General features: G+C 52.5%; 422 protein-coding genes, 4 tRNA genes, 3 rRNA genes, 1 other RNA gene and 1 pseudogene (2 of these 431 running past the window's edge). 240 read left to right on the top strand and 191 right to left on the bottom strand.

Going from position 1 to position 461373, the window contains the following annotated elements:
* The 14 genes from nifD to OU421_RS05385 form a co-directional block, all read left to right on the top strand.
* Positions 1–212 carry the end of a nitrogenase molybdenum-iron protein alpha chain gene (gene nifD / locus OU421_RS05320; RefSeq protein ID WP_268187571.1) on the top strand. It extends 1405 nt beyond the left edge of the window, so the window shows 212 of its 1617 coding nt (coding positions 1406–1617); its start codon lies beyond the left edge, outside the window; it ends in the stop codon at positions 210–212.
* Between the two features lie 2 nt (positions 213–214).
* The gene (locus tag OU421_RS05325) at positions 215–1585 is read left to right on the top strand and encodes a nitrogenase component 1 (RefSeq protein WP_268187572.1); all 1371 of its coding nucleotides are present in this window, start codon (positions 215–217) and stop codon (positions 1583–1585) included.
* 24 nt (positions 1586–1609) lie between these two features.
* The gene (gene nifE, locus OU421_RS05330; protein WP_268187573.1) at positions 1610–2998 is read left to right on the top strand and encodes a nitrogenase iron-molybdenum cofactor biosynthesis protein NifE; all 1389 of its coding nucleotides are present in this window, start codon (positions 1610–1612) and stop codon (positions 2996–2998) included.
* Positions 2995–4416 (top strand): nitrogenase component 1, encoded by a 1422-nt coding sequence (locus OU421_RS05335; RefSeq protein WP_268187574.1) that lies wholly within the window; start codon positions 2995–2997, stop codon positions 4414–4416. Before nifE ends, OU421_RS05335 begins: the two co-directional genes overlap by 4 nt.
* Positions 4417–4448: 32 nt before the next feature.
* Entirely contained in the window at positions 4449–4757 is a 309-nt protein-coding gene (locus tag OU421_RS05340) for a 2Fe-2S ferredoxin (RefSeq protein WP_268187575.1), read from the top strand.
* Between the two features lie 28 nt (positions 4758–4785).
* Positions 4786–5412: a Fe-only nitrogenase accessory AnfO family protein gene (locus OU421_RS05345; RefSeq protein ID WP_268187870.1), complete on the top strand. Its 627-nt coding sequence runs from the start codon at positions 4786–4788 to the stop codon at positions 5410–5412.
* Positions 5413–5527: 115 nt separating this feature from the next.
* Entirely contained in the window at positions 5528–6358 is an 831-nt protein-coding gene (gene modA, locus OU421_RS05350; protein ID WP_268187576.1) for a molybdate ABC transporter substrate-binding protein, read from the top strand.
* Positions 6339–7160, top strand: coding sequence for an ABC transporter permease (locus tag OU421_RS05355; protein ID WP_268187577.1), 822 nt, complete (start codon positions 6339–6341; stop codon positions 7158–7160). The genes modA and OU421_RS05355 overlap by 20 nt, the downstream gene beginning before the upstream one ends.
* A complete protein-coding gene (locus OU421_RS05360) occupies positions 7153–7896 on the top strand; it encodes an ABC transporter ATP-binding protein (RefSeq protein WP_268187578.1) in 744 nt (247 codons plus the stop codon). The genes OU421_RS05355 and OU421_RS05360 overlap by 8 nt, the downstream gene beginning before the upstream one ends.
* A 145-nt stretch (positions 7897–8041) precedes the next feature.
* Complete coding sequence (locus OU421_RS05365) at positions 8042–8245, top strand: amino acid permease C-terminal domain-containing protein (protein WP_268187579.1); 204 nt, start codon at positions 8042–8044, stop codon at positions 8243–8245.
* Between the two features lie 466 nt (positions 8246–8711).
* Positions 8712–9827, top strand: a complete 1116-nt coding sequence (locus OU421_RS05370; RefSeq protein WP_407659791.1) for a PAS domain-containing protein — start codon at positions 8712–8714, stop codon at positions 9825–9827.
* 637 nt (positions 9828–10464) lie between these two features.
* Positions 10465–10854, top strand: a complete 390-nt coding sequence (locus tag OU421_RS05375) for a cupin domain-containing protein (protein ID WP_268187581.1) — start codon at positions 10465–10467, stop codon at positions 10852–10854.
* 1163 nt (positions 10855–12017) lie between these two features.
* Positions 12018–13040 carry an XRE family transcriptional regulator gene (locus tag OU421_RS05380; protein ID WP_268187582.1) on the top strand — a complete coding sequence of 341 codons (1023 nt, stop codon included), beginning with the start codon at positions 12018–12020 and terminating at the stop codon, positions 13038–13040.
* A gap of 9 nt (positions 13041–13049) precedes the next feature.
* Positions 13050–13565, top strand: a complete 516-nt coding sequence (locus OU421_RS05385) for a PIN domain-containing protein (RefSeq protein ID WP_268187583.1) — start codon at positions 13050–13052, stop codon at positions 13563–13565.
* A 41-nt stretch (positions 13566–13606) separates the two neighbouring features.
* Here the strand turns inward: OU421_RS05385 and OU421_RS05390 are convergent, their stop codons facing one another.
* On the bottom strand, positions 13607–13921 hold the full coding sequence (locus tag OU421_RS05390; protein WP_268187584.1) for an EVE domain-containing protein: 315 nt from the start codon (positions 13919–13921) through the stop codon (positions 13607–13609).
* Positions 13922–13927: 6 nt separating this feature from the next.
* Positions 13928–14065 (bottom strand): EVE domain-containing protein, encoded by a 138-nt coding sequence (locus OU421_RS05395; RefSeq protein ID WP_268187585.1) that lies wholly within the window; start codon positions 14063–14065, stop codon positions 13928–13930.
* A 312-nt stretch (positions 14066–14377) separates the two neighbouring features.
* On the opposite strand from OU421_RS05395, the gene OU421_RS05400 reads away from it, so the two are divergent.
* The 6 genes from OU421_RS05400 to OU421_RS05425 all read left to right on the top strand — a co-directional run bounded on the left by OU421_RS05400 (position 14378) and on the right by OU421_RS05425 (position 23711).
* Positions 14378–16819, top strand: a complete 2442-nt coding sequence (locus tag OU421_RS05400) for an N-6 DNA methylase (RefSeq protein WP_268187586.1) — start codon at positions 14378–14380, stop codon at positions 16817–16819.
* A complete protein-coding gene (locus tag OU421_RS05405; RefSeq protein WP_268187587.1) occupies positions 16813–18039 on the top strand; it encodes a restriction endonuclease subunit S in 1227 nt (408 codons plus the stop codon). The genes OU421_RS05400 and OU421_RS05405 overlap by 7 nt, the downstream gene beginning before the upstream one ends.
* Positions 18036–21131 carry a type I restriction endonuclease subunit R gene (locus tag OU421_RS05410; protein WP_268187588.1) on the top strand — a complete coding sequence of 1032 codons (3096 nt, stop codon included), beginning with the start codon at positions 18036–18038 and terminating at the stop codon, positions 21129–21131. The genes OU421_RS05405 and OU421_RS05410 overlap by 4 nt, the downstream gene beginning before the upstream one ends.
* Positions 21132–21848, top strand: a complete 717-nt coding sequence (locus OU421_RS05415) for a M48 family metallopeptidase (protein WP_268187589.1) — start codon at positions 21132–21134, stop codon at positions 21846–21848.
* Between the two features lie 270 nt (positions 21849–22118).
* The gene (locus OU421_RS05420; RefSeq protein WP_268187590.1) at positions 22119–22304 is read left to right on the top strand and encodes a hypothetical protein; all 186 of its coding nucleotides are present in this window, start codon (positions 22119–22121) and stop codon (positions 22302–22304) included.
* A 213-nt stretch (positions 22305–22517) separates the two neighbouring features.
* Complete coding sequence (locus tag OU421_RS05425) at positions 22518–23711, top strand: aldo/keto reductase (RefSeq protein WP_268187591.1); 1194 nt, start codon at positions 22518–22520, stop codon at positions 23709–23711.
* 41 nt (positions 23712–23752) lie between these two features.
* Here the strand turns inward: OU421_RS05425 and OU421_RS05430 are convergent, their stop codons facing one another.
* The gene (locus OU421_RS05430) at positions 23753–24160 is read right to left on the bottom strand and encodes a carboxymuconolactone decarboxylase family protein (RefSeq protein ID WP_268187592.1); all 408 of its coding nucleotides are present in this window, start codon (positions 24158–24160) and stop codon (positions 23753–23755) included.
* Between the two features lie 147 nt (positions 24161–24307).
* Between OU421_RS05430 and OU421_RS05435 the strand changes: the two genes are divergently transcribed.
* From OU421_RS05435 to OU421_RS05470, 8 genes are all read left to right on the top strand, one after another.
* Complete coding sequence (locus OU421_RS05435; protein ID WP_268187593.1) at positions 24308–24835, top strand: MarR family winged helix-turn-helix transcriptional regulator; 528 nt, start codon at positions 24308–24310, stop codon at positions 24833–24835.
* Between the two features lie 154 nt (positions 24836–24989).
* A complete protein-coding gene (locus OU421_RS05440; protein WP_268187594.1) occupies positions 24990–25487 on the top strand; it encodes a GNAT family N-acetyltransferase in 498 nt (165 codons plus the stop codon).
* A gap of 107 nt (positions 25488–25594) precedes the next feature.
* Positions 25595–26749 carry a magnesium/cobalt transporter CorA gene (corA, locus tag OU421_RS05445; RefSeq protein WP_268187595.1) on the top strand — a complete coding sequence of 385 codons (1155 nt, stop codon included), beginning with the start codon at positions 25595–25597 and terminating at the stop codon, positions 26747–26749.
* Between the two features lie 191 nt (positions 26750–26940).
* The gene (locus OU421_RS05450) at positions 26941–27507 is read left to right on the top strand and encodes a flavin reductase family protein (RefSeq protein ID WP_268187596.1); all 567 of its coding nucleotides are present in this window, start codon (positions 26941–26943) and stop codon (positions 27505–27507) included.
* Between the two features lie 354 nt (positions 27508–27861).
* On the top strand, positions 27862–28092 hold the full coding sequence (locus OU421_RS05455; protein ID WP_268187597.1) for a hypothetical protein: 231 nt from the start codon (positions 27862–27864) through the stop codon (positions 28090–28092).
* Positions 28089–30257, top strand: a complete 2169-nt coding sequence (locus OU421_RS05460) for an adenosylcobalamin-dependent ribonucleoside-diphosphate reductase (RefSeq protein WP_268187598.1) — start codon at positions 28089–28091, stop codon at positions 30255–30257. Before OU421_RS05455 ends, OU421_RS05460 begins: the two co-directional genes overlap by 4 nt.
* A gap of 222 nt (positions 30258–30479) precedes the next feature.
* Complete coding sequence (locus OU421_RS05465; RefSeq protein WP_268187599.1) at positions 30480–31094, top strand: CheR family methyltransferase; 615 nt, start codon at positions 30480–30482, stop codon at positions 31092–31094.
* Entirely contained in the window at positions 31094–31699 is a 606-nt protein-coding gene (locus OU421_RS05470; RefSeq protein WP_268187600.1) for an MBL fold metallo-hydrolase, read from the top strand. The genes OU421_RS05465 and OU421_RS05470 overlap by 1 nt, the downstream gene beginning before the upstream one ends.
* Positions 31700–32332: 633 nt before the next feature.
* On the opposite strand, the gene OU421_RS05475 is transcribed toward OU421_RS05470, so the two are convergent.
* The 4 genes from OU421_RS05475 to OU421_RS05490 all read right to left on the bottom strand — a co-directional run bounded on the left by OU421_RS05475 (position 32333) and on the right by OU421_RS05490 (position 39754).
* Positions 32333–32803, bottom strand: coding sequence for a chemotaxis protein CheW (locus tag OU421_RS05475; protein ID WP_268187601.1), 471 nt, complete (start codon positions 32801–32803; stop codon positions 32333–32335).
* A gap of 18 nt (positions 32804–32821) precedes the next feature.
* Positions 32822–36517 (bottom strand): methyl-accepting chemotaxis protein, encoded by a 3696-nt coding sequence (locus OU421_RS05480; protein WP_268187602.1) that lies wholly within the window; start codon positions 36515–36517, stop codon positions 32822–32824.
* Positions 36518–36572: 55 nt separating this feature from the next.
* Positions 36573–37430: a ParA family protein gene (locus tag OU421_RS05485; protein ID WP_326493533.1), complete on the bottom strand. Its 858-nt coding sequence runs from the start codon at positions 37428–37430 to the stop codon at positions 36573–36575.
* 1919 nt (positions 37431–39349) lie between these two features.
* Complete coding sequence (locus OU421_RS05490) at positions 39350–39754, bottom strand: pyridoxamine 5'-phosphate oxidase family protein (protein WP_268187603.1); 405 nt, start codon at positions 39752–39754, stop codon at positions 39350–39352.
* A gap of 155 nt (positions 39755–39909) precedes the next feature.
* Here OU421_RS05490 and OU421_RS05495 point away from each other — a divergent pair, with 155 nt between their 5' ends.
* Positions 39910–40452, top strand: coding sequence for a flavodoxin family protein (locus OU421_RS05495; RefSeq protein ID WP_268187604.1), 543 nt, complete (start codon positions 39910–39912; stop codon positions 40450–40452).
* Positions 40453–40455: 3 nt separating this feature from the next.
* Positions 40456–42174 carry an adenosylcobalamin-dependent ribonucleoside-diphosphate reductase gene (locus OU421_RS05500; RefSeq protein WP_268187605.1) on the top strand — a complete coding sequence of 573 codons (1719 nt, stop codon included), beginning with the start codon at positions 40456–40458 and terminating at the stop codon, positions 42172–42174.
* A 17-nt stretch (positions 42175–42191) separates the two neighbouring features.
* Here the strand turns inward: OU421_RS05500 and OU421_RS05505 are convergent, their stop codons facing one another.
* The 3 genes from OU421_RS05505 to OU421_RS05515 form a co-directional block, all read right to left on the bottom strand.
* Entirely contained in the window at positions 42192–42542 is a 351-nt protein-coding gene (locus OU421_RS05505; protein WP_268187606.1) for a hypothetical protein, read from the bottom strand.
* A 68-nt stretch (positions 42543–42610) separates the two neighbouring features.
* Positions 42611–43510, bottom strand: a complete 900-nt coding sequence (locus OU421_RS05510) for a UbiA family prenyltransferase (protein ID WP_268187607.1) — start codon at positions 43508–43510, stop codon at positions 42611–42613.
* A gap of 81 nt (positions 43511–43591) precedes the next feature.
* The gene (locus tag OU421_RS05515) at positions 43592–43996 is read right to left on the bottom strand and encodes a pyridoxamine 5'-phosphate oxidase family protein (RefSeq protein WP_268187608.1); all 405 of its coding nucleotides are present in this window, start codon (positions 43994–43996) and stop codon (positions 43592–43594) included.
* A gap of 120 nt (positions 43997–44116) precedes the next feature.
* On the opposite strand from OU421_RS05515, the gene OU421_RS05520 reads away from it, so the two are divergent.
* A complete protein-coding gene (locus tag OU421_RS05520) occupies positions 44117–44857 on the top strand; it encodes a winged helix-turn-helix domain-containing protein (RefSeq protein ID WP_268187609.1) in 741 nt (246 codons plus the stop codon).
* 21 nt (positions 44858–44878) lie between these two features.
* On the opposite strand, the gene OU421_RS05525 is transcribed toward OU421_RS05520, so the two are convergent.
* The 8 genes from OU421_RS05525 to OU421_RS05560 all read right to left on the bottom strand — a co-directional run bounded on the left by OU421_RS05525 (position 44879) and on the right by OU421_RS05560 (position 49436).
* Positions 44879–45814: a radical SAM protein gene (locus OU421_RS05525; protein ID WP_268187610.1), complete on the bottom strand. Its 936-nt coding sequence runs from the start codon at positions 45812–45814 to the stop codon at positions 44879–44881.
* A gap of 130 nt (positions 45815–45944) precedes the next feature.
* On the bottom strand, positions 45945–46394 hold the full coding sequence (locus OU421_RS05530; RefSeq protein WP_268187611.1) for a metal-dependent transcriptional regulator: 450 nt from the start codon (positions 46392–46394) through the stop codon (positions 45945–45947).
* A gap of 74 nt (positions 46395–46468) precedes the next feature.
* Entirely contained in the window at positions 46469–46960 is a 492-nt protein-coding gene (locus OU421_RS05535; protein WP_268187612.1) for a hypothetical protein, read from the bottom strand.
* 1 nt (position 46961) lies between these two features.
* A complete protein-coding gene (locus OU421_RS05540; protein ID WP_268187613.1) occupies positions 46962–48230 on the bottom strand; it encodes a nucleoside recognition domain-containing protein in 1269 nt (422 codons plus the stop codon).
* Positions 48181–48798, bottom strand: coding sequence for a FeoB small GTPase domain-containing protein (locus tag OU421_RS05545; protein WP_268187614.1), 618 nt, complete (start codon positions 48796–48798; stop codon positions 48181–48183). The genes OU421_RS05540 and OU421_RS05545 overlap by 50 nt, the downstream gene beginning before the upstream one ends.
* The gene (locus OU421_RS05550; RefSeq protein WP_268187615.1) at positions 48795–49025 is read right to left on the bottom strand and encodes a FeoA family protein; all 231 of its coding nucleotides are present in this window, start codon (positions 49023–49025) and stop codon (positions 48795–48797) included. Before OU421_RS05550 ends, OU421_RS05545 begins: the two co-directional genes overlap by 4 nt.
* Positions 49025–49246: a FeoA family protein gene (locus OU421_RS05555; RefSeq protein WP_268187616.1), complete on the bottom strand. Its 222-nt coding sequence runs from the start codon at positions 49244–49246 to the stop codon at positions 49025–49027. The genes OU421_RS05550 and OU421_RS05555 overlap by 1 nt, the downstream gene beginning before the upstream one ends.
* Complete coding sequence (locus tag OU421_RS05560) at positions 49233–49436, bottom strand: hypothetical protein (protein WP_268187617.1); 204 nt, start codon at positions 49434–49436, stop codon at positions 49233–49235. The genes OU421_RS05555 and OU421_RS05560 overlap by 14 nt, the downstream gene beginning before the upstream one ends.
* Between OU421_RS05560 and OU421_RS05565 the strand changes: the two genes are divergently transcribed.
* From OU421_RS05565 to OU421_RS05580, 4 genes are all read left to right on the top strand, one after another.
* Positions 49437–50114 (top strand): phosphoribosyltransferase, encoded by a 678-nt coding sequence (locus OU421_RS05565; protein ID WP_268187618.1) that lies wholly within the window; start codon positions 49437–49439, stop codon positions 50112–50114. It begins immediately after the preceding gene.
* A gap of 99 nt (positions 50115–50213) precedes the next feature.
* Positions 50214–50657: a tRNA (N6-threonylcarbamoyladenosine(37)-N6)-methyltransferase TrmO gene (gene tsaA / locus OU421_RS05570; RefSeq protein ID WP_326493526.1), complete on the top strand. Its 444-nt coding sequence runs from the start codon at positions 50214–50216 to the stop codon at positions 50655–50657.
* Positions 50658–50728: 71 nt separating this feature from the next.
* Positions 50729–51679: a nucleoside recognition domain-containing protein gene (locus tag OU421_RS05575; protein ID WP_268187619.1), complete on the top strand. Its 951-nt coding sequence runs from the start codon at positions 50729–50731 to the stop codon at positions 51677–51679.
* A gap of 125 nt (positions 51680–51804) precedes the next feature.
* The gene (locus OU421_RS05580; protein ID WP_268187620.1) at positions 51805–52053 is read left to right on the top strand and encodes a ChaB family protein; all 249 of its coding nucleotides are present in this window, start codon (positions 51805–51807) and stop codon (positions 52051–52053) included.
* A gap of 217 nt (positions 52054–52270) precedes the next feature.
* Here OU421_RS05580 and OU421_RS05585 read toward each other — a convergent pair whose 3' ends face one another.
* On the bottom strand, positions 52271–52675 hold the full coding sequence (locus OU421_RS05585; protein ID WP_268187621.1) for a carboxymuconolactone decarboxylase family protein: 405 nt from the start codon (positions 52673–52675) through the stop codon (positions 52271–52273).
* A 184-nt stretch (positions 52676–52859) separates the two neighbouring features.
* On the opposite strand from OU421_RS05585, the gene OU421_RS05590 reads away from it, so the two are divergent.
* Entirely contained in the window at positions 52860–53189 is a 330-nt protein-coding gene (locus OU421_RS05590) for a DMT family transporter (protein ID WP_268187622.1), read from the top strand.
* Between the two features lie 57 nt (positions 53190–53246).
* On the opposite strand, the gene OU421_RS05595 is transcribed toward OU421_RS05590, so the two are convergent.
* The 9 genes from OU421_RS05595 to OU421_RS05635 form a co-directional block, all read right to left on the bottom strand.
* A complete protein-coding gene (locus OU421_RS05595) occupies positions 53247–53393 on the bottom strand; it encodes a hypothetical protein (protein ID WP_268187623.1) in 147 nt (48 codons plus the stop codon).
* A 3-nt stretch (positions 53394–53396) separates the two neighbouring features.
* Positions 53397–53591, bottom strand: coding sequence for a hypothetical protein (locus OU421_RS05600; protein WP_268187624.1), 195 nt, complete (start codon positions 53589–53591; stop codon positions 53397–53399).
* 132 nt (positions 53592–53723) lie between these two features.
* Complete coding sequence (locus OU421_RS05605; protein WP_268187625.1) at positions 53724–54059, bottom strand: cupin domain-containing protein; 336 nt, start codon at positions 54057–54059, stop codon at positions 53724–53726.
* A gap of 132 nt (positions 54060–54191) precedes the next feature.
* Positions 54192–54896, bottom strand: a complete 705-nt coding sequence (locus OU421_RS05610) for a metal-dependent hydrolase (protein ID WP_268187626.1) — start codon at positions 54894–54896, stop codon at positions 54192–54194.
* 210 nt (positions 54897–55106) lie between these two features.
* Positions 55107–55445, bottom strand: a complete 339-nt coding sequence (locus OU421_RS05615) for a cupin domain-containing protein (RefSeq protein ID WP_268187627.1) — start codon at positions 55443–55445, stop codon at positions 55107–55109.
* Positions 55446–55549: 104 nt separating this feature from the next.
* Complete coding sequence (locus OU421_RS05620; protein WP_268187628.1) at positions 55550–56455, bottom strand: flavodoxin family protein; 906 nt, start codon at positions 56453–56455, stop codon at positions 55550–55552.
* 83 nt (positions 56456–56538) lie between these two features.
* Positions 56539–58767 (bottom strand): MASE3 domain-containing protein, encoded by a 2229-nt coding sequence (locus OU421_RS05625; RefSeq protein WP_268187629.1) that lies wholly within the window; start codon positions 58765–58767, stop codon positions 56539–56541.
* Positions 58768–59208: 441 nt separating this feature from the next.
* Positions 59209–60009, bottom strand: a complete 801-nt coding sequence (locus OU421_RS05630) for a class I SAM-dependent methyltransferase (protein WP_268187630.1) — start codon at positions 60007–60009, stop codon at positions 59209–59211.
* A 76-nt stretch (positions 60010–60085) separates the two neighbouring features.
* Entirely contained in the window at positions 60086–60634 is a 549-nt protein-coding gene (locus tag OU421_RS05635) for an HDIG domain-containing metalloprotein (RefSeq protein ID WP_268187631.1), read from the bottom strand.
* Between the two features lie 188 nt (positions 60635–60822).
* Here OU421_RS05635 and argF point away from each other — a divergent pair, with 188 nt between their 5' ends.
* The 8 genes from argF (at position 60823) to OU421_RS05675 (ending at position 69986) form a co-directional block, all read left to right on the top strand.
* Complete coding sequence (gene argF, locus OU421_RS05640) at positions 60823–61899, top strand: ornithine carbamoyltransferase (protein WP_268187632.1); 1077 nt, start codon at positions 60823–60825, stop codon at positions 61897–61899.
* Positions 61896–62879, top strand: a complete 984-nt coding sequence (gene arcC, locus OU421_RS05645; protein WP_268187633.1) for a carbamate kinase — start codon at positions 61896–61898, stop codon at positions 62877–62879. The genes argF and arcC overlap by 4 nt, the downstream gene beginning before the upstream one ends.
* The gene (locus OU421_RS05650) at positions 62872–64146 is read left to right on the top strand and encodes an arginine deiminase (RefSeq protein ID WP_268187634.1); all 1275 of its coding nucleotides are present in this window, start codon (positions 62872–62874) and stop codon (positions 64144–64146) included. The genes arcC and OU421_RS05650 overlap by 8 nt, the downstream gene beginning before the upstream one ends.
* Positions 64147–64267: 121 nt before the next feature.
* A complete protein-coding gene (locus tag OU421_RS05655) occupies positions 64268–65833 on the top strand; it encodes an aldehyde dehydrogenase family protein (protein ID WP_268187635.1) in 1566 nt (521 codons plus the stop codon).
* A gap of 8 nt (positions 65834–65841) precedes the next feature.
* Positions 65842–66660, top strand: coding sequence for a proline dehydrogenase family protein (locus tag OU421_RS05660; protein ID WP_268187636.1), 819 nt, complete (start codon positions 65842–65844; stop codon positions 66658–66660).
* A 166-nt stretch (positions 66661–66826) separates the two neighbouring features.
* Positions 66827–68086 carry an aldo/keto reductase gene (locus tag OU421_RS05665; RefSeq protein ID WP_268187637.1) on the top strand — a complete coding sequence of 420 codons (1260 nt, stop codon included), beginning with the start codon at positions 66827–66829 and terminating at the stop codon, positions 68084–68086.
* Positions 68086–68691, top strand: coding sequence for a hypothetical protein (locus OU421_RS05670; RefSeq protein ID WP_268187638.1), 606 nt, complete (start codon positions 68086–68088; stop codon positions 68689–68691). The genes OU421_RS05665 and OU421_RS05670 overlap by 1 nt, the downstream gene beginning before the upstream one ends.
* A gap of 224 nt (positions 68692–68915) precedes the next feature.
* Positions 68916–69986: an AI-2E family transporter gene (locus tag OU421_RS05675; RefSeq protein WP_268187639.1), complete on the top strand. Its 1071-nt coding sequence runs from the start codon at positions 68916–68918 to the stop codon at positions 69984–69986.
* A gap of 24 nt (positions 69987–70010) precedes the next feature.
* Here the strand turns inward: OU421_RS05675 and OU421_RS05680 are convergent, their stop codons facing one another.
* Complete coding sequence (locus OU421_RS05680) at positions 70011–71471, bottom strand: sensor histidine kinase (protein ID WP_268187640.1); 1461 nt, start codon at positions 71469–71471, stop codon at positions 70011–70013.
* A 193-nt stretch (positions 71472–71664) separates the two neighbouring features.
* Between OU421_RS05680 and OU421_RS05685 the strand changes: the two genes are divergently transcribed.
* The 3 genes from OU421_RS05685 to OU421_RS05695 all read left to right on the top strand — a co-directional run bounded on the left by OU421_RS05685 (position 71665) and on the right by OU421_RS05695 (position 75747).
* Entirely contained in the window at positions 71665–73575 is a 1911-nt protein-coding gene (locus OU421_RS05685) for an Nramp family divalent metal transporter (protein WP_268187641.1), read from the top strand.
* Positions 73572–74735, top strand: a complete 1164-nt coding sequence (locus OU421_RS05690; RefSeq protein ID WP_268187642.1) for an ABC transporter substrate-binding protein — start codon at positions 73572–73574, stop codon at positions 74733–74735. The genes OU421_RS05685 and OU421_RS05690 overlap by 4 nt, the downstream gene beginning before the upstream one ends.
* A 391-nt stretch (positions 74736–75126) precedes the next feature.
* Complete coding sequence (locus OU421_RS05695) at positions 75127–75747, top strand: flavin reductase family protein (protein WP_268187643.1); 621 nt, start codon at positions 75127–75129, stop codon at positions 75745–75747.
* Positions 75748–76653: 906 nt separating this feature from the next.
* Here the strand turns inward: OU421_RS05695 and OU421_RS05700 are convergent.
* Positions 76654–76833 carry a hypothetical protein gene (locus OU421_RS05700; RefSeq protein WP_268187644.1) on the bottom strand — a complete coding sequence of 60 codons (180 nt, stop codon included), beginning with the start codon at positions 76831–76833 and terminating at the stop codon, positions 76654–76656.
* 177 nt (positions 76834–77010) lie between these two features.
* Between OU421_RS05700 and OU421_RS05705 the strand changes: the two genes are divergently transcribed.
* On the top strand, positions 77011–77220 hold the full coding sequence (locus tag OU421_RS05705; protein WP_268187645.1) for a hypothetical protein: 210 nt from the start codon (positions 77011–77013) through the stop codon (positions 77218–77220).
* A 120-nt stretch (positions 77221–77340) separates the two neighbouring features.
* Here OU421_RS05705 and OU421_RS05710 read toward each other — a convergent pair whose 3' ends face one another.
* Positions 77341–77775 (bottom strand): thioredoxin family protein, encoded by a 435-nt coding sequence (locus OU421_RS05710; RefSeq protein WP_268187646.1) that lies wholly within the window; start codon positions 77773–77775, stop codon positions 77341–77343.
* A gap of 140 nt (positions 77776–77915) precedes the next feature.
* Here OU421_RS05710 and OU421_RS05715 point away from each other — a divergent pair.
* A tRNA-Met gene (locus OU421_RS05715) sits at positions 77916–77990 on the top strand.
* Between the two features lie 220 nt (positions 77991–78210).
* Here the strand turns inward: OU421_RS05715 and purF are convergent.
* From purF to OU421_RS05730, 3 genes are read right to left on the bottom strand one after another with little or no spacing between them, the layout of a single operon-like run.
* Positions 78211–79635 (bottom strand): amidophosphoribosyltransferase, encoded by a 1425-nt coding sequence (purF, locus tag OU421_RS05720; protein ID WP_268187647.1) that lies wholly within the window; start codon positions 79633–79635, stop codon positions 78211–78213.
* A gap of 32 nt (positions 79636–79667) precedes the next feature.
* Positions 79668–79832, bottom strand: a complete 165-nt coding sequence (locus tag OU421_RS05725) for a 50S ribosomal protein L37e (RefSeq protein WP_268187648.1) — start codon at positions 79830–79832, stop codon at positions 79668–79670.
* Between the two features lie 26 nt (positions 79833–79858).
* Entirely contained in the window at positions 79859–80086 is a 228-nt protein-coding gene (locus OU421_RS05730; RefSeq protein ID WP_165077105.1) for an LSM domain-containing protein, read from the bottom strand.
* A 128-nt stretch (positions 80087–80214) separates the two neighbouring features.
* Between OU421_RS05730 and OU421_RS05735 the strand changes: the two genes are divergently transcribed.
* Genes OU421_RS05735 through OU421_RS05745 form a run of 3 tightly spaced genes read left to right on the top strand, consistent with a single transcriptional unit; the run spans position 80215 to position 81680 of the window.
* Positions 80215–80712, top strand: a complete 498-nt coding sequence (locus OU421_RS05735) for an RNA-binding protein (RefSeq protein ID WP_268187649.1) — start codon at positions 80215–80217, stop codon at positions 80710–80712.
* A gap of 54 nt (positions 80713–80766) precedes the next feature.
* Positions 80767–81147 (top strand): cell division protein SepF, encoded by a 381-nt coding sequence (locus OU421_RS05740; protein WP_268187650.1) that lies wholly within the window; start codon positions 80767–80769, stop codon positions 81145–81147.
* 2 nt (positions 81148–81149) lie between these two features.
* Complete coding sequence (locus OU421_RS05745) at positions 81150–81680, top strand: ZPR1 zinc finger domain-containing protein (RefSeq protein ID WP_268187651.1); 531 nt, start codon at positions 81150–81152, stop codon at positions 81678–81680.
* 1087 nt (positions 81681–82767) lie between these two features.
* Here OU421_RS05745 and purM read toward each other — a convergent pair.
* Together purM and OU421_RS05755 are read right to left on the bottom strand one after the other, a co-directional pair.
* Complete coding sequence (gene purM / locus OU421_RS05750; protein ID WP_268187652.1) at positions 82768–83778, bottom strand: phosphoribosylformylglycinamidine cyclo-ligase; 1011 nt, start codon at positions 83776–83778, stop codon at positions 82768–82770.
* Positions 83779–83780: 2 nt separating this feature from the next.
* Positions 83781–85163, bottom strand: a complete 1383-nt coding sequence (locus OU421_RS05755; protein WP_268187873.1) for an aspartate kinase — start codon at positions 85161–85163, stop codon at positions 83781–83783.
* Positions 85164–85234: 71 nt separating this feature from the next.
* On the opposite strand from OU421_RS05755, the gene tfrA reads away from it, so the two are divergent.
* On the top strand, positions 85235–86866 hold the full coding sequence (gene tfrA, locus OU421_RS05760; RefSeq protein ID WP_268187653.1) for a fumarate reductase (CoM/CoB) subunit TfrA: 1632 nt from the start codon (positions 85235–85237) through the stop codon (positions 86864–86866).
* Positions 86863–88383, top strand: coding sequence for a fumarate reductase (CoM/CoB) subunit TfrB (gene tfrB, locus OU421_RS05765; protein ID WP_268187654.1), 1521 nt, complete (start codon positions 86863–86865; stop codon positions 88381–88383). The genes tfrA and tfrB overlap by 4 nt, the downstream gene beginning before the upstream one ends.
* A 55-nt stretch (positions 88384–88438) precedes the next feature.
* Here the strand turns inward: tfrB and OU421_RS05770 are convergent, their stop codons facing one another.
* From OU421_RS05770 to OU421_RS05780, 3 genes are all read right to left on the bottom strand, one after another.
* Entirely contained in the window at positions 88439–89059 is a 621-nt protein-coding gene (locus OU421_RS05770) for a HEAT repeat domain-containing protein (protein WP_268187655.1), read from the bottom strand.
* Positions 89060–89152: 93 nt separating this feature from the next.
* A complete protein-coding gene (locus OU421_RS05775) occupies positions 89153–90313 on the bottom strand; it encodes an FAD-dependent oxidoreductase (RefSeq protein WP_268187656.1) in 1161 nt (386 codons plus the stop codon).
* Positions 90314–90369: 56 nt separating this feature from the next.
* Entirely contained in the window at positions 90370–90870 is a 501-nt protein-coding gene (locus OU421_RS05780; RefSeq protein ID WP_268187657.1) for a rubrerythrin family protein, read from the bottom strand.
* Between the two features lie 160 nt (positions 90871–91030).
* Here OU421_RS05780 and radC point away from each other — a divergent pair, with 160 nt between their 5' ends.
* Positions 91031–91696: a RadC family protein gene (radC, locus tag OU421_RS05785; protein ID WP_268187658.1), complete on the top strand. Its 666-nt coding sequence runs from the start codon at positions 91031–91033 to the stop codon at positions 91694–91696.
* Positions 91697–91751: 55 nt separating this feature from the next.
* On the opposite strand, the gene OU421_RS05790 is transcribed toward radC, so the two are convergent.
* A complete protein-coding gene (locus OU421_RS05790) occupies positions 91752–92357 on the bottom strand; it encodes a flavodoxin family protein (protein ID WP_268187659.1) in 606 nt (201 codons plus the stop codon).
* Positions 92358–92488: 131 nt separating this feature from the next.
* Here OU421_RS05790 and OU421_RS05795 point away from each other — a divergent pair, with 131 nt between their 5' ends.
* The 5 genes from OU421_RS05795 to OU421_RS05815 all read left to right on the top strand — a co-directional run bounded on the left by OU421_RS05795 (position 92489) and on the right by OU421_RS05815 (position 95078).
* Entirely contained in the window at positions 92489–92707 is a 219-nt protein-coding gene (locus OU421_RS05795) for a zinc ribbon-containing protein (protein ID WP_268187660.1), read from the top strand.
* A 52-nt stretch (positions 92708–92759) separates the two neighbouring features.
* On the top strand, positions 92760–92885 hold the full coding sequence (locus OU421_RS05800; protein ID WP_268187661.1) for a desulfoferrodoxin FeS4 iron-binding domain-containing protein: 126 nt from the start codon (positions 92760–92762) through the stop codon (positions 92883–92885).
* 5 nt (positions 92886–92890) lie between these two features.
* Positions 92891–93235, top strand: a complete 345-nt coding sequence (locus tag OU421_RS05805) for a carboxymuconolactone decarboxylase family protein (protein ID WP_268187662.1) — start codon at positions 92891–92893, stop codon at positions 93233–93235.
* Between the two features lie 204 nt (positions 93236–93439).
* A complete protein-coding gene (locus OU421_RS05810) occupies positions 93440–94108 on the top strand; it encodes a peroxiredoxin (protein WP_407659792.1) in 669 nt (222 codons plus the stop codon).
* 154 nt (positions 94109–94262) lie between these two features.
* Complete coding sequence (locus OU421_RS05815) at positions 94263–95078, top strand: DUF1670 domain-containing protein (protein ID WP_268187663.1); 816 nt, start codon at positions 94263–94265, stop codon at positions 95076–95078.
* A gap of 219 nt (positions 95079–95297) precedes the next feature.
* Here OU421_RS05815 and OU421_RS05820 read toward each other — a convergent pair whose 3' ends face one another.
* Positions 95298–95576, bottom strand: coding sequence for a hypothetical protein (locus OU421_RS05820; RefSeq protein ID WP_268187664.1), 279 nt, complete (start codon positions 95574–95576; stop codon positions 95298–95300).
* 306 nt (positions 95577–95882) lie between these two features.
* On the opposite strand from OU421_RS05820, the gene OU421_RS05825 reads away from it, so the two are divergent.
* The 3 genes from OU421_RS05825 to OU421_RS05835 all read left to right on the top strand — a co-directional run bounded on the left by OU421_RS05825 (position 95883) and on the right by OU421_RS05835 (position 97839).
* Entirely contained in the window at positions 95883–96140 is a 258-nt protein-coding gene (locus tag OU421_RS05825; RefSeq protein ID WP_268187665.1) for a MarR family winged helix-turn-helix transcriptional regulator, read from the top strand.
* 401 nt (positions 96141–96541) lie between these two features.
* Positions 96542–97180, top strand: a complete 639-nt coding sequence (locus tag OU421_RS05830) for a flavodoxin family protein (RefSeq protein ID WP_268187666.1) — start codon at positions 96542–96544, stop codon at positions 97178–97180.
* Positions 97177–97839, top strand: a complete 663-nt coding sequence (locus OU421_RS05835; protein WP_268187667.1) for a flavodoxin family protein — start codon at positions 97177–97179, stop codon at positions 97837–97839. The genes OU421_RS05830 and OU421_RS05835 overlap by 4 nt, the downstream gene beginning before the upstream one ends.
* Positions 97840–98251: 412 nt before the next feature.
* On the opposite strand, the gene OU421_RS05840 is transcribed toward OU421_RS05835, so the two are convergent.
* On the bottom strand, positions 98252–99511 hold the full coding sequence (locus OU421_RS05840) for a metallophosphoesterase (RefSeq protein WP_268187668.1): 1260 nt from the start codon (positions 99509–99511) through the stop codon (positions 98252–98254).
* Between the two features lie 479 nt (positions 99512–99990).
* Between OU421_RS05840 and OU421_RS05845 the strand changes: the two genes are divergently transcribed.
* Complete coding sequence (locus OU421_RS05845; protein ID WP_268187669.1) at positions 99991–103176, top strand: Ig-like domain-containing protein; 3186 nt, start codon at positions 99991–99993, stop codon at positions 103174–103176.
* A gap of 441 nt (positions 103177–103617) precedes the next feature.
* Positions 103618–106821, top strand: a complete 3204-nt coding sequence (locus OU421_RS05850) for an Ig-like domain-containing protein (RefSeq protein ID WP_268187670.1) — start codon at positions 103618–103620, stop codon at positions 106819–106821.
* Here the strand turns inward: OU421_RS05850 and OU421_RS05855 are convergent.
* Positions 106803–107102, bottom strand: a complete 300-nt coding sequence (locus tag OU421_RS05855; RefSeq protein WP_268187671.1) for a hypothetical protein — start codon at positions 107100–107102, stop codon at positions 106803–106805. The genes OU421_RS05850 and OU421_RS05855 overlap by 19 nt on opposite strands.
* Here OU421_RS05855 and OU421_RS13065 point away from each other — a divergent pair.
* Positions 107029–107217 carry a hypothetical protein gene (locus tag OU421_RS13065; RefSeq protein ID WP_407659797.1) on the top strand — a complete coding sequence of 63 codons (189 nt, stop codon included), beginning with the start codon at positions 107029–107031 and terminating at the stop codon, positions 107215–107217. The genes OU421_RS05855 and OU421_RS13065 overlap by 74 nt on opposite strands.
* A 283-nt stretch (positions 107218–107500) precedes the next feature.
* Positions 107501–108913, top strand: coding sequence for an MFS transporter (locus tag OU421_RS05865; RefSeq protein ID WP_268187673.1), 1413 nt, complete (start codon positions 107501–107503; stop codon positions 108911–108913).
* Positions 108914–109120: 207 nt separating this feature from the next.
* On the opposite strand, the gene OU421_RS05870 is transcribed toward OU421_RS05865, so the two are convergent.
* On the bottom strand, positions 109121–111379 hold the full coding sequence (locus OU421_RS05870) for an efflux RND transporter permease subunit (RefSeq protein WP_268187674.1): 2259 nt from the start codon (positions 111377–111379) through the stop codon (positions 109121–109123).
* A 515-nt stretch (positions 111380–111894) separates the two neighbouring features.
* Here OU421_RS05870 and OU421_RS05875 point away from each other — a divergent pair.
* The 3 genes from OU421_RS05875 to OU421_RS05885 all read left to right on the top strand — a co-directional run bounded on the left by OU421_RS05875 (position 111895) and on the right by OU421_RS05885 (position 118908).
* A complete protein-coding gene (locus OU421_RS05875) occupies positions 111895–114003 on the top strand; it encodes a sensor histidine kinase (protein WP_268187676.1) in 2109 nt (702 codons plus the stop codon).
* 337 nt (positions 114004–114340) lie between these two features.
* On the top strand, positions 114341–115606 hold the full coding sequence (locus OU421_RS05880) for an exonuclease SbcCD subunit D C-terminal domain-containing protein (protein ID WP_268187677.1): 1266 nt from the start codon (positions 114341–114343) through the stop codon (positions 115604–115606).
* Entirely contained in the window at positions 115603–118908 is a 3306-nt protein-coding gene (locus tag OU421_RS05885; protein ID WP_268187678.1) for an AAA family ATPase, read from the top strand. Before OU421_RS05880 ends, OU421_RS05885 begins: the two co-directional genes overlap by 4 nt.
* 165 nt (positions 118909–119073) lie before the next feature.
* On the opposite strand, the gene pepD is transcribed toward OU421_RS05885, so the two are convergent.
* Positions 119074–120561 (bottom strand): beta-Ala-His dipeptidase, encoded by a 1488-nt coding sequence (gene pepD, locus OU421_RS05890; RefSeq protein ID WP_268187679.1) that lies wholly within the window; start codon positions 120559–120561, stop codon positions 119074–119076.
* Positions 120562–120720: 159 nt separating this feature from the next.
* Here pepD and OU421_RS05895 point away from each other — a divergent pair, with 159 nt between their 5' ends.
* Positions 120721–121212, top strand: coding sequence for a MarR family winged helix-turn-helix transcriptional regulator (locus OU421_RS05895; protein WP_268187680.1), 492 nt, complete (start codon positions 120721–120723; stop codon positions 121210–121212).
* A gap of 4 nt (positions 121213–121216) precedes the next feature.
* Positions 121217–122632, top strand: a complete 1416-nt coding sequence (locus tag OU421_RS05900) for an MATE family efflux transporter (RefSeq protein WP_268187681.1) — start codon at positions 121217–121219, stop codon at positions 122630–122632.
* A 192-nt stretch (positions 122633–122824) separates the two neighbouring features.
* Here the strand turns inward: OU421_RS05900 and OU421_RS05905 are convergent, their stop codons facing one another.
* The gene (locus OU421_RS05905) at positions 122825–123955 is read right to left on the bottom strand and encodes an aminotransferase class I/II-fold pyridoxal phosphate-dependent enzyme (protein WP_268187682.1); all 1131 of its coding nucleotides are present in this window, start codon (positions 123953–123955) and stop codon (positions 122825–122827) included.
* Between the two features lie 300 nt (positions 123956–124255).
* On the opposite strand from OU421_RS05905, the gene OU421_RS05910 reads away from it, so the two are divergent.
* Both OU421_RS05910 and OU421_RS05915 read left to right on the top strand, forming a co-directional pair.
* Positions 124256–124384: a symporter small accessory protein gene (locus OU421_RS05910; RefSeq protein ID WP_268187683.1), complete on the top strand. Its 129-nt coding sequence runs from the start codon at positions 124256–124258 to the stop codon at positions 124382–124384.
* Positions 124374–125945, top strand: a complete 1572-nt coding sequence (locus OU421_RS05915; RefSeq protein WP_268187684.1) for a sodium:solute symporter family protein — start codon at positions 124374–124376, stop codon at positions 125943–125945. The genes OU421_RS05910 and OU421_RS05915 overlap by 11 nt, the downstream gene beginning before the upstream one ends.
* A gap of 210 nt (positions 125946–126155) precedes the next feature.
* Here OU421_RS05915 and OU421_RS05920 read toward each other — a convergent pair whose 3' ends face one another.
* The 3 genes from OU421_RS05920 to OU421_RS05930 all read right to left on the bottom strand — a co-directional run bounded on the left by OU421_RS05920 (position 126156) and on the right by OU421_RS05930 (position 129029).
* Positions 126156–126731 carry a flavodoxin family protein gene (locus OU421_RS05920; RefSeq protein WP_268187686.1) on the bottom strand — a complete coding sequence of 192 codons (576 nt, stop codon included), beginning with the start codon at positions 126729–126731 and terminating at the stop codon, positions 126156–126158.
* A 78-nt stretch (positions 126732–126809) separates the two neighbouring features.
* On the bottom strand, positions 126810–128228 hold the full coding sequence (locus OU421_RS05925; RefSeq protein WP_268187687.1) for a PAS domain-containing protein: 1419 nt from the start codon (positions 128226–128228) through the stop codon (positions 126810–126812).
* A gap of 141 nt (positions 128229–128369) precedes the next feature.
* Positions 128370–129029 (bottom strand): zinc metalloprotease, encoded by a 660-nt coding sequence (locus OU421_RS05930; protein WP_268187688.1) that lies wholly within the window; start codon positions 129027–129029, stop codon positions 128370–128372.
* A gap of 107 nt (positions 129030–129136) precedes the next feature.
* On the opposite strand from OU421_RS05930, the gene OU421_RS05935 reads away from it, so the two are divergent.
* Positions 129137–129421, top strand: coding sequence for a chorismate mutase (locus OU421_RS05935; RefSeq protein WP_268187689.1), 285 nt, complete (start codon positions 129137–129139; stop codon positions 129419–129421).
* Positions 129422–129442: 21 nt separating this feature from the next.
* Here the strand turns inward: OU421_RS05935 and OU421_RS05940 are convergent, their stop codons facing one another.
* The 7 genes from OU421_RS05940 to OU421_RS05970 form a co-directional block, all read right to left on the bottom strand.
* Positions 129443–131989 carry a PAS domain S-box protein gene (locus OU421_RS05940; RefSeq protein ID WP_268187690.1) on the bottom strand — a complete coding sequence of 849 codons (2547 nt, stop codon included), beginning with the start codon at positions 131987–131989 and terminating at the stop codon, positions 129443–129445.
* A 60-nt stretch (positions 131990–132049) separates the two neighbouring features.
* On the bottom strand, positions 132050–132922 hold the full coding sequence (argB, locus tag OU421_RS05945; RefSeq protein WP_268187691.1) for an acetylglutamate kinase: 873 nt from the start codon (positions 132920–132922) through the stop codon (positions 132050–132052).
* Positions 132919–134091, bottom strand: a complete 1173-nt coding sequence (gene argJ, locus OU421_RS05950) for a bifunctional glutamate N-acetyltransferase/amino-acid acetyltransferase ArgJ (RefSeq protein ID WP_268187692.1) — start codon at positions 134089–134091, stop codon at positions 132919–132921. Before argJ ends, argB begins: the two co-directional genes overlap by 4 nt.
* On the bottom strand, positions 134091–134576 hold the full coding sequence (locus OU421_RS05955; protein ID WP_268187693.1) for a CBS domain-containing protein: 486 nt from the start codon (positions 134574–134576) through the stop codon (positions 134091–134093). Before OU421_RS05955 ends, argJ begins: the two co-directional genes overlap by 1 nt.
* Positions 134577–134599: 23 nt before the next feature.
* Entirely contained in the window at positions 134600–135592 is a 993-nt protein-coding gene (argC, locus tag OU421_RS05960) for an N-acetyl-gamma-glutamyl-phosphate reductase (RefSeq protein ID WP_268187694.1), read from the bottom strand.
* 26 nt (positions 135593–135618) lie between these two features.
* A complete protein-coding gene (locus OU421_RS05965; protein ID WP_268187695.1) occupies positions 135619–136521 on the bottom strand; it encodes an ADP-ribosylglycohydrolase family protein in 903 nt (300 codons plus the stop codon).
* Between the two features lie 72 nt (positions 136522–136593).
* On the bottom strand, positions 136594–138027 hold the full coding sequence (locus OU421_RS05970; RefSeq protein WP_268187696.1) for an aldehyde dehydrogenase family protein: 1434 nt from the start codon (positions 138025–138027) through the stop codon (positions 136594–136596).
* 258 nt (positions 138028–138285) lie between these two features.
* Between OU421_RS05970 and OU421_RS05975 the strand changes: the two genes are divergently transcribed.
* On the top strand, positions 138286–138774 hold the full coding sequence (locus OU421_RS05975) for a helix-turn-helix domain-containing protein (RefSeq protein WP_268187698.1): 489 nt from the start codon (positions 138286–138288) through the stop codon (positions 138772–138774).
* Positions 138775–138906: 132 nt separating this feature from the next.
* Here OU421_RS05975 and OU421_RS05980 read toward each other — a convergent pair whose 3' ends face one another.
* The 8 genes from OU421_RS05980 to OU421_RS06015 all read right to left on the bottom strand — a co-directional run bounded on the left by OU421_RS05980 (position 138907) and on the right by OU421_RS06015 (position 150476).
* Positions 138907–140016, bottom strand: a complete 1110-nt coding sequence (locus tag OU421_RS05980; protein WP_268187699.1) for a WD40 repeat domain-containing protein — start codon at positions 140014–140016, stop codon at positions 138907–138909.
* On the bottom strand, positions 140013–141992 hold the full coding sequence (locus OU421_RS05985; protein WP_268187701.1) for a helical backbone metal receptor: 1980 nt from the start codon (positions 141990–141992) through the stop codon (positions 140013–140015). The genes OU421_RS05980 and OU421_RS05985 overlap by 4 nt, the downstream gene beginning before the upstream one ends.
* Before the next feature lie 24 nt (positions 141993–142016).
* Entirely contained in the window at positions 142017–143639 is a 1623-nt protein-coding gene (locus OU421_RS05990) for a DUF4430 domain-containing protein (protein ID WP_268187702.1), read from the bottom strand.
* The gene (locus OU421_RS05995; RefSeq protein ID WP_268187703.1) at positions 143624–145510 is read right to left on the bottom strand and encodes an outer membrane protein assembly factor BamB family protein; all 1887 of its coding nucleotides are present in this window, start codon (positions 145508–145510) and stop codon (positions 143624–143626) included. The genes OU421_RS05990 and OU421_RS05995 overlap by 16 nt, the downstream gene beginning before the upstream one ends.
* 139 nt (positions 145511–145649) lie before the next feature.
* Positions 145650–146891, bottom strand: coding sequence for an ABC transporter ATP-binding protein (locus OU421_RS06000; RefSeq protein WP_268187704.1), 1242 nt, complete (start codon positions 146889–146891; stop codon positions 145650–145652).
* On the bottom strand, positions 146888–147913 hold the full coding sequence (locus OU421_RS06005; RefSeq protein WP_268187706.1) for a FecCD family ABC transporter permease: 1026 nt from the start codon (positions 147911–147913) through the stop codon (positions 146888–146890). The genes OU421_RS06000 and OU421_RS06005 overlap by 4 nt, the downstream gene beginning before the upstream one ends.
* Before the next feature lie 46 nt (positions 147914–147959).
* A complete protein-coding gene (gene comD / locus OU421_RS06010; RefSeq protein WP_268187707.1) occupies positions 147960–149114 on the bottom strand; it encodes a sulfopyruvate decarboxylase subunit alpha in 1155 nt (384 codons plus the stop codon).
* A 129-nt stretch (positions 149115–149243) separates the two neighbouring features.
* Positions 149244–150476 (bottom strand): methanogenesis marker 16 metalloprotein, encoded by a 1233-nt coding sequence (locus tag OU421_RS06015; RefSeq protein ID WP_268187708.1) that lies wholly within the window; start codon positions 150474–150476, stop codon positions 149244–149246.
* A 293-nt stretch (positions 150477–150769) separates the two neighbouring features.
* Between OU421_RS06015 and OU421_RS06020 the strand changes: the two genes are divergently transcribed.
* Positions 150770–151243, top strand: coding sequence for a universal stress protein (locus OU421_RS06020; RefSeq protein ID WP_268187709.1), 474 nt, complete (start codon positions 150770–150772; stop codon positions 151241–151243).
* 324 nt (positions 151244–151567) lie between these two features.
* Positions 151568–153643: a sodium-translocating pyrophosphatase gene (locus OU421_RS06025; protein WP_268187710.1), complete on the top strand. Its 2076-nt coding sequence runs from the start codon at positions 151568–151570 to the stop codon at positions 153641–153643.
* Between the two features lie 1050 nt (positions 153644–154693).
* On the opposite strand, the gene OU421_RS06030 is transcribed toward OU421_RS06025, so the two are convergent.
* The 3 genes and pseudogenes from OU421_RS06030 to OU421_RS06040 form a co-directional block, all read right to left on the bottom strand.
* The gene (locus OU421_RS06030; protein ID WP_268187711.1) at positions 154694–155395 is read right to left on the bottom strand and encodes a metal-dependent hydrolase; all 702 of its coding nucleotides are present in this window, start codon (positions 155393–155395) and stop codon (positions 154694–154696) included.
* 263 nt (positions 155396–155658) lie between these two features.
* Positions 155659–156147, bottom strand: a complete 489-nt coding sequence (locus OU421_RS06035; RefSeq protein ID WP_268187712.1) for a MogA/MoaB family molybdenum cofactor biosynthesis protein — start codon at positions 156145–156147, stop codon at positions 155659–155661.
* A gap of 360 nt (positions 156148–156507) precedes the next feature.
* Positions 156508–157359: pseudogene (locus OU421_RS06040) on the bottom strand (IS5 family transposase).
* Between the two features lie 432 nt (positions 157360–157791).
* Here OU421_RS06040 and OU421_RS06045 point away from each other — a divergent pair.
* The 10 genes from OU421_RS06045 to pdxT all read left to right on the top strand — a co-directional run bounded on the left by OU421_RS06045 (position 157792) and on the right by pdxT (position 167008).
* On the top strand, positions 157792–158043 hold the full coding sequence (locus tag OU421_RS06045) for a hypothetical protein (RefSeq protein WP_268187714.1): 252 nt from the start codon (positions 157792–157794) through the stop codon (positions 158041–158043).
* A gap of 1313 nt (positions 158044–159356) precedes the next feature.
* Positions 159357–160703, top strand: a complete 1347-nt coding sequence (locus OU421_RS06050; RefSeq protein ID WP_268187715.1) for an ORC1-type DNA replication protein — start codon at positions 159357–159359, stop codon at positions 160701–160703.
* 8 nt (positions 160704–160711) lie between these two features.
* Complete coding sequence (locus OU421_RS06055; RefSeq protein ID WP_268187716.1) at positions 160712–161203, top strand: Lrp/AsnC family transcriptional regulator; 492 nt, start codon at positions 160712–160714, stop codon at positions 161201–161203.
* 9 nt (positions 161204–161212) lie between these two features.
* Complete coding sequence (locus OU421_RS06060) at positions 161213–162370, top strand: aminotransferase class I/II-fold pyridoxal phosphate-dependent enzyme (RefSeq protein ID WP_268187717.1); 1158 nt, start codon at positions 161213–161215, stop codon at positions 162368–162370.
* A 396-nt stretch (positions 162371–162766) separates the two neighbouring features.
* Complete coding sequence (locus OU421_RS06065; RefSeq protein ID WP_268187718.1) at positions 162767–163768, top strand: adenylosuccinate synthetase; 1002 nt, start codon at positions 162767–162769, stop codon at positions 163766–163768.
* 6 nt (positions 163769–163774) lie between these two features.
* Positions 163775–163978: a Trm112 family protein gene (locus tag OU421_RS06070; protein ID WP_268187719.1), complete on the top strand. Its 204-nt coding sequence runs from the start codon at positions 163775–163777 to the stop codon at positions 163976–163978.
* A gap of 26 nt (positions 163979–164004) precedes the next feature.
* Positions 164005–164547 (top strand): DUF7524 family protein, encoded by a 543-nt coding sequence (locus OU421_RS06075; RefSeq protein ID WP_268187720.1) that lies wholly within the window; start codon positions 164005–164007, stop codon positions 164545–164547.
* The gene (gene cbiB, locus OU421_RS06080; protein ID WP_268187721.1) at positions 164529–165452 is read left to right on the top strand and encodes an adenosylcobinamide-phosphate synthase CbiB; all 924 of its coding nucleotides are present in this window, start codon (positions 164529–164531) and stop codon (positions 165450–165452) included. Before OU421_RS06075 ends, cbiB begins: the two co-directional genes overlap by 19 nt.
* Before the next feature lie 76 nt (positions 165453–165528).
* Positions 165529–166425, top strand: a complete 897-nt coding sequence (gene pdxS / locus OU421_RS06085) for a pyridoxal 5'-phosphate synthase lyase subunit PdxS (protein WP_268187722.1) — start codon at positions 165529–165531, stop codon at positions 166423–166425.
* Positions 166415–167008: a pyridoxal 5'-phosphate synthase glutaminase subunit PdxT gene (gene pdxT, locus OU421_RS06090; RefSeq protein WP_268187724.1), complete on the top strand. Its 594-nt coding sequence runs from the start codon at positions 166415–166417 to the stop codon at positions 167006–167008. Before pdxS ends, pdxT begins: the two co-directional genes overlap by 11 nt.
* A 68-nt stretch (positions 167009–167076) precedes the next feature.
* Here pdxT and OU421_RS06095 read toward each other — a convergent pair whose 3' ends face one another.
* Entirely contained in the window at positions 167077–169215 is a 2139-nt protein-coding gene (locus OU421_RS06095) for a sensor histidine kinase (protein ID WP_268187725.1), read from the bottom strand.
* Positions 169216–169409: 194 nt separating this feature from the next.
* On the opposite strand from OU421_RS06095, the gene OU421_RS06100 reads away from it, so the two are divergent.
* Both OU421_RS06100 and OU421_RS06105 read left to right on the top strand, forming a co-directional pair.
* Positions 169410–170639: a sensor histidine kinase gene (locus tag OU421_RS06100; RefSeq protein ID WP_268187726.1), complete on the top strand. Its 1230-nt coding sequence runs from the start codon at positions 169410–169412 to the stop codon at positions 170637–170639.
* Position 170640: 1 nt separating this feature from the next.
* Entirely contained in the window at positions 170641–171024 is a 384-nt protein-coding gene (locus OU421_RS06105) for a response regulator (protein WP_268187727.1), read from the top strand.
* A 322-nt stretch (positions 171025–171346) separates the two neighbouring features.
* On the opposite strand, the gene OU421_RS06110 is transcribed toward OU421_RS06105, so the two are convergent.
* Positions 171347–172432: a DMT family transporter gene (locus tag OU421_RS06110; protein WP_268187728.1), complete on the bottom strand. Its 1086-nt coding sequence runs from the start codon at positions 172430–172432 to the stop codon at positions 171347–171349.
* A gap of 246 nt (positions 172433–172678) precedes the next feature.
* Between OU421_RS06110 and OU421_RS06115 the strand changes: the two genes are divergently transcribed.
* The gene (locus OU421_RS06115; protein WP_268187729.1) at positions 172679–175345 is read left to right on the top strand and encodes a hybrid sensor histidine kinase/response regulator; all 2667 of its coding nucleotides are present in this window, start codon (positions 172679–172681) and stop codon (positions 175343–175345) included.
* A gap of 179 nt (positions 175346–175524) precedes the next feature.
* Here the strand turns inward: OU421_RS06115 and OU421_RS06120 are convergent, their stop codons facing one another.
* The 4 genes from OU421_RS06120 to OU421_RS06135 form a co-directional block, all read right to left on the bottom strand.
* Positions 175525–176166, bottom strand: coding sequence for a histidine kinase dimerization/phosphoacceptor domain -containing protein (locus OU421_RS06120; RefSeq protein ID WP_268187730.1), 642 nt, complete (start codon positions 176164–176166; stop codon positions 175525–175527).
* A gap of 44 nt (positions 176167–176210) precedes the next feature.
* Positions 176211–178139: a sensor histidine kinase gene (locus OU421_RS06125; RefSeq protein WP_268187731.1), complete on the bottom strand. Its 1929-nt coding sequence runs from the start codon at positions 178137–178139 to the stop codon at positions 176211–176213.
* Positions 178140–178263: 124 nt separating this feature from the next.
* Complete coding sequence (locus OU421_RS06130) at positions 178264–178941, bottom strand: HisA/HisF-related TIM barrel protein (RefSeq protein ID WP_268187733.1); 678 nt, start codon at positions 178939–178941, stop codon at positions 178264–178266.
* Positions 178942–179000: 59 nt separating this feature from the next.
* Complete coding sequence (locus OU421_RS06135) at positions 179001–180497, bottom strand: sodium-dependent transporter (protein ID WP_268187734.1); 1497 nt, start codon at positions 180495–180497, stop codon at positions 179001–179003.
* 377 nt (positions 180498–180874) lie between these two features.
* Here OU421_RS06135 and OU421_RS06140 point away from each other — a divergent pair, with 377 nt between their 5' ends.
* Entirely contained in the window at positions 180875–183013 is a 2139-nt protein-coding gene (locus OU421_RS06140) for a PAS domain-containing protein (protein WP_268187736.1), read from the top strand.
* Between the two features lie 118 nt (positions 183014–183131).
* Here the strand turns inward: OU421_RS06140 and OU421_RS06145 are convergent, their stop codons facing one another.
* The gene (locus OU421_RS06145; RefSeq protein WP_268187737.1) at positions 183132–183602 is read right to left on the bottom strand and encodes a hypothetical protein; all 471 of its coding nucleotides are present in this window, start codon (positions 183600–183602) and stop codon (positions 183132–183134) included.
* An 84-nt stretch (positions 183603–183686) separates the two neighbouring features.
* Here OU421_RS06145 and OU421_RS06150 point away from each other — a divergent pair, with 84 nt between their 5' ends.
* A complete protein-coding gene (locus tag OU421_RS06150) occupies positions 183687–184166 on the top strand; it encodes a peptidylprolyl isomerase (protein ID WP_268187738.1) in 480 nt (159 codons plus the stop codon).
* 11 nt (positions 184167–184177) lie between these two features.
* On the opposite strand, the gene OU421_RS06155 is transcribed toward OU421_RS06150, so the two are convergent.
* From OU421_RS06155 to cbiM, 6 genes are all read right to left on the bottom strand, one after another.
* Complete coding sequence (locus tag OU421_RS06155; protein ID WP_268187740.1) at positions 184178–184741, bottom strand: hypothetical protein; 564 nt, start codon at positions 184739–184741, stop codon at positions 184178–184180.
* Positions 184738–185541, bottom strand: a complete 804-nt coding sequence (locus OU421_RS06160; protein WP_268187741.1) for a hypothetical protein — start codon at positions 185539–185541, stop codon at positions 184738–184740. Before OU421_RS06160 ends, OU421_RS06155 begins: the two co-directional genes overlap by 4 nt.
* Positions 185542–185611: 70 nt before the next feature.
* Positions 185612–186430 carry a cobalt ECF transporter T component CbiQ gene (gene cbiQ, locus OU421_RS06165; RefSeq protein WP_268187742.1) on the bottom strand — a complete coding sequence of 273 codons (819 nt, stop codon included), beginning with the start codon at positions 186428–186430 and terminating at the stop codon, positions 185612–185614.
* Positions 186427–187260, bottom strand: a complete 834-nt coding sequence (locus OU421_RS06170; RefSeq protein WP_268187743.1) for an ATP-binding cassette domain-containing protein — start codon at positions 187258–187260, stop codon at positions 186427–186429. Before OU421_RS06170 ends, cbiQ begins: the two co-directional genes overlap by 4 nt.
* A gap of 187 nt (positions 187261–187447) precedes the next feature.
* A complete protein-coding gene (locus OU421_RS06175) occupies positions 187448–187789 on the bottom strand; it encodes a PDGLE domain-containing protein (RefSeq protein WP_268187744.1) in 342 nt (113 codons plus the stop codon).
* Positions 187786–188430, bottom strand: coding sequence for a cobalt transporter CbiM (gene cbiM / locus OU421_RS06180; RefSeq protein ID WP_268187745.1), 645 nt, complete (start codon positions 188428–188430; stop codon positions 187786–187788). Before cbiM ends, OU421_RS06175 begins: the two co-directional genes overlap by 4 nt.
* A 162-nt stretch (positions 188431–188592) precedes the next feature.
* Here cbiM and OU421_RS06185 point away from each other — a divergent pair, with 162 nt between their 5' ends.
* Positions 188593–189039 (top strand): ribonuclease III domain-containing protein, encoded by a 447-nt coding sequence (locus tag OU421_RS06185; RefSeq protein WP_268187746.1) that lies wholly within the window; start codon positions 188593–188595, stop codon positions 189037–189039.
* Between the two features lie 35 nt (positions 189040–189074).
* Here OU421_RS06185 and OU421_RS06190 read toward each other — a convergent pair whose 3' ends face one another.
* On the bottom strand, positions 189075–190415 hold the full coding sequence (locus OU421_RS06190) for a PEGA domain-containing protein (protein WP_268187747.1): 1341 nt from the start codon (positions 190413–190415) through the stop codon (positions 189075–189077).
* Between the two features lie 170 nt (positions 190416–190585).
* Here OU421_RS06190 and OU421_RS06195 point away from each other — a divergent pair, with 170 nt between their 5' ends.
* Entirely contained in the window at positions 190586–192235 is a 1650-nt protein-coding gene (locus OU421_RS06195; RefSeq protein ID WP_268187748.1) for a YIP1 family protein, read from the top strand.
* A complete protein-coding gene (locus OU421_RS06200) occupies positions 192235–194103 on the top strand; it encodes a PKD domain-containing protein (RefSeq protein WP_268187749.1) in 1869 nt (622 codons plus the stop codon). The genes OU421_RS06195 and OU421_RS06200 overlap by 1 nt, the downstream gene beginning before the upstream one ends.
* Before the next feature lie 202 nt (positions 194104–194305).
* On the opposite strand, the gene gpmA is transcribed toward OU421_RS06200, so the two are convergent.
* The 5 genes from gpmA to OU421_RS06225 all read right to left on the bottom strand — a co-directional run bounded on the left by gpmA (position 194306) and on the right by OU421_RS06225 (position 198430).
* Positions 194306–195055: a 2,3-diphosphoglycerate-dependent phosphoglycerate mutase gene (gene gpmA, locus OU421_RS06205; RefSeq protein ID WP_268187750.1), complete on the bottom strand. Its 750-nt coding sequence runs from the start codon at positions 195053–195055 to the stop codon at positions 194306–194308.
* 115 nt (positions 195056–195170) lie between these two features.
* Entirely contained in the window at positions 195171–196088 is a 918-nt protein-coding gene (locus OU421_RS06210) for an AEC family transporter (RefSeq protein ID WP_268187751.1), read from the bottom strand.
* A 72-nt stretch (positions 196089–196160) separates the two neighbouring features.
* Positions 196161–197057 carry a hypothetical protein gene (locus OU421_RS06215; RefSeq protein WP_268187752.1) on the bottom strand — a complete coding sequence of 299 codons (897 nt, stop codon included), beginning with the start codon at positions 197055–197057 and terminating at the stop codon, positions 196161–196163.
* Positions 197058–197769: 712 nt separating this feature from the next.
* Positions 197770–198057, bottom strand: a complete 288-nt coding sequence (locus tag OU421_RS06220) for a hypothetical protein (RefSeq protein ID WP_268187753.1) — start codon at positions 198055–198057, stop codon at positions 197770–197772.
* A gap of 196 nt (positions 198058–198253) precedes the next feature.
* On the bottom strand, positions 198254–198430 hold the full coding sequence (locus OU421_RS06225; RefSeq protein WP_268187754.1) for a hypothetical protein: 177 nt from the start codon (positions 198428–198430) through the stop codon (positions 198254–198256).
* A gap of 104 nt (positions 198431–198534) precedes the next feature.
* On the opposite strand from OU421_RS06225, the gene OU421_RS06230 reads away from it, so the two are divergent.
* The gene (locus OU421_RS06230; RefSeq protein ID WP_268187755.1) at positions 198535–198783 is read left to right on the top strand and encodes a hypothetical protein; all 249 of its coding nucleotides are present in this window, start codon (positions 198535–198537) and stop codon (positions 198781–198783) included.
* Positions 198784–198810: 27 nt separating this feature from the next.
* Here the strand turns inward: OU421_RS06230 and OU421_RS06235 are convergent, their stop codons facing one another.
* The 5 genes from OU421_RS06235 to OU421_RS06255 all read right to left on the bottom strand — a co-directional run bounded on the left by OU421_RS06235 (position 198811) and on the right by OU421_RS06255 (position 204157).
* On the bottom strand, positions 198811–199215 hold the full coding sequence (locus OU421_RS06235) for a hypothetical protein (RefSeq protein ID WP_268187756.1): 405 nt from the start codon (positions 199213–199215) through the stop codon (positions 198811–198813).
* 126 nt (positions 199216–199341) lie between these two features.
* On the bottom strand, positions 199342–200289 hold the full coding sequence (locus OU421_RS06240; protein ID WP_268187757.1) for a hypothetical protein: 948 nt from the start codon (positions 200287–200289) through the stop codon (positions 199342–199344).
* Between the two features lie 323 nt (positions 200290–200612).
* A complete protein-coding gene (gene cgi121, locus OU421_RS06245; protein ID WP_268187758.1) occupies positions 200613–201164 on the bottom strand; it encodes a KEOPS complex subunit Cgi121 in 552 nt (183 codons plus the stop codon).
* Entirely contained in the window at positions 201157–203430 is a 2274-nt protein-coding gene (locus OU421_RS06250; RefSeq protein WP_268187759.1) for an ATP-dependent DNA helicase, read from the bottom strand. Before OU421_RS06250 ends, cgi121 begins: the two co-directional genes overlap by 8 nt.
* A 184-nt stretch (positions 203431–203614) precedes the next feature.
* Complete coding sequence (locus tag OU421_RS06255; RefSeq protein ID WP_268187761.1) at positions 203615–204157, bottom strand: KH domain-containing protein; 543 nt, start codon at positions 204155–204157, stop codon at positions 203615–203617.
* Between the two features lie 260 nt (positions 204158–204417).
* On the opposite strand from OU421_RS06255, the gene OU421_RS06260 reads away from it, so the two are divergent.
* The 4 genes from OU421_RS06260 to OU421_RS06275 all read left to right on the top strand — a co-directional run bounded on the left by OU421_RS06260 (position 204418) and on the right by OU421_RS06275 (position 208534).
* Positions 204418–205638, top strand: coding sequence for a quaternary amine ABC transporter ATP-binding protein (locus OU421_RS06260; RefSeq protein WP_268187762.1), 1221 nt, complete (start codon positions 204418–204420; stop codon positions 205636–205638).
* Positions 205638–206480 (top strand): ABC transporter permease, encoded by an 843-nt coding sequence (locus OU421_RS06265; RefSeq protein ID WP_268187763.1) that lies wholly within the window; start codon positions 205638–205640, stop codon positions 206478–206480. The genes OU421_RS06260 and OU421_RS06265 overlap by 1 nt, the downstream gene beginning before the upstream one ends.
* Positions 206481–206606: 126 nt before the next feature.
* A complete protein-coding gene (locus tag OU421_RS06270; RefSeq protein ID WP_268187764.1) occupies positions 206607–207458 on the top strand; it encodes a glycine betaine ABC transporter substrate-binding protein in 852 nt (283 codons plus the stop codon).
* Positions 207459–207622: 164 nt separating this feature from the next.
* Complete coding sequence (locus OU421_RS06275; RefSeq protein ID WP_268187765.1) at positions 207623–208534, top strand: glycine betaine ABC transporter substrate-binding protein; 912 nt, start codon at positions 207623–207625, stop codon at positions 208532–208534.
* Between the two features lie 177 nt (positions 208535–208711).
* Here OU421_RS06275 and OU421_RS06280 read toward each other — a convergent pair whose 3' ends face one another.
* From OU421_RS06280 to OU421_RS06290, 3 genes are read right to left on the bottom strand one after another with little or no spacing between them, the layout of a single operon-like run.
* On the bottom strand, positions 208712–210148 hold the full coding sequence (locus OU421_RS06280) for an NEW3 domain-containing protein (RefSeq protein ID WP_268187767.1): 1437 nt from the start codon (positions 210146–210148) through the stop codon (positions 208712–208714).
* A 9-nt stretch (positions 210149–210157) separates the two neighbouring features.
* Positions 210158–211240 (bottom strand): ABC transporter permease, encoded by a 1083-nt coding sequence (locus OU421_RS06285; RefSeq protein ID WP_268187769.1) that lies wholly within the window; start codon positions 211238–211240, stop codon positions 210158–210160.
* A complete protein-coding gene (locus OU421_RS06290; RefSeq protein WP_268187770.1) occupies positions 211237–212163 on the bottom strand; it encodes an ABC transporter ATP-binding protein in 927 nt (308 codons plus the stop codon). The genes OU421_RS06285 and OU421_RS06290 overlap by 4 nt, the downstream gene beginning before the upstream one ends.
* A 347-nt stretch (positions 212164–212510) precedes the next feature.
* Between OU421_RS06290 and OU421_RS06295 the strand changes: the two genes are divergently transcribed.
* Positions 212511–213398, top strand: coding sequence for a hypothetical protein (locus OU421_RS06295; RefSeq protein ID WP_268187772.1), 888 nt, complete (start codon positions 212511–212513; stop codon positions 213396–213398).
* Between the two features lie 13 nt (positions 213399–213411).
* Positions 213412–214134: a winged helix-turn-helix transcriptional regulator gene (locus OU421_RS06300; protein ID WP_268187773.1), complete on the top strand. Its 723-nt coding sequence runs from the start codon at positions 213412–213414 to the stop codon at positions 214132–214134.
* An 89-nt stretch (positions 214135–214223) separates the two neighbouring features.
* Here the strand turns inward: OU421_RS06300 and OU421_RS06305 are convergent, their stop codons facing one another.
* The gene (locus tag OU421_RS06305) at positions 214224–215006 is read right to left on the bottom strand and encodes a serine protein kinase RIO (RefSeq protein ID WP_268187774.1); all 783 of its coding nucleotides are present in this window, start codon (positions 215004–215006) and stop codon (positions 214224–214226) included.
* Positions 215007–215056: 50 nt separating this feature from the next.
* A complete protein-coding gene (locus OU421_RS06310; protein WP_268187775.1) occupies positions 215057–216004 on the bottom strand; it encodes a tyrosine--tRNA ligase in 948 nt (315 codons plus the stop codon).
* 133 nt (positions 216005–216137) lie between these two features.
* Between OU421_RS06310 and OU421_RS06315 the strand changes: the two genes are divergently transcribed.
* From OU421_RS06315 to OU421_RS06345, 7 genes are all read left to right on the top strand, one after another.
* A complete protein-coding gene (locus tag OU421_RS06315; protein ID WP_268187776.1) occupies positions 216138–217397 on the top strand; it encodes a hypothetical protein in 1260 nt (419 codons plus the stop codon).
* Between the two features lie 376 nt (positions 217398–217773).
* Positions 217774–218568 carry a hypothetical protein gene (locus OU421_RS06320; RefSeq protein WP_268187777.1) on the top strand — a complete coding sequence of 265 codons (795 nt, stop codon included), beginning with the start codon at positions 217774–217776 and terminating at the stop codon, positions 218566–218568.
* Between the two features lie 2 nt (positions 218569–218570).
* Complete coding sequence (locus OU421_RS06325; RefSeq protein ID WP_268187778.1) at positions 218571–221825, top strand: tubulin-like doman-containing protein; 3255 nt, start codon at positions 218571–218573, stop codon at positions 221823–221825.
* A complete protein-coding gene (locus tag OU421_RS06330; RefSeq protein ID WP_268187779.1) occupies positions 221822–223387 on the top strand; it encodes a hypothetical protein in 1566 nt (521 codons plus the stop codon). The genes OU421_RS06325 and OU421_RS06330 overlap by 4 nt, the downstream gene beginning before the upstream one ends.
* A gap of 21 nt (positions 223388–223408) precedes the next feature.
* Entirely contained in the window at positions 223409–224818 is a 1410-nt protein-coding gene (locus OU421_RS06335; RefSeq protein WP_268187781.1) for a hypothetical protein, read from the top strand.
* Positions 224819–224864: 46 nt separating this feature from the next.
* A complete protein-coding gene (locus OU421_RS06340) occupies positions 224865–226508 on the top strand; it encodes a PEGA domain-containing protein (RefSeq protein ID WP_268187782.1) in 1644 nt (547 codons plus the stop codon).
* On the top strand, positions 226474–226623 hold the full coding sequence (locus tag OU421_RS06345; protein WP_268187783.1) for a hypothetical protein: 150 nt from the start codon (positions 226474–226476) through the stop codon (positions 226621–226623). Before OU421_RS06340 ends, OU421_RS06345 begins: the two co-directional genes overlap by 35 nt.
* Positions 226624–226638: 15 nt before the next feature.
* Here OU421_RS06345 and OU421_RS06350 read toward each other — a convergent pair whose 3' ends face one another.
* Entirely contained in the window at positions 226639–227661 is a 1023-nt protein-coding gene (locus OU421_RS06350) for a type II glyceraldehyde-3-phosphate dehydrogenase (RefSeq protein ID WP_268187784.1), read from the bottom strand.
* 448 nt (positions 227662–228109) lie between these two features.
* On the opposite strand from OU421_RS06350, the gene OU421_RS06355 reads away from it, so the two are divergent.
* A complete protein-coding gene (locus tag OU421_RS06355) occupies positions 228110–228622 on the top strand; it encodes a hypothetical protein (RefSeq protein ID WP_268187785.1) in 513 nt (170 codons plus the stop codon).
* An 8-nt stretch (positions 228623–228630) separates the two neighbouring features.
* On the opposite strand, the gene OU421_RS06360 is transcribed toward OU421_RS06355, so the two are convergent.
* Together OU421_RS06360 and OU421_RS06365 are read right to left on the bottom strand one after the other, a co-directional pair.
* Positions 228631–228810: a hypothetical protein gene (locus OU421_RS06360; protein WP_268187786.1), complete on the bottom strand. Its 180-nt coding sequence runs from the start codon at positions 228808–228810 to the stop codon at positions 228631–228633.
* A complete protein-coding gene (locus OU421_RS06365) occupies positions 228770–229099 on the bottom strand; it encodes a hypothetical protein (protein WP_268187787.1) in 330 nt (109 codons plus the stop codon). The genes OU421_RS06360 and OU421_RS06365 overlap by 41 nt, the downstream gene beginning before the upstream one ends.
* 121 nt (positions 229100–229220) lie before the next feature.
* Here OU421_RS06365 and OU421_RS06370 point away from each other — a divergent pair, with 121 nt between their 5' ends.
* The 7 genes from OU421_RS06370 to OU421_RS06400 all read left to right on the top strand — a co-directional run bounded on the left by OU421_RS06370 (position 229221) and on the right by OU421_RS06400 (position 238743).
* Positions 229221–229850 carry a PH domain-containing protein gene (locus OU421_RS06370; RefSeq protein ID WP_268187788.1) on the top strand — a complete coding sequence of 210 codons (630 nt, stop codon included), beginning with the start codon at positions 229221–229223 and terminating at the stop codon, positions 229848–229850.
* Positions 229851–230033: 183 nt separating this feature from the next.
* A complete protein-coding gene (locus OU421_RS06375; protein WP_268187789.1) occupies positions 230034–231176 on the top strand; it encodes a hypothetical protein in 1143 nt (380 codons plus the stop codon).
* 297 nt (positions 231177–231473) lie between these two features.
* A complete protein-coding gene (locus OU421_RS06380) occupies positions 231474–234110 on the top strand; it encodes a methyl-accepting chemotaxis protein (protein WP_268187790.1) in 2637 nt (878 codons plus the stop codon).
* Between the two features lie 13 nt (positions 234111–234123).
* The gene (locus tag OU421_RS06385; protein ID WP_268187791.1) at positions 234124–234585 is read left to right on the top strand and encodes a chemotaxis protein CheW; all 462 of its coding nucleotides are present in this window, start codon (positions 234124–234126) and stop codon (positions 234583–234585) included.
* A 266-nt stretch (positions 234586–234851) separates the two neighbouring features.
* Complete coding sequence (gene msrA / locus OU421_RS06390; protein ID WP_268187792.1) at positions 234852–235361, top strand: peptide-methionine (S)-S-oxide reductase MsrA; 510 nt, start codon at positions 234852–234854, stop codon at positions 235359–235361.
* 230 nt (positions 235362–235591) lie between these two features.
* Complete coding sequence (locus OU421_RS06395) at positions 235592–236674, top strand: histidine kinase dimerization/phosphoacceptor domain -containing protein (protein ID WP_268187793.1); 1083 nt, start codon at positions 235592–235594, stop codon at positions 236672–236674.
* Between the two features lie 134 nt (positions 236675–236808).
* Positions 236809–238743, top strand: coding sequence for an Nramp family divalent metal transporter (locus OU421_RS06400; RefSeq protein WP_268187794.1), 1935 nt, complete (start codon positions 236809–236811; stop codon positions 238741–238743).
* 185 nt (positions 238744–238928) lie between these two features.
* Here the strand turns inward: OU421_RS06400 and OU421_RS06405 are convergent, their stop codons facing one another.
* The gene (locus tag OU421_RS06405) at positions 238929–239540 is read right to left on the bottom strand and encodes a class I SAM-dependent methyltransferase (RefSeq protein ID WP_268187795.1); all 612 of its coding nucleotides are present in this window, start codon (positions 239538–239540) and stop codon (positions 238929–238931) included.
* A gap of 515 nt (positions 239541–240055) precedes the next feature.
* On the opposite strand from OU421_RS06405, the gene OU421_RS06410 reads away from it, so the two are divergent.
* Entirely contained in the window at positions 240056–240310 is a 255-nt protein-coding gene (locus OU421_RS06410) for a 2TM domain-containing protein (RefSeq protein ID WP_268187796.1), read from the top strand.
* Here OU421_RS06410 and OU421_RS06415 read toward each other — a convergent pair.
* On the bottom strand, positions 240301–240792 hold the full coding sequence (locus OU421_RS06415; RefSeq protein WP_268187797.1) for a DUF367 family protein: 492 nt from the start codon (positions 240790–240792) through the stop codon (positions 240301–240303). The genes OU421_RS06410 and OU421_RS06415 overlap by 10 nt on opposite strands.
* Before the next feature lie 36 nt (positions 240793–240828).
* Here OU421_RS06415 and OU421_RS06420 point away from each other — a divergent pair, with 36 nt between their 5' ends.
* The 5 genes from OU421_RS06420 to cls all read left to right on the top strand — a co-directional run bounded on the left by OU421_RS06420 (position 240829) and on the right by cls (position 247623).
* Positions 240829–241692, top strand: a complete 864-nt coding sequence (locus tag OU421_RS06420) for a nucleoside 2-deoxyribosyltransferase (protein WP_268187798.1) — start codon at positions 240829–240831, stop codon at positions 241690–241692.
* An 84-nt stretch (positions 241693–241776) separates the two neighbouring features.
* Positions 241777–243153 (top strand): response regulator, encoded by a 1377-nt coding sequence (locus OU421_RS06425; RefSeq protein ID WP_268187799.1) that lies wholly within the window; start codon positions 241777–241779, stop codon positions 243151–243153.
* Between the two features lie 189 nt (positions 243154–243342).
* Positions 243343–243684 (top strand): hypothetical protein, encoded by a 342-nt coding sequence (locus OU421_RS06430; RefSeq protein WP_268187800.1) that lies wholly within the window; start codon positions 243343–243345, stop codon positions 243682–243684.
* A gap of 643 nt (positions 243685–244327) precedes the next feature.
* Positions 244328–246028, top strand: coding sequence for a PAS domain S-box protein (locus OU421_RS06435; RefSeq protein ID WP_268187801.1), 1701 nt, complete (start codon positions 244328–244330; stop codon positions 246026–246028).
* Positions 246029–246159: 131 nt separating this feature from the next.
* The gene (cls, locus tag OU421_RS06440; protein ID WP_268187802.1) at positions 246160–247623 is read left to right on the top strand and encodes a cardiolipin synthase; all 1464 of its coding nucleotides are present in this window, start codon (positions 246160–246162) and stop codon (positions 247621–247623) included.
* Between the two features lie 55 nt (positions 247624–247678).
* Here the strand turns inward: cls and OU421_RS06445 are convergent, their stop codons facing one another.
* The gene (locus tag OU421_RS06445; RefSeq protein ID WP_268187804.1) at positions 247679–248479 is read right to left on the bottom strand and encodes a PHP-associated domain-containing protein; all 801 of its coding nucleotides are present in this window, start codon (positions 248477–248479) and stop codon (positions 247679–247681) included.
* On the opposite strand from OU421_RS06445, the gene OU421_RS06450 reads away from it, so the two are divergent.
* From OU421_RS06450 to OU421_RS06480, 7 genes are all read left to right on the top strand, one after another.
* Positions 248468–248773 (top strand): hypothetical protein, encoded by a 306-nt coding sequence (locus OU421_RS06450; protein ID WP_268187806.1) that lies wholly within the window; start codon positions 248468–248470, stop codon positions 248771–248773. The two genes, OU421_RS06445 and OU421_RS06450, sit on opposite strands and share 12 nt — an antisense overlap.
* A gap of 17 nt (positions 248774–248790) precedes the next feature.
* Positions 248791–253521, top strand: a complete 4731-nt coding sequence (locus OU421_RS06455; RefSeq protein WP_268187807.1) for a hypothetical protein — start codon at positions 248791–248793, stop codon at positions 253519–253521.
* 89 nt (positions 253522–253610) lie between these two features.
* The gene (locus OU421_RS06460) at positions 253611–254975 is read left to right on the top strand and encodes a TrpB-like pyridoxal phosphate-dependent enzyme (protein WP_268187808.1); all 1365 of its coding nucleotides are present in this window, start codon (positions 253611–253613) and stop codon (positions 254973–254975) included.
* Positions 254972–256069: an ATP-NAD kinase family protein gene (locus OU421_RS06465; protein WP_268187809.1), complete on the top strand. Its 1098-nt coding sequence runs from the start codon at positions 254972–254974 to the stop codon at positions 256067–256069. Before OU421_RS06460 ends, OU421_RS06465 begins: the two co-directional genes overlap by 4 nt.
* Positions 256070–256180: 111 nt before the next feature.
* A complete protein-coding gene (locus OU421_RS06470) occupies positions 256181–256732 on the top strand; it encodes a hypothetical protein (protein WP_268187810.1) in 552 nt (183 codons plus the stop codon).
* Positions 256729–257388, top strand: coding sequence for a hypothetical protein (locus OU421_RS06475; RefSeq protein WP_268187811.1), 660 nt, complete (start codon positions 256729–256731; stop codon positions 257386–257388). Before OU421_RS06470 ends, OU421_RS06475 begins: the two co-directional genes overlap by 4 nt.
* A gap of 282 nt (positions 257389–257670) precedes the next feature.
* The gene (locus tag OU421_RS06480) at positions 257671–259041 is read left to right on the top strand and encodes a PAS domain-containing sensor histidine kinase (RefSeq protein WP_268187813.1); all 1371 of its coding nucleotides are present in this window, start codon (positions 257671–257673) and stop codon (positions 259039–259041) included.
* Positions 259042–259059: 18 nt separating this feature from the next.
* Here OU421_RS06480 and OU421_RS06485 read toward each other — a convergent pair whose 3' ends face one another.
* Positions 259060–260472: a DNA-directed DNA polymerase II small subunit gene (locus tag OU421_RS06485; RefSeq protein WP_268187814.1), complete on the bottom strand. Its 1413-nt coding sequence runs from the start codon at positions 260470–260472 to the stop codon at positions 259060–259062.
* Positions 260473–260567: 95 nt separating this feature from the next.
* Between OU421_RS06485 and OU421_RS06490 the strand changes: the two genes are divergently transcribed.
* The 4 genes from OU421_RS06490 to nifU all read left to right on the top strand — a co-directional run bounded on the left by OU421_RS06490 (position 260568) and on the right by nifU (position 264232).
* Entirely contained in the window at positions 260568–261320 is a 753-nt protein-coding gene (locus tag OU421_RS06490) for a S24/S26 family peptidase (RefSeq protein ID WP_268187815.1), read from the top strand.
* An 88-nt stretch (positions 261321–261408) separates the two neighbouring features.
* Positions 261409–262488 carry a 5-amino-6-(D-ribitylamino)uracil--L-tyrosine 4-hydroxyphenyl transferase CofH gene (cofH, locus tag OU421_RS06495; RefSeq protein WP_268187816.1) on the top strand — a complete coding sequence of 360 codons (1080 nt, stop codon included), beginning with the start codon at positions 261409–261411 and terminating at the stop codon, positions 262486–262488.
* Between the two features lie 106 nt (positions 262489–262594).
* Positions 262595–263791: a cysteine desulfurase NifS gene (gene nifS, locus OU421_RS06500; RefSeq protein WP_326493527.1), complete on the top strand. Its 1197-nt coding sequence runs from the start codon at positions 262595–262597 to the stop codon at positions 263789–263791.
* A gap of 24 nt (positions 263792–263815) precedes the next feature.
* Positions 263816–264232, top strand: a complete 417-nt coding sequence (nifU, locus tag OU421_RS06505; protein WP_268187817.1) for a Fe-S cluster assembly scaffold protein NifU — start codon at positions 263816–263818, stop codon at positions 264230–264232.
* Between the two features lie 217 nt (positions 264233–264449).
* On the opposite strand, the gene OU421_RS06510 is transcribed toward nifU, so the two are convergent.
* From OU421_RS06510 to OU421_RS06520, 3 genes are read right to left on the bottom strand one after another with little or no spacing between them, the layout of a single operon-like run.
* Positions 264450–265400: an acyltransferase gene (locus OU421_RS06510; RefSeq protein ID WP_268187818.1), complete on the bottom strand. Its 951-nt coding sequence runs from the start codon at positions 265398–265400 to the stop codon at positions 264450–264452.
* Positions 265360–265626: a hypothetical protein gene (locus OU421_RS06515; protein WP_268187819.1), complete on the bottom strand. Its 267-nt coding sequence runs from the start codon at positions 265624–265626 to the stop codon at positions 265360–265362. The genes OU421_RS06510 and OU421_RS06515 overlap by 41 nt, the downstream gene beginning before the upstream one ends.
* Before the next feature lie 58 nt (positions 265627–265684).
* Positions 265685–266299 (bottom strand): hypothetical protein, encoded by a 615-nt coding sequence (locus tag OU421_RS06520; RefSeq protein WP_268187821.1) that lies wholly within the window; start codon positions 266297–266299, stop codon positions 265685–265687.
* Between the two features lie 156 nt (positions 266300–266455).
* Here OU421_RS06520 and thiM point away from each other — a divergent pair, with 156 nt between their 5' ends.
* The 4 genes from thiM to OU421_RS06540 all read left to right on the top strand — a co-directional run bounded on the left by thiM (position 266456) and on the right by OU421_RS06540 (position 269709).
* A complete protein-coding gene (thiM, locus tag OU421_RS06525; protein WP_268187822.1) occupies positions 266456–267265 on the top strand; it encodes a hydroxyethylthiazole kinase in 810 nt (269 codons plus the stop codon).
* A gap of 37 nt (positions 267266–267302) precedes the next feature.
* Entirely contained in the window at positions 267303–268001 is a 699-nt protein-coding gene (gene thiE, locus OU421_RS06530; protein WP_268187823.1) for a thiamine phosphate synthase, read from the top strand.
* Between the two features lie 259 nt (positions 268002–268260).
* Positions 268261–268494 (top strand): hypothetical protein, encoded by a 234-nt coding sequence (locus tag OU421_RS06535; protein WP_268187824.1) that lies wholly within the window; start codon positions 268261–268263, stop codon positions 268492–268494.
* Positions 268495–268731: 237 nt separating this feature from the next.
* The gene (locus OU421_RS06540) at positions 268732–269709 is read left to right on the top strand and encodes a DUF1848 domain-containing protein (protein ID WP_268187825.1); all 978 of its coding nucleotides are present in this window, start codon (positions 268732–268734) and stop codon (positions 269707–269709) included.
* A 72-nt stretch (positions 269710–269781) separates the two neighbouring features.
* Here OU421_RS06540 and OU421_RS06545 read toward each other — a convergent pair whose 3' ends face one another.
* The 3 genes from OU421_RS06545 to OU421_RS06555 all read right to left on the bottom strand — a co-directional run bounded on the left by OU421_RS06545 (position 269782) and on the right by OU421_RS06555 (position 270935).
* Positions 269782–270069, bottom strand: a complete 288-nt coding sequence (locus OU421_RS06545) for a hypothetical protein (RefSeq protein ID WP_268187826.1) — start codon at positions 270067–270069, stop codon at positions 269782–269784.
* Between the two features lie 141 nt (positions 270070–270210).
* The gene (locus OU421_RS06550) at positions 270211–270546 is read right to left on the bottom strand and encodes a hypothetical protein (RefSeq protein WP_268187827.1); all 336 of its coding nucleotides are present in this window, start codon (positions 270544–270546) and stop codon (positions 270211–270213) included.
* A 20-nt stretch (positions 270547–270566) separates the two neighbouring features.
* Positions 270567–270935, bottom strand: a complete 369-nt coding sequence (locus OU421_RS06555; protein ID WP_268187828.1) for a PDDEXK family nuclease — start codon at positions 270933–270935, stop codon at positions 270567–270569.
* 1206 nt (positions 270936–272141) lie between these two features.
* On the opposite strand from OU421_RS06555, the gene OU421_RS06560 reads away from it, so the two are divergent.
* The 6 genes from OU421_RS06560 to OU421_RS06585 all read left to right on the top strand — a co-directional run bounded on the left by OU421_RS06560 (position 272142) and on the right by OU421_RS06585 (position 281125).
* Positions 272142–273609, top strand: a 16S ribosomal RNA gene (locus OU421_RS06560).
* 59 nt (positions 273610–273668) lie between these two features.
* A tRNA-Ala gene (locus OU421_RS06565) sits at positions 273669–273741 on the top strand.
* A gap of 174 nt (positions 273742–273915) precedes the next feature.
* A 23S ribosomal RNA gene (locus tag OU421_RS06570) occupies positions 273916–276842 on the top strand.
* 64 nt (positions 276843–276906) lie between these two features.
* Positions 276907–277028, top strand: a 5S ribosomal RNA gene (gene rrf / locus OU421_RS06575).
* The 16S, 23S and 5S rRNA genes sit together here with 1 tRNA gene alongside, the layout of an rRNA operon.
* Before the next feature lie 510 nt (positions 277029–277538).
* Entirely contained in the window at positions 277539–278771 is a 1233-nt protein-coding gene (gene csx2 / locus OU421_RS06580) for a TIGR02221 family CRISPR-associated protein (RefSeq protein ID WP_268187829.1), read from the top strand.
* 722 nt (positions 278772–279493) lie between these two features.
* A complete protein-coding gene (locus tag OU421_RS06585; RefSeq protein WP_268187830.1) occupies positions 279494–281125 on the top strand; it encodes a PocR ligand-binding domain-containing protein in 1632 nt (543 codons plus the stop codon).
* A gap of 135 nt (positions 281126–281260) precedes the next feature.
* On the opposite strand, the gene OU421_RS06590 is transcribed toward OU421_RS06585, so the two are convergent.
* The 12 genes from OU421_RS06590 to OU421_RS06645 form a co-directional block, all read right to left on the bottom strand.
* On the bottom strand, positions 281261–281566 hold the full coding sequence (locus OU421_RS06590) for a YunC family protein (RefSeq protein ID WP_268187831.1): 306 nt from the start codon (positions 281564–281566) through the stop codon (positions 281261–281263).
* Positions 281567–281759: 193 nt separating this feature from the next.
* Entirely contained in the window at positions 281760–283850 is a 2091-nt protein-coding gene (recQ, locus tag OU421_RS06595; RefSeq protein ID WP_268187832.1) for a DNA helicase RecQ, read from the bottom strand.
* A 145-nt stretch (positions 283851–283995) separates the two neighbouring features.
* A complete protein-coding gene (locus tag OU421_RS06600) occupies positions 283996–284376 on the bottom strand; it encodes a NifB/NifX family molybdenum-iron cluster-binding protein (protein WP_268187833.1) in 381 nt (126 codons plus the stop codon).
* A 68-nt stretch (positions 284377–284444) separates the two neighbouring features.
* Positions 284445–285098 (bottom strand): HXXEE domain-containing protein, encoded by a 654-nt coding sequence (locus OU421_RS06605; RefSeq protein WP_268187834.1) that lies wholly within the window; start codon positions 285096–285098, stop codon positions 284445–284447.
* Between the two features lie 63 nt (positions 285099–285161).
* On the bottom strand, positions 285162–285554 hold the full coding sequence (locus OU421_RS06610) for a thioredoxin family protein (protein WP_268187835.1): 393 nt from the start codon (positions 285552–285554) through the stop codon (positions 285162–285164).
* A gap of 73 nt (positions 285555–285627) precedes the next feature.
* Entirely contained in the window at positions 285628–286425 is a 798-nt protein-coding gene (locus tag OU421_RS06615; RefSeq protein WP_268187836.1) for an EFR1 family ferrodoxin, read from the bottom strand.
* 89 nt (positions 286426–286514) lie between these two features.
* Entirely contained in the window at positions 286515–287240 is a 726-nt protein-coding gene (locus OU421_RS06620) for a PP2C family protein-serine/threonine phosphatase (protein WP_268187837.1), read from the bottom strand.
* 621 nt (positions 287241–287861) lie between these two features.
* Entirely contained in the window at positions 287862–291254 is a 3393-nt protein-coding gene (locus tag OU421_RS06625; protein WP_268187838.1) for a UvrD-helicase domain-containing protein, read from the bottom strand.
* The gene (locus OU421_RS06630) at positions 291255–294347 is read right to left on the bottom strand and encodes a PD-(D/E)XK nuclease family protein (RefSeq protein ID WP_268185286.1); all 3093 of its coding nucleotides are present in this window, start codon (positions 294345–294347) and stop codon (positions 291255–291257) included.
* A gap of 107 nt (positions 294348–294454) precedes the next feature.
* A complete protein-coding gene (locus OU421_RS06635) occupies positions 294455–295000 on the bottom strand; it encodes a flavodoxin family protein (protein WP_268185287.1) in 546 nt (181 codons plus the stop codon).
* A 42-nt stretch (positions 295001–295042) separates the two neighbouring features.
* Complete coding sequence (locus OU421_RS06640) at positions 295043–295498, bottom strand: GIY-YIG nuclease family protein (protein ID WP_268185288.1); 456 nt, start codon at positions 295496–295498, stop codon at positions 295043–295045.
* A 43-nt stretch (positions 295499–295541) separates the two neighbouring features.
* Positions 295542–296144, bottom strand: coding sequence for an MBL fold metallo-hydrolase (locus tag OU421_RS06645; RefSeq protein WP_268185289.1), 603 nt, complete (start codon positions 296142–296144; stop codon positions 295542–295544).
* A 26-nt stretch (positions 296145–296170) separates the two neighbouring features.
* Between OU421_RS06645 and thiC the strand changes: the two genes are divergently transcribed.
* From thiC to OU421_RS06675, 6 genes are all read left to right on the top strand, one after another.
* Complete coding sequence (thiC, locus tag OU421_RS06650; RefSeq protein WP_407659707.1) at positions 296171–297463, top strand: phosphomethylpyrimidine synthase ThiC; 1293 nt, start codon at positions 296171–296173, stop codon at positions 297461–297463.
* A gap of 228 nt (positions 297464–297691) precedes the next feature.
* Positions 297692–299119, top strand: coding sequence for a glutamate synthase-related protein (locus tag OU421_RS06655; protein ID WP_268185291.1), 1428 nt, complete (start codon positions 297692–297694; stop codon positions 299117–299119).
* A 114-nt stretch (positions 299120–299233) separates the two neighbouring features.
* Positions 299234–301054, top strand: a complete 1821-nt coding sequence (locus OU421_RS06660; protein WP_268185292.1) for a CBS domain-containing protein — start codon at positions 299234–299236, stop codon at positions 301052–301054.
* Positions 301055–301101: 47 nt separating this feature from the next.
* Positions 301102–301554: a TM2 domain-containing protein gene (locus OU421_RS06665; protein WP_268185293.1), complete on the top strand. Its 453-nt coding sequence runs from the start codon at positions 301102–301104 to the stop codon at positions 301552–301554.
* 298 nt (positions 301555–301852) lie between these two features.
* Positions 301853–302698, top strand: coding sequence for an MBL fold metallo-hydrolase (locus tag OU421_RS06670; protein ID WP_268185294.1), 846 nt, complete (start codon positions 301853–301855; stop codon positions 302696–302698).
* 215 nt (positions 302699–302913) lie between these two features.
* Positions 302914–303096, top strand: coding sequence for a hypothetical protein (locus OU421_RS06675; RefSeq protein WP_268185295.1), 183 nt, complete (start codon positions 302914–302916; stop codon positions 303094–303096).
* A gap of 258 nt (positions 303097–303354) precedes the next feature.
* Here the strand turns inward: OU421_RS06675 and OU421_RS06680 are convergent, their stop codons facing one another.
* The 3 genes from OU421_RS06680 to OU421_RS06690 form a co-directional block, all read right to left on the bottom strand.
* Positions 303355–303732, bottom strand: coding sequence for a response regulator (locus tag OU421_RS06680; protein WP_268185296.1), 378 nt, complete (start codon positions 303730–303732; stop codon positions 303355–303357).
* Between the two features lie 30 nt (positions 303733–303762).
* Positions 303763–305928 carry a histidine kinase dimerization/phosphoacceptor domain -containing protein gene (locus OU421_RS06685; protein WP_268185297.1) on the bottom strand — a complete coding sequence of 722 codons (2166 nt, stop codon included), beginning with the start codon at positions 305926–305928 and terminating at the stop codon, positions 303763–303765.
* Positions 305929–306016: 88 nt separating this feature from the next.
* Positions 306017–306403, bottom strand: a complete 387-nt coding sequence (locus OU421_RS06690; protein ID WP_268185298.1) for a 5-(carboxyamino)imidazole ribonucleotide mutase — start codon at positions 306401–306403, stop codon at positions 306017–306019.
* 313 nt (positions 306404–306716) lie between these two features.
* Between OU421_RS06690 and OU421_RS06695 the strand changes: the two genes are divergently transcribed.
* From OU421_RS06695 to OU421_RS06755, 13 genes are all read left to right on the top strand, one after another.
* Positions 306717–307844, top strand: a complete 1128-nt coding sequence (locus OU421_RS06695) for a pyridoxal-phosphate-dependent aminotransferase family protein (protein WP_268185299.1) — start codon at positions 306717–306719, stop codon at positions 307842–307844.
* Complete coding sequence (ribC, locus tag OU421_RS06700; RefSeq protein ID WP_268185300.1) at positions 307841–308302, top strand: riboflavin synthase; 462 nt, start codon at positions 307841–307843, stop codon at positions 308300–308302. The genes OU421_RS06695 and ribC overlap by 4 nt, the downstream gene beginning before the upstream one ends.
* A 211-nt stretch (positions 308303–308513) precedes the next feature.
* Positions 308514–308921: a 6,7-dimethyl-8-ribityllumazine synthase gene (ribH, locus tag OU421_RS06705; protein ID WP_268185301.1), complete on the top strand. Its 408-nt coding sequence runs from the start codon at positions 308514–308516 to the stop codon at positions 308919–308921.
* Positions 308918–310057, top strand: a complete 1140-nt coding sequence (locus tag OU421_RS06710; RefSeq protein WP_268185302.1) for a pyridoxal phosphate-dependent aminotransferase — start codon at positions 308918–308920, stop codon at positions 310055–310057. Before ribH ends, OU421_RS06710 begins: the two co-directional genes overlap by 4 nt.
* 18 nt (positions 310058–310075) lie before the next feature.
* Positions 310076–310501 carry an arsenate-mycothiol transferase ArsC gene (locus OU421_RS06715; protein ID WP_268185303.1) on the top strand — a complete coding sequence of 142 codons (426 nt, stop codon included), beginning with the start codon at positions 310076–310078 and terminating at the stop codon, positions 310499–310501.
* Positions 310502–310596: 95 nt separating this feature from the next.
* A complete protein-coding gene (locus tag OU421_RS06720; RefSeq protein WP_268185304.1) occupies positions 310597–311514 on the top strand; it encodes a cation diffusion facilitator family transporter in 918 nt (305 codons plus the stop codon).
* Between the two features lie 14 nt (positions 311515–311528).
* A complete protein-coding gene (locus OU421_RS06725; RefSeq protein ID WP_268185305.1) occupies positions 311529–312281 on the top strand; it encodes an arsenate reductase/protein-tyrosine-phosphatase family protein in 753 nt (250 codons plus the stop codon).
* Between the two features lie 202 nt (positions 312282–312483).
* A complete protein-coding gene (locus OU421_RS06730; RefSeq protein ID WP_268185306.1) occupies positions 312484–313047 on the top strand; it encodes a hypothetical protein in 564 nt (187 codons plus the stop codon).
* A gap of 23 nt (positions 313048–313070) precedes the next feature.
* A complete protein-coding gene (locus OU421_RS06735; RefSeq protein ID WP_268187877.1) occupies positions 313071–313274 on the top strand; it encodes a helix-turn-helix transcriptional regulator in 204 nt (67 codons plus the stop codon).
* Between the two features lie 304 nt (positions 313275–313578).
* A complete protein-coding gene (locus OU421_RS06740; protein ID WP_268185307.1) occupies positions 313579–314217 on the top strand; it encodes a YIP1 family protein in 639 nt (212 codons plus the stop codon).
* Between the two features lie 5 nt (positions 314218–314222).
* Positions 314223–315383: a COG1361 S-layer family protein gene (locus OU421_RS06745; protein ID WP_268185308.1), complete on the top strand. Its 1161-nt coding sequence runs from the start codon at positions 314223–314225 to the stop codon at positions 315381–315383.
* Positions 315368–316093, top strand: coding sequence for an ABC transporter ATP-binding protein (locus tag OU421_RS06750; protein ID WP_268185309.1), 726 nt, complete (start codon positions 315368–315370; stop codon positions 316091–316093). The genes OU421_RS06745 and OU421_RS06750 overlap by 16 nt, the downstream gene beginning before the upstream one ends.
* Positions 316090–317244 (top strand): ABC transporter permease, encoded by a 1155-nt coding sequence (locus OU421_RS06755; RefSeq protein WP_268185310.1) that lies wholly within the window; start codon positions 316090–316092, stop codon positions 317242–317244. The genes OU421_RS06750 and OU421_RS06755 overlap by 4 nt, the downstream gene beginning before the upstream one ends.
* A gap of 15 nt (positions 317245–317259) precedes the next feature.
* Here the strand turns inward: OU421_RS06755 and OU421_RS06760 are convergent, their stop codons facing one another.
* The 7 genes from OU421_RS06760 to OU421_RS06790 all read right to left on the bottom strand — a co-directional run bounded on the left by OU421_RS06760 (position 317260) and on the right by OU421_RS06790 (position 322576).
* On the bottom strand, positions 317260–317529 hold the full coding sequence (locus OU421_RS06760) for a hypothetical protein (RefSeq protein WP_268185311.1): 270 nt from the start codon (positions 317527–317529) through the stop codon (positions 317260–317262).
* Positions 317526–318188, bottom strand: coding sequence for a DUF2953 domain-containing protein (locus tag OU421_RS06765; protein ID WP_268185312.1), 663 nt, complete (start codon positions 318186–318188; stop codon positions 317526–317528). The genes OU421_RS06760 and OU421_RS06765 overlap by 4 nt, the downstream gene beginning before the upstream one ends.
* Before the next feature lie 26 nt (positions 318189–318214).
* Positions 318215–318670 carry a GerW family sporulation protein gene (locus OU421_RS06770; protein ID WP_268185313.1) on the bottom strand — a complete coding sequence of 152 codons (456 nt, stop codon included), beginning with the start codon at positions 318668–318670 and terminating at the stop codon, positions 318215–318217.
* Positions 318671–318938: 268 nt separating this feature from the next.
* Entirely contained in the window at positions 318939–319541 is a 603-nt protein-coding gene (locus OU421_RS06775; protein WP_268185314.1) for a DUF2115 domain-containing protein, read from the bottom strand.
* Entirely contained in the window at positions 319541–321073 is a 1533-nt protein-coding gene (locus OU421_RS06780) for an MBL fold metallo-hydrolase (RefSeq protein WP_268185315.1), read from the bottom strand. Before OU421_RS06780 ends, OU421_RS06775 begins: the two co-directional genes overlap by 1 nt.
* Before the next feature lie 43 nt (positions 321074–321116).
* Positions 321117–321848, bottom strand: coding sequence for a class I SAM-dependent methyltransferase (locus OU421_RS06785; protein WP_268185316.1), 732 nt, complete (start codon positions 321846–321848; stop codon positions 321117–321119).
* Between the two features lie 77 nt (positions 321849–321925).
* Positions 321926–322576, bottom strand: a complete 651-nt coding sequence (locus OU421_RS06790; protein WP_268185317.1) for a hypothetical protein — start codon at positions 322574–322576, stop codon at positions 321926–321928.
* A 211-nt stretch (positions 322577–322787) separates the two neighbouring features.
* On the opposite strand from OU421_RS06790, the gene OU421_RS06795 reads away from it, so the two are divergent.
* Both OU421_RS06795 and OU421_RS06800 read left to right on the top strand, forming a co-directional pair.
* A complete protein-coding gene (locus OU421_RS06795) occupies positions 322788–324308 on the top strand; it encodes an SLC13 family permease (RefSeq protein ID WP_268185318.1) in 1521 nt (506 codons plus the stop codon).
* Between the two features lie 103 nt (positions 324309–324411).
* Positions 324412–324663: a hypothetical protein gene (locus tag OU421_RS06800; protein WP_268185319.1), complete on the top strand. Its 252-nt coding sequence runs from the start codon at positions 324412–324414 to the stop codon at positions 324661–324663.
* An 11-nt stretch (positions 324664–324674) separates the two neighbouring features.
* Here OU421_RS06800 and OU421_RS06805 read toward each other — a convergent pair whose 3' ends face one another.
* Entirely contained in the window at positions 324675–325043 is a 369-nt protein-coding gene (locus tag OU421_RS06805; RefSeq protein ID WP_268185320.1) for a hypothetical protein, read from the bottom strand.
* Positions 325044–325262: 219 nt separating this feature from the next.
* On the opposite strand from OU421_RS06805, the gene OU421_RS06810 reads away from it, so the two are divergent.
* Genes OU421_RS06810 through wtpA (OU421_RS06825) form a run of 4 tightly spaced genes read left to right on the top strand, consistent with a single transcriptional unit; the run spans position 325263 to position 330759 of the window.
* Positions 325263–328241: a PEGA domain-containing protein gene (locus tag OU421_RS06810; RefSeq protein WP_268185321.1), complete on the top strand. Its 2979-nt coding sequence runs from the start codon at positions 325263–325265 to the stop codon at positions 328239–328241.
* 34 nt (positions 328242–328275) lie between these two features.
* Positions 328276–329154 (top strand): argininosuccinate synthase, encoded by an 879-nt coding sequence (locus OU421_RS06815; protein WP_268185322.1) that lies wholly within the window; start codon positions 328276–328278, stop codon positions 329152–329154.
* On the top strand, positions 329154–329732 hold the full coding sequence (locus tag OU421_RS06820; protein ID WP_268185323.1) for a molybdopterin-dependent oxidoreductase: 579 nt from the start codon (positions 329154–329156) through the stop codon (positions 329730–329732). The genes OU421_RS06815 and OU421_RS06820 overlap by 1 nt, the downstream gene beginning before the upstream one ends.
* A gap of 43 nt (positions 329733–329775) precedes the next feature.
* Positions 329776–330759: a tungstate ABC transporter substrate-binding protein WtpA gene (gene wtpA / locus OU421_RS06825; protein WP_268185324.1), complete on the top strand. Its 984-nt coding sequence runs from the start codon at positions 329776–329778 to the stop codon at positions 330757–330759.
* 288 nt (positions 330760–331047) lie between these two features.
* On the opposite strand, the gene OU421_RS06830 is transcribed toward wtpA (OU421_RS06825), so the two are convergent.
* Positions 331048–331674, bottom strand: coding sequence for a hypothetical protein (locus OU421_RS06830; RefSeq protein WP_268185325.1), 627 nt, complete (start codon positions 331672–331674; stop codon positions 331048–331050).
* A 37-nt stretch (positions 331675–331711) separates the two neighbouring features.
* Positions 331712–333403 carry a phospholipase D-like domain-containing protein gene (locus OU421_RS06835; protein ID WP_268185326.1) on the bottom strand — a complete coding sequence of 564 codons (1692 nt, stop codon included), beginning with the start codon at positions 333401–333403 and terminating at the stop codon, positions 331712–331714.
* Between the two features lie 115 nt (positions 333404–333518).
* Between OU421_RS06835 and OU421_RS06840 the strand changes: the two genes are divergently transcribed.
* From OU421_RS06840 to OU421_RS06855, 4 genes are all read left to right on the top strand, one after another.
* Positions 333519–334142: an amino acid kinase family protein gene (locus OU421_RS06840; RefSeq protein WP_268185327.1), complete on the top strand. Its 624-nt coding sequence runs from the start codon at positions 333519–333521 to the stop codon at positions 334140–334142.
* A gap of 30 nt (positions 334143–334172) precedes the next feature.
* Positions 334173–334334 (top strand): zinc finger domain-containing protein, encoded by a 162-nt coding sequence (locus OU421_RS06845; RefSeq protein WP_268185328.1) that lies wholly within the window; start codon positions 334173–334175, stop codon positions 334332–334334.
* Between the two features lie 3 nt (positions 334335–334337).
* A complete protein-coding gene (locus tag OU421_RS06850) occupies positions 334338–334595 on the top strand; it encodes an elongation factor 1-beta (RefSeq protein WP_268185329.1) in 258 nt (85 codons plus the stop codon).
* A 223-nt stretch (positions 334596–334818) separates the two neighbouring features.
* Positions 334819–335802 carry a DUF7544 domain-containing protein gene (locus OU421_RS06855; RefSeq protein ID WP_268185330.1) on the top strand — a complete coding sequence of 328 codons (984 nt, stop codon included), beginning with the start codon at positions 334819–334821 and terminating at the stop codon, positions 335800–335802.
* Between the two features lie 420 nt (positions 335803–336222).
* Here the strand turns inward: OU421_RS06855 and OU421_RS06860 are convergent, their stop codons facing one another.
* The 3 genes from OU421_RS06860 to OU421_RS06870 all read right to left on the bottom strand — a co-directional run bounded on the left by OU421_RS06860 (position 336223) and on the right by OU421_RS06870 (position 339068).
* Positions 336223–337425 (bottom strand): hypothetical protein, encoded by a 1203-nt coding sequence (locus OU421_RS06860; protein ID WP_268185331.1) that lies wholly within the window; start codon positions 337423–337425, stop codon positions 336223–336225.
* Positions 337426–337557: 132 nt separating this feature from the next.
* Positions 337558–338190, bottom strand: a complete 633-nt coding sequence (locus tag OU421_RS06865; protein ID WP_268185332.1) for a VOC family protein — start codon at positions 338188–338190, stop codon at positions 337558–337560.
* Positions 338191–338510: 320 nt separating this feature from the next.
* A complete protein-coding gene (locus tag OU421_RS06870) occupies positions 338511–339068 on the bottom strand; it encodes a TATA-box-binding protein (RefSeq protein WP_268185333.1) in 558 nt (185 codons plus the stop codon).
* A 386-nt stretch (positions 339069–339454) separates the two neighbouring features.
* Between OU421_RS06870 and OU421_RS06875 the strand changes: the two genes are divergently transcribed.
* Positions 339455–339856, top strand: coding sequence for a hypothetical protein (locus OU421_RS06875; RefSeq protein ID WP_268185334.1), 402 nt, complete (start codon positions 339455–339457; stop codon positions 339854–339856).
* Between the two features lie 131 nt (positions 339857–339987).
* On the opposite strand, the gene comE is transcribed toward OU421_RS06875, so the two are convergent.
* From comE to OU421_RS06915, 8 genes are all read right to left on the bottom strand, one after another.
* The gene (comE, locus tag OU421_RS06880; RefSeq protein ID WP_268185335.1) at positions 339988–341109 is read right to left on the bottom strand and encodes a sulfopyruvate decarboxylase subunit beta; all 1122 of its coding nucleotides are present in this window, start codon (positions 341107–341109) and stop codon (positions 339988–339990) included.
* The gene (locus OU421_RS06885; protein ID WP_268185336.1) at positions 341102–342376 is read right to left on the bottom strand and encodes a cysteate synthase; all 1275 of its coding nucleotides are present in this window, start codon (positions 342374–342376) and stop codon (positions 341102–341104) included. The genes comE and OU421_RS06885 overlap by 8 nt, the downstream gene beginning before the upstream one ends.
* A 127-nt stretch (positions 342377–342503) precedes the next feature.
* Positions 342504–343121, bottom strand: a complete 618-nt coding sequence (locus OU421_RS06890; protein ID WP_268185337.1) for a (Fe-S)-binding protein — start codon at positions 343119–343121, stop codon at positions 342504–342506.
* 3 nt (positions 343122–343124) lie between these two features.
* On the bottom strand, positions 343125–343832 hold the full coding sequence (locus OU421_RS06895; RefSeq protein ID WP_268185338.1) for a GTP-binding protein: 708 nt from the start codon (positions 343830–343832) through the stop codon (positions 343125–343127).
* Positions 343829–344608 (bottom strand): ATP-binding cassette domain-containing protein, encoded by a 780-nt coding sequence (locus tag OU421_RS06900; RefSeq protein WP_268185339.1) that lies wholly within the window; start codon positions 344606–344608, stop codon positions 343829–343831. Before OU421_RS06900 ends, OU421_RS06895 begins: the two co-directional genes overlap by 4 nt.
* Positions 344609–344929: 321 nt before the next feature.
* A complete protein-coding gene (locus tag OU421_RS06905; protein WP_268185340.1) occupies positions 344930–345883 on the bottom strand; it encodes a malate dehydrogenase in 954 nt (317 codons plus the stop codon).
* A gap of 12 nt (positions 345884–345895) precedes the next feature.
* Positions 345896–346211, bottom strand: an RNA gene (gene ffs, locus OU421_RS06910) — signal recognition particle sRNA.
* 12 nt (positions 346212–346223) lie between these two features.
* Positions 346224–347258 carry a hypothetical protein gene (locus OU421_RS06915; protein WP_268185341.1) on the bottom strand — a complete coding sequence of 345 codons (1035 nt, stop codon included), beginning with the start codon at positions 347256–347258 and terminating at the stop codon, positions 346224–346226.
* Positions 347259–347362: 104 nt separating this feature from the next.
* On the opposite strand from OU421_RS06915, the gene OU421_RS06920 reads away from it, so the two are divergent.
* The 3 genes from OU421_RS06920 to OU421_RS13070 all read left to right on the top strand — a co-directional run bounded on the left by OU421_RS06920 (position 347363) and on the right by OU421_RS13070 (position 350223).
* Positions 347363–348292, top strand: coding sequence for a metallophosphoesterase (locus tag OU421_RS06920; protein WP_268185342.1), 930 nt, complete (start codon positions 347363–347365; stop codon positions 348290–348292).
* Between the two features lie 729 nt (positions 348293–349021).
* Positions 349022–349231 (top strand): hypothetical protein, encoded by a 210-nt coding sequence (locus tag OU421_RS06925; RefSeq protein WP_268185343.1) that lies wholly within the window; start codon positions 349022–349024, stop codon positions 349229–349231.
* A 683-nt stretch (positions 349232–349914) separates the two neighbouring features.
* Positions 349915–350223, top strand: coding sequence for a GNAT family N-acetyltransferase (locus OU421_RS13070; RefSeq protein ID WP_407659798.1), 309 nt, complete (start codon positions 349915–349917; stop codon positions 350221–350223).
* A 47-nt stretch (positions 350224–350270) separates the two neighbouring features.
* Here OU421_RS13070 and OU421_RS06930 read toward each other — a convergent pair whose 3' ends face one another.
* Positions 350271–351188 (bottom strand): MBL fold metallo-hydrolase, encoded by a 918-nt coding sequence (locus tag OU421_RS06930; RefSeq protein WP_268185344.1) that lies wholly within the window; start codon positions 351186–351188, stop codon positions 350271–350273.
* Between the two features lie 100 nt (positions 351189–351288).
* Here OU421_RS06930 and OU421_RS06935 point away from each other — a divergent pair, with 100 nt between their 5' ends.
* Positions 351289–352095: a methyltransferase domain-containing protein gene (locus OU421_RS06935; protein WP_268185345.1), complete on the top strand. Its 807-nt coding sequence runs from the start codon at positions 351289–351291 to the stop codon at positions 352093–352095.
* An 82-nt stretch (positions 352096–352177) separates the two neighbouring features.
* On the opposite strand, the gene OU421_RS06940 is transcribed toward OU421_RS06935, so the two are convergent.
* A complete protein-coding gene (locus OU421_RS06940) occupies positions 352178–352783 on the bottom strand; it encodes a YIP1 family protein (RefSeq protein WP_268185346.1) in 606 nt (201 codons plus the stop codon).
* A gap of 335 nt (positions 352784–353118) precedes the next feature.
* Complete coding sequence (locus OU421_RS06945) at positions 353119–353694, bottom strand: YIP1 family protein (protein ID WP_268185347.1); 576 nt, start codon at positions 353692–353694, stop codon at positions 353119–353121.
* Positions 353695–354001: 307 nt separating this feature from the next.
* On the opposite strand from OU421_RS06945, the gene recQ (OU421_RS06950) reads away from it, so the two are divergent.
* Positions 354002–355837 (top strand): DNA helicase RecQ, encoded by a 1836-nt coding sequence (gene recQ / locus OU421_RS06950; RefSeq protein ID WP_268185348.1) that lies wholly within the window; start codon positions 354002–354004, stop codon positions 355835–355837.
* An 81-nt stretch (positions 355838–355918) separates the two neighbouring features.
* Here the strand turns inward: recQ (OU421_RS06950) and OU421_RS06955 are convergent, their stop codons facing one another.
* The gene (locus OU421_RS06955; protein WP_268185349.1) at positions 355919–356488 is read right to left on the bottom strand and encodes a YIP1 family protein; all 570 of its coding nucleotides are present in this window, start codon (positions 356486–356488) and stop codon (positions 355919–355921) included.
* Positions 356489–356609: 121 nt separating this feature from the next.
* On the opposite strand from OU421_RS06955, the gene OU421_RS06960 reads away from it, so the two are divergent.
* Complete coding sequence (locus tag OU421_RS06960) at positions 356610–357251, top strand: NAD(P)H-dependent oxidoreductase (protein WP_268185350.1); 642 nt, start codon at positions 356610–356612, stop codon at positions 357249–357251.
* 104 nt (positions 357252–357355) lie between these two features.
* Here OU421_RS06960 and OU421_RS06965 read toward each other — a convergent pair whose 3' ends face one another.
* Both OU421_RS06965 and OU421_RS06970 read right to left on the bottom strand, forming a co-directional pair.
* The gene (locus OU421_RS06965) at positions 357356–358927 is read right to left on the bottom strand and encodes an MFS transporter (protein ID WP_268185351.1); all 1572 of its coding nucleotides are present in this window, start codon (positions 358925–358927) and stop codon (positions 357356–357358) included.
* Between the two features lie 170 nt (positions 358928–359097).
* Entirely contained in the window at positions 359098–359688 is a 591-nt protein-coding gene (locus OU421_RS06970; protein WP_268185352.1) for a GNAT family N-acetyltransferase, read from the bottom strand.
* A gap of 418 nt (positions 359689–360106) precedes the next feature.
* On the opposite strand from OU421_RS06970, the gene OU421_RS06975 reads away from it, so the two are divergent.
* On the top strand, positions 360107–360778 hold the full coding sequence (locus OU421_RS06975) for a hypothetical protein (protein ID WP_268185353.1): 672 nt from the start codon (positions 360107–360109) through the stop codon (positions 360776–360778).
* 12 nt (positions 360779–360790) lie between these two features.
* On the opposite strand, the gene OU421_RS06980 is transcribed toward OU421_RS06975, so the two are convergent.
* Positions 360791–361705 carry a bile acid:sodium symporter family protein gene (locus OU421_RS06980; RefSeq protein ID WP_268185354.1) on the bottom strand — a complete coding sequence of 305 codons (915 nt, stop codon included), beginning with the start codon at positions 361703–361705 and terminating at the stop codon, positions 360791–360793.
* A gap of 146 nt (positions 361706–361851) precedes the next feature.
* Between OU421_RS06980 and OU421_RS06985 the strand changes: the two genes are divergently transcribed.
* The gene (locus tag OU421_RS06985; protein ID WP_268185355.1) at positions 361852–362499 is read left to right on the top strand and encodes a hypothetical protein; all 648 of its coding nucleotides are present in this window, start codon (positions 361852–361854) and stop codon (positions 362497–362499) included.
* A gap of 227 nt (positions 362500–362726) precedes the next feature.
* Here the strand turns inward: OU421_RS06985 and OU421_RS06990 are convergent.
* A tRNA-Ile gene (locus OU421_RS06990) sits at positions 362727–362798 on the bottom strand.
* Positions 362799–362997: 199 nt separating this feature from the next.
* Positions 362998–364014: a phosphate uptake regulator PhoU gene (locus tag OU421_RS06995; protein ID WP_268185356.1), complete on the bottom strand. Its 1017-nt coding sequence runs from the start codon at positions 364012–364014 to the stop codon at positions 362998–363000.
* Between the two features lie 161 nt (positions 364015–364175).
* On the opposite strand from OU421_RS06995, the gene OU421_RS07000 reads away from it, so the two are divergent.
* The 6 genes from OU421_RS07000 to OU421_RS07025 all read left to right on the top strand — a co-directional run bounded on the left by OU421_RS07000 (position 364176) and on the right by OU421_RS07025 (position 372552).
* Positions 364176–365027 carry a phosphate ABC transporter substrate-binding protein gene (locus OU421_RS07000; protein ID WP_268185357.1) on the top strand — a complete coding sequence of 284 codons (852 nt, stop codon included), beginning with the start codon at positions 364176–364178 and terminating at the stop codon, positions 365025–365027.
* A gap of 39 nt (positions 365028–365066) precedes the next feature.
* Positions 365067–367025: a phosphate ABC transporter permease PstA gene (gene pstA, locus OU421_RS07005; RefSeq protein ID WP_268185358.1), complete on the top strand. Its 1959-nt coding sequence runs from the start codon at positions 365067–365069 to the stop codon at positions 367023–367025.
* Between the two features lie 2 nt (positions 367026–367027).
* Positions 367028–367789: a phosphate ABC transporter ATP-binding protein PstB gene (gene pstB / locus OU421_RS07010; RefSeq protein WP_268185359.1), complete on the top strand. Its 762-nt coding sequence runs from the start codon at positions 367028–367030 to the stop codon at positions 367787–367789.
* A gap of 1 nt (position 367790) precedes the next feature.
* A complete protein-coding gene (gene phoU, locus OU421_RS07015; RefSeq protein ID WP_268185360.1) occupies positions 367791–368444 on the top strand; it encodes a phosphate signaling complex protein PhoU in 654 nt (217 codons plus the stop codon).
* A 351-nt stretch (positions 368445–368795) separates the two neighbouring features.
* Positions 368796–371687: a PAS domain-containing sensor histidine kinase gene (locus tag OU421_RS07020; RefSeq protein ID WP_268185361.1), complete on the top strand. Its 2892-nt coding sequence runs from the start codon at positions 368796–368798 to the stop codon at positions 371685–371687.
* A gap of 124 nt (positions 371688–371811) precedes the next feature.
* A complete protein-coding gene (locus tag OU421_RS07025) occupies positions 371812–372552 on the top strand; it encodes a hypothetical protein (RefSeq protein WP_268185362.1) in 741 nt (246 codons plus the stop codon).
* Between the two features lie 10 nt (positions 372553–372562).
* On the opposite strand, the gene OU421_RS07030 is transcribed toward OU421_RS07025, so the two are convergent.
* The gene (locus OU421_RS07030; protein ID WP_268185363.1) at positions 372563–374683 is read right to left on the bottom strand and encodes a CHASE4 domain-containing protein; all 2121 of its coding nucleotides are present in this window, start codon (positions 374681–374683) and stop codon (positions 372563–372565) included.
* A gap of 467 nt (positions 374684–375150) precedes the next feature.
* Between OU421_RS07030 and OU421_RS07035 the strand changes: the two genes are divergently transcribed.
* Together OU421_RS07035 and OU421_RS07040 are read left to right on the top strand one after the other, a co-directional pair.
* Entirely contained in the window at positions 375151–380337 is a 5187-nt protein-coding gene (locus OU421_RS07035; RefSeq protein WP_268185364.1) for a PAS domain S-box protein, read from the top strand.
* A gap of 60 nt (positions 380338–380397) precedes the next feature.
* Complete coding sequence (locus OU421_RS07040) at positions 380398–380802, top strand: pyridoxamine 5'-phosphate oxidase family protein (protein ID WP_268185365.1); 405 nt, start codon at positions 380398–380400, stop codon at positions 380800–380802.
* Positions 380803–380967: 165 nt separating this feature from the next.
* Here the strand turns inward: OU421_RS07040 and OU421_RS07045 are convergent, their stop codons facing one another.
* Positions 380968–381273 carry a hypothetical protein gene (locus tag OU421_RS07045; protein ID WP_268185366.1) on the bottom strand — a complete coding sequence of 102 codons (306 nt, stop codon included), beginning with the start codon at positions 381271–381273 and terminating at the stop codon, positions 380968–380970.
* Positions 381274–381344: 71 nt separating this feature from the next.
* Here OU421_RS07045 and OU421_RS07050 point away from each other — a divergent pair, with 71 nt between their 5' ends.
* Positions 381345–381947: a TetR/AcrR family transcriptional regulator gene (locus OU421_RS07050; RefSeq protein ID WP_268185367.1), complete on the top strand. Its 603-nt coding sequence runs from the start codon at positions 381345–381347 to the stop codon at positions 381945–381947.
* Positions 381948–382663: 716 nt separating this feature from the next.
* Here the strand turns inward: OU421_RS07050 and larE are convergent.
* On the bottom strand, positions 382664–383458 hold the full coding sequence (gene larE / locus OU421_RS07055) for an ATP-dependent sacrificial sulfur transferase LarE (RefSeq protein WP_268185368.1): 795 nt from the start codon (positions 383456–383458) through the stop codon (positions 382664–382666).
* A 291-nt stretch (positions 383459–383749) separates the two neighbouring features.
* On the opposite strand from larE, the gene wtpA (OU421_RS07060) reads away from it, so the two are divergent.
* Genes wtpA (OU421_RS07060) through OU421_RS07070 form a run of 3 tightly spaced genes read left to right on the top strand, consistent with a single transcriptional unit; the run spans position 383750 to position 386756 of the window.
* A complete protein-coding gene (wtpA, locus tag OU421_RS07060; protein WP_268185369.1) occupies positions 383750–384829 on the top strand; it encodes a tungstate ABC transporter substrate-binding protein WtpA in 1080 nt (359 codons plus the stop codon).
* Positions 384830–384868: 39 nt separating this feature from the next.
* Positions 384869–385681 carry an ABC transporter permease gene (locus OU421_RS07065; protein ID WP_268185370.1) on the top strand — a complete coding sequence of 271 codons (813 nt, stop codon included), beginning with the start codon at positions 384869–384871 and terminating at the stop codon, positions 385679–385681.
* A complete protein-coding gene (locus tag OU421_RS07070; protein ID WP_268185371.1) occupies positions 385668–386756 on the top strand; it encodes an ABC transporter ATP-binding protein in 1089 nt (362 codons plus the stop codon). Before OU421_RS07065 ends, OU421_RS07070 begins: the two co-directional genes overlap by 14 nt.
* Before the next feature lie 203 nt (positions 386757–386959).
* On the opposite strand, the gene OU421_RS07075 is transcribed toward OU421_RS07070, so the two are convergent.
* The 4 genes from OU421_RS07075 to OU421_RS07090 are packed head-to-tail and all read right to left on the bottom strand — an operon-like array spanning position 386960 to position 388985.
* Positions 386960–387379: a putative zinc-binding protein gene (locus tag OU421_RS07075; protein WP_268185372.1), complete on the bottom strand. Its 420-nt coding sequence runs from the start codon at positions 387377–387379 to the stop codon at positions 386960–386962.
* An 8-nt stretch (positions 387380–387387) separates the two neighbouring features.
* The gene (locus OU421_RS07080; RefSeq protein WP_268187878.1) at positions 387388–387621 is read right to left on the bottom strand and encodes a thioredoxin family protein; all 234 of its coding nucleotides are present in this window, start codon (positions 387619–387621) and stop codon (positions 387388–387390) included.
* Positions 387622–387630: 9 nt separating this feature from the next.
* On the bottom strand, positions 387631–387891 hold the full coding sequence (locus tag OU421_RS07085; RefSeq protein WP_268185373.1) for a hypothetical protein: 261 nt from the start codon (positions 387889–387891) through the stop codon (positions 387631–387633).
* A gap of 23 nt (positions 387892–387914) precedes the next feature.
* Positions 387915–388985 carry a permease gene (locus OU421_RS07090; protein ID WP_268185374.1) on the bottom strand — a complete coding sequence of 357 codons (1071 nt, stop codon included), beginning with the start codon at positions 388983–388985 and terminating at the stop codon, positions 387915–387917.
* Between the two features lie 158 nt (positions 388986–389143).
* Here OU421_RS07090 and OU421_RS07095 point away from each other — a divergent pair, with 158 nt between their 5' ends.
* Together OU421_RS07095 and OU421_RS07100 are read left to right on the top strand one after the other, a co-directional pair.
* Positions 389144–389536: an ArsR/SmtB family transcription factor gene (locus OU421_RS07095; RefSeq protein WP_268185375.1), complete on the top strand. Its 393-nt coding sequence runs from the start codon at positions 389144–389146 to the stop codon at positions 389534–389536.
* Entirely contained in the window at positions 389529–389897 is a 369-nt protein-coding gene (locus OU421_RS07100) for a putative zinc-binding protein (protein WP_268185376.1), read from the top strand. The genes OU421_RS07095 and OU421_RS07100 overlap by 8 nt, the downstream gene beginning before the upstream one ends.
* Before the next feature lie 188 nt (positions 389898–390085).
* Here the strand turns inward: OU421_RS07100 and OU421_RS07105 are convergent, their stop codons facing one another.
* The 3 genes from OU421_RS07105 to OU421_RS07115 all read right to left on the bottom strand — a co-directional run bounded on the left by OU421_RS07105 (position 390086) and on the right by OU421_RS07115 (position 392229).
* Positions 390086–390724, bottom strand: coding sequence for a trimeric intracellular cation channel family protein (locus OU421_RS07105; protein WP_268185377.1), 639 nt, complete (start codon positions 390722–390724; stop codon positions 390086–390088).
* Positions 390725–390851: 127 nt separating this feature from the next.
* A complete protein-coding gene (locus tag OU421_RS07110; protein WP_268185378.1) occupies positions 390852–391727 on the bottom strand; it encodes a CPBP family intramembrane glutamic endopeptidase in 876 nt (291 codons plus the stop codon).
* A complete protein-coding gene (locus OU421_RS07115) occupies positions 391720–392229 on the bottom strand; it encodes a hypothetical protein (RefSeq protein WP_268185379.1) in 510 nt (169 codons plus the stop codon). Before OU421_RS07115 ends, OU421_RS07110 begins: the two co-directional genes overlap by 8 nt.
* 415 nt (positions 392230–392644) lie before the next feature.
* Here OU421_RS07115 and OU421_RS07120 point away from each other — a divergent pair, with 415 nt between their 5' ends.
* The 5 genes from OU421_RS07120 to OU421_RS07140 all read left to right on the top strand — a co-directional run bounded on the left by OU421_RS07120 (position 392645) and on the right by OU421_RS07140 (position 396705).
* Positions 392645–393388, top strand: coding sequence for an SIMPL domain-containing protein (locus tag OU421_RS07120; protein ID WP_268185380.1), 744 nt, complete (start codon positions 392645–392647; stop codon positions 393386–393388).
* Between the two features lie 205 nt (positions 393389–393593).
* On the top strand, positions 393594–394397 hold the full coding sequence (locus OU421_RS07125) for a hypothetical protein (RefSeq protein WP_268185381.1): 804 nt from the start codon (positions 393594–393596) through the stop codon (positions 394395–394397).
* A 180-nt stretch (positions 394398–394577) separates the two neighbouring features.
* Entirely contained in the window at positions 394578–395558 is a 981-nt protein-coding gene (locus OU421_RS07130) for a hypothetical protein (RefSeq protein ID WP_268185382.1), read from the top strand.
* Between the two features lie 38 nt (positions 395559–395596).
* Entirely contained in the window at positions 395597–396454 is an 858-nt protein-coding gene (locus tag OU421_RS07135; RefSeq protein ID WP_268185383.1) for a class I SAM-dependent methyltransferase, read from the top strand.
* A 53-nt stretch (positions 396455–396507) separates the two neighbouring features.
* Positions 396508–396705 (top strand): hypothetical protein, encoded by a 198-nt coding sequence (locus tag OU421_RS07140; protein ID WP_268185384.1) that lies wholly within the window; start codon positions 396508–396510, stop codon positions 396703–396705.
* Positions 396706–396794: 89 nt separating this feature from the next.
* Here the strand turns inward: OU421_RS07140 and OU421_RS07145 are convergent, their stop codons facing one another.
* Positions 396795–398147 (bottom strand): TolB-like translocation protein, encoded by a 1353-nt coding sequence (locus tag OU421_RS07145; RefSeq protein ID WP_268185385.1) that lies wholly within the window; start codon positions 398145–398147, stop codon positions 396795–396797.
* On the bottom strand, positions 398144–400150 hold the full coding sequence (locus tag OU421_RS07150; RefSeq protein WP_268185386.1) for a hypothetical protein: 2007 nt from the start codon (positions 400148–400150) through the stop codon (positions 398144–398146). Before OU421_RS07150 ends, OU421_RS07145 begins: the two co-directional genes overlap by 4 nt.
* Positions 400151–400437: 287 nt before the next feature.
* Here OU421_RS07150 and OU421_RS07155 point away from each other — a divergent pair, with 287 nt between their 5' ends.
* The 6 genes from OU421_RS07155 (at position 400438) to OU421_RS07180 (ending at position 404300) form a co-directional block, all read left to right on the top strand.
* The gene (locus OU421_RS07155; protein WP_268185387.1) at positions 400438–401133 is read left to right on the top strand and encodes a winged helix-turn-helix transcriptional regulator; all 696 of its coding nucleotides are present in this window, start codon (positions 400438–400440) and stop codon (positions 401131–401133) included.
* A gap of 181 nt (positions 401134–401314) precedes the next feature.
* Positions 401315–401761, top strand: a complete 447-nt coding sequence (locus tag OU421_RS07160; protein WP_268185388.1) for a hypothetical protein — start codon at positions 401315–401317, stop codon at positions 401759–401761.
* A gap of 2 nt (positions 401762–401763) precedes the next feature.
* A complete protein-coding gene (locus OU421_RS07165) occupies positions 401764–402363 on the top strand; it encodes a DUF1673 family protein (RefSeq protein WP_268185389.1) in 600 nt (199 codons plus the stop codon).
* A 28-nt stretch (positions 402364–402391) separates the two neighbouring features.
* A complete protein-coding gene (locus tag OU421_RS07170) occupies positions 402392–402865 on the top strand; it encodes a hypothetical protein (protein ID WP_268185390.1) in 474 nt (157 codons plus the stop codon).
* Positions 402862–403599, top strand: coding sequence for a hypothetical protein (locus OU421_RS07175; RefSeq protein WP_268185391.1), 738 nt, complete (start codon positions 402862–402864; stop codon positions 403597–403599). Before OU421_RS07170 ends, OU421_RS07175 begins: the two co-directional genes overlap by 4 nt.
* A gap of 104 nt (positions 403600–403703) precedes the next feature.
* Complete coding sequence (locus tag OU421_RS07180; RefSeq protein WP_268185392.1) at positions 403704–404300, top strand: DUF1673 family protein; 597 nt, start codon at positions 403704–403706, stop codon at positions 404298–404300.
* 45 nt (positions 404301–404345) lie between these two features.
* On the opposite strand, the gene OU421_RS07185 is transcribed toward OU421_RS07180, so the two are convergent.
* The 5 genes from OU421_RS07185 to OU421_RS07205 form a co-directional block, all read right to left on the bottom strand.
* Positions 404346–404726 (bottom strand): tetratricopeptide repeat protein, encoded by a 381-nt coding sequence (locus OU421_RS07185; RefSeq protein WP_268185393.1) that lies wholly within the window; start codon positions 404724–404726, stop codon positions 404346–404348.
* A 343-nt stretch (positions 404727–405069) separates the two neighbouring features.
* Positions 405070–405738 carry a hypothetical protein gene (locus tag OU421_RS07190; RefSeq protein WP_268185394.1) on the bottom strand — a complete coding sequence of 223 codons (669 nt, stop codon included), beginning with the start codon at positions 405736–405738 and terminating at the stop codon, positions 405070–405072.
* A gap of 543 nt (positions 405739–406281) precedes the next feature.
* Positions 406282–406743, bottom strand: a complete 462-nt coding sequence (locus OU421_RS07195) for a hypothetical protein (RefSeq protein ID WP_268185395.1) — start codon at positions 406741–406743, stop codon at positions 406282–406284.
* A 479-nt stretch (positions 406744–407222) separates the two neighbouring features.
* Entirely contained in the window at positions 407223–408269 is a 1047-nt protein-coding gene (locus OU421_RS07200; protein ID WP_268185396.1) for a hypothetical protein, read from the bottom strand.
* Between the two features lie 303 nt (positions 408270–408572).
* Positions 408573–408869, bottom strand: a complete 297-nt coding sequence (locus OU421_RS07205) for a transcriptional regulator FilR1 domain-containing protein (RefSeq protein WP_268185397.1) — start codon at positions 408867–408869, stop codon at positions 408573–408575.
* Here OU421_RS07205 and OU421_RS07210 point away from each other — a divergent pair.
* On the top strand, positions 408868–409026 hold the full coding sequence (locus OU421_RS07210) for a hypothetical protein (RefSeq protein ID WP_268185398.1): 159 nt from the start codon (positions 408868–408870) through the stop codon (positions 409024–409026). The genes OU421_RS07205 and OU421_RS07210 overlap by 2 nt on opposite strands.
* 675 nt (positions 409027–409701) lie before the next feature.
* Here the strand turns inward: OU421_RS07210 and OU421_RS07215 are convergent.
* On the bottom strand, positions 409702–409899 hold the full coding sequence (locus OU421_RS07215) for a hypothetical protein (protein ID WP_268185399.1): 198 nt from the start codon (positions 409897–409899) through the stop codon (positions 409702–409704).
* 450 nt (positions 409900–410349) lie between these two features.
* Between OU421_RS07215 and OU421_RS07220 the strand changes: the two genes are divergently transcribed.
* The 3 genes from OU421_RS07220 to OU421_RS07230 all read left to right on the top strand — a co-directional run bounded on the left by OU421_RS07220 (position 410350) and on the right by OU421_RS07230 (position 413507).
* A complete protein-coding gene (locus OU421_RS07220) occupies positions 410350–411123 on the top strand; it encodes an FHA domain-containing protein (RefSeq protein WP_268185400.1) in 774 nt (257 codons plus the stop codon).
* A gap of 6 nt (positions 411124–411129) precedes the next feature.
* Positions 411130–412527, top strand: a complete 1398-nt coding sequence (locus tag OU421_RS07225) for a serine/threonine-protein kinase (protein WP_268185401.1) — start codon at positions 411130–411132, stop codon at positions 412525–412527.
* Between the two features lie 113 nt (positions 412528–412640).
* Complete coding sequence (locus tag OU421_RS07230) at positions 412641–413507, top strand: hypothetical protein (protein WP_268185402.1); 867 nt, start codon at positions 412641–412643, stop codon at positions 413505–413507.
* Between the two features lie 327 nt (positions 413508–413834).
* On the opposite strand, the gene OU421_RS07235 is transcribed toward OU421_RS07230, so the two are convergent.
* Positions 413835–414716, bottom strand: a complete 882-nt coding sequence (locus OU421_RS07235; RefSeq protein WP_268185403.1) for an Mrp/NBP35 family ATP-binding protein — start codon at positions 414714–414716, stop codon at positions 413835–413837.
* Between the two features lie 173 nt (positions 414717–414889).
* Complete coding sequence (locus OU421_RS07240) at positions 414890–415948, bottom strand: apurinic/apyrimidinic endonuclease family protein (RefSeq protein WP_268185404.1); 1059 nt, start codon at positions 415946–415948, stop codon at positions 414890–414892.
* Between the two features lie 324 nt (positions 415949–416272).
* On the opposite strand from OU421_RS07240, the gene OU421_RS07245 reads away from it, so the two are divergent.
* Positions 416273–416500 carry a dodecin family protein gene (locus OU421_RS07245; protein ID WP_268185405.1) on the top strand — a complete coding sequence of 76 codons (228 nt, stop codon included), beginning with the start codon at positions 416273–416275 and terminating at the stop codon, positions 416498–416500.
* Between the two features lie 140 nt (positions 416501–416640).
* Here the strand turns inward: OU421_RS07245 and OU421_RS07250 are convergent, their stop codons facing one another.
* The 4 genes from OU421_RS07250 to OU421_RS07265 form a co-directional block, all read right to left on the bottom strand.
* Positions 416641–417327: a hypothetical protein gene (locus tag OU421_RS07250; protein ID WP_268185406.1), complete on the bottom strand. Its 687-nt coding sequence runs from the start codon at positions 417325–417327 to the stop codon at positions 416641–416643.
* A gap of 327 nt (positions 417328–417654) precedes the next feature.
* Positions 417655–417727 (bottom strand) — tRNA-Asn (locus OU421_RS07255).
* Between the two features lie 47 nt (positions 417728–417774).
* Positions 417775–418074, bottom strand: coding sequence for a hypothetical protein (locus tag OU421_RS07260; RefSeq protein ID WP_268185407.1), 300 nt, complete (start codon positions 418072–418074; stop codon positions 417775–417777).
* Entirely contained in the window at positions 418067–418366 is a 300-nt protein-coding gene (locus OU421_RS07265) for a hypothetical protein (protein WP_268185408.1), read from the bottom strand. Before OU421_RS07265 ends, OU421_RS07260 begins: the two co-directional genes overlap by 8 nt.
* Before the next feature lie 60 nt (positions 418367–418426).
* On the opposite strand from OU421_RS07265, the gene OU421_RS07270 reads away from it, so the two are divergent.
* The 5 genes from OU421_RS07270 to OU421_RS07290 all read left to right on the top strand — a co-directional run bounded on the left by OU421_RS07270 (position 418427) and on the right by OU421_RS07290 (position 422864).
* Positions 418427–419557, top strand: a complete 1131-nt coding sequence (locus tag OU421_RS07270) for a M24 family metallopeptidase (protein WP_268185409.1) — start codon at positions 418427–418429, stop codon at positions 419555–419557.
* Positions 419554–420429, top strand: a complete 876-nt coding sequence (map, locus tag OU421_RS07275; protein WP_268185410.1) for a type II methionyl aminopeptidase — start codon at positions 419554–419556, stop codon at positions 420427–420429. The genes OU421_RS07270 and map overlap by 4 nt, the downstream gene beginning before the upstream one ends.
* Before the next feature lie 42 nt (positions 420430–420471).
* A complete protein-coding gene (locus OU421_RS07280) occupies positions 420472–421749 on the top strand; it encodes an ATP-binding protein (protein WP_268185411.1) in 1278 nt (425 codons plus the stop codon).
* A gap of 18 nt (positions 421750–421767) precedes the next feature.
* On the top strand, positions 421768–422493 hold the full coding sequence (locus OU421_RS07285; RefSeq protein WP_326493487.1) for an MBL fold metallo-hydrolase: 726 nt from the start codon (positions 421768–421770) through the stop codon (positions 422491–422493).
* A gap of 101 nt (positions 422494–422594) precedes the next feature.
* Positions 422595–422864 carry a DNA-directed RNA polymerase subunit L gene (locus tag OU421_RS07290; protein ID WP_268185412.1) on the top strand — a complete coding sequence of 90 codons (270 nt, stop codon included), beginning with the start codon at positions 422595–422597 and terminating at the stop codon, positions 422862–422864.
* Positions 422865–423002: 138 nt separating this feature from the next.
* Here OU421_RS07290 and OU421_RS07295 read toward each other — a convergent pair whose 3' ends face one another.
* The gene (locus OU421_RS07295; protein WP_268185413.1) at positions 423003–423614 is read right to left on the bottom strand and encodes a translation initiation factor IF-2 subunit beta; all 612 of its coding nucleotides are present in this window, start codon (positions 423612–423614) and stop codon (positions 423003–423005) included.
* Positions 423615–423791: 177 nt separating this feature from the next.
* On the opposite strand from OU421_RS07295, the gene purL reads away from it, so the two are divergent.
* The gene (gene purL / locus OU421_RS07300; RefSeq protein ID WP_268185414.1) at positions 423792–425861 is read left to right on the top strand and encodes a phosphoribosylformylglycinamidine synthase subunit PurL; all 2070 of its coding nucleotides are present in this window, start codon (positions 423792–423794) and stop codon (positions 425859–425861) included.
* 55 nt (positions 425862–425916) lie between these two features.
* On the top strand, positions 425917–427224 hold the full coding sequence (locus OU421_RS07305; RefSeq protein ID WP_268185415.1) for a response regulator: 1308 nt from the start codon (positions 425917–425919) through the stop codon (positions 427222–427224).
* A gap of 127 nt (positions 427225–427351) precedes the next feature.
* On the opposite strand, the gene ilvC is transcribed toward OU421_RS07305, so the two are convergent.
* Positions 427352–428350: a ketol-acid reductoisomerase gene (gene ilvC / locus OU421_RS07310; RefSeq protein ID WP_326493488.1), complete on the bottom strand. Its 999-nt coding sequence runs from the start codon at positions 428348–428350 to the stop codon at positions 427352–427354.
* 127 nt (positions 428351–428477) lie between these two features.
* On the opposite strand from ilvC, the gene mptA reads away from it, so the two are divergent.
* The 5 genes from mptA (at position 428478) to frhB (ending at position 433437) form a co-directional block, all read left to right on the top strand.
* Positions 428478–429419, top strand: coding sequence for a GTP cyclohydrolase MptA (gene mptA, locus OU421_RS07315; protein WP_268185416.1), 942 nt, complete (start codon positions 428478–428480; stop codon positions 429417–429419).
* A gap of 263 nt (positions 429420–429682) precedes the next feature.
* Positions 429683–431053 carry a coenzyme F420 hydrogenase subunit alpha gene (gene frhA, locus OU421_RS07320; RefSeq protein WP_268185417.1) on the top strand — a complete coding sequence of 457 codons (1371 nt, stop codon included), beginning with the start codon at positions 429683–429685 and terminating at the stop codon, positions 431051–431053.
* 9 nt (positions 431054–431062) lie between these two features.
* Complete coding sequence (locus tag OU421_RS07325) at positions 431063–431626, top strand: hydrogenase maturation protease (protein WP_268185418.1); 564 nt, start codon at positions 431063–431065, stop codon at positions 431624–431626.
* Complete coding sequence (gene frhG / locus OU421_RS07330) at positions 431568–432572, top strand: coenzyme F420 hydrogenase subunit gamma (protein WP_326493489.1); 1005 nt, start codon at positions 431568–431570, stop codon at positions 432570–432572. The genes OU421_RS07325 and frhG overlap by 59 nt, the downstream gene beginning before the upstream one ends.
* Position 432573: 1 nt before the next feature.
* The gene (gene frhB, locus OU421_RS07335) at positions 432574–433437 is read left to right on the top strand and encodes a coenzyme F420 hydrogenase subunit beta (RefSeq protein ID WP_268185419.1); all 864 of its coding nucleotides are present in this window, start codon (positions 432574–432576) and stop codon (positions 433435–433437) included.
* Positions 433438–433610: 173 nt separating this feature from the next.
* Here frhB and OU421_RS07340 read toward each other — a convergent pair whose 3' ends face one another.
* Positions 433611–434030, bottom strand: a complete 420-nt coding sequence (locus OU421_RS07340; RefSeq protein WP_268185420.1) for a hypothetical protein — start codon at positions 434028–434030, stop codon at positions 433611–433613.
* 254 nt (positions 434031–434284) lie between these two features.
* Here OU421_RS07340 and OU421_RS07345 point away from each other — a divergent pair, with 254 nt between their 5' ends.
* On the top strand, positions 434285–435304 hold the full coding sequence (locus tag OU421_RS07345) for a zinc ribbon domain-containing protein (RefSeq protein ID WP_268185421.1): 1020 nt from the start codon (positions 434285–434287) through the stop codon (positions 435302–435304).
* 19 nt (positions 435305–435323) lie between these two features.
* Here the strand turns inward: OU421_RS07345 and OU421_RS07350 are convergent, their stop codons facing one another.
* Entirely contained in the window at positions 435324–435806 is a 483-nt protein-coding gene (locus tag OU421_RS07350; RefSeq protein WP_268185422.1) for a DUF2124 family protein, read from the bottom strand.
* 108 nt (positions 435807–435914) lie between these two features.
* Here OU421_RS07350 and OU421_RS07355 point away from each other — a divergent pair, with 108 nt between their 5' ends.
* Positions 435915–436529: an archaellin/type IV pilin N-terminal domain-containing protein gene (locus OU421_RS07355; RefSeq protein ID WP_268185423.1), complete on the top strand. Its 615-nt coding sequence runs from the start codon at positions 435915–435917 to the stop codon at positions 436527–436529.
* Positions 436530–436563: 34 nt separating this feature from the next.
* On the opposite strand, the gene OU421_RS07360 is transcribed toward OU421_RS07355, so the two are convergent.
* Entirely contained in the window at positions 436564–436761 is a 198-nt protein-coding gene (locus OU421_RS07360; RefSeq protein ID WP_268185424.1) for a hypothetical protein, read from the bottom strand.
* A gap of 390 nt (positions 436762–437151) precedes the next feature.
* Between OU421_RS07360 and OU421_RS07365 the strand changes: the two genes are divergently transcribed.
* Together OU421_RS07365 and OU421_RS07370 are read left to right on the top strand one after the other, a co-directional pair.
* Positions 437152–438186, top strand: a complete 1035-nt coding sequence (locus OU421_RS07365; protein ID WP_268185425.1) for an AI-2E family transporter — start codon at positions 437152–437154, stop codon at positions 438184–438186.
* A 48-nt stretch (positions 438187–438234) separates the two neighbouring features.
* Positions 438235–438483: a hypothetical protein gene (locus tag OU421_RS07370; protein WP_268185426.1), complete on the top strand. Its 249-nt coding sequence runs from the start codon at positions 438235–438237 to the stop codon at positions 438481–438483.
* Positions 438484–438799: 316 nt separating this feature from the next.
* On the opposite strand, the gene OU421_RS07375 is transcribed toward OU421_RS07370, so the two are convergent.
* The 6 genes from OU421_RS07375 to OU421_RS07400 form a co-directional block, all read right to left on the bottom strand.
* Positions 438800–439192, bottom strand: a complete 393-nt coding sequence (locus tag OU421_RS07375) for a molybdenum cofactor biosynthesis protein MoaE (RefSeq protein WP_268185427.1) — start codon at positions 439190–439192, stop codon at positions 438800–438802.
* Between the two features lie 5 nt (positions 439193–439197).
* On the bottom strand, positions 439198–439473 hold the full coding sequence (locus OU421_RS07380) for a MoaD/ThiS family protein (protein WP_268185428.1): 276 nt from the start codon (positions 439471–439473) through the stop codon (positions 439198–439200).
* 115 nt (positions 439474–439588) lie between these two features.
* Complete coding sequence (locus tag OU421_RS07385; protein ID WP_268185429.1) at positions 439589–439936, bottom strand: hypothetical protein; 348 nt, start codon at positions 439934–439936, stop codon at positions 439589–439591.
* Between the two features lie 21 nt (positions 439937–439957).
* Positions 439958–440494, bottom strand: coding sequence for a GNAT family N-acetyltransferase (locus tag OU421_RS07390; protein WP_268185430.1), 537 nt, complete (start codon positions 440492–440494; stop codon positions 439958–439960).
* Between the two features lie 157 nt (positions 440495–440651).
* The gene (locus tag OU421_RS07395; protein ID WP_268185431.1) at positions 440652–441209 is read right to left on the bottom strand and encodes an HdeD family acid-resistance protein; all 558 of its coding nucleotides are present in this window, start codon (positions 441207–441209) and stop codon (positions 440652–440654) included.
* A gap of 79 nt (positions 441210–441288) precedes the next feature.
* On the bottom strand, positions 441289–444681 hold the full coding sequence (locus tag OU421_RS07400) for a DUF3344 domain-containing protein (protein WP_268185432.1): 3393 nt from the start codon (positions 444679–444681) through the stop codon (positions 441289–441291).
* A gap of 517 nt (positions 444682–445198) precedes the next feature.
* Between OU421_RS07400 and OU421_RS07405 the strand changes: the two genes are divergently transcribed.
* The 11 genes from OU421_RS07405 (at position 445199) to OU421_RS07455 (ending at position 456326) form a co-directional block, all read left to right on the top strand.
* The gene (locus OU421_RS07405; RefSeq protein ID WP_268185433.1) at positions 445199–445765 is read left to right on the top strand and encodes a hypothetical protein; all 567 of its coding nucleotides are present in this window, start codon (positions 445199–445201) and stop codon (positions 445763–445765) included.
* A complete protein-coding gene (locus tag OU421_RS07410; RefSeq protein ID WP_268185434.1) occupies positions 445762–447027 on the top strand; it encodes an ABC transporter substrate-binding protein in 1266 nt (421 codons plus the stop codon). Before OU421_RS07405 ends, OU421_RS07410 begins: the two co-directional genes overlap by 4 nt.
* Before the next feature lie 14 nt (positions 447028–447041).
* On the top strand, positions 447042–448136 hold the full coding sequence (locus OU421_RS07415) for a FecCD family ABC transporter permease (protein WP_268185435.1): 1095 nt from the start codon (positions 447042–447044) through the stop codon (positions 448134–448136).
* The gene (locus tag OU421_RS07420) at positions 448130–448918 is read left to right on the top strand and encodes an ABC transporter ATP-binding protein (protein WP_268185436.1); all 789 of its coding nucleotides are present in this window, start codon (positions 448130–448132) and stop codon (positions 448916–448918) included. Before OU421_RS07415 ends, OU421_RS07420 begins: the two co-directional genes overlap by 7 nt.
* A 404-nt stretch (positions 448919–449322) precedes the next feature.
* The gene (locus OU421_RS07425; RefSeq protein ID WP_268185437.1) at positions 449323–450426 is read left to right on the top strand and encodes a PGF-pre-PGF domain-containing protein; all 1104 of its coding nucleotides are present in this window, start codon (positions 449323–449325) and stop codon (positions 450424–450426) included.
* 2 nt (positions 450427–450428) lie between these two features.
* Positions 450429–452153, top strand: coding sequence for an ABC transporter substrate-binding protein (locus OU421_RS07430; RefSeq protein WP_268185438.1), 1725 nt, complete (start codon positions 450429–450431; stop codon positions 452151–452153).
* Positions 452137–452952: a class I SAM-dependent methyltransferase gene (locus OU421_RS07435; protein ID WP_268185439.1), complete on the top strand. Its 816-nt coding sequence runs from the start codon at positions 452137–452139 to the stop codon at positions 452950–452952. Before OU421_RS07430 ends, OU421_RS07435 begins: the two co-directional genes overlap by 17 nt.
* 5 nt (positions 452953–452957) lie before the next feature.
* Positions 452958–453908, top strand: a complete 951-nt coding sequence (locus OU421_RS07440) for an ABC transporter permease (RefSeq protein WP_268185440.1) — start codon at positions 452958–452960, stop codon at positions 453906–453908.
* The gene (locus OU421_RS07445; RefSeq protein ID WP_268185441.1) at positions 453905–454708 is read left to right on the top strand and encodes an ABC transporter permease; all 804 of its coding nucleotides are present in this window, start codon (positions 453905–453907) and stop codon (positions 454706–454708) included. Before OU421_RS07440 ends, OU421_RS07445 begins: the two co-directional genes overlap by 4 nt.
* The gene (locus OU421_RS07450) at positions 454705–455643 is read left to right on the top strand and encodes an ABC transporter ATP-binding protein (protein WP_268185442.1); all 939 of its coding nucleotides are present in this window, start codon (positions 454705–454707) and stop codon (positions 455641–455643) included. The genes OU421_RS07445 and OU421_RS07450 overlap by 4 nt, the downstream gene beginning before the upstream one ends.
* On the top strand, positions 455634–456326 hold the full coding sequence (locus OU421_RS07455) for an ABC transporter ATP-binding protein (RefSeq protein ID WP_268185443.1): 693 nt from the start codon (positions 455634–455636) through the stop codon (positions 456324–456326). The genes OU421_RS07450 and OU421_RS07455 overlap by 10 nt, the downstream gene beginning before the upstream one ends.
* Positions 456327–456392: 66 nt before the next feature.
* On the opposite strand, the gene OU421_RS07460 is transcribed toward OU421_RS07455, so the two are convergent.
* Entirely contained in the window at positions 456393–460526 is a 4134-nt protein-coding gene (locus OU421_RS07460; RefSeq protein ID WP_268185444.1) for a DUF3344 domain-containing protein, read from the bottom strand.
* Positions 460527–460617: 91 nt separating this feature from the next.
* Positions 460618–461373, bottom strand: partial view of an ABC transporter permease gene (locus OU421_RS07465; protein WP_268185445.1) — the 3' portion only. The gene runs 462 nt beyond the window's last position; the window shows 756 of its 1218 coding nt (coding positions 463–1218); its start codon lies off the right edge, out of view; its stop codon occupies positions 460618–460620.

Below are 461373 nucleotides of genomic sequence, written 5' to 3' on the forward strand. Positions count from 1 at the left end.
ACCTGATATTCTCAGGAATTCGGGACAAGTACATCTCACACAAGATGGGCGTCCCCTCAAAGCAGCTGCACTCATACGACTACAGCGGCCCATATGCAGGATTCAGGGGTTCAATCATCTTTGCAAAGGATGTGGCGAACGCACTCTCCACCCCTGCATGGCAGATGATCACCCCACCATGGGATAAGACAGAAACCGAAGGAGGCGACTGAAAATGCTGGACTGCACACCAAAAGGCCCTGTCGATACACACAAGACAGGCACCATCAACCCGATCAAGACATGCCAGCCCCTGGGAGCGATGTATGCTGCCCTCGGCATTCACGGATGTCTGCCGCACAGTCACGGATCTCAGGGATGCTGCGCATATCACCGGATGGCGTTGACCCGCCACTTCCGTGACCCGGCAATGGCATCCTCAAGCTCCTTTACGGAAGGAGCGTCCGTATTCGGCGGTGCGGGCAACCTCAAGACATCCATTAAAAATGTCTTTGCAATCTACAACCCGGACATCATTGCCGTGCATACCACCTGCCTCAGCGAGACAATCGGAGACGACCTGCCGACGATCATCAAGCAGTCGGAGATCCCCGAGGGGAAGTATGTCATTCACGCCAACACCCCAAGTTACCACGGATCGCACATCACCGGGTTTTCGAATATGTGCAAGGGAATCGTATCCTACCTGGCAGAATCCGACGGGAACCCCAAAAAAGAACAGCTCAACATATTCCCCGGGTTCGTCAACCCGGGCGACATGAGAGAGGTACAGCGGATTGTAACCGAGATGGGAATTCCCTCAATCATGTATCCGGACACAACAGACGTGATGGACTCACCACTGCTCAAGACGTACGAGATGTACCCCAGTGGCGGCGCGAAGATTGAGGATATCAGAGATTCGGGCAACTCGAAGCTGACGCTTGCGCTTGGAGCATGGTCATCGGCAGAAGCTGCAGCAATCCTCCAGGATAAGTGCGGCGTGCCCGGTGTACCTCTCAAACTCCCGATAGGTGTCAAGGCGACCGATGCCCTGATTATGGCAGTGAAGGACGGATTCGGTGTAGATGTCCCGGCATCTCTCGAGATTGAGAGAGGACAGGTCATCGACACCATGATTGACACCCACTTCCACTACCAGGGAAAGACCGTGGCAGTATTCGGGGATCCGGATCTTGTGATTGCACTGACCGAGTTCCTCATCACCCTGGGAATGATCCCGAAATACGTGATCACCGGAACAAATGGGAAAAATTTCGAGAAGATCATCAACGAGATGCTTGAAGAAGCAGGCATCGAAGGATCAAAAGTCAAAGCGGAAGGAGATCTCTTCGACCTCCATGAATGGATCAAAGAAGAGTCTGTCGACCTGCTGATGGGCAACTCACACGGCAAGTACATTGCACGGGCTGAAGACATCCCGCTCGTCCGGGTTGGATTCCCAATCTCGGACAGGGCGGTTCATCCCCTCATGCCTGTCACCGGATACCGGGGATGCCTGCGCCTGATTGAGATGATCAGCAATACCCTGCTTGACCGCCGTGACCGCGACGCCGCTGACGAGGACTACGAACTCGTACTGTAACGGAACAGAAACGGAGGAGAAACAATGGAAAACACATGTTCACAGACCCCGGAACAAGATGCCCTTATCACAGAGCGACAGCATTCAATCGTCACCACCGGCAACACCAAAACCAGTATCAACTGCACGGACGACAGCCTCGCAGGTTCCGTTAGCCAGCGGGCATGTGTTTTCTGCGGAGCACGAGTGGTCTTAAATCCGGTCACCGATGCCGTTCACCTGGTGCACGGGCCGATTGGATGCGCCGCGTATACCTATGATATACGCGGCAGCCTTTCGAGTGGTTCGGAGATGTACCGGAGAAGCTTCTCCACTGATATGAAGGAAAAAGACGTCATCTTCGGCGGAGAGAAGAAACTCGCTGCATGTCTTGCGGAGCTGGCTGAAAAGCACCATCCGCCAGCGATATTCGTCTACTCCACCTGTGTCTCGGGAATGATCGGAGACGACATCGTCGCCGTCTGCAAAGAGGCTTCCCTCACATACGACATCGATGTCATCCCGGTCGAGTCCAGCGGATTTATCTCCGGCAACAAGATCGTGGGATACCGGGCCGCAGGAGAGGCACTCCTGCGCCTCATCACCCCAAAAGAAGGAGAGGTCATCGAAAAGACCCGGAAGCTCAACTTCCTCGGCGAGTACAATCTCGGCGGAGAGAAGTGGGTCGTCGAACGCTACCTGCGTGAGATAGGAATCGAAATCAATGTCGCCTTTACCGGAGACTCGACCGTTAAAGCCCTGAAAAAGGCTCCCGGTTCCTGTCTTAATATTGTCCAGTGCACCGGTTCGATGCACTGGGTGGCAAACCAGATGTACGAAGCGTTCGGGATCCCCTACCTCGATGTCAACTTCTTTGGTGCGGAAAACACCGCAGAGAGCCTGCGAAAGATTGCAGCGTTCTATGACGACCCTGAGATCTCCGCCAGAACCGAAGCTCTCATCGAACGGGAGATGCAGGCGGTCAAAGACGTGAACGAGAAATACAGAAAGAGTCTGGAAGGCAAGCGTGCCGCGATATATGTCGGAGGCGCCTTCAAGGCATTTGCGATTATCCGCCAGTTAACGGAACTGGGCATGGAAATCGTCCTGACCGGCACCCAGACGGGCAAGAAGACCGAGTATGAACGGATGGGCAGTCTGCTCAATGAGGGAACAGTTATCATCGACGATGCAAACCCCGCTGAGATCGAGAAGTTCCTCATCGAAAAGAAAGTCGATGTCATGGCCGGAGGGGTGAAAGAACGATTTCTGGCATACAAGCTGGGAGTCGGGTTCATCGACCACAACCATGACCGAAAAGACGGCCTGATAGGCTTTGAAGGAGCCATTAGGTTCACAAAGGAAGTGTATGCGACTACATGCTCGCCGGTATGGAAGTACGTGAGACATGAATACGGAGAGACAGACCAATGACAGAGTCCAGCCGGAACACCTGCCCGGACACGGTGAAGCTGGTCAATGAGAACCAGTGCCACATGTGTATGCCCCTGGGTGGCGTTATCGCATTCAAGGGCGTTGAAGACACCATGGTGCTCGTGCACGGCTCACAGGGATGCAGCACCTATATGCGTCTCACGAATGTCGAGCACTACCACGAGCCGGTGGATGTTGCCTCCTCATCCCTCAATGAGAAGCAGACCATATACGGCGGAGAAAAGAATCTCAAGAAAGCTCTGGACAATGTGATCCGGGTGTACGAACCGAAGGTGATCGGCGTGCTTACGACCTGCCTCACGGAGACGATGGGAGAGGACCTGAACCGTATCATCGCCTCCTGGCGGACGGAGACCGGGAATGACCACACGGACATCATCCCTGTTTCAACACCGAGCTACGACAAGAGCCATACGGAAGGGTTCTGGACCACCACCCGTGAGATTATCGCATATTATGCGAAGAGTGGCGTTTTGCCCCACGCACGGGTCAATGTGATCATCCCGCACATCAGCACTGCGGACATCCGGGCGATTCAGCAGATGCTGGAGCTGTGGGGTGTTGCATACACCATGCTCCCGGACTACTCCATGACGCTGGACCGTCCCTTTGCAGGAAAATACCTGAAGATCCCGGAAGGGGGCACCTCACCCACAGAGATCGCAGAGATGGGCGGGGCACCCCTGACCATTCAGTTTGGCTGCACGTGTGATGAGAGCATCTCCCCCGGAGCGTATCTCAGGGATACCTTCGGCGTGCCCCTTGTCAACCTCCCTCTGCCCGTGGGTATTGAGAATACCGACCGCTTCATGCAGGCACTCGAAGAGCACACGGGAAGACCGGTGCCCGACCGCCTCCGGTATGAACGCGGATGGCTCATCGACGCGATGGCCGATTCGCACAAGTACAATGCGTCGGCACGGCCGGTCATCTACGGGGAGCCTGAACTGGTGTATGCCTATACCTGTGCATGCATGGAGAACGGTGCGGTGCCGTCGGTGATTGCAACCGGAACTCCCCATTCCCACATCGGACCGATGCTCAAAGAGAGGCTAACGGACGCCATTGAGATGCCGGTCATCCTTGAGGGAGCCGACTTCTCCATGATCGAGAAAGCGGCACTGGATACCGGTTCGACCATCGCCATCGGGCATTCCGGCGGACGCCAGCTGGCCGAGAAGCATGGCATCCCCATCGTGCGGGCAGGTTTCCCTATTCATGACCGTGTCGGCGGGCAGAGAATTCTGTCGGTGGGATATGCAGGATCGCTTGCGTTCCTTGACCGGTTCACGAACACGATACTCGAGAAGAAGTACGCATCCTACCGGACGCTCAGAAGAGAGGAACTGCTCTCAAAGATTGCAGCTGTTCCCTGTGAAGGATACATCACAGACTGATAAACCAAAACCAGAACAGGAGAGAGAAAACCATGCAGAAACCAAAATACCACATCCTTGTATGTACCAGCTCACGGCCGACCGGCCAGCAGCAGGGCTTTTGCCACGCGAATGCCGGTGTGGAGATACTGATGAGACTGGCAGAAGAAATTGACGACCGCGAACTTGGCGGCGAGGTGTTTATCAACAACACGGGCTGCTTCGGGATCTGTGATAAAGGGCCCATCGTGGTGGTATACCCCGATAATGTCTGGTACGGGTCTGTCACGCCGGATGACGTGGACGAGATTCTGGACGAGCATATCGAGGGCGGAAATGTTGTCGAACGTCTGCTGATCTGAATGATACCGGAGATATAAGGTGGATTATATGGCGGCAGAGATTGCAGCAATCGTTGATGCAAACGGAAGGACAGGCCTCCTGAACGAGCCCGGACAGATTGTCGTCTACCGACGAACTGAGGCGGGCTGGGATACCGTAAGAGAGATGCCGGTCTCCCTTGACCAGTGCAGAAACCTGCCGGAGATGCGCCGGAAAATGACTGATATTGTGCAGTTTCTTGGTGAATGCAGGATATTTATGGCCGGGTCAGCAAGCGGAGCCCTCTACTTCGAACTCGAGAAAGCCGGATGCAACATCTGGGAGATTTCCGGAAACCCCGTTGATTTTCTGGACAGTGTGCTGGAAGAAGAGGAGAAGGAGCAACGTTCGCCGGCAGAGGCCGGTATAGCCGCCATCCCCTCTCCCGAGGAGATACATCCCGGAGAATTCTTCATCTCGATAAAGGATGTGCAGGGGAAGATGCCCGGTGTCACCAGCAAACAGATTCTCGCACGGTTCATCACTGAAGGTAATTTCCGTCTTCTGGAAATTCTCTGTGATCATGTGCCGCCATGGATTGAGATGGAGGCAAAACGCCATGGATACGGCCTGCAATCGGAGAAGAACCGACCAAACGAGATTGTGGTCAGACTGACGGGAGCAGTGGCAGGATAAGAGGCCTGCAATCCGGCAGAAGAAGGTCCGGTGGATAGACCGGACACCAGCCCCGCTTCCAGGTATGAGAACCGATGTACCGCATTGTCGAAATTACTGAAATTATGGTGTTATTATGAAAACAGGAAAAACCGCTCTGGTGCTGCTTGCATGCCTGATGATGGGGGCAGTCCTCCTCGTCGCAGGCTGTACCACGACATCAGACGTCACTCCGTCAGCGAATGCAGAGAAGAGCATCACGGTCTTTACGGCAGGTTCCCTGAAGGGCGCCTTCACTGAAATGGCCGCTGCGTATGAAGATGAACATCCGGGCACAACGGTCGTCCTCAATATCGACGGCACCCAGGCCCTGCGGACCCAGGTGGAGCAGGGAGCAAGGGGAGACGTCTTTGCGTCAGCGAATACGAAACACATGGACGCCCTGATGGCAGGGGGGTTCATGGAGAATGACACAGTCAGCGGTTTTTTAGAGAACCGTGTTACGATTGCCCTTCCAGTGTCAAACCCGGGAGATATTCACGGACTCGCAGACCTGTCCACTCCTGGAGAGAAGGTGCTCATTGGAACACCTGAGGTCCCCGTCGGTGGCTACGCCCGGCAGGTACTGGAGAAGATGGCCGCAGACCCTGAGTATGGAGAAAATTATACGGAAGCGGTGATGGCAAACATCATCTCTGAAGAAACGAACGTCAACAACATCATCGCAAAACTCCTCATCGGTGAGGCGGACGCCGGGTTCACCTACACCTCAGATGTCGTCACCCCGGCATATGCTGACCAGCTGACCACCATTCCCATACCGGATGAGTACAATGTCGTCGCCCATTACCCCATCGGGGTCCTCAAAGAGTCCACAGACCCGGAGACAGCAGAAGACTTCATCGCCTTCGTCCGCTCCGGACCGGGCGGGGAGATCCTCAGGACGTATGGATTTGAACCGCTCTGAAGCACTGAAGAGAGGTGAAAAGGCCGCTCTGGCCCTCGGCATCTCCCTTCTTTTTGGGGGGTTCCTTCTTTTTATCACGGTCCCGGTCATTTCGCTCTTCCTGCGGATATCGCCTGAGACCTTCCTCGCATCGCTCTCAACCCCGGTTGTGACCGACGCCCTGATCCTGAGTCTTACGACGGCCGTGGCATGCGTTTTGATTGTCGTACTCTGCGGGACGCCAATCTCCTACATCAATGCGAGATTCGCCTACCGGGGGAAGGATATCATCGATACGCTCATTGACATCCCCGTCATTCTGCCGCCTGCAGTCGCCGGTCTTGCCCTGTTAATGGCATTCGGGCGCTATGGCATTGTCGGGAAATACCTGAGCCTCTTCGGAATAGAGATTGCCTATACAACGCTCGCCGTGGTGCTCGCCCAGGTCTTCGTTTCCTCGCCCTTCTATATCCGGCAGGCACGGGCGAGTTTCGAGGCGGTTGACACGAATCTCGAGGACGCCGCACGAACGCTCGGTGCGTCACCTGTCCGGACATTTGCCCGGATAACGATGCCCCTTGCCGCCGGTGGCCTGATCTCCGGTGCAGTGATGACCTTTGCACGTGCACTGGGAGAGTTCGGTGCGACGATAATGTTTGCCGGAAACATCCAGGGGCGGACCCAGACGATGCCTCTTGCGATTTATACGACGATGCAGGGAGATCTCGATGCATCCCTCGCCCTTGCGGTGATCCTCGTAATCATCTCGTTCGGGGTGATCACCGGGGTGCGCTATACTCTCAGGAGGGGAGACAGTGCTTAATCTGACGGTAACAAAACAACTCAGGGACTATGTGCTTGATGTCCGTGTCGCAGTGAACCACGGGGAGACCCTGGTCGTCATCGGTGAGAACGGCGCCGGGAAATCGACGATTCTCAATCTGGTAGCAGGACTGCTCCATCCTGACACAGGGACAATCACCCTTGCAGGCAGGAGCCTGTTTGATGGAAATACGCAGGTCATTCTTCCCCCCGAGGAGCGGAAGGTGGGTTATGTGCTCCAGAACTACGCCCTCTTTCCGCATATGAGCGTAGCAGACAACGTCGCCTTCGGCCTCCTTTCGCGGGGGGTTTTGAAGCAGGAGGCACAGGAACGGAGCCTCGGGATGCTTGAACGAATGGGCATTGCCGCCTTTGCAGACGTCCGGCCGAACGCCCTCTCCGGCGGGCAGCGGCAGCGCGTGGCCCTCGCACGGGCACTCGTTACAGATCCCGACATCCTGCTCCTTGACGAGCCCCTCGCAGCCCTTGATGTCAGAACAAAGACGGCGATGCGGCGCGAGCTTAGGGCCTGCATCAAAGAGGCAGGGATTCCGGCGGTCATCGTCACCCATGCGCTCAAGGATGCCCTCGAACTCGGAGACCGGATTGCGGTGATCGAGGAGGGGAGAATTGTCGCCGACGGCACGCCTGATGAGATTCTTGCGGGCGGAAACGGATTTGTCTCGCATTTCTTCTGCGGGTGTGTGCACAGCAGAAAGGGTGAGACAGACGGATGAGAAAGGACGTGCGCATATGCCGGGTGACCCGGCCATAAGCCTTCCACACTATTTTACCTGTTCCACCACTCTTTTTTACTTCTTCATCATCTGAAGCGATTGCGGCCATTTTGCCAGTTAGAGCAGACACTGAAGAGAGTAAATCATGGTGAGGTATTCGGGAGAAGGAGGTTGCCCCGAGGACCCGAAGCGCCGAAAGCTATACATCCTCTGCATCATCTCCTGCGCCGCCCTAATCGCAGTCCTGCCGTTCGTTACCCATATGCGATTTGTCATCTGGCTGGTGCTCGGGATTATCATGTACGTAGCATACGGACGATCCCACAGCATCCTTCAGAGAATGACGTAAGTGGTTTCGGGAGGAGGGAGACGGATACTGTTACGTATCCTGTCGCACTCCACCCAAACGAGCGGACTGATGCCGGGAAATATTGGTAAAACAACAATTATGCAGAGATTGAGTGGCATTTTGCATATATCACACGAATGTGCTTGCGAGAGAAAAACACCGTTCATTCAAAACAAAGAGTATATAATCAGACTTTCCATACTACACCTTAGCGATGGAAGAATATCAGGAAAAACTCATTGCTGTCCGGGAGTTCCTTCGGGAAAAAAGCCCCCAACAGATGTCTATTTCTGCCATTTCCAGAAGTATGGGAATGAACAGGGGTACGGTATCCAAATACCTTGAGATTCTCAGGATTAACGGCCAGGTCACAATGGTGTATTATGGCAAATCAAAATTATATACAGTCTCCGATAGAATCCCGGCAGTATCACTCTTTGATTACACAACGGATATCATCATCATAATGGATGCAAATGCACGGATAATGACAGCGAATAAGAGTTTTTTTTCCAAATACAATAGACTAAATGAGAGAACACTCGTTGGATCCAACATTTTTCATTTAGGAATACCAATTTTTTCAGAGTCCTCAGTTCATAAAAATATCAACAGAATGATCAGAGGAGATAAATTTCTGCATGAAATGCAGTACATCGATGAGAGAAACAACCAGATATATTCAATAAAATTCATCCCGACCGTTTCCCTTGACGGAAACAAAAATTGCATGATCGCTCTGAGAGATATTACCGATCAGATACATACTGAAGAGGCTCTTTCCATCAGTGATGAAAAATTACGGACAATTTTTAAGAAAGTACCGAGCGGGATATTGTTTTTCAATGAATCGGGGAATATCATCAATGCGAACAGCGCATCCCTCAGGATGCTCGGGGTGGACAATTATCAGGATCTGATGAAGACAAATCTGTTTGATCTCTTCTGCCGGAAAGAAAAGATAATAAATGCTCTTTTTGACGGAGATATTGGCAAAATTGAATTTATTTGTGATTTTGAGCGTTTAAAGCGAGAACAGATAATGCCAACGTCAAGGTCGGGAATTGCATATTTTGAAGCGTCTTTCACCCATATCTCGAGTGAAACCGGATTTCGGGAGTATGCCACAATAATTATGGATGTTACGGCAGAAAGAATGGCAAAAAAAGAACTCAAATTTAATGAATCAAGATACCATTCATTCTTTAATTATACCTGTACAGGTGTTCTGATCTACCAGCCCGTAGACGGCGGAAACGATTTCATGATTAAAGATGTCAATCAGGCCCTTGAAATTATTTTACAGGTGAAAAAAGAGGAGATAATCGGAAAAAAACTCTTTGTTGCATTCCCCGACCTTCCAATCAGCAGCGTGCGTCTGGCGTTGAATCGGGTCAACAGCACAGAGATTCCCGAAGTTGTTCCGCCTCTCCAGTATATTAAGAATGAAACATCCCCGTGGCTCACTCATTTTATCTTTAAGCTGCCTACCGGGGAGATCGCCTCGTTTATGATGGATATCGCCAAGGATCTGAGGGAGGAAGTGACATATCGAAAAACCCTGTGTACTGAAAACGACTAGTCAGGTCCATCAGAGAAAGTGTGTTCTCCGGTGACATTAGATATCCGTCGAATAAAACCAGATTGCATTCAACCAATAGGTTCAAACACGGTTATATCGGCTTCTGATACAAATGCCAGGTATATTGCATATCATAAATCCCGACAGCTCTGGTAGCCATTATAAAAGGGAAAAATTCAGACAAGATATTTGCATAATATCAGAATAAATCTCGTAATTAAGTCGGGAATACCAGCTTTGCGAGAAATTATACTATTTATAGATGCGCATTTTATGCTATTGACCAGCAATAAAAGTGATAATTATATCTGAAAAAGTAAAGTTTTAATTGTGTAGGATGGAGTCCTGCATAAAAATGGCAGACGGCTTACTGCGTGCATGGACGGGGTTATCTGAAGTTCACTCCTGAAAGTTTGAGGATTCATAAGTGAACAACAGTCCTCACCCTATCCAAATAGAATAGGTTACCTGCAGTATTTAAATTTTGGCTCAGGTTCATGTACCGGTTATTCCTCTCTGTCAAAGAGACGATAATCATGGAAACAAAAGTAGGCTATTTCGCATCTTTGGAGCAGTATACTCCCTATAAAATAATAGGGAAATCTCTTTTATCTCCTATCATATGGAGGAGGACAGAATGAAAGAAACCGGAATTATCGACCTGTACAATAAAGCAAAAATCATCTACCCGGATAAGGAGGTTGATGCAGAGGAAAACTCATGGTACATACATCCAGCCTTTAAGGGAGTATCCCTGAAAGACCTTGTCATGGGGACGGATACGGAAGGTCTGTTCAGCTGTCATATCGTGAGGATTGAAAAGGGGTGTGAAGTGGGCAATCATTCTCATAACGTTCAATGGGAGTTTAATGAGGCAATTGGCGGAAGCGGAATATTTGTTCTCGGAGATAAAGAGATCATGTTTAACTCCGGGTTTTCCTTTGTTACCCCGCCGGGGGTGAAGCACACCGTCATTGCCGAAGATGATGACCTCTACCTGTTAGCGAAGTTTGTCCCTGCACTATAATGAACATCATTGAAGGGATTTAACAGGACATACACAACGTACACACAACGTACCGAAAAACCGTCGGGCAGCGAAATAGAGAGAATCCGGATGTCAACCGTTATTGAGGAGTGGTATGATGTATAACCTCGTAATGGACAGATCTGAATTCACTCGCATTGCATCACTGTCAAAAACGGTCATTACCTTAATCAAAATTTAAACGATTCATCTGACGATGGAATGATACTATGTGAATTCTCTCTGCAGGACACTCCCGGATAGGGGAACTTGTTCTGACGAACCCCGGAGTTCTTTGACCCGAAAAGGAGCATTTGGGTCATAATTGTGTCATTCAGCATACATAATACCTAAACGGCATCGCCTGCATCTGTTGTCTTTCGGAGGAGCGGACATTCCGGCTAAGATTCTGGCGTAGCCTGACACGCTCTTCCCCTGGCTCGCGGTATTCTGCCGAAAGGGAGCGGATTCCGTCCGCAAGTGTGGTGCAGATCCGAAGAGGCGGGCATGGCGTGATGTATCAGTATTCTGAAGAATTATTGAGTGTTATTGGGATGTTTCTAGGGTTAGATGAGGGGTAGGGGCATTTGGCCCATCCGTTCTTTGGTTTCCCTGACCGCTCTCTTTGAACCATTTTATTGGGTAATTCGGGGATAAATCGAGCTTATTTCGTGCTCAGATAAATCCCCGGAAAAATACGGCGTTTATACTGATTAATCACTGAAATTACGGCATATTGTGGATTAATAAGGGGTTGTCATTGCCCGGTATTTTTCACAGGATGTATAAGGCTATCACAATTGCGAATGGTCCCCTCCGGGCGTCTGTGTGGATGTTTTTTTGGGGCAAAAAAGCAGCATGATTTGTTATTTGGCAAACATATGCCCTCATATTCCTGAAAATAGCTCAAAATTCTGAGATTCATAATCAGCATCATTTCCATTCTGGGATATATTTTTCATAATTTGAAATGATGAATAGAATTATTGACATGAGGGAGGTAGCGCTCTCTACAAGAGAGGGGGCACAGGTTGGCATACAGTGCCAAAATGCTAATATAGTGTAAACGTCACAATACTGTTTGGTTTACAATTCCAATAAAATATAATATTTTGTAAACCGCGTGCGACAAACCCCTTGAGAGGAGGAAGATGTGAGAGAGAATGAGCATAGCCGAACGAATAAAATCAGCCCGGATAAGCGCTGGCCTGAGCCAACAAAAACTGGGTGAGGCAATTGGTGTATCGAAGATGGCAATCTCAAAGTACGAACAGGGAAAAACCATTCCGAATTCCGGAATGCTGCTCCGTATTGCAGAGGCGCTGGATGTCAGAGTAGACTATTTCTTCCGCACACCCGCTGTCACACTATCAGAACCACAGTATCGCTGCCACAAAAAACTTTTGAAAAAGGATGAAAACGCCATCCATGGGAAAATATTGGACTGGCTGGAGCGATATCTTGAAATTGAGATGATCACGGATGTTCAGACCACCTTAGATCTTCCAAAAGAAGAGATCTGCCATGCAGTAACTATGGAAGATGTGGAGAAGGTGGCCCAAATGCTCCGGGACGAATGGGCATTGGGACTTGACCCGATTGAAAATGTGATGGATGTTCTAGAACAGCACGGCATCAAGGTTGGTATTGTTGATGCGCCCGATACCTTTGATGCACTCACATTCACCTATGATGGCAAAATTCCGGTGATTGCTGTGAACAAGAACACCACCGGGGACCGCCAGCGCTTCAATCTGGCGCATGAACTTGGTCATCTGATTTTGCAGGTCAGTGGAGACCTCGATGAAGAAAAAGCAGCAAACCGCTTTGCAGGGGCATTTCTTGTCCCGAGAGAGATGGGAATAAATGAGTTGGGTGAGCATCGGAACCGCCTCTTCCTCCGGGAACTGTATGTCCTCAAGCACAAGTACGGGCTGAGCATGAAGGCCTGGATACACCGGGCTCATGATCTGGGAATCATCTCAAAAAATCAGGAAACGGGACTATATATTGAGCTGAATACGTACACCAAGAACAAACAGGAACCCGGAAAGCAAATTCGACCACAGTTGCCGACCCATATGCATCAGCTCATCTTCCGGGCATTAGGCGACAAAAAGATTACCCAGTCACGGGCCCGTGAACTCTTTGGCGGGCCGATTCCGGTTGTGGGTGTGGAGGAGTAAGGAGGACATATGGGAGGACTCATTCCGGAATGCATCATTGATGCCAATGTCATTTTTGACGCAGTAGAAGGTAACATCCTCCCGGAGATCTTTCAACTGGGTTACCACATAATCACGACCGATTTTGTTGTAATGCTTGATATTAAGTCCATCCAGCATTCTGAATTAATTGCTCTTGGTCTAATCGTGCAGGATATGCCGGGAGAATTAGTAGAAGAGATACTGAAATTACGGGAAAAACATATCGAGCTCTCCATTCCCGACTTATCGGTATTCGTTATGGCAAGACATAACGACGCAATTATGCTGTCCGGAGACGGAGAATTGCGAAGAGTTGCAAAGAAGGCAGGGGTCGCATTTCATGGAACATTATGGCTCATTGATGAAATGGTCGAAAAAGAAATCCTCCAACCAGAACGTGCTGCTGAGGCGCTTCAGGCGATGTGTGATAATGATCGGTGGCTGCCTGTAGAAGAATGCAGGCGGCGGATTCGGATGTGGGGTATTGAGAATACCAAAAAATAAGGGTTGTTCTCTACCCGGATTGCATACAGAAGAAACCTTGCTTACCCTCTTGGTGTCTCTGCCGCCTTCATGATCAGTTCATAATCCTCTTCAGGAATGGTCCGCATCGCCTGCCCCCTGATGTGACCAGACCACTGCTTCTTGTTGGTGATGAACGAGAGATCCGGGAGAAGGGGTTTGAAATTTACGGGTTCATCGAATATTTTGATTGGCTTAAGCCTGATTCGAAGCGGAAATACTTCATAGCCAAGTTTTGGTTGAGCAGTAAATATCTTCGTTTCATCTTCAAAGACATCTGAGACTATCTCAAAGCAACCGGTGATCGCCGGTGGGAGGGTGATTTCTTTGTCGATCACCTCTTGTCAAACATAGATCAGCAGGGTATCACCAATTTTTGCCTTTCCGATCTGATTGACGACGCGTTTGGGTACTCCCCAGATATTGTGTCGGATTACCACATCGGAATTATCCCGGTTAGATATTGCAAGCAGACGAGTCATTCAATTAGCTCTGTTTTTAACAAAAGATAAATTGATCCTGCCTAATCCCCCAGCACTTGATCAACATTAATCGGCGAATTCTTTTACTGTCCCTTTAAATGTAATCATTACAGGGGGAACACAACGACAGGTTCCAAAACACCTATGTAATACGCTCATATTATGAGAAAATTCATGGATTATACTCATAACGGAGATATTTTCACAGGATCGATTCCCCTGAAGCAGAACGTGTTGTCCGAAAGTACTGTGCCTGAAACTCTCAATATTCAGATCTGCCCAGTCTCATAATCAGAAACAGGAAAGGAAGAAATGGCTCTCAAGAAATCCGAACTATATAGCTCAATCTGGAAAAGCTGCGATGAATTGCGTGGCGGCATGGATGCGTCCCAATACAAAGACTACGTGCTTGTCCTGCTCTTTGTAAAATATGTATCCGATAAATACGCGGGTCAGCCGGACGCCCTGATTGATATCCCTCAGGGTGGAAGTTTCGACGATATGGTGGCCCTGAAAGGGAGTGATGATATCGGAGATCAGGTCAACAAAATAATCGGCCGCCTTGCTGAGGCAAACAACCTCAAAGGTGTCATTGATCTGGCAGACTTCAACGACACTGACAAGCTGGGGAGCGGCAAGGAGATGGTTGACCGGCTGAGCAACCTGATTGCCACATTCCAGAATCCGGACCTCGACTTCAGCCGCAATCGTGCCGAGGGCGATGATCTTCTCGGAGATGCCTATGAATACCTGATGCGTCATTTTGCAACGGAATCGGGGAAGAGCAAGGGACAGTTCTATACTCCGGCAGAAGTCTCACGCGTGATTGCAAAGGTTGTCGGTGTGAACCGGGCCATCCGTCAGGACCAGACGATATATGATCCCACCTGTGGTTCTGGCTCTCTGCTGCTCAAGGCGGCGGACGAAGCACCCCAGGGCATAACGATCTACGGTCAGGAGAAGGATAATGCAACAGCCGGTCTTGCCCGGATGAATATGTACCTGCATGACCGGCCCGGTGCTGTGATCTGGAAGGACAACACACTCTCCAAACCCCATTTCAAAAACACTGAAGGTAGTCTGAAAACCTTTGACTTTGTCGTGGCAAATCCGCCGTTTTCAGATAAGGCATGGAGCAATGGCCTGAATACATCAGAAGACCTTTTTAAACGCTTTGAGGATGGCGTTCCGCCAGCAAAGAACGGAGATTATGCATACCTGCTGCACATTCTCAGGTCCATGAAGAGCACCGGAAAGGGTGCCATCATTCTCCCCCACGGCGTGTTGTTCCGGGGAAATGCAGAAGGGGATATCCGCCGGAACCTTGTACGAAAGGGAGTCATCAAGGGCATCATCGGCCTTCCTGCAAACCTCTTTTACGGCACCGGCATCCCGGCGTGCATCATTGTTATGGATAAGGAGAATGCCATCGGGAGAAAGGGCATTTTCATGATCGATGCCAGTAAGGGCTTCATGAAGGACGGAAACAAGAACCGCCTCCGCCATCAGGATATCAGAAAGATCGTGGACATCTTTAACAGTCAGACAGAATGTGAACGCTATTCACGGATGGTCCCCCTGACTGAGATTGAGGCAAACGACTACAACCTGAATATCCCCCGGTACATCGACAGCACCGAACCCGAGGATCTGCAGGACATCGAAGCACACCTCAAGGGCGGAATCCCCAACCGCGACATCGAAGGGCTGGCCGCATACTGGGAGTTATGCCCGTCCCTGAAGGACGAGCTCTTTTGTGCCGCTGACCGGCCGGGCTACAGCCTGCTGAAGGTCGATGCCAACGAGATAAAAAGGACCATCTACACACATCCGGAATTTACAACCTATACAAAGAGTCTCCGTACGCTCTTTGACCACTGGCTGGAGAACAACCACGGGACACTCAAGGGCATAGAGAATGGGGCCAACCCAAAGGAACTGATCCAGAATCTTTCCGAGGACCTGCTCACGGTCTTTTCCGAGGTCCCGCTCATCGATACATACGATATCTACCAGTATCTGATGACCTACTGGGCTGACACCATGCAGGACGATGTGTACCTAATCACATCCGACGGCTGGACTGAGGCAAACGCCGTCCGGAAGATCGTCGAAACAAAGGGCCAGAAGAGCAAGGAAGAGGCAGACATCACCATTGGCAAACAGAAGTTCAAGACCGATCTGATTCCCCCGTCACTCGTCATCGCACGCTACTTCAGGGACGAGAAGGTTGCGGTGGATGAACTGCAGGCTGATCTGGAAGCCGCCTCACAGGCAATGGAGGAGATGCAGGAGGAACACGGCGGAGAGGACGGACTGCTCTCGGAGGTCACGAATGACAAGGGGAAAATCACCAAAGGGGATCTCAAAGCCCGGATTAAGAAAATTAAGAACGATCCGGACGAAGAAGAGGAGAGAGCAGTGCTTGAGGCATACCTGAGTCTTATGGAACAGGAATCCAATGCCAAAAAGGCGGTCAAGGCGGCAGAGGAGACACTGGACAGGAACGTGCTGGCCAAATATCCCGACCTTTCTGAAGAGGAAATAAAGACGCTTGTTGTGGACGACAAATGGGCCGCGACCCTCTGCTCCGACATCAAGACCGAGCTGGACCGTGTCTCCCAGAAACTCACCAGACGCATCAAAGAGCTTGCTGACCGGTATGCCACCCCCCTGCCGGAGATCACCGACGAGGTGGAAGCACTCAGCGCAAAGGTGGATGAACACCTGAAGAGGATGGGATTTGTGTGGTAAATACCCATTTAGTCCCAGATAAATGGAATGTTTCCCGGATCATTGACATCGTCGAGAATATTATTGACTATCGAGGTCGAACCCCACTCAAGCTTGGTATGGAATGGGGAAAAGGAGATATTCCCGCATTATCGGCAAGAAATGTAAAAATGGGACGAATTGATTTTGAGGAAGAAACATACTATGGATCTGAAGATTTGTATAACCGTTGGATGTCCAATAACTGTACAAAAAAAGATGATATTGTAATAACAACTGAAGCTCCCCTTGGAAATGTTGCTCTGATACCTGATGATTCAAAGTACATCCTAAGCCAAAGGACAATTTTACTTCAAATAAACCCTACAATAGTATTTAATCGATTTTTGTATCATTATTTTGTTTCAAAACAATTCCAAAATATATTGGCCAAACACTCTACTGGATCTACAGCTAAAGGGATTCAGAGGAAAAAATTTGAGACACTTGAAATTATTTACCCCCCTCTCCCAGAACAAACCGCCATTGCCGCCGCCCTCTCTGATGCAGACACACTCATTACCTCCCTGGACCGGCTCATAACCAAGAAGCGGAATATCAAGCAGGCCACCATGCAGAAACTTCTGACTGGAAAGAAGCGACTGCCAGGAATTAGTAGTGAGTGGGAAATTCAGGAATTAAGAACCATTGTAAAGGAATTTATTGTACCAATGCGTGATAAGCCGAAGGTTTTCAGAGGGGATATACCATGGTGCAGGATTGAAGATTTTAATGGGAAGTATTTAGACGGATCAAAATCAGGGCAGCATGTAGATAAGGAAATAATTAATGGAATGAATTTAAAGATCCATCCATTTGGTACGTTATTAGTCTCTTGTAGTGCAGATTTAGGACGTTGCGCAATAATTAGAAAACCATTGGTCACAAACCAGACATTCATCGGATTGGTTGTAGATGAATCAAAATTATTGAATGAATTTTTGTACTACTATATGACTTTCAATGCTGATGAATTAAACAATATTTCATCTGGAACCACAATTTCATATCTCTCTAGAGAATTATTTGAATCATTTAAGGTTTACATTCCAATCAACAAAGAAGAACAAACCGCCATCGCAACCGTCCTCTCCGACATGGACACTGAAATCGCCGAACTGGAGGAGAAACGAGATAAAGCACGGATGATAAAGGAAGGGATGATGCAGGAACTCCTGACGGGAAGGATACGGCTGGTATGAGCAGGGTTGGGGAGATCGAACGCAGAACCCAGGAACGGGTGATCAGGCTCTTTCGCGATACGCTCGGCTATGACTATCTGGGAGACTGGTCGGACAGAGTTGATGAGGACGGGAAAGGCAACGCCAATATCGAAGAAGCATACCTCCGCCCCTTTTTGAAGGAGAAAAAACAATACGACGAGACCCTGATCACCAAGGCCATCTTTGAGCTGAAGAGGGTGGCAGGCGATCAGAACCGCACCCTCTATGACATCAACAAGGATGTCTATAGTCTGCTCCGCTACGGGGTGAAGGTCAAGCCTGAGGCAGGCAAAAATATGCAGACTGTCTGGCTCATCGACTGGATGCACCCGGAGAACAACCACTTCGCAGTCGCAGAAGAGGTCACCGTAGTGGGCGAACACACCAAACGGCCCGACATTGTGCTCTATATAAATGGCATTGCACTGGGAGTCATCGAACTCAAGCGTTCCACCGTCTCCGTGGGCGAGGGTATTCGTCAGAACCTCGACAACCAGAAAAGCATCTTCATCCGTCCATTCTTCTCTACCATACAGCTTGTCATGGCAGGCAACGACACACAGGGACTCCGCTATGCCACGACAGAAACCCCGGAAAAATACTACCTCACCTGGAAGGAGAAGAGCGATACCGAAAACCTGCTCGACCGTCACCTGATGCAGGTCTGTGAGAAAACCCGGTTCCTGGAGATCGTCCACAATTTCATCGTCTTTGATGCAGGCACCAAGAAGATCTGCCGTCCCAACCAGTACTTCGGTGTGAAAGCCGCACAGCCGTTTATCAAACGACGGGAGGGAGGCATCATCTGGCACACGCAGGGCAGTGGTAAGAGCCTCACCATGGTCTGGCTTGCCAAATGGATACGTGAGAACGTCATGGATTCACGGGTTCTCATCATCACCGACCGCACTGAGCTCGATGAACAGATTGAGAAGGTCTTCATGGGTGTTGATGAAGAAATATACCGGACCAAAAGTGGCGCTGACCTCATTGCAAAACTCAACGACACCAAACCATGGCTCATCTGCTCGCTGATTCATAAATTCGGGAAAAAGGGAAAGGGTGGCGATGAGGCAGATGTGGACGGATTTGTCGAGGAAATCCACAAAGCTCTCCCGAGTAATTTCAGGGCAAAAGGGGACATCTTCGTCTTCGTAGACGAATGTCATCGCACCCAGTCCGGCAAACTCCACGATGCCATGAATGAGATCCTGCCACATGCTCTCTTGGTCGGTTTCACCGGCACCCCCCTTCTCAAGAAAGACAAAAAAACCAGCATGGAGATCTTCGGCCGCAATATTCACACCTACAAATATGATGAGGCAGTAGCAGACGGTGTGGTGCTCGATCTCCGCTATGAGGCCCGTGACATCGACCAGACCATCCGGTCACAGGACAAGATCGACCAATGGTTTGACGCAAAGACCAGTGGTCTCAACGACATCGCCAAAGCCCAGCTCAAGAAACGATGGGGAACGATGCAGAAAGTCCTCTCCAGCAAATCGCGGCTGGATATGATCGTAAGTGACATCCTCTTCGACATGGAAACACGCGACAGGTTACAGAGCGGGCGGGGGAATGCTCTGCTTGTCACCAGCAGAATCCATGAAGCCTGCATCTGTTACGAGCTCTTTGAAAAGACTCCTCTGGCAGGCAAATGTGCCATCGTCACCTCCTACCAGCCCTCAACAACAGACATCAAAGGCGAGGAGAGCGGCGAAGGAGATACCGATCGGCTCCGGGATTATAAAATATACCAGAAAATGCTCGCTGATTACTTCCATATCCCCCCGGAAGAGGGGGTTACCAAGGCAGAAGAGTTTGAAAAGGCTGTCAAAAAGAAATTTATCGAAGAACCCGGCCAGATGAAGCTGCTTATCGTGGTAGACAAACTCCTGACCGGCTTTGATGCTCCCCCCGCCACATATCTCTATATTGATAAGCAGATGCAGGATCATGGTCTTTTTCAGGCAATCTGCCGGGTCAACCGACTCGATGGTGAGGATAAGGAGTATGGATACATCATCGATTACATGGACCTGTTCAAAAGCCTGGAGAAGTCGGTCCATGATTATACCTCAGAAGCCTTCGACGGATATGACAGGGAAGATGTTGACGGGCTGTTGACCGATCGCCTGACCAAAGGACGCGAACACCTCGAGGAAGTCCGCGAAGCCATCAAAGCACTCTGTGAACCGGTCAGGCCACCCTATGACTCACTGGCATATCAGCACTACTTCTGCGCTGAGGATACAACCGATAAAGAAGCCCTGAAGGACAACGAGCCAAAGCGACTCACCCTCTACAAGACCACTGCGAAACTACTTCGTGCCTATGCAAACCTCGCAAACGAAATGGAGGAAGCAGGCTACACAGCAGAAGAGACCAGACAAATACGAAGCGAAGTTGAGCACTATGAAAAGGTGCGAAACGAAGTGAAACTCGCCAGTGGTGACTATATCGACCTCAAGATGTATGAACCGGCCATGCGTCACCTGATTGACACGTACATTCGTGCCGAGGAGAGCGAGAAGATTTCCGCATTTGATGACATGTCTTTGGTTGAGCTCATCGTCGAACGAGGCACTGATGCAGTGGACCAGTTGCCAGAGAGTATCCGGAGAAATCACGAAGCAGTGGCTGAAACCATTGATAACAACGTCCGTAAACTGATCATTGACAAATCCCCAATCAACCCGAAATATTATGAGAAAATGTCAGAACTGCTGGATGCACTGATCATTGAACGCAGAGCAGATGCACAGGGTTACAAAAAATACCTGGAAAGAATTGTTGATCTGACGAGGCAGATCAACGATCCTTCCAGAGCAACACAATATCCGGAAACCGTCGATACCCCGGCAAAACGTGCCCTGTATGACAATCTTGATCAAAATGAAATGCTGGTAAAAGAATTGGACTTGGCTGTTCGTTCCAATAAGCAGGACGATTGGCAGCAAAATCTCATCAAAACCAGAATGATCCGTTTGGCCATCAAAGGCGTGGTCGGGGATGATGAGAAAACAGACACAATTCTGGAACTCGTCAAAAACCAACAGGAGTATACCTAGATGCACCAGATCTCCATTGGTGAGTTGACAGTTGATGTTGTTCGCAAGGATATCAAAAATCTACATCTGGCCGTCTATCCACCAGAAGGCAGGGTGCGGGTAGCAGCTCCCCTGCGGATTGATGACGAAGCGGTGCGGCTGGCTGTGATCTCGAAACTGCCTTGGATTAAACGTCAACAAAAGAAATTCCAGACACAAGAACGTCAGACTGCAAGAGAATATGTCTACCACGAGAGCCACTATTACTTCGGTCAGCGATATCTGTTGAATATCATCGAACAAAAGGGTCCTTCCCATGTCGAGGTTCACAACAAAACCAGCATTAACCTCTATATTCCGATAGGAAGCAACAAATCAAGACGTGAACAGGTTCTTCAGGAATGGTACCGCAGGGAACTGAAGGCTCAGATCCCGCCACTGATCAAAAAGTGGGAGGAGATAATCGGTGTTACGGTGGACAACTGGGGAGTAAAAAAGATGAAAACCAAATGGGGAAGCTGCAATGTCGAAGCACGCCGTATCTGGCTGAATCTGGAACTCGCCAAGAAATCCATCGAATGCCTTGAATACATAATCGTTCATGAGATGGTGCATCTGTTGGAGAGAAAACACAATGACCATTTCAGGGAACTGATGGATCAGTTCATGCCACAATGGCGGTTATACCGTGATGAACTGAATCATGCACCATTAGGTCATGAGAATTGGAGTTATTGAATATCTCTATCATTCCTTTTTAAAAAGCAGGGAACTAATTGGTATTCTTCTCATTTTCAGCTTTTCAGAACGGACAGGCAGCAGCATAAGACCAAACCCTCTGAACAGGTCGATAAAACAGCTATTGATCACATATTATTGCTAAAAATGCTAGTAATGCCAGAAGATCAATAAACGAACTGTCTCCATTACCGACCGTTTAAAAATTAGACTTCAATTAACACTATTGGAAAAATATTCATACACATCAAACATAATCTCTCTAGGGTTGTGGCAGATACGCTGCTGTTAATTATTGGTGTACTTATCTGGATATGGGAGAACTTCAATTTAGGAGATTTTTTCATGACATTTAAAGAAATAATAATCGGATTATTAGCAATGTTTGGTTGGGCGGGTCATGTGGAGGGCTGGATGCCCTCCCCTCCAATACCATTAGGATCACCAATTAATTGACATTAGTGTGAAGTCACATAGACCCTAAAATGGGGTTCAATTCCCCACCTCCACAACTCCAGTTTTCCTCGAAACCGATATCAACACATTCAGATGAAAAAACATCAGAAAATCCCGATTTTCAACAGATATTTCATACCCACACCCCCCCAACACAAAAACCCATAAGTACCCCCAAAACCATCAATCCCCCATACCAAGAGGGGATAAACAATGCTCTACCGCACCATACCAAAAACCGGAGATAAACTCTCAATACTCGGCTACGGCTGCATGCGCCTTCCAGAGGTCGATGGCAAAATAGATGAGGAGCGGGCCACCCGCCAACTCCGGTATGCAATCGACCACGGGATGAATTATGTCGACACGGCCTGGAGTTATCACATGGGAGAGAGCGAGCCCTTTGTCGGGCGTGCACTTGGTGACGGCTACCGGGAGAAGGTCCGCCTTGCAACAAAACTGCCGTCATGGCTGGTGAGGACGCGGGGGGACATGGACCGGTTCCTTGACGCCCAGCTCACGAATCTGCAGACCGACCATATCGACTACTACCTCATCCATGTGTTAAACACCACCGAACGACTCGCCCAGCTCGAGGCGTGCGGCCTCCGGGCGTTTCTTGACGAGGCAAAGAAAGCGGGGAAGATCGTGAACGCCGGCTTCTCCTTCCACGGGCCGGCAGATGACTTCGCCCCGATTGTGGACGCATACCCGTGGGAGTTCTGCCAGATCCAGTACAATATCCTCGATGAAGAGAATCAGGCAGGGACAAAAGGGCTGGAATACGCCGCCGGGAAGGGCCTTGGCGTCATCATCATGGAACCCCTGCGGGGCGGGAACCTCACGGACCCGGTGCCGCCCGAAGTCGGGGACATCTGGGACCGTGCACCCGTCGAACGAACCCCCGCCGAGTGGGGACTGCGCTGGGTGTGGAATCACCCGGAGGTAACGGTCGTCCTCTCCGGCATGAACCGGGAGGAGGACATCGAAGAGAACATCCGGACAGCAGGCGAAGCATACCCCGGCTCCCTTTCGGAAACAGAACTCTCTCTCATCGCGAAGGCCACCGACACCTACCGTGAGTTGATGAAGGTCGGCTGCACCGGCTGTCAGTACTGCATGCCCTGCCCGGCAGGAGTAGACATCCCGCTCTGCTTTGAGCTCTACAACAACAAGTATATGTTCAAAAACCCGGATGCGGAGATGTTCTATGTCGTCCGGCTCTCCGGTGTGCTGACAAGCGGCCCGGAGCAGTATGCCTCGCAGTGTGTGCAGTGCATGGAATGCCTCGATAAATGCCCACAGCACCTTGATATCCCGGCCTTGCTGGAAACGATCGTAGAAGAGATGGAAGGGGAAGGATTTGACGAGAAAAAACAGATGGCACGGGAGATGTTTGCGGAGTAATCACCCTAAATCAGTTTCAGAGAGATTTTCCCCGACACCCGTCACATCTTCTCTTCCACATCCCTCAACACCCGCAGGGATTTGGTCATCACCGATGTCTTCCCTATAAGAGAGGCGATAAGAAGGGCGTCCAGCACCTGATCTCGGGAGACACCCTCCTCGAGTGCCACCCGGATATGCATCTTCAGGCAGGCATCCGCACCCAGGGCAGCGGCAGCGGCAATCGTTGCAATCTCGGCCGTTTTCACGTCCATGCTCTTCGGGCGTGCGGTATAAAAGTCGCCAAGGGTGCTCAACACAAACGATTCGGGCCGTTCGTTCAGGTAGGAAAAGATGAACGGCACCTTCCCCAGCATTTTTTCTGCCTCTGCAGTGATCTCATCTGATATTGCATCAGTATGGTCCAGAAATTCGCGAACGATACGTTCCGTCTCAGGGTTTGTTGCCATAATCTTCTCTTTGGCTGTGGCGGGGAAAAGCTTTTGACACGCAACCCATGATTCATCCCATTGGCCCTGAACACGAATCCGTTGCATCCCCACTGCCGAAAGACAGGCACAACCTTCAGATACCCGCCCCCACATATAAACGTATACATGCTAAACAATCCCTCTCAGACAGAGAACAGCATCACCGTCTCCGATCTGACAGACGCCTTCATCCGGGTGCTTAACAAGGCGGTGGCAGTCGAGAAGGAGCCGGTTGACATCGGGCACGGCGTGCTCATCTATACCTCAGAAGTTCACCTGATAGAATTCATCGCCCGATACCCGGAGGAGAGCATCTCAGCACTCGCCACCCGTATCGGGGTAACAAAAGGGGCCGTATCACAGACAGCTACAAAACTTGAGAAGAAAGGTTATATCAAAAAATACAGCAGATATGGCGATAAAAAGACGATTCTGCTCTGCCTCACAGAACGGGGAGAGGAGGCTCTCGCGTGGCACCGGCGCTACCACGAACAGATGGATCATATCCTCGCATCCCATCTCACCGCCCTCACCGGGACAGACCGTGAGCACCTCCTTACACTCCTCTCCGGGCTCGAGGAGATGTTTGACGCCTGCCCAAAGGTACGGGAGAAGATGTCCTGTGTCCCGCAGAATAACCCTGCCGACCCGTAGCCATCGACATCCGGCACCACCGGACCATCAGCCGTTTTCCTCCTTTTCGTGGACATCACGGATAAAATAGTATAGTACCTATTTCAAAATAGTATAGCAACTAAACAGTATTTAGATCGGCCATATTCACACCACCGACCGGAGAGGAAGACTCATGACAGAATATACCCTGGACGCGATACGCCCGAAAGACCGTACCGCCATCATCGACATCTTCAACCACTACATAGAGCATAGTTTCGCGGCATACCCGGCAGAACCGGTGCCCTATGGAATGTTTGACCACCTCTGCTCCCTTGCCGATGGTTATCCCTCCTGCGTGGTCCGGGACGCCGCCGGCACTGCAGTTGGATTCGGGATGCTGCATTCCCATAATCCGATGCCCGCCTTTGCCCGCACCGCTGAGGTGACATACTTTATCCGAACGGATATGACCGGTCAGGGGCTGGGGAGCCGTATCCTGAACCACCTTGAAACAGGCGCACAGGAACGGGGCATAGCCTGCATTCTCGCGTCGATCTCCTCCAAAAACTCCGGCAGCATCCGGTTCCATGCCGCACACGGCTTCACGGAATGCGGCAGGTTCAGAAATATCGGCGAGAAGAACGGGATCATCTTTGACACCGTCTGGATGGAAAAAGAGATCGGATAGACAGGCAGAATGAGTGATCTGTTATCCTGATCCTGTGCATGACGGACAACCCCTTTCTACCAGTCAATTTTAGAAATATATTTCCCCTGTCAGAATGATGCTGACACATGGAACCGGGCAAAAAAATTGCAGTATCACAGGCATCAAAGTCAGGGCTCCCCCCCGGGACCCTGATCCATGTGGGTGAGCGGGATCCTGCACCAACCCACGTCCGGTATTTTGTCTATAACCAGAGTTTTGCGGAAGAAATCAGCCCGGATTCACCAGACACCATATCCCGTGATCCGGATACCTGTACCTGGATAAAGGTATCCGGCCTCTCCAATCTTGAAGAGATCAAACGGATCGGAGAGCTCCTTTCCCTTCATCCCCTGACGCTTGAAGATATACTCAATACCAGCCAACGCCCAAAATACGAAGATTTTGACAATTACCTCTATCTGGTCCTGAAAATCATCCGCATAGATAATAAAGGGAACGCAGACACCAGAGACCCATCTCCTGAGTTTAAAAAAGATATTTCCGGCACCATACCGGATACAACGGCACAATCTGAAGAAAACAATTCCATCGCATCCTCTCAGTTAAGCATAATCCTCACCGATCGGGTCGTCTGTTCATTTGAAGAAACCGACAGTGATATTTTTGACGCCATTATCAGGAGACTTTCAGACAAAAAAAGCCGGATTCGGAGATACGGCCCGGATTATCTGATGTATGCCCTCACCGACTTTGTTGTTGACAACTACTTTTCGGTCTTTGAACGAATCGGGGAGGATATCGAGAACCTTGAAGAGCGGATCATTGACGGGGATAACAGGGATGTAATGGAAGATATCTACTCCCTCAAACGAAATCTCCTTAATATCAGAAAACAGGTATGGCCGGTTCGGGAGACAATCTCAGGACTTATCAGGAATAAATCGAATTTCATATCCGAACAAACAGGGGTATTCCTCAACGATGTTTCGGATCATCTCTATCAGCTCAACGATATTCTTGAGTCATACCGGGAGATGTCAACCGGAATCTATGAGATTTACCTCTCAACCCTGAGCACCCGGATGAATGAGGTGATGAAGGTATTAACCATCATTGCAACCATCTTCATCCCATTGACGTTCATTGCAGGCATCTACGGGATGAACTTCGCATCCATGCCGGAACTCCAGTGGGAATATGGTTATCCGGCTGCCATCCTGGCAATGGTTGTTACTGCCGCTATCATGGTGGTATACTTCAGAAGAAAGCAGTGGATCTGACAATAGTCAGGATACATCCTTTTTCCGACCAGATTCACCCCCACAATTTAGACATCATCATTCGATTTCATAAGGTGGCCAACTCAGGAAATCATTTTTACTCTACCGGCGGTCGCAAAGGTGCAGGAGCTCTCATCAAAACGCTCGTACTTCGCACCAACATTCATTATCGATCCGGTGGAGTAAGGCGTATGAAGAAGATCCGAATCGGAACAAATGTCTTCCTCCCCATGCCCGTGGTCCTCGTAGGGACAGAGATCGCAGGAAGGCCGAATTTCCTCACGGTCGGCTGGGTTTCACGGGTGAATACAGACCCTCCGATGATTGCCATCGGAATCAACCGGGCCAACGCTACGCCGGACGGTATCCAGGAGAACAAGACCTTCAGTGTCAACCTTCCCACGGCCGAAATGGTAACGGAAACCGACTACTGCGGCCTTGTATCCGGTAGGGACACTGACAAATCAGGCATATTCGACCTCTTCCGGGGCGTTCTCACCGGGGCGCCAATGATCCAGAACTGCCCGCTGACCATGGAATGCCGACTCACCGAGACCATTGAATTACCCACAAATCTGCTTTTTATCGGAGAAATCGTAGCGGGGTATGTAAATACAGGAATGGAAAGCGGGGGAAAACCGGACATGAAAGCAATAAATCCTCTCCTTCTTACGATGCCCGACAACAGTTACTGGACCCTGGGAGAGTATGCAGGGAAGGCGTGGGCGGAAGGAAAACGCCTCAAAAACAAGAACTGAAAAATCCTGTTTTGTATTCATCCCCCCTATACTCACCCTCTCAATCAGGTTTCACCCGGCGCGGTATACCTGACTCCGGAATCCAGATGGCATTCGCTATCCAAAACGTCCACCATGTACGAACAATCATTTCGACCCAAAATCCCAATATGCGACCGGAATCATCACCCAAAATAGCAGGTCACCATCCAGCCACTTTCGCACCACCCGGCATCCACTCATTAGGTGATACCCCTTCTCTTATCACACAGCCCAACAAACAGAATGAGACAATCCTCCCCGGCGCCATTACCACAAGAGCCTGAAGAAAATCAGATTACTGACCCCGATGGCCCACACCCTCCCGGAATCGGTATGCGGCCCTCCGTGATGGCATGCCAGCAGGGGGGAGCCCGGCAAAGAAAACCGACCAGAAAACGACCCCTCCCGTTCGATAACATCATCGACCGGATAAAGAGGAGGCCGCAGGAGAATATGGCCATCAATGGATGCACCACCGGTCGCCATGGATACCGGTATGACCCGCTATCAGGCAAACATCCATTGGATATTCTCTGCACCCTGAACGAAAGATCAGACCCATGACAGATTCAATCACTAACAGTATCCTGAGTGCCCGCTATCTTCGCAGCGGCGAAACAACATTCGAAGATGTGTGCAGGCGTGTCGCTCGTGCCCTCGGGAAGGATGAGAGCGAAACCGCCGCATACTTCGAGGAGATGCGCTCACTCCGGTTCCTTCCAAACTCACCCACCCTGATGAACGCGGGCACCGACATCAATCAACTCTCCGCCTGCTTCACCCTGCTGGTGGGGGACTCCCTCCCTGAGATCTTTGACGCCCTCAAGTGGGGCGCCCTGATCCACAAAAGCGGCGGCGGAACCGGCTATAACTTCTCAAATATCCGCCCGAAGGACGCACCGGTTCTCTCCACAGAGGGGGTCGCCTCCGGCCCGGTTTCCTTCATGAACATCTTCAATGAAGCAACCGAGGTTATCAAACAGGGCGGCAGGCGCCGGGGAGCAAACATGGGGATACTCAATGTATGGCACCCGGATATTTTGGAATTTATCCGGTCGAAGACCGAGGAGGGGAGGGTCAAAAACTTCAACATCTCAGTCATGATGAATGATGCATTCATGGAAGCCGTCGACGCAGGCGAAATGGAGAAGGTCTGGATGACCCACCCGTATTCCGGAGAGGAGGTCCGTGTCGGTGATATCTGGAACACAGTGATTGACGGAATCTGGAAGAATGGAGAGCCAGGAGTGCTCTTCTATGACGAGATCAACCGGTACAACCCCACCCCACATCTCGGGGACATCGATACCACCAATCCGTGTGGGGAACAACCGCTTCTCCACTTCGAGAGCTGTGTTCTTGGATCAATTAATCTCTCGAAATTTGTTGAGAACGGAAAACTCAATGAAGAACGGCTGCGTGCGACCGCACGGATCGGCACACGATTCCTTGACGCGGTGATCGACAAGAACTCCTTCCCCATTCCTCAGATCAAAGAGGCCACGGAAAAGACCCGGAAGACAGGCCTTGGCCTCATGGGTGTCCACGACGCACTGCTCCTCCTGGGGATACCCTATGACACAGAGGAAGGGCGGGCATTCTGTGAACATGTGATGGAACTGGTCACTACAACAGCAGTAGACGAGTCACACCGCCTCGCAGAGGAACGCGGCGTCTTCCCCGCATGGGAGGGGAGTACCTGGGGTGACCGGACGATGCGCAACGCCGCTCTCACCACCATTGCGCCGACAGGCACCATCTCCCTCATGGCAAACTGCTCCAGTGGTATCGAACCGGTCTTCTCCTTTGCCTACACCCGGAATAATACCGTGGATAAGTCGTTTGAGATCCTGCACCCGATATTTGCCGCTGAACTGAGAAGGGTTATTGCCACACCCGGTAAATCCACGGCCGAATGTGATCGCCAGGTCCGTGAAGTGATCGACCATGTCCATAAAACCGGGACCGTGCAGGACATCGAATGGCTTCCGGCATCGTTCCGTCAGGTCTTCCGGACTGCAATGGACATCGGGTGGAAGGACCACATCCTGATGCAGGCAGTATTCCAGAAGCATGTCCATGCCTCAATCTCAAAGACAATTAATATGCCTGAAGAGGCGACCAGAGACGACATGGCACAGGCCGTCATGATGGCATGGAAGAACGGCATCAAGGGAATGACCATCTACCGCACAGGGAGCAGAAGCGAAGTTGTTCTGTCCCTCAGTGAGAAGGAACCGGCAGAACCCCAAATACAGGAGCGGTGCCGCCCGAAGGAACTCATAGGCAAGACCTACCTCTGCCAGTCCGGGTGCTGCCGCCTCTATGTGACCGTCAACCTTTTTGAGGGGACGCCTTGGGAAGTATTCATCCGGACCGTGGGGAGCGGCGGGTGCGAAGCAAACTCCAATGCTCTCGGCCGGGCGATATCAACAGGGCTGCAGAGCGGCGTTCCCTATACAAAATATGTCAAACAGTTCCGGAAGGTGAACTGTCTCTCTGCGGTGAAAAAGGCAGAGTCTGAAGGATACTCCTGTGCTGACGTCGTCGGCAGATGCATCGACCTTGCGGCCCACATGGAGACTATTACCACTCTCGATGACTGGGCCATCACTGATGTCTCCGGGGAGGGAAAGAACCGTTGTCCCGAATGCGACGCCGAACTGGACTTCGGGGAAGGCTGCAACCAGGGGATCTGCAAGAACTGCGGATGGAGCGGATGCTCATAACTTTCTCTGCATCGTTTCGCATCGACAGTGCCCCGTTCAGGGCATACTGATCGGCATAAACCATCATGTAATTTTCAGACAGAACAGCATCCTCCCTGAGCCGAAGAACAGAACTGTGGAAGGTGCGTATAATCCCCATACATAACCTTAATTGCGAATAGGAAGACTACTTTAGAATAATTCCTTTCCGCTGACATTAACCGGGTTATTACGTGATTTACGATGGCATTTACATTCTTTTTCAGGGATTTACAGACGCTGCAAACGATTATTGATTATATGCTCCCTTCATTCCGGTCGCGGCGATTCATTAACATCTGGAGTGCCGGGTGCGCAATGGGCCAGGAACCATATACCATCGCCCTCCTGCTCAGGGAGAATATGGGCCAGATGATCTTCAGGAACGTCAAAATATATGCAAGCGATATCGATACTTACGAAACCTTTGGAAAAATAATCACAGAAGGTAGTTATCCGGAGAACGAACTCCAGAGAATGCCCAGAGATATCTTCGCGAAACACTTCTTTCCAGACGAAAATAAACCCGGGAATTATCAGGTTTCAGATGAGATAAAAAAACGTCTCGTGTTCCAGAAACATAATCTCCTCAGCTTCGAGCCATTCAGAAACAACTTTTCATTAATAGTCTGCAAAAACGTGCTTCTCCATTTTACTGAAGAGGACAGGAGCAGGGTAATCAGGATGTTTCATGGTTCACTCGAGGAGGGCGGCTTCTTTTTAACAGAGCATACACAGAAAATGCCAGAAGACGTCGAACATCTCTTTGAACAGATTGTTCCCAATGCACATGTATACAGAAAAATTTCTGTCAAATAATGAAGATCTCAAACCTGACCGAAGGCATCACCACCTATACATCGAATGTGTATCTGGTTACCGGCGTGTGGAACGCATTAAAGGATAAAAATACGCTGATCGATGTCGGAAGAGCCCCCTCAATAGTGGACCGTATCAATCATGCATCAACCGGACTGGGCAAGCACAAGGTGGATCAGGTTATCCTCACCCACAGTCACTATGATCACACATCCCTTCTTCCACGCATCCGGGAGGTATATAAACCGGAAGTCTACGCCTTTTCGAAATATCTCAAAGATGTCGACACCGTGGTCAGGGACGGTGATCTGCTGAGGATCGGTGACGAAACAGCTGAAATAATCCATACACCTGGCCACAGTTCGGATTCAATATGCATTTATTGCAGAGAAAGCCATGCACTCTTTTCCGGAGACACGCCGTTGATTATCAGATCTGATGACGGCACCTATGACGAACAATTTGTCCTGGCACTTGAAAGGATCTGCAGAAAGGATATTTCCGCCATTTATCCAGGCCACGGTGATCCTCTGCGCCACAACTGCCAGGAAATCCTGCAAAAATCGCTTGATAATGTTCATTCGGCCATACAGAGACATCATTGATCCGGGAGTGGTGCAGACCACTTTCTTCCGACCAACAGGCCAGATCAAAACAAAGGGAAACAGAGACAGCATATTGTGATGCTGAGGTATGGTTCAATCTCATGCTTCAATTTCCCCTGGAAAAAATACGCTTCATTACCATCACCGGAATTTCAGGTGCTTTCGCAGAATATATTTCAGATCTTCCTGAACTGAGAATTTCCCGGTTTGTGTCTGTTGAATAAATTCTGACATACTGAACCTTTCTCTGCCGAAAGAGAAAAAATACCATAAGTGCAGGTTTGCATGGTTCATCTCCTGCTGGGTAATCCCGTACTCAGATTCGGGGCCCATCAGTTACAATATACTAAATCCGGGAAGATCTCATGCAAATGGTAATCAAAACCATCCAGAACACGATAAAATACGTAACATCTATAGCAATCGAATTCGGGAGCTATTTTCAACTCATTCCCGGTCTCCAGAAAAGAGAGTTATTATAAAATAATTCATTCAATTCCGTTGCATGCACACAGCGCATCCGGGAAAGGATACGCCCCCGAATGATATTCTCTCCCCTAATTGGAGCATTGGATTAAGATTACATCTCCAATGCTCCGGATGGGGCACTGAAAATCTCCCAATTATGAAAGACTATCTCTGATGGTTATATATGAGGTCCCCAAGGACTTTCTCCATATCGAGCCAGATCACCAACCCTTCTTTCTTAGTTTCACCCTTATTTACCTTAATGATCCCCTTGATAAATCCATTTGAATCATATGATAAATTCTCCTCCATCTGCTCGATATCATCTTCGGAAACTACATTGACGGAATGCACTTCATCGACAATGATCCCAACACCCGACCCTTCGTTCTCAGGAGGGATAAGGACAATGATTTTCTGGTCCTCAATAGCTTTCCCACTATTAAGTGAAAGGAGCCCATCGATCCTGATTATATTGGTAATCTCACCCCGGAGATTGATGATTCCTGCTATATACGGTGGTGCGCCGGGGACAGGGGTGATTGGAATCATCTCAACAATCTCCCTTGCAAGATGAATATCAAAGGCATAATTTTCACCCCCGATTTCAAATACCACCACATCAATTGTTGCCATCTTCTCCTCACTCCGGGTTTATACCTCAAATTTATCCATGGTCTGTTTCAGTCCCCCAGCCATGTTCTTCACTTCATAGATGGAGCTGCCAATCTCTTCGGTTGAGGCACTCGCCTCTTCAGCGAGTGAGGCAAGTTCTTCTACCTGTCTCTGATTCTCACGGGTCAGCCGGTTGCTCTCCTCCATCGCCTCAACGATGCGGTTTGCCATGTTCGCCTGTTCTTCAATCGCCTTGGCAATCTCATCGATGTTAATCCTCACATCACGAGACCCCTGCACAATCTCGTTGAGAGCTTCAATTGTCGCGTTTACGCTCGCAACACCGGAGCCTATCTCATTGTGTGCCGAACCGATCGCCTCGGCCGTCTTTGCACTGATTGCCTGGACACCTGCGATGACCTGATCGATCCGGCCGGTTGCCTGCTTGGCCTCCTCTGCCAGGTTGCGAACTTCCCCTGCTACCACCGCAAAGCCACGACCGTGTTCACCTGCCCTAGCCGCCTCAATCGCCGCGTTGAGGGCAAGCAGGTTGATCTGGTTTGCGATGTCATTGACCTGTTTGACGACGTTATCGATCTCCTGCATCCGGCTGTTAAGATTCTGGATCTCGTCCACACTCTGCTTGGCGATTGTTTCGACGATATTCATCTTGCTGTTCGCCACGGCACCGAGCTCCTGGGCCTTCTCACCAATCTCGGCCGTCTGAACCGCATGCTCGTGCACCTCCTGCGAGGTGCTGGCAATCTCCTCATTACTTGCAGAGAGATCTGCAACCTGTCGGTCTACTGCTTCGATCTGCGTGATAAGCGAGTTGCTCAGATCCGCACAGAACTGACTTGTTACCGCAACCTGCTCGGCTGCCTTTGCGATCTCGTCTGCCCCACGAGTTGTCTCATCGGCGGTGACATCCAGCTGGACAATCGCGGCATTCATTTCGCGGAACGGCTCGTTGATGATGTCAAGCGTCTGGTTGAGACCACCCACAATCTTTGCATAGTCACCGGAATGCTGTGAGATATCGGCACGTGTAGTGAGTTTGCCTGCCGCAGCAGCGTCAGCCAGCATATTTGTGTCCTTAACCAGCAGGTTAACTGCATCAATACACCCATTGAGGTTGTTCTTGATCTCGTTGAAGTCACCTGCATAATCATCCATTATCTTGGCAGGGATGTTTCCTTTCGAGATACGGTCCACATATTCCGCCGTCACATTCAGCGGCCCAACCACCGCATCCAGACAGTTGTTGATGCCCCGGATTACCTCACCATATGCACCCGCGTGACGGGTCGCATCAGCACGCACATCGAGCTGCCCTTTTACGCCGGCTTCTGCGAGCATCTCTGCATCGTTCACCACCGCCTCAAGCTTTTCCATCATGTCAACAAATGATGGGATCATTTTGTCGTTTTCAGAACGCCGACCCACAGCCTTGTAGGCACTAAGATCACCCAGGTCACCTGCAGCAACATTCTGCACCGTATTCTGGATGTGAAGCAGCCGGTCTATAACTTCATTGAGGGAGGAGGCGACATCGGCATAGAGACCGACATAATTTCCTTCAACCTTCGCTGTGTAGTCATTTGCAGCAACTTTCTGCAGCACCAAGTCGGCTTCAACAAGTCCGCCAAGACCATCGATACACAGGTTCAGATTATTCTTGATCTCGTTGAAGTCACCGGCATACACATCCGTGATCTTTTCAGGAATATCTCCCTTGCCGATACGGTCCACATATTCGGCGGCCACGTTCAGCGGCCCAACCACTGCATCCAGACAATTGTTGATGCCCCGGATTACCTCACCATATGCTCCCGCGTGGTGGGTCGCATCAGCACGCACATCGAGCTGCCCTTTTACGCCGGCTTCTGCGAGCATCTCTGCATCGTTTACCACCGCCTCAAGGTTTTCCATCATGTCAACAAATGATGGGATCATTTTGTCGTTTTCAGAACGCCGACCCACAGCCTTGTAGGCACTAAGATCACCCAGGTCACCTGCAGCAACATTCTGCACCGTATTCTGGATGTGAAGCAGCCGGTCTATAACTTCATTGAGGGAGGAGGCGACATCGGCATAGAGACCAACATAATTTCCTTCAACCTTCGCTGTGTAGTCATTTGCAGCAACTTTCTGCAGCACCAAGTCGGCTTCAACAAGTCCGCCAAGACCATCGATACACAGGTTCAGATTATTCTTGATCTCGTTGAAGTCACCGGCATACACATCCGTGATCTTTTCAGGAATATCTCCCTTGCCGATACGGTCCACATATTCCGCCGTCACATTCAGCGGCCCAACCACCGCATCCAGACAGTTGTTGATGCCCCGGATTACCTCACCATATGCACCCGCGTGACGGGTCGCATCAGCACGCACATCGAGCTGCCCTTTTACGCCGGCTTCTGCGAGCATCTCTGCATCGTTCACCACCGCCTCAAGCTTTTCCATCATGTCAACAAATGATGGGATCATTTTGTCGTTTTCAGAACGCCGACCCACAGCCTTGTAGGCACTAAGATCACCCAGGTCACCTGCAGCAACATTCTGTACCGTATTCTGGATGTGAAGCAGCCGGTCTATAACTTCATTGAGGGAGGAGGCGACATCGGCATAGAGACCGACATAATTTCCTTCAACCTTCGCTGTGTAGTCATTTGCAGCAACTTTCTGCAGCACCAAGTCGGCTTCAACAAGTCCGCCAAGACCATCGATACACAGGTTCAGATTATTCTTGATCTCGTTGAAGTCACCGGCATACACATCTGTGATCTTTTCAGGAATCTCTCCCTTGCCAATACGGTCTACATATTCGGCGGCCACGTTCAGCGGGCCAACCACCGCATCAAGTGTGTCGTTGACACCTTCCACGATCTGACGGAAGTCACCCTGGTGCTTTGATGCGTCGACACGTGTATCAAGTTTCCCCTCAACACCGGCCACTGCAAGCGTACCCATATCTTTGACCACAGCACCAACGGCATCCCTCACCTCATCAATACTGCCATTGATCTGAGTGAATTTGTCACGTATCGCAGTAGTGTAATCATTGCCCACATCAACTACCGAGTTAAATTTCAGATCGCCGCGTGCGAACATTTCAAGGTTAACTTTCAGTCGCTCAACCTCATTATTGAGATAATTCTGTACCGAGAGGTCCTTCGTGCGGTCCTGATATATGTAATAATTGACGAGGATGTCCCCATTATCATCAAGAACAGGTACCTGAGAGAGGGTGACATACGTTTTCTCGCCATTAGGCCACTTCAGCTCCATCTCGCTTACCGCATGCCGTTTTGTTTCAAAGGAGGCGTACATATCATCGCCACCCGTGACCATGATGTCAAACTCGTAGAGCTTCTTGCGCATCAGCTCTTCATACCTTCCCCGCCAGACGCGCTCATACTCCCTGTTGATGTCAATACAGGATTTATTGGGACCAAGCACAGCAATAGCCAGAGGGTTTTCCCGGATGAACAATTCTGCCTTATTCTGGAGAAGGTCGACCTCCGCCATTATGTCCATTGCTATATTGAGTGTTTCACCAAGTGATTTCAGTGAACCGTCAACGATATCAAGATTTATCCTCGCTGAGGTATCTCCCTTGATGGCGGATTTAAGAGTTTCCGCCCAATCATCCAGAATTCTATCCCCTACATTTTTTCCATCATTCGATGGATACGCCTCAAATAATGCTTTTCTCCCAATTGTTTCCATATATACGCCTCATTAAATTATTATATGAATTTTGATGGTTTATCAGGCAATTCCACTATGAATTAATCATTTCCGCGATTTCACGATAGACACGGGCAGCCTCGCATTGAGGTGCAAACTGCGCCAGAGGAAGGCCATTCACTTGTGCAATCTGGACGTTTGTATCAAACGGAACCGTGTATACCGTATCAAACGATTTTTTCACATCATTCTTAAATGCAGACAATCGTTTTGGTTCTACTTCTCTACCAGCCAGGTCAGCTTTTCCAAAAAAGAGCTGCTTTAACCTTGCTATAAATCCTTCATCTGAAAGAGAGATGACAGGGGCACTGTCCCACCGAGTAAGAACAGCCACATCAGCGACCACTTTTTCGCCAAGATATGCCTCAACATCACCCATGATAGCCGAGAGCGCCTCAGCCCCTTTCAGGGCAAAAATACCACTGTCAAATGTAACAAAAACCCGATCTGCAGCAACAAGCCCGTTGAGGACGAACTGCCCCATACTCGGGGGAGTATCAATGAGAATGTAATCATACTCACTATGAATCTTTGATATCGCATCTTCCAGGATCATGGCGCGGTCGGTGATGCCATAGAGGTACGGCTCTGCACCAACAAGATCAAGCGATGAAGGCGCCAGAAAAATGCCGGATTTTGTATTTGTGATTATATCCGTCAGGCCAACAGGAGCATAGTCTCCTGCATAGGACATGAACACATCATACATACTCAGGCGAACAGAACACGGGTCAATGCCAAGGCCCGATGTTGCATTTGCCTGTGGATCACAGTCGATAACAAGCACACGCTTCCCACTTTCATGCAAAAATCCAGCTATATTTAAACATGATGTGGTTTTTCCAGTACCACCCTTATGATGGGCAAACGTTACAATCAAAATTATTTGCACCCCAGTATAATCATCAAGTTTATCAATTAGATCTAGGAAATATAGTATATAAAAAGATCCCTGAACAATTATTTTGATTTTAAAACAAGTTAATATAATTAACCGTATTAATTGCATAAATGCATTAAATCCGTGAATTTGGTTATTATTATTTCTCACCACATGCCTACCAAACAAATAATGATTAATGTTTTGGAACCATATTTCCATACATACATTATTTATATATTTTGAATTAAAATATGAGACATGCCAAGTACAATCACAGATATTAAAATTCAAAATACATAATAAAAATATATTCATGCACAATAATGCCAGTATTTTGAGACAATTCGGATGCGAATTCATGCAAAAATATTTAATGCTATACAATAGCGCATACTACAACAAATACATTCTAGAATATAAATATCATCCATTTTCCACAAAACAGATATAATATAGTTCATCAGGTAGCAGAAACATTCATCTAAAAATTGAGAATATTTCCTCGCCATAAAGAGCAGATTCAAGAAAACAAGATAAAAAAATTATCATATAACATTCAGATTTAAAAAATAAGTAATTTGATGGAATGAATTACAATAAAATGCTACAAATAACGCAAAATGAGAACAAATGACGTCCATATATGCACCTTCAGGCACCAAAACCCAGCCCAAATGGCAATTATTCGGCCGTGTAGAAATACTCTAAGAAAATAGCAACCGAAAGAACGATAATACGGGAACCCCAATTTCATTTGACCACAAATTAACAAGGGATTTCTCAAAGCAATGTCTGAGAACAGGTTCATCAATCTTGTGAAAACCCTCTCATCGTCATCAAAAATTCTCATTTTCCTCTCCATTCGTCCAAATTTATGAAGAGTAATTATACCAGGCATCAGCTTATGACCATGAAAATTTTTAGGAAGAAATAGCAATGAATTATCGTGATTTTACTGATCGATACAGATATAAACCCCAATAAGGAATGTCCTTGAATTGAAAAGCATCCCGCATTTTACTACTCTTCAAAAATTTATAACGCGCATACCCTCCCTATCTCTTAAAATCATTCTGAAATGTGCGATTTGACTATTGCATGAAAACGGAGGGAAGATCAAAATTAAATTGATTTATCCAACGGGGTTTACCAGCTCCTATGCAATCCACCACTATTCGAAAATGAACAATAAGACTCGAAGAAGTTTCATCAAGGCTTCAATTGCTGCGGATTCAGATAAAATGATATCATGGGTTAGTAGTTTTCAAAGCTGCCGGTGCGTGACTCTCAGCATGCAAAATCTCTGATTAATCAGGCCCAGAGGATAACCTCATCAGAGTGCTTTACGATGGACAAAGGGTATGATTCTGAAGAGATACACAGATTCATTAGGGAGATTATTGGAACTGAATCAGCAATTCCGATTCGTGAATAGAATGGAAATGTTCACTCTGGAAAATATCGGATGGAGATGTTTGAGAATTATGATCAGGAAAACTATAGTCAGAGGAACATGGTTGAAACGGTATTTTCGATTCTAAAGAGGAAGATATTGAAATACCGTTCGAACGGGAAAATATTACAACCAGATTAAAGAAATCAAGATTAGAATGAAACCCCACCATATGACTCATAAAATGGGGAGTAAGGGCTTTAAAGAGCCAATCATTCCACATCTCAGAACGCCACATTTTACATTTATATTCCCACCAGCCCGATTCAGTCGGTCCATCAACAGATAGCATGCAGGGTAGACCCGCATTTCTGAACACGGCAGGTGGATTCTTGTTTCCATCCATACCTTACCCACGAAAAAAAGCGTCGTACCTGCGAGGCAGAAATACCAGAGCCTGCAACACATGATATCATCAGATCATCTCCGCATGAAACCGTAGATGCACGATCACATGAAGCACAGAAAAGAAGAATTAGATCAGTTTTTCCCCGGCGCCCGGGCCCGGGGCGCACTGGAAGACTTCCCGGATCTTTACGATTAAAAGTCCCTTTGCCGGTGCCTTCGCCATCTTTGCACGGACGGTCTGCTGCATCTTCTCAAAATCCGCACCAAATGTCTTCAGTTTGACGTCACCTTTTATCTGGAAACATCCTTTCGTCTCCGGGCCCCAGATATAGATAGAAACTTTCGGGTTTTCACTGATATTCGCGAGGGTCTTTTTCATAAAGTTGTCTGCGATCCATATTGTCTCGTCATCAACGAGCTCCACAAATCCAATGGGTACAACGTTCGGCCAGCCATCCTTTGCGGCAGTAGCAACCGGGAATGCCTTCATCGTCGCGAAGGCCTTTTTCATTTCTTCTGTAAGTGCTGCCATAGCTTTTCACCACTCCCCCCTCATACGTACATACATATAAACGAAATGGTCATCCTGAGTCCCCGGTTCTCTGCGACTGCAACATGGTTCGGAGGAAAGCCCCCCGGCAATTCATTATATACCCCGGCGTGCTGATGAAGGGGTGAGGAACACCCATGACACCGGATACCGATACGGCACCCGCCGAAACACCACCGGCGGTCGCCATCATCTACCACTCCGAAACCGGCCATACACGGGCCATTGCCCGGAATGCCGCAGAAAAGACCGGAGCAACCCTGATAGAGGTACGGCCGGAGCGACATTACTGCAGAATGGGAAAATATCTCCGGGGAGGCATCAGGGCCGTAACCGGCCGGAAGGATGCTATCTATCCTGCCGAGATCAACATATCCCCCTTTGACATCATCATCATAGGCACCCCGGTCTGGTCACAACATCCGACACCCGTTATAACCGGGGCGGTTGCAGCATTGCGGGGGGTAAAGGAGGGTACCCGTGCAATTGTCTTCACCACCTGTATGGCCCATGCCGGGAGAGCCACCGCTCCGCTCAAAGAAGCACTACGGCAGGTGGGCATCCCGGTACAGCAGTCGTACACATTCCCCAACCGATACCCGGCAGGCGCGTGTGGCACAGTTCTTGCAAAGGGAGTGGAAACCCTGCGTACGGCAAAAACAGGAGAGAAACCTAACTGAAACATGACCGGAAGCCTCACCACACACATCCTTGCAGCACGCTATCTTCGTGACGATGAGAACTCCTTTACGGACGTCTGTAGAAGGGTCGCAGACGCCATCGGAGAGACACAGCGTGAAAAAGAGACATTTTTTTCGGAGATGCACAGCCTCCGTTTTCTTCCGAACTCTCCCACCCTGATGAACGCGGGAACGGAGAACGGGCAGCTTGCCGCCTGTTTCACGCTTCCTATCGGCGACTCTCTCCCAACAATATTTGATGCCCTCAAATGGGGAGCACTTATCCACCAGAGCGGGGGGGGCACCGGATATAACTTCTCAAAAATTCGCCCGAAGGCGTCCCCTGTCCGCGAGTTAGACGGCATGGCATCAGGGCCGGTCTCGTTCATGCAGATCTTTAACCAGGCGACCGAGATCATCCGGCAGGGAGGGAGGCGGCGGGGGGCAAACATGGGCATCCTCAATGCAGACCATCCCGACATCCTCACTTTCATCCACGCCAAGGAAAGAGAAGGGGATCTCGCAAACTTCAACATCTCGGTGATGGTGACAGACGCATTCATGGCATGTATCCGTGACGGAAAACAGGATTCAGTCTGGACAACTCACCCTGCCACGGGGGATGAGGTAACGGTGGGCGACATCTGGGACGCGATCACAGGCGGCATCTGGAAAAACGGGGAACCCGGCGTCCTTTTTTATAATGAAATAAACCACCACAATCCCACGCCTCTCCTCGGGGAGATCGATGCCGTAAACCCCTGTGGGGAACAGCCGCTTCTCCCGTTTGAGAGTTGTGTCCTCGGTTCGGTGAACCTCACCCGGTTTGTCAAAGAGGACCATATCGATGAGGTCGGACTCAAACAAACGACCGGAATTGCGGTGCGGATGCTGGATCGGATCATCGACAAAAACACCTATCCGCTTTCCCGGATTGAAACGGCAACGAAACGGACCCGAAAGGTTGGGCTTGGAGTAATGGGCGTCCACGACACCCTCCTTATGCTGGGGATACCATATGATTCAGCCAAAGGGCGTGTACTCTGCGGGCATGTTATGGAGTGCATCACCACAGCGGCGGTAGAGACTTCACATGTTATTGCCGTTGAATCCGACTCATTTCCGGCATGGGACAATAGCAGATGGAATAAATGCCCAATGCGCAACGCCGCCCTCACCTGCATCGCCCCGACAGGCAGCATCTCTCTTCTCGCAGATTGTTCGCCGGGCATCGAACCAGTGTATTCCTATGCATATACCCGCAGGCATACCGCAGGATCTTCCTTTGCGATGCTGCACCCGCTCTTTGCGCAGGACCTCGCCACCGCCGCACGGGACCGGTTCTCCTCACAACCGGAAGTAGATCAGGAGATCAATGCCGTCATCTCCCATCTCCGCCGCACGGGAACAGTGCAGGATATCAACTGGCTCCCGGCTTCCTTCCGAAGGCTCTACAAAACCGCGACCGACATCAGCTGGAAAGACCACATCAGGATGCAGGCAGTATTCCAGCCGCGTGTACACGCTGCCATCTCCAAGACCATCAACATGCCTCATTCAGCAACAGACGACGATATTGCGGCAGCCATTCTCTTTGCCTGGGGGAGCAATCTGAAAGGCATCACCTGTTACCGGACCGGAAGCAGGAGAGAAGTGGTTTATGCCATCGGAGAAGAGACAGAACCGTGGCCGTGCATCTGCTCACGCCCGCCGGAGGGCTGAAGAGGGAAAAACGGAGATCAGGGGGTCCCGGAGACCATCTTCATCGTCTGGTCTCCAGACGAAATTTCTGTTAGTTCCAGCGGGGTGCCCCACTGCTGGATGGTCATGACATCGGTCTTCGCAACGCCGGTGAAGGTGATGGAGAGGTTATCCTGTGCAAACTCATCGGGCAGGTTGAGAGGGAGATAGGGGGTGCCGTCATCGGTGACGATGCCATAGAACCCGCCTTCGAGGTTCTGGTACACAATCGTTCCGTTGCCGCTCACGGCGTTTGGATCGGTCGGTTCGTCTCCTATGCAGCCGCATGCAAGAACCGCTGCCCCCAGACAGCAGCAGAGAAGTCCAATGAATAATCCATACCGTTTCATATCAGTTCACAGCAGAATGATGGACGGATAACCGGATGAACCTTCCGTTGACACGGAAGGGAGACCGCTCAGACAAAGAACGCGAGAACAATGCCCCCTGCATAGACCGCCATCGCGGCATGAAAGAGCGGCAGTGCCCGCAACCCTGCCTCCGGCGTCCCGCTGCTTTGTAATAGTATGCCGTTCGCCGCGATTACCAGCAGAAATCCAACAAATAGCGCCGCCTGAGCCACCGGATCCAGGACACGGGCAAAGAGAAACGCCATGATGCCGTGCAGGACGGTGCATGCCACAATCCAGATGATCGTTCCCCGCACACCATAAAGCACAGGAACGGTCTTCATGCCCCGGGCGATGTCATTTCTCAGGTCGGTGATGTCGTTTGCCGCGAGGTGTGCAAGGGCGTACGGGTAGAAGAAGAGGAAGTAGAGAAGCGCCGTCCCATCCGGCATCCCAACCGCGAGATACCCCGCGACGGGGAAGAGGGCGAAGTCGGTCCTGCCCACAAGCTGGGCGACGGGAAATGTCTGCGAGCGCTTCTTCACCTGATAGAACACCTCGACGGCATAGCTGTAGCCCATAATGAGGGCAACAAAGAGAGAATGCGGATAGGGAAGCGTAAGAGTCAGGACGAAGGCGGCAACCGCAAGAAGGAGAACAACATTTCTGGCATGCCGGGCCGGGATGAGCCCTTCCGCGATGGGGCGGGTCCCGAACGGACGCCAGTATCCGGTCATCCGGCTCTCGACATCTCTCCGGTCATAGATGCGGTCCACGTAGTCGTTGAGGACCATTCCCGCCTCGAAGCCGAAGAGACCGATCAGTGCGATGGTGAAAAGATACGACCACGAAAACCCGTCATAGGCCGCGAAGGCCAGAACCGCACCTGAACAGAAGAGGAGCGGCCATGCAAAGGCAAAGTGGAGCCGGAGGAGATCGCTGTATGCCCGTAGGGTCCGACGATGCATCAGAAATCCTCACGCAATAATTATAGATATCTCTTCCTGCGGATAGCAGCCTGTGCGGTGCAGTCAGTCACCCAAAAAAAGTCAGAGGAGTCTGTCCCCTGCATCCGGGCCGGGACTGCAGGTGTAGACCTCGTGGATCTTCATGACCATGAGACCCTTTGCGGGCGCCTGTGCCATCTTTGCACGAACGGTCTCCTGCATCTTGGCAAACTCCGGACCTTCGGTCTTCAGCTCCACCTCTCCTTTGATCTGGAAGCAGCCCTTCGTCTCCGGGCCCCAGACATAGACGGACATCTTCGGGTTTTCCCGGATATTGGCAAGCGTCTTTTTCATGAAATTGTCTGCGATCCATATCGTCTCGTCATCGACCAGTTCGACAAATCCAATCGGGACCACATTCGGCCACCCATCTGCTGATGCGGTGGCAACCGGAAATGCCTTCATCGTTGCAAGGGCGGTTTTCATCTCTTCTGTGAGTGCTACCATTGCTGTTTCACCATATACTCTGTCGGCGCATACAAATATATACAAAACCGTCAGAAAAATACACAAGAGCAGGAACCGGTACAGATTTCTGACCCGGCTATCCGAAGCAGATGGAGAAACATGAAACCGGAAACACTACCCGTTAACGAAATTCGCGAACTAAAATCAGAAATTTCTGCCCTCCGCTCCGACCTGAACCGCTACGCGGGGCAGGGGCCCGGCCTGCAGGGGACAGCCCTCCTTGCAGAACTTCGAAACAGCTGCGCCGATGCCATTGTGACCGGCTGCCGGGATATGGGGTGCGACGCCATCGGGAAAAAGGCAGGCGACTGCCCCCTCTGGGAGAAATGCCGCTCAACCTTTCAGATGCTCTTTGAAGGAGTCCTTGAGAGTATCCGCTCGGGACATCTCACCCCCGGGGAAATTACAGCTATTCGCACCAGAATGGCCGAAATGAAGGATCATGCGCCGTTCGACCGGTGCGCATCCTGCTTTGCCGAGTCGGAGCACCAGCTGAACCAGCAATTCAGGATGCTTGAGGCGATCGGGGCCTGTCATGAGGAGATGGATACCGCCGTTGCCGTACGATCTCTTCCGGAGGAGGCCGCCACGCTCTTCAGCGATGCCCTGGGAAGTGCCGTCAGACTCCAGGTGCTCAAGGCCTGCTATGATGATGCAAAGACCTTCACAGAACTTTCAAACCTGACCGGCCTGCGGGGCGGCAACCTCCTCTTCCACCTTGAAAAGCTGATAAAAAGTGATATCATCCGACAGAAAGGCGAACGTGGCGAATACCGGATCACCTTGCGCGGCTATGAACTGGCAGGGTCCATCGCAGAACTGTATCAGAAAATCCGGTAAAAAGGGGAAGTCGGGAACCCTCTACCGCGGCCGGTAAAAGATCCCGCGGGCCTCCCGCTCCTCGGTGATGTATCCATCCGCGAGGAGGGAGTCGATGTACTTGCGTACCTCATTTGGGTGCAGCCCGAGGATGCGGCTCAGATCGTCTATCGTGCAGGGGCGTCTCCTGATGGTTCCAAGGATAGAATCCCGGACATCCTGCGAGAACGAGGCGATATCTGAACGGGAAGGGAGCCCTTCCACGATCTCTGTCCCGGGAAAACCGAGTGCGCCTGCAATATGTTCCATCTCCTCTTTTGTGGGTGTCGTAATCCAGTCATAGAGGCCCGGCCGGTCCAGTGTATTGAGCTGCACGCGGTCAGGACGTATCTCTGCAATCGCATCGCGCAGGAAAAGCAGTTCCTCTTCGGAGTCATTCATACCGGGGATGATGAAGATCTCAAGCCAGATTTCGCCTTTAAACTCCTTTCTGAAGGTGACAATACCTGAGAGGACATCTGCTGCGGTGATCGTGGAACAGGGCCGGTCGATCTTTTTGAATATACTCTCGGATACCGCATCCATCGATGGCACGACGACATGCATAAGAGCTGCCTCCGCACGCACCTCAGGGTCGGTGAGGAGACTCCCGTTTGTAAGAAGCGCCAAGCGGTACTCCGGGAAGTACTCCCGTATATGTTGGGCAATTTTCCCCATTCCGGAATGGAGCGTTGGCTCACCGGAGCCGGAAAACGTGATATAATCGAGATGCGGATGCGTTGAGAGATAGTCGTCAATTTCCCGGATTATCGCGTCTGTCGGATAAAATTCGGAACGAACGGTAGTCATATCCGTCGTCTTGCCGCACTCGCAGTAAATACAGTTGTAGCTGCATGTCTTGTGGGGCACAAGATCGATTCCAAGCGAGACTCCCAGACGCCGGGACGGCACCGGGCCAAAGAGGTACTGGTAACCCATAACTGAAGAATGAAATAGCAGGTGACACAGCATTAACCTGATCACTGTTACAACACACAGAACAGAGAAAACACCTCAGAAGGTGGAACACTCAGACCCCCCACATGGCGCCGGAGTCCTGTGAAAATGATTATTTCTTCAGTATCTGCTGCTCAATCTGTTGCTGAAGCTGGTGGCAGAAGGTAGGGTCTTTATCCATCGTCTCCAAAAAGAGGCGGATACGGCGCACTGTTTCTGGATTGAGCTCATGCTCCATAAAACAGGCATCCTGCTCGGCAACCTTATCCGATACACCTATCAACAGAAGAAACTTCTTCAGGGTATCGTGGCGGTACTTGATCACCTCGGCAATCCTGCGCCCCTCCGGGCGAAAGACCACCCCTTCATACCGCCGGTATTCAACAAGGCCCAGACTGTCCAGTTTGCGGAACATCTCGACCACACTGGAAGGGCTGAGCCCCAGCTGTTCGGCCACATCCTTCGTCCGGGCATAGCCTTTCTCAAGAGTCACATTAAGGATAGCTTCCAAGTAGTCCTCAGCCTTCCTGCTGAGGTGTTTTGCAATGTATCCTTCTTCCATACTCTTCCTATAATGATAATCATCTGCAAAAGATGATAAAATGGGTGATTCAAAAGGGGCCCGAACCCGTTGGTTCAGGAATCATCAGTGTCATGTATCCGAATCAGATACACAATACCCAGGGTGAACGGGAGCAGAAGCACCGCCGGCGTATAGGGCGGAGCAAACGCCGCCAGGAACCCGGATACGGAGTTAAAGAACGCAGGTGACGTTTCACCCGCAGGAATCGCCCCACAGAGCCGGGCAAAAATATCCGTGCCCGCAATAAGCCAGACAAGAACGCCACCCAGAACCACCTTCGCGGACTGCTGGAGTGATGTGACGCGGGTGCACCCCGCAAGCATGAAGAGGCCGGCACAGACCACGATAAAGCCGCCCCATGCCCAGCGGAAGAAGTCATCACCGGCAATGGCAAGGATACCTACCTGAAAACCGGGGCTGACACCTGCCCATACAAGGATATCTGCCATGCCAAACGCAACTGTCACGAGACCCAGCAGAGTGACATATATTCCGAGGGGAGTTATCTGACGGTCTTCCTCTGTTTTCATATCATTGTGTTCCATATTATGCGACCCCCAGGAGGATGCCGATGCCGTGGATAATTCCACCATAGATGAAGACGACCACGAAGAGCACCGCGATTGCGGCAAGTAGTTCTTTCCAGCCTTCCCGGAGCATCACCACAAAGGTGGCCACACACGGGAAGTAGATGGTGACGAGCACGACTGAGGCGACCATCTGATAGGTGGTCATCGGGATAGTCGAGAGCTGTGCAATGGCGAGGTCCTTTCTAAGGAATGCCGCAATGAGCGGCCCCACGGTCTCTTTGGGGACGCCAAACCAGGTGACAAAGACCGGTTCGAGCAGATTTGCAAGCCCCTGTATCACACCGCCAAGATAGAGGAGGTTGACGACCAGGATACCAAAGAGCACAAAAGGCACCGCCTCTTTCAGGAACCCCTTGGTCCGGTTCCAGAGTTTCTTTGCGACATACTCCTTCACAGGCCAGTGGTAACGGGGCACATCCACAAGGATCTCGGGATTTTCTCCCGGTATCACCGTATGTAAGACAAACCCGAAGATGCCGAATCCAACAATGAGGCAGAGCATCACCACTCCCACAAGGTCCGGGAGGACACTCATCATAATACCCAGCTGGGCCCCGCAGGGAATGAAGAGGGCAAGGAGGGTCATCATGATGAACCGCTGTTTTTTCGTCTCCAGAATCCGGGTGGCAGTCACCGCAGGCACATTGCACCCGAGGCCAAGAATGATAGGGACAATTGCATATCCATGCAGCCCGATGCGGTGGAGTACCGAGTCCATAAGGACCGCGAGTCGTGGCAGGTACCCCGAGTCTTCCAGAATGGTCATCATCAGATAGAAGACAAGGACCGCCGGCAGCACTACACCTATCGAGACAAATAGTCCGGACGTGAGCATCCCGAACGCCTCAAAGCAGGTATCTGCCGCAGGATTCCCCACAAAGAGGAAGTAGAGCCAGCTCTCGGGGTCGGGCCAGACGGACTGCATCCACGGCAGCCAGAAGCCGTCAAAGAACTTCACCATGAACCCGTCGGTCACGAGCGTCCCCGCAAACGAGGTGAAGACACTCCAGAATGCATAGAGTGCCGCAACAGCCACTGGTATCCCGGTGAGGGGTTTGACGGTCAGGTCTCCCAGCACATCGCCAAGCGTCTGTTTATAGGTGCCATAGGTGACCGTCTGGCGGGTGATGGCGTCCACCATCTCCCAGCGGGCGTCAGAAGAGAATACCATGACGTCAGCACCCCCCGCATCCGCCGCAGCCACCACAGCCGCGGATGGGGTCACGTTCCGGCTCTCCGCCCCGCAGGCGCTCTGCGATGGCCCCGATATCTGCGACCTGTGCCTTCCTCAGCATCTCTGCAAGGTCACGCACCCCTTCACCGCTCGTTGCGGTCGTCGAGACCACCGGGACACCCAGGATACGCTGGAGACCGGGAATGTCAACGGTGATCTTCTTTTCATGGGCGGCATCCATCATATTGACCGCCACAATACAGGGCATTCCCCGTTCCATCACCTCAAGGGCAATATAGAGGCCCCGGTCCGTCTTTGTGGCATCCAGCACTATCATCACCGTTGCATCCGGATAATCCCGGAGCATTTTGACTGCGACCTCTTCTGCTGCGTCCCGCGGTTCAAGGGAGTAGGTGCCTGGCACATCGATGATCGTATAGGTATGCCCACCCTCGATGAGGGTTCCGCTCGTGAAATCGACGGTTGTGCCGGGATAGTTGGATACGATGGCGTTTGCCCCGGTCATCCGGTTAAAAAGCGCACTTTTGCCTACATTCGGGTTGCCGAGCATCAGGACGACCGTCCCTGCATCAGGACTACCCTCTCTCCCGTCAGTCATGCACCTGTCCTGGTCTCTACCACAATCTGTTCAGCGGTCTCAATACCCATCGCGATCTCCAGTTCACCCAGAAGGACGACCACCGGCCCCTTGATGGGCTGTTTGGTAATCATTTTCAGTTCTTTGCCGATGCGGAGTCCCAGGCAGTTCAGGTCATGCGCCGAGGTCCGGATCTCCCGGACGACCGCCCTCTCGCCATACGGCAAATCTGAGAGTTTTATCTGCATTATTCCACCTTCACAACCTGTATATGGCGGGCCATGCAGCGACCGAGGGCCACCGTGTTCCCCCGAAACTCCACCGCCACCGGCCCGCATGATGATGATACCATGGTAAGCGTACACCCTTCCGCAATACCCCGCAGGGCAAGTTTCTGCCGGACACAGTGTCCACCCGCAATCCCCGTGACACGGCCGCGTTCACCGGGATGTAACTCATTCAGGATCATAACTTTCTGCTATACTTTCTGCGGTTCGGTCGGTATCAAGAATAGCCCAAAGAAATTCGGTTTTTTCCATATAACTGAGAAAAGTTTGGAAATTATTTGAAAAACCGAAATATATCCCGTCTGAGTGACAACTCCAACGTGTGCCATCCTCTCCAAAATCCTTTTGAACCACCACCACCAATCCACGCATATGTTGCCTGACACCTTCCCCTGCGAACTGATCACCTGGGAGCGCGCCGCAGCACTCGGCCGACGACTGGCACAGGTCGTCCGTGAATCCGGCTACCGCCCGGATCTGGCGGTTGCCATCGGGCGGGGCGGATATGTGCCGGCACGGGTGCTCTGTGACTATCTCCGCTATGAGATGCTCACAAGCATCAAAATTGAGCACTGGGGTGAAGCAGGGGAAGAGAAACCGGAGACCACAGTCCGGTTTCCGCTATCCATTGATGTCATCGGTTCGCGCCTGCTCGTCGTCGATGATGTCACCGATACCGGGGACACCCTGACCGCGGCCGTTTCCTACCTCAGGGATTGCGGGGCTGCAGAGATCAGGACGGCCGTCCTGCAGCACAAGGGGACATCAGGGTTTCTGCCGGACTACTACGCAGAGATAGTAACAGACTGGCGCTGGATCATATACCCATGGGCAGTATATGAAGATCTTTCCGGATTCGTGCTCCGTATTCTTAAAAAAGGCCCTGCCACACCGGAAGAAATTGTGGATGACCTCACAGAGGATTTCAGCATCACCGCAGACACCCGGATGTTCGCAGAGATCTGTGCAGACCTTTTCCAGCGGGGCGAAGCAGAGCTAAGGGACGGGAAGATTCAGATATCCGGATGGGGCAACCTACACCACCAGTAATAAAAAAATGAAAAAACGTAAGATTAAGGTGTGAGAACGGCGTTGATATGGTAAACGGATGTCCGGTACGGCCGTGAGGTCCAGCGTCCGAATGGAGCAATGATGAACTCAGCAGATGTGTACCCCATAGGCATTGTCAGATCCCCGTACCAGAACCGCGGTGACGCCCCGCGACAGGGACGGTTCACACCAGACACTGAGATGGATATCGAGATCTTTGAAGAATATCAGGATGGCATCAGTGACTTTGGAGGTATCAGCCACCTCTTTGTCCTCCTCTGGTTTGATCGGTCCTCACGAACATCCCTCTCGGCACGCCCCTCATGGGCCAAGGGCATCCAGCCAGTCTTTACCACCCGGTCCCCGGACCGCCCCAACCCGATTGGCCTTGATATCGGGAAGATCATCAGCGTCACCGGCCGGACCATCCGGGTGGCAGGACTTGACGCACTGGACGGGACGCCGGTCCTCGATATCAAGCCCTATGCACCATCTATCGACGCCATACCTGATGCAGCAGAACCGTTCCGGCCCCACGAGTAAGGTTTGACACTTCCGGCAGATACCCACCCTTTCCAAAGAGGGCAGAACAGCAATACCCATGACATGAAACCATGAACACATTTTTTCAGGAGACCACCCTTCTTGCTCTCAGCCTCCTCGCCCGCACTATCCCCATGATGGTGGCAGGCGTCATCGCAGCGGAACTGATACTCGCATTTAATGCAACAGAACGCCTTTCCCGGTACTCCCGGCCACTCACCGTCTGGTCCAACCTCCATCACGAATGCGGCATATCCTTCATGATGGCCTTTATATCACCCAAGGCTGCCAACGCCATGCTCGCGAAATACCACCGGGACGGAACCATCACCCGCCGTGAGATGGTCATCGCGGCGCTGATGAACTCTTTTCCCAATGTGATGATGCACTGGCGCTATCTTTTGCCGGTGTATGTCCCTCTTCTCGGCCTCATCGGACTCATCTACTTCGCAATCCTTGTCGTAGTCGGGATCATCAAGACCATGATCGTGATGGTCGCCGGGCGGTGGATGCTGCCTGCGCCCCACGACACAGAAAATAAAAGGAGGGGGCCGGTTCCGCGGCCCACATGGAAAGACGGGGTGCACACCGCACTAAAGGCTTCCGCCGCATCCCTTCGTCATATCCTGATCATCAGTGTGCCCACGATTCTTATCGTGGCGGTCTTCATCAACCTCGGATTCTTTGATCTGGTAGCCGATCAGATGCAGGGCATCGGCTCCTGGTTCCCGGTGCCCACTCCGGGATTTGCCATCATCGCCGCTCAGTTCGGGTCATTCATTGCCAGCGCAAGCGTTGCTTCCACATTGCTTGCAGCAGGGACTCTCAGCCCGCAGGAGATTATTATCACCCTCCTCGTGGGCAATATCCTGACAAGTGTCACCCGGGCCATTCGGTGGTACGGAACCTCATATGCAGCAATATTCGGTCCGCGAAACGGTGCCCTGATCCAGGGACTTTCAACCGGTCTCCGTGTTGTTGTTATGATTGGTGTCGTCGCCCTCCTCTCCCTTATCTGGTAAAAACCAGGATACATCCACTTTTCTTGCACCATGCCCCCTGCACAAAGAGGAGCAGTGCCCGGCAAACCTGCATTAATATCCAGGTGCATTCATCTCCGGATACCCGCCACAAAGAGAGGAAAAATATGCCCTATAAAAAGACGAAAGAGTTACCCGGACAGGTACGTTCCCACCTGCCCGCACATGCACAGGAGATCTATCTCGCCGCATTCAACAGTGCATGGCTCAGCTACGAAGACCCGGAAAAACGGCACGGCAATGAGACCCGGGAAGAGACAGCCCACCGTGTTGCCTGGGCCGCGGTCAAAACGCACTACCGAAAGAATCCCCAGACCGGTGAATGGGAAGAGAAAATCCCAAAACAGATGAACTGAACAGAACATCAGGACAACACTGCACAATCATTCCCGGAGAATAGACCAGCGCTTCCGCTCAACACCGTCCGCACAGCATAACCGCATCGTCTGATAAACAAGTGTACGAGTGCTGCCGGGGACAGAAACCGAATGAATGGCCTGTCTGCCGGTATTCGAACAGGCCACACCCGCACGTATGCAATGATACTCACGAAAACAGCAAATATTCCCAGGATTATTCGTCGTCGGGAATCGCCTTATTCATCACCCGGAACGATGCACCGAGGATACCAGTCTTACCGATGAGCCCTGCTATGCTGATGGTGTCGCGGATCTGTTCACGGGTGGCCCCCTCCTTCAGGGCGGCACCGATATGCACCTTCAGGCAGGCATCCGCACCGATTGCTGCTGCAGCAGAGACAGCAAGCAGTTCTGCTGTTTTGCGGTCCATTGACTCCGGGTTGAATGTATATAAATCACCGAGCCCGTTGAACACAAAGGAATCGGGCCGCTCACGAAGAATCGGCAGGATAAAGGGGACAAGACCGAGTGTCTCTTTAAAGTCATCCATAATACCGTCGCACACGTCTTCTTTGTTGTCGAGGAAATCGTCAATGGTCTTCTGTGTCTCTGGATTCATAGGATATCACAGATCTGTATGTCAAACGCCACCATATATCCAACCTATTTTGCACCGCTCCCCGTGCGCCCTGTCCTGCAGCCCCCTCCAAATATCCAACCATGTTTCCCCGGATAAAAAAGAACGAACCGGCTATTTCAGAACAGGAAAAGAACCATTCATCTTTAGGAGAGAAAGGTAAGGTATGGCAGTAAACGCATGGCTCTCCCTTTTGGTGGCAGGGATCATGGAGACAGGATGGGCCATCGGCCTTAAATATACCGAAGGATTTTCACAACTGGTACCATCTGTTGTGACCATCGCCCTGATGGGAGGCAGTTTTTATTTTCTCTCAAAATCCCTCGAAACTCTTCCCGTCGGCACCGCCTACGCCGTCTGGACGGGAATCGGTGCAGTGGGAACGGTCATCCTGGGTATTGCTCTTTTCGGGGAATCGCGAGATATGCTTCGCATCCTCTGCCTGCTCTTCATCGTTTCAGGCATCATCGGACTGAAGATTTTCAGTGTGGATTAATCGAAATAAAAATGTAATAATTGGAAAAAGAAAAAGCAAACCAACCCGAATACCCCCTCATTTCTTTTTCCTGTCCATATCATTGTCACGAAACAGGGATTCATTGAATGTGATCGGCTGGAGAAAATAAAGCACCATCCGCGGAAGGGTGATCACCGCTTTCAGCAGAAGAGAGCCGAATCTTTTCACTGCACCATCCCTCATAGGTCACCTCTGTTTTGTAAACTGAAGATATTCAGAATAAAGGGCATCCGCATACGCATCTGACTTCTTTGTCGGGACATAGTTTGCCGCCTTCACCGCCAAGAGAAGGGCTTCTTTCACCTGCACCGGGCCGGACCATCTCTGCCACAGCCTCCAGTATCCGGTCAGCCCGCTTACGCCAACCTTTTTTCCATCCACCAGAATCACCCCACATTCCCTGCCTTCGGAACCATTCCGCCGCAGATGGTGCAGTATCCCCCTTCATCGTCTGCCATATCTCTCTTCAGTCCTGCTATTCACTCAATTCTTAACACCGCAACGCCCCTGTATCTATGCTCGGATCATCACCAGCATCATCTTAAACCGCTTGACGGCAGAGAGGGCATGCGGCGCATCCGCCGGGAAAATTATGGTATCGCCCGTTTTCATCTGATGCGTCTCCCCAGACAGCCATACCTCACACTCCCCGTCCAGAATCGTGACCACCACATCATATGGCGCTGTATGTTCGCTCAGTTCCTCGTCTTCGTCAAACGAGAAGACAGTGATACTTCCCAACGGTTTGTTCACGATCATCCGGCTGGCAACCGCACCCTCCTGGTAGTCCACGAGGTCTGCGAGATGCAAAATCTTCGCCTTTAGTTCATCCCGGTCATTTTCTCCCATATTTCTATCATACTCATGGCATGCAATGTACATGCCCTGACACCTGTTATTTGGGAGATGGGTGCAATAAAGATTGCACAGGCCAAAATTAGCCCATCACAAATACGCCCTAAATTTCTCTTCGATCCATTTTCACGGTTTTCTATAGCACGGGTACTGCGAAATTACATAGAATACTACCCATAAAAGGACAACGATGCCCAGCACCGGAAATAGCAGCCTTCCTGCCGGAATATGATACACATACTGCCCGGCAATCACCCCTGCCGCCATACAGACCAGACATTGTGCATATCTGACCGGCCGGTGGTCGCGATAATTACCTGTATTAATACCGCCTGAGAGGTGAAGAGAGAAAACTGGTAAAAACGGCCGCAGACCGGTTATCGTGCAGCAGTCACCTGCCAGATGGAGCAGGCCCCCGCAGAAGATGCCCGCATACACATAGAATACATTATATGACCACCAGCCCGCATCTTCAAAGAGAATACCGGTGAGTATGGCAATGACGATCGTGGCGACATACACCCCGCAGACAGTATGAAGAGACTTCCGGTGGCGCCCGTCAAAACGGCAGCCCGCCACCTGGTAGAGAAGTCGTACCATGCATATGACAGCAAGGCTTGCAGCAGAGAAGAGAAAACCCGAACAGGACCGCACATTCAGACCTTCTGTCGCGGCCACATCCATGTCCGGCAGATGACTACCAAAAAACAACCCGGTCAGAAAACAGACACCACACCAGAGACAGTCTGCAGTGAGATCTACCGTTACCCATGGTGACAGACAGAGAAATGCGGTTGCCATTGAGAGGACAACATGATCATCCCCTCTCACCTGTATATCACCAAAACGTCAGACACATCACGTCCTCGTCCATCGAGCGGGACAAAATTATCCCCTTTTTGGGCAGACGCATACCATTGAGACAGGAAAAGAACCATTCCATCACGGTTGACATCATTTGAAGATAAATGCGAGGAGTGGAGCACGAAAGTGTTTGCGGGTATTTTTTACAAAAAACAGATAAAAAAGAAATTTTTCATTTCAGAGAATCTGTGTACCTGTGGTGGGTTTCGGCACTTTCACGACGAGCACCCGGAAAACACTGTCGCTCCGGTTAAACCAGCGATGGGGAATTTTTGCAGGACTCTCTACAAGCATATCCGGCCCAACCTCTTCTGTCTCATCCCCGATCTCAACGATCCCCATTCCTTCGAGGACATAAAAAAAGACGTCAACCGGGGTGATGTGCTTTTTCAGTTCCTCACCCGGCTGCAGGGTGATGACGACCGCGACCGCATTGTCGGTGTCATACGCCACGCGGGCATCCACATTGTGCGGGTTTTTCCCGATTGGAAGGGAGGCAATATCTGTAATCTGCATACTACTCCTGATGGTTTGCGAAGTAATAAAGATGACAGTACCCGGCAGTACCCGGGTGGATACCTCCGGAATTTCTCCCCCTGTTTCAGTCTCCCGGAACAGGATCACCCGCTACCACTGGCCCGTGTCTGCTCCAGTGCCCGGCGGACCTGCACCTGCACATCATCTGCAAAATCCGGCACCTCACGCACATCCTGTTTTCGGTCCATTCCGTCTGCCCATGCCGTGCCTCTGAGCGGGATACCTGCGGTCGCAAAAAATCCTGCTGCAATCTCTTGCAGGGGTGCAAAATTCTCATCTCCTTCACGACCGCAGACACCAAAGAAAAGTCCCGCCTGATGAGGTGCGGCGCCTCCCCCCATGACACGCCGGTGAGCGTCATAGGATAAAAATCGGTCTATAAGAATTTTCAGGGCACCGGGTACACTACAGGTATATACCGGGGCACAGACAGCAAGCACCCTGCAGCGCTGTACCTGCCCGAATACCTCGTCCATATCGTCGGCAAAGGTGCAGAAACCCGAGTTATAGCACTGGTAACACCCGATACAGGGGCGGATATCCATATCATCCGGATAGAGCACCCGCACGGTTCCCCCGAAGCGGACCGTCTCTTCTGCGATCCATTTGGCAATCTGTCCACAGTTGCCGTCCGGACGAGGGCTTCCCTGGATGACGACCACATCAACTGCTTCTACTGCCGGCAAACACCGGGGATGGATATTGCTGAAATACTCCATCATCTCAAACGGTTTTGCGGACAACTCTTCTTCCCACTCATCAGCCATATGAAAAACCGTGGTTTTCGCATCCAGCCCCATTGCCGGCGTGTACTCATAGGTATTAGTGAAAAACTCCGAGAGCGTCCGTCCTTCAGCAGTCGTCACACGTATCCCATACCGTCCCATGCCGGGATAGAGATGCGTAAGACTGCTATAGACAACCGTGATGGTGAAGTCACCCTCATGCGTCTGCACCGCCCGCTCTTCCAGCATCCGTTCCGGAATCATGCTCCTACCTTCTATTCCTGTCGCATACCAAAAAAAGACCACCGGTCAGCAGTGTTTGGAAAAATACAGCAGGGGGCGTATGATCAGGCGTATCCATAACGCCAACCACCGGCCGGAATATGAATCGAAAAACAGGCACCCTCACCTTCGGTTCCCGTTTCAGCGATCGAGCACCCGGTGATGCCCAGTACTTCACGGATAATAAAGAGCCCGAGACCAGTATTTGACCCGATACCCCGTTCAAATATCTGCTCCTTCTGACCCTCAGGTACCCCAACACCATTATCAGTGACAAAAAGAGTTCCGGAACCATCCGATTCTTTCGTGAAGGAAATCTGTATCTCTGTAACGGTTGCCCCGTGGCGCTGTGCATTGTCAAAGAGATTATAGAAGACCTTCACCAGCATGGCATCTGCATAGACTTCCAGCGACTCTGTTGTGCAGGAAACCTGAATCGCACTCCCCTCGATGGCATCGGCACCTTCTTTACAGACCGCCTCCACCATCTGCCACCGGGGGGCCTCAATCCCCAGATCCTGATAATCCCGGGTAAAGGAGATCTGCCGGTATATGCGCCGGGACGCATCTGACAGTTTCCTGATGTATTCACGGCCCTGGGCATCATCGGGTGTTGTCTCCTCTAAGAGTTCGGAATAGGAGAGCAGCACCTGTACCTGGTTTAGGATATCGTGCCGGGTGAGAGACGAAAGGATATTCAGTTTCTTGTTCGCCTCCTTTAGTGCGGTCCGGTAGCGCTGCATATCTGTGACATCCATAAACGAACATACGATATTCAGTGGTTCGTCATGGTCAGATGAGATGACTTTTGCCGACAAAAGCAGATCAATCGTATGTCCGTCCACTGTTTTTGCATGCTGCTCGCCAAACCACGCTTCGGTATGGACAAACTCATAGATCAGATCTTTTCCCAAATTTCCTCCATCACAAACATCGCTGATAGAACGACCGACCAGTCCTGTCGCATCCTCATATCCAAGCATCCGCACAAGTGCTGCATTCGCATACCGTATTGTGCCATCCATAGAGAGCAGGGCAATTCCGCTCTGTGTCGACTCGATGGCAGCATTCTTCAGATGGAGATCGCGCTCAGCCTCATGGATCTCGGTGACATCTTCACCGGAACTCAGAGTCCCGGTGATCATGCCATCTGCATTCCGGATTACGGTATTATGCCAGAGCATTCTTCGGAATTCACCCTCCTTCGTGAGCACAAGATTTTCGCCGGTCTCATCACCAGGCCGGACATTTCCGGCAAACATATGTCTAAAACGGTTGCTCACCTCGTCCCGGACCGGCGACGGAAGAAAGGTAGCATACCAGTTCTTTCCAATGATCTCCTCTGCAGGGTACCCCAGAATCTCTGCTCCTTTCCGGTTGATGAGCTGCACATCTCCATTCCGATCTATCACGATGAACATGACCGGTGCGAGATCCAGGTACTGCTGAAGGCGATCCCGTTCGATTTTAACCATCTCTTTACTCTGCCGGAGTTCACGAAAGACCGTCTCGTATGGCCGCCTGAATGCAGAGACAACAAGAGCACGGTAAATCAATGCAAAGGAGACAAGCTTAAACAGATGCCCCACAACATTCGAGATCCCATATACGCTGACATAGAAGGTGAATGCCAGTTCGGCACAGATAGTGCAGATAATTGAGGCGACCACCAGCCAGAAAATATCATCTTCAAAGCGGTCACGGTGATACCAGAGAAGAACGATTGCACTCGCCAGCAGAAGGGAGATGACATACTCGCTCACGACCTTAAAGAGGGTGAGACCGGAACCCTCCACATAGCAGGCCGGGAAGAGACCGGGTACAAATACTGCTGTTACGAGCACAACGGACACCGCCGCATAGCTGCCCAACACCCGATACGGCCGCACGGTTCGGCCAAACATCAGAGGTGCGGCGACAAGGGTGATCGCTTCCATATAACGGGCAATGATCCAGAGCTGGGTGGGAAGGTCTGCATCATACCCGGTGAAGATACTCATTCCCGCATAGGCAAGCGTGTGAATAAAATCGAATCCCCCAATAAAGAGATAGGCAATTCCCAGTATGAGGAGATAGTTGTTTTCGAGATATTGCCGGGTATTCCATACAATAATGAAAATGGCCCCTGCGATGAGAACGGAGAAAATCTCAATCGTCACATGAAAGAGAAGAAAACTGTAAAGTGAGGTGAGCATCACCCCTATAAGCATCAGCAGCAGGACGGCAAAAAATACCCGGTTCTCTGATAAAACCCTACTCCGGACACCTGAAGTATTTGTTCCTGACAAATCCATCTCTTCATTCTCCTGTACTATCAAATTTATTAACTGCAGTATGAATACCAAAACGATACTCATCGTAAAATATGATAATTTTACCTGAAATACAACCCATACTGTATCTCTCAAATACAAGGATAATTGTCAATAGATTCGACATTATGCCAAAATTTAGTCTTAATTCAGGGCACAGGGATTATTATCGGGAGAAGATAACGGAATTGAACCCGAAGACAGAGCAAGATATAAATATTTCCATGAAAAATAACTATCGTGGCGGATCATTCCCATAAATACATATAAATTGGTTCAGAAAACGGTGAAAAAATGCAAAAATATATCCACTATATCCTAACCCTCATCCTATTGATATGCAGTGCCGCATACATCATACCGGCATTTGCTTTCTGATATCGTTATCCACCAGCGCCCTTAACCGGGAAATACCGATATATTCTACCTTCGCCGGAGGTCATATACCCAGCGTGATACGCCGGGCGCTACATGACCACAACGGCGAATCCTGTTTACCACACATCCCATCCCACGGAATTTTGCCGCAAGAATATCAGTCTCCTGGGGCACGGTGAAGGTATAGAAATGAATAACCCCACCCCGACGGATGAGCGGAATGACTTCATCGAGTGCAGTATTCAGCCCATAGGGCGTGGGAACAATGGCCCGGTCATATTCGCCTCCGCATGACGCAAGAAGCTGCATCGCATCACCCTCAATCAGCGTGACCATATCCTCCATATCGTTCTCCCGGACATTTTCCCGAAGATATCGGCAGGCATCCGGATTTATCTCAATTGCCGTCACCTGTCCCCCTCGTTTTGCCGCAGGGATCACAAAGGGGCCGACCCCCGCGAACGGAACCAGCACCCGCTCACCTTCCCGCACCTGCTTTGCCACCCGGTTACGTTCGGAAGCAAGCCGGGGATTGTAAAAGGCTTTTTTTACATCAAGGTGATACGGACAGCCATACTCCCGGTGAACAGTCTCAGTCCCCTCACGTCCAAAGATCACGGCATAACCAGCCGTCCGGCGGGTGCCTGCCACAGGTGCTGTACGCATACAGACCGACCGGATGTTATGACGCTCCTCGGTGATGCACCGGCCAATAACCTCACGGTAGGGCAGCAGGGCATCCGGCAGGGTGATGACAGCCACATCACCGATGACATCGTAGTGATCCGGCACGATGCGGGCAGCATCAGGGGGGAGACTACCAGCACAGCGGTTAGAGAGGGACATCAGAATATCCCCACCATATAACCACGGAAAGCGAATATAACCTCGGATATGCTGCGGAAGGGATGGATGCACGCAGTCATGTAAGTCCGAGATCTTCTTTGATGCCCTGTATGGCCGCAACTGAGAGCGTATAATATTCCGGCAGTTCCATATATGCCTCAATTCTCCGGATTCGGTCACGGTTGCACCCGGCGGCAAAGGATTTATCTTTGAACTTCTTTTTGACCGTTTTAGCCGTTACATCGCTTACAGACCCGCCCTTCACCATCGCACAGGCGATCACAAGACCGGAGATGTTGTCTGCCGCGGTAAGAGCAACATCCACCGGAGTGTCGGTGTCATCGTACTTCTGGAAATTGTGCCGGCGCACCGGCCCGGCCACCTCTTCCCCGAGACCGGCGGAAATGAGCATTCCAGCTCCTACGTCCCCATGGCGGTCCATATCTTCCCCGACCTCTTCAAAGTCGATATCATGCAGGATGCCGATCTTCTCCCAAAGGTCTGCGTCCTCCCCCAACGCTCCGGCTGTTGCCCGCATAATAGCTGCGGTTGCACGGCAGTGGGCGATGAGGCTTTCCTTGTGGACATGCTCCTGCAAAAGCAGGATGGCATCATCTCTCTTCATAAAGAATGGATTTGTGGCAGAAGAAATAAAACCCGCCATCCGGCCCGCACAGTGCCAGCAGAAACCATATATAATCACAGGAGTAATTTCGCATATCACGAGTATCCCGGTTTTCGCCGCACCATTTTCTTGCCGCCACCATCCTGGAAAGAAGAGAGACTCTGCGGAGAGACCGGAGGACCATTTTCATGAAGCATACACTACGATCAGTATCCCGGCAGACTATTACCGATGTTGTCTGCCACCGGAATTTTGTGAAACTTCTTGACTTTGAGCCGAAAGAACTGCAGGCACTGCTTACTCTTGCAGCACAGCTTAAAGCAGCCAAAAAAAACAAAAATGAACAGAAATATTTAGAAGGACGTCAAATTGCCCTCATATTCGAGAAGAATTCGACCCGGACCCGCTGCTCATTTGAGGTGGCGGCCCATGACCAGGGAGCACACGTCACCTATATCGGTCCGGAAGGCTCCCAAATCGGCCATAAGGAATCGATCAAGGACACCGCCCGTGTCCTTGGACGCCTCTATGACGCAATAGAGTTCCGTGGATACTCGCAGGAGAGTGTGGAGACCCTCGCCACATATGCCGGTGTGCCGGTATATAACGGCCTGACCGATGAGTTCCACCCCACCCAGATCCTCGCAGACATCCTCACAATGACTGAATCCACCAGCCGCCCACCGGAGGAGATTTCTTTCTGCTACCTGGGAAACGGACGAAACAATGTGGCCAACTCCCTGATGGTCGGGGCCGCATTGCTCGGCATGGATATCCGGATCTGCGGGCCTTCCTCGCTCCGACCGGACAGGGAACTGACAGACACCTGCCGGGAAATCGCGGCCCGGACCGGCGCCTCCCTGACACTTACTGAATCAGTGCCGGAGGCTGTCACCGGCGTCGACGTAATCTACACCGACGTCTGGGTCTCGATGGGGGAACCTGCCACAGTCTGGAACGAACGCATCAGCCTGCTTCAACCCTATCAGGTAACGATGGACGTCATGCGGGAGGCAGGCAACCCGGACGTCCGTTTTATGCACTGTCTCCCCTCCTTCCATAACCGGAAGACCAAAGTGTCAGAAGAGATCTTCCGTGCGACTGGCCTTGCAGAACTGGAAGTGACCGATGAGGTCTTTGAATCGCCATACTCCATCGTTTTTGACCAGGCAGAGAACCGGATGCACACCATCAAGGCCGTAATGGTCGCAACCCTTGCGGATGTTCCCTGTGGAGAGGCGCAAACCGGAGCGGAGAACCGATGAGAATCGTCATAGCCCTCGGGGGAAACGCCCTCCTCCGCCGGGGAGAACCGATGACCGCAGCAATACAACGAGAGAATGTCCGAACGGCAGCCGAGGCGATAGCTCCTGTCACGGCCGCCCATGAAGTCGTTCTCTCCCATGGAAATGGTCCGCAGGTGGGCCTCCTCGCTCTCCAGGCAGCGGCGGCCGTCACCAGTATCGGAACACAGGAAAACACGACCTTTCCGCTGGACGTCCTCGGCGCAGAGACCGAGGGAATGATCGGTTACCTCATTGAACAGGAACTGGGAAACCTCCTTCCGGAAGACCAGCCGATGGCGACCCTTCTCACGATGGTTGAAGTCGCAGCAGACGACCCGGCGTTTACCCGTCCCACCAAGTTCGTCGGCCCGCTCTATACCCGAGCAGAGGCAGATGTTCTCCAGAAAGTCCACGGGTGGTCATTCCGGGAAGATGGGGATTCCTGGCGGCGGGTTGTTCCTTCACCAGAACCCCGGAGGATATTTGAGATACGCCCGATTCGATGGCTTCTGGACAAGGGCACTGTTGTCATCTGCACGGGAGGCGGGGGCATCCCTACCATGTTCACCCCAGACGGGAAACGGATTCTGACCGGTGTTGAGGGGGTCATCGACAAGGACCTCGCAAGCGCCCTCCTTGCACAGGAGACAGAGGCGGATCTTCTTATTATGGCAACCGATGTGGAAGGCGTATACACGGAATGGGGCACGCCGGACGCCCAACACATCACCTCTGCTTCCCCTGACGCCATCAGTGCAGGGGACTTCCCCTCCGGATCAATGGGGCCAAAGGTGGAAGCAGCCTGTCGGTTTGCCCGCACTCCCGGAAAACGGGCGGTGATCGGTGCACTGACGGACATTTCTGCAATGGTTGCAGGGAGAGGGGGCACCCAAATATACACCGGCGCTTTATACCGGACAACAGCCGATACCACAAATGAGGAATATTTCCATGTCTGAGATTGGAGTCCATTCCGAAACCGGCAGGCTCCGCTCCGTGCTTGTCCACCGCCCAGGTGATGAACTGCGCCGCCTCACCCCTTCAAACCGGCGTTCCCTCCTCTTTGACGATGTCCTCTGGGCTGAACGCGCCGCAGCCGAGCATGACGAGTTCACCCGCCTGATGGAATCAGAGGGGGTGCAGGTCTTCTGGCTTGCAGACCTCCTCTGTGAAAGTATCCGCCGGAGTCAGGCATGTCGTGAAGAACTGACGAACTCAGCCCTGCAGGCCGCCGGGACAAAAACACCGCTCAGAGACTCCCTGCATACATTCCTCATGGAGAGCGAACCCGACGAACTGGTCCACCATCTCATCACAGGTCTGCGATTCACTGACCTCACCAACGCAGGCATACAAAATTTGCAGCGGTATTCCCTGGTCGCAGCCGCCGCTGATCCAGAGGGTTTCATCATTCCACCGCTCCCAAATACGATGTACACCAGAGATACATCCTCCTGGTTTGCGGGCGGTTATACCCTGAACCCAATGAACTGGCCCGTCCGGCGGCGGGAGACACAGAACGTCGCTGCAGTATACCTTCATCACCCCTTTTTTGCCGATCCAGACATTCCCGTCTGGTATGGCAAAGATTCCACAGGCACCATCTCCACCCCGGAGTTCGGCGATACACCATCCCTGGAAGGGGGGGACATAATGCATGCCGGCAGGAGGACCATTCTCTTCGGAATGTCCAGACGCACCGGCCCGCAGGTCATCGAAACCATTGCATCCCGTCTCTTTGCAGCAGACGCCGCAGACCGCATCATTGTCTGTTGCATCACTCCCGACAGGGCCCACATGCATCTCGACACCGTCTTCACATTCCTTGACCCGGCAACAGCCACCATATATCCACCGGTGATCAAAACCGCTCCTGCATTCTCCCTTTATCCCGGAGAACAGACGGATTCAGAAGAGGTGCCATTCACTGTGGAGACCGAAGAGAATTTCACAGACGCCGTGGCAGACGCCCTCGGGGAGAGACGGCTGACGCTCATTCCCACCGGCGGGGACCGGTATGAGGCGGAACGGGAACAGTGGGACGATGGCAACAATGTGGTTGCCCTCCGCCCTGGAGTGGTTGTCGCCTACGCACGCAATACCCACACCAACCGTAACATGGAGAGAGCAGGCATCGATGTTCTGGAGATTACCGGAGCTGAACTCTGCCGGGGACGGGGGGGTACGCACTGCATGACCTGCCCTCTGCAGCGGGATCCGATATGATTCCAGCAGATTTCCATCCCCATGTCTGGCATACTCCTATATAGTCCGAGCGGATGATAGAGCGTACCACCTGGCCTCCGGGAGGGTGCCAGGCAGAATATCCATGGGGGGATACATTCTGATGGAAGAGATTATGTACACTTCACGGTCCAGGGATCCTGACATAGACAGGAAATATGAAGAGGCCCTGGTCGCAGTAGAATCTGAACTGGGTCAGGTCCACCCGGCACGGGTGGCAGGAGAAGAGATATTTGCAGATGAGACCTTTACCGTCTGGTCGCCCATAGAGGACGGTCTGAAGATCGGTGTGTTCCAGCAGTGTGGGGAAATAACGGCAAAGGCTGCATTCAAGGCCGCATGTGATGCATACACGGCATGGTCGCAGACACCGTTCGAGGTCAGGTGCGCACATATTGAGGCAGCAGCCGATCAGATGGAAGAGGACTTCTTCCGGCTGGCAGCGACAATTACCCTTGAATGCGCAAAGACCAGAACCGAGGCACTGGCGGAGACCGGTGAGGCGGTGGCGCTTCTGCGTTACTATTCATCTGTAATCCGTGAACAGAACGGATTTCGCCAGCCGATGCCTGCAGACACCGAAACCGACAGATATGAGAGCGTTTTGCGCCCGTATGGAGCATTGGCAGTGATTTCGCCCTTCAATTTCCCTCTGGCACTGGGGGCGGGAGCGTCCGCCGCGGCTCTCATTACCGGCAACACAACCGTCATGAAACCTGCTTCTGCAGCGCCGCTGTCCATGCTTACCTTCTGCCAAATCCTGGAAGAGGCAGGGATGCCGGAGGGTGCGGCAAACTGCATCACCGGGAGTGGCCCGGTATTTGGGGAGATAATATCCCGCTCGCCCGATTGTGCCGGAGTAACTTTCACCGGGTCCCGGGACGCTGGTAGGTGGCTGCAGCAAGAGTACACCACCTGGCAACCATACCCGAAACCGATGATCCTTGAAATGGGAAGCAAGAATCCCTGTATAGTCACCGCACAGGCGGACCTGAAAAAAGCGGCAGAGAGCATCTGCCGGGGTGCCTTTGGATACAGTGGCCAGAAATGCAGTGCCACCTCACGAGTATATGTAGAAAAAACAGTCTTTGCATCCTTTGCAGAACTGCTCGCAAACCGAGCCGCGCACTGCACCGTTGGTGATCCGAGGGCAAAGGGGGTTTTCATGGGGCCGCTCATCAACACAGCAGCGCGGGAACGGTTTGATGCAGCTGTTGCATCCGTAATAGATGCAGGGGGAGAGGTCCTCTCAGGCGGGCAGAGTTACTCAGGGGAAGAGACACACGGTGCACAGTTTGCAGAACCCACCATCGTCGCAGGCATACCGGATGACCATCCGGTGATAACAACCGAACTTTTTGCCCCTCTGGTGGCACTTGCTCCGTTCACCACAATGCAGGAGGCGCTGCATTTAGCCAATGATACCGAATACGGTTTGACGGCAGGAATATTCTCACAAGATAAAGCAGAAGTAGAGGCATTCTTCTCGGGAATCCGTTTCGGTGTCTGTTATGCCAACCGGGAAGGCGGTGCGACAACCGGCGGATGGCCCGGCTACCAGTCATTTGGGGGATGGAACGGCAGCGGGTCTACCGGAAAAGGTGTTGGAGGGCCATATTATCTTCTTTCCTACATGCGAGAACAGGCTCAGTCAAGACACGCCGGGTGATCACGGTGATGAGAAGTATACGGCCTGTTACGGGCAGATGGCATCTCGCAGGTCTGAAGGAGGCCATATCCTGGTGCAGAGTATGTAATGAGCGGGGAATTTCGGGGATTATGCACCCACTGGGTGAATTTGCAGAAGACCAGGAAGCAGCTGAAGAATCCGGCCGCGCTTATGAGGACTGTATCTCTGCCATTCACCAGCATGGACTGAACGCGTCGGTGGCAGTGAAACCTTCCGCCATCGGGGCAGCCCTGCAACCGCAGACATTTCAGGAACTCCTTGAACAGATTATCTCCCAGGCAACGGCAAAACGGGTAGCTGTCGGTATCGACATGGAAGGGACGCCGCTGGTACAGGACACTATTAAGGGAGCAATCCGGGCAGCAGAACAGGGATACGCCATAACTCTTACATTACAGGCATATCTGGAGCGGACACCAGCAGATATCAGCCTCATGGCGGACAAAGGGATCAGCGTCCGCCTCGTAAAGGGCACCTACATCGGCGATCTGCACCAGCGCGATGAGATTACCGAAGCATTCAAAAATCAGGCGTTCCTGCTTGCACGTATGCATCAGGATTTTGCTGTCGGCACCCAGGACATGGATTTGATCCAGTGGCTACAGGACTCCATACCGGAAGCACGATCACGCATAACCTTCGGATTTTTAAAAGGTCTCGGGACAGAGACAATGCTCGGAATGGCCAATGCCGGATGGAAGGTGCAGGAATATATACCCTACGGCGAAAATCACGGGACATATGACCGGAGACGCGAGATCTATCTTGCTTCCCTCACAAGCTCTCGAATACGGCCGCTTCCCTGATATGATAGGGAAATACCCGCAGAACGAATCCAATCCCACCCATTTCTTACGGTTACAAAAATCAGCGTCTATTTTTAACCAGGGATAGTAAAATCACCCAGAAAGTGCACGATTTGACCAGAAAAGGGCACAAAAATAGTTATTACTTAAAGAACAGAACATTCGTATGCACTCTGATGAGGAGACCGCCATGCAGTACCGCACTGTCCCCAAAACAGGAGACCGTCTCTCGGTACTGGGATTCGGGGCGATGCGCCTTCCCATGAAGGGTCGTGCCATCGATGAGGAACGCGCTACGGCCCTCATTCGTGCAGCAACAGTCGGCGGGATAAATTATATCGACACCGCGGTGCCCTACCACATGGGAACTTCAGAAGCATTCGTCGGCCGTGCGCTTGCGGGAAAATACCGGGAACAGGTAAAGGTGGCAACCAAACTGCCGCCATGGACCACACACAGCCGGGCCGATATGGATGCAACCCTTGCCGCCCAGTGTTCCCGTCTGAAAACCCATTCTATAGACTATTATCTATTGCACAGCCTGAACCGGGAGAACTGGGATAAACTGCTTACCCTCGGGGTGATGAACTTTCTGGATGAAGCAGAGAAGTCCGGTCGCATCAAGAATGCGGGGTTCTCCTTTCACGGCGACCCGGAAACCTTTCAGGAAATCGTGGATGCCCGTGACTGGGTCTTCTGCCAGATACAGTATAATATTCTCGATGAAGAACACCAGGCAGGAACCAGAGGGCTCCGGTATGCCGCAAAAAATGACCTTGCCGTGATGGTGATGGAACCACTGCGGGGCGGCATGCTCGCGAATACTGTCCCGCCTGCGGCACAGGCGTGCTACGATGCGGCTCCTGTGCAGCGCAGCCCCGCCACGCACGCCCTGCGCTGGGTGATGAACCACCCGGATGTGACCGTTGTTCTCTCCGGGATGAGTGATGAAGCACAGCTCATCGAGAATCTGCAGACTGCCCGTGAGGCACGTCCCGAATCGCTCACACCGGATGAGGAAACGATGATGAGGATGGCACGGGATGCCTGGCGACGGGCAATGCAGATTCCCTGCACGGGATGCGGGTATTGCATGCCATGCCCGTACGGGGTGAACATCCCGGAGTGTTTTAATCTCTGGAACAACCACTCTCTGAGGGAACAGAAGCGGGGTGCGAAGACTGAGTACGCAATTCGCCTCGGCGGCGGACTCGGAGACTCTCCCGGAAACGCCGGCCTCTGTCGGGACTGCGGGAGATGTAAGGTACGCTGTCCGCAGCAAATTCCGATTCCAAGCGCACTAAGGGAGATGCAACATATGTATGAAGGCCCGTTCTGGGGGGCTAAAAAGGTATTTATCTCCTATGCCGCCGGGATTGCCACCCGGATACTGGCACACCGGGCACACCAGGGACGTGACAAATAATGCAGGAATTACAGATTGAATGGAACGGCAGAACCGTCACCGTGGACGGAAAAGCATCGACAGAGACTGACCGGTTTGTTGAGATGCTCGCAGATGAGATATGGAAGTACAGCGGATATACCATAACAAGCGGATATGCAGCATCTCTCTTCGGTCATACCGGGCCGTGCGAAGAGGTTGAGTTCACCCTCCCCATCATCTGCCGGGACCGCTTCTATGCCATGATCGAGTCCCTCTATGAGGCAGGATATCATGTGATGAATCCGGGGGAAGGTGAGGAATGGTTCCGCCTCTTTACTTCCGGTGCGGGTATCCGCATCGCACGGGAAGAGGGATATTTCCCGAATGTGCATATCCGGGCAAACCCACGTGACACTGACCGTTACGCCTACCTCAAACGCCTGAAGGTGATGGTGAACGGGAAACGTTTCTTTGCAGCACCCCTCGAACTCCTCATACCCTTCATCCTGATGCCGGGTGACCGGGGTACCCCCGAACAGGCAGCATACCTCTATACCACCTGCAAAGACCATATCGACGAGACCGATATGCAGAACTGGATGGACCATCTCGGTGTCGAGCGTAGCCTCCTCCCGGTCCAATAACAATAATCCTTTTTTAATATCTTCTCCATCAGTAATTCTCAAATAATATCTGCTACAACAGGGTCGGAATTACAATATCGTCCGTTACAGGCCGGAGTTCTGCCTCCCAAGGTCCCGGACAGGAAAAGAGGTACGGAGGTACACTCTCATGTTTTCCCGTTCTTTACTGTCCATTTCCCAAATAACAACACATATGTCCTTTTCACAGAATACGTAACATTAATATGCCCCGGACAAAGAGCATTCAGGAATACAAGGAATCGCCGTGGGGTCCTCTACGGTCACTTGTTGCAGGCGCCGCCATATTTGTGATTCTCGTCGGAATCACGATGTTTACCGATATCTTTTCCGTGATCCTGCTGGGGCTGGTGCTCGCCTTTCTCGCAGCACCCTTGCTCGTCTGGCTGGAGGGGAAGAAGATACCCATATGGGCAGGCACCGGCATCATCACCCTGTTCTATCTCCTTATCGGCATTGGACTCTTTTTACTCTCGGCTGCCTCACTCGTAGTCTTTGCCAATGAAATTCCGAAATATCAGGAAGAGCTAAGCGCAAATATCTCCAGTCTAATTGCGTTTCTGGGAAATTATGGCATATCCCTCCACGATATTATCGGGCCGGACACCATTAAACTCCAGACCTTTGTGGAACCCGCGATGACACTTGCAGGCGATATCTCGGCAGTGGTCGTTAACGGGTTCTTCGTTCTTGTAGTCACCGCCTTCATCCTCCTCGAACTACCAACCCTGCAGGAGAAACTGAACAGTTCATTCGGTCCGAAAAGCAGTGTCAGCCGCAACCTGCCCACTCTCATCCGCAACACCTACGATGTCATGATGGTGCGGACAAAGACCAATGTCGTCCTTGGCGGCTCAATCGGTGCATTTTTCTATGTGGTTGGCATTGATCTCGCAGTACTCTGGGGAGTTCTCACGATCATTCTCAGTTATATTCCCTATATTGGCCTCTTCATCGCCTGTGTACCCGCTGTGATCCTCGCATGGCTGGAGTTCGGGTGGGGAGGCGTTCTTCTCGTCCTCGCAGGGATTGCCATCCTCAACTTCGTCATCGAAAACATCGTCTTTGCAAAAATTGCAGCAAACGATATGCGTCTCACCCCGCTTGCGGTCGTCATCGCCCTTTTAATCTGGACAGCGGTCCTTGGCATTGTCGGCATGTTCCTTGCAATACCACTGACCGTCATTATGCGGACCCTGCTTGAAGGAGACGATCGCACCCGCTGGCTTGCCGTCCTGATGAGTGACGACGAGCCAGACGGAGAGCCTGAAAAATAGGTTCCCGTACCTTTTCCCCTCTGTTCAGGAGGAAAACACGGAACTCCGTGAAATTTTCCAGTTTTCCGGAGGTACGGTAAGAGAAAAGACAGCACCCCTCCCTTCATTACCCGTTTCCTGGATAGTGATGCCGCTGACAGAAAGGATCTCCCGTGCGAGGTACAATCCATACCGGGTTTTTATTCCAACACCCCGTGAAAATATCTTGTTTTTCCGATCATCAGGGATACCGATGCCATCATCGGAGACAGTGATGACAGCACTGCCCTCTGGTGTAAGGGTGCAGGAGACCATGATTGTACTCACGTCACCCCCATGCCGGACCGCATTCGTAAAGAGTTCATGCATCACCCGCTCCAGCATTGGATCCGCATAGACACTGATATTCCGGCAGGTACAGGTTATCGTAAGAGAGGATAATTCATCAGACAAAGCGGCAACACGGTCCACCATCACTCCAATATCCTGCCAGGCATGGGGCTTCGAACCGAGATCTTCATAGTCGCGGGTGAAGACGATCTGGTGTTCTATTGCGAGCGCAGCCTCATTGATCTTTGCGAGCTGAACCCAGGTATCGGAGTCCGGGTCCACCTCACCAGTCATTTCCATAATATCAAAGAGCATCCGGATGACCGTCACCTGATTGAGAATATCGTGCCGGGTCACTGATGAGAGCATTGCAATCTTCTTTTGCGCCTCACGGATAGCCTCATCCTTCTTCACCGTATCCGTAATATCCTGATGGATTCCCACCACCCGGAGGACCGGCTTTGCATCCGGACTCCAGAATACCTGCCATTGTGAACGGACCCATACCCAGCTGCCATTCCTATGTCGCAACCGCATTTTCAGGGAGCCAGTCGGTCGTTTGCCCCTGCTCCATCCTGAGAAAAGGCTGAGAAAGGTATCCCTGTCATCCGGATGCAGATACTCCAGGAACGCATCGACGGTAAGTGGGTTCAGCTTCTCGGGCAGATAGCCAATCATATTCGCCCAACGCCCATCAACTCTCATCTCACCGGACCGGACGTTCATATCCCAGGTCGCAAGGTCAGCACACTTGATAGCGAGATTGAGCCGTTCATCATTATGCTGCGGTGCATTCAACGTGCCCACGTTTTCAGAAACCGGAATGAGATGGAAAGAGTACCATTCTCCGTCATTTTCAGACCCGCAGGACACCATGACATCAAGGGGTCTGCCGGGATTCTTTCGTCCCGCGGGGATACCTGAATAGGTGAATGTTCCGGTTTTCCGGGTTTTGCAGGAGATATCTTCCCAACCACTGAGACCAACCGGGATAAGAAAAGAGATCGCTGGTTTACCGAACAATCCATCCGGCGATGCACACCCCAGAATCCGAGCTGCCACAGCATTGGCCCAGATAATCGCTCCATCCGGATCTGCGAACAGCAGACCATATGGTGCATTCTCACAGAATTCACGACACCTGTCCGCCAGGGGCATATCTTTTCCTTCAGACAACTAGAACACCTTTTCAGGAGAAACAGGCATGGACCCATCACAGACCAGACCAATAAACATCCTCTATATTATTAGTACTATGGAATACAGACTAAAAAAAGTTCAGCATCATACGCATGCGCCAAATGGTTTCATTATCAATAAATACTCACAATAAAAGACACTATCCATTATTCGAGAGAAATCCAGAGAAATGACTGGAAAAATCCGTCATAATATTAAATACAGGGCTCACGACTATATCCGATTTCTCGGCCCCGGCCTTCTGCTGGCAGTCGCTGCCGCAGGCGAGAGCGGTATAGCAGAGGCTGTCGAAATTGGCGCCCACTTCGGTTATGCCCTCATATGGGTCATTGCAATCACCCTCATCTATAAATTTGCATTCGTAAACGGCATTGCCCGCTACACAATGATCACCGGAAAAACCATCTTCCAAGGTCTCATCTCCATTCCCGGCCCGAAAAACTGGGGAGGCATTCTTGTGATGGCTATCTATTTCCTTGAGATGTTTGCCTTTGCAGGGATGTTGCTTTTGGGTGGTATTTTTATTGATTACATCATCCCAGGCATCAACTCGACTGAGATGATCGTCTTCATCTCTCTTTCGGCTATCCTGATCCTGCTCTGGAAAGAGTCATACGAACGGCTGGAACACACAATTGTTGCAATTGCTCTCCTCCTCTTCATAGGAATTGCCTTCTCCCTCACACAGTTTCCCATCTCCCTGAGTGCGATGATTCCAGGACTGGTTCCCCATATCCCTCCCTCGTCTCTCCTCTCCATTATGGCTCTTATGGGTGCGGTTGGTTCATCCCTGAACCTTCTCTTATACTCCATCTGGCTTAAAGAGAAGATAGGCGATGAGAAGGGGCCGGCATTCTATCGGAAGGCAATTCAGGGGGTAAATCTGGACCTTATCATCGCCTTCCTCTTTGTGGGCATCATCACCGTTCTCTTTATTTCTCTTGGTGTCACCGGATTCTCCATCTCATACCTGGAACATGGAGAGGTATTCAGCGTTGACGCACTTATTGCTCAGGTGCTCTACGTCATATCCTCCATTCCATATGGACCACAAACCTTTCTTGCAACCGGCTACCTCATCATGTTTGGTGCTGTCCTCACGGGGATGGATGGCCGGGCACGAGCTATCTCTGAGGTTCTGCACACCGGATATGCGATGAAATGGGACGAGCGGACCACCTTCCGCCTCATCCTTCTGCTCTTCACCATGATCATTGTGAGCGGCGTTCTTATCGGACAGCCGATGATGCTCGTCCACGGTGTATCAGCGATTGCCTCCGTGTTCTTTGCCGTGATGGGATTCATTATTATTTATCTTAATATGGAGATCAAAGAGCCGGAACGGCCCAACCGGCTCTGGACAGCGGTCATGACCATCGGTAGCCTGATCTTCCTCATGATGGCTCTCTTTATGGAAGAGGGCATCATAATGTTCGGCATTCCCCTTGCAGAACGCATGATCGTTGTTGCCTTTGTGGTCCTGATCTTTGCCGGTACCACCCTCTTCCGTGACCTCATCCAGGGAAACACGACCTGGATCGACCGATTTTGGACTGCCCTCATATTTGGAGCACTCTCCATCTACGGAACCTTCCGGGGGATTCCATTTGAAGGGGTGATCATCAACTTCCGTGACTTGGGGCCAATACTTGCAGGAATTGTCGGAGGACCTGTCATCGGGGCAGCGGCGGGCATCATCGGTGCGGTATACCGCTACCAGATTCCCGGAATGGAGAAGACAGCCCTTGCCTGTGCTATCGCAACCATCGTGGCGGGTATTGTGGCAGGGTTTTTTACCCGAATGTTTCGTGGAGATATTACCTACCTTCGTGGATTCATTCTTATCGCCATTGTCGAAGCGATACACATCTTCATCATCGTGCCTCTCTTCTCTGACATTGGCACCTTTGCTGATTTTATGATCATCGTCCGGGCCACCCTACTGCCGATGATCTTCGCAAACACCCTCGGGGTAATACTCTTCTGCTACATCATCCAGATGAAAGGGTACTCTTTGACCACCCGGTTTACCAAAACACCTGAGGAGAAACCGCTACAGGAAACAGAGGGAGAGCAATGAAGAAGATAGCCCTTGAATACCTACCTTTCATTATCACAGGCCTCATCTGCTGTTTTATATTCGCAAATGCAGTTATTAACACGCCTGATTACGGCGAAAATGAAACGATCAAAATCGGCATTATGGTTCCACTTTCTGGTGGTCTCGGGGAATATGGGATGGATGTAAAAATCGGCGTCGACATGGCGGTCGATGAAATCAATGCAAAGGGTGGTATCGGGGGTAAAATGGTTCAGGCGGTATATAAAAACACCTGGGGCCACCCGGAGCGTGATGCAACACTTATGAAAGAATGTGCAGACGAGGGCATTCCTGTCGTCATTGGCGATATCACTAGTGCAGGTGCTCTGGCATGTGCAGAAATTGCTGAAGATGAAGGAATTGTCCTTATCTCCCAGGCGGCCACCACACCGGAGCTGAGCGGGTACGGTCCATACGTCTTCCGCACCATCTCATCCGATACCTATCAGGGGAGAGGCATGGCAAGAATCTTCCAGATATTCCACCCCAATGCAGACAATATCACCGTATTGTATATTGACAATGCTTATGGCACTGGTCTCGCAGAGGCATTTATGCATGCTAAAGAGGAGGGCGGATTCACCGTGCAGCAGTCTATTCCCTTTGAAGAGGGACAGCGCATCTTCACCCATGAAATTACGGCAATTCGTGAAGCAGATTCAGATGGTATCGCCCTTATCGCTCATGTCACTGAGGCAAATTACATCCTAAAGGAAGCGGAGGCACAGGGACTCGACGTTGCCTGGGTTGGGTCAGACGGCATCGTCACCACCGAATTCTATTCCCATGTCGGCACCTATGCAGAGGGCTTCATTGCGACAATGCAGGCAAGCGAGGTTCAGGACCCGGCATTTATTAACGAGTACCGGATACGGGCCAAAGAGAGCACCGTCAACTGGATGGCCCCCTATTCCTATGATACCATGATGGTCGTCGCCGAAGCCATTGAACATGGCGGATATTCAGCAGATGCGATTCGTTCATCGCTAGAAAATATCCGTCACCTTGGTGTATGCGGACCGAAGGTCTTTGAAGATAACGGCGACATCCCCCCCGCATATGATGTGATGCGGGTTGAAAACGGAATTTGGACACGGGTCTCATGGAAGGAGATCACATCTGAGACCTCGCTCCACTGAAAAGAGACCTGCCCCATGATATCTCGCACTGCGATGGACACAGCTGATCATTCAGAAACATAATGCTTCACATTACTGCGAAAAAAGACAGACACATGGTAGTACTAAGAGAGGAGACACAACCATAATTCCTATGCATAAAGATACGCATTATTGGTTTTTTTCTAGCAATGAGGCAAATTTAGGACATATTTTTTTAAAAAAATCCAAATAGAATAAATTAATCAAAATTAACCCCAAATATTATCCAATATCGGAAACAGCCATAGAAAATACTGCATCCTGACAAATATATAAATATCAGCAAGACTATTCCGGAATTATCCGCGCCGGCAGGTCCATCGGGGGGCTTGGAAGGCATTTGCGCTGGAGATCACCAGGAGGCAAAGAAATGATGGCAGAAAAAATGCTACCCAAAACCCATAGAATAAAAGATTCCGCGACCGAAAAAATTCCCATTGGCAGAAACGTATTCATCTGCCCAATGCCGGTTACTATTGTGGGCACCCGTCTGAACAACCGCCCCAACTTTCTGACCGTCGGATGGGTGACACGGGCAAATGTTGACCCCCCAATGATCGCTGTTTGCATTAATAAGTCAAATGCATCTGTGGATGGTATTATTATGCATAAGGTATTTTCCGTGAATTTTCCCGGCGCAAATCTCATTGAAGAAACAGATTATTGTGGACTTGTTTCCGGAAAAGATAAGGATAAATCCAGAATATTTGACATATTCTATGGTGAATTAAAGAATGCACCGATGATAAAAAACTGTCCGATAACACTTGAATGCCGCCTGACAGAGGCCATTGACCTTCCGAAAAATTTCCTTTTTATCGGTGAAATCGAGGGTGCATATGCCGACAAAACCAGTTTTTCGGAAGGGAAACCTGATATTACAGAGATAGACCCGCTTCTCTTAACCATGCCGGACAATTCATACTGGCAGATCGGCAAATACCTTGGTCATGCCTGCAAAATCGGCAGAGATCTGAAAACCGAAACCTGACACATCAAGCAGTATCAGGAGAATACCGACAGTTGTGCTTCTGCATAAAGAAGCACCTGTTGCCCCAGACAGTGGAAAACGGTTTCTGTACCGCGGACAAGTGCAACAGTGGAGCTTTGGGTTCGGAAAATGCCATAATGATGTAGTCAGCGTGAAGATAACAGAGAGAGATAATCGGATCCAGAAATCTGCCCGTGCACATTCATCTGTCCAGATGATATAGCAGCAAACGATGCTGTTGGTATTGAAATTTTCTTCACCAGAGAGTCTCAGAGGGAAAGCCATTTGGGCATACTGGTTTTCAGGACGAAGACGACGCCACATTGGCACAGCGTGCACCATCACACAATGGGTTACCATTTCGGGTGCAGCATGATATGCCAGAACAGGAAACCGGCTGTTCTTTTTCTTTTCTGTCCCCAGGCATCTTTGAGCATTTATTGAAAAGAATGACCGAAATGCATACATCTTCCCGGGATGGATGAGTAACAATATAGTTCTGGCGCCCTACGAGGCGATTGTGTACTGGACCCACCACCTCTCAGATGAACCGTACACCGGATAGAGAAGTAGTCCGGGTGCACCCAATGACATAATTGCATAGTACTTTGCCAGACAGCCAGTATCGTGCAAAGAAAACCAAATAATACTGCATACTTCCTTAAAAGCCAAAGCGATCCTCCTGCCTGCCCAGCCTTAGAGAGTATACGGAAAACAGAAAAGAGAGTCAGAAACTGATGTTCATGGAACACCTCTCAATACAATAAACTCGAATACGGTTTATGAAGAAAATATGCACTCATACCGGGGAAAAGAAATATATATTGACTCCGGGAGACGGCCCCACACGTCTCCCGGACGCATGCCACCCCGATTATTTCTACTCAGGAATGACGTATGCGTGAATCAGTCTGCTTCGTCGCGCTCTGAAACCATGACACGTATATCATCGTGGCCATCCACATGCCACGATGACGCATAATCCAGACAGTAGACGTCAGAGACAGAGGAACAGACCAGTTCATCACGCTCTTCGAGATCATACTCTCCTAATGGTTTCAGACACTCAATTCCGGTAATTCTCATGAACTCCATGATTTCTCTACAAAATGATAGTCATAGTGCCTGACATATATACTTTTTGCATGCTGCAACTTAAAATACGGGCGGCAATTTCCTAAAAAACATTTAAAAACAGGCAAATATTGATTTAAACAGACAAATGGCTGACGATGCTAAAAATACGTAACATTGATAGAGAAAATGATCAAAAAAACTCAAAATATTGATCCATTTGTAAATTCATACGATTTTTATCAGAATAACCTCAATGAGACAGAATCTACACCACCAGGAGGCATGCAGACGCGCAGAAAATGGTACCAAAAAATCGTGATAAATACTGACAGTGCCGCAGACAGGCATATAAATATCCGGGCAAACGCCATCATGTTCCACATGACCTATATATGAACATATCCCTACAGCTGTTGCAGATACCTTCCGGCAGGGACCCGCGGCAGCGTTATCCGCCCACTTGGCACGCACAGCAGAAAGACCATAAGTTCATACAAGTCCGATAGGCAATACCCTTCAGAGCTCAAATGTCCTGAGCAGGGCCGCCCGTATAGACTCCTTCGGATATGCACCAGTGAGTCGCCCTGCAGGATAGCCGCCAGCAAAGAAGAGCAGGGTCGGTATGGCAGAGATCTGGAAAGCCCGCATCACACCCGCGTTCATGTCAGCATCACATTTCCCGAAGGTGACCACATCTGCAAACTCTCCTGCAAGTTCTTCAATGACCAGTGCGGTGTTCATGCATGGACCACACCACTCCGCCCAGCAGTCCACTAAAAGATATCGATGGGACTGAACAAGTTCTGTAAAATTCATGTCGGTCACTTCTATAATCTGAACATGAGAACGGGGGGAGAAGTTCGTCATCCCCCCCATCTCCATTTCCATCTCCCTGAGGCGTTTCTCGCGCAGGTGTGCAAGCTCATCATCGTCCGGAATATCATTGACCATGAAATGATGATGTGACAATATTGCACTTAATGCTGCTGGAATCTGACAATTCGCATCAAAATACCCGTAACGTCTGTTGAACGGGATGAAAACATATATCATGGTGTGAACCATAGTAGTATGGCACACAGTCGATGTGGAGCGAGGTGGGGTAGTTAGGAAATCCCGACGGGCTCATAACCCGTAGATCGATGGTTCAAATCCATCCCTCGCTATATCAAGTATTTTTGTGATTTTTAACATTCCAAAAACATTTTTTCTCCATAGTTCAAAGTAGGGAGTGGGAAGAGTCTGTCTCAGAGCAGAAGCTCAGTCCGGAAACTTCCATATCGGTAAAGAATTTTAGTTCCAAAACATCCATGTCCGGGCACTCATCCGTTACCCCCCACAGCCATAAACATGGCAGCCAGACAATTTTAAAAAAGATACGCCGAATCATTCACCGGAGAATGACTCAAGTCCCGCCTGATAGTGTTTCGCAACGCAGGTGACCTCACGTGGACAACAACGCTCTGAGCCGATGGCAAGAGGATACTCACCCGTAAGGCACCCGGTACAGAGATCCTCCTTCGGGATACCAATGGCACGGATCAGTGCCCCGATTGAGATATGATGCAGCGATGTCGCCCCGATAGACGAACACACTTCCCCATTATCCAGATCACTTGCAATCAGTTCACCCCGGGTAGGCATATCAACACCCAGATAACACGGGGCCTTAATTGCAGGTGATCCAATACGCATGTGTACCTCTCTCGCTCCCGCATCACGAACAATGTTCACCAAGCGACGCGAGGTAGTCCCGCGGACAATGGAATCATCGATCAGAATCAAAGACCGATCCTTCAGGTGACCCCGAACCGGATTCAGTTTCATCCTGACAGCAGCCTCACGTGCCTCCTGTGTTGGCATGATGAAGGTCCTGCCCATATACCGGTTCTTGATGAGAGCCTCCCGGTACCGGATGCCAGATTCCTCCGCATACCCTGCGGCATGCGCCATCCCAGAATCAGGGACTGGAGAAACAAGATCTGCCTCAACCGGCGCCTCTTCACAGAGCGAGTGGCCAATATTGCGCCGCACATCGTAGACAAGTCGCCCGTCGATGACAGAATCCGGTCGTGCAAAATAGACATACTCAAAGATACAGTGCGCCCGGTGGGAGGCCTCTGCAATCTGATGAGACTCAATGCCGTTCCCCTTCAGACAGACCAGTTCACCCGGACGGACGTCCCTGATGAATGAACCACCCAGTGCGTCAATTGCAACAGACTCCGACGCCACCATATAGCCACACTCTGTTCTTCCGATACAGAGAGGACGGATACCAAGAGGGTCACGAAATGCCCAGACTTCATCGTCTAGCATCATCACAACCGAGTATGACCCCTGAAGACGGCGCATACACATACCAACCGCCTCCACAACATTCAGGGAAACCCGGTATTCATCAGCAATGATGTTGCCGATCACTTCTGTATCTGTCGTTGTGCAGAATATCTGCCCACGTTTTTCATATTCCTCCCTGAGATTGACAATATTGACAAGGTTCCCGTTGTGGGCCACTGCTACTTTCCGACCCCGGAAGGTAAAAGTGAAGGGCTGGATGTTCTCCGGAATCTTCTCACCAGTAGTTGGATACCGGACATGTCCGATACCCGCCCCGCCCTTCAGACCGCAGAGGATCTCCTTATCAAATACATCTGCAACAAGGCCCTGACTCTTGTACTTATAGAGCGTCTGCCCATCATATGTTGCAATACCTGCGCTCTCCTGCCCCCTGTGCTGCAGGGCATAAAGCGCATAATACAGGGGGAATGAGACATCGCCTGAATCGACGATGCCAACAATTCCGCACATAATAATCCCTAAAATTAAATAAATTCAGGTCTTTATTTCTTCGTCGTCCAGTTGTACTTCCGCAGGCGTGGAGACTTTCCAAACCCGCACGACGCACAGACTCCATGACGCTTGTGGAATGAAATCTTACCACAGCGTCTGCAGACTATATGCGTTGTTTTTTGCCGTTTACCCATTGAGGGTGTACCTTTACTCATTTTATGTCACCAACCTGAATGATATCTTATTCCACGGACGGAGATATGTAGATCACATTATCTCCGCGAACGATTAAAGTGCCGCGCTTCTCAGCCACACCGTCAATATCCTCCTCTGCATTATCAAGGACGAGGTTCATGTGAACATCATAGCCCTGGAGGATACCCCTGATCTCCCTTCCGCCTTTGAGACTGACAATAACCGGTTTCTGGTTAAGGGCCTTATCTAAAATTTCCAATGGTCTTCTGGTCATAAGACTCCCTGCTCTAATCGATGAGGATTAGTATAATTGCGCCAGTAACATAGATAAATATAGCGACCTGACCCACAGAGCAGGTGAAAAACAGAACAAAAGACGCAAATTGACGGTGAATTGTAAAAATGGCTAAAATTAACTCGCGAAAAAGACATACGATACGAAAATCAGATCTCTCCCGCCTCTTTCGACAGCTGGAGGATGAAATTGGCCCAGATACCGATCTGTTCCGCTCAGCGAAGGTCGAAGTTGTCGACACCACCGGAGATATTTCCCTCTATCTCATCGAGAAAAAGCCCCATCTGATGGAGTACCAGGAGATGGTCTTTCCAACACTCAGGGGTGCCATCGCCCACCCGTTTTCGGCCCGGAATGTGGTTGTTGATGCCGGTGCCGTGCGATTCATGGCAAAGGGTGCGGATGTGATGCGCCCGGGCATAGTCCGCGTGACAGATGATGTCCGGGCGGGTCACCCTGTCCTCATTACCGAAGAGACCTATGGCAAACCGCTGGCAGTGGGCATCGCAGCACTCGATGCAGCGGAGATAGACGCTGCAGAGACCGGCAAGATGGTTCGCACATTCCACTACGTTGGAGACGAACTATGGAACCTGGAAATCTAGACAATGTCCGGAAAAAAGATACCATTAAATAAAATTCACTCTAAAACGATTTTCATGGCTAAATTTCTGGATTCCATCCTTGGCAGGGGCTCCTCATCTGCAGCAGAGTCAGATTATATGGAGCTTGACCTTGCATCGTTTGAATCCGTTTCAGGAGATGCGTCACCGGCCTCAATGTATGTCAGGATCGCAACAATAACCGACCTCAAAGATACGCCGCGTGTCAAAGACGAAATCTACAACGGAAACATCGTCATTGTTGATGTGTCCCGGCTGAAAATGGACAAGATCACCTATGAACGGGTCTTAAAAGACCTCCGTGCCGTTGCACACGACATCAACGGAGATATCGTCGGACTGGGCGACCAGAAGTATGTTATCTTAACTCCGATGAGCGTGAAAATCTCCCGAGAGAAGATCGGTGGAGGGGTCTGAAGGTGGAACGGGTCATCCGTGCCCCATGCCTTCAATGTTCAGAAGAGATCGAATATCACTATAAAACCATAGAAATACCGTATTTTTCCGACGTTCTCATCACAACCGTCATCTGTGAATCCTGCGGATTCCATTCTGTTGATGTGATGATACTTGGAGAGAACGAGCCTGCGCGCTATACCCTCACGGTCTCCACACCAAAAGACATGGAGAGCCGTGTAATCCGTTCAACGACCGGCACCATAGAGATTCCCGAACTAGGTATTCTCGTGGAACCAGGGCCCATCTGTGATGGGTTTATCACCAATGTGGAAGGGGTGCTTGTCCGTGTTGAGGATGTCATTGATCGTGTGATTACCTGGTCAGAAGGGGAGGAACTGGACCGTGCCCGGGAACTGAAGGGACGTATCGAGGAGATGCGCTCGGGCACCATTCCCTTTGTTCTTGTTGTGCAGGATGAAGACGGGAACAGTGCAATTATCCATCCGGATGTAGAGAAAAGCGCACCCATCCCATACGAAGACCGGACATAATAACTGTCCCACCCATTTTTTTATCTCCGATCCCGATATCAGGCGAAGAAAACCCATCACGGATCGGGGACTGACAGGCAGTTAAAGGTGTTGCCGGGCGCGGGCATCGTCTGCATTTTTTCCAGACGTGATCTCTATCAGGACAACATACATTTTTGTTATTTCGAGGTATTACGGTATTTTACAGCAGGATTCAGGAGAACAATCCTGATTTTTCAAAAAAAAACGATCTACATGCATCCAATCCATAAGTGTGGTATGAAACACCGAATACTCAGTATGGAACCGGACGTCTCCCCGAACATTCGGATACCGGAATCTACAAACAATAAATTCGGACATAATATTGGTAACAGACGATTTAAAGCCATAATCCTATCGTTTTTTTGATCTCAATTTTGAGTCCCGGAAAGGTTTATAACACCCTGCAGGGACTATGCATCACCTACCGGACAGGAGGTGATAAGAGAAGGAAATAGACCTGGATTCATGTGAACGACAGATAAATACCAACAGCCATCGGATTATGCCCTTTACCCATGAAGGAAGATATCCAGTATGGCCAACATGACCAATACATGAGTCAATGCGAGACTCAAACGCAACATATGGCAGGCATTCCCCGCATTCCTGTAAAAGGGTTACCGATCATCTATAGGGGTACGGAAAGAAGCGACGCCATATAAAGATACAAAGTGCACATGCGAGGCATGTGACTGAATGATACCGTAAGGATTCGGAAGCACCCAATCCAATAACCGAATACCGCAATACCCCAATACCCTGATGTCGCCCATTCTGACGGAGCAATTGGGCGGCATTTCCCACCCACCTCATTTACGATGGAAATCGCATTATGATTTTTCATCAAAAAAGCCTGAAACATTCGTTTCATGCCCGTTTCTGCATGTTGTCGCACCCGAGGCACACATACACAGACAGCATGCAGAAACCGACCCCTCAGAACATTCGTCAGGGAGTCATTTCTGCATTCATTCTGAAGAAACGGCCAGCCTCAAACGAGACGAAAAAGAATCACCATATACACTCAAAAAAAGAAAATACCCAAATTGGGTTAGATTTAATTTTAAACGGATTCAATAGATTCGCCGCGGAGGAAGACACCAGGCGTGTCTGTGATCCTGCCCACAGGACGGGCATCGGAAAAGACCCTCTGTACCGTAACAACAGATTCCTCCGGGACGATGAACACATACCCCATACCCATGTTGAAGGTGCGGTACATCTCTGCCTCCTCTACATCGCCCACCGACTGCATCCAGGGGAAGATCGGCTGCGGGATGAGGGGATCTGTGATCTCATAGCCCCAGTCGCCCAGACGCAACAGATTGAGAAGTCCGCCTCCTGTGATGTGACACATGCCATGCACCTCACAGGCAGCGGTGACGTCCAGCACACCTGCATATATACGGGTTGGTGTGAGAAGTTCTTCACCAAGGGTTGTCCCCCACGGCATCTCATGATCATAGCGTGCATAGGAATTTACCAGTTCCCGGGCGAGCGTCAGACCATTTGAATGGATACCGGATGACGGCACACCCACAATGACATCACCTGCAGTAATTTTCTCCCCGGTAATGATGGCATCCTTCTTCTGGATGCCAAGACAGGTGCCTGCCACATCAAGGCCGGTCACCATACCCTTCAGGGTCGCAGTCTCGCCGCCGATGACCGTCATATTCGCCTGTCGTGCCCCCTCGTTTAAGCCCATGCCGACCTGCTCCATTTTCTCGATGGAAAGTTTATCGGTAGCTACATAATCAACGAAAGCGACCGGTTCGATGTTCATTACATAGAGATCATTTACGTTCATTGCAATACAGTCGATACCGATGGTGCTCCAGTCCTCCATCACATCTGCTACAAGCATCTTGGTGCCGACACCATCCACTGCCATCGCAAGATAGTAGTCGCCAAACTCTATCAGACCGGCAAAATGCCCACTCCCGCCCGCTGGTGCACATTCACCTGTCCGCCGGAAGGTCAGCGTAGAGACCAGTGCCTTCACAGCTGTTGCCTCAAGGCCGATATCCACGCCTGCTTCACTGTATGTATGTTTCCTGCCTAGTCCCGTCATTCTTAACTCTCCTCCGCAAGTCCGAATTCCTCATGCAGCACACGTACAGCGCGCTGCCCGTCTGCCTGCTTCACCACAAACGAGACATTCACCTCAGATGAACCCTGCGAGAGCATCATGAGATTAATACCTTCCCGCCCGAGAGCAGTAAATATCCGGCCGGCAATGCCGGGAGTGCCCGCCATGCCGACACCGACCACAGCAACCGCCACCACATTGCGGTCATGCTCCACTTCCCGGATATAACCGCGCTGCATGACTTCATTGAGGGCAGCGAGAGCGGCTGTGAGATGCTCGTCGTCCACAATCAGGGATATATTTGCTTCAGATGACCCCTGCGAGATCATCATGATGTTCACCTCAAACTCACCCAGTGCTGAGAAAATCGCACGGGCAACACCCGGCCGTCCAACCATCTGGGCTCCGGTGATATTGATCAGGGATACCTTGTCGATGTAGGTGATCGCCTTTACCACCCGGTGATCCTGTGCGCTTGCATCCACCAGACAGGACCCCGGCGCATCCGGATTGAATGTATTTTTCACCCGGAGAGGGACACCCTTCTGCATCGCCGGTTCAATGGAACGCGGGTGCAGGACCTTTGCCCCGAAGAACGAGAGTTCCATAGCCTCATGATATGAGACTGAAGAGAGCACCCGTGCATCCTCGATCAGCCGGGGGTCAGCGGTCATCACACCATCTACATCAGTCCAGATCCAGATTTCATCCGCCTCGATTGCCGTGCCTACAATCGCGGCTGAATAATCCGAACCGCTGCGCCCGAGGGTTGTTACAATACCATCACCGGTACAGCCCATATATCCCATGACAACCGGCACCGACTCACTGAGAAGAGGGACCACCCGCGACTGGATGTGGGTACTGCTCTCCGGCAGCACCTCGGCACACCCGTGGCGACCGTTCGTACGGATGCCTGCCTCACAGCCATTGAGTGCGACAGATGGGACGCCCGCCTCACGGAGTGCTGCAGAAACAATGATAGCAGAGAGGCGCTCACCAAACGATATGATGTAATCACGTGACCGCGCTGTCAGTTCCCGCAGATTGTATACCGCCATCAGAATATTCTTCAGGTTTGCAAGACGCTCGTCAATCACTCCCATTACAGTCTCGTACTCACCTGGTGCCACTGCCTGCAGGACCTTTCCATGACGTGCCCGCATTGATGCAATAAAGGTGTCAATAGGTGGATCATCGCGGGAACCTTCAACCTCTGCTGCAATTGCATGGAGTTGATCAGTCACTCCTGCCATCGCGGAAACGACAACACAAAGTTCATTTCCCGCTGTATGGTGCTTGTTTATTATTCCGACAACCCGGTCGATACAGTCCTCGTCACCGACCGAAGTGCCGCCAAATTTCATCAAAAGCCTCATTCTGGCCCTGCCATCCATCTTATTTCTTTATGTAAGTATACGGCATAATGGTTAATATCATGCCTGGAGATCATGTAGCTGACTGCCATGTGCTTGTCATCGGCAGCGGAGGGGCCGGTTGCAGGGCGGCACTCGAAGCAAGCCGATATGGCGAGACGGTGCTCCTTTCCCGGACGCTAACGGGAAAAGGCGGGTGCACTGTCATGGCGGAAGGCGGATACAATGCAGTCCTTGCAGAGGATGATTCAACAGGACTGCACTTTGAAGACACAATGCGCGGGGGGGCCTACCTCAATGACCCTGACCTCGCTGAGATTCTGGTGACCGAATCACCGGACCGGTTCCGGGACCTTGCGGCCTGGGGATCGGTCTTTGATGTGGAAGAGGACTGTGTGCCGGCTCAACGGCCCTTTGGCGGCCAGCAGTTCAACCGGACCTGCTATGCCGGTGATCGCTCGGGTCACGAGATGATTGCAACCCTCACTGAACAGATCAGAAATGCCCCGATTGAACAAATTCAGGAAACAAGTGCCATTGACCTCCTCATGGATGGCAGGAGGGTAGCGGGTGCCATAACACTGGACGGGGACGGCAACCTCGGAGTCATCACCGCTGACGCGACTGTCATCGCCACCGGTGGCGGAACCCGGTGCTATAATATCTCTACCAACTGCGCTGCAGGAACCGGGGACGGCTTTGCCATCGGATACCGGGCAGGGGCCGCCCTCATCGATATGGAGATGGTACAGTTTCACCCGACAGGCGCTGTATACCCGCCCGATTCACGAGGCCGTCTCATCACCGAGGCAGTCCGCGGGGAAGGCGGGGTATTGAAAAACAGCCTTGGAGAACGGTTTATGGAGCGCTATGATCCAGAGCGGATGGAACTCTCCACCCGGGACGTGGTCTCACGCTCGATTGCGACCGAGATCCTCGAGGGGCGGGGAAGTGAACATGGGGGTGTCTACCTTGACGTGACCCACCTGCCGGCAGACGAAATTGAACGCCGCCTCCCCATCATGCTCGAGCAGTTCCTCCAGTTTGGTGTGGACATACGGGTGCAGCCAATGGAAGTCGCCCCGACCGCCCACCACCTCATGGGTGGACTGAAGATCACCCCGGATGCTGCAACCACCCTCCCCGGACTCTATGCCTGTGGAGAGGTGACCGGAGGTATTCATGGTGCAAACCGCCTCGGCGGCAACGCCCTTGCTGACACACAGGTATTTGGGAAGCGTGCGGGAGAATCCGCCGGAAAAGCACCTGTTGCTGCCCTTTCTGTAGACATCGACAAGGCCCTCGTGAGAGAAGCCGCGCGGTTTGACGCCTACTGCAGCGGAACCACCCCGCCGCACGTGATCGCTCGTGAACTGAAACGAACGATGTGGGATCATGCCGGCATCTTCCGGACGGAGGCAGGCCTAAAAGAAGCAGAGGCAACTGTCAGTCGTCTCCAGAATCTGGTGCCAAAGGCTACTACCCGACGGATGCTTTCGGAGTGCTGTACCGTTACCAATATGCTCACGGTCGCACGTCTCATCATTCAGGGGGCACTCCTGCGCAAGGAATCACGCGGTGCTCACGTACGAACGGACATCATCCAGAACTGGACCCCTGCAGACTCACCCTTCGGCCATACGGTGCAGTCCCTGTCCGGGACTGCCATTGAAACACAGGAGAGGACAGCATGAATACGATTACCTTTACCATCGAACGATTTGACCCCGATACCGACCCCGCACCCCATACGGAGACCTATACCGTGGAAGTGAATGAGGGCGCACGGGTACTCGATGCCCTGCATGCCGTCCGGGAGCAGTGTGATCCCTCTCTCACCTACCGCTACTGCTGCGGGTCCGGGCAGTGCGGCAGCTGTTCGGTCCGTGTAGACGACGAACCGGTACTCGCCTGCATGCAGGAGGCCTCTGACGGAATGGCGATCACCCCCCTGAATCTCCCTGTGGAACGCGATCTCGCAGTCGAGATGAAGAGTTACCTGCAGGAGATGGGGGGTATCACGGCAGGCATCTTCACCGGTTACCTTACGATGGAGGCAAATGAGGCAATCCGTCCCATCCGGGACTGTATCGAGTGTCTCGCCTGTGTCTCCGAGTGTCCTGCCCTTGCGGTCACCGACTTTGCGGGGCCGACTGCCATGCGCCAGGAGATGCGTATTGCTCTTGATCCAAGAGACGACCGTGACCGTGCGGCGCTCACAGTCGATGAAGGTCTTTTCACCTGCACCACCTGCCAGCGCTGCCTTGAGGTCTGCCCGAAGCATATCAAGATCCCCGGGAAAGCCATCGAAAAACTCAGGGAGATTGCCCATCGCGAGGGGCTTTCTCTTCCACGCCATGAGGCAGTGGCAGAAATGGTTCGCACGAGTGGCCGGACAGTTGACCGCATCATGGGTACTGTTCTTGAACAGGTTGCCGAAGTCATCGAACCGGTGGGCGAGGTGAGAGGAGAGGTCGGATTCTTTGTCGGCTGTATGTACAACGGCCGCCTGCCGGAGACCGCGATGAAGATGCTTGCCGTCCTGCGCAGAAACGGCATCCGCGTTATTATCCCGCCCGAACAGGTCTGCTGCGGATCACCGCTGATACGGACCGGTCAGACGGATTATCTCCCGTCGCTGCAGCGCATGAACATTGAGTGCTTCACAAAACGCGGCATCGACACCGTCCTCACGATGTGCGCCGGCTGTGGCTCAACGCTGAAAAATGACTATGAGACACCTTACCGTGTCATCGACATCAATGAACTGCTGGATGAATATGGCATAGAACCGCCGGTATCCTCCCCAGTGCCTATGACCTACCACGACCCCTGCCATCTGAAGCGGGGTCAGGGAGTCACTGAAGAACCGCGGGCCCTGCTCCGGAAGCTCACAGATGACTTCCGTGAGATGCCCGCCCGCTGCTGCGGGGCAGGCGGCGGCGTGCGTTCCGGCCTGCCGGATGTGGCGGCCGACCTCGGCAGTGACCGGCGTGAGGCGATTGCAGAGACCGGGGCAGCCATCTGTGTCACCTCCTGTCCATTCTGTGAGTTCCATATCAGTGAACACTCCGGCGTGCCCGTCATCAACATCACGACACTGCTCTTTGAGGCATACGAGAAGAAGGATGAAGAGACAGGAGAGAATTCGGACTGGAAGGACCTCCCCTGCAGGGAACAAAATACCCAGCCACCCAAAAACAGCAAATAAAATACGATATGGGTGACCTGATGGTCCCCTCTTTTTTGAATATTGATTCTCACTGTCAGACAGCCTGTGCTGTGGCAGTTGCATTCTCTGCAGCGGTCAGTGAGTCATCCCGCAGTTTTGCAGAGAAATAAATTGACTTAATGAGGGCATCTGCTTCACGGGCATAATCTGTATTCTGACTCAGTGCTGCCACCTGCAGCGCAGGGATCGCCGGTTCACCGATGCGGATGATCACCTCTTTTACTTTCTGTGTGTCAGAGTCACCCTGTTCAAGGGCGTCCAAAAGGTACGGCACCGCTGGCGCACCGATGCCCACAAGGGTCGTCGCACAGATCATCTTGGTATCCGGGTCATCTGCATCCAGGGCGGCAACAAGGGAGGGGATAGCCGGTTCCCCGATCTCCTGAAGGATGAACGCTCCATAGATACGAGTCTTGTTATCACTTGCCGCAAAGGAGTTGATGACGGGCTGCACTGCCGGTTCGCCGATATCCATGAGATACGTGATAGCCGCAAGTTCAGCATCAGGATCACCAGACGAAAGTGCCTGTATCTGCTGTTCAATTGCACTGTTGGTGCCGTTCCCTCCTGACGTACTGTCCGTGCATCCGCAGATGCAGGCAGCAAGGGCCAGAATAATGAGGACACCGGCGTTCCATGCCGAAGATCGTCGCATATATACCCGTTTTGCCGTACCATGTAAAAAATCCCACCCACCGGATATACACAAAAGAGGGGATAAAGAAAGAAAGTGGAGAGGAGAGGCTGTTCAGTGCTTCAGTGAGAGATACTGATACGCCTCAAGGGCCGCTTTGGCCCCCTCTCCTGAAGCGATGATCACCTGCTTGCCGTGGATATTGGTGATGTCACCTGCCGCAAAGACACCGGGGCGCGAGGTCTGGCAGTTCACATCAATGGTGATCTCACCATGTTCGTTTGTCTCCACAAACCCGTCCAGAAACCCGTTATTTGGTTCATGCCCAATGGCAAGGAAGAGACCGTCCACGGCAATACGGGTCTCTTTGCCGGTCTCCCTGTCTGTGATAGTGATGCCCTGCACGAGGGTTTCACCATGGATGGCCGTCACCACTGCCGGTTTGTGGGTGATGATATTCTCAATGGATGCATACTCTTTCCGGTAGATTTCATCGGCCCGCAAATCTGAGCGAACGATAAGGTGCACCTCTTTTGCAATCCCACTCATCTCAATTGCCGTGGTGAGCGCATAGTTACCACCTCCGATGACCGCCACCGACTTCCCAACAAAGAGTGGACCATCACAGGTGGAGCAGATACTCTCTCCCCGGCCGATGAACCGCTTCTCCTCCGGGAGGCCCAGCCACCGCGGACGCATTCCGGAGGTGATGATAACAGAGCGGGCGGAGAAGGTACGCTCTGAAGCGGTCTCTGCTACGAACCCGCCATCCTCCCCCTCATGTAACGCAGTGACCGAATCAAGTTCAAGGGTGATGCCTGCCTCCTCACGCACCTTTTCCTCAAACTTCTGCATCAGCTCCCCGCCTGTCACCAGGCGAAAACCCATATAATTCTCAATGGCCCATGATTCAAGCGCCTGACCGCCGATATTCTCTGAAAGAACGAGAACAGAAAGCATCTTACGCGAGGCATACATCGCAGCCGTGAGGCCGGCCGGCCCCCCACCAATGATAAGTACATCATAGACATCCGGCGTCTCCCCCGACCCGAAGAGGTCCCGGAACCGGGCCACATCAAACCCAACGATGACCTCCCCATCCACAACCGTGACCGGCACCCCGTATTGCCCGGAGAGTTTTACCATCTCTTCTGCGGCTGTCTTGTCCTTCCCCACATCAATCTCTGTATAGGGCACTCCCAGACGGGAGAGATAACTCTTGGTCAGACGACAGTACTGACAACCTTCCGTAGAATACACAGTGACATCCGGCATGGTTTCATCTACATCACCGATGCAGATAAGGCTTACCTGCCGGTCAAAAAATGGGGTTATTCAATCAGTTCAAACTTTGTACCGGGGACACCGCAGATAGGGCAGCGTTCCGGCACTTCACCGAGCACCACATTCCCACAGAACGGGCAGAGGTGCACAGGGGTTTCCTCCAGATCTCCTCCTGCTTTCACGGCGGCAAGTGCATCGGCATAGAGACCTGCATGCACCTGTTCTGCCTTCATGGCATGGGTAAATACCACTTTTGCTTCAGATGCCCCTTCTGCTGTTGCTTCCTCAATAAAGGAGGGGTACATCTCGGTATACTCGTGCGTCTCTCCTTCCACCGCACCGGTCAGGTTCTCCTCCGTTGAACCCACGGCCTTCAGGGCTCCAAGAAGACGTCTTGCATGTATCTCCTCTGCTTTTGAGGCTGCTGCAAAGAGTTTTGCAACGACCGGATATCCCTCATCCTTTGCCTTCACTGAATAATTCGCATATTTGCGGTTTGCCTGAGATTCTCCGGCAAACGCCTCCCAGGCATTCTCTTCGGTTGTCATAATAATCTGGTAACCCCTTCTTTTTCGATAGGAATAAGACAGCCATACTATCATATAAAATGTTCGTCTATAACAACGAAAATCTGCATACCGTCACCGTTTTATTCCCTGTTAGCCATTCTCTCATTTATCCGGCGTTTAGGAACAGGAAAGATATCATATGGCAGTAAAACGGATGCGGGACACTGATAAAATCGACCGTCCCCGGGAACGGATTGCAGCAGCAGGACCCGAGGTTCTGAAGAATCATGAACTCGTTGCAGCCATCATTGGCAAGGGAATTCCCGGCCATGATGTTAATGCGATCGCAACAGACATCACAGCCCTTCTGGATGAGAAGGGTACAGGGGTTACCTACAATGATCTGGTAGAGATTCAGGGAATCGGGGATAGCAGGGCATCCCAGATGGTCGCATCCTTTGAACTAGCCCGCCGCTACCTGACACGGTCCAAAACCACCATTTCACGGCCGGAGGATATTCTGATGATGACGACAGACCTGCTCCACAAACACCAGGAATACTTTGTTGCCTTTACACTCAATGGTGCGGGAGAAATAATCCACCGCCACACCATCACCAAAGGGACCCTCACCCACTCACCGGTACACCCCCGTGAAGTATTTGCACCCGCCCTCATTGATCGCGCCGCCTCGGTGATTTTTGTGCACAACCATCCTTCCGGCAACACCGAACCATCTGATGCAGACATCGCAATCACCCGCACCCTTGCAGAAGCGGGGGACATTCTCGGGATCCGGGTGCTTGACCATGTCATCGTTGCAGCAACCGGCCATACCAGCCTGAAGGAGCGCGGCCTCTTCTGAAAAGAACAACACTTCCAATCTATTCAGACCAGAGAGTGGGGAGGGAAGAGAAGCTCTATTCTGCCATATCACGGGCGATTAGCTCACCCATACGATATCCCTTCTCATAAGCATCCTTCATCACCTTGGGGCGTGTCGTGATATCGATCACCTCGTCCATATTATTCTGGAGCACCGCATCCCAGTATGGGCAGTCGATGATGTCACAGAAGGCCTTCATGGAGAGGATGAGACCGTCAAAATCATGTTCGATGTTCTGGCCGCCGATGCTCAGGAGAAGCGTTCTTCGATGTGCCTTTTTCTCAGGCGCCACCAACGGCTCCTGCCGGAAATACTTTGCCATAAAAAAGACCTGAAACCGATCCATAAAGGACTTCAGGGCACCCGGAATACCCATCGTCATCACTGGGGTAGCCACAATAAGGCCATCTATATCCCGAAATTTTTCCAAATAAGGGGTTACATCATCATTCATGGCACAGGCTGCATGCTCCTGACAGTAGAGGATCTCTTTACAGGGCGAAAACGTCAGCCGCGGCACATGGACAGTCTCTACCTCACAACCGGCATCACGGATTCCACGCAGCGCTTCATTCATCAGTTTTGCTGTATTCCCCTTCGGACGAGGACTTCCCAATAGGGCAATAATCTGTGGTGCCATTATGGGAGAGTACGGTGCAAACCATCATAATAATTCCCAAGGAAAAAACACCATGTGACATATATTGCACATTATAATCCGAGAAAGGTTTATTACACCATAATATGATGTAGGCATAGAGGTGAAAACCGATGAGTGAAACCCCAAAGCGAGTGAGAGCAGGCGAAAAAGTAGGACCAGGAACATACAAATGTGTTGACTGCGGTCTTGAATTTGCCATTAATGAATCAGACAAGGATCTCAGAAAATGTCCCACATGTGCCTGTGAAGTCTACGACTGTTTCCCTATGACGCATATCCGGGAAGATGTGAAAACACCGGAAGATGCAAAACATCCACCAAAACGCTGAAAATTATGATAATGGGGAGGTCACGCTTCCCCATCAGGAAGTGAAGAAGACGATGGTAAACGTTACAGATGAAGGGCAGATCTTTGAATGCGAGATCTGCGGAAATATTGTTGAAGTGGTAGAAGTGGGCGGAGGAGAACTCGTCTGCTGTGGTGAACCGATGGCCATAAAGGAGTGAAAAGAATGGATGCACAACTCAAAGAACTCGAAGAGGAGATCGGCAAAGTTCCGCTGATCGTTAAGAAATGGGCAACAGAAGACCCTGAACTGAAAGAATGGGTCACAGAGATGGACAAACACGTCTGGAAGGATGGAAAACTGTCACGCCAGACAAAAAAGATTATTGCTGTCTGTGTGGCAGCAGCCCTCCGCGACCGGCATGCCGTCCGTGCACAGGCAGCAGGAGCATCACACCTCGGTGTTGACTATGACGAGATGGAAGAGGCGCTCCGCGTGACATTTCTGCTCGCAGGGATGCCGGCCTATACCTATGGGCGCACCGCAATCGACGACCTAATGAAGAAATAGTCAGTCTGGATCTTTCACGACAAAAATCCCCCCATTATCCAGTGATTTGTACAGAAGAGCAGGGAAAGAGCGGATGGTTCTGGATTGAAACACTGAAATCCCAAGCCTTCCAATCGATTTTACCCCTCCATCTTCCGATGAGGATTTTGAAAAAAACGGTCCTGCCGCCCGGCGTCAGTGATCGTGTGGTGAAGAGGAATAAGTATGTATGACGAAGAGATGTTAGACGATTACCTCTGTTGTCAGCCAGGGCCGCCGGTATTGAATGAACCTGCACCGGAATTCTCTGCTGTGACAACACAGGGACCAATGGAACTGGAAGATTACCGGGGAAAATGGGTGGTGCTCTTCAGCCACCCCGCGGACTTCACCCCGGTCTGCACCACCGAGTTTATGGCTTTTGCCGGAGTCTACGAGGAGCTGAAGGCACTGAATGTCTATCTTATCGGCCTCTCCATTGACTCAGTCCATGCCCACCTCGGGTGGATACGAAATATCAAAGAACGAATGGGAGTCGACATCCCCTTCCCGGTAATTGCCGACCTTGATATGAATGTAGCACGCCTGTATGGTATGATCCAGGAAGGTGCGAGCAGTACGGCAACGGTGAGATGTGTCTTCTTTATTGACCCTGAAGGAATTTTGCGGGCCATGATCTACTACCCACTCTCCAATGGCCGGTATATCCCGGAGATTGTCCGGCTGGTGAAGGCACTCCAGACAACAGATGAAAATGGTGTCGCCACCCCTGCCAACTGGCAGCCGGGTGACAAGGTGGTGGTGCCGCCGCCTGCCACTCAGGAAGAAGCAGACAAACGCCTGAACGAGGGATACGATTGCAAAGACTGGTATCTCTGCTTCAGGGACATCTAACAGCAACACCATTTTTCATATTTAAACATTGCTCACACTCCCCCCGAAAAGGCCAAATATACCAGATAGACAACATTTTTATATAAATAGTCATCCGACATATGTCGTGGGGTTTATCATAGAGAAAGACCCATTTACCTCTAGGAAATTCATCATGCCGATGCAACGTACCGGGCCACCTTCGCTCAGAAGTGCCTGGGCAAAAACCAAAGAAAATCAACTCCTTGCTATCCTTGAAGAGGAGTATGGCTTCAAACATGCAACAGGCCGTTCCCTTGTCCATCTGATGAATGAATTCGCAGAAGAATTCTATGGCTGGCACCGGAGCGACATGCAGATTATCTACCAGACGGTGGACTTCCGTGAGCCTCCGGGCCGTACATTCGGAGAGATGCCTTTGCGCCCGGTATTTCTCACGATGGCAGTGCCAGAAGATACCATGGCATTTGAGAATGGGGGGCTGCAGGGGATGCGCCGGCACAAATTGATACGCCTCGCACGTGAGGCATATGATCAGGGAGGCCTTCTAACACAGCATGACCTTGCCCTTCTGCTTACCACCTCATCACGCACCATCCAGCGGGACATTAAGGAATTGAGAAACGCGGGAATCCGGGTCCCGACACGGGGTGCCGTCCATGAATACGGGCATATTCCTTCTATACGCTCGGTCTGTGTAGACCGCTTTCTTTGTGGTGAAGGAGTGGATAGTACTGCTGCAAAATGTGGTGTTTCGACTGATATGGTGCGCAGATACCACCGACAGTTTACTGATACCGTGGTATTATATGCAAGGGGTTACCGGGCAGAAGATATTATCGATGTAACAGGGGTCCCCGAGAAAGTGGTCGGAGAGTTTCTCATTCTATATGAAACCCATAAGAACCGAAAGTCCCCGCAACTCAATCACTTATTCACAAAATATACACCGGGCATCATCCAGCGCCCCATCCCGTTTGCTCCCCGGTGATCTGACAAATGTCCTTATAGAAGCAGCAACCAACCATGGTTTTAAGGATAGCAGTCAAAGAAACTCCAAAATTATTCTGAACAGCATATTCAGGCAATTTTAGCCAAAATATCCAAAATAAGCAATATTTCAATATATCACAATTTTGTAATAGTTACATACATGCGAAAGCTTTAATACACATTGGAGTAGAAGTAGGGGTGACAAATGTCGCACCCACTAGGTAAATGCACCTGCTGCGATTGCCATATCTGAAGAGGAAGAGACAATGGATACCTGCATGGACAAAACTGCCACCACATGCCATGGCCCAACCATGATCACAGTCCAAGACGCGGTAGGCCCCTCTGCAACGCCAGGAGGGATTGGAGGCCGTGCAGACCATATGGGCTCCCATACACCCGGATAGGAAGAGGGCATAACAGTCCACCCATACAACCAGGAGACTGACACCGATGACCCGGAGAAGATTGAACAGGCATTGTGGAATACCCCCATATCTGTTCAAATCCGACGAGATGGTAGTCCGCCGTTGGGAGATCATCTCTAACGCCAGCAAGCGAGCCTATTGGGTCCGGGCGACAACGAATGAAGACCCGTTTGTCGAGCAGGACACCACAGATAAGTTCAGGAGGTACTATACCGTGAGCCAGAAAAATTATCCTTTAGAAGGACACCACTATCTCCCAAATGCAACTCTAATTGAGGTTGATGCACGACAATAACCACCGGAAAGCAGAGTCTACAGAAAAAATGCGAAATGAGCACCGAAATCACCACATACCAGTCAAGGAGGCCACATCAATGACAACATACACCGTAACACCGAACCAGGACATGATTGAGCCCCGTATCCCCGAGGATAAGCTTCCGGGATCCGCACAGGCAGTTCTGAACATTCTCGAAGACCATGAACCACGGACATTCTCAGAGATCTCAGGCCAGGTCAAATGGGCACCCCGCACTGTCAGGAATGCATTGCGCAGACTTATTGAGGAAGGGTTTGTCGTAAGGAAATTCAACTTCTCGGACGCACGCCAGGTCTACTATATGCGGCCATAGGCTTCCGGTCAGTACGCCCTACCCTGCCAAAAAATCGAGGGAAGGACAGTAACCACATAATCACTCACTAAATATCTGTCACACCATCTCAGTCCCACTGGATGGGAGGAGAATTCAGGATTGATCTGACCCGGAAATACAAACCATCTTTTTTAATCAGTTTTCATTTAACACCCTCAGGTGCCACGGATAAGACAAATTTTGGATATCTGTTCACCTGAATCACAGACACCGAATCGAAGATTCGGCAATATTTTCACCATGCACGGACTGATGATATCGGGCAGATATGTTCGTATCAGTGAACCCCCCATTGGCAGGGTATACACCTGCAATACGGAGACAGCAGGAATCATCCGGAAGGAAACCCTAAAGTACATGCCTGTGCAAACAGTGGCGTAATGGCTGTAAATGTTCTCGCCTTTGCCACAAGCCCGCGGCGGCACGGCAACTCTGAGACGCTTCTTGATGCCCTCCTCGAAGCGATGGCGGCAGAAGAAGGTGTCACAGTGGAGAAGTATGCACTCGATGAAATTGAGATCGAGCCCTGTCGGGGATGCAATGCCTGCGAAGAACTTAACCGCTGCATCAATGAGGACGATGACCTTGACTGGGTGCTGGAGAAGATCATTACAGCAGACATCGTGATCATGGCCGCACCCGTATACTGCATGGGCATGTGCGCCCAGGCAAAGGCCCTTGTTGACCGGATGCAGGTGCTGCGATCCCGGAAATATGTCCTCAAACTCCCGGTCGTCCCCGCCGAGCGACAGGGCAAACGGCTTGGTGCGTTTCTCTCCACAGCAGGGCAGGACTGGGACTATGTCTTTGATGCCCTCATCCCGTCGGTGAAATGCTTCTTCCATGTGATGGATATCAAAAACCGCGACATCTCATATCTGATGGTGAACAATGTGGATAAGATGGGGGCGCTTGCGGCACATCCGACGGCGACCATGGATGCGGTGACCCTCGGGAAGCGGATGATCACAGAGATCAAGGCGAAACTTGCCGGGGAAGGGAGCGGGGGGAAAGAATGAACGCCGAAACAAAACGACCCATACGGGTGCTGGGCATCTCCGGAAGTCCCCACCGGGATGGAAACACCGAACAACTTTTGGATCGATTTTTGGAGGGGGCGGCAGATGCCGGGGGGATAACAGAGAAGATCATTCTCTCAACCCTTCAATACCGCTCATGTCGGGGGTGCAATGCCTGCCATAAAACCGGTGTCTGCATTATGAAAGATGATCTCATCCCGATTCTCACACAGAAAGTCCCGAATGCAGATATCGTCGCCCTTGCCTCCCCCATCTACTCGATGTCCATCACCGCCGAGATGAAGGCGTTAATTGACCGGGCGCAAACCGTATGGGCCCAGAATTTCAAACTCCACCAGGTGCATTACGAAGAGGAGCACTTCACGAACCATTCCGGATATTTCCTCGCAACCGCAGGGATGGAGCGGCCCGATATCTTTGACTATTCCTATCCCATAATCACCGCATTCTTCAACATATTCGGCTGCGGCTACACACCCGACCACAATATCACCGCACCCGGCATGGACCGCTGGGATGGCATAAAAGGGCACCCAACTGCCCTCACCTTCGCATACACCGCAGGAAAGGAGGCAGTAAGGCAGCTGGAGAAGATACGGCCAAAAGGATTATCAGAAGAGCAGAAACCTTCCAGATAACCTATTTTTGAGGACCCGGGGCGATAAATTATTCTCCGAAAAATCTCCATACCGGAGACCAGTCAGCATTTCCTGCCACATATCGCATTTTCAGGGCGCATCATCCATCTAGGAACACTTCTTCTGACAGGACTTCCGTGGAGATGGGAAATACAGGGGATACAATATCAATAAAAAATAATAGATATAAACCCTTGGAACAGACAGCAGGAGAAATCTCCCAGAATAATATGGATTCGGGGGATGGAGATCAGGGAGAAAGAAGATTCCATTTGAGAGCCGGTAGCGGAACATGGCGCCACAAGGAAAGAAGTTGAAGATAATGCTCCATTAATCCACGATTCATCAACAAAACCTGTGTCGCTGAAACCAGACATACCATATTACAGCACAAACAGAATCATATCATCACTCATACAAAAGAGAGAATCCCATTTGATAGCTCCAAAAAAATCCTCATTACTTCATCATCACACCTGCCAATACTCACCGCATCATACTCCGTCCCGCCTGCAAACATCCCAACAACTTTGCGATTATCCACCGATACTGCCGTCACCGGCATGAAAACAGACGAGACGCAATTACCATCTACAGTAACCCTCACATACCCAAGTTCATGGTCAGCGCTCGCAACATACCCCTCCGTCTTTTCATTAGTAAGATTATAGAGTAAACCCCCACCCGTTGCCGCGATAATATACTGAACATCGTTCACTGCATACCGCTGATAGGAATGGACGTGGCCGTTAAAGACCATATCCACACCATTCTCCTCAAAGACAGGCCCCCATAGATCACGAAGATCAGTCCATCCACCAGGATGGCGGGTGCCTGAGCTGTATGGGGGATGGTGGAAGGCGACGAACACCGGGCCTGCCGGCGTGTCTTTTTGGCGCTCCCGATTGCTTTCCAGGTCCTGCCCCAGCCATGCCGCCTCCTCATCAAAGTGGCAGGAAGCCCATTCGTTTGAATCAAGCATTGCGAAATGGGCATTTCCGCAGTCAAAGGAGTACCACTCAGGCATCCCAAAGATGTCATACCAGACGGTCTCGTTGTTTTCATGATTGCCCAGCACCGGTACAAGAGTAGTATTTGCAAAGAGGGATTTTCCTGCCGCAAAGAAGCGATCCCACTCATTCTCATCTTCCACCTGGCAGACCATGTCACCGACGTGCAGCACAAAAAGAGAATCCGGTTCTGTTGCGGCAATCCGTTCTGCAACAAGGGCATGCCGCTCTGCCTGAGTGAAGTAAGGAAGCTGTTCCTGCGTATCTCCATAGACAATGAAGGTGAACGGACCATTTTCCGGGAACGTCCGGAAGGTGTGGTCTCCGGACCGCTCTCCGCCGGTGATGACCTGATAGTGATAGCAGGTATTCGGCTCAAGACCAGTAAGTGAGAGATGGTGAAGGGTGACATTCGCATCATCCGTCACGGTCTCTTCGTACCTGCCCGTTTCACAATATGTTGCATCAGTGGCATAGGAAACAGTCCCTTTCACAGGGGTAGTGGACAACCAGTTGACCACCGTCGTGTTCACGGTGGTTCCTGTCAGGTACGGGCCCCACCTGAAGAACAAGGTATCGTCGGAATCATCATATGCAGCCACATTGCCAGTACCGCAAATCACCAGAAGAAAAATAACGACCGCCCCCACCAGCCGTTTCATGCTGCATCACCATTCATACAAAGAAGTATACGTTTTTTGGATATATCCTCTATTGTAAGGCTTTTAGACATACTTATGCTATAGATCACGAGAGAAAAATCAGAGCAAATGTGCCCATCCCCCTTGCACATCATTTCCGAAAGGGACTCATGAACGCCATTTGAAAGGTTTGCATCCCCATCGGCATCGCGTGCAGTGCAGTACTTTCGATCGCCGGATGCCACAACCCACATATCAAATACCGTTCACCCTATACCACCTGCACGAACAGAGATGCCGCCAAAGGTATCTGCACTCATCCCATCAAAAGAGAGATACCAGCATATATATTTTACCAAATATTTGCAAAAACTTTCGACAAGCATATATACAAATTAAGCACACATCACCAAACAAACCCCAATTTGACAATATATTAAAATAAATATACAATATAACAATTGGCGAACATTTATTTCTTATTAATGTAGTTATTCATTATGAATATTCCCCGGGTGCGGGAAATGACAACCCTCCTTATATGCTGCCTCCTCTGTTTTACCGCTGCAGCGGCAGCCACACCCGATCAGATATCGGTCACCTCTGACCGCGATCAGATCGTGGCAGGAGATACCGGAGCTCACATTCTTGCTGAACCGGATCCGTCACTCCCCCCAGTCTCCTCTGTTTCATTTGTGTACCTGAACCGCACGGTGGATCCCACCGGATTACTTACCCCCACCGTAGACGCTACGGCACCCTTTGAAACACTGTTCACCACAGAACTTGCCGGAACGGCGTATATCCAAGTGGACATCACATTCGCCGATGAAAACACAGACCCCGTCACGACCATATTCACACAGGATGTAATTCCCGGTGATCCATATGCATATGAGAGCATTGTGCCTGATGCTGTCCAGGCAGGCTCTGCAGGTCCCGTGACCGTGCGGATGCAGGATCGCTACGGAAATGCCATAACCGCAGTTACAGGTGCAACAGTCACATTCTCTACCTCACGAGAGGGGTCAGGATTCGTAGATGGTGCGGCCATCACCCAGACGATAACCAAAGCATTCGATGCAGAAGGCAACTGCACCACATATTTCATTGCACCGGAAACAGCAGAGCCCGTGATCATCTCTGTGGACCCTTCACCAGGCAGCAGCCTGCAGCGCCTCATCACCGTTCGTGTGATCGCGGAACGCACGCCCGCGTCGATCAACCCCTATATTGTAACCGTCCCGCATTACCCGGTAACCGGCACCTGCCCGGCAGACGGTATCAGTTATTTCCTGATAAGCTATGTTATTAAGGACCAGTTTGGCAATCCGATTGACAATTATCCGGTAACGGTTTCCACAACTCTCGGGGAATCAGCAGAGATCGTCACAAGTGAAGATGGAGTGGCAAAATTCACCTATGGCCCAAAGACCGGGATGGGGGATGTTACCATCACCGCCACAGCAGGTTCGCTCTCTGAAGCTTCCGAACTTTCATTTACCGGCGGTGCCGGCACCCGGTTTTCTGTCACCTTAAACCCAAATAACATTCCCTCATATGATGTGGATCCGGACACACTGATCGCAGTTCAGGCACGGGTTTACAACGATCTCGGCACCGGCGTGGAAGGAGAGACCATTCACGCGTGGATCACCCCGGGAAGTGTGAATGCCACGAACACAATATCACAGGAGCCAGGACTCTCAGCAAACCGTGAGAGCGGATTTGGCTACGGTACTGCTGAAGCCATTACCGGTGAGGATGGATTTGCCACATTCTACTTCCGTGCAGGGGCCTTCCCGCCTCGCGGGGATGAAGAGTATGAACCATTTTCACGGGGAAGTGCCACGGTAACCGCGATGTGGAACAATCAGACAGGTACTTCACCCGAGATCACCTGGCGTAACTATCCCTACCTGAGAGTCGAAACCGAAGTATCTGATGTTGCCATCGCACCAGGTGACCCGCTGAATGTAACCATCCGGCTAATAGGTGATGGCAATGAACTGCTCTCCCACAACCCGATAGATGTGGCACTCTGTCTTGACCGCGGAGAGGACATGCTCGTTGATGAAGGTCTGGAAGACCGGATGGAACGCGCACGCAGGGCAGCCATGTACCTGGTCGAAGGGGACAGCGGAGAGATTGGCCTCACACCCGGCTATGACCGCGTTGCACTCATCTCTTACAGCGACCGGACAACAGACACCACCCTCTTTCCGACCGGGGCCGTTGATCTGGACTATATCAATGACAACTTCCCCACCTACAACTGGATCAAACTTGCAGGTGACGACTCGGCATCCATTGACAATCTGGAGACAAAAGAGGGCTACGTGCTCGCGGCACACTATCCTGGCAGCGGCTTTACTGAATATAATGACTTTGCGACCATTGACGAGACCTTTGCCACAGCCGTAACCTCAGACTGGTCGGGGCTCGAGTCCACACTTCGCTATACTGTGCCCTTCAAAGCGGATGACACTGGCCAGGCAAGCGCCCCCCTCCGCTACGGCCTGAAGAAGTCCATCGAATATCTTGCAGACAACGATAAACCCGGTGCCATCCAGGCAGTAGTGGTTCTGATGCAGAACAACTACCGGTACTTTGGCGACCCTTTTGCAAATGGCAGTGTGATGACCGTCCTCCCGTACTCAAACACCCTCGCGAAGGGTGGTTCAGAGTATTATTCCTTTGGTGATCTCCCGGCAGACCAGCAGAACATGGTCGACTATGCACGGGCAAACGATGTGAAAATATATGCAATCTACTACCCATCAGGTGGGTCCCAGTCTGATGAAGCAGTCCCGCGACGTCTCGCGGAAGATACCGGTGGCGATTACTATTTCGCGGGCAATGAGGCAGAACTCACAGAAGCGTTCCGACAGATTCGTGACAGTCTCCTGCGTGATGCAGGAGTGAACACCAATGTAAACCTGAACTTTGCGGGCATGCCCGAGGATGTATCCTACACAGCAGATGAGGTGCTTGAGTATCTCCCTCCCACACATGTTGACTTCTACAACTGGTCTGCGGATCCTTATGTCCCCTCAGACCACCTGAACGGATTTCCATACACAGAAGACCAGACTGTGATGTGGCGGGGAGAGGACGGAAGCCAGCCGGCATCCCTTTCCTTTGTGGTTGGCAACGTGACGATTAAACAGACATGGACAGTTGACTTCAACCTGCAGGTGAACGAGTCCATCGATAGTGCCCTGAACTTTAGCCTCTTTGCAGAAGGATCATATGTCGAGTTCGAAAATCAGGATGGCGGAAATATTATCGAAGCCCTTCCCGAAACTATGATCACGGTCATTCCCGGCCTTACCCCGGATGCACTCCTGAATGCCACCATCCACATCACCGCATTTGACCTCATTGCTCAGGATGCACAGACCGCCCGGTTCGCCTGGGACATCGCATATGATGGTATATACCCGCTCACAGAAGAACTGGCGCTGAAGAATACAGAGGACGTGGAAAGTGTATGGCAGACAGTCGACATAAGTACACTCTCACCAGAGACAAACAGCAGCACAGGGATGGCATTTACCGGTGATCTTACACCGGGTATTTATAGTGCACGCATCAAAGTCACCACAGAAGATGCGGGCCACGACTCCGCAACGCACCCCCTTACCATCGGCGAAGACCAACAGTACTTTATCCGGCTGGAATAACCCATATTTTTTTCAGAAAGGCGCACACCATCCGCCCTGCATGCCCTCACCCTTACTGACACCAAAACGCCACCCACCCATCCAATGCGGCACCCCTGTAAGAGCGAACAGAATGCATCAGCGAACCATGTCATTCCGCTTCATGTCCGCGCTAAAAAAACTTGGTTTTTTGGTCATTTCGCCACAAATATCCAACATAATACTTTATAATAGATATTTAAACAAATATTACTATTTTTATCGAATTTTATTGATAAATTGAGATTGCAAACCAGAAAATCGCCCAATATAATAAATATATCTGGAAAATCGCCAATAACAGAAATCATTATTAATATTCAAAGATACAAGTCTGGGGATTCCGAACAATATAATATATAAATATATGCATCGTCGGGGAGATCAGTCTTTAATATATAATCAGACATATGAGAGATCACCATGTATGGCATCAGAATTTGGGGGGTGGGGATCCTCATCATATGCTGCCTTGTCTGCATCAGCACCGGAGCGGCAGTCACCCCCGACCAGATACTGATCACTTCTGATCAGGATCAGATCCAGGCCGGAGGAACCGGATCGCTCATTTCCGTCGAACGAGACACATCAATTCCTGCAATTGCCTCAGTTTCATTTTCGTATCTGAATAGGACATCAGATCCCTCGGGCACACTCAGTGCACTCATCGATACCGTGGCACCCTTTGAAACACGGTTTACCTCTGAGAGTGCCGGTACGGCATATATTCAGGTGGGCGTTGCCTTCGCAGATGAATCAACCGCACCCATCACTGTCGTATTTACGCAGGACGTGATTCCCGCAGACCCGTATGTCTATGAAAGCATAGTGCATGAATCCGTTCAGGCAGCCTCTCAAACACCCATCACCGTCCGAATGAAGGACCGTTACGGCAATACCATAACCAAAGATACGGATGCCACCATCACGTACTCAGTCTCACAGTACGGAGCGGGATTCGCAGACGGGGCAAACAGTACCCAGACAATCACCATGCCATTCGATACAGACGGCGACTGCACCGTATCTTTCCGTGCACCGGAACGGGCTGGACCGGTGATCGTCTCCATCCGCCCATCAGTAGGAGACAGCCTGCAGCGACTCATCACAATGGATGTTGTCGCACTGCGCTCACCTGCCCAGATCACCCCCGATATTGTTACCATACCTAATTACCCAGAGGCAAATACCTGCCCTGCAGACGGCTCCAGTTATTTCCGGATCAGCTATCTTGTCAAGGACCAGTTTGGCAATCCGATCGACAACTACCCGGTAGAGATATCGACTACCCTTGGGGAATCAGCATCAATCATCACGAACGAGGATGGCGTTGCCAGGTTCATCTACGGCCCAAGTACGGGTATGGGCGATGTCACCGTCACCGGAACAGCAGGCACAGCCATTGCAGTATCTGAACTGTCCTTCACCGGGGGTCTCGCCAGTCGGTTTTCCGTCACCATAAACCCGAATAACCTTCCTTCATACGATGTGGACCCGGATGCACTGATCGCGGTCCGGGTACATGTGTACAATAACTTCGGCACCGGGGTGGAAGGTGAGACGATTAAGGCATGGATGAACACTGGAAGTGTGAGCGCCACGAACACCCTTACCCAGTATCCGGGGCTTTCTGCAACCGAAGATGGCGAATTCGGAAATCACTCGGTGACGGTTGTTACCGGTGAGGATGGATTCGCCACGTTTTACTTCCGGGCAGGGGCCTTCCCCCTCCGCAGTGAAGAGGGATTTGATCCGTTTTCCCGGGGAAGTGGAACCGTCACCGCGATGTGGGACAATAAGACGGCAAATTCACCGCAGATCACCTGGCGCAATTATCCCTATGTCCGGGTGGAGACCGAGGTATCGGACACCGCCATCGCACCCGGCGACCCGCTGGATGTGACCATCCGGATAATAGGCGACGGCAATGAACTCCTCTACCATGACCCGATTGACGTTGTTCTCTGTCTGGACCGGGGAGAGGATATGCTTCTCGAGGAAGAAAAAAAGGACAATATAGACCGGATGGAACGGGCACGCAGGGCCGCAATGTACCTGGTCAAAAACAGCAGTACTGATGAAAACATCCTTAATCCCGGCAGTGACCGTGTAGCCCTTGTCACCTACAGTGACATATCAACAGATACTGATAACTTCCCCAATAAATGCGTCGACCTGCGCTACATCAATGACCATCGAACAGAGAGTAACTTCCTCTGGGTCAAGGGGGTAGGAGAAGACGAGACATGGCTTGAAGCTCTTGAGAATAATGGCTATGTGTTGGAAGAGCATTATCCGGGCAACAACAGAACCGGATACACTGACTATGCAACTATTGACGAACCCTTTACTATCGATAACGCAGACTGGGACGGGCTTGAGCAAGCCCTCCTCAACACCATGCCATTCAAAGCAGTACAAGGAGGAGAGGCAAGCGCCCCGCTCCGTTACAGCCTGAAGCAGTCCATCGAGTACCTTGCAAAAAACGAACGACCCTGTGATACACGGGCAGTAGTGGTTCTTATGCAGAACAATTACCTTTACTTCGGCGACCCCTTTGCAAGCGGAAAAGCTATTTATGATATCAACGCAGCACTTGCACTTGGGAAGGGTAGTAATGATTATTATTACTTTGATGAACCCCACCCGGCAGACCATCAGAACATGGTCGACTATGCACGGGCAAACGGTGTGAAGATCTATACCATTTACTACCATTCAGGAAACTCCCAGGCAGCTGAGGTGGTCGCACGCGATCTGGCAGATCTGACCGGCGGTGCATTCTATGATGCAGAAAATGAGGCAGAACTCACCGATGCTTTCAAGAAAATTCGTGACGAACTTCTGCGTGACGCGGCAACCAGAACCAGCGTCAATCTGAACTTTGCCGGGATGCCGGATGAGGTCCTCTATACGCCGGAAGAAATGATGGAGTACATCCCAAATACGACAATTTCCTTCTACAACTGGTCGGTGAATCCCTATACGCCATCAGACTACTTGACCTACCCATACGAGGTAGACCAGTCAGCGATGTGGGCGGGAGAGGACGGCAGCCAGCCGGCATCGCTCTCCTTTACCATTGGGAACATTACGATTAAACAGACATGGACATCCCACTTCCGGCTGCGGGTGAATGAGTCCATTGACAGAGCATTGAACTTCAGCCTCTTTGCACCGGGTTCAGCTATCCAGTTTGAAAACCGGGATGGCGGAACGATCTCAGAATCTCTTCCCGAAACAGTGATTACTGTCATTCCCGGTCTCACACCGGAAGCACTCCTGAATGCCAGTGTACAGATCACCGCGTTTGACCTCATCGCACAGGACAAACATACCGCACAGTTCAACTGGACCTTCACCTATGACGGTGCATTCCCCGTCACACAAGAACTGGCTCTGAAGAACAGTGAGGAACCGGAAGATGTCTGGCAGACGGCTAAAGCCGAAACGGTTTCACCGGAGACGGAGATCATCAATAGTTCCGGAATGGCATTCATCAGTGACTTCACACCCGGCACCTACACAGCCCGTATCAAAGTTTCTACCGAGGACGCAGGGTATGATACGGAAACCCTTCCGGTTAACATCAGCGAAGGAGGGGAGTTTTACATCCTCCTTGAATAACCCTTTTTTGCCGGAAGGACCAGGAAGCGAACAATGCCTCCTACATACTCCTTAACCCTGTCCGGAATGAACATTTTTATCCTAATGGTTAGAAATCCCCTCCCGAATATCTCGTGAAAGCAGATCAGGGCCATTCTTATCTCGTCCAGTGCCCCCACATTTATTCTGCCCTTCATCGGGTCTGCGATCAATATCGCCCTGCCGCTTATCACAGGGGAGTTTCTGACAAGTGCGGATCTCGTCGACTGGATTCCCACCGCATACCTTCTTGCCTCGGCCATCTTTTTACTCCCCTTCGTCAAGGTCGCGGATACCATCGGACAGAGGAAGTTATTTCTCGCGGGCTGTGGTGACGGCCGTCTCCCTTGTAGGTGCGGCCCTCTCCCGGCTTCCTGACGCACTTTGTGATGATGTTTGTGGCAGGCGTCGGGAGTGCGATGATGGTCTTTTCCGTCATCATATGGGAGTGTGAGTTCGGCCCTGCAGCTCCATCGCTAAACTCCTCTTTGCGGTGCAGGCAAGCTTTTCCATATGTGCCGGTTTCTGCGCCACAGGAGTCTGGTTTTCTGTCGTGCGCGGCAATCTCCGCGATTAAATTCCTGCAATCGAAACGGGAACCTCCCCGTCCCCAACATTCATTCCCCCAGCACCCCTAACTGAAATATATACCGGAGTTTTTATGGATACCACCACATCCCCGCTGCCGCGACAAACCCTTACTGCGATACTTCTGGCCGTCTGTCTCGCCTCCTTTGCCACCCCCTTCATCTCCTCAGGAGTGCAAATTGCCCTGCCCCTCATTGCAGAGGCATTTGGTGTCACGGCAACGCTACTGGGATGGGTTCCAACCGCATTTCTTCTCCCGTATGCAGTGTTCCTGTTGCCCTTCGGCAAGACTGCAGACACACTCGGGAGACGCCGGTATTTCCTTATGGGGATTGCCGTCATGGGTACAGGGCTCATCTGTGCCGGGCTTGCACCATCATTCGGGTATTTAATGGCAGGGATGGCCATAGCCGGATTAGGGAGTGCGATGACCTTTGCCACCGCCCTGCCGCTGCTGACAACAAACTATCCCCTGCGGGAGCGTGGGAAGATTATCGGGATCAATACCGCAGTTGTCTATGTGAGCCTTGCCGCAGGGCCGTTTCTGGGCGGAATTATCACGGGCTATCTCGGGTGGCGGGCCCTCTTTCTGGTGACCGCGCCCGCCATTCTCGCTGCCCTCCTCGTCGGCTCTCGAGTGATTCCAAAGGATCAGAATACAGTAGAAAAGAAACCCTTTGACTATCCGGGGACGGCCATCTACGGTGCCTCCCTAATCCTTCTTATTGCAGGCGCCTCCCGCCTGCCTGCCCTCTGGGCGGCTGCCATTGTATTCGCCGGCGCCTGTGGTATTCTGGGATTCTTTGTCTGGGAAGCCCGTACCAATGAACCAGTCTTTCCCGTCCGCCTCCTCCGGGGCAACCGGGCGTTCACCTATTCGAATATCGCAGCGCTCATCAATTACTCCTCCACCTATGCCGTCACCTTCCTGCTCTCCCTCTACCTCCAGTATATCCGGGCCCTCACGCCGCAGGCGGCAGGCACCATCCTCCTTGCACAACCAATTCTGATGGCAGTGACCGCCCCTATTGCTGGCAGGCTCTCTGACCGGACAGAGCCGCGGTTCCTCGCTACCACGGGCATGGCCATCGTCACTGTCTGCCTCTTTCTCCTCTCGTTCATCACGGAAAAGACACCGCTATTTTTCATCGTAACCGTCCTGATGGTCCTTGGTCTGGGCTACGGTATCTTCTCACCCCCCAATATGAACTCCATCATGAGTTCAGTCTCCAATGCACAGGCAGGCATTGCCTCGGCGACCGCCGCCACCATGCGGGTGCTGGGGCAAAATCTCTCGATGGCCGTTGCAATGATGTCCTTCTCTATGGTGATAGGAACAATCGTCATCACCCCGGACAGAACCGGAGAACTTCTCACCGCAACGCATTACGCCTTTGTCGCCTTTGGCATCCTCTGTGTAGCTGGCGTCTGGTTCTCAGCAGGACGGGGAAATATACGAGAGAGGCCAACAGAAGAGACAGAATGAACACAAAATAGAATAAGAAACAGACCCAGCCACTCTAAATATCCACATATCATGAAAGAAAGGGAGGCTCACTGATACCTGAATCGGGCCATCGTGATTAATAACCGGGATGAAAAATGGTTCTGAAAAAGCAGTAAACCATAGTAAAAACATTTTGAAAAATGATTTTGGCAGGTCTGCACGCGACTCTGTTTCTCTTTTCTGTATTCATACCGTTTTAGAACGCTTTACCGATTCTCGTGCCGCAAACCAGTCCTGAATTCTGCTGGTAATAGCGAGAACCGCAGGCATCACAAGGATTGCGCCCACGAGAGAGAAAGCCACCGTAATCACGGTGACGAGGCCAAAGTTTGCCATGATAGGAAACTCCGAGAGCGTGAGTGCGGAGAACCCGAAGACCGTCGTCAGGCCGGAGATGGAGATAGCGGTCCCTATCTTCTGAATACTCACCTGGATAGCATCGTGGCATGAGAGGCCACGTTCACGCTCCTCATCATACCGCTCCATGATGAGGATGGTATACTCGGACGCGACACCGATAGTCATCGCCCCGAGTGTTGCCGTGAGAAGATTGTACTCCAGACCCAGGACATACATGATGACCGCGTTCCAGCCGACGATCATGATGATGGGGATAATTGGTGTGATGGCCGTCGCCTTCCGGTAGATGAGAAGAAGGAAGACAAAGATCAGGCCGAATCCCAGCATGTTCATCGTACTCTTGGACTCGGTAATGCCGTCGATCATATCCCCGAAGAGCGCCATGGAACCGGTAAAGACCGCCGTGGTTCCGGGCTCCTTCTCATACCATTCAAGGTCGGTGCGCATATTATCGAGCAGGGCCTTCATACTGTTGAGGTCCAGGGACACGGTAGAGAACTCGATGACCGCCTCCATCTGCCCGTCCGTATACCGGGTGAGTGTATTCTCCGGGACCTGTTCCAGGAGTGCATCGATCTGCTCCCTGTCCTGTGGAAGGGTGCCGCCGTTCAGTGAAGTCAGTACGCTTGCGATGCTCGTCGCACCCGTGATTTCACTGTGCTTCAGTTCTTCATAATCAGTTATATCAACCATCCATTGCAGGGTGGCCGGTTCAAAAATATCGTCACTGCGCACAACGAGCGGTATGGTGGATGTCGAACCCATCGCACTGCCCAGTTTGTCCATGCTCACCTTCGCGGGCATGGTGGGCGGGACCATCGCTTCCTCTTCGGTATTGATGACAATTTTGTCGTCGAGCGGGATACCGATCATCGCAACGCACCCGACGAGAAGGAGGACGCCCACCGGGTGGTCGGCGATCCAGGCGGCCACCTTTGCAAGGACAATGTCATAGCGCTCCATCATGGAGAGTTTATTCCCCTTGCCGTTTTTGGCGGGCTTTGGGTCAAGCGGCCGGTAGTTCACCAGTTTGGCGAAGGTGGGAACGATGACGAGAGCACAGAGATAGCAGGAGAGAACACCTACCACACAGATCACGCCGAAGTCGACCACCATGGGGAACGGAGCCGTGGAAAGCGCGATGAAACCAAGCGATGTCGCCACCATTGCGATTGCGACCGCACTGCCCGACTGGGTGACGGTGGTATAGACCGCCTCGTCGATGGAGGTCTTTTTCACCTCTTCATCGAACCGGGTCTGGAACTGAATGGCATAATCAATACCGATACCGATCATCACCGGGAAGGCGGCCATCACCATCATCGTGAGGCCGGTGCCAGAGGCGCCCATCATCCCGAAGGAGACAACGACACCCATCAATACGATAAAAACCGGAAGGAACCGATATCGGACATGCCCGAAGAGGAGTCCCATTGCAACGACCATTAAGAGCATTGCAAGACCTATCAGCATCCCGGTGGACGTACCCATTGAGGTCTGCATCTCATCGGAAAATGCTGCAGTTCCTGTCACGGTAACGGAGATCCCGGGTGGAGGGGTATGTGTTTCCACTACCGAACGGATATTGCTGAGGGCGGCGCTCGCGGCTGAGTCCGAGAGACCCGGCTGCACGACGACCTGCATCAGGGTCATCGTACCGGTCGTCGAGGCACCCGGAATGACATCCTTGTACTGATCAACGATACTCTTGATCTCTGCTTCCGAACCGGGAATTATACCGCCATTATAGAGATCCACGAGATCGATTATACTCGAGACTGATACGATTTGGTATTCGTTTTCGATGTCATTCGAGAGGTCGCGGAGGTAGTCCAGCGTCTCGGGCATATAGACCGCATCGCCCTCGAACATGAGGATGATTGAATCGGAACTATACGTATCCTCATAATGCTTAATGAGGGACCCCGTGGGGGTGGTGATGTCCACATAGGTCTCGGTGCCGGTCTTCATCTGGACGCCGGACGCGAAGAAGATCATCACCAGGATCACACCAAAGACTACTGCTGCAACCGTCTTTGGGTGACGAATAATTGAATTGGCCAGAAAGGCAAATGGTGACTGCATGCTATCACTTATTTTTTGAGTATTGTGTGGTGTTTACAGGGCATAACACAATCAGGACACCACATGGTTGTTGTCCTGCGATACCGGGAAGACCGTGATCCGTGAAACCTCCTGTTGTTACTTAAAAAACAACAACGTGAGAGTTATTAAAAGGTGCACACCGTGCCAATAGATCAGAGGATTATTCCAGAAAAACTGCAATTCCCAAAAAACCAATATATTTCAGACAATTATCCAATTTACAGAACACCGGGGCATTTCATAGAGGACACAAACGAAGCAATAACACCGTCATCAGCTCCACAGCGCGGAAAATCGTGGATAGCAGATCAAATCTGGTATTAGGGGATAAATCCATGGAAAGGAGGCTCTGCTGCCATACCCACACACCCCTTTCCTTCATCCTTACCTGCACCTATACCATGATTAGGAAAGAATTACAAATACAGACCTATCTGTGATATTATCCGGTAAAACATTCCATAAACCGCAGATCGGAGTACAGGACGGGAACGATGATAATAACGATGAATACCCCGGAACTATTTATATTCCTTCTTTTACTTGGGTCAGCATGTATCACCGGGGCTGTTTCCTATGTGCTCCATTCACAGCTGGAAAAACGGGGCGCAAACTGGCTCTTATTCACCGCCGCCACTATGACCGGGTGGCTCTGCTGTGACGCCCTGATCGTCGCGATTCCGGATATCTCCATCAAATTTGCAGTATCCGGGATCAAGTTCATCTTTGTTATTCTCACCCCGCTTGCATTCTTCTTTTTTTCTCTCGCATATACTGGCAAGTATGAAGGAGTGTCAGGATGGAAGCGGGCTGCTGTAGCTCTTCTTCCTGCAGTGAGTATCTGTGCCTTACTCACAAACCCCTGGAAACATCTGTTCTATGTGGAACTTGCTAACCCGTCCCTCTGGGTATATAATCATTACACGGGCCCTGAAGGGATTTGGTTCTGGGTGAACCTTGTATACTCATATGCACTCATTACAGGCGCCCTGCTTCTCCTTATTGGCCTATTCATGTCCTCTCCGCAACACTTCCGGCGGCAGATATTTCTTCTTATTTTGAGTGCTCTGGCTCCGTTCACCGCAAATATCATCGTAATATTCACAAACGTAGGCACCGATACAGCCGACATCACCCCGCTCTTCTTTGCCCTGAGCGGAATTCTCATCTTCATTACGGTATATTGGATGCACCTCTTCAGTATCATGCCCTTTGCACGGACACGTATTATCACCGAAATTCATGAAGGGGTTATTGTTGCAGACGGGAACGGTGTTGTCATTGATATAAACAGTGCTGCCTGCACAGCAGGAGGCGTAACCGAAAAAGAGGCGATTTCCCTTTCTACGGATACTCTCCTCACCGGAATATTCGGGATCACACTCGCTGAACTCAGCGAGGCACGTTCACTCACAGTTTCTCACACGAACGCCGCCGGAGAAACCCAATGGTCTGATCTGACCGTCAGCAGGGTTGAGGGATATGACGCACAATCAGGTGGAACCATCATCCTCATTCGTGACGCGACCGCACGGAGACGGGCAGAAGAAGAAATAATGGCCAAAGACCTCAGGCTGAAGATCGCAATGGAGGGCGCAGGCCTTTCCTCGTGGGAATGGCGGGAGGGTCCAGGATATGTAACATATGATAACCCGCTTGCCGACCGTACGATTGAAAATGTCACAACCATCGAGGGGTTCACGGACCAGATGAAGCGATGCCTGAAGGACGGATATGAGGCCACACTTGACGAACAGTTTGAAAATATTCTGAGCGGAGGAAAAAACACCTTTTCCGTTGAATTTCCCGTTGAAAACCTAAATAAGGGACACTGGATCCAGATCACGGGGCAGGTTATTGAACGGGATGAGGATAATAGACCGATATGGATGGTAGGTATTACCCAGGATGTGTCCACCTACTATGCAGCACGTGCTGCCATAATGGAAGCAAACACGAAGATAAAATTGCTCACATCAATTACCCGGCACGATGTTCTCAACCAGGTGATGGTAGTCCGGATGCTGATCGAACTCGCCGGGATGGAACCCAAAGACGCCATGAGCCCGGAGGTGAAGGAAATAGTCACAAAAATAGACAATGCCGCTGCACTAATAGAAGAACAGATTTCATTTACCCGCGATTATGAAGATCTTGGTACATATACTCCTTCCTGGCAGAATGTGGCAACTGTGGCGGCTCAGGCAGCAGGAGTGGTCAGCCGGACAGGGATTTCGTTTTCCTGCAATACCGGCACCCTGGAGGTGTATGCAGATCCGATGTTTAGAAAGGTGATAGAAAACCTCTTTGAAAACGCCCAGCGTCACGGAGGAGGGGTAACAGCACTGTCGGTTCGTTTTGATTACAGGGGGGCCGGAGCCTGCCTGGTGGTGGAAGACAACGGACGGGGGGTCCCGGATGAACTCAAAAAGAGGATTTTTTCACAGGGATATGGAAAAAATACCGGATTTGGCCTTTTTTTGAGCAAAGAGATCCTAGCCCTCACTAATATCACCATCACCGAGGAAGGGACGGAAGGGAAAGGATCGCAATTTGTGATGCACATCCCCGCAGGCGGTTACCGGGGCTATCAGGGGGAATGAGCAGAGAGGCAAACAGGGTGGGGCATTTCTGTCAAAGTGCGGTTGCCCGCCCCATCTTTTACATTTACTCAAAATAGTTTCACATTACAGCGTTTTCGGCAACAGAAGACGTGAACACAATCCCTACATAAAACCCCTTAGATACAGCCACATGAATCCGTTGATAACCGCATAACTGACGAAAGATACACCAGAGGTAGAGGAATATTTCCATGTCAGCGAGTCCCCAGAGCAGTTCCAAACAGTTTCACCCCGCAGAGGAACATTTTTTGGTAACGAAAAGAGGCATTCATCATATGCACAGCAACACCATCGGAATTGCAGACTATTTGGCCAGATGCTATTATATGGAGGGAGACCTCTGAATATTCTACATACCTCAGACTGGCACCTCGGCATGACCCTCTGCGGACGGCGCCGGGAAACAGAGGCAGCGGCATTTCTTGAGTGGCTTGCGAATCTCATCAAACAGGAATCAATTGACCTCCTGCTGGTGACAGGCGATATCTTTGACAACGCCTCCCCCTCCACCAAATCCCAGGCACTCTACTACCGTTTTCTGACCGATGCAGCAGCAGCAGGATGCCGTCATATCATCATCACTGCAGGTAATCATGACTCTCCGGCATTCCTTGAAGCGCCACAGGAGATACTTGCAGCACTTAATATCCATATCGTAGGGAAAGCAGTCCCCGAAAAGCCGGGAGGAACATATCTTCTGGACGGGCCACACGGAATACCGGAATGTATTGTGGCTGCAGTCCCCTACCTCCGTGAACGCGATATCCGAAAATCCGCACCGGGCACTTCCATTGACGATAAGGCAGTACAGATTCGCAAGGGCGTGCGGTTGCTATATCAGGAAGCGTGGGATGTTGCCTGTGCGATGCAGCCCCCCTCAGGGCCCAGGATCCCTGTGATCGTCACGGGACATCTCTTCGCTGCCGGAGGGAAGACCGTCGAGGGTGATGGTGTACGTGACCAAGTCGCAGGCTTCATTGAACGGGTCGGCGCTGACGTCTTCCCGGAAGAGGCCGCCTATGTGGCACTCGGACACCTGCATGTCCCACAGATAGTGGCAGGGATTGATACCATACGATATCCCGGCTCGCCACTCCCGGTTGGATTCGGGGAGGCAGAGCACCAAAAGGAGGTCGTCATCGTCACCACCACACCGGGAATGACAGCTGCTGTGCGTTCAGTACCGGTCCCTCGGTTCCGTCGCCTCACAACAATTCAGGGTGATCTCCCCGCAATTGCCCGGAGAATCAATGAACTGAAGGATATAGGAGACCCTGTCTGGGCAGAAATTATCTACGACGGTGCCATGGTTCCGGGGGATCTGATGGGCCAGGTGGCGAAAATGATCGATGGAACCAGGATAGAGGCCCTGCGGGTGAAGGATGCCCGGCTGATCGCAGATGCCCTTTCTGGGCATCAGTCATGCGTTGAACTTGAAGAACTGACCGTTACCGAGGTCTTCTGCCAGCGGATGGAGATAGCTGACGTTCCCCCCGAACAGAGGGACAGGCTGATGACCGCATTCCTGGATATCCTCAGCGGAATGGATTGTGATGAGCCGGATGAGGAGGCAGCAATATGAGAATTCTGAAAGTCCGATTTAAAAATCTTAACTCCCTCGCCGGTGAATGGGAAGTTGATCTGACCGATGATGCCTACACCGCAGACGGAATATTTGCGATCACGGGACCAACCGGGTCGGGGAAGACAACCATTCTGGATGCCATATGTATAGCCCTCTATGGGTGCACACCACGGCTGAAGACAGTAAGCAAGTCAACGAACGAGATTATGCATCGGCAGGCTGCAGAATGTTGTGCAGAAGTTGAGATTGCGACAGGAAGCGGCGTATACCGGTGCACATGGGCACAGGAACGGGCTCACCGAAAACCTGACGGTGCGCTGCAGACTCCACATCATGAAATTGCCGATGTTTTCGCAGATAAAATTCTCACCACACGGAAGCGTGAAGTCCCGAAAAGGGTCGAGGAGTTGACCGGCATGGATTACGAACAGTTTACCCGTTCCGTTATGCTGGCACAGGGCGATTTTGCGGCATTTTTAAACGCTTCACCGGATGAACGCTCTCCCCTTCTGGAACAGATCACAGGAACAGAGATCTACTCAAAAATCTCGATAAACGTTCACGAACGGAGACGGGATGAACAGGCAAAACTGAATGAGCTCAGGGCGAAAGGAGAGGGAATTGAACTGCTTTCGGAGAACATTACCGCCACACTCCATGAGGAAGAGGCCGCCCTCATAGAGAAAGGAAAGGAGCTGCAGGATAATATCAGCCACTGCAGGAAGGGAATTAACTGGCACCAGGATGGAATAAGGATTGCCCGTTCCCTCGCAACTGCTGACTGTGAAGAGGCGGACTGGACTGAGCAGCGAGGGGCCGCGGAGGAACAGCTCAGGCGTCTGGAGCGAGGAGAAACAGCCGCCGCATTGGAGGGTGAATACCAGCAGGTCGTCGCCCTCAGGGAAAGCCGGGAGAAGAACAGAACATACCTCAGACAGCTTGAAGTGATGGTGCCGGATAAAAAGGATACTGCACTCCGGATGGAAGAGGCTGTTTCTTTGCAGAAAGAAATGCTCACAGAAGTACAGGAACGCTTAGAACGGGCCACCCCGGTCATACGTGAGGTGCGCAGACTAGACCTTGAGCTACAGTCCAGAGCGGATCGTCTCCGTGAAGTCTACAGCACACAAGAGCGGGCCTATCGCGACTGGGAAGGGATCTGTACGGAGCTGAAACGGTGGTCAGATGCTGGAGACGGTACACCCGAAGAAACGAAGGCGGTTTCATGGTTCCTAGGTGAAAATGGCATTGTTGGTGAACCTTCATCTCTCTTTGCGGGAACAAGAACTCTCGCAAAAAACCTGAGAGCGGCAGTCCCGGGTGACACTGCCCGGCCGCTGCCGCCAGACGTCGAAGTGAGCTGCACCACCACCGACACAGAGTTGGATGTTCTGCAGCAAGCCCTCACAACAATTTCATGGTATCGGGATACTTCCATCATCAGAGCAGAAATCAATGCATTCCAGGAGCAAAAAACGCAGCTGATGTTGCTCCGTGACCGTCTCTCAGAAGGTGCAGACGATGCCCGGAGGAGACAGGACCTCACCATTCGTCTGAAGAACATACGTTATGACTACACCAGATATCAACAGACGCTGGAGGCCTGCGTCCATGAACGTGAACGGCAAGTGCGCCTCACCGAACAGATGGCGGAGAATGTACGTCTTGCTGCCAGGGTACATGATCTCGAAGCGGAGCGGTCCCACCTCCGGGCGGGAGAACCCTGCCCCCTCTGTGGTTCATCGATACACCCATACGCAGATGAGACGGTAGCATTGCCCCGTGCAGCAGAAGAAGACCTAAAGCAGGAACAAAGCATCCTCTCTGCAATCAAGGAGAAGGAAGCCATGCTCCGTCAGGCAACTTACCAGTGCAAAAGCAAAGAGAAAGCTATTCAGGAGGCACTGGATGATATTCAGGTGAGGACTACCCACCGTGGAGAGATCTGGGCAGACGGGTGCAGGGCATGCGGACTCCATCCTGACACACCCGAATCTGAAGCAGTGGTGCAGACAGCGCTCGAAAAGACAAATGATGCTATCAAAAGCCACTATACGACAGAAACTGCCCTCAGGATATTGAAAGAAGAGATCAGGGCAACAAAAACACTCATCGCGCACTGCCACCAGGCAGTCATAAGGTTCAGAGATGCGGAGAATTGTGCAGCCCGCACGGAAAAATTAGAGGCAGAAATTACAGAAATCCGTGACAAACGACAGGACTTGCTGCCCAATATGAGCCCGGACGAGGCTGAGGCACAGTTTATCTGGATGATACGGACAGAAGAGAAGAATCTGGAAGCGGTGCAGACCGATTACCAGCAGAGAGTGGAGGAAATAGCAGGCCTTGGAGGCGAGATCCGAACCCTTCAGGATTCAATCAGAAGACAGAAAGAAGAACTGGAAGAGGTAGAACGCCGGTTTGACACGGCGGTATACAATGCTGGATTATTCGGGGAAGAGGACTTTGCAGCTGCTCTCCTCACACAGGAAGAGAGGGCCTGCTTGCAGAGCGAACGTGACCGTCTGGAACGTTGGGAGACAGGTATTGCTGTACAGCGTGCAACCGCCCAAAAAGAAGCAGAGATGCACCGAAACCGGGGAGTTACACAAAAAGATGAAGCCACCCTCACAATTGAGCTTGATGCCCTCATCACAGCAGAACAGCATACCAACACCCGCAGGGGAGAAATACGCCAACAGCTCAAACGGGATGAAGAAGAGAAATTACGGTATGCCGAACAGCAAACCAAAATTATCACACAGGAGGCCGAAACAAACCGATGGAACGAACTTCATACGCTCATCGGGTCGGCTGACGGAAAGAAGTTCCGCAACTTTGCACAGGGACTCACCTTTGCAGTGATGATCGCGTCAGCCAACCGCCAGCTGCAGACTATGAGCGGCCGGTACCTCCTGAAACAGAATCCCGATCGGCCCCTGGACCTTGAGGTGATTGACAATGAACAGGGAGGAGCCATACGTTCAACGAAAAACCTCTCCGGCGGGGAGAGTTTTCTGGTAAGTCTGGCCATGGCACTAGGCCTTGCCTCAATGGCATCAGGGAAGATTCGGGTTGATTCCCTCTTCCTTGACGAAGGATTCGGGACACTGGATGAGGATGCCCTTGAGATGGCCCTTGCCACTCTCTCCTCACTCAGTGACCAAGGAAAAATTATCGGAGTCATATCTCACGTCCCTGCCTTAAAAGAGCGGATTTCAACGGTGATAGAGGTAACAAAGAAGAGCGGCGGACGAAGCACTGTGAAAGGGCCGGGTGTTATCCAACACAGGATCTGAGAGCGCCGTGCAGAGGGAAATATTCGGAGGCACGTGCATTAAATACCACGATCTTCCCGCACCCAGTACAGGCGAAGGGATATGGATTCTGCAGGCAGGTCCTACCACCGCCTCCCATCTATTATGCCATACCATACCAACCTACCAACCAAATCTCAGTTTTAGCTACTCTTCTTCGCGAACCTCGACGCAACGCCTGAGGGTTTCGCGGAGGAGCAGACAGACCCGTCCGGCAGAAGGCAGGGAAGCAGACTCCCTGACAGTGTGGGCATCCCGGATATCCGGACCAAGGGAGATTATGTCTGCTTCCGGTATCTTCTGTGCAATCCAGGCGGTCTCAAGACCGGCATGCAGACCACGGAGGTGCATTGTACTCCCGAAGAGATCGCTATACGCCTCCGCCACTCTCTCCCGGATAGGAGATACTTCCCGGTACTGCCAGGCTGGTGCAACACCAGGAATTGAAACGGCCGCTCCTGCCTCCTTTCCCTGCCTCCGGAATGTTTCACCCAGCGCTGCGAGGGTCGCATCATCGTTGCTGCGGGCCGAAAGACCGATGGTCAGCAACCCCGCCTCCTCCCGGATGGTTGCCGGGTTGCATGAGGTAGCGACGAGATCGGGGATAACCACATCCATCGTACAGACCCCTGCGGGCAGGCCGGAGAGAAGGGAGACTACACCCGCCGCGATCTCGGGGGAGATGACATTCTCCTGCGGAGTCGCCGGAAAGATCCTGACCCGCAGGTCAGGATCTGTGTCACGGTATGTTTCCCGGCAGGCACGCCCTTCTTCCCGGATAAACCGGACTGCCTTTTTCACTACTGCGGGGTCAAGACCGATACAGGCCCGCGCCTGACCGGGGATCGCATTATCCCGTTCTCCGCCGCTGATGGTGGTGACGGCACATCCGGTCTCTGCCATGAGGCCGGTGAGCAAGGTTCCTATAAGAGAAAGGGCATTGGCCCGCCCGGACCCTGCCTCCATTCCTGAGTGGCCTCCTCTGCCACCAGCAACCTCAACGGTCTGCCAGCTGACAGCGCCCCGGACCAGAATGCGGTGGGCAGGGAAGGTAAATGCAACCGCCATCATCCCGGCCGAACTGGTGGTGATGACTCCTTCCTCCTCATCATCGATGTTGATCACGGTTGTCCCGGCAATTTTTGCCGGGTCAAGAGCGGCTGCACCATGCATCGTCGTCTCTTCCTCACGTGTGGCAATGAGCTGGATGGGGGGGTGGACAGGCCCCGGTTCTTCGAGAAGACGGATCCCGATGGCAAGACCGATGCCATTGTCCGCCCCAAGCGTCGTCTCCCGTGCCCGGAGGATGCCGTCCTCCTCGTACCAGTCGATGCCCTCCCGGGCGAAGTCATGATCGCTGCCCTGCGCTGCCACACAGACCATGTCCATATGCGCCTGCAGCACAAGAGGCGGGGCATCTTCACCCCCTCCCGCACCCGGGAGGCCGAGAAAGAGATTGCCTGCATCATCCTCTTTTACCATGCATCCGGCATCCACAACCCGTTCCCGGAGAAATCGTGCAATGCCGTCCTCGTTCCCGGAACACCGGGGGATTGATGCAATATAACCAAAAATCTCACGAATAGCAGCGGTGTCTCTCTCTGCCTCTCCAGAGGGCATTCTGATTTCTGTCATCGTGCACCTGATGCGTGAAGAGTGGCACATCATCCCTGATGAGGGTTGCTGCGCTCCCCCGGGCGCAATGTGAGAAAGAAGGAGGGCAGGACGAATGAGAGGTGACGGATCAACAGTTGTCATGTCAACAATTATATGCTGCCACACCAACGTGGTACCATGGATGTTCCTCTCCCCTCGGACCTGCCTCCCGGTGCACTCATCTCGATCATCTACCGGAGCAGAAACCGTATCCTCGGGGAGTGGGCATCGCAGGCAGGCATCCCCGTGGCCGTGATGAGTCCGCTCATCTACCTTGCAAAACACCCCGGTGCGACACAGGATGAGATCAGCAGGCGTATGATGATCGACAAGGCGGCAGTGGCGCGGGCGATCCGGCAACTCGAGGATGGAGGATACCTGACCCGCATCCCGGATGAGGCGAACCGCAGGAGATACTGCATTTCCCTGACGGAAGCAGGTATCCGGCTTGCAGAAGATGCCATCGCCGCATCCGACGAGCTCGACCGGACGATCACTACCGATGTCCCGCAAGAGGCAGTACCATACCTCCTGCCTCTCCTCCGGTCAATGGCATATACAAGCAGCATAGTAGCAAAAAACAGAGATATTCCCGGAAATGACACAGACAACACCGACACATTCAACTGAATCTATGGAACCCGGCACAGCGGGCATGACCTCAGGCGTATCGATTCTGACAGGCGACCCAAAACAGGCAATCATCAAACTCTCGGGGCCGATGATCGTCGCGATGCTGCTCATGTCGCTCTACAACATCATCGACGCGATATGGGTCGCAGGACTGGGGCCGGATGCCCTTGCTGCTATAGGCTTTGTGACACCGGTTTTCATGGTCCTTATCGGCATCTCCAACGGCCTCGGTGCCGGCGCCACCTCGGCGATTGCCCGCCGTATCGGTGCAAAAGATAAGAACGGGGCTGACAACACCGCATTGCATGGCCTCTATCTGGCGGTTGCCGCCTCGATAGTGATGACGATATGCTTCATTGTTTGCCTCCGGCCACTCCTCATTGCCATTGGCGCCGGAGAGACGATCGGGCTTGCCCTGGATTATGCTTACATCGTCTTTGCCGGGACCGTCTTCTTCATCTTTACCAATATGGCCTACGGAATTCTGCGTGCAGAGGGCGATATGAAGCGGACGATGCACGCGATGGCCGTCTCGTCGGTCGTAAACATTATCCTCGATCCGATTCTCATCTACGGGCTCGATATGGGTATGGCAGGTGCCGCCCTTGCTACCATTATATCGGTCGCTCTCGTCTCCGTCGTCCTCCTCTGGTGGTTTTTGGGGAAACGCGACACCTACGTCTCCATTCATCGGGATGCCTTCTCCTACAGACCCGCCATCGTCTCCGACGTCCTGAAGGTTGCAATTCCCGCAAGCGGTGAGTTCATGCTGATGGCAGGCCTGGGGATCATCCTCAACGGACTCTTCGTCACAGTTGCCGGTACCGACGGTGTGGCCGTCTACACCGGCGGGTGGCGCGTGGTGATGTTTGCCATCGTCCCGATGATTGCGATAAATACAGCCGTGATCTCGGTCGCCGGGGCGCTCTTTGGAGCAAGACGCTACGCAGAGCTCAAAACAGTACATCTCTATTCGATATGGATAGGGACGCTCATCTCCATCGGGATCAGCATTCTCACCTGGGTCTTTGCCCCGCAGATTGCGACCCTCTTTGCCTATTCCCCCGAGAGTGCCCGTCTGCTGCCGGATATCACGGCATTCCTCCGGACGATGTGCTTCTTCTACCCGTTCGTCCCGATGGGGATGATGTCCAACGGGCTCTTCCAGGGACTGGGAAAGGGGACGGCATCCTTTATCCTCACCCTCCTGCGCAATCTGGTATTCATTGCATTCTTCGCATACCTCTTCGCACTCACCTTTGGATGGGGAGAAGTGGGCGCCTGGTGGGGTTGTGTGGCAGGAGACATCGTGGGGGGATGTGTTGCCTTCACCTGGGCGGCGTTGTTCGTACACACCCTCGCGAAGAAGCATGCAAAGGACCGGGAGGAGACTCCTGTCGGAGAATCGTCTTCATAGACTCAAAAAAGAACGAGGGCGCAGGAGGAGAGAGGCGGCAGACCGCGATGCATGCACTTCCCCTGAGGGAGGGGGAGCCCCACCCACCCCTTTCTGTAAGACATTCTCTCCCGGTTTTTCCGTATCTCAGTGATCCCGCTATTCTCATCCAATACTGCTATGCCTTTTCTCTGGGCTACAGGCACAAACGTGTCAGACCCCGTTCCGCTCCATCGCTGTGAGATACTCCTCCAGCGCCCCAAGGGCGGGCATCATATCCCGCCGCCCGAAGCCGAACCGGATGTGGGCGTCCCCGGCGCCGAAGGCGGTGGATGGGAGGAGGATAACACCCGTCTCCCGGATGAGGGTATCGCAGAAGGCCTCCGCCCCCTCCTCTCCCAGATACCGGGGGAAGCAGACCGGACCTGCCACGGGCGCCTGGCAGGTGAAGAAGTCGGCGTGCCGGTCGAAAAAGTCTTCAAGCAGGGCACGGTTTTCATTCAGGATGGTCCGGTTCCGTTCGATGATTGAATCCGCATGCCGAAGGGCAATCCCCGAGAGATACTCCGCCGGTGCACTGGTGCAGATGGTGGTATAGTCCTTCCACGCGAGGATACGCGAAATGAGTTCTGTGTCCTGTGTTGCCACCCAGCCCAGCCGGAGGCCCGCAAGCCCGAAACTCTTTGACATCACCCCAACCGAGATGCCCTTTGCATACCGGGATGCAACGGCAGGCAACCGGGCGGAGGGGTCGTACTCCCCGAAGCGGTATACCTCATCACAGAAGAGCCAGCAGTCATGCTCCTCTGCAATCGCGATGAGCTCTGCCATCTCAGCTGCCGGGAAGTGGAAGCCGGTTGGGTTGTGCGGACTGTTCACGATGATGCACTTCGTCTCCGGCCGGATAAGAGCACGCAGCTCATCCATTCGCGGCCGCCACCCGTCCTCCTCGTGCATCTGCCAGAAGGAGACATCGGCTCCCACATGGCGGGCCACTTCAAAGAGCGACTGGTAGGCGGGGAAGAGCACCACCGCGTGATCGCCGGGTCCAAGGAGAGCATGCATTGTGATGAAGATGCCTTCTTCTGCACCGGCAAAGACGATACAGTCCTCTGCACCAATACTACCACCCGTAATGGCTGCAATCTCCTCCCGCAATGCCGGGTCACCCTGTGACTCGGTATACATGAGCCGCATGGAACAGAAGGCATCAAGCGAGCCCTCCTCCATCGCAAATATCTCACCAGGTGTCCATGTCTCGCAGTCCGCGGCAGAGAGCATATGGGGGGCGGAGAACTCGTACTTTCCAAAATAGCGTTCAAGGGCAAACGGGGGAATGTCCATGCGATATTGGTGGGTTTTCCGTGAGTATAATATGTATGAATCCAATGTGGCGGGTGGGTCAGGAAGAATCACAGATCACCATTAAATATCTTCACGACCAAGACAGAAGCGGTATTTTGATTATGACCAAAGAGAGACGTGCAGGAGACGGCAGGTGGTCCATATCCGCTACCTCCGGTGCTCTCGTTTTCTTTGGTTTTTTTAACCTCTTTCACTTTAGATAGGGCTCCGGATACACAATAAATCCGGCAGCCCGTGTATTGTTTCGGTTATAATTCTCAATACCGTGAGGTTTCTCTTATGTTTGGTATTACCGATCCCGGTATATGGGCAGGATACCTGCTGTCATTCATCCTGACGGCGGCATGTATAGCGTACGGCATGATAAACTGGAAGAAAGGGGCGGAAGGGGAGCACGATGGCAGTTGACACACTGACCTTTTCTGCAATCACCCTCGTCTACCTCGGAGTCGTGATTCTCCTCGGTTACATCGGATACCGGCAGACAAAAGGGAGCGATGATTTCCTCGTCGCCGGGAGACGAATTAACCCCGTCGTCCTCGCACTCTCCTATGGCGCGACTTTCATCAGTACTTCCGCCATCGTGGGGTTCGGCGGCATATCGGCCCAGCTCGGCATGGGCCTCGTCTGGCTGACCGTGCTCTGCATCGGGGTGGGCGTTCTCGTCGCCTTCGTACTCTTCGGGAAACGGACACGGATGCTCGGGCATGCGACAGGCGCCCTCACGTATCCGGACCTCCTCGGGAAATGCTATGATTCACCGTTCATCCGGAAGATTTCGGCCGTAATCATCATCGTGAGCATGCCGATATACACCGCCGCGATTCTCATCGGGGGCGCACGGTTCATCGAGACGACGCTCTCCATCCCGTATGACACCGCCCTCCTCGCCTTTGCCGCGGTGGTGGCACTGTACGTGGTGCTCGGCGGGCTCATCGCCGTCATGTACACGGATGCCCTGCAGGGTGCTATCATGTTCGTCGGCATGACCGTGCTTCTCGTCCTGACCTATGTCTACCTGGGCGGCATCGGAGCGGCGAACAGCGCCCTCGACTCCCTTGCTCCGCTCGTACCGGAGAGTCTTGCGGCGGCAGGGATGACCGGATGGGCATCAATGCCAACGTTTCTCTCCCCGATATGGCTGACGATGATCACGACGATGGTCCTCGGCGTGGGTATCGGCGTGCTCGCACAACCACAGCTCGCCGTCCGTTTCATGACGGTGAAAGACGACCGCTCCATTCACCGGGCGGTGATGGTCGGCGGGCCGTTCGTCCTGATGATGACCGGCGTCGCATTCACGGTCGGGCCACTCACGAACGTTTGGTTCATGCAGAACGGCGGGACGCTTGCGGTCGATGCGGCAGGTGGCAATGTGGACAGCGTGATACCGTTCTACATCAACTCCGCTATGCCCGATCTCTTCATCATCATCTTCATGCTCGCCCTCCTCGCAGCGGCGATGTCGACCCTCTCCTCCCTCTTCCATACGATGGGAACGACCATCGGATACGACCTGAACCCGCTCGTGAAGAACGGAAAACCGTCCATGACGGCGATACAGATAGGGACGCTCGTGATGATCGTGGTAAGCACGGTCGTCGCCTACGCCCTTCCCGCAAACATCATCGCACGGGCGACAGTCATATTCATGGGGCTGTGTGCGGCGGCGTTTATTCCCGCATTCGCCCACGCCCTCTACGCGAAAAATCCCTCGGTAATGGCCGCAAAAGTGAGCATCACGACAGGTGCGCTCGCCTGGTTCCTCTGGACCGCCTTCGTTCACGCAAAGGAATCGGCTGTCCTCGGCATCTCCGACGCGCTCTTCGGGGTTCCGTCCGTACTGCCGATGCCCTGGGGCGTGGTGAACCCTATCGTGATCGCGCTCCCCGTTTCGGCAGTGACACTCATGGTTGTCCTCGCCATCGAAAAGCGGGCGCCGTGCACTACCACCAACACCTCCCCCTGATTTTTTCTCCTGAAACCGTGACGGGCCCCGGAACACCAGAGGCACCGTCCGGTGCAGGTAGGACAAATACCCATACCGCTGTCCCCTTCCACCCTGGAGCCAGAATCAGGTGACCGCCGTATACCTGCCGGATACGAGGAAATCCGTTCACAGCCGCTATCCCGCCCTTGGAGGCGGATTATCCAAATAAGAGAAACAGGCAGATACGCCCTATGCATTCAGTTTCTTCAACACCCAGGCCATGTTCTTCCCGAGATCGATCATCGTCTGGCGCCCTTCCTGATCAGACTCCACATCTCCCGGTTCAAGACCCATCCCCAGGTTCCAGTAGGTTGAACCGACGGTGACCATTTCCGAAATGCCGAAGAGATGATTGATGGAATCATACACATGAATAGCTCCCGCACGGCGGACCGCCACCACCGCAGCACCGACCTTCCGCCGCAGGAGGCCGCCGTTTGCAAGGCCGACAAACCCTGCACGGTCGATGAGCGCCTTTGCCTCCGTTGTGAGATCGGCAAAATACGTCGGGCTGCCGATGATGATGCCGTCTGCCGCATACATCTTCTCCATCCATTCGTTCACCGGATCACCGGTAATCGCACACCTGCGGTCCAGTGTCTCGGCACACTTCATGCAGGCGATACATCCGTTCACCTTCTTCCCGCCGATATGCACGATCTCAGTTTCAATCCCCTCTTCTTCAAGAGTGTCACAGACTATCCGCAGCAGGCGCATGGTATTGCCTTCCTTGCGCGGACTTGCATTGAATGCCACTACTTTCATTGGTATCGCCGGTTGATAATTCTGAACGGCGCTATTTATGTATGACGATTGCAACGGTCACCCGCACTGCACATCTGCTCAGGTGTAGTCGTAGTGTTTGCGCAGGAAGTCGCGGATCTTCTCCGACTCCAGCCAGCGCTGGTCGAGGGTATTGACGAGACGGTTAATAGTCGAGGCCTGCTCCAGAATTTTCTCGCTCTCTTCTGCGGGCGAGAGAATCGAGAGGCCGATGATCACCTGCAGGGGATTGCGGATCTCATCGTTCAGGATAGCGAGTTGTTCAAAGTTCCGTTCAATCTGTATGAGCGACTGCTTCTTCTGCTCATTCAGGTTCACGACCTCCGTAATATCGGTATAGAGTGCTGCCACCTGGCCCCTCTTTGGAGCGTATGCCTGTATCCGGAAGTGACGCCGGAAGATCGGGTTATAGTCCTCAAAGACCGCCGGTGCCCCCGTCCGGGCCACCGCTGCGTACCGGCTGATGATCGCATCCCTCCCCTCCGGGAAGAGCGTCCGGCATGAATTCCCGATAAGTTCGTGTACCAGCAACCCGCTCAGTGCCTCATATGCCGGGTTTGCTTCAAGAAACACCAGGTCGTCCGTCCCGTTCCGCTCCTCCAAGGCAAAGACGACAAATCCATTTTGCATCGTCGAAAACAGCTCCATATAGCGTTGTTCAGCGGATTTGCGTTTTGATATATTGAGACACGACTCTACCGCGCCTATCACCTCCCCCCCTGCATCATGCACCGGGTAGACAGACGTCTTCACGAACCGTCCGTTCCCGAGCCGCTTCTCCTCGGTTATGGGGACACCTCCCTCTATCACCTGACGGACCGTACAGCCTTCGCAGGGCGTTGTCCGGTTGTACAAGATTTCGTAACAGATACGGCCCGGAAGGGCATCGGGGGAGAGGCCGAACCATTCAGCGGGGTCATCATTGCACCAGAGAATATGGAAGTCCCGATCATACAAGACCAGATTCTCGTGAATGGCGTTGAGAATCATCGTCTTCTCAGCCGCGGCCTCCTTTATCCGCCAGACAAACTCGTGCCGGTGCGTGGTATCACGACAGAAGAGGAGGTACTGCAGATCACCTGTGCCGGGGAATACCCGCCGGTGGACCGAGACCGGGTACCTGCTCCCGTTGCGGCGGCGGTGCACCGCCTCGAAGACTTCCTCGCCTTCGGTATTCACTAGGCTCCGGTTCAGCGGCAGCGCCTTTTCCGGCGGCATCTCCTCCTGGATATCGGAAATATGCATGCCGTTCAGTTCATCCCGCGGCCACCCAAGACTGCGGGCAGCCCTTTTATTTACAAACCGGATAGTACCGCTAACGTTCAGCCAGTAGACCTCATCGACCGCACTCTCAAGGGTGAACCAGAGCAGGGGGGCGAGCTCCCTATCGGTGAACGTGGGGTTGCTGTTGATATCTGCTGACCCAGGGGGAAGACCATGCGGTGAGAACTGTTCCACGATTCCGTGCACCTCTGTCATCCGGCTCCAATCCGGACATATAACTATTATTTTTAGCAATCATATATTTCTGACCATATTGATGTATATACAGACTATATTCTCTATACTCCTGCAATTCCGTGAGAAGCGGAAATGAATCGAAGAAAAAGAGGATGGGGATTACCAGCCGAATATCGCGGCGATGACCATATCCATCACGCCGCCGTAGTTCGTGGCAAAGAGGATCATTCCAAGGGCGAGCACAATGGCCACCACGAAGAACACCGGGTTCCAGGCGAGCACCTTCTTCCCGTCAAGCACGCTGATGGGGAGCAGGTTGAAGAATGCAATCATTCCGTTTACCGAGATACCCATCGTTCCGAGGAGAATGACAGGAATTGACTGCACGGCAAATCCGGCGATGAGAATTCCGAAGAATACGACTCCCAGTACAAGGTTCACGGCGGGGCCGGCAATAGAGATTATGCCGTTCTCCCGTGACGTCATCTCGCGGCCGGGCTGGGCATAGATAACTGTCGCCCCGGGGGCGGCAAATACGATACCGACGAGGGCGGCAAGGGCTACTCCCATCAGGAGCATCCCGTTGTCCTTGCGGAATGCCGCATAATAGCCGAAGCGCATCGCCATGAACTTGTGTGCCATCTCGTGGAGAATGAAGGCAGCGCCCACGGTGATTATGGAGATGATGAAGATGACGACGAGATCGGTCCACGAATCCCAGCCGCCGCGGATGAAGACGAGGGTGAAGGCGAGGGCCAGCGCAAGACACCCGACTGTCAGGTCTTTGCGTTCCTCGCGGTCAATTTTATCGGTGATCATGAATGGTACTATTTTTACCCTCTTTCTTATTCAATACGTCGTACCTGTCATACACAGACAAAATATAAGGGATGCTTTTTTACGATCCGGGCAGAAGAGATGATACTATGACTCTCGAAACTGTTCGCGAAGAGATCTACCAAATCGACAGAAAAATAATCGACCTCATTGCAGAACGCCAGTGTCTTGCAGCAACGGTGGCAGGGGAGAAACACCAGAACGGAATACCGGTACACGACCAAGAACAGCGCACCCGCGTACTTGACCGGGCCTTCAGGTATGCCGTCACCAGCAATATTGACCCGGTTGAGGTGCGCAAGATCTTTGAGATCCTTATTGCAATGAATGAAGAGCGGCAGCGGGAATATTCCGGAGAAGGGAACCTCCCCTGACCCCACCGGGAAACCCACACATCAATTGCTCTTTATATTAAAATGATAGTGTTTCTGCAGGAAATCCCGTATTTTTTCTGATTCCAGACAGCGCTGATCCAGACGGCGGACGATGCCGTCAATCTCATTCACCTGCTCTGACATAGCTTCATAATATCTTTCTTCCCCAATCTCCGCCAATCCAAGGATGACCTGCAGGGGATTTCTGATGTGGTCATTGAGAATAGAGAGTTCCTCCATGTTCCGCTCGATCTGTGAAAGCGCCTCCACTTTTTCCTCCTCGATGCGTCGTGACCAGATACCATAGGCAATATCATTCGCGAGTGCCTGCAGGGTGGTCAGCTCCTGTTCTGTCACCGTTGCAGAAGATTGGATGAAAACTGAGAGCACCCCCTCCACCTGATCGCTTGCGATCATCGGGAGTACGAAGACATCGATCTCTTCTGCCGCATTCCCCTCTTCTTTTCCTGTTACCCACGGGGAATAACTCACCATTTTCGTCGCAACAGCCTCTTTCGGTGCCGAAGAGGTGCTGATAAAGGATACATTCGTCTCTTGGAATGAGGGTGAAGAGATACCAGACGGTATTAGTTCTCCATTTCTGCAGAGGGAAAGGGAAACGACATAATACTGGTCAAGCCGGCCAAACTCTGTGCAGGCGGCAGAAAGCAGATGATCGGTATCATTTTCATAGATAATGAGCTGAATAATCCCATTTGCAACACTAATAAGCCGTTCAGACTGGTTTTTTCCGGTCTCATCGGTCAGAGAAACCGCCAGCTGATAACTGTCTGGGATAAAGGAAAGCGTAATGCGGGTATCGTGTCGCATCCCTCCGGCGTCCAACAGTCCGACAGATGGAAGCGTGCGGGGAGGGATGGTCCCTGCAAACATCTGGACAGCATTCTCACGGAATCCGATCTGGTCTTCTTCTACCAGCATGTCTGCAAAGGTATGTTCCCCACTGAGAAGTGCCCCCAGAGGATATCCCACCAGTTCAGCCCCGGTACGGTTGGTATTCACGATGGTACCGTCTGCATTTAAGAGGAACATACTGGTGCCTGTATTCTCAAATACAGTACGATACATCGTTTCAGATCGATTCAGTGCTAATTCCATGCCCCGCTGATCCGTAAGGTCTGCAACGAGCATCCGCAGCCCGGTGACAACACCATCCTCCATCATCCGGCAGCAGTAGATCATCGCAGGGAATGTAGAGCCGTCCTTGCGGAGGGCGGTAAACTCATTGCTGATGATCGTATCTTTTACCAGACATATCTGGAACATCTCCCGCAGTTCTGGTTGCTCACCAGTGGATATGAGGGAGTAAATGATGAGCCCCTCCAGCCAGTCAGCCTCATCATACCCAAAGAATGTCTTCGCAGTCTTGTTTCGGAAAAGAATTTTCCCTTTGGATTCCAATTCAAACGCCGGGAGAGGGAGAAAATCAGCGAAATCACGGAACCGCCGCTCGCTCTCCTCCAGTGTCTTCTGGGCGCTCACCCATGCGGTGATATCACGCATTGCAAGCACAAAGAACCTCTCATTGTGCATTTCATAAGAGGAGACCGCTACCTCTACGGGGAAGCGGGCTCCGTCCTTTCCCCTTGCCCTGACCTCGATATGCCCGTCGGTGATACCCACATCACCCGCTTCCATCGCAGCGTAAATATAGCCAAGGACATCAGGAAAGAGATCTTTTACCTGAAACGACTGCATTTCGGTATGGGTATAACCAAATATAGTGCACCCATACCGGTTCACATCCAGAATTCGCCCCGGCATTCCGTCTTTATCACAGAGACCAATAATAAGACATTCCCGTGCATTCGTAAAGATGGCCTTCAGAGTCTCCACATTCCGGGTGAGCCCCGACTCTGCCTCCCGGAGGGAGGTGATGTCACGGCCGATTGTGATCGAACCGGAGATTCTACCATCTTCCGTGTAGTGAGTTCGTACATTCCACTGCACAACATGATCACACCTGTCACTGCCGACAGTAACCGACTCAATCATCCCCGCCGGATGCTCCTCGCTGAGCGAAGAGAGAAATTCATCCATTTCACTGGCGCTGTTCCTAAAAAATATCGGAATATACGACGTTCCGATGATCGCCTCAGATGTGATTCCCGCAAGGGTGCAATAGGCGTCATTCACATAGGCAACGGTTCCTGACCCGTTCATCCAGAGCAGGGGATCGTTCACACTTCCGACTAGGCGAGTGAACCGTTGTTCCTCATCGTGTAGCTGTGCCGAAAGATATCCAGTCAGCACACTTATTGCGACAAAAAGCACAGAACGCCCGGCAGCGGTGAAGATGACCAACGGTGCACTGCCAAATCCCACCACGAGGAGAAGATACGTGACACCGATACAGACCGCATAGAGAGGAACCTTCCGGTGAAACCAGTAAGCCTCCAGAACAATCGGGATATAAAAGAGATGGGCCAGAAGTATTGAGACTCCTACCGAGAGACCTGCTGTTACCACCACAAATGAGAGAATTGTCAGGCTGCCAAGGACAGTCAATTTCAGTGCACTTTGGGAATCCTGACAAATGCTCCCCATATTCATAGAATATTCTCAGGTATACAAAGTTAAATAAATGCCGAAGCGGATCTTCCTGCTTCAGATATGGTGAATCATTGTTCCTACGCCATTATCTGTGAAGAGTTCCAAAAGCAGGTTGTGCTCGCGGTTACCGTTGATGATATGGGCTGAGCGAACACCGTGGTTCAGTGCATACAGGCAGGACTCCAGTTTTGGAATCATACCCCCAACAATGGTACCGTCACTGATGAGCGCATCTGCCTCCTGCAGGGTAAGGCGCTGATAGGTTCGGGTTCGGTTTGCGTTCATCACACCGTCGATGTCAGAGAGGTTGATCAGCTTGTCCGCCTTCAGGGCGACTGCAATCTCCCCTGCCGCAGTATCTGCATTGACATTGAGTGAATGCCCCTTCCGATCGATTGCAACCGGCGCAACCACCGGAATGTAGTGTTTTTCTAGCAAGTCCTCGAGTATCCGGGGATTGACTTCCTCAATATCGCCAACCAGCCCCAGATCGACTTCCTGTGAGGTTTCATCCACCATAACTGTCTTTGTCCCCGCCTTGTGGGCAATAAGGAGGTTTCCATCATTTCCGGAGATGCCAACCCCTAGAGCACCAAACTTTGCGATGTCAGAGACAATGTTGTCGTTAATTTTTCCCACAAGCACCATCTGGGCAATCTCCATCGTCTCGCTATCGGTGATCCGCAGGCCAGCCACAAACTTTGGTTTCTTTCCCATTGCTTCCATTTTTTCGGTAATTTCCGGCCCGCCGCCGTGGACAAGGACGACGTTTATACCCACATACCGCAGCAAAACAACATCCTGAATGGCAGTATCGAGGATCTTCTGATCCACCATCGCATGTCCTCCGAGTTTGATGACGATGGTCTTTCCGTGGAACCGCTGGATGTAGGGCATCGCCTCCATCAGCACATCTTCGCGTTTCATGTCGTATACTTCCCGTTTATTTCCACATACTGTTCGGTGAGATCACAGCCCCAGGCGGTCGCCGCAGCACTGCCAGCTCCAAGTGCCACTTCAAAGATCACCTCAGCCCCGTCCATCAGGGACGCGGCGTCCACAAGTGCCTCCGGGTGCATAACATCATCTGCACAGATTTCACCCTTGTTGGCAAGAAGCACCCGGCGGGTGCCGTCTGTAACTGCAACCGTCGCCTGGTCAGGATCAAAATCCACCCCGGCACGCCCGGCGGCAGCAATGACTCTGCCCCAGTTTGGATCTTTGCCATAAACTGCGGTCTTTACAAGCGGTGACCCAACAACCGTCCGGGCCACTTTTGCCGCATCCTCTTCTGTCGGAGCACCAGTCACCCGCACCTCAATGAGCCGGGTCGCCCCCTCACCATCCGCAGCGATCTGACGGGCAAGGGAGACACAGACCTCCTCAAGTGCCTCCTGGAATTCGTTCATATCCGGAGTTCCGCGGCGCCCCGTTGCCGTGCAGAAGACACAGTCATTCGTTGAGGTGTCGCCGTCAACAACCACGCGATTGAAACTCCGGACAACCGCTGTCTGCAGGACCTTCTGCAGGATCGGTGCAGGCACCTCTGCATCGGTGTAGATGAAGGCTAACATGGTCCCCATATTCGGGGCGATCATACCACTCCCCTTTGTAATCCCTGCGACCGTAAACCCGTTCCGTACCACCGCCGCATGCTTCTCGACAAGATCGGTTGTCATGATGGCCCGTGCAGCATCCGTTTCAGCTGTATCCTCACTGCGGAGCATCCCGCCTGCCTCTGCGATCTGACTGGTGACAAGCTCAATCGGCATATACCGACCGATAACACCCGTTGAGGCAACTCCGATGCGCTCCGGAACGGTCCCAAGAACGGCGGCGGCCGCCTCTGCCATCCGGCAGGCGTCCCCATAACCCTGAACACCGGTAAATACATTGGCATTCCCGGCATTAACGACGATGCCGTCCAGAGCCCCTCCTGCCATGCGCTCACGCATCAGCCGGACCGGCTCAGCGAAAACCTGATTTTTGGTAAAGACCGCAGCGGCAGTGCCGGACGCCTCAATAAGGGCAACCCCGTACTTGCCTTCCCGCACACCTGCAGCCCGGACACCTTCCACAAGGCAGATGCTCTGCATTATTCCTCCTTGTCTCCGTAGTGTGAACCGAGCCCCCGTACAAGGTCAGCCCGTGTTACGATACCCACCAGTTCTCCATCGGCAACAACCGGTAGACGTGCAATTCCTTCTTTCATCATAATATTAGCTGCTTCCTCAATGTCCACATCCGGTGCAATACAGATAATATCGTCAGACATCACGTCAGAGATTGGCATATTACCAACATCAGAGAGTGCCTCCTTCGTTTTTTCCCAGTTCATCAATTCACGAATAGGGATCTCGATAACCTCAAAGGGCGATGGGAGCCAGAGGTCGTCATTTATTTCCGGCATTGTCAGAAGCGAGAGTATGTCTGTCTCGGTTACAATGCCAATCGCTTTACCATCTTTTGCGACAGGTATCCCGCCGATACGGTTTTTCTTCATCAGGAGAGAGACCTGGCTCACGGGGGTGTCGGGCGCGACCGTTATCGGCCGCGGTGTCATTACATCTTTTACTTTCATCGTTTGTTCACCGCTGTTGTAGCTCAGGGCTGAAGCGGAACGACCATCAGGCCGTCGGGTTCAGCACACCCGCACATCAGGTTCATATTCTGGATCGCCTGCCCCGAGGCACCTTTCACAAGGTTGTCAATTGCAGAGACTGCAACCACCCGAGTGCCGCCCTCCTCTACTTCAACTGCCACATCACAGAAGTTACTACCCCGAACACCGGCAAGAGACGGTTTCTGAAGGCGTACAAAGTACTCACGGGCGTAATAATCCGCATAGAGCGCCTCTGCCTCCTCTTGCGTGATGGGGTCATCAAGAAGGATATGGGCCGTCGTCAGGATGCCACGATTCACCGGCAGAAGATGCGGAGTGAAATGCACGGAGGCATTTGAACCTAAAAATGCCATTTCCTGGCGCATTTCTGCCACATGACGATGAGCAGTCATTTTATACGCAGTGAGGTTGTCGCCTACACTGGTATACATATTGGTGACGGAGGGCGAGACACCGGCACCGGAAACGCCTGTCTTGGAGTCATAGATAATGGTATGTGCCCGTTTTGCAAGCGGAGCAGCGGCAAGAGTCGCACCGGTCGGGAAACAACCCGGGTTTGCCACAAAGAGGGCGCCCGGGATCTCATTTCTGTGAAGTTCGGGCAAACCGTAGGGAACCACGTGATAATCTGTGTGCTCAACGCCATATACCGTTTCATAAATATCCTTCGGAAGCCGGTAGTCAGCAGAGAGGTCAATCGTACGGATACCATGTTCCATAAGGGCGCCGGCATACTGCATCGCGGCCGTGTGCGGAACGGCAAGAAAAGCAATATCTACATCGATATCCTCTAAATCCGGATTGGTATATTCAAGATCGGTGAATCCCCTGAGGTATGGGTGGGTCGCAGCAACGGCTGTTCCCGCAAGCTTTCGGGAAGTTGCACAGACCACCTCTCCTTCGGAATGCCCGGCAAGAAGACGGATGAGTTCTCCACCGGTAAAACCGGAGGCTCCGATGATCGCAATTTGCATAAAGGGTGTATCTTTTTTTTCAGGAATTAATCCTTTCCCGAAACAACGTCAAATAACTGCTCTGCAGTCTCCTGAATACGGGCCTGATCCTCCAGCTGCACCACCAGATCACTACTGAATGCAGCCGTACCTTCAGAGGCACCAAGCCATGACCCGCAGATAAACCCGATGGTGTCGGTGTTGCCGCCAACATGAGCTGCGACAGAAAGAAGCGCCTCATCCTGTCCAAATCGGGAAATCAGGAAAAGTGCCAGTGGATACGTGTGGAAGACAGCAACATCATTGCCCACAGATATCAGTGCTGACTCAAGAGAAAGACCCTCTTTTTCCAGAGCAAGAGCATTCTTGATGCATCTCTGAAGCTGGATGTCGTATTCTCCAGCGATTTCCTCTGCCACGCGGAATGGGTGGGGGTGCCGGTGCATCACTGCCCGCAGAAAAAGGGCGTAGGAGATAGTGGCGCCATAGGCAGCAGGATGGATATGAGTGACCTCACAGGCGGACCGGAGATTGTCGCACATCTCATCTCCATTGCGGTACGCAAGGGCAAACGGGACCGCAAGTGCCATACACCCGCTGGTTGTCGAATTTCGCCCGGAATCTGGCAGACCCGCGGTGATGCGTGCACAGGCGGTTGCTACCGTACCGTCTGGAAACCGTAGTTGTCTTCGTGCATGCAGACCTGCCATTCTGCTGCCGTATTCCATTGGACTGAACTCTTCTTCCGCCAATAGTTCGGCCGCACACAACATAATCTGGGTATCATCGGTAAACTGTCCCGGCCCGAGGCCCTCGTTTGGGTGGCGGCGCAGCGGTTTTCCGTATCCCCCTCTCAGACGTGAGAGAGAAGGAGCGAGCGTCTCCTGCGGCATTCCGAGTGCATCACCAATGGCGGCACCCAGCATGCATCCCCTATACCTGCTGAGCATATGATGTAGTATAGCGATGCCGGAAGGAAAAAAGCTCTGGAGAAAAAAGGGGGGAAGTATGGCTCATGGCCTTCATCGCCCACCCTGTCCGTTGACGACGACCAGACGCTCCTCGGTCATCTCACGTATGGCGGACCGCGGTCCTTCCCGCCCAATTCCAGAGTGTTTTGTCCCGCCGTAGGGCATATGATCCATCCTGAAAGTCGGAATGTCATTCACGATGAGTCCCCCCACCGGAATACCACGGACTGCCTTTTGAATGCGGACGATATCGTTTGTGAAGATGCCTGCCTGCAGACCGTAGGGAGTATCTGCCGCGAGGGCGATCGCTTCTTCCCACGTATCATACGGTATGAGAGTGATGCCGGGGGCAAATAGTTCAGTGGCATTCACATCCATTCCGGGGGTGGTGTTTTCGAGCACCGTTGGTTGCAGGACGGCCCCCTCGCGACTGCCACCGGTACAGCAGACCGCTCCTGCTGCGACCGCCTCTGCAATCTTCTTCTCGGCGGCCATCGCTGCAAACTCACTGATCATCGGGCCCACATCGGTCTCCGGGGCCGTCGGGTCTCCGGTCACAAGGCTTGCCGCCCGTTCACAGAGTAAGAGCCGCATCTCTTCATAGACGGTATGGTGCACAAGCACCCGCTGGACCGAGATGCAGGCCTGCCCGCTGTATGAGAAGGCGCCGTGCGCAATCCGGGCCGCGGCGTAAGCGAGGTCAGCATCCTCATGTACGATGACCGCCGCATTGCCGCCCAGCTCAAGCGCCACCCGGGGTGTCCGCGCTACAGCCTGCAAATGCCAACCTACCTCAGGACTCCCGGTGAACGAGACCATCGCAACCCGCGGGTCACGGACCATCGCTTCTGCGGTCTCCGGCAGGCAGGGAAGAACAGAAACAGCCTGCGGCGGGATGCCTGCTGCGAGTGCTGCTTCACCAAGGAAAAGAGAGGTGAGCGGAGTCTTAGAGGCCGGTTTCAGGATACAGGCGTTGCCTGCGGCAAGCGCTGGCCCGAGTTTGTGGCAGGCGAGATTGAGCGGAAAGTTAAAGGGAGTGATCCCGAGAATGATCCCCAACGGCACCCGGTAGAGGTACCCTGTTCGCCCATCCCCGCCTTCTGTCCAGTCCAGCGGCAATATCTCACCATCGATCCGGCGGGCCTCTTCTGCACAGACACGAAGGGTGTCTGAAGAGCGCATTACCTCGCTTTCTGCCGCCCGCCAGGGTTTGCCCGCCTCTGAGACGATGAGTTCTGTTGCTGCCTCTGCATGCTCCTCCAGGAAGCCTGCCATCGCGGTCAGGCACTCTGAACGCCGGTATGCGGGAAGATCCCGCATCTGTTTGTATCCCGCTTCAGCTGCATTCAGGGCGTCATTGCAGTCCTCCCGTCCTGCAATGCAGACAGACGCAACCGTAGAACCGAGATACGGTTCAGCGACATCAAGGACGGCCGGGCTGGTCCGCCACTCGCCGCCGACAAGAAATGGTTCCGGATCCTGCATGAGAGATACTAGTCCGTGCCCATATATAAGTCGTCAGTCACCGGGAGAGAATCCCATGCCTGCCTGACAACCTGTCAACCAACCTCCCCACAGATTATCATTGACAGGCGAGAACGCGACCCGCCATTCTGTTCAGGCTCCTGTGACAGCCATCTTCTCATATTGCGAAGAGTAGGTAGCTCCCGCTGGCGGCAAAACACTGCTTTGGTATCGGGCTCACATACCCTTAAGTCACTGTTGTTCCCATTCATCAGTACAATGTTTTCAGCCCGTGTATTTGAGACAGATTTCAGAACGGCACTGGAAGAAGAGCTTGACCGGCGGGGCATGAGCATAAAGGAACTGGCAGGAGAGGTGGGCATCTCCCCTGCAGCTCTCTATAAGATCACCTCCGGCAACCGTGACCCCCGCTTTTCCCTCGTAAAGGCAATCGCCGATGCTTTTGACCCAAAAGAGAAAGATTTTGTCGCCATCATCGCGGCAAAATTTCTTCTGGATGAACTGCAGTCGGTGAAGTATACGGTAAACGATACAACCTACCGAATCCACGGGTATAGCGCAAATACAATGGAAGAGGTGATCATCGCAGCGGTGCGTGCCGAAAAAGACGGTGCAATCGGCATCATCTGTGCCCCGATACTCACCACCTTGGTGGAGCGGATTGTCGATATTCCGGTAGCCATCATCAAACCCAGCCCGGATTCCTACCGAGCGGCCTTTGAGTCCCTGATCCGCAGCCGGGAATAGCCTTTTTTCCTATTTACATATCGCCATGTCCGGATGGGGACATCTCTTCGCTCCCTCATCTGTGCATATCCATGAATGTGCTGCAGAAAATGATTGCTGTAAAAAAGATGGATGATCCTGAAGAAATGAGGGTTATTTCTTGCGCCATCTGCCTGCTGCCGAACACCCTCCCCCAAAGAGCAGGCCGCCCACCGTTGCCAGGAGAGGGGCAGGGGACCGGGTGGGTGTAGGAATCCCGCCGGCAGGTGTGCCCTCTACCACTGTCCCCGTGGGCACTTCCGGAGAAGAAGAGGTCTGGATAACATCAGGGCACGCAGATACGTCCGGTGCACCGGCACATCCTCTTTCAAAACAATAGATACGGGTGCCATCCGTGCTCATCACATAAGTACCTGCGTCATCCATTGCAAAGGAAATCGGGGTAACTGCCTCCTCAATTCTGCCGACATGGGTGCCGTCCCGGTCCATAAACCGGATGTCCTGCATGTCCGCAATAGCACCAATGGCACCGTCTGCCGTGACTGCAACACCTCCCGAATGCGGCGCAGTCCCTGTCCAGAGAAGGCTGCCTGCCCGGGAGAGAAGTATCGCCGCACCGTCTTCGGATACCGCGGCAATGGTCCGGCCACCTTCTGCCATCGCAAGCGATGTAACCGGCTGGCTGGAGAGACGATAGGTCCAGCGTTCCTCCCCGGTATCCGAGTAGAACACCACATTCCCGGTATCGGTACCGCCTGCGATATACGTCCCCTCCGGGCTGATGGCCACCGATACGAGATCGTCCCCTGTGTCAGTGGTCTCCAGCAAGACCCCTGTGGCATTATAAAGACGGAGCGTCTCGTCCTCAAACACAGCTGCAATCCGGCTGCCGTCAGCATTCACCGCAACTCCATTGACAAAATATCTGGACGGCACGGTTGCGAGGACGGTGCCGTTTTTGTGCCGAACAAGCAAACCATCGCCGCCCGCCACCAGGATATCCCCATCACCGGAGAGGGCAACAGAACGGTATCTCCCGTCCGGACTACGCCACAGCTCCCTCCCTGCCGGTGTCAGGAGGATGACACCACCATCACCAGTTATGGCACGAAAGGCTCCGTCACCGGAGACGGCCACATCCTGGATGTGAAAACCCGGCTGTTCAGAACTGACACAAACCCATTCTTCCGCCGCTGCGGTTGGGAATGAAAGCAGGAGAGAGAAAATGAGGAGAGAAATAAGGGTCGGAAACCGTCCGATCACTCTCCCTGCCTCCTGAGACAGTATCCTGCTGCCGCAAAAGCGGCCACCGCACCAATGAACGGGGCGGGGCTCTGTGTTGCCACCGGTTGAGTCTGACTCTCCTCCGGGAAACACTCCGGGTGGATATCGTGTGCCACGATCTCAAGCGCCTCCACAATACGCGGACCGCCACGGTCAATAATATCAGAATCTACCAGGTAGACCCGGCCCTCTTTGACTGCAGAGAGACCCTGGAATCGTGGTTCATCGAGGACATAGCGGTAGAGGATGTCATACTGTTCACCACCCATACCGGCACCGGAGTTCGCGATGATAACGTCCGGATCGGTGACAATAAACTCCTCCATGCTCACGATCTCCCACCCCTGAACAGTGGGGAAGGCATTGGTGCCACCCGCCATCTCAAACATCTCGTCCTGGAATGATCCAGTGCCGCTGACCCAGATCGGATCGTTCCAGACCATATGGACGACAGAGGGCGTCGTGTCTGCAGAGGCAACTGCCGTTTCCACAGCGTCAATACAAGCCTGCATCTCGCTGACCACGACTGCAGCCTCGTCATCTGCCCAGGTCGCTTCACCGACGAGCCGGATATTGTCCTGCACATCGCCGATGGAAGCGGGGTTGAGGGAGATGACGGTGAGGCCCAGATTGTCCAAGTGCTCGATCACCTCAGCCGTATTGCCAAAGGCCGCCACCACGAGATCGGGTTTTGCCTGTAGCACCTTCTCGATGTTTACCGAACTGTAGCCGCCGACCTTCTCGGCAGCGAGCGCCTCTTCAGGGTAGTTGCAGTAATCGGTCACCCCGACCACCTTGTCACCAAGACCCAGTGCATAGAGGATCTCGGTGTTGGCCGGCGCCAGTGAGACGATCCGCTGGGGCGGTGCCGGGATGTAGACCTCCTTTCCAAAGTCATCGGTGACTGTCCGGCCGTCTGCATCGGGAACCGCCGTCGTTGCCGATGCTGTCGCTTGTGTCGCCGTCACAACCGGTGTTGATAACGGTGTGGGTTGTGGGACCGGGACGGCATTCTGGTCCGGAATGATCGGGTAGGACCGGCCGGTCAGGGCAGGGATAGCGGTTGCGGTCATCTTGCACGGCACATCGGCGAGTACCGATGTCCACTTGAAATATCCCTCTTCCGTCTGGAAGGAAAGGAGGTGGGAGACCGGGGTGTTCCCGGTCGCAGTTGTCCAGGTGAGAGGGTCCTCGCCTGCGGCCACAAGCGCTTGGATAACCCAGGAGTCAGAGGCAGAGTTCGTCGCACTCGAGCCGCCGTAGTTGAACCCGCCGTCCGCCTGCTGCTGTGCCTTCAGAAAGGCGATGGCATCGCGAATGACCGGGTCATTCTGCGGGGTATCGCCAGCGATGAGTGCCTCGATGGCAGAGGCGGTATCATCACAGTCGCTCTCTGCGCCTACCGCCCAGCCAAAGCCACCGTCTTCGTTCTGCTGGGTTTTGAGCCAGGCAACCCCTTTCGAGGTGTCCTCACCCGCAGCGGAGAGGGCCATGATGGCCCAGTTTGTGGTGTAGATATGCTCTCCATAGCGACCGTCTTCCCGCTGCTTCTTCTGCAGGAATGCAACAAAGTCATGCCCCTCGAAGTTGCGGGGGTCGTCCCCTGCGGCCACAACGGTGAGGATCAGTTTTGCGGTCTCCGATGTCCCGTCGATGGCAAGCGTCTCCTCTGCAAGGGTGTGCAGGTAGTCACTGGCGGAAGCGCCACCCGATGACCACTGGTCCGGATCGCCGCCTGACGCTACAATCGCAAGGATTGCCCAGGTGGAGAGTGACGGAGTGGACTCTTTTCCGTCTTCAGCAAACCCGCCGTCTGCTTGCTGGCAGGAGGCAAGGTAGGCCAGTGCACTACCCACTTCATTGTTATCAGCTGTGAGCGGATATGCCGCAGCCGTTGCCACAAAGCACGGAACAATGAGAAGAATTAAAAAAAAAAGATGTGTTTTTGTGTTCATTTTGTTCAACCAGTCCTGTTTCAATTATCTTTTTTTGTTCCGGTATATGCTGGTTACTCCAAGAAGACCGGCTGCTGCTGCACAGATGACACTAAGGGGTGTCCCTGACTCGGTTGGTGCAGGAGTCGCTGTCTGTTCAGCAGGCGCGGATGTTGGGGATGCTGTACCGGGGTCAACAGGTGCATCGGTGACGGAAACAAAGAGGAATGACGAGAGTCCTTCAGCAGAACCTGCCTCGAGGATCATCTTTCCGTCAGCGGTAGTACCCACGGAGCGCAGGGTCAACACCTCTGCGGTTCCGTCATCCAGGATATGCACGAGCCGCAGGGCAGAGAGGCCGCCTGCCTGTGTTATGCATGTCGGGTCTGCCGTGATGCGGATGGTCACATCGCCAACATCCACCCCATTTTCAAGGCCGCGTTTATCAACGTCCATCATCCAGCCAGCGGTGTCGACTGCCATGCCTTCAGTATCAAGTGCTGCGTTTGAAGCACTCAGCATTGCTGCCGGAACATCCGAAAGACCGGAGAGAGGGGTCACAACCACATCAATATCTGCGTCCATCGGAACCGTCATGAGGGAGACAACGAGGCCAATTTCGGGAGTTGCCCCGTTTGCACAGGTCACCGTAACCGGTGTGGTCTCGACGGTGACATCAGCGATCTCCCCTGAGATTACCCCGCTCTTGTCGGTGAAATCAGTAAAGCGGAGCTTTAAAACAACATCATCACGGGTGATGAGCATCGTGTTTCCGTCAAATGTGATCTCATCGCCGGCGGACGTTGCCATGGGGACATTGACCGTCAGGTACATCCGACCCTCACTTAAACTGAGGTCAGATCCCGGCGGGAGAGAGAGCGGATAGGAGACAGCATCTGCCGTTACACCAGAGCCCGTTTCGGTTTCTCCGGTTTCAGCGGATGAACCACCGGAAGCAGGGGCACTGCTTGTCTCCACCTTGTAATAAAATGACTTCGGTGACTGTTCGGGTGTCTGGCTCATCGACTCGCTGTAGTACCAGATCACCTCGTCACCGGTTGAAACCGGTTCGTTATCAGCAGTCACTCCTGGCGAAATGCCATTCACCTGGTACATCCAGCCGGCCAAGTCTTTGTTGGGTGTCCCGTCCACTTCAATAACAAAGAGACCGCCGTCCCACTTGTCGCTTACCTTGAAACTGATGCCTGCTTTCTTCAGGACCCCAAGGGCGCTTTGCCATGAAACAGGATAGGTTTCATCGGAGTTGTCAGCGATAACATTGAATGTTCCCGTTGGCAGGATGACGGACTTCCAGACGATTGACGGGGTGTCCCCGCCGCCGCCTCCACCGCCAGGTGAGGGTGTGGGGGTAGGCGCAGTGATCGTAATACTCTGTGGGGCGGAAATCTCTCCGGTGACTGGATCAGTCGCGGAGAAGGTGACCACTCCATCTGCCGGCGGAATAAACTTCACCGTCGTTCCATGGGCAAAGATTGGTGTGCCACCGTTATATTGAAAGGCGACAGTCCCTTCCATATCGAGCGTAACTGTCACCGGTTGACCCCCCCCATCCTGAGTGACACTCAGGACGCTGATCGCGGCAGCAGGCGCCGCCGTACAGACGAGGAGGGCGAGGATGACTATACAGATTTCTACAGCACGGTGCATACGATTCCCTCAGAGGTGACCGGCTTAGTATATGGGAATGTGTCGAAGGTGTACACCGCCGCAAAGAGTTCATATTCACCGGCAGGGGTGTTCAGGGGTACCTGTACATACACTGGAATACCGGTCTTTTCTGTTGCTGCTTCTAATTCTACAGTGGCAAGTCCTGACAGACTGTTTCCTTCGTCATCAACACCGGAGACATCGATCACATACCATCCCGGAGATGTCTTCGTCACGTTCAGGCGTGCAAGGAATGAACTGCCCGGAGAAACTTCAGTATCTGCAATGGTGAAGACACCAATATCATCTTCAGGCACAGTCACGTGTACGGTCACGAGGTTGGGGACACCGGTTGTTTCAGCTGGAAGAACGTCGCCCCACCCGGAGTACCAGAATGAGAAGGTGTCACCGTCACGGGCGACTGCATCAAGCCCAATGCCGGAGGCAACACCGTTGTCGAACTGCTGCCAATAATAACCGGTAACAGGGTCATACCCCATATCTCCGAGGAGATTTAACGAAGAGCCCCATGTCCCGGCAGAGGTATCAATAGTAAACCCACAGGCCTCTGATGCAGCATGAATGGCACCTGCCCCAGTTGTTTCGTTTACGAGGGTGCCGTCAGTCAGCGCTATCTGCACTCCTTCGTGGAGGATGACGGTGGTTTCACAGGCAGCACCCGGACCAAATGCAAAGAGCGTGTTCGTGTACTCGGCGCCAATATAGAGAGTCCCGTCAGCAACTGCAGGCGAGGAACCCCAGAACGAGGCCCAGTTGTCTCCTTCCGGTGTAGGAAGCGTATAGGACCAGACTTCTGTGCCGTCTGCAGCATCGAAGGCATAGAGCGAGGACTGTTCTTCATTCGTTCCTGCATACACATAATCCCCTGCTACCACAGGTGAAACAGCAATTTTTGCTATGCCCGCATCCCATACCGGGGGTGCAGCAATATCATCTATATCAAGACAGATCAGACCAGCGTCATCCGTTCCAAGATAGAGCAAACCAGAGGTGATGTCCAGTGCCGGTGTACTGGTTGTTCCTGTTATGTCACGGGTTGCAAGGGTGCTGCCATCTGCAAGGGACAGTTCATAGAGCGTTGTTGCAGTTGTGACAAAGAGTGAATTTGTGCTGATAACCGGTACTGATTCAATGGTTGAATCAAGGGACGCATTCCATATTTCAGACCGGGTTGTTGTGTCATGCGCATACAATTCTGAAAGATTGGACGGGAAATAGACCACACCATCTTTCGCTGCAGGAGCGGTGAAGTAGGTCGCGTTGGTCCACCCAAGGTCCCAGGCACCAAATGCCACAGACCATTCCTCACTGCCGTCTGCCGGGTCATAGACATGCAGACCGCCGTCAGATGGAGTCAGTTGATAGAGAAGACCATCATAATAAAGCGGAGATGAGGAGAGACCAAACCATCCGGGGTTTTCATCCGCCTGAACTGACCACTCCACAGTGCCATCCGCGGTGTTGAGAGCATAGATATACCCGTCTGAACCGCCAACGATGAGCATATCATCTGCAATCGTAAGGCCAGCCTCAGATCCAACTTCATACGTCCATACCTTTTCTCCTGTTGCAGTATCATAACAGAAGACTGCAGGAACAGCTTCGGGGTGGTTCCAGTCGGCAATGGTGGCGATATAGACATACCCATCCTTCACCACCGGAGAGGAATCAATCCAGCCCGGAGAAACCGACCATCGGATATTCTCTGAGAGGGGGCCTGCATCCGCGACGTAGCCCGTCCGCTGGGCATCGCCGTGGAATGTCAGGTAATCTGCTGCGCTGCATCCCTGCACCATGATGAGAAGCACCATGATGAAAAGGGAGAAACTGATACCTTTCTTGACAGTCATACACAATCATCTCGATAATAAATCAAACATATCTGATCAAATAATATTTATTTATGTCTAAATTCTCTTATTTCAATAAATATCAGTCCAAATTTGAAAATAGGAAAACAATGATTTTTTTGCTTTTTTACGCCGCGTATCAGGATTTAACAAGCGCTTTAATTGCTTTATAGAGGGCGTGACGTGAAGAAACAACCGGACAACCGGCATCCCGGATCGCTGAAAGGAAAGACAGGTCTCCTTCCTGCGTGCAGTCGGCAAATGCTTCTCCCGGAGGCTCATAGATCACCAGACGGGAACGCCGGGACCCAGAGACTGCATGGATATTCGGCAGGTTGCCAACCCCGACCGGCATCGCGGTAAGGAGGATGACATCTGCCTCATCAAGGTAGGATCCAAGGGCATCTGAGACAGCAGTCGTGATAGGGGCAAAGGCCGGCACCGTGATACAGGGAATCCCGAGACGTACTGCTGCCGCATAATCTGAGTCCATGGGTGAGAGAACACCTGCTGAGAGGTGACAACCTGCCGCTACAAGCGTGTGCATCAGACCCGCACCAGTCCCTCCACCGGAGATGATGTGGATGCGGACACCCTGCAGTTCAGAAGGCACACCCTCACTCAGGGGCATGATGAGCGGCCGCCCGGTGACAGGGTTGGTCTGCACCATCGCTGTGATGCCGTACTCATCGCGCAAACGCTCCATCGTGAGTACTTCAGCGGGGGTGCCTATCGCCCGTACACGGCCGCCTGCCATGAGGATGATCCGGTCACAGAACTCGGCGGCAAGGTTCAGGTCATGGAATACCCCAATCTTTGTGACACTCTCACCCAGATCACGAATGATGGAGAGGATCTCCACCTGATGGTTGATATCGAGGTGGGCCGTTGCTTCATCGAGGAGGATCACCTTCGGCTGCTGAGCAAGTGCACGGGCGATGATCACCCGCTGCCGTTCCCCCCCGGAGATATCGGTCACCGCACGGTCTGCGAGGTGGGCGACATTGGTCACCTCCATAGCCTCGCGCACGATACGGTAATCATTCGCATCCTCCTTCGTGAACCGTTCCTTATAGGGGAACCGCCCCATCATAACGATATCTACTACGGTATAGGAGAAGTTCATCGCCGTCTCTTGGGGAACGACACTCATAATGCGGGCAAGTTCCTTCTGTCCAAAGTCGCTGATGGCCCGCCCCTCAAGGGTCACAACACCGCCGGAAGTGTTCAGTACCCGGCTTATTGTCTTCAGAAGTGTCGTCTTCCCCGAGCCGTTCGGACCGATTATCCCAATGAATTCCCCTTTTTCTGCCCCAAACGAGATCTCACGGATGATATCCTCACCGCCATACCCGGCACGGAGATCGTTCACATCGATCATGCCCGCATCCTCCTCCTGAGGAGCATAATGAAGAATGGTGCCCCGACAAAGGAGGTGATCACACCGACCGGCATCTCCCCCAGAAACGACCGGGTGAGGGTGTCTGCGATCAGAAGGAAGAGTCCGCCTGCAAGCATTGACGCCGGAAAGAGTATCCGATGGTCAGGGCCGACGATGAGTCGCATCACATGAGGCGTAATGAGACCAATGAACCCGATGGACCCTGCGATGGAGACTGCAACGGCGGTGATCGCCGAAGAGAGAAAGAGCAGGACCCGCTTGAACTGTTCCACATTAACTCCAAGGTGCAGCGCGTCCTCTTCTCCCAGGGAGAGAATATTCAGGTCACGGGCAAGGGCAATCAGCAGAATCCCGCCGATGGGGATCAGAAGACCAAGCCAGACATCGTTCCATGAAACATTCCACAGACCGCCCATCAGCCAGAAAACGATCTGGTGCAGACTCTTCCCCGCAGAATACATCAAAAACGACAGAATGGATGAGAAGAACATCGATATCGCAATACCGGTCAGAAGCAGCGTCTCCACCGAGGCACGCCCATGGCGGGTTGCAATGACATAGACAAGGAAGGTGGACCCGATAGCGCCAATGAACGCAAAGACTGGTAGGAAGAGACCACCCATAAAGACAATGGTGAAGGCGGCACCAAAGGCACCTCCTGATGATGTTCCGATGATATAGGGGTCTGCCATTGAATTCCTGAACAGCCCCTGCATCGCGGCACCGGCGGCTGCAAGACCTGCACCGACGAGAATCGCCGCAATCACCCGTGGCAGGCGGATAGAGTAGACGATGAGGTACGACGTCTGGTCAGAGAAGAAGCCCGCGATGTCACCGCCTGAGAAGAGCGTTCCAAGCATTCCCAGTGGATCGTCCGGGATGAACTCTGAAAACGGCACCGTCGTCGGGCCAAGACTCAGTGCCAAAAAAAATGCACCGGCAAGCATGGCTGTGAGGAAAGTGATGATACTGACAGTGCGGACACGTGAGATCTCTGGCATGGTTGTTCTCACTACCGTTGGGGCGATAAAATAAAATGTGTTTGCTTTAACCAAACAGAGTTTGTTTCATCGCAGGAGACCAGACCGCTCCCATGAAGCGGTCCCTGATGTCGCGTGCCCGCAGCGGGATGGATGGTACATGTGCATTGCCTGGAGCGATTACCGCATGGATAAAGAACGGCCCGGGCTTTCGGGACCGATATGCCACGCGGATGCTCTCCTCGTCCTGCGCCTTGCAGGTCCGTACAAGGCCTGCCCCACGGGCAAGCAGTTCAAGATCAGCCACCGCATACGAATGGGTCAGCTGGTCACCTGTGCTGCCAAACGAACCGTTGTCGAGAGCAATTATGGTGAGATTTTTCGGTGCCTCTGCGCCCACCACCGGCAGAATTGCGGTCCCAAGGAGGCTGCCATCCCCGTCAAATACGACCACATCCCTGTCCTGTCCGAGGGCCAGTCCCAGCCCGATGGGTGTCGCCTGCGTATAACTTCCCATCATGTAGAAGTTCTCGGGCCGGTCTCGGGCCGCATAGAGTTCTGTTGACGGTATTCCAAGGTTCACAACCGCCAGTTCATCGGTGAGAAGGGGGGTTACCGCACCAATGGCATCTACCCGTCTCCAGACGGGCTCTGTTATTGTACGTTCGTATGTCAGGCTAATGTCACGACTCCGGGGAGGGAGGAACGGAGGGGGCGGATGTCCGGCAGTCCCTCCAATTCCCTCCCAGACCTTCGGGGAGACAAGAATGATATGCGGGCGGTGATGTTCAAAGGCATCGGCCACCGCCCCTTCGATGCGGTCAAGGTCTCCCGCCTCATGGATCACCGTATAGACGATGTCCATCGCGTCCAACAGATCGGGGAGATGAATATTAAATGGCATCTGCACCTCAACTCTCTCGCGATGAATGCCCCGCCACGAGGCAAGGACCGGGAGCGGAAGTTCGTAGGGCACGGAAAGGGTCATGATCGCATTGAGCATCGTGCCTAAGCCGGAACTCTGGATATGCATCATCGGACGGTTGCCAGCGAGAAAGAGACCGGCACAGAGACCGACACCATCCTCTTCCCGGAGCACCGTGATGTTGCGAAAACTCGCCTCAATCAGGGAAAAGAGCACCTGTGTCCGGTCGCAGGGCAGACTAACCACAGTATCCACACCAGCCGCGGCAGCATACCGCAGGGCACTCTCCTCATGCACCGTAAACCACACTCCTGATGAACATCTGCCAGACTCCTGTAGGTATCGTTTCCATATTAAAGATAATGGCTACAGAAGCTATCGATGAAAGGAAGAGATACTGACGATGAATACGACAGAATAGGGCATTCATATCTGGAACTCCCCCCTGATAAGCTGGTCCTTCAGATAGTCACAGAGCGCCTCCGCCCGTGAGCGATCCGACTGCCGGAGCACAACGGGCGCAGTTGCGCCGCTGTCATCTTTTAGATGCAAAGCACCTGTCGCCATTGTATAGACCCCGTTCACGCAGCTCTGTACACACGTCCCGCAGGAGACACAGCGGGAATGCATGATGCCGCCGCCCATCATGATCGCCCGCGTCGGGCAGGCTTCAGCGGCAGAGCATGTCCCGCAGAATAGACAACGGAGCGGGTCCACCTGCACCATGCGGTCGGTTCCCTGCCAGACATCCGCATACGTAGCGGCCGAGAAGGGGAGACGATCGGAAATATCAGCTACCGGGAGGGGGATCTGATCATCTGTTACTGAAAGACAGGCGATGTCCCCTGCGGTGAGAACGGGTAGGGCGACAGCAATCGAGGTGAGGCATTCAGGGCCGTGAGCTGTCACAAATCCGCCCAGATATTCAGGATCCATCGCACTAAGCTCGGCGGAGGCGGCGATGCAGCGGTGTTCTGGTGTGCTTCGGGTGCCTTCCCCAATCACGATCCCTGAAGCACCGTTTAAAAGGAGCGGTGTGCCCGGCCGCATATGGGTAAGGGAGGGATCGTTTTCGACCGGGTTAACCTCTCCACATCCGGAGACAGTTGCTGCACTCATGTTGCCTTCGAAAGGAAAAACCGAGAAGATGGTGCGGACGGGATCAGGCCCGCGGTTCACAAATGCAGTATAATTGCGGAAACAACTGCGAGTAGTGACAATGCGGGCACCGGATAGATCCTCGATATATATTTCGGTTTCAAAGGTCATTTCTCCGGCCTGGGCCATCACTTCGACCTCTCTGCCGTCCACAATGTCCCGGAAGAGGTGGCCGCCTCCATAGGTCTCGGATGCAGCAGCGGTGCCATAGACGATGAGGTCAACGGTGCCCAGCCGTTCATTCGGGCAGGGTCCAGGGAAGGTCGGGACACCATTTAGGGTGACTGCATCCGCCCGGAGAAATGCACCGGGCTCTGCAACAGGGACCGTAAGAACAGCAGTGGTTCCGGACATGATCCCAAAAGTGCCGGTGGTTACGACATCCACCTCATCTTCGGTAGGAATATCTCCCTTTCGCACCCGTTCCTTCATCTCCATCGCCGTCCAGACAGTGGCCTCCCCCTCGATCAGCCGCTTCCGGACATCCTGCATCGTCTTCATTGTGCGCTTTTCTCCGTATGGATACTTATATTATTCTCTTTTTGAACTCTCCATGGTTTTTTTGCCGTATGGGATTCATCAAAGGAATGGTATCGGCCTTCTCTTCAGGAGAACAGAGCATCCCCCCGGTTTCGCCCGTTTCGTGGTCAAAAAATCTTTCTGCACTTCATTCCGCCTGAAAAATAGGGGATTGATGATACATCTTTTTTACCTGCCAGACTGAACATCTCTATCAGGAAGATTCATGATGATACACAAGGTAATACCGCATACACTATCCAGGAGGATCTGACATGCTCTTTGAAACCGTCTGCCTCGCAACCGACTTCTCCCCTGTCTCAGCGCGGGCAGCGGACTATGTTCTCCGCCTCACGGAAGCCGGATGCAGGAAGGTTGTGCTCCTGCATGTAGTCAATATTGCAAAAGAGCAGATCGTTATCAGTGAACCGCCCGGCCTGGACGCTGATTCCGCAACAGCCTATGAAGACACCATCCGTGAGCGACTCCATCAGACAAACCAGCAGGAGATGACAGATACCGTCGCTCGTTTCCGCGATGCGGGACTCGCAGTCGAGACGGTGATCTTAAGTGGTAACCCTGCAGACGAGATCGTGCGGGTTGCAGACAGCCGTGAAGCCTCGCTTATTGTGGTGGGTGCCCACGGCAGAACAGGGCTTAAACAGGCATTCCTGGGATCGGTATCCGCTGAAGTGATCCGGCGGGCCCGTCAGCCGGTGCTCGTTGTGCGAGGATCTGAGTCGCAGTGACAAAAAAAATTTAATTAATAATCTTTTCCCCAACAAAGCAGCCCACATTTCCGATTTCACTTCTTCAGAGTATGGAAAAAGCATCGGTAAACCCCTCACAATTCTATGCCCCGTGAACAAACGCTCGTGTACCACAGATCATCCTCATGACAATACGGTTGACAGAGGAAAAATCAACCAATTCCATCCCATCGAAATACATCTCACACCTCCAAAGACAAAAACCGCCCTATTCTTTTTTTATATAGAGAACCCTAATCTCTATGGAATCGGAAACCCGTTTGGTTTTGTGCCTGAAACCACAAAGGGGGATTTGAATAAACCATGGATTCACTCGTCTATCTGGCACCACTGTGTGCCCTGATTGCACTTCTCTTTGCAGGACTGTCCTTTAAAAAGGTCCAGTCCGAAGGAGAAGGCAGTGAGCTCATCAAGAAGCTCACAACCGTGATACACAAAAGTGCGATGGTGTACTTAAACACCCAGTACAAGTATATCGCGGTCTTTGTAGTTGTACTTGCGATCATCCTGACCGTACTTATCAGCCCGTTAACCGCGATCTGTTTCATCATCGGAGCGGTTCTCTCCGCAACCGCCGGTTACATCGGTATGTTCACGGCAACCTCCGCAAACGGCCGCACAGCACACGCTGCGACCCGTGGTATTGCTGATGCATTCCGTGTCTCCTTTGCATCCGGTACCGTCATGGGAATGTCAGTTGTCGGTCTTGGCCTCTTTGGTCTCTCCGCAGCATTTATCGGCGTATCCTCCCTGATGGACGGTGCTAACATTTATGACATCGTCAATGTGGTTGCAGGATTCTCCCTTGGTGCAAGTTCCATTGCACTCTTCGCCCGTGTCGGTGGCGGTATCTTCACGAAAGCCGCAGACGTCGGTGCTGACCTCGTCGGTAAGGTCGAGGCAGGTATTCCCGAAGATGACCCCAGAAACCCTGCAGTTATTGCAGACAATGTCGGTGACAACGTCGGTGACATCGCCGGTATGGGTGCTGACCTCTATGAGTCCTATGTCGGCTCAATCATCTCCACCATGCTTCTCGCTGCTGCAGCAATTCTTGCCATCAGCAAGGGTGGCGACATCAGCCTGATTCTCGGCATCGACTCCACCGCAGCCCTCAGCGGCATGCCGGAGTATAACCTCGTCGTTCTCCCGATGGTAATCGCTGCAGTCGGTATCATCTGTGCCATCATCGGTTCGTTCTTTGTGCGGACCAACAAGACCGAGTCCTCCGCGATTCACATGGCATTCAACATGGGTCTTGTGGCAGCACTTGTTCTCGTTGTCGCAGCAACCTACTTCATCGCAACCATGCTTCTCGGAAGCTATGGATTCGGTGTCTTCGTTGCCTGTGTTGCAGGTCTTGTTGCAGGGTTCCTGATTGGACAGGTCACTGAGTACTACACCTCCTACGAACGCAAACCCACCCAGACCATCGCAAACTCCTGTGAAACAGGTGCTGCGACAAACATCATTACCGGGTTTGCAAAGGGTATGGAGTCCACACTCATCCCGACACTACTGATTGGAATTGCCATCTACCTCGCATTCACCTTCGCAGGTCTCTACGGTATTGCAATCGCTGCAGTCGGTATGCTCGCAACGCTTGGTATCTCCCTTGCAGTCGATGCATACGGCCCTGTCGCTGACAATGCAGGCGGTATTGCAGAGATGAGCCACCAGCCGGAGTCTGTCCGTGAGATCACCGACACCCTTGATGCTGTCGGAAACACCACCGCAGCCATCGGTAAGGGATTTGCAATCGGATCCGCCGCACTGACCGCACTCGCACTCTTCGCTTCCTACGGTATCGCCGTGAACCTCGAAGCAATCGATGTCATGGAGCCTCCTGTCTTCATTGGTCTTCTTATTGGTGCAATGCTTCCGTTCCTCTTCTCGTCCATGACGATGATGGCGGTCGGACGTGCAGCATATGCAATCGTCATTGAAGTGCGCCGTCAGTTCAAGGAGATGAAGGGCCTCATGGAAGGTACCACAGAACCGGACTACACAAAATGTATCTCCATCTCCACCTCATCCGCACTGCGTGAGATGATCCTGCCAGGTGTCATCGCTATCGCTGCACCGGTCCTCGTCGGTATTGTTCTCGGCAAGGACGCTCTTGGCGGTCTTCTCGTCGGTTCACTCGGAGCCGGTTTCATGCTCGCAATCACCATGGCAAACGCCGGTGGTGCATGGGACAATGCAAAGAAGTACATTGAGATGGGCCACCTCGGCGGCAAGGGATCTGACTCCCACAAGGCTGCTGTCACCGGTGACACCGTCGGTGATCCGTTCAAGGACACCTCCGGCCCTGCCATCAACATTCTCCTGAAGCTGATGAGCATCGTCGCAGTGGTCTTTGCACCACTTTTCCTCTAATTTTATTTTTTTAACGGGTGCGCACTGAGTGAGAGGGCAATATCCAACCTGGCGCGTGCTGTCTCTTTCACTGTGATCGTTCTCTCTTTCTGTCACTCCTTTTTCTACAGTGATTATTTCCGAAAAATCTCCATTCTCTTTCGTGTCTTTACCGTTTTTCACCCACCCCTTGTCACTTTCCCTCCTCACATGAGAAATATACAGAGGGCGGCATGATGCACCCCTGATGGTCACTTCATTCTCGATTCATGCCGGAAAAAGACCAGAGAGAAAAAGGCGACAATTAGGAAGAAAACAGAAAAAGATTGTTGAGATCCTGTCAGACCGGTTCACCACTCGTCCTGAAATCCCACATTGTACGGGCACTGTACTTTGCGTCGCCAATATCGGTTCTACCGTTCCAGCGGATGTCTGTTTCAAATACATCGGTTTCACTGTAGGTGTGGACCGGATTCTGATCTGGTCAATTAGTGCCGTCCCCAAAAGTTCACAGCCCTGCATTCTCATCTCAGCGGAAGAGAGCAATGAAGAAGACAAGTAGCAGAGGTACACCTACCTGCGGCGTTACAGTGAATTCCAGAACAGGAGTGTCCCATATAGCTGCTGAACTGTCTGTAAGGATGCCAAGCAGTTTGCTCTGCAGGAAGCATGGTAGCGGGAACTTCGACTTTGTCGATTTCGTTGACTACTGCAGCATCATGGCTCATCCCTTCCAGACACGGACGAGTGGTTTGTTTATCAGTTCAGATCCGTTGAGCTGAATATGATACTAAAGGTGAAGCAGAACTCACCATGGGTGACGAACCTTCCCCTTTTAGGTTATATTCCTCATATCTTCTGCCGCGGCAGTTGTCGGAATGACTAAGCGCAAGAGAGGAAGAACTGAAAGTTTCACTGTTTGGCGATTATCGTTTACACTCTGAACTACACAAACTATATTATTATATACTCTTTTTTTTTGATTTTTTACAATAATTGGCCCTTGAATGTGATATTTAAGATAATTTTGTTTTTTACAAAAAAGAGCGTTTCAGCATAGCAAAGACTCCGTCACAGTAAGTCATTTAACCTGCACCAAACGGGGGGGTGATATGAGACAAGCAGGAAGGCAACCCCTCCCAGCAGAAACGAGATCGCACAGATGGCAATACTCTGAAACTCTGAGTATATCAGAAATCCAGCAAAGATGTTAGCTACAAGCATCGCGATCACTGCCATTCCTGCAAAAGTGAGAAAAATTCCGGCCACTGCTGCTGCTCCCCGGAAGAGACGGGTGTTTCCGTTCCTCCAAGCCTGAAAAAGGCAAATAAACAGCAGAACCGCCATAGAAATCACCAGCAGTTCAGAGGGCGAGGAAAACTCAAGGCTAAACATGTTCTGAAAATATAACGGGTGGTATTGTGGCGAAAACCAACCCAGAAACGGCCAGAACCAGCTCCGTGGTTCAGCCCACATCGCATCAGCGAGCTGATGGGAGAGAATGCCTGCTGCAATAAAAAGAAGGCCGGGATGACGCCATTTTGCAAAAATAACGAGCCCTAAAAGAACCACAAGGGCACATATGGTCAGGCTATGGAAAAAGATCCGCCCGTTATCAAGGCTTGTGAGGACCAAGTGCCCGATTGGTTTATCTATGATGTCGGGGAGAAGGCTGCCTACGGCACAGTATATAAGAGCCCGGCAGTCCCTTGTGAGATACAACAGGAAGATACCGAGCGAAATACCGATTAGGAGGTGGACTGCCGGAAGCATAAATTGGTTTCCCCGTGTACTGATGCCATATTGCTCTGTTACCTCACCTTTATTCTTACTCTTTGATTTTTTTTCGTGCTGTTAATTTATCATTTAATGTACAAATTCTGCCCCGCCGGAGGATGAGGGGATGGGGCTCCGTTAACAGCAAAATTTCCGCTATCTTCTACATTCCTGAAAAGTAAGAATTATGAGAATTCAAATTCCTGTCCTTCAAATTTCATTTTCTACACAGGGACTCTCTTTCACTCTCCGAACGGTTGTTACTTGTTTGCATGAGTAACGATATGGCGCATCTCAGGGAGAATTAACTTCACCATCGCAAGACGGACAGCGGATGTAGAGCCGGGGATACAGAATACTGCACGCTGTTCAATGATGCCTGCCGCTGCACGCGAGAGAAGGACCCGCGTACCAACGTCCTCATAACTGAGCATACGGAATATTTCGCCAAATCCGTCCAGTGTCTTCTCAAAGAGGGGGGCTACAGCCTCAATCGTGCAGTCATCATGGGTAATGCCCGTACCACCGTTGATAATAATGCAGCTTGCTAATGGCAGGGCCTTGCGCAGGGCGTCACGAATGGCGACAATGTCGTCCGGCACGACCTGATAGAACGCAACCGGGATATCAGCGGTCTCACTGAGCTCCTTAATAACTGCTCCCGAGACATCCTCTTCGGCGGTTCGGGATGTCGAAACGGTGATCACTGCGGTCTGAAGACTTACATCACTGAGATGAGAGGTGTCCATACCAATGATGATTGCACTATACCCTCTTCAGAATACCGGTTGATTTACTCACCCGCATTGTGATTCATAGTGATTCATTCTTTATTTAGAGGATAGGTAAGGGCATGCGCTTCGCTACGTTGTTAAACAGACGCTAGCAACTACTCTCAGTCAGTTCTTCCCGATGTTTCCAACAATCCGCCGGTAATTATTCATCTCCACGTAATTGGAGCGAATCGTTAAGAGCGCATGAAAATATCTACTTCCATATAGAAACAGAGGAAATCCTTTCCTATCCATATGGCATTATTAGGCCACATACAATGAGAAGTGCAGGGAAAAGAAAAAATTTTGGCTCTGTAGAAAACCTTCATCTAATTTTTAAAGAGTCATATTATGGAGAACCATTCTGATCTTGATTTCTTTAATTTGGTTGTAATATTTTCTCGATCGAACCGTGTCCCCATATCTTCTCTTAAGAATGGAAAAGACTGTTTCAACCATATTCCTTTGACCATATTTTTCCTGATCAAAATTCTCAAACATCTCCATCCGATATTTTCCAGAGTAAACCTGTCCACCCCATTCACGAACCGGGATTACAGATTCAGCTCCAATAATCTCCCTAATGTATTTGTGGATTTCTTCAGAATCGTATCATTTATCCATTGTAAAGCATGCAGATGATGTTATCCTCTGGACCTGATTTATCAGTGATTTTGCATGTTGTGAGTCATGTATTGGCAACTTCGAAAACTTCCAGGCCAAGATTGTCATTCTGTCTGAATCCACAGCAATTGATGCCTTGATGAAACTTTTTCGTGTTTTATTGATCCTTTTCGAATAGTAGTGGCTTGCATAGGAGCTGGTAAACCCAGTTGCATCAATTGATGTAATTTTGATCTTCTCACCCTTTTGATGCAATATTCGAATCACACATTTCAGAATGATTTTTAGTGAGATGGATGGAATTCGCGTCAAAAATTTTTGGAGAGTAGTAAAATGGGGCACGTCATTCAGTTCAAGCACTTCTTGTATTGGGGTCAAAACCTGCATTAATTCAGTAAAATCTCGATAATCCATCCCCATTTCTTCCTTCAAAATTATCATGGCCAAAAGTTGGTGTTGGGTATATTTCTTCTTTGAAAATTTGGAAGAATGAAGAGGGATATGAGAATTTTTGATAACGCTGAGAGAGGTTTTCACAAGATTGATGTTCCTGTTCTCAGACATTACTTAAGGAACTTCGCTCTTTATTTGTGGTTAAATATAGGCTGGAGTTCCTGTACGATTGATCTTTCGGTCGCTATTTTTCTATAGGATTTCTACAAGGCCAAAATTTTTAAGATTATCTGCAGGAACGAAAAATTTTGAATAGAAAAAAAATGAATCGAAGATCATTTTTCAGGAACAAAAAATTTAGGGACAAAATAACTTTTTACGAAACGAAAGGACGGGAACCAAATCGAAGATCAATTGTTAGGAACGAAAATTTTTGAAAGTCACAAGCGGAACTGGAAGAGTATGCAAAGGTGACCTTTTTTTCCGGAAGATCTCTGAAAGAACCTCTTGGATAAAGGAGGAATAATTTTAGAAATAACAGCGATATAATAGCAAAACATAATATATTTGCTTAAAATTATTAATTATAATACTATTCTCAGAATGAAAATCAGAAAAAGATATTTTGGAGAGAATTTGGAATCAACATTACAGGGAGTGGTTCTATTTTCTCCCCTAAAAGAAAACTTATTTAAAAATTTTGTCATTTGTCTAATAAATATAGATCAAAGAACTAGAGGAAGATCTGGAAAGGAAAAGAAGTGGAATGAGATCAGCAGGACAAATCTACAAAGTCCTATATTTTACCATGGAAAAATAATCTTTGATTGGAAATTAGGATCATATTTTGATTAAATCTCTCAATTGCATTTTGGCTTTTTAATTTTTTGAACGGATGCCCTTTTCTTCCAGTGGAATGATCATTTTAGGGTGTAATCTGAGAGAAAATATTAGTGGATTTATCTCCAATACAGTGGTAAAAAAGAAAAATAGCATATTTTTGGCAAGAAAATTGATACTATACTATCAATTATAACCAAAAGGAAAAAAAGGATTGTTCAATATTCTTTTTTATAGTATCAAAATGGGGGAGACACCCCTTTGTTTCCATTGGAGAGTAGATTTTTTCTACACCTCATTGGGAAAATGTCAGACGAATTTCCGTTGCTTTTTTTCATTTTCACTTCTTTTTGTCAGTTAGATTCATCGGTGTTTAATTTTGTACTCTGACTACCGATTTCAAACATTGATGTACAATAATGAAGTACTTTATATAGAAAGAAAAAGAGATCATTCATTGACTTTTCTCCTAGTACGATTAAAACCATGTTTGGTTTTCTCGGACACAGAATTTTGTGTTCCAGTAGAAATAAAGGGGTGTGGGGGAAAAGGCTCCAAAAAAATTGTACTTTCTCAGATAAAAAAAGAAATTTTTTGATTGAATCTAAAATTAAGCTGAGATAAGACTATTTTTTTGAATATTTATGTATAACCCATGTTCCAGTGGAAATGAAGGGGTGTTAATGACATTTTTAAGCCTGAAAAAAAAGAAATTATTCTGAAGGACGCAATATAGCTGTTTTTATCAGAAAAAAACGTATTTTCTGAATGAGATGTAAAAAAATAAAAAATTTAGAGAACTGAATCAAAAAAAGAAAAAAAATATAATTTTTCGTGCGGCAGCTCTGACAAATGAAGAATAAAGATTGCCATCTTTCCATCACTCTTGTTCGGTTGATCCCTTGAACATACTTTCCCAACAGGCAGTTCAGATGTAATTTTACTGTCCTCAGATTGTCCAGATGATTAGTAGATATCTGCTATCTATCCGGTTCAGATAATTAGATAGACCTGTTCAAAATGGTGATCAACATGGAGTGACACTGATCAAACAGAATAATTTCCAATATCTTATTTGGTTGTTCCCGACATTCTTCAGATTGTTCTTCATTTTTTCACACGTTGTTTAATTTGCTCTCTTCTTGCCTTTCTTCACAATTTCTCCAATATATTTCTCCTGCGTTTTTTCCTGCCCTTTGTTATCATTTCTTTTTATCCCTCCTCATGGGAAACATCCTCTGACAAATCAATTCAGATACTTTTAGTATGGCTGGCATCTACATACATACATCCAATGGAAATACCACATATGGAGGTGACGGATTCGAATGGGGGAAAATCATGAGACATCTCATCATATATATGAAGACCGAGCAGGGGAACGGGATTCAGCCGAAGAGGATAATAGCTCTTCAATAGGCCTTTTTCAGAAATATCTCACAGATAAATCGATTTTTAAAAACCGGGAAGTGCTCCGGCATTCATACCGGCCCCATATACTTCCACACCGGAAAGAGCAGATGGATACCATCGCATCCATCCTCGCGCCGTCCATCCGGAATGAAACACCGTCCAACATTCTGATTTACGGGAAGACCGGAACCGGGAAGACAGCTTCTGTCCGGTATGTTGGGGCGGAACTTGAGAAGGCGTGCGTATCGGTGGGGGTGGAATGCAATGTTGTACACCTCAACTGTGAGATCATCGATACCCAGTACCGGGTGTTTGCTCAAATAGCGACGCTTCTGGAAGACGATGAGGGTCGTTCGTCTGACCGACCCCGTTCGACAATCCCGATGACCGGGTGGCCAACTGATCAGGTTTACGTCGAGCTGAAAAATCTCATAGAAGCAATCGGTGGTGTCCATATTGTTGTGCTTGACGAGATCGACAAACTGGTTAAAAAATCCGGTGATGAGACTCTCTACAATCTCTCACGCATAAACTCTGAACTGAAAAACGCGAAGGTCTGTATCGTGGGCATTTCCAATGATCTGCTCTTCACGAGTTTTCTGGACCATCGGGTTCTATCATCCCTTTCTGAAGAGGAAATCGTTTTCCCGCCGTATAATGCCCCTCAGCTGGTGGATATTCTTCAACAGCGTGCTGATTTTGCGTTTAATGAAGGGGTTCTCGATGAGAGTGTGATCCCCCTCTGTGCGGCACTTGCCGCTCAGGAACACGGAGATGCCCGTCGGGCGCTTGATCTTCTGCGGGTTTCGGGTGAGCTTACTGAACGTGAGAATTCAGAGGTTGTTACCGAAAAGCAGGTTCGTGCTGCCCGAAACAAGATTGAGGCTGACAGTCTGATTGAGTGTGTCAAGACACTTCCTACTCAGTCAAAGGCTGTACTCTATGCGATGCTCCTCTTTCCCGAGATGAATAAACAGGTCTTTACTTCGGGAGAAGTAGTGCAGGTCTATCGCGATGTTGCCCAGGCACTTGACCTTGATATCCTTACCCATCGGCGTATCACTGATCTTATCTCAGAACTAGATATGCTCGGTGTTATCAAGGCACGTCTCGTTTCGCGCGGACGTTACGGGCGGACAAAAGAGATGTGGTTTGGTGCCGGAACGAAACGAATCCTTGAGACCCTTCAGCAGGAGGGGCGTTTTTCAGACGAACGGCTGAATCAGATTGATATATCCCGCTATATAACATTATTCCGGTGAACAAAATCATGGACGCCAAAGACTGGCTGCTCCTTCGTATTCTCGAAGAAGACAGCGCACAGGAGCTGCGTGAGGTGGCGGACCTTGCAGGGCTAAGTGAGGCTGAGGTTGAAGATCGTGTCCGTACCATGGAAGATGAGGGCATCATCCGTGGATATTGCGCGAGCATAGACTGGGAGAAAGCAGGTGAAGGAGTAGCAGCGGCGACCGTGAATCTGAAAGTAAACCCTGAACGCGACGTCGGATATGACCGTATTGCCGCTCGCATCGCCCGGTTCCCGCAGGTCAGTTCTCTGCGCCTTATCAGTGGAGAATATGATTTTGAACTTCGCGTGACCGGTCGCAATATTCAGGAAATAACCCGGTTTGTTTCAGAGCAGATTGCTCCGATGGAACAGATCAGGGAGACCGCCACAATTCTTGTCATGAAGACTTACAAAGAGAGCGGCAGAATATTATACGACAGGAAAGAGGGAGAGAGGCTCCCGTTCTCATTTTAGGGTGTAATAATGAGAGATTTTATTTCACAGCGAACTCACAGGATTCCGCCGTCCGGTATCCGCCGGTTCTTTGATATTGTACAGGAGATGGATGATGTCATCTCCCTCGGCGTGGGCGAACCCGACTATGCGACCCCGTGGGTTGCCTGTGAGGCGGGCATCGCCTCTGTTGAACAGGGCCAGACGTCGTACACATCAAACAGCGGTCTCCCCGAGTTGCGCACCGAGGTGTCACGATACCTTTCAAAACGCTTTGGCATCCAGTACCATCCTGAGGATGAGATGATCGTCACAACCGGCGCATCAGAAGCACTCGACATCGCAATACGGGCTGTTACCGATCCGGGTGACGAGATCCTCATCGCCGATCCCTCCTACGTATCTTACTCTCCGGGAGTTATTCTCTCTGACGGCGTCCCGGTCCTGGTTCCCTGCCGGATGGAGGACGAATTCCGGCTGACCCCGGATGCCCTGATGGAGAAGATCACGCCGAAGTCAAAGGCGGTCATCTGCAACTTCCCGAACAACCCGTCCGGGGGAGTGATGTCACGGGAGGATTACCGTGGTATCGCGGATGTAATCTGTGACCACGACCTCCTCCTGATATCAGACGAGATCTATACAGAGATGACTTACGATGGTGAGATGACAAGTGCAGTCCAGGCGGATGGTCTCCGGGAACGTACAATTCTCATCAATGGCTTTTCAAAGGCATATGCGATGACCGGTTGGCGGGTCGCCTATCTCTGCGCCCCAAAAAATCTCTGCGAAGCCGCTCTGAAGATTCATCAGTATGTGATGCTCTCGGCACCGACCATGAGTCAGTATGCGGCAGTTGGCGCCCTGAGGAATGCGGACCATGACCGCGAGGAGATGGTGACTGAGTACCAGATGCGCCGCAACCTCTTCGTGCGGGGCTTAAACCGTATCGGTCTCACCTGCCACCTCCCCCGCGGGGCGTTCTATGCATTTCCCTCCATTAAGGATTTTGGAATTTCTGACGTTGAATTTGCAGAAAGGCTTCTAAAGGAGCAGCATGTGGCAGTGGTTCCTGGCAGTGTCTTTGGCCCGTCCGGGGAGGGGCACCTACGCTGCGCCTACGCTGTCTCCCGCGATGACCTGCGTGAAGCCGTCAACCGGATTGAGAAATTTATCACTTCCCTGTGAGGGGAAATCATCCATTTGCTTTCCCCCCTTTTCCTTAGGAATTTTATATCCCGTTACATATTGAAATGAGGGTTTCGGGTGCTTGTTACCCCTTCATTTCCAGTGGAAATCCGATGTTGCATGCGAACGTTCAAAATAGATAATCTTACCCGGATCGGTATTCTGGTTTCTGACACCCGTGAAGGGTATTGCGTGTCGATGCGGTGATCCCTTCGGGCACATTAGAAGAGCGGAGATGGTGTTGCAATTTCTTCCGATGCATATCATAAAGAATTTCGATCCGTTTCTACCCCTTCATTTCCAGTGGAAACCACTTTTGATTCAGTTCAACTGTTTTTTACATACCCTATTGTAAGATTTATGTCCTCACTGTACCAATGACTATCTGATTGAATAATGAGCTGCACAATCATCGTCGGTGGGTTTTTTGGAGATGAAGGGAAGGGCAAAATTGTTGCCCATGTCGCCCATAAGGACAAACCGTCCATCATCTCCCGGGGAGGAGTCGGTCCGAATGCCGGCCACACAGTGAAAGTAGGAGAGCAAGAATATGGCGTCAGGATGATCCCATCGGGGTTTGTTTATCCAGACGCCCGTCTTTTTATCGGTACAGGCGTGCTCGTTGATCCACGGGTTCTGAAACAGGAGATCGAGTATGTCGGAGTAGAGGGTCGGGTATTCATCGACGGGCGCTGTTCGATTATTGAAGAGCAACATATCGAGCGCGATCGTGCTGACGATCACCTCTCTAAGACCATCGGCTCCACCGGAACCGGGTGTGGTCCTGCAAATGTCGATCGGGTCCAGCGGGTTGCAACACAGGCAAAGGACGTGCCTGAACTTGCACAATATGTTATCGATGCCGCCCAAGAGGTTAATGATGCCTTAGATCGCGGCGAAACGGTAATTCTGGAAGGGACACAGGGATTTGGCATCTCCCTCTACTTCGGAACGTATCCCTTTGTTACCTCCAAGGACACCTCGGCATCCCAGATTGCTGCGGACAATGGTGTCGGGCCAACCCGTATCGATGATGTCATCGTTGTCTTCAAGGCTTACCCGACACGGGTCGGTGAAGGTCCTTTCGGAACTGAGATGACCAAAGAAGAGTCCCACGCCCTTGGTATTGAGGAGTTTGGCACTGTCACCCATCGCGAACGGCGTATCGGTGGTTGGGACGGCAAGATGGCCCGGTACTCTGCGATGATCAACGGCTGCACCATTGCGGCCATCACCGGCATCGACAACGTCGATGAGGCATGCTACGGAGCGACCGAGTACAGCCAACTGACCGAGAAGGCACTTGCTTTCATTCGGCAGGCAGAAGAGGATATCGGTGTACCCGTTAAACTCATCTCAACCGGACCCGAGATGACCCAGATAATCGATATCCGGTGAACGGATATGAAGACAGAAACAATTGAGATCCTCTGCTGCCCGGTCTGCAGGGGGGATCTTGAGTTGATTGCGACTGAAACGGCGGAAACAGAAGAGGCGATCACTGACGTCGTTACCGGCATCCTACGGTGTGGAGCATGCGGCATCGATTATCCGATTGTTGAAGGGATTCCTAACCTTCTTGTCCCCGGGAAGAAACCGGAGCAGTAATATTCATAAAAGAGGAGTGAAGTATAGTGGCAGGCATCTGTGAAATTCATCTGAACAGGCGGCAGATAAACGCGGTTGATGTACCCCAGAAGACCACGGTTGTCCCGGGGAATGACCTCGTGGTTCGGTTCGTCAACCATGGTTCACCAATCCACCTGACGCTGAAGGCCATCAATGCCTCCTCGTTCACTGACTTTTTTCATGCAAATATCTATGTCCCGGATAGTGAGGATTTCCCTATCCCCATCAGGGAATATGCACCTTCCGGTGAATTCTCCCTCCAGGTGATCGTCGGCTATGGGACAAAGAATGAGGAGACGGAAATTGAAGTTCTGCGCCCGGAGGTTGAGGAAAGATTCACAGAAAGCCCTGATCTTCCTGATCTTGAGGATGATAGGAGGAGTAGCGGCTCGCTTTCACCGGGCGGCATCCTCCCGGTTCTCCTCACCATTGGTCTCTCGCTGCTTCTCTATATTTTGTGGTTTATGGAAGGAGAGATCATCTATAACTACATCGCCTATGTCCTCCTTTTCCTCGGTGTCATTGCTGCATGGTTCTCGAACCGGTAATTATCCTCTGGGCGGCCCTCGCGGCTGACCGTGCCGCAGGAGATCCGCCAAACCAGTGGCATCCGACCGCCTGGCTGGGGAGGCTTATCGGATGGTGGGGAGTCCCCGGGCGGTTTTCCGCGACAGCAGAACGCCTGTATGGCGCTATATGTTGTATCGGAACGATTATTCTCTTTTCTCTGCCGTTCTATCTTGTATCACGACTGTTACCACCGCTTTTTTATTTTGTGGCAGGGTTTTTCCTCCTCTCCCTAACCATCGGCTGGCGGTCTCTCGAGGAGCATGTTGAGGCTGTTGAGAACGGACTTTCTGCAGGCGGCGGCAGGGAGGAGGTGCAGATGCTTGTCTCGCGCAGAACCGCTGAACTGTCCGATGAAGAGGTGCGCTCTGCAGCCTATGAGTCGATGGCAGAGAATCTTACAGACGCAATTATTGGTCCGCTCTTCTGGTTTACCCTCATTGGCCTTGTGGGGGCCGCCGCATTCAGGGCGACAAATACGATGGACGCGATGCTTGGCTATTGTGACCACCGGCGGTTTATCGGCTGGTTTCCGGCCCGCCTGGATGATCTACTCTGCTACCTTCCTGCACGGTTCGCGGGTATCTGTCTTCTCTTATGGTTTTTGCCTTTCGGGCGGGCCGGTGCCGCATGGCGGTGTATGCACCGCGATGGACACCTGCGTCCGGGCTATAACGGCGGCATCACAATGGCACTTATTGCCGGCGGAACGGGAACCGCCTTTGTAAAACCGGGTGTCTATACCATTGGAGATGGAGAAAGGAGCCTCTTGGACGGTGGGCCTGCGATCGTATCTGCAGTCCGCGGGGCGACTGTCATCGCTGCCATTATCTGCACTTTCGCGCTCTGTGTGGCTGGTGTCATCATTCCCCAAATTTTCCCCTGAAAGGAGGCCCCGCACCACCAAGGCGGTATGTCCCCGACCATGTATTTATTCGGTTACACGACAAGACGTACAGACAATGAAACTTGAAGAGCTCAGGTTCGGGACTGAACTCGTGAAGCGCGGCTTTGCTGCAATGCAGAAAGGCGGCGTCATCATGGATGTTGTGAATGCAGAACAGGCAGCCATCGCAGAAGAGGCGGGCGCTGTTGCCGTGATGGCACTCGAGCGTGTCCCCGCTGACATTCGTAAGGCAGGCGGGGTTGCCAGGATGGCGGATCCGGCCAAGGTCGCAGAAATAATCGAGGCTGTTTCCATCCCGGTGATGGGAAAGGCGCGTATCGGGCACTTTGTCGAAGCGCAGGTTCTGGAATCACTGGGTGTTGACATGATTGACGAGTCAGAGGTACTGACACCGGCAGACGAGGACTACCACATCGAAAAGACCGCATTCACCGTACCCTTCGTATGTGGTGCGCGTAATCTTGGTGAGGCATGCCGCCGTATCAACGAGGGTGCTGCGATGATTCGGACCAAAGGTGAGGCTGGCACCGGCAATGTAGTTGAGGCTGTCAGGCACATGCGGGCCATAACCTCTGAAATTCACGAGCTGCAGGGCATGAACGATATTGAGATCGCCGCCCGGGCACGGGCCATTGAGGCTCCGTATGAGGTTATGAAGGATTGCGCCGAACGCGGCCGTCTTCCGGTTGTCAATTTCTCCGCAGGTGGTATTGCAACACCATGTGATGCGGCGATGATGATGCAGCTTGGCTGTGACGGTGTCTTTGTGGGTTCCGGCATCTTCAAGTCAGAGACACCCGCAGAGATGGCAGTGGCCATCGTTGAAGCGGTCAACAACTATGACGATGCATCCGTCATTGCTGAGGTCTCCCGTGGCCTTGGTGACCCGATGCGGGGTCTTGATATCCATACCCTGCCGGAAAATGAGGTGCTCCGGTTCCGTGGGAATTAAAATTGGGGTTTGTGCCCTGCAGGGTGATGTTTCCGAGCATATAAGGGCGTTTGAAGCTGCCCTCTCTCTTCTGGGGGAGGGGGGTGATGTTTTCCCTTTCCGGAAAGCAGCGGATATCCCGCTCTGTGATGCGATTGTGCTCCCGGGCGGGGAGTCCACAACAATATCCCATCTGCTAAAAAAAAATAATATGTACGGCCCGCTCCGTACATTCAAAGGAGGCATCTTTGCAACCTGTGCCGGTCTGGTGCTTATTGGCCGTGAAGTTGATGATCCGCGGGTCGAACCACTGGGCATCATGGACATCGCGGTCGGGAGAAATGCGTTTGGCCGCCAGCGCGATTCGTGCGAAATGGCGGTAACAATAGCTGGTGATGATCAGCCATTCTGTGGGTACTTCATACGGGCGCCGGTCATTGTCTCGGTCGGACCGGAAGCGACACCACTCTGCTACGCCGACCATATTGTCGGGGCTGTTCAGGGCCCGCATATGGGCCTCTCCTTCCATCCCGAACTGGGTGGAGACCTCCGTCTTCACCTACTCTTTCTGGAACGGCTGCGTGCATACGCAACTGCACCATAGTCCAATATAAGCAGGTGCTGGCGATGGACCTTCCCCTTCCTTTTTTTGGTCCACGCTAAACAGGGATGTCAATGATGGTTTATTGCCGTCCGTGGGATATGGAAGGTAAACGCACCACCTGGTCTGCTGGTCTCGATTTCTATCGTGCCGCGCATCTGACGGGTGAGGACATTAATGAGTTTGATGCCCAGCGAGTCGAGCCTGGCAATGTCAAAATCAGCGGGCAGGCCACATCCGTCATCCCTGACCGATAGGATGTACTCTTCGTCCGTCTCAGTCAGTTCAATTGTGATTTTTCCCTCTTTCTTCCCTTTAAATGCGTGTTTAAGCGAGTTTGAGATGAGTTCGTTAACGATAAGTCCGCATGGGAGTGCGGTGTCGATGTCCATTACGTGGACGGTGATTCCCAACTCCACCGCGATATTTGTATCGAGGGAGTAAGAGGCAATTACCTCGGATGAGAGGTTTCTGAGGTACCCGGCCGGGTCAATGGATGCGAGATTCTCCGACTGATAGAGGGATTCATGCACCAATGCCATGGATTTAATCCGGTTCTGGCTTTCACGGAGTCGTTCCAGGCTCTCGGGGTCTGAGATCTTGTCTGACTGCAGGGAGATCAGAGACGATATGACCTGCATATTATTCTTGACGCGGTGGTGCACCTCCTTCAGGAGTACCTCCTTCTCCTGCAGCGAACGCCGCAGTTCATCCTCTGCCCTCTTCCGCGAGGAAATATCAAGGATTGAAGCCACATAGTGGTCTGTTTCGGGAATCGCCGACGTCCATATGATCACGTCCCTGTATGTCTTGTCCCGGAGCTGAAACTGTACTTCATACTCCCGTGGCTGCATTGCATTCATTCCGCCCGCATCGATCTCCGGAGGCCACCGGATAGCCGGGTGCGCCGATTCTTCACCCTTTTTTCCGGGTATCTGCTCTCTTTCAGGAATGAAATCATACCACCTCATCCGATTCTCCACTTCGGCCTTGGTGTATCCGCTGAGGCGTTCAAATCTGGTATTGATGAGGGTCAGGATCCCCTCCCTCGTTAAAATTGCGGTTGCTGCACCGCCAACCTCAAAGAGGGTTCGGTAATTTGCTTCAGAGAGGCGGATCTCCTCCTGCATCCTCCGCGCTTCCGTGACGTCGTCAGCGGAATAGAGCACCGACGTGACAAGGCCGTTTTCATCCCGGAGCGCGGTGAAATGTCCGGCAATAAGCCTCTCGCCCTTTGTGGTCAGGATCGGGTATTCAAAAGAATCGTTTTCCACCCGTTTTCCGGTGAGTATTCTGTTAAATTTGTTACGTTCCTCTTCCCGAATTATTTCCGGGAGGAAGGACGAGAACCAGTCTTTGCCGATAATCAACTCTTCAGTCGTTCCCAGCACTTCGTCTGCCCGTCGGTTTGCGAGCGCAATGGTGTGGTTTGCCTTTACCACAAAGAGCATCACACCTGCGGTGTTGAGATATGTTTGTGAGCGCAGGCGTTCCTGTTCACGTTCCTTCTCGGCAATTTTTCTGGCAGTGATATCAGTCACCGTAAGGACAACCGATTTGCCGTATCCACTACCCACTGAGAGCAGTACTACGACCTCTTCCCCATTTCTGCGGAGAAGCCGCGTCTCCACGTCTGAAGCAGACCGGACATCTGAAATGGCAGAGAAAAACGCCTCCATTTCGTTTCCATCCTTCCAGATTTGGCTGAGATGTGCTCCCTGCAATTCTCCCGGTGAATAAACAAGCATTCGTTCAAGGCGGCTGTTCACTTCACGGATGACAAGCCCCGGGTACTCGATGAGAAGGATTCCCGCCTGTGAGGTGGAAAAAATCGCTTCATATCGGGCTTTTTCTTTGTTTAATTCTCCTGAAAGGAGGGATATTGCAACACCTGCACCTACAAGCACAATTGAATTGACAAAGACGAGATATGGTTCTGCGAGCAGCCTGATGAAAGGGTAGTGCAGGACCATATTAAGGATCCCGACAATGAGTGAGAATGAAATTCCTCGTTCAGGATAGCGGTAGGCTACAAATATGATGGGGATGAGAAAGAGGTATGGCGTCAGATTGGTGATCCCGATGGAAATTCCATAGAGAATGATCGCAACCGATATGATACTGAATGTGAGGATGACGGCAACCCAGAAATTCAGGTGCCACCAACTATCTTCCGCGGTATATATCCTGGGCTTTTCGGTATCCTCCATATATACCCATTGATTTTCTCATATTAAATGCACGTGATATTTTCATATGTCCGGGACGGCACTATGCTAGGATAATCATCGACAGTATGGTCCGTTTCCGATAAAAATGCAATAAAAAATACAATAGTGCCTATCAAAAGAGAACACCATTATATAGCAGGAGCAAATATACTAACGCGTACGGAGCAAACAGCATGGCGCTTGAAATTGATGAGAGTAAACGGGAGCTTTCAAGGGTAAAAGAGCTTCTGAAGAATGAACCCCGGGGGCTTTCTATAACTGATATTTCACGGATTCTCAATATGAACCGGAATTCGGTATCAAAGTACCTTAATATGCTTCTCGTCTCCGGGCATGTTGATATGCGGTCTGTTGGGGTAGCAAAGGTCTATTTCCTATCGCAGCGGGTACCCATCTCTGCAATGCTTGACTTCTCTTCTGACTGCATTATTGTTCTGGATGCAGACCTGAGGATTGTGCAGCTCAATGACAACTATGTTGATTTCTCCGGTTACACGCGGGAGGAACTTATTGGCACCTCGATTCTGGATCGTGACCTTCCGGTGTTAACCGATGCAATTGACCCGCATATCTTCGAGGAGGTGCTCCGCGGGCAGGACCTGTCTCGTGAACTCTGGTGGGAAGCGGAAGGTGAGGAATTCTCATTTTTAATCAAGATGATCCCAACGGTCTTTGATGATGGGCAGCCGGGCGCCACGGTTATTCTCGAGAATATTACAGATCTGAAACGCACAGAACAGGATCTGAAGTTAGCACTAGCAGAGAAAGATCAGCTCCTAACGGAGATTCACCAGCGTATAAGGAATAATCTCCAGGTTATTTCCAGTCTCATCAATCTCCAGACCACGGAGGTCAAGGACCCGGATGCACAGCGGATTGTCCAGCAGACACAGAGTAGGATTGAGGCTCTTGCCTTAGTCCACGATAATCTCCATGACTCGCCGGATCACATGCATATTGGGGTGGAAGAGTATGTTAATGAGTTGGTTGAGTCCCTCTTTGTTACATACCGGGTGCCTGGGGAGCAGATTCAGTATTCTGTCAACGCCCCGGGTGTCGTGATTGGCCTCGATACAGCCGTCTCGTTTGGCATCATCATCTCCGAGTTGGTTACCAATGCGATTAAACATGCCTTCCCGGATGGACGTGAAGGCCATATCGCCCTCACGATTGTGAAGGATGATAGCAACCGTGTTGTTGTATCGGTAAAAGACAATGGAATCGGTATCCATGACAGGTATCGTTCAGGTGAGGAGCGCTCCATTGGCCTGATGCTTGTATCTACACTGGTTGACCGCCAACTGAACGGGACGATGGAGATCTCCAATACGAACGGCACCAGTTATATGATCCAGTTTATTGAACGGGAAGAGGCGCCAGGTTCATTGTCGAAGGAGTATTGATATGGAAAAAAACCTGCGGGTACTGGTTGTTGAAGACGATGCGATCATCGGGATGGATATTGAGCACCGGGTAAAGAAACTTGGGTATGAGGTGTGTGGTGTGGCGGACACTGCAGCAGAAGCGCTCGAAATTGCCTCCAGTAAAAAACCGGACATCGCACTTATGGACATCCGTTTGAGAGGAGAGGTGGATGGTATAGAGGCGGCCCGGATGCTGAGGGATCAGCTCTCGGTTCCGGTGATCTTTATCACTGCCTACTCGGATATGAAGATGCGGTCACGTGCGCTGGATATTGATCCGCTGGGCTATATTGTAAAACCGCTTCGGGAAGTGGAACTGAGAAAGACTCTGGAAGCGGCAGAAGAGAAGGTCCGGGCCGGGTAGTGAGGGAAGGCAAAGCGGGATGAAAGACGGGTGGCATGATCCTCCGGATGTGTGAGTCCCCAGCCTGATTATTTTTGATTCGTTTGCTAGCTGAGCTCGGGCTTTGTGTCTGTCCTAGGCGCTAACTGCGGTACGAAATGGCTTTGTTGCTGAACGAAGATACCAGAACCTTAATTGCACCGCCTTATGGTATACAAAACCTGTGTTGTATAGTGTGCTCGCAGCTAACAGGTTAAGATATACCATTCTCAGTGCATCCCATAGGGCTGATCCAAAGATTTCTGGTTTCCGAATTCTTTGGGGGGGTGAAAGTGAGGGAAGTTCAATGTTTATGCCGGTGATGCAGGTCCGGCCGGTGGGGATGTTCATGCTCCGTCGGTTTATGCCAGTGGGGATGTGAATGATACCCCTCTTTATTCACCGGCGGCGCCTCCGGGCCGTGGATGTGGTCGTCGTGGTGCAGGTCGTCATGGGTATGACGATGGGAATGGCGCAGTGCGTCATGGGTGTGGCGGTGCGAATGCTTCTCTGACACAAGAAGCCACGTGCCTGTTGCCATAAAGATGAATGCGATGATAAATCCCGCCTCGGGAAGTTCACGGAATATAAGGAGTGAGACAATGACACCGAATACCGGGTTTGTCGAGAAGATGGCACCGGCCCTTGCCGCCCCGAGCACACGGAGAGACCGGAGGAAACAGATCGTCATAATCCCGCCGAAACCAAGAATGCCCACGGCCATACCGGCGAAAATAAGGGGCAGGTCTGGATAGGGTTGTCCAAGAACGAGGGTGATTGCCGTAAGTGTGACACCACCGGAGAGTCCTTTAATTGCGACCAGCTGGATCGGGTCCTTTCCGGATACATTGCGGGAGATATTGGTGTCAGTGCCCCAGAGAAAACAGGTGAGAATGACACCCAGGGCGCCAACGGAAAAGCCAAGCGGACTTGTCGGGTCCCAGGCAAGAATCAGACAGGAGGCGGTGATACAGGTGAGAGCCAGCCATACACGGCGACCTACGGGTTCATGGAAGACGAGAGCGGCCACCATCGTCGTTGCGACCGCCTCAAATCCCAGGAGAACGGCTGCAGTCGCAGCAGAGGTGTACTGCAGGGAGACCATCAGCACCAATGTCGCAAGGACGGATCCGGAGAGGACAGACCCGGCAATCCACGGCAGGTCCCGTCGTTCGACCGGGGCCTCGCGGGTATGGTTTTCCGTGAAGAATGTTTTGCGCACGAGCCAGAAAGCGGCAAAGAATATCCCGCTTCCCATATAGAGCAAAGAGGCGAGCGTGACGGGTGCAATATTCATGAGGAGCAGCTTGGTGAGCGGTGCGGCAGACCCAAAAAAGAACGCTGCTGCAAGAATATAAAGCACACCGCGGGTGCCCTCACTGATTGTCATTACCGAATGATTGCACCTGCCGGACGAAAATACCGGTGCAACAGGATTAACAAGCAGGGACCTTGGTAACAGGATGAATTTATATCAGTGGTTCTCCTGTTCTATCCGCGCACAATTTAGATTGCATTACGCTTCGCCATTCTGAATGGTATTTATAATTAATTCATGGGTTCGAGCAATCATATATATGAATATCTGAATGCTAATGGATTAGTTTTAAGGTTTATATTGCAGACTTTCCACAATATGAAATCCATGCAGGAAACAGATGGCCCTATCTTAGTTCTTTATGTGGACGATGAGCCTGCCCTGCTGGAGATCGGAAAAATATATTTGGAAAGGGCGGACGGTATCCATGTAACGACGGTGGACAATCCAGAGGATGCTATTCGGTTGCTTGTGCGAGATAAGTTTGATGCTATCGTGTCTGACTATCAGATGCCGGGCATGGATGGTATTGCATTTCTCAAGTACATCCGTAGAACATACGGTGACCTGCCCTTCCTGCTTTTTACCGGAAAAGGTCGTGAGGAGATCGTTATCGAGGCGCTCAATAATGGTGCTGATTACTATGTGGAGAAGGCGGGATTGCCGGAGCCCCAGTTTGCCGATCTCGTGCATAAGATCCGCCGTGCCGTCTCGCGCTGTCGCACAGATCAGATCCTTCGCAACACATATAACGAACTCCGTTGTTCCTCTGAACAGTTGGCGATCTATTCTGAGGAACTAAATATCCGTGAAGAGAAAATAGTCGAGATGGAGCAGGCCCTCCGGGAGTCTGAACAAATATATAAAGCAATTTTTGCTAATACAGGCTCTGCGACGGCAATACTCGAGGAGGATATGACCATATCTCTTGTGAATGCTGCTTTTGCAAAGCTTGCAGGATTTTCCCGGGAGGAGATTGAGGGGTGTATCAAATGGTCGCGATTTGTGCATCCGGATGACCGTGCCCGCCTGGAGGAGTACCACCGCGCCCGGAGACGTGTGTCGGAGCATGTCCCGGAACATTATGAATTCCGGTTTTTGGACCGTTTTGGCAGTGAACGTTTGATTTATATGACAATTGGTCTTATTCCGGGAACTCTTCGTTCAGTTGCCTCCCACACGGACATTACGGAGCTTAAGGAAATCCGTAGCCGCCTTTCGCTCTTTGGAAATATTCTGGATGATTCCCTCAACGAGATCTATATCTTTGACACCACTACCCTCCGGTTTGTACATGTGAACCGCGGCGGGCGGGAGAATCTGGGATATTCGATGGATGAACTCAGATCTCTCACACCAGTTGACCTGAAACCGGAGTGTACGGACGTGTCCTTCCGGGAGCTTGTTGCTCCCCTGCTTTCCGGGGAAAAGGACATCGTCTGTTTCACTACGATGCACCGACGCAAGGACGGAACCGAGTATCCCATTGAAGCGCATGTACACCTCTCCCATGTTGTTTCGCCTCCGGTTTTTGTAGCCGTAATAATTGATATTACCAGTCGCCGGGAGGCAGAGGAGGAAAACCAAATTCTGCGGCGTATGGTGGATTCAGCTCCATCTGCAATTACTGTCCACGACTATGAGGGGCGGTTTATCTATGTAAACGCACGCACGCTCGCGATGCATGGATACATGCGGGATGAGTTTATGGCGCTCACCCTGGATGACCTTGATGTCCCGGCATCACGGGCGTGGATTGATACACATTTTCAGGAAGTGAGAACAGCAGGCGAAACAGTATTTGAGACAGAACACTACCGCAAGGACGGGAGTATTCTGCCCCTTTTTGTGCACCTTTCCGTGACACAGTGGGGAGAACGGACTGTCCTTCTCAGCATCGCAGAAGACATAACGGAGTGGAGAGTCATTGAACATGCCCTTCGGGAGAGCAGAAAACAATTATCGTTAGCTCTTGATGCCGCAAATGACGGGCTGTGGGACTGGAATGTTTCTGATGGTACGGCCTATTTCAGCCCGCAGTATCTGCGGATGCTGGGCTATGAACCTGAGGAGTTTGCAACAACCTATGACGTTTGGTGGGAGTTTGTGCACCCGGATGACCGTGATGGTGCCGAATCTGCCATTCGGGAAGCTCTTGCCACGCAGACAGATTATTATAAAGAATTCCGTATGCGCAAAAAGGATGGATCGTACCTCTGGATCCTCGCCCGCGGTAGGGTGATGGAGATGGATGATATGGGGCAGCCACTCCGAATGGTGGGCACACATGTGGATATCAGCGAACGAAAACAGGTCGAAGAAGCCCTGCGCCTCGCGAACCGGAAACTGCAGCTCCTCTCTGGGATCACCCGCCACGACATCCTCAACCAGGCAATGGCTCTTGACGGGTATCTTACCCTCGCAGAAGAGATGGACCCTGCACCACCACTTGGGGAGTGCCTGCAGAAGATGCACCGGGCAGCCCACTCTATTGAGCGGACAATCGCCTTTACCCGTGAGTATGAGCAGCTCGGACGAAATGAACCAAACTGGATCTCGCTCCGGGATGCTGCTGCTGATCTATTGAATTGCAGAGAATTATCTGTTTCATTCTCCTGTGACGGTGTTGCGGTCTTTGCAGATCCCCTGCTCAATAAAGTCTTTTTTAACCTGATGGACAATATCCTCCGTCATGGGAAACATGCTTCTGCAGTAACGGTAATCTGTTCTCTCACAGAAACAGGAGGGCTCGCGGTCATCTTGGAAGACAACGGTGCAGGTGTGCCGGCTGATCTGAAAGAGAAAATATTTGAACATAAATTTGGAAGCAATACCGGGATGGGCCTCTTTTTGGTAAGGGAGATTCTTGCAATAACCGGTATCACGATATATGAGTGCGGAACCGAAGGAGAGGGGGCCCGTTTTGAGTTGGTGGTGCCTCCCAGTGGGTGGCGGGTGGTGAAGAATGCCGCACATCCACGGTAACAATAGATCACTTTTGAATACCTCTCCCTCTATTCTGGTTCTGTGCGAAGCGGAACGGGGCACGGATCGATGTGACCCATTCCAAAGCCACGTAATTAAAACCACTACCGGTCAGTCCCGTTTCTGCTGGTCCCTTCACTATGTCTCAGAGGCTAAACTGCCCCCTTCTCTATCTACCGTCAACCGGTAACCGGAAACCGTACCGTCCATGTGACTCCCTCATCCTCCCGCCGCGTAACCGTCCCCTTGAGCCGATACCGTACGATATGTTCAGCAACCGGCATACTGATGGCCTCCTCTTCCGCGTTTTCACGGGAAAGGGCATACTCAGGAAACCCATCATCTGCAACGATAAGGGTATACCATCTGTCTTTGTCAGGTCCGTCAAGGGATATGTCAATTCTTCCCTCAGCAACACCATCAAATGAGCAGAGGACACAATTCCGTATGATTTCAGCCAGAACGAATCCACAGGGGACGGCACAGGCTGCAGGAAGCACCGTATTTTTGCAGTCCACAGTGCACTCAATCCATGTTCCGGTACAGTATGTGAGGCGGACAGATTTCACAATTTTCTCAAAAAGTAGCTGGGCGCCCACACCTTCAGAAGTGCCTGTCATATACATCGTGCCGTGGACGATGGCCATAACTTTGGTGAGTGTCTGCAGTTCACGAAGAATGCACAGTGCCTCTTCATCTTTCACCTGCGCCATGCGGATTTCAAAGAGACTACTGATGATTCGAAGATCATCTGCCACCCCGCGGTGCACCCCTGCCCTATCGGGATGGAGGTCTTCTTCTCTTCCCGCCTGCCTGTCCATGTGAGTAGATCTTCATTGACAGGGGAAAAATATGTGGATGTTTTTCATTCGGTGCCGCTGCTTAGGCGCCATGAAGCCGGTGGAACGTCCAGCTCAAAACGGGCCCCCTTGCCTTCTGTTCCACATTCGCGGATGCTGATGTTGGTTATCGCGAGGATCTCCCGCACCAGAAATAGTCCGTATCCGGTATTTGATCCGTATCCCTGCTGGAATATCCTCTCCTTCTTTGGCGTGGCAATTCCATTTCCATTGTCTGTCACCGTGATATGTCCGGTTTCCCCCGGTATGCCGGTAAATGTCACAACAATATCCGAGAGTTCCTCTCCCCCGTGTCTGATGGCGTTCTCGAAGAGATTGTAAAATACCTTCTCAAGCATTTTGTCGGCACAGATCTCTACTCCGTCCGTTTCCACCGAAAACCGTAGATAAGGAGCGCGGAGGGATGCAATGGCATCTTCAACCACATCAGAAAGGAACTGGAACTTTGGATCTTCGAGACCCATCGATTCATAATCGCGGGCAAAGGTGAGCTGACGTTCAATTTTTTTCAGGGAATGCTCCATCCGTGAAATGTAGTCAGAGAGGCCGGGGCAGCGATCAGTGATGTCTCCCATGAGGTCACAGTACATCCCGAGAACACCAAGCTGGTTGAGGACGTCATGGCGTGTGACGGTGGAGAGGAGGGAGAGTTTCCGGTTGGCATCCCTGAGGCGTCTCTCCACCTCTTTCTTCTCTATGAGTTCTGTGTCAAGGTCCTGTTTCTGTCTATGTATCTCGGTCAGATCATCTCCCAGTCGTATGACAAGAATCCGAATCGAGTCTTCCAGCTGTCTGAGTTCAAATCCGTTTGTACGTCTGATTTCATGAGCAAGGTTCCCTTTGGCAATCTCATCGACATCCTCTGCGATCATTCTTACCGGTCGACCGAGTGTGTAGGCAACGATATAGGCCATCCCTGCAGCAAAAATAAGGCCTACCACGAGAATGAGCAAATATCGTATAAGCGTCTCTGAGAGTGAGTTACTGAGTTCTTCGGTAGAGTAGACCACCAGTGCGGAATAGGGCTTGTCTGACGGCATGTGCGTGCCATGTCCCGGATCGATGTAGAAGATGTGTACCAGTCGTTTTTGGTCGGGAAAGGTCTTTTCGATCCCTTCTCCGGTCCGGAGTACCTGTGCGGTAGCAGTGGAGATCTCTTCCTGATTGATATACGGGTGGCTTGCATACCATTTTTCCATTTCTTCCGGGCTCTTTTCTACAAAGACACCGTTGGTGCCGACAATCAGGACGGATTCAATGCTATTATCAGCCGTCTCAAGACTGTCTGTGACATCACCAAACGAGAAGTATAGTGTATCCGGATCAGCCAGTTGTTCATTATAGAGGCCGATCTCAAGAATATATTGGTGATCGGGTGTGGGGAGATATGCATACTTTCGAATGGTTTCAGGGTCAAGGACACTCCGCTCCCATGGGTCACCAACATACGTTGTCCCTTTCCGAATGGCAGTAAGGCGTTCGGCGATGGTGGGATACTCAGAGAAATCTCTGCCCAGATGTACGATATCGGTTGTATCGATGATCGCATTCTCTTTATCAATGATATAGAGATGCACCTCATCGGTGAAATTCTCCTGAATCTGGTCTCGTAGGATCCAGAGGTCCATCCCTGCCGGATCATTGCCTGCCGCCGCATAAGCTGCCTTCATGTGGTTTAGCCCGTCAGCCATTGGTGTGTCATATATGGAACTGAGCACCATCGTCCCACGGGATACCAGTGTAACGGCTGTTGTAATGGCGATCTCGCTCTGTTCAATATGCTCTGAGTATGAGTCGAGGATACGTTCTTTTTCGGTAGCAAGCCCTTGGTAGGAACAAGTGCAGATGAGGATGGTGAATATAAAAAAAACGACGATCATGATCTTTGTCCCGATGGAGAGGTTAAGATCAAATCGTGCTGTTTTTTTGGTCATCCGCATTCCTGCCTGAACTATTAAAATGTTTATCTTTTTACCAAAAGATTAATCTGCTGAAATGTTTCGTTTTGTTATGGCTATAAATATCTATATTTTTTGTATTTGTGATATCTGAAGGCACTTATGGGTAATATCCGCGCTGAACGGCATCTAATGGGATGGCATGCCGGTGAACAGCCGTTGCGACCAGTGCCCCATTATACCCGGCTTCAGCCACTCGTCCAAGATCTTCCTCAGAGGCCAGACCTCCGCCATAAAAGAGGGTGCCTTCATAGGCGGAACGCATCTCAGAAAGATAGGTGGGCAGTCCGCTTTCTGTTCCCACAGAGCCGAGGTTGATTACGATGCAGACATCATAATCCCAGTCACTGGCGGTCTTCAGGAATGCTGCCGGTAATTCCCCTGTTGGATAGACACGGTCACACTTTAGGTCAACGGTGAGTGCCCCCCCATGATATTTGGGGAGGTTCTTTCCGCCTGTTTCAGTGGAGATTACCGGAAAAATACCTGCATTGCGGTCTTCTTCACTTACAGTGTATGCACGGCGGCCACGGTTGACATAACTCTTTTTGAGAAGGTGACAGCAGGCCCGGACAGACGCTTCATTGTCCGTCCCTGTACCCTCCACGCCATCGAGGTCAGCCACATACCCATAGACCGGTTTCATCGCCGCAGTATATGCGGCAGGTTCTGCATCCGGCACGAGTCCCCAGTCAAGGGGGCGGTAGCCTGAGCGGTTACCGGACTGTCCCTGGACTACAAAGCCGTCCATAATGTCGATTGCAAGCAGAATATCCATACAAATTCTGATAAAAAAAGGATGCCCGTGGGCAAAAACATGTGCCTGATCCCAAGGGATCAGTCTGGTTGAGCCTCGCCGCGCCTCAACTGGATCACCCAGGCGATGACGTAGGATGCGAGTGTGCCCATTACCACAACAAGGGTGAATCCCATGGCGAGTGCCAGGGGATCGTATCCGCCGTAGGGCTCGGTGATCTCGGAAATTACGTTGAGCCCGAGGAGCACGATAAGAATCACGGGCACGATTACCTTCAGACAGATATCATACCAGGAACCCATATTCCATGTCGAGAGGCCGTTCAGGTATTCCCTCAGGCGTTCGGCACCGAATATCCAGCCGATGACCACGGCCTCCAAGATGCCAATGATCAGCAGCATGAAGGTGTTGATGTAGTGATCGATGATATCGAGCCAGTAGAGCCCGCTTCCGGTAGTGAAGAAGAGGCCGATGATAAAGAGGATTACACAGAGTGCCCCAATGACCAGGGACCTGTTCAGGTGTGGCTTCTCATCGAAGATCGGCGTGGAGACCGCTTCTGTAAGGGAGAATGCCGAGTCGACACCGAGGGTGACAAGCATCACGAAGAAGAGAATGCCAAGCACCTGCGGGAAGACCGGGAACTGAGCGATGGCCGCCGGATAGACGACGAAGGCAAGCCCAATACCGCTTGTGACCACTTCAGAGACCGCCACACCGGACTGGTGTGCGAGGAACCCGAGGGTGGTGAAGACCGCAAGACCTGCAAAGATGGAGGTGAAACAGTTCGCAAGCGAGATTGTGATGGCCGATTTGGTGATGTCCACTTTCTCCGGGAGATAGGAGGCATAGGCGATCATAATAGCCATCGCCAGTGAGAGTGTATAGAATATCTGGCCGAATGCCGCAATCCAGACATTGGGGTCAAGCAGTTTCCCGAAGTCGGGCATGAGATAGTAGACGAGCCCGTCCATCGCACCGGGGAGGGTAAACCCGTTCAGGACGAAAAGGATGATGAGGAACCACGGGACGGTGACCGTCACGAGTACCATCTTTTCGACGGAATGCACGCCCTTGAAGATGGAGAAATAAATCCAGAGCCAGACGATCGCGAGTCCTCCCACGATGATCATGTTGATGGCCCCCAGTTCGAAGGGTCCGCTCGTAATCGCAAGGAAGTCATTGAAGAAGAATGATTCCGGGCCCGCGCCGTAGGCGAGGTCGAGGGAGAAAAAGGCATAATCAACCGCCCAGCCGATGATGACCGCATAATACGCGACGATCATGAAGGCGACGATGACGGCCAGCCAGCCGATCCATTCTTTCTTTCTGCCGACGAGGTCGTGGAATGCCTGTGCGGCACCCGCCTTTGTTTTATTACCGATACCCAGTTCGAGGAGCATCAGGGGGATGCCTGCCACGAAGAGTGCGATGAAGTAGGGAATTAGAAATGCCCCACCACCGTTATCATACGCGACGTACGGGAAACGCCAGATATTGCCGAACCCGATTGCTGACCCGATGGCTGCAAGAATAAAGAGCCTTTGTGAGCTCCAATGCATTGTTCGTTCTGCCATAGTACACCAATCCTTTTGTAAATTCGCAAATGGATATAAAATTGTAGATGTTTCGAAATTTAAATATTATCAAACGTATGCATGTGGTTCATTTGGAATGAACGCTTGGATACCTGCATGAATGGCCTCCTGTCGTGATGCGGCACTTGCCTGGTATTCTGCCTGATGATCAGCGTATAGGGGAGATAATTCGTATTTTGATTCTCATATTAAATTAATCTGATTTGTCCGATATGAGCGAATATTCACCATTTAACTCTCAAATACTGCTGAAATGGATATTAATAAAACAAAAGAGTTATCTATCATCTCTTAACATTTGTTCATAGGATGGGAATATTCTGAAGGGCCCCTATTCATTCTCCAGGATCCTCTCTTTGACCATTATCGCAGCGCTTGCTATCGGGATTGTTGTCTTTTGTGTTTTCTCATATTTCTCTGCCATTGAGAACATTGAGTATGCCTTTCAGGAAAAACAGCAGGCAGCAGAGAAACAGATCGCTGTCTCTTCAAATCTGATTGACCGGGGTAATCGTATCTATGAGGCCACATTCGACGGCCAGCTGAAAAACGGTCTGGAAAAGTTTCGGGATGTGTATATGGCATCCGGTAGCAATCCTGCGGCAATCGACCTATTTTCCCTGAAAGATGAGATGGAACAGTATGCTACAGCGGAGGTGGACCTTTATATTGTCAATTCGGCCGGTGTGATAGAGTATACTACCTATGCACCGGACATGGGGGTTGATTTCAGCAAAATCCCGTTATTCTTCCAGGAATTCACTCGAATACGGCAGGGAGATATCTTTGTGCCGGACCGCAGCGGCAGCGGGGTGGACCATACAAGAGTGCTGCGCAAGTTTGCCTATTTGCCGACACCAGACCACGACTATGTTCTTGAGATGAGCCTGAATATGGAGGAAATGCCACATGAGCAGCGTATCTTCACGTACGATGAAATTATTGCCGACCTTGCCGATGCTCATCCCGTGGTAACCAATATCCGGTTTTATGCTTCATCATTCGGGCCGTTTAACATAAACACCGGTATCGGAGAGACCGGTGCGGATGATGCGACCATTGCCATCCTGCGCCAGGTACGGGATACGGGCGAACCTGTGGTTGTTTCTGACAGGGACAACCAGACAGAGACACGCTATATCAGCGTTGACATTGAGGATACCACCTCACCGGTCCGTTCCCTCATGGACTTCTATGCGGAGGTGAAGTATACGACGGAGTCACGGGATATGGCAGCCGCCCAGGCTCTTGTCACGTACGGTATCATAATGCTGCTCGGACTTGCAATTGCCGCTTTGACTGGCATTCTTGTGTCCCGTCGTATCTCCCAGCCGGTCACCAGGATGGTGGATGACATTGATATCATCGCCGGCGGGGATCTGGATCATGAAATTCGCTCGGCACGAATTCCGGAACTCTCGAAAATTGCCGACAGCACCACGATTCTTGTTACCGAATTAAAGGAGAGGATCGATGAAATTGACCGGAAAAACCGGGAACTTGCTCTGTCTGAAGGAGAAAAAACCCTGATATTAAATGCTGTCGCAGAGTCTGTCTTCTATCTTGATACCGACTATCATATCATCTGGGCGAATGCCGCCGGCCGGCGGATCACGGATGGAATAGACGGGATACCGGAAGGGTGTCTGTGTTATACCGTTGTCCACGGTGAAGAGCAGCCCTGTGACGGCTGTCCGATACCTGAGGCACTCGTGAGGAGGCGCCCCGTGCAGGGTACGGTTATTGCCGCTGATGGTACCATCACCGAAGTGACGGCAAGCCCGGTACTCAATGACGGTGGGGTACCCATTGGAATTGTTACGACCGCTCTGGACGTTACGGATCGTGAGGCCGCTGCTGAGGCTCTGCGTACCAGTGAAAAGCAGTACAGGGACCTCTTTACCAGTATGAACACCGGTTTTGCTCTCATCAGGAGATATGAGGGTGGTGATATCCGGTTCCTCACAGTAAATCCGGCGTTTGCAGAGATCACAGAGATCTGTTCTGAAGATGTGTCCAACAGTCTGGTCGAAGACATTCTGCCCGGGGGAGGAAAGATGGGGGAGGAGATTCTGCAGCGTATCAATGAAGACCGTGCTGAAGAACCCGTAGAATTCCACTCCGATATCCTGGGAAAAGACCTGAGGATTGCCGCCTTTGCTACCGGAAAAGAGAATGAGGCAGGTGTTCTTTTGGAGGATATCACCGGTATTGTTGAACTCAGACGGCAGCAGTGTGAGACACTGGAGCAGATAGAACAAAACCTGGAGCATCTGGCCATACTTAATGATGAAATCCGTAATCCGCTGATGGTGATCCTTGGGTATACGGAACTTGACGAGGGAATCTACGCCGATAGGATCTACGAACAGATTGCCACTATCAATGAACTGGTCCGGCGACTGGATCAGCGCTGGCTGGAGTCGGAGAAGGTCCGGGAATTCCTGCGCAAACACCATGACTGGAAACCGGATCGCTCCGATGATGAATCCTGATTTTTTCATTATGTCCGGTGATATTGTCCGGTCGTTGAGGTACTGAACGTTCCTCCCGGCTGACCGGCCGGAGACCGGGACGAAGGTGGCAGAAAATATATGATGAGGTCCTGCTCAGTTAAAAAAAGACATCAGAGTAGGTGCCGACCACGGTTATCTCTGGAGGGGTGCCGTTTTCGAGCAGAGCATAGGTTTCTTCTCCCACTGTGAGGGTGGTGCTGTTTGTGAAGGTCCTCTCCTCTTTTGAGCCGATACGGCCGACCGGAAAGATGAGTTCTGTCTGCTGCCATTCAGGGGCATTGGAAGGTGTCTTCACGTAGACTGCGACAATCGTGTTGTCTGCTGTAGCTGTTCCGATATTTCTCACCATCAGAACAACGGTATAGGTTGCGGTGAGGTTTGCAGAGTCTGCAGAGGTGAGTGTCACCTCTGTTCCGTAGGTGAGAGAGGGGGCACCGGGTTCGCCGAAGATGGCCAGCAGTATCAGAAAACTGGCGATGATGATCAGGGGGATATACCATTTCATCTGCTTCCATGTTGGGAAGAGGATCGTTATGGGTGTTGCGGTGGGCTTGTTCCCGCCACCCATGATTATTTATCTGTCCGGTACAAAATGACTGAGAATACAGGTGCATTATACACCGTGCCTGCATAGCAAAAGGAGATATGCCTGATGCCAACAAGAGTGAAATTAGAAACCACCAAGGGAGACATCATCATTGAACTCTATGATGATATGCCAATCACTGCAGGAAACTTTAAAAAACTCGTCGAGGAGGGATTCTACGATGGGATCATCTTCCACCGGGTGATCCGGAACTTTATGATCCAGGGTGGCTGTCCAAAGGGAACCGGCACAGGCGGGCCCGGCTACACGATCAAAGATGAGTTTGTCAGGGGGCACTCAAACGCCCGGGGCACCATCTCAATGGCCAACACCGGCCAGCCGAACAGCGGTGGTTCCCAGTTCTTCATAAATCTCGTGAACAACAAGTTCCTCGACTTTGATGACCGCCAGACTCCGTCCAAACATCCCGTCTTTGGTGAAGTGGTGGAGGGCATGGATGTTGTCGACGCCATTGCACTCTCCCGCATCGACAGGAATGACCGGCCGGTAGAGGACGTTGTCATCACCAAGGCAACAATTCTCTAAATATTTCTTTTTTACTCGTTTTGTCTTCTGAGTGCATATACACATCCGAGGGCACTGATGCCAGCTGCAGCGATCGCTGTCATGGCACCTGCAGGTGATGTGGTCGGTGTGGGAGAATCTGTAGGGGTGACCGTCGTAACCGGGGTGGCGACAGGTGATGGCAGGGAGGTGGTGTCGGGAGTGGCAGATACCACCGTCTCCGGTGGAGCGGTGACCGTAAAGGTCTGCATCAGCACCGCTGAGGAGCCGTACGGGTACTCCGCCGATTTGGAAAGCTGAATTTTATACATCGCAGGCTGAAATCCGGTGGTGTCAATGGTAAATCCCCAAGTCCCGTCTTCGGCAGTGGTGAAAGAGTAGCGGCCTGCCTCTTTTGGAAGATAGTTCGGGACTTCGCGGTAGAGGATTGCTTCGTCCGTGTATCCGGAGGGGATATTACTGGTTCCGCTGATGGTCACGACGCCTCCCGGCATCGTCTCGGCGGGCTCTGCGGTAAATGCGATCGCATATCCGGCAGCAGTTCCCGTGAGAAGTGCGCAGCAGGTAGCAAGCATGCAGTACTGCAGGAGTTTCATGACTGCATGTCCCTCCTTTGACGGAGGCCGTATCCTGCACAGAACACACCGGCAAGGAGCCCTGCGAGTGGTGCCGGTGTTGACGGTGTGGGTGTTGTGCCGGTTTCCCCTGCAGGAGGTACGGGTGTCACGGGGGGTACCGGCGTAATCGCCGGGGCGGGGAGCACGGTCACCTCTCCTGAGGTCAGAAAACCCTTGTCATCGGAATAGCGTATGGTATAGGTTCCCGGGCCGGGTACTGCATACCTGAGGGAAAAGGAGCCGTCTGCTGCAACCGAAACAGGAACTATTCCGCTGATGTCCTGTCCGGAGGCGTCAGAGATATCGATGAGAATGTGGCCGCCATCGGGTGAATGGGCAACGCCTGAGATGGTGATGTCCCCTTCCCAGTACTGGGTCGCAGGGGTTGTCACCACACAGTCCTGCGACCGGTCTATCACCTCGACAAAACGGTAGGTGACCGAGGATGAACCGAGGGGATAATTGTCGTTTTGTGCGATTTCCAGTTTATATGTAGTCGCCATCCATCCGTCTGTGTCGAAGGTGACTGTCCAGGCACCGTCCGGGCCGGCGGTAAATACCTGGTAGTCAACGGATACTGGCATATTTCCGGGCATCGCCCGGTAAGCGATGACGGAACCCTGAGCACCCGGCGGATAGGTACTGGTTCCTGTCACCAGAATGGGTTCTCCAGCAGCGACCCAGGAAGGGGCATCAAACGATATCAGATACGCTGCGGCCGTTCCGGAGAGGGCAGCAACTGCCGCCAGGCAGGCCAGAAATACAAAGGATAGTCTCATGTCTCAGTCACCGTTTATGATATATCTGAAATGAGGGATGATGGGAGATAACCCTTTCTTCCGGAAGGATTCAGGCCCAAAAGAGGAATATACCAAGGGATGCCGCACAAAAAATGATGATCATTGATGCAGTAAGGGCATATTCCCTGGGAGCAAGGCTCTTTTTTTCCAGATGCTCATAGGCATCCTTTCCATACCCCCTGCAGAGCATCGCCGTGTAGGTCCGTTCGCCCTGTTCGTAACTGCGCAGAAACATGGTTCCGATGGTGTACGCGAGAATCCTCATCCGGTACCGGTAGGGAAGGTTCCGTGAGAAGGCGTTGAAGTGCCGGACAGCGAGGGCGTTGTTGATCTCTGCGTACATCTCAGCAAAGACGAAGAGATACCGGATCATCATCCCCAGTGAGAGGGCCATGACAGACGGAAGTCCCAGGCGCCGTGCTCCTTTTAGCAGTTCCTCCATGGGAGTGGTGGATGACAGGAGAATTACCCAGATGATACAGGCGGTGAACTTCAGGGCAAGAATGGTCGCAAATTCTACGGACTGAGCGTAGATTGAGATGCCAAACGGGAGTGTGACAATTGGGGTGAAGACGTCATAATATGGATTCTCAAAGAAGATCTGGAAGATAATGATGAACATCCCGAAGGGGAGCGTCATCAGGTACCGCCAGAAAAAGACCCTTGGCGAGAGGCCCGAAAGGCTCCACCAGATGGTAAAGAGGATGAACCAGCAGAGAGCGAGCGGGTATACCGCAGGAGTATAGGGCATCGCGACCATCGTGATGATGGCGGCAAAGGTGATGAGTATCTTCACCCGTGCATCCAGCAGGTGGACACGACTGGTGCCCTGCGCGTCACGCTCGATGGTGGCGAGATGTTCGATCATGTCTTATCCGCCAGCAACCGGAGGAGTTCAGCCTCCACATCACTATAGGAGGAGCCGGCATCAATCCGGATGCCGCTCTCCCGGAGTGAACGCAGAAGGCGTGCGAGGATGGGAACATCCAGACGTGCCCCACGGAGGAGATCGTCACGCAGGAATATTTCATCAGGTGTTCCTTCACCGGCAATCATGCCGTCCTGCATCACATAGACATAGTCTGCGATCTCGGGCACCAGGTCCACTTGATGGGTTGAGAAGATGACAGTCATGCCATAGGTGTCAGGGAGAGTGCGTAGAAACCCGGTGAGTTCGCGTACACCCTGCGGGTCAAGACCGGAAGACGGCTCGTCAAGCACAATCACCTGCGGCTCCATTGCGAGGACCCCGGCGATGGCCACCCGTTTCTTCTCTCCACCGGAGAGCTTGTGGGGGGTGCGTTTCCTCAGGTGGTCCGCCTCCATCAGGCGGAGGGCTTCATCAACCCGGTGTGACACCGTGGCATCATCAAGGCCGAGGTTTACCGGCCCGAATGCGACGTCCTGTTCCACGGTGGGGGAAAATATCTGGTCGTCAGGGTTCTGGAAGACCATTCCGACAGTTTTTCGCACCTCCCTGAGATTCTTCTTTGTCACTGGTTCTCCATGTACGAGCACCTGTCCGGAGGTTGGTGTAAGGATGCCGCAGAAATGGCTGAAAAGAGTACTTTTTCCGGCCCCGTTTGAACCGAGGACAGCGATACGTGCGTGCCGGTGGATGTGCATGTTGACCGAACGCAGCGCATCGATCCCTCCGGGATAGGAATAGGTGAGGTCACGTGTTTCAATGATGTGCATGGATAGATACCGTAGGAAAATCTCTGCAGGGATTGGGTATTAAGATTGTCATCATTGTTGTATGGAAAATTGTTGTCCCGTCTCCTCCGGTCCGTGAGGGAAGGGGAGAGAGGAAATATTCTCATGTTCCCTGTACGGAGGTGTGGTACATGGTTAGGTGTACGTGTGTCTGATAAAGCGAGAATGTTCAGCTCTTTTTTGCGGCGACAATACGGGTTGCAACAAATGCCAGCCCGAAGACGATGATAATGCCGGCAAGGACTGCAAAGATTTCTCCGCCCTTTCCGCCATCTTCACCCATGGAGTAGTCAGGGAGGGGTGCCTCATATTCGACTGCATCACTCACGCCGACTGCTTCGGGGTCGCCGTCTTCGGGGGAGTCGCCGGTGAGGGTCTTTTCGCCCTGTACATAGAGTGCGGTTGATTCCAGACCGTCCGGGTCTCCGGATGCGAGGAAGACGGCAAGACAGCCGATGAGAATCGCAATTACAAGACCACCAATCAAAAATTGTGTATTGGTGATGTTCATGCTGCAGCCTCCTGGGGGGTAGATTCCACCAGCATATCGGGGCGTGCCGTTGCGATGAAGTAGATGGCAGCAGCCGTGATGATCCCTTCAATGATGCCGATTGCGGCATGATAGGTGCCCATTGCAATGAGACCCGGCACGAGTGGGAATGTCCCTGCGATGGCCATCTCAACGGATGCGGCGAGGGCTGCAATGAAACAGGCCAGCCATGCGGCAACGCCTGCGGATGCATAGCGGTTTAGGCCAACACCATTTAGGGTCTGGTAGCCGTAGAACCCGACAAATCCACCGATGACGCCCATATTGAGAATGTTGACGCCCATCGTGGTGAGGCCGCCGTCCCCGAAGATGATCCCCTGGATGATGAGGACCAGTGTCAGGATGAAGACTGCTGCATAGGGGGAGCCGAGCACAATTGCTGCAAGTGCACCCCCAACAAGATGGCCGGATGTGCCCATAGCGACCGGCAGGTTAAATGCCTGGATGGCAAATATGCCGGCTGCGAGAACGGCCACGAGGGGGATTTTATCTTCAGACAATTCATTCTTTGCCCAGCGCAGTGCAAGGACAATAAAGACAAGGGCCACTATCCAGTAGATGGCACTCTGCCAGAGTGGGAGGAACGCATCAGGTATATGCATGGTAATCCATCCAAGGGTATTACTTATTTGTTTATATGTATTACTAAATCATCCGAATGGTAAATTCGTATCACATATTCTGATTTATGCGCATATGGGGAATAAATTGGGGGAGATGAAGAAGAGATTATCTCTTTCTCTTCCAAAACAGTCTGAGTATTCATGAATCCGCTGTATGATGAACTGGAGGATGCGCTTGGCTACTCCTTTCGGGACCGTACTCTTTTGGCCCGTGCCATGACCCGTCTTGCTGCTGCAAAAGAAGAGAGTCATGATGACGGTTGGTCAATGGACGCCCTTGCGACACTTGGTGATGCCACAATTGATGTCGTGGTGCTGGAGCACCTCATTGGGGGAGGAATGGAGAGCAAGGGTGAGCTCTCGCTGACCAAGATGAATATGGTAAATATGACTGTCCTCCGCCAGCTCGCGGAGTCCTTTGATCTGCACCGGTATGTGACATGGGGAAAGGGAGAATCCAAGCAGGGGATCTGGCAGTCCGGGCGGGTGCTTGCGGAGTGCATGGAGGCGGTATGCGGAGCTGCATACCTTGATGGCGGGATAGCCGCAGTACGCACCATTCTCATGCATCTCGGCTTTTTTGGGTAACTACAAGCTACAGACGGTGGGAGGAAACACTGCTCTTAATGATCCTCATCCCGCTGGTATAGCCAGATACAGAGAAGGAGCATAAGCCCCATTACCGGGATGATGAGGGGCGCCGGACTTTTGGTGGGCACCGGCGTTCCCGCCGTTCCCGGTGCAAGCGGCAAGGAGAGTGTAGCGGTCTCTCCTGCGGTGACGGTGACGGTTGCCTCTGCAGCTGCATATCCGGCAAGCTGCAGGCAGATGGTATGGGTGCCAGTGGGGATGCTGGTGATGGTGGCGGGGGTCATCCGGCCAGCGGGACTGCCGTCGATGGAGATCTCCGCGCCCGGTGGGCTGGTGGTGATCATGAGTTTCCCGGTTGCAGCTGACAGGGAGGGCGTGGCAGTTGAGGTGGTGCTGCCCCCTCCCTCCTCGAGGTCTGCACTGATAGTGACCGTCTCGCCTTCGGAGAGGCTGACGGTTTCCTCATAATCATCGTATCCCTTGAGCTTGAGAAGAATAATATGCTGTCCGATTCTGAGGTCGGTAACCGGGAAATATCCGTTTTCCATTGTCTCTCCCTGATAAATGCCGTTGAGGTATATAGCAGCGCCTGCAGGAACAGAGCGGATGCGGATGGCATTCTCCAGAGCAACCGGACTGAGGGTGGCAGAGAGATACCGGGTGCCGCCCCCCGTCATATCGATCGTCTCACGCCAGTTATAATACCCGTTTTTTGTGATGACGATCTGGTGTTCGCCCGGGGTAATGTCGGTTGCAGTATGCGGGGTCGTGCCGATAATGGTGCCGTCAAGCTCAATGTAGGCCGCAGAGGGCACAGAGGTGAAGGTGATGGCACCGGTACCACCCAGATAGAGGGTGACGGTCCGGTATTCGCTTCCGGTTATAGTGACTGTTTCTGTTACGCTTTCTGCACCCGGCATCTCGGCGATGATGGTGTAGGTGCCGGGACGGATCCCGGTGGCGGTCACCGGTGCGATACCCTGATAGATGCCGTTGATATAGACTGATGCTCCGGAAGGGGAGGTCTGCACCGCAACCGTACCGGTGGTCCCGCCGCTATCTGCTGAGAGAGTGAAATACATATCCGTTGACGAGCCGTCCGGGACATAGGGCAGGCTCTGTGAGACTGTGTAATATCCGGTCTTCCGGACTTCAACCAAATTATATTGTGTGCCGGACGCAGAGACGCTCACGGTTAACATTCCGCCAGCGGTCTGCCCCTGATAGACAGAATCAAAATACACCTGGGCGGCGTCGACGTTGGTATGGATGCGGTACTGTGCCAGTCCTGCTGCTGCGGGGCAGAGAAGGAGGGCAGCAAAAACTAGGATCAGGATGCTGGCACAGAGACGCCGGTGTGCACAATTTGTCATATAAACAAATATTACTGTGGATGTCATGATATAGCTGACTGCTGTGGTGTGATAATGGAAAATATCAGTCCTGCAGGTCATGAAATATGCGATACTATATTTAAATATCAGAGAAAAACTCTACAGGTGATTATACGATATATCCTGACCTCGCAGACGATGAAAAACTGGTGACAACATCACCTTCTGTCAGGGTCAAATCGCATTTTTTTGATCTTTTCATCACACAAAAGCGGCTCATTCTCACTCAGCCTGATTTTCCGGATGCATCTCCGGTGGAGATTGTATTCAGTTCGGTTTCAGCCTTCTCCCGCACGAAAACGCCGGAAGGAGATCCATCTCTCTCGGTGACCATCATTTCCGGAGAACGTGAACGAACAATGGTCCTTGTCTTTGACGGGGCTGGCGGGCTTCAGGGAGCGGATGAACGCGACCGGGTGGCAGAACTGGTACAGGGAATGGTGACCGAAACAGCCAATCTGCCGTCCACTGCCCCTGTTTCATCCGCGGCTCCTGCAACAGACGCTGCCACACCAGATACTGCCGCACTACCATCTGATGGCGCTGAAGAGAATGCGAAACCCACACCGGTGGCTGAAGTGTTGACTACCCCATCATCGGAGAAACCTGCGGTTTCCGGACTGAAGGCGGAACATATCATAGTGAAGGGCCATGAGTTCACTGCATCCCTGACGAAGGAGGCTGTCACCCTCGTCCGGCATGAGGATCCAAAAGCCTCCCCACTTACGGTACGACGGACGGATATTATTGGGGTGATTTCGAAGACATCGGCGGGGGGCGATCCATCACTGCATCTCCGGGTAAGGGCCGCAGGCGGCACTGAGCGGACTATGGTGCTCGTCTTTTCGGAGTGGTACTCCGGTGGCAGGGCACCCGAACGCGATGAGTGGGCGAGAGCGCTCATAGAAACTGCCGCTGTATCAGAGATGCCACCTGCCCGCCGTATGTCCGCCGCCCCGGTTGCCGGGAGAGCGAAGTTCTGCACCGAGTGCGGCGCTCCGCTTACAGGCAGCCCGCGTTTCTGCCCAAATTGCGGTGCACCCCTGGCCGCCGGATCAGCAGCGAAAGGGGGTTCGGGAGGTATCCGGGACATACCCTTTGATGCGGCAACAGTGGATGAGAGTCCGGTCAAAAAACGCAAAACAAAGCAGAAACGGGAGAAGCCCGAACGGCGTCAGAAAGAGCCTCGGACACGTAGAAAATCATCATTCCGGTTCCCCAGTCAGGAACGGGGCCTCTCCGAGGTACCGTTTATCGAGAAATACTTCGGTTTCCTCGCCGCCCCGGAGGACGCCTTTCGCTATACAAAAAACGATAGTTTCGGGCAGGCGATGGTCTATCTCGCAGCAGTCCTTGCTATCTTCGGAACCGTCACCTCGATTCTGCTCCATCTCTTTGCCGGTTCCCTTGATGCAGCAGAGTATCCGCAGATGGCGGCGCTGGGTGCAGATATTGTGGGGGCATTGCTCCTCATCCCGAGAATTGTTATTATTGGTATTGTCGCAGTTCTCATCTGGTCCGTTGTCATGCATATCCTGCTGCGGATTTTCGGCCAGAGTGACGATGTAACAGAGACCTTCCGCACCTGTGCATATGCGGCGACACCCTTTGGCACGGTGGGGCTCATCCCCTTCTTTGGCCCGCTGGCAGCAGCAATCTGGATGCTCTTTTTACAGTATAAGGGGCTTGTCGCGGCAGATGACGTTGAGGAACGCTTTGCCCTGATTGCGGTCGCCGTCCCGGTCATCCTCTTTATTGCGATATTCTCTCTTTTCTTCTCAGCAGGAGGTTCACAGTGATGAAAAAATCAATATTTTCTTGTTTTGAACGGAGTCTGAGATCTCCGAAAGGCGTGTTGCAGGGGCTTTTGGGAGGACTTTTCATTGCAGTCCTCATCTGTGCCGTTGCGGTGCCGCCGGTGAGTGCGGATGAAACACTGGGGGCATCGTTCACCTTCTCCCCCGCGAGCCCGGAGGTGGGAGAATCCGTTACCTTTTCCGGGTCAGCCACCGGGGCCAATATCACGGGTTGGGCATGGACCTTTGGCGATGGGAGTTCGGCATCTGTCCAGAGCCCCACGCATATCTATACAAGTGCAGGGACCTTTTCCGTTATCCTGACGGTTACCGATGCTGCGGGGACAACTGACACAGGCACTCAGTCGGTTACTGTCACAGCAGCAGCCGTCCCTCCGGACGCCTCCTTTACGTTCTCTCCGGCGAATCCCTCTGCAGGTGATTCTGTCACATTCACGGACACCTCAACAGGTGATGTCGCCACGTGGAGCTGGGCCTTTGGTAATGGCGGAGTAAGTCAGGCGCAGAACCCATCCAACACCTACGCTGTTGCCGGCACCTACACAGTCACTCTTGCCGTATCAGATGGCGGCAGCGAAACAGATACCGCCACCCAGACCATTACGGTTGCTGCTGCCGCTGCTGCCGTCCCAACCGCCTCGTTCCTATACAGTCCATCAAACCCTTCACCGGGGACTCCGGTCACATTTACTGACACGTCAACCGGTAATCCGGATGGGTGGTACTGGTATTTTGGTAACGGAGCGATCAGCAATTTGCAGTATCCCCCGGCCCAGACCTACGAATCAGCAGGCACCTATTCAGTAAGCCTGACAGTCTCGAATAGTGCGGGCACATCCAGTGCCTATGTCCAGACAATTACCGTTGGAGAGGAGAGTCTGGAAGCGGACTTCAGTTACTCCCCCTCAAGCCCTGATGCTGATGAATATGTCTACTTTACCGACACATCAGATGGGTATCCGACAGGATGGGAATGGGATTTTGGTGATAATACCGGTTCTGAGTCTCAGAATCCGTCCCACAAGTACTCCAGTGACGGTACGTACACCGTGGAACTCACTGTGAAAAAGACCGGATTATCCTCTGACTCGGTCACCAGAACAATCACCGTCGGGGACGCAACACCGACACCAACTGCCGGGCCGAAACCGGACGCCTCCTTCACCTGGTCACCCACCAGCCCTGTGGTAGGACAGGCGGTCTCCTTCACCGACACCTCAACAGGGACGGGAATCAACGAGTGGAAGTGGGACTTTGACGACGCAATGGATTTCTCCGGAAACCGGGAGAGCACCCTCAAAAATCCTCAACATACCTACCAAAATGCAGGCAGTTACGATGTGACACTGTTTGTCAAGAACAGTGGCGGCAGTGACATCATTTTGAAGACGATCACCGTTCGCACCGTCCAGACCTCTGCACGGTTCAACGCCTATCCGTCAAGCGGTACCGCACCGCTCTCGGTGCGGTTTGTGGACGCATCCACCGGTGCTGACATTGAGTCTTACCACTGGGACTTTGGCAATGGCCGGACCTATGATGGCAAATCGCCGTCCAATGTCGTTTATTCCTCTCCCGGAACCTACACGGCATCCCTTGAGATAGAAGACGAGAGCGGGGACACGGATGAATACACGATGACAATCAGAGTCAGCCCGCCCGCAACTGCGACGGCCATGACACAGACCGCTGTTCCCACCGCCACCCCGGCGTCTGCAGCAGAGGATGCCGGATTAATCGACGGGGAATACCGGAAGATGACCGGGCTCTATAATGAGTACATCAAAATTCTCTTCGGATTCCTGGGTATCGATGACGAGCCGGATTTCCTGATCATTGCCGTGAAGTAGTCAGATATCTAAAACATTTTTTTGGGCATTTCTGCAGAAACTTGAATTTGTATGTATAATTCTTTGACGTATTGGTCTACAAAATCCGGGTTCAGACGGCATCCTTCATATCCGTTTGTCTCATATACCTCAACGGATCCGAAATACTTTTTGTTACACGATTATGGTTTTGCCGGGGTTCATTCCGGTGTGGATAAAAAAGTTATTTTTTGGCTTTACCCTGGTTTGCAACGCTCTGCATCGCCGCTTTAACTGCCTCTTCGTCACCGAGGTAGTATGACCGGATCGGTTTCAGGTCTTCATCAAGTTCATAGACGAGCGGCATGCCGGTCGGGATATTGAGCTGAGAGATGTCATCGTCTGAGATGCCTTCCAGATTTTTGATGAGTGCACGCAGACTGTTGCCATGTGCGGCGATGAGAACATTCTTCCCCGCTCTGATATCCGGAACGATCTCCTCGTTCCAGATCGGCAGGAAACGAGCGACCGTATCCTTCAGGCACTCAGTGAGAGGAAGCTCCTCCGGTGCCAGATCGGCATACCGTGGGTCCTTTGCCGGGGACCGTTCATCGTCCGCAGAGAGGGGTTCGGGCGGAATGGTATAGCTTCTCCGCCAGATAAATACCTGTTCGTCACCGTATTCTGCTGCGGTTTCTGCCTTGTTTAAGCCCTGCAGAGCACCGTAGTGGCGTTCGTTCAGGCGCCATGACCGATGCACGGGAATCCACATCAGGTCCAGTTCATCGAGGGTGATCCAAAGGGTCCGGATAGCCCGTTTCAGAACCGAGGTGTAGGCGACATCAAAGGTGAATCCCTCCTTTCGCAGCAGTGCTCCTGCCGCATGCGCCTCTTCAAGCCCTTTTTCTGAAAGGTCAACATCAGTCCATCCGGTGAACCGGTTCTCGCGGTTCCATTCGCTCTCTCCGTGGCGCAGTAGCACAAGTCTGTACATCGTACGAAAATCTCCTGCATACCTCTCAGCGGGACAAAAAAAATACCTTGCCATCCTGCCCCCTCCTCTGGCCGGCAGTCGTTACCGGGAGTGTGGCACCCGGTTATCACGTACCTCAGGTGATGAGGAGGGTGATGACGGGGAGTGTGGCAAGCGAGAGAATGGTTGTGAGAAAGACTCCTTTTGACGCGATGGTGGCATCTACATGATACTCTTCTGCGAGCATCACGGCGTTCGCTGCAACCGGCATTGCCGCAAGAAGGACCGGTACACCCAGAAGGAAGGGCCCTGAGACAAAGGGCCGAAGGATGAGGAAGACTGCAATGGGAATGACAGCGAGCCGGAGTACGGTGATGACCCATATCTTTTTGTCCGTGAAAATGCCCTCAAGGGGCAGGGTGGCAAGCAGCGCACCCACGACAACCATTGCAAGTGGCGTGGTGGTGCTCCCGAGCAGGGTGAAGACATCTGCAAACGGGGAGGGGATGTGAATCTGGAGGGCGAAGAGGCAGAGCCCTGCTACGGATGCAATGAGGCCGGTGTTCAGGAAGAGTTTTGGGTCCAGATACCGGCCCATATCGGGTCTGAGCATCAGAACGCCCACCGAGAAGAGCAGGATGCTGAAGGTGAGATTGAATATTGAGACATAGAAAATAGATTCAGGTCCAAAGACGGCATTTGCTACGGGAATGCCCATAAACCCAAGATTTGAGAAAACGAGCATGAATCGCATCACACCTGCTTCCAGATCAGAGTCTGCGATGAACCGGGGGACCGTGAAGGCGAGACCAAAGGAGACAGCATAAAATACCCCCACACCGAAGAGTATGCCGCCGGCATTTTCAATCAGTTCGGGGGTAAGGGGCACCTGCATCGCCATCAGGATCAGTGCAGGCAGGCTTACGTTTACCACAAATGAGGAGAGTCCGCGGGCCCCGTCCGGTCCGATGACGCCGGTGCGTCTGCAGAGAAAACCGACACCCATCAAAAGAAAGAGTATGATAATGCTCTCTGCAATAACCGCGATACTCATATGTTCAGTATATTGGCGAACAGGATACAATACCCTTTTCGACAGGGCCCGAAAAATAGGAAAAATGTGGGATTACCGGCGGATGATCGCCAGAGCTGCGACTCCACCGAGAATGGCTGCCATCACACCAAAACCGGGCACCGGGGTGGCCGTTGGTGCGGACGTGGTTGATGCTGTTTCAGGAAGGGTTGCAGGCACCGCAGTCGTCTCTTCCACGACTGGCGGTGTCGTTGCTACTGCAGACTCTGGTGTCTCGGTCGGAATGCCGGACGCAACACTCATGGATTTAATGAAGAAGTCGGAGACCGACTGGGGGCCCACCATCATCTCTACATCCGGACAGGCCGATGCCGGCGCCTCTCCCTTCATAAAGAGGATATTCAGGTACTGCTGGTTGTCTTTTGCAACTGCATTCCAGGTCTCTGCCGGCAGGAGGGTCTGTGTCCCGACCTCAGAGATCGTGTACTCTTTCCCGTTTGCGTCATATCCGACGGTCGTCACGCTCACCTCTGCGGACTGGGCGTAGCAGACTGTTCCAATGCAGGAGTCACACTTTGGGTTTGCGGTATAGGTTACCTTGTAGTTGCCGACAAACGGGGAGACCATGACATTCGGGTCACCAATCATCCAGCTTACCTGTTTCTGGGTGGACTGTTTGACCCCGACAAGACCGATTGCGATCCATTCTTCTCCTCCCATCAGGGTGCCGACCACTTCATCGCCCTGTTTGATGTTCTCGAAGAGCGCATCAAAGGTCGATGTGCCGGATATCGTCACCGGGTCAACCGGTGCATACTGCTTTCCGTTCCATTTCGCGGAGATCTTCACGTCCAGTGTACCTGTCGCCTGATCTGCCTTTGTCACCGTTCCCAGATACACCTCTTCGAGTTCAACTGCTGCTGTGGGCAGCATGATGAACATCGCTATAAGAAGAATGGCCAGGAATCCGAGTATAAATCGTCTTTTCAATATTCACACCTCCATCGGATCAGATAATGGTCTCTGGTCCTGTGGTACTCTTTCAATACTCCTCTCTCTATAATAACGTTAAGTACTGGTTGGCACCGGATTGGTGTGGTGCAGTGCAGATGTTCTGCAGGGCAGCAATGAAAAGAGCCATTTAGGAGTTCCGCGGCATTGCCCCTTTTCCTTTGAAAAGACAATGTGACTGAACTCTGAAAATGAAGAATTTCGGATATAACTTACCTGTTTTTCTAAAGGCTGTTGTTTGTCCAGGTGAATTCCGTTGATATTTGTGAATGAACAATCATAAGATGGATTTTTGGATGCTGACAGGATCAGGGTCCGTTTTATGAACTATTTGTGTATTGAACATAAAAGCCCGTTCTGGAAAAAAGGGATGATCCATCTCTCCATGACGAATACTACCGACAAATAAACCTAGCCACAGAGTAGCAGATTCTGCATTTGGCTACAAGGTCATATATGATTATTGTGCAGTTTTCACCATTTAATAGGACAATAATATGTCCGCTTATTTAGCCCTCCCCTCCGGAGTAATTCCAAGGTTCTCCGGGGGATAATGGAAAATTTAATCCGAATATCCCGTGACTGCTCACCGAATGGTGAATGTCTGCCTGTTCCCATTCGGGAAACAACAGACAGACAGCCTTTCCAGCGGGTGGATTTTCAAAAGATTCGAGTTAAAAATTGTGTTATTTTACTGTTTCATTTTTTTCCGTGCATCCTCGATGGCCTCGTTAATGGCCTTCTCGAATTTATCTCCAGCCTTTTTTGCCTCCTTTTCAAGATGGTCACGCCCTTTTTTTGTGCCAAAAAGGGTCTTTCCGAGGTCTGTTACATCTTTCACGGCGCGTGATACAGAATTACGGGCATCAGTGATGATCTCTTCCACATTTACCTCGGGTTCACTCTTCTCTGCTTCTTCACTGGTGATCGGTTCTTCAATCCATACGCCTTTCTCAAAATGTCCACGTGTTCCTGCCATAGTATATCAGATTGATATACTCGTTTTTGGGTAATAATGGCACGGGTAGTTTCAATGAAGTTTCGAGGTGGAATTATCCTTCTGCCGTGGTTTCCGATCTCCTTGCTATGGGCAGGGCAGTATAAAATAGCGGGTGTAATCATATCCAAAGAATAGTGGGGTAAGCACGAATGAACACAGGCCGGTAATTAAAACATCAGGAACAAAGACGGCTATTTGCGGCCCGGATTGTGGAGAGTCCTTGGAGTTCCCATACGCCTATTGCGGTAACAGCAAAGGTCCAGAGATTGGTGATGATGCCAAAGAGAGGAGTCCATCCAATAAGGAGGGCTGGTACCGCACCATAGAGGATGGCACGAAATGTCTCCTGCATGCTGCAGTGCCAAGGACCACTGCTGTGAGATGGATTCCGGCACCTGAAATCGCGATGAAAAAGATCCCAAAGAGAAAACTACCGGCGATTGCGGCAATAATGGTATGTTCTCCGGCAGATGTGGTGTCGATAAAGGGCACACTGCAGAAGAGGCTCCCCCCGATCCCCCGGATCAGGACGCCTGCAAGGATGCTGTGCAGGCAGAGGAGGGTGAAAAAGAAGAACCCCGCCTGCATGAGGTAGCTATCACGCACATGGCGAAAAAATACTGGTGGTATTACGAGAATCTCTGCTGCGCAAAGGATAAATCCCTCTGCCATATCTGGCTGGCTATCCATTTTCTGAGACAATAAAGCGACGTATGGGATAATTGGTGATATTCATCGGGAAAGAAGAGAGGGTACGGTGACCACGTCGTCAAACGGAATTGTAATCTTCGATAGATATGCGTCGATTTTGGCCGTTCCGTGGACACGGGCGTCTATGTCGCGTGTTAAGGCACCGGTGAGAAAACGTACAGCCTCCGGAGATGTGACAGTGATGGACACCGGAACTTCGGTAGTCGAGTAGGCACCCAGACTAACATTCTCAGCCCACCCGTGGATAATAACCCGTTCCGGGGTGTCATCCGCTGTGAGAATATCAAACCTGATCTCTGAGAGGGTTAACCGGGCTGGTGCCCGGGATGTGACAGCGACTGTTACCCTCCCCCCGATATATGCGGGTGAAACGGTTTCGATGGAGACTCCCCGGACCATCACTGAACAGAGACGGGATAGATCCATAAACAGTTCGAATATGGGGTGGCGGGTAAAAAAAATATCGGTCGAGCTATCGTACCTGATACAGGAAAAATGAGTGGCCGTTTAAATTCAGACTTGCGGAAAAAAAGGAGTGGGAAAATAGAGAGTTTACCGGCGGATAACCACCAGTGCTATGGTACAGCCGAAAATGGCTGCCATCATTCCAAATCCGGGAACTGGTGCCGCTGCTGCCATGTCTGCGGGACTGGGCCCTTCAGGTTCAGGCATACTGGTCATCTCTTCAGTGATCAGTGTTGCGGTTGGAGTGGCAGTTGCCCTGCCCATGGATCTGATAAAGAAGTACGATGTTGGCTCTGTTCCTTCCGTCAACTTGCTCCCCGGACACTCTGATGCCGGAGCATTACCATTGATAAAGAGGATCTCCAGATGGTTTCTGTTTCCCTCCTCTAGTGTATTCCATGTATCATCCGGCAGCATGGTCTGTGTTCCACAATCAGATATCGGAAACTCCTTGCTGTTTGAATAATAGCTGACAGTCTTCACGGTGACGTTTACTGACTGCGCACTGCATACCTGTCCGGTGCAGGAATCACAGTTTGGCGTTGCAGTATATGATACCTTGTAGTTGCCGATAAACGGTGACGGCATTGCATTTGGATCACCTACCATCCAGCTCAAATGTTTCTGGGTAGACTGGCTGTCTCCCACCAGACCGATAGCAATCATTCCTTGTGAATCGCTCAGGGCACAGACTACCTCATCACCCGGTTTGATGTAGTTAAAGAATATGTCAAATTTCAGGGGGGTGTAGAGTGTCATTGGAGTGAATGGTGCAAACTGCTCCCCATTCCACTTTGCGGCGATATCCACTTCAAATTCACCGGTCTCTTGGTCTGCCTTGCTAACCCTTCCCAAATATGCCCGTAATGGCGGGTTTTCAATAATTCTTTCCTCTTTATCCCCACTATCCGAATACTCGGCAATCCATATCTCTTTATCATCATCATCTACCGGGTGGCATGCCACTGCGGGCAGTATGATGAACATGATAATGAGAAGGACGGCCGGAACTGACCTTAAATACCTCTGCGTCAATACACACACCTCAAAATGACCGTACAATACCATACGGTTCTGTGCTATCCTTACTATTGCCCATATATAAAGTTGTCGTGGATGTTGACTCGGAGAGGGATAATTATTATATTCGTTGTGTGTGATTCGACGATTCGGGGTCTAAGAATCTGCCTGATTTCTGGTAGTATTCCGGGAACACCGGGGTTCTCGGGGGTTGTTGACTGGCTGTCCGGCCATTTCTTCCCGGCAGGCATTGAGGTCCTGGAGTTTTTGGAAAAATGGTGGGAGAGGGAAACCGTTTCTGCCAATGAGGAATGGGCATGATAATAATGCTACTGCAATTATCGGTACACGGCAGAGAGGGCGACTCGTTCTGCGATAAGTTCGGGGAGCCGTTGTGTGCCGATGGTGGCAAGTTCCGTTTCAGTGATGGAGAAGTCCTGCATCAGGCGTGAACGTTTCTCTGCACAAATGGGTTCTGTCCCTGCGGGTGGGGCAGGAGGGAGGGTAATACCGGGTATTCTGGCGATTTCGTCTGCTGCATTCTCGACTGCTGGCACTATAACCACCCAGAGAGGCATCTTCCCCTTCTGTGCGCCGAATTTGGCAGCAACACTTGTCTGTCGGCTAGCTGCCACCCAGAGGAGCAGTTCCATCTCAAAGGACCGTGCGACAGGGTTTTTGTCCGTAAACCATGTCCGACAGGCATGGGCGAGTGCGGCATCCAGGTGTAGGCGACCTGCAACCCGGTCAGCATTAATACAGATGATATGGGCATCGATGCGGTCTGCGGTGGCATGTACGGCCGAAAGAAACTCCTGAATGTCAGATATTTCCGCATTGGCAAAGAGGATCGCATGAGTGGGCATAAGGGGGCCTGCTACATTATTCATCTGCCTCTCCCCCAAATGAGAAGAGCGACCTTTGTGCGCCTGGTCCTTCTTCTGTCCCTACAGTGGCAATATCTTCTGCCGCCCCGGTGTTCTGTCCACTCTGTCCTTTCTCTGTTGGCTCGTTCTCCCCATTCCGTGCGGCCATACGTTCTGCAAGAGGATCCCTGCGGCCCCTGCCACGTTTCATGGTCTTTGCGGCCCGAATAATACTCTCTGCTGTTTTTCCGCCTACGATGCTGCCGACAAAGGCGGGGTCTGCAGTGAGAAGTGCTTCAGGGCTGGTGATGTTGTTTGTGAAGAGGCGGCGTGCCCGAACCCGCCCGATGCCTTTTATGCGGACCAGAGGAATTAACTCATGACGGATGCCGTGACGGATCCGCAGGGTGGTTTCCTCCACTCCGTTGCGGTGTTCAGGCGAGAAAAGGCGTGCCAGCCTTCCGGAGGCATGAAGCAGCCACCCTATTCCCTCTACTGCATTATGGATGTCACCCGGGCCGACGCCGTAGCGGGTGCAGATGGTATCGTCACCTGTCTCGTCCATCCAGTCGGAGAGGAGCATTGCGGTCTTAAGGCTGCGGAAGAATTCCTCCATCTCATCGTAGGAGAACTCGGTTCTGAACTCCTCTTCGTGGTCATAGAAGAACTTCTCCAGCATGGCCAGGTCATTTTTCTTTACATACAGAGTGAACATATCCGGTGTCATGCAGAGCAGCTGGAGAAGGGCTAAATCAGTGAGTTCTCCATCTTCCCGGAGTGCTGCGGTGATCATCTCGGCTGAGCGGGGGTCAATGTAGAGCCTGCTCGTCAGCTCACCGTATTCGGTTGCATGCAGCATACCGGAGAGGTCCGTCACCATCTCGGCGCCCGTGAGAAATGAAAGGGCATCGTTCAGTGTCCGGGAAAGGGCCCGTTTTCCGGTGTGCTGGTGGGCATAGAAGGTCTTCTCCAGAAATTCCATCAGTTCGTCACGGGAACGGGCAAAGCCGGTTGCGACAAGGGAGAGGATGTGTGCTGTGAGGATACCCTGTTCTCCACATCCGGAGCGGACCTCCTCGTCAGGTGCCTCTACATACTCCTCGTAGAGATCATTTACCGCATATTCTGATTTTGCAATAAGAATGGCCTCACCATAGGGATCAAGGTGCGGCCGTCCGGCCCTCCCTGCCATCTGCCGGTATTCCCGTACCGGTATTGGCCGCATTCCTTCTCCACCGACGTAGCGGAGATAATCACGGATGATTACCCGGCGTGCGGGAAGGTTTAGGCCTGCCGCGAGTGTGGGAGTAGATGAGATCGACTTGATAAATCCACTCCGGAAACCCTCTTCAACGAGTGTCCGCTGCATGCGGTTCATTCCGGCATGATGGAAGGCCGCACCGTTTCTCACACAGGCAGCAAGAGTACGGCCCATATCAGTCTCGGCAGCGGCTTCGAGTTTCTCTGCAATACTGTCCAGCACTGCATGCTCTGATTTCAGGGCCGAAGCCGCCCGTTTTGCGTATCCTTCTGCATTGCGCCGGGATGAGACAAAGACGAGGCACTGCCCCCCGTCTGCCACACAGTCCAGAAGCAGATTGATGTCTTCGGTCTTTGCAGGAGAAGGAATCTCACGCTCCTCATCGTTAAAGTAGATCATATTGCGATAGCAAATACCCTCCCTGAGGTCCACCGGACGCCAGTCTGAGGTGATAAGGTCTGCCCCCAGCCAGCCCGCCAGTTCCTTAGGGTTGCCGATAGTTGCGGAGAGAGCGATTACCTGCATGTTCGGAGTGGCATGGCGCAGTTTGGTAATCACCATTTCAAGGGTGGGTCCGCGTGACTCATCGTCGATAAGGTGTACCTCGTCAACGACGAGGCAGGAGACACGGGATAGCCAGGGGGCGCCGTTTCTGAGGAGAGAGTCCACTTTCTCTGAAGTGGCGATCACGATGTCATTTGCGCCAAGGCGTGCCTCCTTTTGATCATAATCCCCGGTGGCGACACCGATAGCACAGCCCTTGTTTGCAAATTCATGGGCCTTTTCTGTTGCAAGTGCTTTTAATGGGACAATGTAGAGGCTCATCCCCCCCCGTGCAATGGCGGCATGCATCGCCATCTCTGCAATCAGGGTCTTTCCGGATGCAGTGGGAATGGCAACCAGCAGATCGGCACCTTCAAGCAGCCCTTTTTCAATGCACTCGTTCTGGGGCGGGTACAGGAATTCGATACCTTTATCTTTAATATTCTGTTTAAATGCCTCAGGCAGTGGCAAATCAGAAAAATGCAAAGGCACCCCTTCTTTTCCTGTGTAAAAGAGATTTAATTGCTCTATATGTCATGAACGGGCAGAATGTGGGTATGTATGTTCCAGTGGAAATCATCCGTCCTTTCCTGTATTTTTGATATTCCCGTGGTTCGGTGGTCTTTTTAGTATGTAATATGCTCAAAATATTTATATGATGATATGGGGGTCAATAATAATATTCGAGCATGTCGACCTTTGCCTCTTTCTTCTTGCGATCCAAAAAGGAGAATACCGTCGCATGTGGCAGTCCTTCAATGAGCATTTCAACTGCGGTCCGGACATTCTTTACCTGGTCAATCATGCCGATAACCGCAACCGTCTTACCCTGGACAGAGAGGATGGCCCCGGTCATATCCTCGATCTGTTCACGTGCCCGTCCGTTCTTGCCGATGATCCTGCCCCGGAGGCGTTCCATCTGTTTTGGTGTCGTGCAGACACCGGAGAGGTCCATGATGTCCAGAATCATATCTTCGTCTTCGAAGAGGGTAAAGGCCCGCTCGGGTGAGAATCCGCGGTTGATGGCACGCACCAGTTCTGTTGTGCGCATGACGGCAATGGCGTCCTCTCCTTCAATCTCAACGAGTCCGTCCTCAGAGTCAATCGCGAGGGTGGTCCCGGTTTTCTTTTCAATATCGCGTTTTGTTTTGCCGCCTTTCCCGATGAGGACCGGGATGCGGGCGGTGGTGATTTTTATCTCAGTGGTGGTCATGGTGGGTATCATCCCTGTTGTATAGTACAATTGAGTGGTGAAGGGATAATGGTTGGTGGCGGGGCAATTTCGCGCGGCCTGCAGATGCAGTACAGAAGGTGGTGTGGACGTCATCCCGTTCTGACCACAATAAATATATAATTTTTACACAAAAGGTGGCCCAATATCCGGAACCCAACCATTCATGTAACTGTGGGACAAAAAGTTTTATGTATTCGGGCTCGATCTAAAAATCCCGTATATCCCGGAGTTGCCATCTCATGGAAGAAACCCAGGAAGAAGAAAAATATCATACTATCAAAGTCAGTGTCAGAAATCTGACGAAAATTTTTGGGAAACATCCTGAAGATGCCCTGAAACTTATCCAGCAGGGAAAGAAGAAGCAGGAAATTTTTGAGAAGACCGAGCAGAATGTTGCGCTTCGGTCCATTTCTTTTGACGTCTATGAGGGCGAGTTGTTTGTTCTGATGGGGCTTTCCGGCTGTGGAAAGTCGACCCTTCTGCGGTGCATCAACCGGCTTATCGAACCGACGAGCGGAAATATCGAAATCGACGGAACAGATATCGTTACGATGAGCGAGGACGAACTGCGGCAGATGCGGCGTACGAAGATCGGGATGATCTTCCAGAACTTTGCCCTCCTCCCCCACCGTACTATTCTGGAGAATGTTGCGTTCGGACTTGAGATACAGAACACTCCTGTTGAAGAGCGGGAACAAAAAGCACGGGAAGCAATTGATCTTGTCGGTCTTTCAGGCTATGAGGAGAGTTATCCCTCCGGCCTTTCCGGAGGTATGCAACAGCGGGTCGGCCTCGCACGTGCACTGGCAAGTGATGCGGACATCCTCCTGATGGATGAGGCATTCAGTGCCCTTGATCCTCTTATCCGTCGTGATATGCAGGATGAACTCATTGAACTGCAGGCCAGGCTGAACAAGACAATCATCTTTGTGAGCCATGATCTGGATGAGGCCCTCAAACTCGGGGACCGTATTGCCCTGATGAAGGACGGAGAGATTGCGCAGTTAGGGACCGCCGAAGACCTTCTTCAGAATCCCCGCTGTGATTATGTGGAGCGGTTTGTCGAAGATGTCAACCTCTCCCGTGTACTGGTTGCAAAGGACGTAATGAAACGTCCCGAGCCGCTCCTACCCCCGGATTCGGGGCCGAGAAATGCCCTCCGCCTGATGGAGGAGTACGGTATTTCCAGTATATTTGTTGCAGGAAAGGACCGGAAATTCCGTGGTCTTGTAACGGTAGACGGGGCTGTCGAGGCTAAGAAACGTGATATCCCTCTGAGAGAACTGATGATCACTGACACCCCTACGGTTGAAATGGATACCCCTGCGCAGGAACTGATGCCGATTATGGCCGAAACCGCCTATCCGGTGGCAGTTCTTGACAGTGACGGGAAAATTAAAGGGCTTATCGTGCGGGGTTCACTGCTTGCAGGTCTGGCCCGGCTGGAGGTTGAGGTATAATGTCGGACATTCTGCCGGTCGGTGAAGCAGTTGAGGTGGTTGTTGATTGGATCGATGAGACCTTCGGGTGGCTGCTGGACGGGATCACCGCTATCATGGATATGCTGGTGAGCGGATTCCAAGATGGGATGGCGGCCGTCCCTCCGCTTCTTCTCATCGTAATATTTGCGCTTATTGCCTGGATTTTAACAAAAAAGAACCTCAAAATCGGTCTTTTGACACTCTTTGGGCTGCTCTTCATTTATCTCCTGGACCTCTGGTCTGAGACCATCCTGACGCTTGCCCTTGTCATTACGTCAGCAGTGGTGACGCTTGCGATCGCAATTCCTTTGGGAATTCTTGCTTCACGCTCGCAAACGGTTGATACCGCACTGCGTCCCATCCTTGACCTGATGCAGACGATGCCGTCCTTTGTCTACCTGATTCCTGCGGTCATCTTCTTTGGTCTCGGGAATGTGCCGGGCATGATCGCAACGATCATCTTTGCGATGCCGCCTGCAATCCGGCTCACAAACCTCGGTATCCGGCAGGTGCCAGTCGAACTCATTGAGGTCTCCGAGGCGTTCGGGGCGACACAGTGGCAGAAGCTTGTCAAGGTTCAGTTGCCGGTGGCGATGCCGACGATCATGGCGGGCGTGAACCAGTGTATCATGCTTGCTCTCTCGATGACGGTCATCGCGGCAATGATCGGTGCTGCGGGTCTGGGTCTGAACGTCCTGATGGGTATCCAGCGGGTCGATATCGGCGGGGGGTTCGAGGCAGGCCTCTGCATCGTCATCATCGCCATCATTCTCGACCGGATCACACAGAACGTGATCAGCACCGGCAATGACCAAAAGTGATATATAGAAACCCCGATCAATTTTTTAAATACGTCAGTTTGAGCCGTATTTTCCGGTTTTTACTGATTGAATGGATGTGTTTTTGTGCTAAATCTGAACTCAAAAAATTTGTTTATTGTATTAATTGTGTTATTTGGTATCATTTTTGTTGCCGGTTGCACGGATTCGGCCGGTACCGCGGCGGCACCGGAGACCGGAACCGATGCCGCAAAAGAAGTCTCCATCGGCTATGTGCTCTGGGACTCGGAGATCGCGAGCACCAATGTGCTCAAGACGGTCTATGAACAGGCCGGCTACGATGTCGAGCTCAAGGCAGTCGACGCAGGCCCGCTCTACCAGGCGCTTGCAGACGGTCAGGTCGATATGAGTGTCTCCGCATGGCTGCCCGCTACCCACGCTGCCTACATGGACACCTATGGTGACGACATCATGCTGGTCGGGAAGAACCTCGAGGGCGCAAAGGTCGGTCTCGTGGTCCCCCAGTACGTGACGATTGACTCCATCGACGAGATGAACGATGTCGCTGACCAGTTCGACGGCAAGATCATCGGTATTGAACCGGGTGCAGGTATCATGGCGATGACCGAGACTGCTATTGAGAACTACAGTCTTGACTACACGCTTGTGCCGTCATCGAGTGCAGCGATGGCAGCCCAGCTCAGTGACGCCTATGAGAACGAAGAGTGGGTCGTCGTTACCGGCTGGACACCACACTGGAAGTTCGTTCGCTTTGACCTGAAGTACCTGGACGACCCTGAGGGCGTATACGGCGGCGAGGAGTATATCGCAAGCCTTGCCCGCACAGGATTTGTAGATGAGAATCCCGAAGCCTTTGCCATTCTTGAGCGCTTCTCCTGGGAGCCGTCAGACATGGAATCCGTGATGCTCGCCGTTGAGGAAGGGGCAACACCTGAAGATGCCGCACAGGCATGGGTGGACGAACACCTCGATCAGGTCCAGTCCTGGATCAACGGATAATCCCCTTTCTTTTTTTCAGGCGCCCGCGCCCGGTACGGTTTCCTGCCCGCAGGATGTTGTATTACCGGTGGTGTTCTCTATATAGGATGTCATGGTATGTTCCAGTACGTCAGGTTCTGGCTGTACCCCCGGCGGTTGGATACTGACCGGAGGATGTGATAGATATGATATCTGCACAGCAGACAGGAACACTCTGTATTCTGATCCTCGTCGTAGCCGGGGTCTTCATCGCCGGCTGTACGGACGAGACGGGTCCCGCCCCGACGACGGAACCGACCGCGACACCCACGGCAACGGTGATGCCGGCAGGTGAGGTCTCCATCGGCTATGTGCTCTGGGACTCGGAGATCGCGAGCACCAATGTGCTCAAGACGGTCTATGAACAGGCAGGCTACGATGTCGAGCTCAAGGCTGTTGACGCAGGCCCGCTCTATCAGGCACTTGCAGACGGTCAGGTCGATATGAGTGTTTCGTCATGGATGCCCACGACGCATGACGCGTACTGGGACACCTATGGCGATGACATCGATATGGTCGGGACGAACCTCGAGGGTGCAAAGATTGGCCTCGTGGTCCCCCGGTATGTGAAGATTGACTCCATCGAGGAGCTGAATAACGTCACCGACCAGTTCGACGGGAAGATCATCGGTATCGAACCGGGTGCGGGCATCATGGCCGCGACCGAGCGGGCGATAGAGGAGTACGGCCTCGACTACACGCTCGTCCCTTCGTCCAGTGCAGCGATGGCGGCCCAGCTCACCGATGCCTATGAAAATTATGAGTGGATCGTCGTCACCGGCTGGACGCCGCACTGGAAGTTTGTCCGTTTCGATTTGAAGTACCTCGACGACCCGAAGGGTGTCTACGGCGGCGAGGAGTATATTGCGAGCCTTGCCCGGCAGGGCTTCAGTGAGGATAACCCCGAGGCATACGCGATTCTAGAGCGCTTTGGCTGGGAGTCTTCGGATATGGAAGAGGTGATGCTTGCAATCGAAGACGGTGCGACCCCGGAGGACGCAGCACAGGCATGGGTGGACGCGAACCAGGACCGGGTTATCTATTGGATCAATAGGTAATTCCCACCGTTTTTTCTATTTTACTTCTCTTTGAACTGACTGATCCGGTGCCATTTACTACAGGATCAGGAACGCGGAACAATGTATGGTGATACGAAACAGGTGGCGTATGTTGGTGCGTTCCCGGGAGAAGAAAAGTGATGTTCATCCTCCCTTCTTGGAAGGAAAAGAATGCATTCAGCGCCGCTGATGTTTCCTGAATGCATACCAGACACCGCCGCAGACCCCCACAAGGAGCAGCAGACCAAGGATGGTGACAAATGAACTTTCCTTAACGACCATACGGAAATCATCGCTCGTCTCGGTCTGGTCGGATGTGACCTTCAGAGTAACCTTGTATTCGCTTGCGGCAATGTTCGAGGGCGGGATGACGGTGACCGAGATGGTCTTGCTCTCACCGGGCTCGAGACTTGCTAGAGTCTTGGGTGATATGGTCGCGGTCCAGCCGTCCGGTGCGGAGATCTCCGGTCTGATGTTCGTCAGTGAACCCGCACTTCCCGTGTTTTTCAGTATGACATCAAAGGTGACCTTGTCACCCTTCCCCAGTTCATACCGGTATTTATCCGGGTATGCCTTCAGGCGGTACTCACCGCGGAGGGTGATGTCGAGTCCCTCTTCATAGGTGTCGCCGTCAGGAGAGGTCACAACAGAGGTTATAGAATAGTCACCTATTTCAGTCCCGTATGCAGGAATTACTTCGAGATAGAGTGTTTTCTCCTCTCCTGCATAGAGGAATATCTCTGAGAGGCTCTCCCCAGAATTCTCCGATTCCTTGAATCGGGTAAACCAGTCCTCCGGCATCCCGGTTGCATCCAGGCTGAAGATGCTGTCCGCCCGCCCGATATTTTTCAGGTTCATCACAAAGACCGGATTTTTGTCGAGTGATGTGGTGATGGAGAGGGTCTTGTACGATACCTCCACTGCGGTGTTCATCTTTTCAAGCAGGATATTCCCGGCATCCGTCTCGAGGCCGGAATTCACTTCGACCGCCACCGGGAGGGCACTGTGATACCCGTCCTTCGTGATCAAAAGCGTATAGTCGCCGTGCGGGAGCTCGCTTCTGATTTTTCCGTCTGTGGACGTCTGGATGGTCATGACCGGTTCTGAGGATCTGTCATCCATGACGGCAACGGTTGCACCCTTAACCGCCTCGCCCAGTTCATTGACCGTCGAGAGTTTCAGGACCCCGCGCTCTCCCGCATGGGTCTTTGAGATGGTGATATAGAGCCAGCAGAATCCGTTTCCGATGTGCACCTTTACATGGTATTCGCCCACTGGCGTGTCAGAGGAGGTCTTGACGGTAAAGCCGATGTTCTGGGCGGAACCCGTGGGAATGGCGGCTCTTGTGATCTCGGTATCTCCGTTCAGGAAATGATACTCCCAGTCGGACGATTCCCCGAAGGTCTCCACCCAGAATTTTTTGGGGTTGTCGTTTCCGTTGTTGGTCAGCGTGAGTGCGAATTCATTACTCTCCCCCGCTTCCAGAACAATACCCGGAAAGGTGCAGTGTATCTGGACGTCGCGGCCGTCCGCACTCTCCTCTGCCGCAACAGGTATCGGGAGAGCCGCCGTGAAGAGGAGGAGAATGAGTATGAGATATGGTATCTGTTTCATCGTCGCCTCCTATCTGATATCCATCCGCATGAACCGCACATAGGCACATCCCAGAAAGAGTGCCGGGAAGGCAAGGAGTGCGATGATGTTCTGGATAATCTTTCCGAAAACATCGGTATCCTCAAGTTCATAGTCATCACTCGCCCTGAACGAAATGGATGACATCATTGCTGCATAATCCGGTATCAGCAGGTTGTATGAAACTGTTTGCAGGTTCTGTGTCGGAGAGATCAGGGTGACGATGTCGGTCACCGATTGGCGTTTCTTCCAGTATTCATCAAATTCCTGTTCGTATTCTTTCCATATCGGGTCGGGTTCTTCGATTGCCTTCTCTCCCGTTTCCGTTGCGGATGACACCGCTACGACGCTGAATGCTCCGTCAGAGATAAACGCGTCCTGGGGGTATTCCGGGGGGTCGCCAATGATCATATTCATCACCGACCCGTTGATGAGCATGGGCAGGCTCATGAGGGCGACAAAGACGATGAGGGTGTAAACAAGGGCCTTGCCACTATCGCTTGCGATGGTGGACATAAACAGCGAGAGCGCGAAGTACGAGAGGATCATCAGGAATACCGCTCCGCCGTAGACGAGGATCTTTGCAAGTTCATCACCGGCGGGGACGATTCCCGCGATGAGCAGGATGGCAAAGGTGGCGATGAACGTAATAGCGAGCGCGATGGCAAGTGCCATCAGGCCCCCGAGTGCCTTTCCGTTTATCACTTCATCGCGGTAAACAGGGTGCGAGAGCAGGATCTTCAGGGATTTCGTCTCTTTTTCCTTTGAGATCAGGTCAAATCCCATTGCAATCCCGAGGACGGCACCAAGCGTGACGATAAGTGAGCTGACACCGAGATAGATGGTCACGATGGAGGGTTTGCCCCATCCGAATCCGCCAGGGTATATCTCATCGTCTGCAACCGACTGACGGTCATTGTAGTCCTGGAGGTTTTGTGCATACTCTGCGACCCCGCTTGCCATGCCGATGATCGTGATGATCAGGAATATCCCGAATATCAGCAGGAATTTTTTGCTTTTGAAGTGATCGCGCAGTTCTTTTTGCGCGATCACCGGTAATCCGTGTGACTTCATGCCTGTTCTTCTCCTGTGTTGTAATACGAGAGGACACTCTCCTCGATGGTTGCGCGGTCAAAGGAAAGCTGGCGGATCATCACACCTTCATCCCGGAGGGTCTCTGCAATTGCATCCCTGATGTCGGAGCGAGCGGTGATGACGGCTTCACGGTTGTCATTGGTGTATTCCGCCGCAATCAGATCGGGATGGCTGAATTTGGGCATGGCATCGCGGGTTTCGACCAGGATCTTCACCTGTTCGAGCCGGGTTGCATCAAAAGTCTGGGTCAGTTCTTTCCACGTGCCCCGTGCCACCAGCCTTCCCTGGGACAATACGCCGATGGAAGAGCAGACCAGACTGACTTCTGAGAGGATGTGGGACGAGACGAGTATGGTCTTTCCGTCTACCGCCATCTGTTTGATTATTTTACGGTAATCAGCGACTCCTTGGGGATCCAGGTTTGCTGTTGGTTCGTCCAGGATGATTACGGCCGGGTCATTCAGGAGTGCCTTGGCAATTCCAAGGCGCTGACGCATGCCTTTTGAGTAGCCCCCGACCAGTTTCTCCACGCCGTCGAGGTTCACGAGCGACAGCAGTTCATCGATGCGGGAATTCCGTGCGGCGGCGTCCATGCCATAGAGACGGGCGAAAAAGTCGAGGTTTTCTCCGGCGGTGAGGTTTGTGTAGAAGCCGACGTCTTCCGGCATATAGCCGATGCGGTGCTTCACCTCGATGGGGTTTTTTGCAACCTCGATGCCGTCTATCAGGCATCTTCCCGCCGTCGGTTCGATAAGGCCCGTGAGCATCAGGATGGTGGTGCTTTTCCCGGCGCCATTTGGTCCCAGGAGGCCGAATATCTCGCCGTCCGGGATCTCAAAGGTGAGATCATCGACGGCATAGACACCGTTATATGCTTTTGAGAGGTGGTCAAAGGTGATCATGGTTTCACTATCCCGGTAGAGGAATGCAGAAATATGGTCTGCGAATGGTTATTAGAGTTGTCGCACAGTTGTGAACATATCGGAAATAGTAAATGATTGTTCGATAACAACGATATCCAGGACGAATGTCTGGGTATCCTGTTTTGGGTTCGGGGGGCGTCACGAAGGAGAGGGGAGCGCCCTCTCCGGGGAAAGGAGGACCACGGGATTAGCTGGTGGGAGACGGGACTGGTATATTGGATGGCAGATTCAGAGAGAGGAATGGGGAGGTACGAATGTTCGGCGGGGCCGGTTAGGAAGACGATTGTGCCATATTATTCATATCTGTTACCATCAAACGTAGTGCAATGACGCATCGGGTTTTCATCCTATTTCTGATGATGATAGTACTGGTCCTTCCTGCCGGTGCTGCCGGGGACCGGAATGACCTGAATTACCATGCCGATGCGGACAATGTGCCGGTGATATACATCACTGATACCGGAGAATATACCTCTTCTCTGACATTCATCCCCCTGATCAAAGCACAGCCGTATGTCAGGGCTGAAGATCATGATGAATGGGATGGTGACGATGTTATTACCCTGATTGCCCTTGACTCCGACGATCTTCGTTACCTGTATGCGAACGAAGCATTGTTCGCCTATGACGGCAGTGATGGTGACCGTGGCGCGTTTATTATAAAAAATGAAGAAAATGGCTATGAAGCGCTTGTATCTGGCGGCAGTGGCGGTGGCTCCGGGTATCCTGAGGATGTTCGCGGTTCTGAGATGGAGGTTTGCTGCGCAGAGACGAAGCAAAAAGAGGTTTATCTCCCGGACCTGCTCCAGGGGGTTCTGTTTTCGGTGACCGATCTCTGGATGTCTTTTAACAATCCGCCGTACTATCTGGTAGATCTGGGTCAGAAGCCGGTCGAGCCCATGGATTTTTCGCCGGCCAATAATTTTGTGTCATCCGGCAGCACGGATCATCACTTTCAGCTGTATGTTCCCCGGGAAAAACGCCATCTCTGGGTCGATCTCACATGGGCCGGACCCGAGACGGGGTATCAGCTGACCATATATCCGCCTGACTCCGTCATCGGACCGTTTGAAGATGCTGCCGACGGGGAGATAAATCAACGCATCTATCTGGATATCTCTGCGTCGCCGCAGCTGACTCCCGGGATGTGGTATTACACCGTGACCAACCTGAACGGCGGAAACAGCAACTTTAATTTCACGAATTATTACTGATGGGGAGAGCGGAATGAAGAGGGTCTGGTATCTGGTAATGGTCATTGCGATCCTCGGCCTCTGTATGACGGGGGCCTCTGCGAACCACTATGTTGTGCAGTCGGGCTACGATCACCCGGCTGAAGGGACGATGGTCTCCCCGCAGCCCGTCTCGTTCTGGGAGCTGCCCCTCTGGATCATTCTTCTCCAGTGTGCCTGTCTGCCAGCAGAGATCTTTGGAGTGGTACAATGGTGGGGGCTCCTTGGTCTCTACCAGATACGCGGAGACGATCTGCTCGCAAATGAGACCCGCCGGAAGATCTACGACTGCATCCGGAAAAACCCGGGGATCCATCTGCGGGGCATCGGAAAAGAGACCGATATTACGCTGGGTACCCTTCGCTATCACATCGACCAACTGCGGCGCAGCCACGCCATTGCAGTATGTGAAGACCGGGGCTATACGCACTACTTTGAGAACAGCGGTACCTATTCCACCTCGCAACAGGCGGTACTGAAGCATATGCGGAATGAAACGACGCGGGAGATTCTTGCGGTTCTTGCCGAAGATCGGTTTGCCTCGAGAAAAGATATTGCCGAATCGCTCGGGATTGCCGGTTCCACCGTGACCTGGCATATGAAGCGTCTGGAAGATGACGGGGTGATCGATGTCCGCACGGAAGGACGGTTTGTGTCATACATCATCCGCGATGATGCCGAATCCGTGATCCGGGATTGCCGGTATCTTTCGGGTTGAAAACCCGTGTAATCTTCGCGGCGTCCGCGGGTTTTCTATTATATGTAAATTGGGCTTTTGACAGAAGCCGGCACTATCGCCGGAACCCCTCAGATCTCCATCCGGTGTTCACCCACAATATCACGGAAGAGCTCTTCTTCATCCCGCACCGTGCAGCGGTTCGCAAAATACCGGTTGATATTCTTGATGTCCCGCACAAGAAACGCAATCGCCTTTGGGTGGTTGGGGGTCACTGCCTGTCCGATGTCGATGATGATCGGGTGCTCTCCATCCCAGAGAATATTGAACTCCGAGAGGTCAGCGTGGACGAGTTCCGCCTCATTAAAGAGGGTTTTCATCGCGGCAGTAATTTCGTCATAGACCGCCTGGTAGTCATCCGGCCGGGAGAGACGCAGCTGGGGATAGGCGACCTCATCTTCGCCCATGAACTCCATTAAAAGGATATTGCGGTCAAAGTGTACCGGACGGGGCACCCGGATGCCTGCGTCATGGGCACGGGCCAGATTGGAATACTCCTTTTTGGTCCAGGCGAATATCAGGTCCTTTTTGGCCCGTTTCACCGAGGAGAAACGAGGGTCACCGACAATATACTCGCTCATCGACCGGAAGTTTGCCGACTGGATTCGGTATATTTTGATGGCAATCGGCATCTCCTCACCAACGCCATAGAAGACGTTTGCCTCCTTTCCGGTGGAGATGGGGCCGCCGATCTCCTGGATCTTCTTCTTATGCACCAGCCGGTAGAGGGAGAGGAGGGTGATGTCATCGAAGACATTCTCTGATACCTTCATTTGGTCGGCGTCGCGTATTCGAACTCCCATCCGCTCGGTTTCGCGGTCAAAACGTTCGATGAGTGCGTCTCTCTTTCCCATGGTCTGTGCTCTCCCGATTAATTGTATCAATTTATTCTGTGAGAATCTGCTCACTCGCTGTTCATGAACGCCCGGGCATCTGCAAGCGCCTCGATGAGTCCCGCGGAAACAGCGCCTTTCAGGTCAGCCGGGTGGATGTTCCCTGCGCCATATGCCGCTTCCATCTCCTCGTATGAGGCATAGGTGACGTCGCCGCCGAACTTCTCCGGGCGGTGCAGGGTGACCGTCCCGAGGCGGGGGAAGACATGGTACTTCAGTGTCTGGAGTACCGGGTTTTCCTCGATCTCCGGGGGGCAGAAGGCCTTCTTCATCTTCTTTGTGATGGTCTCTTCTGAGTCTGCGACCGAGATATAGTTCCCGGAAGAGGAAGCCATCTTCTTGCCATCCAGACCGTTAAGGATAGGGGTGTGGATGCACAAGGGTGCCTTAATCCCGATGGACGGGAGGTGTTCACGGGCGAGCATATGGATCTTGCGCTGGTCAATACCGCCGACTGCCGCATCTACATTGAGACGGGCGATATCAACCATCTGCATGATGGGGTAGACCATCTGGGAGACGGTCGGGTTCTCCATCTGGCGTCCGACCTCGTTCATCGAGCGTGTGGCCCGGTTGAGCGTGATGCGCTGGGAGAGCATCAGTACATCGAGCTGATACTCGGGGGAAAGCTGGAAGTCACTGCCCATCACGAACTCTGCGTCCGTGAGACCGACAGCCTCGAAACAGCGGCGGTTATAGTCCGCAAGTTCCCTGACCTCTTCCATGGTGCCCTTGCGGTTCAGATATGCGTGGAGGTCTGCAAGGAGCACAACGACCTCGAACCCTGCGTTCTGCAGGTCAATCAGTTTATTGATGGTAACAAGGTGGCCAAGATGAATCTCGCCGGACGGTTCATATCCTGCGTAAACCCGTTTTTTGTCCTGTGAAAGGACGGAACGGAGTTCTTCATCGGTCACGACTTCTACCGTATTTCGCGTTGCTAGCGCGTATGAGTCCATTAGTAATACTGGGCGCGGAAATGCATTAAGGGTTGCTTCGGCAGTACGGTGGGTGATGCAGGTGCGTGCAGCCCAATAGTCTTCAGGTGGGACGAAGGGGATGATATTATTGTTCGAAGGGAGATGAATATGTATGTCTCTCAATGACCGCTCTATAGGTGCTGAGTTATCAGGTGTTGAGAGGGAACTTGCCTGCAATCCGCAATATGAGGATGTTGGTTTTGTGAAATATTACCGCAATGACCCGCGGTATTTCTATCTGCATCCATCCCCGTTTCTGAAGAGCGGATTCCCGGTGCTGTACTGTGCCGACCCGGACGTCATGCCACAGGGACCGCCCCCCGAACACCGGTTCGTGGAGGTGAGGGTCGTTGATGAAGTGAGAAAGCCACTGGATTCCCGTGGGGAGGAGTGGCTGACGATAAAAGACATCGGCGGATGGAAAGAGTTTGATGTCGCCCGTCTTGCCCGGCAGCGCAAGATCATGGACTATCAGGAGGTGATTGAGTATTTCACCTACCCGTATGACGGCGAAGCGGAGAGCATCGAGGAGATAGCCGGCTGCTCGGCGCTCTTTTCCTTCTCTTCCCCGGCCGCTCACGATGAATCCGGCGGGATACGGTCGGCCGTCTTTGGGAAAAAATACCACTGGGACCTCTTCCGCCGCCCATTTGACCTAATCCCGGCGGAATTTCGGCGGGTCAATTCCTATTACTATTACAAATTCTCACAAACCGAAGGATGGATGACAAAGACGGATGGGGAAGTCAACCTCGCCGTCCTCCGGCCCCAGCAGCTGGTCACGGATATTCCTGTTGCGATGGACAAAGAATCGGTGAAATCCCTCTCCGCCGAATTTCGTGGCATTCTCAAAGAGGAGTCCGCCATCGTCCGCGGCCAGTTAATCGACGGCCTTCTCATCACACCACAGTCCACGGATGCCATTGAAAAGGAGATGCAGGAGGCTGCCTATGCACTGCGCTCGGAGTACCTGACCGCCGGCCAGCGGCCCTTCCGCCAGAACATCTCGGGTGCCATCCCGCACCTCGCGGCGTCGTATGCCCGCCTGCAGTCGAACGACACCATCCACAAAGACGGCATCCGGTATGTGATGGACCTCTGGCTCACGATGATGAAGAAGACTGAACGGATTCAGTCCTCCCCCCTGAAGGTGAAAGACGCGTTCTCGCTCACGGGGGATGCCCGTGTGCTGTATTATCGCCTGTACGATGTATTTGGGGCCGACTCCCCGATTCCCTACAAAGAGGCCCTCCGGACCGCCCGCATGGACCCCGTGGACTTCCGGCTTTCCTGTGAATCGCTGGAAGAACGGGGCTATTGTCTCATGGGCACGAACGCCCTGACGCTTCTCGAACCGTATGGGAAGGGGTGATAGGTGGCAGTGTGGTATAACCCCCTGACTGTAATGCCTTCTGTACTATTTCGTTCTCATCAACCCCTTCGCCCGCACGGCTGCGCCGTGTTCATCCTGCCCCTTCCCCCTCTGGGGGAGGCAATCAGTGTGATAGGGGGGGTTGTACGGGCCGGTGAACAAAACTTTGAACGAATCACGATTTTCCCTGTCTCACCCGTACACTACGCATCACTCTGCATGAGCCCACTCCTTGTGTGAAGTCCTCCCTGACTGTTGAAACCATGCATTGCACAATTGGTGATGCTCAATTCTTAGATACCTCATCCCGTCTCTCCCCAATTTTCCCGCTAATGCCGGACATATTCTTAAATGCCTTGAAAGAAATCAACACGCCATGCAAGAAAGGAATGGGGTGTCCTTTTGCATACCGTTGGGGGTGCTTTTCTTTGTCATGGTGCTCTGCGTGCCGGCGGCTGCCGTCATTGTGGAGCTCACGGAGGGGAATCTGACGGACACCCGGTATGAGGGGGATCTGGTTGAGTATACCATCGCCGTGAGCGGCGTCCCGAAACAGGCGCAGTATATCGAGATGAACACGGATGTAACACCCGTCCCGGACGTGCCGCTCTGGCAGCCGGAGAGAGACGGCGTGACGGTCACCGGCGGGGACGAAGCACTCAATGACCATACCATCACGCTCGAAACCGATGAAACAGGAGCGTTCACAGAGCCCGTCATGGTCACCGTCACCGGCAGGGCGCCGGTCCTGACCACGGTCACCGTGACAGACGGCGTGGTGGTCACGAAGCGCAATACCCAGACCACCGGGTATGTCTACTACCGCATCGAGGCCCGCGATGAGAACCGCGACCTCATCGGGAGCGGAACGACCAGGACGTTCTCTGTCCTCGTCCCGGACGAAGAGGCCTTCCGGGCCCGCCTGGACGCAGTCGGCGACCCGGAGCTGCGCTATCTTATAGACGATCTCTACTCGCGGGGGCTCCGCGACGAGGCGGGTGACCTGCTTGTCTATGCCGAGACTCCCGAAGAGCCTGTTGTCTCCGTCACGACGGCCGTTCTTCTGGGCGTGGTGCTGCTCATCGTCGGGTTTGCCGGCGGCATGGTCTTCGGGAAGATTCGTGCGAAAAACATCCAGGAATTTCAGAGAGAATATGGGGGGAATGAATAACAATGGCCCATGATGACATCATCGAAGGGAAGGCCTTCCAGATGCCCGACGAACTGACCGTTGTCGCCATCGGGGGGTGCGGAAAGAAGCTCGTATCACATCTCTACGAGCATGAATGGTTCTTTCGCCATTATCTGGCGGATGGAAAACGGCTCACGCTCTACACGATAGACACCGACTCGAACCAACGGGCGGACGACATCGCCCGCACCGAACGAGTGCGGGGAACGGTCGCCCGGCTGCAGCAGACACAGACCGGGATGGGGGGCACCGTGAAGTGCTCCCACTATCACCTGCCCGACCTCGCGAACGTCGAGCGGGTCTCTTCGCTTACCGCACAGGATATTGCCCGCCAGATCAAGACCCGGCGGGAGCGCCCGCTCGTGGACGTCTGGTGGATGAACGACCCCGATTACGGGTTCGACTACGCGATGCTCAAGAAAATCGACAAGAACATCGTCGACGACTTCGGCGGCGGGGTGCACCGTAGGCGTGCCATCTCGAAGGCGGTCTTCTACAAGGCGATCACCCAGGGCGGCGAGCAGTTCCCGTCGTTCCAGGGCCACGGCCCCGTCGCCTTAATCATCGGCCTTGGGGGCGGGACCGGGTCGGGGATGTTCATCGATCTCGCCCGCTACATCAAAGAGAAACGCGGGCAGGAGTCAAAGATCTGGCTCTTTGTGGTCCTCCCCGCCGCAAGCGAGGGGGAAAAGGAGCAGCTCAACGCCGCCATTGCCCTCTCGGAGATTGAATACCTCAACATGAAGGACGACAAGCTCTTCAACTACATCATCGTCTCATCCCTCTCCCCGACGGGCTACGTGGACGGCGGGGACCGCAAGCAGGAGGTAGTCGAGTTCGACGCGGCGTTCCCGTATCTCTTCATCAACTCCTTTTACCTGCCGACAGCAGACATCTCCGCCATCGTCGATGCCAAGAAGGACTATTCCGGCTTCATCTTCGCCGATTCGCATGTAATAGAGTATCCGGTCGAGACACTCCGGTCCCTGAAGACGGGGTTCGATACCGTCATCGACCTCCTTGCGGAGAACGCACAGCACCGGACACGAATCCAGAAGGAGGTCTCCGACTTCCTCGCGACGAATGCCTCCCTCTACCCGGAGGAGTTCGCCAAGGCGGACACAGAGATCACCCACGACGATGTGAACCTCTACCGCCGGGAGATCGAACGGATAAAAAAGGTCTGGGAGAACGAGATCACCGACCTCCTCAACTTCCGGACGCAGTCCATCATCGAGTCCGCGGTCATAAACAACATGCCTGAAGAGCTCCGCGACATCACCGTCGTGAAGGACTTTGACGGTCTCGCGGAGTATGTCTCGCGCCTGCGGACGTCCCTTGAAAACGAGTCAAAACCGCATGAAAACGCAAAGGACCAGGAACTCTACGACGTCGTCAAGACCCATCTCCGGCTCCTCGAAGAACAGGCGGCTCTCCGGAAACAGACGCTCTCCGTAAGTGAGACGCCCGCACGGGTGGCCCTTGCCGCTGTCCTCCGCGGGGAAGAGAACTTCGGGAAAATAACGGGTGATATCACGGCCCGGCGTGCCACACTCAAGGCGGGCATCAGCGAGGCGGATACCCGGGTGCAGAAGAAGCGCACCGACCGCGATTCGATCACGGCAGATCAGACCACCATGCTCGACCGCATCCGTGCCGAGGTAAACGCCCTTGCAAAACCGGTCGATGACTATGTGTCCCTCGGGCAGGGCGGCGAAGCCGGGACGGAGACTGTCGAAGGGGCGGAACGGGCGTTTCTCGAGACCTTCTCGGCGCTCCTCCTTGCCATGCAGGAGAACCTGAACCGGGCGGAGAAGAAATCCCCCAAACCTGTCAAGCGCGATGCGTGGCTCGCATCGCTCCCGCTCAAAGACATTCGCAATGCTATCGACCGGCTGGAGACGGCGACGGGCAGCGACTTCTCGTACCTCTCCGACCTTGCCGAATCGGTCGCGCTCTATGACTACAACGAGTACATGCTCCGGGTCGCCAAGAAGCAGGGCATCGGCGACAGCATTCTCGGGCGTAAACTCGACGCCGGCATTTACCGCAGCGAGAAGGCGACAAAAGAGGAGCGTATCCGCAAAATTGCTCAGCTCCATCCCGGAAAGATCGCGATTCACGACCCCTTCGAGGTCACCGTGCAGGACCGGTTCCTGAGCCGCGAGATGGACACCCGTCTGCGCTCGCTGCGGGAGGCGACCATCGCCCCGCTCGTATCGGAGTTCAATCTTGATTCCGAAGAGAGGGCAAGGCTCATCGGTGCGTTTGCAGGCAGCGATACGGCGGCGATTCTCACGAGTGTCCGGGAAACCCTCACGGAGATCATCAACAGACGGGAAGGCTATCCCGCCAAGATCGCCGCTGTTACCGATGAAATCGATCAGCTCATCCTCTCACAGAAGCGGATGCAGCAGCAGGTCGAGTTCCTCCAGAAGACCGATGACCTCGTGAGCGCCACCTTCGATCCACGAAAGAAAGTCACGGCGGGAGTGGAGGCATACGAGGCAGGTCTGCGGGCCATCGATGAGCGGCGCCGGAGCGGTACCGCCACTGTCGAGGGGATGTACCGCACCTGGTTCGGGGAGATTAACCCGACCATTCTCTCCCTCCTGAAAGACGATTCAGACCTCTCGGTCCTTGACTACGACGATGACGGCCGCTCTGAGATCGAAAAGCTCTACCAGATTGTCCAGTGGAAATACAAGGAGCTCGTCGATGCCCACAAGCTCGGGCTCTCCAACATCTCCATCGGCTACGGCAGCGGCGGGACCGAGCGCTGGAGCTTCGACAAGGCGGCCCTCGTCGCCGCCTCGCCCTCGCGGTGGCTCTCGCAGCTCATCGACAACAAGGCAGGCGACTTCCGACGCACGCTCGTGAAGTCACTTGACTTAAAGGGCGTCGACAGCGCGAAGGTGAACGCTCACACCTACACCCGGCCCTGGGAGATATCGCTCACCTTCTATGCCGCAGCAGGATTCCTCGACAACATCTCGCCCCTGACCACCGGCGGGGGCTACTGGGAGAAGTACGTGAAAGCGCAGGACAACATCCTTCACCACGCCCTCTACCTGCACGAGGGGCGGTACGTGGTCCGGGACCACACGCTCCTTTTGACCGACGCGGCCGAGATCGCCGACCTCGAATCCGGCGACCGTGACCAGGTGGCGGCGGCAAAAGAACGGGTACTTGCGCTCTATAGCATCAGGGATATTAAAGAGGCCCTTGGGGAATGATCATCAACACGCAGCGGCGGCGGACCTACCTCCTCGTGGCCCTTCCCATCAGCCTGCTCGTTGCCTGGGTCTTCACCGCGGTCGCCCCGGTCTTCAAGATTCACCCACCCTCTTTTGCCCTCACGGTGGCTGTCGAGTTCCTCTGCGGGCTCTTTCTGGCGGTTGCCGTGGGGATGATCTTCAACGAGGATTCCCGGATAAATGGCATTGTCTATGCGGGCATCTTCGCAGCACTGCCGGTCTTCTACGTGATGACGTCCCCGTGGGCGAACGTGGATCTCCTCACCCTCACCTACACGGCGGGCATCGTCTGCGGTGGGGCGTTCGTCATCCGGGTGGTCACGACCAACCGCTACGACCACCTGGCCCGTGGCGCAAAGGGCCTTTTCACCATCTTCTTCGCCCTCATCATCGGGTTTCTCGCGTACGAGATGTACATCTCCGCCTTCACCCCGGATGCGACGGTGAGCGAGGCGTATGCGGCGCAGTACATCTTCTTTTTCGGGACGGGAATCGTGCTCTCGGTGGTCCTGTACTGGCTTACCATCCGGATCACCGTCGGGGTGCGGGCCTCGGAGATATTCATCTTCGGCCCCCGGTCGTCGGGGAAGACCTACTTCGTCCTCGGCCTCTGGAGCTACATTTCCCAGCACTTCGAGAAGGGCCACTCGAACGAAGGGGTGGTTCTCTCGGGAGACCCAACGGACACGGGCGACGACCTGCGGATATCGAATATGTACGCGAAGATCCTCGATGGCAAGATCCTCTCGCGCACCTACCGGTACCAGATGGTGATGTACCAGCTGACGGGAATGAAGTACGGCATTATCCCGGTCAAGTGGACGGTGGTGGACTATGCCGGCGAATACTACGACGAACTGAACGAGGAGACCTTCCGCCGGGCGGTTGCCCTCATCGGCGAATGGACCGGCATCCCAACAGCAGACATCCGGCGTCGTGCGGGAACGATTGAGTTCGTCCGGTTCATCCGGGAGACCTATCCGGAGGCGCTCACCGACCCCGCCTTCACGAGGAGTGTCATCATCACGACGATGTACGGCAACTTCCTCCGGGCGGGCAAGGTGATCTTCCTCATCGACGGCGAGAAGGTAACGGACGACCGGAAGGGGCATGCCCAGCTTGCGCGGGAGTTCGGGGGCTACATGAAGACCCTTATCGACCTCGAAGGGGGGCGTTATCTGGGCCTCTTCCGGCCGAACAAGAAGTTCGCGCTCGTCGTCACGAAAGCGGATCTCGTCTGCTGGAAGAACCGGGAGATCCGCAATCTGCTCCGTACCATGAACGTGGCCAAACTCTCCGAAGTCCCGGAGACCTCAAAGGAGGCCCTGACCATCGAGACACGGCTCTACGAGATCCTCGGCACGAACCAGGTCTTCCGGAACCTTGTCAATATGATGAACGACATCTCGATGTACTTCGTGGCGGTATCGGTCGATGCAACGGCGGAACCCTTCCCCACGGAGGAGGGGTTCGAGGAGGAGATCTGGCCGGCGTCGCTTGCGCCGTGGCGGTTTACGGAGATATTCCGGTTCGGCCTGTAGGCCGCCGGAGGGGGGAGAGAAATGCACGACGCATACGGTATATTTACACCGGACGGCGAAGCACTGGGAGGAACCCTTACAGACGAGTACGCCCTCCGGCTCGCTGAACGGCTCGACGAAAGTTCGGCGTCGCTTTATATCAGCACGAAACACGGCGTCCTTCTGATGGGCACCGCGGTGAACGTCCAGAAACAGGGGCGGCGGCCCGACACGGTGATTTATCTCGAACGGACCGTCTGGGAGGGCGGGCCGGTGCCGGCGGTCGATCGCTCGGCCGTACATGCCTTCTTTGAACGCGTCGAACGGCGTCTCGCGGCGATGGAGTACGCCCTGCGGGACGTGGGCCCGGAGATCGGGGCGGGGGCAGGCCTGGTGGGGGCCCGCACGACCGACTATGCCCTCGGGCGGCTCCTTCTGGGGCGGCCCGTCGTCTGTACCGCAGGCATCCCCTCCCGGTCGTATGCCTTCTTTTTCGCGGTTCTGAACGCACTGCAGCCCCTTCTCTCCACCGGATTCACTTTTGTCATCGCGAAACGTATCGTCCCCGATATCGACCTCGTGGTGGCGGAGACTGCCGCCGGGCGGGTGCAGGTAGACCTTGCCACGGAAACGGTGACGAACGATGCCTGGGAGGAGATGTACCGCGACATCGGGCGCTTCTCCCGCAACCCGGTTCTCCGGCAGATTCTCGCAGGGGCGTCGTCCCACCCCGCCCTCACGGGAAGCCTCCTTGCCGAGTACACCCATGCAAACCGCGTTCCCCCGGGCGGAAAGAACCGTTTTGCGGCATTTCTTGCAGAAGAGGGCATTCCCCGTGCCCCGAAACCACCGGAGGGAGGCACCCCCGGCATCGCCCGGCCGCCCGAAGAACGACCGGCCCGACCGGATGAGGCCGATTATGCGAAACCGCCTCCCCGGCCGGCGGCAGACCGGCTGGAGCAGGAGTATGCGGTGCATATGGAACAAAAGCGGACGGCCCGGCGGCGCCTTGCAATCGGGGTGGGGGTGGTGCTTGTTCTTATGGTGGCCATCCTTGTGCTTTTTCTCGTTTCGCCGGGACTCCTTCCTCTGCCCCTGAATGGCACCCCCGCTCCGCACATCACCCCGTCGGCGCCGATCACGCCGGAGCAGGCGACTGTTCTCATAACGCGGCTGAACACGACGCCGGGGAATATCCCCGCAGACCTGCAGGGGGTGGGGAGTGCGTACGATATCACGGTCGCGGCGCCGCAGAACGTGACGCTGGAGCTGACAGCAGACATCTCAACGGAGCGATTCTACAGCCTGATGCGCTACAACGCATCCGGGGCAATCTGGGAGCCGGTCGAAACCCCGCTCGTCGTCACGAACAAAACGGTTGTTGCATCTATCCCCACGTCGGGCATCTATCGCGTCTTCACCAACCGGACCCCCCCGCAGCCGCAGGGGTAGCGGTGGGGACAGCGGTCCGGACGGGAGAACAGGGGAGGTGTCTTGCATGAAATCGGATCCTGCGCCACTCTGTGTTCTTGTGATAATTATCTGCCTTACGCTCCTTGTGACCGTCTATCCGGCGGCGGCGCAGGTCCGGGGGACGATTGCGGTCTCATCCGAACCGGAGGGGGCGTCCATCTTCCTGAACGACGAAGACCTCGGTCTGCAGACGAACACGTTCATCGAGGATGTCTTCCCCGGCATTCACTACATCCGGCTGGAACTGCCGGGCTACCGTACGTGGGAGACATTCTTCGAGGTGGACGAGGGGAAAGTAACCTACATCAGCCACGAGATGGAGCCGATCGTCGGTGGCCCCTTCTCGGTGGCGACGACACCGCCGGGTGCAGCGGTCTATATCGACGGCACGTTCATGGGGACCTCCGATACCGTTCTCTATGATCTCCCGGCAGGACAGCACCGTATCCTGCTCACCCTCGACGGCTACGCTGACTATGCAGCGACGATCACCATCCCGGAGGATATGGCTCAGTCGCTCGTCCATACATTTGAACCACCTTCATCGACGGGACGGATCACCGTCTCATCCGCCCCAACGAATGCCGCCATATATTTGGGCGGCGTGTACCAGGGTACCACCCCGCTGACGCTCGACGAGGTACAGCCGGGGACCTATCCAATCGTTCTGACCCGGACAGGGTACGAGAACTGGACGGGCAGCGTGGAAGTGGCGGCTGGCCGGATATCCGAAATATCTGCTGTCCTCGTACGGTCCCCGGTCCTCCTCGCGGTTGCAAGCATCCCCCCCGGTGCGGAGGTCTTTGTTGACGGCACCCTTCGCGGCACCACCCCGCTCTCCATCTCCATCGAACAGGGCATGCACACCGTCAGAATCGAGAAATTCGGCTATGAACCGCAGGAAGAGACGGTTGACGCCGGTCCCGACGGCGTATCTGTCTCCGTCCCGCTCGTCTCGACGGTGCCGCAGGCGCTTGACGCTGCTGAAGAGGCAATCCGGCAAAACGAGGCGTATGGCCCGGACAGGGCCGTGGCCGCCATCAAATCCGCATATCTCCAATACGAGGTGGGCGACGCGGAAGGGGCGGTCCGGTATGCGGCAGACGCAGTCGCCCTCGCAGAAGACGTGGACCGGGACGGTGTCACCAATGCCCGTGACATCAGTCCCCGCCTGCACAACGCCGTGATCTATGTGTTGCCGGTGTTGCTCTGCATCCTCGCAGCGGCCCTCTTCGTCCGTGATGTTGCTCTCCACCGGGTGCTCCCCGTTCTGGGCGTCGACCTGCCCGCGACCGTCAGGGAGGATGATATGCTTGCCCGGGCCGGGATCACAGCGGACGCCGCCGGCGGGCCGTACCGGGGATTCGTCTGCACCGTTACAATAGACGGGGCCACGGTGGAGCACTTCACGATCCCGGGGCGGTACCGGGTGATGCTCGGCGGCCGGGGGCGGGGCGTTCACCGGCTCCGGGTGCACCTGCAGGTGGTGCAGGAGCGCTACGGAACGGTGGAGCGTTCAGAGGAATGGTCATTCATCGTCGAACCGGCGGAGCGGGCGGCTGGCGGCGGGGGAGAGATCATCGATGCGGAAGAGCCCGTGGGGGATCTGGCAGCTCTCTATGAGGAGGAACGCGATGATGGCGGGACCAAAGCCGAAGCAGGGACGTAGGGGATGGGGGCGACAGAAGAAGACCTGCCGGAAGGTTCGTCCGGCTCTCCGGCAGAAGGACTTTGCTGACGGTACGAATACTGGCGGGAGTGCTCAGGCAGTTGCGTGCCGGTAAAAAAGGATATGAGAATTATATCGCACTGAACCCGAGCGCCTCGTTCGTCATCTTTATGGACTCTTCAGCGGTGTCTGCCGCCTTCATCATCGCACGGATGGCGTCCACATTCTCGACGACTACATCCGCTTCCTGGTGGATGGCCTGGAAGAGATAGAGTTCATTATTCGTACCGACAGAGACTGAGTCCTCGTAGACACAGGACTCCCAGAGGTCACCACGGGGGCGGTTCATATCGGACGCCAGCTCCCGGAGTTCAGCAGTTGATGTGATCCCGGAAGCACCTTTTACGATACCGATTCTCGGGTGCTTACGAATGAGATCGAGGACGCCATCGCGGGATGCCTCGCGGGCAAGCTCCATCCGGATCACATGCATATGCATGAAGGTGGTTGGCACGATCATCGCGGTTGTCACGATATCGATGGTGGGGAGCACGGTGTTTACATCTGGACCGTGATGTGATGGGATGGTGACCGGATTGAGGACGATCGCGTCCACTGGCCCTTTTTTGATACCGCCGGGGTCAGATCCGCGGCGCACCATCGTTGAAAAGACGGATTTTACCCCATACGCCTCGTCAGCGAGATGGATAATACGGCACAGACCGGTTGTGTTGCATGAGACCACGCGGACAAAGTCCGCGCCATAGGCGTCTTCGTAATTGCAGGATGAATTAAACGAGATACCCGCCACCTCATGCTTCTCTCCGCCCTGCCAGATAGCCTTTACATTGAAGAGTTCATAGATTGCTTTATTTGCCTTTCCCACCCCGCCGGGGGTGGCGTCCACGACAATATCGCACTTCTTGAGCATCTCCTCCACATCGCCTGCGACGGCAATGCCAGCCTGCTCAAAGACTGGTTTTTTCTCGATATCTGCGATATATAGGGGATATCCCCGCTCGTTTGCGATATACGCCTCACCGGATGGCCGAGTCTTTGAGACTCCGACAACTTCCATGTCCGGCTGGGCGGCCACCGCATCTGCCACACGTTTGCCAATAGTTCCGTATCCGTTAATTGCCACTTTGATCATAACTGCACACCTTCAGATGGTACTCGCGGTGTCGGCCCTCCTATTCGTTCCGGCAAGAAATACCGGCACCGTTCAGTCCCTCTCACCTGATTATTCAATTGATACAGTGGGAATACAATAAAAGGGTTCTCTTTGAATGAGCCATATGGGTGCATGGCAATAATAATATTGAAATGTCGTGTGGTCCTAGTAATGCTCTGATTTGGCGGGAGTGTGAGAATGGAACAGAAATTCTTTCTGCAATGCCGTGAACAGACGGTGTTCATCTCAGCACATCTTCAGAAATGATCCGCGACTCCGCCTTGTCGCTGGTTCATTGATCTGACATGGGGGGAACCTGTTAGAGTGTACTATGGTGTCATCTCAGGCGATGGTGCAAAAATACATAATACCATGCGCATCTGAAGGGAAGAAATATTAAACTCGTGGTGAAAGGAGGCATGAGACAATGGGTGGAGATCTTGACCGTGAATATGCAATCTGGGTAACCCAGGATGAACTTGGCAAAAAAAAGGAGATTCATCTCGAAGGAAGCATAGTCACCTTTGTGGTTCCTACACATATTGATGGGCATGTGGTCCTTCGCCTGAAAGGCCTCGGCTATCGTCGTGGGTCAGAGAAGGGCAACCTGCTTGTCAGAATCAATCTCATGGAAGAGAGCCGCAGCGCAGAGTGGTCATCGTTCCGCCGTGACCGACAGCGGACCTCGGGTGGCGGTTTTGGACCATTTTCATGGATGCAGTCTCCGCGGGATTATGAGGAAGGTACTACAGGGCCGGCCGGTCCCTTTGCACAGAAAGAGGCGGTACAGGACCCGATGCAGATGCGGCGGGCAGGTTATCTCATCATTGGTGCGGGTCTGATACTGATCTCCGGTGGATTCCTGGGAATTCTGCCCATATCTGCCTGGGTAGGCAGTGTTATTGTTGTGGGTGGTATTATTGTGGCGTTCTTTGCCTGAATATTCTGTTAACTCTTGAAATTCGTGAAGTAATTGTCAATATATCCCTGTTTTTGTATCCGGTTGCGTTCTTTCTGGTCACGGATGAGGTGCAGCCCTGTTGTCTGGACGGCGGGGCAGAAGGCGAAGGGTACTTCATCTGCATGGTCACGCACCGGGCAGTAGAAAATCGCCCGTCTTCCTTTCAAAGTTCACCATCATCAGGCGCAGACTCTCCTGTGGATATTCCCTTACATGGCCAGCGAGAAGAGAAATAAGTGCTTCCTTATCCCGGGCCACAGCTGCTTTTCTCCAGAATGTCCGGACCCGGAAGAGGTTCTCATGAAATTCCGGGCGCACCTCCCAGGACGGAGTGGTGGTCCGACAGGCCCCTGATGCGGTATCAACGATACAATCAATCTTCGGCTGATAGGTGCGCTCCCCAGTTCTGCTGTCACCGGATGCCCATCTTCGTATCCGTGAGAAAATCCCTGGCATATCGTCTATTCTGCATCGGGCGTCATGAGTGCTTTGTTTCCGGTAGGATGGTTCATTCGTCGTGACCGGAAAGGGAAGCAGGAGGCAACGCTCATATCACATGATATCAGAGAGGTTATTCATGTCTGTTGAGATTGACGTTCCATTTACTCCTGATCCCTCCTTCCGGTCATACCTGATCGTCGTGACCGCATTGAGTATGCTGGTTCCCGTGTTCTTCTTTGGATTCATGGCTGTTGTCATGATGGAAGACGGCGGCGTCGCCCTTGCAGTGATGGCAGGGATTTTTCTGGTGCTGGCTCTCGCGGGAGGCATCTGGGCCTACCTCTTTTACGATACCGTACGCTACCTGCTGACAACAACGGAAATGACCTGGGGTCGGGGGATTCTCTGGAAACAGACGGGTATTGTTCCCTACAACCGGATCACGAACGTTGATATTATCCAGGGGCCCCTGATGCGGCTCTTTGGCATCTCCAACCTGCGGATTCAGACCGCCGGGTACTCGGCAAACCAGCTTGCAGAGATCAAACTCCAGGGCATTCGTGACCCCGAACCTCTCCGTGGCGTTATCATGGACTTTGTACGTTCCGGTTACCCGGTAGCGGCGGTCACCGGAGCGGAGATGCCTGCAGGCCCTGCGTCTACTGTTCCTCTACCATCCGGAGGAATGGCGGCAGATGCGGCAGTACTGCAGGAGCTTCGTGATATTGAAGCTGTTTTGAAGAGAATTGAAGAGAAGATGCAGTAAGGGTGCGCATCCTCTCTGTATTTTTTTGACGTATTTTTTCCTGCCCTCCCTTGTCATAACTCCCCGTTATTCCCACATGGCTTCTCATCCCTCTCCGGGGCGAACAAACGGGGTGTTCCGGTTGGGTGGTAGCGGCGCGAAAGGGAGAATACTATTAACGAGGGGCAGACAACCATTCTCATAATGAGTATGAATGTGAGAGGACTACTGCTGTTCTGCATGGCCCTGTTCCTGATGTGTGGGGCTGCTACAGCCATTCAGCCGCCTGATCTAAACCAAACGGTTGTGATTGATGGTGCAAAAGAGATTGCAGCCTTCATCGAATCTCCTGCTGCCACCGGATATATTGCAGCCGGTGCCACGGACAAAGGCCCCTCCCTCTGGTATGTTTCAGAAAACGGCACTGTCACCGGCAATATGACGCTCTCTCTTGGGAATGCTTCTGTAATCCAGTATGTCCAGGAGGATCAGAACGGCTACACAGTCTTTACCGACACGCATGACTTTTTCGGGGTCAGTTTGGAGGGGGAGACGCTTTGGACGTGGCATGTGCCCTACGGTGAGGTGGCATCGGTGGACGCGGCCCCCGGAGGTGGCATCATTGCGACTACAAACTATCTCCATCCGATTGTCTACCGGCTGGGCGCAGACGGAACCCCTCTCTGGAACCAGACATATGCTGATGCTTCAGGCGCCGGTATTGCACGGTTCCAGTCGGTGAAAGCCGTCAACGATGGTTTTATTATTGCCGGCTATGCCACCCCGATCATTGCATCCACAGACCCCGCGGGGCTCGTAATGTATCTGGACGATAACGGCACAGTGGTCTGGGAAGAACGGTATGGCGATGATGGTATCGGCTATGTCGTGAATATTAATCCGCTCCCCAACGGGGGATATATTGCTCCAGCTCTCACCACGTCAGATGAGGCCGCCGTTCTCATTCTCAATGAGACGGGGAAAGCAGTTGAGGTATTCTCCTATCCCAAACGTACAGAAATGGTCTATTACGCAGAGGTGGCTCCCGGCGGCGGCTACTATCTGCTGGGTTATGATGCCGATCTGGTGAACGGGAAACCCCGTTATCTGGTGCTGGGTGTTTCGTCGGAGGGGGGAGAGGAATGGATGCACTGGTTTGGCGACACTGGCATTCGGGCATTTGTTCCTGTGGATGACGGGTTTATTGCTGCCGGAGGGAACGGAGAGGTCTCTTTCTTCACATTCAATGAATCGGGGAAGGAGACAGATCTTTCCGACGCGTGGATGTTCATCTTCGTCATTCTTGCAGGATTCGGCGCTGGCTACCTCATATATCGGCGGCACTAAGCCCCCTTTGTTTTATTTTTTGCAGATGTTCCTGCGGGCTATTGTTATGCAATGTCTACTGTTTTTTCGGAACAGATAACAGACTATCGTTGACGCTTATGGTGTTTTTCTTCATTTATTTCTGAATTCTCGATGTGTTTCGAAATTTTCGTTCTTCTAACCTGTTGGCATCCATGGAAGGCTTTTTGAAGGATTGGGGGAGAGGTTATATATACTCTATTGTATCTGTATGAGCCCGGTGGATGTTGGTTTCCTTGTGCTTCATACAGATATTGATCAGTAATCTAAGTGATTTCCATGTCTTTACAATTAATAGAAGATGCACTGCGGCGTGCGCTGGAAGGGGATTTTACTGCCTCCCTCGATCAGGCTGCAGCAGACCCTGAGATGCAGGAACTGGCAGGGCTCGTGGATAATGCCATCGGAAAGATGAAGAAGTCAGTTGAGTACCAGGAGATGCTCCGGGGAGTGGATGAATTCATTGCAAACTACCCATATCCCTTGGCCATCTATGGTGCAGACGGTGCCTGCCTGATGCTCAATGACCATTACTGTACTTTATTCCGTGATTCCTGTGATGCGTTGATGAAAAAGTCATTTTCAGACTTTGATATCACTATTCTTGGCGGAGATAGTTTGTTTGCCTCTCATGACACCAAGAAGAACTCAGAGACTGAACTGATGGTCGCATGGGATGACGGGAGCGAAAACTACCTCAAGCTCTTCCAGGTACCCATCAGCGATGGTGAGGGCGATATTAGTGTGGTCTATCACATATATTTTGATCAGACCGAGATTGTCAAAGAGCAAAAAGAGCTGCACAAACTGCAGAAGCGTGCGGACGCATTCCTCCTGGAGAACCCGCAGGGTATCACCATGCTTGCGGCAGATAAGCATCGCCTCGACCTGAACGAGGAGTATCAGCGTATCTGGCGGGGCGGGTATGACGAGCTGATGGCGAAGAAACTCTACGACTTTAATATCAACATCGTCGGCGGTGACGATTTCTATGCCTCATACGAGACAAAGAAGAAAGCGATCACCGACATGGAGATCGATTGGGATAACGGGGAAAAATCCTATCTGCGCCTCTTCCAGACACCGATTCTCGATGATGATGGTGAAATTGACGTCAATTATTACATTTATCAGGACCTCACCGAGCACCATGAGGAGATGGAGGAGATTAAAACCCTGCAGAGACGTGCGGATGCATTCCTGCAGCAGAATCCGCAGGGTATCACTGTGCTTGCGGCAGACAAGCACCGCCTTGACCTGAATAAGGAATATGAGCGGATCTGGCGCGGCGGCTATGAAGAGCTGATGGCAAAGAAGCTCTATGACTTCAATATCAATATCGTCGGTGGCGACGACTTCTATGCTTCATACGAAACGAAGAGAAAGGCCATCACCGATATGGAGATATCTTGGGAGAATGGAGAGAATTCATACCTGCGGCTCTTCCAGACGCCGATTCTCGATGAGAACGGTGAAATTGACGTTAACTACTATATCTACCAAGACCTCACCCCGGAACGCACGCTCTCGCAGTTCCTTGATGAGGAGATTGAACGGCAGGAGGCGAATCTCGACCGCCTCGCCCGTGGAGATTCACGTGGACTTGACCTGACCGTCGGGGTGACAAACCAGTATACTGCTGAGGCGGGCGCTCTTTTCGAAGACATGAATCACCATCTTGTAGCCGTACAGAAGTCAATTAAAGAAATGGTCGATGACTTCGTTGCCACCATGCACGCAATGCAGGGTGGAGACAGCACCGCACGGGCACATCCGGACCAGTTCGAAGGTTTTTATATGGTTCTTATGAAAGGGCTCAATGATATCCTGGATACAATATTTTCCCCGGTGAATGAATCGTATCGTGTCGTGAAGGCATATGCAGACAAGGACTTTTCGAGGCGGTTCTCTGCATCTATGGATGTCAAGGGTGATTTCCTCAAACTGAAGACCGCCATCGACAATGTGGGAGTCAATATGGGCAACGCCCTGAGTGATGTGAAAATTGCAGTCGACAACGTTGACGCCAACATGGCGGACGCCTCCCGCGGCGTCGAGGAGATCGCAAAGGCGATGGAGGATGTGGCCGTCTCGAGTCAGCAGTCCTCCGAGGCCTTCCGCCGGCAGCTGGAGGCGGTCGAAGTCGTCGCACGGGAGATTTCAGACCTCTCCGCATCCATCGAGGAAATAGCCTCCACCTCGCAGGAGGTCAAGGAGCAGGCGGATCACGTCTCCCGGATGGGTAACGAGGCCTCCACTCTCGGTCGTGAGGCAAACGACAAGATGAACGCAGTCGAGAAAATCGCCGAGGAGAGTGTCACCCAGATTGAGCAGCTCAACCAGAAGATGGCGGAGATCTCCAAGATCGTGAAACTCATCAATGACATTTCCAGCCAGACGAATCTCCTCGCCCTGAACGCCGCCATCGAGGCCGCACGGGCGGGAGAACACGGCCGTGGGTTTGCGGTCGTCGCAGGCGAGGTACGCAACCTCGCTGCCGAGTCCAAGGCGGCGACGGACTCCATCGAGGAGCTCATCGAGGGCATCCAGCGAGATTCGAACACCACCGCCGCGTCCATGAAGTCCGCCTACGCCGAGATCGAGAGCAGTCTCGAGAGTGTCCACCAGGCGATAACGTCCCTCAATGGGATTGTCTCGGGTGCACATGAGGCCTCCGAAGGTATCCGCGAGATTGCCCGGGCCACCGACGATCAGGCGAACGCCACGAACCGCGTCATGGAGAAGATGGAGGAGACAACCACGCTCACCAAGGAGAATATGTCCCGTATCGACGATGTTGCAGCAGTCACCGAAGAAGTGGCGGCATCGACAGAGGAGGTCGGAAGCGGCACTTACGAAGTAACACGGATGACCGAGAAACTGCGGGCAATGGTCGAAGTCTTCCGTACTGAGTGAGAGGAGGCAGCGAATGTCAAAGCTCACGGATGTCGTGGAATTCAGGATTGCGAACGGGTATTATGCAATCGATGTCCAGATTGCACGGGAGATCGTCGAAATGATGGCGATCACCCCCATTCCCCGGGCACCGGACTATATTACCGGAGTGATCAATCTCAGGGGAGAGGTGACAAACATCATCAATCTCAGCAGGTTGATCGGACTGCCCGAATCGGAAGCATCTGATTCCCAGAAGATCATCGTTCTCATGCCTGACGCATCGCAGGGATCAAATGTCGGCATCATTGTCGATGATGTCAACAGTGTGATGCAGGTGGAGGAAAAGGATGTGGAGGCGCTTGGTGAAGGCCTTTCCAGTGATGTTACCGAGTATGTAAAGGGTATCATCAAGGTGAAAGAGGATGCCTCGGATGCGATGCGTCTGATTATCTGGGTGGATATGCATAAGGTGCTTTCCCAGATTATTGCCTGATTCTTTTATTTTTTTGTATTTCTTTCCGGAATGGCGTAATAAATACTTATATGAATGAATATGCTAAGATTGCACCGCTGATCATACCACTGAAACGAAGGGACGGGGCACCTGTTTTCTGTCCATGACGTTTCATGCGGGCGGTGGACCCCCTCGTTGTGTCTTGTCCGGTATCCGTGTGATGACCCGATGGCTGAAACTGATCCGGCCCCATTCCGGCACGTGATCGCTATTCTTTTGTGGGGCAGGTCCCAACCTATCGGTATATGGAGACGAATGCTGGCACAGAAGAGATGGAGATCTGCCAGATTACCCTCGCAGGGGGATGTTTCCGGGAGATTGAAGCAGGTCTTCGCAAAATTCCCGGCATCCTTGCGACTGTGGTCGGATATACCGGGGGGGGAGAAGAAAACCCGGACTATATACGGGTCAGCACCGGCGAGACCGGTCATGTGGAGGCGGTCCGTATCGCCTATGACCCTACAGTGATTCCCCTGTCAGACATTCTTGACCGTTTTTTTTGTTTGTATGATCCGACGGTGAAGGAGCCGGAAACCGGGTCCGAGGGGTCCCAGTACCGGTCCGCTGTATTCTGTCACACCGAAGAAGATTGCCGGACAACACGGGCATTCATCCATGCAGAGGAGAAATCCGGGAATTATTGTGGGCCTATAGTGACTGAGGTACGCACTGCCGCTACATTCTGGCCAGCCGAGGACTGCCACCAGCAGTATTACGAGAAGATGGCAAACCGGTATCGCAAACCCCTCTTCTGAGAATGAAACAGGAAGGGGGAATACTCGTCTTCCCGTTTCCCCGTTTTCTCAGATATGTGCCGTATGATTTCCATGGATTTCAGCGAAATGATTCAATCCTCTTTTTAGCTCGTATTCTTCCTGTATACAAATGTTTTGCCCATTTGTGGCCGGAAATTGCATATATTTATCCAATGGGAGTACATAGGTATTCGTTAGTTCGCCCGAAAAGGAATAACAGGTGTTTGTTGATGATGGTAAAGAGTCCGGTCCCGGTATTGTATGTCGCAGATGATCTCCGTGCATGCGAAGGAGCCTATCATTTTCTGCAGAAATCCGGGGAGATGTCTCTTGATTTTGCCTTCTCTCCAGAAGAGGCGACGGAGATGCTCTACAGAAATGAATACCATGTTGTTGTCTGTGAATATCGTCTGAAAGGGACAGACGGGCTTTCATTTCTGGATGATCTCCGTTCACAGGGAGAGCGTGTTCCGTTCATAATTGTCGGGGATGACACCGAAGGGGTGATCATTGAGGCCATTAACCGTGGTGCTGATTTCTTTTTGAATCGAGGGGAGAACCGATTTCAGTTCTACGTTGAGCTCAATCTTACAATCAAGAGAGCTGCCAGGAAGTACGAGGCATCTGCCCGTGAGCGACAGGAAGAGGGCAATAGACGATGCCATACGACAATTGTCCATTCCGCAAAGGGGGAACCTGATGAAAAAGACATTCTCATTCAGGAGGTGCATCACCGGGTCAAGAACAATCTCCAGTTGATCTCAAGCATTCTTAAAATGCACAGCTATCGGACAACAGATTCCGAGACACGGGAAATTCTGGAGGACTGCAGAAACCGTATTGCCTCAATGGCCCTCATTCATGAATATCTCTACCGTTCCGATAATCTTGTGAGCATACGGATGGCTGACTATGTGCCCCGCATTGCGGAAAATCTATCCGCACAAAAGCCATATGGCATGGAGAAGGTGGAGATAATCACCCACTGTGACCCCACTATCAGTCTGGATATTGATACCTGTATTCCCTGTGGAATTATCATCAATGAACTCATCACAAATGCTCTGAAATATGGGTTTGTCAAGGGTGAGAAGGGAGAGATTGTCATAGACATTGATCAGTACCGGCGGGGATTTGCACGTCTGCGCGTGTCAGAGAGCGGGTCTGCGACAAAATCGTCTGTTAATCTGGAGAATGGGGAGACACTGGGGATGCAACTGGTGAAAAACCTGACCACACAGATTGACGGAACCCTCTCTGTCTCGGATGGGGGCCCCCTCAGCATCTCAATTGTCTTTCCGTATACTGAATAAATACAAAAGAGATATGGACTCTCTCCTGCACCATTAATTAAGAGAATCAGGGGCGCCAAAGTGCGGTTCCCCGTCAAAACAGTGCCTGAACGAATGTTTCACGCCTGTTTTACTGACATTATCGGGATTATATCATGCTTTCAGGACTCAGGCGCCGTATCCCTGCGGGGATTGCAGAAACACTCTTTTTCATTGGCCCCGGCCTGATCCTCGCGATTGAAGCGTCCGGTGAGAGCGGTATTACAGAACTCCTTGCAGCAGGGCTTGAGTATGGTTTTTCTCTCTTCTGGGTCATTGGAGCAGCACTGATATTCAAGTTTGCATTTACAAACGGTATTGCCCGCTATACGGTTGCAACCGGGACCTCTATCTTTGACGGGTTGCGCACCATTCCCGGACCAAAGAACTGGGAGGTAACGTTTATTTCGATCATTTACTTCTTTGAAATGGTGGGGTTCGGCGGTGTCGCTCTCTTTGCAGGTAGCATGCTTGCAGAAGTCGTCCCGGCAGCGGTGCCTGCGGCATATGCGTTTGCCCTCCTAATTTTTACACTCCTTGTGCTCTGGAAGGATTCCTATGAACGTCTCGAGCATGTGGTCATTCTCCTCTCGGTTGTGATGTTTGCAGGTCTTGCAGTCATTATCTTTGCACTGCCATTTCCTCTGGCACAAATTGCGCAGGGCTGTGTGCCTTCTGTTCCGGATGGCGCCCTCATCGAGACGATGGCCCTCCTCGGTGTCGTGGGGTCCGGCCTGAATATTCTCCTCTACTCGGTGTGGCTGCATGAGAAGGTGGGGGACCGGCACGGTGAGAAGTACTTCTCCTCTCATATGAAGAGTGTAAATATTGACCTAGTCCTCGCGTTCCTGCTGGTTGGGGTTGTTGCCCTAATCTTTATGACTCTTGGGTTCTGGGGGTTTGTGGCGGAGCATTTGACCGGCGCCAGTGCGGCGGCAGTAACAGAGAGTCTTCATGCATCGCTCGATAAGGTGCCCGGCGGACTGCATACCATCCTTTTTGTAGCAGTTGTCATCCTCGCCGGGGCGCTCATATCGGGTATGGACGGGCGTGCGAGGGCGGTCTCTTCGGTGGTCTCACGTGTGTCTCCCACTCGTTTTGAAGAGCGGACACTCTACCGTATGGTGCTTCTAATCTTTGCGGGCATCATCACGCTGGGTATTCTATCGGGTGAGACCACGTCACTTATCCGGACGGTTGCCGCCGTCTCGTCGGTGATGTTTGGCCTTCTCGGGTTCATGCTCATCTATCTTGATCGTCGTCTTCCTGCCTATGCGAGGGGTTCACCTCTCTGGCTCTTAACAGTCGGGTGCGGGAGTGTACTCTTTCTTGCGATAGCCCTCATGACCGAACAGTCCCTCGTCACCTTCGGTCTGCCACTGATGGAGCGGGTGGCGGTTGTCGTAATCCTCCTCTATGCTTTCACCAAGACGGGTCTCTTTGAACGTCTTGTCACCGGCAGGGGGACGCTGGAAGACCGGGGTTGGATGATTCTCACCTTTGGCGTTCTTTCACTTTACGGAATCTACCGTGGGATTCTCTATAACGGGGTCATCGTTGATTTCGCTGACCTCGGGCCAATGGTGGCAGGCATTCTGGGGGGGCCGGTTGTCGGTGGGTGTGTCGGCCTCATTGCTGCAGCATTCCGTCTGACAGAAGGGGGTATCGGTGCGATCGGCAGTGCTGTATCCGCCGTCTTTTCCGGTATAATTGCCGCATACGCCGCCCGGATGTTTCGGAATCATCTCACCTACTGGCGGCTGATTCTTCTGGCCATTGGGATTGAATTTCTGCATGTATTCGTTCTCATCCCGCTCTTTTCCGGTGGATGGGATTCTCTTGCGATGTGGCATATCATCCGCGAGACTTATCTTCCGATGGCTGCTGCAAATGCCCTTGGGCTGGTTCTCTTCCTTTCCATTCTCCGCGAACGTGGTTACGAGATGATGGAGCATACAGAATACCTCTCGCTGAAGCGGCGGGGAGGAAGAAGAGAAGAGGAGGTTTTGTCTGACGGTGCTGGTGGTGACAGTCCGGTGGATGAAACCTGAAATCTGCGTGAGTGAGTAAAGACATAAAATATGCTGTATTGAGTCACCGGAGTCAGGGGTAACTTCGCCCCCCGAATGGGATGCACCCTGTACGTGAATTGAGGTGTATTGGTGTGTCCCGTTCGCCCCACGCCATATTCAGACCGTCTTTCTTCTCAACCGGTCATCCTGCTGCCCACCGTAACCTATCTTCCCCTCTGGAAAAATACCCCGGAGAGCACCTCCCGGGGATATCGTGTGCCGCGGACCCGCATCTCCCAGCGTTCAGGCACAACGGTTCCCTTCCACTGTTCGCTGGGGAAGAGCCCCTCCACTTCGTCCGTGGTGAAGTAATGTGTCATCACCCCGTCGCCGCGAAGAAAGGTGTGCTCTTCTGTAGCCTGTCCCTTCCCGCAGCGAAAATCGCCGACGGAGAATTCGCGAAAGAAAAGGATGCCCCCCGGCAGGAGCACCCGTGCATACTCTGCTGCCGCCCGCCTGCGGTCTGCCTCCCGGAGGGCGCCTGTCACGTGGACGGCAACGACTGCGTTGAATGTGTGGTCATGAAACGGAAGGGAACGGACATCAGCCTGCACGAGGCTGGCCCCACGGGCGGTACGGCGTGCAAGCCGGAGGGCCGATGCAGCGATATCGCAACCGGTGACGTGGCAGCCGTTTTGGGAGAGGGCGGCGAGTGTTTTACCATTGCCACATCCTGCCTCCAGCACCCGGGTAGTGGGAGGGAATGACGGGATGCCGGTGGCCGCTCCCTGCCAGAGAGCGCCTCTCTTTTGGTAATTCTGCTCCCATGCGTTCATGTGAATCCGTTCAGACGTTCTGATCTGCTGGTGATTGTGATAGAAATCATCTGGTAGAGGGTATTATTCTTACCTCATATTCGTGTTGCGGGGTATTGGGGTTATGGAATCTCTCTTGAGACGTATTCTCTCCTATTTTGGGTAGGAATGTATATGTATGCCAAACCCGATGGAGAGACATCCATGGGGGAGAACCGGAGGATAGGAACAGAGATGATGAGGGCTTTGATCGCAGAGGTGCCTTTCAGTTCTTGTATATGATTTGGTTGCTGGTCGTGGTTTCTGCGAATGATTATGGAATAATCTCTGTATCTAAATGGATGGTGCTGATTCTCATGGTAATTGTCCCTTTTGGGTTTGTTTTCTTTCGGAATGGATAATAGCTGTTTTCTATCCTGATTCGGGAGAAAAAAATTGTTCTGAAGACAATTTATTCTCCGGTCGGTGATTTTCATTATACCATTTTCCTGTCCCGACAGGTTCTATACCTACGAGCAGCTAATGAGAATGCAGCTATGCAGAACGAGAAGGATTTTGATGACCGGGACGGCAACGACGAAAATTCCGGCGGCCTCCTCGCAGACCCGCCTGTCCGGGGACTGGTGTACCATGCTGTGCTCTACCTTGGGGTGGTGCTTGTGCTCCTTGCAGTGAATCTCAGGATTACCCCGGATATTCTCTGGGTACAGTGGATCGCCCTTCTCTGGGGAATTCTCCTTGTTTGGAATGGTTGGAAGGTTTTTTGGCCCGGTGACAGGCATCAGAGATAACAGGACTGAATCTCAACAACCTCTGCAGAGTCTTTTGCAGCGGCATATTCGGTGAGGGGATCATGGTTCACCTCGAGAAACCGGATGCCCCAGCTGAAGGCCGAGAGGATCTCTTCTGCCTGCTCCTGTTCTCCCAGAATAACAAGGGCCGCTGCAAACGCCTCAACCGAGTTGAGCATAAACGGCCGGCCGAAGTGACCGGGGTTTGCTGCTACAAGAAATGGAAGGGCCCGGCGCAGGGGCCAGCGGGCGACCTGGATCTTTTCAAATACTTCCCATGAACAGTCGAGAGCAGTGATGGATTTTGGCGTACGGTCGGCAGGCGAGAGCGCCTGCTGCGCTGACGGGTCGAGAATGAGGCTGGAGCGGGGTATTTTATCCACCCGTGCAAAGACCCGCACGCATCCGCGTCGCTCGAGTTTTTTGACAGAACACCGCCGTGGATCGCAGGAATTGTCGCGGTAGGCAAAGAGGGGAATCATCCTTTATCTAATGGTTGTCCCCATAGTGAATAATCAATGTATGTACTCATGTGCCCCTGTATTGCATCACCGTCACTCCGTGCGGTAGGCATCACGAAAGATGCTGATCTTCGGGCCTTCTTTCGTGCGCAGGAGCGTTGTCGGGCATTCGACATCGATGCCGTAATGATGCCCTGCTCCGAGACCGAATTCCTGGGCCCGGACCATCCGCCGGGGCCGTATGAAGGTCGGCTCGATTCCCCGGAATTTGCTGCCGTTTTGGACCGTTCGGAAAAGGCAGTGCGGGAGATCATCAGGGAGCGGGGTGCTCCCCTCTGCATCGTGGGGGTGGACTCATCCCCCGTATGTGGGGTGAACCGGTGGTACCGGACTGGAGAGCGCCACCCCGGTAGGGGTGTCTTCCTTTCCCGGTTCCCTGAGATTCCAGCACTGGATGTGTATGACTTCGCCCGGTACCGGGTATATCTCGCAGCACCGCTCTTTTCTGAGGCGGAACGGGCATACAACCGCTCTGTTGTCGCTCTGTTGCGTGAGCATCTCTTTTCGGTGCACCTGCCGCAGGAATGCGGGGACTCTTCGGCTGAACGTTCAGCAGCCCACACAAACGACATCTTCACGGAGAATCTGGCTGCCCTCAGTGAGGCAGATCTGGTGGTCGCTGTAATCGACGGAGCGGACGCAGACTCGGGCACCGCATGGGAAATGGGATATGCCTATGCACAGGGCACACCGGTTGTTGCCCTGCGCACCGATTTCCGGCAGGTTGGTGCCACAGAAAAGGTAAACCTGATGCTTGAGGGAGCCGCCTGTGTGACAGACAACGTGGATATGCTGCCCCGTATTCTTGCCTCCCCGCGTATCTGCCCACCGCGGGATGATATTGGTGCAGCTGAAATCTAATGCCAATTATTATTTCCCCCGTAAACGACAGTTCAGATATAGATGGGGTCGGCAGCATGTCTGGCATAGCCCCGGGAATATGAGATGGGTCAGCGACGGATTCTGATAGTGGAAGATGAAGCGATCATTGCAATGGAGCTCAGGGAGACCCTTGAACATCTGGGATATGCGGTTGTCGGGAATGAACTCCGGGGTGAAGAGGCGCTTCTTGCGGCGGGGAAGCTTCGGCCTGATGTTGTGCTGATGGATATCCACCTGAAAGGAAAGATGGATGGTATTGAGGCAGCTGATCGCATCGGTCGGCGCTATGACATTCCGGTCATTTACACGACCGCCCATTCTGATCGGGAAACGTTGTCACGGGCCATTCGCAGTCAGCCTTACGGCTATATCATAAAACCATTCGATGAGCGGGAGCTTTATTCCAATATAGAGATGGCGCTGCACAAACACCGGGTAAAGAGTCGTCTTGAGGGGAGTCCCGAAATGGTTGATTCTGCCCTGAATATGCTCGCAGGAGCGGTTGTGATAACTGACGCAGACGGTCGTATCGAGCGTCTCAATCTGGAGGCCGAACGGGTGACCGGATACCGACTCACAGATGTTCACGGTCTTCCTTTTTTTACTGCCTTTGGGATATCGGTGCCCGGTCGTGATGCTCTAATGGAGAAACTACTGGTCTCTTCGGACTATGCCGCAGGCTCCATGCTCTCGTTTCCATCAACGATACGGGCCGGCATGAAATCCGGTGGATATATCCTTGCTCATCTGAGCACAGTCATAATACAGGAGAAGGATAATGCGCGGATTCACAAGATTGCTTTTCTTATCGAACCCTATACTCCCGGCACAGAGGTCGAATCTGATAATTTGCCCGGTCCTGCTGCCCTTGTGGAGGCGATGCCCGAGCCCTTTGCCTGTGTAGCAGAAGATGGGTCTGTCTTTCTGTATAATGAAGCGTTCTCATCGCTTTGTGAGCGATTTGGGAGTGATATTCACGGGTTGATCCCTCATCTGACTGGGGCACTGCCGGAGTCGTTTATCGGGGGGCCGGTCCTTTTTCATGAGGTGTTGGCGAGCAATCAGATGGTAAGGCGGGAAAAAGTGGTAAAATTCTCGACCGGCAGTATGGTCTATGCCATTCAATATCTCCCGGTAACCGAAGGAACTGACGGAACGCCGCGGTGTGTGGGACTGTATATCCGCGATGTCACAGGAGAGACCGTTGCGCTACAGCAGTGCGAGAGAACGCTGGAAGGGACCCAAAACACTGATGACGCAATTGCGGGGGTGGGGGAACTCTGTGGAGCACTCAAGGAAGCGGTTTATGCGATGTCATGGGCATATGAGAAGGGACCTGCCTTTCGCGATGCAGCAAAAGAACAGCAAGAGGAAGTGAACCGAATTCTTGGTTCGATTGACCTCAGGCTGATTGAGATTGAAAAGAATCGTCCTGTCTGATGCTATTGATCCGTATTCGTGAGATTGATTCTGCAAAAAATTGCATGGGGTTAAATTTTCGGTTTATATTTGCTTATCTCCCCTAAATTCAGTTTTCAAGGATATTATTCTCAGTTCATATTGGTTTGTCGGGGAAGTTTTTTTATGGAATGACGTCATAGGAGCACGCAACCCATGGGGGGTGCTCAGATGACAGAGAGTGAACAAATACACAGGGATAGTACTCGTGCAGTTTTTCTTGAACAGGCGCGTGCCCGGTTGGATGAAGTCCGGGAGCTAGATGAACAGATTCGCGCACGTATTGCTGATGCGCCGGATACGGTTCAGGCAGATGTCGTGGCCTGCAATGTGGATGTGGGAATGTACGTCAGTCTTGCCGAGGTTGAAATTGATCTCTTGGAGAATGCAGAAGAGGATGAGTGGATAAGGCTGCGCAGCAGGGTTGACACGGCGATTGGGAAGGCAATGGGGGAACTGGAACGCTGCGATGCAATCCTCGACCGTCCACCAGAGCATGTGCAGTGGAAGTGAGTCCGGAGGGGCGGGGGCACTTGTTCCCTGACCTTTTTTCAATTTTTTGAAGCTGTGTCTGTTGGAATCGTAATGATGGTGTCAGGATATCGCGTTCGTTTCAGTGATTGTTGCAGATACTGCTGAAACTGCTGAATAAATTGTCACCAAAAGAGCTCAAAAACATTTCATATGGTGAATTATTTCCTGATTTATAAATTAGTGAGTTTGCAGATTCATAGATGTTTTCATAAAATGAATCACTCAAAAACAGATGCCTGAGGATTGGTATCAGGGGGCGCGTATGTGGTATCGGTTTGTTCGTGGTACGTGTGTTGAGAGGTGTGTAAGGTTTTGGTGTGGTGCGCCCCCTCTTCCCTGGTATCTTCTGGTTTTCCCTGGCGAATGTACCATGCCCCCTTCCGGTATCCCTGTTCGGATGAGGCAGGATGCAGTCGCTGTGGTTCTCTGGTGAAAGACCACTGCGGGGATTGGTATATTGGTTCCCAGTCTGTGCCAAACTGGTACTAATTACATATTCTCATCACTCGCATATATATGTTGCGCCTAATGCCAAGCATTGAAGTATGCGTTGGGTGGTTGCATTGGGCCATGCATTAGCGAAACCTATAATATCTGAACCGGAGTAAATTTTAATTCATACATGCATGGTGTCTTTCCACAAGAATTAACCCGTATCTGTGACGTTCTCAGGGAGAATCCAAAGGGCATGGCAGTCCGCGACATCGCTGATGCCATCGGGATGAACCGAAATACGGCATCGCGCTATCTCGACATGCTGCGCGTAGCCGGACAGGTGGAGATGAAGACGTACGGCAAGGCAAAGGTTTTCTACATCTCCCAGCGGATGCCCATCTCCGCGATGATGGACTGTGCGGTTGACATGGTCTTCGTGGTGGATTCAACGCTGACAGTCGTCGAAGCGAACGACACCATATGCACCTTTCTGGGGGGATGCCGCGATGAGATCCTGGGCCACCCGATGCGTGAATCGCCCCTCGGTGCGTTTGACCATCCCCTGATCGTCGGGCGCATCGGGGATGCGATGGAAGGAAAGAGTTCCACCGATGAACTCCGGTATATGCGGGTGGACGGAGAGATATTTTTCCGGGTGAAGACCATCCCCACGGTACTCAACTCCGGTCTGCCGGGTGTCGCGGTTGTCATGGAGGACATCACCGGGCAGAAGGTGGCAGAGGAGGCGTTGCGGGAGAGTGAACTGAAGTTTCGCACACTTGTCGAAGACGTGAGTGATGCCATCTGGATCATCGGGGATGACTGGACCTTCTCCTATGTGAGTCCGCGCACAGAAGAGATCCTCGGTTACCTGCCTGAACGAATGGAAGAAAAGTCGTTATTCAGTTTCATCCCGGAAACGGGACGCGCAGCGACGAGGGAAGCCATTGCAGCTTCCCGTGACAGTCCACGGCGGGGTGCGGTTGTCTCACTTTCCATGCGGCACGCAGACGGTCATCCGGTCGAAGTGGAGGTGAGCGCCTCCCCGCGCTATGACCTTCTGGGGAGTTTTACCGGGTATCGTATGGTCTGCCGTGATGTCAGTGAACGGCGGGTGCAGGAACAGAGACTCCTGCAGTGGAAGTCATTTCTCTTCTCGATTGTCCAGAATATTCCTGCAAAGGTCCTCGTCACGAACGTGGACGACCGTTCGCTCGTCTTTGCGAACCGTTCCTTTGAGGAGATGTTCGGTGTCTCCTCCGATACCGTGGTAGGAAAACAGTGCACAGATATTTTCACCCCCGATCTCTGCCGGGTATTGCTCTGCCGTGACGAAGAGATTCTGCAGTCAGGTATTGAAGTGGACGTACCGGAGGTTGTGACGGATGTGCCCGGCATTGGGGAGCGGGTGCTCTGGATCAAGAAGATACCCATCTTCTCCGACAAAGGCGACCTCCGCTATATCCTCGGCATCTACCGTGACGTGACCGATACGGTCCGCAACGAACAGCGCATCCGTGCGGAGCGCGACCAGGCGCAGCAGTCACTCGATGCCGCCGGTGCCCTGATCGCGGTTGTCGCCCCGGATGGCACCATCCGGACGATGAACCGGCGGGGCAGCGAGATGCTCGGCTACCCTGCAGACGGCCTCATTGGTCGCAACTGGTTTGACACCGTTGTCCCACCGCATTCACGCGAAGTTCTGCGCCGGCGGTTCTTTGCGGTGCTCCAGAACGGCAGTTTCCCGGCAGTCTCCGAGAGCGGGCATCTCCTCAGTGCCGACGGCAGACTCGTTGCCGTTGCCTGGCAGAATGCAATGCTGCCGGGCGAGGACGGGACACCTGCAGGCGTCGTCACCTCCGCCCAACCGCTTCCTGACGGCGTCTGAGGACGCGGTATATTCTCCCCGTCCGTCTGTTTTTTTTGAATGTTTGGATCCTGTCATCCGCTGCCTCCGTACAGGCAGTTATATCTGGTTCGTAACGGAAATTTTACCCGAACACAAACGGGGTATTTTCTGTGGTTATTCTTCTGTCCGGTATTGATATCGTAGGTTACAGCCTTCTGGGCATTCTTTTGGTTGCCAATTTTTCCATCGCCATCACGGTGGTGTTTGTGGAACGAAAAAAGCCCTCTACGGCCCTGTTATGGGTGGCGGTGCTCTTCTTTTTGCCCATCTTCGGGTTCCTTCTGTACCTCGTCTTCGGGCAGAACATCTACAAGGAGCGGATATTCCGGCTGAAAGAAGAGGACGACCATATCGCAAAGACGCTGATCGCGTCTCAGGAAGAGCGTCTTTCCCGTATCCATGTACCGTTCGAAGACAAGGCCGGCGATTACCTCAATATGGTCACGATGCTCCTTCGTAACGATGGGGCCGTCCTCTCAAACGACAACACCATGGAGGTGTATACCAATGGGTACGCGAAGTTCGAAGCTCTCATGGAGGCAATCGCCGGTGCAGAGGACTTTATCCACCTGGAATACTACATCATTCGAAACGACACTCTCTCCCGGCAGATCACTTCAGCCCTTGTTGCAAAGGCACGGGAAGGAGTGACGGTCCGCGTGCTGGGGGATGCCGTCGGGTGTCACGGTCTCCCCAGGAACTTCTTTTCCGAACTGATGGATGCAGGCGGTGAGGTTGCCTTCTTTTTCCGCTCAAAGTACCTTCACATTAATATGCGGGTCAACTACCGCAACCACCGCAAGATCGCCATCATTGATGGGAAGACCGGTTTTATCGGCGGGTATAATATCGGCGACGAATACCTCGGAAAAGGCCCGCTCGGAAACTGGCGCGACACCCACCTGAAGATCACCGGCACTGCCGTGCATTCCCTACAGGTGCGCTTCTTCATGGACTGGAATCATGCCGCAGGGGCGGACCTTGGATTTGACGAACGCTACTTCCCGGTGATGGAGGAACGGGAGGGGGCGCTCGTGCAGATCGTCGCGAGCGGGCCGGATTCACGCGGTGAAGCAATAAAGAAGGGCTACCTGAGCCTGATACACAACGCACGCGAGAGCGTCTGGATCCAGACTCCCTACTTCATCCCGGACGCGAGTATCATGGACGCCCTTACAATTGCAGCGGAATCGGGGGTGGACGTGCGTATCATGGTCCCCTGCAAACCGGACCACCCGTTCGTCTACTGGGCCGGTTTCTCCTATCTCTGGGAACTGATGGAGTCCGGCGTGCGGGTCTATACCTATGATGATGGGTTTATTCACGCAAAGACGGTCACGGTCGATGGTATTGCGGCCTCCGTCGGGAGTGCCAACTGGGATATCCGGAGTTTTTCACTGAACTTTGAGGCGAACGCATTCCTGTACAGGGGGGGTGTCCCGGCCACCCTGAAACAGATATTTGCCGACGACATTGCCTCATGCACAGAAGTGACGCCGGAGATGTACGGGCAGCGCACCCATCTCATGCGCTTCAAGGAATCGTTCTCCCGTCTTTTTTCCGGGATACTGTGATCTGTCCGCCGATTGTGTTGTCCTGCTATTCCCGGAAAGACTGAGGAGAGAGAGGTTATTTGTTTCCGTTTTTTTTCTGCTGTCGGTCGAGAAAATGTTTGATACGCGGGAGGTTCTGGCGGTAGTGAACCGCGAGGGACGGCACGGTATAAGGCAGGTACTGCGGCAGCATGGCTGACGCCATTACACCCTTTTCGAGCAGGTTCTTCTCCCGCCCGATGACGCAGTTCTTCCGGTGCAGCACGGCCTCGAGAAACTCTTCTGTCGTCTCCGCTTGGGCACAGGTGAGGACATGCCCGAGGTCATACAGGAGATGGCCGTCCGTCCCGCCGGTATAGCACATTCCGCGTCGTTCTGCCACGCCTGCGGCTTTCTCGTTGAGCGGCCGCGTCATCCCTCCGCAGATCACCTCTAGCCCGTCGAAGCGGCTATAGGTCCAGGGGGAGAGATAGCGCCGTTCGATACACTTGCAGAGCCCCTTGTTGAAGAGCAGGTAGCCGAAGGGATGGGCGGCGACCACGACGCACGGATAGTCTTCGGCCACGGCGGCGATCTCCGATGTCGTGAGGGAGGTCGCAAGGCAGGGACTCCTGCTCTTTTTTGGGGCGATATGGGTCTCGTAGCATTCAACGAGATCACGGGAGGAGAAGAAGTAGAGGAGGATATGGGGCCCGTCCCAGGCGCTCACTTCGATGCCGGGGATCAGGAGAACGGACGCGTCTCTCCGTTCCGCCTCGGCGACACCGCTCACGGCGTTGTGGTCGGTAATCGCAAGGCCGATGCCCTTTTGTTTTGCAAGGGCGAGAGCGTCGCGGACACGCGTGGGAGAATCGGAATGGTTTGTATGAAAGTGCATATCCACGCCACTGCAGCCCTGCCTTCGGAGTGCCGGTATGTCGGGTCGGGCGAAGATGACCCGTCTGTCTCTGCGTCTCTGGTTCATGCCGGTCTGTTCATTACCGGTTGGTCGGACTCCTATTTACTGGTCACGAACCGGGCGTTCCCGTCGGGATACCCGGCGGGCGGCACCGGATGGATGAATGTAATATTTTTGACCCATTCGTTTGACAATTCAATATATAATGTTTTTTTATGGAGTATTGGAATAATGGTAACTTATATGAGTGTACTTCGAAAGGAGTCCTCCTAAGACAGAGGTGGAATTGGATGACAAGGATGCGGACCGGCAGGCTCGTGGTACTCGTGGCACTCTGTGCCGTGGTGTGCCTCGCAGCACCGGCAATGGCCGCCACATGGGTGGTGAATCCCGACGGAACGGGCGATTTCACGACCGTGCAGGCGGCACTGGACAGTGACTGGACAAGTGGTGACACGATAGAGATCGCCTACGCAGTGTATAAAGAACCGGTCGCGGTGGACGCGGCCGGCCGGGAACTCACGATTATGGGCATCCCCTCGCCGGCGGGTGACCTGCCGGTCATCGACGGCATGGGCGGCACGATCGAGCTGCCGCCCCTTGATCCCGACGGCTGGTATGGGTGTGGGGAGTGTTCGATGTTTCTCTACAACGGTGATTTCGCCGTATCGTCTATTTGTGTGACGAACGCTTCGCATAACGGCCTTGTTGCACGGGCCGGTGTCTCCGGACGGACGGTCGCCCTCACGGATGTCGTGGCGACAGAGAACGGCTGGCACGGCATCAATATCATCTACTATGACGAGGCCGTGCTGACCGAAGTTGATGCAATCGAGAACGGGTGGGCCGGCATTCATGTGGTCAGTACCACATTCACCGAAGGAACGGAGCTTCTCTGTCAGGATAACGGCGATGACGGACTGCAGATCCGCGGCGGTGAGGCCGTGCTCACGTCTGTCCTTGCCACCGGGAACGGGTATCGTGGAGTCGACGTTATCCTGGAAGACTTGTGGGTCATACCCGTGGATGGGGAGGAATGCTCCTCTGCTCTTCTCACGGATATTGTTGCCACGGGCAATGCACGAGACGGCCTCTTCGTCAAGGGGTCCGGGACCTCCGTTGCGGAGATATCCGAGGTGGAGTCGACCGGAAACGGTGATGACGGTGTCGTCCTGAACGGCTTTGCCGACTTCGCGGTCTCCGACGTGACGACCGGCGGAAACGGGGCGGAGATAGATATCCCTGTCGTCCCCCCCATTGTGGGCAGCGATGACGGTCTGTCCCGTGCCTGTGCCCTCTGCCGGGATGACGACCTCCTGTTCACTGCAGATGCTGATCTGGCAGCGGGTGCAGACAGCATCGTTCATGACCTTCGCCATGCGGGGAACGGTCTTTTTGTGGTGCAGAGCATAAACGGCACCATTGAGAGCGTGGACGCGACAGACAACATGGGCGCGGGTATCCTGACGGATACCACCGGCGATGTGGTCATCACCGACTGCAGTGCGGATGCAAACGAGTATCTCGGGATTCTCACCATCTCGGTATCCGACGACTATCCCGTTCTCTCGGGTCTGGTCTCGGATATCGGTCTTGAGAGTGACACCGATGCGATGGCAGATGCACTCGATACGGCATTCACTGAAATGACGGCGTCTGTGGCAAACGCCACGGTCGTCTCCGAAGATGAATTCATTCTCGGGGAGGGCGTCGTTGTCTTTGTCGAAAATGTCACGGAAAACGGCCCGAATGTGATGTTGTCATCCGTTTCGGCGAATGATAACGGGTATACCGGCATCGGGGTCATTGCCCCGTACGTTGTTGCATCGGATATTGCCGCAGGTGAAAACGGCGTGTGCCCGACCGACGTTGCAGGCACGCTCAGCGGTGCCGGTATTGTCGGTGCATCCTTCGTCGGCGAATACTCCGGGGTTGATGCAGCGGACAACGGTGGTGCCGGTATGGCTGCCGCCTCTCTTGTCCTGGCGATTGAGAATGCGACACTCACCGGAAACGGTGCCGAAGCCTACAGCGACATTCACGGTCCGCTCTTCCAGACCGGGCTTCTCTCCGTTTCGCTCGTAAACGAATTCCTCGGTGTTCATTCGGATCAGAATGCCGGTTCCGGTATTCTCATGACGTCTGTGATGACGGGATGTTACGAATGTACGGCATCAGGGAATGACTATGGCGGTATCGTTGCCATGGACCCCCTGAGTCTGGGTATTGCTGCACTCCTGGTGCACTCCGACCTGTCCGTTGTTCTGGATTCCGCGGGCATCTCTGAAGAGGACCGATTCTATCTGGAGAGTCTCTCATCGCCTGCCATGCAGGATGTCATGACCTGCTACGGTGAGACCGATGCCTTTGCTGCGTCCGCCACAGCAGACATTGAAACGGACGACGTCACGGAAGAGGATGTGGCGGTCCTCATTGAACTGATACACCAGTATATGGCCCTGTCCGGGTGCTATATGATGGAATCCGGTGCGGATGAGAACGGGCTCTTTGGCATGGCCGTGGTATATCCGAATGTTGCGGCATACGGGTTTTCGGCAGATGGCAACGGGTATGACGGCGGCAGCACGCTTGAGGCCCTTCTCGGGACAGGTATTTTTGGTCTGTATCTCACCGGTGATTTCTTTGATATTTCGGTATCGGAGAATTCCGGAGCAGGGATGGTCACTGTTGGTGTCGTATCTGAGTATGAGAAAGTCACGGCAGACGACAACGGATACGCGGGTATCGTCACCATCGACCCCGTGACCCTTGCTGCTGCGGTGCTCGGCTACTTCGTGGTGCTGGACGGCGACGGGCTCCCCATTGCGTTGGCGGCTGACGACACGGCCGACCTTGCGATGCACGCGGATATCACGGAGAGTGCTGTTGCGCAGGAGATCGTTGCCACCTACTACACCGGAGCTCCTGCCGGAGAGGTGACCATCAATAAGGCCACCCTGCTGACGGAGGACCCGATGGAAATTCTTCTTGAGCATATCGAGTTCTACTTCGAATACGCTGGTGTCTATGCCGAAGATGTCTCCGCATCCGGCAACGGCTATCCGGGATTCGTCGCAATCGGCCCGAACGTGGTGATGAACGGCGTCATAGCGGATGACAACGGTGCTGCAAACGATGACGAAAGCGATATCATCGGCCTTGCCGCAGGCAGCGGTGTCATCGGTCTCTCCATTGTGGGCGAATACATCGATATCGCGGCATCCGGCAACACCGGCGCCGGTATTGCCACGGCGGGTGTCCTTACCGATATGGCCGCCTGTGAGGCAGACGGGAACGGCGTGGGCGTCGTCTCCCTCTTTGTTACCAGTCACCACACGGAGATCGGTGCGGATGAAAACAGTATCTCCGGTATCGTCCTTGCGGGTATCAACGGCACACTCACGGATGCCGCCGCGGACCAGAACGCTGGACCGGGTATTGTCTGTGTCGACCCGGTGGCAGCGGTCCTCATGTACTTCAGCTTCTCCCCGGATGTTCTTCCGTCTGCGACGGCGGATGACGCGACCGTCCCCTCCCCGGAGACGATGGCACTCGTCTGTCAGCTCACCGGTGACGCAGATGCGGCATCTGCCGGGTCGGATGACCGGGAGACGGCATGGGATCTCATCGTGTGGGCAATGGAGTATATCTCCTCGTATGAGGGCGACATCACCGACCTGAATGAGACGGAAATCATGGACCTCATTCTCACCCATTACCTGATGGGTGCGGAACTGTCGGTCTCCGGCGTCTCGACGGACGATAACGGCTGGCAGGGCATCGTTGTGCTCTCCCCGTCCATCGTTGTCGAAGATGTCTCCGCATCCGGCAACGGGTATCACGGAATTGCGCTGATCAGCCCGTGGAAGGCGGTCGACGCGAGCGGCTTCGTGCACCCGGCAGAACCCGTCGGAGCCGAACGTCTGAGTGTTCGGGGAGTTTATTCCGTGGGTAACGGCGGCGCAGGTCTCTCTGTCGCCGGAGCAAACGAAGGAGATGTGATGAATATCTACGGCTCCGAAAACCTCGTGGGCTTACTCCTTGGTGATTCTGATAATCTCATGGTTTCGGATGGTACCTGGGAAGCAAACTGGGCTGCTTCGGTCGTGTGCGGCGGCAGTCGGGTCAATAATCTCATTCCGACTGGTGAATTCCTGCCGGACGGGGCACTCACTGACCCGACCGGTTCCTGCGACAACGTCTTTGCCTGCACCTATGTGGACGGGGGGATAGTTGTCCTTTCGAACTCCATCGGGAATACATTTGATGAGACATTCTTTGACGAAGCGCAGGATATTTCAGCAGATATCTCCGGAAACGGTCCTTATGTGCTCTACAGCACGTGCGGTTCCTGGGCCCCGCCGCTGCCCTCTCCAGAACCATGGGTTCATCTGGGCGGATGTGGCATCGGTGTCGTCGGCGTGGGCGGATGTAACACGACCGTGAACATCACGTATGACTACAACCACGGGTTCCCTGAGGGGACCGGAAAAACCCTGTATCCCCAGTGGGCACCCAATTCCACGACATCATGGGATTTATGGCGGTTCAATCCGGTCGTGAATGACCCGGTCACGATGACCATCGGACCCATGGAGGTGCCGGTGACCTGCCCTGCGGATGTTGCGGATGGTGAATTCTTCGACGTGATGTTCATTGCCCCCTTCTGGGCGGAAGAGCGAAGCAACGATAATCCGGGGTATTATATTTTCATGCAGTCGCTCTCTCACAATGCGACCGAGTTCACCGGTCCCGGCACGGTCCCGTCTGTGACGCCGGAAGCAATCCCTAAGGCTCCGGTGACGGGTCCGCTCGATGGATCGGATGATGGTTCCGACAGTCCGGGAGCGAATCCGCAGTCCGGTGCCGACAGCGATTTCCCCTCCTCCGCGTCGTCCCCGGCTGGTGTGACGGCCACGGCGACCACCACCCCGGTGCCCACCACGACGCCAGCAGGAATTATACCGGTTGCAGGAGCAATCGGTATTCTTAGTGCCGTCGCGGTGCTCCGCCGCCGGTAATCTCCCCCATTTTTTTCTTTGGTAGTTCTGTATATGTGTGGTAAGAGTACAACAATGTATATATGTGTGCAATGACACACATATATTCTATGGAAACCAAGTATATTCTCGATGAGAATGACCTGCCACGGCAATGGTATAACATCCAGGCAGATCTCCCGGTGCCCCTCTCACCGGCCTACAACCCACAGACAAAGGAGCCCATCGGCCCGGAGGATCTCGCCCCGATCTTCGCTTCAGAACTGATCCGCCAGGAGGTGTCGACCGAGCGCTACATCGACATCCCCGCAGAGGTGCGTGACATCCTCACCCTCTGGAGGCCCTCCCCTCTCTATCGTGCCCGCCGACTGGAGAAATTCCTGAAGACCCCTGCAAAGATCTTCTACAAGTATGAGGGAGTGAGTCCACCCGGGTCTCACAAACCGAATACGGCCATCGCCCAGGCCTACTATAATATGAAGGACGGCATCGAGCGTATCTCAACCGAGACCGGTGCGGGCCAGTGGGGCTCGTCCCTTGCCTTTGCAACCCAGCTCTTCGATATGGAGTGCAAGGTCTACATGGTCCGGGGCAGTTATGACCAGAAACCCTACCGCAAGATGATGATGCAGTGCTGGGGAGCGGACTGCGTGGCCTCGCCCTCGCCGGACACCAATGCCGGCCGGACCCTTTTGGAGCAGGACCCGGATACCTCGGGCTCGCTCGGGATGGCGATATCTGAAGCGGTCGAAGACGCGGCAGGAAACTCCAACACGAACTACGCTCTTGGGTCGGTCTTAAACCACGTCTGCCTGCACCAGTCGGTGATCGGTCTGGAAACGCTGGAACAGCTTAAAATGGCGGGCGAGGAGACGGCAGACGTCATCATCGGGTGTGCCGGGGGCGGTTCGAACTTTGCGGGTCTTGCCTTCCCGTTTATCCGGGAGAAGCTGGCCGGGCGGATGCCTGACTGCCAGATGATCGCAACCGAACCTGCCGCCTGCCCGACGCTCACGAAGGGACTGTATGCCTATGACTACGGGGATGTCTCCGGCTATACGCCGATCATGCAGATGTACACCCTTGGCCACGGGTTTGTCCCCCCCTCCATTCATGCGGGCGGACTGCGGTATCACGGGATGGCGCCCTTAGTCTCCCTGCTGCACCATGAAGGGCTCATCGACTCGGTCTCCAGTCACCAGAACGAGGTATTTAAGGCAGCGGTGGACTTCTGCCGCTCGGAGGGTATCATCGTCGCACCGGAGTCGGCGCATGCCATCAAGACCGTGATAGATGTGGCGGAGGAATGCCGGCGCACCGGTGAAGAAAAGACCATCGTCTTCAACTGCTCGGGCCACGGCCACTTCGACCTCTCGTCATATGAGGCCTACTTCACAGGCGGTCTGCCGGACTATGAGTATCCCGCAGAGCTTATTGCCGCATCCCTCAAAGAACTGCCCGTGATCTCGCAATGAAAATCGGTGTGGTGGTCAACCCGGTCGCGGGGATGGGCGGTGCAGTCGGACTGAAGGGAACGGACGGGCAGGTCGCAGAGGCGATCCACCGGGGGGCAGTCCCGGTCGCACCGGACCGTGCCTCCCGGCTGCTCTCCCTGATCCGACCGGGAGTCCACACCTTTCTCACCGCAGGCGGCCCGATGGGGGAGGGCCTGCTGGCACAAGTCGGCATCCCGGCAGAGACGGTATATCAGCCGAAGGCGACAGAGACGACCGCGGAAGACACCCGCCGGGCCTGCCGGACATTTTGCGACCGGGGGGTGGAGCTCATCCTCTTCTGCGGGGGGGACGGGACCGCCCGTGATGTCTTTGCGGTAGTTGGTGACACCATCCCCATCCTCGGCGTCCCCTCCGGCGTGAAGATGTATTCCGGTGTCTTTGCCCCGACCCCTGCAGCGGCGGCCGAATGCGTGAACCGGCTGGATGAGGCGGTGATGACCGATGCAGAGGTGATGGATATCGACGAGGAGGCCTACCGGGAGGGCCGTTTGTCGGTGCGTCTTGCAGGTATTGCCCGCTCGCCCGCCCTGACCGGCCACCTGCCATCATCCAAATGGGCAACGGATGCACGCCATGAGGCCCGGGCGCAGGCAGATATTGCACGGTTTATCGGAGATATCATGCGTGATGACACCCTGTACCTCATCGGTGCCGGGAGCACGACCGCCGCTGTTATCCATGCACTCGGGGAGGAGGGCACCCTCCTCGGCATCGACGCCGTTTATGATGGGGATGTCATCGCCCGTGACCTCAATGAAGAGGGGATTCTCCGTCTGCTGGACGAGTATCCTCTCGTGCAGGCCATAATCTCGCCTATCGGGGCACAGGGGTTTGTGCTGGGCCGGGGGACCCAGCAGGTATCCCCTGCTGTTGTCCGTCGAATTGGGCCGGAGAACTTCATTATCATCGCAACCGAGGCCAAACTCTCCCGCACACCCACCCTCTATCTGGACACCGGTGACCCGGATCAAAACCAGCGGTTCCCTGATTTCGTGCAGGTGGTCTGTGGGTATGCCATGGCCCGCCGCATGCCATTACTACACGAATCCTGATCTGCGATTTCGTTTTTTTTGAGATGTTCTGTTTCAGGTGATCGGTCGGGCCTGTTCTGAAAGTTTCTTCATCCCCGTTACCTTTTTTCTGTCAGGAAATCATTCCATTTGATGAGAGACAGGTTTATCTGGGATGCTCTCCAGGAAGTGGGTATGGAGAATTCGCGGATTGGCACTGTGATTATGGTCCTCCCACTGGTGATTCTCATTCTGGCTCTTGTGATTGCTCTCTATAATGTGGGATTTGATGTGAATGCGGCAACCCTTCCGGAAAACCCTGTAGGGCCGCTGAATGAGACTCTGTCGTCACTTCTGCAGGCAGATGGGCCGCTTGTTAGTGGTGATGCGGTGGAAGGTGATCCTGCTGCAGGCACCGTCACTATGACGGGTAGAGTACAGAATCCGACCGCATATCCGCTGAGCGTGCAGAGCATCGAATACCGGGTAATTTCGGAAGACGGGAATGTTTCCGCCTTTCTTGCGGCGCCGGTGACGATCCCTCCCGAAGGGAGTGTGCCGGTTGTTCTGACGGGTCCGGCTTCACCTGATACAGTCCGTGACCTGAAATCAGGGAGTGTGGAAGGGACACTCTATTCTGAAATTGAGATAATGGGTATCCGTATAACAACCGCGATGACCCGGCCGTGGAGTGTGGGGCCATGATAGAGAAGAGACAGAAGTGGACCGTTGCAGACTGTAATATTCCCGGTGTGTTGGCGGGTATTGGCCTGATGGCACTCCCGTTTTTGGGATACTGGTGGTCGGTGCGGTTTGGTAACGGTGCCTTTATGCTGGAGGTTTCTCCGTTTATGCTGGGGATGTACGGGTTTGGGCAGGAGTTCTTCTCGCCTCTGATAGCGGCAGTGAATACCGCAATTATTATCATTATTGTCTTCTATGGAGCCCTTCTCCTCGTCGGGTCCGTCTTCCGGTGCAGCCGACAGTACCGTCAGCTCTCTGACCAGTTGGTAGGGATAGGAGCAAAAAAACCGATATGGCTGGTGCTGTTTTTTATGGTCACAATTGTTATCACTGGATTTGGCATTGAGTATTCCCTTCAGGAAACAGGTATTGAAATCTCTATGCCCATGATCATGGGGGATACGGTGGGAACCATCACGACATTCGGCACAACGGTGCAGATACCGGTATCACTTTCCCTGAATTCAGCCTTTTGGTATGCATTGGTATTCGGTATCATTGCTGCATCTGCCGGAATATATCAGAAGAGACGGTACTATGGAGAGTCTGAAGATAACACAGCTGAGATACCAGCCGGTGATGCGCCCACAACGCCGGAGGGAGAAAAGCAACTTTGAAACTGGTATATATTTTTAAAAATTGTCTCTTTTTTTGTGTTCCAGTATGATATTGGGAACTTATATCGTGAGGAGGTTCGTCGGTGTTCATGGTGACTTTTCCAGCCCTCTTCCGAACCGGTGAAAGGTATATGTATTATGTCCACCTTGTAATGTCCGCCAGACCTGAACGGGGGTTATGGTTTCTGGCATTGTTGTACCCTGCGGGTGGAATGGTTTTCCCGGTCCAAAGTCCGGAAAACCTGAAGTGTCTTTGCAGGGCAGAGGGGGTTTGGATAGATCATGGGGGATCCTGTACCGGATTACCGGGCGGCATTTCTGAACAATGCTGTACCAATGTGTATTATTGATGAAAACGGATATCTCTGCTCGGTAAACCGGGCGGCAACAGACTATTTCCGGAATACTCCTCCCGATCCGGATGAGATATCCCGGCTTTTTTCCTCCGGTGTCGGCGGAAGATCCATTTCTGATGGCAATGGGCCGGTGCTGGATGCAGCAGATGCAGTGCCGGTTTCCTGGCATGGAGAGGGTGCCCATCTTCTCGCAGCTGTGGATGTTACCCGTCATGCGAATGAGTCTGCCCGGTTGCGCAGCGTACTGGACCATATTCTGGTGGCAGAAGAGGGGGCGGGTATCGGGTTCTGGGATACCTATTTGCAGGAAAATACCCTGTCCGTTGACAGTGGGTGGGCGCATCTTATTGGGTATGAAGTGGAGGAACTGGGGAAATCGGTGGATGAAATATTCATAAACCGGATTCATCCGAAAGACCGGGCTGGTGTGCAGGCATTCATTGGACGCCTTGAAAAAGGCGCCACGCCTTCAGCGAGAGCAGAGTTTCGGATGCGTCACCGGGACGGCCGGTGGATTTGGGTTCGGTCAGTCTGCCGCGTAGTTGCCGATGACGGACGTGGTGTCCCTACGCGGGTGGCGGGTATTCATATGGATATTACACAGGAGCATGAAGTACTGGAGGCGCTTACGGAGGCAAAAAAGAAGATTCAGCTGCTATCGTCTGTCACCCGGCATGATATCCTCAATCAGGTATCGATCATTCTGATGTGTGATGAACTGGTACGGGGTGATATCGGAGCAGCATCGTTGCCACCGGAGAAAGCCGACCACTACTGGGATATGATGAATGCCGCAGCCCACACTATCGAACGGGTGATCTCCTTTACGCGTGACTATGACTCCCTTGGGATGGAACCTCCCCGCTGGCAGAGCCTTGCAACCGTGGTACGAAATGCAGAGATTTTGCTTCATGGAACGGGTGTACCGGTCACCCTCTCCTGCGGGGATATGGAAGTCTTCGCCGACCCCCTCTTTGAGAAAGTGATCTATAATCTGCTGGAGAATGTGGGGCGTCACGCTGACGAGGCGGAGCATATTTGGATTGACTGTGAAGAGTACGAAGAGGGATGCGTGCTCATGCTCTCCGACGACGGAAAAGGAGTTCCTGTGGAGATGAAAGAGCGGATATTTGAGCGTGGATATGGTTCCAACACGGGATTGGGCCTTTTTCTCTGTCGTGAAATGCTCGGAATCACCGGGATTACCATCACGGAATGCGGGACACCAGGGGAGGGAGCCGTTTTTCGGATGGTGTTCCCTCGGCACCATATCCGCGGGAGTGTTGACCCGTTATGATCTTTGGTTTTTTATGTGTTATTTCTGAAAGTCTATTACTTTCGGCTCCATGGTTTGCAGGTCGACGATGATGGCACGTGCCGGTGTCGGCTGGATGTTCATCTGTTTCTGAAATGCGGTCTGCGACTGCCATGTACCGGCATTTAATGCGAGCACTCCGCGATATTTGGCTATGCCAGAGATATGCACATGACCGGTATGGAGAATTTCGGGGATTGGATCTATCACAAGCCGATCCTCGCGGGACGCATAGATGGGAGTACGTTCCCCGTAGGTGCAGGTGAGATGACGGCGTTTGAGCATCTCCACCATTACCTCCTCCGGGTGTGTATAGGAGGCACCTGGGATGAGACCAATCATATCGTCAAAAGACCGGCCATGATACATAAGAACCGAAACACCCTGCAGTTTCACGACAGCCGGGTTTTCCACCATGGTGACATTCTCCGGGAGATTTGTACAGAACTGGGGGGGCAGAGCGGGCTGAGGTTCGGCGCCCCTGACGGCATCGTGGTTGCCGGGGGAGACCACGATCTGGATGTGGGAAGGCAGTTTCCGGAGCATATCAGCAAAGACCTCATACTGGCCGTAGATATTCTGGATGGTGAGCTCCTTGTCTTGATCAGGATAGATGCCGATACCGTCCACCACATCCCCTGCGATCATAAGATAACCTATATCTGGCTGTTCGTGCAGCCAGGCGGAGAACTTCTCCCACGCCTCCCCGAGGAATGTGTCGGAGCCCACATGGACGTCAGAGATGAACGCCGCCTTTCCCGGCGTCTCGCTCAGGTAGGGGGCATGGTTCACCGGTATATCCGGACGTGCAAGGGAGTTTGCAAAGAAGAGGTTACCGTCATTGGAGAGCTGCCCCGTGACTGCAATGACTTCGTCGGGGATGAGTCGCTCAGCTTCTGCAAAGTCCTCACGGTCTTTATTGAAGAGAACATTGATCATGCCAGTCGGGTCTTCGAGCATCGCCATCCGGTGGCCCTTGGTGGTATTTCTGACCTCCATCACCATGCCGATGAGGACGATCTCCATATTGTAGTAGCGGCTGTTTCTGGCAATCCCCCCGATCGGCATGGCGCCTGCGTAACTCTTTCTCGTCCGCAGGATTCCTGCGAGGCGATTGAAGCGGTCGCGAAAATAGTGGATGAAGTCCCTGAAGTCGACGCCGTTATTTTCCTGAGTGCCGACACCATATATGACATCGACGTTTGCTTCGGTGAGAAATCGCATTCCATCGCGTTCCCGGGTGAATCCGGGAATATGTTCGGGGAGAACAACGGTTGCATGCGGCGGCACAGCATCGACAATGGCAGGAATGAGCGAGAGGTCTCCCTGTTCGGAGATATATGAGACCACATCGGGGTGGACCTGCATCCCGCGATCCAGAAACCCGAGCACGATCTCCTGTGGACGCTGCATGAAAATAGGTTGGGGTTCAGGGGGTAAAAACCCATATGAAGTGATGGTTTTTCCCTCACCTTTCATATGTTCTGAGGGGGTAATGGTACTCTATTATGAAGGAACAGCGCCGGAGCCTTGGGGTGGCAACCCGGGTGCAGCGATTTTTGAAAAGCGATGACCCGAAGGCAGGTATGGCCCGCGACATTCTCTGGGTGTTGGGGGTTGTCGGCGGGGTCGCACTCCTCCTCTTTCTCGTTTCCGGCACCTGGCCTGCGGTTGTCGCGGTAGAATCAGGGAGCATGGTTCCGAATATGAATGTGGGAGACCTTGTCTTTGTCGCGGCAGCTGACCGGTATGGGCCCCTGACCTCGTGGGCGGAGGGACAAGAGGCCGGGTATGCAAAGTTTGCGACATATCCGGATCTTCAGGGAAACCAAGTCTATGGGGATGTCATTATCTACAAACCAAATGGCGATACATCGGTGAACCCGATTATCCACCGGGCGGTGGTCTGGTATGATAACACGACAACACCCGGCTACATCACTAAGGGGGATAATAACCCGACCGTTGATCAGGATGCCTACTACCAGGACATTGGGTATATCCAGCCGGTGAAAAAAGAGTGGATTGTTGGAAAGGCACTCTTTGCGATACCGCTGGTTGGGTATCTGCCCCTGCATATTATCGAGTTTGCGGCGGTTATTATTGTCCTTCTTATAATCTGGGAGTGGTATTCGCGGAGACGCGAGGAGAAGGAAGGAGATGGAAACGACAGGACTAAATCGGCCCCTTCCGGAAGGAACGCTGGCAAAACGGGCGTAAAGACCAAAAAAGATACGAAAAACACCGGAAAAAAGCGCTGAACACTTTGATGTGGACGTTTGTTGCGAGGGTCCATTCACAACTCTTTTGTACCTCGACGCTCACACCTCATGACAGGAATTGATCCAGATGAAAGAGCTCTTAGATGATGTCCTTGAAGGACACCGGCTCACTCCTGCCGAGGCGGCGGGGCTTCTGAAGGCACGCGGATCTGATGTATGGGATATTACAACAGCGGCAGACATCCTCCGCGAACAGACCGTAGGTGATGTGGTCACCTATGTGCGCAACCAGAATGTCCATATCACCAATATCTGCCGGAACCTCTGTCGGTTCTGTGCATTCGGGAGGCCGCCGGGGGCGCCGGACGCCTATGATGCAGGCGATGAGGGTATCCGGGCACAAGTCACTCTCGCAAAGGAACGCGGTGTCACCGAACTCTGTTATCTCTCCGGGGTCCATCCCGACTTCAGTGCCGAGCGCTATGCGGAGATGATCGGCATCGGGCACGAGATCATCCCGGATGCGGATATTCACACGATGAGTCCGGACGAGATTACGTGGGCCGCAGAGAAGAGCGGGATGACGACTAAGGAGGTGCTTGAGATGCTGCGTGATGCGGGTCTCGGGACCGTGCAGGGGACGGGAGCAGAGATTCTCGTGGACTCGGTGCGGAGGCAGATCTGCCCGAACAAAATTCCAACTGCTGAATGGTCCCGTATCATCAAAGAAGCGCACCAATTGGGTATGAAGTCCACCGCAACGATCATGTACGGCTCGTTGGATACGGCGACCGACCGGGCCGAGCACTTCGGCGTGATTCGGGACATACAGGATGAAACCGGTGGGTTCACGGAGTTTATTCCCATGGGGTTCATTCACGAGAACACCCCTCTGCAGAGGGCGGGGCTGGTCACCGGCGGCTCGCTGGGGCGGGTGGATATCCTCACCTTTGCGGTTGCCCGGCTCTTCTTAGATAATATCCCGAACATTCAGATATCGTGGGGGAAAGTCGGTTTCCGGATGGCCTCTCTTGGACTTATGGCCGGCGGCAATGACTTCGGCGGGACGATGTTTACCGACGAGGTATCGGGGGATGCGGGTGCGGTTGCAGCCGATTATTTCGATCCGGTGGAGATGCGGCGGATTACTGATGACTTGGGACGGGTGCTGCGGCGCCGTTCAACGGTCTATGAACTTCTCGATTAAGGGTTGCAGGAACGCATTCTCTCTTTTTCCGGTGTGACGGTTGCATATGTTTATTGTATCTGACAGGTACATTCCGTCTGGAGATTTTTCCCGGAAGGAATACGATATGAATACAGAAAAACGCCTCGTGTACATGGACCATGCAGCGACGACTGCCACCCGTCCGGAAGTGGCGGCGGCAATGGTCCCCTATATGACTGGACATTTTGGCAATCCGTCTTCCCTCTATGACCTCGCACGGGTCTCCCGGGAGGCCGTCGCTGCGGCACGAGAACAGGTGGCGGCTGCCATTGGGGCGGAACCAAAGCAGATCTATTTCACGAGCGGCGGGACGGAGTCTGACAACTGGGCGCTCAAAGGGGTGGCTTTTGCCCGGAAAGCGAAGGGAAATCACATCATCACGTCAGCGGTGGAGCACCATGCTATCTCCCATACCTGTGTGTGGCTCGAGAAGCAGGGTTTCTCGGTGACCTATCTCCCGGTGGACCGCTACGGGATGGTCGACCCCGCAGCGGTGGAGGCCGCGATCACACCGGAGACGATTCTCGTGAGTGTGATGATGGCGAACAATGAGATCGGGACGATCATGCCGGTGGCAGAGATCGGTGCCGTTGCACGAAAGCACGGCGTCCTCTTCCACACGGACGCGGTGCAGGCGGTGGGGCATATCCCGATTGATGTGCGGGCGCAGAATATTGATTTACTATCGCTCTCGGGCCACAAGTTCCGGGGCCCGAAGGGGACAGGGGCACTCTATATCGGGCCGGGTGTACGGCTCGACCCCCTGATGCACGGTGGTGCACAAGAGCGGGGGCGGCGTGCGGGAACCGAGAATGTTCCCGGCATCGTCGGGATGGGGATGGCGCTCGAACTCGCGACGGCGGAGATGGAGGAGAACACACGCCGCATCACAGCGCTTCGCGACCGGCTGACGGCAGGGCTTCTTTCCATTCCGGAGACCTACCTGAACGGCCACCCGGAGCGGCGCCTCCCGAACAATGTGAATGTGGTCTTCGCGTATATCGAGGGCGAGTCGATTCTCCTGATGCTGAACCGGCGGGGGATCGCGGCATCGACGGGGAGCGCCTGCAGTACCACCTCCCTCGAGCCGTCCCACGTGCTGATGGCCTGCGGCCTGCCACACGAGGTGGTGCACGGCTCGTTGCGCCTGACTCTCGGGGAGCAGACGACGGAAGCAGACGTTGATTATGTGATTTCGGCGGTGATGGAGATCGTGCAGCGGCTGCGGGATATGTCTCCCCTGACACCCGCAGAGCTCAGGAGCCGCCCCGAATCAGGATAACTGGCATACAGGAGGAGAAAAGAGATGTACAACGAGACAGTGATGGACCATTTTGAGCACCCGCGAAACCAGGGTGCGATTGAGGACGCAGACGGCGAGGGCGAGGTCGGCAACGCCCAGTGTGGGGATATCATGAAGATATACCTGAAGGTGGAGGACGATACAATAGCAGACGTCCGGTTCCAGACCTTCGGGTGCGGGGCGGCGATTGCCTCCAGCAGCATGGCAACGGAGCTCATCCGTGGAAAGACGGTGGAGGAGGCATGGGACCTCACGAACAAGGCGGTCGTCGAGGCCCTCGCGGGTCTCCCCCCGCAGAAGGTGCACTGCTCGCTTCTCGCTGAAGAGGCGATTCACGCGGCGATTAATGATTATCGTGTGAAACAGGGCCTGGAGCCCTGGGAAGAGACGGGCGGCCACAGGGAAGGGCACGAGCACTGAGTTTCCCGGATATTTTCTTTTTTGGTTGAATTCCCTCGGTTGTACTGGTCAGGTGTACGAATTTTTCCTTCACTCTCCCGTATAGGGTGCATCCCATGGAGGGGGGCTGTCGGGGGATGAAATCCCCCTGAATGTGTGACTATTCTCACTAATGTTTGAAGATTGAAGACCATCCCTCCCCGTCTGGCCATCTCAAGGGCGATAGAATAGGGCGTGATTATTCATCCTGAAACGCCCCGTGGGCGAGCCATATGTGGTTGAGGGCCGGCCCTCTCTTCCCTTCCGTCATCCGCTCTCTGATTGCTTTTGCAGGGACGCCGGCTACAAGGGTCCATGGGGGAACGTCCTTTGTTACGACAGCGCCACCTCCCACGATCGCCCCTTCACCGATTGTTACTCCCGGCAGGATCATTGCGTTGGTGTAGATCTTTGCATAGGGTTCTATGGTAACCGGCGCATAGGTCCGCTCTGCGTGATTCGCCTCGCCGTGACTGTGGGTAAAGATCCGCACGAATTCTCCGATCCCGACGGCATTTCCGATGGTGACCCCGCCTTTTGTGTCGATGAAGAGGCCGCGGTTGATGAATACGTCGTCCCCAACGGTTAGGGTATGGCCGAAGTTGAAACGCATCTCACATTCGGCACAGAAGTTTTTTCCACAGGCACTGAAGAGTTGACGGGCGATCATGCGACGAAAGGGGAACGCGAAGTTGACGGCAAGGGAGAGCGGGGAGCGGTCGAAGGCGTCCCAGAGAAGATGGAGGTGACGTTTTTCCGGTGTGATTATCAGTTCTTCGCTCTTCGGGAGGTAATCGCTGTAAATTCGGGCGTCATAGAGCAGGTTATTGCCCGGCATCGGCACACCTATTAACCGGAGAATTTCATCGGTCGCTTCTTCGTCCGGCCCTCTGCTGAGGAGATCCCTGATATCATTGAGCAATCCGGTGACGGCGTTTTCATGGGGGTACATACGCGTGTGAATGGTGGGTTCGGTAATAATGCTGCCGGTTATCGCCGTGAATATTCCAAAGACATATACCTGGATTCCGGCCCCTCTCTCGACTAAAAGGAGCGTTTTTCTTCCCTGGGTTTTATCACCCTGGCCGTCCGGGTTTTCAGGCACATCTTTAAAAGGCCCACCTGCACCACTCCCATCGATCTCTACCACAAGGGAGGTGATACGGGTTATCCCGAATGCTCCATACAAATCCCGCGGGTGCTCCATAGGTTGCCCCGGTGATGGCAGCGGCACCGGAAGAAGCAGACGAGATGGTGGTGATGGCGAACGCCGTTGTGCTAAATATCAGGACGCTGTCTCTCTCGTAGATGGAGCCGATGCTTATCGCCGGCCGGCTTACGTCGTCGTCCTCCCCCTGTGGGGGGGTGGCAGTCATTAGGATAGCGGGTTGTACCGGTCAGGTGTACGGAACGTATGGCAAACAATATTTTCCTTCACTCGCCTGTATCCGCGAGCCGGGAGCGTATCTCGCCGCTCATCCGTGAACCCATGATGAGACCACAGACCGTCAGGGGCGGTATGCCAAAAAACCCGATGAAAATGAGCGTGATAAATCCATAGGTGACATCGGTGACGATGGCGCCGTCCCCGGAGAAGAAGGCATATGAGAGCGTTTCATAGAGAGGGACAAGCAGGAGAACGCTGATGCACGCCGCAATGAAAACCGGAATTTTCATGATTGTCCTGAATTCCGGCGTCATCGCGGCATAGAAGAGAAGTGAGGCCGGGATGATGAGATAATAGAGTGTTGCCTCCAGTCTTGCCGGTGTCATCCCGTCTGCGACCTGGAGGAACAGGTAGGGATCTGCAAGGGAGATGATTTCGGTGATGATGATCAGGACGAGCAGGAGGGGATAGAGCATTCCCACCCACCAGAAGCGACTCGCTTTCTTCACGTAATCCAGCAGGAGAATTGCGCCCAGTGCTGCTGCTCCTGCCAGTGCAATCGCGATGTACGGCCCGCCAAGCACGGTATATATGAGCGGGTAGCCCAGAATTGCCAGTACCGGCGAGTATATTGTCAGGGTGGTATGCAGGTTGCCGGTCATCAGAACATGTTCCCTGTCGATCCATATCGCGGGAAGGGCAATAAGGATTCTGTCGGCCGCCGGATACTGACATCGATCTGTTCCCGGATTGCCCCGGTGAAAACCCTTCTTACCTTGGGAGACGAATAGATACTAACATACAACCGGTGACAACAAATGGACCCGAAATCAATCGCAGATGCACTCACGGCTGTCCGACACTCCCGGCCGCTGGTGCACCATATCACGAATACCGTGACGACAAACGACTGTGCGAATATCACGCTCTGTACCGGGGCTGCACCGGTGATGGCGGCGGCACCGGAGGAAGCCGGAGAGATGGCGGCACTCGCAGGGGCGGTCGTACTCAATATCGGGACGCTCTCGGCAGCACAGGTGGAGTCGATGCTTATTGCCGGGCGTGCGGCAAACGAGCGGGGCATCCCGGTCATCCTCGACCCGGTGGGGGCCGGGGCGACTGCGATGCGGACCGAAGCGTGCGAACGACTCCTCGCAGAGCTCGATATCGCGGTTCTGAAGGGCAATGCAGGTGAGATTGGCGTTCTCGCCGGTGCCGGTGGAGAGGTCCGGGGAGTGGACTCGGCGGGTCTTGCCGGCGACCCTGCGGCGGTTGCGGCCTCCTGTGCCCGGACGTACGGGACGGTTGTCGTGATGACCGGCCCGGAGGACTATATATCAGACGGGGAACGGACGCTTGTCGTCGGAAACGGCAATCCCCTGATGGGCTGTCTCTCGGGGACGGGGTGCATGACGGCCTCGGTCGTTGGGGCGTTTGTTGCGGCAGGAGACGATGCGGTGGTCGCGGCTGCTGCGGCCTGTGCGTCTTTCAGCCGGGCCGGGGAACGGGCGGCTGAGCTGGCACGGGGACCGTATTCCTTCCGCACAGCGCTTTTTGACGAGATGGCGAACCTCACAGAGGACGACCTCGCGGCCCACGCCGACGTGCGGGATGCAGGTGCGGCCTGAAACAGCCTCCTGCAAAAAACCACGGATAATGAAACCCATGAATGCATACTTTACGGAAGACCGGCTCTCCGGCCTTCCACCGCTCTATGTCGTGACTGATACCGGTATCGGCCGGGGCAGGTCCCACGCGGCTCTTGCGGCCCTTTCTGCAGCAGGCGGGGCCGGCGTCATCCAGCTCCGCGACAAGGAGCTTTCGGGGAGTGATCTTTTGAAAGAGGCCATCGCGGTCCGGGAGGCGCTTGCCGGACAGAATGCCATCTTTATCGTGAACGACTCGCTTGCGGTGGCCCTTGCCTCCGGGGCGGACGGAGTGCACCTCGGCCAGGGTGACGGCTCGGTTCAGGAGGCACGGACTGAAGCAGACCGGGTGGTCGCCGTGAGAAACAAGAGCAGGGACGGCCCGGACCGCCGGTTTATCATCGGTGTCTCGGTGGGTTCCGTTGCAGAGGCCCGCCGGGCGATCCACGAGGGGGCGGACTATGTGGCCTTAGGCCCGGTCTATGCGACGACATCGAAGGCGGATGCGGGTGCAGTCTGCGGCCTCGGCCTCCTGCAGGAGATCCGCGAGGCGGTCTCCGTGCCGGTCGTAGGCATCGGCGGCATCGGCATGCACAACGTGCAGGACGTCTTTCGTGCCGGGGCGGACTCGGCCGCCGTGATCTCGGCGGTTGTCGCAGAAGAGGATGTCACGGCTGCCGCACGGGCGATGTGCGGGATGATTGACGGGGTGCGGTGAACCCGTCAGTACATCTCTTTCCTATCCGAATGGGATTTTTATTCATCTGAATCATTCTCAGATGAATGAAATATTTTGCCCCGGTGGCGTTCTCCTCTTTTCCTCAGGCGACGGGTTCGTCCCGCGTTTCATACATCATGGTTAATTTCCGTGGGATGGTTATCCTCAGGGTCGAAATGGCAATTATGGACATATTGCCAATTGTTCACAATGTGGCATTTAGGCACATTATTTGTTGAATGTCTCTCCATTGGCAATTATGTCTACCAGCACGGGCGAATCCGGGGGGAGCACCATAAAGCGTAATCCGGTGAAGGAATCCACTTGGCGTGATCTCCATGATCTGAAAGGTGCGGGGCAAAGTTTTGATGACCTGCTTTCTGCGATGATTCGCCGTGAACGGGATTACCGCGACTGGAAGATGGTGGCAGAAATTGAGAAGTCCGGTGAATATGTCGCGTTTGACCCGGATGAGATCGTGAAGTGCGAGTGATGGGTGGAGTGTGAAAGGGCATGTTAACCCTTGTTATTGAGAAGAATGCTGAGAAATTTATGAAATGTTTTCCTCAAAAACTCTCATACATAAGAAATATTCCCGCAGGTAGACTCTCAAATGATTGTGGCGGACTGCACACAAGGTGCCCTTCATTCCAATCAAATCAGACACCTGCGCATCACACCGGTTTGGTATGCGGTCGGAACGGTGAATACCTAAAGGAGTGGCAGCAGGATGGTTAGATGGGAACCGGTTACCCTGGAAACCGACGACGGAGCAACGGTGGAGGCCCGTGCTCCGGTGATCATATCGGCAAGCCGGTCCACTGACATCCCCGCGTGCTATGCGGACTGGTTTGCAGAGCGGCTGAAGAGAGGATATCTGGTATGGATGAACCCGTTCAACCGCCGCCCCTCATATATTTCGTTTGATAAATGCAGGGCAATCGTCTTCTGGACGAAGAATGCGGAGCCGATGATGGGATATCTGGATGATATCGATGCGAGGGGCATTCACTACTATTTTCAGTACACCGTCAACGATTATGAAGCGGAAGGGCTGGAACCGAATATCCCTCCGCTGGATGCACGAATCGAAAATTTTGTGAATATATCCGAAAAAATCGGCAAAGAGCGGGTGATCTGGCGGTTTGACCCCATCATTCTCTCGGATGAGGTCACCATGGATGATATCCTCTCGCGGATTGAGGCCATCGGCAGTCGGCTGCATTCGCATACCACGAAACTGGTCTTTAGTTTCATCGATATTGCAGCCTACCGGAAGGTGCAGACAAACCTGGAATTCACGGGGTGCCGGGAACTGACGGTTGCTGAAATGAAAGAGTTCGGCGAAAAAATCTCCCGCATGAACAAAAAATGGGGGCTTGACCTCGCCACCTGTGGTGAACCAATCGACCTCGATGCCTATGGCATCCGTCGTAACAGCTGTATCGACGGCGATCTGCTGGGAAGACTCTTCCCCGATGACATCCCCCTTACTGAATTCCTGCAAAATAACAATAAAAAGGACAAGGGACAGCGCAAGGTATGCAACTGCATAGGGAGCAAGGACATCGGCCAGTATAATACCTGCATGAACCTGTGCCGCTACTGTTATGCAAACCGGTCCGCAGGAGACGTCCGCAGTAATTACGAACGGCACCTCAGGAACCCGTGGTCCGAAACGATTACGGGGGATGTGTTGAAGGAGTGATGGTCCGGTGCCGGAAATTTTGAAATTATGGAAGTCTGCTATCTGGAGAATATTCCTCAGATTCCTGTAGATTCAATTAATTTGTTCCTTGTACACCTCTATTGCCCATGTTATGATATCGATGAAGGTATCCAGATCTTCTTTATTCCTGAGGGTGCTCAGAGGGAAGGATGGGCGGCTTCCAACGGCGTTTTCGGGGATATGAATCCCTTCGATTGCCGTCAATTTTCTGAGGAATGCAAGGCGCATTTCCGGATCTTTGAATTGTGAACAGGATTTTATTCTCTGGAACTGAAGCTCAATCTTTCTGTTTGTCCAAACACCAAATGTCCAATAACTGCCGTTATCCAGATCTAACATAGGAATAAATGATCCTTGGTGGTTTCCTTTTCCGCATCAAATTCTCATCCCATTGTCTTTCGTCCACTGAAGGAGTTCTTTGGCGATATGTACATCATCGGGATAATTTCGTTTCAACTCCGCCATGAAATTATCTTCATTTCAGTTCTGATTTACCTTCAGCCCCTTCCGCTGTTCTGCCTTTGCACTCTGCCCAAGAATACGGGGAGAGATCATGCGGATACCATTGTCACTGACAAACTGGCCGATTTCAACGGCAATTACTTCGGCAGGGTCCATCTGCTCGTTCAAAAACTCTACGATGCGGCGCAGTCGGTTAGGGACGGTGTCAGCGGCAAAGATCATGCGTATCTTTCCTGCCTGAAGATTTGTCTTTACGGTCCCCCAGAATGAATCCGGGTCTTCTTCCTCCCTGATAAATTCCTCGAGAACAACGTCAAGTTCCTTTTCTTCCTGCTCCCAGGTTGCGTAAAACATCCCCCTGATCCGGTCGATGATCAGTAGGCGACGGTATTCGCTGCATAATCGAGCATCTGCGCCACCACTTCACGGCGTATACGGGTATCTGTGCTGCGCTTGACTTCGACAAGCGTCGGGATGCCGTCGTGGTCGAGAAACAGATGGTCAAGAGAGAAACTGTCACCTTCGTCTTCATCACCGGGAATTCCTGCTTCACGCTGGACCAGCAGAAGCGGAACCGGGTCGTCATTGCCCGGGAAGAGGAGTTTCGGGTATTTGGCGAGGATGTGTTGGAGATCATTCTCGGTTTTGTACAGTGTTTCGTTCATCTGAACGAGCGTGTCATCTTTGTTGAAGAGGAATACCGGGTCGGCCATAGGGGTTGCTCCCGGTGAGATGTAGCTCATGAGAGGGGATAAATGGGGTGGATAGACTAAATTGGGAAGAATTGTTGAATGATTTGGTTTTGAGAGAGCATTTGAAAATTAATTTGAGCAATTTGTTCTATCGTATGTTCATGAGCACTATGGGTTGGCAGGACAATCGAATGTGCTACAACTTATTAGATGGTGGGCATCCGGTACAGTGCCGGCAATCATTCCCATGCCTTCATGCCCTCCCTTCCTCCAACTCTCAAACAGGACTGACACTCATGCACACCTCCTCCCTGCGCACGATAAATACGATTCTCAAACGGGATGCAAAGGACGCGACATACAAATTTGCCCTGCTCCGGGCCACGGACGACGCCTGCTGAGACTGTATCACCAAAGAACTATCCTCGTGTATCCTGCGGACGCGGCGGCAGGAGTATTTCGCCCGTGAATCAATCCGCGCCGGAACCACCGGAACCGCCACAAACGGTGCGATCGTGCGTCGGTTCTCTGCAACAACCGCTCCGGCGTTCTCTTCCTGTTCTCGGGGTGGGTTCCTGTGAGCAGCTGATCACGGGGGTTCGGGGCGGGGGGATAGTATGCCCCGGAAAGAGACAAACCTGGCCGTTTGGTATGGTGAACAATGTCCATTTCTGGCGTATTAGCGATTTTCGGGTGCGTTCGTGCTGTTGCGCGGTTTATCGCCCCGGATCTTCCCGGTGTACTGGTGGGACAATTCTGAGCGATTTGCAGCGTTTTTTCCTGGGGTTTTGCCGGTCTGTGCCGGTTGGGCGGTGCCGCAGTGGTCCTGAGAGGCGGGTTTTGTGAATGACTGGAAGCATCAATTCCAAGGGTTTATATCCCTGTGGTTCCCATGTTGTTAGGTCGAATGACTGTGACAATCGGGGGCTATACTGCCTTTGTTTGCTCTGCAGGCATACAGATACCATAGAAATATGATCTTTGTACATGCCCGAACCGTTTCGGGTCGGTGCAGAGGTCTGTCTTCGGGACTTCGGAGGGAAATGCGAGGGTTTATCACCTCTTGTCGCTAATACTGAAGTCCAAGATTTTGATGGGGAACCGAAACCACTCGGATGGGAGTGTCGGTTCTGACGTTGGCACTGGCAATGCGGAAATCTATTTAGTAACCGCTAATATCCTTTAAAAAATAAGTCGAACATAAGTGTGCTTTGAAAAGCAAAACTGAGGTATCAGTTTGCCTACTTCAAGAAATTAATTCTGGTTGATCCTGCCAGAGGTCACTGCTATCGGGGTTCGATTAAGCCATGCGAGTTGAGAGGGTTTAGACCCTCAGCGGACTGCTCAGTAACACGTGGATAACCTGCCCTAAGGTGGAGAATAACCCCGGGAAACTGGGGATAATACTCCATAGATTAGAGATACTGGAATGTTCTCTAGTCGAAAGCTCCGGCGCCTTAGGATGGATCTGCGGTCGATTAGGTTGTTGTTGGGGTAACGGCCCAACAAGCCTGTAATCGATACGGGTTGTGGGAGCAAGAGCCCGGAGATGGAATCTGAGACACGATTCCAGGCCCTACGGGGCGCAGCAGGCGCGAAAACTTTACAATGCAGGAAACTGTGATAAGGGAACCCCGAGTGCCCGTATACGCGGGCTGTCCAGGTGTTTAAAACGCATCTGAAGAAAGGGCCGGGCAAGACCGGTGCCAGCCGCCGCGGTAATACCGGCGGCTCGAGTGGTGGCCACTTTTATTGGGCTTAAAGCGTCCGTAGCTGGACCCTTAAGTCTCTTGGGAAATCCGCCGGCTTAACCGGCGGGCGTCTAAGAGATACTGGGGGTCTAGGGACCGGGAGAGGTGAGAGGTACTCCGGGGGTAGGAGTGAAATCCTGTAATCCCCGGGGGACCACCTATGGCGAAGGCATCTCACCAGAACGGCTCCGACAGTGAGGGACGAAAGCTGGGGGAGCGAACCGGATTAGATACCCGGGTAGTCCCAGCCGTAAACTATGCGCGTTAGGTGTACTGGTGACCACGAGTCACTGGGGTGCCGAAGGGAAACCGTGAAACGTGCCGCCTGGGAAGTACGGTCGCAAGGCTGAAACTTAAAGGAATTGGCGGGGGAGCACCACAACGGGTGGAGCCTGCGGTTTAATTGGACTCAACGCCGGAAATCTCACCGGATAGGACAGACATATGATAGCCGGGCTGAAGACTCTGCTTGATGATCTGAGAGGAGGTGCATGGCCGTCGTCAGTTCGTACTGTGAAGCATCCTGTTTAGTCAGGCAACGAGCGAGACCCACGCCAACAGTTGCTAGCTTGTTCTCCGGAACGATGAGGACACTGTTGGGACCGCCTCTGCTAAAGAGGAGGAAGGAATGGGCAACGGTAGGTCAGCATGCCCCGAATTATCCGGGCTACACGCGGGCTACAATGGGCAGGACAATGGGTATCGACACCGAAAGGTGAAGGCAATCTCTTAAACCTGTCCCAAGTTCGGATTGTGGGCTGTAACTCGCCCACATGAAGCTGGAATCCGTAGTAATCGCGTTTCAACATAGCGCGGTGAATGCGTCCCTGCTCCTTGCACACACCGCCCGTCAAACCATCCGAGTGAGGTTTGGATGAGCCTGTGGTTTTTGCCGCAGTCGAATCTAGGTTTCGCAAGGAGGGTTAAGTCGTAACAAGGTAGCCGTAGGGGAATCTGCGGCTGGATCACCTCCTAAAGAACTGGGTATGCGGTTATTAAATAGAACGTAAAATTGCTGGTGTCAACAGGATATGGGCTTATAGCTCAGCTGGAAGAGCGCGGCGTTTGCAACGCCGAGGCCAGGGGTTCAAATCCCCTTAAGTCCATTGCCTGGTAATCAGATGTGTCCTTCGTGACATCTATTGTCTGAGAACCAGGCTACCAATGCACCCGGAGACGTGAGTTTCCGGGGAAGGGCCGAGAGTCCACAAGACTCTTAGAGGCTGTGTAAAGGTGTGCACATTGGACGTTAAATGAGTTTTAACGGACACAATCAAAAAGACATAGCTGATACAAACCTGTCAGTGGATGGCTCGGTTCGAGTGCCGATGAAGGGCGTGCCAAGCTGCGATAAGCTCCGGGTAGGCGCATGGAACCTATGATCCGGAGATACCCTAATGGGACCTCCTGCTTCTTCGGAAGCGATCCGTAAGGATTGGGAACCCCCCGAATTGAAACATCTCAGTAGGGGGAGGAAGAGAAATCAAACGAGATGTCGTTAGTAAAGGCGATCGAAAACGACATAGTTCAAACCGAATCCCTTCGGGGACATGTGGTGTTGTGAGCCTTCCGTTTAGCCAAACATCCGAAGCGGAAATAATTCTGGAACGGTTTGCCACAGAGGGTGATAGCCCCGTACGCATACCGATGTTTGGTGAGGAAGTGTCTCGAGTAGTGCGGGTTGGAATTCTCGCATGAACCTGGGGGTCATCAACCTCCAAAACTAAATACTCCTCGAAACCGATAGCGCAATAGTAGCGTGAGCGAAAGCTGAAAAGTAACCCTGGAAAGGTGGTTAAAAGTGCCTGAAACTGATAGGTGATAGTGTGTTGTGGCATGAAAGGATCTTTACGTTGAAAGAACCCGTCGCGAGGCGGTAGTATGGGATGTATTGCCGGTGTCACAACTTACGTTTTGAAGAACGGGCCAGAGAGTTTATTCTGTTGGCGAGGTTAACCGGTAAGGGAAGCCGAAGCGAAAGCGACAAGTCCGTAGCATTCGTGCATGGGACGACGTATTAATCGTGCGTGTAGTCGACAGGATAAGACCCGAAGCCCAGTGATCTATGCGTGGGCAGGCTGAAGGGTGACGAAAGTTGCGTGGAGGGCCGAAGCGGTATTGATATGCAAATCATTCGTGTGACCTGCGTATAGGGGTGAAAGGCCAATCGAACTGGGCATCAGCTGGTTCCTCTCGAAACATGCCGTAGCATGACCTGGCTGGAGATAGACGGTGAGGTAGAGCACTGATTGGAGGAGTTGGGGGAGAAATCCCTCACCTTCCTGTCAAACTCCGAATTCCCCGTCGTCGAAGAAGGCTGGAAGTCCGCACTACGGGGTAAGCTTGTAGTGCGTAAGGGAGACAACCCAGACTGTGGTTAATGTCCCTCAGTGTAGGTTAAGTGTCAATACTAAAAGATGTCCTAGGCCAAAGACAACTGGAAGGTGAGCTTAGAAGCAGCTACCCTTTAAAAAGTGCGTAACAGCTTACCAGTCGAGGTTTAGGGCGCTGAAAATGGACGGGGCTAAAACCTACCACAGATACCACAGACCACCGTAAGGTGATGGCGTAGAGAGGCGCTCTGCATGGGCGGAAGCAGGGGTGTAAGTTCCTGTGGACCGTGCAGAATTGAGAATTCTGGCACTAGTAGAAGCATAGTTAGGTGAGAATCCTAACCGCCGAAGGGGCTAGGTTTCCTCGGCAATGTTCGTCAGCCGAGGGTTAGTCGGTCCTAAGTTATACCGTAATTCGAGTATAGCGAAAGGGAAACAGGTTAATATTCCTGTACCATCTGATTGTAGTTAACTTCGGTTAACCCTGACGTTTCTGGATATGCTTTGCAGGGCTGTCGCCCTGTCTAATCGTATAAACTCCTGGAGAACCGTAATGGTGAGAATTGAGTGAAAGCGTGATGGAGTAATAAAGCAAACTCCTGGAACCCGTGAAAAGGGAATCAGATGTCCGTACCGAGATCTGACACAGGTGCCCCTAGCTGAGAAGGCTAAGGCGTGTCGGTTTAATTGTGTTTAGGGAATTCGGCAAAATGGCCCCGTACCTTCGGAAGAAGGGGTGCCTGCCCAGCGATTGGGCAGGTCGCAGTGACCAGGGGGCTCCGACTGTCTAATAACAACATAGCAGACTGCAACTCCGAAAGGACTAGTATAGTCTGTGATTCCTGCCCAGTGCAGGTATCTGAAAACCGGGTTCAACCGGACGAAGGACCTGTAAACGGCGGGGGTAACTATGACCCTCTTAAGGTAGCGTAGTACCTTGTCGCTTAATTGGCGACTTGCATGAATGGATTAACGAGAGCCCCACTGTCCCAAACACAAGTCCGTTGAACATTTTATCCTAGTGCAAAGGCTAGGGACTCCAAATGGGAAGTGAAGACCCCGTGGAGCTTTACTGCAGCCTGTTGTTGTGTTACGGTATTCATTGCGCAGTGTAGATGGGAGATGTCGATCCAGCCCTCGTGGGGGCTGGTTAGTCAACAATGAGACACCATCCTTTGTTTACTGTAACACTAACTCCTCGTGAGGACATCGGTAGGTAGGCAGTTTGGGTGGGGCGCCACACCCTCGAAAAGGTATCAAGGGTGCCCCAAGGTCAACTCATGTGAGTCAGAAACTCACAGAAGAGTGTCAAGAGCAAAAGTTGGCCTGACGTGAACACGCATAGCAAGTGTTCGCGAGAGGAAACTCGGGTCTAACGAACCAATACGCGCTTTTGATGAGTGCTATTGACGACAGAAAAGCTACCCCGGGGATAATTGAGTCGTCACCGGCAAGAGCACATATCGACCCGGTGGCTTGCTACCTCGATGTCGGTTCTTTCCATCCTGGCTGTGCAGCAGCAGCCAAGGGTGAGGTTGTTCGCCTATTAAAGGGGATCGTGAGCTGGGTTTAGACCGTCGTGAGACAGGTCGGTTACTATCTATTTGGAGTGTTAGAGGTCTGAGGGTAAGACGGAAATAGTACGAGAGGAACTTTCCGTCGTCGCCACTGGTATACCGGTTGTCCGACAGGGCAGTGCCGGGTGGCTACGCGATAATGGATAAAAGCTGAAAGCATCTAAGCTTGAAACCAGACCTGAAAAGAGACCTCGTCTGAGGGCATGGATAAAAGATCCGTTTGATAGGCTCGGGATGTGAGCACGAAGGTAACGACGTGTTAAGTCCACGAGTACTAACGCCCAAATCAGCTAACACTGATTAATCGTCCGTTAAAACTCAGACGAATTTCAATGTGCACACCACACTATACAACCTCTGTATTTGCGGCCATAGCAGCGGGGCAACACCCGGACCCATACCGAACCCGGAAGTTAAGCCCGTTCACGTAGTGTGTGGTACTGAGTTGCGAGAGCGCTCGGGAAGCACACCACGCTGCAAATGCTCATACTAAATGAGGAAATCTGTTCTGTATCTGTTATGCAAAGGAGCGTGAGCGCTTCGAAACGATTCTTTATGTGGTACATCTCTGCACTGTTCTGTGACATTCTGTTCTGTATACATCTGATGCAAAAGAGCGTGAGTGTATGGAATATTTATTTGCTGCAGGTGTTTTGTAAAAAAGGAGGTATAATAGGTAAGTACTATACTGATGAGCAAGAGCGTTCGTTGAAATGTTTTATCTGGCATATCTGCAGAGGCCTGGTGATATTTTCAATTCTATCTATATGCTCTTTAGTAATCTCTGAGATTCTGGCCTGCCCCGGTATTCAATATCGGTGGATGTTCTTGCAAGATATGCATAAATCCATGCCATTCACCTACTGCCGGGACGAACATAGATAATGTTTGTGAACCAGAAGAGAGATGCCGGGACTGGTCACGGTGCTCTCACCTGAGGGGGAATAAACCTGCATCACCGGTAGTCCCATTCGTCACTGGCAGGTGTTATCAATGAAACTAATCTCATTTCTGGGCGAACAGGGGGAAGGGGCCGGGTTGTATACCTGCGGTGTATCATCTTGCGAGACACGGTTTGTGCAGGAGGCGATCTGCCGCCTGCTTGGGACAGTGGACAGTGCCGTCCTCTTTGCGACAGAAGGTGCCCGAAAGGCTACATGGGAGCCGGTTTCGCTGTCACTCACCCGCTGTGGTGTCACATCTGAAATGGTTGTCATCCCAAACGGGGAAACTGAAGACGAACTCTGGGAGATCTTCCGGGCAATTGAGACCAGTATTGATGACGGTGAGGATATCGTTTTTGATATCACCCACGGGTACCGCTCTCTCCTTCTGGTCGGTTTTCTATCGGCGGCATTTCTGCAGACAACGGGTAAGGCAGACATCTCACGTCTCTTCTATGGGCAGTACCGGGATGACGGCGAAGCGTCTCCGGTCCTGGACATGACACCCTTTCTCTCAATTCTTGATTGGACCACTAGTGTCCATGCCTTTCTGAGGTCGATGGATGCGTCCGGTATTAACCGGCTTGCAAACCGGACAGCAAAGAAAGCCTATCTCTCCGGTCGGCCGGATGCACCGGAGAAACTCTCGCGATTCGCCGAGGCCCTGGACGGCTTTGCGGTGGCGACCCGGATGGCGCGCCCGGTCGAGGCCCTGAACCTTGCAGCAGGCATTGCCCGGGATATCGACGATGTGACAGGCGAAGTGGAGGTATTCACCCCGCCTCTTGTGGAGGTGCTTGATCATATCCATCAGGTAGGCGATCTCGGCATCCGAAAGCCGGAGAAGAGCGAAGGGCTGACTTGGGCCCATGTGGAGAAAGAACTTGCCCTCATCGGGTTTATGGTCGAACGGGGTCTCCTGCTTCAGGGGGTAACCTTCTCGCGTGAGTGGCTGGTGAACGTTATGCTCCTTGCCCGCTTTGGGGACGGTTATCCCGGCTGGCTGGACCCGGATACCCGATATGAAATGTCGCAGACTTTTGGGGCTGCCATCCTTAAACTGAAAGGTTCGACGTATCTTCCGACGTATTTTATTGACTGGTACATGGCACTTCCCTATGAAGATGAGGCGACCCGTCTTTGGGGGGAACTCTCCAGTCTCAGGAATGACTTCGCCCACTGTGGTATGCGGGAGTATCCTCCGCGGACAATACGGATGAGTGAAAAAGCGGGGCAACTCTATAGGCACCTATGTGTTTTTTTTGGGATTGTGATGATGTGAGGGCATTTTTATGAATTGCAAATTCTTTAGTTATTGTGATTTGTTACTATCCAGGGGGATGAATCTGAATAAATACTGTTTTCCTGCAAAAATCTGATAATTCCGATTATAATACAGAAAAGCCTCATATTTCCTAATGAACCTGCAATTCTGAACGTAAGGCATTCCTCCAGAACTTATCATGGGATTTTGGGTGAACTATGCTTGATTTTGGTCTAAATTAAGAATATCTGGATTTTGGCATTCCCAAACTACATATAAAATGAACTTGCAGGAGGGGTGGATACGGAGGTGCAAAGAGAATGGATTCCAGAGAGAGTATTCGACATGAGCTTTTATTCAGGAGAGACGAGATGGATTTCCCACTACGGGAAATTATTATGGACATTACCCAACACCTGACAGATAAGGAGTGGGAGAACATTGAGTTGCAACTCCGCCGGGCCATCCGGTGAGGTTGATATGCCGGAAATATATCTTATGTCTTATTAGCATGAGCCTTTCATAGGCTTGGTGCAGACTAGTTTTCATTCCTGACATTAAATCCCAAATTGTGGGTTGTTTTTTGAATGCATCGATGCAATTGGGCTGTATTTGAAATTTGGGAGTATATTTATATTTTTAGCTTCTCTATGACCAATAACAGGCAGATTCTAAATAATACAAATATTATTTAAATAATTAATGGAAATTATCAGTTACTGCTCTTAGGAAATATCATAATGAATTCAATTCTGTATGTTGATGACGAAGAGGCGTTGCTGGATATCGCAAAAATCTTTCTGGAACGCACTGGCACATTCTCTGTGGATACTGCCGGTTCTGCCTCTGAGGGGCTTGAGCTGATTCAGACTCAGGCTTACAGTGCAGTCGTTTCGGATTATGAGATGCCGGGGATGAACGGGATTGAATTTCTTCAGGAGGTACGCAATCACTTCCCTGACCTTCCCTTTATTATCTTTACCGGAAGGGGGCGCGAAGATGTAGTGATTGAGGCATTAAACAGCGGGGCCAGTTATTATATTCAGAAAGGCGGAGATCCTGTATCCCAGTTTGCCGAACTCACACACAAAATAAATCTCGCCGTTGATAAGCGAAAAACGGAGGGGCAGCTTTGGCTTGACGAACGACGTCTGGAGGCGCTTGTGGATTTTTACGAGAAGTCCGCCATGCCAGTTCATGATTTTATGGATTATGCAATTGAGGAGATTACCCGGATCACCGCGAGCCAGTATGGCTACATTGCCTTTGTGAAAGAGGAAGAAGATTTGCTTTCTATGTACAGCTGGTCACAACAGGCGATGAAGGAATGTCGTATAGCGGAGCATCAGAAAGATTATTCCGTGGCTGGGGCCGGAATCTGGGGCGATGCCGTTCGCAACCGGCAGGTAAGCATCATCAATGATTTTGAAAGCACAGTCCGCGGCCGGAATAAGCTTCCCGAAGGTCATGTACATTTGTCCCGCTATCTGGGCGTCCCCGTATTCGATAAGGAAAAGATCGTCCTCCTTGCAGGGGTTGCCAACAAAAAAACACCCTATGATGAGGCTGATGTCCGGCAGATCACTTTGCTCATGAATGGCCTGTGGGAGATTGTTACACGGAAAAAAACGGAAGATGAATTGAAGAGCGCCTATGCAGAGATGGAGGCCGCATATGAGGAACTGGTGGCAAGTCAGGACGAGCTCGTTAGTATGCATGAGGAATTGCAGTCGAGCCGGGATCGACTGGAGGTGCAGGTGAATTATCTCCTCAGTCCCTGTTCAGATATTCCGGAACCGGAACTGATTGATTTGATATCATCTGATGACCTTCAGCGTATTCAGGATGCCTTTGCAGAGGCCTGCAATGTTGCATCTATGATTACCGATACTGGGGGCAAGCCCATCACCCGACTGAGCAATGGGTGTGAGGTCTGCACCATCATCCGTAGTACAGAGAAGGGTGCAGGAAACTGTATGATTTCAGATCGGACATTGGGAAAAGAGGCGCATGAACTGATGAAACCAACCTATGCAGCGTGTCGGGGTATTGGCTTCATTGATGCCAGTGCACCGATCTGTGTCGGTGGGAGGCATATCGCGAACTGGCTTATCGGCCAGAGCAATCCAATGGGGGTTACAAAAGAGCAGGTGATCCGGTATGCCCGGGAAATAGATGCAGATGAGAATGCTCTTGTTACTGCATTCGAACGTATGGAGACAATGTCTCTCGACACATTCGAAAAGATCCTTCATCTGCTCTGGATTGTGGCAGGGCAGTTATCCACCCTTGCCTATACCAATGTGCGGCTTGCTAAGGATGCCCGGGAGGCACATTTGGGTGAAGGGGAAAGCAAAAACGGTAAAGAATAATTTCCGGCGGTCTGCCTCTGAATCATTTCTTCGAAGAATATCAGGCTGTCCTGCCGGAAAATACCTTTTTGTCTCTAATGGCGACAGAATTTATTCGTATCTTCTCGTATTATCTCGTCTCTTTAATTCTTTGTCCTATCCCAGCAGTGCAAGTGCTTCTTCGCCGGTCATTCCAACCCGGACGCCCTTTTCTTCTGCGATGGGATTTGCCTCTTTTATGATTCCCCGCATCAGGTCATCAGCGGTCGCAACCGATGTATGGCCATCCGGAGGTCGGATGCGGGCTGCTGCGTAGCCAAAACCGGCAAGCGCCGTGACGTCAATTGCACCACAACCTACGAGACCGCTATCGTTTGCAGCAAAGACAATATTGACTGGTCCTGCAGGGATGATGGAACAGACAAATTCCTCTCCTCCGATGGTTATCTTCTCATCTGTCATAGGCGTGAGTATATGCACCTCTCCGGTAAAAATGTGGTGTCCGGATGGGTGTTGTTTTTTCTTTATGGGTATGCCTTATCAATGAGATCAATGTGAATATCTCTCAGGATAACTGTGTGGTATGGGGGGTCTGACAGGATCCGGAATTTTGTTTTATGGTGACGCTCAGAGTCAGGGAGGAGTTCGTCTCCCATCACTTCCCGTCTCTCTGCCGGTCCGCGGCACAGGTGAGGCGGATGTCAGTGTAGGAGAACCGATCACCGAGGACAGCCTTGAGCCGCCGGATGTCCCGTGTCCCCTCCCGTGCCGCAGCCTCCCGTATGGATGCCTGACGGTGCGGTGGCACAAGATCGTCAATCTCCACCTGCTCTCCGCCCTCAATTGCCTCCGTGAGATGGGCAGCGCAGATATCCGGGGTGAGGGAACGCTCCCGGGCAATCTCTGTTATCGTACACCCGGAACAGTAGAGGCGCAGAGTCTCTCGTGCTGAGTTGTCTGCTTTGCTATCTTCGTGCCGCAATGTCGCCATAAAGGCCGGGCCGAACCGCTCGAGTTTGGCGGCACCGACCCCCTTGATGGAAAGAAATTCTGCATCCGTTGTTGGCCGTCTGGCAACCATCTCCCGGATAGCCGCATCCGAGAAGATCATATATGGAGCAATCCCTTCGCGGTCTGCGATCTCCCGTCGGAGTGCTTTCAGCCGGAGGAACCCGGGATCTGCAGGCTCTTCCCGATGGTCGTCTTTTACCGCTTTCGTGCGGGTTAAATAGACCTCTTCGGTATCTGCTCCGGCGGCAAGGAGTTCCTCTCCTGCCTCTCCTACGGTGAGCACGGGATACGCGCCACTTTCCCGCCCGAGATATCCCATCCGTATGAGTTCCCGTATGAACGAACGCCATTCGTCCTTTGAGTATGCCTTCCCTACACCGTATCCGGGGGTATTCTTTTGTCCCAGTTCACGGATCTTTTTGGTATTTGCACCGCGAAGCAGGTCGATGAGATGATTTGAACCGCAGGGTACCTCGAGGGCCTGCACACAGGTGACTGCCATGCGGGTCACATCCGTGCCGTCGAACCGCTCCCGCGGTGAACAACATATGTCACAGGAGCCGCATCCGCCGGCAGGGGGCTCTTCTCCGAAGTACTGTAGGATCATCGCCTGCCGACAGCGCTGCTCCTCACAGTAGGCAGCCATCTCCTCGAGTTTTGCATACGCTGAACGCTGCCGGGCGGCAGATGATTCCTGCCGGATAAAAAATGCCTGCCGGTGGAGGTCACCTGCAGAATAGAAGAGAATGCAGTCTGCCGGGTCGCCGTCCCGTCCCGCCCTTCCCGTCTCCTGGTAGTAATGCTCAGGGGAACGGGGCAGGTCGTGATGAATCACAAACCGGACGTCCGGTTTATCAATCCCCATTCCGAAGGCGACGGTGGCAATGATCACCTGCACACGGTCACGGACAAATGCCTCCTGTGCCGCCTCCCGTTCCTGCCGGGTGAGTCCGGCGTGGTAGGGCAGAGCCCGGATGCCGGAGCGGCGGAGGGTGGCGGTGAGATCTTCGACCCCTTTGCGACTGAGGCAGTAGATAATCCCAGCCTGTCCCTGGTGTGCCCGGAGATAGGACAGAATTGCTCCTTTGGTATCCTTCTTTGATCTGACCTCATACCGGAGGTTTTTCCGGTAGAAACTCCCGGTCACCCGGCGCGGGCGGCGGAGATGGAGTTGTGCGATGATATCTTTTTGCACGGCAGGAGTCGCCGTCGCCGTCAGCGCCACTACCGGTGCGTGGGAAAACTCGCGAATGAGACGAGAGAGTTCGCGGTATTCCGGCCGGAATTCGTGTCCCCACTGTGAGATGCAGTGTGCCTCATCGACAGCGATGAGGGTGATGTGTGCCTTCTTCAAAAGAGAGAAGAATTCCTTCTTTACCGCCCGTTCGGGAGATACATAGAGCACCCGCACCTCCCCGTGGACAATGGCCGCTTCCGTCTCCCGTCTTTCGCGGTAGTCCTGTAATGATGTGATACATGCGGCAGACACACCGCATTCCCGGAGGGTGTCTACCTGATCCTTCATAAGGGCGATAAGGGGAGAGATGACGATTGCTGTCCCTTCCGAGAGTAATGCCGGTATCTGGTAACAAAGAGATTTTCCGCCCCCGGTTGCGATCACCCCGATGACATCCTCACCCTCTGCCAAGGCACGGATGATCTCCTCCTGGTATGGGTACAGGGAGTCATATCCGAAGTATTGCCTCAGAACCCGGGTGGCATTAGAGAATGGCATGGAATATATTCAGCAATGGGTTTGTCAGAAGAGCAGGTTATGGGTTGTGATACGGATCTTGTGCACACAGAAACAGGATGGAAAGTTTCCCATCCTGATAAAGGGATGTGCAGTTTATGCGTGTTCGGAAATCCGGATGTGTTCCTTAGCAACAGCCGCCGTTGTCGTGACTGTGCCCGGCGCATGCACCTGAAGGATCCATCTCTCCGAGGGTTCCGTCGTTCAGTGCTTTGACATTTTCTCCAACGGTTCCGGGGATGGCACAGAATACTTTTATTCCTGCACCATTGAGGCTCATGATGGCCCCCCTGCCTATTCCACCGACAAGAACTGCATCTACAGAATGTTCTGCAAGTTCCTCTGCCGGTGCACAACCCCCACTGCCATGGGTTGAGTCTGTGGGCGGTATCTGCGAGCATACGCCGGTCTCGGTTTCGACCAGAAGGAATGCCGGTGCGGATCCAAAGTGCCCATAGGGGATGCTCTCAAGTCCTTTATCCTCGCTGATTGGTATGCAGAGTTTCATAACTGTTACACTGTCTCCTGTGAATGCAATATGCACTATTTTACTCAAGTGTGCATAATTGTAGCGGTTCAGGCAGGGTCTGTTTCACTGCCGGACTGACGGCGGCTGCGACTCCGGTACATCGCGTATCTTGCAATGAATGCCATGAGTCCTACGGCAATGAGTATGGATGCTGTCCATGCCAAAACGCTCCCGATACCCGAAGATATGAGGATGAGGGCTGCTATTGTTCCCACGGGGATATTCAGGGCAAGGCTTACTGCAAGGCCGGGATTATACTGGTGATCCGGTATCCATGCGGCGGCATGGGACAGCCCGTTTAGTACTGTAAAACACGGTACCCAGAGTCCCCATGCCGGATCGATAACCATTGCAAAGACTGCTGAGACCGTGAAGAGTACCCAGATAATCCCTACATTAATCCAGTACGCCTCTCGATCGGTGAGGAGCGGGACGTTTGGATCAGTCCCGTGCTGTGTGGAGAACCTCTGCGTAAGCATTGCCATAAATCCTCCCGGCCAGAGATACTCCTCAAACTGGTGCGTAAAATACACCGGCAGGCAGATCCAGATCCAGAATGCCGGAGTTCCCTGTGGCCACACAAAGATCAGCAGGAAAATGGTGGTATATATGGCAAGGAATGGTGTCCCGTCCTGCCAGTGGGTATGCAGCCAGGACGCCGCAGCAGAGAATCTGCTGCTGCGGTGGTCTCTCTCGTCCATATACTCCGTTGTTCTTCCGGCACAAATGAATTCCTGTTTTTTACACTTCCGTCAGAATACGGGTTATGCATATCCGCTGATCTCATAGTCTACTGCAGACGACATCTCGGCACATTCATCGCCATGCAGCAATACTTCCTCAACACGCTGTTTTAGGATGGTTGGATATACGGCGCCGGAAAAACTCTGCACTGGTTTTCCCGCACAAAAGAATCCAAAGGTTGGTGTCGCCATCACCCCGTAGCGTTCACCCAGCCAGGGATTCTCTGCCAGGTTCAGCCGGATAAAAATCATTTTTCCTGCATATTCACGCCCATAATCCTGGAAATACGGCTCCATTGTTCTGCAGTGTGGACAAGTCGGGGTGTAAAACATCACCACCACCGGCAAGGTGCTCTTTTCAACGGTTGTTTCCCATTCTTTGCCGGTTATTTCACGGACAGTTGTTTCAGGCATGCTCTTCACCTCTCACACTTCCGGTATTGGGAGCAGACGTAAAAAAAGATTGCCGGGGGGGATGTCCTGGGGGTTATTCCCGGCCGTTTTGTACCATCAGGTCCCTGATACTCACATCGGGGTGATGGTATCTACCCCGTGCAACGGTCTTTTTTCCAGACTGAATGGCGTTTCGCGGGCAGTAATTGATACAGGCGAAGCAGGATTCGCAGGCATTTCCCCATTTTGGTGGTTCCATGCCGCTCACGGTGATATTGTACGCCGGACAGACCAGTTCACAGGTGCCGCATCCATTGCACTTCTCATCTGCCCGGAAACGGCTTCCCTGCGAGCGCAGCTGTCCTTTCAGGGGTTGATACATGGCACTGTTAAAGAGATTCGTAAGGAATGGTCCTTTCTCAAATCCCAGATCTCCTGCGTTGATTTGTTCTGCAATCCGTTTGATCTCAGTGCGTGCCTCTGTGATAACTTCAATCTCCTGGTCTTCCGGAAGCACATCTCCAAGCAGCATATAATTGGTGGGCATCTTCAGGGAATATGCTCCGCCCATCTGGTAAGAACGCTTTTTAAGGATAGTTTTTATCCGTTTCCATGCCCCGTCCCCGGCACCGGCCATCGTCACAAGGGCAAAGATCCCATCTGCAGAATCAAGGTTGATTTTGCGGGCAAATTCTGAGACCATGAGTGGTGGGCCCCCAATATATACCGGAAACACAAACCCAATCCTCCCTTCCTGTACGGTGATTTCTCCCCCGCTATGTATCACTTTTGCCATGGGGATCAGCTCAGTATCTGGTATGTGGCAGGCCAGTTCCCGTGCTGCCCACAGGGAATTGCCAGTGCCGGTGAAGTAATATAGTATAGTCTTCATGCCCTGATCTCTGGAAGAGTAGTACTCCTTCTTTAGTGATAATTATGTTGAAAATAACTGAATTGTGTTTCATAATTAATGATTGGAGATTAATCTTGGGAGACGGTAATGACACAGACGGTGATATTGTCCTCTGAAACGGTAATCGCTGCAGAGAGCAGTGCAGCGGCAGCGATTCTGGCGGATTTTCCCCGTACTTCTTGGACTATTGTGTCCGGGGTCAGGTAATCGTGCATGCCGTCTGTAGAGAGAATGAGCGTATCTCCTGGAATGATTTGGGTTTCGGTCACATCTGCTGCAAAGAGTGCACCAATGGACCGGGTGATGATATGTTTCTGCGGGTGACTGAATACCTCTTCCGGACGTATAGTGCCTGCATCTATCTGTTCCTGCACGAGTGAGTGGTCCCGTGTCACCTGGATGAGGCGGCCGTCCCGCACCAGTGAACAGCGTGAGTCTCCGGTATTGCAGGTAGTGAGATTCCCATCACAGAAGAGTGCGGTTGTGAGGGTGGTACCCATGCCACGTAGCGGACCGGTGGCTTCTTGTTTTACCGCCGCATCTGCAGAGATGTGTGCCTGCCGAAGGAGGGCTGAGGAATCGGGCATGGCGCCCGCGCCAAAGGCCCGGCTGACGACGTCCTCTGCTGTTCGGATGGCACAGGATGAGGCCACATCACCTGCCGGACGGCCGCCGATGCCGTCCGCGACCCCACAAAAGAGCGTCTCGCCATACCAGCGTGCTCCCCAGGCATCCTCATTATTTGGCCGTCTTCCTGCCACTGATATCGCATGGTATGCAAACCGGGTATGCATTATTCTCTTCTCCTGCTGCATCGCAGTCGTAATGATACCGTTCGCACAGATAAGAGATAAGGGCGGCGCTTTTGGAGATTGCGGGTAGGATGGTTAAAAAAGGAAGCCTGGCCTATGTAAATACTCTGGAAAATGGGGGATGTCCCTGTTTCAGTGGACTTATTCAGGAAACACTGCGTTGAGTTTCTGCATGAATTCCCGGTCTGAGAATACTTCGTCACATTCCTTTGAGAATCTGCAACGAAGTATGTCATATTCGTCCTCAGTGTACTGGCTTACAGATCCTCGTATCCGCTCTGTGAATATATCCGGGTCCGTTGGCATAAATTCTCTGGGCTACTGTGAGTGTGGAAATGATATATACCTTTTGTGCGGATTGCATATATTTAAATACTGTTTTATTTTTGATATATATATTGTGGCAAAATTGGCCGAATGATATATATTGTCTCTTGTGGGCCCGTTTGAATACGAATTAGGTTTTTTGAATTGAAATACATGACTCTGAAATAATATTTCTCCATTTTGTCGGTTAAATTTTAAAAAGATAAAGTATTGGTGTTTTCTGGGGGATGGGTTCGGTGCCGCATCCTTGACCAGAAGTAGCCAGCTGTTCTGTTGTCAGTAACATTCTCTTCTGCGGTGCCGGTCAGCCTTTGCCGCTGCTTTCTGTGCGGCAGGAATGTCCGGGAGAACTTTGGCCATTCTGCCGGTCCGGGTATAGTAAAGGTACGTCTCAGGCACTCTCCCGGTCAGGGCCCGGACGGCATCCGCGTAGACGGCGAGCTGGACGCGGTACTCCTCCCGGCATACACCCTCTCCCGGGTCAGGGCCGGTTTTGTAGTCAATCACCGCATACCGTCCGTCTGCCGTATTGATGATCCGGTCTACGACACCCCGCACCATCACCTCCCCAAAGCGGTGGACAAACGGGACTTCACACTGGTGTCGGGTGCTCTCCCGGATGAGCGGGTGGGAGCAGAACTGGTCGTATGCTGACGCAAGGGCGGCCACGCGGTCTGCACCCGCCGGGAAACCGTAGCGCACGCAGGCGCGGGCGGGGGCCATCCCGGCAAAGACGGCGTGCACAAGGTCTCCGTTCCGTATCGCAGTATTTTCTGCTCCGCCGGACTGCAGGAGACTTCTGGGGTCCGGCCCCCCATCTATTGTCTCTGAAGCATATGCATGGATGGCCGTTGCCGGCAGAGGGGGGAGGGACGGTGGTGCAGAGCGGGAGAGCGGCGGGGTCATCCATGCGGCGTCTGCTCTCTTTGCGGGCAGAGGGGCGGTGATCATTACCGGCACCTGTGGCGGGGTGGCCGGCCCTGTCAGCGCACTCTTCTCTGCGGTAATGATTGGTATCCGCCATTTCCGGCCGTCCGGGGTTGTGCAGGCTTTTTCTCCTGCCGTCACATCTCCGGGAGTGATGCAGAGTGCCGCAAATGTCCGGTGCATCCGGGTCTTGCCGGTCTCCTGCCCGAGGGCGACCATCTCCATATCCGGCAGGGTTCCGGAGAGGAGAATGTGGTCACGGGCTCGGGTGACCGCCACATAGAAGAGGCGACGTGCCTCTGCCGCTTCTTTCTCCTTGCGCCGGTGCTGTATCAAGAGGGAGATGGGTGCATCCACCGGTCCGTCCGGGCCGGGAATCTTTGTGGCAAGGCCCAGTCCCTCCTCAAAGACCACTCCGTTTCTCCGGCCGGTGGTGTCAGCGTTTGTGAAGGGCAGCACAACGACCGGAAATTCCAGCCCTTTAGAGGCATGGACGGTCATCACTGTAACAGCGTCTTCCTCCGCAACGAATAGGGGTGCATCCTCCTCTTTCGGTGCGTCCCGCACCGCACGCCTGAGGTCTGCGGCGAACTCATCAAATCCATAGCATCCTCCGGATTCCCGGGACCGGGCGATCCCGATGATCTTGCGGAGGTTTGCTGTCTGCTGATCACCATTCTTTCGCCCGCCGCAGACTACATACATACCTGACTCCCGGAGGATGCGGGTCACAAACGCCGACGGGGGTTCCCGCCGTGCATACGCCTGCCAGCGCTCCAGCATCCGGCAGGCTGTGGCAGCCGGGCCGGTGGCATGCTCTTTAAGCCGGGAAAAGAGACGCCTGCCGCGACCATCTGCAGCACGGAATATTTCTGCATCAGAGAGTCCGAAGAAGGGAGAACGGAGGGCACCATACAGGGCGATGTCATCGGTATTATCTGCAAGGAAAGCGATCACCGCTGCACAGTCTCGCACTTCCTGCCGGTCATAGTAGGCGGTCCCGCCATGGATCTGGTAGGGCACACCGGCCCGCCGGAAGGCATCTTCGATGAGGTGCAGGCGGCCCCGTGTCTCGATGAGGACCGCACAGTCCCCGAATGCGGCAGGCCGGCTGTTCCACTTTCCGTCCTCCCGTTTTTCATAGATTGTCTTTTTCTCTCCGCAGACTATATCGCGGAGCCACGCAGCGACTGCTTCTGCTTCTTTGAGGTCCCGCTCTGCGGCCTTTTTCTCGGTTGGGGTGATGAGGATCTCCGCTGTTCCACGGTGTGTTCCCCTCTTTTCGGTGACCGCAAGCAGGTCATAGCCAAATTCCCATGGCTGCCGGTCGGCGCCGAGTATCGTTTTGAAGAGGGTGTTTACGAAACCGATTATTTCCGGTGCGCTGCGGAAACTGGTGTCAAGTGCCACCTCCTGTCCCCCCCGCTCGACCGTGATGTGTTCGCGGGTTGCCTTAAACTGTGTCACGTCGGCGTTCCGGAAGAGGTAGATGGACTGTTTCGGGTCTCCGACCACAAAGAGGGATCGTTCCTTCCCTGCGGCTGTGAGGATGTCGGAGATGATGGCCGCCTGCAGGGGGTCGGTGTCCTGAAACTCGTCAACCATGATAGCCCGGTACTTTGCGGCAATCCCGTTGCGTGCCGTCGGGTTTTCTGCAAGCAGGGCCTGGGTGAGGATGAGCATGTCCCCAAAGTCGATGCCCCCACGCTGCGCCTTCTGCCGCCCGATGGCACCTGCAAACCAGAAGAAGGCCGTGCCAAGCGCCTGCAGGACGTGGATGGTCTCCTGAGTCTTCGGGTCATCCGGAGAGACGGTGAGCGTCAGCAGACCGCGGGGATTGTCGTCTCCCCACTCTTTCAGGGCACTGTATGCCGTGTTCAGGTGTTTCTTTACATCCGCCCCGAGAACCTTTGCAGACCCCATCCCGCGTCTCCCTTTACAGGAGAGCAGGGCGGCAAGGGCCTTGCAGGTTGTGTCCGGGCGTGCAGGATCAAGGGCCTCCAGGCAGGGGGCGGCTTCTGCAAGATAGTGGGCTGCCGGGTCGCTCTCGCCAGCATACACCAGGGCCAGATCCCGGAGCACGGCTGCCGCTTCCCCTGCAGGGGATGCAAAGAATTGCGTACATATATCATCTTTTTCTGCATCTACCGCAGCCGACCATGCAGCGATGACGTCTTCGGGGTTCTCCCGAACCTGACGGAAGAACCTCTCTGCATTCCATCGGTCGTTATAGAGGCTGGTCAGGACCTGTTGTATCTGCCAGACGCCAAAGGTTCGCAGGCAGACGAGGGTCGCTTCCCGGACGGGTTCCGGCAGGGTAGTATACAGGAGACGGTAGAGGGCCTCTTCTGTCATCTGCGTGAGGTCGTGGTCATCGATAACGGCAAACCCGGGTTCCAGGCCGGCTTCGAGTGCATATTCCCTCAGTATTCGTGTACAGAAAGAATGGATCGTGGAGATGCCGGCCCACATCAGGTCGTCACGGAACCGGGCGGCATCCTCCCCCTCTGCTGACGCAAGGGCCTGACGGACACGGTCCTTCATCTCTGCTGCTGCCTTCTCGGTGAAGGTAAGAGCAAGGATCTCCTGCACGCCTGCCTGTTCGTCACCTTCCCGTTCGAGGAGGTCGAGGTAACGGCTGACAAGTACATAGGTCTTCCCCGTCCCGGCACCAGCCGTCACACAGAGGCTGCCCGGCGAGGTGATGGCAATCTCCTGAACCGGTGTTCGCTGTGGTGGCATCTATGCCCCCTCCTCTGTGCGGTGTGTCGCAAGTGTCCGGAGGATACTGTTCCGGCATATGTGGGAATATTCACAGTATCCGGGACAATTGCCTGCATCTGCTGCCAGTGGGAAGCGGCCTGCCCGGATGCCTGCTGCAGCACGGGCGGCGGCCAAAACAGCCGTGTCGATGATCTCCCGGAAGGGTGGTGCGTCTTTTTTCATTTTCTTCACCGGGTAGGGGGCAAGGACGTCTGCATAGCGGGTATCATGCACCACCACACTGTTCACCACACCCCGGCGTTTCATCTCATAGTATGATGCACCCGCACCGGCAGCGCCGCTCGCCACCTCAAGGGCCCGGACATAGAGGGCCAGCTGGAGGGCCTCCCCTGCGATGATCGCCGATTGGTTCGGGTGGGAACCGGTCTTGTAGTCTGTCACCAGAAACGCTCCGTCTGCCATCCGGTCCACCCGGTCGATAACGCCCCGCAGAAGGAGGGTTCGCTCCTCTCCCGGCACAGGCAGGGCGACCGGTGCATCATGAATGCTGCCGGGGCGGTCCGGAGTGCCGAAATCCACCTCAAAGAGGGACGGCACAAACTGAGCAGCCCGTGTCCCGGTCTCCTGCAGAATAAACTCCTCAAAAAGCCCAGGACCCGCCCCGTCTGTCCCGAGAAAGGCCTCCATGCCTGCTTCCCATGCAGCGCCGGAACGGGTATGTCGGGCAAGCACGGTCTCTGCCTGTGCAAGGATACGTGCGGTTGCCTCCTCTTTTTCACCCGGTCCCGGCCCGGTGTCATGGCTGGCCATCCAGCCCGTGTAGAAGATCTGGCAGACCTCATGGACGATGGTCCCGTGTGCGGTGGCGGAGAGGTCACGGTCCTCTTCGGGCAGGGGTTCGGCGCCCAGAACATGCCGCAGGTAAAACCGGAAGGGGCAGGTGACATAGTCCTCCAGCGTGGTTGCCGACCAGACGGTGTCCTCCGGGTAGCGTGCGGCAAGCATCGGGGGGATCTCCGGGTCGGTGTCAAGCATGCCGTCAAAAGGTGAGTCACACGCCCCCTCGCGGTGATACTCCTCTGCGGTGATGCGGGCGGCCACCGATTCGGCGGAGCAGCCTTCCGGCAGCCAGAGTGCCGGTGGCAGAAATCCGTCCCTGATGGCATGGCCGGCCTGTTCCATCCGGCTCTCTTTCGAGGCGGGCATGACCCTACACTGCCATTCGTCGTGTGGGAAGGCATCCTCTGCGGCGGCATAGAAGGGGGAGGGGATGAGCACCCCGCCGTCACTTTCCGCGTGGCTGAGATACAGTTTATTCCCGGCAGAGAGGAGGGCTGCGAGGAAGTAGTAGCGTTCTTCCCTGAGCTTCTCACGCCTTCGCATCGTGCCCATCGCCCGTTCCTCCTGTTCGGTGGTATAGGGGAGGAGGGGCGGAATGTCCGGGAACCGTCCGTCGGTCAGGTCCGCGATGAAGACCACCGGCAGGTGCAGCCCCTGAAGTTCACGGATACCGCAGATCTGGACGGCCTCTGTATCTGGTTCATGCTCGGGTCGTGCCTCTGCCGCTGCGGCTGTGAGGACCGCCGCCGCCTCGCGTACGCTCACTACCGGCCCTTCTTCTCCCGGGGTACCAGCCATCCTGTCCAGCAGTTGATGGAACTCACGCAGGGCGGTCTTTTCACGTTCTTCGACCATTGCATCCGGTGCCGGCGGGATGTGGGGTGCATCCCACCGGGTATAGAGGTCCCGGAGTGATTGGATATGGGCTCCCATTGGTTTTGGTGTCGTAAGCGGCTGCAGGTCCCGGATAAGTTGAGCAACCACCCTTTCGACCCGTTCGGTCGCAGCAAAGTCGCGTGCGGCGCCTTCCTGTCGGTAGGGCGGTTCTGCGGAATTTTCTGCGGTCTCTTTCAGGCGCCCTTTCAGACGGGCAAATCCGTCTTCCCATGCTGCTATGCCTCCCCGGATGCCAGCCTCACAGGCCCGATGGTTCACCTCACTCCCGGAGACCGGCCGTCCGTCAGCGTCACTGAACCGGAAGAACGGCTGGGAGAAGAGCTGCACCACCGTCTGTCGTTCATATCCGTCTGCCACCACCCGGAGCGGCAGAAGAAGCGCCTGAACCAGCGGTTCTTGTGCTAAGGGCAGGGTGGTGGATGAGGCGGCGGGGATACTGAAGTCTTCAAATATGGCTGTAAGCCGTCTCTCTTCTGCGCGGAGGTCCGGCAGGGCGACTGCGATCGCTTCCGGCGGAGTGCCGGTATGGATGAGGTCAGAGATCTGCTGCGCGACGGCCCGGAACTCTGTCCTGCGGTCCGGAAACGTGCCGCAGGAAAGTGATGCCGGCGGGGTGAGCCGGCCGGTATCCGAGAAGAGCCATTCCGGGCCGTTGCCGGTCTCCGGGGACGGGAGCGCCTCCGGCCCGAAGATTGCCGGGTTTGCCCCGGCTGGCCGGCAGACCATCCAGCGTCCGCCGCTCCCACTGAGCGCTGACAGGAACCGTTTTGCCTCAGGCAGGGGTGCATGGATGCCGTAGATACAGCCGGAGTACGTGATCGGTGAGCGGGCAAGCGCATCTGCAGCGACGCTGCAAATCGATGGGCTGTCCACTGCCCCCTCTGCTGCCATACGTGCCCGGTAGTCTGCAAAGATCTCCCCTATGACCCGGCTCTTCTCTCCTCCGGCAGCACCGAGGCAGGAGGGGTAGTCGATGCCCCGTTCGGCGATCACGCGGAAGAGGCGGGAGAGGTCCTGTACGAGGCGCTGCCCCCCCTCCTTCCCGCCGGGGGTGAGGATGCCCCGCCCCGGGTGGGCCCGGATGGCCTGGTGCATCAGAACTCTGGCCTCTTCGGCAGGGATGATACGCAGGTCCGGTGCCATCCGGACGAGGATCTCTTTTGCGAGGTCTGCCGCTGTCCCCACAAGGGTTTGGGTATGGGGTATCTCCTCCCGGATCATCCGTGTGCGCAGGGTGGATGCAAGGCGTATGGTCGGCAGGCAGAAGGCGGCGGTAAATGGGTCTTCTGCTGCACATGTTGCAAAGAACCGGAGGCATTCTTCCTGCAGGTCACCCGGCAGAATCGGGATGTCGTTCTCTCTTTCAGCGGTCATGTTGGGAGACCCCCCGGTAGTACATGGCTAATATATTGTGTTCCGTTGCCTTACCTCTCGCGATATGCGCTGCCGAAAAAAGAAGGGGAAGAGGCTGCCTGCAGCTGTCACCCGAGGTTTGCGATCTTCTTTCCGATAGCGGCTGCATCCTCAAGCGCTGCTGCATCGTCTTTGATCTCGCCCGGCAGGAATGCCTTTCCGGTCACTGAACCTGCATAAATAAACTCGTGGGCATTGGCAAACCCTTCGAGTGTCTCAAGGGCACGGTCTGCACCGCAGTCCCCGTTCACCGCGACGGTGACTACATATTTGCCGGAGAGTTTCCGGTCGTGCCAGAGTGAGTAGGTCCGGTCGATGAAGTTCTTAATCTGTCCGCAAACGTCATAGTAATAGACAGGTGTTCCGATAACAAGGACGTCACATTCCTGCATCTTTGCGGCAATCTGTCCCCAGTCGTCGTTGGTGATCGTACATTCCTTCTTCTCCCGGCACTGGAGACACCCGGTGCACGGATAGATGTGGTGGCCTCCAAGTGAGACAAACTCGCAGGTTGCCTCTGCGTTCGCTTCTGTTACTGCTTCAAGGATCATCTTAATGAGATAGGCGGTATTTCCGTTCGCCTGCATGCTCCCTGAGATTCCCAGGACATTCATAGTGGAAAGTCGAATGCAACCTATTTGAGCGTTATGGCTGTACTAAACTCCTGTCCGTCCGTGGGGGACATGAATTTCCACCGGAATGCACCCGCAGTCCGTGAGAGCACGGCGGCACTCACCCTGCGGATTCTCTTTGCGGTACAGGAGATGAGTGGTGCACCGGCAGTCACTGCACCCGAACCCTTTTACACCGTCATATCCGAGACGCTGGGCGAGGGTGCATTCCAGCCGCTCTGTCGTCTCTGCAGAGATCACACGTTCAAGCACGAATTGGTTGTCCGTGAGGAGATAGTCAATATGCCACCGTGGTGGGGAAGTGCTATCTCCGTGAAAGAGACGGATGTGGCGGGCAACCCGTGCGAGTCCCCCCGGGCCGAGGGCCGAACCGACATAGATGTACCATCCGGCGGGAAACACCACTTCACCCAGTGCACCCACCGAAGCGATCGCCCCTTCTGTGTACAGGATGAGGCAGTAGATGCCTTTCTCTACCATATGAGTCTCCCCATTTCCACTCCTTAGTACTGTTCAGTCCTTCTCAGTAATATCCGATCATCCGGCGTGCAGCCTCGATATGCCGGAATCCTTTCTCGGTGACTGGCATTCCGTGACCTGGCCAGAGTTTCTGCACATCATACCCTGCCAGCCGCTCAAGCGACTGCACCAACGCCTCCTGGGATCCGCCGGGAAAGTCGGTGCGGCCCGCCCCGCCGTCTGCAAAGACGGTGTCACCGGATATGAGGTTCTCATCTTCTGAATCCCAGAGACATATTGACCCCGGTGTATGTCCGGGTGTGTGTATCACCTTCAGACCGCCGATGGTGTCTCCGTCCTCCAGTGTTCCGGTAAGGGGCACGGCGGGTGTGCGTTCCCCAAAGAGTGCTGAGAGGGTTACCTCTGTTCGCCCCTGTGATAGTGCCGGTTCGTCCGCCTCGTGTATGAATACCTCTGCTTCGCACATATACGCAATGTGATGGGCATGGGCGATATGGTCATAATGGCAATGAGTCAGTACAATCGTTGTTATCTGCGAGGCAAAAGCCTCCACCTGCATCGGGGTAACACCCGCGTCTACCAGCACGTCTCCGCAGAGATAGGAGTTTGCCCAGTATCCTTCTCCCGGAATCCATCTCACCTGCATGCATGATAATAAGGTTTTACCACCAAATGTCTGTTATGCAGACCCTTATCAGGGAGTGCCTCTCCGGTGTGCCGGATGAGATCGAGGCACTGGCCCGTAGAGAAGGGCTTGATGGGCGAAAGATGGCACGTGATGTCGTGCGGGGACGTATCGTCGTTCCGGCAAACCCACGACGTGAACACCGTCTCTGTGCCATCGGGTCCGGATGCCGGGTGAAAGTAAATGTGAACATCGGGACCTCGGGTGCCCGGTGCGACCCGGATCTTGAACTGAAAAAGGGAGAGGCAGCGCTTGCAAACGGCGCAGATGCCCTTATGGACCTCTCCACCGGCGGAGATCTCGCCGCAATACGAAAGAGTATTCTGGCGCTGGATACAACAGTCGGCACTGTACCCATCTACGATGCAGTCCGTCGTGCGGGCAGCGCCCCCGATATCACCGCAGACATACTCTTCAATACCATCCGTGACCACTGCCGTGACGGGGTTGACTTTCTCACTTTGCACTGTGGGGTCAACCGTGAGGCGCTCGCCTCCCTGCGGCGCGACCCACGGGTAATGGGTGTAGTCTCCCGGGGAGGTGCATTCCATGTGACAATGATGGATGCCACCGGTGAGGAGAACCCCCTGTATGCGGAGTATGACTATCTGATGGAGATTCTCAAAGAAGAAGACGTTTGTATCTCGCTTGGGGACGGCATGCGCCCTGGGGCTGTCGTTGATGCAGGACGGCAGGCAAAGAGCGTTGAGTATCTCACCCTTGGTACCCTTGCCGCACGGGCGCAGGAATTGGGTGTCCAGCGGATGATTGAGGGGCCGGGACATATGCCGATAGATCAGATCACGTACAATGTGAAGATGATCAAGGAACTCACCGATCAGGCTCCGCTCTACCTATTAGGGCCGCTAGTGACAGACATTGTTCCCGGATATGACCATGTCTCTGCTGCTGTTGGCGGTTCAATTGCGGCGATGGCCGGTGCGGACTTCCTCTGCATGGTTTCTCCGGCAGAACATCTTGCCCTGCCGGATCTGGCAGACATCGAGGAGGGTACACGGGTGGCAAAAGTTGCCGCACACATTGGCGATACCACACGGAGGCCCGATAAATGGTACACGGAAGGGGAGCGGCAGATGGCCGATGCCCGTCATGCCCTCGACTGGGACCGGCAGTTCTCTCTTGCAATGTTCCCTGAGCATGCGAAACGGATTCATGAACGGGACGGGGAGATTGATACCTGCTCCATGTGCGGGGATCTCTGCGCGGTAAAACTGGTCCGTGATATCCTGAACGAGAAGAAAGACGAACCTTCAATCTGAATATATTCAGGTTCTCTGTTTTTTGCGCGTTCGTCCTCTTGTTTCGGGTGATATTTTGTTCTCTTTCTCTTCCACCTCTGTCACGTTGTCGTATGTGATGGTACGGTATTTTGTCCTCTGCCGGAGGCCGCCGGGGCGGTGTTCCGGGACCCACCCGTGATAGGCGCAAGGCTAATATGGCAAAACGCAGATGATCCAAAACCCGCGGTGCGGCAGAGGAGAGAGGATATGTCGTGGTATATGTGTGATGTCTGTCATTCGTTTTCGTATGATGATGAAGTTGGATCAGCTGAGGGGGGCATTCCTGCTGGTATGACTCCTGACGATCTGCCGGATGAGTGGGCATGTCCTGTCTGCATGTCTGACAGGACGCACCTGAAAAAGAAACCCGGTGCTGCAACAAGGGAGGAACGGACACCGCCTGTGGAGGTGGACCCGGCGGCTCATATCTGCCGGTCACCGGACTATATCGAACCGCACTTTGTCCAGATCAAGACCTCGGCTCTGACCGGAGAATCGGTCATCGAACCGATGCGGACATCCCGGCTGATGGTCTCATGGGATGAGGTCCTCATCATCGCAGCAGCACTGCGCCGAATGGCCCTCAATCAGGAGGAACCGGTTAATATGGAGACTGTTATAGGTCCTGATGCGAAGCAGCCGATGTTCCTCTCGGTTCCCTTTTATGTGACTCATATGTCATTCGGGGCCCTATCGCGGGAAATAAAAATTGCTCTTGCAAAGGGAAGTGCCCGTGTGGGGACGGCATGCGGTTCCGGTGAGGGGGGTATTCTTCCCGCCGAGTTTGAGCATGCCCACCGCTATATCTATGAGTATGTGCCGAACCGCTACAGCGCTACTCCGGACTACATGCAGACATCAGATGCCATAGAGATCAAGATTAGCCAGTCAGCAAAACCGGGAATGGGGGGTTTTCTCCCCGGTGCAAAGGTAACAGAAGAGATTGCAACCATCCGTGGTTTTCCGCAGGGGCATGACATCCTGAGTCCGGCCCGGTTTGATGACATTCGCTCTCCGGAAGATCTGAAGGTCAAGGTGGATTATCTGAGGGATGTCTCCGGCGGTAGACCTATCGGTATCAAGTTTGCAGCAGGTGATGTTGAAGGAGACCTTGAAGTTGCCATTGCTGCAGAGCCGGATTTCATCACGATTGACGGGAGGCCCGGTGGGACAGCGGCCGCACCGAAGGCAATTAAGGACGCCACTTCAGTCCCGACAATCTATGCCCTTGACCGTGCCCGGCGGTATCTGGATGAACATGGAGTGGAAGGTATCTCTCTTGTGATGACCGGAGGATTCCGTATTTCTGCAGATATTGCAAAGGGCCTTGCGCTCGGTGCTGATGCCGTAGCGCTGGGTACGGCCTCGATGATCGCTGCCGGGTGTGACCAGTATCGCATCTGCCACACCGGGGACTGTCCCACCGGGGTGACAACGCAGGATCCCGACCTGCGTGCAAGGGTGGATGTCGAGCGTGCTGCAGACGGTGTTGCCCGGTTCTTTTCTGTCACCCGCACAGAACTGGAGGACTTTGCCCGTCTCTGTGGCTATCACGATGTGCATGATCTGTCGGTAAGTGACCTCTGTACCACCAATACGGAGATCTCGGATTATACCCGTATTCGGCATGTGTAGCAGTGAAATAATTCATTCATTTATTCATTCAAATCCATTTTCTGCTTTTACCGTGATAATACGATATAAATGAGATTGATATCTATATAACTGAACATAACGAGTGAATTCTCTATGATACCTGAAGATCATTCTCCCCCGGTCACCATAGCCGCACAGGTGCTAATCACAACGGTCATGACGAAAGATCTGGTATTTGTCTCACCAGATGTATCCATATCCGTGGCGGCGGCCCGCATGGCAGAAGAGGGAACCGGGAGTTGTCTGGTCATGGATGAGGGAATGCTTCGGGGAATCATTACTGAACAGGATCTGGCCCGGAAGGTTGTGGCAGGTATGCTCAGTGCCGGGGAAACGCCGGTCTCCCGTATCATGTCATCGCCGGTTATTACCATTGGAGCAGAGAATACTGTCGGGGATGCTGCCGACCTGATGGTCACCCACCAGATACGACGCACTGTGGTTGAAGATGATGGCCTCCCGATAGGTATTGTGACCGCACGTGATGTGCTTGGCTTTGCAAGCAGGATGAACACCATTTTGCAGGAAATCTCAGGGATGTACGGGACCCTGATGTTTCTGGACCATGATATGGAGGTTTTGTGGGTGAACAAACAGCATGAAGGAGGTGGTACCGACGGTGAGGGAGCGGTGCACTGCTATGAACTCCTGCATGGCAGCCTCCGGCCCTGCCCTGGGTGTCCTCTGTTTCTCTCCTGCGATACTTCCGGTGAGAAGGTACGGACATCTGAGATAATCGACCGTGACCACCGTATCTGGCAGGTGCAGTGCCACCCGGTCAGCTGGAGGGGCGGGGCGGTTATCGGGGTAATTGAGTCCGCAATTGAGGTCACCAATGAACGGGAACTGGAACAGACCCTTCGCGATCACCAAAATCAGCTTCATATCGCAGCTGAAAGTGCGGATGTCGAGACCTGGTACTGCCGTGCTGACGGGAAAGGAATGGTGTTCGGATCCGAAGGAGGGGTGGTATTTGCACCGGAGTGTCGGTTTTCCGGCATCGGAGAACTGTATGGGTATCTGCAGCCCCGGCTGCACCCGGATGATATGCGGCTCCTGCGTGCGATGGTGGATGGTTTCATTAAAGGGAGGAAGCATTCAGCTGAAGTCAGGTTGCGTATGCTTGTTCCGGGGGGGGGATGGCGATGGATACGGACGGTTGGACGGGTCATTGAGACAGCACAGGATGGAACGGCGGTTACCATTGCCGGTGCCAATATTGATATCACTGATCTTACCAACTACCGTGCGGCCATTCAACGGGTAAATAAAAAGCTCAATCTCCTCGCGTCAGTCACCCGCCATGATGTCCTCAACCAGGTGAGTGCCATCATGCTTGCCGGTGAACTGCTGGAAATGGATGGCTATCTGGATGGGGGCAGTGAGCTGGCAGAGAATATCGGGCGAATTCTCTCTTCCGCGGGTACCATCGAACGCCAGATCCTCTTTACCAAAGAGTACCGGGGACTCGGGGAGGCCGATCCTGAGTGGCAGAATGTATGTCTTCTTGTAGAGAAAGCAGCAGATGAATTTGGACCGAATCTCCTCTCTGTGACTATGTCGTGTGCATGTGAGGGGCTGGAGATATATGCAGATCCAATGTTTGGGCATGTTCTCTTCAATCTCATTGACAATGCGATTCGCCACGGAGTTGACACATCCCATATTACCATCGGGTTTTCAGATACAAGAGACGGAGGGAGACTTATCATTGAAGATGATGGCAGGGGAGTTCGGGACGATATCAAGGAACAGATATTTGCCCGAGGGTATGGACATAACACCGGACTGGGTCTGTTCCTTTCCCGGGAGATCCTGGATATCACAGGCATTTCAATCCGTGAATGTGGAGAATTTGGCAGGGGTGCCCGTTTTGAGATGTTTATTCCCCACTGCGGGTACCGCTTCGTCTGAATGCAGGGAATGTGATGTGAGAAAGATATACCTTTTGTGAGGATCATATGGGGGTATCAGACGGAGGAGAGAGAACAATGTCAGAGAAGGGGCCAATATGCCCGGAATGTGGAAATCCGCTTCCCGAAGGGATGACCGGGCTTTGTCCTGCCTGCAGTACCTGGAAAGAGTCGGCCCTTCCCCCCCCTCAGAAGAATGTGCATGCGGCGGTGGTGCTGTCCTTCTTCTTCCCCGGTTTTGGGCAGGTCTATAACGGGCAGTATAAAAAAGGCATCCTTGTGCTGGTGGCAACAATATTCGGGCTCTATTTCTTTCTGGTTCCGGGGATTGTCATTCTTGTCGCAGGGGTGTATGATGCCTACCGGACAGCTCAGCGGCAGAACGCCGGTATTCTTCCGTATTGTGATATGCACGTATACCATGTTGTGTTATATGCGGCGTTATTCATCATCGTCTGGTTTGCAGCGATGTCTGTCTCGTCTGTTTTTATGATGCCGTGACAGTGAGCGGCTCATGACTGCTGCTTCCGGAGAGGGGTTCTGATATACTCCCCCATATTTCAGTCCCAACAGTGAGGGGGATTTCATCTCCCAGGGGAATGCATCCTGTACAGGTACATGAGGGTAATTTTGGTGAAAGATATCACATAACCTGCTCCTTACAGACCGTCCATCTTCCCGATTCCCTCTTCTTCGCAATCTCAAATGAGGGACCGGTACGAAGTCCACAAAACCGGTATCCGACACCTGTTTGAAACAAACCTTCCTTTTATGGTTGCAGACGGCAAATCTCACGGCAATGGCGATGGAATGCACAATACTGGCTGACAATACCGCTCTTACCGATCGGTACCTTCTATCGGAATCCGGATTTTCCGCATATATCCGGGACGGGGATGTGCGGGTGCTCTTTGATACCGGATTTTCCGGTGTGTTTATGGACAATGCACGGCGGATGGGCATTGAACCGGCGGATACCACCCATGTTGTCTTCTCACATGGGCACCTTGACCATACCTGGGGGCTGCAGTCACTGCTGCCGGAACTGGGGAATGAAACAACCGAGGACGAGGGCCACGGCCGTCCGGTTTTCCTTTCCCATCCGGATGTTTACCTCCCCCGCAGACGGCCAGGTAATTCAGAGATCGGTACGCTCTACTCAGCAGAGATTCTGGCCCGTTTCGGTACGGTGCAGCTCTCGAAGGAGCCGGTATGGATCACCGACAGGCTGGTCTTCCTTGGTGAAGTCCCCAGAGTGCATGACTGGGAGGCATTCGCACCGAATGCAGATGTGACGCTCCCGGACGGCACCACCGCACCTGACCATCTCACCGATGACACTGCGCTTGCCTACAACAGTGACGAAGGACTGGTGATCATCAGCGGTTGTTCGCACTCCGGCATTGTTAATATCATAGATCATGCCCGGACAGTCTGTGGCGAGGCCCGCATCCGGTCAGTCATCGGCGGCCTGCACCTAATGTACGCTGATCAGGAGCGAATAGACAAAACGGCCCGTGCACTGGAGGCAATGAACCTCACCTCCCTGCATGCCTGCCACTGCACCGGGTTTACGGCCCTGCATACCTTCTCCCGTACACTGCCCCTCAAAGAGACTGGCACCGGGCTAAAGACGGTGTGGTAATTCCCCCTCATTTTCGCCGTGGCATGGGGTGTATATCATGTTCATACTGTCTCCCGAATCGTTGTGTCTTTGGGATTGGGCACGGTCTGCCTGTTTTGTCCGGGTATATCGGAATGCAGCATTAACCGGATGTTGCAACTGCCCCGGTGACGTTCTCATTTCTGTTTGCTCCCCCGACAGTAACGGTCATAATCCGGAAAGTCAAATCACATTGCATGAAAAATGTTGAAATGACGCTTGAAGGCACGATTCTTACGATGAAAATTGATATCTCCAAAGATTTTGGCCCCTCTAAATCAGGAAAGTCCATCACGATTGCATCAACCGAGGGAAACATTTCTCTCCCTGAGGCAGAAGATGTCAGGATTGGCCTGAATGTTTATAAAAGCAATAAATAGGAGTTTTTGTTCTTTGTCCCGAAAGGCACGAACGATTAATGTCTCCCTGTCTGACAGGGACTCTGGATCCTTTTTTAGAAAATCATCTGTTTCCCTTTTCCTGTTCCCGTACATCCGGTAACGTACCGGTCATACAAGCGGGAGGGTGACGGTGTGCGATGACATTACCATCGGGAGAATGTTTGTGGCCATATCCAGCCATTGACTGCATGCACGTGCTGTGTTGTAAAAAAAATATTGCAGGAGTATTTTGCCGGTTTACCCGGTAATACCGCTTGTAATGGTGGAGAGAAGAAGTTGTTTGTTGATTGGTTTCGGGAGGAATGCATATGGTTTTACCCCCTCTGCACGACCCTTTGTCTGAGTATCAGTGTACGCAGAGAGGAAGATGATAGGGATGTTGGAGAATTCCCTTATCTGGTTTGCTGCCTCAATACCGTCTATGTCGCCTTTGAGGTTGATGTCCATCAGCATGACCTCTGGTGTATTCTCGCGGACGCAGTCCACTGCCTCTTTACCGGTTTTTACCGTGCAGACCACGTCAAATCCCTCGCGTGTCAGCAGTTCCCGCAGAAGCATCGCTATCATTCCTTCATCTTCAACAATTCCGACGGAGCGTTTTTCTTTCTTTTCCATGCTGTATTTGTTCTCTCCTCATTTTTGCAATTAGTTGATATCATCATAGGGGAATTGTATTATCCATGTGGTTCCGCCGGAACCTGTTGAAATACGGTAACAACCGTCCAGTTGGTAATTCACAAAAGTTTTTACCATCCGCATCCCCAAGGATGTCGCCTTTTCCGGTTCAAATCCATCCGGAAAGCCGACTCCGGAATCACTGAAGGTAAGAACAACTCCTGCCTTGCTACATTTCATCCGTATGGTGATTATACCTTCTGTTGATGCTATGAAGGCATACTTCATCGCGTTCGTGAGGAGTTCATTGATGATGAGACTTACGGGAATCGCTTTTTCGAGAGTAAGGGTACATCCCTTTGCATCTACCACGGTACTGACTGCTGCTGCATTGGGGAAGGAGCTGATGATCTCATATGTCAGACGTTCAAAGTGGGGCTGGACGGTAATTGATCCAAATGATTCTGACCGGTAGAGTTCTTCGTGGACTGTAGCCATTGAGGATATGCGTCTTTCTGCCTCCCGGATCTGGGTTGCCACATCGGGGTTGGCCTCTTCCTCTTTCACCGCCTGCATCTCCAGCATGGAGGAGATTATTGCGAGATTGTTTTTTACCCGGTGGTGCACCTCCTGCAGGAGGACCGTCTTCTCCTGCAGTGAATCCCGAATTTTTTGTTCGGCCTCTTTTTGTTCGGTGATATCCATACCCACCGACTGATACTCGACAGCCCTGCCGTCCTCATCAAAGATCATGTGGTCATCCCAGCGGTGCCAGCGGATACTGCCGTCATCCAGTATGACCCGTTGTTCGATCATCTGGTTGGTAGTGCCAGCATGAAGGGCGGCAAAATGGGCGGCAACCCGGGCCCGGTCATCATCGTGGACATTGGCACGAAATTTTGTTCCCGTGGCATTCTCCGGGTTGATTTTAAAGTACCTGGCATAGGCGGAGTTGATGAAGATGATGGTGCCGTCGGCCCGGAACCGGGTGATCATCTCCGTCTGGCCGTCTACCACTGAGCGATAGAGGTGCTCGCTTTTTGTCAGGAGTGCCCGTGTGTTTGTGAGTGCTATATTCTGAAAGATAAGAATCACAACAAGGATTGCAAGGATGAATGCAACAGCTGCGACACCTATTGCGACTTCCCGGCCAACGGTAATAAAATCAGGCGGTTGGTTGATGATGTTTGTCCCCTCTGGCAGGGCTGATTGTGCGATGCCAAAGCGCTGCATCTCGTCATAATCGAAGATGGGTGTGGTTTCCGGTGTATAGGTCACAGGGTCGGTGCCCTGGGGCGGATTTTCTTCCAACACCCACAGGGCATGGTTAGCTGCATTGTATCCCAAGTCATAAGGGGAGATCTGCACGCCTCCGACGATTCCTTTGTTGTTGTAAATACTTGCGACAGAATAGAGGGGAACGGGGCTTACAGCAGAGATTTCAGTAGAGATTTCATCAATATGATAGGGGGTGATATCCTGATCGGCCAGATAGTACGTGATGATCAGAACGGCTGCGGTCTCTGGCAGTTCTGCCAGGTCTGCTTTGATTTCACTGATGCCATCACCGGGTTTGGGGTAGAGGAAGGAGATGGTGTCAGTGTAGGCTGTGGTCTGCTCTTCTACCTGTGTGCGGATGGAACGGCCGGTGTAGGTATTGTCCAGAATGACATAGATGGTGTCTGTATCCGGGTTGATCGCCCGGATCACGTCCACTGTATCCCGTATCGGCATGATTTCAACGGTGCCAATATACAATGCGGTTTTCTCTCCTGCCTGTACAAGGTTCGATGCATTATTCACCCCGGTGAAGACGACCGGAACACCGGGGAAGAGCCGGTTGCCGTATGTGTCCATGAAAAAGAGGGCGGGGTCGTCAGAGATGATGATAGCGTCGGGATTTGTACTTTCATATTTATGAGCAAAAGTCTGGTACAGGTTTTCAAAATGCTCTGTGTCGCTGATGACTTTTGCATCAAGATATTCGATGGATAACTGGACGTGCGTGTGTTCTGAATCCGCGATTGCCGCCACTATTCCTGCTTCAATCTCCTGATTCCATATGTATCCCGGCCCGTAGGAACTGATGTAGATGATCTGGTCATGCCCACCGGTATCCACTGCGGTGACAGGCAGTATCAGGAAGAGAATAAGGAGGATTCCCACCAGTGTAGGGATCCATGGTTCTGTTCGCATCTACAGATGCATAAGATATTTAACACGGATAAAGGAATGTTATGTTCCATTTATGCAGGGGCATTGTCCGGACAGGGAACTCAGGTGATTACATCTTTAGAATGCGCACCGCAAGGTGGGCGGCGTTGGCACCGTTCCCAATGCCGACACAGGCCACCGGAACACCTCGGGGCATCTGGGCGATTGCGAGGAGTGCGTCCAAGCCGCCGAGGGTGCCTGCTGCAACGGGAACGCCTATGACCGGTTTTTCCGTCAGGGATGCAACGACCCCCGGAAGTGCCGCGGAGAGTCCTGCAATGGTAATAAACACCTTTGCCTCAGAATTCTTTACATATGTAGCCAGTTCCTCCGGGTCCCGGTGGGCTGAGAGAACCTGAAAGTCATAGGTGATACTCTCTTCATCAAGTACAATTGTTGCTTTGCTTACAATTTCTCCATCTGATGCCGAACCGGCGATCACTGCCACGTCTACCATTGCAGGGAATGTATCGAAGTATCTCCATAAAGAGGTTGACCCTCAGCATGTCGGGAGCGGGTGAGGGTAAATTTCTGAGATATTTCAATAGTACTTAAAAAAATATCTCACCATTCATGGGGTTTTTATCCCCCGATAGCTCCCTCCATGGGGTGCGCCCTGTTATTGGTGAGTGAGGTAAATTTCCGTTTCAGGTATTCCCTTGCTACCTTCATATTCTCCTCCTCACCTGGACTACTTACCCATCTTCTCAGCAGTTATTTTGCATAACTTCCATATGGCATTACCGCTAAGATTTATCGCACTGATCAATATGCAAAATGAATCACTTCTTTTAATGCCAGGCCCGGTCCCCATGCCGGAACGTGTACGGTTTGCGATGGCACGACAGGCAATGAACCACCGCGGCGCGGAGTTTGGCCAGGTCGTTGAAGAGACAACCACGATGCTCAAAGAGATCTTCTGTACCAAAAACGATCTTTTAACGATAAGCGGCTCCGGAACGGCCGGTATGGAGGCTGCGATCTCCAACTTCTGTCAGGGCAAAAAGATTGCATGCCTTGTCAACGGAAAGTTTGGTGACCGCCTCTACAAGGTGAGCCAGCGCTATGGTGACCCGGTCGCATTAACATCTGATTGGGGCACTCCTCTACCGCTTGAAGCGCTGGAGAATGCGCTTGAAGAAGGTGCGGAGGCAGTCACCCTCGTGCACAATGAGACCTCTGCTGCCATCCTGAATCCGGCAGAGGAAGTCGGGCGCCTTGCACAGAAGCACGGGGCACTCTTCATTATGGACGGTATCACCTCCATCGGTGCGGATGAGGTATATCCGGACAAATGGGGTGTGGATGTAGCAATCACCGGGTCACAAAAGTGTCTTGCCGCACCGGCAGGACTTGCGGCCGTCTCGGTCTCGCAGAAAGCATGGGATGCACAGTGTGAGAACCCGCCATTCTACCTTGACCTTCCGGCATACAAAAAGAGCGCTGACAAGAACCAGACCCCGTTCACCCCTGCCGTGCCGCTCTATCTCGCCCTGCGTGAAGCGTGTGCCATCGCACTTGAGGAGGGTATGGAAGCCCGGATTGCACGCCACCGGAAGATGGCGGATGCCGTCCGGACAGCGGTGGATGTCTGGGGCCTCTCTCTCTTTGCACAGCCTGATGCTCTGCACTCCTATTCCAACACCGCAACCGCGATCTGCTATCCTGAAGGTATCACCGATGCAGCCATCCGCGGAAAAGTCAAAGACCTTGGCATTGAAGTTTCCGGAGGGCAGGACCACATTAAAGGGAAGATATTCCGCATCGGAACCATGGGCGCCACTGGTGCACCTGAACTTCTTGCCGTCCTTGCAATGGTGCAGGGCGCATTCAACGCGGCAGGATACTCCCTCAAGGGCGACGGAGTCTCTGCCGCCTGCGAGGTGCTTCTTGCATGAAAGTCGGGGTCTGTGACACCACCTTCGCCCGTGTCAACATGGGCGCTGCCGCGGTGGACGAGCTCAGGCGCCACGCGTCTGTTGCAATCGAACGCTACACGGTACCTGGGGTAAAAGACCTCCCCGTTGCTGCAAAGATCCTTATCGAGGAGCGGGGTTGTGACATTGTGATGGCTCTCGGTATGCCCGGCGGCAAGGAGAAGGACCGCCTTTGTGCCCACGAGGCATCACAGGGTCTGATCCAGTGTCAGCTGATGACCAACCATCACATCATTGAGGTATTTGTCCACGAGGACGAGGCAAAAGACGACAAGGAGCTTGCATGGCTTGCCGAACAACGGGCTCGTGAACATGCAGAGAATACAGTGAAGCTGATTCTCCGCCCCGATGCGCTCATAAAAGAGGCGGGCACCGGTCAGCGCCAGGGATTTGAGGATGCAGGTCCCGCCCGCCACTAATATTTTTCACGGAATGTTCGTTTTTCTCAGGTTTCTCTTGTTTTCAGTCTCCCCGTGGCAGCACCACGCGCCTTTTGGATATGGTGTTTATCGGGGATTCGTTTCGGTTCCCGTTTTCCCATTGTCGCGCCCACTTTCGGGAAGCATCACTTTTATGGGATGAGTGCCAATCTGTAATTATCTGAAACGTACGATAGGAGCTGAAGAGAATATGGCTGTTAAACTCGGATTTGTTGTCGCAGAATTCAACCGTGACCTGACCTATATGATGGAAATTGAAGGCGAAGAACATGCAAAGTTCCTCGGTGCCGAAGTCACCGAGAAGTTCTATGTCCCCGGTGCCTATGATATGCCGCTTGCCATCAAGAAGATGCTCGAAGACGGCGATGTCGATGCGGTTGTAACCATTGGTTGTGTTATTGAGGGTGCCACCCAGCACGATGAGATCGTCGTCCAGCATGCAGCCCGGAAAATAATCGATCTCTCTCTGGAGTACAACAAACCGGTCACGCTTGGCATCTCCGGCCCCGGCATGACCCGGCTTGAGGCACACCAGAGAATTGATTACGCCCGTCGTGCTGTTGAGTCGGCAATCAAGCTCGTCCAGCGGTTAGCATGAAAGCACTCTCCCGGAAAGTGGCAGACATCGCACCGTCTGCAACGATAGAGATATCTGACCGGGCAGCACAGATGCGGGCGGCAGGCATCGATGTCATCGGGCTCTCCATCGGGGAGCCGGACTTCCCGACCCCCGCTCACATCACCCGGGCATGCATCAATGCCTTGGAACGTGGAGAGACTCACTATGCCCCTTCCCCCGGTATTCCGGCACTCCGTGAGGCGATTTCCCAGAAGCTGGAGACGGAGAATGATATTCCCTGTACACCGGGGCAGGTCATCGTTGCCTGCGGCGCAAAAGACTCTATCTATGAAGCCATGGAGGCAACCCTCAACCCCGGTGACGAGGTCATAATCATCGACCCCTCGTGGGTCAGTTACGAACCCTGCGTGCAGCTGTCGGGCGGGGTGCCGGTCCATTGCGGGGTCCGTGAGAGCGATTTTCAGGTGGACGACTCCCTCCTTGAGGCAATCACCCCGAATACGAAGATGATCATCTGTAACAGTCCGTCCAACCCGTCGGGTGCCGTAATGAACGATGCCTCCCTCCGGCTGATTGCCGATGCGGCAACCGACAATGACTGCTATGTACTCTCGGATGAAATATACGAGAAGCTCATCTACGGAAAAGACCATGTCTCCATCGGTTCGTTTGACGGCATGGCCGACCGTACCATTACGGTAAATGGGTTTTCCAAGGCATATGCAATGACCGGCTGGCGTATCGGGTATGCAGCGGCCCCTGATCCGGTGGCAAAACAGATGATCAAGGTCCAGCAGCACACGATTAGCCACCCGGCCACCTTTGCGATGCATGGCGCAGTGGCGGCTCTGACCGGTGATCAGCAGTGTGTCGAAGAGATGCGATGTGAGTTTGACGTCCGCCGTCAGTATCTTACCGGTGCCCTGCATGAGATGGGCTATGAGACGGCGCCTGCAGAGGGTGCCTTCTACGCCTACGTAAAGACTGGCGGAGATGATATGGCAGTGTCTGCACGATGGCTCGCGGACGCCCATGTGGCAGTCACCCCGGGAACGGCCTTCGGCACCCCCGGATGGGTTCGCCTCTCCTACGCAGCATCTCTGGACCGCCTGAAAGAGGCGATGCACCGCATCGCTGTTCTTCCGGAAAAATAACCTTTTTTAGTATCTGCAATGACTCCTGACCCGCACCGCGTCCTTTTTGTCTGCACGTATAATTCAGTCCGTTCACCGATGGCTGCGGCAATCCTGAATGCAGTGGCATCGGAAAGATATGTGGCAGAGAGTGCCGGTCTCTTCCCGTCCCCGGTGGATCCCGGGGTGGTGTCTGTGATGCGCGAGAGGGGAATTGACCTGTCGTCCCATTGCCCGCGTTCTCTCGGTGACTGTTCATCATCTGCCTATGGCACCATCATTGTTCTTTCACCAGCGGTGCGGGAGTATGCGTATTCCCTCCCTCCTGCGGGCAGGCTCATCTCCCTGGATATTCCGGTCCCCGGTGCAAAAGGGGCGGACGGGCTGGACGGACTCCGTCAGCTCTGCCGGGTGCTCGCGGATGCTATTGGGGATTGCTTCCCGGATGCAGGCGTTGTTTTCTGATCATGCGTCTGGGTGGTGATTTATCTGAATCTGAGGTGATCAGGATTACTGAGAAAGCCTTATTGGATACTGGTTCAGAATCATTCTGATTATCTGTGAATTACCGGCGTGTACGTAATACTCTCATACTGACCTTTTTCATGAACCTCTTTGTATCCCTTGCAAAGGGGATTGTCGGAGCCCTTGCCGGCTCCGTGAGTATGGTTGCCGATGCATTTCACTCCCTCTTTGATTCGGTATCAAACATTGTGGGACTCATCAGTATTCAGATCGCCGATACTCCCCCGGATCTCCGGCACCAGTATGGGCACGGGAAGTTTGAGACCATCGGTACGATGGTGGTCGGCTCCCTGCTTCTGATCACCGGGTTTGTTGTTGGATACGAGGGTTTTGGACGGTTCTTTTCCGGAACTGTTCCTGAAATAACTCCGGTCACCGTTGCAGTGATGCTCGTAACCATCTGTGTGAATATCACTATTTCCCTCTATGAGCGCCGAATCGGTAAAGAAGAGAACAGTTCTTTTCTTCTGGCCGATTCGCAGCATACGGCAAGTGATATCTTTGTATCGCTCTCTGTACTCGGCGGTTTTGTCTTCATCTGGCTGGGGTATCCGGTGGCAGATGCCATCATCGCACTCGGGATTGCCGTTCTTATCATAAAGATGGGGGCTGAGATCCTCTATAATGCGGTGCAGGTGCTCACAGATGCATCAGCCCCGGTTGATTATGACATGATTACGAGGATCATTGAGACAACGGAAGGTGTCCGCAGCTACCATGATTTCCGCTGCCGGGGAAAACCCGGTGAGATTTTCTGCGATCTGCATGTGGTGGTCGATCCGGATATTACCGTCCGTGAGGGCCATCTCATCGGCAACCGGGTACGTGACCGTCTCAAAGGGGAAGTGGGGGGTGTGGTGGATGTAATTGTACATATCGACCCGTACTATGGCGGTGCAATATCGCTGGCTGCAGAGAAGGATACTGATAAGGATACCGTATATGCAAAATAATGTGAGACACAGCCATGAAACAGGACATTCTTTTCGTCTGTAATCATAATGCAGGCAGGTCACAGATGGCGGAGGCATATATGAATACCCGCTACGGGGAGCGGTATGCTGCATTTTCGGCAGGCAACTATCCCTCTGCATCAATGAGTGAATACACCATCCGGGTGATGGAGGAGGCAGGTATTGTGATGACGGGGCATTCACCAAAACCACTTACATCGTTTATGGGCCGGCAGTTCGACACGATTGCCCGTCTCTGTGACTGCTCGGGCACCTGCCCGGTTCTGCCACCTGCCCGCCGGGTGATTGACCACCCCTTCCCCGATCCGTCAGAGTTCGTTGGAAGTGATGGTGATATCATGGCGGGATTTCGACATGTCCGTGACCTTGTCTTTGCCTGGGTTGACGAAATCTTTGGTGTAGCAGCAGGTGTCAGGATTACCTGGCAGCGCCCGGAAGGGCCCATGCCGCCTGCGATTCTCTGTTCCGATACCGGACGACAGCTGCAGGATGTTATCCATGACATCTGTCTACAGCTCACAAATAGGGGTATTCCCTGCACCATTGCAGAAGAGGATGGCCCCCTGCAGTTGTCCTTTAACGGTGTCCCCTTTGAGGAGATCGTCCCCATATATATACCGAAGTCCTGCTCGATGTGCGGGTCCTGTGATGGCTCCGAGGGGGAATGCGCCGGCGGGAGGCGGTATGAGGGTATCCCGGAGTCTGTGGTGCGGCTTGCTGGCATGCGTGCGGCGGGCCTGAAATAACCTTTCTTCAAATTATTTATATCCCTGTTTTTCTGTAATCTATGCCCTTATTGCGATGATTTTCCGCTTCTCCCGGTAGGATATCGTCAGTATCTGTTCCTTATCCAAATGCCCGCGACAGCGAAATGCAGGAAATAGATATATGTGAGAAATAACACACACTGTGTTAGAATAATGTAACATTGTGTGGGGTATATCTCATATGCTGGAAAAGAAATCAATGAAACAGATGTGGTGGGGCATTATATTTGGCCTCCTGTTTATTGTGGCTGCCGTTGCAGCCTGGCTAATCTCCGGAGGTACGGCAGACACGATGGGCCTTACTGTTCTGGTGGTCCTCGGAATACTGATGATTATTCTGACAGTGGTGAAAATAAAAGCAGACCGCCGGTATTTCCTCGTCATGGCAGTGATCGGCGTTGTGATGGTTGTGACAGGTACGCTTGGTATGCTCACCGGCGCCATCCCTGCTGAAGGGGGATCTCTCATATCCGGGGGGCTTGTCATGATACTCTGCGGCGGCCTCTGGCTTGCACGCCATAAAGAAGAAAAGATTGTTGACGAACGCTCACAGAAGATCGGTACCTATGGGACCGCTTTATCATGGTATATCATCTTTATGGCCGTGGTGATCCTGTACTGGCTTGATATGCTTGGCGTTCTTGAAGTACAGGCATCCACCATCCTTGGTGGTCTGATGTTTCTGATGATAGGCTCCGCCCTCTTCTTCCAGTGGTATTTCAACCGGCAGGGGGACGTCTACTGACGGACACTCAGAGGGTGGTATAAATTCAGACACGCATGAAGGAGTTTCGGGCGCGTATGGGCATGACACAGGCAGCTCTCGCAGAAGCGGTCGGTGTCCGGCGTGAGACGATTGTCTTTCTCGAGAAGGGGAAATACAATCCATCACTCAGGCTTGCCTGGCAGGTGGCCTCTGCCCTTGAGACATCCATTGATGAACTGTTCCTGTTCGGAGATGAAGACAAATGATATGCAAGACAAATGATATGCGCTGCGTGCATGTCGGACGTCATCGTACACAAAGAGGATCTCGTCCTCAGTGTTCTCCTGCTCCTGGTCATCGTATGAGGCGGGTGCTGCCTGCAACGCAGCGTACACGAGAAAATCCCAATGAAGCAGCCTGCGATGATGGCCATGACAACCGGTGCAAAAATGATGAGAAGAATGAATATGCAGATTCCGATGCACGTGAGCACTGCCACCTGTGTTCGGTTTATAGGGGTCATTTTCAACCTGTGAATATATTAGTATGTGAGGATTATCAATGAATATAATGATGAATATTACTGATCTTCTGCTCCGGCCTGCGGCCTTCTTTCCCGGCCGCATAGAGGGGGATAAACCGGACCTGAAGATGCCTCTTGTAATTGTACTGCTCTATGGCATTGTGAGCGCACTCTCTGCTGCGAATGTCTCATCGGTGACGATGGCAATGATGCCTGCAGAGATTGCAGGGATGGGAACCATGATAATTGGCATCGGTGTTGTTTCGGCATTTATCGGTGCTTTAATTTACTGGGTGATCATTGCTGCCGTCTTTCATGGCATATCTGCCCTGCGGGGTGGGAAAGGGGATTTCCAGCGCACCCTTGCGGTGGCCGGATATGGTGCCCTGCCTATGATATTCGGGAGCATCCTCTCCGGGATTATCATCTACTTCACGCTCTCGGATGTGACCATACGCCCGATATCCGATCCGATGCAGGTCAGCGCTGCCGTAACTGAACTCATGTCCACTCCCTCTATGCAGATAGCAGGAGTCGTATCGCTCCTTTTCGTCCTCTGGAGTGCAAATATCTGGGTATTCGGGATGCAGGAGGCACGAAACCTCTCCGGAAAAGATGCCCTGATAACAGTTGGTATTCCGGTTCTGATTTACTGTCTGATGACCATCCTTCCGCTTATTTGGTGATATAAATGACATATAATAATCTGATCGCTGCTCTTGTAATTATGCTGGCTCTCTGTGCTGTTCCGTCAATGGCAGCGGATCCCTCAACAACAGTTGAAGGCCAGCTTGGTGTCACCGATGTGGCCATAGACCCCGGCGTGTTCATGTACGGTGACAGCGGGACGGTCAAGGTCACCGTGACAAATACCGGCACAACATCGGTGGCAATAGCACGCGCAAAACTCTATTCCAATGAATTGGATGTCATGGGGGACGAGAATTATGGCTCCGTCGGTTCCATCGGGCCGGGCAACAGCCTGCAGTTCACTTTTACGGTAACCGCAGATGCAGCAGATGGCATCTACTATCCGCTTTTCTACCTTGATCTGCGGGATGCATCCAGTCTGCGCTACCGTGTGCCGGTTAAAGTGGAGAACACCGGGCTCTCGGTTTCGGTGACAGACCGTCCGGACGCCTTCACATCCGGCAAAAAGGAAGACATCACCATCATGGTCGGGAACCCACGGGAAAACACCGTCAACGGTGTTGTTATCACTCCGGCGATGAACGGTTATGAGACGACGGAGACGTCGCATTTCATCGGCACGCTTGAGGCAGATCAGGCGGCTGAGGCAACCTTTGCCGTCACGCCCTATGTAGAGACTCCGATGGAATTCACCGTGCACTATCGCAACGGAATGAATGACCACGAGGTTACCATAGCCGTGCCGGTCATCTTTGGCACCGACCGGAAACAGGCCGAGACCGTACTCAATAATATTGCGGTTACCCCGGAGGGAGACCACTATATTGTGACAGGCGATGTCACCAATGCGGGTCTTGAGGATGCGAAGTCTGTGGTGGTCACCACCGGTGCACCTGCTGTTCCGGTGGACCCCTATCGTTCATATGTGGTCGGTGCCTTGGAACCGGACGACTTTGCAAGCTTTGAGGTGACCTTCTACGCAGAACCGGAGACCGAGGATATCCAGCTGGTCACGAACTACAAAGACAAGGACGGTAACCTCTATTCATCACAGCTCACTCTCCCTCTGGAGTCTGCTGCAGTTTCTGACAAAAAAAGTCCTGTAGCGGGGGATGACCTGCCCATCGTCTGGATTGTGGTTGTTCTGATCTGTGCGGCGGTTGTTGCCGGCGTTATCTACTACTCATGGAAGAAGAAGTGATCAAACCGAACAGTGCTGCGGTCTGCACCGATATTCCAAAAGATGCGGTAATCCGGCTGGAGGATGCTACGAAGGTCTACTCCCTGCCCTTTGGCGACGTAGTGGCACTGGATAAGGTCTGCATCTCGGTGATACCGGGTGAGTTTATCGCCATCATGGGCCCTTCCGGTTCCGGGAAGTCCACCCTCCTCAATCTCATCGGTAGCCTGGATGTCCCGACCTCGGGTGATATTTATATTGACGGCCGCAACACCCGGACGCTCTCGGATGATGAGCTCACCGAGTTACGACGGGACCGTATCGGCTTCATCTTCCAGCAGTTCAACCTGATCCCGCTTTTAACGGTCCTTGAAAACGTGGAGTATCCCATGATTCTCAAGAGCCGGCAGGCGGTGAAGGGCAGTTCGCGTGCCCATGACCTCCTGATGCGGATCGGACTCACCGAGCAGATGCTTGCGCACAAGCCAAAGGAGCTCTCTGGCGGGCAGCAGCAACGTGTTGCCATCGCCCGGGCGCTTATCAATGACCCGGCAATTCTGCTCTGCGATGAACCGACGGGGAATCTGGATCAGGCGACCGGGCGGATCATCATGGACTTGCTTTTAGAGGTGAACCGCCGGGGGAAGACGATCATCATGGTTACGCATGACGCTGATATTGCCGCGTATGCGAGTCGGACGATTACCATTGTGGACGGGAAGGTTGCATGATATTTTTTGAAATCTCTAAACGTAACATACGCCTCAACTGGCTGCGCTCGTTTCTCGCGGCAGCAGGCATCGTGATCGGTGTGGTTGCGATCTCCTCTATGGGCATGCTTGGCAGTTCCCTTACGCTTTCGGTCACTGATTCCCTCTCGACAGTGGGTGACTCGGTCATTATTATTCCTGTAGTGGGGCAGCCTGGTCAGAATATGGTGACAACTGAGTCACTCATCACGGACCGGCAGCTCCAGCAAATAGTCAGGGTCGTTGCCCCCAATGAGGCGGTGCCCATTTACGCCGGAGCAGACCGAATTGAGATTGGGCCCGATAAGGCGGTGGCGTCTCTATACGGCATCAGGCCGGACCAGATTCCCTTAATGGTTGATATCGCCGACGGCATTGTTCCCCGCAGTACCAGTGGTGCCCTTGCCGGTGCCACACTGGCAGACGAGTACGACCTGAAGACTGGCAGCCGGGTTAAAGTCGGCAATGAGACCGTGCGGATCACGGGCATTCTGGAGGAACAGGGTATGGGCTTTGACATCAACCCGGACAATGCACTCATAGTATCTGACCGGTGGTATTCCACTACTTACGATCAGGACGACTATGATCAGGTGATCGTCAAGGTACGTGACATTAATGACATCGATGCGGTCAAACTTGCAATAGAACGGACACTCAACCGCCGTGATGATGAAGTAACCGTCTACGACACCCGGATGATCCTTGAGATGATTGTTGAGACCTTCAATCAGATATCGGTCTTTACGACGGCAATTGGTGGTATATCTCTTGTCGTCGCCGGTGTCTCGATCTTCAATGTCCAGATGATGTCGGTGACCGAGCGCATCAAGGAGATAGGCATCATCCGGAGTATTGGGACGAAGCGTTCAGAGGTGATGAAGATGTTTCTCTATGAGGCGTTCATCCTGGGACTGGTTGGGTCGGGTATTGGCGGGCTACTCTCTTTTGCAGGTGGCTTCATCGCGGTATCTGTCATGCTGCAGGACACATCCTATCTCTTCAATCCTCAGACACTCTTCTATATCCCTTACGGGATGGGTATCGGGCTTATTGTCACACTCGCATCCGGTCTCTATCCGGCATGGAAGGCGGCCCACCTCAACCCGATTGAAGCACTCCGGTTTGAGTGAAAATAAAATCGTATCTTATTTTTTTTGTGTTTGAGGCGCTTGTTCCTGAAAGACGGCTTGCAGGGTCTGCAATTCAGGATATGCATCAATGAGTTCATTCCACCATGCATATGACCCGGTAAACGAGACGATGCGGAGAGTGGTGCCAGCGTGTATCAGCAGACCGAGCGGTTCTTTCTCTCCCATTCCCCCTCCGGGATATGCAGTAGTGCGGCATTGGAATATGGGGGTAATGGTCACATCGCTTAGTACGTATGGACCCTCCGCCCCAATTCTCTCTTTCATCTGTTTCTCACCATTTTCCATACCGCCGGATGGCGGATGATTCTGATCACCGGCGGGACGAGAGAGAGGGGGTGGGCAATCCGTATGGCCCCCTCTGCCTCACCTTCTATCACCGGTTCGTCGAATACTGCAACCGCTGCAAGGGAGGCCTTTCCACCGGTTGCCATGAGCATGCCACGCAGGGCCATCAAACAGCCAAATACCTCTCCTGTCATGGCTGCATCACCCAGCCCGAACCTGAGGGAGGCACGAAGATGGTCAATGGAGATCTGGCGGAGAAGGGCACCGGTATATGTCAGTACAGCATCGACAATACCAAGGATGTCAGGTGACGATGTTCTTTTTCCGGAGTCTGTCTCCAGTTCTTTTTCTTCCCCACGGCCCCCTGTTTCAGGCTGTTTCGGAGTGGCTGTCTCCAGTGCTATCCGGCGGACTGTCCGCCCGAACAGAATGATATCGATCTTCTCCTCATCTGGTATCTGCGTCTGAAGAGAGAGCGCTCCCCAATGCACACAGAATGCAAAAATGAGCGTCGGTGCTTCATGGCGGAGTTCGCCCCGTCCGGTGAACGTCACAGGTACTGCCCAGAGAATAATGAGCAGTGCTGCAATGACCATGATAAGCAGTACAGCTATGGTGAGAAGTATCCCGGAGATCATAAAAAGAGAGGTGGGGGCCTGCCCGGTTATGCAGTGCCTGACTCTTCCGGAACTTCGGTCGGTGCTTCAGATTCGGCGGTTTTTTCCGGTTCGCTCTTTTTTGTCATCGTCTTCAGGGTTTCCGTCACCTGCGGAAGGACATTCTCCCCGATGGTGGCGATGGCTTCAGAAAGTGCAGTGTGTTTCTTGAGCGAAATTACCTGAACACTCTCAATGCCGGTCAGGTTTTTGTGAAGAATGATAAGTGCAACAGGGGAGACACCACCACCGGCTCCGGCTCCGGCGCCTTCGCCATTTCCTTCACCCTTTCCTTCGCCTTTGCCTGATCCCTGTGCCATTCCGCCGCCAAATCCGAATCCGAAGGATGCGATTGGTATGATGACCTTGTCTCCGGCATCAATTGCATCGCCCATTATGGTATTGGCATTGATGAGGCTGTCAAGTTCATCAGTTGCCAGTTTAAAGAAGTCTTCTCCTGACATGTGTTTCACCAGCCTTAGATATATTCCTATACTGTTTAAAATTACCGTATTCCGGTTCGGAGATTATTCTCCCGGTTCATTCTGTAGATATTCTCCATCTCCATTCGCGCCTTCCAGTTTTCTGGTACTTGTAATCATTGTCTACGGTCTGAGTATGATGCTGGGGAAGACGGCCATCCCTGACGCGGATGATGGAGGCGGTGGGGGTTCATTGTATGATCTCGATGGCACCGCCCCTCCTCCGTCTGTGCGGTACCTGTGCTCCCGTTCAGATATTCTCAGGGTCCTGCAGGGCCGGGCAGTAATTGCAGATGGAGTGCCAGATCTCCTCTTCCTTGTCGCGGATTGCGCAGTAATATTTTCCCTTTTTCCGATGGACAAAAAACCCGCCGGGAAACGGTGTCCCTTCCGGATGGCCGGGTTCGTCACGGACATACATCGCAAAGGCAGAGAGCAGGTAGTAAAAAAGCAGGTAGAACGGGACCATTGTCTCATTTTCGCCGGGGTATGGTGCGTCCGGATTATCCCGGAGGCAGGCGTCGGGGATCATGCGGCAGAATTTATCAAACGTTTGCCGGTCGGTGATGGGGTCCAGCATCTGTTGCCACGTGCCTTCCCGGTCGCACTTCAGGAGTTCATGGTAGCGGCCAAAAAACCACTTCTCCGCATAGGGACGAAATTTTTCTCGATAGGGCTTTGGCAGGAGTTCCACCTCCTGCCGGACCCGTGCGCTGATCACGGTGAGGTCATACCGGCTGAACCGTTTCACCTCGCGGGCCAGAATCTCTCCCAGCTCCCCTTTTGTCTTTGCCGCCTGCATCACCGCTGCAATCCGGCGGATTTCCGTATCCGGGTCGGTGACCGTACGCATCAGGTATTCTTCTCCGGGAGTTCCCTGCCGCCGGCATGGGTGTAATGCTCGACTGCACCAACGATTGTGAGAGCCCCGTCACGGTACTCCGAGACCGCTCCATGGCCCCCGAAGACCGTGCATGGGCGCCCGGTCTCTTCGGTAAACTCCTGTGCAAGCCCTATGAGGGCACGCCGTTCGGCCCGTGCAAGATCTGAGTCCACGTTCACCGATGTGACGAGATAGTCTGCATAGGAGTTGTAGCGCCGCCGTTCTTCCGTGAGGCTGGCAAAGTTCATGAGACTGTCCGCGGTGAAGAGGTATCCCTTCTCCGGACAGTAGAGGACGAGTTCACCCACCTGGTGGCCGCCGGGTGTTTCCAGCACCTCAAAGCCAAGGTCGCCAATCGTGAGGCGGCATACAACCGGGAAGATGGAGCGCTTTTCATCGGTTTCCGGACATATGAGGCGGATGTTGTCCTCAGCCGGGGGGTTCCACCGGGAGTAGAGGGCAATCATTGTGGTATAAATCTCTTCGAGCACCAGTCCCTCGTTCCGGGACCCCCATGCACGGTTGCCGGTACGGATGATCTCCCGTGTTGCCGGATGCATGATTGCGGGCACGTCAAAGAATCCGCCCGCTCCGCAATGGTCTGCATCTCCATGGGATGTGATGATGCGGGTGAGCTGTTCAGCAACCGGCAGGGCATATGCGGCAAAGAGCTGCATCACGTCCTGATGGTAGACTGCATACCCGGTATCGAGCATTTCAAAGCCATCCAGGGTCCGGAACAGGTAAATATTGCCGCCTCCGGGCAGCTGGATGGCGTAGAGCGTCACCTCTTCGGAAAGGTGCACAATCTGCACATCTGCATAAAATCCATCTCCACAGGTGGTAGCGATATATTCACCGGCTTCAAGCACATTACGAAACACTGTTTTCGGGTCTTCCCCACGTGCGGTGAGGTCCTGAGCGGTGTGATTGATGTCGCCAAGGAACCGCAGCAGAAAGTCATCGTCATCTGATTCGATGAGAGTGCGCATCTTCTGGGCGAATCGCAGGTAGAATACGGTGTCGTCGAGTGTCTCACCGGTGTTGTCAAACTCCAGCACCTCAATCGGGTAGCGTGATTTGAGTGCATCAAGGAGCTGTTCAGCAGGGCCAATCTCGCGGACGCTCATTGCTATTGTCACCCGGTCGGGATGGATGCCTGCGTCATCAAAGGTGATGGAGGTGACCTGAGCTCCCGCACCGGTAGTCATGATTAAAAATTCATTGAGTGCACCGGATTCATGCGGGAGATGAATATGAATTTTTAGGGAAGCGAAGGTTTCAAGAGATGTCTGCAGATAGCCGATATCTGTAAGTTCCTGACGTATCTGTTCATACTCTTCGGGTTTCGCGGTCACTTCAAAAAAGACCGTATGGGGGTCGATGCTGCGATCGAAGTGAACCCGGTTGATATTGCCGTTGTGCCTGGTGATAATGGCGACACCGCGCTGCAGAGCCCCGGTACGGATGGGGATGGTGGTGACAAATGCGTATCGTTTCATGGTTTCATTCCAATGGTGTTGTCTGGTTACTGTCAGAATATTATCAGGCCGGGCAAAAGAGGATCATTGTCCAGCCGACCGCTTCGCGTCCGAAGAGGATGTATTCGTCCTGGATAGCTTCGAGGTAGGCGGCGAGTTCTGCTGCTTCCGGTGCGTCGGGATGATCCCGCAGCCAAGTGGCTGTGTGTGTCCAGATGCCGGATTCGTACCTGTCCCAGTCTTCAGGTGTTGCGTGCCATAGCCATACCGGTACATACCCTGCCTCCCGCCCGGCGGAGACCAGTTCGTAGAGGGTCCGCACCTCGGGCCATTCGCGGGCGAACTCCGGGGGTGTGCGTGCACCCTCCCATACCCGGTCTCCGAAGAGGATAGATCCGTTCTCCCCGGCGAGAACTGCACAGGCACGGATAGCCTCGTCAGGGCCGCCCCAGCAGTCGGCAGAGCCAAGGGAGATCACAAGGTTTGCCCCGTCCGGGAATGCAGATTTTGTTGCATCGCCGCAGGTAAACTCCAGACGGTCGGAAAGTCCGGCATCTGCTGCTGCAATATCTGCGGTTCTGCAGGCGTCCTCGCGGATGTCAATGCCATATCCGCGGCACCCGTAGTGTTCGGCCAGCAGGATAAGTGCGGTGCCGTTGCCGGAGCCTGCATCAAGGATAAAACTCTCCTCTCCGATACCCGCGGCCCGTCCTGCTTCGAGAACCGCCATATCGGTCATGGGGTTCATGTGCCGCAGACTGCCCTGGGTGATGTGAATGAGTGTATGTTCGTTCATATGTATCGGTGACCGGTTTTGGCCCGTCATGAAAGATATGTATGGTATCCAAAAAAAAAGGTTGGCAGGGTACCCGGCTATCTCGAGAGGAAATCACGGTATACATCCGGGATCTCGTTTGCATCCGAGAGAATCTCGTGGTTCAGTTCCCGGATTGTTCCGGATGCCCGTGCAGCATGTGCAGCCTGCACCAGAATCTGTGCATGTATCTCCTCATCCGTCACCTCTCCTGCGATATCTTCCAGATTTTTGCTGATATCATTCAGGGGTTCTTTCAGCCGCAGCGCTGTTTCTGTGATATATCCTACAAGTGCGAAATGTTCTTTCTCGGCCATTCCGGAGATGATCCAGACGATGACTGCCACAACAAAGTACATCACACCCTGTAGAATAACCGCCGGCTCAAAGATGCCCGTCTGCAGATATAACACATATTCGTCAATGATATGCAGAAATCCGAGGGCGGCACCCATATATACGACTCCTTTCCTGTACCAGAGGCCCCCGATTGCAATCACAAGGTAGGAGAATGAAGTGTATATGGTGGAGATACCCATGACCAGATGACAGTAGAATTCCATGAGTACTGCAATAACAACGAGAGCAACCCAGATGGCGGGTTTTGTTACTTCAGATCCTTTCCCTTCCGGTGTGAATGCCATCATATCACTTCCTGACTGAGGGTATGTCCGCGCGAAGAAAAAGGCCTTTGGTTTGATGGTCTTCATGGCCGGAGATTCTGTTCACGGTACCATTCATCATAATATGTGTTTTTTTCTAAAATTCTGGCGATTTAGCGGGTATTGGGAAATTTAATCGACGGAATGTCGTTATTTATTTGAATTGCAATAATTATCCTTTATTTTAAAAAATGGGCCGTATTTGTGCGTTTTTTAAAAAGATATGTAATTTATATCATACGAACTCACGTATTCATGTATGAAGAAGACAATCGGAAAAATCGTCGGGGTGCTGGTATTCTTTATCCTCCTCTTATGGCCCATGGACCCCGCCTTTTTCCCGGTGCAGGCGACCGCAGCGGCTACTGCCCTTATGGTGATATGGTGGATCACCGAGGCAATTCCCATTCAGGCGACTGCTCTCCTGCCGATAGTGCTCTTTCCCACCCTTGGTGTTTTGACCGCTAGTGAGGCAACTGCCCCCTATGCTGATAAGGTCATCTTCCTGTTTATGGGGGGTTTTATCATTGCAATGTCCATGCAGCGTTGGGGTCTGCATGAACGGATCGCGCTTGCGATTCTCAATAAAGCGGGTTCGAGTTCACGCATGCTGATATTCGGGTTTATGGTCGCAACGGCATTTCTCTCGATGTGGATATCCAATACCGCAACGGCGATGATGATGGTTCCTATTGCGATAGCGATCATCGCCACCATCTTGCCGAGAAATGATCTGAAACTTGAGGAAATGGACAAGACACAGCGTGACTTTGCAGAATGTATTGTCATCTCCATTGCCTATGCAGCGAGTATCGGAGGTCTTGCAACGATCATTGGTACACCGCCAAACGGCATATTCCTCGCGCAAATGGAAACAATATTCCCCACTGCTCCAACGATAGATTTCTTTACCTGGATGAAGTTCGGGCTGCCGCTTGTGATCATTTTCCTTCCGATTTCGTGGTTATGGCTCACCTATGGGCCGTATCGGCATATGCCGAAGAAGATCTCCCATGGGCATAATATTATCCAGCAGCGAATTTCAGAACTGGGCCCGATGAGCCGGGGTGAGCGCTGGACACTGCTTGTCTTTGTGCTGACGGCGGTAGCCTGGATTATGCGTTCTGAAAAGGACATTGGCGGGCTCATCATCCCTGGCATCAATACCTATCTGCCATGGGTGCATGACTCAACCATTGCCATTGCAGGTGCTATTCTGCTCTTCCTGTTGCCGGTTGACCGGAAACAGGGCATATATACGATGAACTGGGAATGGGCCAAGAAGATTCCGTGGGGGATTCTCATCCTCTTTGGCGGCGGAATTGCCCTCTCAAAGGCGTTCATCGCATCCGGCCTTGCGCAGGTAATTATTGAAACGTTTACAGTATTCCATGGCCTCCCTATCGTGGTGGCAGTCGTTGCTGTGGCAATCATTGTCTCTTTCCTGACCGAAGTGACGTCCAATACGGCGATGGCATCGGTAATGATTCCGATCATGGCGGTCACCTCTGTGTCTATGGGCATTCACCCGTGGATCCTGATGCTCACCGCAACCTTTGCGGCATCGATGGCGTTCATGCTGCCGGTAGCAACGCCACCGAATGCGGTTGCCTACGGTTCCGGATACATTACCATGCATGATATGATGCGTTCCGGATGGGTGCTCAACTTCATTGGTATTGGTATTCTGACGGCAATGATGTTCACGATCATCACCTGGGCCCTTGGTATCGGCCCGGAGATGCCGCTCTGGGCATTAGAGCCCGTGCTTGGTCCCTGAACCGGGCACGTTTTCTTTTATTGGACGGGAATTTTCTGTCCTGATTCCACCCTGAATGAGTTCTTTTCAATTATATCGGTCTGCCGAAGGTAGTAACATTATTATGTCGCGGGTCGACGTGTTCAGTATGGCACGGGAACGGTTCTTAAAATCTGATCTTGATGCAGGGCTGGGCGTTGAGGGGAAACGCCCCCGCGATGCAAAGGCCAGTGTTGATGAAGAGGCAGACCGCCCTCTCGCACAGGAGGGGCGGCCGAGTCCTGAAAAGCAGGGTCAGCAGGAAAAAGGAAAGAAAAAAAAGTCGTTTGATCGCCTTTCAATTAACGAAAAGGATGATTCTGATATCTTCCGGTAGGATGCAGAGACTCACTGCATCCGGATGGCAATGTCATTTGGAGATGCAACGACAATCTCTTTTTTTCCACGGTATGTCTGAACCGTACCGATAACACTGACTGTCTCTCCGATTGCCTTCTCTGGTTCGTCCAGTGCGCCATCCGGGATGAAGACGGAGGTGTTGTTTACGGTGAGCATCAGGTGGCCGCCTGTTTTGGTATTGGCTGCTGCAGTTACGGAACCGGTCAGAACCGAAAGGGTGCCATCCTCCAGTGTATCAGAGAACGGGGCCGCAAATGTCTCTTTTCCTGTTGAATCGATCAGATATGAGCACACGGCAAGCAGAATAAGGACACTGATGATGAGGAAGATGGCGGTCCGTTCCTGCAGATGTTGCATAATATCAGAAGGGTTGGCCTCAATCATCGTAAATGTGGCGGCAGCGGGATTGGCGGGAGGAATTCTTGCCGGTTGTAAACTTTGTTTAATTAATCTGTGGTAAAATAAACATAACTAATATGAGCTGAAGCTACAAACGGTTTAAAAATCAGGTGGGTAATGATTTTCCGTAGCTTCTGTTCAGGTTTGTTGTGTATTTTCCTTCTTGGCTGTATTGTCATGCCTGTCATAGCTACCGATACGCTCACGGTGGCACGGTATGCCTCCGTGGAGAGTGAACCGGAATTTGAGGAGACTTACACCATTGCGTGGATGGAAGAGAATCTGCCGGTTATGGGGGATGGGACTACTCATTACTACCTGCAGGGCCCGGTCTTTGATGAGTCTGAGGACTCGTGGAATCCGGACGAGGACATCAACTGTTATCCGAATAAGGACATGGGTGCGGTCAGGGGGACCGATGTGGCGGACCTCTGTGAAATGGCAGGGGGTGCACACCAGGGTGATGTGATCCTTATCCGTGCCGACGATGGGTTCCGGAAGTCGTTCCCCTATGAGAATATCTATACTCCGCCAGCCCGGCAGGGCAGAATGGTGATTGCATGGGAAAAAGACGGACAGAAGGCGGGTGCCGGGTATTATGATGGGATGCGGCTTCAGTTCTTTGCGGACACCTCAGTGAACCCATGGGGCGAGCACATCTTTGGCAACAGTGATATGCGTTTTGCCCTTCCTGAGGAATACTGGCACTTCTTCCAGCCGGGGCTGCCTTCGAGTACCGGGCTCTCTGTGCAGTCTGTCTCCCGCATAGAAATATATGAATCAACCGGCGGTCAACCCCCGGTGGTTCCCTCTGGCGATAATGACGGGGGTGCCGATCTCTGGACACCCGCAACCGGGACGCTGACGGTTCTCTCCGTTCCTGCGGATGCCGCAGTGGTTATCGACGGTGCGACAAGTGATTATCTGACCAATGTATCCATTCCGGATATGCCTGAGGGTTCCTACGGTGTCACCGTGGAGCGTGAGGGGTATGAAACACCTGATGAGGAATGGCTGATGGTCTCAGACGGTTCCAATGCCACGGTCTCCTTTTCCCTGACGGGTATCACCGCACCCTGCACGATAGTATCACATCCTGCGAATGCCCGCATCGCTGTGGATGGGGTGGATACCGGCACCACAGCGGATACAGATTCCCTTTCCCTGATTGTCGGGAATCATACCATCACCCTTACGATGGACGGGTATGTACCGCTTGAGATTCCGGTCCGGATCACGGACGGGGGAACGAACCGTGTGGAGGGTGTGCTTGTTCCCGTTTGTGGTGAAGATGACATTCCCCTGCTCTCCACAGGGCCGCACGGCAGCCTGAAGGGGTCTCTCTCAGTGAAGACAACAGGTGGATACCCGGGCTTTATTGCGGGCGGAGAATCGGTTCCTATGCATATGCCTGAAGGAGAAGGAAATGAGATCACGTCTTACCTGCTCTTTTCTCATGGATATGACACGGCATCGGGTCTTCCGGCTGAACCACAGCCGTCTCTCTCATCCGGCGGTGAACGCCTGATCCCCCGGCTTCTTGCAAACACCATCACCCCTGCGGGTACTGTAGACCAGACCTGTGCCCTCTTCCCGTTCCCGTCTCCTAATTTCACGATCAGCAGTTCGGGAGGGGACGAGGATGTCTTCAGTCTTTCTGCTGCGATCTCCCTTCTTGCACGTGATGGGCCGGACACATTCGCATATGCGGTGTATGAGGGATGTGTCCCTGCGACAGGAGAGATCTGCACGATCCCAGCGGATGCCCTGCCAAATGGAGGCACCCGTACACTTACTGTTCTTTGTACAGAGGCAGGGGTGGGGACAGATGCACCGGGAATCTCGGTGAACGGGATGACACTTGATGCGGTTTATGCAACACTGGAGCAGGGTCTGGTGCAGATCACCGCACCCCTCCCCCCCGGCGGTGGAGCATATACTGTCATGGTAGAGAATGCATCTTCCGGATGGATAGTGCGGGTTGTGATTTTAACCGCAGCAGAACCGTCCTCCGTTCCGGATGTGGCGGATCCGGAAAAGAAGTCTGATATTTCCAGTGATACGGATGACGGAATTATGTCAGGTATCTATCGTTTTTTTGCTTCTCTTTTCTCTCTGAACGCAGTAAATCCCGCCGCAGCATCTGACACACCATCCCCCGCCGGGGCTGGCAGTCAGCAAAATGTGACACCTGTTTCCCCCGTATCTGTCCCGGAGACGACTCTGGATTCTGTGCCGCCTTCACTGGTGTTTGCACCGGCAGAGGGGGTTCGTTCTCCTGCCCTGACCGGTGGCCTGCTGGTGGATTCCGTGCCCTCGGGAGCATGGATCAGTCTCGACGGAAAATCGACCGGAAAAAAGACTCCTGCCCTCTTTGCCGGCCTCAAGGAGGGCACACATCGCATCGGGGTCTCATCAGCACTCACGGGCGATACACGCTCAGAGAAGGCCTGGGTCTATCCGGGTGCCCTTATCCCCGTCTTCTTTGATTTTTCCTCCGTGCTCCCGGAAGCGACCGTACAGGTTGAAAGTGGAACTGGCGAACCGGTGGTCTTTACGGTGAACGGAATACTACCGGAACAGACGACACCTGCTCAGGTGACCATCACGGATACGGAATCATTCGTTGCGGTCACTTCAGACGAGGGCTGGCAGACATATCCTGTCACCTACCAGCGTGTTGACGGGACGCTAACTCTGGTGCCGCCGGTCTGCGGGACATGCACGGTCGCTGTCGCATCCAGCCCGGCAGATGCCGAGATTATTATTGACGGCAAACGTACCGGAGACAGAACTCCTGCTGAAATCTCCTGTCTCTCCCCTGGTCCTCATCGTATTGTATGTTCCCTGCCGGGATATTATCCGGATGCACAGGTTATTTCAGTGAGTGATAGCTCTGGAAAACCGGATGCAGAGGTATCGTTCACGCTTACACCGTATTCTAATGGTGCCCTCTCGGTAACCTCGGTGCCTGCCGGTGCACAGATCTATCTCCATGATCGCTACACCGGTTTGGTTACTCCTGCAACGATCTCCGGCCTTCCGATCGGTACCTATGAGATTGGGCTTTCCACTGACGATGAGACCGTTATCCGGGAGATGACGGTCCTGCCGGACACGGTGGTAGCGTATGAGTTTCGATTTGGAGAAGAATAGCTAAAGGATAAAATTGAGCATGAACCTGATTTCAATGACTACGGAAATAAAGAGCCTTTACGGGCGTAACAACCTCTGCCGCATTGGTGTGGCAGTGCTGATAGCAGCACTTCTTCTCTGTGCAGGGGCAGCCGCAGGACCGACGACAAATATCACGGTAACAAAGATCTCTGCTACCGGCGACATCATCGCAGAAAAGACGGTGGATTATCTCTGGATGCAGGACAACCTGCCGGTACAGGGAGATGGTGTGACGCATTACTACCATCAGGGCCCGGTCTTCTCTGATGATAAGGACGTGGCCTGGGATCGCAATGAGACAGCAAACTACAAAGATCATGGCGCAGTGATGGGGACTGATATCGCTGATCTCTGTGGCCTTGTGGGCGGCGCCGCACCGGGAGATGAAATCATGGTGAGGTCTTCAGATGGCTACCACGTTGAGTTCCCGTATGAGAACGTCTTCACGCCTGACCCGCGCCAGGGACCGATGGTTGTCACCTGGTACAACGGTGAGGACGCGGTGTCTGGAGAACGGAGCGGAGTCGGGTACACGCCGGATGACTACTACAGCGGAATGCGCCTTATCTTTTTTGCGGACAACTCCACCAATGCAGACGGGAACCATATCTATGGTAACTGGGACATGCACGAGACGATGCCCGGTAGCGCCCAGCACTTCTTTGACCTGATGCCATCAACCAATGGTTTCACGGCGAAGTGGGTGGATGAGGTCCGCATCTATGAAGGCGGTTTTTCAGGGGATACCTCGGCACCGGTTAAATCCCTGCAGTCTGATGATGCAGAAAGCACAACCGGTGCCGTGCCGGACACCACCCCCGCTCCCGCTCCGGTTGCACTCATCGCTGCAGGTCTCGCCCTCGCCCTCGTGCCGCTGCGCCGGAGGCTCTGATGAAGCGGCTGATTCCCATTTTATGTCTCTGTCTCTGCATTCTGACGGGGGCCTGTGTCTGCGGCTGCACCGGGAACGCTGACCCGGCACCGACCACGCCGGTCATCCCGGAGCCCCTGCCGGGCAATCTTACCATAATAAACGGGGACACTGAGGTTGTCCTGGACTGGGATGCCATAACCGCAATGCCTGCATTTGTCGGGTACGGGTATGCGGTCTCTACCGTGGGAATCAAATACGGCCCCTATGACGTGAAAGGTGTGCGCCTCACCGACCTGATCGCGCTCGCCGGAGATTTTGGAGAGGAAAATCAGACCTGGGTCTCCGCACCGGACGGTTATCTCTGGGTCTTTGACTATGATCAGGTGCAGGGAGAGGGGTTCATCACCTTCGATGCTGACCTCAAAGAAGTGCCCGCCCCATCTCTCACTGTTATCATCATGTATGAGCAGGATGGCATGCCACTCACCTCCGGGGAAGGCGGTCCCTTCCGGATGGTGGTGGCAACCGACACTCCTGATGTGATCACCGAAGGCAGTTCCTGGGTGAAGTGGGTTGATACCATTGAAGTCAGGTAGCTCAAAAATATCTCCCCTCCCTTTTTTGCTTCTTGGTATTGGAATGGTTACCCTGGTCCTCGCTGCCGGGTGCAGTGACACCGGGGAGAAGACTGTTGTCAATGTGCTCCCGGCAGGTAGTCTCCTGGGGCCAATGGAGACGATGGAAGCCGAATATGAAGCACTGCACCCGGATATCGACATCCGGAGCGAAGGGCACGGCAGTATCCAGTGCATCCGGCAGGTAACTGACCTCCATCGGGACTTTGATGTCATTATCGTTGCCGATGAATCCCTCATCCCGGATATGATGTATATTCCCCGTGAGGACGGAAACGGCACCTATGCCACGTCATACATTCCTGTGGCCCGCAATGAGATGGTCATCGCCTATACCAGCCAGAGCCGGTACGCAGATGAGTGTACAGAGGAGAACTGGGTGGAGATTCTCCGCCGTCCGGACGTCAGGACTGGTATCTCAAATCCGATGCTTGATGCGGCCGGATACCGTGGGCTAATGGTGCTTCTTCTGGCAGAAGAGTACTATGGGACAGATGGCATCTTTGACACAATTGTTACCCGCAATCTTGCTGATGAACCCGTTGTGGTGCGCAACGGCACCACCACAGAGGTGGTCCTCCCGGAGATGATGAAGACGTCAGGCCCCGGCCTTGTGATCCGGGACGGCAGTGTTTATCTGCTCTCCCTTCTGGAGGCGGGCGGTATTGATTATGCCTTTGAATACCGGAGCGTGGCAGAGGAGCACGGGCTGAAATATATCTCCCTTCCTGCTGAAATCGATCTCAGTTCTCCGGCATATGCCGACAAGTATGATGACGTCACCGTGAATCTCGGCTACCAGCGTTTCACGTCCATCGGGAGTGAACGAACAGGACGGCCCATTGTCTACGGCATCACGGTTCCGACAACAGCCAGCCATCCGGAAGCAGGAGAGGACTTTGCAGCGTTTGTCATTGATTCGATGGCAGCAGGATATGATACCTGGCCACGTCCATACACACCGCCGTCAGTCTCACTCTCCCAGTAATATTTTTCCCGTGACTGCGCTGAACCATACCGGGACACCGAACATATCCTGCGGTTGGGTATCCAATACCAGCAGGTAATGCTTTAGTATTTCATGATTTTGCAGCATTTACCGGATATATTTTGGGACGGATTTGTTTCCTGAGAGAAATGGGCTGATCGTTATGCCCATGATGCCAAAAGCATCATATGGTTTACGGAAGGCGGTGTATCGGAGTACTTTCACAGTAGAAGCATCCTCTCCTGGAGTGAAAACCAGATTCGGGGAGGGCGTCCGGCCGGAAAAAAATCAGAGTGTGTTTAAGTCCATCACGGGTTTGATGGTTCCTGGCACCTTCCGGGTGATGGTAAAGGGCTCACCTTTGCCGGCCTGCACCTGAATTGAGAAAGCCGTTTCAGGGGTGAGTCCAGCAGAAGGATACACGAGAATGGTGAATATCTCTCCCGGCTCAATGATGAAGTCGTTATCGGCCTGCTCCCCTGCCTGTACGTGGGTTCTGGATGCAACCGTCCAGTTTGGACGCTGAAGCGGCATATTTCCGGAATACCGGAGCCCCTCGATGTGCTCGTTCCAGGAGATCCGCACGTCTGCTGACTCCATATCAACCCCGCCCATCTCTCCCTCCATAAGGCGCAGGGAGAGTGAGACCGCGCCCATGGTATCCGGGTTCGTCAGGCCTTCTGCCACGGTGACTCCTTCATATGGTCCGCCGGTGTCGGCAAAGCCGTAGACGTCACCGTCTGTGATGAGTGCATCTGCAGAAGCTTCGATGTTCTGAGGAATGGCTCCCTCATCATGGTCTGCGGTAAAGGGGGAGCCCAGCAGGATGTGGATGACAAACAGGACGCCAAGTACCACAATGAAGGCGATCACCAGATCCGCACCGGTGACGGCATCCTCCCGCCTGTTGTTCATACTATCTCTTCTCTCCTCTTCTGTTAAATAATCGCCTTTAGCGTCGCCAGCGTCGGATGATATACCCAATGCAAAAGAGCCCGACAACCCCTGCCGCGATCTCTTGGCGGAGACGGGTGTCGTCAACAGGATTTCCTTCGTCATCCGAAATTGGACCTGCGTCCACCCAGTCTGCAGTGAAGACCTCGCTGAAGTATGTCCCTACTTCGTCGTCTTCGATGATGACGCCCGCCTCCCGGTTGAATGAGGGTGAATTTTCGTTCCAGTTGATGGATGAGATGAGCACCGCATCGCCATCTACGATGACACCCTTGTTGTGGACCTTCTCCGGGTATCCCGGCCCGAGACAGGCAAGTCGTGCCTCCAGCGGCAGATTCTCTGCGGCAGCAACAGCATTAATGCGAGCAGCCATCTCATCATTGTCGTTCTCCCCTTCGGTATTGAACCAGTAACTGTCAAGGATGATTCGGACCGTAACCCCCCGGCGGGCTGCGTCCACAGCCGCTTCGAGGTATGGGTTGGGAGCGTTCTTTGTCCAGTTGCTGATGTACGCCTGCTGGATGTCAACGCTCTGCTCTGCTCCTTTGATGAGTGCCGGAATGAGGGATGCAGTGTCCGGTGCAAAAACAGGAGTCACGGTCGCTCCGCTAAAGGATTGTGTGCCAAAATCCGGCTGATAGGGTACTCCTGATTTGTCATCCGAATCCGAAAGGGTACCGACTGGCGTAAATGGCACAATATCTTCTCCTCCGACGTCTGCCGTGAAGACATCTGCAAAGTAGTCTGCTACCCGTGGGTCAGTAATCAGGACACCCCACCCCCGGTTTCCGGTATCCCCTCTCTCAGGAAATCCGCTCGCCTTGAAATTTTCAGAGACCACGAGCACCGCCTCGCGGTCGGCGATGAGATACTTGGCATGGTCATACCGGTAGCGGGCATGGGCGGCATCGGTCGTCTCCATGGTATATACTGCAGCGCCGGTGTTTCGGAGATATGCAGCGACCTCCGTTTCTTCTGCACTGATGCCCCCGACCGGCCCTCCTTCCAGAAGCAGGGTGACAGTAACACCGTCATCCCGTGCGGCGGCCACGTCAGCGGCGATGCCGGGGTCTGCAAATTCATAGACATTGATGAGCAGTTCATCCTCTGCGAGACGGATGGTGTGTAACAGCATCTCCCGGGATGCATCCGGCGCTGCAAACGCCGTCCCGGAAACGCCGGTGAAGGTGACGGGGGCAAATCGCGACTGACCAATCATCAGGGGGCGGGGGTCCCAGACTCCATCTTCAAAGTAATGCACCTGCCCTTCCCGGCAGACGACATCTCCCGGCCAGGTGACCCGGCAGGTCTCCGTTCTCCCTTTCCGCAGGATCACTTCATCACCGCTGTTGCCCAGTTTCAGGGTGCCGGTGCGGATAAGATCCGGCACGGCGGGTGTGGAGTCATACCATTCATAATCCGGATATACCCCGTGGACGGTGCGGTAAGCCTCTGCCTGCTGTGCCACGACAATGTTCCCGTCTGCCCGTTCACCGTCCGGAAATCGTGCGCTTCCCTCTCCGTCTGATACTGATACCCCGGTGAGACTTCCGGTACCCGTGATGATGATATATTCATCCCCCTCTCCCTTGTACCAGGTGTCCGGGCAGACCCCGGTTATCGTGAATGCTGCGGTGGCCGTGCTGCAGCAGAGAAGTAACAGTATAATGAGAAGAGGGAGGGTGCGCATATCTGAGAGATGCACGGGCCGGGAGATACCCTTTCCGCATTGTATTTGTCAGTGTATCCTACGACGAACGCCTTATACCTCCGGATGATGATGGTATATCTGATTACTGATGGATGTGGCAGAAGAAAAGAGAACAGAGATTCTGGTTGTCAAGGCAGGGGGGAGCCTTATCACAGAGATTCCTGCACTGTATGCCCTGCTGGAATCATCCGGGCGTGACCTCCTGGTCGTCCCGGGCGGGGGGCTCTTCGCCGATGCCGTGCGGCAGAGTGGTGCTGAAGGGTCACCTGCGCACTGGATGGCCGTCTGTGCGATGGAAGAGACAGCCTGGCTATGGGTGGCGGCAGGAGCAACGCCAGTGGAAGAATGGTATTCTCCGGTGGAAGGTGTTTCTGTCCTGCTGCCGTACCGGGTGATGCGCGAGGCTGATCCCCTGCCGCATTCGTGGGATGTGACGTCTGATACCATCGCTGCCTGGGTTGCATCATCGCGAAATGCCCCGCTTCTGCTTCTGAAGTCAGTGGATGGCATTCTCTGCGGGGGGGAGGTCTGTGAAGCGATCCCCCAGGTTCTAGAGACAGGAACGGCGGTAACAGACGTGGTGGATTCTGCATTCCTCCCCTTTGCCCGTGTTTCCGGTATCCGCTGGGCGATTGTGAACGGCCGCAAACCGGAACGTATCCGTATGTTCCTTGCGGGGGGGAGACCCCTTGGCACCTATTCCAATCCACATCTTTAATAGTTTTGATGCCGAATTAATGAGTTAATTATGGCAACAGAGAAGTGTACCTCCTGTAATGTCCCGCTCGCAAATGAGGGCTGGACAAAGTTCCCCTGCCCAAAGTGTGGGGAAATCATATACCGGTGCCACGACTGCCGGCACCAGAGTATTCCATACGAATGCAAGAAATGCGGATTCATGGGGCCCTGAAGTATGGGTGACGTAGCGGTAATTATCAAGATTATGCCCACTTCACCTGAGGTTGACCTCGATGCTCTGCAGGCATTAATCAAGGAAAAGCTTCCCGGAACACAGGACCTGGTTGTCGAGCCTATCGGCTTTGGCCTCTCCAGCCTGAAAGCTGCAATCGTTGTCCCGGACGCTGAAGGGAGCACCGAAGAAGCTGAGGCAACACTCCGCGGCCTTGAGGGTGTTGAGTCTGCCGAGATTGTCTCTGTAACTCTTACCTGAGAACAGAGTATCTGTTCTTATCATTTTTTCCTGCAGGGCGCAGGTTTTGTCTATTCTGCATTTTCCGAGATATGCTGTACACGAAACTGAGTAATTATCAAATCAGTATTCAGCCATATGTCTGAACTACTTGTAACGGGTATTGACACCCATTTTCGGAGAGCGGATCTCTCTTGTTTCCACCGGGAAAGGGTTATCAGGAAAGTTGTCACACCTCATATGTATGTCGGATGATTACTATGCGTTCAGCGAGATATCCGGTGCGGTCGACCGGACCAAAAATCTCCTCTGGCCGTTTCAGTGGGGAGTCTGGTTCCGTATTGCCCTCATTGCCCTTTTCATCGGCGGGGGCGGGTTCAATTTCCCTGGCAGCTCCTATGGTGACGTCTCCGACACCGGCCTTGCCCCCGGCAGTCTCCCGGACCTCGGGATGGATAATATCGGCATCATCCTGATCATCGTGGGTGTGGTCCTGCTGCTGGCGCTCATCTGGATGTTCATCGGATCGGTCCTCCAGTTCGTCTTTGTTGACTGCCTCACGAGTGGCCGGATCCTGCTTACCCGGACATTTAAAGAACGCAGCGGCAAGGGTGTTCGCCTGCTGCTCTTCAACATCGGCATCGGCCTAATTTTCCTCCTTATCATCGCCGTTTTGGCTCTCATATTCTTCCTGCCGGTTATGGACGGGACGCCGCCGGGGGACGCTCTGGTGATCGGCACGGTGCTGATGTTTGTCCTTCTTATACTGGTGCTACTCATCCCGCTGGCCCTCATTGCGATTTTCACCACCGACTTTGTTGTTCCCGTCATGATCCGGGATGACTGCGGTGTGATCGCGGCATGGCGGCAGGTCATCGCCATCTTCGCACCCGAGTGGAAGCAGGCGGTCGTCTACGTACTTGTGAAATTTGTGCTTGGGATTGCCGCAGCTATTCTCCTGTTCATCGCCGTCCTGATCGCCGTAATCATCATCGGTATACCTTTCGTGATCATCGGGGTTGTACTCGCGACGGTCTTCAAGCTGATGAATATCATGCTCCTCCTCCTCCTGCTCATCCCCTTCGTTGTGATTGTGATCCCGGTAACGCTGCTGATCGAAGTGCCCTTCGTCACCTTCTTCCGCTACTACTCCCTCCAGGTACTGGGGAGAATAAGCGAGAAGTACGCCCTTCTCCCAAACGAATCCATGGATGAGCCCGCCGTGTGATCAGGGGCCGGTTGGCACAGTGATATGTGGAGATTTTCCAGACACAGAAAAAAGGCGGTGGTCAACGTGGTGGAAGGAGCGTTTTCCTAATCCCCTGCTCTGATACTCAGGACTTCTCTTTCCCACCCCCGGCAGTCAACACTGGAAACGGTACTGACTATGGGAGAGGAGATACACCTGGCTTTGGAATTGCAATCCTCATCGCCGTACTGTTGATCAATGCATTTGCGGTGGGAAAATGATAAACATACATCCAACAGGAGACTGTGATGAGACTGGCAACAGGGATAACGAGGGGCAGGTTCCTGAGATTTATGAACATTATTTCCCGTGTGCCATTGGCTAATCTTTCCTGATTTGCACTGATGGGAGCACAAATTTGTCCCGGGTAACAAAAATGGTGTGATATCTACCGTGATGTTAGACGATATCTGCCTCATATATTCTGGTGAGAATTCGTTCATTGCCAATGTCTACGGTTGTTATATGTTCTCCGTGTCTCACTCTGGCATCGTTTGGCAGTTCAGTAATATGCATTGCATGTGAGTCATAGAAGGCATCAATCTGGATGCCATCACTGTCAAAAATCCGAAATACCCCGTCCGTGGAAAGGAGCATGACTGCCCCATATGGGATCTCATACCTCTGTGTTCGTTCGTCTGCCGGGACCACCATGACAGCATGCGTCAAAAGGACCGGTTCCATCGATTGGTTCACGGTAAGTGGCGGCAGCTGAAGATGTTCCCAGTCAATGATATTTACAGGCCGGGGAGTTGGCGACGGTTCCGGCATGAGATTGAACACCTGTATTGTCTTGATGTTGTATCGTTCATTGGAGGGCCACACCTCTATGAAATATTCTCCGGGACTGAGCAGTGATGCATTGATACTGCAGAAATACCTGCCTATCGTGAGGTCTGTCCATTGAACGATAGTATTTGTTTCTGCTATCTCGTGAGAATGATCAGAGTATTTTCCGGAAGGATGGTTCATGGTGGTCATCGCGGCCACACCAATTATCTCTCCATCGGGAAGGTTGGTAGTTCCTGACACCTGGATGGTATTTTTGTGTGCCGTTCCTATTGGGTCGATTTCAATCCAGGGGTCCTGCGCAATTTCACTGCTGCTATTTCCGCTGTTATGGGGGGCCGTGTCTGTGATATCCCGGTTTTCGGTAGTGGTGACCGTGGTGGGACGGGTATTCTGCATCGAGGATGCATTGCCACTCGAAAGCGAAGGTGAATTGGCTGGCCGGAAGACTGCTGTGCGGTGATATGTGATGCCGGGTTCATCAGGCATTGTATTTGAGATGAAGGTGAACCGCTCTTCAGTTCCTGACTTATGCACCATGACAGGGTATATTATGCCGGCAAATATCCGTGTAATTTCCGCAGTGCAATGTTCTCCGTAAGAATTATCGGGATATATTTGCTGTTCATTTGTGGGTGGTGCATTAAGCCCGGGCAGCCATATCCCGGCGGTGGAGTTGTCATTTAACAGAGCAGTGGATGATAAGGGGCACACAGCTGCCGCAACACCTCCGCACACCACGGCAAAGAGTGCGATTGTCGAGAGCAGAAGAACAGACGTATGGTATATGGAGTGTTGTACCGGAACCTGCATGGCTGATTCTATATTGATACCTGACCATGAATGTATTTGATATATTTTTCAACAGGAGATTTTGCCAGACCCTCATTCAAAGATCTTCTCATATGAGACAAATATGTCGGTGGCACTACCTCTCTCAAAGGATTATTGAATCTTTTTCTCACCAAATTTCCCCGCCCATGCCGGCATCCCCGCAAGATACGTTTCTGCTTTTAACTCCGCAGCATCCTGGGCCATATTCTGTGATTCCATAAGAAAATTAACCATCCCCTTCTGCACTTCATCAAAGCTCTTCAGGCTGCTGTCGTTATTTGTGCAGTGCACACAATAGGGACTTGCCGGATTTCCGCCGCCGAAATCCTCCGGTTTATTCATCGGCATGCCGCAGCTCTGGCATTGTCTGGCAGTGACTTTGGTGAATGCAAGATGGTATCCGTCAGTATCCTCGATGGTAAAATCACGGACACCATAGGGTTCGTCTTTAATATCTTCCGTGATATTGACATTGTTCTCCTTTAGTTCCTGATAATATTCGTCGATATCCCCGTCAATGTTCATATAGAGGATTACACCGGTGCCGAACTTTTCCGTAGCGTTGATTCCGTGTTCCTCAGCCGGGATAAACATCAGCACCATTCCATCCTTTGAGAGGTCAGCATACTCGGGTTGATCAACGTTGGGAAAGAGCATGCCCATCTCAAACCCGAGGGATTTGGTGTAGAATTCAATCGTTTTCTTCATATTTCGTGCGGCAAGCAGGGGCGACAGAATACCCATTTATCATCATCTCCTTTGTAGGTCAGCGAAAGAATAGCGCATCTGTTCTTTATACTGTTTTCCCTCACCGGGCATGCAGAAAATATGTGGACAAGGGAATGCCAAAAATTTCGGGAATGCATGCGGCTGGAACAATTCTGAGCAGGATGATTGGAAAGGGGGCTGTAAATAGAGTATAATATATTTCAGAGGGTTTGTGTCAACCTCATGAACACACATAATAATACGCCAAAAAATATTACATATATTCTGGATTTATGGGATAGAGTGGTTCTGATGGATGTGCCGAACACTCCCCCATAGGACATTACATGCCACAGTTATCGAATCTGCCGCAGTCTGTCACTCAGATAATCAATGGACAATTTCACATCATCCAGATTCTTTGCCCCCGTTAGGATGAATTTACCGGACGAGAACAGTAATGCCACCACTTTTGGATCATCTATCCGGTATACAAGTCCTGGGAACTGTTCCGGCTCATATTCAACGCTTTCATGGCTGAGTGTGAGCACCACTTTATTGAGATTGATAAAATCCCCGCTGTCATAGGAGCATACCATATTTGATATGACTACATCCGGCGATGCAAGAGTCTCAATGCCATGGTGCTGCAACTGGCTGATAATGGCGGAAAGTCCTTCCTGAAATTCATCCTTATTTGATATGCCGGTCATAACGATCTTCCCCGATGAGAAGAGCAGGAGTGCAATTTCAGGGGTTTTCATGTGATACACAGCCCCGGGGAATTTTTTCTTATTGAGGACGCACCCATCCAGTACACCGGAAAGATATTCAATATCCAACGCTTCTGCGATGCGCCCGGAAGCGACGATATTTTCAATTTTCAGTGAATCATATAGACCTTCAACATCCATTGCCCTCTTTGTATTGATTCTAATACGATAACAATTGGCCAATCATTTTATCCTTGGGTTGAGCATGAATGGTTTCAGATGGAGATCTGTGGGTATTTACTCAACGAATCGGGTGGACAAATCTCCGGACTGCTATCCTGATCTTTGGTGAGGCGTGCATACACGGGAAGTACGGGGAGAAAAGATATTTGAGGTGCTTCATCCGTCTCCGTGGATATAATTTTGTCACGGGTGTCTGAATTGGTGTTCTTTTCCGGCATTGTTTTCTATAAGTATTTACGATAGAGATTTTCTGTGATCTCAGGGTATGGAGGAGGTTGCCTTGCATATGTCCTCTGGGTGATGTTTCAGGATCAATTTATATTATTTATCTGACATCTTAGGTCATGGAAGAGAGCGGGCATAGAAAAGATATCCTGTTTTTTGTCTATAATGTGGACAGCGATATTTTCAGCGAATTAAAGGATTATTTCCATAAAGCTGTTTCTCCGTCTCCGTATGATTGCCCTCTGCGTGCACTTACCTACGGAAGTACGGGGATGAAACGGGAATGGAAGAAATTTTTAATGGGGCTTGACTTCAGGGTTGAATTCCTGCACCGGGATGAAATGTCAAAGAAATACCCTGCGGTGGCAGTCCCCCTTCCGGCTGTTTTTAAGAGTTCGAATCATTCTTTGAATCTGGTATTGAATGCGGGAGAGATCGGGTCATGCCGGGATCTTGAGGATCTGATGGATCTGTTGACATATAAACTGAAACATGTTGGTGTTATGCTGAATGTTCATTAATATTGGTGTCTTCCAGTCCTGAATGATATGAAACCCATTTTTTAAAACTGAATGATGTTGAAATTTTTTGTGGCTGGGGAGTATTTTGGGTTTTGGAAATTTCCATCACCTGCCCGTCTTCATGAACAATTTTAAATCACATTGACCGAATCCATAAATCTCTCCTTAATCTCAATCGGAGAGAGCGGGATGTTCTTTGCGTCAGAATTTCCCGGTTTCAGGAGAATATGAATGAAGCATGGTCCGTCCCCTCTGTTTTGCCATACCTGTTTCAGTTCATCTGCGGTGTGAACTTTTTGGGTATTTGTGATCCCTGCGGTAATGGCATACAGTTCCATATCAACGCCACCCCAGGCATGTGTCATCTGGTTGCCGGTACTCCCGAATGCGCCGTTATCAAGACAGACGATGGTCAGATTTGTAGGGTTTTCTGCAGCGACAACCGGCAGAATTGCTGTTCCCAGAAGACTTCCGTCTCCGTCAAGAACCACGACACCGCGTTTTGTTCCGAGGCTGATTCCAAACCCCAGCGGCGATGCCTGCGTATAGCTCCCAAGCATGTAGAAGTTTTTATTCCTGTCTGTTGCGGCGTAGAGTTCCTTTCCCGGCACACCGATGTTTGAAACAACGCACTCATCATCCAGCAGTTCTGCGATGATGTTGATGGCGTCCGCCCGCCTCATGACAGGATTCCGGAATCTTCGTTTGTATGTGAGTTCAACATCACGCTGCCGGGAGGGGAATTCGGCTTTTTCAACAGAACACCGGCTGAATTCCCAGACTTTTGGGACAATAAGCGCCACATGCGGACGTGAATTGGTATAGGAATCCCTGATTACATCCCTGACGCTGTCGAGTTCAGAAACATCAGAGATGACGGTGTATGGAATTTCCAGTTCATCCAGGAGACCTGGAATATGTATGTTGAAGGACACCTGGGCAGGGATCTTCTCCTCGTAGACCCCTCTCCAGCTTGCAAGGATGGGAAGCGGCAAATTGTAAAGAACAGTCAGAGACATGATAGCGTTGAGCATATTTCCGAGGCCGGAACTCTGGATGTGCATCACCGGTTTTTTTCCGGCAAGACAGAGGCCTGCACAGAGTCCGACTCCGTCTTCCTCCCGCATAATGGTAATGGTCTCAGAATATGCCTCCAGAAGGGAACAGAAGTCTTTTGTCCTGTCGCACGGAAGAATTACGGTAATATCCACTCCCTCTTCCTTGAGGATGGAGAGCACCTGTTCTTCAGGCATGGCCATTCACCCATGTGTCGATTTCACTCCTGATTTCCTCAACCGGGCTGCCTCCCTTCACGCTGAACATGGGTTCCACAGGGAAACGGTTCTTATCTTCGGCTACGCGTTTGTATCCACCGCCTGCGATGTTGAGAAGGATGTAATCATCCTTCCCGACAGTACCCGTTTCAACGGCCTTTATCAACGATGCCACACAGACAGATGCCGCCGGGTCGGGATCGATCTCTTCTGCATCAATAAATATTTTCTCGGCTTCCTTTGCCTGAACATTTGTTATCCCGTCCATCGTGCCTCCCGTTGCGGACAGTGCATCATACACACCTCCCTTCACTGAGTAGGGGGGATGGCGGTTGGTAAGGACATCGGCATAGACCTGACTGATTGCCCGACGGGCATCCGCCATGTCGGTTTCAGGAAGTATTTCCCTTCTGCCTTCCTGCCAGGCTTTCATCATAGGAACAAATGGTTCGTTTTGTGTAAGATACAGGTGTGGCAGGATTGTTCCAAACCTCCCGTCACCGACAAGACGCATCGAGGCCTCCCATGCGGCAATGCCCCCTGTTCCGCTTCCTACAGCCTGGAAATAGTAGTCCGGCAGCCTTCCTGCTGTAACCGCACCGTCCAGCATCACTGTTCCCATGCCGTCCCTGCGGGCGACATTGCGTGCGCCGCCTTCAGCGACAATTCCCGGTATGGAGCAGATTGCGTTCCCGAATTCAATCGAATCGGTATAATCCCCCTCCACGGTGATCAGGCAGACATTTTCTGCAGGTGTGGTCGTCCAGAGCCGTTCTTTCGATGATTCGGGCACCACAACCACCACCGGAGCGCCGGTAAGCGCTGAAACCTGACAGAATGCCCGTCCGGTATTTCCGGCCGAAGATATCTGAAGAATGCCGTGCCCTTTTTCTTTCATCCGGACGGTAGTCGGCAGGGCTTCCAGTTCCTTGAACGAGCATGACTCAATTGCTGCACCACGCTCCGGCCAGTAACCCGAAAAACCAATGTAGAGGTTTGAGAGTCCCAGTTCCTGTGCCAGTGCTTCGCTTTTGTAGGTGATTGGCCCGGCATCGGACGGTAGGTGACCTTCTACCGGAAGCCAGTCGGAGAACCTGAAGATTCCCGGAAGCGGCTGGATGTCCAGTTGTTTTTTCCAGTAGTACGCCCTGATAAGGCCGGTGCACCCCGTGGGGCATACATTTGTGTACCTGTCAGGGATTTCTTCACTGCAGTCCGGGCATTTGAGTGTATATTTTTCCGTCATATTCATCACATCTGAAGATTTTCGTTACATATCCTGTTTTTTTGTTCAGAGCGGTGCTCTTCTGCTCTCATCCACCCGGACTGCCTGTGTATTGCGGGAACCGCTAAATCCTTTGCTCTGATTGATTTCAAAGGCGTATATCCTCCACCCGGATGTGCATCCCTGACGACTTGTTCAGGATCATATTTACAACACCTGTGTGAGCGAGATACATCATACAGAATCCCGGCAGGAATGTCTGTCTTTTGCCAAACACAGGTTCATGGTTTACTGTTTTTGCAATGCCTTCAAACCCGCTTATGTGGTATGCTTCGAGATCTTTGTATTCCCGTCCCCGTGAGAATTGCGGACCAACCACGTGGGTGGTTATTACCCCGGTGACGGGGGACGCGTCAATCACTTTCAGGACATGCTGAACCGGACATCCGGCACCCATCGGCCTGCCAACCACGATGTCCCCTTCTTTAATATCCCACTTTTCAACAAGATCCGGCCGGAACGGAACAATTATTTTCCTGGCTGAAACTTCGCCCGGAAGAGGTTCAAGGATGAAATCATATGGCGTCCCATGGATGTCAGAACCGGAATATATTGCATCATGGGTGTTTTTGTTTCCAGATTCGCATGGAGTGTAGAATGGGCAGTCCCCGTATGATTTTTTCCCCTCTTCGATATACGCAAGAAAATCTGCACATGACTTCGCACCGCATGCACCACAGTCTTTTCCCGGGGGTGTCCAGTCCATACTTTAATCCCCCCGATAGAGGTAATCCGCCCCGTCAAGTTTTCTGATCACGCCGAAATGGTTTTGCCATCCGATATCGGTCTTGCCAATGCAGATCGTGCACACCCCAAGTGGCGGGGCGCCCCTGAGCGTAATCGTGTCGGGGTTGTTGATTTCCGGGTACTCTTCAATTGCACGCAGGAGATACCGCATTCCTGTTCCCTGCACGGCGTTGGCTTCGATGATGTCGAGATCCCCGTTCACTTCCCTGATACGCTCACGGAATACCTCTTTTTCGGCCTGTGACACCAGATCAATCCGTGTAACGACCGCCATATCGGCAAGGGCTATCATCGGCGCCATCTTCAGGGGTGTGTTTATGCCGTTAACCGCGCTGGTCACGACAATGCCCAGTGATTGTGTGGTATAGGGAGAACACCTCAGGCAGAGTCCGGCGCTCTCGACAATAAGGATGTCCGCCTGTTCTTCCTTTGCCCATCCGATTGCATCTTTCATAACCATGACACTTGCATGATCGGGACAGAGATCCCCCGAGTAGACTTTCTTTGTCGGGATGCCGAATTCCTGTTTCAGTTCCTCATCTTCAAATGCCCGTGTGACATCAATTTTAAGGTATGCGATTTTTTGGGAATCACCAAGATTAGTGATTATCTGTTTTACAACGGCGGTCTTCCCGCATGAGGGCGGCCCGGCAATGACGATCAGTTTCATGTAAATGCCCGGTCACACATCATTTCCCCTGCACGGATCTGTTCACGCATCCGGTACATGATTCTGTCAAGCTCGATCACTTTTTCAAGCGCCTTTTTTTCACTTCCGTTTGGTTCGAGGACTTTATGTACCGCGCCATCTTTCATGACAATTCGCCTGTCGGACATGAGGGATACCATTGGATCGTGGGTGACAAAAATCAGGGCTTTTTTATACTTTTTCAGGGTCTCTATTACTCTGTCTTTGAAGATTCCCGCATTTTCAACCTCATCAAGAAGAATGAGGGGAGTGTTGCTGATCATTATTGCATCGGCAACCATGAGCGATCTGGTCTGGCCTCCAGAAAGTGCAGTCATCTTCACATCCGGACGGATTTTTTCGCCTGTGAACTCATTTGCAAGGTCAATTGTCTTTCCTGCTATTTCTGCCTCAATAATTCCACGTGACTTTATGTGCATCTCAAGAAATTCGCGTACCTTCAGGTCCGCAAGGCATTTTGTATTCTGGGTTATGAGTGCCACCGGCTTTTTTGCAGGGTCGCGGATATATTCTTCCGGCGGTTGCTCCCCGTTTATCAGTATGGTTCTTCGGGTAACAGTGTCATTGGCGGCAAAAATTTCAATGTCATTTATGAACGCACTCTTTCCTGAACCGGTTGGTCCGACTATTGATATTGTGTCACCGGGCCGTATGACAATTTCATCAAAGTTCTCCGTTTCTCCCGAACGGTTCCTTCCGGGCAGAATTGTGATCTCCCTGATTGTCTCAGAGTTCATATCTATAGTAAACACCTATTGGATATTATGATTGTCCAATATGGTGCAATTAATTGGCCATATATGTATAAATTTTGAAAAAATCTGACATATTGGGGAATGCTTGCCCTAAATTCTAAAAGAGTTCGTTTGTCACTTCCTGCAAAATATCTTCATGGAGACGCAGGGACCCCGATGATATGCATTGCAGACGATTCCTTCGCATGTGTGAATCCCGTATTAACGGTATAAAATCATCCCGGAAAACCTGAAGATGGCCATCCTGCATCAGAAAAGAGATCTAAAGTTCCGTGAAAAAATAATGAAAGGGTTTTGTTTCTTTCAGCAGCCTTCATCCAGCCGTTCAATTACTTCCTGGGTGATGCCACGGACCTTCTCAACAGATTTCCGGAATTCATCGACCTCGTGTTCACTGATGTTGATGGCAAGAGGTTTGGCGCCGTTTTTGTCCAGGAGGGCGGGGGTGCCGATGCAGACATCCCCGATGTTGTGAATCTCACTGCTGATGAAGGTGGACACGGTAAGGACCCGTTTCTCATTCCCAAGGATGGTACGCACAATGGTTGCGATTGCATCTCCCGGACCGTATACAGTCGCACCGATCCGGCTTATTATGGCAGACCCGGCGTTCATGACATTGTCCATGATACGGTCCTCGGGAAGGTTTTCGAACTCAGGGAGGTTCTGGATGGAGATGCCTCCGATAGTGGTTGCCGACCATAACGGAACCATTGAGTCCCCATGTTCCCCGATGATGCGTGTATGGACTTCACTCACGTGGACATCAAAGAACCGGGAGAGATTCCATTTCAGGCGCATCGAGTCCAGATGCGTTCCGAGTCCGATGACCTGGCCGGGTTTCATTCCGGAATATTTCAGCGCTACCGCGGTCATCACATCGACCGGGTTTGAGACGATGAATAAAATGGCATCTGGTGCATACCATCCGACCATAGCGGCAAACTCAGAGATCATCCGTGCATTCTCGTGGGCAAGATCAATTCTGTCCTGACCTTCCTTTCGCGGAACACCGGATGTTACGATGATGATGTCAGAGCCTTCAAGGTCCTTTGGGGTACTGGAAAATTTCACATCTGTCTGGCTGCCGCGTGCGGCAAACGAGTCCTGGAGGTCATATGCGAGACCGTGGAGTACCTCTTCTCTCCCGGGGCGTCCAAACAGCAGCAGTTCACTGACGTATGGAATGTATGAAACTGCAAGAGCAGTGTACCGGCCGACATTGCCGGTTGCTCCTATGATTGCTACTTTTGCCATAAAAACACCAGAATAGGGACATATCCGGAGTAGACAATACGTGCCTGACGTATTCTGCCACTCCATCCTCCACCCCGCACCCCCATGGGCGCCGAATGTTCACGGTAAGCCTGCTCCCTTCCGGGCCTCGGCCGGTCTCCGCGACAAGGGGCAGGATATTCCCTACGGAATAGCCAGATTCCCCGCCATTGACCTCATGGGACAAGGCTTCGCAGTCAGGATATGGCAGCTTCAGAAAGGTCGCCAAAGCCGTCTCCGGACTATCACCCCCCGCGTATCGGCGGTTTCGGGCAACAGGTGACGCCTAACCACCCGGGCTAGTCCCCGTATAGTGTTGTTCTTATGGAATAAAAACCTCGCCGCCTGTCTGTTTCTTCCACTGGCGAATTGCGGCTGCCATCCTGACCCGGTTATCCTTGCCAAAGAGGTCGATGACGGTGAGATCCACTCGTTTTGGGAGAACGTCTGTGAGGCGGTTCATATCACCCCACCATACTTCGTAGTGTTTCCCATCCCCGAATGCATCGGCCGCCTTCAGGGGCTCTTTTCTCACGGGAGCTCCTTGTACGTCCTCGTAGGTGATATGTATCTCTACGCTCTCCAGTCCCAGTGCGTCGCGGTTGATATCCAGATTAACGGCCGCCCAGTATGCCGCATATCCCCAGGCGTCGTTCATGATGATTTGTGGGATGTCATATTGTCCTGCGGTAATGCCGAGTGTCCCGGCCCCGCACGCCGCATCGACAAAGACCTCAGGTTGATGCCGTATCACTTCGGTTGCAGTGGTGACCAGTTTTGGGTCAAACCCCCGGGGATACTCGATGTGCGCACAGGACTGCTGCATAAATACGGTGATCGGTGCCTCACCTGTTTCAAAGATATTGGCCCTGACGTCGCACCCGGCAAGGGGTTTGTGGGTATGGTATTCAGGAAGGATAGCTTCCATTTCTGCAATGCCGGGGACCGTCCCCGTATCGTGCACTACTCCTTTGATCTCCGGGATCTCTGCCATGATGCGTTCGGCAGCTGGCAGGGTGACTGAACGAGAGAGAAAGACCATGGAAGCGTTTCCCAGGTGGGGTGGTTCAGTGAGTGCCACCCCCGGGTGGATGAGAGGGATACCTGCTGCCATGACGGGGGCCGTTGCGGGGAGATCGCCTGCTTCTGCCATAATGGTCCAGCAGTCTGCCACGACCTCGTCCAGAGGACGTTTTCCACAGGCGGGGCATGGCGCTTTTCTGCGAAATGACGGAGGTGAACGTTTATCGAGAATGGTGGTCCTGCATGAAGGACAGGGGAGATGGCCTGTTTCCCGCTGCAGAATTATTTCTGTTGCGTTTTCGAGGCAGGAGCCGCCACAAACCGGGCATTTCATTATTCAGGTATTTGTATGCCGTTCCTGATAATAGTTCGCGGCCGGGTTGTCTGGTACGAAACCGAATGCTTTATATTCCGTTTTCAAACAACTGTATGGATTTAATGAAAGACAGGCTCAGAACTTACACACCGCATCTCTTTGCCTCGGTCTTTGGCCTTTCCCTCCTCATGGGAATGGGAGGATATATGATATATGAGGGCCAGTCTGCCGAAATTACGGTTATTGAGATGGAAGGAGCACCCAACGATATCGTCTTTATTGCAGACCCGCACCTCAAGAGCGGGAATCTGGCATTTATGCATTCAGTGGCAGAGGAGATCAATGCGCTGAATGCCTCTGTGGTTCTTATAGGGGGGGATTTTATCACCGGGGATGATGACGATCTCGCCTACCAGCAGGTCTGGGCTGAGATCGACGCACCGGTCTATGCGGTTCTTGGCAATCATGACTATAATGCAGGTGTTCACGGTCTGAACGGTCCTGCGAAGATGCTTGCGATGCAGGAGGCCGATCTCTCGGTGGAGGGCTATGATGTCTCGATGCTGCAGGATGATCCGCTGATTGACTGGGGACTGGCAGAGGATGTCACCGCAGCCCTTGAAGGCGCCGGTGTGCATGTGATGAAGAATGAGTATGAACTGTTGAACCTCGGGGGAACAGAACTCATGCTTGTCGGTGTGGATGACGCATGGGCAGGCAAGTCCGATCCCCCGGAGGTGCCGGAGACGGATGCCTTTACCATCTATATGATCCACGAGCCGGGCGCCCGTGCCGACTGGGATGCGGACATCATCCTCTCCGGCCACCTGCACGGCGGGCAGTTCAGTGCACCGGGCCTCGACCTGATCAAGGAGCTGGGCATCGTTGATCTGCAGGGGTTCTGTTCCGGTGGGGAGACGCCGTGCTTCATCACCCGCGGCATCGGGTCTTCGAGCATGATCGAGCAGGATCTGCGGTTCGATGTCCCGCCCGAGATTGTGGTGATTAACCCGTCTGTTCCGATTGATGGGGCCGATGTTGTGCAGCCGTGATGGGAACCAAACCCGCCGGTTGCTCTTTCCCTCCTTTAACTGTGGGATATCATTTTCTTTCTTTTCAGGCAGAATATCTGGTTCTGCAGCAAAGCATTCTTAAATATATATAATATCTCTCAAATCGCATTTTCTGTGGGCAGGAGACGCAGTTAACCAAAAACGAACGGCTGCTCCTGCTTCTATCGCAGGGATGAATCTGGAGGTTTTCACTGTCCGACTTTTCCAGGACGCCCCTGGTCTCTTGTATAAACAGATCTATTAGCTGTTCCACGGATACACCAGCAGCAGGGCAACCTACACTGGTATCCTCGACAATGTATCCCCGAAAAATGTTCCACAGCAAATCTCCCGCAATGGTAGCAGAACAATGCAGATGACAACAGGCATACGGGAGGTGGGAGCGATGCGTCAGGTTCCACTCTTCCACCTCGTTTCCACCTATATTTGGCAAAAAGTGGAAACAAAAAAATTGGCATATTGGGGTTTATTCTTGTAAAGAGGATAGTAGTATAGATCTATGTACATATAGTACAGGAGTTTTCCACCCAAATCAGATATCATTCAGCGATTTGTTTTCCGGTGCGGATGGTAGCGGGTGTGTGTGTATGTGTGATCCGGGGGAAAGTGGAACTAAATTGGATTAAACGCCTCTCCACAATCAGATATTTGTTTCATTAGCGTAAATTGCTCTAAACGAGTGGAAAACAAAGTGGAACATAGTTGGGAATGGGTGGTACTGTAGGAATAAAGAAGGCAGGACACACACTCCCGCTCCGGGGCATCCCCGACTATTGGGACTTTGAGCGCTCATCTGCCTCTCTGGGGAACTGCATGCTCTGCGGCGACGGGACGGCGGTGTACCATTCCAAAGAGCAACGGGGGAGCGTTAGTGAAACGTATTATGTCCGGCTCGTCCGGGAGTGGAACCGGGGATAAGGGGTGCGGTGAGTATCGTATAGTTTCCGCAGGTGATTGACTTCAAACTGGCAAAATTGGGTGATGTAATACTTTGACATATACTGCATCCTCTAATATCCCGCTATACAGTCTGTTCTCTTCGTGTATATGACCCGATTCTGCTGAGTTCATTTATATTGTATTCTGTTTGGAGAGGGATGAAATTGGAATTGAGGGTTGCACCTATCCCTCCTTGCGCAGGTGTGATGCACGATTCGTATAATTTTTAACGAAATCATGTAATTCCGGCCAAATGTATTTTAATTGGACATTCTGTGGGCCTATGCCTTGGAAAACATGTTCACACAGAAGCCCGGAGAGGGCAGTTCTCAGTGAAGATGGTCTATACATCATCCAAAAATTCCCTTCCAATAGCGGCCGCTCAGTAGTCCACAATTAACCGTATTTTAAGCAAATAACCTGCTTTCATGCCGTATTTTTCCGATATGAAAAAGAAGCAAAAAAGATGGACGTGTTGGCTTCCGATTCTCAAATAAAAGGGGTCAAAAAGAGTGAGTCAGAGAGAGTGGAAAATGAGGTGACAAATGGCATGGTAAATATCAGACAATTGAAGGGTATAGCCGACAGATGAATCATCTGGATATAGCCGGCGGCACGTGCAGGTTTTGATTTAAGGTGATACTATCACAGATACTGTCAGCATAGAGTTTGTTCCGCGTCATAAGCAGCGTTCGAAGTATGACTGGGTTAACATCTCTTTTCAGAACACCAGAGTCGGAAAGGCGCGATGCCTGATTGATGGGGACACCATCACCATATACTCGATAAATATATTTCCTGAGTTTCAGGGACGGGGTTACGGAAGTTTTGTGGTTGGAAAGCTAAAAGAAGTCTATTCAGGTCTTACGGCAGACCGGGTGCGGCCGACTGCACGAAGTTTCTGGTTAAAACAGGGGTTTGTGGATGCCGGTGACGGAAATTATGTGTATGTGAATAAACAGATCAAATAGTTCATTTTGTACTGGTAATTCCCGAATTCCATCCTTTACTCCATCATTTAGGTAAAATCCATATAATTCTCAACCCCCACTTCCCCTCTCGCATACGCGTCATGCCACCGTTCCGGGACAGGATAGTCCCGGTAGAGTTCCTCACGCCGGGCCTCGAGGAGCAGTGGCTCACGTCCCATGAATTCTGCAGCGGAGACGACATTCCCTCCTGCCGCATCAGAGAGTTCCTCCGTCCACCGGCATCCCCCGTGTGAACGGCGTACATGGTGGTCGAGGATGAGGGTGCCACAGCCAATGGCCACCGAGAGGGCGTTTTTCCAGGCTTCGGTGCGGTCCTTTTCCGTCAGGCGCAGGAGATAGAGGGGTGGCCCGGATGCGAGCACTACATCGGGTTCCCATGCCCGGATGGCCGCGACTCCCTCCCGGTTGAGCATCTGGATGTCGGAGGCATGGACGAACGTCTGGTCACCGTCCCGGATACAGGTCATCATCACTTTTCCCAGATGAGAGCGCGGTGATCCGTGGGGGACAGGGGCGGAAAATGAGAAAATTCCCTCGCTGATGCCATCCGCCACCGGGAGCGGACGCCCGAGATGTGCAGCGATTTCCTCCCGGCGTTGGCGGGAACGGAAAGAGAGAAATTCGGTTCCCCGGCACCAGAACCGGGTGCCTTCAAGGGGAGGGATGCGGTTCAGGGAAAGCTGATAGGGGTTTGCGTCCGCAAGCGGGACATGATCTCCATGATAGTGGCTGATCACAATATCCGTTGCCTCCCCCATGGCGGCGATGATCTGCTCCCGCACGACTGCCCCTACCGCCACCTGACAGGGATGAGGGAGGTGGCCGTGTCTGAGATATCCCAGCGCCACCCCCGGATCGATGAGAACCCGCCTCTCGCCCGCCCGCACCGTACACGAGAGACCCCGCACCCCGAGGGATTCGGTACCGATGACCGTGATCTCCATTGATTTTAGTCTGGCAGGGGAGGATGCATAAGGCTTATGCCGGCGGGCAATAATTCAACACATCTGAAAGGAAAACAGAGTGTCAGGAGTTGATCGGGGTATGACAGAACAGAAGTATGTTCATGGATACGGGAAAGAAGACTCGGAACGGCTCGTGAAACAATCGGAGGCTCTGGAAGGGATACTCCATGCAGAGGAGGATTTCCCAGCAGGTACACAGATCCTTGAGGCGGGATGCGGTGTCGGCGCCCAGACCGTGATCCTTGCCCACCGGTTTCCGGAGGCAGAGATTCTTTCGGTGGATATCTCAGAGACCTATCTCGCTCAGGCCGAAGAGCGGGTGCGGTCCTTTGGGTATACAAATGTCACCTTTCGTCATGCCGATCTCGCATCGACCGATCTCCCTCCCGAGAGTGCGGACCATATTTTCGTTTGTTTTGTCCTTGAGCATATACCGGAACCGGAGGCGGCGCTTGCGAATCTCTACCGGGCCCTCCGTCCGGGTGGATCGGTGACGGTCATCGAGGGAGATCACGGGTCTGCCATCTTCCACCCTGAGAGCCCGGCGGCCCGGCATGTGGTGGACTGTCTCATCGAACTCCAGTACCGGAGCGGTGGCGACGGGAATATCGGGAGAAGACTATATCCCCTGCTCACGGATGTGGGGTTTGCAGAGGTCATCGTAACACCTGCCCCTGTTTACGTGGATGCGAGCCACCCGGATCTGGTGGAAGGGTTTACCGAGAAGATCTTCATCGCGATGGTTGAGGCATCCCGTGAGGCGGCATTTCGTGCGGGTCTCTCCGACCCCGCCCGTTGGGGCGAGGGGATCGCCGCACTCCGCAGGACAATGGAGCCGGACGGAACGCTGTATTATTCGTTTTTTAAGGCAAATGCGGTTAAATGAGTGGATAAAATGAGTTTTGTCCCAAAACGTGGAAATATTGGAGGGGCCACCTGAGATTCCAGCCCCATTCCTGAGTGTGGTTCTAATAATATGTGGTGGCCGGGGTTACAGCCACAAGTGCTGCAAGGATAAAAAAGGCAATGACTGCGAGGAGGATTGCCGGCAGAAACACGGCGATAAAAGCCCGTGTGGTTGATATTTCGTGTAGTTCTTTTATTGCAAGAATTTCCAGGGCAAGGGTCCAGAACCCTGCGACGAAACCGATGAGGGGAATCCAGCCGAATATAAGGTTCGGCGTGAGAGAGTAGATGACGGCCCGTACGGTAGTGGTAAGACCCTTCCTTCCCCCTGCGATATAGACGAATATGTGGAGAAGGACGCCACCAATGAAGAGGGCGATGACACCGAAGATGATGATGAATATGATAGACGCAATGACCATACCTAACACTCCTAACGCAGCCAGCCCGCCTGCACCGAGTGCCCCCATTCCGGCCTGAGCACCGGCCATTCCTCCAAGCATACCCATCAACAGTCCGAGCACAACACCGGTCAGTACCCCGTAGATCACGAGGAAGAGAATAAAATACCGCATTGCGTCCCCGAAGCTTTCGTCTCTGTGTGCAACAAGTGTCTGTGTAGGATCGAGAAGAAATCCTTTGACTTTATCGAGAAATCCGGTTGACATGATATTATTTCACCTGCTGATGTGTTTTGGTTTATGGGCGATAAAGATATTTACCGGTTCATCCCGCCTTTTGATTTCCTATCTTCACATCCTCTGGAATGGGAATGGGTTGGGCATCCTGCCTGCCGATTCTTCAGGAATATGAAAATTTCGTCAGGATGACGGCAGGCTAACATTTGTAGAGACATCCGTGGCCTTTTGTATAATCCGGTCGGTTTAAGAGCACTGCTACAGCAATGATCGCTGGTGCATGGGAAAGAAATTCAGAATGGATGCAGAGCCTAAAAATGAGTGTATAGGATTTGCTTTGGGCCGTCCCCAACACCATTCTAATACTATGTAATGGTTGGGGCTGAGATCAGGAAGAATGCCAATGCAAGTGCTATTAGAACAAACATGAGGATAAACGGCAAAATGACCGCGATGACTGCTCTTGCGGTTGATATCTCATGGAGCTCCCGTATTGCCAGAACCTCCAGGACAAGTGACCAGACCCCTGCGAGGAAACCGATGAAGGGTATCCATCCGAAAAGCAGGTTTGGTGTAGCTGAGTATATGACGGCCCGCAGGGTGGTGCTGATGTCCTTTCTTCCGCCCGCAATATAAACAAATATGTGGAGTATGCACCCTCCGATGAAAAGTGCGATGAGACCCGCGATGATCATCACAACAATTGCCACAATGATCGTTCCAATGGCCCCGAATGCTGTCAGGGCCGCAGATAGTCCTGAAAAGCTTCCTGCTATTCCATAGCCCAGTCCGATAAAAATCCCGTTTAGTAGGCCATAAATCGCCAGAAGTATCAGATAATATGGCAATGCGTCCCCGAGGCTCTCGTCTTTGTGTGCAGTCAGCGTCCCTGTGGGATCAAGAAGGAATCCTTTTACGTTATCGAGAAATCCGGTTGACATAGTGATATTTCACCCGATTGTGTGTTTTGGTTTGCGAATGATAAAGGTATTTACCATCACCATTTCCTCACTCCTTTCCTCATCCGGCAGTTTCTCAAGAGTATATCTGAATACATTTCTGCGGCATCTGGTCCGTATGGGCTTTGAGGCATGCAGAGACCATGCCTGGAGTTGTCTGGGTGTTCTGCGAAATATCAGATGAATCGTTTTCTATTATGAAATGCCGAAATCTTTTGCTTCGCTTGTTATTGTCAAATCAAATCCGAGGCATTATTGCTGAACATGAAACAACATTCAGGTAGCTGTTATGTCATTGTATGATACCCTCAGGGATTACTGGGGATACACCTCGTTTCTTCCTCAGCAGACTGAGGCGATATCGTCTTTGCACCTCAACCGTGATGTACTCCTGCTCAAAGCGACCGGCGGGGGGAAGTCCCTGTGCTACCAGATTCTCCCGGTGCATACCAATACTCTGGGCATTGTTGTCTCTCCCTTAATCTCCCTGATGAAGGATCAGGTGGATGATCTCCGGCAGAAAGGTATCCGTGCGGCGACACTAAACAGTGAACAGGGAGCTAATGAGAACAGGGCAACCGAACGGGCTCTCGGGGAAGGCAAAATAAATCTTTTGTACGTCTCTCCGGAACGGTTTGTCAGTAGCCGTTTCATCCGCCTGCTCAAAGGTCTTCCCCTCTCCATCGTTGCGGTTGATGAGGCCCATTGCATCTCCCGGTGGGGCCATGACTTTCGTCCGGAATACCGGAAGCTCCGGATGGTAAAAGAGACCTGGCCGGATGTCCCGGTCATCGCGGTGACGGCGACTGCCACCCGTGCGGTGAAGGATGATATTGTCCGTCAGCTGAACCTGAAGAATCCCCGTGTACTCGTGGGTTCGTTCAACCGGGAAAACCTGTATTATGAGATTCGTGCATCGGCAAATCCGAAACGGGAGATCCTTGGGTATCTGGACTCCCATCGCGACGTATCAGGCATCATCTACTGTTTTTCCCGGAAGAATACCGAGGAGCTATCCTCGTATCTGCAGGGACAGGGATACTCTTCTCTCCCGTATCATGCGGGCCTCAAGGACAATATCCGCAGGAAGACGCAGGAATCATTTGTCCGGGATGAAATACGGGTGATCTGTGCGACCGTTGCCTTTGGAATGGGTATCGATAAACCGGATATCCGGTTTGTCCTGCACTATGACCTGCCCAAGGATATCGAATCATATTATCAGGAGACGGGGCGGGCGGGACGGGATGGCATGCCCGGCGAATGTATTCTGTTCTATGACAGGGATGATCTGGCAAAACACCTCTGGCTCATTAATCGTTCTGATATGGACCGGGATTACAAAGAGGTGCAGAAGAAGAAACTCTATGCCCTGACACGGTTTTGTGAATCCCCGGTATGCAGAAGGCATACGCTTCTGAAATATTTTGGTGAGAAATTCCCCGAAACAAACTGTGGAATGTGCGACAACTGTCAGAAAGAGACCGGGAGAGTTGATGCAGGAGTTTACGCACGAAAGATTCTTCTCTGCGTCAGGGAACTGAACGGCCAGATCGGACGGGGAAAAATTGCCGGAATTCTCTGTGGTTTGGAAAGTAATGAGGTTAAAAGCCTGCATTCGCAAAAGCCAAAATCATTTGGCTCCCTTGTGGATATTCCCGAAACACAGGTGAAAGAGTGGGTTGACGACCTGATCTTTCAGGGCTACATCATGCGGTCCGGCAGGAAGTATCCTGTTCTTTCCCTGACGGAAGAAGGGTGGACGTATCTCAAAGGTCACAAAAATATCCCGATATTCCTCAGTAAACCAAAGATGAGTGGAAAATCATCTCCTGCCATGCAGAAAATGGATCTATCCTGTGTCAGGTACAACCCCGCCCTCTTCTCTCTCCTTAGGATACAGAGGGATGACGTTGCAAGGCGTGCCGGGCTTCCGAAATATATGATCTTCACCGACCCGTCACTAATCGGGATGGCAGCATACTATCCGCGGACAAAGGCTGATTTCCTGAAGATAAAAGGAGTCGGAGTTGCCAAATGGGATGCATATGGCGAACTGTTTGCCGCCGTGATCGTACACTTTTGTGAGGAGAACGGCATTTCCGTGGCGGATGGTGAGCGGTAGAGAGGACCGTGCCGGCCTTCCCCTTTGCGGTCAGGACAGATTATGAGTTCCGGCGGTATGAAACAAAAAACGGGAATGAGATTATGCCGGGAGAAATATCATTGAGCTGAACACCATTGCAATGATGAACAGATAGTAGCACACCACAAAGATTGCAACCGGAATAAAAACCGCGAGAACAGCCTGCAGCTTTGAGATGCCATGGAATTCATGGAGGGCAAAGACCTGAATCGCCATCCCCCAGTAGGGGGTGATGAACGCTCCGATAAGCGTCCATCCGATGAGGAGTGTTGGGATCATCGAGTAGCATGCCGCCCGGACGGTCTCGGTATATCCTCCGGTTCCGTTAAAAAAGAGGATGAATATATGGGTGATGGCTGCCCCGATAAAAAGAGATACGACACCTCCCACGAGAGAAAAGACGAATATGCCGGGGATGATGAAGAGAAGGGTTGCGTTGGGGATGTCCAGTGCCGGTCCGAAAACGATGGCGCCTGCAGCAATCACGATGGTTAGTAGAACGGAGAATACAAAGAGGAGAATCAGGTAGAAAACAAAGGCATCTTTGAATGATTCGTTCCGGTATTCGCCAAAACCCTGGTCGAAGGAGAAGAGGCAGGTGCGGATACGGTTACAATACGAGGGAGTCATATTCTATCTCTGGGCTGAATACTGCAATAATTCTTTGGAGGGAACGGGAGTGTTTTCCCGTCCGAAACCTTCATCATCTCAGGTTTCGTTAATGGCACGTACCGAATATGGTGGTGGTGTCATGAATGTTCTCATAATATATGCTCATCCCTATCCCGCATCGTTTAATGCCGCAATGAAGGATAAGGCAGTCTCTGTTCTGCAGGATATGGGCCACACAGTAAAGGTCTCGGATCTCTATGCAATGAAGTTCAAGGCGGTTCTCGACCAGGATGATTTCCCGCAGCCCTGCAACAGGGAGTATTTCTCTATTCCGGGAGAGCAGGTGGCAGGTGTCAGAAACGGCACCCTCGCCCCGGATATCCAGGCAGAGATGAAGAAGGTGGAGTGGGCGGATTTCTTACTCTTCCAGTTCCCCATCTGGTGGAGTTCAACGCCTGCCATCCTGAAGGGATGGGTTGACCGTGTCTTTGCACAGGGATTTGTTGTGAATCTGCTGGAGGGCAAGGTATATACCGAAGGCCTTCTCTCAGGGAAAAAGGCACTGATATCAACAACAGCGGGTTCTCCACCGGAATTTTACACAGAAGGAGGACCACATGGGGATATCAATCATCACCTGATGAGCCTCTGGCACAATACCTTTGAGTTTTGTGGTATGGAGGTTGTGCCAACCTTTTATGTTTTTAATGCTGCTGTGATGGATGATCTCCAGGTCAGATTCGAACTGGAGCGGTGGGAAGAGTACCTGCGGTTACTCTGACGGCTGAAGAGGTCTCGTTCGAGCCTGTTCTGTCCGAACATTCTTATTTTCCACTTCTTCCCTGCATGGCAAAAATGACGTGTGGTTCCTGCAGCACCGGATTTTCAGGCGTCTTCGTCCGGTTCGGACCGGACTGCCTGCCGGGGTAGGAAGAGAGCGGCGATAAGTGCAATGCCCAGAAATATCGTGATGGCATCAAAGCAGCGAAGCATCGCTGAGCTGATCGCGGAGTCGATGATATTCACCAGTTGCACGAGAACCGTGTCCGGGACGAAGAGATCCGGTCTGCCGGTCTGCATCGCATCCACCCAATTACGGAGTCCGGTTGCCAGCTCTTCTGCAGGGACGCCCGTTATCGCCGCCTGATGTTCCACCTCGTCTGCGATGCCGATGTAGCTGAAGATGAGCAGAATAACCCCGACAGTGGCGGTTCCAAGCGAAGTGCCCAACTGGCGAAGGGTATTCAGTACTCCCGCGGCGTCGGTGGCGTGTTCGTCTGGCACTGTTGAGAGGGTGAGGTTTGTAACCTGTGAGAGGATAATCCCAAAGCCCACTCCCAGGACGATGGAGCCGGGGATGAATTCGGCGGTACCGGTCCCGAGTCCGAAGATATCCCTGAGCATGAATGAACCCGCCATTCCCAGAATGAGGCCTGTGATGAGGAGGTGTTTCGGACGAATGAAGGTGGAGATGCGGGCGCCGCCAATGGAAAAAATGAAGACTGCAATCGACATCGGGAGGAGAACTATCCCTGTCTCAAAGGCGCTGATACCGGTTACCTGCTGGTAGAATACCGGGATGACGAAGAGAAATCCTGCGAAAGCGATGTTCTGGACGGTGCCGATGGTGTTGCCGAGGACAAAGCTCCGGTTACGGAAGACGCTGATGTCAACGAGAGGGACCCTACCCTTGGTTTTCCGTCGTTTCTCCCAGAGGAAGAAGATTCCCATGATGACGAGGCCTGCCCCGATGAGGGTCGAGATGTACTGCCAGAACGCGTAGTTACGCATGAGAAGGATACCCATCACAATGGCAAAGAGCCCGACAAAGGAGAGAAGTGTGCCGATGACGTCGAGGTCGCGCCATTTGAGGGTGGGACGTGACTCAGTGAGCAGGTATGATAAGACAAGGATGAGAAAGACGATGACAAGTTCAATTCGAAAGGCCCAGCGCCAGCTGTAGAAGGTGGTGAGATATCCGCCAATAATCGGCCCGAACGCGGCGCCTGCAGCGGCGATGCCGCCCCACATCCCGAAGGCGAAGGCAAGATCCCTTCCGCTGTAAGTGCTGGTCAGAAACGTGGTTGTCGCAGGCATCATCAGAATGGCACCCAGCCCTTCGAAGATGGCCCAGCCAATGAGTAAAATGGTTGCATTCCAGCTCATTGAGGCGGTGAACGTGCCGATACCATAGATGGCAACACCGAGGAGAAATGCCTTCCTGCGCCCGAGAACGTCCTGCAGTTTGCCGCCGATGAGCATGAAGGATGCCATCACGAGGGCATAAATTGCGATGATCGCCTGAATGGTCGGTACGGTCGTCTTCAAATCCTGAACAAGGGCTGTGATTGAGACATTCATGATGGTCGTATCGATGACCATGATGAATACTGCGAGACAGATGATAGTGAGTACACCCCATTTGAACCCCTCATGCGGATCGCCCCTGTGCTTCATCGGTTTGCTCCTGCGGAGTAATGCCGGTCGTGGCATTTATAGATGTTGTGCAGGACAGGAGAGTGTAGGGATATGGCCTGGAAGTGTTCAGTGGAGGTTCTGCACGATGACACGTATGAATTGCAGAAATCCGGACTGTTTTGATGGGAATAAGTATGTCCGTTCGTAATTCAGGTAAATAACCGGTCGAGAGTGGCAAGCAGTTCATCTTCGACTTCTTCAGCAAGAAGGCCGAAGAGAAGGCGATCCTGATATTCCCCCCCTATATGCCAGTATTTTCGCTGGCGTCCTTCAGGGATGAACCCTCCCTTTTCCAGCACCCGCACCGAACCCCGGTTCCCTGCGGTGGTGTCGGCATTCAGGCGGTAGGCACCGGCGATGCGGAAGGCAAACCAGACGAGAAAGGTGGCAGCCTCTGATCCGATACCCCTGTTCCAGTACGGTTCATCGATCTGGTAGCCGACAATGTATGCGCCGGGAGAGAAATCCTCTGCGACAAGGGCACACTGGCCGATGAACGCCCCCGTCGCTTTATCCCGGATGGTAAAGACAAAGTGGGCAGGCATTCTCTCTTCTGTCAGCGCGAGAGCGTTTTCTTCTATAAAAGGGAGGAAATAGGTGTGGGTTACCTCCGGTGTGTTCGGCCCGAAAAAGAGCCAGTGGCAGACACTCTCCTTTGCAAGCATCTCTGATATGGGAGCAAGGTCTTCGAGTATGATGTATGAGAAGGTGAGGGTGGGGGATGTCCATGTTGTCCGCATTGATAATTTTCTATGCAGGGATTGAGATAAAGAGTTTTGTGGTAATTATTTATCAGAGTCAGAGGGGATTTCATCCCCCCGACAGCCCCCCTCATATATGATGCGTCCTGTATGATTAGGTGGAATCGGAATATTATGGCGGTTGTATTTTCTCATTTTTGAATTTCAGTTCGAGATTGGCAATAGTGTATTCCAGTTATTCCGTCTATCTCATGGACTGCCTCTCCCCTTGGGGAGAGGAGGAGCCCGGCGTATGTCGGGCGGGTAAGAGGGGGATTTCTGGAATGATTCTGTTTCTGATTATGCCCTCTGGTGTATGCGAGATTTTTTATGTAATATCACGGGATTGTCCACATGAATAACACTGAAAAACGATCTTTATTTTTATATCGATCTGGCAAAATATGAATGATAAAATATGTTGACTGATCTGCTCAAATCTAATGCGAGATATTTATTATTAATTTTTGTTTTTATTTCAATAGCAATTGCAATTTGGTCATATTATTTTTCTGAATATTGTCTATTTCTTGAAACACTCGTATTAATACCGATTATTACTATCGGATTTATTCCATATCATCAGACTCAACGTTTTATCAAAATAAAAACAAATATTCCTGAAAACCAATCAAAATCTCATCATGCGATTATTATCTCACCATTGGATCCGATTCGTAATTTATCTACTATGATGTCTGGAGCAGAACTGATTGCCAAATGGTGTGAGAAGAATAATCAATACTATTGTTTTTATTGTTGCTTTAACCCCGAAGAATTTGAAAAGATATTGAATAATCCATTTACGGAGAATATTTGGGTTTTTGGACATGGAAGAAGTATTCATGAATATTGCCTCAAGAATGGGATATTTGATTATGATAATTTGGAGATGTTTCCACAGGATTTGAAGAAAAGATTTGTAGGACAATTACATTGCAGTCCCGGTTCCGGTCATCCCCTTTCATATAGAATCTGTGTTAATCCTTCCCATTCAATAGTAAGTAACAATTCTCGATGGTGCTATGAAAATAGAATTGATATTAGATATATTCTTGGAGAATCTGGCTTTTTTGTAGACAATTGTTAGTAAATCTGAATGTCATTCCTTGGTCATTTCTTTCCTCTCCCTTTTTTCTTTCCGCCTCACTTTTTGTCCCCATTTCACGGCAATTAAACCAGATATCAGTGTCTGGACAATTGCATAGACAATGATGATGAGGAATGCTTCCCCATGGGATGCGAGAGCACTTGCTCCCACAAGCAGAGAGACACCGAGATTTCGGTTGGTTGTGCTGGTGGCAATTACCTGCCGGTTATGTTTTTCAGGGCCTCCCAGGAGATAGCCGATGCACATCGAAAATGCCACCAGAATAAAGACGGCCGCTGTCGCGGTGATGCCGACTGCGAAGAATGAGTCAATGAACCGGACCTCGCCTGTCACCTGCACCCAGATGAAGATAATGCCAAAGATGACGATCGTGAGATTGGAGAGGAGAAATGCCCGGTCCCGTATCCGGTCTGCAAATGAACGCCAGCGGGAGTTGATGGCAAGACCTGCAACCATGGGGAGGAATATGAGGATGACAAGGGTCGTCATCACCGAGAAAAAATCAATCTGTTCGGTAATGGCACCCGGAAGGATGAGGGTGAGCGTAATCGGGGTGGTGAATATCGCGAGCACACTCAAAAAGAACATGATGCTTATCGCAAGGGAGACATCCCCCCTGGAGAACTCCGCAAGTTTCGGGCCGATGGTCGAACCGGGGGCGCATGCGACGATGAGTAGCCCTGCCGCAACCCCCATTTCCATTGGGAGCAGACTGACCACTGCGATACCAGCAAGGGGGATGACGATGAGATTGATGAAAAAGGCAATTCCTATCAACCGGCGGCGATGAAGTGGTGCGGCAATCTCCCGCATCGTAAGGCCAAGGCCCATGGAGAACATCGTTGCCACTAAAAAGAGGTAGATGGAGAGTTCAAGGGGCAGCGTCAGGCCGATGGTTGAAATCATCTGCTGAAAAATTGTCTGGTATCCCTATAATGGATGCTGTTATTCTGATCCGTGCATAATCCTGCGGATTGTTATGCAATTCTGGAATTGGGGGTCTAATACTCTGCAAATATGTATTTATAACACTGTGTGCCAATATGGGACACATGGAAAAACAGTATGGCATGTATCTCGCATACTTCTTTCAGACTCTTATCGGTCTGAACTGCATCTATGCCTTTGTCACCGGAAATCTTGTGGGGTTCTTCTCGGCCCTTATCATGTTTGTGGCAACACTCATCCCCTTCATCATCGCCCACCGGATGAACATCCATTTTCCCTGGTTTGTCTTCTTTCTGATTGCCCTTGCCCTCTGGTTTCACACAGCAGGCTACATCCAGGGCTATTATGAGATGTTCTACCCATATTATGACAAGATTGCCCACCTCGTCTCCGGGACGACCGTTGCCCTTCTCGGATTTTTGGGTGTCATCTTCCTCGACCGTTACTGGAATATGAAGCTCAACGCCCTCTTTATCATCGGGTTTACCATCATATTCGGGATGGCCCTCGGTGGATTCTGGGAGATATATGAGTTTTTGGTGGACACCTTCCTCGGCGGGTCTATGGCAGGCAAGATGCAGAATGGCCTGAACGATACCATGCTCGACATGATGTTTGTCCTCGCAGGCTCTATCATTGTCGCCATTATGGGTGTTTTTTATTTCCGCCATCACCGGAAAGAAGATATCGTTGGATCTATGAACGGGGATGAATTCCTGAACTCCCTCAACACGGATGCCGAAGATGAGTGATCCGGCTTCACTGAGATGCCATAATATATCCCCTCTTTTTGGCTGAATTCAACGACTGCGCTCTCAAAACATTTCACGATAGTACCGGTATATGCCTGCCTGTATGCTGCTGGCGATGTGGTTCGGTGAATTGATGTATGCGGGATAGGTTTTACGTCCGTTACCCGGAAATTTTGATGACGGAAATATGAATGGGCACCCTCCCGGATATTCATAGAAAAAGGAAATGGGCCTGATGCGATTCGAACGCATGACCGTCCGGTTATGAGCCGGACGCTCCACCACTAAGCTACAGGCCCGGTGAAATGTGCATATTCTCTATGTCATGAATGGCTAAAAATGTATTGAGAATATATTTGGTTTTTGGGCATTTTGTGGGATGGCAGATACGATAATTTCTCTCTCTGGCACCGGAGGGGGACGTAACTCTGCATACTGGTATGAAAATTGGTAGCGGAGGAGGGCGAAGAACCGGTCAGGGTCTATATGCCGCAGGTCTCAGGCGTTTATTCCAACAATGTGGTTGATCGTATGTTCACAGATATCGGTGGAGTAGTCCCCGATTCTCCGGAGGGAATCTGCAATATATACGAAATGAATCGCGTTTGCCGCATCAAACGAGAGTGCCATGCGGCTGACTTCCCGGCAACGCTTTTCAAGCGGTGTCGTCTGGCCGATAGTTGCATTTGCCTTTTCCAGATCACCTGAATGGAACGCCTCCATTGCAGCCCGGAATATCGCCATCGCATCACGTTCTGCACGCTGGATGCCTTCGTAGATACCATTTTCAATTGCAATATCCGTGAGTTCAACCGCGTTTTTGGCAATCTTTGTGGCATGGTCTGCAATGCGTTCAATAATTTTTGCAATCTGGATATATCCGGAGGCAGTTGCAACAGGAATATCCATCCGGCGCGAAAGGTTCACATCGGAGAAGATGAGGTTCACCTGCCGGGCGATTAGCCACTGGAGGCGGTCCACATCATTGTCCCGTTCTATGACTGAGATTGCAAGGGAACGGTTCTGGTCCCGCAGGGCGGTGATCGCATCCTCGCTCATCTTGTTCACGATGATAGCCATACGGCGCAGGGTGTTTTCAATTGGCATCTCAGCAGGATTGAGAAGATCTTTGACCCGGATCTCTGTATCTGTTTCCTCAACAATTTCCTGCCCGATGGACATCGCCGTGAAATTTCTCACCTGCTCAATAATATCTGCGGGGAGGCGGTGTTTGGATCGTATGACAATTTCCGTGTACCCGGTGATATATGCCCCCACGAGTTCCCGCAGCAGGAGGGTATGATCGGTCCCCGCGTCCGCCATGAACACCTTTTTCCGCTGCAGCTGTACCCCGGTGGTATTCGGGGTGACGAGCAGGGTGCCGTCGCTCTGAATGATCAGCCCCACGGGGTCATTTTTCTGGATATTTGTTGCATCCACCCATTTCTTAGGGAGAGAGACAATAAATGAGGAACCGCCGCTACGCTGGACCTTACGGATCTCCATCTCAGCCATTGTATCAGTATTTATGTGGTCTGCATATATTGTTGTTTCGTCTGTAAGTATATGCAGTATATTTTGTATATTCATGAATATTCGTGTAAGGCTTGTCAGTACAGAATGTCGGTCAATACTATATATTCGTCTCTGCCCCTTTGCTATGGTGAAAACTCATCATGAATATGCGCTCAAAACCATTCATTGCATTCACACTCGCTGTTGTTCTTCTGGGAACGGCGTTTGTATGCGGATGTACAGACTCCGGCACCGGTCCGGCAGAGACAGAGACCATCTCCGTGACCGGTTCGACCACCGTCCTTCCGCTTGCACAGCTTACTGCTGAAGCATACATGGACACCCACCCTGAAGCTGACATCCAGATATCCGGCGGCGGTTCATCCGTTGGTGTAACGGCAGTCGGTGAAGGCACCGCAGACATTGGTATGGCATCACGCGACCTGAAGTCAGAAGAGGTGACGAACTACCCGGACCTCGTGCAGCATGTCGTGGCAAAGGACGCCATCGCGATCATTGTCCACCCGTCAAACACGGTCTCTGACCTCACAGTCGACCAGATCAAGTCCATCTATCTCGGTGATATTACGAACTGGCAGGATGTCGGCGGTCCGGACGAAACGATCGTCGTCGTCGGCCGTGACAGCGCCTCCGGTACCCGCGAGTACTTCCATGAGTCTGTGATGGACAAGGAAGACTTCACAACAAGTCAGCTTGAGAAGAACTCGAACGGTGCGGTCCGGCAGACCGTCGCACAGACCCCCGGCGCCATCGGCTATGTCGGCCTTGGCTACATTGATGCAACCGTGAAGGCTGTGCCTGTCAAAACCGGCAGCGGTATCGTTGATGCCAGCGTTGCGACCGTCATCTCCGGCGAGTATCCGATTGCACGGGGCCTGAACATGTTCACCGACGGAGAGGCGACCGGCCTTGCTGCCGACTACCTGGCGTTCATCATGAGCCCTGACGGGCAGGCACTCGTCGCAGAAGAAGGCTTTGTCCCGGTAGCCTGAAAGGCGGGGCACCCGTTCCCAATCCTTTTTTGATGCATCATGGAATACGAACAGACTGTCACCGGTGCTCCCGCGGTATCTGCTGAGCTCGCAGCAGATCGCAGGACATACCTGAAAGAACGCTCAATTCGGTATGTATGGTTCCTGACCGCGGTGTTTGGTGTCCTCACCGTCTTCTTCATTCTCGCATTCCTCGTGAAAGACGGCATTTTGATCTTTGCAGAAACCACTCCGGCAGAGTTTCTCTTTGGCGCGACCTGGAACCCGACCGGCGCGATACCGGCGTATGGAACTCTTCCGCTCTGGGTGGGCACCATTCTCGTCACTATCGGTGCAATGGTCATCGCAGCTCCCCTCGGGATTGCGTGCGCCATCGTCATCGCAGAACTGGCCTCACCCCGTGTGAAGGCTGTCATCAAACCGGCCGTTGAACTCCTCGCGGGTATCCCGTCCGTCGTGTATGGATTCTTCGGACTCATCGTCCTCACGGACTTCATCCGGGTGAATTTCTCCATCCCTTCGGGCGAGACCTGGCTCGCAGGTTCCATCCTTCTGGGCATCATGGCACTCCCTACCATCATCAGTGTCTCGGAGGACGCCATCTCGGCCGTGCCGAAAGAGTACCGGGAAGGGTCCCTTGGGCTTGGGACCACTCGCTGGCAGACCATCTCTCAGGTCGTCGTCCCTTCCGCCCTCTCCGGCATCACCGCCGCCCTCATCCTTGGCGTCGGGCGGGCGGTCGGCGAGACGATGGCGGTGCTGATGGTAACAGGCAACGCCCCCATCATCCCCGACCCCATCTATAATATCCTCTCACCCATCCGGACCCTCACGGGCACGCTGGGTATCGAGATGGGAGAGACTGCCATCGGCAGCGCCCACTACCACGCCCTCTTTGGCGTTGCACTGCTGCTGCTCTTCATCACGCTTGCCGTCAACCTTTCGGCGACGATGTTCCTCGGGCATATCCACCGGAAACAGACCGGCACCGGCAAGGGTCCCGGCAGACTCTCTCTGGTGCTCGAAGCGCACCGGCGCACCATCCGGTGGGGTGTTGCAGCCGCTGCATTCCTGCTGGTGGCGCTTATCGTCTCCCCCCTTGTCGCGGTTGTCTTCGCGCTCATCGGCGTGGCATGGCGGTACATCCCGTCCCGCATCGAGCCGCATCACCAGCAGACCGTGGCATTTGTCCTCCTCTATGGAGCAATTGCCGTTGTGCTCGCAGCGCTTGCAGTAATTCTCGGGTATATCGTCGTAAACGGTTTGCCTGCCATCAGCTGGGAGTTTCTGACGACCGCACCCCGGGCGCTCGGTCGCGAAGGGGGCATCCTGCCCGCCATCGTCGGGACGCTCTGCCTCGTTGCAGGTGCTATTGCAATCGCCCTTCCCATCGGCGTCGGTGCGGCCATCTACCTCATCGAGTACACCCGTGAGAACGTTCTCACCAGGATCATCCGGACCGGCGTCGACCTCCTGAACGGCACGCCTTCCATTGTATTCGGGCTGTTTGGTTTCTCCTTCCTCGTTCTCTACCTGAACTTCGGGGTCAGTCTCATTGCAGGGCAGGTCACCCTCGCCCTGATGGTGCTGCCGACGGTTATCCGGACGACAGAGGAGGCGCTTCGGAGTGTCCCGGATTCCCTGAGACAGGGCAGTCTCGCCCTCGGTGCTACGCAGTGGCAGACTATCTCGCGTGTGGTTCTCCCGTCTGCGATGCCCGGGATCATCACCGGAGCCATTCTCTCCATCGGGCGTGCCGCGGGGGAGACGGCGCCCATCATGTTCACCGCGGTCGTCTTCTCAAGCCGGTTCCTGCCCTCGTCCCTCTCTGATCCGGTGATGGCTCTCCCCTATCATCTCTACATCCTTGCAACCAATGTCCCGGGTGCAGATACGAACCAGTACGGGACCGCACTGGTGCTCATTGCACTGGTAACAGGTATCTATCTCGTTGCAATCGCCCTCAGAACGCACTATCAGAAAAGTATCCGGTGGTAATAATGGACACGTCAACAGTAATTGAAACACAGGGGGTAAACCTGTGGTACGGGAACACCCAGGCATTGAAAGATGTCACGATTCGTTTTCCGGAACAGACAATAACCGCCCTCATCGGGCCATCGGGATGTGGAAAATCCACACTTCTGCGATGTTTTAACCGTATGAATGACCTGATCCCATCCTGCAGAATCGAAGGTGGGATCTCGTATCATGGAACTGACATGTATGCACCGTCCGTTGATCCGGTGCATCTCAGAAAACGGGTTGGCATGGTATTCCAGCGCCCAAACCCGTTTCCCAAGTCAATTTATGATAACATCACCTACGGCCCGCGGATGCATGGCGTCCGTGACCGGAAAACACTTGAAAGCATTGTCGAAGAGAGCCTGAAAAAGGCTGCTCTCTGGGATGAGGTAAAAGACCGGCTCACTGCGTCTGCGATGGGTCTCTCCGGTGGCCAGCAGCAGCGCCTCTGCATCGCCCGCACGCTTGCCGTCAACCCGGATGTCATCTTAATGGACGAGCCCTGTTCGGCACTTGACCCGATTGCAACAGCAAAGATTGAGTCGCTGATGCAGGAACTCAGGAGCCAGTATACGGTGATCATTGTGACGCATTCCATGCAGCAGGCGGCACGGGTGAGTGACTACACCGGGTTCATGTACATGGGGGAACTCATCGAGACGGGTGAAACTACAAAGATCTTTGAAAACCCGGAACGCGAACTGACAAACAATTACATTACCGGGAGGTTTGGATAATATGACACTGGAATCATTTCATGATGAACTGGACGGGATTCATGCCCGTGTGCTGACAATGGCAGAGCATGCCATGGGCATGCTCACGGACGGCATGGTGTGCCTCACCTCGCATGATGAGGAACTGGCGAATGATATTATGGACCGAAAAATATGGCTGTCTGAACTGCATGAGGAGATAGAAGAACGGATCGTCCGTCTCTTTGCGCTGTATCATCCGGTGGCAGAGGATCTCCGGCGGATCATCTGTTACAATGTGATGAACTATTCTCTCTATCGGGTCGGACGGGCGGGAAAAGGTATTGCAAAGAATGTTCTGACTGCCGAACATGAGAACCCGGGTGTGCCGATGGATAGTCTCAATGTCATGGCCGATATGGTTGTTGAAATGCTTGAAGATGTCATCACCGCCTTTGGAACATCAACCGTAGTCGATCCTCTGTCATTTGGGAAGCGTGACAGTAAGGTGGATGCAATGCAGGACAGTATCTTCCGGGAGTGCCTCACCTATATGATGCAGGACCCGCACATGATCCCGGGTGGCATTGAGTGCATCACGGTCGCACGCCATCTTGAACGCTGCGGGGACCATGCCTGCATCATGGCAGAGAAGTGCTACTTCATGGTGGAAGGCACCCGTGTAGAAATACGATAACGAAGAAACGAGGTCTCTTTCGAAGAGGATTTTATGTATGGTATAGGCCGGAAAAAATCGTTCACATTTTGTTCTGACCAAAATTCCGCGTGATGATATCATCACGCGGGAGGCATAACATGGGGTTTTAAAATCTGTCTGCGTTTACTGGATTTCTGGCCGTAAAATGCAATTCATACTGCGCATAGAACTGAAAATTTCTGTATTGACATTATATGAAAACGAATGTTAGTATATTATTTTAATACAATTAATTTCAGGAATTATTTATTAGTACAGGTTTCCCTGGAAACAGAATATTTATGGTATCATGAATACCGATATAATTAGACCATGTGGGGGTAATCAGTAATGGAGTCCGAATATTCTGGCCATACTATGGGGGAGGGGGCAATCCCTGTAGCAGGTTTTTCTTCCAACGGACAGTTGCTCTTTTCAAATGCTGCGTTTCATAGAATTGCAGAGCCAAAAACCGGGGGGGATTTCGGTATGGCCGCAGGAGACGGCAAATCATTTCTTGCTGCAGTTCGTAAGGCGTGCAACGGAACCACCTGTTCGCTGCAGGCAGAGCTGGAACCATCTGGTATTATGGCCAGTTTCTCTCTGTTTCCGTCATCAAATGAATCCGGGCCATTTGCACTGGCAGTAGTGATCCCGGACGAGGGTGGAGGGAGCGTTGGTGCCCGGCATGAGATTGCCGAGGATACGTTCTCCGGAAACGGCGATGAAAGCGTCTTTATCGCAGACGCAGAGCGGAGAATCCTGGAAGTGAATGAATCCGCCTGCCAGAGATTTGGGTATAGCCGCGAGGAAATGCTCAGTCTCAGGATTGATGACATCATCGCACCACGATGTCGTGACGCCACTCCTGCCCGGCACGCTTCTCTCCTGAGAAATGGTGGTGGTTCGTTTGAAAATTTGCATATCACACATGATGGCAGGGTGTTTCCGGTAGAAGTGTATTCCACGGTAATCCGGTACGAAGGAAAACCAGCCATTCTCTCCATTTCAAAGGCCATTACTGAGGCCAGGATGGGAAATCCGGACAATGAAGCACTCCGTGAAATGGAGAAGAAATATCGATCTTTCTTTGACGCGGCACAGGAGGGTTTCATCGTTGCAGATTCTGACGGCGTTGTATTGGACATCAATGAACGGTTTGCCACTTTGCTCCGCCAGCCGAAACGTGCGGTAATTGGACATAGTTTCTTTTCTTTTTTTGCACGCACCGGATCATATGATCCGGAGTCCCTCATTCGGTCAGTTATTGAAAACGGGTGTGTGCGATTTGAGGGAGAGGTAATATCACCTGTTGGCGGAAACCCGGTGATTGCGATGGAATGCTGTCCGATTCTTTTGCAGGGTGAACAGTGTATCCGTATCATTGCCCGGGATACGTCCCGCCCCTCTGATGAAGAGGAACCGATGTGTCCCTCAGGTATTTACCTGTCTGCCTTTGATATATCGGGCACCGGCCTTGTGATAGTCGACCGGAATAACCGGATTATCCGTGCAAACCATGAATTTGAACGGATAATAGGTGCATCTGCTGATGAAATGATGGCCCGGCAATGGATGGACTTTGTTGAAGATCCAACGCTTCTCACGGTTGCAAAGGAGGCAGATATCTCCAGGAAGCATGAAGAATTTTGTCTGGAAAACCATGAAATTACCCTCAGAACAAAAAACGGCAACATAGTCCCGTCAGTGCTATCGGTACGCTCAATTCCAGGCACAACCATGAACATTGCATCGGTACAGGATATTTCACACCAGTGTGAGACGATCGGGAGACTCTCTGAACACCGGGAGATGTTTGCGCTCCTCTTTTCATCGATGTGTGAGGCGTTTGTTTTACTGGACGAGGCCTATGAGATCCGGATGTGGAATACTGCAGCCGAAGAGATGTTTGGGTACGCTGAAGACGATGTCACAGGAAAGAATATCTTTCCTCTCCTCTTTTCCCTTGGACCGGAGGATGGTAAGCGTATCTTCCAGCGGTTCCTTAAACCTGATGCTACTTCTTCCGGCCGCACTCCGGCAGAACTCTTTCTCAGCACCAAAGAGGGCGGCGCTGTTCATACGGAAGCATCGGTATCCCGGTTTACCCATAAGGGAAATTCCTACCTTCTTCTTATTATACGGGACAATACCGAACGCTATCGGTTTGTCGAATCGCTTACTGAGCGTGAGGAGTTTCTCCGGTTTGCAATCGACGCCGCCCGTGTCGGCATCTGGGATTATGATCTGGAAGAAGATGTCTACAGCCTGAGTGAGGATGTATATGCACTGCTCTCACTTGCCGGGCCGCAAATATCCCCGTCCCATGTGTCTTCGGATGCGTGGCGTGCGATTATGCATCCCGATGATGTTCTCACGGCTGAGAGTGTTAATCTGGCTATAATGAGTGGAACGGTCGCTGATTTGGATTTGGAACTCAGGCTGAAAACCGCAGGGGGGACGTGGAACTGGTTTGCGCTTGAGGGAAAGGTGATTGAGTATGACAGCACCGGCTGTCCACAGCGGGTGGTGGGCATCATCCGTGATGTGCAGGATAAAAAACAGGCAGAGTCTGCTATCCGCGAGGCAAACCGGAAACTGAGTCTTTTGGCAGGTGTTACCCGGCATGACATTCTCAATCAGATTCAGGGTCTGCTCTTCTATTCTGAGGAGATGAAAAGCGGGGAATACACGGTTGATGAGATGGTGGTGATGGCCGGAAAAATAAATGAGATGACAGAGACCATCAACCGGCAGATCACCCGGACCCGCAATTATGACACCCTTGGTACAGAACCGCCGGAGTGGCAGAATGTTCATTACCTGGCCGATGAAATTGTCGCTGGCATGGATGATCTCGGTCTTTTGTACCTGAATGAATGTCCAATGGTGGAGATATACGCTGACTTTCTCTTTGCAGAGGTTCTCAGGACCATTGTTGAGAATTGCACCCAACATGCCGTGGGTGCGACAACATTGACCATACGGTTTGAAGAGACAGATGATGCCGGGCTTATCACCATTGAAGATGATGGGTGTGGGATCCCCCTAAAAAACAAAGAAATGATATTTTCTCACGGATTCTCAAAGGGGGCAGGTGGAGGGCTCTTTATTGCCCGTGAGATTGCCGGGGTGACCGGCATCGAACTCTACGAGACTGGTGAAGTTGGCTCTGGGGCCCGGTTTGCACTTCGCATTCCCAAATCCGGATACCGGTTCACAGACGTGGAAGATGCAGAATAGGACACCGTTATTTACCGGGACTCCTGCATGGATGTACTTCTCCTCTTTTTTGGGGTTGTTTTATTGGTATGCTGGATAAGAGTAGGAAGTGCCGGAAAATATCCGGAATCCAGGGGTTTTTTGTATGAATGACAGGAAATGGTTAATCGGTCTGGCTGCTACACTCGTAATTTGCTCGACACTGCTATATTTTATACATTATCTGGTGTTTCATGATCTGCACCACATAGGTGTCTTTGCCCTCCATGAACTTGCATTTCTTCCGGTTGAAGTGTTGATTGTCACGCTTGTGATTCATCGCCTTCTTGATGAACGGGAAAAAATGCAGAAACTGGAGAAGATGAATATGGTGATCGGGACTTTCTTTTCACGGGTAGGAACGACACTGATCTCCTGTTTTGCGGCCCATGATCCGAATCTCGAATCTGTCCGTTCAGAACTGATGGTGACAGATGCATGGTCTGAAGAGAATTTTAGTGCGGTTTTGGCCCGGATGAAGGCGTATGAATATGATATTGATACCTGCACTCTGGACCTTGAACGCCTCCGTGTATTTCTTCTTGACCGTGAGGATTTCCTTGTCCGGATGCTCGAAAATCCGGTGCTTCTTGAACATGAGGATTTCACTGAACTCCTTCGGGCCACGTTTCATCTCACCGAAGAGCTGAGCCGTCGGGGGGCGATTGCCGAGTGTCCCCTCTCTGATATCGCCCATTTGGGAGGAGACGTAAAACGGGTTTATGGCCTCCTGATTCATGAATGGATTGCATACATGCACTACCTGATGAAAAACTATCCGTATCTCTTCTCGCTTGCCCTGCGTACAAATCCCTTTGATCCAGAGTCGTCTGTCATGGTTACCTGACCATCTCCCCTTATTTTTCGGCTGTTTCGCTGTCGTTCTCCTCTTTTATAACGTCCTCTTTAAAATCATAATGCTTAACGAGGAAATCACGAATTTTTGCCGATTCGAGCCATCTCTGATCCAGTTTTTTGACAATTTCATCAATCAGGTCTACCTGGGAGAGGATTTTCTCCCGTGCTTCCCCTTCCTGAAGATCAGCGGTTGCGGCGATGACGGTCAGAGGGTTCCGGATATGGTCATTGAGAATGGCAAGCGAGAGCAGATTTTCTTCGATCTGGTGGAGCGTCTCTGTTTCCCGTTTTCGCATAGTTATGGTTTCTGTGATGTCGCGCACAAAGAAGCAAATGAACTCCTCACCCTGCGTGGAGAGATAACTACTCGTCTGGGCGACGGGGAAGGTGGTATTGTCAGAGCGCAGCAGAAACGATTCTTCATGCACCAGGCTGCCACCTGCGATTCTGTCCCACACCGACGGCCAGATCTCCGGAGTAAGGGTCGGGTTGAGGTCCCATGTCTTCAGGCTGGTGAGTTCTTCGGGGGTGTACCCAAGGGATCTGGAGGCGGATGTGTTTCCGTACATGACTGTTCCGTCTCTCTTCACCCAGTAGATGGCATCATCAGCGTTATCGACAGAAAACTGGGTGATCCGGAGGTGTTCTTTATTCTTCACAAAGGCCGTGATGTCCCGCACAATCGCAAGCAGGTAAACGGTTTCTGTGCCGGTAAACCGGGAGAGGGACACGCTGAAATGTCTGGATTGATCGTTACCAAAGTGGCGCTCACAGGAGAAATGGTGGGGTTCGCCGGAATATGCAGCTTCTGTATGGTCTAAGAGGGCCGTCCCGTCAGGATCTGTTCTACATGTGCCAAGGATCACATGCATCTGATTTCCGATGAGATCTTCTCTGCTGAATCCGGTCATCTCTTCTGCTTGCCGGTTGCATTCAAGAATGCCTGTTTTGTCAAGGATAAATATCGCTTCACCCGCTGCTTCAAAGAGATGGCGGTATTTCCTTTCAGAACTCTCAAGAGCTTTTCTGGCTCCTTCAATCTCTGAGAGACTGCTCTCGATGGTATCCAGAAGACTGTTGACCGACCGGACAATGGTAGTGAGTTCATCGTCACCGTCATCAATGAGTCGGGTATGAAAGAGGGAAGAATCTGAAATTCTGCGGACTCCCTGTGAGATGTTCTCTATTCTTCTGGTGAGATGTTGTCCCAGATACCGGTAGGCGAGTCCTCCGCTGATGATAAGGGTAACAATAAACAGGATTACTGTATTGCGGACTGCCTTTTTGCCAAAAATGTATGTGTCCCGGGGATTATTGACACTCAGTACAAAGGCCGGTGTTCCTGCCACATCATACATCAGGGCACGTGCGGTGATTTCCTCTTCAAAAGTTACTACCTGTGGTTGGATATTGGATGTGCCATTCTGTCCTGTCACAAAGGCATCCCAGGTGGTTCCTGCCCCCAGTGGCTCTGCCCTGATACCGAGGTTTGTGTCTGCGGCAATTTGTTCTGTGATATCGGATGTGAACCGGGATGCCATCACCAGGTGGCCCCGTGATGGCCCTTCGTAGTATGATGTGAGAATGGGTTCGGCCGCAATTATCCAGATGCCATCTGGTGTGTTGAGTATTCCGGAAAGATCTTCACAGGCATATTCTGGTGAAGAGATGAGAGGAAGGGATTGAAGGCTCTCTTTCAGTTGAACTGAAATCGGCAAAATTTCTTCTGTTTCAGGATCATAAGAAACTCCATAAAGCAGACTTCCTACAGTATCAAAGTACAGGATTGCTTCAATTTCAACATTCTGGAAGGTGGAGGGAACCAGATTACTTTTAATATATGCCTTATTCAAGTCATATGCAAAGGCGTAGGTATCGTCCCATCCGGCATAGTCTTCTACGGTGACTGCGAGATTCTCTCCCTGTGTTTCAACAGCTCTCTGGGCTGTGTTGAGGTCTTTGATAATCTCTTCTGTCTCTATTTCCTGTATTCCGCCAATGAGATAATACTGAGCGCTGATGATGAACCCCAAACTGATTGCCAATATTATTGCAATGATGACGATGACATTTCTGGTATTTACCCGCACTGAGTCACCACGGTGGGCGTATGTCGGCATCCGAGAATACTGCCCTATCTAGTGAATAGTCACTGTAATCGGTTAAATCTCTTTATATTTGCATATTGTTCACTTCAGAATACCTGTCTGTTTTTTTCGGTGGCGCCATACTGTCCGGGCGACTGCATATTCCGCCATTCCCGGATGGGGAGGCCGCGCTGGCATTCTGAACCACAATCGCAGCCCTTTACATCCCATTCCGGTAGATATTGTCAGGGGATAGCACTGTCTGTGTCCGTGCGGTATGGGTACTGAATTTCAGACGATATTTGTGCTCCAACCGAAAAAATTGATTTTTCCCTTTTGATTGATGAATTCTCTGCAATACGCGGAATCTGTTCAATCCAAAGAAATAACATATTCCTGATATAAATTACCAATTATTCGCTGTTTGCACCTGTACTCCGGGCCCTGTGCATACGAGGTGCCTGCTGTATGGCTGGTGAAACAGCCAGAGGAATTTCAATATGTTCGCCCGAGTACAGATTGCTGAAGATTCTCCTGTCTGGGATGTCCTCATTATTGTCAGTTCACTGGTAATTGGATTCATTATCCTGATGGCACTTTCTGCTGGGTATGAGTTCGTATTCCCTCATCTGCTGGATATTCCCATCATTCTCTATGCGTATCGCTATCCCCGTTATGGTGTATGGTTTGCGGGGCTTGTCTCCGCTCTGTATCTGATATCGTATGGGATTATTTTGTCCTCTTCTCTGGAAGTTATGTACCCTGCATTGGGACGGGTACTGATATTCCTCGTGATCGGGGCAACGGTCTCTTCTCTCTCCTACCGTCTGAGAAAAAGTGAAAATACGTACCGTAATCTCTTTGATAATCTCTCGTATGCTGCATATTCTTTAAATATTAACAAGGACGGTACTCCCGGGCGATTTATTGATGTCAATGAGATGATGTGTACAGCAGTCGGGTACACACGTGATGAATTGCTTGCAAAGAAGCCGGCAGATCTTGTCCCTGATGCCTATTTAAAGGAGTTTCGGGCATGGATTGAAGGGAGGGGCCTGTATGCGTATGGAGAATTTGAATCGTTTCATATTGCAAAAGACGGCAGGGAAATTCCGGTAGAGGTGAAACTTCATTTATTTGAACTGGAGGCAGGCCCGATTATTCTTGCAACGGCGAAAGATGTGACCGAACGATATCACCGTGACCGTATTTTGAAGGCACAGCGTGATGTGGCAGTTTCCCTCTCTCATGCAGGAAGTAGTGAAGAGGCGGTACGACTTGTCATTTCCTTTGCCCTTGAGATAAGCACCCTTGATGCAGGGGCATATTATTATGCGGAGGATGACGAATCCACCTTCAGCTCTCTTTACAGTACTGGATTTTCTGACAGGTTTAGACGTATTAATGGAAATATCCGGGCGCCATCGGAAGAAATTATGCCGCATGACGGGTGGAGGCCGGTGTATGGGTCTGCTGATGACCTTGTTCATGCAGGGATTATCAGCGGATCGGGAGAACATCAGAAGATGATCGGGGTTCTCCCCGTCCATGGCAGCAAAGGGACCCTGGGCCTCTTCCTTCTGTCATCATATGGAACCGGTGAGATTCCTGGTACCGAACGTCGCCTCATCGAAGGGCTGGTTGCACAGGTGGGTGCTGCCCTCGAACGGCTGAAGGTGGTTGATGCACTACGCAGGAACAGACAGAATCTCCGTTCTCTTGTGGATTCCCTTGATGCGTATCAGGCGCTGGCCGGCCCGGATGGGGCAATCATTACAGCAAACCGTTCATTTGCCGCCGCATCCGGGGTGGAACCTGAAACCCTTACCGGACAGAATATTATTGAGGCGACCGGAAGATCGGATGAATTTCAAACATATCTACGGAATACATTTGCTGATGTGTTAGAGAGCGGGCAGGCAGTGCGGTTTGAGGATGATAGTAAAGAACATGTTTATGACACCATCCTATATCCGGTGCTGGGTTCTGACGGCAGTGTCCGGGCGGTGGGGATGCTTTCCACTGATATCTCGCCCCTGAAAGAGGCAGAATGTGCGCTCTTAGAGGCAGAACGCCGTTACCGTCTGGTTATTGAAGCTCTAAACCTTGGTGTGTTTGAATTTATTTTCCCAGATTCTATCATGAAGGTCTCACCGGAATGGTATACAATGCTGGGGTATGATGCCAATACGACGGAAAATTCCTATGACTTCTGGATTTCGCACATTCACCCTGATGAGAAGGAATCAGTAGAGGAGGTACTTCAGGAGAGTATCAACTCTGAAGGTAATTACTACAATGAATACCGGATGCTGGCAGCTGATGGGACCTGGCGGTGGATCAAGAGCCATGGAAAGGTAATTAGCTGGCTGCCTGATGGACGGGCAGAACGGTTAATTGGTACGCATTCAGACATAACCCGTCGGAGACGTGCTGAAATAGCATTCGAGAGGACAAACCACCTCCTTCGGGATGCCCAGACGATCGCCCGTCTTGGGTATTTCGAATATGATGTAGAGAATGATCTCTTTTTACCGGATACTGGTCTCTACGAGATCCTGAATATTTTTGATGAGGAGCCGGTCTACACATTTCATGAATTCTGTAGTTTTATTCATCCGGATGAACGGGACCGGATTAAACTGTCGATGGCAAATGCTCTGTCCCAAAAAAGTAACTTCAGTGATATTTTTCGGATTATTTGTCGTGGAGGATTTGAAATCTGGGTTCGGGTATGGATTCAGCTTGATGTTGAGAGAGATGGAGATGGTTTTCCGATATTTGGAACGATGCAGGATATTACTGATGTACGGCAGACTGAGGAGGAGCTGATCCGCACACAGATTGCGGTGGAGACATCCCCGGATGAAGTGCTGTACATTGGCCCGGATGGCGAGGTGCTGTATGGTAACCAGCAGGCAGTGAATACCTATGGGAGAGAAGGTGTTATTACAGGGTTCATGATCGATGCTATCGATCCAGCGTATACAACTGGGGAGTGGCAGCGACACTGGGCGGATCTCAGGGAGAACCGATTCCTCGTCCATGAATCCCGCCACCGGAAGGCGGATGGTTCTTTTTTCTCTGTTGAAGTTGTGGAAAGCTATGTGAAGGTGGGAACTCGGGAATTTTCCTGTGTCTATTGCCGTGACATCAGCGAACGCCAGAGAGTGGAGAGTGCCATGCGTGAAAGTGAGCAGCGTTTCTCTCTTGCGGTTGCCGGTGCGGACCTTGGGATCTATGACTGGGATATTGCTTCGGATCGTATGGTCTTTGACGCCCGTTTCGGAAATATTCTGGGTTTTTCCCCGACCGAGATGGAGATCGATAAATTCAGTGATCTGATATCACTTGTTCATCCGTGTGACCGTGAAACATTCAGGAAGGTTCTTCAGGACTATTTTACCAATAAGGGTGCTCCCTTCTTCTCGGAACTCAGGATACTGCACACAAATGGTACCTGGAGATGGGTAAGAGCGCGGGGACTTATTGTCTCCGAGTATCCCGAAGGAAAACCCAGGCGTCTGGTTGGCACCATCATGGATATCACTGAACAGCATGAGGCAATGGATTCACTGGCGGAGCGGGAGGAACAACTGCGGGAGACCCAGGACATGGCACGTGTGGGTGGGTGGGTGTATAATATCATTGAAGACCGCTTAGAATCTGACCATAGCCTCCTACCACGCATTGGGTTTGATGCGGTGAGAATACCCCTGTCAATGGAAGAATATTTGCAGAATTTTGTGTACCAGGAAGACCGTGCGGAGGTGGAGGAGGCATATGAGCGACATCTGAAGGAGTATCTGCCGTTTGACTTGGTCTATCGGATCCTTCTCCCGGACAGGCAGGTGCGCTACGTTCACAGCCGGTGCCAGACGTTCTTTGACAACACAGGTGAGCCAATAAAAAGTGTGGGAGTAATACAGGATATCACCGAGATCAAGGAAGCGGAGAATGAACTGCTTGAACGTGAATGGAAAGTGAAAGAGGCACAACGTGTTACCCAGATTCGGTTTTGGGAATGTGATGGTTCAACGGTTTCATTTCCACGGATGGGCGAGAAAACCCCACCCGGAATGCTTTCGTTTCTGGAACGTGAGGGGCTCCGGATACACCCCGATGAATATGAATTTCTCGGAGTGAAATTCCATGAATCAGTAGAGAATCAAAGTGAGTTTTCAGAAGAGTTCCGGGCGGTTCTGGAAGAAAACGGAGAAATACTCACTCTCTATTGCCGGGGCAGCCATTACTACCACACTGACGGTACCTACATCCGGTCTCTTGGGACTATTATGGACATTACTGAGCGTATACACACCATAAATGCCCTTCGGGAGAGTGAGAAGAAGTTTCGGCTGGTTGCGGAGAATCCCACCATTGGTACCTATATTATTCAGGACCACAAATTTGTGTACGTCAATGATACGTGTGTCCGTCTCTTCGGTTACCCGCTTGAAATGATAATTGGGATGTATGGGGGAACGATAATTGCACCTGAAATGCGTAGTACTATGCATGATCTGTACGAGCAGTGCATTGCGGGGGAGATACATGAGGTACATCTTGAAACGCAGGGATTGACACAGACAGGGGTTCAGTTTCCTTTTGAGGTATTTGGTTCCGTCGGTGAATATGGTGGTCGTCCTGCACTCATCGGCAACATTATCGACATCACTGAGCGGAAGGCATATGAGGAGATGCTCACCATCACCCGGCTTACTGTAGAGCAGGCAACCATTGGTATCGCCTGGATCAATCGTACCGGAGAATTCATATATATTAATAAACGGGGGGTTGAGCTCCTACGTCTGCCGGCGGAAACAATCCTCGGTATGAATGTCTGGGAAATTCATCCGTATCTCAACGCCTTACGGTGGAGGAAATTCTGGGATGGCCTCCGCTCCGGTGGGAATCGGCGGTTTGAAACAATTCAGGGACGGGGAGATGGGACGTCCTTCCCTGCCAATATTATGGTTGATTATGTAAATCTCAGCGAGATGGAGTTTGCCTGTATCTTTATGACTGATATATCCCGGCGAAGGGAGGCAGAGAATGCGCTTCACCAGTCACTTGCGGAGAAGACAACCCTCCTGCAGGAGGTGCATCATCGGGTCAAAAACAATCTGGCGCTCATCTCATCGATGATCCAGATGCAGATGCGGACTCTGGATGATGAACATGCAGTCGCTTCACTGACTGAGACGGCAAATCGCATCATCTCTATGGCGATGGTTCATGAGAGTATCTATCGGTCACGAAATATTACCACCATCGATGCCCATGAGCACCTGACAGCGCTGGTGAACGAGATCGTCCCGAACTTCTCTGTGGGAAAGGAAATTGAGGTGGAGGTTTTCGCCCACGGTTGTGCTCTTGACCTGAATTCAGGGATTCTTTTTTCCCTTATTGTCAACGAACTCATCACAAATTCCATTAAATATGCATTTGAAGGGCGTGATGAAGGAAAGATTGTCATTGTAATGGAGTGCAGTGACGACAGGAAGGTGCTCCGTTTCAGCGATGATGGTGTGGGAATACCTGAAGATGTTGATCCCTTCCGGCAGCCGTCTTTGGGAATGAATATCGTCCACAGTGTGGTTACTGACCAGCTGGGCGGGACGATTGAGCTTGTACGTGGCGAGGGTACCACCTGGGTGCTGACATTTCCGGTTAAAAAAAGATGAAAGGAATGGTCCCGCATATTTTTTCTTTCTCAGCCGCAAATACTCAGTTGGAGTAATATAATGGTACAACTGACTGAAGACCTGATTGAAGCGTTCAATGCACTGAGAATTATCCCCCTTGCAACCGCAGATAAAAACGGTGTCCCGAATGTCGCACCGATGGGCGCAAAGACACTTGCAGACCCGGAGACGATTCTTGTGATGGACAACTTCATGCAGAAGACGGTCGCAAACATCCGGGAGAATCCAAAGGCCGCCATCTATGTCTGGGGAGAGGGTGTGAAAGGCTGTTTCCAGGTTCACGGCGATGTTACGTATGTGAATGAGGGAGAACAATTTGAGACCTTCCGAAAAGAAACTCTTGAACGAATGCCGAATGTTCCTGCAAAGGGGATGCTCGTCATCAAAATAACCGATGTATATACCTGCACTGCAGGGCCCGGCGCTGGCGATAAGCTCATCTGAGACTGGCACCTGAACAAACATTCAACCTTTTTTTCCCAGCTATCCGTATCCCGTGCGAACGTGTGTGACCCCCACCTGATTCCATCCGAAGGTCTATCTGAATTGTGCCCGGTATTTTTTTCCGGACACAGGGTTGTGTGTATGGGAAAAGAGGAGATGCGCGGTTCAGATCTCCGCATGAATCCGGTGCAGTATTTCAACGAGCAGCTTCACGTCATGGGGTGGTTCATACCCGGCTTCATCCCAGAGTGGAGCGGTTTCGAGGATCTGGCCGTATGTATTCATCAGGCGCTCTGCTGTATCACCTGCATACTCACGGATGATCTCTGTTGTCAGACGGACCGCAGCCAGCTCATCGGGTTCATCACAGGGAACGCTTTCAGACGTATAGGCCGCTCTGCGAAATCGTTCCGGGTTGGTGATATGGTATCCGGATTTCTGTGCATCATCAGAAAATGACATTTGTGTCATTATATTGACATTGGCGTCAACACTATATATTTATTGCTGACGTGCGTGTCATTTATTTGTGTGGAGAGCATATGTGTTCATATACTATGCCACGTGTTGTTCCGGGATACAAAGAGGATGTGCGCCGCCGCATTGTGAAAGCCGCACTTGAAGAGGTCAATGAGTGTGGCCTGCATGCGCTCCGGATGGAGGATGTGGCAGCCCGTGTTGGTATCTCCCGTGCCACACTTTATAATTATTTCAGTGACAAAGAAGCCCTTCTCAATGCAATTCTGGAAGAGATGAAAGAGGAAGGAAAGGCAATTTTTGAAGATACCTTTCAGGATAAATCTTTCCGGGATATTCTCTCTTTGATGTTTGAACTGATGGTAATCTCGGCAATGAATCTGCCTTCGGTTGAAGCCGAGCTCTTCAGCATCGCATCCCGCACACCGGACATCCAGCAGTCAATGCAGATGATCTTTGAGGAGGGAGTGAGGAAGCTTTCCGAACGCATTCAAGAAGGGCAGCAGAACGGAGAAATTTCATCCGGCGATGACCCCCGCTGTCTCGCTGAGATTGTGATGTACACCCTTGGTGGGCTGAAGAATGCAGTATTCTTTGGTACGGATTGTGCTGTCCTGAAGAAGCGGTGGAGTGCTATGACAGACATGCTCTTTTTTGTGAAGAAGTAACAGGCGACTGAAACTGGTGTGGGGAGCGGTGTTCCCCCGGTTACTTCCCCTGATGAATGCTTCTTTTCTTTATTTATCTGAAATCAGATCGTGAACTCATATTGATGGTGGGCCTGACAGATACTTCTTTTTCATCTTTGATACCCCTCCGTTCATAATGTGCGGGATTGCCTGCCTGAATGCGACTGATAATATGCAGATTTGGAAGAACCGGAATGAATTGTAAAAAATAGTGGATGGACGCCCCGAACATATTTAAGGGGGGGGTGGAACTGAATGGAAAATCGTGTGATTCATCATGTGTGATTGCAAAACAGCGATGTTCTGTTCCATCGCATGCCGTGTGGAGTTTCATACATGACCTTTTAGGCAGGGGTACGTTCTGTATGGTGTGTGGTTTTGAGGTACAGAACGTATCCCGGTCATTATCCTCAGGCAGGATAATGCTGCTTTGGTTATGTGTGCCATTCTCTGTTGTCTGTATGTCGGGGGATTGGTGGCCAGTAAAGTTTCCCCGAAATGATTTGGATTGGTGTTCATGGGTCCGGGATGCCACCCGATGATGACGTTATTGTCATCAATATGACATTTGTGTCATCTGCATATATTGTTTATTGACTTTCGTGTCAACTATGGGTGTTCCTATTAGCTGTCAGATGTTGTGATAAACAGGTTCCAGGAGAAATGCCTGAATAATCTACAATATGAAGCCAGTTTCAGTCCATGCTACCGCTTTTAAATCCGTCCATATCCAGTGCCACGTGTCGGAATCCCAGCGTATGAAATGCCTTCGCGATGATTTCGTGAAGTACAAAAATGCGTTCCATGGATTCGGGGTCGGTTTCGATGCGTGCCACATCCCCGTGGACGCGGACCCGCACCTGTTGTGCCCCGGCGGCACGGATAACCTCTTCTGCCCGTGCGATACGGGCGAGAAGCTGCGGGTCCAGACATTCATTATAGGGAATTCGTGTTGCAAGGCAGGACGCAGATGGTTTCGCATACTCCGGAATCGAGTGCATCTTTGCGATGATTCGGATATCATCCTTGGTAATGCCCGCTTCAACAAAGGGGTGGGTGATGCCTGCGGCAAGGCCTGTCTGGTAACCGGGGCGGTATCCGGTGATGTCATCGGCGTTTGTCCCGTCCGCGATTGCCGCAAACCCATGTTCATCCGCCACCTCGTGAAGAATTCGGGCACTTTCCTGTTTGCATATGGCACATCGATTCTTTGAGTTCATCCTGAATTCGGGATTCTTCAGGATATCTGACTCCCTGACAAAGAGTCGCAGCTCTTCTCGGGCGGCGATGGCACGAGCTGCCTCTTCCTCACGTGGGGGGAGAAGCGGACTTGTTATCAGACAGCAGGCGGAGTCATTTCCCAGTACATCGCGTGCGACAATGGCAAGCACCAGGCTGTCAATGCCGCCTGAGTAGGATACCAGCAGCGATCTTTTGTCCCTGATCACCGCCCTCAGGTGTGTGTAGCGTTCCCGTCTTCGTTCTGTCATAATTGCCTCCTCCTCTTGGGGGTCTCCGGATAATATGATACTCTTTGGTCCGGCCTCCGGTAAAACCTGTTGCAGGTACCTCAGTTTAAGAAGGGCATTCAAATAGTAAGATTGGCTATCTCTCGTAAAAAATATTCGAAATTTTTCATTTGAATTGATGTTTTAGCGATATTATGTTAATGTTCCTTGGTTATGTGGATTAAGTTTATTAAACTGATTAAGTTTACATTTTTGGGTTTTTTTTTGAAATAAGTATAAAGGTTTAAAAATTCAGAAAATAACCTATCTCTGATGAAAAAGAATCTGGTAATTCTCATGGCAGTTGCAGTGGTGTGTGCGACTGTGTTCATCTGTGGCTGTACAGGAAGTAGCGATACGCCTACAGCCGAACAGACACCTGTTTCGACAGCTGAACCGACCGCAGCAGCGGAAGAGAAAATCACACTCGAGGTCTACCATGCGGGCAGCCTGACCGCCCCAATGGAGGACATGGAGAAGGCATTTGAGGCAGAACACTCTAATGTGGATGTCCAGCTCCACCCGGCAGGTAGTACCAAACTCGCAAAGGAGATCACCGAGCTTGATGCAGTCGCTGATGTGTATGCATCTGCGGATTACTCACTGATCCCGAACATGATGATCCCTGATTATGCATCATGGTATGTGACCTTTGCAAAGAACCGCATGGTGCTCTGCTACACGGACAAGAGCAACTTTGCTGATGAAGTCACCGCAGACAACTGGTATGAGATCCTCGCACGTGAGGGTGTTACCTGGGGCTTTTCCGATCCGAACCTTGACCCGTGCGGATACCGGTCTCTCATGGTGATCACGCTCGCTGAGATGGAGTACAACGATGATATGATCTTTGACAACCTTGTCGGTGAGTATACCTCAATTTATCCGACCGTTGCAGATGGTGTTGTCACCGTCCATGCAAATGAAACTGCACCGACCTACCCGGTCACGATTACGCCCAAGAGTGTGGAGTTAATCGCCGGCCTTGAGTCAGGAAACCTTGACTATGCATGGGAATACCGCAGTGTCGCTGAGCAGAACGCTGAGTCTGGTGTGAAATACATCGAACTCCCTGAGTCAATCGATCTTTCTGCAATTGCCTACAAGGATACCTATGCAAAAGTCCTGATTGATACCGAGGGCGGTATGATGAAGGGCAAACCGATTGTCTACGGTGTCACGGTCCCGAAGACGGCAGACAATCCTGAAACTGGTGTTGAGTTTGTCTCCATGCTCATCGGCCCAACCGGCCAGCAGATCATGGAAGATGCAGGACAGCCTCCCATCAACCCTCCGGTCGGGTTTGTTGACATACCCGCAGCACTGGAGAGCCTCGTTGAGATGAGCGCCTGAATCTCTCAAAATTCTCTTTTTTTTATTCGGAGCAGATGAATGCAGAGATCACGAAAGATTCCTGACTCCTGTATCCTGTCATTTGCCCTGATTGGCAGTTTGATTGTGATCCTGACGGTTCTGGGACTTCTCACAATAACCATCGGGCAGGTGACCGATCTGCCGTACTTCGTATCCGTTGCAACGGAATCAAAGGTCGTGGATGCTATCCTCCTGACGATGGTGGCAGGTCTGAACGCTGTTCTTTTACTCCTCATCTTTGGCATCCCCCTCGCCTATATTCTGGCACGGACAGATTTCCGGGGAAAAGGGCTGGTGGAGAGCATCGTTGATATCCCGGTGATGCTGCCGCATACCATCGCAGGTATCATGGTCTATATCCTCTTTATGCGCCGCGGTATCATTGGTGCGCCACTCTCACAGATTGGCATCATCTTTGAGGGAGCATATCCGGGAATCGTTGCGGCGATGTTCTTTGTCTCATCCCCGTATTTTGTGAACGCAGTGCGTGACGGATTTGAAAAAGTCCCGTTGCATCTGGAAAACGCTGCCCGTACCCTCGGGGCATCCCGTTTTCAGGCATTCCGTCTGGTTGTTCTGCCGCTTTCACTGCGTCATATCTTTAGTGGCAGCATTCTTGCATGGGGACGGGGTATCGGTGAATTTGCGGCAATTATTATGATCGCCTACTACCCGATGGTCATATCAACGCTCATCTACTACAAGTTCACGACCGCAGGTCTCAGGGAAAGTACCGCAGTGGCATTTGCGATGATTCTGGTCTGTCTGGTGGTCTTTGCCATTCTGCGCATACTGATGAAGAAGGTGGGAATATACGATGATAGAGTTTGAAAATGTCTCGGTGGAGCTGGGGGATTTCCGGCTGAATGACCTGAGTCTCAGGGTTGAAAAAGGAGATTATTACTTTGTCATTGGCCCGTCTGGTGCGGGAAAGACCATTATCCTTGAGGCGATAGCGGGTCTTCACCACCCGGATTCCGGGCGCGTGCTCATCGACGGCAAGGATGTGAGCGGGATTCCGCCGGAGAAGAGAAATATTGCACTGGTCTATCAGGACTACTCGCTCTTTCCCCACATGTCAGTCTGTGACAATATCGCATTTGGGCTGAAGCTGCAGAAACTGTCAAAAGCAGAGATTGAGACGCGCGTGAGTGCTGTTCTCAACCGGTTTGGGATTGGCCATCTCAAAGACCGTGCTCCCTATACCATGAGCGGGGGAGAACAGCAGCGGGTGGCGCTCGCACGGGCTCTTGTGACAGACCCTGATGTCCTGCTCCTTGATGAACCGCTCTCTGCGATGGATCAGGTGAACCGGGACAAGTTTGTTGCAGACCTACGGGCCATCCATCGGGAAAGCGGGCTTACGATTGTGCATGTCACTCATTCCCGCGAGGAGGCACTTTCTCTTGCCACCCGTGTAGCAGTTATCATTGACGGTACACTGGAGCAGGAGGGAGGTCGTGATGAGGTATTCAGAAAGCCCCCGAACCGGAAGGTCGGCAGGTTCGTGGGGATCGAGAATGTCTTTGGGGGTACCGTGGCAGGCAGCGGTGCCGGAGGTTCGGTCATAACGGTTGAGGGGTGCAGTATCCGGACAGGTGATGTCGTGCCGGAAGATGCTTCTGTCTGTGTCTTTATCCGCGCAGCCGATGTCTCCGTGCGGCGTGCCGGGATGAAAGCAGATGACGAATACAACTGTTTTCCGGCAATAATTGAGGAGGTCACTCCACGGGAATCGTTTTTCCTGTTGCGGGTTTCCTTCGGAATCACTCTCTTTGCGCTCGCAACCGAGCAGGAGATCAAAGAGAAGGGTATTGTGCCGGGCGGAGCGGTGTCTGTTTCGTTTCTTCCTGAAGCGGTGCATGTTACGCTGGAAGAGGGGTGCTCTTCTCTTTCTCCTGAATAGTCCCTCTGGCTGGTTTTATCGGGAAAGAATCATTCCTCATCTTGTATGATTGGTTTCTCTTTTGACCCTCATTTTTTCAGAACTGGTTGATATCGGGCAAGATACATTAAGCCGCTCCATCTTTTAGACGACCTCCCTCTTTTGGGGAGGAGTGTCCGGCGCACTCGGGCGGGAAAGAGAGGGGATTTCAGTAAAATAAATGATTATTCCTCGCGTCCCTCTCCTTCCCAGACGGCGGATACCACGGTTTCAATATCGTCGTCCGTGTATTCGCGTGACCCTTTCTTCTCAATACCCAGTTCCGTCACAACTATGCTCTGTTCCGCACAGATTCCCAATGAATCTGCAATTTTTCCTGCACACCGGGCCGCGCATCCGTCAAGGATGAGCACTTCATCTGCATCTTTTGCAGCCCTGACAATTCCTTCTGCACCTGTGGCAAGAAGAGCAATACATGCTGCTTTACCGTAACCCTCTTCTGTGAGCTGAATTGCGGCGCAGTTGGTGAGTTGTCCGGTGTTTGCCACACCCGCACAGGGGAAGATCAGCCGCTGTACGATTCCTTCTGTGGGCCCTCCCTCACCGCATGAGCTCCCGCAGGAGCAGACCGGTTGTTCTGCCATATCTCCGTTCACTCCAGAAGATAACCGGAAATTTCCTTCACGTCTGCCACACGGCCGGAAACAATGAGTTCACCATTGATTATCAGCCCTGGTGTGAGCATCACACCACGGTCCATGATCTCGTTTATATCCTCTATTTTGATGATCTCTGCCTCAGTTTTTGTTTCTTCCACTGCTTTTTCAACATTTTTCAGGAGGCGTTTGCATTTCATGCATCCGGTTCCCAACACTTCAATTGTTATCATTTTTCTTCATCTCCGTTTCAGTTCATTCTGATATTCTGCAAATACTGCATCCGCATAGGCCTCTTCGGCAGGTTTTGGCACATAGTTGTAGATTTTCACCTGCCGCAGAAGTTCGCTGCGGATGATTGTGTCCGGTGACAGATCTGCACCTGCCACATCTTCAAAGATCTGTTCCAGCATGGAGAGGCCGACAACAGTGTCCCCGACAGATATCTGTCGGATCCTTCGCATTGCTTCGGCCTCACAGCACGGTTTTCCTCTGTTCATTGTCTCTCCCCTCTCTCACTCCCTTATCCAAAGAATGTTCCGTAGACAAGTCCTGCCGCCGTTGAAAAGATAATGACCAGTGCAACATAAGCCGCCGTCTTCTTAGCACCCATAATCCGCGTGAGGACGAGAATGGATGGCAGACTGATCGTTGGGCCTGCAAGGAGCAGGGCAAGTGCCGGTCCCCCGGCCATCAGCCCCTGGGTGTAGCCGAATGTTCCGCCGATGATGGGCACTTCGAGGAGAGTTGGCATGTAGAGTATGGCACCTATGACTGCGCCTAAAAAGACCGAACCGATGGAATTTGTTCCAAAGAACGGCTGGAACGTCTCAGGAGGCAGGAAAAAGGCGATCACTCCGACAACGAATGTTCCTCCAATGAGGATGGGGAAGATCTTCTTTACGAGATCCCAGACTTCATACCCCCATTCCGTTACTTCATCGCGTTCATAGAAGTAGATCAGGAGTATGGCAATCGCGAGTGTCAGGAGGTAGACAACTGCGAGGCGCAGCACGATGTCCAGCGGCGAGGCACCGATGACGAGGACGAGGACCATCATCACAAAGAATGCCGGGTTCACCCAGCGGGGGCGTTCTTCTCCTCCGGTCGTCATCCCCGCCACCTGTGCTGCGGCGCTCCGGGCTCCCTTGTCGTGCTCTTTGAAGAGGGTTGCCATAATAAGACCAATGGCGATGGCCATCACAACGGCAAAGACTGCACGTGCGATGCCTATATCCACCCCCAGCACGGTTGCGGTGTAGATGATTGCAAGGATGTTGATCGCGGGGCCGGCATAGAGGAAGGCGATTGCAGGCCCGATACCACTACCTTTCTTCATAATTCCTGCAAACATCGGGAGGATCGTACAGGAACAGACTGCAAGCACAATGCCTGATATCGATGCGATGCCGTATGACACCGATTTCTTTGCGTCAGGACTAAAATACTTCAGTATGGCATCTTTTTTAACAAATGCAGCAATTGCACCTGCAATGAAAAATGCCGGTACCAGGCAGGTTACCGTGTGTGCGGCAAGATACTCGATGACGGCGTCCAGTCCGGAGATGAGTGCTCCGGTGATAATATCTGTCATGGTTTGTCACTACTTGTTCAACTTTTGTTGAACTAATCTGGGCGATGATAATATATAAAAGTAATTCAAAAATTCTTGAACAATGAGGTCGCGGGTGAATGAGCGGGATAACCACCAAGTTATCGGTCCGCCGACTGATGTATTCTGTTGGAAATACCATGAAAAAATCATGCTGTAGTGAAATACCGGCTGAGGCACTTGAGACGATTGGCGGACAGGGGGGTCTCGAAGGTCTCATTGCAGCCCTTCCGGACGATGCGGCGATTGCACGGGTACGGGAACTTCATCATGCCTGTGCAGATATCTACCGGATAAAAATCCTTGAAATGCTGCGGATTCAGCCGCTGTGTGCCTGCATTATCCGAGAAGCGCTGGGAATAAGCAAGTCAAAACTCTCGTATCACCTGAAGATCCTCCAGGAAGCGGGGATGATCACCGGGACTGCGAAAGGGACATGGATCGTTTATGGACTGACGCAGTACGGTGAATTCTGCTCTTCCATGAATGCGAAGGTTGTTGAAGGTCCGGTGATTGGTGGTCTGGATGACTGATGATGAGAGCCCGGTTGTGCTTGTCACCTGTTCAGGTATTTCAAATACCGGCAAGTGCACAACCCGTGCGGCGGTGCAGCTGCGCCAGCGCAATCCCGATCTAATTGATTATCACATTGCGGCATCAGGGGAAGGGTCGATGGCGGTGCTGGAAGGGCTGGACCCTGGTTCCCTGCGGGTAATTGTCATTGACGGATGTGAAGATTTCTGCGGAAGAAAAAAAGCAGAACAGTGCGGCCTTGTGCCTGCCGGTCATGTGGTGGCAACTGACTGTGGGGTAGTAAAATCCGGTATGGATGAACCGAAATTTGCCGATATAGAGGCGCTTTGCCGTGCCGTTAAAACAAAGATGCACCGCTAAGATGTGCTCTCCGCGGTGTATTGGGTATATCGGGGTTTTGCCGGGTCAGATGGCGCAATCCGGTGACATTAGGATCGGGGAAGAGTGCAGTACAAATTGAATTCTGACGCAATGCCTCCTGTTTCCCAATGGCGGGAGGTGAGTGCAGCGGGCCGGGTGTGGTTTCCTCTCCCTTCTTTTTATTCCCTTTATTCTGCCCGTTTCCCGGGCCGCATCCGCAGCCACTTTGGAAACTGAAGTCCCCGTTCTATGGCAATGGCCCGGAATCCCACAATAAAGCAGATGGCCACGATCGGCCATTGTGCAGCATAATTGGGGGCGATATCAAGCAGGAGTACGTAGATGATTCCTCCAATGAGGACGGGGGTAACAAAGAGCTCCTCTGAGGCAATAACCATCGGTGGCCGGCCGGTGAGAAGGTCCCGGAGAATACCACCCGTGCAGGCGGTGACAAATCCCATGATCACCGCAACTTCACCCGTGTGGCCGAGCGCCAGTGTCTTGTTGATGGCAGCGACCGAGAAGAAGGCGACACCGATGGCATCCGCATAGATAAGCACCTTCCAGAGTTTTTTCCGGAAGAGCGGTGCGAAGATGAATGCCACAAGGGATGCAAGAATGGCAAGCCAGACAACCGAGAAGTCTCCGACCCAGAAGACCGGGATATTGAGGATGATATCACGGACCGTCCCTCCGCCGATAGCGGTCACTACACCGAGTACGAGAACAGTGAGGATGTTTGCATCCTGCCGGGTGCCCGCGATGACACCGGAGATGGCAAAGGCGGCGACACCTACGACGATGATGATGACGGTTGGATCGATCATTTGGATACGAGAGATGGGATGTATGAGATATTAAGACGTGTGCGGACCGGCTGTCCGGATATTCCTCAAGGATGCCTGACCGGGTGGAAAAGAAACTTCAGGAGGTAAAGAAATCTCCTGTTATTCTTCAGAGATCATTATCGGGATAGAGTACCCAGACCCCTCTCCCTTCTGTCAGCTTCAGATGGACGATGGCGGCAATGCCCGCGACAAGCCATGGGACAACGAAGAGAGTGTATCGTGTCAGCGGAGCTGCCTCAAATACCGGGAGGTAGATGAGAGGGCCTGCTATACTGTTGATAGACGCGTGGGCGAGCACTGCCGGCCAGAAGCTCCCGGCACGAAGTGTTAGCCATGCAAACACGCCGGATGTGCCGAGGGTGAAGAGGGGCATAAATACCAGACTGCCGATGAGTGGATAGCCGGGAAAGTTATACCCGCCGTAGATGATGGGAGCATGCCATATGCCCCAGAACAGTCCAAGGATCACGAGGCCTGCCACAACACCGTAGTGTGCAATCAGCCGGTTCTGTATCACACCTCGCCACCCGAGCTCCTCGCCAAAGGTGGCAATCGAGGTGATGGCGATCCCAACAACCGATGTGATGATGATCTGGGCAAGGAAGGCGGTAACTGAGATCTGCTGCCCGTCCCCGTTAGGGAGGGTGACTAACCCCGTTGCGCTGTCATAAAGCGTCTGTGTCATAACGCCTGTCGCAACAGCAGACCCGATCACAAGAATGGTGATCATAATCGGGACAAGAACGGCCGCCAGCAGGTAGCGTTTTTTGCCCACCGCAGTGAGGATTGGTCTTGCGCTTTGTCCTGTTCGGCGGAGGTACACAAATCCTGCGATGGCGGGGAAGAACATCAGGAAGGCGGCCATCAAAGTGAAATACGGACCGGTGATCCCGCCCATGAGAATGATGATCCCTTCCCATACGAATGAGATCAGGAGAAGCCCTCCCATCAGTATGAGAAGATTTCGGAGTTTATCATCCATTCCGGGCACCCCCAACATCGGTGAGGCGCTCCAGCATATCGGTGATTATTCCATCGATTTCCTTCATATCGTCATACATCCCCTGCAGGATGGCAATTCTCTCCTCCAGTTCCTCCGGCATATCTTCCGTCTGATAGCGTTCAATAATTGTTGGAATTTCCTTCATCACCACCCGTGTCTGTGTATGGCGAAGCTGTTCCAGCTGGCGCATGAAGGTTGCAACGAGATCCTTTTGTGCATAGAGATAGATCTTTCGCGTCCCGGGCCGTGTCCGTTTCACTATGCGCTGCGTCCGTTCGAGCATCTGGCATTTGTTGCTGACAGAGGCGAGCGAATACCCCGCCTCCTCCGCGAGATCAGCCATTGCCATCTCCCCCGGCTCGATGAACAGGCGTGCCATAAGCCATGAGGAAAGAGCGTCATGTTCAGTTGCCCCCGCAATCCCTGTCTGGAACATCCGTATAAACTCATCCTCAAGTGCCATTATTGACGGTTGTTTCATATTTACACCATATTTACTATTTATTAAAAATGGTGTGATTTATCCGTATAATAGTTTCGCCCATCTTTGTTTGATGTCAGTGGTGGGCACAGTTTGCCTCTGATTTTCTGAACAGAAAAAAATAATCGGGTAATATCTCCTATCGGTGTATAGGAGGGGTGAATGGTTTTACCTCCCCGGGCATTTCATCATATGCATGCTGACAGATGTCATGCCGGAAAATCAATGACGCAAACAGGATCTCCATAACGGGACCCTGGGTACCAGTGTTTTATTGTCATTCCTGCCGTGATGATAGGGATTTTGCAGCAGATGTTCACCTTTGACATGCAGCCAACATCGTTCCGTGAGTGTATGTGCGAACAATTTCGAAGTCAAAGGCAGGATTATATTCAAATCCTGCTTATTAGTGGATATGAAAGATATGGCAACGAAACTGAAATGGTTCGGTATCACTCTGCTTGTGGTATGCTGCCTCGTACTCCCGGCGGCTGCTGCAGACAGCGTGGACGTCCCGACGATCACGGTCTCCGGCACCGGCTCGGTTACGACGACCCCTGATGAGGTCATCATCTCCGTCGGCGTCGAGACGACCCATACCGATCCGATCACGGCCCAGCAGGAAAATGCACAGAAGACCGGTGCTGTCATCGATGCCCTGAAGGGGCTTGGCATTGCATCAGAGGATATTAAGACCTCGGGGTATTACATGTATTCCCGCACGCCCGATGATGACAGCATCTTCTCCGGCAGCAAGGAAGTGTATGTGGTCACGAACACGGTGACCATCACGTATAATGATGTCAGCCGTGCGGGTGAGATCATCGATACGGCGGTGATGAGTGGCGCAAACAATGTAAACTCCGTCCGGTTTACCATCAGTGACGAGAAGGCGCAGTCCCTGCGTGCAAAGGCACTCATAGCAGCGGTTGCACAGGCTAAAAGCGACGCTAACACCCTCGCAGGCGCCCTTGGCGTGACCATCACCGGCGTGCAGGATGCTACCACCTACGGCAGTTCGACCCCGATGGTCTATGCAAACGATCTCGCGAGCGGAGCGATGATGGAGAAGGCCGTAGCATCCGTCCCGACACCCATCGAGGCGGGCACCCTCGATGTCACGGCCACCGTGAACATCGTGTATGCGATCCAGAACTGATGGAACAAACCCCGGCATCCTCTCCCTCCTTCTTTTTCTGCGGCAGGGTGCCTTTGTAGTCGCGAAACCGGCCTGCATCCGGAACACTTTGTCAGCAATATTAGCTTATTCCCATTTCTGAATTTTCCGAAGATAACAGCCCTGCGCTGTTTTTTCAGTTTCATCCTTCGATAGGAAGATATGTACAAAGAACAATTGATTCGCAATGAATCCCAGACATCCCGGATATTTTTCACTGAAAGATTTTGATGTCTTCTGTCATCTGCCGGAGCCAAACGAATATGAAAAACGGTTTCTTGCAGAGCAGTCTGAGCAGTTCTTGGATGAAAAAATCAAACCACTATACACGGTTATGCGGGATGAACTGGGTTTTTCCACGTCCCGAATCGGATATGATAACCGGGACTTCAGCTATGTACACCTTGCATTCTTTGACACACCACAAGAAGAGAAGGATACATTCCTGAACATCTTCATCGGCAAGCGAAATGTACAGATTCTGACCAATACCGAATACCCGTCAAGCATCGGGGCGTTCTACCACAATCTGGAGGAGAATCCGGAAGAGTTCGATGCGCTTGTTGCTGCCCTTCCGGAGGACCGGCGTTTCTCATCCCGCCTGTATACGAAGATCCCCCTCGGGCCGGTCGGATGGGATGAATATTACTTCCAGCTGGTTGTGAAGTTCAGCCAGAGACAAACGTCTGCTGCCTCTATTATGAAACGCATCGACGGGGTACGGACCGGGTTTGATAAGGCGATGCGCAAAGGGCTGACCACGATGGAAATCGATCCACGGTACGGCGAGGAAGCGACCGCCTATTACAAATCGTTTTACCAGGGCAGGAATGCGAAGAAGACACCGGAGCCTGATGCCTTCATGACACTCCGGTTTGAGTATCTGATTCCTCTCTCTGATATGCTGAACCGCAGCAGGGATGAAATTGCCGCTGAGTGGCTCCGGTGTGCAGCGCAGCTCAGGCCGTTTATTACGTTTGGGAACCAGTAGATAGCTAATTCTGCAACCAATATTGCCATTTTTTCCATAGTTGTTTTCAAGGTCAACAATCATCGCTTGAAATGCCCAAACCAGAAAATACATCCAGAAATAAGCGTCAATACGGTATTAATTCCAGTAACGCTGGATAATGGATACACTAATTCACTGATTGGCGAATAGTATATCACCATGGATACCGATGAAGGGGGAATGGCAGATCCGGTAGCGCTAGGATGTATTGTCTCCGCGGTTGTCATCATCGCAGTCCTCATCATCACTCACGCACTCGTCAGGACGGACGGAGGGAACTTCCTCAATATCATCCGTGCGGACTACTGGGTGCCGAGTCTCTCGCTCTTCCAGTTCCTCGTCTGGACGATTGTTATCTCCTTTTCGTATGTCTGGATCTCAGCCATTCGCATTTTCGATGGTCTCATCTTTGCAACCGAGATCCCGGCAAATCTTTACCTGCTGCTCGGCATCAGCGTGGCCGTACCCCTGATTAGTGTCGGCTACACAAAATCGGCATACAAACCCGAGACCCCCGCAAAACCGCCGGAGAAGCTTCCGCCATTTGGGATGATGCTGAAGCACAAGGGAAAGATTGCCCTGAACCGGTTCCAGATGTTTCTCTGGACCATCATCAGCGTTTTCCTCTATCTCTCGGTCGTCGTGGGGACGGTGACCGGTGTTGATGCCGCCGCCCTCTCCCTTCCGGATATCGATCCGACGCTTCTCTACCTGATGGGCCTCTCCCAGACAGGCTACCTCGGCGGACGGCTGGTGGGCGAGGAGAAACCGCCCGCGAAGAAGAAACCGGAGGCAAAAGCCGCACCCGTTCCTTCGGTGGCATCGGTGGCCCCTCCCGAGCCGGAAACCGCAGTGGAGGAGCAGCCGGGCCGTCCCCGGAGGAGGATGCCGGAGAGTGTCCGTCGCTTTCTCGTGGATGACCAGGGTCACTCGCGTGTCGAGCAGGAAAGGCTGGAGATTGCCATCGACAAAGCAGAGATCAAGGGGTTCTCCCGTTTTTACCTCGTCGGCGACGACTTTTATTATCTCATCGACCGGGGACAAATACGCGGTGCGGGAAAGGGGTCACAGGTCGATATCATGCGTCACATCAGCGATGCAAAAGATGAGATCGGTGAGGCGGAGGTGCTGCAGGTATAACAGGCGAGAATGTGGAGGCGTCCTCCCTATTTACGGGCATGACGGAAGAGGAGTTGGTATTGGGAGATGTAGGAGCGACATCGCTTATCACCCTGTACTGCCATGCCATCGAGACCCGATCTGAAAATCCCATTCTCTCCGACCCGAAATCCGTTGAAATCACGTCGGTGCTCAGTCCCGTCCTGGCCCGTTCCAGGGATCCGCTGGGGCGACGGCTTGCTGAAGGTATCCTTGATCCGCTGCTGGTGGTGCATATCGCTCTCCGGGCCAGGCGATACGACCGGTATGTACGCGATTTCCTGAACCGGTTCCCGGAGGGCGTGGTGGTGGATATCGGATGCGGACTGAATGCCCGGTTTCTGCGCACGGACAACGGGATGGTGCACTTCTATGATCTAGACCTGCCGGACGTCATCACCCTGAAGAAACGGTTTTTTCAGGAAACGGAGCGATATCACATGATTGCATCCTCTGTTCTTGATGACGTCTGGATGTCTGTTGTATCCGTTCGTCCGGGTCCGTTTCTTTTTCTTGCAGAAGGGGTGTTCATGTATCTCGAAGAGGAGGCGGTACGGTCTATGGTGCTTCGCCTCCGGGAACGGTTTCCGGACTGCGAACTGATCTGTGAGGTCGTGAATGCGCTCTGGGTCACACGACCCCTGAACCGGCTGGTGACATATAAGATGCAGCGGCGCCTCCGTCTCGGGAAGGATGCGGTCTTTCGCTTTGGCATCCGGCGCAGCGATGAAATGGAGACATGGCACCCGGGGATTCGGTTTCTTGATGAGTGGTCGTATTATGATTCCGGTGAGAAGATACCCGGCTGGCTGAAGTTCTTTGGCCGGCTTCGGCTGTTTCGCTACACCCAGTGGACGGTGCACTATCTGCTGGAGTGAGTGGAAGGGTTGTCCCTCGCAGTCACAGAACGTGAATTTGGTGGGAGAGGTGCATGTCTGATAATCTGCCGTGGTTTCCGGCAGATGTGATGATGGCCGGGAGATACATACGGGTTGTTCTGCCGATTGTATACAATATTTTTCATAGTCGACCCGTATCTGGTGACACCTTCATGTGGCCTACGCACGTAGTTTTTGCCGGCTGTGGAGAATCACATGATTTAGCTAATCTTTCTGCACAAAGAAAATGAGGTATGTAATTATCTGCGAAGGCAGGACCTATATGAGACGTGGTCAGTTAGGACATTATGAGAGTTATCTGTACGAGTCGGTCCGAGCCTTATTTCTCTGGCCCACTATATTCATACCATATAATGGAGTATTGAACCTCTTCTCGAACTGATTCGCCGGATATTGCACAATACCATCTACCGGGAACGATTCCTGAGCGAGAAGTTAAAGAGATTCTCACCCTGGCATCCATTATTTCATCATCACTATCAGTGAAACGGAAAAGCGTGCCTCCAGGGCAGATTAGTGTGCATGAGAGCGATTCGTTTATGTCCTCCCATGAAAAATCCAGGCAAATCTGTGTTGTGCCGGTGGAAACATCCAGTACATACCATGAACATTCTCCCTCCCGCATCCAACCACTTTGTTCTCCTCTTGTCGTCGAGATATCTGCGGGGCATGATGCAACCTGCAGATCTCCATGTGGCCGGGATAAAATGGGTTGGTACAGGATCGAGGAGAGTTCAGACTGGTCGTCTTCAACCCATACGATACCTTCATCCAGAATGGCTGGTTTCATAGAGGCGTGCCACTTTCCAATCCGCGTTGTTTTCGTCTCCAGGAGGTCACTGCAGATAATCCGCCCGTCTTCAGACCAGGCGACGATGTTATCGCTGATGATTGCACCGGAACGACATGCGGGCTCGGCCGTGAGGATTGACACGCCCTCTTCGTTTGATGCGAGATGAATCAACCCCCCATCCTCCCATACAACCCTCCCTCCGTCAATGCGGGGGCAAACCGCTGCTGACGTGGTGTCGAGGACAAACTGCCTCCCCGACACCAGGTCTCGCGAGACGATTGAATACACATCCGGGTCGTTTTTTTCAACCCAGATTACCGTGTTTCCTTCAATGTCGGGGGAGAAACAATCGGTGTTTCCAGTGGAAATGCCATAGGACTTGCCATCTTTTGTATTATACATCCAGACTCTGCGTTCACCTTCAAATCCCTCTTCCCAGACAATGCGGTATTCACTCACACGTGGATTGTGCTGGAGGCCGTTTGTGTGGAGCGCTGAAACCGTTCCTGCAGAAAAATTGTAGAAGATAATATCTGTTGTGGATCCTCGTTCCTCCTCCCAGACTGCGAGATCGCCGTCGATATCCGGGGAGCGGGCATTGGTCGCACGGGAGCGGATGAGTGTCTTTGTCTGTGCTGTGGTGTTATATGAATAAACTGCGCAGGGAACCCCCGGGTAATACCCGGGGTCAGGAAAAGGGGGTGGTGGGGTACTTTCGATCCATAGAATGCGTTCTCCCCCGGCCGCTGGAGCGGATATGATATCATATGGGTGTGCTATCTGGAACGGTCCGTCTTCTCCAAAGGATATTGCTGTTGTGATTCCTGGTATGATGGCAGAGGCAACTACAAGGATTGCAAAGATTCTTGCAGTCTTCACTTGCCCCCCCTCTTCTGGAATACCACCGCTGCTACGATGCCGGCAGCCATCACCCCAAATCCGATCATCGAGGCAGGGAGTGCGCCCGCTTCGTTCTCTGCTGTTGTTTCACCGGTGAATGTGGTGAGCCAGAGACTGCTGACACCTCGTATTTCATCAATATTGGTGGAGATTAGATGATTGTTGTTGAGATCCATTTCAACGCCGGATAGCGCAAATGTTCCGATAATTGTATCACTTTTTATGTCATACACCATGACCTGGCTGGAAGAGTCCGTATAACGTTCTGACCAGAAAATGCATCCACCGTCGGACTGCGGAGCTGAGCGGTGGGGCGTTTCCGGGAGAGAAAGAGTTGTTGTCTCCATACCGGGAAGTGCCGTCGCCACGATCTCTACCTTGTATGGTCCGGATGTTTCGGGATCTTTATAGTACAGCGGAGCTACCACCATTCCTCCGCCCACAGAGGGTTGTGCATATGATGCGCCGTCAGGAGGAGAGAGGGTGAACTGGCTGCGGTCGGTCAGCGAGTAGATGGTGATGGTATCGTTATATCCTCCACACTCGGTTCGCCATGCAACATACCCATCGCCGATTGCCGGTTCGATCTGGTGACCGGGTTGTTTGCAGAGAACCTGCTGTGTCCTGTTCGCGATGGAATAGAGAAAAATAGTCTTTTTCACATTATGTTTGTCATCGGATTTCAAGGGTGAGAAATCCAGCCCCGAAAACGCGATCAGGTCCCCGTCCATTGCGATCTGGTTTATAGTGCAATCATCAACAGGAAGATCCTCGATATATCCCGTCGAGATGGTATAGAGCCCAATACCTCTTGGTACGGTTGGCTCACCAGTATGTAATTTCTCCCAGGCGATATGGTCTCCCGAGATGTCCATCGTAAAGGTGAGGTAACGGGCGCTTTCGACGATCGTGCGCGTGGTCCCGGTCGGGATGTGGTACAGGAAGATGTTCGTTTCTTCATCTTCTGTTTTCTCGGCCCAGGTGAAGTAATCGCCGTCAATGGCTGAACACCATATCATCGCGTTGTCGGTTGTATAGATGAGTTCGTCAGTTGTGGCAATCGTTCCATAATCCGTGGTATCGGCGGGAAACAGCTCCGGTTCGGTCGGCTGGCTGGACACCACCTCCGGTTCATCCCGGAGCGTCTCCACGGTGATCGCAGGAGTTGGCGGCAGGGTAAACCGGTTGTCACAGAGAATAAACGTAGTAGTGGCGGTGTGGATGCCGGAAGCAAGGGTGAGAACATATGTTTCGCTATCAAGCCTCCCTGTGTCAACATCGACATACCAGTAGTTTTGGGACCCACCCTTCACGACCTCGATGGTTCCTGACTCTGCCACTTCATCTCCCTCATGGGGATTGGCAGAGACCAGGTAGATGTCGTAGGACATCTCGCTGCCCGGTGGCATGTTGGTTGACCCCGCGAACCGCAGGAGGTCTCCCGGGTGGCCGGTGGGTGTTTGATCAATCCTTATCCACGGTTCTTCCACGATAAACACCATCTTCATTGCTGCATCGTCGATCTCGGGGCGGTTCAGAGCTTCGGAGAGCGCCATTGCGGTGTCGGAATACATTGTCTCAGGATCATCGAGAGCAAAAAGGGGCATGTCCTGGTAGTTCACCATTGTATGATCGCCATCAGTAGCGGTATCAAGGGCAAATTTTCCGTCGGGGCCGGTATCCTCAATGATAAGGAAATACTGGCCGCTTGGAAGCCCGGACGTTGTTTCCGGTGGGAATAATTCTTCCGTAAATGTGCCGTCTGTTGTGGTGATGATCCGGCGTTCTTCATAGTTCTTGCCGATGATCCACACTGCGACCTCGCCCGGATTGTCCGTCTGGCCGGAGATTGAGAGGGGCAGCCCTTTTGGGAGAATTGGTGGGATTACTTGCGCTGTAAGTGCGGCAGCAGGAGTCACGGCCACGCATAGGATCAGGATGGCAGCTGCGAAGCATATTATATTGAGGTGTTTTTTCTTCATTTTCATCACATTCCATCAACCTTCCGGCAATTTCAGCTTTTCAGGTCTTGTTGATAGGTATTTCTCATTGGGATATACCCTTTCTGTGAGAATCACCAACTCTCTGGTGGGTAAAATGGTGCCTGCTGTGATGAATGTGGAATAGTTCAAAGAGAGATGATTGTCACATATTGTTTATATTGTTCACCGTTCATACCCTCTGTCGGGAGGTGTTGAGGATATCTGGTTATGTTCGGATCACGCTATTGATGCTGTTTTTTCTCGCCATTTTTCTCACCGCACCTGTGATGGCAGTCGGAATCTATTCGGTGGAGGCATGGGATGCTCTCCCTCCTGGGGGGAACGAGATTGAATCCCTTCCCATATCGTGGTGGGAGGTTCCTCCTTTGGCATTTTTCTGCGTAATGGTCTGCCTGATATGCCCCCTGCTTTACCAACCTGCAATACTTCTCTACGCAGTTGGTGTATGGTGCACCCTTGGATTTCGCCGGGCGACACGTCAGGATGTACTGGTCCAACCTCTCCGTGCGGAAGTATACGACTATATTAAGATACACCCGGGAACCCCTTTCTCAGTTATTGGAAAAAAAATGGAAATTAACCGGGGGACTTTGCACTACCATCTATATATACTTCTCAGGGAGGGCCGGATCTCGGAGTGGAGGGAAGGTGGCCGTACAACGTATTTTGAAAACAATGGCAAATATTCGATGGATGAAATGCGAATTTTATCACGTCTTCATTCGGGTACGGCGGGTGAAATTTGCAGGTTCCTTGCCCAGCGTCATGGCGCAACACGAACGGAAATTGCCCGATGGGTGGGTATTGCCCCTTCATCTGTCTCATGGCACCTGTCGCGCCTGAACAGCAGTGGAATCGTTGTTTCAGAAAAAGGGGACAGAAAGACAACGTACTGCCTCACGTCCTGTGCTTTCACTCTCCTTTGCACATGCTTGCCTGACATAAAGTCTCCGATTGAATAGAGTGTCACGAAGATCACACTACGCATTCTATGTGGATTTCAGTATGAGGTCTGCATTGAATTACCGGCAGATCAGAAGAGGGTAAGGTAAGCACAATGTCTGCTCTCGCAGGATGTTCCGGCACAAAGACCAATGATCTAATTGCCAAAATTATAAATAGTCAACCTGCGTATGTTGACGCATGTCACTCTCTCTGTCTGACCGCCAGTTTGAATTCTGGAGACTGCGCCGTGAAGGTCTGGCAAACATTCACATTGCAGAACAGTTCCGGATCTCCCGTCAGGCAGTCTCAAAGGCGCTGCTCAGTGTAGAGGAGAAGGTTGAAAAAACCCTGCTTGAGATGGCTCATGCAAACCAGATTGAAGTGGAGCGGTATAATGCGGAGAAGGGCATCCTCTTCGGGCGGTCTGTCCCGTTCAATGCGGGGGCGATTATATTTATCTTGGCAAAGCACGGCGTGCAGGTCTGGTATGAACACGAAGGCGACTGCGGTTCCTGTACCCGCTACCGGGAGTGTATCGAACTGCTCTGGGATTTTGCGGACGAATTACACGTTTCCCTCATGCAAACGGATGACCCCACACGCCTCGCGGATGAACTGTTTTCAAAACTCAGGGAGATGGTCTGAGAATGTCCTGTGAAGATACGCAGCAGGAATGCATGGGATGGTGCCCGTGCGAGCGGCAGATGGCCGGGAAGATGCTGAAGAAATCGTTCATTGGAATCGGCGATGCCGCCGGTGGAGGAAACCGAAAGGTTCTCGCTGAATGGTGCTGGTGGAATCGTTATCACAACCAGCTTCTCGTTGCAGCGCTCCTCGCTTCGGCTGTTGCAATGATACTTGTTTCTCTAATGGGAAGTCCTCCGGGTTCTGTCTGGACGGCACTTGCCATCGCAGCGGGTGCCACGATTGGCCTCTCGGTGAGTCATTCAAAGCGGTATGGAGAGATTGCCGCCGGCAAATGGCGGCGAGGGGAAGTGCCCGCGAAAAAGCGCCTCTTCTGGAGTATGGTGCTGCTCGCTCTCATCGTGATTTCTCTCATATGTCTGGGATGGTTTATCCATGAGGGGATGTTTGACACCCTTGGGATGGTTGCCGTTGGCGCTGCTCTCATCTACTGGGCTTCGCTCGCGATCACGGTACACTGGGAACGGCGGCACCGGACAGTCCTGATAAAGGAGTGGGGATCGTGGGATGCCGTGAATTTGGCTACGGCTGATGATGGATAACCGATTGACAGAGGAGAAGGGGGAAGGTATGACGAAATATACTGATATTGTGCGGAAACGTCTGGGGTGGTGTCCCAATGCGGATGCTGTCCGGAAATCCCGTTGCACCGGGGTGGAACAGGATTGTGAGCATGCATGGAAGCGGGGCGGGCCTGATCCGGGGGCCGCCCCGGAATCGGATGCGCCTGCAGCGACACCTCCCGGATACCAGGAAAACATCCTCCTGATCCTCATCGCGGTGGCCTGGCTCTTTCCGGTCGTGTACCAGCAGGAATTCCTATTTCTCCTTATGGTCATTAGTGCCGTTGCCGTGTACTGCGACGCCCAGAATATTCATGCCGGTGAAAAGTTCGAGAAAGAGACGCTTCTTGGCGATATCGTCGCCTGGCGGCCGCTAACGTGGGGAGCTGCAACATTTGTCGGCGGAATCATCATCATGGCCATCTATCTCTTCCACCGGAAAGAGATCTACACCGCGAACATGGGGAAGGCGTCTTCATGAATATTCGATCATGGTTTGAGAAACGTGCCAGCTGGTGCCCGAACGCAGGCATACAGCTGAACCGGAGACACGTGAGCGTCATCGGGTCTCCATATCTCCCCGGCGCAGGGACCATTCCCGCATGTGGCGGCCGGGAGATGGTCGTTGACTACCACTACATCAGCCCGAGGTTCATACTGGCAGGGCTGCTCGCCTTTGCCGTCTTCTCCATCCTCTTCATCATATGCTTCTTCATCCCCGAATGGCGCCCGGCTTTGTATCTCCTCACAGCTCTCTCGTTTATAACGTATGCTCTTGTGAATTTCTATCTCGATATGAAACGGGCGGTAATAGAGTTCCTGCCACATTCAGTCGTCCTCCAGAGGCCCCTTTTTCGGCCTATCATCTTTGAAAAGGATGCCGTCAGGGTGGTCGAGATGAAAAAGACCCGTCTTCCCGTGCCCCGCCGGGTGATCGCGCTCTTCTATCTTCTAATGGTTTCTGCGGTGTTTTTCAGTATGACATGGGGTGAGGTGCTGCGATTAATGAGTGGTCAGTCCGTCGGCGCCGACTTCGCCTTCCATCTGCTCATTGCAATCGGCTTTGTGGTATTCCTGGTGGAACTATGCTATCGCTCCTTTGCACGGATGCATTTTCCCTGCTTTCTCAGGGTGACACTGAAGACCGGCGAGTCACTTCACCTCTATGCAAAACACCCTGAAAGTCTTGCTGCGATGCTGGAGGCAGATACGTGACCGATTTTTCGGATTATGCGAGGAAAGAAACGGGCTGGTCTCTTAATTATGCTTTCTTTGAAGAGGGAGATCGCTGAAACGTCCGCAAAAAAGGTGAAGAGAATATGAATTTTGTGAAGAAAATGAGAGTCTGGCTGGGCTGGTGCCCGAATGAATGCCCGGTGATGGTGAGTTCCGGGATAACACCGGAGAGATACATGAACACTGTTCCATCCGGTCGTGGTGGACTGCGAAACACGAATCTCAGCTGGTGGGACCGGTACCGCAACCGGGTGATGATGATGGCTGTCAGTCTGACGACTGCGACCATTGCACTGTCTCTCCTGTTCGATGATGCATCGGGTAATACCTGGAAAGGGATTGTCCTCGGAGGGATCATCGGTATCGTGGCAGGTCTGGTGACATTATGGCATTCCTGGAAACGGTATGAGAGAATCGATGCCGGGGAATTCATTGCCGTTCATGAAACGAAAACCCAGAGAATGATGCGCTATGGGGGAATCCTCATTCTTTCAGGCGCGGTTATTGCCTGGATGGTATTCCAGATGTTCAGGGGAGCCACCCACCTGATTCTTGCCGCAGAGGCGGGCCTTTGCGTCGTCATCTGGGTTGTGTACTTCACCGTATGTCTCTGGGAGAGGCGGCGTCACAAGGTGGTCATCGCAGAGAATCGGTCGATGTACACCATTGATAAGGAATAAGAATGGTGATTATGCCGGGCGAATGAAGCTCTGCAAACAATGTCTCTATGTCGGTACCAAAGATATCAAACTGATATCATATTTTGTTGCGTTGTCAAAACAGCCCTTTGCCTCGTCCTTTTTGCCCGTATTCGTCAGGATGACTCCCTTCAAAAACCAGGCTCCCGCGTATTCGGGATCCAGTTCCAGTGCTTTTTCGCAGCTTACCATCGCCTCATCGTATTGTTCGTAGAAATTGTTGTAATACATACCCCTGATAAACCACGCCTCGGCGTTCTCCGGGTCAGATTGTACCAGTGCATCATAATATTCAAGACTCCCATTCACCTCCTCCAGGAATTCATTTGATGGCATTCCATCCGGAGAAATGCGGTCATCGGCAAGACAACCGGCCGCCATGACACAGCAGAGGAACATCAATACCATACATCCCCCCATTTTCAGCATTCGATGTCCTCAACAATGACTCTTGTGTCTCCCGGTATACATTAGTACGTTCGACGAATATTCAGCGTTCTGCTGAATATTCGGACGTTCGGATGGGGATAACATGTGGAGATAACAGGTGTCTGGGAGGCGCATGTGATACCCCTCTTTGTCCTTGTGGTTCTGATGATGGTTTGGAAATCTTTCCGCGGGCTTTGTCATTAATGGATCTCTTCATCAAAAAGGCTGGCCGGGTTTTAAAACGATAATATCTCCCGGGTGAAGTTACATCGTAAAAATCCTGTACGGATTCTATGTCCTGGTTTCGAACTACAAAAAAGTATCAAATATACGGAATCCAGATTCCGTCTTCATACCGTGTGATGACAACGCTCACATTGATTTCTCCGCGGATTTCGGGCGGTATGCTTTCGTGAACGGTCACTCGGAATGTTTCGCCGAGAATTGAATGGTTGAGTCCCTCTGAAACATCTGCCTTAAGATTAATAACAATGTCCGGTGCATCCGGGCTCAGCGGTGCGAGTTCATCCGGAAGGTAGATGACCGAAACATATTCCGGGAATCCGTCACAGTTTTTGCAGATGAGCGGGGAGAGGGATTCTTCGCTGATGTCCGTTACCGTCAGCTCCCCCGGATCATACCTCCTGAAGAATGTTGCGTCTATATCGGTGAGATCTTCGCCAACCGATTGGAATGCCAGCATTTTACCATAAGGGGTTTCCACGATTACCGATTTCCAGCTGCCGAACTGCTGGTTTTGGAGTTCTTCTTCCGGAAAAACGAGTTCCCCGTCTCTCATAGGGATCGGAACGATAACATCGGTGACAAGTCCCCCCTGGTATTGGGAGAGGCCCTCCGTTGTGATGGTATAGGAATATTGGCCAGGATTCGAATTGATCCATGCGAGCCCGAAGAAGGTGCCGAATAGAAAAATTGCAATGGTGCCTACTACCACGACAAGAAGGATTTTAGTGATATTAATGGATGCCATCGATATATACCGCGTTAACAGGTCTCGTATCTTCTGGTATACATTAGTACGTTCGCCGAATATTCAGCATTCTGCTGAATATGATGGGAGTTCCTCATGGGCTTTTAGAGAAGTCAGTCCGGACATAGGAATGGGATCAGATAATGGTTTATTCTTTTGATATTTCCTGAGAATACAATAGAGAGCTCGTCGCGGGTACAGACTGTTTCATCTCAGTACAATGTGTTTCCTATTCTGATGTACAGGTTTTAGAACAAAATTCCACAATCGAGTCCAGCTTAGAAATGAAAGAGAATAAGGCGGTAGCGCTGCAGATGGATATACTATTTTACGGCCTTTCTCCCTGTAATACGGCGAAATTGGTTCCTGGTGCAAATTTTTCTGTGTATTGCTCAATCCCACCTTTCATCCATTCATTCGGACGGAGGCTACATGTCAGTAATCTATATGAATATGTAGTTCCGGTCTTGTTCATTGTACGCGTTGCGGGTTTTTCCAGCTTGGTAAAATGACGGATGAATGATTCTGGGATGACATCACGCCTTATAAATCGATGGGTGTGGGAACGGGCACCGTGGGGGTTACCCCTCCTGGGGGTGTCGCTGTATACTGTGTATGTGGGGGCATGATAACTGGATCCCTTATATACAGCTTTGAAATTGATATCACTCTTTCCTCCTCTGGATACACATATGCCGTAACAACAGCCTCTTTTGTCTTTATCGTGACTGCCGGTAATCGTTTTGACCATTCCTCCTCTTCGGAAGCCCTTTTCAGCATGGAGTATTCCACATCCAGTATCTCGTACTCTCCGGAGAGATATGGTTTCACGGTGGCGTTTTCGGAGGCGATACGAATAGTCTTCTCCTTCTCATCTTCCGATAGTTCTAATCTATCATCAGGTTTGGCCTCGTTTCCCACACAGCCGGACAGAAGAGAAAAAATGAATAGAAAGATGAGGAGAAAAATGGCGACAGAATAGTATCCGGATCTATTGGGTTTCATGAATGACTCCTTCTTTTTATCTGGAGGTTAACCATGACAACAGCCTCAAATAGTATCGAAGCAGATGTTGTTTTGCCTCCGGGCAGCGCGGGGTTCATCTGACTGTGTGAAATGAGGTGAACTCCCGACTACAATTAGCTCTCGTCTCTTCTGGTATACATTAGTTCTTTCCCTGGATATTCAGAATTCTGCTGAATATAATGGAAATCCTCATGGAGTTCAGGAATGGTCAATCCGGAGCAGGTGAGTAGAATCATCTGATGATAAACTCTTCTGACATCTCCCGGTAATATGGAAAAAGATGTTAATCCGGAGTCTGATGCCGGAGTACCGGGAACGGTGAATTCACCTGGAAAATCATACCGGGCTGGCAGCCCTCTCTGTGAATGTCCCGACAGCTCTGTTAATCTCACATCAGATTTGGCCGGAATACCTCCGATTAAACAAAAAATAGTCTGGGAATAAAACTCATTTAAAGTTTACTCATAGCTTTCATGCCTCACAAGAATTGCATACCCGCCCGAATGTGTTTCGATCACTGCTGTAGGACAATCATAAAATTCTCCGCCTTTGTATTGTTTGTCAAAGAGAACATCTCCCGCAGAGTCTTTCTTTACCAGCCGAATCTGGTTCTCATTTGCCGGTTCTGAATAACATGTGCCGGTTTTGCAGAATTGCGTAGACGGCAGATTGTAATCAACCGGACGTGTTGAGAGGATCCGGCCATTTTTGTCAATTATATATAAACTTCCAGATATGTCGGGCCTTCCGAGAATTTCGTAATTTCTGTCTTGATTTTCTTTTAAAGAAAAGACCGCGTCGATGTCCAAAATGGTCCTGTTTTTAACAGCGCCCGTATTTTCCAGTTCGAGAAGTAACGTATTCTCGGTATCTTCGTAACGATACGGTGATGCAACAACATAATTGCCTTCATCATTCATGATTAAAAATGAGTCGCTTTTCGCAGTGCTGTTCTGCTGAAATATCGTATGCCATAATAACGTACCATTGGTTGCAACGGAGAATGCCTCAACCCTGTCCGCAGCGACATAGCCTTCCGGCGATAACAATGAAGCCCACCATCCGGGTTCCGTCACGTTCACAGAAATTTCATGTAATATTTCTCCGTTTTTATCCAGGATCAGGCTTTTCCCCGAATAACATACTGCAAAGAGATTTCCTTCGGGACCTTTTGATAAAGATGTTATCCACATGTCATCTCCCGTACCATAATATCGTTTTTGGATGACGTTCCCTGCCGAATCTACCCATACAATCATCGGGACTGCTGAAGCGGTACGATTTTCACTGATTCCCCCTCCTCCGATAACATAATTTCCCGTATTCTCTTCAATTAGGGCATTTGCGGTTTTTAGAAATTTACAATCGATGCATGAAACCCAATTTTGTTCTCCGGATTCATCGATACTGTAGAGCCAGACTTCCGTGTCATATTGAGGCGGGTGCCTACTGCATCCTGCACTCAGAATGATAATGAATAAAAAAAGGAATAGGATTTTTTTCATACGTTTTCCTCCGTTTTATCCAGAGGTAAACCATGACAACAGCTTCAAATAGTATCAAAGCCGATGGAATTTTGCCTCCGGGGAGCGGGGTTTTTATCTGAGTGCGTGAAATGAGGTGAACTCCCGGCTACAATTTTTCCTTTGTCTTTTCTGGTATACATTAGTACGTTCGCCGAATATTCGGTTATCTGCTGAATATTCAGGAAATCCCGGACCATTCAGAGTACGTCAGTCAGGAGCAAAGAGAGGTATCAACTGATGGAACCTCTTCTGACATCTCCCGGTAATACGAAAAGAGCCGGGTCATCCCCATTCAATGGCCTGAATGTCGGTGGCGATGAGGTCGTTCTGGATATCATATTTGAGATCATCCGGGTGGCATAATCCGAACGAAAGGGTCGAATCTGTCACCGTCAATCCCATGTGAAGGGGCACGGGCGCCACATACATCCTGAAGTGATCACATCCAGCAATGTCCCTTATTTTAATCAGGAACGGTTCCTTCCTGAGCTCTTCTGCGATCTCGGCATTCACCACTATCTCCACCGGCACCCTCTCCTTCACCTTTGCAACGAGGGTGTCGGCATGGAGATGACTCATGAAGGAGGAGACGACTGATATCCGTTCGGCGTTTTCAATGATCCCGGAAAACCGTTCAATGAAGGGGATAATATCCGTATTGCTGGTTTCGACGACGGTGGCATTGCAGAGGTCGCCGATGTCACGCAGGAAGGGGGCTGGAAGTGCTTCCAGATAGTGCTTGGACCAGAATGATGGGTTTTTACGGAAACAGGTACCCTGCTCTGATATGATCCTGAATCTGTGAGGAAATGAGCTTCCCCTGAGGTGTCAGCGAGTAGACGCCGTCATGGAAATGTAGGTAATGCACGTCTTCCGGAAACCGGATCTTCGGGATGAGTGTCTGCGACGCAGCGTCTGTGACTCCACGAAGGTTTGCCAGTGTTTTTTCTCCTTCCCCAGTGAGTCCAAGATCTGCAGCAGCCGTGATCGAAAGAGCTTTTGGATACCGTTCTGGTACGTATTGAAAATCTCAAGTGTATCCACGGTATCTATTTATATAATGAAAATTTTCACAGAATATAGAATCGAACAATTTTAATTTTCTATTCAATATCTGTTATTATTGCTTTATTCTGATAAATTATTCACAAAAGAGCTCAATTCACTTTCCACATATTGCGAATCATCCAGTCTCGTCAGGATATCTGTCTTTGTGAACCTGGTATTATTTTGAAGATCTCCCTTTCAAACACCCTGAGTCCCGGTTTCTGATTTTGTCGTCCGAAAATGGTTCATCTCTCATGCATCGTAACAGAACTATCTGGATCTGCCCTTTGTTGCAATCAGGATTCCTTCTGCAGAATTGGCATTCTGAGGACAATATTGAAAAAAAGATTAATTTCCGCAGGATTCAGGTGTAATCTTCTGCATGTTTTTTGATCTTATGGTTGACATTGGGGCTGTTTTCCATGCGGTGCCAGTCATCTTTGCTCATGCCCATAAAGAAATCGCATGAACGGCATTTGAGCCAGATCTCGTATTCATCAGGCTCTTCTGCGTGCAGTTCGTCTTTTCCGCATTTTGGGCATTGATACATAACTTCCTTCATATAAACTCCTTTGAAAGTACCTGATGAGGGATATGTGTGGGTGGTAATAAGCCTCGTGGTTTTGTTATCTGTTGAATCTGTCCTGTAATGTGTATTTTGGGGCGAATATACGGTTTTATTCCGCCATTGTTTTCTTTCTGCATGATGGATGACACATTATGCATCCTCAACGCAGCAATATCAGGTGCGGGACTACGATAAGAAACGGCGTCCTTCATTGGCCGCCTTGCGCATTGCAGAGGCGAGCTGTATGGCGCCGGGGAAGGGAACGCCCTGTTCTTCTGTGGCCCGTCTCCCTCTGGATGGATGCGATGCAGAAAAGGAAAGAGACGTTTTCCAGATGGTAAAATTTTCCGGAAGTGCACTACCACCATTTTTTTGATGATGCCGATGCAATTGAGAGTAATACTTGCGTGAACCCGTTTCGGGTGCACGAATGCATGAGATGGTATGATGACCCGAACTGTTGTACTCTCGGAAGACCCGGAATTTCTCGCAGAACTCTCCGAGTACCTTGAGGTCCTTTCGAGTCCGACACGCCTGAAGATACTCCGGGCTATTGAGCACCGTCCAATGGAGATCCGTGAAATAGCTGCAGTGATTGACACCAGCTATGAAAATACGAAGAAGCACCTGAACAAACTTGCGGCGGCCGGGATCATAAAAAAGGAGGCGGGCCTCGGACGTGAGACCGCGAGAGGGGTTCACCCGGTCTGGAAGTTTTCCCTGCAGCCCGGGGGGCTTGAATCGGTCATCACGAGTCTTGGAGTATTCTCCTCCGGGGCGGTGCCGGCCGGGTTTGGAGACGTGGCCTCCCGCGTCCGGACCGTTAAATCGATGCTGACCGGGGGCGAGGCCCCGCCCATGCTGCTTCTGGCACAGGGAGAAGAGGACGGCAGGGTATTCCCCCTGAATTCCGACAGTATCTCAATCGGCCGGGAAGACCCGGTGAATGAGGGTATGTATAGTCCGGCAACAGACATCGTCCTTCCCGCGTCGTACGCCGCTGTCTCCCGTGTTTCCCGGCCCCATGCACGCCTGACCCGTACGGGGGACCAGTGGCTGCTGGAAGACTGCGAAAGTACCGGGCAGACGCATGTGAACGGCGTTCCCCTGGGGAGAGGAGAGAGAAAACCGCTCGTTGAGGGCGACATCATCGATCTCGCAAACGGGGTAGGAAGCGCCCGGTTTGTCATGATTGGCCCTGCCGCTGACGAGGGGTGAGGAACAGTGAATAAAACCTTCGGGGCGCCAGCCCTCCGGAAACCGGCCATCCGTGTTCTCTGCATCGCTCTTATCCTGCTTTTACTGGTAGCCTCCCCTGTTATGGCAAAGACCGATGATGAAAAGCTTGAGAAGATCTGGCCCGGGCAGGGTGTCGGTCCGGCAAGGGCCGACACGCCGGTGCCGACCACCGAGCCAACCGTCGAACCGACTGTGGAACAGACCCCCGACGACACTGCAGTGGCAACCCCTGAAACGACCTCCCCGTCTCCATCCGCCCCGACACCTACGGCAACATCTGCCGGAGGCGTTGCGGACGAGACCGTCGAACCGGCAGATACCGTGGACGCAGAGGGGACCTCCGCAACCAACGGGGACGGAGGAAACAGTCCGCTCCTTCTTCTCATCCCAGCGGTGCTCATCATTGCAGCCGGTGTCATAATCGCCGCCCGCCGACGTGAACCGCCACGTGACAGCCTGATTGAACCACCGACAGCGGGCGGAGAGGATACTCCTGCCTCGGTCAGGACCATAGTACAGGGGACCGGCAGCATTCCCGCATCCCCTGTACAACCCGCTTATTCCGGGTTTCCTGAACCGCTCGCCTCGAAATACCGGAATGCCGAATATCTTGGTCAGGGAGGAATTGCCCGTGTATACCGGGCGGAACGGATTTCAGACGGCAGGGTGGTTGCGGTAAAGATCCCTATTGTTCCCGACGAGCAGACCGGCACTCATTTCATGCGGGAGATCCGGTTCTGGGAGCGTTTGCACCACCCGAATATCCTTGCAATTTATGCGGCAAATATCCTTCCCGTCCCCTATGTGGAGATGGAGTATACACCTCATTCCCTGAAGGACTGCCAGCTCCCCCTCTCACCGGAAGGGGCCGTTCGCGTGGTCCGGGGAATCGCCGCCGGCCTCTCATTTGCTCATGAAACAGGAGTCATTCACCGGGACATCAAACCGGAAAATATCCTCTGTGCAGGGGATCGGACGCCGAAGATTACCGACTGGGGGCTGGGGTCGGTGACCGACGGTGGTCACCGGACACAGGTCGGTGGTTTCTCCCCGGGGTATGCAGCCCCGGAACAGCTGCGGCCGTCGGTCTATGGAAACGAGGACGTCCGCACCGACCTGTACCAGCTGGGCGTGCTCTTCTTCGAACTGATGACAGGCACACCTCCCTTTGTGGGTGCAGGGTTCGGCGAGGTGACGCTTGCCGTCCTCAACGATTCTGCACCCCTTCCTTCTGAGTCCGGGGCCCCGACTGATGTCTATGATGCTGTCATCCTCAGGTGTCTGGAAAAGGAAAAGGAGAAGCGGTTCTTCTCGGTAGAAGATTTCTGTGACGCCCTGCTGGAGGCCGCGGGGGATACTCCTCCTCATCCCGAAGATGGATAAGGAGAACTCCGTGGTTCTATACTGGGAACCGGCGTATTTTCTGAATATATATGTGAACCATACCAACAGGAATGCAGGGTGACGGAGATATCGTTCCCGGGAGAATATCAGTAATGAAACGAACAATTGTAGTCATCGGATGCGTTCTTTGCCTTTGCCTGTGTGCAGTAGCAGTGACGCCTGCGATGGCAAAGAATGTGATCAGTCCTCAGACAGACAAGCTCGCTGACCACAAGCTGGACACGGGGGTATCCGGCAAGGGAGCGCTCAAAAATGCTGACGAACAGCTGATGAACAGCACCAGCGCAGCGACGAATGCGTTCAGGATGCAGCAGTTCAATGACAGTGTCGCATGGGGGAAGGCCCTGATTGCTGCGGTACATTCTTCGGGATGCAACACCTCAAAGGCAGAAGCAGTTCTTGCGCAGTTGACCGGACAGGAAGAAGCACTCAGGGGGGCGCTTGAATCCGGTAACCAGGGACAGATGTCTTCTGTGATGGCCAAAAATGATGCACTGACAAAACAGCTCAGGATGTCCCTGAATAACTGCATCCGGACAGACTGCACCGGAAATGAAACCTGCACAGAAAACGAAACCTGTACTGAAAACAGGACCCTGGAGATGAATCAGCTCCGTGAGAACTGCTCCGCCATTGATGGGGAATATCTTGAACTGCGGTATAACGAACGCCTGAAATATGGCGGGGAGATCATTGATATTTTCAATGAATCAGGGTATGACACAGCACCTGCAGAAGAACAACTCGGGATCATCGGGGGGAATAACCAGACGTTCATGAACGCCACAGAAAATGGGGGCCGCCCGGCTGTTAATGCCGTCCTGAACGAGAATAAAAAGGCCTGGAACACTGGTAAACGTTCTCTTTGGGAGCAGATCCATGCCTTCTTCTTCGGTGGATCGGCATCTGAGGACGCATCTGTACCGTCTGATGATTCCGAAACCGGTGAAGAAGCCTGAACTTCCAAAACACACCGTATCACAAATCCGGATACTATTCAATCCGCATCGGACGGGGCAATTATGCCCTTCATAGAATCACTATATCCCTTTTTCAATAATGTTTCCTCCTGCATGCGCTGTGAGGGCATCGCCGCTTTTTGTAGCAGTCTCCCTGTTTTCATAGTGCCTGACACCTCTACCGGAGTCTGGCATCCGAATGGAAGTTTTCGAATGCCGATACGATATGGCCGTTGGGATTTTCCGTTGGTAAAAAAGGGGGCAGGTTGATCTGTGAGGTATGGTCCGCCTGAATAGCAGGGATGAATATTTGGAACCCATTCGCGTTCACATAGGGTTGAGAGGCATCTTTTCCTTGCGGGCGTCTATCTCTCCTCCTTCTTCAACAATTCTGACGAGTTTCTCCATAACGGCATCGACCTGTTTCCATGTCGGGTTGTCCCGTGCCATACCGGGGCTGCGGATGAGAAATGGTCGTCCTTCATCGGCCGCCTTGCGCATCTCCGGATCGAGGGGGACGGCGCCGAGGAAGGGCACACCCATCTCTTCAGCGGCCTGTTTGCCGCCCCCTTTTCCGAAGATGTCAATTTCTTTTCCGCAGTGGGGACAGACCATGCCGCTCATGTTTTCGATGATGCCAATCACCGGCAGCCCGATCGTCTGCACGAACCTCACCGCCTTTTTTATATCGAGGATGGCCATGTCCTGAGGTGTGGTGACAATCACCGCTCCTGCGATATTCGGGGCGAACTGTGCGATCGTCAGGGCCTCGTCGCCGGTCCCCGGCGGAAGGTCGACCACCAGATAATCAAGCTCTCCCCAGTGGACACCTTCGAGAAACTGCCGGATGGCCCCGGTCTTCATCGGGCCACGCCAGATGACGGGTGAACTGGTCTCCGGGAGAAGAAAGGCCATCGAGACCACTGCCAGATTGCCGGTGACTGACACCGGTTCCATCAATTTCGTGTCATACGAATCCATCCGGCTCCCTTCAATCCCCAGGATCTTGGGGATGTCCGGGCCGTGTATATCGAGGTCCAGAAGTCCGGTTCGAAAGCCATGGTTTGCGAATGCAAACGCGAGGTTAGCAGCGACCGTTGTCTTCCCGACTCCCCCTTTTCCGGAGAGTATCAAAACGACGTGTCGAACGGATATGTTGGCCCTTTCCGGCATATTCGGTGGCGGATGTGCCTGTCTCTCTTCTGCCATAATCCCCCTTACTCAGGGGAAAAGTGGATAAAGGTTTGTGCAGTGTGTAGCAGACGGGGAACATGATCCACATTTTCCCAATATCATTTGAACGCCGGATTCATGAATGTCCAGGTGCCATTCCAATGGAGTTCCTGCACTACATCCGGTTGGGCCCTGTGGATTTAGCCTCTCTATACCTGTTTCAGTGCACCACGTTGCATCGCAAGAAATCCCTTGAGGTCGTCCAGCGTCTTCGGGATGCATTCATGGACGACCACAGCCGGGGAGGTAAGTTCCAGCATCGTCCGTGCCTCCGGAAGAGAGAGCGGCCGGTGCTGGTCGGTGAGGATGGCATGCTGGAATGCAATGGCCTCCTGGTCATGGCGCTGCATGGTGGTAAACCCGTTTGGGAGCCCCCGGCGGAGCCGTTCCTGCCGGAGGGAGTGCGAGCCGCTCCAGTGGAGGTGAACTACATCGATCTGGCTGAGAACCTCTGCCGGCAGGGATTTGATACAGCAGCAGACCGCGACGATGCAGTCTGTTTCTGCATCAGAAGTGGTGATGAGGTTCATAAGGTGGCCGGTATCGAGGACAAACCCATAGTTCGAGAACTCCAGCATGCCCATGAAGGCGAGAATAGCGTCCGGGTCTGTGTAGGTGAGACCCGGATACCAGAGGTTCTCAAACTGCAGGCGGACGGGAGGTTCATTGCCGGGGAAGGCGGAGACCAGGTCGTTGAGGAATGCTGCGGCCCGTTCCAGCACCTCCTGGTCGTTCATCGCATACGTCCGGGTGAACATCTCTGCGGTGTGGTAATAGCCAAGGTGGTAGACCGCGTATTCTGCCTGAAGCAGGGCCGCCCGTTCGAGCTGGAGACACAGGGCGGCAATGAAATCGTGGTGCGTGCTGCAGGCAAAGAACGGCGGTTCAAACCGGACGTCCCCTTCGCTCCCGGTGATTTTTCCATTCCCCGTTCGTTCCGGACCCACGCCTTTTTCCCTGTTTCTCCGTTCCTCCTGCTCCTGTCCCATCATCTCCAGCCAGCCGGAATGGAACGGAAGGTGGACGCTCCGCACCAGGTCAGGGGGGATATCTGAGGGATCTACATCCTCATAGCCGGTATAGAGTTCCACCCCATCCAGCTCCTCTCTCCGGCAAAATGCGGCCACATCTGCCCATGCCCCTCCGAAGAGGCTGCGGCCCCACGGGTAGACGGGGAGGCTGATGAGTTCTTTCCAACGTGGCTCCATGGGGTCTTTCCTCTGTCAGGAAGATAGGCCGTTCGATGTGAAAAAGAGCGTGGAATGTAGGTATGGTGTTGGGGTGGGTTGTGGGAACGTCTGATGCCGGTATCCGTGTCATCGATTGCGACGGTTGAATGGGACAGGCAGGCAATCCGCCACCAGAAGTATTGATCACTCATCCGTACAAGGCCATGCCCCCCGTGGGGGAGAGGGGCTCTGCCGGTGCTTCCCTCGTACGTAGCCTCTGTCGTACCCCGTTATCCGGGTGTACGATTTCCGCAACTTTCATGTGGGAGGGATACCCTAAGGGAGTGCTTGGAGGAAGGTAACATGTATGAAGCAGATGTGCCCCATGTGGCAAAGGTCCTTGAGCTCATTGGCAGTTCCCCGAACGGATGGGAGGATGCCGTTGGCAATGCTGTGAGGGAGGCGGCAAAATCCGTCCACGACATAAAAGGGGTCTACCTGAAGGAATGTACAGCAAAGGTGGACGGGGACAAAATTGTTGAGTATCGCGCTGTGGTTAAGGTCTCGTTCGTCGTTGAGCGGGAGAGCTGACCCGTCTCGTCGTTTTTGGTAAGGGAGAGCTGCCGGATGACAGCCACTCTCTTTCCCCAAACGGGTTTTGGATGAACGATTCCGCCCGGCAAAGGCTCCTGGGAGTGGCGGTACAGGGGATGACAGTCGATAAAATCAGCCTAAAGAATATCCACCTGATATTTTTCCTCGATCTCTGTTATTCTCTGTTCTCTTTGCCTGATGTTTTTCCATAAAATTTCTCCGATTGATTCCCGTTCCTCATCAGAAAGGGGTTTTGAGAGATCGATCCCGGCATTTTCCGCATCTCTCATAACACTCTGAGCATATGTTGCCTCAGCTTCCCATGAATCCAGCATCAATTGAGCATACTCATCGCCATACGGGGGGACTGGAGTGCCATAGAAGAATCCGGATTCTGCAGCAGAAGAGTCGTTTTCATTTACGGCCATATTCGTCGATAAGTTTGTCCCGGTGTAGCCAAAATCTCCAATCCTGATTACTGTTTTGCCGAGCAGTTTGTCGGCGCTCACCCGGACCGCGTAAAAGATCTCGCCATCTTTCTGGACATAAAATTGGTAATAGAGAGGATTCCCGTTGGAATCAGGCAGGATTGATGGTTCCGGAGACACCACTGAACCGTTGAATCTGTTGTCTGTTTCCTCGCTTACGCTGTTGAGAGTGTATAGTTCAAGGACTGCCACTGCTGCCTGATCCCATCCACGCTCTAAAGGGACAGTTGTATTGACAGGTCGCTTCTGTTCATCAGGCGCTATACAACCGCATATGATTGCACATGTCACGATGAGTGCTACAGATGCAAGCGAAGGAATTGTGCGTTCGTTCATAGTGATGGTTTTTATAGAGAGATCTACTCCTGCGTAAATAACATTTGTCTCTCTTAAAGCGATTGGCTGTAGCTGGGTTCACGAAAGATACGTATGCCGCCTGAAATATCATATCTACACTCCTTTAGTCGCTGAATAGACATCCTTTCTGGCATACCGAAGGGTGAGTTTGACTGTTTTCAGTGCCCGTCTGACCGACCTTCCGGTTCTACAGATTTGGCGATGTGAAACACTCAATCCTTGATTACTAATACCGTGCGCTGTTGCAAAAGAATTTCAAAAAAAGGAGAAATATGATTGATTTTGAATTCAAACCTGAATCCCGGACGCCCCCAACAGGACTCGAACCTGTGACATTCTGGTTAACAGCCAGACACTCTACCAACTGAGTTATGGAGGCATGCACAACCTGTGTGCCATACAAGGTCGCATTGGCGCGTATTAATATTATTGATTTGTGGTGTTCTCTTTGCGCATCGTTTCGAGCAGACTGATGATCCGGTCGATCTCAGAATCAAGCGATTCCATCCGTTCTTTTGCTGCTTCTGTCACCATTGCGCCGGAAGGGGATGCCTGGATATACCCCTGCCCCTCCAGCACCTTCAGAGAGTAGCGCACCCGGTGTGCAGGAAGCCCGGTGAGCTCTGCGAGTTTCATGATCCCGATTGGCTGGTGCTCCGCTACAATGCGCACCACCCTCAGGTGCCGTCCCACCAGTTCCACTTCGGAACGAATCTTCTCAAGCATCACTCTCGCCCTTTGAGAAATCAGCAGTTTCGCTGGTATCGGAGTGTCGGGGTTTTTCAGTTGTATCGTCCTGGGCCAGCAGCCATTCTTTATCCTTCCGGTAGGCAGTCCTGAAATAGAGTGCCAGTACAATAGCCCCAACGCCACAAATGCCTGCAATCTGATAACTGTAAATGGGAATGACTCCGAATGCCGCAAGGATAGCAAGTGCCGCGAGAAGAAATATTCCGTTCAGAACCATGGTGAGTTTTGCAAACTTCATCTTGAAGATCTGCTTTGATGACTCGTCCATTATCCATACATCAACCCGTCAGGATAAAAGTACTTGTGCTTTGGTCGGTAATATTCAGGCATGAAACGGCTTGATGAGGCAATGGAGAAGGCAGGAGCGGCAGCCTATGTCATCTATGCCTCCTCCCGTGACCCCGATATGCGGTACCTGACGCAGTTTGTCACCTCAGATCCTCTCTTCTATATCAAAAAACGCGGAAAAGATGGGATTCTTATCGTACCGCAGATGGAGATCTCCCGTGCACAGGACGAGGCGTCGTGCGATGCCCTCACAAGAGGAGACGCCGGATTCTTTACCTATCTCGAAGAGGAGGTCAGCCCCCGTCGTGCCGCCGCCCGTATGGTGTATGAATATGTGGAGGGAGACATCATCGTGCCGGGATCCTTTCCCCTCGGAGTGGCCGAAGATATTCGATCGTTCTGCGGGGTAACTGTTGATGCAGACACGGTGGAGGCGATGCGTGCAGTAAAGAGTCCGCGTGAGCGCGATGCCATCCGTGCGACCCAGGAAAAGACCAATGAAGTAATGGCACTCGCTGAGGAGATCATCCGCACCTCCACAGAGCGGGAGGGAGAACTCTGGTATGCGGGCGCCCCCCTCACCTCTGACGCCCTCCGCCGGGAGATGCACTGCTGGCTTCTGCGTCACGGGTGCACGGCACATCATACCATCATCTCCTGCGGGAAGGAAACCTCACAGCCACACAACATTGGGTCAGGTACTCTCCTTATTGATGAACCCATCGTGATCGATGTTTTCCCGCAGGACGAGAGGACCGGATACTTTGCCGATATGACCCGGACTTTTGTAAAAGGGGAACCATCTGCAGAAATACAGGAGATATATGACACCGTACGTGATGGGCAGACGCTCGCTGAAGAGATGTTACGGCCGGGCATTACCGGTGCAGAGGTGCACAATGCCGTCCTGGACCTCTTCAATGAGCGGGGTTATGCCACCGGTGATGAAGGATTTATCCACAGCCTTGGTCATGGTGTTGGTCTGCAGATCCATGAAGGGCCATCCCTCTCCCCGCGGGCGGACACACCGCTTGTGGCGGGGAATGTGGTCACCGTTGAACCAGGTCTCTACTACCGAAAAACGGGCGGCGTGCGCTTGGAGGACATTGGTGCTATAACCAAAGATGGTTTCGTCTGCTACACGAAATATGAGAGAAGACTGATCGTATGAACGATGATATATATTCTGCATATATGGAAGCGGGGGCGCTTGCAAAGCGTTTCCGTGAGGAAGCAGCAGGGATGGTTGTTCCCGGCGCATCTGTCCTGGAACTGGTAGACACCATTGAACAGGCGATACTCGACGAAGGGGCAGGAATTGCCTTTCCGCTCAATATCTCCATAAACGAGGATGCAGCCCACGATACTGCCGGACCGGGAGATGAACGCCTCTTTTGCGAGGGTGATGTGGTAAAAGTGGACCTTGGGGTTCATATCGACGGATATGTCGCAGACACCGCACAGACCATTGATCTGGGAGATCATGCTCTCCTCGTTGAAGCCTCGCGGGAAGCCCTCAACGCGGCCATTGCGCTGGTTTGCCCCGGTGTTACCACGGGGGAACTGGGCACAGCCATCCAGCATGAAATCGAGTCCCGTGGTTTCCGCCCGGTGGCAAATCTCACCGGGCATGGCCTCTCGCAGTATTCTCTCCACGGTGAACCGATGATCCCCAACGTCGCCATGACGGGGGGCGCGGTCATCGAAGAGGGGATGGTATTTGCGGTTGAACCGTTTGCGTCCACCGGGACGGGAATGGTCTCTGACGGCACCAGAACCCTGATATATAGTCAGATCGCAAACCGGGGGGTACGGCTGGCGTCTGCAAAACGGGTCCTGAACCAGATCCGTGACCGGCGCTCCCTGCCGTTCTCCAAACGATGGCTGACCGGAGATAAGATCGATCTCGCTCTTTCCACGCTGAAGAAGAACGGTGTGGTGCGGGGTTATCCAGTCCTTCATGACATTCCGGGATCGTATGTATCCCAGGCAGAACATACTCTCATCGTCACCGAAGATGGCTGTGTGGCAACGACCCTCTAGCCAACCTTTTTTGTTCTCTGCGTAGTACAACTCCTGTTACGCATGTCTGATGATGCTGATTCAATGGTTCTTGACCTCATGGAGATACTTCTGACGGCCTCCGTCGCCAATGATATCTCCGAGATCACGAAGAGTGATCTGCCGCAAAAATTCCGGAAAATTACAGGAATGTCCGGAGCAGCGTCAGATTTTAAACGGCCGCTGGTGATCAGCGAAGGTATGCTTGAGCGCGAGATGGGGGTGCAGAAAGCCTACGAACTGCTGCGCGCAAACCCCTTCGTCGATTATGACGAATTCGGCCAGCGTCTCTCCATCACCGCACTTGCACCTGCGATGCAGTGGTTTGTAAAGAAAGGGGGGGACAGATGGATTGAACGGAATCCTGCGCTTGCACTGTATGCAGAAAAAAATGGTATCGGAAAATTTTCCTACCAGAATGCACTGAAGAAGGTTGGACGGTTTGAAGATTCGGTTGAGTTTGTTGAGGCAAAGATTGCCCCGATCGTCGCCGAGTCAGAAGAGATGCGCAATGCCCGTGATCTGATCATCATCTACGCGCCCGATGAGATCGAGTTTAGTATGGATAATCTGGTCTGTACAGAGGGGCAGAAGGACGCGATCAAAAAGATCGATGTTGCGCTTAAAAACCGGGATTTTCTGCGTGATCACCGGATCTATGAGTTTGGGAAACTACTCTTTGTGGGACCCCCGGGAACCGGAAAGACCTCCGTTGCACTTGCACTCTCTCGAGAACTGCATATGCCCCTTCTGGAAGTCCGTCTTGCAATGATCACCTCCCAGTACCTGGGTGAAACATCCAAGAATATTGACCGTATATTTGAACTTGCACGCCGTCTCTCCCCCTGTATCCTCTTCATCGATGAATTTGATTTCGTGGCAAAGTCCCGCCTCACCGATGACAACGCCGCAATGAAGCGTGCGGTAAATATGCTCCTGAAAAATATCGATATGGTCAGTTTCGTCAAAAACGGGGTGCTTCTCATTGGTGCAACCAATCACCCTGCCCTGTTAGATGAAGCAGCCTGGCGGCGTTTTGACGATGTCGTCGAGTTCCCCATGCCTAGCCAGACCATGAGAAGAGACATCCTGCAGGCGGTAACGTCCCTGATTGAGTGCGAATGTGACTTTGATACGGTAGCACAGGAGACGGAAGGGTTCTCCGGTGCAGACCTGCGGATGATGATCAAAGAAGCAATCATTGCGGCCCTCATGGAGAATCGGCACAAGGTGACTGCAGAGGATATTGAGATAGGGATGCAGAATCTAAAGAATCGGCATGTTATCCGGAGTAGTATCTGATATCAGGTGCCCTTTCAAATGACCATAAAAATCACACTTCTCGGAACAGGTGACACCACCGGCACCCCTCTCGTCGGATGCACCTGTCCGGTCTGCGCAGAAGGTGCTGCATCCGGGAGGGAACGTCTCCGCACCTCTCTTCTGGTTGAGCATGAGGGTTTTACCCTTCTCATTGACACATCGCCTGACCTCAGGCAGCAGCTGCTTCGGGCAGGTTCGCCGCACATTGATGCGGTCCTCTGGACACATGGGCACTATGATCACTTTGCCGGGTACAACGACTTTTACCGCGTACAAAAATATCCTCCCGGTTATGGTGCGCCGGAGGTGGTGGCATACATGCAAAAACAGTTTCATTTCATTCATTTTGCCGCCCACCCGCAGGAACCCTACGTCCCGTTCACGCTGGGCGGGCTGAAGATCACCCTCGGGGAAGTGAACCATCCTCCCGCACCAACCTATGGCCTCCTGATTGAAGACGGGAATACCCGTATCGGGTATACGGCAGATACGAATCGGGACATCCCGCAGCGAACAAAAGATCTGCTCTCCGGGTGTGACTTATTCTTTGCAGACGCCCTCTTCCCAACAGGTGTCCGCCACCCGAAGCACATGAATTATTCAGATGCGGTAACACTGGCGGGAGAGCTGCATGCAAGGGATTTCCGTCTTGTCCATCTCTCCCATAAGATTGGCTGGGATGCCCAGCATATCGGGTATGACGGGGATATATTTGTAATCTGAATCGCTATTATTTGCCGGTTCTCTAGGGAGTATTCCTGGTTTTCCTGACAGGGGCAACCCATATATATTTACCCGTTCGTTTACAGAACCATAAGGTACTTATGGAGATCAAAATTCTTGAGCTCAATCCCGACAGCGTAAAGATCCTCTTTGTCGGCGAGAGTCATACCTACATGAATGCTCTGACGCAGGAGATCCTCACCGACCCTCGTGTGGACGTGGCATCGTATAACCCACAGCTTCATTTCACCGATCCGGAGTTGTATGTCTCAACGAAAGATGGGGTAGATCCCATTGCAGTTATTATCGATGCAGCACGCCGCATCAGCGCAGACTGCGCAGAATTACTGGATGCAATTGCAAAATCCTAGATAAAATAACACTTTTTTTCCATGCCGGCTGAATAAACCCCCGGCAGATCCTGCGGGTATTCTTATACTGATTATTCCTTATCACAGGAAGTGTGTACAGCGCACAGTAGCCGAAAAAAAGAAGCCGAATGGGATATATTACATCCGTTCGGTGAATACGATGGATCCAGCCACACGGGTGATCCGGATCTGCACTTTCTGGCCGGGTTTTCCGCCGCTTACGTACATAGTGTATTTCCCTATTCTGACCACACCGTCGCCACGCTTTGAGATTGACTGAATTTCCACGGTCATCTCTTTTCCCTCTTCCAGCTGGTTTGCTGCTGATTCAGCACGTGCACGGCGTTTTCTGACTGGCCTGTGACTTCCGCAGGCGTCACAACGCAGGAGCGTAATGCGGCCATCCTTTACGAGACGGGTATCGGGTTTGCCACATTCGGAACAGATGACATAGTCTTCTGTGTACTTGGTCACAAGACCTTTTATCAGGTCGAATTCAAATTTGCCGTTGAAGACCGCCCGGTTTCCGTCTATCTTGCCGGATGTTCCCAGTTCGCCCAGGAGGAACTTCATCAGGTGGTCCGGTTCACGGCGAAGAATTGATGCAATCTCTCCAAAGTTCTCGAGGACAGTTGTTTTCCCCTCGATAAACACCTTTGCCGGAGGTACCGTAAACCGTCCCTCATCACCGGAAGTCTCGGTGATATTTTCATAGGCACGGTCGAGCAGCGCTTCATATGGGTCGGTCATGCAGGTACCTTTAGTATTGTATGGTCTTAATAGTGTTTTTTACACACTCTTGGTTTCCTCCCTGATTGAGCCGGGGTATTGCACCCATAAATCCGGACCGAAATTTCCCCTGCACATCCCTGTTTGTATTACCATATGCACACCATTATTAGCGCAGGTGTCCAACCATTTTGCATCATGGTATCTGCCGGAGACCTTGCCTATCTTGAAGAACAATTGAAGCGGCCAATAACTCCGCTTGAATATGCCTGTTTTGAAAATCTCTGGAGTGAACACTGCAGTTATCGTTCAACAAAGGCATTCCTGAAGACCCTGCCGACCACCGGTGAGAATGTCCTTTTGGGACCTGGAGATGATGCAGCTATTGTAAAGTTTTCAGATGATATCGCGCTTGCCATTGGAATGGAATCTCACAACCATCCCAGTTATGTGGACCCCTATGACGGGGCGGCGACCGGAGTGGGTGGCATTGTACGGGACATTATATCCATGGGTGCCAAACCGATTGCTCTCATGGACCCTCTCTACTTTGGGCCAATAACAGAAGAAAAAAACCGGTACCTGCTTGAGCATGTGGTGCAGGGCATTGGTGACTACGGCAACTGTATCGGTGTTCCGGTTGTGCGGGGAGAAGTTCGATTTGATGAGAGGTATTCCGGCAACCCTCTCGTCAATGTTGTCTCTGTGGGAATTGTTGACCCGGAGAAATATCTCACTGCCCGGGTCAAGAAACCGGGTAATCGGCTGGTACTCTATGGTGCATCCACCGGAAGGGATGGTCTTGGCGGAGCGTCCTTTGCCTCCCGTGACCTTTCCGAGGATGCGGAGGCAGAAGACCGGCCCTGTGTTCAGGTTGGTGACCCATATACAGAAAAACTGCTCATCGATGCTACTCTTGAGATGGCAGCCACCGGAAAAGTGGTTGCATGCCGTGATCTGGGTGCAGCAGGTCTTGCGGGTGCATCGTCCGAGATGTCCTCCAGCTATGGTGCCCGCATTGAGGCGGATCGTGTTCACCTGCGGGAAACCGGCATGAATGAGGTAGAGATCATGCTTGCCGAGTCGCAGGAACGGATGCTTATGGAGGTGGCAGAAGAGGATATCCCGGCACTTGCGGCGATCCTTGAGAAGTACAGCCTCCAGTGGCGTGATATCGGTGAGGTGCTTGAAGAAAAACGCTATCTCGTCACCTTTGAGGGAAATGTGGTCTGTGATCTGCCGATTGATCTGTTGGTGGAAGGGGCGCCCGGTGAGGAATGGGCGTCCCAACCCTATTCTAAGGAACGTCCGTATGAGGCTCCGGAAGAGGATATCAAAGACCTCTGTCTTGCGGTTCTCTCCCATCCGGATGTGGCCCGCAAAGACTGGATCTCACGGCAGTATGATCACGATGTGCAACTGCGCACGGTATCTGTTGCAGGCGGTGCAGGACTTCTGCGGCTGGGCGACAGTGCTCTTTCCCTCTCCTGCGGCTGTTCTCCAAGACAGATTGAGCTCAGGCCGTATGAAGGAGCAGCAAACACTGTATTTGAAAATGCAGCCAATCTGGCCTGTGTCGGCAGTATGCCACTGTGTATTGTGAACTGCCTGAACTTCGCAAGCCCCGTTCATCCGGAGATATACTGGCAACTGGGTGAGGCTGTCCGAGGTATGGGGGACATGGCGACCGCTGTCGGTGCTCCGGTAGTTGGTGGAAATGTCTCACTCTATAATGAGAGTGATGAGTTTGGGACACAGATTCTTCCCACTCCTTCCATCGGGATGGCGGGGAAGGGTCCGGTGCTTCATTACACATTGCCGGGAGAAGGCGCAACGCTTGCTATTGCGGGCTCATCTGTCCCCGCTCTCGGAGGGTCCGTGCTTGATGTTATAACCGGCTGTGGTGGGCCTGCTCCGAATCTTGCTGATCCATCCATCCTTGAAAAGATCCGTACGTTTGTGAGAAACGGTGGGTTTGCAATAGATATATCCACAGGCGGGCTCATTGCCGCCATTGCTGAGTGTGCGCCTAAGGCCTCTGTTACCCTTGCAGGTATGGCAATACCTGCCCTCTTTGATGAATCACCGGGCCGGTTCCTGATTGCCTATACCGATGAAACTGTTGCAGAGGGACTTGATGCAGTAGAAATCGGCACCGTCGGAGGCGATGAACTTCTTATATCTGTAGAAGGAAATATTATTAGGTTAACTCCTCAGGAGACCGAAGCAGCGCTGGGTGCCCTGACATCAGTGATGTATACCGAGTAAGAGGGGCACAATACCATAACTATATTTACAAAAAAATACGGGGGGTAATCAAACAATGATGACAATTCTTCTCGCAGATGACGAACCCAGCCTTCTTGAACTGGGTAAAGTGTTTCTTGAGCGAAGCGGCGATATGAGGGTGGTCACCGCTCTCGGTGCGGAGGAAGCGATGGAGATCCTTCGCGCCACAAAAATTGACGGAATTATTTCAGACTATCAAATGCCGGGGATGGACGGCATCGCATTCCTGCAGAAGGTACGTATCCGGTATCCTGAGATGCCCTTTATGATGTACACCGGAAAAGGGCAGGAGGACGTTGTGATCTCAGCACTGAGAAACGGATGCGATTATTATCTGCCAAAAGGTGATGATCCAAAGGCAGAATTTGCTGAACTCGCCCTACAGGTCCGGCGTATGGTGAAGAACAAAAACCTTGAGAGGGATCTCAATGAGAGTGAGGAACGTTATCGCCTTATCATTGAGAATTTTACCGGCATTATTCTTCAGCGCCGTGCGGATAATCGCATCATCTATGCAAATGGTGCAGTGGAGAGAATTACCGGGTATCCGGCTGAGATGCTCATGTCGGGGGATTTCGGCTGGGACACTATTGTTCATCCTGATGACCTGCCGATTCTTTCTCAGGCAGTAGATGATGCACGGGCAGACCCGGCGGTCGTCAGTATGAGTGAATACCGGATCATCACGAAAGAGGGGGATGTGCGCTGGGTGCAGGAGTCATGCAATTATGTCCGTAAAAAGAGTGGCAAGATTGCCTCGGTGCATGGGACATTGTATGATATCACCGACCGGAAACTCATAGAAGAGCAGCTCATTGCCCAGCGTGACCTGGGCCTCTCCCTTGCAGCGGCCCGTTCTCTTGATGAAGCAGTATCTCTGTGTCTGGATACTGCATCACGCGTGGCTGAGATGGGATTTGGTGCTCTCTATCTGGAGGATGCCCAGGCCGAAAATTTCACTCTTTCCTGTGCCACCGGTTTCTCTGATACATTCCTGAAATCGATGCAGGAGATCAGCAAAGATATCCCTCTTGCACGTAGGGTTGTAGATGGGGAGTATATCTATGCCCGCTATTCGGATCTCCCGGAAATGCTTGGGTATGAGCCAGGTAAAGAGCGAATACAGGTAATTCTTGTGATCCCGATTATCTACAACAACGCATCCATCGGGTTCATCCTGCTGGGATCAAATTATACTGAAATAATTCCGGATTCAAGTCTGATGTCTTTAGAGGTCATAGCGTACCAGGTGGGAAATGTAATTGCCCGCATCTGGGTGGAGGAAATGCTTGCACAGGCAGAGGCAGGGTCTGGATTTTTCCGGCCAGCAATCCCTGAGTAACCGGAACCGAAGACAGAACTGGTAAAAATGGCTCTGTTCTCTGATCTTTTTTAAAATATATTTGGAACGACTATTTCAGGGAATGTCTCTGATTAATTGTCGTGAACTGGTTGTTCAGAGAAAAAAATTAGTCCGTGAGATCGCGGAACTGAGGCATCAGTCCGCGGACTTCACGTCCGACTGATTCAATCATATGTTCTTCACCCTGTCGTTTCAGTGCATTATAGACCGGGCGGTTAACCTGATTTTCGAGCATCCATTCGCGGGTGAATTCACCGTTCTGTATTTCGGTGAGAATCTCATCCATTGCCGCATATGCCTCAGGGCCAATAACTCGCGGGCCACGGGTGAGGTCACCAAATTCAGCAGTGTTTGAGATGGAGTCACGCATCTTCGAAAATCCTCCCTCATAGATGAGGTCAATGATAAGCTTGCACTCGTGCAGTACTTCGAGGTATGCCATCTCTGGTGCATATCCGGCATCTACAAGGGTTTCAAATCCTGCCTGGATAAGCGAAGTCATACCACCGCAGAGCACCGCCTGTTCACCGAAGAGATCGGTCTCTGTCTCTTCCTGGAATGAAGTCTCAAGTACGACAGCCCGTGTGGCCCCTATCCCTTTTGCGTATGCGAGGGCAATCTGTCGGGCTTTGCCGGTTGCGTCCTGGTGAACAGCAATCAGTGCCGGAACACCGCCGCCTTCGGTATAGACCCTCCGAACCATGTGGCCGGGACCTTTTGGTGCAACCATGATAACATCAACTGTTGGTGGTGGGACAATCTGTCCATAATGAATGTTGAAACCGTGAGAGAACATCACGCAGTTCCCTTCGCTAAGGTTTGGCATGATCTGTGCACGGTACACGCCTGCCTGAAGTTCATCCGGAAGGAGAATCATCACGACATCTGCCATGCCGGATGCGGTCGCAACATCGAAGACTTCAAAACCGTCTTTGGATGCATTCTCCCAGCTTTTTCCGGGGCGCAGGCCTATGATGACATCTAGTCCTGAATCGCGCAGGTTGAGTGCCTGGCCCCGTCCCTGGGACCCATAGCCGATGACGGCGATCCGGGAATTCGCCAGATCTCCGAGGTTTGCATCGGATTCGTAGTATTTCTGTATCATTTCTTTGTCCCCAATTGTTATCGGTTTCCTTCATAACTATTATAGCATAGGATAAAAAACCTAACATCAGGAATATGATATCTACGGATTTCATCCGTGAAATCTGTTTTTTCCATTAGAGGTTACTATGGAACTGCCTGATACACAATCAACCCAACCGGAAGTCAGAATAAATCTTACCCGTGTCGGCGTAAAAAATGTAAAGAAACTTGTCGAAGTAGCTCGTCCCGGGAAACGCCCGGTGATTTTCATATCCACATTTGATGTGTATGTGGATCTCCCCAGCAGCCTGAAGGGTGCCAATCTCTCTCGAAATTTTGAAGTGATTGATGAGGTGCTTCAACAGGCCATTGAGGGACAGGTAAGTGGTATTGAAGAAGTATGCAATGCTGTTGCCCGGAAACTTCTTGACCATCATGAATATGCTGACCGGACAGAAGTAATGATGAAGAGTCTGTACATGGTGAAACGTGAAACTCCTGTCTCCCAGACTGAGTGCCACGAGGTCGTTGAGGTGCATGCCAGTGCAGTAGCTGACAGAAACAACGGTACTCCAATTGTCCGGAGAATGATCGGTGCGGAAGTGACTGGTATTACTGCCTGTCCCTGTGCTCAGAATATCATGAAAGAGCTTGCGTCTGCAAAACTGCGCAATCTTGAGATTAGTGAAGAAAAAATTCAGGAATTTCTGGCCGAAATCCCCATGGCCACCCATAACCAGCGTGGCAGAGGGTTCCTCCTGATTGAGACTGATGACGACCAGCGGGTTGAACTTGAGACGATCATCACGATCCTGAAAGATTCCATGAGCGCCCGGATCTATGAACTTCTGAAACGTGGTGATGAGAGTCATGTGGTCTTTTCTGCACACAGCAACGCCCGGTTTGTGGAAGATTGCGTCCGTGAAATGGCCAAACATGTGGTCAACAAATTCTCGTATCTGCCCGGTGATTCTGTAATCACTATTAAGCAGACAAATGAAGAGAGTATCCACCAGCATGATGCCTATGCGGAGCGCAAGGCAACCATTGCAGAGTTAAAATCCGAAATTGGAGCAAATAATCTTTAATTTTTTTAATTTGTGCATAAAAAAACCATTTTTCAAAAAATTCCCTCTTAATTGAGGAATGAATATTGCGGGTATGGTGATTTTATCAACATAACCTTTTTGACATAAATGGTGCAGGAAACGAAACCTATTTTAAATTACTAATTGACATATCTGATACGTACTTCTTAGTGGGTACGTGTGTTGCAACACACGCTAGCGTATCTCATGACACGTGTGTGTTTGATAGCCAGAAGAACAGAATTTTAATTTAGGCGATAAATATGTCGAAAGTTGTAGAGATTTCCCCAACCACAAGACATGAGGGTCACACAAAGCTTACCATGCAGGTGGACGACAACGGTGTCGTTACCCGCGGTGACTGGCTCAGTCTTACACCTGTACGGGGTATTGAGAAACTCGCCGTCGGAAAGACCATGCACCAGGCACCAAAGATTGCCTCACGTGTCTGTGGTATCTGTCCGATTGCGCATACCCTCGCAGGTACTGAAGCAATGGAAGCCTCAATTGGCTGTATCATTCCCGATGATGCATACCTCCTGAGAGTCATTCTTCAGTGCGCAAACCGTCTGCACAGCCATGCACTGCACAACATCCTGTCATTGCCTGACATGTACATCCCGGGAACGGACACCCATATCAACCCGTTCACTCCCGAGGAACCTGTCCGCGGCGTTGCACAGAGAATTCAGAAACTCCGTGAAGTCGGTCAGACTGTCGGTGAGATCGTCGGTGGAGAACCTATTCACCCGTCCAACCCACGTGTCGGTGGTATGTACAAGAACATCTCCCCACGTGCAAAGACAAAGATCTATGATCTTGCAAAAGAGGCACTGCCCCTTGCACGTGACCACATGGAGTTCATGATCACCGTCTTCAAGGACTGGGATGCACGCCCCATGGCATCTGTTGCCGGCGGTAAAGAAGTTGAGAAGACCGAGAAGTTCGGTTTCCACGACCAGGGCTACATGGCAGCAGATCCACTCTATGGATCGTCATCACTCGACCTTGACCCACAGTGGTACCCCGAGCGCTGGACCGAAGTCCGCCCATGGGACTGGTACCAGGGTGAACTCGAAGTATCCCTCGAAGACCCGGACTACCCGATTGGCGGTACCACCCCGGTCGGCACCAAGGTATGGCCTGCAATGGAAGCATGCACCGGTGTACCCCTCTATGACGGAGCACCTGTTGAAGTTGGACCCCGTGCACGTCTTGCAATGTACAGAAACTATGACCGCAAGGGCGCAATGGGTCTGCAGATTGCACGACAGATGGAGTACATGGACTGCCTGTACAGCATGATCGAGGCTGTTGAAGCACTCGACACCAATGGAAAGGTCGTTGCTGACGAGATCCCACAGGGTGACGGTTCACTTGGCTGGGCAGCAAACGAAGCACCGCGTGGCTGTGACGTCCACCTTGCAAAGGTTTTGGATGGCAAAGTACAGTGGTATTCACTCCTTGTCCCGACCACCTGGAACTTCCCGACTGTCAGCCGGGCACTTGAGGGTGCACCGTGGCAGCTCACTGAAGTCATCATGCGTGCCTACGACCCATGTGTGTCCTGTGCAACCCACATGATGGTGGTCGACGACTCGAAGAAGGTAGTGGCCCAGAAACTGTTCCAGTGAGATAGTCAGATGCTTGACTGGTACGCAAGACAGATGATTGTGGGTGTGGGAAATCCGCTCTATACCGATGACGGATTCGGACCTGCAGTCATCTCGGAACTCAAGAAGCTGTCCCTTCCGGACGACCTGAAAATACTGGATGTGGGCCTTGCCGGGCCGCATTTCCTCTTCACCCTTATAGCAGAGGCGGAGCAGCCGGTCGAGAAGATGGTCATCGTTGACATCCTCGATTTCGGCGGCAGCCCCGGTCAGGTGGCGAAGGTTTCCCCGGATATCCTTGTCGGTGAAAAGACGGGCCGCTATATGGACCCGCATTCATGGGGAGGGTTCAAGGAACCGCTGACTGAGCTCGGAAAACGGACCGAAGTGATAATCATTGGGTGCCAGCCCGAGAGCATCGAGATATCCGATATTGATAATGAATCAGAGGATGTCGACTTCTGGCTCACTGAACATGTTAAATTGGCCATTCCGAAGGCAGTGCAGATGGCACTTGCTGAAGTAGGAGTGGAATATGGGACTACTATCACGTCTGAAGGAAATCTTCACGGGGAACAAGCCGGAAGAACCTGAGGCAGCATCTGAACCGGTTACCGTTCCGGAACCGTCTGCAGCTCCAAAATCTGCTGCAGCACCTGAACCGGTGACTGTTCCGGAGGCCCGGCCCGAAGCAAAACCAGCTGTGAAACCCGGCGACGTGAAGGTTGAAAAAAAGCCTGAAACACAAGAAATGGAGGAAAAGCCTGTGGCTGAAAAAATTACGATTGGACACGTACACATGTCCGGATGTACCGGATGTCTCGTGTCTCTCGCAGACAACTACGAAGGTCTGTTTACGCTGCTTGACAACTATGCAGACCTCAACTACTGTCTGACTCTCGCCGATGTGCGCGACATCCCAAAGATGGACGTCGCACTGGTCGAGGGATCAGTCTGTATCAACGACCACCACTCTGTGGAGGATATCAAGAAAGCACGTGAGAATGCAACCATTGTCGTTGCACTCGGCAGCTGTGCGGCATATGGTAACATCACCCGGTTCGCCCGCGGTGGACAGTGGAACCAGCCCCAGCATGAGGCATACGTGCCCATCGGTGACCTGATCAACGTCGACCTGCACCTTCCCGGATGTCCGCCATCCAAGGAAGCAATCAGGAATGTCGCTGTAATGGCATACCTGCTCCTCAGAGGAACTGACGAACAGAAGGAACTTGCAGCAGCATACCTCAAGCCCCTCATGGACCTTGCCCAGCGTGGCAATGAGGCATGTGGATGTGACCTGATCTACGATGTCATCAACCAGGGCATCTGTATGGGATGCGGTACCTGTGCCGCCGCCTGTCCGGTCCGTGCAATCACCATTGAAGGCGGAAAGCCAAATGTTGACCGTGATCTCTGTATCAAATGTGGAGCATGCTACGCACAGTGTCCGCGCAGCTTCTTCAACTTTGATGTGATGAACCAGTTTGAGGCTATCAGCGAAGCAATTGATGCTGCTATGGGCAAGGGAGATGAGTAAAATGGTTCTCGGAAACTACAAGAACTGTGTATCCGCACGTGCAGCTGACCCGGCAATTCTCTCCGCATCCCAGGACGGCGGAATTGTCACCCAGCTCTTTGCATTTGCACTTGAAGAGGGCATCATCGACGGTGCCATTGTTGCAGGACAGGGCGATGAGCCATACAAGCCCGAGCCTGTTGTTGCAACCACCGTTGCAGAACTGATGGAAGCACGCGGTACCCGCTACACCATCTGCCCCAACGTATCCATGATCAAGGAGGCAACCCGGTCCTACGGTCTCGACAAGGTCGGTATCGTCGGCACCCCGTGCCAGATCCAGGCTGTCAGGAAGGCACAGCTCTACCCGATGGGTATGCGTGCAGTCCCTGACAAGATTGCGCTTGCAATCGGTATCTTCTGCATGGAGAACTTCCCCTACCAGGGTCTCGAGACCATGGTCGAAGATCTCTGCAACGTGAAGATGGAGAGCGCTGTCAAGATGGACATCGGCAAGGGTAAGTTCTCGGTCTACACCGAGCGTGGTGCAGTCTCACAGATCCCGCTCAAGCTCACTCACAAGTTTGAACAAGGCGGTTGTCATGTCTGTCTGGACTACGTCGCAAACCTCGCTGACGTTTCAACCGGCTCAGTCGGAAGCCCCGACGGCTGGTCAACAGTATTCACCCGCACAAAGGCCGGTGAGAGCATCTGGGGTAAGGCCATCGAAGCAGGATACTTCGAGACCAAGCCCATTGAGGATGTCAAGCCCGGTCTGGACCTTGTTACCAAACTCGCAACCGACAAGATCACAAAGAACCAGAAGACTCTTGACGAGCGTGCAAGCTTTGGCGTAGGCAAAGGTCTGCGCAACCCATATATCTAAACCAATTTTTTTGAGTTTTGTTTATTTCGTCTCCTTTGAAGACATTTCATTGAGTCACTCATATATTAGTCAAATTTACCGTGTATGTCTGCTTACGGATATTTTACTGAATTCAAAAGAATTTCTGGCAGAATAAGTCTGGAGAGGTGAATTTGGGGTTTTTTGGGGATGATTCAGGAAGTCTGGACAATATTTCCACGAATTCCGCTTTGAATTTCTCCACCGAAAAACCCGCCAATTATTGACGGGATAATGTAGATGAGCCCGATAAACGCTGCATACAGCGATCCGTTTGTCCCCGAAAAGGCTTCCGGATTCGCGAGTGATGCGTATGCAAGTATCAGGACTGCCGAAATAATCCCTGTGATAATTCCGATGGAGAGTCCTTCTCTTCCATACCGCCAGGCTCGTTTCCACGATGTGTTCCGGTATTCACATTTCGGTACACCAGAACTTCCAACAATTGCCCCAAGGGTGGCGGTCAGCATTGGAAAGATCCACGAGAATGACTGTCCGTCATAGATTGCCAATACAACCATACAGATGTTGAGAACGCATGCCAGAAGAATTCCAAGCATCTCTTTTGCATTCATAGTACGTGTCTCACTGGTCAATCCTTCTCTTTATATTTTGTGATTAAAAATCTTTCTTTATGTTGCGCAAAATGTGGGGAAACTATTTATGCAAATTATTGATTGTTTTAATTCTTTTCTCTTGGAATTGGGCATATACACTTCTGACACTGCATGTAATTTCACCTCTATTGTTATTTGGAGGAAGCAGAACCCGTGTAAACGGGAGAAAAGATATTATCATTTTGGCGATTATATTTTATATGGGTTAATATATGTTCTGTCCGAACTGTGGCGCAAATATTCCAGAACGTTCAGGTGTGTGTCCGGAGTGTGGTACTGAAATTTATGTAGCACAAAGCCTCGATGATGATGAGCATGATCCGTTCATTGTGGCAGAGGATGTACGTGACGTTCATACCCCATTTGGGCCGGTCCAGCCGGTGCCTGAGGATGAAGAAATAATACCCCGTTCTGCAATCATTGAGGCCGAAGAAGAATTGTCGGAAGAAACGCCAGATGCCGTATTGGGCGCGTCTGTTGGTGGTGCTGATGAATATATCCGGCCGGATGAGGATATCCTGTCTGGAGGGCCTGATGCAGGTCAGGCTCGGACAGATGATGTGCTCTTCGCTCCTGCTGCAGATGGTCAGGACGTTGGTACCGGGGAAGAAGATGGATCCCTTATCCGCGAATCCCTCCCTGATGATATTCCTTCACCGGGCCCGTCATGTAATGGTCAACAGGAATATACTGAATCATTTGATAGTGCAAAAACAAAATCCCGTGTTGTAAAACCATGTTCACATGCCGATCTGCCCTATCCCTCTCGCAGACGCCCTATGATCTCCGGACTGGCAGTGATGATTCTTGTGGTGCTCGGTATTGCCATCCTGATATATGGTCCTCCCGGACAGAGTCCTCCGGACTCGGGTGTGGTGGTTCCGACACCACTGCCAACTGCTGTTCCGGATACAACCCCGGTCCCTGTTACCGAAACAGCTCCTCCCTGGACGCCCTCTGAAAATCTGATTCTTTCGGTATCTGCCTATGGCGGGGGATATAAAGTGGAGATAGACAATGGTCTCAAAGCGAATGAGGTGGAAACAATTCTCCTGACAGTTGAGGACAACGGCGGCCTTCACACGATGGAATGGGTCTATCCTTCCCGACATGAATCATTCTTTATGGCGAGAGAGGCCTACAACGGCACAGCATCTGCAATCGAACATGTGACAGCCACAGCGACCTTTACGGACGGAAAAAAAGAGGTTGTCTTCTCTGGTGATCTCTGAAGAGATCCCGGAAATCTGATTATTTCCAGACTTCGACCGGATCTATCTGAGCATTGATAACCATATCAAAGGCAATTTTTTCCACCCATCCTGCACGCCGGAACATGTCCATGAAGCAGATACCCACAATTTTTGCATCATACCCGGCAATGGTCTCCTGCACCATCTCAGCTGTTACCGGCTCATTTGGCATGGCAAGACCGCCCATTACGACAATAACCTTTGGGTCAAAGGTTTCCGGAGCGTGGGATGTGACCTGCATGCCCACATGCGGGACCGGTTTGAGGACTTTTGCTGAAGATTCGTCCAGCCGGGGCACAAAGATATATTCAAACGGCAGGTCACGGGTTGCATAAGTGAGCAGTTCAATAAATGGGGTGCATGTTCCGGGGCATCCGTAGAACGCCACCTGATCGGTGTCCATAATGCCGGATTCAGTCATGAATTTCTTGAACGGGCGCAGTATTCCTGCAAGGCTTGATCCTGATTCCTGTAACTCCATGCTTTCTTTCTTGTGTGCGAATGAGAAAAACCTTGCTTCTAAATCAGTAGAGACGTGAAACAATATGCTATAAACATAGACTACACATCATCTGGTAGGGGAGACGGGGTGAGTAGAGGTAACAGGGTCCGGTTGCTAAAAGTTCTGAATGACGATATCGGGCTTACCGGACTTGAGGGCGCCATAATCCTCATTGCGTTTGTGATTGTAGCCTCGGTCTTTTCCTTCACGATTCTGGGTAGCGGTTTTTTTGCAACTGAAACAGCACAGGATGTTGTGTATACCAGTGTGGATCAGTCTGCATCATCACTGATGATCATTGGTGATGTCTATGGATACCGGTCTTCCGGAGAGGATGCCGTTGAAATGCTGCGTTTCACGGTTAGCCCTTCTGCAGGAGGGGGGAAGGCCGTCAATCTCAGCGGAAGCACAGTAACCTATGTCACATCTGAACATATCCTTCCCCTCCTGCAAAATTCCCCTCTTGTATCAACCATGCCCCCCCTTCCCGGGAGATGGACGATATCTGACATCACCTCTTCCGGGGATTCATCTGTCATTCAGTTTAATGAACAGGCAACAATTATGGTTCATTTGCCGGAATCGCATCTGGCATATCAGGGAGAGCTAATTACCGTCACTCTGATTCCTCCCACCGGTACAGCAGTCACTCTCAGTCGAACGGTCCCAGGTAAAATTAGTGATATTACGATTCTTATGTAAGCGTTAGTTTTCTGGACTGTTCAATGCAGTTTTGTCATTCCCATTGTTTTCCGAAGACTGGTTCTTCATCAAACGGAGTGATGCGTTTTGCATCTGCGGAATAGGTGACTTCAGCTGAATTACGGATTGCCTCTTCAAAATGTTCCGTGGCACTCCAGATGGCTTCACGCCTGGATTCGGCCCCCCGAACCCGCATTTTGACAGTCAGTGTGACCATCCATCCATCTTTCATGTATGCTCCTTTTTGTAGTATGCGATCATCTGTCCGGGTATTAAATATATGGTGGACGTGAGAGATTCTGCTCAGATTGGAGCGATAAACGTGATTCAATTTGAAAAATATCATAGATATTTTGTATTATGTCATATTTGGCATGAATTACCCCGTTTTTGTGATGGCCCTTCGAATAAATATGAGATATTGTGGAATGCGGCAGTAAATGAGCATAAGGGAGAAAAATAATACCTGATATTCTCCAACCCGGAGACACTTAGATTAAATAATACGAATTACGTTACTATTTTTGAACAGAGAATAACGTCTGGAAATTTTCGCCGGATTCAGGGATTATTTTTCCAGGTTACGGTTTGTTTATATGAGGGAATGAGGTATAAATGAGCAATGAATTTTGAAAAAAAGAGGAGAGACTGGTTTGTCGTTGGCATATCGGTTATTCTGATTCTTTTGATCACGGTAATGTTTCGTGCCCTGCTCAATCCCCTCATCATCTCAGGAGCACTGGCAACGGTTCTGATACCCTTCCATAATAGTATAAAAAAACATCTTCCACCGGCTTTTTCGTCCTTTCTTATCACAACCGGTGTGGTCATCTTTATTGTTGTGATGTTAATGGTCTCCTTGAGTGCTGTATTTGCAAACGGAGAATATATACAGGAGGTTGTTAACAGTATCTTTGCCTTGCTTTCCATAGACGGAGGAGTATTGGGCCTGGATGTGAATCCGGTGGTCTTTGACCTTCAGTCCATAATCAATGGTATTATCACCGCAGTGCAGGGCTCTATAGGTGAGATTCTGGGCGCAACCGCCTATTACTCAATTATTTTTATGATTCTTTTCCTTTTTCTATACCTCTTTATTTTATACGGGGAACGTATGTTTCATGAAATCTGGTCCCTTGTGCCCACAGAATCAAAACCAAAAATATCCATTCTCAATGCGCTAATCTCGGATTCACTATATTCTCTGATTATTGTCCATGTTGGAATTGCGCTGATTGTCTTTTTTGCTGCACTGCCGTTCTTTATGATCCTTGGATACGGGCATGTGTTGTTCTGGTCGGTCATATGTGGAATATTTGCATTAATCCCTGTCTTTGGGCCAGTAGTAATCATTGCTTTTCTTGCAGTCTATGCGCTCTCGCTTGGGGATTATTTCGGGCTTGCGTTGATCCTGGTTATAGGATGGCCACTCCTGTGTGCGATTCCGGACTGGTATTTGCGCCCTGTATTGATGGGAAAACGTTCAAAACTCAATGCTGTATTGATATTTATTGCCCTGTTTGGTGGTATCGCTGTCATGGGAGTGATGGGTTTTCTCTATGGCCCTTTGGCACTTGCAATTCTGACAGGTGTGTACCGGATCTGTGTTGAGGAGTTCGGGGGAAAAAGCAGTATCCTTCAGGATACTTCTCCCTGATCTTTTTTGTACCTATTTATGATTTGCATGTGAGAGCTATTTCCGGATATGTACCTCCCATTTTCGATTAATTATGCTGGGAATTCTCTCCTTTTTCTTCCTGAAATAGGAGTTATGCTGGAAAAGAAGCGAATATACTCTGGGAAATTGCTAAAACAGTCCGGAAAGCAGAATGTACACGTTAAAAGTTTTTTCAAAAAAACGGGTATGACATCCGGGGAGCGAAACATGCTGTTCCCCTGCTGTCCCCGGATAAATGCCTCTAAAATGGAATATACCGGTGATCGGGAGAAATAATGCTGCCGTCCGGATATTTTCTTTATGGTTCACAGCAGCCGTGTGAATACCATTGCATTGTTCGGTCCAGGGAGACAGTGAAAGGGAGGTCTTTTTGTACTACAGAACGTGATGGCACCCCCACCCAGGTGGTTAAGAGAAATATCTTTGAGCGTGGTATCAGGATTACAGCATGATATGGCCTGGTATTGTCCTACAAAATACCTGCAGTCATTGATGTCAGGATTGGGGGATTGTGGCTAAAAAAGAATATTTAGTCTTCCTGATATCTGGACCGTCTTATTCAACCGCTCATTTTCGGTAAAAATTTTTGCGGCTAATCGTGCCAGTGTGATTCGCCTGTGGCGGTGATATCTTTTTTCCAGATCGGCACATATCGTTTGATCTCTTCGATGATGAACCGGCACCCATCAAATCCTTCTTCGCGGTGGGCGGCACCGGCAATGATGACAAGAATAGTCTCCCCTTTCTCTAATAGGCCGTCGCGGTGAATGATATCAACCGATATGAGTCCGAATTTATCCATTGCTTCTGCTGCAAGTGCTCTGAGATCAGCGATTGCTGTCTCACGGTCTGCCTCAAACTCGATTGCTTCAATACCGTCGTCACGCACGGTGCCAACAAAGACCACTTGGGCACCCATGTCTATATCACGTGACTGCTGTATGAGTGACCCGATATCAATATCTTCTTTCTGTATGGAAATCATGGATTTTATCCTCCTGATACTGGTGGGTAGATTACCAGTACATCGCCGGCTGTCAGGGTAGTCTCTTCTGTCTCCCTTGCAGAAAGCCGCTTCCCGTTCAGCATAACGGTAATATGCGGGTGCAGCGTGCCGTCAGGGACAAAGAGTAACTCTGTGCACCCCTCATCTTCACAAAGGCTGTACAGGACATTTTTTGGTTTGGCATCACCGGTTGTTTCAATCGTTCGCGCTTCTCCGAATATCTCGCGGAACCGGGCAAAACTGCGTATTGTAATCTTCATATCATTCTCCTCAATAACAGTTTGCCCGTTAGTGGTTTCTCTGTTATTTGCATTCAGTTCTGTTCTCTGATACATCTCTGAGTTAATTTTTGTGGTATACCTTGGGAACCTGTTTTTAAATAAAACAGTCTTCACTGCTGCGGTAGGCATTCAGCATCTCACGCCGGGCACTCCTGCCAAGATGTTTAGTGATCTGATCCAGAAATGAGGCGAAGTAAACCGGAGAAAGGCAGCAGAGACTTTCTTCACCACTGAGAATGAGTCCAGTGAGATATTTCAGCTCATCTGGGGTCAGGCGGGAGATTCGCTCCCTGAAATCATCCGCATCTGTGGCGTAATGGTTTGCTAAGGGCGGCAGAACAGAGCGATAAGGAGCACCGGATTCCGAACAGAAGAGCTCAACACATTCCGGTGCACATTTTTTCAGGATCTCCTGATCTTTTTCTGAGAGTTTGCGTGCCATATTTAGATACCTTTTGCGGGATTATTCAGTGACATCCACAATCTGTGTGAACGGCTCTGGGTAATGGACAACACCGTGCACATCGCGCAGAACATTTGTTTCCAGGCCGAGGACCATGAAGTATCCTTCCGGCACATCCCATGGTGGTTCTATTTCATGCTCTTTTGCTGATTCGAAACGGAACCTGCGGTAATATCCTGGTTCGCCCAGGACAACGATTATCTTTGCTCCTTTCTGATGTGAACGATGAATGCCCTCTTCGATGAGTGCGGTACCAATCCCTCTTTTCTGGAACGCTCTAAGGACAGCCACCGGGGCAAGGGCAAGGGCGGGAGTCTCATCGCAGTCTGCCGTACGAATGACCACCGGTGAGAAGAGTACATAGCCGACGATATCCCCGTCTTCAACACAAACAAGTGACAGTGCAGGATCATAGGCATCGGAATTACGTATCGCAGCTACTAGTTCCGCCTCATCTTTCCGGCTGAATGCGTCGGTGAGAACCTTAGCAATACCTGCAGCATCTTCGGGTTTTTCTGTTCTGATCGTCCATGCCATGATATTGACATGTATGGCGCTGACCGCTAAATAATATTCAGGTTATCTCTTTGACAGATGATAGGTGGACGGTTGCTCCTGTTATGACGTGCATCGAAGCTCTGATTGAATAATGGCTGATATCTGGTTAGCCTGAATATGATCAAAAAAGAAATAATTATTTCTGTGTCATAAGACCGGTAATCACGACCACGACACCCCATGCAATCAGAAAGATTCCAAGAACATAGATAAAGGCCAACACTGTCAGGGGGTACAGCAGCACATAGAATGCAAGAATGATGGCGATGATCCCGGCAATTACGAGAAGTATTTTGTACCAGGTACTGTCTTTCCCGGTAAAGGCCTGGAAAAGATTCGTAATTCCGGTTAGCATTGCCCAGAAGGCAACCAGATAGGTAATCGTAAACCATGCACTGAGTATATTCGTGAAGACCATCAGACCAACGATGATAGCAAGTATGCCCAGAATGATAAGTGCAACAGAACGTCCTGTGCCGCCCTCATGAGGCTGGAATGCCTGTGCGATGGTCATGATGCCCCAGACTACTACAAATGCCCCGATGAAGTAGCCTAAAAAGAGGGTAACATATGCCGGCATGGCGACACAGAAGATCCCAAATATTACTGCAATGATTCCGAGGAGAACGAATGTCCACCACGATGGAGTGAACCCAATCGTTTCTGCACCTTCATTCTCAATGATTTCAGTCACTATTTTTCACCAACGCAATGATATGCAGATGCGGTATTTAAAATGACCGAATTACTGGATAGAAAAAGAGGAATGATTATTATGGCTTCCTGATCCTGGTTGCCAGGGCGGTAAGAAGCAGTCCGAATCCTCCCAGTAAAACACCAAAGCCGGGTGTGGCGGTCGGGGTGGGTTGTGTGGTTTCCGAACCTGGTGTCACGGATGGTTCCGGAGTATTAACTGGTGCCTGTGTCGGAATCGGGATATCTGACGGCTGTTTGGTGGATTCCGGTGATATCTCCTTGGTTGCACTGGCAAAGAGGGCGAACAGACTGAAATGGGTAATCTGTGCGGTCACCGTCCGCTCAGCGGCATTGATGGTAACCGGGATCTCCTCCCATTTGTTCCCCGCTTTGTCGAAGTACCAGAGGGAGGGCGTCTTCCCGGAAAGCGCGTTCCACTCTTCCTCGGTAAAGCTGAAGGTCATGGTGATGGCAGGGGAGAACTGTGCACCGGATGGGGTGCACTCGTATGCCTTTCCTGTGAAGCTGAAGGTGGTACCCGGTGACTTCCCCGAGAGATCTGCCTGAGGCGTGATTGTCACTTCACTAAGTGGATTATCCGAGCTGTCCAGGGCGTAGGTATTTATCCCGATGTTAAGCGAGGCAATTCCGTCCTTTGCGATGACCGTGGTGGTCCTGAGGGTTTTGCCTTCCTGTGATGTCAGGAGGGTTCCGGTATTCCGGCTCGTAATGGATGCAGGAACTGCATCGTCATCTCCACTGTCATCCGAATACGGTGCGGTGACGCTGATGTATTCCGGTCGGATTTTTGTGTCATAATCATTTCCGTCACTCACTGTCAGGTTTACGGAGTAATGGCCTACTGTTCCGTAGGTATGGCTCACGTTCTGTGTGGTTGCATCGATGATGCCGTCATTCTCGAAGTCCCATGCCCATGTGGTGGCGCCTACGGAGAGATCCGTGAACCGGACCGTGAGGGGGGCAGTGCCGTAGGATGGTGTTGCGGTGAAGTTTGCCTGCAGCGTAGTGTCTGGTGTCTCCACGACGAGGATGGTGGTCATGGCATACATATTGTCGCCCTTGTTCTCCACCATCCTGCTCTGCATCGCCGCCTCGTTGTCTCCGTCCGTGAGTGCGTCCGTGACGTCGTATACAGAGAATCCAACCTGCGGGTCTCTCAGGTAGTCTGTCCAGAATCCTTCGTATTCCTGTCCGTTGAATATGAATGCGCTCTTGTTTTCATCTCCCGCACCGCCGAGGATGGTCACTGCGGTTGCCTTCTCTACTCCGTCCTTCACAACACCGGTGAACGGTGCGAATACGGTCGCCTCGGTATCGTTCACTGAGTATGTCGTGTATGAGTAAATCATATCGAACTCTTCGTTCAGCCATATCGCCCTTGGTGCGGTTTCCGGGTCTTCATAGACGACGACAAGGTATGCGCCGTATATGCCGTAGTCGTTGTCCGCCTCTGGTGTGATGGTCATGACGTTGCCCGTGGTGTCGAAGGCAGCGGTCACATCATAGACATACATACCGTACGGGAAGCTGTACGATCCGAATCCCTTGATATCCTGGTAGTTCTCCGCCGGCTGTACGACGTCTCCGTTGAAGGACATGGTGAACGTCGGGTCAGTGCCCATCTTGTTGTATGTCCATGCCTGGTAGAGACGTGCGTTCACGACGGTCGCCCCTTCCGGCACGGGGAGGTCTTCGGCGGACCAGTTGTATGTCTGTTCCGTCCATAATTTGTTGTTATATGCGGTGTTTCCGGCAGACCAGGTCACGTTGTAGTGTCCGTCATAGGATGCCACGGTATCCTGGTCATCTCCGTCGGTCCATCGCTTGCCCTTGTATCCGTTGTTGTATACGGTGAGTGTCTTCGTGAGTGCGTTGTTTGTCTCATCCGACTCCTCTACCGCTACGGCAGTGTCCGCGGTCGCGGTTACCGTGACCGAATCTCCACCGGTGCGGATACTGGGGTCCGCAACGGTCACGGTGGTTGATGCGTGAGCCGCGAGGCCGCTTACCTCTTCGGTGTACTGGGTTCCTGCGACATCAATGATGACGGTGAATGCTCCCGCATCCGTCGTTCCGTTGTTCTTCACGGTTGCTGATACAGTGTTCGGCTCGTTTGCAAAGAGGTCATTGCCCGCAGCGCTGTTCGGGGTGATGGCCGTTACGTTCAGGTCGACATCCGCGGACTGCGCCATGAGGATGGTGGTCATGGCATACATATTGTCGCCCTTGTTCTCCACCATCCTGCTCTGCATCGCCGCCTCGTTGTCTCCGTCCGTGAGTGCGTCCGTGACGTCGTATACAGAGAATCCAACCTGTGGGTCTCTCAGGTAGTCTGTCCAGAATCCTTCGTATTCCTGTCCGTTGAATATGAATGCGCTCTTGTTTTCATCTCCCGCACCGCCGAGGATGGTCACTGCGGTTGCCTTCTCGACTTCGTCTGTCACAACACCGGTGAACGGTGCGAATACGGTCGCCTCGGTATCGTTCACTGAGTATGTCGTGTATGAGTAAATCATATCGAACTCTTCGTTCAGCCATATTGCCCTTGGTGCGGTTTCCGGGTCTTCATAGACGACGACAAGGTATGCGCCGTATATGCCGTAGTCGTTGTCCGCCTCTGGTGTGATGGTCATGACGTTGCCCGCGGTGTCGAAGGCAGCGGTCACATCATAGACATACATACCGTACGGGAAGCTGTACGATCCGAATCCCTTGATATCCTGGTAGTTCTCCGCCGGCTGTACGACGTCTCCGTTGAAGGACATGGTGAACGTCGGGTCAGTGCCCATCTTGTTGTATGTCCATGCCTGGTAGAGACGTGCGTTCACGACGGTCGCCCCTTCCGGCACGGGGAGGTCTTCGGCGGACCAGTTGTATGTCTGTTCCGTCCATAATTTGTTGTTATATGCGGTGTTTCCGGCAGACCAGGTCACGTTGTAGTGTCCGTCATAGGATGCCACGGTATCCTGGTCATCTCCGTCGGTCCATCGCTTGCCCTTGTATCCGTTGTTGTATACGGTGAGTGTCGTGGTGAGACTGTTATACGGCTCAGAGGTCTCCTCAACTTGCCCGTCTGTGTCGGCCGTGACGGTGACAATGACGCTGTCGCCGCCGGTACGGAGGGTGGCGTCTGTTATCATGACGGCAGTGGAGGTGTCCGCTGCAAGACTGTCGACGTCAGCGGTGTATTCTGTTCCTGCGACATCAAAGCGAACGGTGAATGCGCCTATATCCGTTATCCCTTCGTTCTTTACCGTTGCCGTGATGGTGTTCGGCTCGTTTGCGAAGAGATCGCCGCCTGCCCCGCTGTTGGGGGAGATATCCGTTACGTTCAGATCCATGGCTGGTGAAATTGCACCCACCGGCACAATCGACACCATAAGCAGGAGTGCGAGGAGAAGAATTGTTCTGTCACGCTTTTCAGGGCTAAATGTTTGTTTTTTTTTCATACCTTCACCACTTTGGTTACCTCAAAAGGGACACAAATGGAAGTTCGATGCAGGATACGCTCATCCCATTCCTCAGGTTTCATCCTGTATATGTGCCACCATGTATTCACACATTTATGTTGAATATTCATACTATTTAACATAAGTATTCTCATTTATAATGGACTGTATTATTTTCGGGAACCTAATTCCAGAGTTAGGTGCCGTGCCGGGATGATGGTCTGTACAACGGTTATCAGGATCATTTTGGGCAGGACTTGGAATTCTATCCTGAAATATAATACGTTCGGTATGATTTGTCGATATTTTATCCTTCTTTTTTCGATTTTTGTAAAAAATTTTGCTTAAAGGCGTTTTTCCGATTTTTGGTGTTGCAGGGTGTTTTTATGGGATTCGTTCTTATTCCCGGGAGAACGGATTGATGGTGGTTATCGGCGAATGTTACTCACTAACATAGCATTTCGTATTAAAATGCGGAACTATTTTATTAAAATGGAAAGGTACTCTTAACTACTACATGATATCCAGGTTCATCATATCAGTCATAGTATCTTTAGTACTCATCAGCTGTGCCTTCGTCCCCGCTTCTGCAGGGAATGGTGTATCAGGGCTTTCCTTTAGTCTCGAGGAGGTGGCTGGTGCGGAGAATGAATACCTGCTCTCCTGCGATGGTGCAGATGGCGGGCCTGTAGGCATCTCAATATCCTTTCCGGGCCCTGCTAACATTGTCAGCACCACACTCTCAGAAAGCCGGTATCAGATGAATGGAAATACGCTTTTCTATGCCCTTGTCGATGAGGATGCCTGTTCCTTCCGTATCATTTGTGCGGATCTTCAGCCGGGAACACTTTCGCTCTCGTGGGAAGAGTTCGCAGATGGCGTCTCAGGTGAGACAGTTATAACGGTTTCAGATGCGGGAGAGGTATCTGTTTCAGCTTCTGGAAATTCTGGTGTAGAGGATGATGCGAATCAGCCGTCAGCAACGGTGACGCAGAGCCCCTTTGTGGGGATTGCATTCACGGTCATCGTGGCATTTGCCGTTGTGGATGTGTATTCCCGCAGGAGAGAGGAGGGGTCACAATGAGATTAATCGGAGGGAACTATTTCCTGGCGATGTTTCTGAATATAGCAGTCCTGTCCATTGCTATCGCTATGGTCACTGTGCCCGTTGCCGCAGCAGACACGGGAGCTCTCCCGCTTGATGTGAACGGCGATGGCACCATCGGCAGTGATGAGATGGCTTCAGCGATTCTTGATTATCTTGAGCGGCAACATGCAGGCACCAGTATGGATGAAGGTCTCTATGCGGACCTCACCGATGGTGCCTATGTCTATACCTACTGGAATAAGACCGCAAAGACCGTTCATGACTTCTCCGGTCAGACTGTCACCCTGACGCGACCTATTCACCGGGCTGTCGTGATGAACGGGGAGACCGCCGAGACGCTGCGTTCCCTTGGCTTTGATAGCACGAAGGTGGTGGGTGTCGGGAAGTACATCCTGGAAGACCCGGTCTTCTTCCCGGAATATGCAGGGATGCCGAATGTCGGCAGTATCTGGTCGCCGGACTACGAAAAAATAATCTCGCTCTCCCCGGATACCGTCATTATATATGCGGATTTCATGGACAGCAAAGGGGATGAAATCCAGGAGACTATCCAGTCCATGGACCCATCTATACACGTACTCCGCTATGATCTCTTCAACCCTGAGACCTATGCCGAAGAGGTCGGCCTTCTCGCCGCAGCGGTCGACCGGGAGGATGAAGGAAGTGATTTCGTCGCCTTCTATACACAGCAGATGAATACGGTCACCGGCAGGGTGGCGACCATCCCGGAGGATGAGCGGGTGACGGTGTACTTCGAAAACGCAGATGATTACAAGAGCTGTGCAGAAGGGTCCGGTTACCATGACAAGATTATCATGGCTGGTGGCCACAATATCTTCGGAAACGCAACACCGTCATATCCTGAGGTGAATCCCGAATCCGTGCTCTTTGCCGACCCAGAGGTCGTCCTGAAACTCCAGGGAACAGGAGTTCTGGACTTCGGAGGGTATGCGGATGATGACACCACACGAACGGCGGAGGTCTATGAGGGCCTCCTCGCCAGACCGGGATGGAATTCCATGGCGGCGGTCAAAGACGGCCGTGTTTACATCATTGACAGCGACATCTTCGGCGGACCGAAACACTTCATCGGCATTCTCTACCTTGCCACATGGTTCTACCCGGATATGTTTGCCGATGTGAATCCTGAGGACGTTCACCAGGAGTATCTCACCACCTATCAGCACAGTGATTACGATCTCTCGTCACACGGTGTATTCGTGTATCCGGTGGCATAGTCAGGGACGGATGAATGACGGTAACCATCGAAGATTTCGCCCGTGAATCGTCCCGCATAAAATCCAAACGCATCTTCTTTTTTTTGGGGATGGGTGGGATTCTCCTCGTGCTCACACTCGTGGGGATCACGCTCGGGTCGGGGGAACTGACGATCGCCGATTCCTATCGTGCCCTCTGGGACGGGCTTTCCGCGAGGCTTGCCTACCTCATCTCGGGGGCGGTGTCCACTGCCACGCCCGATACTGCAGAGATCGTTGTCTGGGATATCCGTCTCCACCGGGTTCTCTTTGCGCTTGTAGCCGGATTCGGGCTTGCGATCGCGGGTACTATCATGCAGGGAATCCTGCGCAATCCTTTGGCGAGTCCATTCACTTTGGGGATATCCTCTGCGGCGTCGTGCGGTGCATCGGTTGCGATCATTCTCCTTGCCGGCGTGACCATCGTGAGCGCGAATCTGCTCGTGGTGGTGATGGCGTTCCTCTTCGCGATCGCCGCATCGTTTCTCATCTATGGCATGGCACGGAAGAAAGGGCTCTCCTCCTCTTCATTAATTCTCGCCGGCATTGCCATCATGTATCTCTTCTCCGCGATCACGTCACTCATCCAGTATTTCGGGTCGTCGGATCAGGCGGCTGCGGTGGTGTACTGGATGTTTGGCTCCCTCTCCGCGACCACCTGGCCGAAACTCCTCATTGTCACGGCAGTCATCGCGGTACTGGTCCCCTACATCGTCATACGCGCCTGGGACCTGAATGCGCTTGCCGAGGGTGATGAGATTGCAAAGAGTGTCGGCGTCCCGGTCGAGCGGACGATGACGGTCTTCATGATGATAGCCTCCATTATTACGGCGGTCATCATTGCATTCACCGGCACCATCGGGTTCATCGGGCTCGTCGCCCCGCATATCACCCGCATGACAATCGGGAGTGATCACCGGTGGCTGGTACCGGCATCCGGTCTTGTGGGGGCGGCGATTCTCCTCGGTGCCGACAATCTCTGCCGTACGCTGATCTATCCTGCGGTGATTCCGGTGGGGATCATGACGGCGTTTCTGGGCGTGCCGTTCTTCCTGTATCTCTTCATGAAACGGGGTGATACCGGATGGTAGCGATAACGGTTAAGGGTCTCTCGTATACCTACCGGAAGAAGCCGGTCTTCTCCGGGGTCTCCTTTGAAGCGAAAGAAGGTGAGGTGTTGGGGGTGGTCGGACCGAACGGGTCGGGGAAGACGACGATAATCAAGTGCATCGATGGTATCCTGCAGCCGAAGGGTGAGGTCCGGGTATTCGGCGAGGATGTCGCATCCATGGACCGGATGTCCATCGCACGAAAAATTGCCTACGTACCTCAGTCCTTTCCCGAGGGGCTCTCATCGGTCGTCTATGAGACGATCATGATGGGCAGGCGGCCGTATCTGAACTGGAAGACCGGCCTTGAGGATGAAGAGAAGGTCTATCATGCAATGAAGATGCTCGGTGTAGAGGATTTTGCCTTCCGGAAGGTGAAGGAGCTCTCCGGGGGAGAACGGCAGCGGGTGATGATCGCCCGGGCCATTGTCCAGGAAACGCCGGTCATCCTGATGGATGAACCGACCAGCAGTCTGGATGTTCGTCACCAGATGGAGGTGATGGAGGTGGCGCGGGGTCTCGCGGAAAACCGTAACATCGCGGTCGTCATGTCACTGCATGACCTCAACCTCGCCGCCCGGTATTGCGACCGCATAGTGGTTCTCAACGAGGGGAATTTGTGTGGATACGGGGCACCGCGGGAGGTGCTCACAGAAGACGTTATCAGGCAGGTCTATGGCATCGAGGCACGAATCAGCAGCGATGTCGAATGCCCCTATATCATCCCGTTGCATCCGGTTGCTGGTCTGCAAAAGGGTGAATGAGATGGGGGCGGCCCTTGTGGGAGGGATCGGGACGTTTCTGGCCTTCGCTGACACCTCACCTATATTCCTGAAAAGAAAGGGGCGAGAGACGGCTGGGTATCGTCCATCCCTTCCGGTGAGTATCTTCCCTGACGATGTTCTTTTATTCGCGTCGTCCCCATATGGACACTTGTACCTTTTCTTTCTCGACAGAATCTGTTTTATACTCGGGTATGGGGTGGATCGTATCGGCACCAGTCTCCATTATTATGTAATCCAGTAAATTTCAGTTATGTTATAATTTATTCATTCACTTTTCAGATTAAATGAAATAATTTATTATTGTTATCTTACATGATCATACTAAATTGGTTATTGTTATGATTGTGCATAGATTGTCAACCAGAAATGCGGTTTCTGCGGTTATGGTTCTCATACTGATGCTGGTGGTCATGCCGGCGGCAGCAGAGGACATCACTATCACCCGTTCGATACCCATGTCCTCCTATCTGGGGGAGGACTTCACGGTAACACTTTCGATAGAGGGGCTCGATGCCGGTGGTATCATCGAAACGCTTCCGGACGGGCTTCTGTTTGTCTCGACTGAACATCCTGCTGAACAGACGGATGTTTCCGGACAGCATGTGGTCTTTTCCGTTGTGGATGAAGAAGAAATCGTCTACACGGTGAAACCATCCCGTCTGGGGAGCCAGACGATTGACGGAATCTGGGCCGATGTCGCAGCACTGACGAATGGAACGATTGCCGGCAGCACGGTGTCAGTGTTCAGTCGTAGCGGCGGGAGCTCTTCGGATGACGATGTGGATATTGGCAGTGCCACCGTGACCGCTACACCAACGGAGAATGTGACCTCAACCCTGTCAGCCTCAGGTGATGTATGTGAAAGAACATTTACGGTCGAAGGTACGGCTGTTCGGTCGCTGACCCTGACCGGTCCGTCCTCTCTGGATGAATCTTCATTCTATGTCAGGACCATTGACTGCCCCGACGGCGTCCCGGCAGTTGAATACACTGCCTTCCAATACCTGGAGATGGATCTTACCGGCTGTTCCGACGATGATATCAGTGGGGCAATGGTCCGGTTCACGGTGGATCGCTCATGGATTGAGGAACAATCCATCTCGGAGGCGAGTATCGTTCTCATGCGCTATCACGACGGGTGGACTACTCTCCAGACGAAACGGGTCCGTTCCGGTGACACCGATACGGTACTGATGTACGAGGCGTCCGTGCCGGGTTTCTCGGTATTTGCGATCAGCGGACGTGCACTTACGGTGTCCACATCGGATACTACCGGAGATGGCGTGAAGGCATCGGCCACGGTTTCTGTGCCCGCTGATGCCGATGCTTCCGTTCCGCAGACCGAAGCCGCCGGTGAGACCGGAGAGACGGAATCCGCAGGTACTGCCCTTTTCGGCGGTATTGTTTTGATTTTCATCATAGTCTGTCTGCTGGGTGGGTATTGGTACCTGAAAAAGAATGAAACCGGGAATGAGGTGGATAAATGAATATGATTCGAAGATTTCTGACCATTTCCATGGTCATCTGCGCACTCTGTCTGATGACCGTCGTTGCTCCGGCTGCAGCAGATGTGACAGAAATGACCCATGACGAGCTTGCGGGAGCGATTGTACCGTACATGGAGGCGACCTATCTGGGCGAAGACGTTATACACCTCGCACCGATTGAGATGCAGACGGCTGCATGCACCTACCTCGGCCTGCCCGGACCCGAATGGAATTCCGAGGTGCTGAGATTTGCGACATCGAATGTGGTGAAGGAAACAAACTTCTATGGTGACTACTATGTCGGCATCTTCTCCCATCTCTCGAATATGCCCCTGATGCGCATGGACGAGACCGGACATCTCGTCGGGCTGACCGCCGACCATTACGAAGTCTCAGCCGACAACAGGCAGTGGACGTTCTATATCAAAGATGACCTCTACTGGAGTGACGGCAAGCAGGTGACGCCTGAGGATGTGGCATTCTCGTTCGAGTATCTCGGAGAGCACTGTGCCGATGCGGGATGGATCAAGGAGACCCTTGTCTCGACAAGCGTATCGGATGAGGATAATTCAGTCACATTCACCTTTGATAGCCCCTATACGCGGATCAATCTGGAGTTTGCGACCTACAACATCATCCCGAAACATATCTGGGAGAACATTCCGGATCCAAATGCCTATACTGAGAGTGGGCCCTTCGTCGGCAACGGTCCCTTCTATCTGGAGGGCATTGACCTGAATGCGGCGAAACTGACATTCCAAAAGAACAACCACTGGCAGGGCAAAGAACCGTCATTCGGCACGGTGGAGGTGCACTGGTTCGCAAATGACGATGCGGCCGCCCTGGCACTTGAATCGGGAGAAGTCGATACCTACTACCGGTATGCAAAATCCTATCCGTATGCCAGTGTCGAGCGCCTGCTCGATACGGGCGAGTTCAGCACCCTTGAGGAGACGAGTATCGGTCTGACGTTCCTTGCACCGAACCTGAAACGTGCGCCCATGAATGATCTCCAGTTCCGGGAGGCGATGGCGGACGCGATCAATTATCAGGAACTTGTCACCGTCGATACGCTCGGCTACGGCACCATCCCCAACCGCGGCTTTGTGCCGCCAGGTATGGACTACTACATCGATACCCCACAGCTCAGCTATGATCCGGAGAGTGCACGGCAGATCCTGAACGATTCGGGGTACCTTGATGAGAATAATAACGGCATCGTCGAATACAACGGCGAGGATATTGACCTCGACCTGCTGGTGCGCACCGGCTTCGAACGCGACGGCCAGCTGATAGAAGAGTACCTCGAGGCTGTCGGCATCGGCGCGACGGTTCATCAGGTCGACGCAACGACCTGGTTTGACCTTAAGGACAACTATGAGTACGACTTGACGGTAACGAGCACCACACCGTGGGGCATGCTGATGCACGCGGGATGGGGCACCGGGTACTTTGATTCCCGGAGGACCGGAAAGGGCGTACTGCATAACCTTGACGATCCGGAGTATCTCACATTATGCGACAACATTCTCGCAACGACGAACCAGGCGCAGCTGAAGACCTACGGAGAAGAGATACAGGGATATTTCAATGATGATCTCCCGGCAATTGCCCTGTACTGGAAGAATGATGTGATTCCGTACAACCGTGCCTATACCGGATGGTATTACGAACCGCTCTTTGGCATCTACGATATCGAGACGTTCCTCAATGTCAGGCCAGTATAAGGTGGATGAGCTCCTGGAAGGGTGGAGAGAAGGTCTCATCACCTCCACCTACTACCGTACTCTCCGGACGGACGGTACGAGTCACGATGATTTCTGGCGTGGGTTCGGGGATTATGATGCATGGAGTGCCCTGACCGGATATCCCGGCCGGATGGGAAACCGAATCTGTGAGTGCATCCCTTCCGGGGCGTCAGTTCTTGATATCGGGGCGGGGACAGGGGCACTCTCGCTTCCGCTCGCCCGACGTGGCTGTAGGGTGACTGCTCTCGATCCGTCCTCCTATCATCTGGACATGCTGCGCCGGAAGGCAACCGCAGACGGGTGTACCGGCATCCGGTACATCGAAGATGTATGGGGTCCGTCCGCTGCCGCCACTGCGGGTCCGGTCGACTACGCGATTGCCGCATACTCGATGATCGATCCCGACCTCAGGGGTTTTCTCCAGGCAATGATCGACTGTACCGGTGTGGGGATATTTCTCGCGTACCGGGCGCGAGCCTCCGACCCCCTTGACTGTTTCGTAAGAGGGGACGGCCCCCGGCCGGGCTCCCATTATATCACCAGCCTGCTGGATGTCATGGGATATGGCTACCGGGTTGAGTTTTTTGTGCGGGAGTTCTCCCTCCCCCTCGATACGCTTCTCAGGAAATATCATGACGGGGAACGAACCCCGGATGAGATCCTGACCTTCCTGGATATGGAAGGAAGGGTCGTCCGGACACAGGACTCCGTAGCGGTGCGCTGCAGCGTCACCGATGCACTGATATCCGTTGCGACGAACGGCCGGACGGAGATGTGAACGGAATGGGGTTTATTGGTGCCCGCTGCATCCGATATGCCGTCTCGTTGTTCTTTATCGTTATTCTTAACTTCCTTCTGCCGAGAGCGATGCCCGGTGATCCGGTGATGAATCTCATCGGAGAAGATACCATGGTGACAGAGGCGACACTGGCGGCACTCAGGGCGAAACTGGGACTCGATCTCCCCATCGGTGCGCAGTTCTGGTCATATATCTCCTCTCTCTGCCACGGTGATCTGGGATATTCCTACCACCTCAATGGGCAGGTACTGGACCTCCTTCTGCCACGGATGGGCTGGACCCTCCTCTTTACCGGCATCGCGGTCGTTGCAGGTGCAGCGATAGGACTGGGTATCGGTGCCTTTGCGGGCTGGCGTCCGGAGCGAACAGGGTCACGAGTGACCTCGGTTCTCTCGCTTGCCATATCCTGCACGCCGCCGTACTTCCTCGCCCTGCTCTTTCTCTCCCTCTTCTCCTTCCGGCTGGGGCTCTTTCCGTTCAAAGGACTCTATGACGAGCCCACCATCGGAAGCATTGCCTGGCACCTCTTTTTGCCGGTGCTCGTCCTCACGCTCTTTGCGGCATCCCGCAACATCCTGATCATGCGGGGCAGTGTCCTTCAGGAAGGTGGGAGCCTGTACGCCCTGTACGCCCGTGCAAAGGGTTGTTCTGACCGTTTTGTCCTCTTCGGGCATGTCCTGAAGAATGCCTCCCTTCCGCTCATCACCCAGGTCGCACTCGACTTCGGCTTCATCTTCTCGGGCGCGCTGTTCGTGGAAATCGTCTTCTCCCTCAATGGTATGGGAACCCTTATTTACGATGCCGTGATGGGCCGTGACTACCCGCTCCTCCAGGGCGCCCTCCTCATTATTGCAATCACTGTCATTGCCGCGAATCTCGCTGCAGACCTCATCTGCGCGCGTATCGATCCGCGGCTCAGGGAGGCGGGACGATGACCGGGGTAAACCGATGGGCGGTACTGCTCCTCGTCTGCTTCATCGTCATGGCGCTGATCCCCGGGGTTCTTGCCCCCTATGGACCGAAGGAGCGTTCCTATCCGTACCAGGACCCGTCTCCCGAACACCTCCTCGGAACAGATGACATCGGGACAGATATCCTGACCGAGGTGATCTACAGCGCCCGCATCTCACTTTTTGTCGGCTTTGCCGCAGCGGCGCTTGCAACAGGAATTGGTCTTTGTATCGGGATCACGGCCGGGTACCTCAGGGGCGGCGTCGATGAGGTGCTGATGGGGGCGACCGATGTCGTCATGATCATTCCGAAGATCCCCCTAATCATCATTCTCGCGGCGTTTCTCAGGCCGGGGGTGTGGCTCCTCATCCTCGTCCTCGGCCTCCTCGGGTGGGAATCGATCGCCCGTGTCGTGCGCTCGAAGGTGTTGCAGGTGAGGGAGACGGGGTATGTGATGAGCGCCCGATGCATGGGTTTCTCCCCCTTCTGGATTATGGGATCGGAGGTGCTGCCCAACATCCTTCACGTGGTCGCCCCCAAGTTCATGCTTGCGACGGCTGCTGCAATGATCTCTGAAGCTTCCCTCTCATTTCTGGGGCTCGGGGACCCCACCATGCAGAGCTGGGGAATGATGATCTCCTACGCCTTTTCAAAGGGCGGATTCATCCGGGAGATGTGGTGGTGGTATCTTCCTCCCGGCATCTGCATCACCCTCTGTGTCATTGCTGTTGCCGCCATCAGTTTCTCCTCCCGGGAGAAACACCGGGAGGTGTGGATGGAATGACCTCTCTCCTTGAGATCCGCGATCTGAATGTGACGTTCCGTGGGAACCAGACGGTCCGTGCGGTGAACGGCGTCTCCCTCTCCCTCGGGGAAGGAGAGGTTCTTGCGCTGGTCGGGGAGAGCGGGTGCGGCAAGTCGGTCGTTGCCCATGCCATCGCCCGTCTCCTGCCACCTTCAGCAGAGGTTGAGGGCAACATCCGGTTTCAGGATACGGATCTTCTGTCCCTTGATGAGCAGGCGATGGAGAAGATCCGCGGAGCGGGTATCGGCGTGATATTCCAGAACCCCTCCCTTGCCCTCAACCCTCTTCACCGGATCGGCAGGCAGGTGGCCGAACCCCTGCGCCTTCACCGGCGGGTGGGGAAAGAGGAAAGTCTTGGCACGGCATCCCGCGTTCTTTCCCGCCTGGGATTTCCAGACCCGGAAGCAGTAATGGCGCTCTATCCCTCCCAGAGTTCGGGCGGGATGAACCAGCGGTTCGTAACAGCGGCCTCAACGGTGCTCGATCCTCATCTCCTTATCGCCGATGAACCGACAAAGGGGCTTGACCGGGAGCGGGTGGACGGGGTCGTCGCCGAACTTGGCGGTCGTCTGTCCGGTGCCGGGTCCGCTCTGCTCCTGATAACCCATGATCTTTCAGTGGCGCGTGCCATGGCCGACACCATTGCCGTCATGTACGCAGGAGAGGTGGTGGAGGAGGGGTCGCCTGAAACGGTGCTCTCCTCTCCCCTGCACCCCTATACACGAGGGCTTGTGGGGAGCCTCCCGGAAAACGGGTTTGTCCCTGTACCGGGACTGGCCCCGTCGCCCGTTGCCCTTCCGGGAGGTTGCCGGTTCCACCCGCGCTGCCCGGACCGTCTGGAATGCTGCACCGGTGAACATCCCCCGCTCTTCGTCTCCGGGGAACAGTCCGTGAGGTGCTGGCGATGCCGCTGAAGGCCGAAGGAATTACTGTCTCCTATCGTCCCGGAATCCTCTCGCCTCCCGGCAGGCGGATCCTCGACGATGTTACCCTCGAACTCAGGCAGGGGGAGACCTACGGGCTGATGGGTGCATCCGGTTCGGGAAAATCGACCCTCTCACGTGTGATGGCAGGTCTGGAGACGCCCCGTGAGGGGCGAGTTGTCTATCAGGGTTCTCCGCTGAAAGGTATGGACCGATCTGCCTTCGCCGCTTTCCGGCGGGGGGTGCAGGTGATGTTCCAGGATCCGACCGCCGCCCTGAACCCGAAAAAACCGACCGCACGATCGCTATCCGATGTGCTCAGATTGATTCGTGTGCCCGCACGGGAGCATAGCGCGGTGATAAAAGATGCCCTCGATCAGGTGGGCCTCACCCCCGATGTCCTTGCACGGACGCCGACGCAGCTCTCCGGTGGACAGAACCAGCGCCTCGTCCTTGCACGGATTCTTCTGCTCGAACCGGAGTACCTCCTCCTGGACGAGCCGACCTCGGCCCTGGATGTATCCGTGCAGGCACAGATCCTGCGGCTACTCCGGGACCTTCGGGAAGACCGCGGGATGGGGTATCTCTTCATCTCCCACGATCGTGATGTGGTCGGATTTATGGCCGACCGGGTGGGCGTCCTGCGAGACGGACGGCTCTGTGAGAAGGAGTAGAATCCTCTTTTCTTTTCAACGGGAACTGCTGGTCTGCAATTATCATAAATGATTTTTCCCGTCTGATTATTCAGACGGGGTGATATTCACATGATATTTTGCGGTCTCATAGGGATTGATGATCGCATTTTCCACGGTTGCCGTTCCCTCGGCGGATACCAGCCGCACCGGTATGCTGCCGATGTCCATGTACCGGAATTCCGCCGGGGTCTTCTTGCCGGTATACTTGTTGTAGAGATAGATCTTAGCCCCTTCCGGTTCGCTTGAGATGCTAAGGCTACCGTATGGATATGGCTCAAGGAGGAACGAAATTTCGGCATCTACTGGATGGATGTCGGGGACAAGGTGCAGCGTTTCTTCGTCAGGCAGGTGGCCGGGGAGTGAGACCGAGATGGTATGCCTTCCTTCTGAAAGGTTTGCAATCGTATAGGGGGTGTGCATGCCGGTAGGGAATCCGTCCACGAATATCTCAGCACCGAGAGGTTCGGAAGTGATCCGTGCGGTGCCGAATCTCATGTCCTCAGAGCTGATGCATATCGAATCCCCATCCCGCCAGATATTGCCATCCTGTGTGATGTATGATCCGTTATGCCGAATGGTGATATATGGAAGCACACCGCTCACTTCCACCTCTGCCGGAAAGGTATACTGGGGATACCTGCCGTTAATGGTGAAATCCTCGTCCTGATAGAGATCCGATGAGAGCGTGATCGTGTGTGTTGTGATGTAGGCATGGTCAAACGTGACCCCGGTGATTGCGCCAGGATAGATCCAGACTTTCTTGATGTCGCACGGATACTCCGCCAAATCATTCCGGACCTTGATGGTATGCCGCCCCTCCTTGAGTCCCATGATGACCTCCGGGGTTGTAAGACCGGTGTTTCGCCCGTCCAGATAGATATCTGCACCATCCGGATGCGATGTCACATACACCCCTCCGATACCGTCTTCGTATCCGTACGGTACAAACCCTTCGAATTTGAGGGTATTCAGTTTGGCGGATTCCGGGGTGAGATCAAATCGAACTTCACTGTTATCGGAGACGGCAAGTGTCTCTTCAGACTCCAGAAACCCCGTTCGAGAGACCGAGACAGAATGCATTCCTCCTCGTGTGTCCACAAGAATGCAGGGCGTTGTCTTTCCGGTATAGATGCCATCCAGCATCACGAGTGACCCCGGAGGATTGGAGAGGATCGTAAGGTCGTAGGTTCCGTTTCGATAGTCGATGAAGGTCTCTTCAGCTATTTGGATTTCAGTGGATGGTGACTTCGGCGAACCGGATGCTACGGATGGGATATGGGCCGCTTCTTCCGGATCACCGGGTGACTCAGAGATATTCAGAACTCCCGAAATGCCGGTGAAACGAAGAATCGCGAAGAGAATGTCTGAGAGACCGGAGAGGATTCCTCCCCACGTTTTGTCCCCGGCGGACGGCTCTTTTGTAATGCAGACCGCCGTATAGGTGCCGAGACGGTCGGTTGATAGTGTTGCAACCCCGTCTTCAACGGACGTACTTCCGGCATCATTCCATTCGCCGGAATCCGTATCGTACCGTTTCAGCATGACGGTGCCGCCGGAGGTGCAGATTTCGCCTTTTACTTCGAGGATAAGGGGGATGTCCGCCGTTGCGTCTGCCGGTGTGAGGGAATAGGTCCATACCGGGTTTCCGCCGGGGAGGCTGCTTCTCTGCTGAATCGTAACCATACTGATGGTCGCCCCGTCGGCATCGACGAGACGTGTCCCTTCCCGGATATAGAGCGTGCATTGTCCGTCTCCCGACCTGAGTTCGGCCGCGTGGAGAAGGTCGCCTGCGGCGGGGAGCGTGAAGGTCTCTTTATCTGCTGAAGCCGTGCTGCCGGATTTCTCCGATGTGCCGGTCTCCGGAGACGTGACTACCGAGACATTGGATGCCGTGGCGGCATGGGTGAGTACGAGGAGGGCATTGCGGTTTTCCAGGTAGTCTCCGGTTGTACCCATCAGTGCACTCTGTACCTGCGCTCCGTTGGCCGTGGTGCGGAGGAAGGGCGTCACGGACTCCGTCCACAGGCTGATGCCCGATGATCCGCCGGTCAGGACATTGTAGTACTCCCAGTCATTGAAGAAGACCCGGTTTGCGTCATCGCCCTTTCCGGTGGCTGCCGTGCTGATGACGGTCAGGTCTGCGGCAGTGATGCCGTCCGTATCGATCTCACCAGGGAAGGAGATTGCCGTCGTTGCCGCATCCGGGGTAATCTCTGCCCCTTCATCAGCGATGATTGCATCGCACCCTTCGGCAAGCCAGGCAGTACGTAAGGGGGCGGACACATTTTCATAAAAGAGAACGATGACCCCACCGTAAAGGGCGCAGACCTCCCCCGGATTGCCGGTGTTTTTGACCGAGAGTTGATAGTCCCCGGCGCCCTTCTTCCGGACCGCATCCGTGACGTTGAAGCAGCGGGTCGAGAGGATATAGTCGTATACGCCTTCTCCCTTTCTGTCCGTATATATGACATCCGGCGTGATTTTGGTATTGTCCAGCGAAGATATGAGATCCACTTCTGTCCCCGACTTCTCATCGGCGTGATGTCCCCAGGTGGTGTAGAGGAAGAGGCGTGCCAGTACCGGTTCTTCGGACGGCATGCGGGGGAGCTCCCAGGTGAACCGGGAGGTGGTGTCGCGTTCGATGAGACCGGTGTAGGTGCCGAAGGGGATGGTGACAACTTCTCCCCTGAATGTGATGGGGGTGCGTGTGGTGAGTTCTTTTCCTGTATACCCGGTGGCCTCCGTATCTTCGTCATCGTAATTGTTTCCCGTCCCTCCCGTTCCGCTCTCCGGAGTGAGGGTAAAGGAGACATCCGTGTTCTCCCCTTCACTGACCGTGACCGTCTCCCGTGCCTCAGCATACCCGTTGAGGCGCACGGAGACGGTATGGTCCCCGATGATCACGTCCTCGAGGAAGGCCTCCGTCGTCTGTCCCGAGTCTTCTCCGTCGATGAAGACCTGCGCCCCTAAGGGTTCGGAGGTGACGGAAAGACTGCCGGTCAGCGGCCTGAGATTGAAATGGGCCGTTGTCTCCGCGTCAGCAGTGATGTCGATCCACTGTTCGTCTGCCTCCTCATAGGACGGATACGCCACGCTTACGGCATATGACCCCACCGACATACCCGGGATGGTTGTGTTGGTGGTGTATTCCGTCTCTTCCCCGTCGATGAGGATCGTCGCACCCGGCGGAGAGGAGGTCACGGTGAGAGTGCCGGTCTCCTGTTCCGGATACCGGACAGAGAGGGCGGCGAGGAAGATCTTATAGAAGCTGTCGGTGCGGTCGCAGGAGAGCGTGGCGTCCTCCCATGGCGTGATGATGCCGGAGACATCCCATTTATTGTAGCCGCAGTAACTACCTTTGGTGGAGGTGATGAGGTCCGTCGGTTCGTCCTCATTCAGGGTGTACGTGGCATCTTCACTCGCGAGATGGACATTCTGCAGCCGGGCTTCGGCCCATTCCTCTTCCGGATGAAGAACTCCCGTGGGGAAGGTGGCATGGATAACATAATCCTCCCCCAGTTCTTCCTCCGAGTGATAGGAATCGGTGTCCTGTCCGTCCATGATCCAGTATCGCACCGAATCACCGTCCCCGTCATCGTATGCCACCACGAGCGTAATGATCTTGATACGACCGTCGAACTGCGCATCGGTATATGCTGTACTGACCCGTGCCCCCACTTCTTCTCCCGTGATCTGGTAGGTTACATCATACCACATCAGGTAGTCGCTCGTCACCCGGTCACAGTGGGCGTTCACTGCCACAGGCCCTGTCCCGCCCGTCCCGGGAAAGGTGTAGGGGACATTGAGGGATTCCGTGCCGATCTGTGAATATCCGGTTCCCCCGTCGAATTCGATCGTTGCCGCCCCTGCATAGTTATTTTCCATATTGCCGCAGTAAACGGTGACATACAGGCGTGCCCAGCGGATAGCAGAGTATTCGGGGAGAGAATACCGCTTTTCCACCGTCACCGGCGCGGTATTGCTCATCCCGTAGTACGAATCGATCCAGACGCCTCCCGATACCGTTCCCTCATCCACGGTATCGAGGGGGATACCTCCGACGTAGTTGTCTGCCGAAACGGGGGTTGCTATGGAAACCATGAGAAGAAGGCCCAGGAATAACATGACTCCCGGGATACCTGGAATCTGGTTTGTTGCGGATACGTGGTACTGATTCATGGCGTCACCGGTATTCTGAGTATCATACTGTTGGCGTAATACAAAAAAGTGTATTTCTATTATTGTGTGTGATTGATTTTGGTTTGGTGTATCATAATCCCCGGCGGATGGCGTCCACCGGATTGAGGCGGGCTGCCTTCAGTGCCGGATAGATGCCCGCCAGGAGGGAGAGCGTTACGGCAATGACAAGTCCTCCCGCAAGCAGGGCCGGCGTGACGAGCGTGATGTCGGCATCGGCGAATCCGGAAAATCCGGTGCCCAGCTGCGAAATAATGAAGGATTTACCGAGGGTATTGATCCCCACAGAGAGGAGAATGCCCAGGATATCTCCCGCAATGCCGCCGAGGATGCCGATGTAGAGGCATTCGAGGAGAATAAGGGTGAGCACATGCCGCTGCGACGCCCCCAGTGCCATCGTAATCCCGATCTCGCGCGTACGTTCATAGACCGTCACCATCATCGTGTTGATGATCATCATCGCGCCGATGATCAGCGAGATCCCGGTGAAAAACGAGAGGATGATGATGACCGCGTCCATCAGCCGGTTGACCGCCTCAATTTCTTCAAATGGTCCCTGTGCCTCCAGTCCCAATCCGCGGACATCTTCAGCAACGGCAAACACATGCCCTGGGGTATCCACGCGCAGGTAGATGACATCATATGCCCCGTATCCCTCCCGCCATTCCTCCACACGTGCGGTGTCCGTTACGAGCAGGGTGTCGAACATATCGCCACGGGGACGGAGGGTGCCTGCAACAGGAAAGACCACCTCGGTGTCGACCGGTGCCCCGGATGCGTCATACTCCCGGATGCGGATGGTAAGGTCGTCGCCGACCCGGATACCTTC

The organism is Methanogenium organophilum (genome assembly GCF_026684035.1).
GTDB classification, from domain to species: domain Archaea; phylum Halobacteriota; class Methanomicrobia; order Methanomicrobiales; family Methanomicrobiaceae; genus Methanogenium; species Methanogenium organophilum.

Excerpts from the sequence above, each read along its gene's own strand:
- gpmA (WP_268187750.1), bottom strand. The coding sequence starts at position 195,055 with ATGTACAGACTTGTGCTACTGCGCCACGGAGAGAGCGAATGGAACCGC.
- OU421_RS05805 (WP_268187662.1), top strand. The coding sequence starts at position 92,891 with ATGGATGCACAACTCAAAGAACTCGAAGAGGAGATCGGCAAAGTTCCG.
- OU421_RS06235 (WP_268187756.1), bottom strand. The coding sequence starts at position 199,215 with ATGGATCTATCCCGTCTCTGTTCAGTGATGGTCCGGGGAGTCTCCATC.
- OU421_RS07175 (WP_268185391.1), top strand. The coding sequence starts at position 402,862 with ATGAATATTCGATCATGGTTTGAGAAACGTGCCAGCTGGTGCCCGAAC.
- OU421_RS05965 (WP_268187695.1), bottom strand. The coding sequence starts at position 136,521 with ATGCTCAGCAGGTATAGGGGATGCATGCTGGGTGCCGCCATTGGTGAT.
- OU421_RS05375 (WP_268187581.1), top strand. The coding sequence starts at position 10,465 with ATGAAAGAAACCGGAATTATCGACCTGTACAATAAAGCAAAAATCATC.
- OU421_RS05815 (WP_268187663.1), top strand. The coding sequence starts at position 94,263 with ATGCCGATGCAACGTACCGGGCCACCTTCGCTCAGAAGTGCCTGGGCA.
- OU421_RS07430 (WP_268185438.1), top strand. The coding sequence starts at position 450,429 with ATGATTCGAAGATTTCTGACCATTTCCATGGTCATCTGCGCACTCTGT.
- frhG (WP_326493489.1), top strand. The coding sequence starts at position 431,568 with ATGGGACTACTATCACGTCTGAAGGAAATCTTCACGGGGAACAAGCCG.
- OU421_RS06170 (WP_268187743.1), bottom strand. The coding sequence starts at position 187,260 with ATGCACATCATTGAAACACGTGACCTCACCTATTCCTATCCCGGAGGG.
- OU421_RS05930 (WP_268187688.1), bottom strand. The coding sequence starts at position 129,029 with ATGATCACCGATAAAATTGACCGCGAGGAACGCAAAGACCTGACAGTC.
- map (WP_268185410.1), top strand. The coding sequence starts at position 419,554 with ATGAACGATGATATATATTCTGCATATATGGAAGCGGGGGCGCTTGCA.
- OU421_RS07385 (WP_268185429.1), bottom strand. The coding sequence starts at position 439,936 with ATGGCACGCAAACTCTCAGAAAAAGATCAGGAGATCCTGAAAAAATGT.
- argJ (WP_268187692.1), bottom strand. The coding sequence starts at position 134,091 with ATGCAGAGCATCTGCCTTGTGGAAGGTGTCCGGGCTGCAGGTGTGCGG.
- OU421_RS05870 (WP_268187674.1), bottom strand. The coding sequence starts at position 111,379 with ATGCAGTCACCATTTGCCTTTCTGGCCAATTCAATTATTCGTCACCCA.
- OU421_RS07130 (WP_268185382.1), top strand. The coding sequence starts at position 394,578 with ATGGATACCGATGAAGGGGGAATGGCAGATCCGGTAGCGCTAGGATGT.
- OU421_RS06660 (WP_268185292.1), top strand. The coding sequence starts at position 299,234 with ATGATACCTGAAGATCATTCTCCCCCGGTCACCATAGCCGCACAGGTG.
- OU421_RS06750 (WP_268185309.1), top strand. The coding sequence starts at position 315,368 with ATGGAAGAAGAAGTGATCAAACCGAACAGTGCTGCGGTCTGCACCGAT.
- OU421_RS06685 (WP_268185297.1), bottom strand. The coding sequence starts at position 305,928 with ATGCGAACAGAACCATGGATCCCTACACTGGTGGGAATCCTCCTTATT.
- OU421_RS07090 (WP_268185374.1), bottom strand. The coding sequence starts at position 388,985 with ATGACAGATATTATCACCGGAGCACTCATCTCCGGACTGGACGCCGTC.
- tfrA (WP_268187653.1), top strand. The coding sequence starts at position 85,235 with ATGCCTGGAGATCATGTAGCTGACTGCCATGTGCTTGTCATCGGCAGC.
- OU421_RS05335 (WP_268187574.1), top strand. The coding sequence starts at position 2,995 with ATGACAGAGTCCAGCCGGAACACCTGCCCGGACACGGTGAAGCTGGTC.
- OU421_RS07150 (WP_268185386.1), bottom strand. The coding sequence starts at position 400,150 with ATGAAGAAAAAACACCTCAATATAATATGCTTCGCAGCTGCCATCCTG.
- OU421_RS06960 (WP_268185350.1), top strand. The coding sequence starts at position 356,610 with ATGAATGTTCTCATAATATATGCTCATCCCTATCCCGCATCGTTTAAT.
- OU421_RS06225 (WP_268187754.1), bottom strand. The coding sequence starts at position 198,430 with ATGCAGGAGACATTTCGTGCCATCCTCTATGGTGCGGTACCAGCCCTC.
- OU421_RS05510 (WP_268187607.1), bottom strand. The coding sequence starts at position 43,510 with ATGCATCGTCGGACCCTACGGGCATACAGCGATCTCCTCCGGCTCCAC.
- OU421_RS05475 (WP_268187601.1), bottom strand. The coding sequence starts at position 32,803 with ATGGCAACAATTGATGTGGTGGTATTTGAAATCGGGGGTGAAAATTAT.
- OU421_RS07195 (WP_268185395.1), bottom strand. The coding sequence starts at position 406,743 with ATGAAACCCAATAGATCCGGATACTATTCTGTCGCCATTTTTCTCCTC.
- cbiQ (WP_268187742.1), bottom strand. The coding sequence starts at position 186,430 with ATGATCGAACATCTCGCCACCATCGAGCGTGACGCGCAGGGCACCAGT.
- pstA (WP_268185358.1), top strand. The coding sequence starts at position 365,067 with ATGGAATACGAACAGACTGTCACCGGTGCTCCCGCGGTATCTGCTGAG.
- OU421_RS07340 (WP_268185420.1), bottom strand. The coding sequence starts at position 434,030 with ATGAATGCAAAAGAGATGCTTGGAATTCTTCTGGCATGCGTTCTCAAC.
- OU421_RS05500 (WP_268187605.1), top strand. The coding sequence starts at position 40,456 with ATGACCGGAAGCCTCACCACACACATCCTTGCAGCACGCTATCTTCGT.
- OU421_RS07200 (WP_268185396.1), bottom strand. The coding sequence starts at position 408,269 with ATGAAAAAAATCCTATTCCTTTTTTTATTCATTATCATTCTGAGTGCA.
- OU421_RS05585 (WP_268187621.1), bottom strand. The coding sequence starts at position 52,675 with ATGAATCCAGAGACACAGAAGACCATTGACGATTTCCTCGACAACAAA.
- OU421_RS05380 (WP_268187582.1), top strand. The coding sequence starts at position 12,018 with ATGAGCATAGCCGAACGAATAAAATCAGCCCGGATAAGCGCTGGCCTG.
- OU421_RS07170 (WP_268185390.1), top strand. The coding sequence starts at position 402,392 with ATGACGAAATATACTGATATTGTGCGGAAACGTCTGGGGTGGTGTCCC.
- OU421_RS06545 (WP_268187826.1), bottom strand. The coding sequence starts at position 270,069 with ATGTTAGATCTGGATAACGGCAGTTATTGGACATTTGGTGTTTGGACA.
- OU421_RS07035 (WP_268185364.1), top strand. The coding sequence starts at position 375,151 with ATGTTCGCCCGAGTACAGATTGCTGAAGATTCTCCTGTCTGGGATGTC.
- OU421_RS06160 (WP_268187741.1), bottom strand. The coding sequence starts at position 185,541 with ATGAGACTATCCTTTGTATTTCTGGCCTGCCTGGCGGCAGTTGCTGCC.
- OU421_RS06770 (WP_268185313.1), bottom strand. The coding sequence starts at position 318,670 with ATGTCAGGAGAAGACTTCTTTAAACTGGCAACTGATGAACTTGACAGC.
- OU421_RS05800 (WP_268187661.1), top strand. The coding sequence starts at position 92,760 with ATGGTAAACGTTACAGATGAAGGGCAGATCTTTGAATGCGAGATCTGC.
- OU421_RS06755 (WP_268185310.1), top strand. The coding sequence starts at position 316,090 with ATGATATTTTTTGAAATCTCTAAACGTAACATACGCCTCAACTGGCTG.
- OU421_RS06255 (WP_268187761.1), bottom strand. The coding sequence starts at position 204,157 with ATGACCACCACTGAGATAAAAATCACCACCGCCCGCATCCCGGTCCTC.
- OU421_RS06890 (WP_268185337.1), bottom strand. The coding sequence starts at position 343,121 with ATGGACTGGACACCCCCGGGAAAAGACTGTGGTGCATGCGGTGCGAAG.
- OU421_RS06830 (WP_268185325.1), bottom strand. The coding sequence starts at position 331,674 with ATGAACAACAGGCGGGAGGATGCCGTCACCGGTGCGGATCTGGTGATC.
- OU421_RS06310 (WP_268187775.1), bottom strand. The coding sequence starts at position 216,004 with ATGGACTCATACGCGCTAGCAACGCGAAATACGGTAGAAGTCGTGACC.
- OU421_RS07265 (WP_268185408.1), bottom strand. The coding sequence starts at position 418,366 with ATGGACGAGTCATCAAAGCAGATCTTCAAGATGAAGTTTGCAAAACTC.
- OU421_RS07270 (WP_268185409.1), top strand. The coding sequence starts at position 418,427 with ATGAAACGGCTTGATGAGGCAATGGAGAAGGCAGGAGCGGCAGCCTAT.
- OU421_RS07165 (WP_268185389.1), top strand. The coding sequence starts at position 401,764 with ATGTCCTGTGAAGATACGCAGCAGGAATGCATGGGATGGTGCCCGTGC.
- OU421_RS05840 (WP_268187668.1), bottom strand. The coding sequence starts at position 99,511 with ATGAAACGGCTGGTGGGGGCGGTCGTTATTTTTCTTCTGGTGATTTGC.
- thiC (WP_407659707.1), top strand. The coding sequence starts at position 296,171 with ATGTCTGTTATGCAGACCCTTATCAGGGAGTGCCTCTCCGGTGTGCCG.
- OU421_RS07450 (WP_268185442.1), top strand. The coding sequence starts at position 454,705 with ATGACCTCTCTCCTTGAGATCCGCGATCTGAATGTGACGTTCCGTGGG.
- OU421_RS06815 (WP_268185322.1), top strand. The coding sequence starts at position 328,276 with ATGACTACGGAAATAAAGAGCCTTTACGGGCGTAACAACCTCTGCCGC.
- OU421_RS06435 (WP_268187801.1), top strand. The coding sequence starts at position 244,328 with ATGCATGGTGTCTTTCCACAAGAATTAACCCGTATCTGTGACGTTCTC.
- OU421_RS06900 (WP_268185339.1), bottom strand. The coding sequence starts at position 344,608 with ATGAACTCTGAGACAATCAGGGAGATCACAATTCTGCCCGGAAGGAAC.
- OU421_RS06330 (WP_268187779.1), top strand. The coding sequence starts at position 221,822 with ATGATCATCAACACGCAGCGGCGGCGGACCTACCTCCTCGTGGCCCTT.
- OU421_RS05730 (WP_165077105.1), bottom strand. The coding sequence starts at position 80,086 with ATGACCAGAAGACCATTGGAAATTTTAGATAAGGCCCTTAACCAGAAA.
- OU421_RS07345 (WP_268185421.1), top strand. The coding sequence starts at position 434,285 with ATGTTCTGTCCGAACTGTGGCGCAAATATTCCAGAACGTTCAGGTGTG.
- OU421_RS07215 (WP_268185399.1), bottom strand. The coding sequence starts at position 409,899 with ATGAAGGAAGTTATGTATCAATGCCCAAAATGCGGAAAAGACGAACTG.
- OU421_RS06400 (WP_268187794.1), top strand. The coding sequence starts at position 236,809 with ATGCTTTCAGGACTCAGGCGCCGTATCCCTGCGGGGATTGCAGAAACA.
- OU421_RS05845 (WP_268187669.1), top strand. The coding sequence starts at position 99,991 with ATGAATATTCCCCGGGTGCGGGAAATGACAACCCTCCTTATATGCTGC.
- OU421_RS05580 (WP_268187620.1), top strand. The coding sequence starts at position 51,805 with ATGCCCTATAAAAAGACGAAAGAGTTACCCGGACAGGTACGTTCCCAC.
- OU421_RS06405 (WP_268187795.1), bottom strand. The coding sequence starts at position 239,540 with ATGAACGCATGGGAGCAGAATTACCAAAAGAGAGGCGCTCTCTGGCAG.
- radC (WP_268187658.1), top strand. The coding sequence starts at position 91,031 with ATGGCAGTAAAACGGATGCGGGACACTGATAAAATCGACCGTCCCCGG.
- OU421_RS06550 (WP_268187827.1), bottom strand. The coding sequence starts at position 270,546 with ATGTTTTACGCAACCTGGGAGCAGGAAGAAAAGGAACTTGACGTTGTT.
- OU421_RS07420 (WP_268185436.1), top strand. The coding sequence starts at position 448,130 with ATGGTAGCGATAACGGTTAAGGGTCTCTCGTATACCTACCGGAAGAAG.
- OU421_RS05660 (WP_268187636.1), top strand. The coding sequence starts at position 65,842 with ATGAGAAGTATACGGCCTGTTACGGGCAGATGGCATCTCGCAGGTCTG.
- argF (WP_268187632.1), top strand. The coding sequence starts at position 60,823 with ATGAAGCATACACTACGATCAGTATCCCGGCAGACTATTACCGATGTT.
- OU421_RS05460 (WP_268187598.1), top strand. The coding sequence starts at position 28,089 with ATGACAGATTCAATCACTAACAGTATCCTGAGTGCCCGCTATCTTCGC.
- OU421_RS06875 (WP_268185334.1), top strand. The coding sequence starts at position 339,455 with ATGGAAGAGAGCGGGCATAGAAAAGATATCCTGTTTTTTGTCTATAAT.
- OU421_RS06340 (WP_268187782.1), top strand. The coding sequence starts at position 224,865 with ATGAAATCGGATCCTGCGCCACTCTGTGTTCTTGTGATAATTATCTGC.
- OU421_RS06315 (WP_268187776.1), top strand. The coding sequence starts at position 216,138 with ATGTCTCTCAATGACCGCTCTATAGGTGCTGAGTTATCAGGTGTTGAG.
- OU421_RS07405 (WP_268185433.1), top strand. The coding sequence starts at position 445,199 with ATGATATCCAGGTTCATCATATCAGTCATAGTATCTTTAGTACTCATC.
- OU421_RS05825 (WP_268187665.1), top strand. The coding sequence starts at position 95,883 with ATGACAACATACACCGTAACACCGAACCAGGACATGATTGAGCCCCGT.
- OU421_RS05885 (WP_268187678.1), top strand. The coding sequence starts at position 115,603 with ATGAGAATTCTGAAAGTCCGATTTAAAAATCTTAACTCCCTCGCCGGT.
- recQ (WP_268187832.1), bottom strand. The coding sequence starts at position 283,850 with ATGCCATTCTCTAATGCCACCCGGGTTCTGAGGCAATACTTCGGATAT.
- OU421_RS05995 (WP_268187703.1), bottom strand. The coding sequence starts at position 145,510 with ATGACTGTCAAGAAAGGTATCAGTTTCTCCCTTTTCATCATGGTGCTT.
- OU421_RS06000 (WP_268187704.1), bottom strand. The coding sequence starts at position 146,891 with ATGATCGATGTGAACGATCTCCGTGCCGGGTATGGCGGTGAGGATATC.
- OU421_RS05365 (WP_268187579.1), top strand. The coding sequence starts at position 8,042 with ATGGTGAGGTATTCGGGAGAAGGAGGTTGCCCCGAGGACCCGAAGCGC.
- OU421_RS05865 (WP_268187673.1), top strand. The coding sequence starts at position 107,501 with ATGGATACCACCACATCCCCGCTGCCGCGACAAACCCTTACTGCGATA.
- OU421_RS07230 (WP_268185402.1), top strand. The coding sequence starts at position 412,641 with ATGAAACGAACAATTGTAGTCATCGGATGCGTTCTTTGCCTTTGCCTG.
- OU421_RS06210 (WP_268187751.1), bottom strand. The coding sequence starts at position 196,088 with ATGAGTATCGCGGTTATTGCAGAGAGCATTATCATACTCTTTCTTTTG.
- OU421_RS07280 (WP_268185411.1), top strand. The coding sequence starts at position 420,472 with ATGTCTGATGATGCTGATTCAATGGTTCTTGACCTCATGGAGATACTT.
- OU421_RS07435 (WP_268185439.1), top strand. The coding sequence starts at position 452,137 with ATGTCAGGCCAGTATAAGGTGGATGAGCTCCTGGAAGGGTGGAGAGAA.
- OU421_RS06780 (WP_268185315.1), bottom strand. The coding sequence starts at position 321,073 with ATGAAACGATACGCATTTGTCACCACCATCCCCATCCGTACCGGGGCT.
- frhB (WP_268185419.1), top strand. The coding sequence starts at position 432,574 with ATGGTTCTCGGAAACTACAAGAACTGTGTATCCGCACGTGCAGCTGAC.
- OU421_RS05900 (WP_268187681.1), top strand. The coding sequence starts at position 121,217 with ATGGAACCCGGCACAGCGGGCATGACCTCAGGCGTATCGATTCTGACA.
- OU421_RS06150 (WP_268187738.1), top strand. The coding sequence starts at position 183,687 with ATGCCAACAAGAGTGAAATTAGAAACCACCAAGGGAGACATCATCATT.
- OU421_RS05895 (WP_268187680.1), top strand. The coding sequence starts at position 120,721 with ATGGATGTTCCTCTCCCCTCGGACCTGCCTCCCGGTGCACTCATCTCG.
- argC (WP_268187694.1), bottom strand. The coding sequence starts at position 135,592 with ATGCAAATTGCGATCATCGGAGCCTCCGGTTTTACCGGTGGAGAACTC.
- OU421_RS06895 (WP_268185338.1), bottom strand. The coding sequence starts at position 343,832 with ATGAAACTGATCGTCATTGCCGGGCCGCCCTCATGCGGGAAGACCGCC.
- OU421_RS07180 (WP_268185392.1), top strand. The coding sequence starts at position 403,704 with ATGAATTTTGTGAAGAAAATGAGAGTCTGGCTGGGCTGGTGCCCGAAT.
- OU421_RS07250 (WP_268185406.1), bottom strand. The coding sequence starts at position 417,327 with ATGAACGAACGCACAATTCCTTCGCTTGCATCTGTAGCACTCATCGTG.
- OU421_RS06265 (WP_268187763.1), top strand. The coding sequence starts at position 205,638 with ATGTCGGACATTCTGCCGGTCGGTGAAGCAGTTGAGGTGGTTGTTGAT.
- OU421_RS05925 (WP_268187687.1), bottom strand. The coding sequence starts at position 128,228 with ATGACAGAGGTGCACGGAATCGTGGAACAGTTCTCACCGCATGGTCTT.
- ilvC (WP_326493488.1), bottom strand. The coding sequence starts at position 428,350 with ATGATACAGAAATACTACGAATCCGATGCAAACCTCGGAGATCTGGCG.
- OU421_RS06915 (WP_268185341.1), bottom strand. The coding sequence starts at position 347,258 with ATGAAATGCCCGGTTTGTGGCGGCTCCTGCCTCGAAAACGCAACAGAA.
- pdxS (WP_268187722.1), top strand. The coding sequence starts at position 165,529 with ATGAAACTTGAAGAGCTCAGGTTCGGGACTGAACTCGTGAAGCGCGGC.
- OU421_RS05835 (WP_268187667.1), top strand. The coding sequence starts at position 97,177 with ATGAACGCCGAAACAAAACGACCCATACGGGTGCTGGGCATCTCCGGA.
- OU421_RS06395 (WP_268187793.1), top strand. The coding sequence starts at position 235,592 with ATGATGGTAAAGAGTCCGGTCCCGGTATTGTATGTCGCAGATGATCTC.
- OU421_RS05625 (WP_268187629.1), bottom strand. The coding sequence starts at position 58,767 with ATGGATTTGTCAGGAACAAATACTTCAGGTGTCCGGAGTAGGGTTTTA.
- OU421_RS06410 (WP_268187796.1), top strand. The coding sequence starts at position 240,056 with ATGCAGAACGAGAAGGATTTTGATGACCGGGACGGCAACGACGAAAAT.
- OU421_RS05655 (WP_268187635.1), top strand. The coding sequence starts at position 64,268 with ATGGAAGAGATTATGTACACTTCACGGTCCAGGGATCCTGACATAGAC.
- OU421_RS05985 (WP_268187701.1), bottom strand. The coding sequence starts at position 141,992 with ATGAACACAAAAACACATCTTTTTTTTTTAATTCTTCTCATTGTTCCG.
- OU421_RS06290 (WP_268187770.1), bottom strand. The coding sequence starts at position 212,163 with ATGATCACCTTTGACCACCTCTCAAAAGCATATAACGGTGTCTATGCC.
- OU421_RS06110 (WP_268187728.1), bottom strand. The coding sequence starts at position 172,432 with ATGACAATCAGTGAGGGCACCCGCGGTGTGCTTTATATTCTTGCAGCA.
- OU421_RS05675 (WP_268187639.1), top strand. The coding sequence starts at position 68,916 with ATGCCCCGGACAAAGAGCATTCAGGAATACAAGGAATCGCCGTGGGGT.
- OU421_RS05590 (WP_268187622.1), top strand. The coding sequence starts at position 52,860 with ATGGCAGTAAACGCATGGCTCTCCCTTTTGGTGGCAGGGATCATGGAG.
- OU421_RS05595 (WP_268187623.1), bottom strand. The coding sequence starts at position 53,393 with ATGAGGGATGGTGCAGTGAAAAGATTCGGCTCTCTTCTGCTGAAAGCG.
- OU421_RS05820 (WP_268187664.1), bottom strand. The coding sequence starts at position 95,576 with ATGGGGGTATTCCACAATGCCTGTTCAATCTTCTCCGGGTCATCGGTG.
- OU421_RS06380 (WP_268187790.1), top strand. The coding sequence starts at position 231,474 with ATGTCTTTACAATTAATAGAAGATGCACTGCGGCGTGCGCTGGAAGGG.
- OU421_RS05440 (WP_268187594.1), top strand. The coding sequence starts at position 24,990 with ATGACAGAATATACCCTGGACGCGATACGCCCGAAAGACCGTACCGCC.
- OU421_RS06790 (WP_268185317.1), bottom strand. The coding sequence starts at position 322,576 with ATGAAGACCATCAAACCAAAGGCCTTTTTCTTCGCGCGGACATACCCT.
- OU421_RS07000 (WP_268185357.1), top strand. The coding sequence starts at position 364,176 with ATGAATATGCGCTCAAAACCATTCATTGCATTCACACTCGCTGTTGTT.
- OU421_RS06420 (WP_268187798.1), top strand. The coding sequence starts at position 240,829 with ATGTATGTACTCATGTGCCCCTGTATTGCATCACCGTCACTCCGTGCG.
- mptA (WP_268185416.1), top strand. The coding sequence starts at position 428,478 with ATGGAACTGCCTGATACACAATCAACCCAACCGGAAGTCAGAATAAAT.
- OU421_RS05990 (WP_268187702.1), bottom strand. The coding sequence starts at position 143,639 with ATGCACCGTGCTGTAGAAATCTGTATAGTCATCCTCGCCCTCCTCGTC.
- OU421_RS05455 (WP_268187597.1), top strand. The coding sequence starts at position 27,862 with ATGCGGCCCTCCGTGATGGCATGCCAGCAGGGGGGAGCCCGGCAAAGA.
- OU421_RS05560 (WP_268187617.1), bottom strand. The coding sequence starts at position 49,436 with ATGCGTGGATTGGTGGTGGTGGTTCAAAAGGATTTTGGAGAGGATGGC.
- OU421_RS05830 (WP_268187666.1), top strand. The coding sequence starts at position 96,542 with ATGGCTGTAAATGTTCTCGCCTTTGCCACAAGCCCGCGGCGGCACGGC.
- OU421_RS05665 (WP_268187637.1), top strand. The coding sequence starts at position 66,827 with ATGCACTCTGATGAGGAGACCGCCATGCAGTACCGCACTGTCCCCAAA.
- OU421_RS07125 (WP_268185381.1), top strand. The coding sequence starts at position 393,594 with ATGAATCCCAGACATCCCGGATATTTTTCACTGAAAGATTTTGATGTC.
- OU421_RS06675 (WP_268185295.1), top strand. The coding sequence starts at position 302,914 with ATGAAAAATGTTGAAATGACGCTTGAAGGCACGATTCTTACGATGAAA.
- OU421_RS06905 (WP_268185340.1), bottom strand. The coding sequence starts at position 345,883 with ATGGCAAAAGTAGCAATCATAGGAGCAACCGGCAATGTCGGCCGGTAC.
- OU421_RS06130 (WP_268187733.1), bottom strand. The coding sequence starts at position 178,941 with ATGGATATTCTGCTTGCAATCGACATTATGGACGGCTTTGTAGTCCAG.
- OU421_RS06935 (WP_268185345.1), top strand. The coding sequence starts at position 351,289 with ATGACAGAACAGAAGTATGTTCATGGATACGGGAAAGAAGACTCGGAA.
- OU421_RS06430 (WP_268187800.1), top strand. The coding sequence starts at position 243,343 with ATGACAGAGAGTGAACAAATACACAGGGATAGTACTCGTGCAGTTTTT.
- OU421_RS05855 (WP_268187671.1), bottom strand. The coding sequence starts at position 107,102 with ATGGCCGAGGCAAGAAGGTATGCGGTGGGAATCCAGTCGACGAGATCC.
- comE (WP_268185335.1), bottom strand. The coding sequence starts at position 341,109 with ATGCCTGAAGAACAGGTGCTCTCCATCCTCAAGGAAGAGGGAGTGGAT.
- OU421_RS05850 (WP_268187670.1), top strand. The coding sequence starts at position 103,618 with ATGTATGGCATCAGAATTTGGGGGGTGGGGATCCTCATCATATGCTGC.
- OU421_RS06025 (WP_268187710.1), top strand. The coding sequence starts at position 151,568 with ATGGATTCACTCGTCTATCTGGCACCACTGTGTGCCCTGATTGCACTT.
- OU421_RS06870 (WP_268185333.1), bottom strand. The coding sequence starts at position 339,068 with ATGGATGTTGAAGGTCTATATGATTCACTGAAAATTGAAAATATCGTC.
- OU421_RS06785 (WP_268185316.1), bottom strand. The coding sequence starts at position 321,848 with ATGAACGAACATACACTCATTCACATCACCCAGGGCAGTCTGCGGCAC.
- msrA (WP_268187792.1), top strand. The coding sequence starts at position 234,852 with ATGGAGACGAATGCTGGCACAGAAGAGATGGAGATCTGCCAGATTACC.
- OU421_RS06605 (WP_268187834.1), bottom strand. The coding sequence starts at position 285,098 with ATGGACGAGAGAGACCACCGCAGCAGCAGATTCTCTGCTGCGGCGTCC.
- OU421_RS06885 (WP_268185336.1), bottom strand. The coding sequence starts at position 342,376 with ATGACGGAAAAATATACACTCAAATGCCCGGACTGCAGTGAAGAAATC.
- OU421_RS07235 (WP_268185403.1), bottom strand. The coding sequence starts at position 414,716 with ATGGCAGAAGAGAGACAGGCACATCCGCCACCGAATATGCCGGAAAGG.
- cofH (WP_268187816.1), top strand. The coding sequence starts at position 261,409 with ATGAAAGAGCTCTTAGATGATGTCCTTGAAGGACACCGGCTCACTCCT.
- OU421_RS06930 (WP_268185344.1), bottom strand. The coding sequence starts at position 351,188 with ATGGAGATCACGGTCATCGGTACCGAATCCCTCGGGGTGCGGGGTCTC.
- OU421_RS07245 (WP_268185405.1), top strand. The coding sequence starts at position 416,273 with ATGTATGAAGCAGATGTGCCCCATGTGGCAAAGGTCCTTGAGCTCATT.
- OU421_RS06765 (WP_268185312.1), bottom strand. The coding sequence starts at position 318,188 with ATGATCTCCGGGATACTTCTCACCATAGCTGTACTGCTTATCATGGTC.
- OU421_RS06300 (WP_268187773.1), top strand. The coding sequence starts at position 213,412 with ATGAAGAGGGTCTGGTATCTGGTAATGGTCATTGCGATCCTCGGCCTC.
- OU421_RS07115 (WP_268185379.1), bottom strand. The coding sequence starts at position 392,229 with ATGAAACAACCGTCAATAATGGCACTTGAGGATGAGTTTATACGGATG.
- OU421_RS06220 (WP_268187753.1), bottom strand. The coding sequence starts at position 198,057 with ATGGCAGGAACACGTGGACATTTTGAGAAAGGCGTATGGATTGAAGAA.
- OU421_RS06730 (WP_268185306.1), top strand. The coding sequence starts at position 312,484 with ATGCTGGAAAAGAAATCAATGAAACAGATGTGGTGGGGCATTATATTT.
- OU421_RS07110 (WP_268185378.1), bottom strand. The coding sequence starts at position 391,727 with ATGGATGATAAACTCCGAAATCTTCTCATACTGATGGGAGGGCTTCTC.
- OU421_RS05740 (WP_268187650.1), top strand. The coding sequence starts at position 80,767 with ATGGCTAAATTTCTGGATTCCATCCTTGGCAGGGGCTCCTCATCTGCA.
- OU421_RS06985 (WP_268185355.1), top strand. The coding sequence starts at position 361,852 with ATGGAAAAACAGTATGGCATGTATCTCGCATACTTCTTTCAGACTCTT.
- OU421_RS07425 (WP_268185437.1), top strand. The coding sequence starts at position 449,323 with ATGGTTCTCATACTGATGCTGGTGGTCATGCCGGCGGCAGCAGAGGAC.
- OU421_RS05695 (WP_268187643.1), top strand. The coding sequence starts at position 75,127 with ATGATGGCAGAAAAAATGCTACCCAAAACCCATAGAATAAAAGATTCC.
- OU421_RS06680 (WP_268185296.1), bottom strand. The coding sequence starts at position 303,732 with ATGGAAAAGAAAGAAAAACGCTCCGTCGGAATTGTTGAAGATGAAGGA.
- OU421_RS06345 (WP_268187783.1), top strand. The coding sequence starts at position 226,474 with ATGATGGCGGGACCAAAGCCGAAGCAGGGACGTAGGGGATGGGGGCGA.
- OU421_RS06535 (WP_268187824.1), top strand. The coding sequence starts at position 268,261 with ATGTCTACCAGCACGGGCGAATCCGGGGGGAGCACCATAAAGCGTAAT.
- OU421_RS06280 (WP_268187767.1), bottom strand. The coding sequence starts at position 210,148 with ATGAAACAGATACCATATCTCATACTCATTCTCCTCCTCTTCACGGCG.
- OU421_RS07210 (WP_268185398.1), top strand. The coding sequence starts at position 408,868 with ATGAAGGAGGAGACGACTGATATCCGTTCGGCGTTTTCAATGATCCCG.
- OU421_RS05520 (WP_268187609.1), top strand. The coding sequence starts at position 44,117 with ATGAAACCGGAAACACTACCCGTTAACGAAATTCGCGAACTAAAATCA.
- OU421_RS07205 (WP_268185397.1), bottom strand. The coding sequence starts at position 408,869 with ATGAGTCATCTCCATGCCGACACCCTCGTTGCAAAGGTGAAGGAGAGG.
- OU421_RS07365 (WP_268185425.1), top strand. The coding sequence starts at position 437,152 with ATGAATTTTGAAAAAAAGAGGAGAGACTGGTTTGTCGTTGGCATATCG.
- OU421_RS07085 (WP_268185373.1), bottom strand. The coding sequence starts at position 387,891 with ATGAACAGAGGAAAACCGTGCTGTGAGGCCGAAGCAATGCGAAGGATC.
- cbiB (WP_268187721.1), top strand. The coding sequence starts at position 164,529 with ATGGTTCTCGAACCGGTAATTATCCTCTGGGCGGCCCTCGCGGCTGAC.
- purF (WP_268187647.1), bottom strand. The coding sequence starts at position 79,635 with ATGTGCGGAATTGTTGGCATCGTCGATTCAGGCGATGTCTCATTCCCC.
- OU421_RS06860 (WP_268185331.1), bottom strand. The coding sequence starts at position 337,425 with ATGCAGGTTCCGGTACAACACTCCATATACCATACGTCTGTTCTTCTG.
- OU421_RS05325 (WP_268187572.1), top strand. The coding sequence starts at position 215 with ATGCTGGACTGCACACCAAAAGGCCCTGTCGATACACACAAGACAGGC.
- thiM (WP_268187822.1), top strand. The coding sequence starts at position 266,456 with ATGGACCCGAAATCAATCGCAGATGCACTCACGGCTGTCCGACACTCC.
- OU421_RS05605 (WP_268187625.1), bottom strand. The coding sequence starts at position 54,059 with ATGGGAGAAAATGACCGGGATGAACTAAAGGCGAAGATTTTGCATCTC.
- OU421_RS06955 (WP_268185349.1), bottom strand. The coding sequence starts at position 356,488 with ATGACTCCCTCGTATTGTAACCGTATCCGCACCTGCCTCTTCTCCTTC.
- OU421_RS06120 (WP_268187730.1), bottom strand. The coding sequence starts at position 176,166 with ATGGACAGGCAGGCGGGAAGAGAAGAAGACCTCCATCCCGATAGGGCA.
- argB (WP_268187691.1), bottom strand. The coding sequence starts at position 132,922 with ATGAAACGCGAAGATGTGCTGATGGAGGCGATGCCCTACATCCAGCGG.
- corA (WP_268187595.1), top strand. The coding sequence starts at position 25,595 with ATGGAACCGGGCAAAAAAATTGCAGTATCACAGGCATCAAAGTCAGGG.
- OU421_RS06920 (WP_268185342.1), top strand. The coding sequence starts at position 347,363 with ATGAAAGACAGGCTCAGAACTTACACACCGCATCTCTTTGCCTCGGTC.
- OU421_RS06145 (WP_268187737.1), bottom strand. The coding sequence starts at position 183,602 with ATGGGTGGCGGGAACAAGCCCACCGCAACACCCATAACGATCCTCTTC.
- OU421_RS05795 (WP_268187660.1), top strand. The coding sequence starts at position 92,489 with ATGAGTGAAACCCCAAAGCGAGTGAGAGCAGGCGAAAAAGTAGGACCA.
- OU421_RS07260 (WP_268185407.1), bottom strand. The coding sequence starts at position 418,074 with ATGCTTGAGAAGATTCGTTCCGAAGTGGAACTGGTGGGACGGCACCTG.
- OU421_RS06630 (WP_268185286.1), bottom strand. The coding sequence starts at position 294,347 with ATGACCGCTGAAAGAGAGAACGACATCCCGATTCTGCCGGGTGACCTG.
- OU421_RS07305 (WP_268185415.1), top strand. The coding sequence starts at position 425,917 with ATGATGACAATTCTTCTCGCAGATGACGAACCCAGCCTTCTTGAACTG.
- pstB (WP_268185359.1), top strand. The coding sequence starts at position 367,028 with ATGGACACGTCAACAGTAATTGAAACACAGGGGGTAAACCTGTGGTAC.
- OU421_RS06980 (WP_268185354.1), bottom strand. The coding sequence starts at position 361,705 with ATGATTTCAACCATCGGCCTGACGCTGCCCCTTGAACTCTCCATCTAC.
- OU421_RS07190 (WP_268185394.1), bottom strand. The coding sequence starts at position 405,738 with ATGGCATCCATTAATATCACTAAAATCCTTCTTGTCGTGGTAGTAGGC.
- cbiM (WP_268187745.1), bottom strand. The coding sequence starts at position 188,430 with ATGCATATACCTGATGCGTTCCTCCCACTCTGGCAGAGTGCCATCTAC.
- OU421_RS06490 (WP_268187815.1), top strand. The coding sequence starts at position 260,568 with ATGAAGGAACAGCGCCGGAGCCTTGGGGTGGCAACCCGGGTGCAGCGA.
- OU421_RS05415 (WP_268187589.1), top strand. The coding sequence starts at position 21,132 with ATGCACCAGATCTCCATTGGTGAGTTGACAGTTGATGTTGTTCGCAAG.
- OU421_RS06185 (WP_268187746.1), top strand. The coding sequence starts at position 188,593 with ATGAATCCGCTGTATGATGAACTGGAGGATGCGCTTGGCTACTCCTTT.
- OU421_RS05630 (WP_268187630.1), bottom strand. The coding sequence starts at position 60,009 with ATGTCCCTCTCTAACCGCTGTGCTGGTAGTCTCCCCCCTGATGCTGCC.
- OU421_RS05755 (WP_268187873.1), bottom strand. The coding sequence starts at position 85,163 with ATGAAATTTGGCGGCACTTCGGTCGGTGACGAGGACTGTATCGACCGG.
- OU421_RS07065 (WP_268185370.1), top strand. The coding sequence starts at position 384,869 with ATGCAGAGATCACGAAAGATTCCTGACTCCTGTATCCTGTCATTTGCC.
- OU421_RS05495 (WP_268187604.1), top strand. The coding sequence starts at position 39,910 with ATGACACCGGATACCGATACGGCACCCGCCGAAACACCACCGGCGGTC.
- OU421_RS06480 (WP_268187813.1), top strand. The coding sequence starts at position 257,671 with ATGGGGGATCCTGTACCGGATTACCGGGCGGCATTTCTGAACAATGCT.
- OU421_RS07455 (WP_268185443.1), top strand. The coding sequence starts at position 455,634 with ATGCCGCTGAAGGCCGAAGGAATTACTGTCTCCTATCGTCCCGGAATC.
- thiE (WP_268187823.1), top strand. The coding sequence starts at position 267,303 with ATGAATGCATACTTTACGGAAGACCGGCTCTCCGGCCTTCCACCGCTC.
- OU421_RS06975 (WP_268185353.1), top strand. The coding sequence starts at position 360,107 with ATGTTGACTGATCTGCTCAAATCTAATGCGAGATATTTATTATTAATT.
- OU421_RS07445 (WP_268185441.1), top strand. The coding sequence starts at position 453,905 with ATGACCGGGGTAAACCGATGGGCGGTACTGCTCCTCGTCTGCTTCATC.
- OU421_RS05535 (WP_268187612.1), bottom strand. The coding sequence starts at position 46,960 with ATGGAACACAATGATATGAAAACAGAGGAAGACCGTCAGATAACTCCC.
- recQ (WP_268185348.1), top strand. The coding sequence starts at position 354,002 with ATGTCATTGTATGATACCCTCAGGGATTACTGGGGATACACCTCGTTT.
- OU421_RS06995 (WP_268185356.1), bottom strand. The coding sequence starts at position 364,014 with ATGGCTGAGATGGAGATCCGTAAGGTCCAGCGTAGCGGCGGTTCCTCA.
- OU421_RS05710 (WP_268187646.1), bottom strand. The coding sequence starts at position 77,775 with ATGGTCAATGATATTCCGGACGATGATGAGCTTGCACACCTGCGCGAG.
- OU421_RS07095 (WP_268185375.1), top strand. The coding sequence starts at position 389,144 with ATGAAAAAATCATGCTGTAGTGAAATACCGGCTGAGGCACTTGAGACG.
- OU421_RS05670 (WP_268187638.1), top strand. The coding sequence starts at position 68,086 with ATGCAGGAATTACAGATTGAATGGAACGGCAGAACCGTCACCGTGGAC.
- OU421_RS06285 (WP_268187769.1), bottom strand. The coding sequence starts at position 211,240 with ATGAAGTCACACGGATTACCGGTGATCGCGCAAAAAGAACTGCGCGAT.
- OU421_RS06600 (WP_268187833.1), bottom strand. The coding sequence starts at position 284,376 with ATGAAACTCTGCATACCAATCAGCGAGGATAAAGGACTTGAGAGCATC.
- OU421_RS05410 (WP_268187588.1), top strand. The coding sequence starts at position 18,036 with ATGAGCAGGGTTGGGGAGATCGAACGCAGAACCCAGGAACGGGTGATC.
- OU421_RS06275 (WP_268187765.1), top strand. The coding sequence starts at position 207,623 with ATGATATCTGCACAGCAGACAGGAACACTCTGTATTCTGATCCTCGTC.
- OU421_RS06520 (WP_268187821.1), bottom strand. The coding sequence starts at position 266,299 with ATGACCGGCAACCTGCATACCACCCTGACAATATACTCGCCGGTACTG.
- OU421_RS06645 (WP_268185289.1), bottom strand. The coding sequence starts at position 296,144 with ATGCAGGTGAGATGGATTCCGGGAGAAGGATACTGGGCAAACTCCTAT.
- OU421_RS05465 (WP_268187599.1), top strand. The coding sequence starts at position 30,480 with ATGGCATTTACATTCTTTTTCAGGGATTTACAGACGCTGCAAACGATT.
- OU421_RS07370 (WP_268185426.1), top strand. The coding sequence starts at position 438,235 with ATGTACCTCCCATTTTCGATTAATTATGCTGGGAATTCTCTCCTTTTT.
- OU421_RS06325 (WP_268187778.1), top strand. The coding sequence starts at position 218,571 with ATGGCCCATGATGACATCATCGAAGGGAAGGCCTTCCAGATGCCCGAC.
- nifS (WP_326493527.1), top strand. The coding sequence starts at position 262,595 with ATGAATACAGAAAAACGCCTCGTGTACATGGACCATGCAGCGACGACT.
- wtpA (WP_268185369.1), top strand. The coding sequence starts at position 383,750 with ATGAAAAAGAATCTGGTAATTCTCATGGCAGTTGCAGTGGTGTGTGCG.
- OU421_RS05935 (WP_268187689.1), top strand. The coding sequence starts at position 129,137 with ATGACTCTCGAAACTGTTCGCGAAGAGATCTACCAAATCGACAGAAAA.
- OU421_RS05545 (WP_268187614.1), bottom strand. The coding sequence starts at position 48,798 with ATGACTGACGGGAGAGAGGGTAGTCCTGATGCAGGGACGGTCGTCCTG.
- OU421_RS07100 (WP_268185376.1), top strand. The coding sequence starts at position 389,529 with ATGACTGATGATGAGAGCCCGGTTGTGCTTGTCACCTGTTCAGGTATT.
- OU421_RS06055 (WP_268187716.1), top strand. The coding sequence starts at position 160,712 with ATGGACGCCAAAGACTGGCTGCTCCTTCGTATTCTCGAAGAAGACAGC.
- OU421_RS07390 (WP_268185430.1), bottom strand. The coding sequence starts at position 440,494 with ATGGCATGGACGATCAGAACAGAAAAACCCGAAGATGCTGCAGGTATT.
- OU421_RS05635 (WP_268187631.1), bottom strand. The coding sequence starts at position 60,634 with ATGAAGAGAGATGATGCCATCCTGCTTTTGCAGGAGCATGTCCACAAG.
- nifE (WP_268187573.1), top strand. The coding sequence starts at position 1,610 with ATGGAAAACACATGTTCACAGACCCCGGAACAAGATGCCCTTATCACA.
- OU421_RS06095 (WP_268187725.1), bottom strand. The coding sequence starts at position 169,215 with ATGGAGGATACCGAAAAGCCCAGGATATATACCGCGGAAGATAGTTGG.
- cgi121 (WP_268187758.1), bottom strand. The coding sequence starts at position 201,164 with ATGAATAATGTAGCAGGCCCCCTTATGCCCACTCATGCGATCCTCTTT.
- OU421_RS06835 (WP_268185326.1), bottom strand. The coding sequence starts at position 333,403 with ATGCGCACCCTCCCTCTTCTCATTATACTGTTACTTCTCTGCTGCAGC.
- OU421_RS06775 (WP_268185314.1), bottom strand. The coding sequence starts at position 319,541 with ATGCGTACGGTCACCGACCCGGATACGGAAATCCGCCGGATTGCAGCG.
- OU421_RS06945 (WP_268185347.1), bottom strand. The coding sequence starts at position 353,694 with ATGTCAACCGGATTTCTCGATAACGTAAAAGGATTCCTTCTTGATCCC.
- tsaA (WP_326493526.1), top strand. The coding sequence starts at position 50,214 with ATGATGAACTCAGCAGATGTGTACCCCATAGGCATTGTCAGATCCCCG.
- OU421_RS06925 (WP_268185343.1), top strand. The coding sequence starts at position 349,022 with ATGGGTGGTACTGTAGGAATAAAGAAGGCAGGACACACACTCCCGCTC.
- OU421_RS07375 (WP_268185427.1), bottom strand. The coding sequence starts at position 439,192 with ATGATTTCCATACAGAAAGAAGATATTGATATCGGGTCACTCATACAG.
- OU421_RS06005 (WP_268187706.1), bottom strand. The coding sequence starts at position 147,913 with ATGCCAGAGATCTCACGTGTCCGCACTGTCAGTATCATCACTTTCCTC.
- OU421_RS05550 (WP_268187615.1), bottom strand. The coding sequence starts at position 49,025 with ATGCAGATAAAACTCTCAGATTTGCCGTATGGCGAGAGGGCGGTCGTC.
- OU421_RS06190 (WP_268187747.1), bottom strand. The coding sequence starts at position 190,415 with ATGACAAATTGTGCACACCGGCGTCTCTGTGCCAGCATCCTGATCCTA.
- OU421_RS07185 (WP_268185393.1), bottom strand. The coding sequence starts at position 404,726 with ATGGTATTGATGTTCCTCTGCTGTGTCATGGCGGCCGGTTGTCTTGCC.
- OU421_RS05355 (WP_268187577.1), top strand. The coding sequence starts at position 6,339 with ATGGATTTGAACCGCTCTGAAGCACTGAAGAGAGGTGAAAAGGCCGCT.
- OU421_RS06715 (WP_268185303.1), top strand. The coding sequence starts at position 310,076 with ATGACTCCTGACCCGCACCGCGTCCTTTTTGTCTGCACGTATAATTCA.
- OU421_RS05470 (WP_268187600.1), top strand. The coding sequence starts at position 31,094 with ATGAAGATCTCAAACCTGACCGAAGGCATCACCACCTATACATCGAAT.
- OU421_RS05370 (WP_407659791.1), top strand. The coding sequence starts at position 8,712 with ATGGATGCAAATGCACGGATAATGACAGCGAATAAGAGTTTTTTTTCC.
- purM (WP_268187652.1), bottom strand. The coding sequence starts at position 83,778 with ATGACGGGACTAGGCAGGAAACATACATACAGTGAAGCAGGCGTGGAT.
- OU421_RS05620 (WP_268187628.1), bottom strand. The coding sequence starts at position 56,455 with ATGATTCCGGAACGGATGCTGGAAGAGCGGGCGGTGCAGACGCATGAG.
- OU421_RS06695 (WP_268185299.1), top strand. The coding sequence starts at position 306,717 with ATGCAAAATGAATCACTTCTTTTAATGCCAGGCCCGGTCCCCATGCCG.
- OU421_RS07075 (WP_268185372.1), bottom strand. The coding sequence starts at position 387,379 with ATGGCAGAACAACCGGTCTGCTCCTGCGGGAGCTCATGCGGTGAGGGA.
- OU421_RS06940 (WP_268185346.1), bottom strand. The coding sequence starts at position 352,783 with ATGTCAACCGGATTTCTCGATAAAGTCAAAGGATTTCTTCTCGATCCT.
- OU421_RS05735 (WP_268187649.1), top strand. The coding sequence starts at position 80,215 with ATGGCTAAAATTAACTCGCGAAAAAGACATACGATACGAAAATCAGAT.
- OU421_RS06445 (WP_268187804.1), bottom strand. The coding sequence starts at position 248,479 with ATGCACTTTCATACAAACCATTCCGATTCTCCCACGCGTGTCCGCGAC.
- OU421_RS06760 (WP_268185311.1), bottom strand. The coding sequence starts at position 317,529 with ATGAAAGAGAGAATTGGGGCGGAGGGTCCATACGTACTAAGCGATGTG.
- OU421_RS06320 (WP_268187777.1), top strand. The coding sequence starts at position 217,774 with ATGCAAGAAAGGAATGGGGTGTCCTTTTGCATACCGTTGGGGGTGCTT.
- OU421_RS05480 (WP_268187602.1), bottom strand. The coding sequence starts at position 36,517 with ATGGAAACAATTGGGAGAAAAGCATTATTTGAGGCGTATCCATCGAAT.
- OU421_RS06470 (WP_268187810.1), top strand. The coding sequence starts at position 256,181 with ATGAGAGACAGGTTTATCTGGGATGCTCTCCAGGAAGTGGGTATGGAG.
- OU421_RS06155 (WP_268187740.1), bottom strand. The coding sequence starts at position 184,741 with ATGAAACTCCTGCAGTACTGCATGCTTGCTACCTGCTGCGCACTTCTC.
- OU421_RS06810 (WP_268185321.1), top strand. The coding sequence starts at position 325,263 with ATGCCTGTCATAGCTACCGATACGCTCACGGTGGCACGGTATGCCTCC.
- OU421_RS06015 (WP_268187708.1), bottom strand. The coding sequence starts at position 150,476 with ATGAAGACGATGCAGGATGTCCGGAAGCGGCTGATCGAGGGGGAGGCC.
- ribH (WP_268185301.1), top strand. The coding sequence starts at position 308,514 with ATGGCTGTTAAACTCGGATTTGTTGTCGCAGAATTCAACCGTGACCTG.
- OU421_RS06845 (WP_268185328.1), top strand. The coding sequence starts at position 334,173 with ATGGCAACAGAGAAGTGTACCTCCTGTAATGTCCCGCTCGCAAATGAG.
- OU421_RS06690 (WP_268185298.1), bottom strand. The coding sequence starts at position 306,403 with ATGGTAGACGTGGCAGTGATCGCCGGTTCGGCATCAGATGGAGAAATT.
- OU421_RS05940 (WP_268187690.1), bottom strand. The coding sequence starts at position 131,989 with ATGGGGAGCATTTGTCAGGATTCCCAAAGTGCACTGAAATTGACTGTC.
- OU421_RS05790 (WP_268187659.1), bottom strand. The coding sequence starts at position 92,357 with ATGGCACCACAGATTATTGCCCTATTGGGAAGTCCTCGTCCGAAGGGG.
- OU421_RS06425 (WP_268187799.1), top strand. The coding sequence starts at position 241,777 with ATGGGTCAGCGACGGATTCTGATAGTGGAAGATGAAGCGATCATTGCA.
- OU421_RS05400 (WP_268187586.1), top strand. The coding sequence starts at position 14,378 with ATGGCTCTCAAGAAATCCGAACTATATAGCTCAATCTGGAAAAGCTGC.
- OU421_RS07135 (WP_268185383.1), top strand. The coding sequence starts at position 395,597 with ATGACGGAAGAGGAGTTGGTATTGGGAGATGTAGGAGCGACATCGCTT.
- OU421_RS06460 (WP_268187808.1), top strand. The coding sequence starts at position 253,611 with ATGGAAACCAAGTATATTCTCGATGAGAATGACCTGCCACGGCAATGG.
- OU421_RS06370 (WP_268187788.1), top strand. The coding sequence starts at position 229,221 with ATGTCTGTTGAGATTGACGTTCCATTTACTCCTGATCCCTCCTTCCGG.
- OU421_RS06105 (WP_268187727.1), top strand. The coding sequence starts at position 170,641 with ATGGAAAAAAACCTGCGGGTACTGGTTGTTGAAGACGATGCGATCATC.
- OU421_RS05430 (WP_268187592.1), bottom strand. The coding sequence starts at position 24,160 with ATGGCAACAAACCCTGAGACGGAACGTATCGTTCGCGAATTTCTGGAC.
- OU421_RS06640 (WP_268185288.1), bottom strand. The coding sequence starts at position 295,498 with ATGGTAGAGAAAGGCATCTACTGCCTCATCCTGTACACAGAAGGGGCG.
- OU421_RS05770 (WP_268187655.1), bottom strand. The coding sequence starts at position 89,059 with ATGCGACGATCTTCGGCATGGAACGCCGGTGTCCTCATTATTCTGGCC.
- OU421_RS06455 (WP_268187807.1), top strand. The coding sequence starts at position 248,791 with ATGACAAGGATGCGGACCGGCAGGCTCGTGGTACTCGTGGCACTCTGT.
- OU421_RS06625 (WP_268187838.1), bottom strand. The coding sequence starts at position 291,254 with ATGCCACCACAGCGAACACCGGTTCAGGAGATTGCCATCACCTCGCCG.
- OU421_RS05395 (WP_268187585.1), bottom strand. The coding sequence starts at position 14,065 with ATGACTCGTCTGCTTGCAATATCTAACCGGGATAATTCCGATGTGGTA.
- OU421_RS06710 (WP_268185302.1), top strand. The coding sequence starts at position 308,918 with ATGAAAGCACTCTCCCGGAAAGTGGCAGACATCGCACCGTCTGCAACG.
- OU421_RS06865 (WP_268185332.1), bottom strand. The coding sequence starts at position 338,190 with ATGGGTATTCTGTCGCCCCTGCTTGCCGCACGAAATATGAAGAAAACG.
- OU421_RS07105 (WP_268185377.1), bottom strand. The coding sequence starts at position 390,724 with ATGATCGATCCAACCGTCATCATCATCGTCGTAGGTGTCGCCGCCTTT.
- OU421_RS07295 (WP_268185413.1), bottom strand. The coding sequence starts at position 423,614 with ATGACCGACCCATATGAAGCGCTGCTCGACCGTGCCTATGAAAATATC.
- OU421_RS06350 (WP_268187784.1), bottom strand. The coding sequence starts at position 227,661 with ATGATCAAAGTGGCAATTAACGGATACGGAACTATTGGCAAACGTGTG.
- OU421_RS06100 (WP_268187726.1), top strand. The coding sequence starts at position 169,410 with ATGGCGCTTGAAATTGATGAGAGTAAACGGGAGCTTTCAAGGGTAAAA.
- OU421_RS07050 (WP_268185367.1), top strand. The coding sequence starts at position 381,345 with ATGTGTTCATATACTATGCCACGTGTTGTTCCGGGATACAAAGAGGAT.
- OU421_RS07155 (WP_268185387.1), top strand. The coding sequence starts at position 400,438 with ATGGCAGTCGGAATCTATTCGGTGGAGGCATGGGATGCTCTCCCTCCT.
- OU421_RS07440 (WP_268185440.1), top strand. The coding sequence starts at position 452,958 with ATGGGGTTTATTGGTGCCCGCTGCATCCGATATGCCGTCTCGTTGTTC.
- OU421_RS07460 (WP_268185444.1), bottom strand. The coding sequence starts at position 460,526 with ATGAATCAGTACCACGTATCCGCAACAAACCAGATTCCAGGTATCCCG.
- OU421_RS05385 (WP_268187583.1), top strand. The coding sequence starts at position 13,050 with ATGGGAGGACTCATTCCGGAATGCATCATTGATGCCAATGTCATTTTT.
- OU421_RS06555 (WP_268187828.1), bottom strand. The coding sequence starts at position 270,935 with ATGAGCTACATCTCACCGGGAGCAACCCCTATGGCCGACCCGGTATTC.
- OU421_RS06745 (WP_268185308.1), top strand. The coding sequence starts at position 314,223 with ATGACATATAATAATCTGATCGCTGCTCTTGTAATTATGCTGGCTCTC.
- OU421_RS07045 (WP_268185366.1), bottom strand. The coding sequence starts at position 381,273 with ATGACACAAATGTCATTTTCTGATGATGCACAGAAATCCGGATACCAT.
- OU421_RS07120 (WP_268185380.1), top strand. The coding sequence starts at position 392,645 with ATGAAAGATATGGCAACGAAACTGAAATGGTTCGGTATCACTCTGCTT.
- OU421_RS05775 (WP_268187656.1), bottom strand. The coding sequence starts at position 90,313 with ATGCCGGATGTCACTGTGTATTCTACGGAAGGTTGTCAGTACTGTCGT.
- OU421_RS07240 (WP_268185404.1), bottom strand. The coding sequence starts at position 415,948 with ATGGAGCCACGTTGGAAAGAACTCATCAGCCTCCCCGTCTACCCGTGG.
- ribC (WP_268185300.1), top strand. The coding sequence starts at position 307,841 with ATGAAAGTCGGGGTCTGTGACACCACCTTCGCCCGTGTCAACATGGGC.
- OU421_RS05875 (WP_268187676.1), top strand. The coding sequence starts at position 111,895 with ATGATAATAACGATGAATACCCCGGAACTATTTATATTCCTTCTTTTA.
- OU421_RS06970 (WP_268185352.1), bottom strand. The coding sequence starts at position 359,688 with ATGCGGACAACATGGACATCCCCCACCCTCACCTTCTCATACATCATA.
- OU421_RS06855 (WP_268185330.1), top strand. The coding sequence starts at position 334,819 with ATGTCGGATGATTACTATGCGTTCAGCGAGATATCCGGTGCGGTCGAC.
- OU421_RS05450 (WP_268187596.1), top strand. The coding sequence starts at position 26,941 with ATGAAGAAGATCCGAATCGGAACAAATGTCTTCCTCCCCATGCCCGTG.
- OU421_RS06065 (WP_268187718.1), top strand. The coding sequence starts at position 162,767 with ATGAGCTGCACAATCATCGTCGGTGGGTTTTTTGGAGATGAAGGGAAG.
- tfrB (WP_268187654.1), top strand. The coding sequence starts at position 86,863 with ATGAATACGATTACCTTTACCATCGAACGATTTGACCCCGATACCGAC.
- OU421_RS07380 (WP_268185428.1), bottom strand. The coding sequence starts at position 439,473 with ATGAAGATTACAATACGCAGTTTTGCCCGGTTCCGCGAGATATTCGGA.
- OU421_RS05525 (WP_268187610.1), bottom strand. The coding sequence starts at position 45,814 with ATGGGTTACCAGTACCTCTTTGGCCCGGTGCCGTCCCGGCGTCTGGGA.
- OU421_RS07025 (WP_268185362.1), top strand. The coding sequence starts at position 371,812 with ATGAATGACAGGAAATGGTTAATCGGTCTGGCTGCTACACTCGTAATT.
- OU421_RS05880 (WP_268187677.1), top strand. The coding sequence starts at position 114,341 with ATGCTATTATATGGAGGGAGACCTCTGAATATTCTACATACCTCAGAC.
- OU421_RS05340 (WP_268187575.1), top strand. The coding sequence starts at position 4,449 with ATGCAGAAACCAAAATACCACATCCTTGTATGTACCAGCTCACGGCCG.
- OU421_RS07290 (WP_268185412.1), top strand. The coding sequence starts at position 422,595 with ATGGAGATCAAAATTCTTGAGCTCAATCCCGACAGCGTAAAGATCCTC.
- arcC (WP_268187633.1), top strand. The coding sequence starts at position 61,896 with ATGAGAATCGTCATAGCCCTCGGGGGAAACGCCCTCCTCCGCCGGGGA.
- OU421_RS06070 (WP_268187719.1), top strand. The coding sequence starts at position 163,775 with ATGAAGACAGAAACAATTGAGATCCTCTGCTGCCCGGTCTGCAGGGGG.
- OU421_RS05650 (WP_268187634.1), top strand. The coding sequence starts at position 62,872 with ATGTCTGAGATTGGAGTCCATTCCGAAACCGGCAGGCTCCGCTCCGTG.
- nifU (WP_268187817.1), top strand. The coding sequence starts at position 263,816 with ATGTACAACGAGACAGTGATGGACCATTTTGAGCACCCGCGAAACCAG.
- OU421_RS05425 (WP_268187591.1), top strand. The coding sequence starts at position 22,518 with ATGCTCTACCGCACCATACCAAAAACCGGAGATAAACTCTCAATACTC.
- OU421_RS06415 (WP_268187797.1), bottom strand. The coding sequence starts at position 240,792 with ATGATTCCCCTCTTTGCCTACCGCGACAATTCCTGCGATCCACGGCGG.
- OU421_RS07020 (WP_268185361.1), top strand. The coding sequence starts at position 368,796 with ATGGAGTCCGAATATTCTGGCCATACTATGGGGGAGGGGGCAATCCCT.
- OU421_RS07070 (WP_268185371.1), top strand. The coding sequence starts at position 385,668 with ATGATAGAGTTTGAAAATGTCTCGGTGGAGCTGGGGGATTTCCGGCTG.
- modA (WP_268187576.1), top strand. The coding sequence starts at position 5,528 with ATGAAAACAGGAAAAACCGCTCTGGTGCTGCTTGCATGCCTGATGATG.
- OU421_RS06795 (WP_268185318.1), top strand. The coding sequence starts at position 322,788 with ATGAAGAAGACAATCGGAAAAATCGTCGGGGTGCTGGTATTCTTTATC.
- OU421_RS06485 (WP_268187814.1), bottom strand. The coding sequence starts at position 260,472 with ATGCAGCGTCCACAGGAGATCGTGCTCGGGTTTCTGGATCGCGGGATG.
- OU421_RS06665 (WP_268185293.1), top strand. The coding sequence starts at position 301,102 with ATGGGGGTATCAGACGGAGGAGAGAGAACAATGTCAGAGAAGGGGCCA.
- OU421_RS06475 (WP_268187811.1), top strand. The coding sequence starts at position 256,729 with ATGATAGAGAAGAGACAGAAGTGGACCGTTGCAGACTGTAATATTCCC.
- OU421_RS06820 (WP_268185323.1), top strand. The coding sequence starts at position 329,154 with ATGAAGCGGCTGATTCCCATTTTATGTCTCTGTCTCTGCATTCTGACG.
- OU421_RS06375 (WP_268187789.1), top strand. The coding sequence starts at position 230,034 with ATGAGTATGAATGTGAGAGGACTACTGCTGTTCTGCATGGCCCTGTTC.
- OU421_RS05905 (WP_268187682.1), bottom strand. The coding sequence starts at position 123,955 with ATGGACATTCCCCCGTTTGCCCTTGAACGCTATTTTGGAAAGTACGAG.
- OU421_RS06060 (WP_268187717.1), top strand. The coding sequence starts at position 161,213 with ATGAGAGATTTTATTTCACAGCGAACTCACAGGATTCCGCCGTCCGGT.
- OU421_RS05555 (WP_268187616.1), bottom strand. The coding sequence starts at position 49,246 with ATGATCCTGAATGAGTTACATCCCGGTGAACGCGGCCGTGTCACGGGG.
- OU421_RS05505 (WP_268187606.1), bottom strand. The coding sequence starts at position 42,542 with ATGAAACGGTATGGATTATTCATTGGACTTCTCTGCTGCTGTCTGGGG.
- OU421_RS07040 (WP_268185365.1), top strand. The coding sequence starts at position 380,398 with ATGGTACAACTGACTGAAGACCTGATTGAAGCGTTCAATGCACTGAGA.
- OU421_RS06200 (WP_268187749.1), top strand. The coding sequence starts at position 192,235 with ATGAAAAAATCAATATTTTCTTGTTTTGAACGGAGTCTGAGATCTCCG.
- OU421_RS05575 (WP_268187619.1), top strand. The coding sequence starts at position 50,729 with ATGAACACATTTTTTCAGGAGACCACCCTTCTTGCTCTCAGCCTCCTC.
- OU421_RS05490 (WP_268187603.1), bottom strand. The coding sequence starts at position 39,754 with ATGGCAGCACTTACAGAAGAAATGAAAAAGGCCTTCGCGACGATGAAG.
- purL (WP_268185414.1), top strand. The coding sequence starts at position 423,792 with ATGGTATCTGCCGGAGACCTTGCCTATCTTGAAGAACAATTGAAGCGG.
- OU421_RS05565 (WP_268187618.1), top strand. The coding sequence starts at position 49,437 with ATGTTGCCTGACACCTTCCCCTGCGAACTGATCACCTGGGAGCGCGCC.
- OU421_RS06620 (WP_268187837.1), bottom strand. The coding sequence starts at position 287,240 with ATGCATACCCGGTTTGCATACCATGCGATATCAGTGGCAGGAAGACGG.
- OU421_RS07400 (WP_268185432.1), bottom strand. The coding sequence starts at position 444,681 with ATGAAAAAAAAACAAACATTTAGCCCTGAAAAGCGTGACAGAACAATT.
- OU421_RS06450 (WP_268187806.1), top strand. The coding sequence starts at position 248,468 with ATGAAAGTGCATATCCACGCCACTGCAGCCCTGCCTTCGGAGTGCCGG.
- OU421_RS06295 (WP_268187772.1), top strand. The coding sequence starts at position 212,511 with ATGACGCATCGGGTTTTCATCCTATTTCTGATGATGATAGTACTGGTC.
- OU421_RS05705 (WP_268187645.1), top strand. The coding sequence starts at position 77,011 with ATGATCAAAAAAACTCAAAATATTGATCCATTTGTAAATTCATACGAT.
- phoU (WP_268185360.1), top strand. The coding sequence starts at position 367,791 with ATGACACTGGAATCATTTCATGATGAACTGGACGGGATTCATGCCCGT.
- OU421_RS05615 (WP_268187627.1), bottom strand. The coding sequence starts at position 55,445 with ATGCAGATTACAGATATTGCCTCCCTTCCAATCGGGAAAAACCCGCAC.
- OU421_RS05970 (WP_268187696.1), bottom strand. The coding sequence starts at position 138,027 with ATGCAGGATCCGGAACCATTTCTTGTCGGCGGCGAGTGGCGGACCAGC.
- OU421_RS05690 (WP_268187642.1), top strand. The coding sequence starts at position 73,572 with ATGAAGAAGATAGCCCTTGAATACCTACCTTTCATTATCACAGGCCTC.
- OU421_RS06610 (WP_268187835.1), bottom strand. The coding sequence starts at position 285,554 with ATGCCTGAAACAACTGTCCGTGAAATAACCGGCAAAGAATGGGAAACA.
- OU421_RS06230 (WP_268187755.1), top strand. The coding sequence starts at position 198,535 with ATGTTCTCCGGCAGATGTGGTGTCGATAAAGGGCACACTGCAGAAGAG.
- OU421_RS07325 (WP_268185418.1), top strand. The coding sequence starts at position 431,063 with ATGCTTGACTGGTACGCAAGACAGATGATTGTGGGTGTGGGAAATCCG.
- OU421_RS06670 (WP_268185294.1), top strand. The coding sequence starts at position 301,853 with ATGGCGATGGAATGCACAATACTGGCTGACAATACCGCTCTTACCGAT.
- OU421_RS06035 (WP_268187712.1), bottom strand. The coding sequence starts at position 156,147 with ATGGACACCTCTCATCTCAGTGATGTAAGTCTTCAGACCGCAGTGATC.
- OU421_RS05345 (WP_268187870.1), top strand. The coding sequence starts at position 4,786 with ATGGCGGCAGAGATTGCAGCAATCGTTGATGCAAACGGAAGGACAGGC.
- OU421_RS06335 (WP_268187781.1), top strand. The coding sequence starts at position 223,409 with ATGCACGACGCATACGGTATATTTACACCGGACGGCGAAGCACTGGGA.
- OU421_RS05955 (WP_268187693.1), bottom strand. The coding sequence starts at position 134,576 with ATGAAAGTAAAAGATGTAATGACACCGCGGCCGATAACGGTCGCGCCC.
- OU421_RS06585 (WP_268187830.1), top strand. The coding sequence starts at position 279,494 with ATGAATTCAATTCTGTATGTTGATGACGAAGAGGCGTTGCTGGATATC.
- pepD (WP_268187679.1), bottom strand. The coding sequence starts at position 120,561 with ATGACAGAAATCAGAATGCCCTCTGGAGAGGCAGAGAGAGACACCGCT.
- OU421_RS05515 (WP_268187608.1), bottom strand. The coding sequence starts at position 43,996 with ATGGTAGCACTCACAGAAGAGATGAAAACCGCCCTTGCAACGATGAAG.
- OU421_RS06465 (WP_268187809.1), top strand. The coding sequence starts at position 254,972 with ATGAAAATCGGTGTGGTGGTCAACCCGGTCGCGGGGATGGGCGGTGCA.
- OU421_RS05435 (WP_268187593.1), top strand. The coding sequence starts at position 24,308 with ATGCTAAACAATCCCTCTCAGACAGAGAACAGCATCACCGTCTCCGAT.
- OU421_RS05700 (WP_268187644.1), bottom strand. The coding sequence starts at position 76,833 with ATGAGAATTACCGGAATTGAGTGTCTGAAACCATTAGGAGAGTATGAT.
- OU421_RS06540 (WP_268187825.1), top strand. The coding sequence starts at position 268,732 with ATGGTTAGATGGGAACCGGTTACCCTGGAAACCGACGACGGAGCAACG.
- OU421_RS06805 (WP_268185320.1), bottom strand. The coding sequence starts at position 325,043 with ATGCAACATCTGCAGGAACGGACCGCCATCTTCCTCATCATCAGTGTC.
- larE (WP_268185368.1), bottom strand. The coding sequence starts at position 383,458 with ATGACAGAACGAAGACGGGAACGCTACACACACCTGAGGGCGGTGATC.
- OU421_RS05780 (WP_268187657.1), bottom strand. The coding sequence starts at position 90,870 with ATGACAACCGAAGAGAATGCCTGGGAGGCGTTTGCCGGAGAATCTCAG.
- OU421_RS06135 (WP_268187734.1), bottom strand. The coding sequence starts at position 180,497 with ATGGCAGAACGAACAATGCATTGGAGCTCACAAAGGCTCTTTATTCTT.
- OU421_RS07285 (WP_326493487.1), top strand. The coding sequence starts at position 421,768 with ATGACCATAAAAATCACACTTCTCGGAACAGGTGACACCACCGGCACC.
- OU421_RS05725 (WP_268187648.1), bottom strand. The coding sequence starts at position 79,832 with ATGAGTAAAGGTACACCCTCAATGGGTAAACGGCAAAAAACAACGCAT.
- OU421_RS06050 (WP_268187715.1), top strand. The coding sequence starts at position 159,357 with ATGGGGGAAAATCATGAGACATCTCATCATATATATGAAGACCGAGCA.
- OU421_RS06260 (WP_268187762.1), top strand. The coding sequence starts at position 204,418 with ATGGAAGAAACCCAGGAAGAAGAAAAATATCATACTATCAAAGTCAGT.
- OU421_RS05920 (WP_268187686.1), bottom strand. The coding sequence starts at position 126,731 with ATGAAAGTAGTGGCATTCAATGCAAGTCCGCGCAAGGAAGGCAATACC.
- OU421_RS06115 (WP_268187729.1), top strand. The coding sequence starts at position 172,679 with ATGAAATCCATGCAGGAAACAGATGGCCCTATCTTAGTTCTTTATGTG.
- OU421_RS05685 (WP_268187641.1), top strand. The coding sequence starts at position 71,665 with ATGACTGGAAAAATCCGTCATAATATTAAATACAGGGCTCACGACTAT.
- OU421_RS07220 (WP_268185400.1), top strand. The coding sequence starts at position 410,350 with ATGATGACCCGAACTGTTGTACTCTCGGAAGACCCGGAATTTCTCGCA.
- OU421_RS06385 (WP_268187791.1), top strand. The coding sequence starts at position 234,124 with ATGTCAAAGCTCACGGATGTCGTGGAATTCAGGATTGCGAACGGGTAT.
- OU421_RS07415 (WP_268185435.1), top strand. The coding sequence starts at position 447,042 with ATGACGGTAACCATCGAAGATTTCGCCCGTGAATCGTCCCGCATAAAA.
- OU421_RS06020 (WP_268187709.1), top strand. The coding sequence starts at position 150,770 with ATGCTCTTTGAAACCGTCTGCCTCGCAACCGACTTCTCCCCTGTCTCA.
- OU421_RS07140 (WP_268185384.1), top strand. The coding sequence starts at position 396,508 with ATGTCTGATAATCTGCCGTGGTTTCCGGCAGATGTGATGATGGCCGGG.
- OU421_RS07350 (WP_268185422.1), bottom strand. The coding sequence starts at position 435,806 with ATGGAGTTACAGGAATCAGGATCAAGCCTTGCAGGAATACTGCGCCCG.
- OU421_RS06615 (WP_268187836.1), bottom strand. The coding sequence starts at position 286,425 with ATGAAGACTATACTATATTACTTCACCGGCACTGGCAATTCCCTGTGG.
- OU421_RS07160 (WP_268185388.1), top strand. The coding sequence starts at position 401,315 with ATGTCACTCTCTCTGTCTGACCGCCAGTTTGAATTCTGGAGACTGCGC.
- OU421_RS07030 (WP_268185363.1), bottom strand. The coding sequence starts at position 374,683 with ATGCCGACATACGCCCACCGTGGTGACTCAGTGCGGGTAAATACCAGA.
- OU421_RS05910 (WP_268187683.1), top strand. The coding sequence starts at position 124,256 with ATGTTTGGTATTACCGATCCCGGTATATGGGCAGGATACCTGCTGTCA.
- OU421_RS06635 (WP_268185287.1), bottom strand. The coding sequence starts at position 295,000 with ATGAATGTCCTGGGAATCTCAGGGAGCATGCAGGCGAACGGAAATACC.
- OU421_RS05915 (WP_268187684.1), top strand. The coding sequence starts at position 124,374 with ATGGCAGTTGACACACTGACCTTTTCTGCAATCACCCTCGTCTACCTC.
- OU421_RS07360 (WP_268185424.1), bottom strand. The coding sequence starts at position 436,761 with ATGAAAGATGGATGGATGGTCACACTGACTGTCAAAATGCGGGTTCGG.
- OU421_RS07410 (WP_268185434.1), top strand. The coding sequence starts at position 445,762 with ATGAGATTAATCGGAGGGAACTATTTCCTGGCGATGTTTCTGAATATA.
- OU421_RS06655 (WP_268185291.1), top strand. The coding sequence starts at position 297,692 with ATGTCGTGGTATATGTGTGATGTCTGTCATTCGTTTTCGTATGATGAT.
- OU421_RS06355 (WP_268187785.1), top strand. The coding sequence starts at position 228,110 with ATGGGTGGAGATCTTGACCGTGAATATGCAATCTGGGTAACCCAGGAT.
- OU421_RS05530 (WP_268187611.1), bottom strand. The coding sequence starts at position 46,394 with ATGGAAGAAGGATACATTGCAAAACACCTCAGCAGGAAGGCTGAGGAC.
- OU421_RS06800 (WP_268185319.1), top strand. The coding sequence starts at position 324,412 with ATGTCGCGGGTCGACGTGTTCAGTATGGCACGGGAACGGTTCTTAAAA.
- OU421_RS05975 (WP_268187698.1), top strand. The coding sequence starts at position 138,286 with ATGTTTTCAGCCCGTGTATTTGAGACAGATTTCAGAACGGCACTGGAA.
- wtpA (WP_268185324.1), top strand. The coding sequence starts at position 329,776 with ATGGTTACCCTGGTCCTCGCTGCCGGGTGCAGTGACACCGGGGAGAAG.
- OU421_RS06175 (WP_268187744.1), bottom strand. The coding sequence starts at position 187,789 with ATGAACATCACCAATACACAATTTTTGATTGGTGGTCTTGTAATTGCG.
- OU421_RS06045 (WP_268187714.1), top strand. The coding sequence starts at position 157,792 with ATGAAAATCAGAAAAAGATATTTTGGAGAGAATTTGGAATCAACATTA.
- OU421_RS06965 (WP_268185351.1), bottom strand. The coding sequence starts at position 358,927 with ATGAAGCACAGGGGCGATCCGCATGAGGGGTTCAAATGGGGTGTACTC.
- OU421_RS06850 (WP_268185329.1), top strand. The coding sequence starts at position 334,338 with ATGGGTGACGTAGCGGTAATTATCAAGATTATGCCCACTTCACCTGAG.
- OU421_RS06365 (WP_268187787.1), bottom strand. The coding sequence starts at position 229,099 with ATGCCAGGGATTTTCTCACGGATACGAAGATGGGCATCCGGTGACAGC.
- OU421_RS06305 (WP_268187774.1), bottom strand. The coding sequence starts at position 215,006 with ATGGGAAAGAGAGACGCACTCATCGAACGTTTTGACCGCGAAACCGAG.
- frhA (WP_268185417.1), top strand. The coding sequence starts at position 429,683 with ATGTCGAAAGTTGTAGAGATTTCCCCAACCACAAGACATGAGGGTCAC.
- csx2 (WP_268187829.1), top strand. The coding sequence starts at position 277,539 with ATGAAACTAATCTCATTTCTGGGCGAACAGGGGGAAGGGGCCGGGTTG.
- OU421_RS06725 (WP_268185305.1), top strand. The coding sequence starts at position 311,529 with ATGAAACAGGACATTCTTTTCGTCTGTAATCATAATGCAGGCAGGTCA.
- OU421_RS06030 (WP_268187711.1), bottom strand. The coding sequence starts at position 155,395 with ATGCTTCCGGCAGTCCACCTCCTAATCGGTATTTCGCTCGGTATCTTC.
- OU421_RS06740 (WP_268185307.1), top strand. The coding sequence starts at position 313,579 with ATGATGAATATTACTGATCTTCTGCTCCGGCCTGCGGCCTTCTTTCCC.
- OU421_RS06590 (WP_268187831.1), bottom strand. The coding sequence starts at position 281,566 with ATGACAGATGAGAAGATAACCATCGGAGGAGAGGAATTTGTCTGTTCC.
- OU421_RS06125 (WP_268187731.1), bottom strand. The coding sequence starts at position 178,139 with ATGACCAAAAAAACAGCACGATTTGATCTTAACCTCTCCATCGGGACA.
- OU421_RS06515 (WP_268187819.1), bottom strand. The coding sequence starts at position 265,626 with ATGACTGCCACCCCCCCACAGGGGGAGGACGACGACGTAAGCCGGCCG.
- OU421_RS05810 (WP_407659792.1), top strand. The coding sequence starts at position 93,440 with ATGTATGACGAAGAGATGTTAGACGATTACCTCTGTTGTCAGCCAGGG.